Origin of the sequence: Pseudomonas sp. LBUM920 (assembly GCF_003852315.1) — a bacterium.
Taxonomy (GTDB): Bacteria; Pseudomonadota; Gammaproteobacteria; order Pseudomonadales; family Pseudomonadaceae; genus Aquipseudomonas.
Genome location: NZ_CP027762.1, coordinates 1,590,197 through 2,042,274, shown reverse-complemented (window position 1 = coordinate 2,042,274; position 452,078 = coordinate 1,590,197). Strand labels below are relative to the sequence as shown.

Annotated in this window: 446 protein-coding genes, 2 tRNA genes and 9 pseudogenes (2 of these 457 running past the window's edge); 207 read left to right on the top strand and 250 right to left on the bottom strand. The window is 60.1% G+C overall.

Going from position 1 to position 452,078, the window contains the following annotated elements; all coding sequences use genetic code 11:
* The 3 genes and pseudogenes from C4J83_RS31055 to C4J83_RS09480 all read right to left on the bottom strand — a co-directional run.
* Positions 1-453, bottom strand: a pseudogene (locus C4J83_RS31055) (methyl-accepting chemotaxis protein); its annotated part reaches 144 nt to the left of the window's first position; the annotation flags it as partial.
* 306 nt (positions 454-759) lie between these two features.
* A pseudogene (locus tag C4J83_RS31050) lies at positions 760-1,419 on the bottom strand (MCP four helix bundle domain-containing protein); the annotation flags it as partial.
* Between the two features lie 160 nt (positions 1,420-1,579).
* Positions 1,580-2,602 carry an amidohydrolase family protein gene (locus C4J83_RS09480; RefSeq protein WP_124416866.1) on the bottom strand — a complete coding sequence of 341 codons (1,023 nt, stop codon included), beginning with the start codon at positions 2,600-2,602 and terminating at the stop codon, positions 1,580-1,582.
* 141 nt (positions 2,603-2,743) lie between these two features.
* Here C4J83_RS09480 and C4J83_RS09475 point away from each other — a divergent pair, with 141 nt between their 5' ends.
* Positions 2,744-3,160 carry an OsmC family protein gene (locus C4J83_RS09475; protein WP_124416865.1) on the top strand — a complete coding sequence of 139 codons (417 nt, stop codon included), beginning with the start codon at positions 2,744-2,746 and terminating at the stop codon, positions 3,158-3,160.
* A gap of 64 nt (positions 3,161-3,224) precedes the next feature.
* A complete protein-coding gene (locus C4J83_RS09470) occupies positions 3,225-4,091 on the top strand; it encodes a pirin family protein (RefSeq protein WP_124416864.1) in 867 nt (288 codons plus the stop codon).
* Between the two features lie 98 nt (positions 4,092-4,189).
* Here the strand turns inward: C4J83_RS09470 and C4J83_RS09465 are convergent, their stop codons facing one another.
* The 4 genes from C4J83_RS09465 to C4J83_RS09450 form a co-directional block, all read right to left on the bottom strand.
* Positions 4,190-4,918: a dienelactone hydrolase family protein gene (locus C4J83_RS09465; RefSeq protein WP_124416863.1), complete on the bottom strand. Its 729-nt coding sequence runs from the start codon at positions 4,916-4,918 to the stop codon at positions 4,190-4,192.
* 65 nt (positions 4,919-4,983) lie between these two features.
* Complete coding sequence (htpG, locus tag C4J83_RS09460; protein ID WP_124416862.1) at positions 4,984-6,888, bottom strand: molecular chaperone HtpG; 1,905 nt, start codon at positions 6,886-6,888, stop codon at positions 4,984-4,986.
* 89 nt (positions 6,889-6,977) lie between these two features.
* Positions 6,978-7,430, bottom strand: a complete 453-nt coding sequence (locus C4J83_RS09455; RefSeq protein ID WP_106576734.1) for a PaaI family thioesterase — start codon at positions 7,428-7,430, stop codon at positions 6,978-6,980.
* The gene (locus C4J83_RS09450; RefSeq protein WP_124416861.1) at positions 7,427-7,903 is read right to left on the bottom strand and encodes a PaaI family thioesterase; all 477 of its coding nucleotides are present in this window, start codon (positions 7,901-7,903) and stop codon (positions 7,427-7,429) included. Before C4J83_RS09450 ends, C4J83_RS09455 begins: the two co-directional genes overlap by 4 nt.
* Before the next feature lie 158 nt (positions 7,904-8,061).
* On the opposite strand from C4J83_RS09450, the gene C4J83_RS09445 reads away from it, so the two are divergent.
* Positions 8,062-8,319 carry a hypothetical protein gene (locus C4J83_RS09445; protein WP_106576736.1) on the top strand — a complete coding sequence of 86 codons (258 nt, stop codon included), beginning with the start codon at positions 8,062-8,064 and terminating at the stop codon, positions 8,317-8,319.
* Between the two features lie 102 nt (positions 8,320-8,421).
* Here the strand turns inward: C4J83_RS09445 and C4J83_RS09440 are convergent.
* From C4J83_RS09440 to sdhC, 11 genes and pseudogenes are all read right to left on the bottom strand, one after another.
* Positions 8,422-9,161 (bottom strand): annotated as a pseudogene (locus C4J83_RS09440) (DUF599 domain-containing protein).
* 215 nt (positions 9,162-9,376) lie between these two features.
* Entirely contained in the window at positions 9,377-10,690 is a 1,314-nt protein-coding gene (brnQ, locus tag C4J83_RS09435) for a branched-chain amino acid transport system II carrier protein (protein ID WP_106576738.1), read from the bottom strand.
* Between the two features lie 418 nt (positions 10,691-11,108).
* The gene (sucD, locus tag C4J83_RS09430) at positions 11,109-11,990 is read right to left on the bottom strand and encodes a succinate--CoA ligase subunit alpha (RefSeq protein WP_003172813.1); all 882 of its coding nucleotides are present in this window, start codon (positions 11,988-11,990) and stop codon (positions 11,109-11,111) included.
* Positions 11,990-13,156: an ADP-forming succinate--CoA ligase subunit beta gene (gene sucC, locus C4J83_RS09425; protein ID WP_003233235.1), complete on the bottom strand. Its 1,167-nt coding sequence runs from the start codon at positions 13,154-13,156 to the stop codon at positions 11,990-11,992. Before sucC ends, sucD begins: the two co-directional genes overlap by 1 nt.
* Before the next feature lie 202 nt (positions 13,157-13,358).
* Positions 13,359-14,795, bottom strand: a complete 1,437-nt coding sequence (gene lpdA / locus C4J83_RS09420; protein ID WP_106576739.1) for a dihydrolipoyl dehydrogenase — start codon at positions 14,793-14,795, stop codon at positions 13,359-13,361.
* Between the two features lie 99 nt (positions 14,796-14,894).
* Positions 14,895-16,127 (bottom strand): 2-oxoglutarate dehydrogenase complex dihydrolipoyllysine-residue succinyltransferase, encoded by a 1,233-nt coding sequence (odhB, locus tag C4J83_RS09415; RefSeq protein WP_106576740.1) that lies wholly within the window; start codon positions 16,125-16,127, stop codon positions 14,895-14,897.
* A 44-nt stretch (positions 16,128-16,171) separates the two neighbouring features.
* Positions 16,172-19,003 carry a 2-oxoglutarate dehydrogenase E1 component gene (locus tag C4J83_RS09410; protein ID WP_106576741.1) on the bottom strand — a complete coding sequence of 944 codons (2,832 nt, stop codon included), beginning with the start codon at positions 19,001-19,003 and terminating at the stop codon, positions 16,172-16,174.
* Positions 19,004-19,264: 261 nt separating this feature from the next.
* Positions 19,265-19,969 carry a succinate dehydrogenase iron-sulfur subunit gene (locus tag C4J83_RS09405; RefSeq protein WP_003172807.1) on the bottom strand — a complete coding sequence of 235 codons (705 nt, stop codon included), beginning with the start codon at positions 19,967-19,969 and terminating at the stop codon, positions 19,265-19,267.
* A gap of 11 nt (positions 19,970-19,980) precedes the next feature.
* On the bottom strand, positions 19,981-21,753 hold the full coding sequence (gene sdhA, locus C4J83_RS09400; protein WP_106576742.1) for a succinate dehydrogenase flavoprotein subunit: 1,773 nt from the start codon (positions 21,751-21,753) through the stop codon (positions 19,981-19,983).
* A 3-nt stretch (positions 21,754-21,756) separates the two neighbouring features.
* The gene (gene sdhD / locus C4J83_RS09395) at positions 21,757-22,125 is read right to left on the bottom strand and encodes a succinate dehydrogenase, hydrophobic membrane anchor protein (protein ID WP_003172805.1); all 369 of its coding nucleotides are present in this window, start codon (positions 22,123-22,125) and stop codon (positions 21,757-21,759) included.
* Positions 22,119-22,493: a succinate dehydrogenase, cytochrome b556 subunit gene (gene sdhC / locus C4J83_RS09390; RefSeq protein WP_124416860.1), complete on the bottom strand. Its 375-nt coding sequence runs from the start codon at positions 22,491-22,493 to the stop codon at positions 22,119-22,121. Before sdhC ends, sdhD begins: the two co-directional genes overlap by 7 nt.
* A 364-nt stretch (positions 22,494-22,857) precedes the next feature.
* Between sdhC and gltA the strand changes: the two genes are divergently transcribed.
* On the top strand, positions 22,858-24,147 hold the full coding sequence (gltA, locus tag C4J83_RS09385) for a citrate synthase (protein WP_078047629.1): 1,290 nt from the start codon (positions 22,858-22,860) through the stop codon (positions 24,145-24,147).
* Positions 24,148-24,482: 335 nt separating this feature from the next.
* Here the strand turns inward: gltA and C4J83_RS09380 are convergent, their stop codons facing one another.
* The 3 genes from C4J83_RS09380 to C4J83_RS09370 all read right to left on the bottom strand — a co-directional run bounded on the left by C4J83_RS09380 (position 24,483) and on the right by C4J83_RS09370 (position 27,518).
* Positions 24,483-26,141 carry a cation acetate symporter gene (locus C4J83_RS09380; RefSeq protein ID WP_106576744.1) on the bottom strand — a complete coding sequence of 553 codons (1,659 nt, stop codon included), beginning with the start codon at positions 26,139-26,141 and terminating at the stop codon, positions 24,483-24,485.
* Positions 26,138-26,449, bottom strand: a complete 312-nt coding sequence (locus C4J83_RS09375; protein WP_106576745.1) for a DUF485 domain-containing protein — start codon at positions 26,447-26,449, stop codon at positions 26,138-26,140. The genes C4J83_RS09380 and C4J83_RS09375 overlap by 4 nt, the downstream gene beginning before the upstream one ends.
* Before the next feature lie 217 nt (positions 26,450-26,666).
* Positions 26,667-27,518, bottom strand: a complete 852-nt coding sequence (locus C4J83_RS09370) for a glycine betaine ABC transporter substrate-binding protein (RefSeq protein WP_124416859.1) — start codon at positions 27,516-27,518, stop codon at positions 26,667-26,669.
* 331 nt (positions 27,519-27,849) lie between these two features.
* Between C4J83_RS09370 and C4J83_RS09365 the strand changes: the two genes are divergently transcribed.
* Positions 27,850-29,403 (top strand): glycoside hydrolase family 17 protein, encoded by a 1,554-nt coding sequence (locus C4J83_RS09365; protein WP_124416858.1) that lies wholly within the window; start codon positions 27,850-27,852, stop codon positions 29,401-29,403.
* A 90-nt stretch (positions 29,404-29,493) separates the two neighbouring features.
* Here the strand turns inward: C4J83_RS09365 and C4J83_RS09360 are convergent, their stop codons facing one another.
* Positions 29,494-29,862: a hypothetical protein gene (locus C4J83_RS09360; protein ID WP_106576748.1), complete on the bottom strand. Its 369-nt coding sequence runs from the start codon at positions 29,860-29,862 to the stop codon at positions 29,494-29,496.
* A gap of 235 nt (positions 29,863-30,097) precedes the next feature.
* Between C4J83_RS09360 and C4J83_RS09355 the strand changes: the two genes are divergently transcribed.
* Positions 30,098-31,396 carry a serine/threonine protein kinase gene (locus C4J83_RS09355; protein ID WP_106576749.1) on the top strand — a complete coding sequence of 433 codons (1,299 nt, stop codon included), beginning with the start codon at positions 30,098-30,100 and terminating at the stop codon, positions 31,394-31,396.
* On the top strand, positions 31,389-32,177 hold the full coding sequence (locus C4J83_RS09350) for an MlaA family lipoprotein (protein WP_119739561.1): 789 nt from the start codon (positions 31,389-31,391) through the stop codon (positions 32,175-32,177). The genes C4J83_RS09355 and C4J83_RS09350 overlap by 8 nt, the downstream gene beginning before the upstream one ends.
* 64 nt (positions 32,178-32,241) lie before the next feature.
* Here the strand turns inward: C4J83_RS09350 and C4J83_RS09345 are convergent, their stop codons facing one another.
* From C4J83_RS09345 to C4J83_RS09320, 6 genes are all read right to left on the bottom strand, one after another.
* Entirely contained in the window at positions 32,242-32,613 is a 372-nt protein-coding gene (locus tag C4J83_RS09345) for a DUF805 domain-containing protein (protein ID WP_124416857.1), read from the bottom strand.
* Positions 32,614-32,759: 146 nt separating this feature from the next.
* Positions 32,760-33,665: a DUF808 domain-containing protein gene (locus tag C4J83_RS09340; RefSeq protein WP_124416856.1), complete on the bottom strand. Its 906-nt coding sequence runs from the start codon at positions 33,663-33,665 to the stop codon at positions 32,760-32,762.
* A 606-nt stretch (positions 33,666-34,271) separates the two neighbouring features.
* Positions 34,272-35,684: an efflux transporter outer membrane subunit gene (locus C4J83_RS09335; RefSeq protein ID WP_124416855.1), complete on the bottom strand. Its 1,413-nt coding sequence runs from the start codon at positions 35,682-35,684 to the stop codon at positions 34,272-34,274.
* Complete coding sequence (locus tag C4J83_RS09330; RefSeq protein ID WP_124416854.1) at positions 35,681-38,806, bottom strand: efflux RND transporter permease subunit; 3,126 nt, start codon at positions 38,804-38,806, stop codon at positions 35,681-35,683. The genes C4J83_RS09335 and C4J83_RS09330 overlap by 4 nt, the downstream gene beginning before the upstream one ends.
* Before the next feature lie 4 nt (positions 38,807-38,810).
* A complete protein-coding gene (locus tag C4J83_RS09325) occupies positions 38,811-41,873 on the bottom strand; it encodes an efflux RND transporter permease subunit (RefSeq protein ID WP_106576755.1) in 3,063 nt (1,020 codons plus the stop codon).
* A 13-nt stretch (positions 41,874-41,886) separates the two neighbouring features.
* Positions 41,887-43,014, bottom strand: a complete 1,128-nt coding sequence (locus C4J83_RS09320; protein WP_124416853.1) for an efflux RND transporter periplasmic adaptor subunit — start codon at positions 43,012-43,014, stop codon at positions 41,887-41,889.
* Positions 43,015-43,255: 241 nt separating this feature from the next.
* Between C4J83_RS09320 and C4J83_RS09315 the strand changes: the two genes are divergently transcribed.
* A complete protein-coding gene (locus C4J83_RS09315; RefSeq protein ID WP_083359383.1) occupies positions 43,256-43,861 on the top strand; it encodes a TetR/AcrR family transcriptional regulator in 606 nt (201 codons plus the stop codon).
* Positions 43,862-44,071: 210 nt separating this feature from the next.
* Positions 44,072-44,530 (top strand): REP-associated tyrosine transposase, encoded by a 459-nt coding sequence (locus tag C4J83_RS09310; RefSeq protein WP_119739555.1) that lies wholly within the window; start codon positions 44,072-44,074, stop codon positions 44,528-44,530.
* Between the two features lie 117 nt (positions 44,531-44,647).
* Here C4J83_RS09310 and C4J83_RS09305 read toward each other — a convergent pair whose 3' ends face one another.
* Entirely contained in the window at positions 44,648-45,088 is a 441-nt protein-coding gene (locus C4J83_RS09305; RefSeq protein WP_106576758.1) for a GlcG/HbpS family heme-binding protein, read from the bottom strand.
* 256 nt (positions 45,089-45,344) lie between these two features.
* On the opposite strand from C4J83_RS09305, the gene gcl reads away from it, so the two are divergent.
* The 8 genes from gcl (at position 45,345) to C4J83_RS09265 (ending at position 54,812) form a co-directional block, all read left to right on the top strand.
* The gene (gene gcl, locus C4J83_RS09300; RefSeq protein WP_119739554.1) at positions 45,345-47,120 is read left to right on the top strand and encodes a glyoxylate carboligase; all 1,776 of its coding nucleotides are present in this window, start codon (positions 45,345-45,347) and stop codon (positions 47,118-47,120) included.
* A gap of 10 nt (positions 47,121-47,130) precedes the next feature.
* Positions 47,131-47,913 (top strand): hydroxypyruvate isomerase, encoded by a 783-nt coding sequence (gene hyi, locus C4J83_RS09295; RefSeq protein WP_124416852.1) that lies wholly within the window; start codon positions 47,131-47,133, stop codon positions 47,911-47,913.
* Between the two features lie 173 nt (positions 47,914-48,086).
* On the top strand, positions 48,087-48,977 hold the full coding sequence (locus C4J83_RS09290) for a 2-hydroxy-3-oxopropionate reductase (RefSeq protein ID WP_106576761.1): 891 nt from the start codon (positions 48,087-48,089) through the stop codon (positions 48,975-48,977).
* Between the two features lie 190 nt (positions 48,978-49,167).
* Positions 49,168-50,448, top strand: a complete 1,281-nt coding sequence (locus tag C4J83_RS09285; RefSeq protein WP_124416851.1) for a glycerate kinase type-2 family protein — start codon at positions 49,168-49,170, stop codon at positions 50,446-50,448.
* Positions 50,438-51,853 carry a pyruvate kinase gene (pyk, locus tag C4J83_RS09280; RefSeq protein ID WP_124416850.1) on the top strand — a complete coding sequence of 472 codons (1,416 nt, stop codon included), beginning with the start codon at positions 50,438-50,440 and terminating at the stop codon, positions 51,851-51,853. The genes C4J83_RS09285 and pyk overlap by 11 nt, the downstream gene beginning before the upstream one ends.
* 119 nt (positions 51,854-51,972) lie before the next feature.
* Positions 51,973-52,845: an urea transporter gene (locus tag C4J83_RS09275; protein WP_119739549.1), complete on the top strand. Its 873-nt coding sequence runs from the start codon at positions 51,973-51,975 to the stop codon at positions 52,843-52,845.
* A gap of 31 nt (positions 52,846-52,876) precedes the next feature.
* Positions 52,877-53,701: an ion transporter gene (locus tag C4J83_RS09270; RefSeq protein WP_124416849.1), complete on the top strand. Its 825-nt coding sequence runs from the start codon at positions 52,877-52,879 to the stop codon at positions 53,699-53,701.
* A gap of 106 nt (positions 53,702-53,807) precedes the next feature.
* Positions 53,808-54,812, top strand: coding sequence for a sulfate ABC transporter substrate-binding protein (locus C4J83_RS09265; RefSeq protein WP_106576766.1), 1,005 nt, complete (start codon positions 53,808-53,810; stop codon positions 54,810-54,812).
* A gap of 132 nt (positions 54,813-54,944) precedes the next feature.
* On the opposite strand, the gene C4J83_RS09260 is transcribed toward C4J83_RS09265, so the two are convergent.
* A complete protein-coding gene (locus C4J83_RS09260) occupies positions 54,945-55,559 on the bottom strand; it encodes a DUF5666 domain-containing protein (RefSeq protein WP_106576767.1) in 615 nt (204 codons plus the stop codon).
* 178 nt (positions 55,560-55,737) lie between these two features.
* On the opposite strand from C4J83_RS09260, the gene C4J83_RS09255 reads away from it, so the two are divergent.
* Positions 55,738-56,934 (top strand): MFS transporter, encoded by a 1,197-nt coding sequence (locus tag C4J83_RS09255; RefSeq protein ID WP_106576768.1) that lies wholly within the window; start codon positions 55,738-55,740, stop codon positions 56,932-56,934.
* A gap of 12 nt (positions 56,935-56,946) precedes the next feature.
* On the opposite strand, the pseudogene C4J83_RS09250 reads toward C4J83_RS09255, so the two are convergent.
* Positions 56,947-57,033, bottom strand: a pseudogene (locus C4J83_RS09250) (type II toxin-antitoxin system HicB family antitoxin); the annotation flags it as partial.
* Positions 57,034-57,051: 18 nt separating this feature from the next.
* A complete protein-coding gene (locus C4J83_RS09245; RefSeq protein ID WP_124416848.1) occupies positions 57,052-57,225 on the bottom strand; it encodes a type II toxin-antitoxin system HicA family toxin in 174 nt (57 codons plus the stop codon).
* Positions 57,226-57,463: 238 nt separating this feature from the next.
* Here C4J83_RS09245 and C4J83_RS09240 point away from each other — a divergent pair, with 238 nt between their 5' ends.
* Complete coding sequence (locus tag C4J83_RS09240) at positions 57,464-58,120, top strand: peroxiredoxin-like family protein (RefSeq protein ID WP_124416847.1); 657 nt, start codon at positions 57,464-57,466, stop codon at positions 58,118-58,120.
* Positions 58,121-58,134: 14 nt separating this feature from the next.
* Positions 58,135-59,049 (top strand): LysR family transcriptional regulator, encoded by a 915-nt coding sequence (locus C4J83_RS09235; RefSeq protein ID WP_124416846.1) that lies wholly within the window; start codon positions 58,135-58,137, stop codon positions 59,047-59,049.
* On the opposite strand, the gene C4J83_RS09230 is transcribed toward C4J83_RS09235, so the two are convergent.
* Positions 59,006-61,045: a M10 family metallopeptidase C-terminal domain-containing protein gene (locus C4J83_RS09230; protein WP_124416845.1), complete on the bottom strand. Its 2,040-nt coding sequence runs from the start codon at positions 61,043-61,045 to the stop codon at positions 59,006-59,008. The genes C4J83_RS09235 and C4J83_RS09230 overlap by 44 nt on opposite strands.
* Positions 61,046-61,369: 324 nt before the next feature.
* The gene (locus tag C4J83_RS09225; RefSeq protein ID WP_124416844.1) at positions 61,370-62,488 is read right to left on the bottom strand and encodes a cytochrome P450; all 1,119 of its coding nucleotides are present in this window, start codon (positions 62,486-62,488) and stop codon (positions 61,370-61,372) included.
* Positions 62,489-62,563: 75 nt separating this feature from the next.
* Here C4J83_RS09225 and C4J83_RS09220 point away from each other — a divergent pair, with 75 nt between their 5' ends.
* A complete protein-coding gene (locus tag C4J83_RS09220; RefSeq protein ID WP_124416843.1) occupies positions 62,564-63,259 on the top strand; it encodes an ArsR/SmtB family transcription factor in 696 nt (231 codons plus the stop codon).
* A 113-nt stretch (positions 63,260-63,372) separates the two neighbouring features.
* Here the strand turns inward: C4J83_RS09220 and phnP are convergent, their stop codons facing one another.
* From phnP to phnC, 13 genes are all read right to left on the bottom strand, one after another.
* Positions 63,373-64,122, bottom strand: coding sequence for a phosphonate metabolism protein PhnP (gene phnP / locus C4J83_RS09215; protein ID WP_124416842.1), 750 nt, complete (start codon positions 64,120-64,122; stop codon positions 63,373-63,375).
* Positions 64,113-64,685 (bottom strand): phosphonate metabolism protein/1,5-bisphosphokinase (PRPP-forming) PhnN, encoded by a 573-nt coding sequence (gene phnN / locus C4J83_RS09210; protein WP_124416841.1) that lies wholly within the window; start codon positions 64,683-64,685, stop codon positions 64,113-64,115. The genes phnP and phnN overlap by 10 nt, the downstream gene beginning before the upstream one ends.
* Positions 64,685-65,830: an alpha-D-ribose 1-methylphosphonate 5-triphosphate diphosphatase gene (locus C4J83_RS09205; RefSeq protein ID WP_124416840.1), complete on the bottom strand. Its 1,146-nt coding sequence runs from the start codon at positions 65,828-65,830 to the stop codon at positions 64,685-64,687. Before C4J83_RS09205 ends, phnN begins: the two co-directional genes overlap by 1 nt.
* Entirely contained in the window at positions 65,820-66,539 is a 720-nt protein-coding gene (phnL, locus tag C4J83_RS09200) for a phosphonate C-P lyase system protein PhnL (protein ID WP_124418846.1), read from the bottom strand. Before phnL ends, C4J83_RS09205 begins: the two co-directional genes overlap by 11 nt.
* Positions 66,539-67,348: a phosphonate C-P lyase system protein PhnK gene (gene phnK, locus C4J83_RS09195; RefSeq protein WP_164487974.1), complete on the bottom strand. Its 810-nt coding sequence runs from the start codon at positions 67,346-67,348 to the stop codon at positions 66,539-66,541. Before phnK ends, phnL begins: the two co-directional genes overlap by 1 nt.
* On the bottom strand, positions 67,309-68,175 hold the full coding sequence (locus tag C4J83_RS09190; protein WP_119739523.1) for an alpha-D-ribose 1-methylphosphonate 5-phosphate C-P-lyase PhnJ: 867 nt from the start codon (positions 68,173-68,175) through the stop codon (positions 67,309-67,311). Before C4J83_RS09190 ends, phnK begins: the two co-directional genes overlap by 40 nt.
* Positions 68,168-69,244 (bottom strand): carbon-phosphorus lyase complex subunit, encoded by a 1,077-nt coding sequence (locus C4J83_RS09185; protein WP_119739521.1) that lies wholly within the window; start codon positions 69,242-69,244, stop codon positions 68,168-68,170. The genes C4J83_RS09190 and C4J83_RS09185 overlap by 8 nt, the downstream gene beginning before the upstream one ends.
* Positions 69,244-69,834, bottom strand: coding sequence for a phosphonate C-P lyase system protein PhnH (gene phnH / locus C4J83_RS09180; RefSeq protein ID WP_124416839.1), 591 nt, complete (start codon positions 69,832-69,834; stop codon positions 69,244-69,246). Before phnH ends, C4J83_RS09185 begins: the two co-directional genes overlap by 1 nt.
* On the bottom strand, positions 69,834-70,271 hold the full coding sequence (phnG, locus tag C4J83_RS09175; protein ID WP_124416838.1) for a phosphonate C-P lyase system protein PhnG: 438 nt from the start codon (positions 70,269-70,271) through the stop codon (positions 69,834-69,836). The genes phnH and phnG overlap by 1 nt, the downstream gene beginning before the upstream one ends.
* 11 nt (positions 70,272-70,282) lie before the next feature.
* Positions 70,283-70,987, bottom strand: a complete 705-nt coding sequence (phnF, locus tag C4J83_RS09170) for a phosphonate metabolism transcriptional regulator PhnF (RefSeq protein ID WP_164487918.1) — start codon at positions 70,985-70,987, stop codon at positions 70,283-70,285.
* A 36-nt stretch (positions 70,988-71,023) separates the two neighbouring features.
* Positions 71,024-71,806 (bottom strand): phosphonate ABC transporter, permease protein PhnE, encoded by a 783-nt coding sequence (phnE, locus tag C4J83_RS09165; protein ID WP_017136208.1) that lies wholly within the window; start codon positions 71,804-71,806, stop codon positions 71,024-71,026.
* Between the two features lie 149 nt (positions 71,807-71,955).
* Positions 71,956-72,957 carry a phosphonate ABC transporter substrate-binding protein gene (gene phnD, locus C4J83_RS09160; RefSeq protein ID WP_124416837.1) on the bottom strand — a complete coding sequence of 334 codons (1,002 nt, stop codon included), beginning with the start codon at positions 72,955-72,957 and terminating at the stop codon, positions 71,956-71,958.
* A gap of 32 nt (positions 72,958-72,989) precedes the next feature.
* Complete coding sequence (phnC, locus tag C4J83_RS09155) at positions 72,990-73,823, bottom strand: phosphonate ABC transporter ATP-binding protein (RefSeq protein ID WP_119739515.1); 834 nt, start codon at positions 73,821-73,823, stop codon at positions 72,990-72,992.
* 241 nt (positions 73,824-74,064) lie between these two features.
* Between phnC and C4J83_RS09150 the strand changes: the two genes are divergently transcribed.
* Together C4J83_RS09150 and C4J83_RS31045 are read left to right on the top strand one after the other, a co-directional pair.
* Positions 74,065-74,763: a DUF695 domain-containing protein gene (locus C4J83_RS09150; RefSeq protein ID WP_256660652.1), complete on the top strand. Its 699-nt coding sequence runs from the start codon at positions 74,065-74,067 to the stop codon at positions 74,761-74,763.
* A gap of 364 nt (positions 74,764-75,127) precedes the next feature.
* The gene (locus C4J83_RS31045; RefSeq protein WP_372239293.1) at positions 75,128-75,277 is read left to right on the top strand and encodes a DUF6124 family protein; all 150 of its coding nucleotides are present in this window, start codon (positions 75,128-75,130) and stop codon (positions 75,275-75,277) included.
* 508 nt (positions 75,278-75,785) lie between these two features.
* Here the strand turns inward: C4J83_RS31045 and C4J83_RS09140 are convergent.
* From C4J83_RS09140 to ccmA, 10 genes are all read right to left on the bottom strand, one after another.
* Entirely contained in the window at positions 75,786-76,181 is a 396-nt protein-coding gene (locus C4J83_RS09140) for a hypothetical protein (RefSeq protein ID WP_119739513.1), read from the bottom strand.
* 16 nt (positions 76,182-76,197) lie between these two features.
* Positions 76,198-77,388 (bottom strand): c-type cytochrome biogenesis protein CcmI, encoded by a 1,191-nt coding sequence (gene ccmI, locus C4J83_RS09135; protein ID WP_124416836.1) that lies wholly within the window; start codon positions 77,386-77,388, stop codon positions 76,198-76,200.
* The gene (locus C4J83_RS09130) at positions 77,381-77,854 is read right to left on the bottom strand and encodes a cytochrome c-type biogenesis protein (RefSeq protein ID WP_124416835.1); all 474 of its coding nucleotides are present in this window, start codon (positions 77,852-77,854) and stop codon (positions 77,381-77,383) included. Before C4J83_RS09130 ends, ccmI begins: the two co-directional genes overlap by 8 nt.
* A complete protein-coding gene (locus tag C4J83_RS09125) occupies positions 77,851-78,387 on the bottom strand; it encodes a DsbE family thiol:disulfide interchange protein (RefSeq protein ID WP_119739509.1) in 537 nt (178 codons plus the stop codon). The genes C4J83_RS09130 and C4J83_RS09125 overlap by 4 nt, the downstream gene beginning before the upstream one ends.
* Positions 78,384-80,372: a heme lyase CcmF/NrfE family subunit gene (locus C4J83_RS09120; protein WP_124416834.1), complete on the bottom strand. Its 1,989-nt coding sequence runs from the start codon at positions 80,370-80,372 to the stop codon at positions 78,384-78,386. Before C4J83_RS09120 ends, C4J83_RS09125 begins: the two co-directional genes overlap by 4 nt.
* Positions 80,373-80,376: 4 nt before the next feature.
* Positions 80,377-80,832 (bottom strand): cytochrome c maturation protein CcmE, encoded by a 456-nt coding sequence (gene ccmE, locus C4J83_RS09115; RefSeq protein WP_106576791.1) that lies wholly within the window; start codon positions 80,830-80,832, stop codon positions 80,377-80,379.
* On the bottom strand, positions 80,829-81,005 hold the full coding sequence (ccmD, locus tag C4J83_RS09110) for a heme exporter protein CcmD (RefSeq protein ID WP_106576792.1): 177 nt from the start codon (positions 81,003-81,005) through the stop codon (positions 80,829-80,831). The genes ccmE and ccmD overlap by 4 nt, the downstream gene beginning before the upstream one ends.
* Positions 81,002-81,757: a heme ABC transporter permease gene (locus C4J83_RS09105; RefSeq protein WP_124416833.1), complete on the bottom strand. Its 756-nt coding sequence runs from the start codon at positions 81,755-81,757 to the stop codon at positions 81,002-81,004. Before C4J83_RS09105 ends, ccmD begins: the two co-directional genes overlap by 4 nt.
* Before the next feature lie 81 nt (positions 81,758-81,838).
* A complete protein-coding gene (gene ccmB / locus C4J83_RS09100; RefSeq protein WP_003189951.1) occupies positions 81,839-82,507 on the bottom strand; it encodes a heme exporter protein CcmB in 669 nt (222 codons plus the stop codon).
* On the bottom strand, positions 82,504-83,085 hold the full coding sequence (ccmA, locus tag C4J83_RS09095; RefSeq protein ID WP_256660689.1) for a cytochrome c biogenesis heme-transporting ATPase CcmA: 582 nt from the start codon (positions 83,083-83,085) through the stop codon (positions 82,504-82,506). Before ccmA ends, ccmB begins: the two co-directional genes overlap by 4 nt.
* A 254-nt stretch (positions 83,086-83,339) precedes the next feature.
* On the opposite strand from ccmA, the gene fliK reads away from it, so the two are divergent.
* Entirely contained in the window at positions 83,340-84,917 is a 1,578-nt protein-coding gene (gene fliK / locus C4J83_RS09090) for a flagellar hook-length control protein FliK (RefSeq protein WP_124416831.1), read from the top strand.
* Positions 84,914-85,243, top strand: coding sequence for an EscU/YscU/HrcU family type III secretion system export apparatus switch protein (locus C4J83_RS09085; RefSeq protein ID WP_124416830.1), 330 nt, complete (start codon positions 84,914-84,916; stop codon positions 85,241-85,243). Before fliK ends, C4J83_RS09085 begins: the two co-directional genes overlap by 4 nt.
* A 129-nt stretch (positions 85,244-85,372) precedes the next feature.
* Here the strand turns inward: C4J83_RS09085 and C4J83_RS09080 are convergent, their stop codons facing one another.
* Positions 85,373-86,560, bottom strand: coding sequence for a molybdopterin molybdotransferase MoeA (locus tag C4J83_RS09080; protein WP_124418844.1), 1,188 nt, complete (start codon positions 86,558-86,560; stop codon positions 85,373-85,375).
* A 22-nt stretch (positions 86,561-86,582) separates the two neighbouring features.
* Positions 86,583-87,122, bottom strand: coding sequence for a molybdenum cofactor biosynthesis protein B (moaB, locus tag C4J83_RS09075; RefSeq protein ID WP_119739504.1), 540 nt, complete (start codon positions 87,120-87,122; stop codon positions 86,583-86,585).
* A 76-nt stretch (positions 87,123-87,198) separates the two neighbouring features.
* Between moaB and mobA the strand changes: the two genes are divergently transcribed.
* On the top strand, positions 87,199-87,801 hold the full coding sequence (mobA, locus tag C4J83_RS09070) for a molybdenum cofactor guanylyltransferase MobA (protein ID WP_124416829.1): 603 nt from the start codon (positions 87,199-87,201) through the stop codon (positions 87,799-87,801).
* A 79-nt stretch (positions 87,802-87,880) separates the two neighbouring features.
* Positions 87,881-88,102 (top strand): YgdI/YgdR family lipoprotein, encoded by a 222-nt coding sequence (locus C4J83_RS09065; RefSeq protein WP_065901933.1) that lies wholly within the window; start codon positions 87,881-87,883, stop codon positions 88,100-88,102.
* 55 nt (positions 88,103-88,157) lie between these two features.
* Here C4J83_RS09065 and C4J83_RS09060 read toward each other — a convergent pair whose 3' ends face one another.
* From C4J83_RS09060 to C4J83_RS09050, 3 genes are all read right to left on the bottom strand, one after another.
* Positions 88,158-89,048, bottom strand: a complete 891-nt coding sequence (locus C4J83_RS09060) for a pseudouridine synthase (RefSeq protein WP_124416828.1) — start codon at positions 89,046-89,048, stop codon at positions 88,158-88,160.
* Between the two features lie 72 nt (positions 89,049-89,120).
* Complete coding sequence (locus C4J83_RS09055; protein ID WP_017529348.1) at positions 89,121-89,456, bottom strand: hypothetical protein; 336 nt, start codon at positions 89,454-89,456, stop codon at positions 89,121-89,123.
* 74 nt (positions 89,457-89,530) lie between these two features.
* Positions 89,531-89,767: a glutaredoxin family protein gene (locus tag C4J83_RS09050; protein ID WP_106576797.1), complete on the bottom strand. Its 237-nt coding sequence runs from the start codon at positions 89,765-89,767 to the stop codon at positions 89,531-89,533.
* Between the two features lie 326 nt (positions 89,768-90,093).
* Between C4J83_RS09050 and C4J83_RS09045 the strand changes: the two genes are divergently transcribed.
* Complete coding sequence (locus C4J83_RS09045; RefSeq protein ID WP_124416827.1) at positions 90,094-91,812, top strand: cation:proton antiporter; 1,719 nt, start codon at positions 90,094-90,096, stop codon at positions 91,810-91,812.
* Here C4J83_RS09045 and C4J83_RS09040 read toward each other — a convergent pair.
* Positions 91,799-93,007 (bottom strand): ammonium transporter, encoded by a 1,209-nt coding sequence (locus C4J83_RS09040; RefSeq protein WP_124416826.1) that lies wholly within the window; start codon positions 93,005-93,007, stop codon positions 91,799-91,801. The genes C4J83_RS09045 and C4J83_RS09040 overlap by 14 nt on opposite strands.
* Positions 93,008-93,368: 361 nt before the next feature.
* On the opposite strand from C4J83_RS09040, the gene C4J83_RS09035 reads away from it, so the two are divergent.
* The 8 genes from C4J83_RS09035 (at position 93,369) to C4J83_RS09000 (ending at position 102,159) form a co-directional block, all read left to right on the top strand.
* Complete coding sequence (locus tag C4J83_RS09035; protein WP_106576799.1) at positions 93,369-93,683, top strand: ElaB/YgaM/YqjD family protein; 315 nt, start codon at positions 93,369-93,371, stop codon at positions 93,681-93,683.
* Positions 93,684-93,687: 4 nt separating this feature from the next.
* The gene (locus C4J83_RS09030; protein ID WP_064451560.1) at positions 93,688-94,074 is read left to right on the top strand and encodes a phage holin family protein; all 387 of its coding nucleotides are present in this window, start codon (positions 93,688-93,690) and stop codon (positions 94,072-94,074) included.
* A complete protein-coding gene (locus C4J83_RS09025; RefSeq protein WP_106576800.1) occupies positions 94,071-94,406 on the top strand; it encodes a hypothetical protein in 336 nt (111 codons plus the stop codon). Before C4J83_RS09030 ends, C4J83_RS09025 begins: the two co-directional genes overlap by 4 nt.
* A 92-nt stretch (positions 94,407-94,498) precedes the next feature.
* Positions 94,499-95,662 carry an EAL domain-containing protein gene (locus C4J83_RS09020; RefSeq protein WP_124416825.1) on the top strand — a complete coding sequence of 388 codons (1,164 nt, stop codon included), beginning with the start codon at positions 94,499-94,501 and terminating at the stop codon, positions 95,660-95,662.
* Between the two features lie 71 nt (positions 95,663-95,733).
* Positions 95,734-97,065 carry a deoxyguanosinetriphosphate triphosphohydrolase gene (locus C4J83_RS09015; protein WP_106576802.1) on the top strand — a complete coding sequence of 444 codons (1,332 nt, stop codon included), beginning with the start codon at positions 95,734-95,736 and terminating at the stop codon, positions 97,063-97,065.
* Positions 97,066-97,237: 172 nt separating this feature from the next.
* A complete protein-coding gene (locus C4J83_RS09010) occupies positions 97,238-97,633 on the top strand; it encodes a response regulator (protein ID WP_124416824.1) in 396 nt (131 codons plus the stop codon).
* A gap of 255 nt (positions 97,634-97,888) precedes the next feature.
* On the top strand, positions 97,889-98,512 hold the full coding sequence (locus C4J83_RS09005) for a response regulator transcription factor (protein ID WP_106576804.1): 624 nt from the start codon (positions 97,889-97,891) through the stop codon (positions 98,510-98,512).
* Between the two features lie 8 nt (positions 98,513-98,520).
* Positions 98,521-102,159 carry a transporter substrate-binding domain-containing protein gene (locus C4J83_RS09000; protein ID WP_124416823.1) on the top strand — a complete coding sequence of 1,213 codons (3,639 nt, stop codon included), beginning with the start codon at positions 98,521-98,523 and terminating at the stop codon, positions 102,157-102,159.
* Between the two features lie 37 nt (positions 102,160-102,196).
* Here C4J83_RS09000 and C4J83_RS08995 read toward each other — a convergent pair whose 3' ends face one another.
* On the bottom strand, positions 102,197-102,679 hold the full coding sequence (locus C4J83_RS08995; protein WP_106576806.1) for a GAF domain-containing protein: 483 nt from the start codon (positions 102,677-102,679) through the stop codon (positions 102,197-102,199).
* On the bottom strand, positions 102,676-103,566 hold the full coding sequence (locus C4J83_RS08990) for an ATP-binding protein (RefSeq protein WP_106576807.1): 891 nt from the start codon (positions 103,564-103,566) through the stop codon (positions 102,676-102,678). Before C4J83_RS08990 ends, C4J83_RS08995 begins: the two co-directional genes overlap by 4 nt.
* A 172-nt stretch (positions 103,567-103,738) precedes the next feature.
* On the opposite strand from C4J83_RS08990, the gene C4J83_RS08985 reads away from it, so the two are divergent.
* A complete protein-coding gene (locus C4J83_RS08985; protein WP_106577286.1) occupies positions 103,739-106,048 on the top strand; it encodes a hybrid sensor histidine kinase/response regulator in 2,310 nt (769 codons plus the stop codon).
* Here C4J83_RS08985 and C4J83_RS08980 read toward each other — a convergent pair.
* From C4J83_RS08980 to msrB, 3 genes are all read right to left on the bottom strand, one after another.
* The gene (locus C4J83_RS08980) at positions 106,002-106,493 is read right to left on the bottom strand and encodes a MarR family winged helix-turn-helix transcriptional regulator (protein ID WP_124416822.1); all 492 of its coding nucleotides are present in this window, start codon (positions 106,491-106,493) and stop codon (positions 106,002-106,004) included. The genes C4J83_RS08985 and C4J83_RS08980 overlap by 47 nt on opposite strands.
* Positions 106,490-106,975: a glutathione peroxidase gene (locus tag C4J83_RS08975; protein ID WP_106576809.1), complete on the bottom strand. Its 486-nt coding sequence runs from the start codon at positions 106,973-106,975 to the stop codon at positions 106,490-106,492. The genes C4J83_RS08980 and C4J83_RS08975 overlap by 4 nt, the downstream gene beginning before the upstream one ends.
* Positions 106,976-107,210: 235 nt before the next feature.
* A complete protein-coding gene (gene msrB / locus C4J83_RS08970; protein WP_106576810.1) occupies positions 107,211-107,603 on the bottom strand; it encodes a peptide-methionine (R)-S-oxide reductase MsrB in 393 nt (130 codons plus the stop codon).
* Positions 107,604-107,805: 202 nt separating this feature from the next.
* Here msrB and C4J83_RS08965 point away from each other — a divergent pair, with 202 nt between their 5' ends.
* Together C4J83_RS08965 and htpX are read left to right on the top strand one after the other, a co-directional pair.
* The gene (locus C4J83_RS08965; protein WP_017136168.1) at positions 107,806-109,017 is read left to right on the top strand and encodes a pyridoxal phosphate-dependent aminotransferase; all 1,212 of its coding nucleotides are present in this window, start codon (positions 107,806-107,808) and stop codon (positions 109,015-109,017) included.
* A 304-nt stretch (positions 109,018-109,321) separates the two neighbouring features.
* Positions 109,322-110,209: a protease HtpX gene (gene htpX, locus C4J83_RS08960; RefSeq protein WP_106576811.1), complete on the top strand. Its 888-nt coding sequence runs from the start codon at positions 109,322-109,324 to the stop codon at positions 110,207-110,209.
* 762 nt (positions 110,210-110,971) lie between these two features.
* Here the strand turns inward: htpX and C4J83_RS08955 are convergent.
* Positions 110,972-111,628 carry a thiopurine S-methyltransferase gene (locus C4J83_RS08955; protein ID WP_124416821.1) on the bottom strand — a complete coding sequence of 219 codons (657 nt, stop codon included), beginning with the start codon at positions 111,626-111,628 and terminating at the stop codon, positions 110,972-110,974.
* A 104-nt stretch (positions 111,629-111,732) separates the two neighbouring features.
* Here C4J83_RS08955 and C4J83_RS08950 point away from each other — a divergent pair, with 104 nt between their 5' ends.
* A complete protein-coding gene (locus tag C4J83_RS08950) occupies positions 111,733-112,500 on the top strand; it encodes a DODA-type extradiol aromatic ring-opening family dioxygenase (protein ID WP_124416820.1) in 768 nt (255 codons plus the stop codon).
* Positions 112,501-112,698: 198 nt separating this feature from the next.
* Here C4J83_RS08950 and C4J83_RS08945 read toward each other — a convergent pair whose 3' ends face one another.
* Positions 112,699-114,372 (bottom strand): DEAD/DEAH box helicase, encoded by a 1,674-nt coding sequence (locus tag C4J83_RS08945; RefSeq protein ID WP_017136163.1) that lies wholly within the window; start codon positions 114,370-114,372, stop codon positions 112,699-112,701.
* A 421-nt stretch (positions 114,373-114,793) separates the two neighbouring features.
* On the opposite strand from C4J83_RS08945, the gene C4J83_RS08940 reads away from it, so the two are divergent.
* Positions 114,794-115,585 carry a crotonase/enoyl-CoA hydratase family protein gene (locus C4J83_RS08940; protein ID WP_124416819.1) on the top strand — a complete coding sequence of 264 codons (792 nt, stop codon included), beginning with the start codon at positions 114,794-114,796 and terminating at the stop codon, positions 115,583-115,585.
* 117 nt (positions 115,586-115,702) lie between these two features.
* On the opposite strand, the gene C4J83_RS08930 is transcribed toward C4J83_RS08940, so the two are convergent.
* Entirely contained in the window at positions 115,703-116,458 is a 756-nt protein-coding gene (locus C4J83_RS08930; protein WP_124416817.1) for a spermidine synthase, read from the bottom strand.
* Positions 116,459-116,582: 124 nt separating this feature from the next.
* Between C4J83_RS08930 and C4J83_RS08925 the strand changes: the two genes are divergently transcribed.
* Positions 116,583-117,929, top strand: a complete 1,347-nt coding sequence (locus C4J83_RS08925; RefSeq protein ID WP_078047560.1) for a class II 3-deoxy-7-phosphoheptulonate synthase — start codon at positions 116,583-116,585, stop codon at positions 117,927-117,929.
* Positions 117,930-118,107: 178 nt separating this feature from the next.
* Here C4J83_RS08925 and C4J83_RS08920 read toward each other — a convergent pair whose 3' ends face one another.
* Positions 118,108-119,325 (bottom strand): winged helix-turn-helix domain-containing protein, encoded by a 1,218-nt coding sequence (locus C4J83_RS08920; RefSeq protein WP_124416816.1) that lies wholly within the window; start codon positions 119,323-119,325, stop codon positions 118,108-118,110.
* Positions 119,326-119,370: 45 nt separating this feature from the next.
* On the bottom strand, positions 119,371-119,577 hold the full coding sequence (locus tag C4J83_RS08915; protein ID WP_234452476.1) for a DUF1127 domain-containing protein: 207 nt from the start codon (positions 119,575-119,577) through the stop codon (positions 119,371-119,373).
* Positions 119,578-119,674: 97 nt separating this feature from the next.
* Here C4J83_RS08915 and C4J83_RS08910 point away from each other — a divergent pair, with 97 nt between their 5' ends.
* A complete protein-coding gene (locus tag C4J83_RS08910; protein ID WP_124416815.1) occupies positions 119,675-120,529 on the top strand; it encodes a LysR family transcriptional regulator in 855 nt (284 codons plus the stop codon).
* On the opposite strand, the gene C4J83_RS08905 is transcribed toward C4J83_RS08910, so the two are convergent.
* On the bottom strand, positions 120,519-121,268 hold the full coding sequence (locus C4J83_RS08905) for a sulfite exporter TauE/SafE family protein (protein WP_106576820.1): 750 nt from the start codon (positions 121,266-121,268) through the stop codon (positions 120,519-120,521). The genes C4J83_RS08910 and C4J83_RS08905 overlap by 11 nt on opposite strands.
* 109 nt (positions 121,269-121,377) lie before the next feature.
* Here C4J83_RS08905 and C4J83_RS08900 point away from each other — a divergent pair, with 109 nt between their 5' ends.
* The 4 genes from C4J83_RS08900 to C4J83_RS08885 all read left to right on the top strand — a co-directional run bounded on the left by C4J83_RS08900 (position 121,378) and on the right by C4J83_RS08885 (position 124,579).
* Complete coding sequence (locus C4J83_RS08900; RefSeq protein ID WP_124416814.1) at positions 121,378-122,328, top strand: LysR family transcriptional regulator; 951 nt, start codon at positions 121,378-121,380, stop codon at positions 122,326-122,328.
* An 80-nt stretch (positions 122,329-122,408) separates the two neighbouring features.
* Positions 122,409-122,861 (top strand): MarR family winged helix-turn-helix transcriptional regulator, encoded by a 453-nt coding sequence (locus C4J83_RS08895; RefSeq protein ID WP_119739485.1) that lies wholly within the window; start codon positions 122,409-122,411, stop codon positions 122,859-122,861.
* 254 nt (positions 122,862-123,115) lie between these two features.
* Complete coding sequence (locus tag C4J83_RS08890) at positions 123,116-123,535, top strand: organic hydroperoxide resistance protein (protein ID WP_034126737.1); 420 nt, start codon at positions 123,116-123,118, stop codon at positions 123,533-123,535.
* Between the two features lie 27 nt (positions 123,536-123,562).
* Positions 123,563-124,579 (top strand): alpha/beta hydrolase, encoded by a 1,017-nt coding sequence (locus C4J83_RS08885; protein WP_124416813.1) that lies wholly within the window; start codon positions 123,563-123,565, stop codon positions 124,577-124,579.
* 63 nt (positions 124,580-124,642) lie between these two features.
* On the opposite strand, the gene C4J83_RS08880 is transcribed toward C4J83_RS08885, so the two are convergent.
* Positions 124,643-125,215: an elongation factor P gene (locus tag C4J83_RS08880; RefSeq protein WP_003218698.1), complete on the bottom strand. Its 573-nt coding sequence runs from the start codon at positions 125,213-125,215 to the stop codon at positions 124,643-124,645.
* Between the two features lie 49 nt (positions 125,216-125,264).
* Entirely contained in the window at positions 125,265-126,398 is a 1,134-nt protein-coding gene (earP, locus tag C4J83_RS08875; RefSeq protein ID WP_124416812.1) for an elongation factor P maturation arginine rhamnosyltransferase EarP, read from the bottom strand.
* Between the two features lie 132 nt (positions 126,399-126,530).
* Here earP and C4J83_RS08870 point away from each other — a divergent pair, with 132 nt between their 5' ends.
* Positions 126,531-126,902: a hypothetical protein gene (locus tag C4J83_RS08870; protein WP_119739479.1), complete on the top strand. Its 372-nt coding sequence runs from the start codon at positions 126,531-126,533 to the stop codon at positions 126,900-126,902.
* Positions 126,903-126,907: 5 nt separating this feature from the next.
* Positions 126,908-127,390, top strand: coding sequence for a GreA/GreB family elongation factor (locus C4J83_RS08865; protein WP_119740788.1), 483 nt, complete (start codon positions 126,908-126,910; stop codon positions 127,388-127,390).
* A 5-nt stretch (positions 127,391-127,395) separates the two neighbouring features.
* Here C4J83_RS08865 and cysB read toward each other — a convergent pair whose 3' ends face one another.
* From cysB to C4J83_RS08840, 5 genes are all read right to left on the bottom strand, one after another.
* A complete protein-coding gene (cysB, locus tag C4J83_RS08860) occupies positions 127,396-128,370 on the bottom strand; it encodes an HTH-type transcriptional regulator CysB (RefSeq protein ID WP_003189876.1) in 975 nt (324 codons plus the stop codon).
* A gap of 103 nt (positions 128,371-128,473) precedes the next feature.
* Positions 128,474-128,974 (bottom strand): universal stress protein, encoded by a 501-nt coding sequence (locus C4J83_RS08855; RefSeq protein ID WP_106576826.1) that lies wholly within the window; start codon positions 128,972-128,974, stop codon positions 128,474-128,476.
* 66 nt (positions 128,975-129,040) lie between these two features.
* The gene (locus C4J83_RS08850; protein WP_106576827.1) at positions 129,041-129,958 is read right to left on the bottom strand and encodes a 5'-nucleotidase; all 918 of its coding nucleotides are present in this window, start codon (positions 129,956-129,958) and stop codon (positions 129,041-129,043) included.
* Positions 129,959-129,973: 15 nt separating this feature from the next.
* Complete coding sequence (locus C4J83_RS08845; protein WP_106576828.1) at positions 129,974-130,936, bottom strand: putative 2-dehydropantoate 2-reductase; 963 nt, start codon at positions 130,934-130,936, stop codon at positions 129,974-129,976.
* The gene (locus C4J83_RS08840) at positions 130,933-131,319 is read right to left on the bottom strand and encodes a YbbN family protein (RefSeq protein WP_124416811.1); all 387 of its coding nucleotides are present in this window, start codon (positions 131,317-131,319) and stop codon (positions 130,933-130,935) included. The genes C4J83_RS08845 and C4J83_RS08840 overlap by 4 nt, the downstream gene beginning before the upstream one ends.
* Here C4J83_RS08840 and C4J83_RS08835 point away from each other — a divergent pair.
* The gene (locus tag C4J83_RS08835; protein WP_124416810.1) at positions 131,318-131,752 is read left to right on the top strand and encodes a PilZ domain-containing protein; all 435 of its coding nucleotides are present in this window, start codon (positions 131,318-131,320) and stop codon (positions 131,750-131,752) included. The genes C4J83_RS08840 and C4J83_RS08835 overlap by 2 nt on opposite strands.
* A 131-nt stretch (positions 131,753-131,883) precedes the next feature.
* On the top strand, positions 131,884-132,960 hold the full coding sequence (locus tag C4J83_RS08830; protein ID WP_060753323.1) for a 3-deoxy-7-phosphoheptulonate synthase: 1,077 nt from the start codon (positions 131,884-131,886) through the stop codon (positions 132,958-132,960).
* A 66-nt stretch (positions 132,961-133,026) separates the two neighbouring features.
* Here the strand turns inward: C4J83_RS08830 and C4J83_RS08825 are convergent, their stop codons facing one another.
* Positions 133,027-133,308 (bottom strand): GNAT family N-acetyltransferase, encoded by a 282-nt coding sequence (locus C4J83_RS08825; RefSeq protein WP_003189869.1) that lies wholly within the window; start codon positions 133,306-133,308, stop codon positions 133,027-133,029.
* A 612-nt stretch (positions 133,309-133,920) separates the two neighbouring features.
* Between C4J83_RS08825 and oprI the strand changes: the two genes are divergently transcribed.
* Positions 133,921-134,172 (top strand): outer membrane lipoprotei OprI, encoded by a 252-nt coding sequence (oprI, locus tag C4J83_RS08820; protein ID WP_003172710.1) that lies wholly within the window; start codon positions 133,921-133,923, stop codon positions 134,170-134,172.
* A 134-nt stretch (positions 134,173-134,306) separates the two neighbouring features.
* Here oprI and C4J83_RS08815 read toward each other — a convergent pair whose 3' ends face one another.
* From C4J83_RS08815 to C4J83_RS08805, 3 genes are all read right to left on the bottom strand, one after another.
* A complete protein-coding gene (locus tag C4J83_RS08815) occupies positions 134,307-135,278 on the bottom strand; it encodes a L,D-transpeptidase family protein (RefSeq protein WP_106576831.1) in 972 nt (323 codons plus the stop codon).
* 95 nt (positions 135,279-135,373) lie between these two features.
* Positions 135,374-135,667: a hypothetical protein gene (locus C4J83_RS08810; protein ID WP_016972348.1), complete on the bottom strand. Its 294-nt coding sequence runs from the start codon at positions 135,665-135,667 to the stop codon at positions 135,374-135,376.
* A gap of 58 nt (positions 135,668-135,725) precedes the next feature.
* Positions 135,726-136,331: an arylesterase gene (locus C4J83_RS08805; protein ID WP_164487917.1), complete on the bottom strand. Its 606-nt coding sequence runs from the start codon at positions 136,329-136,331 to the stop codon at positions 135,726-135,728.
* 10 nt (positions 136,332-136,341) lie between these two features.
* Here C4J83_RS08805 and C4J83_RS08800 point away from each other — a divergent pair, with 10 nt between their 5' ends.
* Positions 136,342-137,025 carry an ABC transporter ATP-binding protein gene (locus C4J83_RS08800; RefSeq protein ID WP_005786391.1) on the top strand — a complete coding sequence of 228 codons (684 nt, stop codon included), beginning with the start codon at positions 136,342-136,344 and terminating at the stop codon, positions 137,023-137,025.
* Entirely contained in the window at positions 137,025-139,535 is a 2,511-nt protein-coding gene (locus C4J83_RS08795; protein ID WP_124416809.1) for an ABC transporter permease, read from the top strand. Before C4J83_RS08800 ends, C4J83_RS08795 begins: the two co-directional genes overlap by 1 nt.
* Positions 139,536-139,580: 45 nt before the next feature.
* On the opposite strand, the gene greB is transcribed toward C4J83_RS08795, so the two are convergent.
* Together greB and C4J83_RS08785 are read right to left on the bottom strand one after the other, a co-directional pair.
* Complete coding sequence (greB, locus tag C4J83_RS08790; RefSeq protein WP_083360479.1) at positions 139,581-140,054, bottom strand: transcription elongation factor GreB; 474 nt, start codon at positions 140,052-140,054, stop codon at positions 139,581-139,583.
* Positions 140,055-140,184: 130 nt separating this feature from the next.
* Entirely contained in the window at positions 140,185-141,183 is a 999-nt protein-coding gene (locus C4J83_RS08785) for a hypothetical protein (protein WP_124416808.1), read from the bottom strand.
* A 240-nt stretch (positions 141,184-141,423) separates the two neighbouring features.
* Here C4J83_RS08785 and C4J83_RS08780 point away from each other — a divergent pair, with 240 nt between their 5' ends.
* Genes C4J83_RS08780 through C4J83_RS08770 form a run of 3 tightly spaced genes read left to right on the top strand, consistent with a single transcriptional unit; the run spans position 141,424 to position 144,833 of the window.
* A complete protein-coding gene (locus C4J83_RS08780) occupies positions 141,424-142,350 on the top strand; it encodes an ABC transporter ATP-binding protein (RefSeq protein ID WP_124416807.1) in 927 nt (308 codons plus the stop codon).
* Positions 142,347-143,072, top strand: a complete 726-nt coding sequence (locus tag C4J83_RS08775) for an ABC-2 transporter permease (RefSeq protein WP_106576836.1) — start codon at positions 142,347-142,349, stop codon at positions 143,070-143,072. Before C4J83_RS08780 ends, C4J83_RS08775 begins: the two co-directional genes overlap by 4 nt.
* Positions 143,073-143,087: 15 nt before the next feature.
* Entirely contained in the window at positions 143,088-144,833 is a 1,746-nt protein-coding gene (locus C4J83_RS08770) for a Gldg family protein (protein ID WP_124416806.1), read from the top strand.
* Between the two features lie 4 nt (positions 144,834-144,837).
* Here the strand turns inward: C4J83_RS08770 and C4J83_RS08765 are convergent, their stop codons facing one another.
* From C4J83_RS08765 to C4J83_RS08755, 3 genes are all read right to left on the bottom strand, one after another.
* Positions 144,838-145,146, bottom strand: coding sequence for a hypothetical protein (locus C4J83_RS08765; protein WP_106576838.1), 309 nt, complete (start codon positions 145,144-145,146; stop codon positions 144,838-144,840).
* A 258-nt stretch (positions 145,147-145,404) separates the two neighbouring features.
* Complete coding sequence (locus C4J83_RS08760) at positions 145,405-145,839, bottom strand: DoxX family protein (protein ID WP_124416805.1); 435 nt, start codon at positions 145,837-145,839, stop codon at positions 145,405-145,407.
* Positions 145,840-145,942: 103 nt separating this feature from the next.
* On the bottom strand, positions 145,943-147,364 hold the full coding sequence (locus C4J83_RS08755) for an MltF family protein (RefSeq protein ID WP_106576840.1): 1,422 nt from the start codon (positions 147,362-147,364) through the stop codon (positions 145,943-145,945).
* Between the two features lie 236 nt (positions 147,365-147,600).
* Here C4J83_RS08755 and C4J83_RS08750 point away from each other — a divergent pair, with 236 nt between their 5' ends.
* The 5 genes and pseudogenes from C4J83_RS08750 to C4J83_RS08730 all read left to right on the top strand — a co-directional run.
* Positions 147,601-148,407 carry a TatD family hydrolase gene (locus C4J83_RS08750; RefSeq protein WP_106576841.1) on the top strand — a complete coding sequence of 269 codons (807 nt, stop codon included), beginning with the start codon at positions 147,601-147,603 and terminating at the stop codon, positions 148,405-148,407.
* A 96-nt stretch (positions 148,408-148,503) separates the two neighbouring features.
* Positions 148,504-149,985 carry a methyl-accepting chemotaxis protein gene (locus tag C4J83_RS08745; protein ID WP_124416804.1) on the top strand — a complete coding sequence of 494 codons (1,482 nt, stop codon included), beginning with the start codon at positions 148,504-148,506 and terminating at the stop codon, positions 149,983-149,985.
* 234 nt (positions 149,986-150,219) lie between these two features.
* Positions 150,220-154,902, top strand: a complete 4,683-nt coding sequence (locus C4J83_RS08740) for an RHS repeat-associated core domain-containing protein (protein ID WP_124416803.1) — start codon at positions 150,220-150,222, stop codon at positions 154,900-154,902.
* Entirely contained in the window at positions 154,899-155,306 is a 408-nt protein-coding gene (locus C4J83_RS08735; RefSeq protein WP_124416802.1) for an Imm50 family immunity protein, read from the top strand. Before C4J83_RS08740 ends, C4J83_RS08735 begins: the two co-directional genes overlap by 4 nt.
* A gap of 670 nt (positions 155,307-155,976) precedes the next feature.
* Positions 155,977-156,225: pseudogene (locus C4J83_RS08730) on the top strand (terminase); the annotation flags it as partial.
* A gap of 6 nt (positions 156,226-156,231) precedes the next feature.
* Here C4J83_RS08730 and C4J83_RS08725 read toward each other — a convergent pair.
* The 3 genes from C4J83_RS08725 to C4J83_RS08715 form a co-directional block, all read right to left on the bottom strand.
* Entirely contained in the window at positions 156,232-157,029 is a 798-nt protein-coding gene (locus C4J83_RS08725; protein WP_124416801.1) for an acyl-CoA thioesterase, read from the bottom strand.
* Positions 157,030-157,119: 90 nt separating this feature from the next.
* Positions 157,120-157,881, bottom strand: coding sequence for a CHAD domain-containing protein (locus C4J83_RS08720; RefSeq protein WP_119739313.1), 762 nt, complete (start codon positions 157,879-157,881; stop codon positions 157,120-157,122).
* A gap of 43 nt (positions 157,882-157,924) precedes the next feature.
* Positions 157,925-158,203 (bottom strand): hypothetical protein, encoded by a 279-nt coding sequence (locus C4J83_RS08715; RefSeq protein WP_010176194.1) that lies wholly within the window; start codon positions 158,201-158,203, stop codon positions 157,925-157,927.
* A 215-nt stretch (positions 158,204-158,418) separates the two neighbouring features.
* Between C4J83_RS08715 and C4J83_RS08710 the strand changes: the two genes are divergently transcribed.
* On the top strand, positions 158,419-159,456 hold the full coding sequence (locus tag C4J83_RS08710) for a patatin-like phospholipase family protein (protein WP_106576847.1): 1,038 nt from the start codon (positions 158,419-158,421) through the stop codon (positions 159,454-159,456).
* A gap of 122 nt (positions 159,457-159,578) precedes the next feature.
* Here the strand turns inward: C4J83_RS08710 and C4J83_RS08705 are convergent, their stop codons facing one another.
* The 6 genes from C4J83_RS08705 to kdpF form a co-directional block, all read right to left on the bottom strand.
* On the bottom strand, positions 159,579-160,268 hold the full coding sequence (locus tag C4J83_RS08705) for a response regulator (protein WP_106576848.1): 690 nt from the start codon (positions 160,266-160,268) through the stop codon (positions 159,579-159,581).
* Between the two features lie 37 nt (positions 160,269-160,305).
* Positions 160,306-162,957, bottom strand: a complete 2,652-nt coding sequence (locus tag C4J83_RS08700) for a DUF4118 domain-containing protein (RefSeq protein ID WP_119739311.1) — start codon at positions 162,955-162,957, stop codon at positions 160,306-160,308.
* A gap of 126 nt (positions 162,958-163,083) precedes the next feature.
* Complete coding sequence (gene kdpC / locus C4J83_RS08695; RefSeq protein WP_106576850.1) at positions 163,084-163,629, bottom strand: potassium-transporting ATPase subunit KdpC; 546 nt, start codon at positions 163,627-163,629, stop codon at positions 163,084-163,086.
* A 64-nt stretch (positions 163,630-163,693) separates the two neighbouring features.
* Positions 163,694-165,751 (bottom strand): potassium-transporting ATPase subunit KdpB, encoded by a 2,058-nt coding sequence (kdpB, locus tag C4J83_RS08690; protein ID WP_372239291.1) that lies wholly within the window; start codon positions 165,749-165,751, stop codon positions 163,694-163,696.
* An 11-nt stretch (positions 165,752-165,762) separates the two neighbouring features.
* Positions 165,763-167,457, bottom strand: a complete 1,695-nt coding sequence (gene kdpA / locus C4J83_RS08685; protein ID WP_106576852.1) for a potassium-transporting ATPase subunit KdpA — start codon at positions 167,455-167,457, stop codon at positions 165,763-165,765.
* Between the two features lie 9 nt (positions 167,458-167,466).
* Positions 167,467-167,556: a K(+)-transporting ATPase subunit F gene (gene kdpF, locus C4J83_RS08680; protein ID WP_003218754.1), complete on the bottom strand. Its 90-nt coding sequence runs from the start codon at positions 167,554-167,556 to the stop codon at positions 167,467-167,469.
* Between the two features lie 393 nt (positions 167,557-167,949).
* On the opposite strand from kdpF, the gene eat reads away from it, so the two are divergent.
* Together eat and C4J83_RS08670 are read left to right on the top strand one after the other, a co-directional pair.
* Positions 167,950-169,314: an ethanolamine permease gene (gene eat / locus C4J83_RS08675; protein WP_124416800.1), complete on the top strand. Its 1,365-nt coding sequence runs from the start codon at positions 167,950-167,952 to the stop codon at positions 169,312-169,314.
* Between the two features lie 110 nt (positions 169,315-169,424).
* Positions 169,425-169,592 (top strand): DUF2897 family protein, encoded by a 168-nt coding sequence (locus tag C4J83_RS08670; protein WP_083359476.1) that lies wholly within the window; start codon positions 169,425-169,427, stop codon positions 169,590-169,592.
* 8 nt (positions 169,593-169,600) lie between these two features.
* On the opposite strand, the gene C4J83_RS08665 is transcribed toward C4J83_RS08670, so the two are convergent.
* The gene (locus C4J83_RS08665; RefSeq protein ID WP_124416799.1) at positions 169,601-170,449 is read right to left on the bottom strand and encodes an urea carboxylase-associated family protein; all 849 of its coding nucleotides are present in this window, start codon (positions 170,447-170,449) and stop codon (positions 169,601-169,603) included.
* Positions 170,450-170,463: 14 nt separating this feature from the next.
* On the bottom strand, positions 170,464-171,108 hold the full coding sequence (locus tag C4J83_RS08660; protein WP_106577288.1) for a GntR family transcriptional regulator: 645 nt from the start codon (positions 171,106-171,108) through the stop codon (positions 170,464-170,466).
* Positions 171,109-171,241: 133 nt separating this feature from the next.
* On the opposite strand from C4J83_RS08660, the gene C4J83_RS08655 reads away from it, so the two are divergent.
* Positions 171,242-171,820, top strand: a complete 579-nt coding sequence (locus C4J83_RS08655; RefSeq protein WP_124416798.1) for a TetR/AcrR family transcriptional regulator — start codon at positions 171,242-171,244, stop codon at positions 171,818-171,820.
* A 27-nt stretch (positions 171,821-171,847) separates the two neighbouring features.
* Here the strand turns inward: C4J83_RS08655 and C4J83_RS08650 are convergent, their stop codons facing one another.
* From C4J83_RS08650 to mtnA, 24 genes are all read right to left on the bottom strand, one after another.
* A complete protein-coding gene (locus tag C4J83_RS08650; protein ID WP_106576856.1) occupies positions 171,848-172,180 on the bottom strand; it encodes a ComEA family DNA-binding protein in 333 nt (110 codons plus the stop codon).
* Positions 172,181-172,337: 157 nt separating this feature from the next.
* A complete protein-coding gene (locus C4J83_RS08645) occupies positions 172,338-174,335 on the bottom strand; it encodes a polysaccharide biosynthesis protein (protein WP_164487916.1) in 1,998 nt (665 codons plus the stop codon).
* A gap of 120 nt (positions 174,336-174,455) precedes the next feature.
* The gene (locus C4J83_RS08640) at positions 174,456-175,016 is read right to left on the bottom strand and encodes a sugar transferase (RefSeq protein ID WP_119739303.1); all 561 of its coding nucleotides are present in this window, start codon (positions 175,014-175,016) and stop codon (positions 174,456-174,458) included.
* 20 nt (positions 175,017-175,036) lie between these two features.
* The gene (locus C4J83_RS08635; protein WP_124416797.1) at positions 175,037-176,161 is read right to left on the bottom strand and encodes an acyltransferase family protein; all 1,125 of its coding nucleotides are present in this window, start codon (positions 176,159-176,161) and stop codon (positions 175,037-175,039) included.
* Positions 176,142-177,152, bottom strand: coding sequence for a UDP-glucose 4-epimerase family protein (locus tag C4J83_RS08630; RefSeq protein WP_124416796.1), 1,011 nt, complete (start codon positions 177,150-177,152; stop codon positions 176,142-176,144). Before C4J83_RS08630 ends, C4J83_RS08635 begins: the two co-directional genes overlap by 20 nt.
* Positions 177,153-177,154: 2 nt before the next feature.
* Positions 177,155-178,261: a DUF1972 domain-containing protein gene (locus tag C4J83_RS08625; protein ID WP_124416795.1), complete on the bottom strand. Its 1,107-nt coding sequence runs from the start codon at positions 178,259-178,261 to the stop codon at positions 177,155-177,157.
* A complete protein-coding gene (locus C4J83_RS08620; RefSeq protein ID WP_124416794.1) occupies positions 178,251-179,345 on the bottom strand; it encodes a glycosyltransferase family 4 protein in 1,095 nt (364 codons plus the stop codon). The genes C4J83_RS08625 and C4J83_RS08620 overlap by 11 nt, the downstream gene beginning before the upstream one ends.
* Positions 179,346-179,355: 10 nt before the next feature.
* Positions 179,356-180,045, bottom strand: a complete 690-nt coding sequence (locus C4J83_RS08615) for an acyltransferase (RefSeq protein WP_119739293.1) — start codon at positions 180,043-180,045, stop codon at positions 179,356-179,358.
* The gene (locus C4J83_RS08610) at positions 180,026-180,919 is read right to left on the bottom strand and encodes a glycosyltransferase family protein (protein ID WP_124416793.1); all 894 of its coding nucleotides are present in this window, start codon (positions 180,917-180,919) and stop codon (positions 180,026-180,028) included. Before C4J83_RS08610 ends, C4J83_RS08615 begins: the two co-directional genes overlap by 20 nt.
* Positions 180,894-182,129, bottom strand: coding sequence for a hypothetical protein (locus C4J83_RS08605; protein ID WP_124416792.1), 1,236 nt, complete (start codon positions 182,127-182,129; stop codon positions 180,894-180,896). The genes C4J83_RS08610 and C4J83_RS08605 overlap by 26 nt, the downstream gene beginning before the upstream one ends.
* Positions 182,126-183,574 carry a hypothetical protein gene (locus C4J83_RS08600; protein ID WP_124416791.1) on the bottom strand — a complete coding sequence of 483 codons (1,449 nt, stop codon included), beginning with the start codon at positions 183,572-183,574 and terminating at the stop codon, positions 182,126-182,128. The genes C4J83_RS08605 and C4J83_RS08600 overlap by 4 nt, the downstream gene beginning before the upstream one ends.
* A gap of 13 nt (positions 183,575-183,587) precedes the next feature.
* Positions 183,588-184,847 carry an O-antigen translocase gene (locus tag C4J83_RS08595; protein ID WP_124416790.1) on the bottom strand — a complete coding sequence of 420 codons (1,260 nt, stop codon included), beginning with the start codon at positions 184,845-184,847 and terminating at the stop codon, positions 183,588-183,590.
* A gap of 2 nt (positions 184,848-184,849) precedes the next feature.
* Entirely contained in the window at positions 184,850-185,980 is a 1,131-nt protein-coding gene (locus C4J83_RS08590) for a DegT/DnrJ/EryC1/StrS family aminotransferase (protein ID WP_119739283.1), read from the bottom strand.
* 1,031 nt (positions 185,981-187,011) lie between these two features.
* On the bottom strand, positions 187,012-187,257 hold the full coding sequence (locus C4J83_RS08585) for a lipopolysaccharide assembly protein LapA domain-containing protein (protein WP_106576868.1): 246 nt from the start codon (positions 187,255-187,257) through the stop codon (positions 187,012-187,014).
* Positions 187,258-187,281: 24 nt separating this feature from the next.
* Entirely contained in the window at positions 187,282-187,578 is a 297-nt protein-coding gene (ihfB, locus tag C4J83_RS08580; RefSeq protein ID WP_003218804.1) for an integration host factor subunit beta, read from the bottom strand.
* A gap of 132 nt (positions 187,579-187,710) precedes the next feature.
* Positions 187,711-187,995 carry a hypothetical protein gene (locus C4J83_RS08575; RefSeq protein ID WP_106576869.1) on the bottom strand — a complete coding sequence of 95 codons (285 nt, stop codon included), beginning with the start codon at positions 187,993-187,995 and terminating at the stop codon, positions 187,711-187,713.
* Positions 187,996-188,158: 163 nt separating this feature from the next.
* The gene (gene rpsA / locus C4J83_RS08570; RefSeq protein WP_064451489.1) at positions 188,159-189,853 is read right to left on the bottom strand and encodes a 30S ribosomal protein S1; all 1,695 of its coding nucleotides are present in this window, start codon (positions 189,851-189,853) and stop codon (positions 188,159-188,161) included.
* Positions 189,854-189,972: 119 nt separating this feature from the next.
* On the bottom strand, positions 189,973-190,662 hold the full coding sequence (cmk, locus tag C4J83_RS08565) for a (d)CMP kinase (protein WP_016971485.1): 690 nt from the start codon (positions 190,660-190,662) through the stop codon (positions 189,973-189,975).
* The gene (locus C4J83_RS08560) at positions 190,659-192,869 is read right to left on the bottom strand and encodes a bifunctional prephenate dehydrogenase/3-phosphoshikimate 1-carboxyvinyltransferase (protein WP_256660688.1); all 2,211 of its coding nucleotides are present in this window, start codon (positions 192,867-192,869) and stop codon (positions 190,659-190,661) included. The genes cmk and C4J83_RS08560 overlap by 4 nt, the downstream gene beginning before the upstream one ends.
* 28 nt (positions 192,870-192,897) lie before the next feature.
* Positions 192,898-194,010 carry a histidinol-phosphate transaminase gene (gene hisC / locus C4J83_RS08555; protein WP_124416788.1) on the bottom strand — a complete coding sequence of 371 codons (1,113 nt, stop codon included), beginning with the start codon at positions 194,008-194,010 and terminating at the stop codon, positions 192,898-192,900.
* 9 nt (positions 194,011-194,019) lie between these two features.
* On the bottom strand, positions 194,020-195,114 hold the full coding sequence (gene pheA / locus C4J83_RS08550; RefSeq protein ID WP_003172650.1) for a prephenate dehydratase: 1,095 nt from the start codon (positions 195,112-195,114) through the stop codon (positions 194,020-194,022).
* Positions 195,114-196,199, bottom strand: coding sequence for a 3-phosphoserine/phosphohydroxythreonine transaminase (serC, locus tag C4J83_RS08545; protein WP_106576872.1), 1,086 nt, complete (start codon positions 196,197-196,199; stop codon positions 195,114-195,116). Before serC ends, pheA begins: the two co-directional genes overlap by 1 nt.
* A 231-nt stretch (positions 196,200-196,430) precedes the next feature.
* The gene (gyrA, locus tag C4J83_RS08540; RefSeq protein WP_106576873.1) at positions 196,431-199,088 is read right to left on the bottom strand and encodes a DNA gyrase subunit A; all 2,658 of its coding nucleotides are present in this window, start codon (positions 199,086-199,088) and stop codon (positions 196,431-196,433) included.
* Between the two features lie 424 nt (positions 199,089-199,512).
* On the bottom strand, positions 199,513-200,583 hold the full coding sequence (gene mtnA / locus C4J83_RS08535) for an S-methyl-5-thioribose-1-phosphate isomerase (RefSeq protein WP_124416787.1): 1,071 nt from the start codon (positions 200,581-200,583) through the stop codon (positions 199,513-199,515).
* Between the two features lie 109 nt (positions 200,584-200,692).
* On the opposite strand from mtnA, the gene C4J83_RS08530 reads away from it, so the two are divergent.
* The 4 genes from C4J83_RS08530 to C4J83_RS08515 all read left to right on the top strand — a co-directional run bounded on the left by C4J83_RS08530 (position 200,693) and on the right by C4J83_RS08515 (position 204,380).
* Positions 200,693-202,024, top strand: a complete 1,332-nt coding sequence (locus C4J83_RS08530) for a TRZ/ATZ family hydrolase (RefSeq protein ID WP_106576875.1) — start codon at positions 200,693-200,695, stop codon at positions 202,022-202,024.
* Positions 202,025-202,087: 63 nt separating this feature from the next.
* Complete coding sequence (gene ubiG, locus C4J83_RS08525) at positions 202,088-202,786, top strand: bifunctional 2-polyprenyl-6-hydroxyphenol methylase/3-demethylubiquinol 3-O-methyltransferase UbiG (RefSeq protein WP_003189760.1); 699 nt, start codon at positions 202,088-202,090, stop codon at positions 202,784-202,786.
* Between the two features lie 4 nt (positions 202,787-202,790).
* Positions 202,791-203,462 carry an N-acetylmuramic acid 6-phosphate phosphatase MupP gene (gene mupP, locus C4J83_RS08520; RefSeq protein ID WP_106576876.1) on the top strand — a complete coding sequence of 224 codons (672 nt, stop codon included), beginning with the start codon at positions 202,791-202,793 and terminating at the stop codon, positions 203,460-203,462.
* Between the two features lie 177 nt (positions 203,463-203,639).
* Positions 203,640-204,380 (top strand): YciK family oxidoreductase, encoded by a 741-nt coding sequence (locus C4J83_RS08515; RefSeq protein ID WP_124416786.1) that lies wholly within the window; start codon positions 203,640-203,642, stop codon positions 204,378-204,380.
* Positions 204,381-204,532: 152 nt separating this feature from the next.
* Here the strand turns inward: C4J83_RS08515 and C4J83_RS08510 are convergent, their stop codons facing one another.
* The 6 genes from C4J83_RS08510 to C4J83_RS08485 are packed head-to-tail and all read right to left on the bottom strand — an operon-like array spanning position 204,533 to position 210,690.
* Positions 204,533-206,047 (bottom strand): ABC transporter substrate-binding protein, encoded by a 1,515-nt coding sequence (locus C4J83_RS08510; RefSeq protein WP_119739268.1) that lies wholly within the window; start codon positions 206,045-206,047, stop codon positions 204,533-204,535.
* Positions 206,029-207,048: an ABC transporter ATP-binding protein gene (locus tag C4J83_RS08505; protein ID WP_106576879.1), complete on the bottom strand. Its 1,020-nt coding sequence runs from the start codon at positions 207,046-207,048 to the stop codon at positions 206,029-206,031. Before C4J83_RS08505 ends, C4J83_RS08510 begins: the two co-directional genes overlap by 19 nt.
* Complete coding sequence (locus C4J83_RS08500) at positions 207,045-208,001, bottom strand: ABC transporter ATP-binding protein (protein WP_106576880.1); 957 nt, start codon at positions 207,999-208,001, stop codon at positions 207,045-207,047. Before C4J83_RS08500 ends, C4J83_RS08505 begins: the two co-directional genes overlap by 4 nt.
* Positions 207,998-208,855 (bottom strand): ABC transporter permease, encoded by an 858-nt coding sequence (locus C4J83_RS08495; RefSeq protein ID WP_124416785.1) that lies wholly within the window; start codon positions 208,853-208,855, stop codon positions 207,998-208,000. The genes C4J83_RS08500 and C4J83_RS08495 overlap by 4 nt, the downstream gene beginning before the upstream one ends.
* A complete protein-coding gene (locus C4J83_RS08490; RefSeq protein ID WP_106576882.1) occupies positions 208,852-209,799 on the bottom strand; it encodes an ABC transporter permease in 948 nt (315 codons plus the stop codon). The genes C4J83_RS08495 and C4J83_RS08490 overlap by 4 nt, the downstream gene beginning before the upstream one ends.
* A 3-nt stretch (positions 209,800-209,802) precedes the next feature.
* Positions 209,803-210,690 carry a proline iminopeptidase-family hydrolase gene (locus C4J83_RS08485; protein ID WP_124416784.1) on the bottom strand — a complete coding sequence of 296 codons (888 nt, stop codon included), beginning with the start codon at positions 210,688-210,690 and terminating at the stop codon, positions 209,803-209,805.
* Positions 210,691-210,873: 183 nt separating this feature from the next.
* On the opposite strand from C4J83_RS08485, the gene C4J83_RS08480 reads away from it, so the two are divergent.
* Entirely contained in the window at positions 210,874-211,638 is a 765-nt protein-coding gene (locus C4J83_RS08480; RefSeq protein WP_119739256.1) for a LuxR family transcriptional regulator, read from the top strand.
* Between the two features lie 93 nt (positions 211,639-211,731).
* Positions 211,732-212,664 carry a proline iminopeptidase-family hydrolase gene (locus C4J83_RS08475; protein ID WP_106576885.1) on the top strand — a complete coding sequence of 311 codons (933 nt, stop codon included), beginning with the start codon at positions 211,732-211,734 and terminating at the stop codon, positions 212,662-212,664.
* Positions 212,665-212,763: 99 nt separating this feature from the next.
* Here the strand turns inward: C4J83_RS08475 and C4J83_RS08470 are convergent, their stop codons facing one another.
* Positions 212,764-214,266, bottom strand: coding sequence for a nucleobase:cation symporter-2 family protein (locus C4J83_RS08470; RefSeq protein WP_119739254.1), 1,503 nt, complete (start codon positions 214,264-214,266; stop codon positions 212,764-212,766).
* A 158-nt stretch (positions 214,267-214,424) separates the two neighbouring features.
* On the opposite strand from C4J83_RS08470, the gene C4J83_RS08465 reads away from it, so the two are divergent.
* A complete protein-coding gene (locus tag C4J83_RS08465; RefSeq protein ID WP_119739252.1) occupies positions 214,425-215,258 on the top strand; it encodes a nucleoside-binding protein in 834 nt (277 codons plus the stop codon).
* A gap of 129 nt (positions 215,259-215,387) precedes the next feature.
* Here C4J83_RS08465 and punC read toward each other — a convergent pair whose 3' ends face one another.
* Complete coding sequence (gene punC / locus C4J83_RS08460; protein ID WP_106576888.1) at positions 215,388-216,572, bottom strand: purine nucleoside transporter PunC; 1,185 nt, start codon at positions 216,570-216,572, stop codon at positions 215,388-215,390.
* A 122-nt stretch (positions 216,573-216,694) separates the two neighbouring features.
* On the opposite strand from punC, the gene punR reads away from it, so the two are divergent.
* The gene (punR, locus tag C4J83_RS08455) at positions 216,695-217,609 is read left to right on the top strand and encodes a DNA-binding transcriptional activator PunR (protein ID WP_124416783.1); all 915 of its coding nucleotides are present in this window, start codon (positions 216,695-216,697) and stop codon (positions 217,607-217,609) included.
* A gap of 127 nt (positions 217,610-217,736) precedes the next feature.
* On the opposite strand, the gene C4J83_RS08445 is transcribed toward punR, so the two are convergent.
* A complete protein-coding gene (locus C4J83_RS08445; RefSeq protein ID WP_124416781.1) occupies positions 217,737-218,906 on the bottom strand; it encodes an aspartate aminotransferase family protein in 1,170 nt (389 codons plus the stop codon).
* Between the two features lie 103 nt (positions 218,907-219,009).
* On the opposite strand from C4J83_RS08445, the gene C4J83_RS08440 reads away from it, so the two are divergent.
* On the top strand, positions 219,010-219,915 hold the full coding sequence (locus C4J83_RS08440) for a LysR family transcriptional regulator (protein ID WP_124416780.1): 906 nt from the start codon (positions 219,010-219,012) through the stop codon (positions 219,913-219,915).
* Here the strand turns inward: C4J83_RS08440 and C4J83_RS08435 are convergent.
* Both C4J83_RS08435 and fabV read right to left on the bottom strand, forming a co-directional pair.
* On the bottom strand, positions 219,912-220,535 hold the full coding sequence (locus C4J83_RS08435; protein WP_124416779.1) for an HAD family hydrolase: 624 nt from the start codon (positions 220,533-220,535) through the stop codon (positions 219,912-219,914). The genes C4J83_RS08440 and C4J83_RS08435 overlap by 4 nt on opposite strands.
* A 209-nt stretch (positions 220,536-220,744) precedes the next feature.
* Positions 220,745-221,938, bottom strand: coding sequence for an enoyl-ACP reductase FabV (gene fabV, locus C4J83_RS08430; protein WP_106576894.1), 1,194 nt, complete (start codon positions 221,936-221,938; stop codon positions 220,745-220,747).
* Positions 221,939-222,211: 273 nt separating this feature from the next.
* Between fabV and C4J83_RS08425 the strand changes: the two genes are divergently transcribed.
* Positions 222,212-223,036, top strand: coding sequence for an aspartyl/asparaginyl beta-hydroxylase domain-containing protein (locus tag C4J83_RS08425; RefSeq protein ID WP_106576895.1), 825 nt, complete (start codon positions 222,212-222,214; stop codon positions 223,034-223,036).
* Between the two features lie 149 nt (positions 223,037-223,185).
* Positions 223,186-224,559, top strand: coding sequence for a nucleotide 5'-monophosphate nucleosidase PpnN (ppnN, locus tag C4J83_RS08420; protein WP_106576896.1), 1,374 nt, complete (start codon positions 223,186-223,188; stop codon positions 224,557-224,559).
* Position 224,560: 1 nt separating this feature from the next.
* Here ppnN and C4J83_RS08415 read toward each other — a convergent pair whose 3' ends face one another.
* The gene (locus tag C4J83_RS08415) at positions 224,561-224,953 is read right to left on the bottom strand and encodes a RidA family protein (RefSeq protein WP_124416778.1); all 393 of its coding nucleotides are present in this window, start codon (positions 224,951-224,953) and stop codon (positions 224,561-224,563) included.
* Positions 224,954-225,108: 155 nt separating this feature from the next.
* On the opposite strand from C4J83_RS08415, the gene C4J83_RS08410 reads away from it, so the two are divergent.
* The 3 genes from C4J83_RS08410 to C4J83_RS08400 all read left to right on the top strand — a co-directional run bounded on the left by C4J83_RS08410 (position 225,109) and on the right by C4J83_RS08400 (position 226,201).
* Positions 225,109-225,366, top strand: a complete 258-nt coding sequence (locus tag C4J83_RS08410; RefSeq protein WP_106576898.1) for an AbrB/MazE/SpoVT family DNA-binding domain-containing protein — start codon at positions 225,109-225,111, stop codon at positions 225,364-225,366.
* Positions 225,363-225,758, top strand: coding sequence for a type II toxin-antitoxin system VapC family toxin (locus C4J83_RS08405; RefSeq protein ID WP_106576899.1), 396 nt, complete (start codon positions 225,363-225,365; stop codon positions 225,756-225,758). Before C4J83_RS08410 ends, C4J83_RS08405 begins: the two co-directional genes overlap by 4 nt.
* Positions 225,759-225,826: 68 nt before the next feature.
* Complete coding sequence (locus C4J83_RS08400; protein WP_106576900.1) at positions 225,827-226,201, top strand: hypothetical protein; 375 nt, start codon at positions 225,827-225,829, stop codon at positions 226,199-226,201.
* 55 nt (positions 226,202-226,256) lie between these two features.
* Here the strand turns inward: C4J83_RS08400 and C4J83_RS08395 are convergent, their stop codons facing one another.
* Together C4J83_RS08395 and C4J83_RS08390 are read right to left on the bottom strand one after the other, a co-directional pair.
* Positions 226,257-226,586 carry a YXWGXW repeat-containing protein gene (locus tag C4J83_RS08395; protein ID WP_106576901.1) on the bottom strand — a complete coding sequence of 110 codons (330 nt, stop codon included), beginning with the start codon at positions 226,584-226,586 and terminating at the stop codon, positions 226,257-226,259.
* 131 nt (positions 226,587-226,717) lie between these two features.
* Positions 226,718-227,617 (bottom strand): DMT family transporter, encoded by a 900-nt coding sequence (locus tag C4J83_RS08390; RefSeq protein WP_124416777.1) that lies wholly within the window; start codon positions 227,615-227,617, stop codon positions 226,718-226,720.
* A gap of 98 nt (positions 227,618-227,715) precedes the next feature.
* Here C4J83_RS08390 and C4J83_RS08385 point away from each other — a divergent pair, with 98 nt between their 5' ends.
* The gene (locus C4J83_RS08385) at positions 227,716-228,564 is read left to right on the top strand and encodes a LysR substrate-binding domain-containing protein (protein ID WP_124416776.1); all 849 of its coding nucleotides are present in this window, start codon (positions 227,716-227,718) and stop codon (positions 228,562-228,564) included.
* 4 nt (positions 228,565-228,568) lie between these two features.
* On the opposite strand, the gene C4J83_RS08380 is transcribed toward C4J83_RS08385, so the two are convergent.
* Positions 228,569-229,465 (bottom strand): LysR family transcriptional regulator, encoded by an 897-nt coding sequence (locus C4J83_RS08380; RefSeq protein WP_124416775.1) that lies wholly within the window; start codon positions 229,463-229,465, stop codon positions 228,569-228,571.
* A 99-nt stretch (positions 229,466-229,564) separates the two neighbouring features.
* Between C4J83_RS08380 and C4J83_RS08375 the strand changes: the two genes are divergently transcribed.
* Entirely contained in the window at positions 229,565-230,230 is a 666-nt protein-coding gene (locus C4J83_RS08375; RefSeq protein ID WP_124416774.1) for an NADPH-dependent F420 reductase, read from the top strand.
* 72 nt (positions 230,231-230,302) lie between these two features.
* Here the strand turns inward: C4J83_RS08375 and mqo are convergent, their stop codons facing one another.
* A complete protein-coding gene (gene mqo / locus C4J83_RS08370; protein ID WP_124416773.1) occupies positions 230,303-231,958 on the bottom strand; it encodes a malate dehydrogenase (quinone) in 1,656 nt (551 codons plus the stop codon).
* 494 nt (positions 231,959-232,452) lie between these two features.
* On the opposite strand from mqo, the gene C4J83_RS08365 reads away from it, so the two are divergent.
* Complete coding sequence (locus tag C4J83_RS08365; protein ID WP_124416772.1) at positions 232,453-233,640, top strand: MFS transporter; 1,188 nt, start codon at positions 232,453-232,455, stop codon at positions 233,638-233,640.
* A gap of 109 nt (positions 233,641-233,749) precedes the next feature.
* On the opposite strand, the gene C4J83_RS30665 is transcribed toward C4J83_RS08365, so the two are convergent.
* Together C4J83_RS30665 and C4J83_RS08355 are read right to left on the bottom strand one after the other, a co-directional pair.
* A complete protein-coding gene (locus C4J83_RS30665) occupies positions 233,750-233,971 on the bottom strand; it encodes a hypothetical protein (protein WP_124416771.1) in 222 nt (73 codons plus the stop codon).
* Positions 233,972-234,118: 147 nt separating this feature from the next.
* Positions 234,119-234,475: a DUF6124 family protein gene (locus tag C4J83_RS08355; RefSeq protein WP_124416770.1), complete on the bottom strand. Its 357-nt coding sequence runs from the start codon at positions 234,473-234,475 to the stop codon at positions 234,119-234,121.
* 1,297 nt (positions 234,476-235,772) lie between these two features.
* Between C4J83_RS08355 and C4J83_RS08350 the strand changes: the two genes are divergently transcribed.
* The 3 genes from C4J83_RS08350 to C4J83_RS08340 all read left to right on the top strand — a co-directional run bounded on the left by C4J83_RS08350 (position 235,773) and on the right by C4J83_RS08340 (position 237,934).
* Complete coding sequence (locus tag C4J83_RS08350; protein WP_124416769.1) at positions 235,773-235,988, top strand: hypothetical protein; 216 nt, start codon at positions 235,773-235,775, stop codon at positions 235,986-235,988.
* Positions 235,989-236,106: 118 nt separating this feature from the next.
* Positions 236,107-236,583 carry a hypothetical protein gene (locus tag C4J83_RS08345; protein ID WP_124416768.1) on the top strand — a complete coding sequence of 159 codons (477 nt, stop codon included), beginning with the start codon at positions 236,107-236,109 and terminating at the stop codon, positions 236,581-236,583.
* 973 nt (positions 236,584-237,556) lie between these two features.
* Positions 237,557-237,934: a hypothetical protein gene (locus C4J83_RS08340; RefSeq protein WP_124416767.1), complete on the top strand. Its 378-nt coding sequence runs from the start codon at positions 237,557-237,559 to the stop codon at positions 237,932-237,934.
* Here the strand turns inward: C4J83_RS08340 and C4J83_RS08335 are convergent.
* Positions 237,915-238,142, bottom strand: coding sequence for a hypothetical protein (locus C4J83_RS08335; RefSeq protein WP_124416766.1), 228 nt, complete (start codon positions 238,140-238,142; stop codon positions 237,915-237,917). The two genes, C4J83_RS08340 and C4J83_RS08335, sit on opposite strands and share 20 nt — an antisense overlap.
* Before the next feature lie 36 nt (positions 238,143-238,178).
* Complete coding sequence (locus tag C4J83_RS08330; protein WP_124416765.1) at positions 238,179-238,388, bottom strand: hypothetical protein; 210 nt, start codon at positions 238,386-238,388, stop codon at positions 238,179-238,181.
* An 83-nt stretch (positions 238,389-238,471) separates the two neighbouring features.
* On the opposite strand from C4J83_RS08330, the gene C4J83_RS08325 reads away from it, so the two are divergent.
* On the top strand, positions 238,472-239,152 hold the full coding sequence (locus C4J83_RS08325) for an SOS response-associated peptidase (protein ID WP_124416764.1): 681 nt from the start codon (positions 238,472-238,474) through the stop codon (positions 239,150-239,152).
* Here the strand turns inward: C4J83_RS08325 and C4J83_RS08320 are convergent.
* The 3 genes from C4J83_RS08320 to C4J83_RS08310 all read right to left on the bottom strand — a co-directional run bounded on the left by C4J83_RS08320 (position 239,149) and on the right by C4J83_RS08310 (position 242,909).
* Complete coding sequence (locus C4J83_RS08320; RefSeq protein ID WP_124414154.1) at positions 239,149-239,943, bottom strand: DNA adenine methylase; 795 nt, start codon at positions 239,941-239,943, stop codon at positions 239,149-239,151. The two genes, C4J83_RS08325 and C4J83_RS08320, sit on opposite strands and share 4 nt — an antisense overlap.
* A gap of 156 nt (positions 239,944-240,099) precedes the next feature.
* Positions 240,100-241,152: a phage portal protein gene (locus C4J83_RS08315; RefSeq protein ID WP_124416763.1), complete on the bottom strand. Its 1,053-nt coding sequence runs from the start codon at positions 241,150-241,152 to the stop codon at positions 240,100-240,102.
* A complete protein-coding gene (locus C4J83_RS08310; RefSeq protein WP_124416762.1) occupies positions 241,152-242,909 on the bottom strand; it encodes a terminase ATPase subunit family protein in 1,758 nt (585 codons plus the stop codon). The genes C4J83_RS08315 and C4J83_RS08310 overlap by 1 nt, the downstream gene beginning before the upstream one ends.
* A gap of 152 nt (positions 242,910-243,061) precedes the next feature.
* Between C4J83_RS08310 and C4J83_RS08305 the strand changes: the two genes are divergently transcribed.
* The 27 genes and pseudogenes from C4J83_RS08305 (at position 243,062) to C4J83_RS08180 (ending at position 262,374) form a co-directional block, all read left to right on the top strand.
* Positions 243,062-243,940 carry a GPO family capsid scaffolding protein gene (locus C4J83_RS08305; protein WP_124416761.1) on the top strand — a complete coding sequence of 293 codons (879 nt, stop codon included), beginning with the start codon at positions 243,062-243,064 and terminating at the stop codon, positions 243,938-243,940.
* A gap of 45 nt (positions 243,941-243,985) precedes the next feature.
* Positions 243,986-244,993: a phage major capsid protein, P2 family gene (locus tag C4J83_RS08300; RefSeq protein WP_124416760.1), complete on the top strand. Its 1,008-nt coding sequence runs from the start codon at positions 243,986-243,988 to the stop codon at positions 244,991-244,993.
* Positions 244,994-245,004: 11 nt separating this feature from the next.
* Positions 245,005-245,724 (top strand): phage terminase small subunit, encoded by a 720-nt coding sequence (gpM, locus tag C4J83_RS08295; protein ID WP_124416759.1) that lies wholly within the window; start codon positions 245,005-245,007, stop codon positions 245,722-245,724.
* 101 nt (positions 245,725-245,825) lie between these two features.
* Positions 245,826-246,287, top strand: coding sequence for a head completion/stabilization protein (locus C4J83_RS08290; protein WP_124416758.1), 462 nt, complete (start codon positions 245,826-245,828; stop codon positions 246,285-246,287).
* Positions 246,287-246,499 carry a tail protein X gene (locus tag C4J83_RS08285; RefSeq protein ID WP_124416757.1) on the top strand — a complete coding sequence of 71 codons (213 nt, stop codon included), beginning with the start codon at positions 246,287-246,289 and terminating at the stop codon, positions 246,497-246,499. Before C4J83_RS08290 ends, C4J83_RS08285 begins: the two co-directional genes overlap by 1 nt.
* A gap of 27 nt (positions 246,500-246,526) precedes the next feature.
* Positions 246,527-246,880 carry a putative holin gene (locus C4J83_RS08280; protein ID WP_064451435.1) on the top strand — a complete coding sequence of 118 codons (354 nt, stop codon included), beginning with the start codon at positions 246,527-246,529 and terminating at the stop codon, positions 246,878-246,880.
* 1 nt (position 246,881) lies between these two features.
* Positions 246,882-247,160: a phage holin family protein gene (locus tag C4J83_RS08275; RefSeq protein ID WP_124416756.1), complete on the top strand. Its 279-nt coding sequence runs from the start codon at positions 246,882-246,884 to the stop codon at positions 247,158-247,160.
* The gene (locus C4J83_RS08270) at positions 247,157-248,002 is read left to right on the top strand and encodes an N-acetylmuramidase domain-containing protein (RefSeq protein ID WP_124416755.1); all 846 of its coding nucleotides are present in this window, start codon (positions 247,157-247,159) and stop codon (positions 248,000-248,002) included. The genes C4J83_RS08275 and C4J83_RS08270 overlap by 4 nt, the downstream gene beginning before the upstream one ends.
* Complete coding sequence (locus C4J83_RS08265) at positions 247,999-248,202, top strand: hypothetical protein (protein WP_124416754.1); 204 nt, start codon at positions 247,999-248,001, stop codon at positions 248,200-248,202. Before C4J83_RS08270 ends, C4J83_RS08265 begins: the two co-directional genes overlap by 4 nt.
* Positions 248,199-248,564, top strand: a pseudogene (locus C4J83_RS30660) (Rz-like lysis system protein LysB); the annotation flags it as partial. The gene C4J83_RS08265 and the pseudogene C4J83_RS30660, both read left to right, overlap by 4 nt.
* Positions 248,491-248,742, top strand: coding sequence for an Rz1-like lysis system protein LysC (gene lysC, locus C4J83_RS30625; RefSeq protein ID WP_218569112.1), 252 nt, complete (start codon positions 248,491-248,493; stop codon positions 248,740-248,742). The pseudogene C4J83_RS30660 and the gene lysC, both read left to right, overlap by 74 nt.
* Positions 248,739-249,215 (top strand): phage tail protein, encoded by a 477-nt coding sequence (locus tag C4J83_RS08255; protein ID WP_124416752.1) that lies wholly within the window; start codon positions 248,739-248,741, stop codon positions 249,213-249,215. The genes lysC and C4J83_RS08255 overlap by 4 nt, the downstream gene beginning before the upstream one ends.
* On the top strand, positions 249,212-249,670 hold the full coding sequence (locus tag C4J83_RS08250) for a phage virion morphogenesis protein (protein WP_124418843.1): 459 nt from the start codon (positions 249,212-249,214) through the stop codon (positions 249,668-249,670). The genes C4J83_RS08255 and C4J83_RS08250 overlap by 4 nt, the downstream gene beginning before the upstream one ends.
* Positions 249,671-249,711: 41 nt before the next feature.
* Positions 249,712-250,257: a hypothetical protein gene (locus C4J83_RS08245; protein WP_124416751.1), complete on the top strand. Its 546-nt coding sequence runs from the start codon at positions 249,712-249,714 to the stop codon at positions 250,255-250,257.
* 110 nt (positions 250,258-250,367) lie between these two features.
* Positions 250,368-250,946: a phage baseplate assembly protein V gene (locus C4J83_RS08240; RefSeq protein WP_124416750.1), complete on the top strand. Its 579-nt coding sequence runs from the start codon at positions 250,368-250,370 to the stop codon at positions 250,944-250,946.
* Positions 250,943-251,287, top strand: a complete 345-nt coding sequence (locus tag C4J83_RS08235; protein WP_124416749.1) for a GPW/gp25 family protein — start codon at positions 250,943-250,945, stop codon at positions 251,285-251,287. Before C4J83_RS08240 ends, C4J83_RS08235 begins: the two co-directional genes overlap by 4 nt.
* Positions 251,284-252,195 (top strand): baseplate J/gp47 family protein, encoded by a 912-nt coding sequence (locus C4J83_RS08230; protein ID WP_124416748.1) that lies wholly within the window; start codon positions 251,284-251,286, stop codon positions 252,193-252,195. The genes C4J83_RS08235 and C4J83_RS08230 overlap by 4 nt, the downstream gene beginning before the upstream one ends.
* On the top strand, positions 252,195-252,896 hold the full coding sequence (locus C4J83_RS08225) for a phage tail protein I (protein WP_124416747.1): 702 nt from the start codon (positions 252,195-252,197) through the stop codon (positions 252,894-252,896). Before C4J83_RS08230 ends, C4J83_RS08225 begins: the two co-directional genes overlap by 1 nt.
* Entirely contained in the window at positions 252,893-254,434 is a 1,542-nt protein-coding gene (locus C4J83_RS08220) for a phage tail protein (protein ID WP_124416746.1), read from the top strand. Before C4J83_RS08225 ends, C4J83_RS08220 begins: the two co-directional genes overlap by 4 nt.
* Positions 254,431-254,862: a phage tail protein gene (locus C4J83_RS08215; protein ID WP_124416745.1), complete on the top strand. Its 432-nt coding sequence runs from the start codon at positions 254,431-254,433 to the stop codon at positions 254,860-254,862. Before C4J83_RS08220 ends, C4J83_RS08215 begins: the two co-directional genes overlap by 4 nt.
* Positions 254,863-254,989: 127 nt before the next feature.
* On the top strand, positions 254,990-256,159 hold the full coding sequence (locus tag C4J83_RS08210; protein WP_124416744.1) for a phage tail sheath protein: 1,170 nt from the start codon (positions 254,990-254,992) through the stop codon (positions 256,157-256,159).
* Positions 256,160-256,216: 57 nt separating this feature from the next.
* The gene (locus C4J83_RS08205; protein WP_124416743.1) at positions 256,217-256,732 is read left to right on the top strand and encodes a phage major tail tube protein; all 516 of its coding nucleotides are present in this window, start codon (positions 256,217-256,219) and stop codon (positions 256,730-256,732) included.
* Positions 256,733-256,781: 49 nt separating this feature from the next.
* Positions 256,782-257,117 (top strand): phage tail assembly protein, encoded by a 336-nt coding sequence (locus tag C4J83_RS08200; protein WP_124416742.1) that lies wholly within the window; start codon positions 256,782-256,784, stop codon positions 257,115-257,117.
* An 8-nt stretch (positions 257,118-257,125) separates the two neighbouring features.
* A complete protein-coding gene (locus C4J83_RS08195) occupies positions 257,126-257,245 on the top strand; it encodes a GpE family phage tail protein (protein ID WP_082430453.1) in 120 nt (39 codons plus the stop codon).
* On the top strand, positions 257,235-260,672 hold the full coding sequence (locus C4J83_RS08190) for a phage tail tape measure protein (RefSeq protein ID WP_124416741.1): 3,438 nt from the start codon (positions 257,235-257,237) through the stop codon (positions 260,670-260,672). Before C4J83_RS08195 ends, C4J83_RS08190 begins: the two co-directional genes overlap by 11 nt.
* A 5-nt stretch (positions 260,673-260,677) precedes the next feature.
* Positions 260,678-261,118, top strand: coding sequence for a phage tail protein (locus C4J83_RS08185; RefSeq protein ID WP_124416740.1), 441 nt, complete (start codon positions 260,678-260,680; stop codon positions 261,116-261,118).
* Positions 261,115-262,374: a phage late control D family protein gene (locus C4J83_RS08180; protein ID WP_124416739.1), complete on the top strand. Its 1,260-nt coding sequence runs from the start codon at positions 261,115-261,117 to the stop codon at positions 262,372-262,374. The genes C4J83_RS08185 and C4J83_RS08180 overlap by 4 nt, the downstream gene beginning before the upstream one ends.
* Before the next feature lie 8 nt (positions 262,375-262,382).
* On the opposite strand, the gene C4J83_RS08175 is transcribed toward C4J83_RS08180, so the two are convergent.
* The 4 genes from C4J83_RS08175 to C4J83_RS08160 all read right to left on the bottom strand — a co-directional run bounded on the left by C4J83_RS08175 (position 262,383) and on the right by C4J83_RS08160 (position 265,085).
* Entirely contained in the window at positions 262,383-262,928 is a 546-nt protein-coding gene (locus C4J83_RS08175) for a hypothetical protein (RefSeq protein ID WP_124416738.1), read from the bottom strand.
* Positions 262,925-264,016: a hypothetical protein gene (locus C4J83_RS08170; protein ID WP_124416737.1), complete on the bottom strand. Its 1,092-nt coding sequence runs from the start codon at positions 264,014-264,016 to the stop codon at positions 262,925-262,927. The genes C4J83_RS08175 and C4J83_RS08170 overlap by 4 nt, the downstream gene beginning before the upstream one ends.
* 41 nt (positions 264,017-264,057) lie before the next feature.
* A complete protein-coding gene (locus C4J83_RS08165; protein ID WP_124416736.1) occupies positions 264,058-264,498 on the bottom strand; it encodes a hypothetical protein in 441 nt (146 codons plus the stop codon).
* Positions 264,499-264,614: 116 nt separating this feature from the next.
* Entirely contained in the window at positions 264,615-265,085 is a 471-nt protein-coding gene (locus tag C4J83_RS08160) for a helix-turn-helix domain-containing protein (protein WP_124416735.1), read from the bottom strand.
* A gap of 38 nt (positions 265,086-265,123) precedes the next feature.
* Between C4J83_RS08160 and C4J83_RS08155 the strand changes: the two genes are divergently transcribed.
* The 9 genes from C4J83_RS08155 to C4J83_RS08110 all read left to right on the top strand — a co-directional run bounded on the left by C4J83_RS08155 (position 265,124) and on the right by C4J83_RS08110 (position 270,916).
* The gene (locus C4J83_RS08155) at positions 265,124-265,372 is read left to right on the top strand and encodes a helix-turn-helix domain-containing protein (protein ID WP_044483570.1); all 249 of its coding nucleotides are present in this window, start codon (positions 265,124-265,126) and stop codon (positions 265,370-265,372) included.
* A gap of 40 nt (positions 265,373-265,412) precedes the next feature.
* Positions 265,413-265,886 carry a YmfL family putative regulatory protein gene (locus C4J83_RS08150; protein WP_014717543.1) on the top strand — a complete coding sequence of 158 codons (474 nt, stop codon included), beginning with the start codon at positions 265,413-265,415 and terminating at the stop codon, positions 265,884-265,886.
* Positions 265,883-266,185: an ogr/Delta-like zinc finger family protein gene (locus C4J83_RS08145; RefSeq protein ID WP_057704571.1), complete on the top strand. Its 303-nt coding sequence runs from the start codon at positions 265,883-265,885 to the stop codon at positions 266,183-266,185. The genes C4J83_RS08150 and C4J83_RS08145 overlap by 4 nt, the downstream gene beginning before the upstream one ends.
* A complete protein-coding gene (locus tag C4J83_RS08140; protein WP_124416734.1) occupies positions 266,182-266,556 on the top strand; it encodes a hypothetical protein in 375 nt (124 codons plus the stop codon). The genes C4J83_RS08145 and C4J83_RS08140 overlap by 4 nt, the downstream gene beginning before the upstream one ends.
* A 70-nt stretch (positions 266,557-266,626) precedes the next feature.
* Positions 266,627-266,872, top strand: a complete 246-nt coding sequence (locus tag C4J83_RS08135) for a hypothetical protein (protein ID WP_124416733.1) — start codon at positions 266,627-266,629, stop codon at positions 266,870-266,872.
* A gap of 11 nt (positions 266,873-266,883) precedes the next feature.
* Positions 266,884-269,682, top strand: coding sequence for a toprim domain-containing protein (locus C4J83_RS08130; protein ID WP_177416170.1), 2,799 nt, complete (start codon positions 266,884-266,886; stop codon positions 269,680-269,682).
* Between the two features lie 62 nt (positions 269,683-269,744).
* Positions 269,745-270,056, top strand: a complete 312-nt coding sequence (locus C4J83_RS08125) for a hypothetical protein (protein ID WP_124416731.1) — start codon at positions 269,745-269,747, stop codon at positions 270,054-270,056.
* Between the two features lie 58 nt (positions 270,057-270,114).
* The gene (locus tag C4J83_RS08120; protein WP_124416730.1) at positions 270,115-270,375 is read left to right on the top strand and encodes a hypothetical protein; all 261 of its coding nucleotides are present in this window, start codon (positions 270,115-270,117) and stop codon (positions 270,373-270,375) included.
* Between the two features lie 265 nt (positions 270,376-270,640).
* Positions 270,641-270,916 carry a pyocin activator PrtN family protein gene (locus C4J83_RS08110; RefSeq protein WP_124416728.1) on the top strand — a complete coding sequence of 92 codons (276 nt, stop codon included), beginning with the start codon at positions 270,641-270,643 and terminating at the stop codon, positions 270,914-270,916.
* Here the strand turns inward: C4J83_RS08110 and C4J83_RS08105 are convergent.
* Positions 270,891-272,042, bottom strand: coding sequence for a site-specific integrase (locus C4J83_RS08105; protein WP_124416727.1), 1,152 nt, complete (start codon positions 272,040-272,042; stop codon positions 270,891-270,893). The genes C4J83_RS08110 and C4J83_RS08105 overlap by 26 nt on opposite strands.
* 103 nt (positions 272,043-272,145) lie before the next feature.
* Here C4J83_RS08105 and dusA point away from each other — a divergent pair, with 103 nt between their 5' ends.
* Both dusA and tal read left to right on the top strand, forming a co-directional pair.
* Positions 272,146-273,156, top strand: a complete 1,011-nt coding sequence (dusA, locus tag C4J83_RS08100) for a tRNA dihydrouridine(20/20a) synthase DusA (protein WP_124416726.1) — start codon at positions 272,146-272,148, stop codon at positions 273,154-273,156.
* Positions 273,157-273,491: 335 nt separating this feature from the next.
* On the top strand, positions 273,492-274,418 hold the full coding sequence (tal, locus tag C4J83_RS08095) for a transaldolase (protein ID WP_106576911.1): 927 nt from the start codon (positions 273,492-273,494) through the stop codon (positions 274,416-274,418).
* A 202-nt stretch (positions 274,419-274,620) separates the two neighbouring features.
* On the opposite strand, the gene rssC is transcribed toward tal, so the two are convergent.
* Both rssC and rssB read right to left on the bottom strand, forming a co-directional pair.
* Complete coding sequence (gene rssC, locus C4J83_RS08090) at positions 274,621-275,103, bottom strand: anti-sigma factor antagonist RssC (RefSeq protein ID WP_003172602.1); 483 nt, start codon at positions 275,101-275,103, stop codon at positions 274,621-274,623.
* Positions 275,103-276,284 carry a two-component system response regulator RssB gene (rssB, locus tag C4J83_RS08085; RefSeq protein ID WP_064451404.1) on the bottom strand — a complete coding sequence of 394 codons (1,182 nt, stop codon included), beginning with the start codon at positions 276,282-276,284 and terminating at the stop codon, positions 275,103-275,105. The genes rssC and rssB overlap by 1 nt, the downstream gene beginning before the upstream one ends.
* Positions 276,285-276,560: 276 nt before the next feature.
* Between rssB and C4J83_RS08075 the strand changes: the two genes are divergently transcribed.
* A complete protein-coding gene (locus C4J83_RS08075; RefSeq protein ID WP_106576914.1) occupies positions 276,561-276,857 on the top strand; it encodes a PilZ domain-containing protein in 297 nt (98 codons plus the stop codon).
* A 60-nt stretch (positions 276,858-276,917) separates the two neighbouring features.
* On the opposite strand, the gene C4J83_RS08070 is transcribed toward C4J83_RS08075, so the two are convergent.
* Complete coding sequence (locus tag C4J83_RS08070) at positions 276,918-277,607, bottom strand: MlaA family lipoprotein (protein ID WP_106576915.1); 690 nt, start codon at positions 277,605-277,607, stop codon at positions 276,918-276,920.
* Positions 277,608-277,803: 196 nt separating this feature from the next.
* Between C4J83_RS08070 and pcrP the strand changes: the two genes are divergently transcribed.
* Positions 277,804-278,412 carry an HAD superfamily inactivated hydrolase PcrP gene (gene pcrP / locus C4J83_RS08065; protein WP_124416725.1) on the top strand — a complete coding sequence of 203 codons (609 nt, stop codon included), beginning with the start codon at positions 277,804-277,806 and terminating at the stop codon, positions 278,410-278,412.
* 110 nt (positions 278,413-278,522) lie between these two features.
* Positions 278,523-278,789, top strand: coding sequence for a DUF4404 family protein (locus tag C4J83_RS08060; protein WP_106576917.1), 267 nt, complete (start codon positions 278,523-278,525; stop codon positions 278,787-278,789).
* A gap of 136 nt (positions 278,790-278,925) precedes the next feature.
* On the opposite strand, the gene queF is transcribed toward C4J83_RS08060, so the two are convergent.
* Both queF and copI read right to left on the bottom strand, forming a co-directional pair.
* Entirely contained in the window at positions 278,926-279,756 is an 831-nt protein-coding gene (gene queF, locus C4J83_RS08055; RefSeq protein WP_124416724.1) for an NADPH-dependent 7-cyano-7-deazaguanine reductase QueF, read from the bottom strand.
* A gap of 66 nt (positions 279,757-279,822) precedes the next feature.
* The gene (copI, locus tag C4J83_RS08050) at positions 279,823-280,344 is read right to left on the bottom strand and encodes a copper-resistant cuproprotein CopI (protein WP_124416723.1); all 522 of its coding nucleotides are present in this window, start codon (positions 280,342-280,344) and stop codon (positions 279,823-279,825) included.
* A gap of 156 nt (positions 280,345-280,500) precedes the next feature.
* On the opposite strand from copI, the gene C4J83_RS08045 reads away from it, so the two are divergent.
* Both C4J83_RS08045 and C4J83_RS08040 read left to right on the top strand, forming a co-directional pair.
* Positions 280,501-281,181, top strand: coding sequence for a heavy metal response regulator transcription factor (locus C4J83_RS08045; protein WP_119739214.1), 681 nt, complete (start codon positions 280,501-280,503; stop codon positions 281,179-281,181).
* A complete protein-coding gene (locus C4J83_RS08040; RefSeq protein ID WP_124418842.1) occupies positions 281,178-282,533 on the top strand; it encodes a heavy metal sensor histidine kinase in 1,356 nt (451 codons plus the stop codon). The genes C4J83_RS08045 and C4J83_RS08040 overlap by 4 nt, the downstream gene beginning before the upstream one ends.
* A 115-nt stretch (positions 282,534-282,648) precedes the next feature.
* Here C4J83_RS08040 and C4J83_RS08035 read toward each other — a convergent pair whose 3' ends face one another.
* The 3 genes from C4J83_RS08035 to C4J83_RS08025 are packed head-to-tail and all read right to left on the bottom strand — an operon-like array spanning position 282,649 to position 285,895.
* Positions 282,649-283,893, bottom strand: coding sequence for a lipoprotein-releasing ABC transporter permease subunit (locus C4J83_RS08035; protein ID WP_106576921.1), 1,245 nt, complete (start codon positions 283,891-283,893; stop codon positions 282,649-282,651).
* 60 nt (positions 283,894-283,953) lie between these two features.
* Positions 283,954-284,637: a lipoprotein-releasing ABC transporter ATP-binding protein LolD gene (gene lolD / locus C4J83_RS08030; protein ID WP_164487915.1), complete on the bottom strand. Its 684-nt coding sequence runs from the start codon at positions 284,635-284,637 to the stop codon at positions 283,954-283,956.
* A gap of 7 nt (positions 284,638-284,644) precedes the next feature.
* Positions 284,645-285,895, bottom strand: coding sequence for a lipoprotein-releasing ABC transporter permease subunit (locus tag C4J83_RS08025; protein ID WP_124416722.1), 1,251 nt, complete (start codon positions 285,893-285,895; stop codon positions 284,645-284,647).
* 94 nt (positions 285,896-285,989) lie between these two features.
* On the opposite strand from C4J83_RS08025, the gene C4J83_RS08020 reads away from it, so the two are divergent.
* Both C4J83_RS08020 and C4J83_RS08015 read left to right on the top strand, forming a co-directional pair.
* Entirely contained in the window at positions 285,990-286,574 is a 585-nt protein-coding gene (locus C4J83_RS08020; RefSeq protein ID WP_124416721.1) for a PilZ domain-containing protein, read from the top strand.
* 44 nt (positions 286,575-286,618) lie between these two features.
* Positions 286,619-287,341: a glycerophosphodiester phosphodiesterase gene (locus C4J83_RS08015; RefSeq protein WP_106576925.1), complete on the top strand. Its 723-nt coding sequence runs from the start codon at positions 286,619-286,621 to the stop codon at positions 287,339-287,341.
* A 42-nt stretch (positions 287,342-287,383) separates the two neighbouring features.
* Here the strand turns inward: C4J83_RS08015 and sthA are convergent, their stop codons facing one another.
* Positions 287,384-288,778, bottom strand: coding sequence for a Si-specific NAD(P)(+) transhydrogenase (gene sthA / locus C4J83_RS08010; RefSeq protein WP_005786183.1), 1,395 nt, complete (start codon positions 288,776-288,778; stop codon positions 287,384-287,386).
* A 235-nt stretch (positions 288,779-289,013) separates the two neighbouring features.
* Between sthA and C4J83_RS08005 the strand changes: the two genes are divergently transcribed.
* Together C4J83_RS08005 and C4J83_RS08000 are read left to right on the top strand one after the other, a co-directional pair.
* A complete protein-coding gene (locus C4J83_RS08005; RefSeq protein ID WP_124416720.1) occupies positions 289,014-289,556 on the top strand; it encodes a chalcone isomerase family protein in 543 nt (180 codons plus the stop codon).
* Positions 289,557-289,706: 150 nt separating this feature from the next.
* Positions 289,707-291,005, top strand: a complete 1,299-nt coding sequence (locus C4J83_RS08000) for an MFS transporter (protein ID WP_124416719.1) — start codon at positions 289,707-289,709, stop codon at positions 291,003-291,005.
* Positions 291,006-291,169: 164 nt separating this feature from the next.
* On the opposite strand, the gene C4J83_RS07995 is transcribed toward C4J83_RS08000, so the two are convergent.
* Entirely contained in the window at positions 291,170-292,633 is a 1,464-nt protein-coding gene (locus C4J83_RS07995; protein ID WP_023659083.1) for a glyceraldehyde-3-phosphate dehydrogenase, read from the bottom strand.
* A gap of 340 nt (positions 292,634-292,973) precedes the next feature.
* Here C4J83_RS07995 and mfd point away from each other — a divergent pair, with 340 nt between their 5' ends.
* From mfd to C4J83_RS07980, 3 genes are read left to right on the top strand one after another with little or no spacing between them, the layout of a single operon-like run.
* Complete coding sequence (gene mfd / locus C4J83_RS07990; RefSeq protein WP_124416718.1) at positions 292,974-296,423, top strand: transcription-repair coupling factor; 3,450 nt, start codon at positions 292,974-292,976, stop codon at positions 296,421-296,423.
* An 11-nt stretch (positions 296,424-296,434) separates the two neighbouring features.
* Complete coding sequence (locus tag C4J83_RS07985) at positions 296,435-297,004, top strand: CsiV family protein (protein ID WP_124416717.1); 570 nt, start codon at positions 296,435-296,437, stop codon at positions 297,002-297,004.
* 9 nt (positions 297,005-297,013) lie between these two features.
* Entirely contained in the window at positions 297,014-299,704 is a 2,691-nt protein-coding gene (locus C4J83_RS07980; protein ID WP_119739202.1) for a DEAD/DEAH box helicase, read from the top strand.
* A 101-nt stretch (positions 299,705-299,805) separates the two neighbouring features.
* Here the strand turns inward: C4J83_RS07980 and nagZ are convergent, their stop codons facing one another.
* On the bottom strand, positions 299,806-300,816 hold the full coding sequence (nagZ, locus tag C4J83_RS07975; RefSeq protein ID WP_124416716.1) for a beta-N-acetylhexosaminidase: 1,011 nt from the start codon (positions 300,814-300,816) through the stop codon (positions 299,806-299,808).
* 144 nt (positions 300,817-300,960) lie between these two features.
* Positions 300,961-301,668 carry a TetR/AcrR family transcriptional regulator gene (locus C4J83_RS07970; RefSeq protein ID WP_053255043.1) on the bottom strand — a complete coding sequence of 236 codons (708 nt, stop codon included), beginning with the start codon at positions 301,666-301,668 and terminating at the stop codon, positions 300,961-300,963.
* A 263-nt stretch (positions 301,669-301,931) separates the two neighbouring features.
* Between C4J83_RS07970 and lexA the strand changes: the two genes are divergently transcribed.
* Positions 301,932-302,540 carry a transcriptional repressor LexA gene (lexA, locus tag C4J83_RS07965; protein WP_017137423.1) on the top strand — a complete coding sequence of 203 codons (609 nt, stop codon included), beginning with the start codon at positions 301,932-301,934 and terminating at the stop codon, positions 302,538-302,540.
* Between the two features lie 10 nt (positions 302,541-302,550).
* Complete coding sequence (sulA, locus tag C4J83_RS07960) at positions 302,551-303,024, top strand: SOS-induced cell division inhibitor SulA (protein WP_106576933.1); 474 nt, start codon at positions 302,551-302,553, stop codon at positions 303,022-303,024.
* A 300-nt stretch (positions 303,025-303,324) separates the two neighbouring features.
* On the opposite strand, the gene C4J83_RS07955 is transcribed toward sulA, so the two are convergent.
* The 7 genes from C4J83_RS07955 to C4J83_RS07925 all read right to left on the bottom strand — a co-directional run bounded on the left by C4J83_RS07955 (position 303,325) and on the right by C4J83_RS07925 (position 311,824).
* A complete protein-coding gene (locus C4J83_RS07955; RefSeq protein ID WP_053255041.1) occupies positions 303,325-303,558 on the bottom strand; it encodes a hypothetical protein in 234 nt (77 codons plus the stop codon).
* Between the two features lie 261 nt (positions 303,559-303,819).
* Positions 303,820-304,341, bottom strand: a complete 522-nt coding sequence (locus tag C4J83_RS07950) for a DUF6586 family protein (RefSeq protein ID WP_119739194.1) — start codon at positions 304,339-304,341, stop codon at positions 303,820-303,822.
* A 127-nt stretch (positions 304,342-304,468) separates the two neighbouring features.
* Positions 304,469-307,090 carry a type I DNA topoisomerase gene (gene topA, locus C4J83_RS07945; protein ID WP_119739192.1) on the bottom strand — a complete coding sequence of 874 codons (2,622 nt, stop codon included), beginning with the start codon at positions 307,088-307,090 and terminating at the stop codon, positions 304,469-304,471.
* Positions 307,091-307,204: 114 nt separating this feature from the next.
* Entirely contained in the window at positions 307,205-307,441 is a 237-nt protein-coding gene (locus C4J83_RS07940) for a DUF1653 domain-containing protein (protein ID WP_021490990.1), read from the bottom strand.
* Positions 307,442-307,538: 97 nt separating this feature from the next.
* A complete protein-coding gene (gene fadA / locus C4J83_RS07935; protein WP_106576936.1) occupies positions 307,539-308,714 on the bottom strand; it encodes an acetyl-CoA C-acyltransferase FadA in 1,176 nt (391 codons plus the stop codon).
* A 29-nt stretch (positions 308,715-308,743) separates the two neighbouring features.
* On the bottom strand, positions 308,744-310,891 hold the full coding sequence (fadB, locus tag C4J83_RS07930) for a fatty acid oxidation complex subunit alpha FadB (RefSeq protein WP_124416715.1): 2,148 nt from the start codon (positions 310,889-310,891) through the stop codon (positions 308,744-308,746).
* Positions 310,892-311,386: 495 nt separating this feature from the next.
* Positions 311,387-311,824: a hypothetical protein gene (locus C4J83_RS07925; protein WP_106576938.1), complete on the bottom strand. Its 438-nt coding sequence runs from the start codon at positions 311,822-311,824 to the stop codon at positions 311,387-311,389.
* A gap of 105 nt (positions 311,825-311,929) precedes the next feature.
* On the opposite strand from C4J83_RS07925, the gene C4J83_RS07920 reads away from it, so the two are divergent.
* Entirely contained in the window at positions 311,930-312,382 is a 453-nt protein-coding gene (locus C4J83_RS07920; RefSeq protein WP_106576939.1) for a universal stress protein, read from the top strand.
* Between the two features lie 184 nt (positions 312,383-312,566).
* Here the strand turns inward: C4J83_RS07920 and C4J83_RS07915 are convergent, their stop codons facing one another.
* A complete protein-coding gene (locus C4J83_RS07915; protein ID WP_124416714.1) occupies positions 312,567-314,489 on the bottom strand; it encodes an ATP-binding cassette domain-containing protein in 1,923 nt (640 codons plus the stop codon).
* A gap of 213 nt (positions 314,490-314,702) precedes the next feature.
* Between C4J83_RS07915 and C4J83_RS07910 the strand changes: the two genes are divergently transcribed.
* Complete coding sequence (locus C4J83_RS07910; RefSeq protein WP_106576941.1) at positions 314,703-316,631, top strand: transglycosylase SLT domain-containing protein; 1,929 nt, start codon at positions 314,703-314,705, stop codon at positions 316,629-316,631.
* 350 nt (positions 316,632-316,981) lie between these two features.
* On the opposite strand, the gene C4J83_RS07905 is transcribed toward C4J83_RS07910, so the two are convergent.
* The gene (locus C4J83_RS07905; RefSeq protein WP_164487914.1) at positions 316,982-318,769 is read right to left on the bottom strand and encodes an ABC transporter transmembrane domain-containing protein; all 1,788 of its coding nucleotides are present in this window, start codon (positions 318,767-318,769) and stop codon (positions 316,982-316,984) included.
* Positions 318,770-319,027: 258 nt separating this feature from the next.
* Here C4J83_RS07905 and C4J83_RS30440 point away from each other — a divergent pair, with 258 nt between their 5' ends.
* Positions 319,028-319,201 carry a PA1571 family protein gene (locus C4J83_RS30440; RefSeq protein ID WP_027604248.1) on the top strand — a complete coding sequence of 58 codons (174 nt, stop codon included), beginning with the start codon at positions 319,028-319,030 and terminating at the stop codon, positions 319,199-319,201.
* Between the two features lie 85 nt (positions 319,202-319,286).
* Here the strand turns inward: C4J83_RS30440 and pdxB are convergent, their stop codons facing one another.
* The gene (gene pdxB, locus C4J83_RS07900) at positions 319,287-320,429 is read right to left on the bottom strand and encodes a 4-phosphoerythronate dehydrogenase PdxB (RefSeq protein ID WP_124416712.1); all 1,143 of its coding nucleotides are present in this window, start codon (positions 320,427-320,429) and stop codon (positions 319,287-319,289) included.
* A gap of 301 nt (positions 320,430-320,730) precedes the next feature.
* Here pdxB and C4J83_RS07890 point away from each other — a divergent pair, with 301 nt between their 5' ends.
* Positions 320,731-322,113, top strand: a complete 1,383-nt coding sequence (locus C4J83_RS07890; RefSeq protein ID WP_124416710.1) for an MATE family efflux transporter — start codon at positions 320,731-320,733, stop codon at positions 322,111-322,113.
* On the opposite strand, the gene tusA is transcribed toward C4J83_RS07890, so the two are convergent.
* Positions 322,110-322,361: a sulfurtransferase TusA gene (tusA, locus tag C4J83_RS07885; protein ID WP_119739175.1), complete on the bottom strand. Its 252-nt coding sequence runs from the start codon at positions 322,359-322,361 to the stop codon at positions 322,110-322,112. The genes C4J83_RS07890 and tusA overlap by 4 nt on opposite strands.
* 152 nt (positions 322,362-322,513) lie before the next feature.
* Positions 322,514-323,590 carry a 23S rRNA (cytidine(2498)-2'-O)-methyltransferase RlmM gene (gene rlmM / locus C4J83_RS07880; protein WP_124416709.1) on the bottom strand — a complete coding sequence of 359 codons (1,077 nt, stop codon included), beginning with the start codon at positions 323,588-323,590 and terminating at the stop codon, positions 322,514-322,516.
* 196 nt (positions 323,591-323,786) lie between these two features.
* On the opposite strand from rlmM, the gene acnA reads away from it, so the two are divergent.
* Complete coding sequence (acnA, locus tag C4J83_RS07875) at positions 323,787-326,528, top strand: aconitate hydratase AcnA (RefSeq protein ID WP_119739172.1); 2,742 nt, start codon at positions 323,787-323,789, stop codon at positions 326,526-326,528.
* Between the two features lie 133 nt (positions 326,529-326,661).
* Here the strand turns inward: acnA and C4J83_RS07870 are convergent, their stop codons facing one another.
* The gene (locus C4J83_RS07870) at positions 326,662-327,600 is read right to left on the bottom strand and encodes an aspartyl/asparaginyl beta-hydroxylase domain-containing protein (RefSeq protein ID WP_106576949.1); all 939 of its coding nucleotides are present in this window, start codon (positions 327,598-327,600) and stop codon (positions 326,662-326,664) included.
* Positions 327,601-328,014: 414 nt separating this feature from the next.
* The gene (cysK, locus tag C4J83_RS07865; RefSeq protein WP_124416708.1) at positions 328,015-328,989 is read right to left on the bottom strand and encodes a cysteine synthase A; all 975 of its coding nucleotides are present in this window, start codon (positions 328,987-328,989) and stop codon (positions 328,015-328,017) included.
* Between the two features lie 124 nt (positions 328,990-329,113).
* On the opposite strand from cysK, the gene C4J83_RS07860 reads away from it, so the two are divergent.
* The 4 genes from C4J83_RS07860 to C4J83_RS07845 all read left to right on the top strand — a co-directional run bounded on the left by C4J83_RS07860 (position 329,114) and on the right by C4J83_RS07845 (position 332,616).
* A complete protein-coding gene (locus C4J83_RS07860; protein WP_106576951.1) occupies positions 329,114-330,187 on the top strand; it encodes a DUF748 domain-containing protein in 1,074 nt (357 codons plus the stop codon).
* A 78-nt stretch (positions 330,188-330,265) separates the two neighbouring features.
* Positions 330,266-330,499, top strand: coding sequence for a hypothetical protein (locus tag C4J83_RS07855; RefSeq protein ID WP_124416707.1), 234 nt, complete (start codon positions 330,266-330,268; stop codon positions 330,497-330,499).
* A 93-nt stretch (positions 330,500-330,592) separates the two neighbouring features.
* Positions 330,593-331,438 (top strand): AAA family ATPase, encoded by an 846-nt coding sequence (locus tag C4J83_RS07850; protein WP_003210690.1) that lies wholly within the window; start codon positions 330,593-330,595, stop codon positions 331,436-331,438.
* The gene (locus C4J83_RS07845; RefSeq protein WP_119739165.1) at positions 331,438-332,616 is read left to right on the top strand and encodes a vWA domain-containing protein; all 1,179 of its coding nucleotides are present in this window, start codon (positions 331,438-331,440) and stop codon (positions 332,614-332,616) included. The genes C4J83_RS07850 and C4J83_RS07845 overlap by 1 nt, the downstream gene beginning before the upstream one ends.
* A gap of 121 nt (positions 332,617-332,737) precedes the next feature.
* Here C4J83_RS07845 and C4J83_RS07840 read toward each other — a convergent pair whose 3' ends face one another.
* Genes C4J83_RS07840 through C4J83_RS07830 form a run of 3 tightly spaced genes read right to left on the bottom strand, consistent with a single transcriptional unit; the run spans position 332,738 to position 335,090 of the window.
* Positions 332,738-333,652, bottom strand: a complete 915-nt coding sequence (locus tag C4J83_RS07840) for a 5-oxoprolinase subunit C family protein (protein ID WP_124416706.1) — start codon at positions 333,650-333,652, stop codon at positions 332,738-332,740.
* Positions 333,649-334,353 carry a 5-oxoprolinase subunit PxpB gene (gene pxpB, locus C4J83_RS07835; RefSeq protein ID WP_124416705.1) on the bottom strand — a complete coding sequence of 235 codons (705 nt, stop codon included), beginning with the start codon at positions 334,351-334,353 and terminating at the stop codon, positions 333,649-333,651. The genes C4J83_RS07840 and pxpB overlap by 4 nt, the downstream gene beginning before the upstream one ends.
* Positions 334,350-335,090, bottom strand: coding sequence for a 5-oxoprolinase subunit PxpA (locus tag C4J83_RS07830; RefSeq protein ID WP_124416704.1), 741 nt, complete (start codon positions 335,088-335,090; stop codon positions 334,350-334,352). The genes pxpB and C4J83_RS07830 overlap by 4 nt, the downstream gene beginning before the upstream one ends.
* 189 nt (positions 335,091-335,279) lie before the next feature.
* On the opposite strand from C4J83_RS07830, the gene C4J83_RS07825 reads away from it, so the two are divergent.
* On the top strand, positions 335,280-336,194 hold the full coding sequence (locus C4J83_RS07825; protein ID WP_119739157.1) for a LysR family transcriptional regulator: 915 nt from the start codon (positions 335,280-335,282) through the stop codon (positions 336,192-336,194).
* 124 nt (positions 336,195-336,318) lie between these two features.
* Here the strand turns inward: C4J83_RS07825 and C4J83_RS07820 are convergent, their stop codons facing one another.
* From C4J83_RS07820 to C4J83_RS07810, 3 genes are read right to left on the bottom strand one after another with little or no spacing between them, the layout of a single operon-like run.
* Positions 336,319-336,861: a DUF2937 family protein gene (locus tag C4J83_RS07820; RefSeq protein ID WP_106576957.1), complete on the bottom strand. Its 543-nt coding sequence runs from the start codon at positions 336,859-336,861 to the stop codon at positions 336,319-336,321.
* Between the two features lie 11 nt (positions 336,862-336,872).
* Positions 336,873-337,649: a class II glutamine amidotransferase gene (locus C4J83_RS07815; RefSeq protein WP_106576958.1), complete on the bottom strand. Its 777-nt coding sequence runs from the start codon at positions 337,647-337,649 to the stop codon at positions 336,873-336,875.
* Between the two features lie 30 nt (positions 337,650-337,679).
* Positions 337,680-338,216 carry an MFS transporter gene (locus tag C4J83_RS07810; RefSeq protein WP_106576959.1) on the bottom strand — a complete coding sequence of 179 codons (537 nt, stop codon included), beginning with the start codon at positions 338,214-338,216 and terminating at the stop codon, positions 337,680-337,682.
* Positions 338,217-338,237: 21 nt separating this feature from the next.
* Between C4J83_RS07810 and C4J83_RS07805 the strand changes: the two genes are divergently transcribed.
* Both C4J83_RS07805 and C4J83_RS07800 read left to right on the top strand, forming a co-directional pair.
* A complete protein-coding gene (locus C4J83_RS07805) occupies positions 338,238-340,292 on the top strand; it encodes a S9 family peptidase (RefSeq protein WP_124416703.1) in 2,055 nt (684 codons plus the stop codon).
* 70 nt (positions 340,293-340,362) lie between these two features.
* The gene (locus tag C4J83_RS07800) at positions 340,363-340,836 is read left to right on the top strand and encodes a cyclic nucleotide-binding domain-containing protein (protein WP_124416702.1); all 474 of its coding nucleotides are present in this window, start codon (positions 340,363-340,365) and stop codon (positions 340,834-340,836) included.
* Here C4J83_RS07800 and C4J83_RS07795 read toward each other — a convergent pair.
* A complete protein-coding gene (locus C4J83_RS07795; RefSeq protein ID WP_106576962.1) occupies positions 340,833-341,117 on the bottom strand; it encodes a hypothetical protein in 285 nt (94 codons plus the stop codon). The two genes, C4J83_RS07800 and C4J83_RS07795, sit on opposite strands and share 4 nt — an antisense overlap.
* A 78-nt stretch (positions 341,118-341,195) precedes the next feature.
* Here C4J83_RS07795 and C4J83_RS07790 point away from each other — a divergent pair, with 78 nt between their 5' ends.
* Positions 341,196-341,882 carry a spermidine synthase gene (locus tag C4J83_RS07790; protein WP_058411058.1) on the top strand — a complete coding sequence of 229 codons (687 nt, stop codon included), beginning with the start codon at positions 341,196-341,198 and terminating at the stop codon, positions 341,880-341,882.
* A gap of 38 nt (positions 341,883-341,920) precedes the next feature.
* Here the strand turns inward: C4J83_RS07790 and C4J83_RS07785 are convergent, their stop codons facing one another.
* Positions 341,921-342,841 (bottom strand): ParB/Srx family N-terminal domain-containing protein, encoded by a 921-nt coding sequence (locus C4J83_RS07785; RefSeq protein ID WP_124416701.1) that lies wholly within the window; start codon positions 342,839-342,841, stop codon positions 341,921-341,923.
* Positions 342,842-342,992: 151 nt separating this feature from the next.
* On the opposite strand from C4J83_RS07785, the gene C4J83_RS07780 reads away from it, so the two are divergent.
* The 3 genes from C4J83_RS07780 (at position 342,993) to C4J83_RS07770 (ending at position 344,451) form a co-directional block, all read left to right on the top strand.
* Positions 342,993-343,367: a YajD family HNH nuclease gene (locus tag C4J83_RS07780; protein WP_003210675.1), complete on the top strand. Its 375-nt coding sequence runs from the start codon at positions 342,993-342,995 to the stop codon at positions 343,365-343,367.
* 198 nt (positions 343,368-343,565) lie between these two features.
* Positions 343,566-344,033, top strand: coding sequence for an RNA methyltransferase (locus tag C4J83_RS07775; RefSeq protein ID WP_003189607.1), 468 nt, complete (start codon positions 343,566-343,568; stop codon positions 344,031-344,033).
* 67 nt (positions 344,034-344,100) lie between these two features.
* Positions 344,101-344,451: a YgaP family membrane protein gene (locus tag C4J83_RS07770; RefSeq protein WP_119739148.1), complete on the top strand. Its 351-nt coding sequence runs from the start codon at positions 344,101-344,103 to the stop codon at positions 344,449-344,451.
* A 143-nt stretch (positions 344,452-344,594) separates the two neighbouring features.
* On the opposite strand, the gene C4J83_RS07765 is transcribed toward C4J83_RS07770, so the two are convergent.
* Positions 344,595-345,815, bottom strand: a complete 1,221-nt coding sequence (locus C4J83_RS07765; protein ID WP_124416700.1) for a hypothetical protein — start codon at positions 345,813-345,815, stop codon at positions 344,595-344,597.
* A 13-nt stretch (positions 345,816-345,828) separates the two neighbouring features.
* The gene (locus tag C4J83_RS07760; RefSeq protein ID WP_106576966.1) at positions 345,829-346,278 is read right to left on the bottom strand and encodes a YcgN family cysteine cluster protein; all 450 of its coding nucleotides are present in this window, start codon (positions 346,276-346,278) and stop codon (positions 345,829-345,831) included.
* 153 nt (positions 346,279-346,431) lie between these two features.
* Here C4J83_RS07760 and C4J83_RS07755 point away from each other — a divergent pair, with 153 nt between their 5' ends.
* Positions 346,432-347,016, top strand: a complete 585-nt coding sequence (locus C4J83_RS07755) for a nitroreductase family protein (RefSeq protein ID WP_106576967.1) — start codon at positions 346,432-346,434, stop codon at positions 347,014-347,016.
* Positions 347,017-347,122: 106 nt separating this feature from the next.
* Here the strand turns inward: C4J83_RS07755 and C4J83_RS07750 are convergent, their stop codons facing one another.
* The 5 genes from C4J83_RS07750 to C4J83_RS07730 form a co-directional block, all read right to left on the bottom strand.
* Positions 347,123-348,055, bottom strand: coding sequence for a D-2-hydroxyacid dehydrogenase (locus tag C4J83_RS07750; RefSeq protein ID WP_106576968.1), 933 nt, complete (start codon positions 348,053-348,055; stop codon positions 347,123-347,125).
* Positions 348,056-348,161: 106 nt separating this feature from the next.
* Positions 348,162-348,455, bottom strand: a complete 294-nt coding sequence (locus C4J83_RS07745; RefSeq protein ID WP_056857316.1) for a YcgL domain-containing protein — start codon at positions 348,453-348,455, stop codon at positions 348,162-348,164.
* Entirely contained in the window at positions 348,452-349,585 is a 1,134-nt protein-coding gene (gene rnd, locus C4J83_RS07740; protein ID WP_124416699.1) for a ribonuclease D, read from the bottom strand. The genes C4J83_RS07745 and rnd overlap by 4 nt, the downstream gene beginning before the upstream one ends.
* Positions 349,586-349,707: 122 nt before the next feature.
* Complete coding sequence (locus C4J83_RS07735; RefSeq protein ID WP_106576970.1) at positions 349,708-350,307, bottom strand: class I SAM-dependent methyltransferase; 600 nt, start codon at positions 350,305-350,307, stop codon at positions 349,708-349,710.
* 216 nt (positions 350,308-350,523) lie between these two features.
* Positions 350,524-351,894: a glutamine synthetase family protein gene (locus tag C4J83_RS07730; RefSeq protein ID WP_124416698.1), complete on the bottom strand. Its 1,371-nt coding sequence runs from the start codon at positions 351,892-351,894 to the stop codon at positions 350,524-350,526.
* Positions 351,895-352,296: 402 nt separating this feature from the next.
* On the opposite strand from C4J83_RS07730, the gene C4J83_RS07725 reads away from it, so the two are divergent.
* Together C4J83_RS07725 and C4J83_RS07720 are read left to right on the top strand one after the other, a co-directional pair.
* Positions 352,297-353,070, top strand: a complete 774-nt coding sequence (locus tag C4J83_RS07725) for a transporter substrate-binding domain-containing protein (protein WP_124416697.1) — start codon at positions 352,297-352,299, stop codon at positions 353,068-353,070.
* Positions 353,071-353,121: 51 nt separating this feature from the next.
* Positions 353,122-353,958, top strand: a complete 837-nt coding sequence (locus C4J83_RS07720) for a cache domain-containing protein (protein ID WP_124416696.1) — start codon at positions 353,122-353,124, stop codon at positions 353,956-353,958.
* 132 nt (positions 353,959-354,090) lie between these two features.
* Here C4J83_RS07720 and C4J83_RS07715 read toward each other — a convergent pair whose 3' ends face one another.
* Together C4J83_RS07715 and pobA are read right to left on the bottom strand one after the other, a co-directional pair.
* Positions 354,091-355,608 (bottom strand): MDR family MFS transporter, encoded by a 1,518-nt coding sequence (locus C4J83_RS07715; protein WP_106577291.1) that lies wholly within the window; start codon positions 355,606-355,608, stop codon positions 354,091-354,093.
* 67 nt (positions 355,609-355,675) lie between these two features.
* The gene (pobA, locus tag C4J83_RS07710; protein ID WP_124416695.1) at positions 355,676-356,869 is read right to left on the bottom strand and encodes a 4-hydroxybenzoate 3-monooxygenase; all 1,194 of its coding nucleotides are present in this window, start codon (positions 356,867-356,869) and stop codon (positions 355,676-355,678) included.
* Positions 356,870-357,049: 180 nt separating this feature from the next.
* Here pobA and C4J83_RS07705 point away from each other — a divergent pair, with 180 nt between their 5' ends.
* Positions 357,050-357,934 carry a helix-turn-helix domain-containing protein gene (locus tag C4J83_RS07705; protein ID WP_106576975.1) on the top strand — a complete coding sequence of 295 codons (885 nt, stop codon included), beginning with the start codon at positions 357,050-357,052 and terminating at the stop codon, positions 357,932-357,934.
* Here the strand turns inward: C4J83_RS07705 and C4J83_RS30435 are convergent.
* Together C4J83_RS30435 and C4J83_RS07700 are read right to left on the bottom strand one after the other, a co-directional pair.
* Positions 357,927-358,103, bottom strand: a complete 177-nt coding sequence (locus tag C4J83_RS30435; RefSeq protein WP_164487913.1) for a hypothetical protein — start codon at positions 358,101-358,103, stop codon at positions 357,927-357,929. The genes C4J83_RS07705 and C4J83_RS30435 overlap by 8 nt on opposite strands.
* 99 nt (positions 358,104-358,202) lie before the next feature.
* Positions 358,203-359,108: a LysR family transcriptional regulator gene (locus C4J83_RS07700; protein ID WP_124416694.1), complete on the bottom strand. Its 906-nt coding sequence runs from the start codon at positions 359,106-359,108 to the stop codon at positions 358,203-358,205.
* Between the two features lie 104 nt (positions 359,109-359,212).
* Here C4J83_RS07700 and C4J83_RS07695 point away from each other — a divergent pair, with 104 nt between their 5' ends.
* Together C4J83_RS07695 and C4J83_RS07690 are read left to right on the top strand one after the other, a co-directional pair.
* The gene (locus C4J83_RS07695; RefSeq protein ID WP_124416693.1) at positions 359,213-360,079 is read left to right on the top strand and encodes an MBL fold metallo-hydrolase; all 867 of its coding nucleotides are present in this window, start codon (positions 359,213-359,215) and stop codon (positions 360,077-360,079) included.
* 33 nt (positions 360,080-360,112) lie between these two features.
* On the top strand, positions 360,113-360,727 hold the full coding sequence (locus C4J83_RS07690) for an NAD(P)-dependent oxidoreductase (RefSeq protein WP_124416692.1): 615 nt from the start codon (positions 360,113-360,115) through the stop codon (positions 360,725-360,727).
* A gap of 135 nt (positions 360,728-360,862) precedes the next feature.
* Here the strand turns inward: C4J83_RS07690 and C4J83_RS07685 are convergent, their stop codons facing one another.
* Positions 360,863-361,735, bottom strand: coding sequence for a LysR substrate-binding domain-containing protein (locus C4J83_RS07685; protein ID WP_124416691.1), 873 nt, complete (start codon positions 361,733-361,735; stop codon positions 360,863-360,865).
* Between the two features lie 110 nt (positions 361,736-361,845).
* On the opposite strand from C4J83_RS07685, the gene C4J83_RS07680 reads away from it, so the two are divergent.
* The 4 genes from C4J83_RS07680 (at position 361,846) to C4J83_RS07665 (ending at position 367,378) form a co-directional block, all read left to right on the top strand.
* On the top strand, positions 361,846-363,471 hold the full coding sequence (locus C4J83_RS07680; RefSeq protein WP_124416690.1) for a 5-guanidino-2-oxopentanoate decarboxylase: 1,626 nt from the start codon (positions 361,846-361,848) through the stop codon (positions 363,469-363,471).
* Entirely contained in the window at positions 363,468-364,910 is a 1,443-nt protein-coding gene (locus C4J83_RS07675; protein WP_124416689.1) for an aldehyde dehydrogenase family protein, read from the top strand. Before C4J83_RS07680 ends, C4J83_RS07675 begins: the two co-directional genes overlap by 4 nt.
* A 207-nt stretch (positions 364,911-365,117) precedes the next feature.
* The gene (locus C4J83_RS07670) at positions 365,118-366,305 is read left to right on the top strand and encodes a cyanate transporter (RefSeq protein WP_124416688.1); all 1,188 of its coding nucleotides are present in this window, start codon (positions 365,118-365,120) and stop codon (positions 366,303-366,305) included.
* Between the two features lie 137 nt (positions 366,306-366,442).
* Positions 366,443-367,378, top strand: coding sequence for a LysR family transcriptional regulator (locus C4J83_RS07665; protein ID WP_119740780.1), 936 nt, complete (start codon positions 366,443-366,445; stop codon positions 367,376-367,378).
* Between the two features lie 3 nt (positions 367,379-367,381).
* On the opposite strand, the gene C4J83_RS07660 is transcribed toward C4J83_RS07665, so the two are convergent.
* The 3 genes from C4J83_RS07660 to C4J83_RS07650 form a co-directional block, all read right to left on the bottom strand.
* Positions 367,382-367,744, bottom strand: a complete 363-nt coding sequence (locus tag C4J83_RS07660; protein WP_124416687.1) for a 5-carboxymethyl-2-hydroxymuconate Delta-isomerase — start codon at positions 367,742-367,744, stop codon at positions 367,382-367,384.
* A 71-nt stretch (positions 367,745-367,815) separates the two neighbouring features.
* The gene (locus tag C4J83_RS07655; RefSeq protein ID WP_119739116.1) at positions 367,816-369,003 is read right to left on the bottom strand and encodes a low temperature requirement protein A; all 1,188 of its coding nucleotides are present in this window, start codon (positions 369,001-369,003) and stop codon (positions 367,816-367,818) included.
* 26 nt (positions 369,004-369,029) lie between these two features.
* Positions 369,030-369,965 (bottom strand): LysR substrate-binding domain-containing protein, encoded by a 936-nt coding sequence (locus tag C4J83_RS07650; protein ID WP_106576984.1) that lies wholly within the window; start codon positions 369,963-369,965, stop codon positions 369,030-369,032.
* A gap of 129 nt (positions 369,966-370,094) precedes the next feature.
* Here C4J83_RS07650 and C4J83_RS07645 point away from each other — a divergent pair, with 129 nt between their 5' ends.
* Both C4J83_RS07645 and C4J83_RS07640 read left to right on the top strand, forming a co-directional pair.
* Complete coding sequence (locus tag C4J83_RS07645; RefSeq protein WP_119739114.1) at positions 370,095-370,274, top strand: hypothetical protein; 180 nt, start codon at positions 370,095-370,097, stop codon at positions 370,272-370,274.
* Positions 370,275-370,316: 42 nt separating this feature from the next.
* Positions 370,317-370,709: a VOC family protein gene (locus C4J83_RS07640; RefSeq protein ID WP_124416686.1), complete on the top strand. Its 393-nt coding sequence runs from the start codon at positions 370,317-370,319 to the stop codon at positions 370,707-370,709.
* Positions 370,710-370,834: 125 nt separating this feature from the next.
* On the opposite strand, the gene C4J83_RS30430 is transcribed toward C4J83_RS07640, so the two are convergent.
* Entirely contained in the window at positions 370,835-370,981 is a 147-nt protein-coding gene (locus tag C4J83_RS30430) for a hypothetical protein (RefSeq protein ID WP_164487912.1), read from the bottom strand.
* Positions 370,982-371,179: 198 nt separating this feature from the next.
* Between C4J83_RS30430 and C4J83_RS07635 the strand changes: the two genes are divergently transcribed.
* Both C4J83_RS07635 and C4J83_RS07630 read left to right on the top strand, forming a co-directional pair.
* Complete coding sequence (locus C4J83_RS07635; protein WP_106576988.1) at positions 371,180-372,484, top strand: MFS transporter; 1,305 nt, start codon at positions 371,180-371,182, stop codon at positions 372,482-372,484.
* The gene (locus C4J83_RS07630; protein ID WP_124418841.1) at positions 372,484-373,242 is read left to right on the top strand and encodes a substrate-binding domain-containing protein; all 759 of its coding nucleotides are present in this window, start codon (positions 372,484-372,486) and stop codon (positions 373,240-373,242) included. Before C4J83_RS07635 ends, C4J83_RS07630 begins: the two co-directional genes overlap by 1 nt.
* On the opposite strand, the gene C4J83_RS07625 is transcribed toward C4J83_RS07630, so the two are convergent.
* A complete protein-coding gene (locus C4J83_RS07625; RefSeq protein WP_106577295.1) occupies positions 373,234-374,136 on the bottom strand; it encodes a LysR family transcriptional regulator in 903 nt (300 codons plus the stop codon). The two genes, C4J83_RS07630 and C4J83_RS07625, sit on opposite strands and share 9 nt — an antisense overlap.
* Before the next feature lie 404 nt (positions 374,137-374,540).
* On the opposite strand from C4J83_RS07625, the gene C4J83_RS07620 reads away from it, so the two are divergent.
* The 7 genes from C4J83_RS07620 to C4J83_RS07590 all read left to right on the top strand — a co-directional run bounded on the left by C4J83_RS07620 (position 374,541) and on the right by C4J83_RS07590 (position 380,928).
* Positions 374,541-375,392 carry an STAS domain-containing protein gene (locus C4J83_RS07620; RefSeq protein WP_119739112.1) on the top strand — a complete coding sequence of 284 codons (852 nt, stop codon included), beginning with the start codon at positions 374,541-374,543 and terminating at the stop codon, positions 375,390-375,392.
* A 2-nt stretch (positions 375,393-375,394) separates the two neighbouring features.
* Positions 375,395-375,757, top strand: a complete 363-nt coding sequence (locus tag C4J83_RS07615) for an STAS domain-containing protein (RefSeq protein WP_106576990.1) — start codon at positions 375,395-375,397, stop codon at positions 375,755-375,757.
* The gene (locus tag C4J83_RS07610; RefSeq protein WP_106576991.1) at positions 375,754-376,158 is read left to right on the top strand and encodes an ATP-binding protein; all 405 of its coding nucleotides are present in this window, start codon (positions 375,754-375,756) and stop codon (positions 376,156-376,158) included. The genes C4J83_RS07615 and C4J83_RS07610 overlap by 4 nt, the downstream gene beginning before the upstream one ends.
* Positions 376,149-377,156 carry an ATP-binding protein gene (locus C4J83_RS07605; RefSeq protein ID WP_119739110.1) on the top strand — a complete coding sequence of 336 codons (1,008 nt, stop codon included), beginning with the start codon at positions 376,149-376,151 and terminating at the stop codon, positions 377,154-377,156. Before C4J83_RS07610 ends, C4J83_RS07605 begins: the two co-directional genes overlap by 10 nt.
* Positions 377,149-378,012, top strand: a complete 864-nt coding sequence (locus C4J83_RS07600) for a sensor histidine kinase (RefSeq protein ID WP_119739108.1) — start codon at positions 377,149-377,151, stop codon at positions 378,010-378,012. The genes C4J83_RS07605 and C4J83_RS07600 overlap by 8 nt, the downstream gene beginning before the upstream one ends.
* Positions 378,002-379,936, top strand: a complete 1,935-nt coding sequence (locus tag C4J83_RS07595) for a response regulator (protein WP_119739106.1) — start codon at positions 378,002-378,004, stop codon at positions 379,934-379,936. The genes C4J83_RS07600 and C4J83_RS07595 overlap by 11 nt, the downstream gene beginning before the upstream one ends.
* A 98-nt stretch (positions 379,937-380,034) precedes the next feature.
* Positions 380,035-380,928 (top strand): SMP-30/gluconolactonase/LRE family protein, encoded by an 894-nt coding sequence (locus tag C4J83_RS07590; protein WP_164487911.1) that lies wholly within the window; start codon positions 380,035-380,037, stop codon positions 380,926-380,928.
* Positions 380,929-380,956: 28 nt separating this feature from the next.
* Here C4J83_RS07590 and C4J83_RS30655 read toward each other — a convergent pair whose 3' ends face one another.
* From C4J83_RS30655 to C4J83_RS07580, 3 genes and pseudogenes are all read right to left on the bottom strand, one after another.
* Positions 380,957-381,088 (bottom strand): hypothetical protein, encoded by a 132-nt coding sequence (locus C4J83_RS30655; protein WP_256586935.1) that lies wholly within the window; start codon positions 381,086-381,088, stop codon positions 380,957-380,959.
* Between the two features lie 74 nt (positions 381,089-381,162).
* A pseudogene (locus C4J83_RS07585) lies at positions 381,163-382,184 on the bottom strand (histone deacetylase family protein).
* 87 nt (positions 382,185-382,271) lie between these two features.
* A pseudogene (locus C4J83_RS07580) lies at positions 382,272-383,105 on the bottom strand (hydantoinase/carbamoylase family amidase); the annotation flags it as partial.
* A 23-nt stretch (positions 383,106-383,128) separates the two neighbouring features.
* Between C4J83_RS07580 and C4J83_RS07575 the strand changes: the two are divergent.
* Positions 383,129-383,323, top strand: a pseudogene (locus C4J83_RS07575) (methyl-accepting chemotaxis protein); the annotation flags it as partial.
* A 93-nt stretch (positions 383,324-383,416) separates the two neighbouring features.
* On the opposite strand, the gene C4J83_RS07570 reads toward C4J83_RS07575, so the two are convergent.
* Entirely contained in the window at positions 383,417-383,671 is a 255-nt protein-coding gene (locus C4J83_RS07570) for a hypothetical protein (protein WP_124416685.1), read from the bottom strand.
* A 274-nt stretch (positions 383,672-383,945) separates the two neighbouring features.
* On the opposite strand from C4J83_RS07570, the gene C4J83_RS07565 reads away from it, so the two are divergent.
* Positions 383,946-385,172 carry an MFS transporter gene (locus tag C4J83_RS07565; protein WP_124416684.1) on the top strand — a complete coding sequence of 409 codons (1,227 nt, stop codon included), beginning with the start codon at positions 383,946-383,948 and terminating at the stop codon, positions 385,170-385,172.
* Positions 385,173-385,459: 287 nt separating this feature from the next.
* Here the strand turns inward: C4J83_RS07565 and C4J83_RS07560 are convergent, their stop codons facing one another.
* The 8 genes from C4J83_RS07560 to dapA all read right to left on the bottom strand — a co-directional run bounded on the left by C4J83_RS07560 (position 385,460) and on the right by dapA (position 391,249).
* On the bottom strand, positions 385,460-385,768 hold the full coding sequence (locus tag C4J83_RS07560; RefSeq protein ID WP_106577005.1) for a hypothetical protein: 309 nt from the start codon (positions 385,766-385,768) through the stop codon (positions 385,460-385,462).
* Complete coding sequence (locus tag C4J83_RS07555; protein ID WP_256660651.1) at positions 385,758-386,387, bottom strand: DUF4225 domain-containing protein; 630 nt, start codon at positions 386,385-386,387, stop codon at positions 385,758-385,760. The genes C4J83_RS07560 and C4J83_RS07555 overlap by 11 nt, the downstream gene beginning before the upstream one ends.
* 98 nt (positions 386,388-386,485) lie before the next feature.
* The gene (locus tag C4J83_RS07550) at positions 386,486-386,971 is read right to left on the bottom strand and encodes an Hcp family type VI secretion system effector (protein ID WP_124416683.1); all 486 of its coding nucleotides are present in this window, start codon (positions 386,969-386,971) and stop codon (positions 386,486-386,488) included.
* A gap of 589 nt (positions 386,972-387,560) precedes the next feature.
* A tRNA-Ser gene (locus C4J83_RS07540) sits at positions 387,561-387,650 on the bottom strand.
* A gap of 83 nt (positions 387,651-387,733) precedes the next feature.
* Complete coding sequence (purC, locus tag C4J83_RS07535) at positions 387,734-388,447, bottom strand: phosphoribosylaminoimidazolesuccinocarboxamide synthase (protein WP_119738970.1); 714 nt, start codon at positions 388,445-388,447, stop codon at positions 387,734-387,736.
* A 27-nt stretch (positions 388,448-388,474) separates the two neighbouring features.
* The gene (locus C4J83_RS07530) at positions 388,475-389,233 is read right to left on the bottom strand and encodes an MBL fold metallo-hydrolase (RefSeq protein WP_119738968.1); all 759 of its coding nucleotides are present in this window, start codon (positions 389,231-389,233) and stop codon (positions 388,475-388,477) included.
* Between the two features lie 4 nt (positions 389,234-389,237).
* Positions 389,238-390,353 (bottom strand): NlpB/DapX family lipoprotein, encoded by a 1,116-nt coding sequence (bamC, locus tag C4J83_RS07525; protein ID WP_119738966.1) that lies wholly within the window; start codon positions 390,351-390,353, stop codon positions 389,238-389,240.
* A gap of 17 nt (positions 390,354-390,370) precedes the next feature.
* On the bottom strand, positions 390,371-391,249 hold the full coding sequence (gene dapA, locus C4J83_RS07520) for a 4-hydroxy-tetrahydrodipicolinate synthase (protein WP_106577012.1): 879 nt from the start codon (positions 391,247-391,249) through the stop codon (positions 390,371-390,373).
* Between the two features lie 273 nt (positions 391,250-391,522).
* Between dapA and C4J83_RS07515 the strand changes: the two genes are divergently transcribed.
* Positions 391,523-392,083, top strand: coding sequence for a glycine cleavage system transcriptional repressor (locus C4J83_RS07515; RefSeq protein WP_003172487.1), 561 nt, complete (start codon positions 391,523-391,525; stop codon positions 392,081-392,083).
* 14 nt (positions 392,084-392,097) lie between these two features.
* A complete protein-coding gene (locus C4J83_RS07510; RefSeq protein WP_124416682.1) occupies positions 392,098-392,571 on the top strand; it encodes a peroxiredoxin in 474 nt (157 codons plus the stop codon).
* A gap of 36 nt (positions 392,572-392,607) precedes the next feature.
* Here the strand turns inward: C4J83_RS07510 and C4J83_RS07505 are convergent, their stop codons facing one another.
* A complete protein-coding gene (locus C4J83_RS07505; RefSeq protein ID WP_119738961.1) occupies positions 392,608-393,678 on the bottom strand; it encodes an AI-2E family transporter in 1,071 nt (356 codons plus the stop codon).
* A gap of 31 nt (positions 393,679-393,709) precedes the next feature.
* A complete protein-coding gene (locus tag C4J83_RS07500; protein WP_010212198.1) occupies positions 393,710-393,949 on the bottom strand; it encodes a sulfurtransferase TusA family protein in 240 nt (79 codons plus the stop codon).
* A gap of 95 nt (positions 393,950-394,044) precedes the next feature.
* On the opposite strand from C4J83_RS07500, the gene C4J83_RS07495 reads away from it, so the two are divergent.
* Complete coding sequence (locus C4J83_RS07495) at positions 394,045-395,478, top strand: M48 family metalloprotease (protein ID WP_124416681.1); 1,434 nt, start codon at positions 394,045-394,047, stop codon at positions 395,476-395,478.
* Positions 395,479-395,533: 55 nt separating this feature from the next.
* On the opposite strand, the gene C4J83_RS07490 is transcribed toward C4J83_RS07495, so the two are convergent.
* The 4 genes from C4J83_RS07490 to rpoE all read right to left on the bottom strand — a co-directional run bounded on the left by C4J83_RS07490 (position 395,534) and on the right by rpoE (position 399,388).
* Positions 395,534-396,973, bottom strand: coding sequence for a DegQ family serine endoprotease (locus tag C4J83_RS07490; RefSeq protein ID WP_106577016.1), 1,440 nt, complete (start codon positions 396,971-396,973; stop codon positions 395,534-395,536).
* Positions 396,974-397,207: 234 nt separating this feature from the next.
* Positions 397,208-398,170, bottom strand: coding sequence for a MucB/RseB C-terminal domain-containing protein (locus C4J83_RS07485; RefSeq protein ID WP_124416680.1), 963 nt, complete (start codon positions 398,168-398,170; stop codon positions 397,208-397,210).
* 16 nt (positions 398,171-398,186) lie between these two features.
* Complete coding sequence (locus tag C4J83_RS07480; protein ID WP_003172479.1) at positions 398,187-398,774, bottom strand: sigma-E factor negative regulatory protein; 588 nt, start codon at positions 398,772-398,774, stop codon at positions 398,187-398,189.
* Between the two features lie 32 nt (positions 398,775-398,806).
* Positions 398,807-399,388 carry an RNA polymerase sigma factor RpoE/AlgU gene (gene rpoE, locus C4J83_RS07475; protein ID WP_003172477.1) on the bottom strand — a complete coding sequence of 194 codons (582 nt, stop codon included), beginning with the start codon at positions 399,386-399,388 and terminating at the stop codon, positions 398,807-398,809.
* A 463-nt stretch (positions 399,389-399,851) separates the two neighbouring features.
* Here rpoE and nadB point away from each other — a divergent pair, with 463 nt between their 5' ends.
* The gene (gene nadB, locus C4J83_RS07470) at positions 399,852-401,468 is read left to right on the top strand and encodes an L-aspartate oxidase (RefSeq protein WP_124416679.1); all 1,617 of its coding nucleotides are present in this window, start codon (positions 399,852-399,854) and stop codon (positions 401,466-401,468) included.
* On the opposite strand, the gene C4J83_RS07465 is transcribed toward nadB, so the two are convergent.
* Entirely contained in the window at positions 401,437-401,883 is a 447-nt protein-coding gene (locus C4J83_RS07465; protein WP_119738952.1) for a protein YgfX, read from the bottom strand. The two genes, nadB and C4J83_RS07465, sit on opposite strands and share 32 nt — an antisense overlap.
* Positions 401,867-402,121, bottom strand: coding sequence for an FAD assembly factor SdhE (locus tag C4J83_RS07460; protein WP_014717362.1), 255 nt, complete (start codon positions 402,119-402,121; stop codon positions 401,867-401,869). Before C4J83_RS07460 ends, C4J83_RS07465 begins: the two co-directional genes overlap by 17 nt.
* 140 nt (positions 402,122-402,261) lie before the next feature.
* Between C4J83_RS07460 and ygfZ the strand changes: the two genes are divergently transcribed.
* Positions 402,262-403,203 (top strand): CAF17-like 4Fe-4S cluster assembly/insertion protein YgfZ, encoded by a 942-nt coding sequence (gene ygfZ / locus C4J83_RS07455; protein ID WP_119738950.1) that lies wholly within the window; start codon positions 402,262-402,264, stop codon positions 403,201-403,203.
* Positions 403,204-403,239: 36 nt separating this feature from the next.
* The gene (locus C4J83_RS07450) at positions 403,240-404,061 is read left to right on the top strand and encodes an HDOD domain-containing protein (protein ID WP_106577021.1); all 822 of its coding nucleotides are present in this window, start codon (positions 403,240-403,242) and stop codon (positions 404,059-404,061) included.
* Here the strand turns inward: C4J83_RS07450 and C4J83_RS07445 are convergent, their stop codons facing one another.
* Both C4J83_RS07445 and C4J83_RS07440 read right to left on the bottom strand, forming a co-directional pair.
* Positions 404,062-405,447 (bottom strand): sensor histidine kinase, encoded by a 1,386-nt coding sequence (locus C4J83_RS07445; protein WP_106577022.1) that lies wholly within the window; start codon positions 405,445-405,447, stop codon positions 404,062-404,064.
* Positions 405,440-406,111 (bottom strand): response regulator, encoded by a 672-nt coding sequence (locus tag C4J83_RS07440; RefSeq protein ID WP_083359659.1) that lies wholly within the window; start codon positions 406,109-406,111, stop codon positions 405,440-405,442. Before C4J83_RS07440 ends, C4J83_RS07445 begins: the two co-directional genes overlap by 8 nt.
* Before the next feature lie 235 nt (positions 406,112-406,346).
* Between C4J83_RS07440 and C4J83_RS07435 the strand changes: the two genes are divergently transcribed.
* From C4J83_RS07435 to C4J83_RS07415, 5 genes are read left to right on the top strand one after another with little or no spacing between them, the layout of a single operon-like run.
* A complete protein-coding gene (locus C4J83_RS07435) occupies positions 406,347-407,639 on the top strand; it encodes an OprD family porin (RefSeq protein ID WP_124416678.1) in 1,293 nt (430 codons plus the stop codon).
* Positions 407,640-407,672: 33 nt separating this feature from the next.
* Positions 407,673-408,656, top strand: a complete 984-nt coding sequence (locus C4J83_RS07430) for a Bug family tripartite tricarboxylate transporter substrate binding protein (protein WP_106577024.1) — start codon at positions 407,673-407,675, stop codon at positions 408,654-408,656.
* Between the two features lie 60 nt (positions 408,657-408,716).
* Complete coding sequence (locus tag C4J83_RS07425) at positions 408,717-409,175, top strand: tripartite tricarboxylate transporter TctB family protein (protein WP_119738943.1); 459 nt, start codon at positions 408,717-408,719, stop codon at positions 409,173-409,175.
* 1 nt (position 409,176) lies between these two features.
* Positions 409,177-410,691 (top strand): tripartite tricarboxylate transporter permease, encoded by a 1,515-nt coding sequence (locus C4J83_RS07420; RefSeq protein ID WP_106577026.1) that lies wholly within the window; start codon positions 409,177-409,179, stop codon positions 410,689-410,691.
* Entirely contained in the window at positions 410,684-411,721 is a 1,038-nt protein-coding gene (locus tag C4J83_RS07415; RefSeq protein WP_119738941.1) for an AbrB family transcriptional regulator, read from the top strand. Before C4J83_RS07420 ends, C4J83_RS07415 begins: the two co-directional genes overlap by 8 nt.
* Positions 411,722-411,847: 126 nt before the next feature.
* Here C4J83_RS07415 and ung read toward each other — a convergent pair whose 3' ends face one another.
* Positions 411,848-412,540: a uracil-DNA glycosylase gene (gene ung, locus C4J83_RS07410; RefSeq protein WP_106577028.1), complete on the bottom strand. Its 693-nt coding sequence runs from the start codon at positions 412,538-412,540 to the stop codon at positions 411,848-411,850.
* A 136-nt stretch (positions 412,541-412,676) separates the two neighbouring features.
* Between ung and dspII the strand changes: the two genes are divergently transcribed.
* A complete protein-coding gene (gene dspII, locus C4J83_RS07405; protein WP_124416677.1) occupies positions 412,677-413,789 on the top strand; it encodes an enoyl-CoA hydratase/isomerase DspII in 1,113 nt (370 codons plus the stop codon).
* 7 nt (positions 413,790-413,796) lie between these two features.
* Here dspII and C4J83_RS07400 read toward each other — a convergent pair whose 3' ends face one another.
* Together C4J83_RS07400 and C4J83_RS07395 are read right to left on the bottom strand one after the other, a co-directional pair.
* Complete coding sequence (locus C4J83_RS07400; RefSeq protein ID WP_124416676.1) at positions 413,797-414,225, bottom strand: DUF3757 domain-containing protein; 429 nt, start codon at positions 414,223-414,225, stop codon at positions 413,797-413,799.
* Between the two features lie 161 nt (positions 414,226-414,386).
* On the bottom strand, positions 414,387-414,728 hold the full coding sequence (locus C4J83_RS07395) for a hypothetical protein (RefSeq protein ID WP_119738936.1): 342 nt from the start codon (positions 414,726-414,728) through the stop codon (positions 414,387-414,389).
* Positions 414,729-415,071: 343 nt separating this feature from the next.
* Between C4J83_RS07395 and C4J83_RS07390 the strand changes: the two genes are divergently transcribed.
* The 6 genes from C4J83_RS07390 to C4J83_RS07365 all read left to right on the top strand — a co-directional run bounded on the left by C4J83_RS07390 (position 415,072) and on the right by C4J83_RS07365 (position 418,475).
* On the top strand, positions 415,072-415,284 hold the full coding sequence (locus C4J83_RS07390; RefSeq protein ID WP_119738934.1) for a cysteine-rich CWC family protein: 213 nt from the start codon (positions 415,072-415,074) through the stop codon (positions 415,282-415,284).
* Complete coding sequence (locus tag C4J83_RS07385) at positions 415,284-415,976, top strand: 16S rRNA pseudouridine(516) synthase (protein WP_124416675.1); 693 nt, start codon at positions 415,284-415,286, stop codon at positions 415,974-415,976. Before C4J83_RS07390 ends, C4J83_RS07385 begins: the two co-directional genes overlap by 1 nt.
* A gap of 305 nt (positions 415,977-416,281) precedes the next feature.
* On the top strand, positions 416,282-417,166 hold the full coding sequence (locus tag C4J83_RS07380; RefSeq protein ID WP_124416674.1) for an alpha/beta fold hydrolase: 885 nt from the start codon (positions 416,282-416,284) through the stop codon (positions 417,164-417,166).
* A 190-nt stretch (positions 417,167-417,356) separates the two neighbouring features.
* Positions 417,357-417,430 (top strand) — tRNA-Gly (locus tag C4J83_RS07375).
* A gap of 190 nt (positions 417,431-417,620) precedes the next feature.
* Positions 417,621-418,145 (top strand): DUF3833 domain-containing protein, encoded by a 525-nt coding sequence (locus tag C4J83_RS07370; RefSeq protein ID WP_119738930.1) that lies wholly within the window; start codon positions 417,621-417,623, stop codon positions 418,143-418,145.
* Between the two features lie 24 nt (positions 418,146-418,169).
* A complete protein-coding gene (locus C4J83_RS07365) occupies positions 418,170-418,475 on the top strand; it encodes a DUF6482 family protein (RefSeq protein WP_106577035.1) in 306 nt (101 codons plus the stop codon).
* A 15-nt stretch (positions 418,476-418,490) separates the two neighbouring features.
* Here C4J83_RS07365 and C4J83_RS07360 read toward each other — a convergent pair whose 3' ends face one another.
* Positions 418,491-419,684 carry an MFS transporter gene (locus C4J83_RS07360; protein ID WP_124416673.1) on the bottom strand — a complete coding sequence of 398 codons (1,194 nt, stop codon included), beginning with the start codon at positions 419,682-419,684 and terminating at the stop codon, positions 418,491-418,493.
* Entirely contained in the window at positions 419,681-420,844 is a 1,164-nt protein-coding gene (locus C4J83_RS07355; RefSeq protein WP_119738926.1) for an MFS transporter, read from the bottom strand. The genes C4J83_RS07360 and C4J83_RS07355 overlap by 4 nt, the downstream gene beginning before the upstream one ends.
* 95 nt (positions 420,845-420,939) lie before the next feature.
* On the opposite strand from C4J83_RS07355, the gene C4J83_RS07350 reads away from it, so the two are divergent.
* Positions 420,940-421,833 carry a LysR family transcriptional regulator gene (locus C4J83_RS07350; RefSeq protein ID WP_124416672.1) on the top strand — a complete coding sequence of 298 codons (894 nt, stop codon included), beginning with the start codon at positions 420,940-420,942 and terminating at the stop codon, positions 421,831-421,833.
* Between the two features lie 48 nt (positions 421,834-421,881).
* Here C4J83_RS07350 and C4J83_RS30620 read toward each other — a convergent pair whose 3' ends face one another.
* Entirely contained in the window at positions 421,882-422,043 is a 162-nt protein-coding gene (locus C4J83_RS30620) for a hypothetical protein (RefSeq protein ID WP_157986822.1), read from the bottom strand.
* A gap of 48 nt (positions 422,044-422,091) precedes the next feature.
* On the opposite strand from C4J83_RS30620, the gene C4J83_RS07345 reads away from it, so the two are divergent.
* Both C4J83_RS07345 and C4J83_RS07340 read left to right on the top strand, forming a co-directional pair.
* A complete protein-coding gene (locus C4J83_RS07345; protein ID WP_124416671.1) occupies positions 422,092-422,592 on the top strand; it encodes a methylated-DNA--[protein]-cysteine S-methyltransferase in 501 nt (166 codons plus the stop codon).
* A 114-nt stretch (positions 422,593-422,706) separates the two neighbouring features.
* Positions 422,707-423,132 (top strand): low affinity iron permease family protein, encoded by a 426-nt coding sequence (locus tag C4J83_RS07340; protein ID WP_106577040.1) that lies wholly within the window; start codon positions 422,707-422,709, stop codon positions 423,130-423,132.
* A 55-nt stretch (positions 423,133-423,187) separates the two neighbouring features.
* Here C4J83_RS07340 and C4J83_RS07335 read toward each other — a convergent pair whose 3' ends face one another.
* The 4 genes from C4J83_RS07335 to C4J83_RS07320 form a co-directional block, all read right to left on the bottom strand.
* Positions 423,188-423,715, bottom strand: coding sequence for a DUF4142 domain-containing protein (locus C4J83_RS07335; protein WP_106577041.1), 528 nt, complete (start codon positions 423,713-423,715; stop codon positions 423,188-423,190).
* 119 nt (positions 423,716-423,834) lie between these two features.
* The gene (locus C4J83_RS07330; RefSeq protein ID WP_106577042.1) at positions 423,835-424,476 is read right to left on the bottom strand and encodes a LysE family translocator; all 642 of its coding nucleotides are present in this window, start codon (positions 424,474-424,476) and stop codon (positions 423,835-423,837) included.
* 54 nt (positions 424,477-424,530) lie between these two features.
* Positions 424,531-424,941, bottom strand: a complete 411-nt coding sequence (fos, locus tag C4J83_RS07325) for a fosfomycin resistance glutathione transferase (protein WP_124416670.1) — start codon at positions 424,939-424,941, stop codon at positions 424,531-424,533.
* Positions 424,942-424,966: 25 nt separating this feature from the next.
* Positions 424,967-425,872, bottom strand: coding sequence for a LysR family transcriptional regulator (locus tag C4J83_RS07320; RefSeq protein WP_445261925.1), 906 nt, complete (start codon positions 425,870-425,872; stop codon positions 424,967-424,969).
* Positions 425,873-425,949: 77 nt separating this feature from the next.
* Between C4J83_RS07320 and C4J83_RS07315 the strand changes: the two genes are divergently transcribed.
* Entirely contained in the window at positions 425,950-426,438 is a 489-nt protein-coding gene (locus C4J83_RS07315) for a DMT family transporter (RefSeq protein ID WP_124416669.1), read from the top strand.
* On the opposite strand, the gene C4J83_RS07310 is transcribed toward C4J83_RS07315, so the two are convergent.
* The 6 genes from C4J83_RS07310 to yiaY form a co-directional block, all read right to left on the bottom strand.
* Entirely contained in the window at positions 426,439-427,770 is a 1,332-nt protein-coding gene (locus tag C4J83_RS07310; protein ID WP_124416668.1) for an MFS transporter, read from the bottom strand.
* Between the two features lie 59 nt (positions 427,771-427,829).
* Positions 427,830-428,771: a hydroxymethylglutaryl-CoA lyase gene (locus C4J83_RS07305; RefSeq protein WP_124416667.1), complete on the bottom strand. Its 942-nt coding sequence runs from the start codon at positions 428,769-428,771 to the stop codon at positions 427,830-427,832.
* Complete coding sequence (locus C4J83_RS07300) at positions 428,768-429,961, bottom strand: CaiB/BaiF CoA transferase family protein (RefSeq protein WP_106577048.1); 1,194 nt, start codon at positions 429,959-429,961, stop codon at positions 428,768-428,770. The genes C4J83_RS07305 and C4J83_RS07300 overlap by 4 nt, the downstream gene beginning before the upstream one ends.
* 217 nt (positions 429,962-430,178) lie before the next feature.
* Complete coding sequence (locus tag C4J83_RS07295) at positions 430,179-431,090, bottom strand: LysR family transcriptional regulator (RefSeq protein WP_119738910.1); 912 nt, start codon at positions 431,088-431,090, stop codon at positions 430,179-430,181.
* Positions 431,090-431,764 carry an NAD(P)H-binding protein gene (locus C4J83_RS07290; protein WP_124416666.1) on the bottom strand — a complete coding sequence of 225 codons (675 nt, stop codon included), beginning with the start codon at positions 431,762-431,764 and terminating at the stop codon, positions 431,090-431,092. Before C4J83_RS07290 ends, C4J83_RS07295 begins: the two co-directional genes overlap by 1 nt.
* A 92-nt stretch (positions 431,765-431,856) precedes the next feature.
* A complete protein-coding gene (gene yiaY / locus C4J83_RS07285; RefSeq protein ID WP_106577051.1) occupies positions 431,857-433,005 on the bottom strand; it encodes an L-threonine dehydrogenase in 1,149 nt (382 codons plus the stop codon).
* Positions 433,006-433,128: 123 nt separating this feature from the next.
* Between yiaY and C4J83_RS07280 the strand changes: the two genes are divergently transcribed.
* The 5 genes from C4J83_RS07280 (at position 433,129) to C4J83_RS07260 (ending at position 439,621) form a co-directional block, all read left to right on the top strand.
* The gene (locus tag C4J83_RS07280) at positions 433,129-434,145 is read left to right on the top strand and encodes a DUF4917 family protein (protein ID WP_106577052.1); all 1,017 of its coding nucleotides are present in this window, start codon (positions 433,129-433,131) and stop codon (positions 434,143-434,145) included.
* Positions 434,146-434,255: 110 nt separating this feature from the next.
* Positions 434,256-434,795, top strand: a complete 540-nt coding sequence (locus C4J83_RS07275; RefSeq protein WP_106577053.1) for an RNA polymerase sigma factor — start codon at positions 434,256-434,258, stop codon at positions 434,793-434,795.
* Positions 434,792-435,760 carry a FecR family protein gene (locus C4J83_RS07270; RefSeq protein ID WP_124416665.1) on the top strand — a complete coding sequence of 323 codons (969 nt, stop codon included), beginning with the start codon at positions 434,792-434,794 and terminating at the stop codon, positions 435,758-435,760. Before C4J83_RS07275 ends, C4J83_RS07270 begins: the two co-directional genes overlap by 4 nt.
* Positions 435,761-435,888: 128 nt before the next feature.
* Positions 435,889-438,447 (top strand): TonB-dependent receptor, encoded by a 2,559-nt coding sequence (locus C4J83_RS07265; RefSeq protein WP_124416664.1) that lies wholly within the window; start codon positions 435,889-435,891, stop codon positions 438,445-438,447.
* A gap of 274 nt (positions 438,448-438,721) precedes the next feature.
* Positions 438,722-439,621, top strand: coding sequence for a DMT family transporter (locus tag C4J83_RS07260; protein ID WP_124416663.1), 900 nt, complete (start codon positions 438,722-438,724; stop codon positions 439,619-439,621).
* Between the two features lie 131 nt (positions 439,622-439,752).
* Here the strand turns inward: C4J83_RS07260 and C4J83_RS07250 are convergent, their stop codons facing one another.
* The 4 genes from C4J83_RS07250 to C4J83_RS07235 form a co-directional block, all read right to left on the bottom strand.
* A complete protein-coding gene (locus tag C4J83_RS07250; protein ID WP_119738901.1) occupies positions 439,753-440,970 on the bottom strand; it encodes a class I SAM-dependent methyltransferase in 1,218 nt (405 codons plus the stop codon).
* A 221-nt stretch (positions 440,971-441,191) separates the two neighbouring features.
* Complete coding sequence (locus C4J83_RS07245; RefSeq protein ID WP_106577058.1) at positions 441,192-441,809, bottom strand: TPM domain-containing protein; 618 nt, start codon at positions 441,807-441,809, stop codon at positions 441,192-441,194.
* Positions 441,810-441,840: 31 nt separating this feature from the next.
* Complete coding sequence (locus C4J83_RS30920) at positions 441,841-442,569, bottom strand: TPM domain-containing protein (protein WP_124416662.1); 729 nt, start codon at positions 442,567-442,569, stop codon at positions 441,841-441,843.
* Positions 442,570-442,587: 18 nt separating this feature from the next.
* The gene (locus C4J83_RS07235) at positions 442,588-443,199 is read right to left on the bottom strand and encodes a LemA family protein (RefSeq protein WP_106577060.1); all 612 of its coding nucleotides are present in this window, start codon (positions 443,197-443,199) and stop codon (positions 442,588-442,590) included.
* Positions 443,200-443,442: 243 nt separating this feature from the next.
* Between C4J83_RS07235 and bglX the strand changes: the two genes are divergently transcribed.
* Positions 443,443-445,734, top strand: coding sequence for a beta-glucosidase BglX (bglX, locus tag C4J83_RS07230; protein ID WP_106577061.1), 2,292 nt, complete (start codon positions 443,443-443,445; stop codon positions 445,732-445,734).
* A 163-nt stretch (positions 445,735-445,897) separates the two neighbouring features.
* A complete protein-coding gene (locus tag C4J83_RS07225) occupies positions 445,898-448,939 on the top strand; it encodes a S8 family serine peptidase (RefSeq protein WP_124416661.1) in 3,042 nt (1,013 codons plus the stop codon).
* A gap of 20 nt (positions 448,940-448,959) precedes the next feature.
* Here the strand turns inward: C4J83_RS07225 and C4J83_RS07220 are convergent, their stop codons facing one another.
* The 4 genes from C4J83_RS07220 to C4J83_RS07205 form a co-directional block, all read right to left on the bottom strand.
* Positions 448,960-450,117 (bottom strand): phospholipase D-like domain-containing protein, encoded by a 1,158-nt coding sequence (locus C4J83_RS07220; protein WP_124416660.1) that lies wholly within the window; start codon positions 450,115-450,117, stop codon positions 448,960-448,962.
* Position 450,118: 1 nt separating this feature from the next.
* The gene (locus C4J83_RS07215) at positions 450,119-450,700 is read right to left on the bottom strand and encodes a YceI family protein (protein WP_124416659.1); all 582 of its coding nucleotides are present in this window, start codon (positions 450,698-450,700) and stop codon (positions 450,119-450,121) included.
* 187 nt (positions 450,701-450,887) lie between these two features.
* A complete protein-coding gene (locus C4J83_RS07210) occupies positions 450,888-451,202 on the bottom strand; it encodes an amidase (RefSeq protein WP_106577065.1) in 315 nt (104 codons plus the stop codon).
* Positions 451,199-452,078, bottom strand: the 3' portion of a protein-coding gene (locus C4J83_RS07205) for a serine hydrolase domain-containing protein (RefSeq protein WP_124416658.1). Its footprint extends 203 nt past the window's final position; the window shows 880 of its 1,083 coding nt (coding positions 204-1,083); the start codon falls outside the window, past its right edge — the gene reads right to left on this strand; it ends in the stop codon at positions 451,199-451,201. Before C4J83_RS07205 ends, C4J83_RS07210 begins: the two co-directional genes overlap by 4 nt.

Sequence of the window (452,078 nt, the reverse complement as noted above, 5' to 3'; positions counted from 1 at the left end):
CGCCACCGCGGCCTGCTGCTCCGACGCGCTGGCAATTACCAGGTTCCGCTCGTTGATCAGGGTAAACGCGGACGCAATCTCTTCGAGCGCCGTGCCCGCCGACTTGGCGATGCCCAGCGTGGACCGTGCCCGCGTATTGCTCTGCTGCATTGAACTCACGGCCTGATCGGTGCCCTGTTGAATGGCGCTGATCATCTGCTCGATTTCCTGGGTCGACTGTTGCGTGCGGTGGGCCAAGGCCCGCACTTCATCGGCGACCACCGCAAACCCACGCCCGGCGTCGCCGGCACGGGCCGCTTCAATGGCCGCATTCAAGGCCAGCAAATTTGTCTGTTCGGCAATTGAGCGAATCACATCCAGCACTTTGCTGATGCCATACACCTTTTGCGCCAGTTCCTCGACCTGGGTCGCATTGGCGGTCACATCCGTGGCCAGGGCCTCGATCGACTCGACCGTCTGGTGCACCTGTTCACGCCCATGCTGGGCAATGCGGTCGGACTCACGGGAGGCTTGTGACGTCGCCACGGCGTTGCTCGCCACCTCCTCCACCGCCGCCGTCATCTGATTAACCGCCGTCGCCGCCTGTTCGATTTCCTGATTCTGCTGGTGCAAGCCGCGGGTAGCGTCTTCAGTGACGCAACTGAGCTCCTCGGACGCCGAGGCCAATTGGTTGGACGATTCGGCAATGCGCCGAATGGTATCGCGCAGGTTCTCCTGCATGCCTTTGAGCGCTTGCTGCAAACGCGCCGGCTCGTCGCTGCCCGTCACGCTGATTTCACCCGTCAAGTCGCCACTGGCCACGCCTTGGGCGATTTTCAACGACTGTGCCAGCGGCAGCACGATACTGCGAGTCAGCCACACCGCCAGCCCGATGGTGATCAGCGCGGTGACCACGATCATGCCGACCACCCAAGTGCGAGATTGAGCGAACACCCGTTGCGCCAGGCTCGCAGCCTGATTGGCACTGGCCTTGTTCAAGGCCACCAGGTCGTGCAGCGTCCCGGCCATCTCATCGGCAAGTTGATTCATCTCGCCGTTGACCACCTTGATCGCGTCTTGCAATTGATCGGCCTTGGAGAACGCCATGACCTGTTCCTGGCGCTGCAGGTATTGCTGCTCCTCGGCCTTGAAGCGATCAAACAGCGTGCGCTCTTCGGGCAACACAATCAGCGCTTCATAGAGGGTTTGCGCATGGTGCAGGCCACTTTTGAGCTCGGTGAGCTTCTGCTCGTTCTGCGCCAGCGTCTGTGGGTCACGATTGACCAGCAAGCGCAGGGTCAGCGCACGCACCCGCAACAGGTCCTGGCTCATCTCCCCCACCGCCATCACGCTGGGCAACCAGTTGTTTTCGACCTGATCCGACTGCTGGCGCATATTGGCCATCTGCAACAGGGCAAAGCCGCCCAAGGCGAACACCATCATTGCCAGCACGCCAAAGCCCAAACCGGCGCGGGGGGCGATATTCAGACTACGGATACTCATTGCCTGGATTCCTTCCAAATGCGCTGCATCCACCTGCAGCGGGTCTCCTGAAAGGTATCGGCCCGTGGTCAATATTGCGTAAGACGAAAAGGCGATATCAATGTGCCTGCTCATCGCGAGCTGATTTCGGCAGAACCGCCAGGAAATTGTCTTGCGCCACCTTGCGGGCTACCTCCTCGGGCAGTGCGTCGAGAAAGGGTGCAAAGCGATGCATTTCCTTACCGAGCTTGTTGAAGCGCCCTACAACATCCGAACCCAGCATAAAACGCTCCGGGAAGCGCTCTACCAGCTTTATCCACTCGGGCCGAGGCTTGCCCGCCTCATCGAGCAAGTACGGCGTGAGCATGCTCCAGGACAGGTCAATGTAGAGATTGGGGTATGCCTCAAGCAGTCGGCTCAAGGTCGGCAGAAGAAAGTCCATCTGCACCTGATGACGATGAATCTCTTTGCTGGTGCCGGCATGGGCCCAGATAAAGCGGGTGTGCGGGTGGTTGCGCAGTGATTCTTCCACCTCCGGCAGGTACAGCGGGTTGCGCTCGCGCTTGGACGTAATGTTGGCGTGCAGCATCACCGGCAGATCGTTTTCGGCGGCGAGGTGATAGATGCGCGTCATGGCTTCGTTGTTGGCGCGCGGGGTGTCGCCAGCGGTCAAGGCGGTGAGGTCATCATGGCGCGTGAACACCTCACCGATGCCCTGCCAAAGCCCGGGGTTGAGATCCAGCATGCGCTGGATATGGGCCGCGGAGTTTTTGTCGTTAGGGTTGAAGCCGGATAAAAACGGGTGAAAGTGCCGACGCTGCTCAGGCGTGAGTTTGTTCACCGCAGCCGCAACGATTACGTCAGTGGCGCTGTACCAATAGGCATCCGCATCGTCACCGGCGTAGTAACGCGGGCGCTTGGGTTCGTCTTCGTGCCATTTTTTGGCGACGGGAATACCGGAAATCATCACGTGTTCGATGTGGGCGTCGGCCATCGCCTTGAGCAATGTATCCATGCCCGCCGTTTCCTGGAAAAAATCCACGTAGTGCAGGTGCGCGTCGCTGTAGGCATAGTCGCGCGCCTGCACCGCAACGCTGGCGGCGGCGAGCAGCAGGGCGAGACTCAGGCGGGTCTGGGGCACGGTAAAACCTCGCTATTGGCTAAGAACGGGTAGACCGTGTGCACTGCGCCACGGTTCATCGGCCGAAAACGCGGAACACCTAAGTGCCAGCATGTTCTATAACTGCATGACCTTCATCCTGCCAACCTTGTGAGGTTCACCATGCCTGTTACCGTCAACACCCTGAACCACGACAACTTTCGCCACAGTGTGAATATCAATAACCACGAACTGTTCACCGACCTGCCCAAGAGCCTGGGCGGCGACGACTCGGCGCCCTCCCCCCACGACTATTTCGATGCTGCCCTGGCCTCGTGCAAGGCTTTGACCGTCAAGCTCTACGCCCAGAAAAAAGATATTCCGCTGACCGGCGTGACCGTTGAAGTCACCCATGACAGCACCGAGGAGCAAAAAGGCAGATACAAACTCAACGTCAAGCTGACCCTCAAGGGCGTGCTCACCGACGCGCAGCGCGACGAGCTGCACCACGTGGCCGACCGCTGCCCGGTGCACAAACTGATGACCACCGCCGAGGTCACCATCGAGACCACGTTGTCCGAAGGCGCTTTCAGCCAATAGCGCCAACCTCCCGTCGAGCGGGTTATGCTCTTGTTCCCCTAACCCGCTCAGACAGGGACGCACCATGCCCATCCTCACCGTGATCCGCCCGCGCGCCGAAGAGGTCGAGGGCCAGCCGATCCTGCGCCCGCTGCCATCGCGCGAATGCCGCAGCGTCGGGCCTTTCGTGTTTTTCGATCACATGCTTCTCACGCGCTATGCGCCGGGTACCGGCATGAACATCCGCCAGCACCCGCATATCGGGTTGTCCACGCTGACCTATTTGTTTGAGGGCGCGTTGCAACACAAGGACAGTCTCGGCTCGGACCAGGTGGTGCAGGCCGGCGACGTCAGCTGGATGACCGCCGGCAGCGCGATTGCCCACGTTGAACGCACGCCTGCGGCGCTCAAGGCCGACGGTTTCAGCCTGCATGGGCTGCAAGTGTGGCTGGCCTCCCCCAAGGACCATGAAACCGGACCCGGGCACTACAGCCATCACGCGGCGGCGAGCTTACCGGTCAGCGACAACCTGGGCGTGCAGATTCGCCTGATCGCAGGCGCCGGCTTCTGCCTCAAATCGCCCGTGCCGGTGCTCTCGCCCACCGTGTATGCCGACGTGCAGATGCAGACGGCCACAACGCTGCTGATCCCGGATGAATATGAGGAACGGGCGGTGTATGTGCTGGAGGGCGATGCGCAGTTGGACGGTGAGGCCTTGGCGGTGCATAGCCTGGCGGTGCTGCCTGCCGGCCAGGAAATGACGCTGTTTGCTGAAAGTGATTGCCACCTGGTGGTGTTTGGCGGCGCGCCGTTGGACGGGCCACGGCGGATCAATTGGAATTTTGTCGCGAGCGACCCGGCGATGATCGAACAGGCGCGGCAACGATGGGCGGCCGGGGATTGGCCGACGGTGCCGGGGGAAGCTGAAAGAATTGAGTTGCCTGGGAGATAGCCATCGGGGGCAAGGCCCCTCCCACATTTTGAATGTATTCACACTTCAAGTGTGGGAGGGGCTTGGCCCCCGATGAAGCCCTAACAGGCGCCGAAGATTCAGCCCTTGAACACTTCATCCAGCAAGTTGTGCATCGACTGGAACGCACGCGCAGCGGTCTTTGCGTCATACATCATCTTGCCCGGCACATTGGCGTGCGGGTCGGTGAAGGAATGCACGGCGCCGCCGTAGCTCAGCAGTTGCCAATCCACACCGGCCGCGCTCATTTCATCTTCAAACGCTGGCAGTTGCTCTTTCGGCACCAAGGGATCGGACGCACCGTGCAGCACCAACACCGAGCCCTTGATGTTCTTCGCATCGGCCGGGTTCGGCGTGTCGAGGGTGCCGTGGAACGACACGGCGGCCTTCAACGGGGCGCCGGTACGCGCCAGCTCCAGGGAGCAGCAACCGCCGAAGCAAAAACCAAAGGTCGCAAGCCTGGAGGTATCCACCGCCGCCTCGGTCTGGCCTTGCAGTTGCTCGAAGGCCGCCTGCATGCGCTTGTTCAGCAACGGGCGATCATTCTTCAACGGCATCATGGCCGCGCCGGCTTCATCACCATTGGAGGGGCGCACGGTTTGGCCGTACAGGTCGGCGATCAGCACCACGTAGCCCTTGGCAGCCACGCTTTTGGCAATTTCTTCAGCTCCTGCACTCACACCCATCCAGTTCGGCGCCATCAGCAGACCCGGCAGCGGGCCCTGGTGGCTGGCATCGAACGCCAGGCGGCTTTCATAAGACTGGCCATCAATCTGATAGACCACGGAACGCACAGTGACTTGGCTCATCATTTACTCCAGTTGAGATGCGTAGAACGAAAAAACCCGCCGAAGCGGGTTTTTCTACAACGGTGTTAAACCGACAGTTCAACCAACAGCTTGTTCAGTCGGCGCACGTAGGCGGCCGGGTCTTTCAGGCTGTCGCCAGCGGCGAGCGCCGCCTGGTCGAAGAGGATGTGCGACAGGTCGCCAAAACGCTCTTCGCTTTGCTCGCCATCGAGTTTCTCGATCAGCGGGTGAGCCGGGTTGAATTCGAAGATCGGCTTGGAATCCGGAACCTTCTGACCGCTGGCTTCGAGGATCTGACGCATCTGCATGCCCAGGTCCTGCTCGCCAATGGCCAGAATCGCCGGCGAGTCGGTCAGACGGTGGGAAACCCGCACTTCGCTGACGGCATCGCCCAAGGCGGTCTTGATTCGTTCAACCAGGCCTTCTTTGGCCTTGGCGACTTCTTCGGCTTCTTTTTTCTCTTCTTCGGAGTCCAGGTTACCCAGGTCCAGGTCACCACGGGCCACGTCGACGAAGGTTTTGCCGTCGAACTCGCTGAGGTAGCTCATCAGCCACTCATCGATACGGTCGGTCAGCAGCAGCACTTCGATGCCTTTCTTGCGGAAGACTTCCAGATGCGGGCTGTTTTTGACCTGCGCGTAGGTTTCACCGGTCAGGTAGTAGATCTTGTCCTGACCTTCCTTGGCGCGCGCCAGGTACTCGGTCAGCGACACAACCTGCTCACCGTCATTACCCAGGGTGGACGCAAAGCGCAGCAGGCCGGCGATTTTTTCCTTGTTGGCAAAATCTTCCGCCGGGCCTTCTTTCATGACCTGGCCGAAGTTTTTCCAGAAGCTCTTGTATTGCTCTGGCTCGTTCTTCGCCAGTTTCTCCAGCATGTCGAGTACGCGCTTGGTCAGCGCCGACTTCATGGAGTCGATGATCGGGTCTTTCTGCAGGATTTCGCGCGACACGTTCAACGACAGATCGTTGGAGTCGACCACACCCTTGATGAAGCGCAGGTACAACGGCAGGAAGGATTCCGCCTGGTCCATCACGAACACGCGCTGCACGTACAGTTTCAGGCCTTTTGGCGCTTCACGCTGATACAGGTCGAACGGCGCACGGGCCGGTACGTAAAGCAGCGAGCTGTATTCCAGCTTGCCTTCGACCTTGTTGTGGCTCCAGCTCAGGGGGTTTTCGTAGTCGTGAGCGATGTGCTTGTAGAACTCCTGGTACTCCTCGTCCTTCACCTCGGTGCGAGGGCGGGTCCACAGGGCGCTGGCACGGTTGACCACTTCCCATTCCTGGGCAGGTTTGTCTTCGCCCTCGACAGCCGCCTGTTCTTTAGGCAGTTCGATTGGCAAAGCAATATGGTCGGAGTACTTCTTGATGATGTTACGCAGGCGGTAACCGTCGGCGAATTCATCTTCACCGGATTTGAGGTGCAGCACGATGCGGGTGCCGCGGTCAGCCTTGTCGATGGTGGCGATTTCGAACTCGCCCTCACCTTTGGAGGACCAGTGCACGCCTTCGCTGGCGTCGAGGCCGGCGCGACGGCTGAACACTTCAACCTTGTCGGCGACGATGAAGGCCGAGTAGAAGCCCACGCCGAATTGGCCGATCAGGTGCGAATCTTTTTTCTGGTCGCCCGACAGGTTTTTCATGAAATCGGCGGTGCCGGATTTGGCGATGGTGCCCAAATGGGTGATCGCGTCTTCGCGGCTCATGCCGATGCCGTTGTCCTCGAGGGTGACGGTCTTGGCGTCTTTGTCGAAGCTCACACGGATTTTCAGTTCGGCACCACCTTCCAGCAACTCAGGCTTGGACAGGGCTTCGAAACGTAATTTGTCGACAGCGTCTGAGGCGTTCGAGATCAATTCGCGAAGGAAGATTTCCTTGTTGGAATACAGCGAATGGATCATGAGGTGCAGCAGCTGCTTCACCTCGGTCTGGAAGCCCAGGGTTTCCTTTTGAGTTTCCACACTCATGGTCATCAAACTCCAATTGGATGGCAGTGGCCGCGCCCTTGAGGGTTGGCGGCGGGTTGTCATCAAAGTTGGGGGCTAAGACCAGGATTTCAAGGGCGCGCCGATTCCTCGATCTTGAAATGTGCACGGGCGGTGGCAATCGGTTCGGCCGGGGTACTTTGCCAGGCGGTGATCGCCACATTGGCAACTCGGCGGCCCTGGCGCCATACCTGGCATTTGGCGTAAGTGTCGCGAAACTGGCCGGCGCGCAGGTAATCGAGGGAAAAGTCGATGATTTTCGGAATGCCGGGCGAGCCGGTAAACACCAGCAGGTGCAACGCCGCCGACAACTCCATGAACCCGGCAATCACGCCACCGTGCAGCGCCGGCAATATCGGGTTACCAATGTTGTCCTTGTTGGCCGGCATACGAAACAGCAATTCATCTCCCAGACGCGTGCACTCAATGCCGATCAGCTTGGCGTAGGGAATCAGGTCGAGCAGCGCTTCATAGTTACCGCGCTCATGGGCCTGTTCGAGACGGGTTTTGAATCGGTGTGTCATGCTCGCTCTCCCTTGATGGTGCTGCCCAGCCCTTGGGTGCCCTTGAGGCGCTTGCCCATGCGCATGAATGTGCCCACCACATGGGCGATCGGCTGTTGCGGGTCGTCCTGATAAGCGAAACCACGGGTGAAGATCACGTCGGTGGTCACTCGGTAACATTGCGCAAAGCCATAAACCGGTTTGTGCGGTTCGGCGGGGTGCATGTAGTCAACGCGCAGGTCCAGGGTTGGGCACACCTCGAACTCGGGCAATACACACAGGGTTGCCATGCCGCAGGCCGTGTCCATCAAGGAGGTCAATGCGCCGCCGTGAATCACGCCGGTCTGGGGATCACCGACGATATGCGGGGCGTAAGGCAGGCACAGCGTCATGCCTTCGTCGCTGGCAGCATGGACGGTGATGCCCAGCACCTGGCAATGGCGCAGCGCCGAAACAAAGCGCGTGGCACGGGCTAACAGGGGATTTTCGGTCATGTGGTCTAGACTCTTATTAGTGTTGATCCGCGGAGTATGTCGTGCGGTTGAAAGTTCCTTGATCGCCGATGTTTATATATCTGGGGAATAAAAGGAACTAATGCTGACCCCCTAGGCTCGAAAGGCCAGTAGATATCTTCAATAAGGAGAAACACCCCATGCGCAAGACTTTAGCTATTTCCATGATGCTCGCCGCTGCCCTCGGCCTCGCTGCCTGCGATAAAAAATCCGAAGACAAAGCCCAAGATGCACAGTCGCATTCTGAGCAAGCTCAGAAGGACATGGCGAAAGCACAGGATAAAGTGAACGACGCTGCAAAAGAAAACGCCGATGCTGCCAAAGCTCAGGCTGATGCAAACGCTGAAAAAGCGAAAGAAGACGGTACCGCTACTCCAGTAGCACCTGCCAAGCCTTAATAGCCTGGCAAGTGCTGCGAAAGAAAGCCCGCTTACATAGCGGGCTTTTCTTTGCCTGCTGTTTATGCGCGGGTCGAAAGTTGGACTAACCGGACGCCCTAGTTAAGACACTGCGTCTTTAGCCACTTCGGATGCCGGCGTATCGGTCGGGGTATAGACCATCACCTGCAGTACGTCGGAATGAAACTCCCGACGGTACAACACCACCACTACCCCACCGCTCATCAACATGAACAACCAGGGGCTGACAAACCAGGCGAGCATGGTCATGCCGAAATAATAAGCGCGCAGGCCAAAGTTGAATTGGTTGGCGGCCATGGAGATCACTCTGGCTGCTCGCAGCGCAAACGCTTTGCGCTCCTGCTCCGATACATGCCGCTCACCGATCATCGGCGCCGACCCCACCAGCACCGCGGCAAAGTTGTATTGGCGCATGCACCAGCTGAAGGTGAAAAACGCGTAGACGAACACCAGCGCCAGGCACAGCAGCTTGATTTCCGACATGCCTTGGGACGCCTGCTGCACCATGGGTATGTCCGCCAGCAACGATACCGCCCGCTCGGACGCACCGAGCACGGTAAGAATGCCGGCGAGGATGATCAACGTGCTGGAGGCGAAGAACGAAGCGTTGCGCTCCAGGTTGCCGATCACGCTGGCGTCGGCGATGCGGTTGTCGCGCAGCAACATGCGGCGCATCCAGTCCTCACGATACAAATGCAGCACGCTGGCCAGGCAGGCGGTGTCACGGGCTTTCCAAGTGGCGTATCGGGTGTAACCCCCCAGCACAGGACGAACCAGAGGGCGGCGAGCAGGTGGACCTGATGGGTTTCGATGAACGACATGCTGGGCCTTATACGCAGTGAATGGGGACGAACTCGGTTCAAATGTGGGCGCTGGCTTGCCTGCGAGAGCGGTAGATCGGGTGATGCAGCAATCGCAGGCAAACGAGGTCCCACACTGACCGTGCTTCAACTTTAGAGGGGAGTAGTCTCACAGGCATAAAAAATGCCCCGTATCGATTGATACGGGGCATTTCGATGCCGCGTGAAACCGCTCTTTACGCGATGGCTTCGCTACGCTTGCCGAGCATGCGATCAACCACAAATGCAACGACCAGCGTCATCACCGACGGCACCAGCCATGCCAGGCCTTGCTCGCTCAGCGGCAGGTGGGCCAGCTGGGCAGGCAACCAATCGGCCAGGCCCGCGCCCTTGAGCGCATCAATGCAACCAAAGATGAACGACACCAGCATCACCGGGCCAACGATACGGCCCTGCTCCAGCCAGAAGTCTTTGCAGAAGCTCAGGGCCACCAGCACGATGCACGGCGGGTAGATTGCGGTAAGCACCGGAATCGAGAAGGCGATCAGCTTGGTCAGGCCCAGGTTGGACACAAACAGCGAGAACAGCGCCAGGATCACTACCAGCGTCTTGTAGGACAGCGGCAGGATTTTGCTGAAGTACTCGGCACACGCGCAGGTCAGGCCCACAGCGGTGACCAGGCACGCCAGGGAGATCAACACGGCGAGGAAGCCGCTGCCCAGAGAGCCGAACGTGTGTTGCACGTAAGCGTGCAGCACCGCCGCACCGTTGCTCGCACCGGCGGCCACGGCATGGCTGCCCGAGCCCAGGCGGAACAGGCTGACGTACACCAGCGCCAGGCCCACGCCGGCAATCAACCCGGCAATGATTGCGTAGCGGGTGATCAGCTGTGGCGATTCGACGCCACGGGAACGGATGGCATTGACGATGACGATCCCGAACACCAGCGCGCCCAGGGTATCCATGGTCAGGTAACCATTGATGAAGCCTTGGGAGAACGGTGCGGCCACGTATTCCGGTGTCGCCACGCCGACATCACCGGCCGGCAGGGCAAATGCAGCGATGCCAAGAATGGCCAGGGCGATGATTTTCAGTGGCGCCAGGAAGCGACCGACAGTGTCCAGCAGGCGGCCCGGGTACAGGGACACGAAGAACACCACCAGGAAATACACCGAGCTGTAGAGGAACAGCGCCAGCGGGCTTTCGCCGGTCAGCGGCGCCAGGCCCACTTCAAACGAAACGGTCGCGGTACGCGGGGTGGCGAACAGCGGCCCTACCGCCAGGTATGCCGCCGCCGCGAGCAGGCCGCCGGCGATCTTGCCGATCGGGCTGCTCAACGCGTCCATACCGCCGCCGACCTTGGCCAGGGCGATGACGGTGACCACCGGCAGACCGACCGCGGTGATCAGGAAGCCCAGCGCTGCCATCCAGACGTGAGGCCCGGACTGCAAACCAACGATAGGCGGGAAAATGATGTTGCCGGCGCCCACGAACAGGGCAAAAGTCATAAAGCCTAACGCCAGGATATCCTGGCTTTTCAACACTTTCATTTCAGGAAATACCACACTACTGAATCGGAATTTAGAGAGGGATTCCCTGTGGATGAGGGAACTGCTGCCGGTCCTTATGGGGACCGACCGGTCTGGCGCGCGGCTTCCTTTTGGGATGCGGACGCATAAAGAGGCGGCTAGAGTACAGAATTGGGCTGACAAACGCACTGTTGCGGGGCGAACTGTCCGATAAGCGACATCCAAATGTCGCGTTTTCATACTTAACGTTGTTAATACAGAACAATGTGGGAGCGGACTTGCTCGCGAATACGGTCTGTCAGTACCCAATTTCCCGACTGATCCTGCGCATTCGCGAGCAAGCCCGCTCGCACATTTTGATCTTCAACAATCTTTAGAACGCACAAAGGCCACCCGAAGGTGGCCTTTGTGTGGGTGAAGCGTCAGCTAAGCGCGAGGCTTACTTGACAGCCCAACCCGTCAGCTCAGCCAGGGCTTTGCCGATGTCTGCCAGCGAACGCACGGTTTTAACGCCTGCGTCTTGCAGTGCAGCGAATTTCTCGTCTGCAGTGCCTTTGCCGCCAGAGATGATTGCGCCAGCATGGCCCATGCGCTTGCCCGCAGGGGCAGTCACACCAGCGATGTAGGAAACAACCGGCTTGGTCACGTGTGCCTTGATGTAGGCAGCCGCTTCTTCTTCAGCCGAACCGCCGATCTCACCGATCATCACGATCGCTTCGGTCTTCGGGTCTTCCTGGAACAGCTTCAGGATGTCGATGAAGTTCGAGCCTGGGATCGGGTCACCGCCGATGCCGACGCAAGTCGACTGACCGAAACCGGCGTCAGTAGTTTGCTTCACAGCTTCGTAGGTCAGGGTGCCGGAACGCGAAACGATACCGACCTTGCCTGGCAAGTGAATGTGACCTGGCATGATGCCGATCTTGCATTCGCCTGGGGTGATCACGCCTGGGCAGTTAGGGCCGATCAGGACTACGCCCAGCTCGTCGCACTTAACTTTAGCGTCCAGCATGTCCAGGGTAGGAATGCCTTCGGTGATGCAAACGATCAGCTTGATGCCGCCGAATGCTGCTTCCAGGATGGAATCCTTGCAGAAAGGAGCTGGAACGTAGATCACGCTGGCGGTGGCGCCAGTGGCAGCTACAGCGTCTTTCACGGTGTTGAACACTGGCAGACCCAGGTGCTCGGTGCCGCCTTTGCCCGGCGTTACGCCGCCAACCATCTTGGTGCCGTATTCGATGGCTTGCTGGGTGTGGAAACTACCTTGCGAACCGGTAATACCCTGGCAGATAACTTTGGTGTCTTTATTGATCAGGACGCTCATTATTTGCCCTCCGCAGCTTTGACAACTTGTTGAGCAGCGTCGGTCAGGCTGGTAGCCGCGATGATGTTCAAACCGCTTTCTGCCAGTACTTTAGCGCCCAGTTCAGCGTTGTTACCTTCAAGGCGAACAACAACCGGGATTTTAACGCCGACTTCTTTCACTGCACCGATGATGCCTTCGGCAATCATGTCGCAACGAACGATGCCGCCGAAGATGTTAACCAATACTGCAGCGACGTTGGAGTCGGACAGGATGATCTTGAACGCTTCGGTCACGCGTTCTTTGGTAGCACCGCCGCCCACGTCGAGGAAGTTGGCTGGTTTGCCGCCATGCAGGTTGACTATGTCCATGGTACCCATGGCCAGGCCAGCACCGTTGACCATGCAACCGATGTTACCTTCCAGCGCTACGTAGTTCAGTTCGAACTTGGCAGCGTGCGCTTCGCGCGGATCGTCTTGCGACGGATCGTGGAAAGTCTTCAGCTTAGGCTGACGGTACATGGCGTTGGCGTCGATGTTGATCTTGGCGTCGAGGCAGTGCAGATCGCCGTCAGCCTTGATCACCAGCGGGTTCACTTCCAGTAGGGCCAGATCGTGATCCTGGAACAGTTTGGCCAGACCTACGAAGATCTTGGCGAACTGGGCAACTTGCTTGCCTTCCAGGCCCAGCTGGAAAGCCAGCTCGCGACCCTGGAATGGCTGAGCGCCAACCAGTGGATCGATAGTGGCTTTCAGAATTTTTTCTGGGGTTTCGTGAGCGATCTTCTCGATGTCCACGCCACCTTCGGTGGAAGCCATGAACACGATGCGACGGCTCGAACGGTCAACGACAGCGCCCAGGTACAGCTCTTTAGCGATATCAGTGCACGATTCAACCAGGATCTTGGTGACTGGTTGGCCATTGGCATCAGTCTGGTAAGTCACCAGACGCTTGCCCAGCCACTGCTGTGCGAAGGCCTTGGCGTCTTCTTTGCTGCGAACCAGCTTAACGCCGCCCGCTTTACCGCGACCACCAGCGTGGACCTGGGCTTTGACAACCCACTCGGTACCACCGATTTTGTCGCAAGCTTCTGCTGCTGCTTCCGGGGTGTCTACTGCGTAACCCTTGGATACTGGCAGGCCGTATTCAGCGAACAGCTGCTTACCCTGATACTCGTGAAGATTCATGCTTTTTACCGTCTTCGTTAGGTACTGCGCATTCGGCGCTGCGCTCATTATGAGTGCCGCGCCACCTGTGACTGCTGCTTGCACAACTTCCAGGGCTTAACGCCCGTAAAGCTGCGCAAGACTGCGTCCAGCGGATATTCCGCGGTGAGTCTTGCGCGCAAGGCTCACGACGGGCAACCGCCGTGGTTTCTTATTATCTCGCTTAGCGCTTCTTCTTGTTGGCGATGTGGATGGCGCCGCCATTCACAGCCAACGCGGCTTCATGCAACGCTTCGGACAGGGTCGGATGGGAGAAGACCATCATGCCCAGGTCCTCGGCGCTGGTGCCGAATTCCATACCGATCGCGCCTTGCTGAACCAGTTCTGCAGCGCTCGGGCCAATCACGTGGACGCCCAATACGCGGTCAGTCTTGGCATCAGCGATGACTTTGACAAAACCACCGGTGTCGTTGGCTGCCATGGCACGGCCAGAAGCGGCAAACGGGAAGGTGCCGACGTTAACTTCAACGCCTTCAGCTTTCAACTGCTGTTCGTTCTTGCCGACCCATGCAATTTCCGGGTGGGTGTAGATAACGGACGGGATCAGGTCGTAGTTCATCTGGGTTTTGTGACCCTTGATGCGCTCGACAACCATGATGCCTTCTTCGGAAGCCTTGTGCGCCAGCATCATGCCGCGCACCACGTCGCCGATGGCGTACACGCCAGGCACGGTGGTAGCGCAGTGATCGTCAACGTGGATAAAACCACGCTCGTCGATGTTCACGCCGCTGTCGGAAGCCAGCAAGTCGGTGGTCACTGGACGGCGACCAACGGCTACGATCAGCTTGTCGAAGGTGATGGTCTGCTCGCCTTCTTTATCGGTGTAGGTCACTACGACTTCTTCGCCGTTGACCTTGGAACCGGTAACACGGGCGCCCAGCTTGATGTCCAGACCTTGTTTGGTCAGGGTTTTCAGCGCTTCTTTGGACACCGCGGTGTCGGCAGCCAGCAGGAACGTGTCCAGGGCTTCCAGAACGGTGACTTCAGAACCCAGGCGGGACCATACCGAACCCAGCTCCAGACCGATGACGCCAGCGCCGATCACGCCCAGACGCTTTGGAACAGTTTGGAATTCCAGGGCGCCGGTCGAATCAACGATCACGTTCTGGTCAACTGGAGCCGGTGGAATGTCGATTGGACGCGAGCCTGGAGCCAGGATCACGTTCTCGGCTTCGATGACTTCTACCGAACCGTCCGGCTTGGTGATTTCAACTTTCTTGCCGGCCAGCAGTTTGCCGTGACCTTGCAGGGACGTAACGCCGTTGGCCTTGAACAGGGTGGCAACGCCGGAAGTCAGGCCTTTAACGATGTTGGCTTTACGGCCGACCATTGCTGGCACGTCCATGGTCACGCCAGCATGGTTGATGCCGTGGATCGCGAAACCGCTCTGGGCTTCGTGGAATTTCCAGGAGCTGTCCAGCAGCGCCTTGGAAGGAATGCAACCTACGTTCAGGCAAGTACCGCCCAGCGCCAGTTTGCCTTCCTTGTCGGTGTATTTTTCGATGCAAGCAGTCGAGAGGCCCAGTTGTGCGGCCTTGATGGCGGCAACGTAGCCGCCAGGACCTGCACCAATCACTACAACGTCAAATTTCTGCGACATGAAAATAGTTCCTCTATTCAGCGACAAGCTTCAAGCGACAAGCCGCAAGCCAAGCTGCTTTTTCCTACAGCTTGTAGCTCGCAACTTGCCGCTGCGTCTTTAAATGTCCAGCAGCAGACGAGCCGGGTCTTCCAGCAGGTTCTTGATGGTCACCAGGAAAGTCACGGCTTCTTTACCATCGATCAGGCGGTGATCGTAAGACAGTGCCAGGTACATCATTGGGCGGATCACGACTTGGCCGTTGATGGCCATCGGACGCTGGATGATGTTGTGCATGCCCAGGATCGCAGCTTGTGGCGGGTTGACGATCGGGGTCGACATCATCGAACCGAAGGTACCACCGTTGGTGATGGTGAAGGTACCACCGGTCATCTCGTCGATGGTCAGCTTGCCGTCACGGGCTTTCTTGCCGAAGCCGGCGATGCCGCCTTCGATTTCAGCCAGGCTCATCAGTTCGGCGTTACGCAGAACCGGTACCACCAGGCCACGGTCGCTGGACACGGCAACGCCGATGTCTGCATAGCCGTGGTAAACGATGTCGCTGCCGTCGATCGAAGCGTTGACTGCCGGGAAGCGTTTCAGCGCTTCGGTGGCCGCTTTCACGAAGAACGACATGAAGCCCAGGCGCACGCCATTGTGGGACTTCTCGAACAGGTCCTTGTACTTCGAACGCAGGGCCATGACTTCGGTCATGTCGACTTCGTTGAAGGTGGTCAGCATCGCCATGTTCGACTGTGCTTCGACCAGGCGCTTGGCCACGGTGGCACGTACGCGAGTCATCGGTACACGCTTCTCGGTGCGGTCGCCAGCGGCGAACACAGGCGCAGCGGCAGCCGGGGCAGCAGCCTTGGCAGGTGCGGCAGCTGGAGCGTTTTTCTTGGCTTCAACTGCAGCCACCACGTCTTCCTTGGTGACACGGCCGTCTTTGCCGGTGCCCTTGATGGACGCCAGGTTGATGCCGTTTTCTTCAGCCAGCTGACGCGCAGCCGGTGCAGCGATTGGATCTTCGCCAGCAGCAGCCGGAGCAGCTGGAGCCGAAGCAGCCGGTGCAGCAGCAGCGGCTGGGGCAGCGGCTGGAGCAGGAGCAGCAGCGCCGCCCTCTTCAATCGAGCCCAGGATCTGGTTCGACAGAACGGTAGCGCCTTCTTCGGCAACGATTGCGCCCAGTACGCCGTCAGCCTCAGCCAACACTTCCAGAACGACTTTGTCGGTCTCGATGTCGACGATCAGGTCGTCACGCTTTACGGCGTCGCCTGGTTTCTTGTGCCAGGTGGCAACGGTGCCATCGGCAACCGATTCCGGGAATGACGGGGCTTTGATTTCGATAGCCATTATCTGTGGGTCCTTAAAATTCGGTTTCAGTCAGCGCGAAGGCGTTAAACAGTGAAAGCATCTTGCAGCAGTTTTTCCTGCTGCTCGGCGTGCATCGACGCATAACCACACGCAGGTGCAGCAGAAGCATCACGACCGGCATACTCAAGGCCAAGGCCTGTTTTGTGGTTACCGATGCTGCGACGCAAGTGATGCTGACTGCTGTACCACGCGCCCTGGTTCATCGGTTCTTCCTGGCACCACACCACGTTGGTGAGGTTGGTGTAAGGCGCGATGGCCTCCATCAGGTCGTCTTCCGGGAACGGGTAAAGCTGCTCGATACGCACAATGGCGATGTCTTCGCGGCCTTCGGCACGGCGTTTTTCCAGCAAGTCGTAGTAAACCTTGCCGCTGCACAGGATCAGGCGAGTGACCTTGGCCGCGTCCAGGGTGTCGATTTCTGGAATCACGGTCTGGAACGAACCGTCGGCCAGATCTTCCAGGGTCGAGATGGCCAATTTGTGACGCAACAGCGATTTCGGGGTCAGCACTACCAGCGGCTTGCGCAGCGGGCGGATCACCTGGCGACGCAGCAAGTGGTAGATCTGGGCCGGAGTAGTCGGCACGCACACCTGGATGTTGTGCTCGGCGCACAGCTGCAGGTAACGCTCCAGACGGGCCGAAGAGTGCTCCGGACCCTGACCTTCATAACCGTGTGGCAGCAGCATGGTCAGACCGCACAGACGGCCCCACTTGTGCTCGCCGCTGGTGATGAACTGGTCGATAACCACCTGGGCACCGTTGGCGAAGTCGCCGAACTGGGCTTCCCAGATCACCAGCGCGTTTGGCGTGGTGGTTGAGTAACCATATTCGAACGCCAGTACGGCTTCTTCGGACAGGAACGAATCGTACAGGTCGAAACGTGGCTGGCCTTCGTACAGGTTCTGCAACGGGATGTAGGTGCCCGCGTCTTTCTGGTTGTGCAATACCGCGTGGCGGTGCGAGAACGTACCGCGGCCGATGTCCTGGCCGGTCATGCGGATCGGGTGACCTTCGAACGCCAGGGTCGCGTACGCCATGGTTTCAGCGTAACCCCAGTTGATCGGCAGGCCGCCGGCTTGCATCTTCTGACGGTCTTCGTAGATCTTCGCAACCTGGCGCTGCACCACGAAGCCATCTGGAATTTCCAGCAGCTTGGCGGACAGTTCCTGCAGGGTTTTCAGATCGAACGAGGTGTCGTGACGCGCAGTCCAGGCGTGGCCCAGGTACGGACGCCAGTCAACGAACAGCTCTTTGTTCGGCTCTTTAACCAGGCTTTTTACTACGTGCAGACCGTTGTCCAGCGCGTTGCGGTATTCATCGATCTTCGCCTGAACACGCGCATCGTCAACCACACCGGCCTTGATCAGGCTTTCGGCGTACAGCTCACGGGTGGTGCGCTGCTTGGTGATTTGCTGGTACATCAACGGCTGGGTGCCGCTAGGCTCATCCGCTTCGTTGTGACCGCGACGACGGTAGCAGACCAGGTCGATCACCACGTCACGCTTGAACTGCATGCGGTAGTCGATGGCCAGTTGGGTCACGAACAGCACGGCTTCCGGATCATCACCATTCACATGGAGGATCGGCGCCTGGATCATCTTGGCAACGTCGGTGGCGTACTCGGTAGAGCGCGCGTCCAGCGGGTTGCTGATGGTGAAACCCACCTGGTTGTTGATGACGATGTGAACCGTACCGCCAGTCTTGAAGCCGCGCGTCTGCGACATCTGGAACGTTTCCAGAACCACGCCTTGACCGGCGAATGCCGCGTCACCGTGGATGGAAATCGGCAGAACCTTTTCACCGGTGGAATCGTTGCGACGATCCTGGCGAGCACGAACCGAACCCTCGACCACTGGAGAAACGATTTCCAGGTGGGATGGGTTGAAGGCCATGGCCAGGTGAACTTCACCGCCGGTGGTCATCACGTTGGACGAGAAGCCCTGGTGGTATTTAACGTCACCGGAACCCAGCTCGACCTTCTTCTTGCCTTCGAACTCGTCGAACAGCTCGCGCGGGTTCTTGCCGAAGGTGTTAACCAACACGTTCAGGCGACCACGGTGAGCCATGCCGATCACGATTTCCTTGGTGCCGTAGGAACCGGAACGCTGGATCAGCTCGTCGAGCATTGGAATCAGGCTTTCGCCGCCTTCCAGGCCGAAACGTTTGGTGCCCGGGTATTTGGTACCCAGGTATTTCTCGAGACCTTCGGCTGCGGTCACGCGCTCCAGCAAGTGGCTGCGTACGTCGGCAGACAAAACCGGACGGCCACGCACACCTTCCAGACGATGCTGGAACCAGTGGCGCTGCTCGGAATCGGTGATGTGCGTAAATTCAGCGCCGATGGTGCGGCAATATGTCTGCTGCAACGCTTCGTGAATTTCGCGTAGGCTCGCTTCCTCTTTGCCGATGAACAGGTCGCCGGCACGGAAGGTCGTATCAAGATCGGCATTGGTCAAGCCGTAATGATTGATCGACAGGTCAGCAGGTGCAGGACGCTGCCAGAGCCCCAGCGGGTCAAGCTGGGCCGCCTGGTGGCCACGCATCCGGTAAGCCTGGATCAGTCGCAGTACTTCAACTTGCTTCTTCTCGTGCTCGCTGCTCACGCTCCCGGCGGAAACCGGCTGAGCGCGGCGCTGGTTCTTTGCCAGCAGCACAAACTGATCGCGAATTGTTGCGTGCGATACATCGGTGGCAGCGTTGCCGTCTGAAGACAACGTCTGAAATTTGGTGCGCCATTCTTCTGGCACAGCGTTAGGGTCGTGCAGGTAGAGCTCATAAAGCTCTTCCACATAGGCAGCGTTACCACCTGAAAGATAGCCGCTGTTCCACATGCGCTGCATCACGCTTTCTTGCATGCTTGGTCACCCTCGATTTGGGGACACCACCGGCGAAAACACCGAGTTTGCTTGCAAAAGGCCAAGTGCAGCGACCAAAACAAGCCACTTAGGATCACGCTGATAGTTCGGGTACCAACCCGAATGCCCCTGCTTGTCTCATTTCTTCAAAATAAGAGCCGCGGCTTTGTAAGTCGCTGCTCAAGTTAAAACTACGGCGCCGGTTGAAGCCTGCGCCGTAGCATTTACGGGCACAACGGTCCTGCTTTGTTACAACGTCGGTTACACGCCGCTCTGCAGCAGCATGTTACGGATGTGACCAATGGCCTTAGTCGGGTTCAGGCCTTTGGGACATACGTTGACGCAGTTCATGATCCCGCGGCAGCGGAATACGCTGAACGGGTCATCCAGTGAAGCCAGACGCTCGGACGTCTTGGTGTCACGGCTGTCTGCCAGGAAGCGATACGCTTGCAGCAGGGCAGCTGGACCCAGGAACTTGTCCGGGTTCCACCAGAAGGACGGGCACGAAGTCGAGCAGCAAGCGCACAGGATGCACTCGTACAGACCGTCGAGCTTTTCACGCTCTTCCGGGGACTGCAGACGCTCGATGGCCGGAGCCGGCGTGTCGTTCTGCAGGAACGGCTTAACTTTCTCGTATTGCTTGTAGAAGATGCTCATATCGACGACCAGGTCACGGATAACCGGCAAACCTGGCAGAGGACGAACGATCAGCTTGTTGCCTTTCACCACGGCAGACAGCGGCGTGATGCACGCCAGGCCGTTTTTGCCGTTGATGTTCATGCCGTCGGAACCGCACACACCTTCACGGCAAGAGCGACGATAGGAGAAACCCTCGTCCTGCTCTTTGATCAGGGCCAGTACGTCCAGCACCATCAGGTCTTTACCACCGGTATCAACCTGGAATTCCTGCATGAACGGCGCAGCGTCCTGATCAGGGTTGTAGCGATAAACACTGACTTTCAACATGGCAGCCACCCTTAGTAAGTCCGAATCTTCGGTTCAAACGTCGGAACCGTTTTCGGCGAGAAGTTCACGGCACGCTTGGTCACGCGCTTGTCACCCGGGAAGTACAGGGTGTGGCACAACCAGTTCTCGTCGTCGCGGTCTTCAAAGTCTTCACGAGCGTGAGCACCACGGGATTCCTTACGAACCTCGGCGGCGATCGCAGTCGCTTCAGCCACTTCCAACAGGTTTTGCAGCTCAAGGGCTTCGATACGAGCGGTGTTGAACGCCTGGCTCTTATCGTTGATCTTGACGTTGGCGATGCGCTTGCGCAGATCGGCCAGCTGGGCAATACCCTTCTGCATGTATTCGCCGGTACGGAATACACCGAAGTAGTTCTGCATGCAGTTTTGCAGCTCGCGACGCAGGGTTGCCACGTCTTCGCCATCGGTACGCTCGTTCAGAGCGTTCAGACGCGCCAGGGCAGTTTCGATGTTGGCGTCGGTCGCGTCATCGTATTCGATGCCGTCGGTCAATGCCTTCTCGAGGTGCAGGCCGGCAGCACGACCGAATACCACCAGGTCGAGCAGCGAGTTGCCGCCCAGGCGGTTGGCGCCGTGAACCGATACGCACGCCACTTCGCCTACCGCGAACAGGCCGTGAATGATCTCGTCCACGCCGTCGGCGTTCTGAGTGATCGCCTGACCATGAATGTTGGTCGGCACGCCGCCCATCATGTAGTGGCAAGTCGGAACAACCGGAACCGGAGCAACCACCGGGTCAACGTGAGCAAAGGTCTTGGACAGCTCACAGATACCCGGCAGGCGGCTGTGCAGCACTTCTTCGCCCAGGTGATCGAGCTTGAGCAGTACGTGGTCGCCATTGGGGCCACAGCCGTTACCGGCAATGATTTCCTTGACCATCGAACGGGCTACAACATCACGACCGGCAAGGTCTTTCGCGTTCGGAGCATAACGCTCCATGAAACGCTCGCCGTTCTTGTTGATCAGGTAGCCACCTTCACCACGGCAACCTTCGGTTACCAGTACGCCGGCGCCGGCAATGCCGGTTGGGTGGAACTGCCACATTTCGATGTCTTGCACCGGTACGCCTGCACGCAGTGCCATGCCAACGCCGTCACCGGTATTGATCAGGGCATTGGTGGTCGATGCGTAGATACGACCTGCACCGCCAGTCGCCAGAACGGTAGCCTTGGCGCGGATGTAGGAGGTTTCACCGGTTTCGATGCAGATGGCGATCACACCGACGAATGCGCCGTCAGCGTTTTTCACCAGGTCAACCGCGTAGTACTCGTTCAGGAACGTGGTGCCGGCCTTCAGGTTGCCCTGATACAGGGTGTGCAGCAGCGCGTGACCGGTACGGTCGGACGCAGCACACGTACGGGCAGCCTGGCCGCCTTTACCGTAATCCTTCGACTGGCCGCCGAATGGACGCTGGTAGATACGACCCTGCTCGGTACGCGAGAACGGCAGACCCATGTGGTCCAGCTCGAACACGGCGGCCGGGCCTTCCTGACACATGTATTCGATAGCGTCCTGGTCACCGATGTAGTCGGAACCCTTGACGGTATCGTACATGTGCCAGCGCCAGTCATCGTTCGGGTCGGCGGACGCGATGGCGCAGGTGATGCCACCCTGGGCCGATACGGTGTGGGAACGCGTTGGGAACACTTTGGTGATCACGGCAGTCTTGTGACCGCCCTGGGCCAGCTGCAGCGCTGCGCGCATGCCAGCACCGCCGCCACCAATAATGATGGCGTCGAAGGAAATAGTTGGAATGTTAGCCATGAATCAGATACCCCAAAGAATCTGCACACCCCAGACGAAGTAAGCGAACATCGCGACGCCGCATACTGCCTGGAAGAGGAAACGGACTGCAGTCGCGGACTTGCCCAGCGCCATCGGCGTCAGGTAGTCAGTCGCGATGGTCCACATGCCGACCCAGGCGTGAGCGCCCAGAGCTACAAGTGCCAGCAGACTGAAGATTCGCATCGCATTGTGGGAAAACAGGCCGTGCCATTGCTCATAGCCAATGCCCGGGTTTGCGACGAGGTATCCGATCAGGAAAATGAAATAAGCCGCGAGAACGACCGCAGACACACGCTGCGCCATCCAGTCATAGAGGCCTGAACGCGAAAGGTTCGTAACGCTGGTTACCATATCCAAACTCCTGCCAGAACGATCAGCACCACGGAAATGGCGATGATGATTTTCGAGCCCAGGCGGCCGCCTTCCAGCGTCTCACCGATGCCCATATCCATGATCAAGTGGCGCACGCCGGCTACCAGATGATAAAGCAGAGCGGACAGGAGGCCCCATGCTACGAACTTGGCCAGCGGGCTGGTCAAGCATACCTTCACCTCGGCAAAACCTTCCTCGGAACCCAGGGATTTGCTCAATGCATAAAGCATGATGCCCAAGCCCAGGAACAGGATGATGCCGGAAACACGGTGCAGGAACGACGTAACGCCGGTGATGGGGAGTTTGATGGTCCTTAGGTCTAGGTTTACAGGTCGTTGGCTATTCACGGCTTTTTTTCACACTGAAGAGCCCCTAACAATCAGGGCAAAGTTGTTGGGGAGTGCACTGGTCAGGTAAGCACCACCCAGGGAGTGCGACCCCCAATGAAAGCAAGCCCAAAAGCCCTTGGCGGTCGGTGGCCGAGTATAGACAGTTAGGTTACTAATGACAACGCGCGCTCCTCACCCTAATAGCTGATTGCGCTGGCGGGATAAAAGGCGTAAATGGCAGTCAATTTCGACGAAAAAGTACGGTTAAAGCCTTCTGGAGCAAGACTTTAGGCAAATTGACATCTGAATTTATCTCACTATAGTGGTGCGGGCCCTGCGTGGGGGGTCTGTCTGATGATTTGAAGCATAAATAGGAGGCCACATGGCTGACAAAAAAGCGCAGTTGATCATCGAGGGCGCAGCCCCCGTCGAGCTGCCCATTTTAACCGGCACCGTTGGTCCCGATGTTATCGACGTACGGGGCCTGACGGCCACGGGCCGTTTCACTTTCGACCCAGGCTTCATGTCGACCGCCTCTTGCGAGTCGAAGATCACCTATATCGACGGCGACAATGGCATTCTGCTGCACCGGGGCTACCCGATCGAGCAACTGGCCGAGCAATCGGACTACCTCGAAACCTGCTACCTGCTGCTAAATGGCGAATTGCCAACAGCCGAGCAAAAAGCCCAGTTCGTCAGCACCGTGAAGAACCACACCATGGTTCACGAGCAGTTGAAGACCTTCTTCAACGGCTTCCGTCGCGACGCCCACCCGATGGCCGTGATGTGCGGCGTGGTTGGCGCCCTATCGGCCTTCTATCACGACTCCCTGGACATCAATAACCCGCAGCATCGCGAAATCTCCGCGATCCGCCTGGTTGCCAAGATGCCAACCCTGGCCGCAATGGTTTACAAGTACTCCATGGGTCAACCCATGATGTACCCGCGCAACGACCTGACGTACGCGGAAAACTTCCTGCACATGATGTTCAACACCCCGTGCGAGATCAAACCGATCAGCCCGACACTCGCCAAGGCCATGGACCGGATCTTCATCCTCCACGCCGACCACGAGCAGAACGCCTCCACCTCCACCGTACGCCTGGCTGGCTCCTCGGGTGCCAACCCGTTCGCCTGTATCGCCGCCGGTATCGCCGCACTCTGGGGCCCTGCCCACGGCGGTGCGAACGAAGCCGTATTGACCATGCTCGATGAAATCGGCGATGTCTCGAACATCGACAAGTTCATCGCCAAGGCCAAGGACAAGAACGATCCGTTCAAGCTGATGGGCTTCGGTCACCGCGTCTACAAGAACCGTGACCCGCGCGCCACCGTGATGAAGCAGACCTGCGACGAAGTGTTGAAGGAGCTGGGCATCAAGAACGATCCGCAACTCGAACTGGCCATGCGCCTGGAAGAGATCGCGCTGACCGATCCGTACTTCATCGAGCGCTCGCTGTACCCGAACGTCGACTTCTACTCGGGGATCATCCTCAAGGCGATCGGCATTCCAACCAGCATGTTCACCGTGATCTTCGCCCTGGCGCGGACCGTGGGCTGGATCTCCCACTGGAAAGAAATGCTCTCCAGCCCGTACAAGATTGGCCGCCCGCGCCAGCTGTACACCGGCTACGAGTCGCGTGACATCACCAAGCTGGAAGACCGCAAGTAAGCCATCAAGCGCTTGGCTGTACTGAAAACGGCCTCCTTTGTGGAGGCCGTTTTTGTTTGTGTCGCCAGGCCCGGCGCCATCGCAGACAAGCCAGCTCCCACGGGAGAATGCATTTCAAAGGTGGGGGCCGGGCTTGCCCGCAATGAGGCCCGCCAAGACACCCCAGAAACCCCAGCCACCGACTGATCGTTCGCACGCTCTGCGTGGGAACGATCAACTATCTGCTTTTTATTGATGCCAGACTTGAGAAACAGTTTTGTGAAATCCGTTACCAATAAAAGCAAAAAAAAGCCCCGATCTCGCGACCGGGGCTTTTTTTGTAACCGTCACGACGCTTAGTGGTTAACCGCCCCACTCGCCCCCAGGCCCGTTTGTGAACGCACAAACTGCGGGAAGTACAGCGCACGCTCTTTCTCTGCCGCCGCCGACTTGTCGGTGATGGAGAAGAACCAGATGCCGATGAACGCAATGATCATCGAGAACAGCGCCGGGTATTCGTACGGGAAGATAGCTTTCTCGTGGTGCAGGATCGACACCCAGATGGTCGGGCCGAGGATCATCAGGCCAACGGCACTGATCAAGCCCAGCCAGCCGCCAATCATCGCGCCGCGGGTGGTGAGGTTTTTCCAGTACATGGAAAGCAGCAGCACCGGGAAGTTACAGCTGGCAGCAATGGAGAACGCCAGGCCGACCATGAACGCAATGTTCTGGCTCTCGAACAAGATACCCAAGCCGATTGCCAGCACCGCCAGGGCGATGGTGGTGATCTTCGACACGCGAATCTCATCCTTCTCGTTGGCCTTGCCCTTCTTGATCACGCTGGCATACAGGTCGTGGGACACCGCCGAAGCACCCGCCAGGGTCAAGCCGGCAACCACTGCCAGAATGGTGGCAAACGCCACGGCCGAGATGAAGCCCAGGAAAATACTGCCGCCCACCGCGTTGGCCAAATGCACCGCCGCCATGTTGTTGCCGCCAAGCAAGGCGCCTGCCGCGTCCTTGAACGCCGGGTTGGTGCTGACCAGCAGGATCGCGCCAAAACCGATGATAAAGGTCAGGATGTAGAAGTAACCGATGAAGCCGGTGGCATACAGCACGCTCTTACGCGCTTCCTTGGCGTCGCTTACGGTGAAGAAGCGCATCAGGATGTGCGGCAGGCCAGCAGTACCGAACATCAGCGCCAGCCCGAGGGAGAACGCCGAGATCGGGTCTTTGACCAGGCCGCCCGGGCTCATGATCGCTTCACCTTTAGGGTGAACCTTGATCGCCTCGGCAAACAGCGTGTTGAAGTCGAAGTTGACGTGCTTCATCACCATCAGCGCCATGAACGAGGCACCGGACAGCAGCAGCACTGCCTTGATGATCTGCACCCAGGTGGTCGCCAGCATGCCGCCGAACAACACATACAGGCACATCAGGATGCCCACCAGAATTACCGCCACGTGGTAATCCAGGCCGAACAGCAGTTGGATCAGCTTGCCCGCGCCAACCATCTGCGCGATCAGGTAGAACGCCACCACCACCAGCGAGCCACAGGCCGACAGGCTGCGGATCTGGGTTTGCCCGAGGCGATAGGACGCCACGTCGGCAAAGGTGTACTTGCCCAGGTTACGCAGGCGCTCGGCGATCAGGAACAGAATGATCGGCCAGCCCACCAGGAAGCCGATCGAATAGATCAGGCCGTCGTAGCCGGAAGTGAACACCAGCGCGGAAATACCCAGGAAAGACGCTGCCGACATATAGTCGCCAGCAATCGCCAGGCCGTTCTGGAAGCCGGTAATCTTGCCGCCGGCCGCATAGTAGTCAGCCGCCGATTTGTTGCGCTTGGACGCCCAGTAGGTGATGCACAGCGTTGCGCCGACAAACGCCACGAACATCAGGATCGCTGCGATATTCAGCGGTTGCTTATGCACTTCACCGGTCAAGGCATCCGCTGCCCAAACGGCGGGCGCGAAGATCGAAGCGCCACCTACAGCCAATAAACGCCGGATCATTGCGCAGCCTCCTTGAGAATCGCATTGTTCAGGTCGTCGAATTCGCCGTTGGCGCGCCGTACGTAGATGCCGGTAAGAATGAAGGCCGACACAATCAGCCCGACCCCGATCGGAATTCCCCAGGTAATCGAGGAACCGGGGCTGAGCTTGGCCCCCAGCACTTGTGGCCCGTAGGCAATCAACAGGATGAAAGCGGAGTAAAGCCCTAGCATGATCGCCGAGAGAATCCAGGCGAACCTTTCCCTTTTTCTCACCAGCTCCTTGAAACGCGGGCTGTTTTGAATCGAGAGGTAAATGCTGTCGTTCATTGTTTTTATCCTCGCAGCACAGCTTTTTTATTATTGGAACGTATCCACTGTATGCGGCTGCAGAACAGGTTCCAGACGACCTTAGTATTAGAACGACATTAGCGTTGGCGCCAACTTTGAACTGATTAAAGTGACAGCCTTTTCCCCAGAAACGACAAAACCCGCCTGACGAAAACGCCAGGCGGGCTTGCAAGGTGCTAACTAGACAGCTCGACGGTTATTTACCAATCCACTCGGCCACACGCTCAGGGTGCTTGGCCACCCAGTCCTTGGCTGCCGCATCCGGCTTGGCACCCTCTTGAATCGCGAGCATGACTTCGCCGATTTCGTCCTTGGAGGCCCACTGGAATTTCTTCAGGAAGGCGGCGACTTCCGGCGCCTTCTTCTCCAGGCCCTTGCTGCCGATGCTATTGACGGTTTCAGCAGCCCCATAAATTCCTTTTGGATCGTCCAGGAAACGCAGTTTCCACTTGGCGAACATCCAGTGCGGCACCCAACCGGTGACTGCAATGGACTCCTGTTTGTCTTCGGCACGGGTCAGTTCGGCGATCATCGCGGCGCCCGAGCTGGCTTGCAGCTTGTAGTCCAGGCCATAGGCCTTGATGGCTTCGTCGGTCTTGAGCATCACGCCTGAACCGGCATCGATGCCGACAATCTTGTTCTTGAAGGTGGTGTCGGTCTTGAGGTCTTCAATCGATTTGGCCTTGACGTACTCCGGCACGATCAGGCCAATTTTTGCATCCTTGAAGTTGGGGCCGTAGTCGACCACCTTGTCCTTGTTCTTGGCCCAGTACTCACCGTGGGTCACGGGCAGCCAGGCAGAGAGCATGGCGTCGAGCTTGCCGGTGGCCACGCCCTGCCACATGATCCCGGTAGCGACGGCCTGCAGTTTCACGTCATAACCGAGCTTTTCCTTGATCACTTCTGCCGCCACGTGGGTGGTGGCAACGCTGTCAGACCAGCCATCTACGTAACCGATGCTCAGGGTTTTGCTGTCGGCGTTGGCCAGTGTGGAGCTCATCGCAACTACCAGAGTGGCAGCTGCGCCCAAGAGTCGTCGCATCTTCATAGTACTTCCCCGAAAGTGCTGCGCCCGGCGGATGCCGAGCGACGTCAACCTGTTGTTATGTGGTGCAACGCGCCCCCTTCACGCGCATCGATCCGGCGGCCCAGACATCAGTGGAGTGCTGACACTTCGATCATCAACCTGCCGGGGCCTTGGACCTGCTCTGACTGCGACCTCAGGTGAGCAAGAAACGACATCACATCGCCAGCAGGACGATTTGTAGGACAGCGCAGCAAAATCCCGCCCGAACTTTGCATGTCTAAATTATGCGACCGCACTGGGACGGGCTAAATCCGGGTAAGATGCGCGCCTTTGCTCCCCAGATAAGCCGACCATGCCCGCGACTGCCCGCTTCCCTGCCCTGCCCTATATTTTCGCCCTGATCCTCGGCGTGCTTGCCCTTGTCGGCTATTGGTACGGCCTCGGCCGGCCTGTGGTGTTGCCGGACGTGGCCAGCGCCAGCCACAAAATGCAATGCGCCTCGTACACGCCGTTCGACAAGGACCAGTCGCCGTTCGACCAGCCTTTCAAGCTGCGCCCCGAGCGCATGGACGCCGACCTGGCCCTGCTGGCCACCCGCTTTGAATGCATTCGCACCTACTCCATGACCGGCCTGGAAGCCTTGCCGGACCTGGCACGCAAGCATGGGTTGAAGTTGATGGCCGGCGCCTGGGTCAGCAGTGACCCGGTTGCCACCGAAAAAGAAGTCGCCGAGTTGATCGCTGCCGCCAACGCCAACCCGGACGTGGTCACCTCGGTGATCGTCGGCAACGAAGCGCTGCTGCGCAAGGAAGTCACCGCCAAGCAGTTGGTGACGCTGATCCATAAGGTCAAAAGCCAGATCAAGCAGCCGGTGACTTATGCCGACGTGTGGGAGTTCTGGCTCAAGCACCCGGAAATCGCTCCGGCGGTGGATTTCCTGACCATTCACCTGCTGCCGTATTGGGAAGATGACCCGTCGGGCATCGACCAGGCGCTCAAGCACGTGGGTGATGTACGTCAGACTTTCGGCAACCAGTTCGCTCCCAAGGATGTGCTGATCGGCGAGACTGGCTGGCCCAGCGAAGGCCGCCAGCGCGAAACCGCCGTGCCGAGCCGGGTCAATGAAGCCAAGTTCATGCGCGGCTTTGTGGCCATGGCCGAGGCCAATGGCTGGCATTACAACCTGATCGAAGCCTTTGACCAGCCATGGAAACGCGCCAGCGAAGGCGCGGTCGGGGGTTACTGGGGGCTGTTTGATGCTGATCGCCAGGACAAGGGCATCCTCGCCGGGCCGGTCAGCAATGTGCCGTACTGGCCGCTGTGGCTGGGCGTGGGCGGGATTATCCTGCTGGGCACCTTGGTACTTGGCGGGCGCGTTCGCAGCACGCGCGCAGCACTCATGCTGCCATTGCTCGGTGCCGTAGCGGCCTGTTCCATCGGCACCTGGGCCGAACTGACCCGCGTTACCGCGCGCTTCAACGATGAATGGGTGTGGGCAGGCTTGCTGGTGGTGTTGAACCTGCTGGTGCTGGCCCACGCCGCCCTGGCCCTGAGCGCGCGCGACGGTTGGCGTGAGCGGGCCTTTAATTGGCTGGAGCAACGCGCGGGCTGGCTGGTGGCAATCGCCGGGTTCGCCGGTGCGGTAATGATGCTGGCGCTGGTGTTTGACCCGCGTTATCGCAGCTTCCCGAGTGCGGCGCTGGTGTTGCCGGCGCTGGTTTACCTGGTTCGCCCGGTAACCGGCCCGCGTCGGGAGATTGCACTGCTGGCCTTCATCATCGGCGCCGGCATTGCGCCACAGCTGTATCGCGAAGGGTTGCAGAACCAGCAGGCGTGGGGTTGGGCAATCGTGAGTGTGCTGATGGTTGTAGCCTTGTGGCGTTGCTTGCGCGTGCGCAAGGCTTAAGGCCGCCATCGCAGGCAAGCCCGCTCCCACATTAAGGCCGAATTCACGCGGTCAAACTGTGGGAGCGGGCTTGCGGGCGAAGAGCGCCTGTCAGGCCGCCCGCGGCTTCCTGACCAGCCGCAACCCTGCAATCACCACCGCAAACACCGCAAACGTGGTGTTGTACAACGCCAGCGCCGGCAAGCCGAACACCATCCCCAACACGGCCAAGCCCCATCCGGCACGGCCCGGCACAAAAAATCCCAGCACCGATGTAACCAACGCGGCCCAGCCCAGCACCTTGAAGTGAATCATCAACCCCAGGTTCGAGCGCAACTGGCATTCCCAGCGGCTGGCCTCATCGGCGCAGATGCCAACCCACTGGCCATCCTCCATAAAGCCGTAACGTGCGCCATAACTGGCGGCCAGCCATAAAGGCAAGGCAATAAGCAGCAGGATCAACGGCAAACGACGGGACATGGGGCACTCCGATAGGCAAAAACGGCGCTCAGCTTAATCCCACGGCGGCCGTTAGCAAGCGGTGTGCACAGATAAGTGTTCATCCAGTCGTCGCAAAGTGTATCTTCTCGCTACTATTACCCCGATTCCGTGGCTTTTTTCCGACTTTTAGTGCCGAAGGCTGGCACTTCGGTGGCAACGCGGTGGTCATAGCCTGCGAACTTCATTCAGCACGTTTCCTCTTAGGGATTAAGTCATGCTCCGTTCCTTGCGCTGTGCTGCCTTGCTGGGCAGCCTATTTTTGAGTGCGTCAGCACTGGCCGTCGACATCGACCAGGCCAGCTATGGCTACCCTTTGACCAACCCGTTCGAAGCGACCATTGCGACCACCCCGCCTGACCTTCGGCCTAAATTGCCGACTGACGACGAGATCAACCAGTCCGACTACACGCTGAACATGCGCCCCGAGCGCGAGTTCAGCCTGCCGGACAACTTCTGGGCGGTGAAGAAACTCACCTATCGCATCGCCAAACAAGACCACGCCGCGCCACTGATCTTCCTGATCGCGGGCACCGGCGCGCGGTTTGACAGCAGCATCAACGAATACCTGAAAAAACTCTATTACCAGGCCGGCTACCACGTGGTGCAGCTGTCATCGCCGACCAGCTTCGACTTCATCAGCGCCGCCTCGCGCTTCGCCACCCCGGGGATTACCCAGGAAGACGCCGAGGACATGTACCGCGTGATGCAAGCCGTGCGTGCGCAGAACGCTTCGCTGCCGGTGACTGACTTCTACCTCACCGGCTACAGCCTCGGTGCCCTGGATGCGGCGTTTGTCAGCAAGCTCGACGAGACCCGTCGCAGCTTCAACTTCAAAAAGGTGCTGCTGCTCAACCCGCCGGTCAACCTCTACACCTCCATCACCAACCTCGACAAGCTGGTACAGACCGAGGTCAAAGGCATCAACAACACCACCACTTTCTATGAGCTGGTGCTGAGCAAGCTGACCCGCTACTTCCAGCAAAAGGGCTACATCGACCTCAATGACGCCCTGCTCTACGACTTCCAGAACTCCAAGCAGCACCTGACCAACGAACAAATGGCGATGCTGATCGGCACCTCGTTCCGCTTCTCGGCGGCCGACATTGCCTTTACCTCAGACCTGATCAACCGCCGTGGCCTGATCATTCCGCCTAAATACCCGATCACCGAAGGCACCAGCCTCACGCCGTTCCTCAAGCGTGCGCTGCAATGCGACTTCGACTGCTACCTCACCGAACAAGTGATCCCCATGTGGCGCGCGCGTTCCGACGGCGGCAGCCTGCTGCAACTGGTTGACCAGGTGAGCCTGTACGCGCTCAAGGACTACCTGCACAGCAGCCCGAAAATCGCGGTGATGCACAACGCCGACGACGTGATCCTCGGCCCTGGCGACCTCGGTTTCCTGCGTAAAACCTTCGGCGATCGCTTGACCGTCTACCCGCTGGGCGGCCACTGCGGCAACCTCAATTACCGCGTCAACGCCGACGCCATGCTGGAGTTCTTCCGTGGCTAAATATCTTCTGCTGCTCGCCGCCCTGATGTGCGCGGGCGTCGCCAATGCCGACAACAGCAAGGCGCATGAACCGGTCAAGGTTGATTCCGACGGTTTCAAGGAGCCGCTGACCAAGCTCAAGTTCAACCCGGGCCTGGACCAGCGCGAGTTCGAGCGTTCATCGCTGACCGCGCTCAACGTGTATGACCCGCTGGAGTCGTGGAACCGCCGCGTGTACCACTTCAACTATCGCTTCGATCAGTGGGTGTTCCTGCCGGTGGTTGACGGCTACCGCTATGTCACCCCGAGCTTTCTGCGCACCGGCGTGAGCAACTTCTTCAACAACCTGGGCGATGTGCCCAACCTGTTGAACAGCCTGCTGCAGCTCAAGGGCCATCGCTCCCTGGAAACCACCGGGCGCCTGCTGCTCAACACCACCATTGGCGTCGCCGGCCTGTGGGACCCGGCCACCGCCATGGGCCTGCCGCGCCAGAGCGAAGACTTCGGTCAAACCTTGGGTTTCTACGGCGTACCCGGCGGCGCCTACCTGGTGCTACCGATCTTCGGCCCGTCGAACCTGCGCGACACCACCGGCCTGATCGTCGACTACGGCGCAGAAACCGAGATCAACTTCCTCAACGTGTCCAAGGTCAGCGAAAACCATCCGGAAATCTGGGCCCTGCGCGCCGTCGACAAGCGCTACCAGACCAGCTTCCGCTATGGTCAGATGAACTCGCCGTTTGAGTACGAGAAGGTGCGGTATATCTACACCGAATCGCGCAAGTTGCAGATTGCCGAGTAAACGCCCTGCAGATACAAAAAAGCCACTCACCTAAATGAGTGGCTTTTTTGTTTGTGCCCCAACATCACTCAGCAGTACGTGACGTATCCACAGAGCGACTGGCAGATTGTTCTTTAGCGCCCGGCCATAACCCAAAACCAACCCAGAAGAGCGACCCGACAAAAGGCAACAACGTCCAGAACGAGTTGACCTGGCTGATGCCGTTATCGGTGAGCCTTCGGCATAACAGAGTGACCCTGGCAGGCAGCGTCAGCAGCAAATAACCCAAGCCAATACCCAAGGTAGTTTTTATCCATTCTTCAAAAAACCACCAGCAAATAGCTATGTATGCCCCTTCAATTACCTTATCAACCAACTGAAAATACCAGAAGGCTCGCCTGTGCGACCGCCCCTCGAATACAAATGATTTCTTCAGTGCGTCCAGATACCAATTCATTTAAAACTCCCTGATTACAGACTCTGTAAAACGCCTGGATAGGCCAAACAGAGCCGCAGATCTTAGGAAGGATTGAATGGGTCCTCTGTAGGGAAAAGCCTAAAGAGCTGCGACTAGACTGACTCACACGCCCTGGCAAACACCTGTCAATGTCTTACTGCGTGCCAAATTTTCTCGAAGATTTGAACCACCACCAACGCTACCGCCCCCGCAATAATCCCGGCCACCGCATTGAGCAGCGTCGGCATCAGCCACGCCAGCCCACCGGTGCTCTGGCTCACCACCTCAATCCAGTGATGCACCACCGGCACGCCGTGGGTGAGAATCCCGCCGCCGACCATGAACATCGCTGCCGTGCCGATCACCGACAGGCTTTTCATCATGTAAGGCGCGGCACGCAGAATCGCCCCGCCGATACTACGTGCGGCCTGGCCGGGCTTTTGGGTCAGCCACAGGCCGAGGTCATCAAGCTTGACGATACCGGCGACCAGGCCGTAAACGCCGATGGTCATGACAATGGCGATGCCGGACAGCACGATCACTTGCTGCATCAACGGTGCATCGGCGACCGTGCCGAGGGTGATGGCGATGATTTCCGCCGACAGAATGAAGTCGGTACGGATCGCGCCCTTGATCTTGTCCTTCTCAAACGCAACCAAGTCAGTCGCCGGGTCCGCCACCGCTTCGACCAAGTGCGCCTGTTCCTCAGTGCGCTTGTGTATGAAGCTATGCGCGAGCTTCTCAAAGCCCTCGAAACACAGATAAGCCCCGCCCAGCATCAACAACGGCGTGACCGCCCACGGCGCAAACGCGCTGATTAGCAGCGCCGCAGGCACCAGAATCAACTTGTTGAGAAACGAACCCTTGGCCACCGCCCACACCACCGGGATCTCCCGCTCGGCCCGCACCCCGGAAACCTGCTGGGCATTCAACGCCAAGTCATCGCCGAGCACCCCGGCAGTCTTCTTGGCGGCCATTTTGGTCATCAACGCCACATCGTCGAGGACGGCGGCGATGTCGTCGATCAGTACCAATAAGCTGCTTCCTGCCATGACGCGGTCATCCTGAAATTAAAGTGCCGCGAATATAACGCGGCGACCGTGAGGGAATATAGGTTTCCACTGCGTGAAGGATTGCTGTTGATCTGGCTTTTGATCTTGATCTTGATCTGAGTCGCCCCGTCAACCACGCTGGCCAAACGCAGGCTTGAATCCGTGGCTAACCCGGCAGGACGCCGGGTTGGCCGCGCTGGGCCAAGGATGGCCCATCGCGGCGGCCCACGGATTCAAGCCTGCGTTCGGGCATGCCGAGCCTAGGCGAGGCACCGAGTGGTGGGGCGAAGACTTTTTGGTTACTTTTGTGTCTTTACAAAAGTGACCCGCTGTAAGAGCGGAACCCTAAGCGGCCGTTACCGCAGCAATGGATATGCACTCCGAATCAATATCCCAGCCAACTGACATATCGCCTTCGCGAGCAAGCCCGCTCCCACAGTTGGAATGTGTTGGGTCAGCAAAATACTGGGCGGCCCGGAGACCGCAATCGCAGGCAAGCCCGCTCCCACAGTTGGAATGTGCTGGGTCAGCAAGATACTGGGCGGCTCGGAGGCCGCTATCGCAGGCAAGCCAGCTCCCACAGTTTGATTGCGGTGTATCAACTCATCAGGGCGCCTGCCAACCACCGCCCAGGCTCTGGATCAGCGCCACGCTGCCCTGGCTCAGTTGCCCTTGGGTATCACGCAGGTTCTGCTCCGCTTGCAGCAACACCAGTTGCTGGGTCAGCACCGTCTCCTGGCTGACTGTGCCCGCACGCAACTGCGCTTCCTGGCTGCCAAACAGTTGCTGGTTGCGCGCGTAGACCTGCTGGAACGCATCCGCTTGGGTTTGCAGATGATTGATCGCCGACAAGTTGTCCTCGACATTCTGCAAGGCACCCAACACCGTGCCCCGGTAGTTGGCGGCAATCTGGTCATAACTCGCCTCAGCCTGCTTGACCGCCGCCTCCCGCGCACCGCCGTCAAAAATCGTCTCCGCCAAGGCCGGCCCCAGCGTCCAGATGCGGTTAGGCAACGAAAACAACCCACCCAAGGCACTGCCGCGATAACCCAATTGAGCCGTGAGATCGAGGGTCGGAAAAAACGCCGCCTCAGCCACGCCGATCTTGGCATTCGCCGCCGCCGCCGAGCGCTCGGCGGCAACCACGTCAGGCCGGCGTTGCAACAAAGTCGAGGCCAGGGTCAACGGTGGCCGTGGCACCACGAATGCAAAATCAGTGCGTGGCGCAATGCTGAACTCACTCGGCGCCACGCCCACCAGCACCGCCAAGGCATGCTCGTACTGTTCGCGATCACGCAGCGAGGTCTGCAAGCCGGCTATCGAGGTGGTCAATTGATCCTGAGCCACCAGCAACTGGTCATTGGTCGCCACGCCCTGGGTGAACTGCGCCTGGATCATGTCGAGCAATTGCTGATTGATGCTCTGCTGCTGTTGCAACAGGCGCACATCGATATCCATCTGCCGCAACGCCAGGTAATTGCTCGCCACGCTGGAACTGATCGACAACCGCACACCGGCCAGCAGCGCATCCGATTGCTGGGCGGTGGCCTGGCTCGATTCGATCCCCCGGCGCACTTCACCCCACAAATCCGGCTCCCAGCTCGCGGTCAAGGTGGCGCTGACGCTGTTCTTCACCCCGGTCGATGCGGTGGTGGTGCTGGACGTGCTGCCGTCGCCGCCCTCGCCGCGCGAACCGGACAAGCCCACGCCCACCGTCGGCCACAACCCGGCGCGGCTCGACGCCACCTGCGCCTGGGCCAATCGATACGCCGCCTCGGCCGCAATAATCGACTGGTTGGCCTTGGCCGAACGCGCCACCAAATCATTGAGCACCGGGTCCTGATAGGCCAGCCACCACTGGCTGTCCAGCGCCCCTTGGGGGTTGGACACCGCGCGCTGCCACTGCGCGCCTTCCTTGAACGACTGCGGCAGCTCCATTGCCGGTTTCTGGTAATCCGGCCCCACCATGCAGCCCCCCAGCACCAGGCTGGCCAACAGCACGCTATATCTGAGTTTCATGACCTTGCTTCCTTGTGCCGCCCCAGGCGTTGCGACGCCCGGTCGAGCCAGAGGTAAATCACCGGAGTGGTGTAGAGCGTCAGCACCTGGCTGAGCAACAGCCCACCAATAATCGCAATCCCCAACGGCCGGCGCAGTTCCGAGCCATAACCTGAGCCGAGCACCAGCGGCAGCGCGCCGAGAATCGCCGCCAGCGTTGTCATCATGATCGGCCGGAAGCGGATCAGGCAGGCGCGCCGGATCGCTTCCTTGGCCGTGAGGCCGAACTCACGCCGCTCGGTGATCGCGAAGTCGATCATCATGATTGCGTTCTTCTTGACGATGCCGATCAACAGGATCACGCCTACCAGCGCGATGATCGACAGTTCGGTGCCGGTCAGCAGCAAGGCGATCAACGCGCCGACGCCCGCCGAGGGCAAGGTGGAGAGGATGGTCAGTGGGTGCATCAGGTTTTCATACAGAATGCCCAGCACGATGTACACCGAGAGCAACGCGGCGACGATCAGCAGCGGCTCGCTGGCCACCGACGACTGGAACACCTGGGCCGTGCCGGCAAACTGGCCGGTGACGCTGGCCGGCATGCGCAGCTGTTTCACCGCATCCTCCACCAGCGCGGTGGCCTGGCCGATCGAGGTGCCGGGGGCGAGGTTGAACGAGACGGTCACGGCAGGAAAAGTGCCTTGGTGGCTGATCGAAATCGCCGTGCGCGAGATGCTGTTATCGGCCAGCGCGGACAGCGGCACCAACGTCGTGGGCGTGGTCAGGTTCGGCGCGACGGTGGTGCCCTTGGCCGCCACCGCCGTGTTGCCGGCCGGCACGTAAATACCCTCGAGCGCTTGAGGATCGGTCCAGTACTGCGGGGCGATTTCCATCACCACGTGGTACTGGTTGGCGGCGCGGTAAAGGGTCGAGACCTGACGCTGGCCGAACGCGTCGTACAGCGTCTGGTCCACCGCCGACATGCCCACGCCGAGCCGCGCGGCGGTGTCGCGGTTGATGCTCACATTGGCCAATAGACTGTTGTCTTGCTGGTCGGTGTTCAAGTCGGTGAGTTGCGGCAACGTGTGCAGCACTTCCACCACCTTGGGCACCCATTCATCCAGGGATTGCTGGTCGTCGGCAGTCAGCGTGTATTGGTACTGCGCGCCGCTTTGTCGGCCCCCCACGGTGATGTCCTGGGCGGCCTGCAAAAACAGCTTGGTGCCAGGCAGATCGCCGAGGCTGCGGCGGATCTGGCCGATCACATCGACGGCACTGTCCTTGCGCTGATCAATCGGCTTGAGCAGCACAAACAGCTGCGCACTGTTGACCGCCCCGCCGCCACCGCCACCACCGCCGACAAACCCGGCAGCGGTTTGCACATTGGGGTTTTGCATGACCTTGTGGTTGATCTCGGTGAAGTCCTTTTGCATCGCCCCGTAGGAAATACTCTGCGCCGCGATGATGCTGCCCTGCAGGCGGCCGGTGTCTTCCTGGGGAAAGAAGCCCTTGGGCACCAGCACGTACAGCACGCCCGCGAGCACGATCACCAGCACCGTCACTCCGCCCATCAGAATCGAGTGCTCGATGACCCAGCCCAGCGTGCGGTCGTAAAAGCGGTGAAAGCGTGAATCCGGGTGTTCATTGCCTTCGCGGATTTCCTTGGGCGCGCGCAGCAGCACGCTGGCGAGCATCGGCGTCACCGTCAGCGAAATCACCATCGAGATGACGATGGCCACCGACAGCGACACCGAGAACTCGCGAAACAGCCGCCCGACAATCCCGCCCATCAGCAACAACGGAATAAACACCGCCACCAGCGACACGCTGATGGTCAGCACCGTAAAGCCGACTTCCTGCGCCCCGGCCAGCGCGGCTTCGACCCGTGTCTTGCCGCGCTCCAGGTGGCGCATGATGTTTTCCACCACCACGATCGCATCGTCGACCACAAAGCCGGTGGAAATCGTCAGCGCCATCAGCGACAGGTTATTCAGGCTGTAGCCGAGGAAGTACATCGCGCCAAAGGTGCCAAGCAACGACAACGGCACCACCACGGCGGGCACCAGGGTGCTGCGCCAGTCGCGGAAGAAACCGAAGGTCACCAGCGTCACCAGCAGGATCGAGGCCAGCAAGGTCACTTCCACGTCATGCAACGACGCGCGAATGGTGGTGGTGCGGTCCATCAACAGGTTGAGCTTGATCGACGCCGGAATCGAGCTTTGCAAAAACGGCAGCGAGGCTTTCACCGCATCCACCGTGTCGATCACGTTGGCGCCCGGCTGCTTGAACACCACCAGCAGCACCGCCGGCTTGCCGTTGGACAGGCCGAAGTTGCGCAGGTCCTGCACGTCTTCGCGCACATAGCCGAGGTCGGCAATGTGGATCAGATCGCCGTTTTTGGCCTTGACCACCAGCGGCCCGTAGTCGTTGCTGTCGAGCAACTGGTCATTAGCGCCAATGCCATACGAGCGGTCGCCGACTGCCACGTTGCCCTTGGGCAAGTTGGCGTTGGAGGCGCTGATAACCTGGCGCACCTGCTCCAGGCTGACGCCGTATTGGTTGAGCCGGTCCGGGTTCAGCTCAATGCGCACCGCCGGCAACGCGCCGCCGCCCACGGTCACGTCGCCGACGCCGGTGGTCTGCAACAGGCGCTGCTCAAGTACCGTCGAGGCCGCGTCGTACATCTGCCCCGGCGTGGCACTGTCGGAGGTCAGGCTGATGATCAGGATCGGCGAATCGGCCGGGTTGACCTTGCGGTAGGTCGGGTTGCCGGACAAGTCGCTGGGCAAGTTGCTGCGCGCGGCGTTGATCGCCGCCTGCACATCCCGCGCGGCGCCGTCGATGTCGCGGCTCAAATCGAACTGCAGGGTAATGCGCGTGGAGCCGAGGCTGCTGGCCGAGGTCATTTGCGTGACCCCGGCGATCTGCCCGAACTGGCGCTCCAACGGCGTAGCTACGGAGCTGGCCACGGTGGTCGGGTCGGCGCCAGGTAATGAGGCGCTGACGCTGATGGTGGGGAAATCCACTTCCGGCAGCGGCGCCACCGGCAACAGGTTGAAGGCCAACACACCAAACAACGCCAGCCCGGCCGCCAGCAGCGTGGTGGCAATCGGGCGATGGATAAACGGCGCGCTGAGGTTCATCGCATCATTCCAACGCCACCGGGCGGCGGCTGAAACGCTGCCCCAGGCCGTGCATGGCAAGGAAGATCACCGGCGTGGAAAACAGCGTGAGCAACTGGCTGAGCAACAGCCCGCCGATGATCGCGATGCCCAGCGGGTGGCGCAGCTCCGAGCCGATGCCGGTGCCCAACGCCAACGGCACCGCGCCGAACAGCGAGGCCATGCTGGTCATCAGAATCGGCCGAAAGCGCAGCTCCGCCGCCTGGCGAATCGCTTCCACCGGGCTCAAGCCGCCCTCACGTAAAAGCTCCAGCGCGAAGTCGACCATCATGATGCCGTTTTTCATGACGATGCCGATCAGCAACACAATGCCAATCAGGCCGATGATGTCGAACTGCGTGCCCGTCACCAGCAACGCCAGCAACGCGCCGAGGGCCGCCGACAACAGGGTCGACAGGATGGTCACCGGGTGCACGAAGCTCTCGTACAGAATGCCCAGCATCAGGTACACCACCACGATCGCCGCCAGCACCAGAAACACCTGGTTTGACAGCGATGCCTGGAACGTCGCCGCCGCACCTTCAAGATTGGCTTGCACCGACAACGGCAGGCCGACCTTGGCTTCAATGTCCTGCAGCCGCGTCACCGCCGCGCCCAGCGTCTGGCCGGGCGCGAGGTTGAACGACACATCCGCATAGGGAAACTGCCCCAACCGGTTGATGGTGACCGGCGAACGCACCACCTCCAGGGTCGCCATGCTCGACAGCGGCGCCACGCCACCGCCAGGAATGTCCACGTACAAACCGGTGAGCAAGTCTGGCAAGTTGCGCGGCGGGTGGTCGGTGGCGATCACCACGTGGTACTGGTTGAGCTGGGTGTAGATGGTTGAGACCTGGCGCTGGCCGAACGCGTCGTACAGCACATCGTCAATGGCCTGCGGTGTAATCCCCAGGCGCGAGGCGGTGGCGCGGTCGAAGGTCAGCTTGATCTGGTTGCCAAACTGCATCGCCTGGCTTTGCACATCGGTGAACATCGGGTCTTGCTTGATTGCGGCCAGCAGCTTGGTGGTCCACTGCTCCAGTTCATCCGGGTCGGTGGCTTGCAGGCCCAGGCGGTAGCTGGTGGTGGACACCGTGGCGTCCAGGGTCAGGTCCTGCACCGAGTGCAGGTACAGGCGGATGCCGGCGTCGTCGGCATTCGCATCGGCCAGGCGGCGGATCACTTCGGTGCTGCTGTCTCGCTCGCCACGCGGCTTGAGGTTGATCAGCAAATTGCCCTGGTTGATGGTCGGGTTGGTCTGGTCGATACCGACGAACGACGACAGGCTTAGCACCGCCGGGTCCTTGAGGATGCGTGCGGCCAGGCGTTGCTGTTCAACCTGCATCTGCTGAAACGAGATGGTCGGCGAGGCCTGGGAAATGCCCTGGATCAGGCCGGTGTCCTGATCGGGAAAAAAGCCCTTGGGCATGATCACCAAGGTGAACAAGGTCAGCGCAGCGGTGAGCACCACCGAGATCAGGGTCAAGGTGCGGTGCGCCAACACCCAATCCAGGCCGCGTACGTAGTGGTTGTTGATGCGGTCGAAGAAGTCCGGGCGGCGCTCCTCATGCTTGGACTTGAGCATGCGCGCGCACATCATGGGCGTCAGCGTCAGTGAAATCACTGCCGAAATCACGATGGTCACCGCCACGGTCATGGCGAATTCGCGGAACAACCGCCCGACCACATCGCCCATGAACAGCAGCGGGATCATCACCGCAATCAGCGCGATGGACAGCGAGATGATGGTGAAGCCGATCTGCTCCGCGCCCTTGAGCGCCGCTTGCAACGGGGTGTCGCCGGCCTCCAGGTAGCGCGTGATGTTTTCGATCATGACAATGGCGTCATCGACCACAAAACCGATGGCGATGGTCAATGCCATCAACGTCAGGTTGTTCAGCGAAAAACCCAGCGCGTAGGCCACCGCCAGGGTGCCGATCAACGTCAGCGGGATGGTGACGGCAGGAATGATCGTGGCCGCAATATTGCGCAGGAAGATGAAGATCACGATCACCACCAGCAAAATCGCCAGCCCCAGCTCGTACTGCACATCGGTGACCGAGGCGCGGATGGTCTGGGTGCGGTCAGTGAGCACCGCGACCTTCAAGGTGCCCGGCAGGCTGGCGCGTAATTTGGGCAGCAGTTGCTGCACGCGGTCGACCACTTCGATCACGTTGGCGCCGGGCTGGCGCTGGATGTTCAACACGATGGACGGCGTGTCATTGGTCCACGCCGCCTGGCGGGGGTTTTCCGCGCCCTGGGTGGAACTGGCGATCTGCGACAGGCGAATCGGCGCGCCATTTTTGTAGGCAATCACCAGGTCACGGTATTCCTCGGCCGACTGCAGTTGGTCGTTGGCGCCAATGGAATAGGCCTGAAACTTGCCATCGATATTGCCCTTGGCCTGGTTGACGTTGGCCGTACCGAGCGAGGTGCGCAGGTCATCCAGGGACAGGCCGAGGCTGTTCAGCGCCGACGTGTTGGCCTCGACCCGCACCGCCGGGCGCTGGCCGCCACTGATGGTGACCAGCCCGACGCCGGTGATCTGCGAGATTTTCTGTGCCAGGCGCGTGTCGGCCAGGTCTTCGACCTTGGTCAGCGGCAACACGTCGGAGGTCAATGACAGGGTCAGCACCGGCGCATCTGCCGGGTTGACCTTGCTGTACACCGGCGGGTACGGCAGGTTGGCCGGCAGGAAGGTGCCCGCCGCGTTGATCGCCGCCTGCACTTCCTGTTCGGCCACGTCCAGCGACAGCGACAGGTCGAATTGCAGGGTCACCACCGAGGCGCCGTCCGAGCTGGTGGAGTTCATCGACTTGAGCCCCGGCATTTCGCCGAGCTGGCGCTCCAGCGGCGCGGTAATCGAAGAACTGACCACGTCGGGGCTGGCACCGGGGTATTGGGTGAATACCTGGATGGTCGGGTAATCCACCTCCGGCAGCGCCGACACCGACAGCAAGTGGTAACCCAACAGGCCGAGCAACAACACCGCGACCATCATCAGCGTGGTGGCCACCGGGCGTTCGATAAAGGGCCGCGAAATATTCATGCTCGGCAGCTCCTCACTGGGCGACGACCTTCACCGCCGAGCCATCGTCGAGCTTGTCGGCGCCTTCGGTGATCACCTGCTCACCGGCCTTGACGCCATTGTCGAGCACCGCCGAGACGTCGCCGGTGGACGGGCCGGTCTTGATCGTCTGCAGGCTGGCCTTGTTGCCGTTGACCACAAACACGAAGTCGCCCTTGCTGCCGTGCTGGATCGCACGGGTCGGGACCACGGCGATCTGGCTCAAAGTGTCGGCCTTGAGCCGCGCATTGACGAACTGGTTGGGAAACAGCGCATTGCCCGAATCATCGAACTGCGCCTTGACCTTGATCGTGCCGGTGCTGGTATTCACCTCGTTGTCCAGCGCCAGCAGCGCGCCGGTGGCAAGCAGGGATTTCTTGTTGCGGTCGTAGGCCAACACCGTGACGCTGCCATGGGACATGGCTTGGTTGATTGCCCCCAGGTCATCTTCGGGCACGGCAAACACCACGGTGGCCGGGTTCATCTGGGTGATCACCACGATGCCAGTGGTGCTGGCGGTGGTCACGTAGTTGCCAGGATCGACCAGGCGCAGGCCGACCACGCCATCCACCGGCGAGGTGATGGTGCAGTAGCTCAATTGCACTTCGAGGTTTTGTACGTTGCCTTGGTCGGCGGCCACAGTGCCTTGTTGTTGCTGCACCAGCGAGGCCTGGGTGTCGAGGGTTTGCTGGCTGGTGGAGCCGGCTTTGACCAGGTCGCGGTAACGGGCCAGGTCGCGCTGGGCATTGCTCAACACTGCCTGGTCGTGAGCCAGGGTGCCCTTGGCCACGGCCAGCTGCGCCTTGAGCGCGCGGTCGTCGATACGGGCGATGACCTGGCCTTTGCTGACGTGCTGGCCTTCCTTGAACTCCACGCTGCTGAGGATGCCATCGACCTGGGTCACCACCGTGACACTGCGGGTGGGCGTGACGGTGCCGAGGGCGTCGATGTACACCGGCACATCCTGCAAGGCCACCGGCACTGCTGCCACCGGTTCGCCGGGGGACACGGGCTTGCCTTTATGGGCGCCGCCAAACAAATGCATGCCCAGTCCAATCAACAGCGCCACCACCAATAACGCGCCAACAACCCAGGCGAACGTACGTCGTCTGCTTTTCTCCACGGTTTCTCACTCGAACGCCGAATACAGGACTGAACGCAGACCCGGATGGCCGCGTCCTTGCTCTGAACTCTAGCAGCGCGCCCAGCCTGTGCCTGTACTACCGTGAATGCGTTCAGCATCAAGACAGACAAAGTCAGCTGCAACGCCCGGCGTACAAGGGCTGCGCCGGCATTCTTGAGCGCTGCGTCAAGCCGGTGCTACCATGCTCGACCGCCTGTCCTGGCAAGGAAAATCCTGGTTTATGAGCACCATTCGCGAGCGCAATAAAGAAATGATCCTGCGGGCGGCCAGCGAGGAGTTTGCCGACAAGGGCTTCGCCGCGACCAAAACCAGCGACATCGCCGCCAAGGCCGGGCTGCCCAAGCCCAACGTCTATTACTACTTCAAGAGCAAGGACAACCTCTACCGCGAGGTGCTCGAAAGCATTATCGAGCCGATCCTGGCGGCGTCCACGCCGTTCAATCCAGACGGCGAGCCCGCAGTGGTGCTGAGCAATTACATCCGCTCCAAGATCCGCATCTCCCGCGACCTGCCGTTTGCCTCCAAGGTATTCGCCAGCGAAATCATGCACGGCGCACCGCACCTGAGCAGCCAGCAGGTCGAGCAACTGAACGCCCAGGCCAAGCACAACATCGACTGCATCCAGAGCTGGGTGGATCGCGGCCTGATTGCCGCCATTGACCCCAATCACCTGATGTTCAGCATCTGGGCGGCGACGCAGACCTACGCCGACTTTGATTGGCAGATATCGGCGGTGACCGGCAAGGCCAAGCTGGATGAGGCCGATTATGAAGCGGCGGCGCAGACGATTATTCGGTTGGTGCTTAAGGGGTGTGAGCCGGACTGAGAGACCGCGGCGCCTGTGCCATTCGCGAGCAAGCCCGCTTCCACAGAGGTTTTGCGCTGGACACACAGTGTATGAACGCCGCAAAGCCAATGTGGGAGCGGGCTTGCTCGCGAAAGCGCCCTCCCAGACACATCCTGCCAACAGCCTGTCGATCAGCATCCGTCACCAGGATCTAGCCTCTCAGAACACTCTCTGAAGGGAGGCAATGGAATGCCTGATCACGCGACCTCACACCGCCTGCGCATCGGCCGATTCAGCGAATCAAATCGCACCTACCTGATCACCACCAACACCCACGAACGCGTACCAATATTCAGCGACTTTCACCTCGGTCGCCTGGTGGTCTGGCAGTTCAGATTGGCCCAGTACCAAGGGCTGGCTAACTCCCTGGCCTGGGTGGTGATGCCTGACCATTTTCACTGGCTGATCGAACTGAAAAAAGGCTCGCTGGGGGATCTGCTGTGCCAGGTGAAATCCAAAAGCACTCGGACTGTGAACGGTGCCACGGGCCGCAAGGGGCGGCTGTGGCAGACCAGCTTTCATGATCGTGCGCTGCGCAAGGAAGACGACTTGGTGAAAATGGCCAGGTATGTTGTCGCCAACCCTCTGCGGGCCGGGTTGGTGAAGCGCATTGGCGACTATCCGCTGTGGGATGCGGTTTGGGTATAGAGCCGGGACCGAGTCGTCGCCTTCGCGAGCAAGCCCGCTCCCACATTTGATCTGTGAACACGGTCAAAACTGTGGGAGCGGGCTTGCTCGCGAAGGGGCCAGCCCAGTCATCTCAAATCAAGCAGACACCCCCGCATCCGCCAACAACCCCACCCCCTCAATCGCCGTAATCGCGCACTGCTCATCAATATCCGAAGTGTCCCCACTGATCCCGATCGCCCCCAGTACCGCCCCCGCCTGATCCCGAATCAACACGCCGCCCGGCGCGGGCACCACGCTGCCCTGCCCGAGGCTGTTCAACGCCGCGATAAATGCCGGGCGCTGCTGCGCATCCAACGCCAGCAAACGCGAACCCTTGCCCAGCGCAATCGCGCCCCAGGCCTTGCCGATGGCGATTTGCGGGCGCAGCAGGCTGGCGCCGTCTTCGCGTTGCAGGGTAACCAAGTGGCCGCCGCTGTCGAGCACCGCAATGGTCAGCGGCGCGGCGCAAATGGTGCGGCCTGCGGTGAGGGCCTGGCTGGCCAGTTGGGTGGCGAGTTTCAAGGTTAAAGCGCTCATGGGTGCCGTCCTTCTTTTGTTATTGGGAAAGGGTTGAAGTCTGTTTGATCAGAAGCTCGATCAAACAAATAGAACACAATGAGATTATTTTTTGTATACAATATTTCCGCACAAAAGCTCCATACGTCGAAAAAAGCTATCCAGACCTGCGTAAAGGCCAGTTTATAAAATGCATTGACCTGCCCCGCTCGCCGTGAATACACTTCGACCAGAAACCACTTGTATACAATTACAAAACGCAAGAGGCACCAAAACCATGAGCAAAATGAGAGCAATCGAAGCCGCCGTCCTGGTGATGCGCCGTGAAGGCGTAGACACCGCCTTCGGCATTCCAGGCGCCGCCATCAACCCGCTGTATTCGGCCTTGCAGAAGGTCGGTGGCATCGATCACGTCCTTGCTCGCCACGTTGAAGGCGCCTCGCACATGGCCGAGGGCTACACCCGCACCAAGGCCGGCAATATCGGTGTGTGCATCGGCACCTCGGGCCCGGCGGGCACCGACATGGTCACCGGCCTGTACAGCGCCTCGGCCGACTCGATCCCGATTCTGTGCATCACCGGCCAGGCCCCGCGTGCACGCATGCACAAAGAGGATTTCCAGGCCGTCGACATCACCAGCATCGTCAAGCCGGTGACCAAGTGGGCGACCACCGTCCTGGAGCCGGGCCAAGTGCCTTACGCGTTCCAGAAAGCCTTCTATGAAATGCGCTCCGGCCGCCCAGGCCCGGTGCTGATCGACCTGCCATTCGACGTGCAGATGGCCGAGATCGAATTCGACATCGACGCCTACCAGCCGCTGCCCCTGGCCAAACCATTGGCCACGCGCATCCAGGTCGAAAAAGCGTTGGCGCTGCTGGAGCAGGCCGAACGGCCATTGCTGGTCAGCGGTGGCGGCGTGATCAACGCCGACGCCAGCGAACTGCTGGTGGAGTTCGCCGAGTTGACCGGCATCCCGGTAATCCCGACGCTGATGGGCTGGGGCACGATCCCGGATGATCACCCGCAGATGGTCGGCATGGTCGGTCTGCAAACCTCGCACCGTTATGGCAACGCGACGCTGCTCAAATCGGACGTAGTGCTGGGTATCGGCAACCGCTGGGCCAACCGCCACACCGGCTCGGTGGAGGTGTACACCGAAGGGCGCAAATTCATCCACGTCGACATCGAGCCGACGCAGATTGGCCGCGTATTCACCCCGGACCTGGGCATCGTTTCCGATGCCGGCTCCGCCCTGACGATGTTCATTGAAGTGGCCCGCGAGTGGAAAGCCGCCGGCAAACTCAAGGACCGCAGCGCCTGGCTGCACGACTGCCAGGAGCGCAAGGCCACCCTGCACCGCAAGACCCACTTCGACAACGTGCCGGTCAAGCCGCAACGCGTGTATGAAGAGATGAACCAGGTGTTCGGCAAAGACACCTGCTACGTCAGCACCATCGGCCTGTCGCAGATTGCCGGCGCGCAATTCCTGCACGTCTACAAGCCACGTCACTGGATCAACTGCGGTCAGGCCGGTCCCTTGGGCTGGACCATTCCGGCCGCGCTCGGTGTGGTCAAGGCTGACCCGAGCCGCAAGGTGGTGGCGCTGTCGGGCGACTATGACTTCCAGTTCATGATCGAAGAGCTGGCCGTGGGCGCGCAGTTCAAGCTGCCGTACATCCACGTGGTGGTGAACAACTCCTACCTCGGGTTGATCCGCCAGGCCCAGCGCGGGTTTGAAATGGACTACTGCGTGCAGCTGTCCTTCGACAACCTCAACGCCCCGGAACTCAATGGGTATGGCGTCGATCACGTGGCCGTCGCCGAAGGCCTGGGGTGCAAGGCACTGCGTGTATTCGAACCGGGCCAGATCGCCCCGGCGCTGCGCAAGGCCAAGGAAATGATCGAAGAATTCAAGGTTCCGGTGATTGTTGAGATTATTCTGGAGCGCGTGACCAATATTTCCATGGGCACCGAGATCAACGCCGTCAACGAATTCGAAGATCTGGCCCTGGTCGGCAACGATGCACCGACTGCCATTTCCCTGCTCGATTAAGGAGAACCCTATGCCGCGTTTTGCCGCCAACCTGTCCATGCTGTTTACCGAGCAGGACTTTCTCGCCCGTTTCAAAGCGGCTGCCGATGCCGGCTTCCAGGGGGTCGAGTACCTGTTCCCGTACGAGTTCAGCTCCGCCGAGATCAAGGCGCACCTGGACGCCAATGGCCTGACCCAAGTGCTGTTCAACTTGCCGGCCGGTGACTGGGCCAAGGGCGAACGCGGCGTGGCGTGCCACCCGGACCGGGTCGAGGAATTCCGCGCCGGGGTCAAGCTGGCCATCGCCTACGCCCAGGTGCTGGGCAATACCCAGATCAACTGCCTGGCCGGCATCCGGCCGCAAGGCGTTGACGACCAAACCGTGGAAAAAACCTTTGTCGCCAACCTCAAGTACGCCGCCGACAAGCTGCAAGCCGCGGGCATCAAGCTGGTCATGGAGATGATCAACACCCGTGACATCCCGGGCTTCTACCTCAACAACACGGCGCAGGCCCTGTCGATTCGCGAGCAGGTGGGCAGTGCCAACCTGTTCCTGCAGTACGACATCTATCACATGCAAATCATGGAAGGCGATCTGGCCCGGACCATGGCCGCGCACCTGGATGAGATCAACCACATCCAGCTGGCGGACAACCCGGGGCGTAACGAGCCGGGAACCGGGGAGATCAACTATCGCTTCCTGTTCGAGCATCTGGACCGCATTGGTTATACGGGTTGGGTCGGCTGTGAATACAAGCCGTTGACCACGACTGAAGCGGGTCTTGGCTGGCTCAAGAGCCACAACGCTATCTGATTGAACAAACACGGACCAAATGTGGGAGCGGGCTTGCTCGCGAAAGCGGTGTATCAGTCGACATCAATGCTGAGTGTCAGACTGCCTTCGCGAGCAAGCCCGCTCCCACATTGGATGTCCTGTGTTTAGACGGCCGTGCCAGGCCCGTACACCTAAAAAAGAGGATTTTGATCATGGCTAAAATCGGATTTATCGGCACCGGCATCATGGGCGAACCCATGGCTGCGAACCTGCAGAAAGCAGGTCACCAACTGTTCCTCTCCGAACACCACGGCAAAGCCCCGCAGGCCCTGATCGACGCGGGCGCAGTGGCCCTGGCCAATCCGCAGCAAGTGGCGCAGGAAGCCGAGTTCATCATCGTCATGGTGCCCGACACCCCGCAGGTCGATGACGTGCTGTTCCGCAAGGATGGCGTCGCGGCCGGCCTGTCGCCGAACAAGGTGGTGATCGACATGAGTTCGATCTCGCCCACCGCCACCAAGGGGTTCGCGGCGAAGATCAACGAAACCGGCGCGCAGTACCTTGACGCCCCGGTGTCCGGCGGTGAAGTCGGCGCCAAGGCCGGCACCTTGAGCATCATGGTCGGTGGCGAGCCGCAGACCTTCGAACGCGCTTTGCCCCTGTTCCAGAGCATGGGCAAGAACATCACCCTGGTCGGCGGCAACGGCGATGGCCAGACCGCCAAGGTCGCCAACCAGATCATCGTCGCGCTGAATATTCAGGCGGTGGCCGAAGCGCTGCTGTTCGCCTCGAAAAACGGCGCCGACCCAGCCAAGGTGCGTGAAGCGCTGATGGGCGGCTTTGCTTCCTCGAAGATTCTGGAAGTGCATGGCGAGCGCATGATCAAAGGCACCTTCGATCCGGGCTTCCGCATCAACCTGCACCAGAAGGATTTGAACCTGGCACTGGCCGGTGCCAAGGAGCTGGGCATCAACCTGCCGAACACCGCCGGTACGCAGCAGGTGTTCAGTACCTGCACGGCGATTGGCGGCGGCAATTGGGACCATTCGGCGTTGATCAAGGGCCTGGAGCACATGGCGAATTTTTCGATTCGCGATAAGTAGCCCACACCGCTCCTCCCGTTGAAATGCGGTCGAATGTGGGAGCGGGCTTGCTCGCGAATGCGCCAGGTCAGTCAGCACGGATGTTGAATGAAAGACCGCATTCGCGGGCAAGCCCGCTCCCACATTTGATCGCATTCCAAGTCTGAAATTGATGCCTATCTAATAACAAAAAATCCCCGGGAGCCCGCTTATGTCGGTCGATCCGCAACACCTGCTTCGCGAGCTGTTTGCCGCAGCCATCGACGCCGCCCACCCCCGGCAAGTGCTTGAACCTTATCTGCCCGCCGACCGCAGCGGCCGTGTGATCGTGATCGGCGCTGGCAAAGCCGCGGCGGCCATGGCTCTCGTGGTCGAGGAGTGCTGGCAAGGCGACGTCTCGGGCCTGGTGGTCACCCGCTACGGCCACGGCGCACCGTGCAAAAAAATCGAAGTGGTCGAAGCCGCACATCCGGTGCCCGATGCCGCCGGCCTGGCGGTGGCCAAGCGCGTGCTGGCACTGATCGGCAACCTCACCGAAGACGACCGCGTGATCTTCCTGCTCTCCGGTGGCGGTTCTGCCTTGCTGGCCTTGCCCGCCGAAGGCATCACCCTGGCCGACAAGCAGACCATCAACAAAGCCCTGCTCAAATCCGGCGCGACCATTGGCGAGATGAATTGCGTGCGCAAGCACCTCTCGGCGATCAAGGGCGGGCGCCTGGCCAAGGCGGCTTGGCCGGCGACGGTCTACACCTACGCGATCTCCGACGTGCCGGGCGATCAGGCCACCGTCATCGCCTCCGGCCCCACCGTCGGCGACCCAAGCACCTCGCAGCAAGCCCTGGCAATCCTCAAGCGTTACAGCATCGACGCGCCCGCTTCGGTGCGCAGCTGGTTGCAAGACCCCGCGTCGGAAACCGTCAAGCCCGGCGACCCGGTGCTCGCGCGCAGCCACTTCCAACTGATCGCCCGCCCACAGCAGTCGCTGGAAGCCGTGGCGGTGAAAGTGCGCCAGGCCGGGTTCAGCCCGCTGATCCTCGGCGACCTCGAAGGCGAAGCGCGGGATGTGGCCAAGGTGCACGCCGGCATTGCCCGGCAGATCGTGCAGCATGGCCAGCCGCTGGCGGCACCGTGCGTGATCCTCTCCGGCGGTGAAACCACCGTCACCGTACGCGGCGATGGCCGTGGTGGGCGCAATGCCGAGTTCCTGCTCAGCCTCACCGACAGCCTCAAGGGCCTGCCCGGCGTCTACGCCCTGGCCGGCGACACCGACGGCATCGACGGTTCGCAAGACAACGCCGGCGCGATCATGACCCCCACCAGCTACGCCCGCGCCGAAGCCCTGGGCCTGTCGGCCAGCGACGAGCTGGACAACAACAATGGCTACGGCTATTTCGCCGCCCTCGACGGCTTGATCATCACCGAGCCGACCCGCACCAACGTCAATGACTTCCGCGCCATCCTGATTCTTGAGACTGCCAAACATGACGCCTGACAAGAAGGTCAAAATCCTCGCCACCCTGGGCCCGGCCACCGACGGCATCGATGACATCCGCGAGCTGGTGGAGGCCGGGGTGAATATCTTTCGCCTCAACTTCAGCCATGGCGACCACGCCGATCATGCCCAACGCTACCAGTGGATCCGCCAGGTGGAGCGCCAGCTCAATTACCCGCTGGGCATCCTGATGGACCTGCAAGGGCCGAAGCTGCGCGTCGGCACGTTTGCCGAGGGCAAGGTGCAACTGGTGCGCGGCCAGGCGTTGCGCCTGGACCTGGACCCAACGCCGGGCGATCAATGCCGGGTCAACCTGCCCCACCCGGAAATCATCGCGGCGCTGGAGCCGGGCATGGACCTGCTGCTCGATGACGGCAAGTTGCGCCTGCGGGTGATCACCAAACATGCCGAGGCCATCGACACCACCGTGCTCAATGGCGGTGAACTGTCCGACCGCAAAGGCGTGAACGTGCCGCAAGCCTTGCTGGAACTCAGCCCACTGACCGCCAAGGACCGCCGCGACCTGAGCTTCGGCCTGGAGCTGGGCGTGGATTGGGTGGCGCTGTCATTCGTGCAGCGCCCGGAAGATATCCGCGAGGCCCGCGAGTTGATCGGCGACAAGGCGTTTTTGATGGCCAAGATCGAAAAACCGTCTGCCGTGCAACGCTTGCAGGAAATCGCTGAGCTGAGTGACGCAATCATGGTGGCCAGAGGCGACCTGGGCGTGGAAGTGCCCGCCGAAAGCGTGCCGCAAATCCAGAAAGACATCATCAGCACCTGCCGCCAGCTGGGCAAACCAGTGGTGGTGGCCACGCAAATGCTCGAATCCATGCGTTTTTCGCCTGCGCCAACCCGCGCCGAAGTGACGGATGTGGCCAACGCGGTGGCCGAAGGCGCCGACGCGGTGATGCTGTCGGCGGAAACCGCTTCGGGTGAATACCCGCTGGAAGCCGTGCAGATGATGAGCAAGATCATCCGCCAAGTGGAAAACGGCCCGGACTACCAGACGCAGCTGGACGTCAGCCGGCCGAAGGCGGACGCCACGGTGTCAGACGCGATCAGCTGCGCGATCCGGCGTATCAGCAGCATTCTGCCGGTGGCGGTACTGGTCAACTACAGCGAGTCTGGCAGCTCCAGCCTGCGCGCGGCGCGGGAGCGGCCGGTGGCGCCGATCCTCAACCTCACGCCAAACCTGTCCACGGCGCGGCGCTTGAGCGTGGCGTGGGGCGTGCATTCGGTGGTCAACGATCGACTGCGCCAGGTGGATGAGGTGTGTTCCACGGCGCTGGAGATTGCTCAGGCGCAAGGCATGGCGCAGCGCGGGGATACGTTGGTGATTACGGCGGGGGTGCCGTTCGGGCAGCCGGGGTCGACCAACTCGTTGCGCATCGAGACGTTGATTTAGCGTCTGTAAGTGCCTCATCGCGGGCAAGCCCGCTCCCACATTTTGATCTGCAATGCGTTCAAATGTGGGAGCTGGCTTGCCTGCGATTGGGGACGACTCTGTCTCACTGACTAACCACCATGCACAACCCAACCTGCCCCGACTGGGCCGAAGCCCTGCTCAACGGTTTCAGCCAGATCTTCCTGCAACGCCAGCCGCTGTGTGGCTTGCTGTGCCTGCTGGCCATCCTGATCGGCGCCCCGGCCTTATTCGGCGGCGCATTATTGGGTGGCGTCGCCGGTTTGCTCACGGCCCAGCGCCGGGGTTATCCCAAGGCCGAACGCCAAGCTGGCCTTTACAGCTACAACGGCGTGCTGCTGGGCTTGCTGATCAGCCAGCACTTCGCCTGGTCGGCCTTGTTGCCGCCGCTGATCCTGGCGTGCGGCGGCCTGAGTGCGATGCTCACGCGGCAATGGTTGAAACACGCCACTGCGCCACATGACTTGCCCGCCTACACCGCGCCCTTTGTGGGCCTCGGCTGGTTGCTGGTCGGCACAGTGCCTGACAGCACATTCACGCTCACCGCACCCGACACCCTGGACGTGCTCACCGCACCGTTCACCGGGCTTGCGCAAATCATGCTGCTGGACCGGCCGTTGGCTGGCGCGCTGATTGCGCTTGGCCTGTTGCTGGCCAACCGCCGCGCCGCGCTATGGGCACTCACGGGCGCCGCTACCGGCGTGTTGATCGCCCTGTGGCTGGACGAACCGGCCAGCGCCCTCCTCGGTCTGCACAGCTATAACCCGGCGCTGGCCGCGCTGGCGTTAAGCCAGTCATGCCGCCGCCCCTGGCAGCCACTGCTCGGCATCCTTCTGGCGGTCATCCTCACGCCCGGTTTCACCGCCCTGCACCTGCCCGCATTAACGGCCCCGTTTGTCCTGGCCTGCTGGCTGGTACACGCCAGCCAGCGGATGTTCAAAGCCCGCGTGGACAGCCCGTTCGAATCCCCCTAGGCTTGCCCGATATTCGATTTGGGCGGGTTTTATGGACAGCAACAACGACTGGCGTCAGCGCCTCTATGTAATGGTGTTCCAAAGCGACACCGTGGCCGGCCGGCGCTTCGACAGCACCCTGTTGCTGATCATCCTCGCCAGCCTTGTGATCGTGATCCTCGACAGTATCCAGACCGTCCACGATAACTACGCCGACGTGCTGGCCTATATCGAGTGGGGCTTTACCGTCATCTTCGCCATCGAATACGGCCTGCGGCTGTATTGCTCGCCCAAGCCGTTGCGCTATGCGTTCAGTTTTTATGGGCTGGTGGATTTACTCGCCATCGTGCCCGGCATCCTCGCGCTGTATTACAGCGACGCGCAGTACCTGCTGATCATCCGCATCATCCGGATGCTGCGGATTTTCCGCGTGCTCAAGCTCAGCCCCTACCTCAAGCAAGCCAACTATCTGATGGCGGCGCTGCGTGGCAGCAAGCAGAAGATCGTGGTGTTTCTGCTGAGCGTGTGCACCCTGGTGACCGTATTCGGCACGCTGATGTACGTAATCGAAGGCCCGGAACACGGGTTTACCAGTATTCCCAAAGGCATCTACTGGGCGATCGTGACGCTGACCACCGTGGGCTTTGGCGACATCGTGCCGAAGACTCCGCTGGGCCAGGTCATCTCGTCGCTGGTGATGATCACCGGTTATTCGATCATCGCCGTGCCCACGGGGATTTTTACCGCTGAATTGGCCAGTGCGATGCGCGGCGAACAGCTGCAGCACGATTGCCCGGTGTGCAAGAAAGACAACCACGAGCCCAACGCAGCGTTTTGCTCGCGCTGTGGCAGCAATCTGTTTCGCAAAGTGGAATAAGCAAAGTTCGTTTTAATCTTTAAACGTCTATACGGGCGCGGCTATAGTCGGTGGCAAAATGCCCCCCACTCAATCGACAACCTTCTCGAACAACAAGGAATGAGCAGTGAAAAAACTCGTTAGCGCCTCTTTACTGGCCGCCGGCCTAGCCCTGGCGGGCGCCGTACAGGCTGCCCCCGTCACACTGCTCAACGTCTCCTATGACGTGATGCGCGACTTCTACAAAGACTATAACGCCGCCTTCCAAAAGCACTGGGAAGCCGAGCACCCGAACGACAAGCTGACCTTGCAGATGTCCTTCGGCGGCTCCAGTAAACAGGCGCGCTCGGTGATCGACGGCCTGCCGGCTGACGTGATCACCATGAACATGGCCACCGACATCAATGCCCTGGCGGACAACGGCAAGCTGGTGCCGGACAACTGGGTCACCCGCCTGCCGAACAACAGCGCGCCGTTTACCTCCGCCACGGTGTTTATCGTGCGCAAGGGCAACCCCAAAGCCCTCAAAGACTGGCCGGACCTGCTCAAGGATGGCGTGCAAGTGATCGTGCCCAACCCGAAAACCTCGGGTAATGGCCGCTACACCTACCTGTCGGCCTGGGGTTATGTGCTCAAGAACGGCGGCGATGAAGACAAGGCGAAGAAGTTCGTTGGCGAACTGTTCAAACACGCGCCAGTGCTGGACACCGGCGGCCGCGCAGCCACCACCACGTTCATGACCAACCAGATCGGCGACGTGCTGGTGACCTTTGAAAACGAGGCAGAAATGATCGCGCGTGAGTTCGGCCGTGATCAGTTCGAAGTGATCTACCCAAGCGTTTCCGCCGAAGCGGAGCCACCGGTGTCGGTGGTCGACAAAGTGGTTGAGAAAAAAGGCACCCGTGTGGCGGCCGAAGATTACTTGAAGTACCTGTGGTCGCCTGAAGGTCAGGAAATCGCAGCCAACAACTACCTGCGTCCCCGCGACCCGAAGGTGTTGGCCAAGTACACCGACCGCTTCCCGAAAGTCGACTTCCTGTCGGTGGAGAAGACCTTTGGTGACTGGCGCACCGTGCAGAAAACCCACTTCAATGATGGTGGGATTTTTGATCAGATCTACAGCGGTCAGTAACTGAATAAACGCGGTAAACAATGTGGGAGCGGGCTTGCTCGCGAAGGCGGTGGTTCAGTCGATTGATTCGATGACTGACACTGCGCTTTCGCGAGCAAGCCCGCTCCCACATTTGGCTCTGTGTTTTGGCCGTTACATCGGCGGTGTCACGCCGTCCTTACCGGCCGAAATCGCCTGAGCGGTAACCGTCCCATCCGCCGCCTGCGATGCAAACATCACCACCTTCACACCGGGCTTTAACAAACTGCGATCCCCTGGCTCCAGGTTGACGATCGGCACATCATCCGGCACCACAATCTTCTGCTCGCCGCCTTTGTACTTCACGGTCAAGGTGCGCCCGTTGCTGACCACCAGATCGCCGACGGTGCCGTTGGTCATGCTGCTGCCTTCTTTCAAGTCAAACGCACGGTGCCCATCGCCCGTGCCGGCCATGGCCGGTGGAAACACGTGAACTTCCAGGGCAGTCAGGGTGCCATCGGCATTCGGCATGGCGGCCGACCCGATGTAGCTGCCGGGCTTGATTTCATCAATCTTGGCCAGGGTGACGGCGCGGACCTGGGTGTCTTTGGTCAGGTGCACGGTGACGTCTGCGCCGCTGTTGACCTTGACGTGCATTGCGTCGCCATCGATCGCCGTAATGGCGCCGCGCACACCGACCCGCGGAGCCTCGGCGGCATTGGCCAAGCCAATGGCCATGGCGGCGGCCAGGGTTGAAGCCAGGATCATCTTGTTCAGCGAAATTTTCATGAAAGTGGATTTCCTGTTTCGGCAGTTGTGACTGAATGTATCATTGCCGTTCGACTCAAAAGTTAACGATTCAGTCATTAATTTGCGGCATGAGTGTTATCACCCACAGCGCCCTACTCCGGCCATGCGATTGTCTTTACTCTCGCACGCCCTCTTCCTTCGCTTTAACGAGAACACCATGAACGCTACCCCACACGCTTCAAGCACCATGACCCGAGGCATGGTGATGCTGTTTGCGTTCTGTTGCGGCGCCATTGTTGCCAACATCTACTACGCCCAACCGATCATCGAACTGATTGCACCCGACATTGGCCTGACGCCGGCGATGGCCAGCCTGATCGTGTCCCTGACACAAATCGGCTACGCCCTGGGCCTGTTTTTCCTGGTGCCGCTGGGTGACTTGCTGGAAAACCGCAAGCTGATGATCGCCACCACCGTGTTGGCCATCGCCAGCCTACTGGGTGCTGCCTTTACCGAGCAGCCGAATTTGTTCCTGCTTGTGTCGTTGCTGATCGGCTTCAGTTCTGTCTCGGTGCAAATCCTGATCCCGCTGGCGGCGCACCTGGCGCCCGCCGAATCCCGGGGCCGCGTGGTTGGCAGCATCATGGGCGGCCTGTTGCTCGGCATTCTGCTGGCACGGCCGGTGTCCAGCGTGGTGGCCGACCACTTCGGCTGGCGCGCGATGTTCATGGCCGCCGCGGCATTGATGGCCTTCATCAGCGTGGTCCTGCTGATGACCATCCCCAAGCGCCAGCCCGACCACAGCGCCAGCTACGGCCAGCTGCTGCGCTCCCTTGGCACGCTGCTGCGCCAGCAACCGGTACTGCGCCAGCGCGCGTTCTACCAGGGTTGCATGTTCGCCACGTTCAGCCTGTTCTGGACTGCCGCCCCGCTGGAACTGTCGCGCAACCACGGCTTGAGCCAAAGCGAGATCGCGCTGTTCGCCCTGGTCGGTGCCTTGGGCGCCATCGCCGCGCCTATCGCTGGCCGCCTGGCCGACGCCGGCCACACGCACCGCGCTTCGCTGCTGGCGATGCTGTTTGCCGCCTTGAGCTTTTTGCCCGCCTTCGTGCATCCGCTGTACAGCGTGATCGGCCTGGCCGTCACCGGTGTGGTGCTGGACTTCTGCGTGCAGATGAACATGGTCCTCGGCCAACGCGCCATCTACGCCCTCGACGCCAACAGCCGCAGCCGCTTGAACGCGCTGTACATGACCAGCATCTTCATCGGCGGCGCCTTCGGCTCGGCGATTGCCAGCAGTGTGTATGAACACGGCGGCTGGCTTGGCGTGATGCTGGTGGGCAGTGCGTTCCCACTGGTGGCGTTGTTGCGGTTCCTGAGTGCATCGCGCACGGTGGCCGTTGCCACAGCCTGACCGCAACCAGGCGCGCACCAACTTCTCCAGGGCCGCATCCGCCAGAAATGACGAGCGGCTTTTGACCTTGTGCTCGCGCACATAGCGGTCGATTCGTTGGTTGCATGAATGCTCTGCTCAACACTGAAACAGCCCGGCGCGTTTCCTGATGCTTTTGACGGTGCCCAGGGGCACGTCCTTCTTGGGATGCGGCACCAGGATCGTGTACGGGTTAGAGCGGTGAGTAAAAATAGGATGGCTGCCGGTGACCCGATCCAGCACCCCACCCGCGTCTTGCAGCTCCTTGATCAATAACCCGCTTTGCGCCTCAGCCTTCTTGGCCCGGCTTGATAAACGTAACCCTGGAGTTATTTGCTCAAGCGCAGATTGCTTTAACGGGAGTGACGGCTGTATGCCTAAAGAGTGGAAATAAGCGGTGTTTATTCCCGCAGGGCATAATTGCTATGCGCCTCGCCCTGCTTCTTCGCCCGCCCCGCCGCGCCCATTATCCCTCCCGCCAACTCGGCTTATCTCCTGAGGGAATATCGCAATGACACTTCAAGCCACACTTGATGCCTTCCGTGCTGACTTCAAAGCCGGCAAGCCTCCCTACAACGCGCCGGCGCATATCCATCCGATCATGGAACGCGCCACAGCCGAGCTGATTGCGTCCGGCGCCGCACAGCGTGCGTTGAAGGTGGGTGACAAGGCGCCGCTGTTCAGCCTCAAGGATGCCAACGGTACGTGGGTGTCCTCAGCCGATCTGTTGGCCAACGGCCCCCTGGTGCTGACGTTCTACCGCGGCGTGTGGTGCCCGTATTGCAATATGGAGCTGCAAGCGCTGCAAACCTTTTTGCCGACGTTGAAAGACCAGGGCGCGAGCCTGCTGGCCCTGTCGCCGCAGACTGCCGCCAACAGCCGTAAATCCGAACGCATCACCGAGCTGGGTTTCCCGATCCTCAGCGATACCCACAACGACGTTGCCGATGCATTCGGCCTGCGCTTTCAACTGCCGGACTACCTGATCGAACTCTACAAGGCCCTGGGTAACAACTTGCCGCTGATCAATGACGACCCGGCCTGGACCCTGCCGATGCCAGCGCGCTACGTGATCGGCCAGGACAGCGTGATTCGTTACGCCGAGGTCAACCCGGATTACACTCAACGCCCAGAACCGTCGGCGATGCTCGACGCCCTCACCCAATAACCCAAGGACACCCGATGGACCGCCTCACCGCCATGGAAACCTTCGTGAACGTGGTCGAAACCGGCTCGTTCTCAGCTGCCGCCAAACGCTTGGGGATAGGCCAGCCTGCTGTCTCCAAAAGCATCGCGCAATTGGAGGCGCGCCTGGCCGTGCGGTTGGTGTTGCGCTCCACGCGCGGCCTGACACCGACCGAGGCAGGCCTGGCGTTTTTCGAAAAAGCCAGGCGCGCCATCGACGAAGCCAATGAGGCCGACGACGCCGCACGCGGTGCAGGCGCCGGGCTGTCGGGCAACTTGCGCATCAGTGCCGCAACCACCTTCGCCCGGTTGCACATCATTCCTCACCTGGGCCCGTTCCTGGCGCAATACCCCGCCGTGAACGTCGAAGTGGTGCTCAACGACCACAGCCTCAACCTGGTGGAAGAAGGCATCGACGTCGCCCTGCGCATGGGCAACTTGAGCGACTCGGGCCTTACCGCCCGCAAGATCGGCCAATCCCCGCGGCAAATCCTCGCCACCCCGGCCTACTTCGAACGCTGTGGCGAGCCGGCCACCCCGGCGGATTTGCTGCAACACCAGGCAATCATCTACAGCCTGGGCGGCGGCTCAAACTGGACGTTCAGCCAGGGCGACAGTCACTACCCGGTCGTCGCCCGCGGCCGCATCCGCGTCACCGCCGCAGAGGGCGTGCGCGCCGCGGTGCTGAACCATTTGGGCCTGACCATGGCATCGACCTGGATGTTTGCCCCGGAACTGGCGAGTGGTGAGGTCAAGCCGGTGCTGACTGACTGGCAACTGCCGCCGATTGATTTATGGGCAGTGTTCCCCACTGGCAGGATGGCGAGTGCCAAGGCACGCGCGTTTGTGGAGTACGTGCAAACCCTGATCAGCGCCGCTGCGCAGTCAGGCCAAGCACATCCTGGGGCTTGATCAAACGCGCGCTCTTGATCAGGAAGTCAGACCGGCGGTGGCCCAGCAGGTCGATGCCCACAACGTAGCGGCCGCTCTGTGGGTGGTAGTTGATCACGGTGTCGCCAACGCGCCCCGTGTAGTCTTGCACCAGGCGCAAGGGGGTTGCGTACTGTTTGGCCAGTGCCCTCAGATCGACAGTGTCCTCGCCACTGGCGAAATCCATGAGCACATCGGCATCGTGACCGGTCGAGTCACTGGCCTGGTCATATTTGAACGTGTTTCTACCGCCCACACCCCAGAGCACATCGCCGCCAGCACCGCCAGTGAGGACGTTGTCCACCGCGTTGCCAATGAGCGTGTCCTGGCCGGAGCCGCCAATCGCATTCTCCACGACAACGCCTTTGGCGATGGCGACGTTGTTGCGCAGACCGCCCACACTGGAGGCGGAGTTATGGCGCAAATCGATGGTTTGGTGATGCTCGAAACCGGAAAAATCCAGGGTGTCATTGCCACCCGCGTCCTGTACCAGAAAACGCGGCGCGCCGCTGCCGGCATGCAGGCTGCTTGAGCGGTCACCGCTGTTGGCGTTGAAGCCATAGACGGTATCGTGCGCCTTAAGGCCCGATAGAAGCCCCGGCGTGGAGCTGCGTTGGCGTTTGAGGCCCGTCAGCCCAAGCCCGGACCCGGTGCCCGTGACAATGTCACTGGCGCGAATCCTCCCCACACTTTTGAGAAACAAATCGGCTTTGCCCTGGCCGGTAAGGTCAAGGCTCAAGCTACCAGCGCCACTGCTCTGGTCATGGCTGAGGACGATCTCGCCGGCTCGTCCCGTGAACTGCTCAACCACGTAAACATGCCTGATGGAGGTATTTTTCAACAGGCCGGAAAGATCGATCCTGTCGGTGCCACTGGTGAAATCCAGAATCTCGTCTGGCTGGCCAAGCGTAGAATCGCTCGCCCTGTCGTACACAAAAACATCCGCGCCGCCACCGCCGCGCAACCTGTCCGCGCCCGCGCCACCGCGGAGCCTGTTGCCCACCTCGTTGCCGTTGATTTGGTCGTTGCCCGAACCGCCGACAGCGTTTTCCAGCGTAACGCCCATGGCGATGGATACATTGCCCTTCAAGCCGCCCACACTGGAAAACGACTCAGCGTGCAGGTTGATGACCTGATCCTGGGAAAACCCGGAAACGTCCAGCGTGTCATTGCCGCCCCCATCCCAAATGCAAAAGATCGGCGCATCGTTCGCGGACGCAAGGCTCAAGTGATCACGTCCCGTGTTGGAGTTGAACCCGTAGGTCGTGTCGGTAGGTCGCGTATTGACATTGGCACCGTAGAGTTTTTGTATCGCGCCAATGTCATCTTTCATCGGCACGCACGGATGGCGCCGTTGGAAGTCATGGCCAGGTTGATTGGTTTCATCCCAATAACTCATTACGCTGCAGGCCTTGGTGTCTTGCTCGTATGCGGTCTGTGCATAGGTGTGTACTCGCTTGCCATATTCGCCAGGGTGACCAAGGCCCAGGGCGTGCCCCAACTCATGAACTGCGGTAAATAAAAAGTAATCGCCGTGCGCGGGGACTTCGCGAGCGCCCTGCGTTCCAATGGTGGTTTTCATGTCACCGTAATACTGATTGGGTAACTGTGACACGCCACCACTGGTACGAGGATCGGCTGCAATGGTTATTGAACCGTCGGCGCAGGTTGAATTTTCTTTGAATATAATCGTGGTCACGTCTTGCCACATTTGAAGTGCCTGGCGAATGGACACTTTTTGTTTGGCAGAGAACTTTTCGTCAAGGGTAAAAGACAATTCGATTTTACCGTCGCCATCGCGATCGTAATGGCGATAGCCTCCCCGCAGGATCTGGTTGGCGGCCTCCTGCGTGCCAAAAGCGGGCTTCTGGGCTGGCGCCATGGAGACGTGGGCAAGGTGTGTGAAAGCCGGCGCACTGAATTCAGGCAATTTAGGCTGATGTAGAGGATGGGCAACAAATGGAGAGGCAACGCGCATATAACATCCTTTGAAAACATTAAGCCGACCCGAAACAGGGCCCAGGACGCGGCAACCTACTTAACCGCCAAACTAACCTCCCACATCAAAAAACCGCGCACCAGCCCTGACTATGTTTCACGCCCAAACATATAACAACTGGATACATACACTTCACATCCACACACAAGAATAATCATATACGCGCACTACACACTCAAACCCTCGCCCGAAAACAGGGACTTTAAAACACTGTAAAACATATAAAGTTTAGAAAACCCTCACGCGTCAAACTCGGCATGGAAACAAAACCCTACACACTTGATCGCCTGGAAGCAGCTCGCGTTACGGATATAGGCCTGCACATTCAAACCGCGGGATGCGCCCATTCAGCGAAAGCCAGTAACCGCATTGGCGAGCATCGGCCCAGACGCTCGGCTGGCGCAATAATTCGCGCAGCGCTTGCGATGCGATGTTCAACGCGAGCACTTGGCCAGGGCAGTGGTGTTTGCCAACGCCAAAGCTGAACAAGCGCCGGCGGGGTCGCTCAAGCAGAATGCTGTCCGGGTCAGGGTTTGCATCGGGGTCCCGGTTCGCAGCGGCCAGCAACACGAGAACAGCTTCGCCCTTCTCTAGAAAGCGATTGCCAATCGAGCAGGGCCCGGCCGCAAATCGCCGCGTGTTCTGCACCGGCGAGTCATAGCGGGCCACCTCCTCCACCAGCGCTGGCACCAAAGCTGGCGTGCGCTGGATGTGCGCCAGCAGGTCAGGCCGCCGGGCGAGTGTGACCAGCGTATTGCCAATCAGGCCGGCACTCGCTTCACACGTCTGGGAGAGCAAGCCGATCAGGTTAGGCGTCAGTGCATTCGGGTCACCCCACTCGCCTTGGAGAAGCTGCTCGAGAAACCCGGTCTGCTCGAGCACCGCACCGAACAGCTGCCCCAGCTGTACAGCGCCAGCATCGGCGGCGCGCAAATGAGCCTGGCTGCTCAGCGGCGAAAGACACGCGACAAAATCCCGGGTCAACGCGGCGACTCTGTGCAACCGCTCGCCAGGCACACCCAGCAGCGAACCCACCACAGCGACCGGCAATGTAAACATCCACTCATCGAGGCTGTGCAGGCGCCTGCTGACTTGCGTCACCACCCTGGCGATATGCACCGCGTCCAACCTGGCCAGTGCAGGTTCGACCACCGCCCTGGGGCACTGGTGGGCCGCGCCCTCGTTCATGCGCATCAACCTGGCGAACACCTGACCCGCCGCACCGTTCGCGATCGCCGCAGGCACCGGCTCGTGTGACGGGCGTACCAGGCAGTCAGGGTGCGTCAGCACGGCCTCGACAGTCCTGGCGCTACTGGCGATCCACAGTCCCAGTTCAGCATCGAACGACAGCTCATCGTTGCGCCTGAGGGCCGCGTAATAGGCGTAAGGGTCGGCATGGGTCGCGGCTTGCAGCGGTGTCATCGGGCACGTCCTGTTTGCAAAAGAAGCGTTACTATCTGCCCTCTCACACGGCAACGATTCGCTCAGGAACGAAATATGTACGCTCAGGACGAGGACACGGCGCTTTCACACGTGGCGGGTGCGATCGCGGAGCCCGCGCGAACGAAAATGCTCTGTTCGCTGATGGATGGCCACGCACGAACCAGCACCGAGATGGCGGCAATTGCCCAGGTCAGCGCCTCGACCGCCAGTGCCCATTTGGCCAGGCTCAAGAACGATGGCCTGCTTACGCTGCACACCCAGGGACGTCATCGCTATTACAGCCTGGCTGGGCCGCACGTGGCGCAGGCCATCGAGGGCCTGATGCAGATCAGCCATAACACCAGCAGGGGTTTCGTCTCGACCACGCCCACGCGTTTGCAGTTTGCGCGCACCTGCTACGACCACATGGCCGGTACCCTGGCCGTGCACCTGCACGACCATTTCATCGCTTGCGGCTGGTTGATGGGCGACGGCGCTTACCAGCTGAGCGCGGCGGGTGAACAAGCCATGACCGAGCTGGGCATCGATGTGCCCGCACTGCGCACGCAGCGCCGACGTTTCGCCTGTTCGTGCCTGGACTGGAGCATGCGCCGCCCGCACCTGGCCGGTGCTTTGGGCGCGGCATTGCTGCAAAGTGTTATCCGCCGTGGATGGGTGACCCAGGACCTGGACAGTCGCGCGTTGGGGTTGACGGCCAAGGGACGCAAGGCGCTGGCAAGCCGATTTGGAATGGAAATCTGCAGACAATAAAGATCACAGTGTGGGAGCGGGCTTGCTCGCGAAAGCGCTGGGTCAGTGAAGAATCCCTCAACTGACACACCGCATTCGCGAGCAAGCCCGCTCCCACAGACGTCATGCCGTGTTCAAAGCACCCGGCCATCCCACGCCACTGTCACATGCCTGGGCAACTCGCGCCGATGTTCCAGCAACCACGCGTCCAGCGTATGCCCCACGTGCGTCAGTACGCCCAATTGCGCACCTGTTTGCTCAATGCTGCGCAATGCCAGCGTCACGTCATTGTGATTGCGCGGTGCTTGGGGCTGCGGCGGCATGGAGCAATCGAGCACCAACACCTCCAGTGGCGCGCGTTGCAGCCAGGCCAGGGTGGCAGGCGGCAGGCCGACCGTGTCGGTGAGGTAGGCGATGCGCCGACCTTCGCCTTCCAGCAGATAACCGAAGGTGGGTTTGGAGTGCTGCAACGGCAACGCCGTCACGCGCAACTCGCCAAATTCGCGGGTTTCGAATGCGCCAAACGGCTGGCTGAAATCCAGAATCCCCGGGTGCTTGTAAAGGTCGGACAACCCTTGCGGGTCCGCCGGCCCGTGCACCGGAATCACCAGCCCCTGGCCCCAGCGCAAATGCAGCAAACCTTGCGCATGGTCAGCGTGGTAGTGGGTCTGGAAAATCCCGTTGAAACTGCGCGGCGGGAAGCGTTCGGTCAGGTCCGGCAAACCGCTGTCGATCAACCAGCGCTGGTCGCCACATTCGATCAACGCGCTGCACGGTCGGCGGCGTAACCCTTCATCGCTGCGCGCCAGGGCGCAGGCAGCGCATTCGCAGCCGTACACCGGAACTTGCCGCGCGTCACCGGTGCCAAGCAAGGTCAGGCGCATGCCGAGTGCCCGTGATCCAGGCAGCACAGCAAGCGCTCGACGGTATGCACCAGCGGGCCGGAGTTATCCAGCACCAGCAGCCCCGCACCATTGCCGGCGATCAGGTCTGCGGTGAACCGCGCATTGCGTGCCAGGCGCTCCTCGATATCGGCCAACGACTCACGCCCCCGCGCGATCAAGCGCTGGCGCAACACGGTTTGATCGACCGTCAGCAACAGCACCAGCACCGAGGGATAGCGTTCGCGGGTTTGCGCCAGGTGCGCGCGGGACCCATTGACCAGCACGTCTTCCCCCGCCGCCAGCCAGTCGTCGATCACACGCGGGATGCCGTACGACAACCCATTGGCGTGCCAGCTGAGGGCAAACGCGTCCTCGGCCTGCATCGCGGCGAACTGCTCCGGGCTCACACCCTGGGCCGCCTCGCCCACCGCTTCGGCCGAACGGGTGATCACCCGCCGCACAATGCGGCAGCCGCGCTCGGCCAAGCGCGGGCGGGCGGCATCCAGCAGGCTGTCCTTGCCCGAACCCGATGGCCCGATGAGATAGATCAACCTGCCTGCCATCAAAACACCCTCTTCGCTTGTCGCCACACTTGTTGCACCACGGGCAGCCCTTCGCGGCGTTTGGCCTGGACCAGGTCAGCGCGCAGGCCCACCGCAATTTCACCGCGATCGGTCAGGCCCGCCGCGTGCGCCGGTGCCAGGCTGATCATCTTGACCGCGCGCGCCAGGTCGCCGCCGTCCTGCTCATCGGCCAGCACGAACGCGGCCTGCAACAGGCTGGCCGGGTAGTAGTCGCTGGAAAGTATATCCAGCAATCCCTGCGCAGCCAGGCCGGCGGCGGCCACATTACCCGAGTGTGACCCGCCGCGCACCACGTTCGGCGCACCCATCAACACTTTCATGTTCAGCGCCCGGCAGCCCTGGGCTGCTTCAAGCGTAGTGGGGAATTCGGCAATGGTCATGCCGTAGCGCGCCGACTCTTCAACATGCGCCAACGTGGCGTCATCGTGGCTGGCCACCGACAACCCACGCCCCAGGCAATGCTCGACGATGGCCGCGCGATAGCGGTCGCTGTACTCGCGGGAGTTGGCCATTTGCAACACGATAAACGCGTCCATGGTTTCGTCGTTGAGGTGGTACTTGCCCATGTAGTACTCACGGTACTTGGCTTCGAGCACGAACTGGCGCTGGCCCGGCGAATGGTCCATCACCGACACCAGACGCACCAGCGGGTTTTCCACCAGGTCGCGGAACACGCTCAGGGTATCCGGGTGGCACAGCTCGCAGCGCAGGTGCAAGTGGTGCTCGGCGCGGGTCAGCCCGGCGCCTTCTGCCGAAGCGATGGCGTCGAGCATCGCCGGCAGTTTCTTCATGCGGTTGCCCTTGGGGTTCACATCGCCGATGGACACCGCGTCGAACACCGTGGTGATGCCCGCCGCGATGATCTGCGCGTCATGGCTGAGCACCGCCGAGGTCGACGGCCAGTCCACGCCGGGGCGCGGGGTCATGTGTTTTTCCAGGTTGTCGGTGTGCAACTCCACCAGCCCCGGCAGCAGGCAATCACCGCCCAAATCCTGGGCCTGGGGCAACTGGCTGCGGCCTTCGGCAATGTCGACAATCTTGCCGTCGCGCAGCACCACCGAACCGAGGAACACACGCTCAGCCGTAACGACCTGGGCATTACTGAGGATCTGTTCAGCGGGCATGGGCGTATTCCTCTGCGGCAACGGGCGTGGGGGTCATGTCGAAATGGCGGTCGGCAACCGCTTCACGGGCGGCGCGGTCGTGGAAAATGCCGATCAGTGCGGCGCCGCCAGCCTTGGCTTCGTTCATCAGTTCCAGCACCACCTGGCGATTGTTGTCGTCAAGAGACGCGGTGGGCTCGTCCAGCAGCATCACTGGCCACTCGACCATGAAGCCACGGGCGATATTCACGCGCTGTTGCTCGCCACCGGAGAAGGTGCCGGGCGCCAGTTGCCACAGGCGTTGGGGAATATTCAGGCGCGTCAGCAAGTGCTCGGCGCGGGACTGCGCGTTAGCCCTGGACCAACCACGGGCGAGCGCGGGCTCCATCACCACGTCCAGGCAGGCCACGCGTGGGATCACCCGCAAGAATTGACTGACGTAACCCAGGGTTTGCTGGCGCACCTGCAAAATGTCACGCGGCTCAGCGCCCACCAGCTCCAGCCACTCACCGGCATGCCTTACGCGAATGCTGCCACCTGCCGGTAGATAATTGCCGTACAGCGTGCGCAGCAAGGTGCTTTTACCCGCGCCGGACTGGCCGTGCAGCACCAGGCATTCGCCGCCCTGCACGCTAAAATCCACGCCGCGCAGCACGTTGAGCACCACGCCGTTCTGCTGGTGCAAGGTGAAGGTTTTCGAGAGGTAGCGAACCTCGATCAAGGCATTCATCATGGCTGCAATACCGAAGACACCAGCAGTTGAGAGTAAGGGTGCTGTGGATCGTCGAGGATCTGGTCGGTGAGCCCCGTTTCCACCACGCGCGAGCGGCGCATCACCATCAGGCGGTCGGCCAACAGACGGGCCACGGCCAGGTCATGAGTGACAATCACCACCGCCAAATCCAGCTCACGCACCAGGCCGCGCAGCAGGTCGAGCAAACGCGCTTGCACCGACACGTCCAGACCGCCGGTGGGTTCGTCCATGAACACAAGGCGTGGGCTGGAGACGAGGTTGCGGGCGATTTGCAGGCGCTGCTGCATGCCGCCCGAGAAGGTGCGCGGCAGGTCATCGATGCGCTGCGGGTCGATTTCCACCTGGCCCAGCCAATCCAGACCGGCGCCGCGCAGTTGCGCATAGTTGCGCACGCCCTGGGCCATCAGGCGCTCGCCAATATTGGCGCCGGCCGACACCCCCATGCGCAGGCCGTCACGGGGGTTCTGCTCGACAAAGCCCCACTCGGTGCGCAGCAAGGTGCGGCGCTCGGCTTCGCTGGCGCTGTAGAGGTCAAGCCATTCACCGTCCTTGCTGCGGTAGCCAATGCTCCCGGCTTGCGGTGGCAAACGCCCGCTCAGCAGCGAGAGCAAGGTGGATTTGCCTGAGCCGGACTCGCCGACAATTCCCAGTACTTCGCCGGGGTACAGATCAAAACTCACGCCCTGGCAGCCCTTTTCCGGGCCGTAGAGCAAAGACAGGTCGCGCACGTGCAATAACGGCTGGCTCACTGGTTGTTCTCCTTCACGCGCTGGGCGCAATACCAGGTGTCGGAACACACAAAACTCTGGGTACCGGCGTCGTCGAGAATCAGCTCATCGAGAAACGACTCGTGGCTGCCGCAGATCGCGCAGTTGTGTGCCCATTTCTGCACCTCGAACGGGTGGTCTTCAAAGTCGAGGCTGGTGACTTGGGTGTACGGCGGCACTGCGTAGAGGCGCTTTTCACGCCCGGCGCCAAACAGCATCAGTGCCGGGCTCATGTCGAGCTTGGGGTTGTCGAATTTGGGGATCGGTGATGGGTCCATCACGTAGCGCTCATCGACCATTACCGGGTAGGCGTAGCTGGTGGCGATGTGGCCGAAAGTGGCGATGTCTTCGTAGAGTTTTACGTGCATCACCCCGTAATCGTTGAGCGCGTGCATGGTGCGCGTCTCGGTTTCCGACGGTTCGATAAAGCGCAGCGGCTCCGGGATGGGCACTTGGTAGACCATGATCTGGTCGGCCTGCAGCGGCGTTTCCGGGATGCGGTGGCGGGTCTGGATCACGGTCGCCTCCGGCGTGGCTTCGGTGGTGGCGACACCGGCCGTGCGCGCAAAGAAGCGCCGGATCGACACGGCGTTGGTGGTGTCGTCGGCGCCCTGGTCGATGACCTTGAGCACGTCATCGGCGCCGAGGATCGCGGCGGTCAATTGCATGCCGCCGGTGCCCCAGCCGTACGGCAACGGCATCTCGCGGCCCCCGAACGGCACTTGGTAACCGGGGATGGCCACGGCCTTGAGCAAGGCGCGGCGGATCATGCGTTTGGTCTGCTCGTCGAGGTAGGCAAAGTTGTACGCCGGGTCACGCGCAGGTGTTTGAGTCAGGTCATTCATGGCGCGTGCCCTCGGCCGGTTGGCGCAGTTTGCGGATCAGTTCCAGCTCGGACTGGAAGTCCACGTAGTGAGGCAATTTGAGGTGCGAAACAAAGCCCGCGGCCTCGACGTTGTCGCAATGGGCCAGCACGAACTCTTCGCGCTGAGCCGGCGACACCACCTCTTCGTTGTATTCCTCGGCGCGCAGCGAGCGGTCGACCAACGCCATGCCCATGGCCTTCCGCTCGGCATGCCCGAACGCCAGGCCATAGCCACGCGTGAACTGCGCCAGCTGCGTGGCCGAACCAACGAACTGGTTGACCATCTCGCACTCGGTCACTTCGATGCTGCCCAGGCACACCGGGAAGCCCAGTTCTTCGGGGTCGATCCACACCTCTACGTCGCCGATGCGAATCTCGCCGGCAAACGGGTGATTGCGGCCATAGCCACGTTGGGTCGAGTAACCCAGCGCCAACAGAAACCCCTCATCGCCACGGGCCAGGGCTTGCAGGCGCTCGGCGCGGCTGGCCGGGTATTCCAGCGGGTCGCGGGTGATGTCGGCGACGCTGGCGTTGTCGTCAGCTTCGTTTTGGATCAGGCCTTCTTTGGCGAGCAAACCGAGCACCCGTGGGCAGGCTTCGATGCGCGCATCCGCCGTGGTTTGTGGGCCTGGGTATGTACCTTCGGCCAGCAGCGAAAAATCCAGCAGCCGGTGGGTGTAATCGAAGGTCGGGCCGAGCAACTGGCCGCCGGGCACGTCTTTGAAGGTGGCCGACAGGCGTCGACTCAATACCATGTGCGCCGTATCAATCGGCAGGCTCGGGCTGAAGCGCGGCAGCGTGGTGCGGTAGGCGCGCAGCAAGAAGATTGCTTCCACCAGGTCGCCCGCCGCTTGCTTGATCGCCAGCGCGGCGAGTTCTTCGTCGAACAGCGAGCCTTCGGTCATCACCCGCGCCACGGCCAACGGCAGTTGTTCGCGGATCTGTGCAACGCTGAGTTCGGGAATGGCGGTATCGCCCCGGCGTTTTTTCGCCAGCAGGCGGTGGGCATTGTCGATGGCTTGCTCGCCACCTTTGACGGCTACGTACATCAGGCGTGCTCCTGTGCGATGCGGCTGCTGCGTGGCAGGCCAATCAGGTGATGACCTGCGCTGAACACCACGTCCAGGCCACGCGGGAAGGCTTCGCGGCGTTGGCGTTCCAGCCAGAAATCCTGCGGCACCGGCAGGTTCACCCGGCGTTGCGTCTTGATGCCGGGGCCATGCCAGTGCAGGCCGCGACCGGACTCCAGATCGGTAAGCTGAACCAGCAAGGTGCAGGACTGGTCGGGGTAACGGTCGTTACCGTGGTCGAAGCCGCTGAGGTCGAGCAGGTCTTGTTCGCCGAGCAACGCAAAGGCCGCTTCTTCGCGCTTATCCGTCAGTGGGCAGCCGCAGTGAAAGCCCAGGTTGGCGCGGATCAGCGGCGTGTCGAAGCTCGGCGCCAGCCACACTGGCGTGTCCCCATCCAGCAGCGCCAGGCACAGTCCGTAGGTGGCGGGTGCCAGGCCATCCAGGCGCGGCGCTGAAGGCAGGTGCTGGATCAGGCCCGGTTCGGCCAGGGCTTTGAGCGCCGCGCGAAAACCGCGCTGGGCATCGAGTACCGGGTCGACAAACGCCGGTTGCAACAGGTGCGCATTCATCAGTTTTCTCCTCGCACCAAGGTGAAGAACTCGACCTTGGTGGCGGCAGTGTCGGCTTCTTTTTGCGCGCGGCGTTTGGCTTGGGCAGTCGCCAGCGCGGTGATCAAATCGCTGAGCCACAGGCTCGGTTGCGTGCCTTGCAGGTGCGCGTCGGCCAGGGCGGCCAACTCGGCGTGGGCTTTGTCGCGCCCGGCCAAATAGCTGTAGCCGGTGCGGCCGTCAGCCAGGCGCACCACGCAACGGGTCACGCTCATTTCACCGACGTTGAAGGCGGCGCCATCCCCGCCCATGCGGCCACGCACTAACGTCATGCCGATTTCAGGGGCGCGAATCAGCTGGTACTCGGCGTCCTTCAAAGCCGCTTCGTGAGGTTGCAATTCATTGAGTTGGGCGCGGGCAAGCACACCCATCCAATGCTGACGCGGGGACAGGTTCATCGGGGTCTCCATCAGGTCACCACTTGGTACTGGAAGCGATCCGAACGGCTGGTGGACTGCGCCAGCTCCACCGGGCGGCCATCGCGATCGCGGGAAAGGGTGAATACGGTGAGGGCCGGCAAGTGCCGGGGCATCATCAGCAGCGCGGCTTCGTCACGGTTGGGCAAACGCGCGCCGATCAGGCTTTGCGTGCGGGTCAGTGGCAAGTCCCGCTCGCGCAAGTACTGGCGCAACGAGCCGCCGGTGTAATCGGCCAGCAGCGGCGCGCGGCTGGCGCAGTAGCGATGGCGGATCAGGCTGACGGGCTGGTGGTCGAGCTTGCGCAGGGTTTGCAGTTCGATCATCGGCGCCATTTCGGCGATGCCCAACTGCAGCGCTTCGTCTCGGCTGGCGTAGCAGTAGCGGCGCTTGAGCAGCACCGCCTGCACGCCCATGCCCTGAGCCGACAGCGATTGGCTGTAGGACGTCTCGGCGCCCATCGGGTAAATCAGCGGGCGGTCCAGCACCTGAGTGCCCTTGCCCTGGCGGCGCAACAGGCTGCCTTCGAACACCAGTTCGTCGATGGCACGGCGCAAGGTATGGCGGTTGACGCCAAAACGCTCGGCCATGTGCACCTCGCCGGGCAGGAAGTCGCCGGCCTGGTAGCTGCTCAGTTCACGGCGCAGGATGTCCGCGAGTTCGCGGTACACCGGCTCATCTTGTCTAGACAACTGCATGCTTAAAAAAAGCGCCGCGCGGGCACCCCTCTGGCGTCAGATGAACTGCTTGCGCAGGCGTTGGGACAGCACGTCGATACAGCTCACGACAACGATGATCACCAGCAGCACCGCGCAGGTCTGGACGAACTGGAAGGCGCGGATGTTTTCCCAGAGGATCACGCCGATGCCGCCGGCGCCGACCATGCCAACCACCGTGGCCGAACGCACATTGGCTTCGAAGCGATACAGCGCGTAGCTCACCCACAGCGGCATCACTTGCGGGATCACGCCGTAGATCACTTCCTGCAAGGCGCTCGCGCCGGTGGCTCGCACGCCTTCGACCGGGCCTGGGTCAATGGCTTCGACGGCTTCGGCAAACAGCTTGGCGAGCACGCCGGTGGTGCTGATCCACAGGGCCAGAACGCCCGCGAAAGGACCGAGGCCGACGGCGACCACGAACAACATGGCGAACACCATTTCATTGATGGAGCGGAACGCATCCATCACCCGGCGCAGCGGTTGGTGCACCCACCAGGGGGTGATGTTGTCAGCGCACAGGATGCCCAGCGGCACCGAGCACACAATCGCCAGCACCGTGCCCCAGAGGGCGATTTGCACGGTGACGATCATCTCTTTGAGGTAGGAGCGCCATTCGTGGAAGTCGGGCGGAAAGAAGTCGGCGGCGAAGGTCGCCATGTTTCCAGAGTCGCGGTACAGCGCCAGCGGGTTCATCTCCGCGCCGTGCCAGGCCCAGGCCAGCAGGACCAGGAACAGGCCCCAGCCGAGGTATTGCGGCCAAGTGCGTTTGCCTACAGCTTCAGCGTGCAGAGTTGTCATGGGTCACTCTCGGTGTAGGGTTGGAACCGGGCTTGAAGTGGGAGCGGGCTTGCTCGCGAAGGCGGTGAATCAGTCGCCGGATGCGTTGAATGACACACCGTATTCGCGAGCAAGCCCGCTCCCACATAGAGCCCGGTTCCTACAGGGGGTTAGCCGTTGGCTGCAGTCTTCTTGTCCAGCTCGCTGATGCGCTGTTGCAGCTTGGCCAGGTCGGCGTCGATGTCCGCCAGCTTCTTGGCCTTGTCAGCGGCTTCGAGGTGGTCGTCAGCGCTGATGGTGGTGCGCTGCTTGAACAGCTCAAGCTGGCGGATCGGCAACAGCTGGTCATCGCTCGACGGCAGGAACTTGCCCAGCTGCATGTTCTTCAGCACGGCCTTCTCTTCATCGGTGTCGCCGTAGTGGGCGAAGAAATCGCGGATCTTGGTCTTCTCGCTGTCGCTCAGCGCCTTGCTCCACACCATCGGGTCAGCCGGGATCAGTGGCGATTTCCAGATCACCTTGAGCATGGCGGCCTTGTCCGGCTGGGTGACTTCAAGGCGGTCCCAGCTTTCGGTGTTGAAGGTGGCAACGTCCAACTGCCCTTTGGCCACGCTGAGTGCGTTGACTTCATGACTGGAGTTCAGCGTGCGTTTGAACGCGGTGGCGGCATCCACATTGTTCTTGGCAAACACGTAGTAGCCCGGCACCAGGTAGCCCGAGGTGGAGTTCGGGTCGCCGTTGCCGAAGGTCAGGTTCTTGGCGTTCTTGAGCATGTCGTCAACATTGTTGATCGGGCTGTCCTTGCGCACGATCAGCACGCTCCAGTAACCGGCGGCGCCGTTGGCGGCGGCGGTCTGGGCGAAGATCTCGCCGTTGGAGCGGTCCACCGCTTCCATCGCCGCCTTGTTGCCGAGCCACGCCACGTCGACTTTGTTGAAGCGCATGCCCTGGATCAGGCCGGCATAGTCGGAGGCGAACGTGGCGTTGATGGTCAGGCCGGTCTTCTTGTGCATGTCATCCAGAAACGGTTGCCAGATGCTCTTGAGGTTCTGCGAGGACTCGGTGGACATGATGCCGAAGTTGATGGTTTTGTCGGCGGCCTGGGCGCTGCCCAGTGCGACGCCGGCCAGCAACACCGCAGACAGAAACACGTGGCCGATACGGTTCAACATGGAAGGAATTCCTGTGGGTCGTGAGTAGGGTTTCAAGCGCGCGCCAGGGCCAGCCGAGGGGTAACGTCGGTGTGGCGGGTCTGGTCGGAAAACATCAGGCTGGTGTCGACGTCGGCACCGTACAAATCGTTGAGGAACTGGCTGCTCATGGCGCTGCCCTGCCCGTCAAAATGAATCCGTCCGCCTTTGAGGGCCACAGCCCGCGGGCAATAACGCATGGCGTAATCGACTTGATGCAGGGTCACCACCACGGTCTTGCCGTCGCGGCGGTTGATGTCGGCGAGGATCTCCATGACCTTGCGCGCCGACTCCGGGTCCAGCGACGCGATAGGTTCATCGGCGAGGATCACTTCGGCGCGTTGGGTCAACGCCCTGGCAATCGCCACGCGCTGTTGCTGGCCACCGGACAAGGTCGACGCACGTTGCGCGGCCAGATCGGCCAGGCCAACACGGGCGAGGGATTCGAGGGCAAAGGCCTTTTCCTCGGCATTGAACAAACCCAGGTTGCCGCGCCAGCGCGGCATGCGGCCCAGGCAACCGAGCAGCACGTTGTCGAGCACGCTCAGGCGATTGACCAGGTTGAACTGCTGGAAGATGTAGCCGATGTCTGCACGCAGCCGCCGCACCTTGCCATTCAACCGTCCACTGGCCTGCACCTCCCGGCCCAGCACCTTGACGCTGCCGCCGTTGCTTTTGTCGCAACAGGCCAGGCCTGCCAAGTGGCGCAGCAACGTGGACTTGCCGGACCCGGAAGCGCCAATCAGCGCGACCATCTCACCGGCAGCAATGGTGAGTTCGAGGTCGACCAGTGCGGATTTCTTCGCAAAGGTCTTGTTCAAGTGATCGACATGGATAGCGTGAGTCATGGGCATCTCTGTCTGGTTTGAACAGCCAGGGGATGGCTGCGGTTGAGTTCAAACGACAGTAGGCGCGCCAGGTGTCAGTGCTATTACTTGCACATGACTGGCGGGCGGCGGTTTGATGAAGGTTTTGTGAAAGGTTGGAGGTGGGTATCCAGTGGTCTGCGGCGAAGACGTCTGGCACACTCCGCGCTATCAACTAGCCACTACTTGATGGCACTCCCGCAGCGTTAAAGGAAAAACACGGATGTTCACTGACCAAACACGTCCTCTGGCCTATCACCGACTGTGTGGGCTGACGCTCGCCAGCCTGCTCCTCGCGGGTTGCGCCACCCCTGCCCCTCAACCACCGCCGGTGGCTGTACGCGATCAGTGCTTGGATAAAGGGTCTGCAGCAAGTGCGGCATTCGAGCGTTGCGTGGCCGACCGGCAAGCGCAAAAAGCGAAAATGCTCAAGGACGTCCTCGCCGTGCTCGACACGACGCCCGGTCGCCAACCTTTGGCTGATGCGGGCCCGGACGGTTATCAGCAAGCCGACTTCCCGGAAACGCCCAAGGTCCTGAGCTACCAGGGCGAACGCTCGATCTCGGTCGCTGAAAAACAGGCGCTGCCTTACAAGGTCAGGATCACCTGGCAATACGACTCACCTTTCCCCGTGCCCTTACCGGGCGACGTCTACAGGATGGGCCAAATGCGCCAGCAGGTCGTGCCGGCCGTGGAGGCGCAAGGGCTTGCGAAGTTTGTGTGCACAGTGACGGCTGACCAGCAGGTGCAGTGGATTTTCTACGCCAAAAGTGAAGAGACGTTCATGGCACGGGTGAATGCCGCGCTGGCCAAGAGCGAGCCTTACCCTTTGATATTCACGGCGACTGAAGAGCCCGCGCCGAACAGCGACATGGTCAAGACGGGGGCATTGCGCATCACGCCCAAAATCTGCATGGAATGATGATCGCGGACACAGCTTGCCTTAAGGTATTCAGTGTCGACCGATCGTTCCCACGCTCTGCGTGGGAACGATCGGTATAACGACAGCTGAACGAGACTTTCCCTACGCTCAGTCATTTAACCGCTCTGCATTATGTGGACCGAGCCGTACGCAGGAGGGCCAAGCCCTGCCGGGTCTCCCATTCCCCGGTCGACCAACCTGCGTATGGCTCACCCTTTGCAACCTGCTTTGTGGCGGCTCTGCACGGGAGGCTCGGCCTGCCGGGTTTCTATGGCCGGTCTACCACCCCACATACTCCACCCGACCTCATCTTCACTGTCCGCCCGGCCTCAGCACCGAAGTTGCCCTGACCACTGCCAGCGAGATGCTGGAATCGGCAACGGTGTGTGCGCACGACTGTGCCGAGCATTTGGAGGGCACAGGCTGCAAGCAGGTGCTGGCGGTGGTGCAGATGATTGAGATTGCTCAGCTGTCAGTAGATCAGGCGCTGGATCGGGAGTGTCCCGCCGCTTGATAGCGCGGTGGTCCCCTGTGGGAGCTGGCTTGCCTGCGATGGCGGTGGGTCCGCTGGCGGATTTATGGCTGACACACGGCTATCGCAGGCAAGCCCGCTCCCACACTGGGTGTGGTGTACATCAGGGGATTTCTCGCACGATGGCGAAACAGGCCTAACATTCAGATCAGATAGAGCTCAAAACTGTGGGAGCGGGCTTGCTCGCGAAGGCGGTGGGTCCGCTGACGGATTTATGGCTGACACACGGCTATCGCAGGCAAGCCAGCTCCCACACTGAGTGTTGTACATCAGGGGATTTCTCGCACGATGGCGAAACAGGCCTAACATTCAGATCAGATAGAGCTCAAAACTGTGGGAGCGGGCTTGCTCGCGAAGGCGGTGGGGCAGTGATTGATAGGCTGGCTGACACTGCGCCTTCGCGAGCAAGCCCGCTCCCACATTTGGCCTCCAGTGGATGCAAGAATGCATTCCACGGGTATGAAAAAGGCGACCCGAAGGTCGCCTTTTTTCATTGCGCGTATTGCTTGCTCAACCCCGGCGGTACGCCGTGCACATCGGTCTCTTCCCACGGCCCGTTCGGGCTGATGGAGCGGCTCCAGCCGTTGCTCCAGCGGTAGTAGGTGCGCTGGCGGTAGAAGGTGTCGGGCTGTTCTTCCAGCACGTACACCTGCATCTTGCCGTCCCAGTGGCTGGCGGCGCCCGGTGGTGGGGCGAAGGTCGGCGATTTGCTTGGCAGCGGTTTCGGCGGCGGGGTCACCGGGCCGGATGGTTGGGTGCTCGGCTGTGTCGAAGGGCCCGACGGCGGGATGGTCGGGCCGGTGGGTGCCGGAGGTGGCCGGTGGACCGCACAAGCGCTCAGGCCGAGTATCAGGCTGAGCAGGGTGATGCGTGCAAAGGCGGTCATAGGCGTTTTCCTCGATTTACTTGTCCGGACTGTCGATGGTCAGCTGCTGCAGCGCAGTGGCAGTGCTGGCCAAGGGTTGGCTGCGGCCGATCCACTCGCCAGCGGTCGGTTGACCGGCCCGGGATATGCGCGCAACCAGTTGGACTTCGGGGAAGTTCGACAGTTTCAACTGCGGCATCATCGCGTCCGCATCGCCCAGTTCGACGGTGACAGGCAGTTCGGCGACGGTCACGCGCTTGGCCGCCAGCGGTGCAGGCGGGCCGGAGACGGCACGGGCGAAGATGAACACGCTGTCGGTGGGCAGGGCTTTGGCCTTCACCTCGGCGGACAAATCCACGCGCACTTTAAGAACAGCCTTGGGCGCTTGAGCGACAGTACCGCCGCTCTCCCTGAGCTTTTCCGCCGCTCGGTCGATACCACCTTGCAACGCGACCCTGGAATTGTCTTCCGGTGGCAGCTGCGCCAACAGGCGGTTCCAATAGTCGATGGCGTCCTGATAACGCTGGCCTTCAAAGGCGGCAATACCCAACAGGCCAAGGCTGGTGACTTCCTTGGGGTCCAGCTTCAAGGCTTCATCGGTCAGCGCCTGCACCTTGGGCGACCACTGTTTGTTGTCGGCAAAATACTGCGCCTGCGCCCACTGACCGAGCAGTTCCGGCTGGCGACCGGCCAAAGCCACGGTGCGCTCGAAGACTTTGGCCGCATCGGCGGAACGGTCCTGGGCCATATAGGCGCGACCGAGGAAGTACAACCCTTCCGGCGAATCCGGCTGGGCAGCGGCGGCGCGTTCCAGGCGCTGGGTCATGTCTTGCATCGACACCGGCGGCTGGGAGAATTCGCGGGTGAGTTCAACCTTGTCACTCGCCCCGTAATGCAGGTACAGCGCAACGCCCAGGACCGGCACCAGAAACGCCGCCAAAAACGGCAACGGTTTGCCCAGGCGCGATTCGCGAGGCGTTCCCGCGCCCTCGGTATCGGCCAGCAGCTCACGGGCCGCTTCGGCGCGGCCGGTGTCGAGTTGCGCGGCATTCAGCACGCCTTCGTCCTGCTGCACTTGCAACTCGGCGACGCGTTCCTGGTAAAGCGCTACGTTCAGCGCGGTGCGGTCCTCTTCACGCTGGGCGCGACGGCCGCGCAATACAGGGATCAACAGGAAACTCAGGGCAATCAGGAGCAGCAACCCTGCTGCGAGCCAAAAATCAATCATCAGTCTTGGTGTCCAGCAATTGGTCGAGGCGTTTGCGCTCTTCGGGGGATAACGCGTCGGAGCCATCGGTAGGCGCGGCGCGGCGGCGGCGGACGATCACGGCCATGACGACCACACCGGCCAGCAGCAGCCCGGCGGGGCCGAACCAGAGCAGCGCGGTCTTGCCGGTAAGGGCCGGTTTGTAACGCACGAAATCACCGTAGCGCTCGACCATGAAGTCAATGATCTGCTGGTTGTCCTTGCCCTCCCCCAGCATGCGGAAAATCTCTTTGCGCAGGTCGGCGGCGATGGGCGCGTTGGAGTCGGCGATGTCCTGGTTCTGGCACTTGGGGCAGCGCAGTTCCTTGGTCAGTTCGCGAAAACGCTCACGGTCACCGTCCTTGGCGAATTCGTAGGTGTCGATGGCCGCATGCGCGACGCCGACCAACCCAAGCGCCAACACGGCAGCGGCTAACAAACGCTTCATGGCTTGGCCTCATCGACCAGCGCCTGGTACTTGGCGGCCAGTTGCTCGCGCCAGACCACTTCATCGATCACGCCGACGTACTTGTCACGAATCACGCCTTTGGCGTCGATAAAGAAGGTTTCCGGAGCGCCGTACACGCCGAGGTTCAAACCGAGGTTGCCGTCTTCATCGCGGATATCCATCAGGTACGGGTTGTGGAACTCCGCCAGCCACTTCAGGGCCGCCGCATTGTCGTCCTTGTAGTTGATGCCGTAGATCACCACGCCCTTCTCGGCGAGTTTGTTCAACACCGGGTGCTCGACGCGGCACGAGATGCACCAGGTCGCCCACACGTTGACCAGCGCCGGCTTGCCCAGCAGGTCGGCCTGGGTCAGGGTCTTGTCGCCCTGCACGGTCTTCAGGCTGAACGCCGGAAATGGCTTGCCGATCATCGCCGAAGGCAGCTCGGCCGGGTCCAGGTACAACCCGCGATAAAGAAACACCGCCACCACCAGAAAGGCCGCCAGCGGTAACACCATCAACCAACGCTTCATGCCGGCGCTCCTTGCAGGCCGAGGGCTTCGCGCACCCGGCTTTTTACTTTGACGCGATAACGCCGGTCCAACGCGGCCAGCAAGCCACCCACGCCGGTGAGCAACCCACCGAACCAGATCCAGCGCACAAACGGTTTGACGTGCACGCGCACCGCCCAGGCGCCGTCGCCCAGCGGCTCGCCCAGCGCCACATAAAGGTCGCGGGTGAAACCGGCGTCGATGCCGGCTTCGGTCATCATCGAGCTTTGCACGGTGTACAGGCGTTTTTCCGGGTGCAGCACGGCCACTTCCTTGCCGTTGCGCACCACACGAATAGTGCCTTTGTCCGACGTGAAGTTCGGGCCTTCAAAGTGCTTGGCGCCTTCGAAGATGAAGTGGTAACCGGCCAGGTCCATGGACTCGCCGGGTGCCAGGCGCAGGTCGCGCTCGGCGCTGTTCTGGCTGGAGAGCACCACGCCGAGGGCGCACACGGCGATGCCGAGGTGCGCGACCTGCATGCCCCAATAGCTGCGGGTCAATGTCGGCAAGCCTTTGATCAGGCCTTTATGGCGGGTTTTGTCGACAATATCGCGCACGCCGGCCAGCAATACCCAAGCGGCGAGCAGGAAAGTCGCGAGCACCGCCCAGTTGAAGTCGCCATAGGCAAAGCCTGCGATCACCGCCAAGACCACACTGCCCAGCAGCACCGGCATCAGCATGCCAGCCAGCCATTTCACCGGGGTGTCTTTCCAGCGCACCAATACGCCGACTGCCATCACCACCATCAGCAGGCCCATCAGCGGGATAAACAACGCGTTGAAGTACGGCGGGCCAACCGACAGCTTGGCGCCGCTCAGCGCGTCCAGCACCAGCGGGTACAAGGTACCGAGCAGGATCATCGACGCGGCCACCACCAGCACCAGGTTATTGCCCAGCAACAGCGTTTCACGCGACCACAGGTTGAAGCCGACCTGGCTCTTGACCACCGGCGCGCGCAACGCAAACAGGGTGAGCGAGCCGCCCACCACAAACAGCAGGAAGATCAGGATGAACACGCCGCGCGCCGGGTCGGACGCAAACGCATGCACCGACGTCAGCACGCCCGAACGCACAAGGAACGTGCCAAGCAAACTGAGGGAAAACGCGGCGATGGCCAGCAACACGGTCCAGCTTTTGAACACGCCGCGTTTTTCGGTGACCGCCAACGAGTGAATCAGCGCGGTGCCCACCAGCCACGGCATGAACGAGGCGTTTTCGACCGGGTCCCAGAACCACCAGCCGCCCCAGCCAAGTTCGTAATAGGCCCACCACGAGCCCAAAGTGATGCCGATACCGAGAAAGGCCCAGGCGACGATGGTCCACGGCCGCGACCAGCGCGCCCAGGCGGCATCCAGACGCCCGCCGAGCAAGGCAGCGATGGCGAAGGCAAAGGCCACCGAGAAACCCACGTAACCCATGTAGAGCATCGGCGGGTGCACGATCAGGCCGATATCTTGCAGCAATGGGTTGAGGTCATGCCCGTCCACCGGGATCTGCGGCAGGATGCGGCTGAATGGGTTGGAGGTCATGATCAGGAACAGCAGAAAACCAATGCTGATCATGCCCATCACCGCCAGCACCCGCGCCAGCATGACTTGCGGCAGTTGGCGCGAGAACACCGACACGGCGAAGGTCCAGCCGCCGAGAATCAAGGCCCACAACAGCAACGAGCCTTCGTGGGCGCCCCACACGGCGCTGAATTTGTAGTACCAGGGCAGCGCGCTGTTGGAGTTGTTGGCGACATAGGCGACAGAAAAGTCGTCAGTCATGAAGGCATAGGTCAGGCAACCAAACGCGAACAACAGAAAGGCAAACTGGCCCCAGGCGGCCGGCTGGGCCAGGCTCATCCACAGGCGGTCGCCGCGCCAGGCGCCAAGCAACGGCACCACGGCCTGCACGATGGCAAAGCACAGGGCGAGGATCATCGCCAACTGGCCCAGCTCGGGAATAAACAGTGCGGACGTCATCAACTTAGCCCTCCTTTGCTGGGGTTGGAGCGGGTTGGCCGCTGTCTTTCAGGGCCTTGGTGACTTCCGGCGGCATGTATTTCTCATCGTGCTTGGCCAGCACTTCATCGGCCACCACCACGCCGTCGGCATTGAGCTTGCCGAGGGCGACGATGCCCTGGCCTTCGCGGAACAGGTCCGGGAGGATGCCGCGATAGGTGATGGTCACGGCCTTGTTGAAGTCGGTGACCACGAAGGTGACGTCGAGGGAATCACCGGAACGTTTCAGCGAGCCCTTCTCCACCATGCCGCCCGCGCGAATACGCGTGTCTACCGGCGCTTCGCCGTTGGCGATCTGGGTCGGGGTGTAGAACAGGTTGATGTTCTCCCGCAGGGCGCTCATCGCCAGGCCCACGGCAACACTCACACCGACCAGGATGGCCAGGATGATCAACAGACGCTTTCTACGCAGCGGATTCACTTATCGGTCTCCCGGCGCAAACGACGCGCCTCTTGTTGCAGATAACGCTTGCGGGCCAGGATCGGCGCGGCGACGTTGAGGGCCAGCACTGCCAGGCAGATGCCATAGGCCGTCCAGACATACAGGCCGTGGTGGCCCATGGCGAGAAAATCACTGAAAGAGTTGAAACTCATCCCCGCGCTCCCAGGCTGTTTTGCACTTCGGCCTTGACCCAGCTGGTGCGGGCCTCACGCTTGAGCACTTCCAGACGCATGCGCATCAGCAGCACGGCGCCGAAGAAGCAGTAGAACCCCAGCACCATCAGCAGCAGCGGCGCCCACATTTCCACGGGCATCGCCGGTTTTTCGGTCAGGGTGAAGGTGGCGCCCTGGTGCAGGGTGTTCCACCACTCCACCGAGTATTTGATGATCGGGATGTTGATCACGCCGACAATCGCCAGCACCGCGCAGGCCTTCGCGGCGCTGTCGCGGTTGCTGATGGCATTGCCCAGGGCGATCAGGCCGAAGTACAGAAACAGCAGGATCAGCATCGAAGTCAGGCGCGCGTCCCACACCCACCATGAACCCCAGGTCGGCTTGCCCCAGATGGCGCCAGTGACCAGCGCCACGGCGGTCATCCACGCGCCGATGGGCGCCGCGCATTGCAGGGCGACGTCGGCCAGCTTCATCTTCCACACCAGCCCGACCACGCCGCACACGGCCAGCATCACGTAGCAGGACTGCGCCAGCATCGCGGCAGGCACGTGGATATAGATGATGCGAAAGCTGTTGCCTTGCTGGTAGTCCGGCGGTGCGAAGGCCAGGCCCCAGACCAGGCCTATGCCGATCAGCAACACGGCGGCGACGCTCAACCACGGCAGCAGCTTGGCGCTGATGCCGTAAAACCCTTTGGGCGAGCCGAGCTTGTGAAACCAGGTCCAGTTCATTGCTGTTTCCATCACGGTGGTTTCTCGTCTTGGCGAGAAACTCAGGGTCTTTACTGGTTAATAACGCTTAACCAGACCTCATTATTCGCCGACGCTGATCTTCAGGCCAGCCGCTATAGCAAAGGGTGTCAGGGTTACCGCCAGGGCGGTCAGGCTGCCAAGCCACAGGAGGTAACCGGTCGCCGGCATGCCCATGAGCGCGGCCTGCAAGGCGCCGCTGCCCAGGATCAACACCGGGATATACAAAGGCAGAATCAGCAGGGCCAGCAACAGGCCACCCCGCTTCAAACCGACGGTCAACGCTGCGCCCACCGCCCCCAACAGGCTGAGCACCGGCGTACCGAGCAACAAGGACAGCAACAATACCGGCAGGCATTCGACGGGCAAGCCCAGCATCATCGCCAGCAACGGTGAGAGCAAGACTAGCGCCAAGCCGGAAAAAGCCCAGTGTGCCAGTACCTTGGCCAGAACCAGAAGTGGCAGCGGGTGCGACGAAAGGACCCACTGTTCGAGGGAACCGTCTTCGAAATCGCTGCGAAACAGCCCGTCCAGCGAGAGCAGCACCGATAAAAGCGCAGCGACCCACACCAATCCTGGGGACAAGGTTTGCAACAGTTTAGTCTCGGGACCGACCGCCAACGGGAATAAGGCGATGACGATGGCAAAGAACACCAGCGGATTGGCCAATTCAGCCGGGCGACGGCACAACAGCCGTGCTTCACGGGCGACCAGCAGCGCGAACACACTCATACCGACCACCGGCCCAAATCCAGATCACGGTAACCGGCGGGCATGCGCGTCAGCGTGTGGTGCGTGGTGAGCACCACTGAACCGCCCTGCTCGCAGTGCCGGGCCAGGTGTTCTTCGAGCTGGGCGACGCCTTGTTTGTCGAGGGCGGTGAACGGTTCGTCGAGAATCCACAGCGGCGGGCCCGGCAGGTACAAACGCGCCAGCGCTACGCGGCGCTGCTGGCCGGCGGACAGGGTATGGCAGGGAACATCTTCAAAGCCTTTGAGGCCGACGGCCGCCAGGGCTTGCCAAATGGCATCACGGGAGGCCGGGTGATGCAGGGCGCTGAGCCAGCTGAGGTTCTCTTCCGGAGTGAGCACGTCCTTGATGCCGGCGGCGTGGCCGATCCAGACAAGGTTGCGGGCCAACTCAGAGCGTTGTTCGTTGAGCGGCTTGCCGTTGAGACGCACGCCCCCTGCCGTCGGCTGCATCAAACCGGCCAGCAGGCGCAGCAAACTGGTCTTGCCGCTGCCGTTGGGGCCGCTGATTTGCACCATGTCGCCGCCCGTCAGACGCAGTTCGAGGTGTTCGAACAGCATCCGCAGGTCGCGTTCACAGGCGAGCGCTACGGCTTCAAGAAGAGGGCTGGTCAAGAGATCGCGGGCCTTTACGGTTCAAGTCGGCGGTGCAGCGGCCGTTATAGAGAGATGCACAATAACGGCTTTGGCGACCGATTTTAGAGAGCTGGATCAAATAGTTGTGAGGTTTTTACCGCTCTCTTTGCAGACGGGCGGCATTATACATGTGATGCCCTACTCTAAAGAGGGCAATTTCCCCAGAGACGATGCGCACGATGACCGGTGAGATCAACCTTCCTACGCTGCCTCCTGCCCCGGCGCCCGGACCTGCCCCGCTGCCGCCGACCGGCGAGTTGCTCAAACTGCTGGAGCCGCAGGCCGGACTGATCGACTCTGGGAAAACCGCCAACGCCGAGGTGATCGCGCTTAAACAAGGCGGCGATGCGTTTCAGCTGTTGCTCAAATTGACCCTTGAAGGCGGCCGCCAGACCCTGGTGCAAGCCAGCAGCGCCCAGCCTCTGCCGTTGGGCAGCAATGTAGCGGTGAGCCAGACGCCAGCCGGCAACCTGACGCTCTCATTGCAGCAGGCCTTGAGCGCCAACGTGGCCGCCCTCACCCGTATCGACACCACGCAAATGCCGGTGGGCACGCTGTTGCAAGCCAAGGTGCTGACCACCCAGATGTTGCCGCAAGGCACCACGCAACCGGCGATCTACCGCTCGCTGGTGACGGTGCTCAACAACGCCCTCGCCGGCACCACGCTGACGTTGGAAAGCCCGCAGCCACTGCGGGTGGGCAGCTTGCTCAGCGCCGTGGTGCAAAATGCGCAGACCTTGAACTTCGTGCCCTTGAGCGGGCTCAAGGATCAATTGGCGGTGGCTCAACAGCTTTCCACCCAGCAAAGTCGCCAAGGCTCGCTGGACGTGGTCTTCACCGCCCTGCAAAACCTGCCCACCGACGACAGCACGTCCACCGACCTGCGCGCCGCGGCGGCGCGGTTGCTGGCGGCGTTGCCCGACCTGGCACAAGTGAGCAATCCCAAGGTGTTGGCGCAGCTGGTACAGAACAGCGGCGCGTTTCTGGAGGCCAAGTTACTCGCCGGGCAAAACCCGCAAATCCCGCCGCTGGACATGAAAGGCGCATTGCTGCGCCTGGTCGCCGACTTGCTGCCGGCCCTGCCCAATGCCACCAACCTCAATGCCATCCTCGCCGCCAATACCCTGGCTCAGGTACTGCCCAATTTTGTGCGTAACCCGCTGAATACGCTCGGCCAGATCGGCGCGCGCCAGGCACCCGCCGGCTTTCCGCTGCCGGATCGGTTGATGCAGCGCCTGGAAGGCGAAAGCGACCTGGAAAACCTGCTGCGCCTGGCCGCCGGTGCGATTTCGCGCCTGCAGAGCCATCAGCTGTCGAGTCTTGAACAAACCGGCACCACCGCCGATGGTCGCTTGCAAACCACCTGGCAACTGGAAATCCCCATGCGCACGTTGCAGGACATCGTGCCGTTGCAGGTCAAGTTCCAGCGCGAGGAACCGACGCCGGACAAGGACCAGCCCGAACGCAAAGACAAGAAAGACCCCAAGCAGATGCTCTGGCGCGTCGAGTTGGCGTTCGACATGGAGCCGCTGGGGCCATTGCAGGTTCAGGCGCAACTGACCCAGGGCAAACTGTCCAGCCAGCTGTGGGCAACCCGGCCCTTTACCGCCAGTTTGATCGAAAGCCATTTGGGCCATTTGCGCGAGCGTCTGGTGACCTCGGGCCTCAACGTCGGCGACCTGGATTGCCACCTCGGCACCCCACCGCGCGGACCAAGAACCGGCCTGGAACAACGCTGGGTGGATGAAACCGCATGAAAAATCCAACCCCACCACGCCAGGCGATTGCCCTCAAGTATGACGGCCAGCAAGCGCCGACCTTGACGGCCAAGGGCGACGATGCATTGGCCGAAGCCATTTTGAAGCTGGCGCGGGAAAATGAAGTGCCGATCTATGAGAACGCCGAGCTGGTCAAGCTGCTGGCGCGCATGGAGCTGGGCGACAGCATTCCGGAGGAGTTGTACCGCACGGTGGCAGAAATTATCGCGTTTGCGTGGACGCTGAAGGGCAAGTTCCCGGTAGGCTACGACCCGAACGCCGAGCCGGTGGAGCGGGATGTGACTGAGAGTGGGGATGATTACTGAGCATCTCAGACATTCACGCATACACATGTGGGAGCTGGCTTGCCGGCGATAGCGATGTGTCAGCTTGCTTATCTGGAACAGGCAGACCGCTATCGCAGGCAAGCCAGCTCCCACAGTAATTCTCTATTGTCAGTTCAGGACTTCACTCAGGGGAATGAAATTGACCCGATCCCCAATAGCCAGCGTCGTCCCTTCCAGCACCTCCACAAACCCTTCCGCCCACGCCGCGCTGCGCAGCACGCCGGAGCTCTGGTTGCGGTAGATGATCGCCTTGCCTTGCTCGATACGCCCGCGCAGGTACTCGCGGCGGTTGCCCGGCTTGGGCCAGATGAAACCCACCGGCACTTCGAAACGCAATGGCTCGACATCTTGCACGCCTTGGCGGCGCAGCAGATAAGGCCGCGCCAGCAGCGCAAAGGTCACCAGGGTCGAGGCCGGGTTGCCGGGCAGGCCGATCACCGGCACACCGCGAAAATGCCCGAATGTCAGCGGTTTGCCTGGTTTGATCGCCAGCTTCCACAGGGCCAACTCGCCCTCCTCACGCAGGACGATACCGAGAAAGTCAGCCTCGCCCACCGACACACCACCGGTCGACAGAATCAGGTCGACAGTGCCCAGGTCCGACAGGCGTTTGCGGGTTTTCTCCAGGTCATCCGGCAGAATCCCGGCATCGATCACCTCGCAGCCCATGCGCGCCAGCCAGCTGCACAGCACGCGTCGGTTGCTGTTGTAGATCTGCCCCGGGCCGAGCGGCAAACCGGGCTCGATCAACTCGTCGCCGGTGGACAACACGGCCACGCGCACGCGGCGCACCACGTTCAAGCGGTCGTGCCCCAGTGAGGCGGCCAGGCCCAGCTCGATCGGGCCCAGGCGAGTGCCGGCGCTCAACACCAACTCGCCGACGGTGGTTTCCTGGCCTTGCGGGCGGATGTTCTGACCCACCTGCAAAGGTTCGGTGAAACTCACACGCTCATCGGCGTGGACCACGGCATTTTCCTGCATTTCTACACAATCGGCGCCTTCGGGCACCGGCGCACCGGTGAAGATGCGCGCGCAGGTGCCGGCGGCCAACGGCTGCGGCGCCTGGCCGGCGAAGATGCGCTGGCTGACGGGCAACGGCTCGCCGTTCCAGTCCACCAGGCGCAGGGCGTAACCGTCCATGGCGCTGTTCGGCCAGGGCGGCAAGTCGAGCGTAGAGATCAGGTCTTGCGCGAGCACGCGGCCGTCGCAGTCGGCCAGCGGCACCACGTGCGGATCACGAATCGGCGCGGCTTCGGCCATGTCCAGCAGTTGGCGCAGCGCGTCTTCCACTGGCATCAGGGCGCCGGTTTTGCCGGGCTTATCCACGGGATTCGCAGGGTTGGGCCTGCTTCAAGTGAGGAACGAAGTTGCACGGACGATGACGGTTGTCCAGTTGCTCGGCGAGGATGCCGTCCCAGCCGGTACGCACCGCGTTGGTCGAACCCGGCAGGCAGCACACCAGCGTGCCATTGGCCAGGCCGGCCAGGGCGCGCGATTGCACGGTAGAGGTGCCGATATCGGCCACGGAGATCTGGCGGAACAGTTCGCCAAAGCCGTCGACGTGTTTGTCGAGCAGGCAGCTCACCGCTTCGGGCGTGCTGTCGCGGCCGGTGAAGCCGGTGCCGCCGGTGATCAGCACCACTTGCACCACGTCTTCGGCGATCCAGTGGGCGACTTTCGCGCGGATTTTGTAGAGGTCGTCCTTGAGCAGCACGCGCTCGGCCAGGGTGTGGCCGGCGGCGGTCAGCCGGTCGACGAAGACCTGGCCCGAGGTGTCGGTGTCCAGGGTGCGGGTGTCGCTGACAGTCAGTACAGCAATATTCAGGGGTACGAAGGGCGCATCAGCCTTGGCGTTCATGGCTCGGTCCGGTTGTCGAAGGAACAGCCCGATGTTATATCACAGGGCCCTATTTACCTGCCGCTGCGGAACCGCCATGTCTCTCGATTCTTCGCCCCTGCCCTGTTCGATTCTGCTATTGGCCGGTGGCCGTGGCCAACGCATGGGTGGTCAGGACAAGGGCCTGCTGGCGTGGCACGGCCAGCCGTTGATTGCCCACCTGCAACGCCTGACCCGGGCGCTGACGGATGACCTGATCATCTCGTGCAATCGCAACCACGACCTGTATGCGCCCTACGCCGACCAGTTGGTGAGCGACGACAGCCCGGACTTTCCCGGCCCGCTGGCAGGCATCCGCGCCGGGCTCGCCGCCGCGCGCCATGCGCAACTGCTGATACTGCCCTGCGATGTGCCAAACATCGACGCGGCGCTGCTTGCCGATCTGCGTGAAACTGCACGCCGCACGCCGCAGGTGCCGGTGATGGTGCGCCAGGGCGAATTCTGGGAACCCTTGATTTGCATTATCCCAACCCACCTTAAAACTGAGGTCGAACGGGCCTGGGACGCCGGTGAACGCAGCCCGCGCAAGATTCTGCTGCAACTGGGCGGCGTGGGCCTGGAGTGCCCGGCCAATGACCCGCGCCTGGCCAACCTGAATACACCTGAACTGTTGCACGCAGCCTGCGGCGTGTCAGAATGAACCTCGCACAAGGAACTTTGTCGACGCGCCGCGCGTCACAAAGTCAGCAATTTAAAAGCATTCTCTCGGAGACACACTCATGACTCAACGGACCATCGCCGCTCTCATGCTTGCACTGGGCCTCGCTACTCTCGCCGGTTGCGCCTCGCCTACAGTGATCACCCTGAATGACGGTCGCGAAATCCAGGCCGTCGACACCCCTAAATTCGATAAGGCCTCGGGCTTCTACGAGTTCGAACAACTTGACGGCAAGCAGACTCGCATCAACAAGGATCAGGTTCGCACCGTTAAAGACCTGTAAGTCTTAACGCTGGACCCACAAGGCCCGCCTCGCGCGGGCCTTGTCGTTTCCGCAGTTACCAGTCGAGGGTGATCAGGCTGCGGAAATCGCGTTGCTCACCGGTGACCGGGTCGATAAACCGCACGCCCTGGGCCAGCAGTTTGAGCGGGTTGGCGTAGTCGTCCTCGGCGTCCTTGATAACGTCGGGGTAGAACGGGTCATTGCAGATACTCGCCCCCAGCGCGGTCATGTGTACGCGCAACTGGTGCTTCTTGCCGGTCACGGGGAACAGGCCGTAACGCCACAGGTCGGCGTTTTTCTCACGGACTTCTACCGCCGTCTCGGTGTTGCTGACGCCGGGGCCTTCCTGCATGCGAAAGAACGGTTCACCCTCCACCAGACGGCTTTTGTGAACCATGGGGAAGGTCAAATCAGGCAACGCGGGAGCGATGGCTTCGTAGAATTTGTCGATGCGCCGTGTTGGAAACAGCTGTTGATAGGCTGAACGGCTGTGCGGGTTGGCCGAAAACAGCACCAGCCCTGCGGTGTGCCGGTCGATGCGGTGCAAGGGCACCAGAGCAGGGTTATCCAGGCGCCGGATCAGGCGGCGCAACAGGGTCTGTTCAACGTACTCGCCCGCCGGGGTCACCGGGAGAAAATGCGGTTTGTCGGCGACCACCAGGTGCTCGTCGGCATACAGGATGGTTTCCTCAACCGGAATGACTTTCTCATTCGGCACTTCACGGAAGTAGTAAATGCACAGGCCTTCCTTGTAGGCCAAATCCATTTGGATCGGCGTGCCGTTGATGTCGAGTACACGACCACGGGCGATGCGGTCCAGCCAGCGTTCACGGCCAATCGCAGGGAAATGCTCACACAGACACTCCAGCACCGTCGCCCACGGGCCAGGTGGCAAATACAACGTGCTGGCTTGGTGTTGCGACGCGGAAAAACCGGAAGATGACATGACAATGCTCGAAGCCTGGAAAATCAGGCGGGCATTATCCCGCATGGAGCGCGATGGAGCCTAGGGCGGATCTCAGGCCTTGGCCAATTGCGCGCGCAGGATCGGCGAAGCGCTGGCCGCTTCGGTGAACTCCTTGAGCCAACGCAGCACGTCCACCGCTTCCCAGCGACCGGGATCGTAAAGCGCGTACAACAACCCTTGGTAACCCACTACATCCAACTGTTTGTGATAACCGGCGCGCTGGAACAACGCTTCGATTTCGGCAAAGCAGGTATTGAAATGCACTTTGTTAAACGGCGTCTTGCCTTCCGTGACCAGGCCGTCGAGGCGCAGCTCGTTCACCGCGTCGCGCACGACGTCGGCGGACATGCGATTGACGCTGCTTTTCAATTGTTCAACATTCACCACGGGCGTTCCCTCTATTCAATCGCTGTACAAACATACAGTAACGTAATATTTGAAAACTCGCCATCGGAGAACGCCTAGGACAGGAAGGCAACCACCTGTGCTGTGTCGAATGGCCAGTCCAGCTCGGCCCCGGTATCCACCCGGCGAAGCACCGGAATCCGCAGGCTGTAGGCGTCTGTAAGGTCATCGGGGTCGGTGATATCCACCAGTTCCACCAGCAACCCGTGTTCGACGAGCGGCATGATTTCGACTTCGGCAATCTCACAAAGATGGCAACCCAGGGTGCCGAACAACTGGCATTCAGGAAGCATGGCGAATAGGCCTGATCAGGAAACAGGCAACCATTCTAAGCCTGCCAAATACCGGTGGCGAGCGGGCTTGATCTGCGTTGATTGGCGAAACGGCTCAGGCGGCTGGTTTGTTTGTTCTGGATGGACTCGTAGGCAGGCTTCAGGGGCGCTTCGCGCCCCAACGCGGGGCAAGCCCGCTCGCCACAGCAAGCCCGCTCACCACGACAGGCCCGCTGGCCACAACTCGCCCGCTTGGCATAGAAAGCCTGACCCAGATCACCATGGCCTATAACTGATTCAGCGATTCTCGCGCCTTTTTGTCCGCTCAACCTGCAAGGAAGCCGCCTGTGTTTGCCAATCTGCTGATCATTCTGGCCTCATCCCTGGTGGTGATAGCGCTGTTTCGCCGCCTGCAATTGCCGCCCGTGCTGGGTTACCTGTGCGTGGGCCTGGCGTTGGGGCCCACCGCTCTGGACTGGGTGAATGACAGCGAAGAGCTGCCCGACCTTGCCGAACTGGGGGTGGTGTTCCTGCTGTTTTCTTTGGGGTTGGAGTTTTCCCTGACCAAGATGCTTGCCCTGCGCAGCGTGGTGTTTGGCTTGGGCAGTTTGCAGGTGCTGGGGTGTGCAGCCTTGCTGGGAGGGCTGTTGATGGGCTTCGGTCTGCCGCCAAGCGTCGCGCTGATGCTCGGCGCGGGGCTGGCATTGTCCTCCACCGCGATTGTCAGCAAGGAGCTGAGCAGCCTGGGGGAAATCTTCAGCAGCCACGGCCAGAACGCGATTGGCGTATTGCTGTTCCAGGATGTGGTGGCGGTGTTGCTGCTCACGTTGGTGCCGGTGTTTGCCGGCAGCAGCGAACACGCCTGGTATTGGGCGCTGCCGCTGACGCTGAGCAAAACCGTGCTGTTGTTCGTCGGCTTGCTGTTCGCCAGTCGTTGGTTGCTGCCCCGCCTGTTCCACGAAGTTGCCGCGTCCCATTCGGCTGAATTGTTTGTGCTGTTGGCGCTGGTGATCGTCTTGCTCACCGCCTGGCTCACGCATTTGCTCGGCCTCTCCCCTGCCCTCGGGGCTTTTCTGGCGGGCATGCTGTTGGGGGAAAGCCATTACCGGCATCAGATTGAAGCGGACATACGGCCATTTCGCGACATTCTGCTTGGGCTGTTTTTCGTCAGCATCGGCATGCTTATCGACCTGCAGCTGTTCGTCAGCCACAGCCTGCTGATCCTCGGCCTGACCCTCGCGCTGATGCTGATCAAGGGCTGTGTGGTGGCAGCCCTGGTCAAGCTGCGCGGCAGCGACGGTGAAACCGCATGGCGCAGCGGCCTTGCCCTGGCGCAAGGCGGCGAATTCTGCTTCGCGTTGATGGCGCAGATGCAGCAGAGTCGGCTGATTCCGGACGAATTCAACGGTTTGCTGCTGGCCGCCACCTTTTGCTCGATGCTGCTGACCCCGCTGTTGCTGCGCGCCGCACCGGGCGTCGCCCTGCGCCTGCACCGCAAGCCCAACCAGCAGGTGCAACTGGAGGAAATCACCGCGCTCAATGCCGACTTACATGGCCACGCGGTGATTTGCGGGTATGGCCGCGTCGGGCAATCCATCGGGCGCTTTTTGCGCCGGGAACATCAGGCGTTCATCGCCCTGGATGACGACCCCGAGCGCGTGAAAGAGGCCGCCACCGAAGACAGCAGCGTGCATTACGGCGACTGCCGCCGTGGGGCGCTGCTCAGTGCGGTCGGCCTGGAGCGCGCGCGGCTGGTGGTGATTGCCGTGGATAACAGCGATGTGGCCCTGACCGTCCTGAAAGAAGCCAGGAGGATCAACCCGCACGTCCCCGTGCTGGTGCGCACGCGCGATGACAGCCAACTGGCCGAGTTGAAAGCTGCGGGCGCCAGCGAAGTGGTGCCCGAGCTACTGGAATCGAGCCTGATGCTCGCCTCCCACGCCTTGATCCTGCTGGGCCTGCCGGACCACCAGGTGCAGGCGCGGGTGGATGAGGTGCGCCATGACCGTTATCGCCTATTGCACGGCTTTGATGCGCAGACCGAAAAACCGCTCAATCCTGACTGACCGCCCCAATCTTGTGGATCGACAGGTCCGCGCCGTAGTACTCCTGCTCCTGGCTCAGGCGCAGCCCGTGCACGCGCTTGATCACGCCGTACACCAACAGCCCGCCGATCAGCGCCACCGCCACGCCCAGTGCCGTGCCGATCAACTGGCTGATCAGGCTCACGCCGCCCAGGCCGCCAAGGGCCGTCTGGCCAAAGATGCCGCACGCTATGCCGCCCCACACGCCGCACAATCCATGCAGCGGCCATACACCCAGCACATCGTCGATCTTCCAGCGATCCTGGGCCGCGATGAAGAACCACACAAACAATCCACCGGCCACCGCACCGGTGACCAGCGCGCCCACCGGGTGCATCAGGTCGGAACCGGCGCAGATCGCCACCAGCCCGGCCAACGGGCCGTTATGCAGGAAACCTGGGTCATTGCGGCCAATCACCAACGCGGCAACGGTGCCGCCGACCATGGCCATCAACGAGTTCACGGCGACCAAACCGCTGACGCCATTGAGAGTCTGCGCGCTCATCACGTTAAAGCCGAACCAGCCGACAATCAGGATCCACGAGCCCAGCGCCAGGAACGGAATGCTCGACGGCGCAAAGGCCACCAAGCGCCCTTCCCGGTATCGACCATTGCGCGGTCCCAGCAGCAGCACCGCCGCCAGCGCCAGCCAGCCGCCCATGGCATGCACCACCACGGAACCGGCAAAATCGTGAAAGCTGGCACCAAAGGTTGCCAGCAGCCAGGCTTGCAGGCCGAAGTTGCCGTTCCACACCATGCCTTCGAAAAACGGGTAGATAAACGCCACGATCAGCGCGGTGGCACACAGCTGCGGAGCGAACCTGGCGCGCTCGGCAATACCCCCGGAAATAATCGCCGGAATCGCCGCTGCAAACGTCAGCAGGAAGAAAAACTTCACCAGGCCGTAGCCATGATCGGCGCTGATCACCGCCGCCGGTTGCATGAAGGTCACGCCGTAGGAGATCCAATAGCCTATAAAGAAATAGGCCAGGGTAGAGATAGCGAAATCGCTGAGGATCTTCGACAGGGCATTCACCTGGTTTTTCTGGCGCACGGTACCGACTTCCAGGAACGCGAAGCCGGCATGCATGGCCAAAACCATGACCGCACCGATCAGGATGAACAGGGTGTTGGAGCTGTGAACAAGCGTGTCCACCGCACTTTGCATATTTTCCATGGAGGTTGGCAGGCCTGTATTAAAGGCAAAAAGCACCAAAGCGGTTCAAGCCAGGGTGTCGCGCACTAAATTGGCACCAACGGTCCCACCTCTGTGCAGAAGGTGTGAACCGCTTTAGCGCAGCGATCAACACAACAGGCCGTTGCCGACAGGGTTTTTCCGCGGGTTTTGTTGATTTAGGGTAAGGTTTTTCAAGGCATTAGCCTCGGGTCGCCCGGATTCAGCGCATACCCTGGAGCAGGCGCACCAAGGCAAAGCAAAAGCTGTACCAGACAATTGCAGTGAACCTTCACCGTTACCGGTGACTCGAAAACAAACGTAACGCACCAGACGCACAGATCAGCCAATCACGGAGATAACCATGGCCCGAAGAACTGCAAAGACTGCTCAAGAAATACTGATGGCGGATTTTCAAACCTTGGTCAGTGACACTGAAAGGTTGCTGGACGACACCGCAGTATTGGCCGGCGACCAGGCCGACGAGCTGCGCACGAAGATCCACGACAGCCTGCTCAAGGCCCGCGAAACCCTGCAACTGACCGAAGATTCCCTGCGTGAACGCGGCCAGGCGGCTGTCACCGCCACCGAAGATTACGTGCAAGCCAACCCTTGGCAGTCAGTCGGCATTGCCGCCGGCGTTGGCTTTCTGATCGGTCTGCTGGCTACAAGGCGCTAATACCATGTCTATCGGCGAATCCGGCTCGTCCACGAGCTCAAGCTCCACTTCCCGACGCCTGGGCGCGGCCGTTCTGGGCTTGCTGCACAGCCACGTCGAATTGTTTGGCATCGAGTTGCAGGAGCAGAAATCCCGCACGGTCAGCTTGCTGCTGTTTGCAGGCCTGGCGCTGGTATTTGCCCTGCTGCTGCTGGTGGGGTTATCGGCGCTGGTGATGATTCTGGTCTGGGACACTTACCGTCTCACCGGGATTATCAGCCTCTGCGTGTTCTACAGCCTGGCCGCAGCATTTTGCGGAGTGCGCTTGAAAGCGGCAATATTCGATGAATCCACGCCCTTCCACGCCACCCTCGAAGAGCTGGCCAATGATCGGGAGCGCCTGCTGCCATGAGCATGACTGAAATCCCGCAAAACACCTCCCGCCGGGAAATGCGCAAGGCGTTGATCCGCCTGCGCATGGAAATGCACCGTCAGGAAATCCGCCATGAGTCTCAGCAACTGATGGTCCCGCTGAACAAAGTGCGTGACCTGCGCCATAACTGGCAGGACAGCCTGGGCATCAAGCATGCGCCGCTGTGGGGCGTGGCTGCAGTGACGCTGATGGGCTTTTTTACCGGCAAGGGCGCCAAGGCCGGCAGTATCAGCAGCGTGACGCGCCTGGTGCGGCTGGGCGCCGGTTTGATCCCGTTGATCAAATTGGCCATGGCAGGGCGCAAGGGTTAATCGCGACTGGCTGCATTCTTGCAAACAGAATCGGCCCGGCCCTCGCTACTGAGGGCCGGGCCTTTTTTCGCCAGCTCTCTTAAGGAGGCCCCGTGATCGACGGGCAACCGCTCGCCTGTTTCCAGCCATTCATCGACACTGCCACCGGGCGCATCGCCGGCGTCGAGGCACTCGGCCGTCTGCGCCAGGCTGATGGCCGCTTGCTGTCAGTCGGCCCGCTGTTTGCCGACCCGCGCACGCCAGGCGTGGCCTTGCGCCGCCTCGACCGGCAGATCCGCGACAATGCCTTGAGCCGCCTGCATGAAGCGCCTGCAGACTGGTTTCTGAGCCTGAACATCTCGCCCCGCTGGATCAACCGTCTGCGCCCCGGCCAAGCCTTGCCCAGCCTGAAGCAGGTGCATGCGCATGGCGTCGATCCGCAGCGCATTGTGTTCGAGATCACCGAACTGGGCGGTGACATCCAGCGTCTGGCCGAGGTGGTGGCGCGCTATCGTGAGGCCGGTGCACGCATTGCCATCGATGACTTCGGTGCCGGCTACTCCCAGCTTGACCGCGTGCTCGCGCTGCAGCCGGATATCCTCAAGCTGGACATGCGCCTGTTCCAGGAAGCCGCCAAGGGCGGACCAAGCAGTGAGGTCGTGCGTGCGCTGGCGCAAATGGCCGAAAAGACGGGCTGCTGGATCATCGCCGAAGGCGTGGAAACCGAGGCGCAGCTGAGCTTCGCCCTGGAATGCGGCGCGCGGTACGTACAGGGTTACCTGTTTGCCCAAGCGCAACTCGACTGGTTTGCCACCGATGCCTTCGTGCCGCAGTTTGCCCGGCTGCGCACGGTTTACGTGCAGCAAAAACTGGCTGAACGCGGCCGCATCATGCAGTTGCGCCTGCAACTGGCCCAGCTGATGCTGATCCTGCAGAACTGGGCACAGGGCCAGGCACCGCTGGAACAGTTACCTCAATTGCCGGATTTCCCCTGGCTGCTGCGCTTTTATCAGTGCGACCGGCATGGCACCCAGCTGACGCCCAACTTCGAATGGCGCCAGGACGCCTGGCAGGCCGACAGCCGCTACCTGGGGCATAACTGGTCGTGGCGCCCCTACTTCTATCACCTGCTGGCCGAAGGCTGGGAGGAGCGACGCCTGACCCTCTCCCAGACTTACCGCGACGCCACCACCAATCAGTATTGCCTGACCGCCGGACAATTCTTCGATAACGGTCAGCGTTTGCTGTTAATCGATATAGACGCGGCCGGCTTGTAGATTTTCGCTTGCCCCGGTGCAGCTGAACCGGGAAGCTGGGAGGGTCATTCACCGCACGGAGAGTACCCGCCTTGGATTGGCCCACCCTGCTTACCCGCGAACGTCTTGGAAAGCCTCTGCACAGCCCGGAAGAACTCGGCCGCAGCCCGTTTCACAAAGACCATGACCGTATTATTTTCTCCGGCGCCTTCCGCCGCCTGGGCCGCAAGACCCAAGTGCACCCGGTGTCCAGCAACGATCATATTCATACGCGCCTGACCCACTCCCTGGAAGTCAGCTGCGTCGGCCGATCCCTCGGCATGCGCGTGGGCGAAACCCTGCGCAGCGCCCTGCCCGACTGGTGCGACCCCAGCGATCTGGGCATGGTCGTGCAATCGGCTTGCCTGGCCCATGACATCGGCAACCCGCCATTCGGGCATTCCGGCGAAGATGCCATCCGCCACTGGTTCCAACAGGCGGCCGGACGCGGCTGGCTGGACGACATGAGCAGCGCCGAGCGCAATGACTTCCTCAATTTCGAAGGCAACGCCCAGGGTTTTCGGGTGCTGACCCAGCTTGAGTACCACCAGTTCGACGGCGGCACTCGCCTGACCTATGCCACCCTGGGCACCTACCTGAAATACCCGTGGACCGCCCGCCACGCCGACTCGCTGGGCTACAAGAAGCATAAGTTCGGCTGTTACCAGAGCGAGCTGCCGATTCTTGAGCAGATCGCTCACAGGCTCGGCCTGCCGCAACTGGAAGAACAACGCTGGGCCCGTCATCCACTGGTGTACCTGATGGAGGCGGCAGACGATATCTGCTACGCCCTGATCGATCTCGAAGACGGCCTGGAAATGGAGTTGCTCGAATACGCCGAGGTCGAGTCGTTGTTGCTCGACCTGGTCGGTGACGACCTGCCCCAGACTTATCGACAACTGGGCGCGCAAGACTCGCGCCGGCGCAAGCTGGCGATTTTGCGCGGCAAGGCCATCGAGCACCTGACCAATGCCGCTGCCCGGGCTTTCGTGGAACAGCAGGATGCGTTGCTGGCCGGCACACTGCCGGGCGATCTGGTGGAGCACATGCATGGCCCCGCCAAGCGTTGCGTGCTGGATGCCAAGGACATGGCCCGCAAGAAAATCTTCCAGGACAAGCGCAAGACCCTGCATGAAATCGGTGCCTACACCACCCTCGAAATCCTCTTGAATGCGTTTTGCGGTGCCGCGCTGGAGCAACATGGCGGGCGCACGCCGTCGTTCAAGAACCGGCGCATCCTCGACCTGCTCGGCAACAGCGCACCGGACCCGGCGTGGCCGTTGCACGCCTCGTTCATGCGCATGATCGACTTTATTGCCGGCATGACCGACAGCTACGCCACCGAGATGGCACGGGAGATGACCGGGCGTTCGAGCCCACAATGACGCTTTCGATCACGCCGCCTGTTCCCCGAACAGAATCTGCCTACGAAGGGAACAGAGCTGCCTGATCGAATTCGTACACTCATTCAAGGAATAATCACGCCCGCTTCTGGCGGACCTGGCGAGCAATTCCTACGCGCCACCCCATCGACGCTTGACTGACCCGTGTGCCCCTATGCCCAGACACCCTCTTCGAATCCTATTGGTGGAGGATCACCCCTTTCAGCTTCTGGCCACCCAGTGCCTGCTTAACACCTTCGGCTTCGACCACCTGACTCTGGCAGAAAATGCCGAACAGGCGATCCGCGCGATGTCTGAGTCCAAAAGGCCATTTGACCTGATGCTGTGCGACCAATGCCTGCCTGATTTACTCGGCCTGGAGCTGGTGGAAATCGCCAGTCGCCAACACTTTATAACCGGCGCCATTCTGCTGAGCGGGCTGCCTTCCTCGGAACTGTTCAACCTGACCACCCAAGCCCTGCAGCGTGGTTTGCCGCTGCTTGGTTATTTATCCAAACCGCTGAATAAAGACGAACTCGAAAAATTGATTGCCCCTCTGGTCCGATTATAAATGTAGGACTTTAAACTCTGCCCCCCTACGAAAACATACCTGAACCAAGCGCTGAATCGCTGGCACTGCCAATGACCGCACTGATTTAAAACTTGCTTACATCCAGCGTCACAAAGCCTTAACAACTGGTAGGCAACTACCTTTTTTCATGTAGGAATTCTCCTGTTTTATACCTGTTCCCACCATGGTTCATGCTCCTCCCTCTTCTTCTGAGCTAATGTGCCCGCTTTATTTGCACTTGCATGGAATGTGATTATGAACACGGTTTTTATCATTGATGACCACCCCGTTATCAGGCTGGCGATCCGCATGTTGCTGGAACATGAGGGTTATAAAGTCGTCGGTGAAACGGACAACGGTTGTGATGCGATACAAATGGTTCGCGAATGCCTGCCGGACTTGATCATTCTGGATATCAGCATTCCCAAACTTGACGGCCTCGAAGTGCTGTGCCGATTCAACGCCATGAACACATCGATGAAAACCCTGATTCTGACCGCCCAGAGCCCGACGCTGTTTGCCACGCGCTGCATGCGCTCGGGCGCGGATGGCTATGTGTGCAAGGAAGGCGACCTGAGCGAACTGCTGAGTGCGATCCGCGCCGTATTGTCGGGCTACAACTATTTTCCCAGCCAGGCGCTCAATGGTAATGCAGACGGCACAGACACGCTGGAACTTGAACTGTTTAAAACAGTGAACGATCGGGAACTGATGGTCTTACAACTTTTCGCACAAGGCCGTACCAATAAGGAAATCGCCAAAGGCATGTTTTTAAGTAACAAAACAGTAAGCACTTACAAAAAAAGGCTGATGCAAAAACTTAAAGCCAAGTCCTTGGTAGAACTTATCGAGATGGCAAAACGAAACGCGCTAGTGTGAGAAAGCGGATGCCCAGCCGTATAAAGGACTATTTGATTATATTAATCGCCGGTGTGTGTTTCAGCACGACGGTGCCTGCGGACCCCGCTCCCGGCCCGGAACACTTCACGCTGTTGAGCCGTGCAAGTGCGGTACAACTGGATGTTCAACTGGACAAGGCCCAGCGCCAGTGGTTACAGAACAAACGCGAGTTGGTGCTCGGCACTTCGGCTCCGGACTACCCGCCCTTCGACCTGACCTCCAGCGGCCGCGACTACGAGGGCCTGACCGCCGACTACGCAGGGCTGTTGGCCCAAGCCCTGGCATTGCCCGTGAAGGTGGTGCGCTACCCCACCCGAGAAGCCTCGATCCACGCGCTTGAAACGGGCGAAATTGACTTGTTGGGCTCCTCCAACGGCTTTGAAGCCGCCAACCCGAATCTCATCCTGTCGCAGCCATACGCGGTGGACCAACCCGTGCTGGTGACCCGTGAGGGTGAAACCTACAACCTGGGCAATGGGCTGGCCGGACTGCGCTTGAGCCTGGTCTACCACTACCTGCCGTTGAGCGAAGTGCAGAAGCTGTATCCAAAGGCCAACATCCGCGCCTACCCCTCGTACCAAAACGCGTTGAATGCGGTGGCGTTCGACCAGGCCGACGTGTTTTTGGGCGACACCATTTCCACCCATTACATGATCAACAAGGGCTACCTGAAAAACATCCGCATGGCCAACTTCGGCAAGCATGAAGCCTACGGCTTCAGCTTTGCGCTGCGCCAGGAACAGCGCACTTTGCTGAGCATCGTCGATTCGGTGCTGGCCGCCATCCCCATCAATGAACGCGACAGTATCGCCAAGCGCTGGAGCGCCGGCAGCGATATCTTGCTGACCGACAAGAAACTGCAGCTGACCCAGCGCGAAGAGCGTTGGCTCAAAGACCATCCGGTGGTGACAGTCGTCGTCAATGAGACCTTCGCACCGCTGACGTTTTTCGACGCCGAAGGCAATTTTCGCGGCATCACCGCAGACTTGCTGGAACTGATACGCCTGCGCACCGGGTTACGTTTCAAGATCCTGCGCAGTCGCGAAGTCAACGCGATGATCGAGCAGGTCACCACCGGTAAAGCCGATATCATCGGGGCCATTGTCCCCAGCGTTGAAAGGGAGGCTTCGCTGAGCTTCAGTCGCCCTTACCTGGAAAACTCCTACGTCCTGCTGACCCGCAAAGAGCCCGGCGCGCCCTCGAACCTGGAGCAGATGGCAGGCAAGCGCCTGGCGATCACCGTGGGCAACCCCTTGGAAAAAATCCTCACGCAGGACTTCCCGCAGATTCGCCTGGTGGAGGTCAGCGACACCTTCAAGGCATCCGAAATGCTGGCCCAAGGCAATGTGGAAGGTGCCGTCAACTCGCTGGTGATCGCCAACTACTTCCTGTCCTCCCAGGTTTTCCAGGACAAACTGCAGATCAGCACCAGTATTGGCACCCTCCCCGCCACGTTCGCCCTGGCAACACCTCGCCGCGCCGTCGAATTGAGTTCAATCCTGGACAAGGCCCTGCTGAGCATTGCTCCAGACGAAATGGGCGTGATCAACAGTCGCTGGCGAGGCTACACCGCCGCCCCCGACAGTTACTGGCGCAATTACCACCAGTTGATCGCGCAAATCATCGTCGGCACCGGGCTGTTGCTGCTGATTTCACTGACCTGGAACGCCCACATGCGCCGCCAGATCAAACATCGAAAAATGGCCGAGCGCGCCCTTAACGATCAGTTTGAGTTCATGCGCGCATTGGTCAACGAAACCCCGCACCCGATCTATGTGCGTGATCGAAACGGCCTGTTGCAAACCTGTAATGACAGTTACTTGCAGGTCTTCGACGTCAAGCGTGAAGACGTGATCGGCAAGAGCGTGATCCAGATGGACATGGCCCGGGAATCGGAAGCCGCGCAATACCACGCGGACTACCAGCAAGTCGTGGCGCAAGGCAACCCACTGATTCTCGACCGCACCCTGCACCTGCACGGAAAAAAACTGACGATCTATCACTGGATTCTTCCTTACCGTGACTCCGTCGGTGAAGTCCAGGGCATCATCGGGGGCTGGATCGACATCAGTGAGCGGCGCCAGCTGTTCGACGAGTTGCGCGCCGCCAAGGAACGCGCCGATGAAGCGAACCGGGCCAAAAGCACCTTCCTTGCCACCATGAGCCATGAAATCCGCACGCCGATGAATGCCGTGATCGGCATGCTGGAGTTGACCCTCAAGCGGGCTGACCAGGGTCATCTCGACCGCCCCGCGATCGAAGTGGCCTACAACTCGGCCAAAGACCTGCTGGAATTGATCGGCGATATTCTGGACATCGCGCGCATCGAGTCCGGCCGTTTGAGCCTGGCGCCGGAACGCGTGAACCTGCGGGAAGTCATCGAATCGGTGGTGCGCGTGTTCGACGGCCTGGCACGGCAGAAAACCCTCAGCCTGCTGCTGGAGTTCAAGCCCGAGCAGGATGACACCGAGGTGCTGATCGACCCGTTACGCTTCAAACAGGTGCTGTCCAACCTGGTGAGCAATGCGATCAAGTTCACCGAGCGCGGGCGGGTGCACATCAAGGTGGACGTGCAACCCACCGATCAACCGCAGCAGGTCGAAATGAAACTGGTGGTCGAGGACACCGGCATCGGTATCAGTCGCGACGACCAACTGCGCCTGTTCGAGCCGTTTGCCCAGGCCGACAACTCCGGGCACCTGGCCAGAAGCGGCGCCGGCCTGGGGCTGGTGATCTGCCGAAGCCTGTGCGCGATGATGGGCGGGCAACTGAGCCTGAGCAGTGTGCCGATGGTGGGCACCCAAGTGCATGTCAACTTGACAATGCCCCGCCTGCAGCCGGTCCAGCCCGTGGGAGAACTCAAACCCGCGCCCCCGGCGTTTGCGCCGGTGCTCAACGTATTGGTGGTGGATGACCATCCCGCGAACCGCCTGCTGATGTGTCAGCAACTGGGTTACCTGGGGCATCAGTTCACCGCAGCCCAGCACGGTGCCGCCGGCTTCAAGGCATGGCGTCAGGAACGCTTCGACCTGGTCATCGCCGACTGCAACATGCCGATCATGAACGGCTACGAATTGACCCGCTCGATCCGTGAGTATGAACAGCGCGAACAGCTGCCGGCCTGCGTCGTGCTGGGCTTCACCGCCAATGCTCAGCCGGAAGAGAAACTGCGCTGCGCGCAAGCGGGCATGAACGACTGCCTGTTCAAGCCAATCAGCCTGACGGTGCTGGAGCGGCAACTGGCGCAGATCGGCCAGCAACCCGGCGGTGTGAGGCTCGACCTCAGCAGCCTGGAGGCGCTTACGGGCGGCGACCCACAGCTGAGTCGCCGCCTGCTCGAGGAATTGCTTAACAGCAGCCGTAATGACCGTCAGGAACTGACCGCCATGTTGGCGCAACAGGCATCGCCCCAGGCCATCATTGACCAGGCCCACAAGATCAAGGGAGCTGCGCGCATCGTGCAGGCCGCTGCGCTGGCCGGCGAATGTGAAGCGCTGGAGCACGCCTGCGCGCAAGGTGAAGATCGGCCGAGGATCGAAACCGGCATCAAGACCCTGGAAAAATGCATGCTTGAATTGGAGAGGATGCTGCAGGTGCGCCTTAATGAACTGGACGCCTTGCGATAGGCAGGGCGAGTGTTTGCACTCTCCCTGCCGCCATCGGTCAGCAGTCGGTCAGACGCAGGAAGATCGCTGCCAGCTGTTCGATGCCCGCCTGGTCCTGCGCGGTAAAGCGCGACAGCGACGGGCTGTCCAGATCAAGGACGCCAATCAGTTGGCCGTCCTTGACCAGGGGCACCACCAGTTCGCTGTTGGAAGCGCTGTCACAGGCGATATGCCCAGGGAACGCGTGAACGTCCTCCACCCGCTGGGTTTGCCGCGATGCCGCCGCCGCGCCGCACACCCCACGACCGAACGGAATGCGCACGCAGGCAATCTGGCCCTGGAACGGGCCAAGCACCAGCTCTTCGTTGCGGTTGAGGTAGAAGCCGGCCCAGTTCAGGTCATCCAGCTGGTTGAACAGAAACGCAGAGAACTGCGCGCTGTTGGCGATGAAGTCGCGTTCATCGGCCAACAGCGACTCCAGTTGCGCACACAGCATTGCATAGCCATCCAGGCCCGTGCCGGCCTGTTGCAAATCGATCATGGTTGACGCTCCAACAACTTGAGACCCACCCAGTAACGGGCGAATTGATACGCGCACCGGCCATTGCGGTTGCCGCGCCCGGTGGCCCAACGTACGGCCAAAATATCCAGCGCTTCATCGCGCTGCCATTGCAAACCGGCCTTGCTGGCCAGTTCGCCAATCCAGTGCTCGACCACGTTCAGGAAATGTTCCTGAGAGAACGGGTAGAAAGACAACCACAGGCCGAACCGGTCGGACAGGGCGATTTTATCTTCAACGGCCTCGCTGGGGTGCAGCTCGCCGTCCACGCGTTTCCAGTTGTCATTGTCGCTCTGGTTTTCCGGCACCAGGTGACGACGGTTGGACGTGGCATACAACAGCACGTTTTCCGGCGCCTGCTCCAGCGAGCCGTCCAGCACACTCTTGAGCACGCGGTAGTCGCCCTCGCCGGCCTCGAACGACAAGTCGTCGCAGAACAGGATGAACCGCTGCGGCAGCTTGAGCAGTTGCTCGACCACGCGCGGCAAGTCGGCCAGGTGATCGCGCTCGATTTCAATCAGGCGCAAGCCGGCCTTGGCGTGCTGGGCGAGCAAGGCGCGCACCATTGACGATTTACCCGTGCCGCGCGAACCCCACAGCAGCGCGTGGTTGGCGGGCAGGCCTTCGAGAAACTGCTGGGTGTTGCGAGCCAGTTGTTCGCGTTGCTTGTCCACACCGATCAGGTCGCTAAGGCGCATGTCCAGGCTGACTTCCAGGGGCAGCAAAAAGCCGCTGCGGCCTTCGCGCTGCCAACGGGCGGCGAGGCACTGGTCCCAGTCGATGGCTTGACGGGGCGCCGGCAACAACGGTTCCAGGCGTGCAAGTACCGCATCGGCACGCTCAAGAAAGGCATTCAATCGATTATCCACGACTATTCCTCTGGCAAGTTCTTGCAAAAGATGGCGTATTGGCAACCCTGCGGCACACCGCGACAGGGCTGCACCTGTAAAAAAATCAACGATTATGCCGAGCAAGCCAAAGCCGGTGGATGTTCAGCTATGCTTGCCGGGCGAAGGGAAACGTGAAGTGGTTCAACACCCGATGGATATCAAGTTCGCCCACCGCTTGTCTTATAAACAAGCTCGATTGACTGTGCTGGTCGGTTTCGTCTTGGGAACCTTGCTCAGTCTGATCCAAATCGGCATTGATTATGCCAGCGAAGACGCATCCATCAACCGTGAAATACGCTCGCTGATCGAAATCAGCCATAACCCCGCCTCCCGTATCGCCTACAACATCGACGCCGAACTCGCCCAGGAACTGACGCTGGGCCTGCTGCACTCCCCGGCGATCACCCGTGCGCAATTGGTCGACAACAATGGCGTGGTACTGGCCGACGTCGATCGCCCGCGCAAGGAAAGCACCTACCGCCCCATCAGCGATTTTCTGTTTGGCGCCAACCGCCAGTTTGAGGACCGGTTGTTCCTGAGCCACATGCCTAATGATTCCTTGGGCGTGTTGCGCCTGGACGTCGACACTTACGCCTTCGGCAGCCGCTTCCTGCACCGCGCCGAGATCACACTGCTTAACGGTTTTGCCCGCAGCCTGCTGCTGACCGGCATCCTGTTGGGCCTGTTTTACGTGATGCTGACCCAACCGCTGGTGCGCATTATTCGCGCGCTGAGCACCAGCAAACAGGCACACCTGGATTGCCCGCCAGGGCACGAAAACGACGAAATCGGTGTGCTGGTCAGTGTCGCCAACCAGCAATTCGAAAACATGGAGACCGAAATCCAGCAGCGCCGCCACGCCGAGGATCGACTCACCGAGTACCTGGGCCAGCTGGAAGATATCGTCTCCGCACGCACACTGGAGCTCAAGGCCAGCAACCAACGCCTGAGCCAGTCCAATGATGAGTTGGAGGCTGCGAAGATGACGGCGCTGGGCATGGCCCAGGCACGGGCGGCGTTCCTGGCCAACATGAGCCACGAGATTCGCACGCCGCTCAACGGCCTGCTGGGCATGATCGCCCTCTCGCTGGACAGCCCGTTGAATGCCGAGCAGCGTCAGCAACTGTCGATTGCCCATGACTCCGGCAAAGTGCTGGTGGAGTTGCTCAACGATATCCTCGACCTGTCCAAGTTTGATGCCGGCCAGCTGGAGCTGGAGCGTATCCCGTTCGATCTCAGCTCGCTGGTGGAAGACACCGCCAACCTGCTGTCGCAGAACGCAGCACCGAGCGTTGAACTGACGTGCTTGATCGACCCGCTGTTTCCCGCCCAAGTGATTGGCGACCCGACACGTGTGCGGCAAATCGTCAGCAACTTGCTCTCCAACGCCTTGAAGTTCACGCGCTTTGGCCGCGTCGACGTGCGCCTGAGCGCCAGTGAGGGCCGGGTGAAGATTGAAGTGTGCGATACCGGTATCGGCATCGCTCAGGATGCGCAGGTGAAGATATTCCAGCCGTTTACCCAGGCCGGCGCAGGCATCACCCGCCAGTTTGGTGGCACGGGGCTGGGGCTGGCGTTGACGCATAATCTGTGTGAAGCGATGAAGGGCCGGCTGAGCATCAGCTCGGAAGTCGGGTTTGGCAGCCAGTTCTGCGCCGACCTGCCACTGCCCACGCATTTGCCCGCCACTCGTTACGCGCCGCTGGCAGGCGAAGTCATCGCCATCACCAGCGCGGGTAGCGGCCTGACAGAATTGCTCAGCACCCTGTTGCCTCACTGGGGGCTGGCGCCGCGCGTTTACTCTCAAGACGACGACCTGAGCGGGCAACACCCTGACCTGTTGATCACCGATTGCCCGGAGTGCCTGTTCCGCCTGCGCCCAGCCATCAAGGCACCCATTCTGCTGGTCACCGCCTACGGCAACTTTATGCCCAGTGAGGAAGTGGCAGCCCTGGCGCCGCTGCAGCAACAGGCGCGCCCTTTGAGCCGCAACGCGCTGTATCAGATCCTGCAACGCAATTTGCGCAGCGACGCGCCACTGATCCTCGACCCGATCCAGATGGAAGCCGCGCCGTTTACGCACCGGGCGCGCATCCTGCTGGTGGAGGACAACCCGGTCAATCAACTGGTGGCCAAAGGCATGCTCAGCAAGCTCGGCTGCGAAGTGGTGGTGGCCGCGCACGGTGGCGAAGCGCTCAAGTTCCTTGAAGAGCAGCGCTTTGACATGGTGCTGATGGACTGCAACATGCCGGTAATGAATGGCTACGAGGCCAGCCGGCAGATTCGCCGCAGCGGGCGCTGGCCCGATTTGCCCATTGTCGCCTTGACGGCCAACGCCCTCTCGGAAGAGCGCGAGCGTTGCCGGGCCGCGGGCATGGATGACTATCTGGCCAAACCGTTCCGCCGCGAAGAACTCAAGGCTCTGCTGGACCTGTGGGTGCCGCAGACGACAAGCCTTTGATCTGCGCCAGTAACTGGTCCAGGCCTGCGCGCAAAGCGTCGGCCTGGTTCAAGTCAATGCCGCTGTCACACAGCAAGCGGGTTTTCAGGCGGTGAGTCTGGTCGCGTAACTGCACACCGGCCTGAGTCAGACCCAGGTGCACTTCCCGCTCATCCCGTGCGCTGCGTTGGCGGCTCACCAGATCGAGCTGCTCAAGACGCTTGAGCAGCGGCGTCAATGTGCCCGAATGGAGCATCAGCCGCTCGCCCAACGCCTTGACGGTCGGCTGCGGCGCAGTTGCCTCGTGCCATTCCCACAGCACCAGCATGACCACGTACTGCGGATAGGTCAGGCCCAACTGGTCAAGCATCGGTTTATAGGCACGCGTCACCGCCCGTGAGGCAGCGTAGAGCTTGAAACACAGTTGGTCGTCCAGTGCCAGGGACACGGCGGATACATCGATCATTTGAGCAGGGCTTCAATCTCTTGGGTCAGGTCCTGGGGCTTGGTGGTCGGGGCAAAACGCTTGACCACCTGACCGTCACGACCGATCAGGAATTTGGTGAAATTCCACTTGATGCCCTTGGACCCCAGCAAGCCCGGCGCTTGTTTTTTAAGCTGCACGAACAGCGGGTGGGCCTCGCTGCCGTTGACGTCGATCTTCTTGAACAGCGGGAAACTGACACCGAAATTCAATTCGCAGAACTCGGAAATCGCGCCTTCGTTGCCGGGCTCCTGCTTGCCGAATTGGTTGCAGGGGAACCCCAGCACCACCAGGCCCTGGTCCTTGTACTGCTGCCAGAGTTGCTCGAGGCCTTTGTACTGCGGAGTGAAACCACATTTGCTGGCGGTGTTGACCACCAAAATGGCCTTGCCGGCGAAGTCGGCCAAGGTCTTTTGCTCACCTTTGATGGTGGTGCACGGGATGCTCAGCAGGTTGGTGCTCATGGCAGTGCCTCAAACAGGGGGAAGACCTGGAAAGATAGTAGGCAATTTAATTGTGTGCAATTTAATTGACCGCATTGATGAGGCCCTATTTGCTCACATCAATCCCTTCATTCATGCTCAATACAACAGTGGGAGCGGGCTTGCTCGCGAATGCGGTGTGTCAGCCAGCTCATTGGTCACTGACACACTGCATTCGCGAGCAAGCCCGCTCCCACATGGAAGGGTGCTGCCTGCCCTAGCGCGGGACGAGGTCCAGGCACACCGAGTTGATGCAGTACCGCAAACCCGTCGGCGGCGGACCATCCGGGAACACATGCCCCAGGTGCGCATCGCACTTGGCGCAGGTGACTTCGGTGCGGACCATGCCGTGGCTGACGTCGCGGATCTCGATCATCGCGCTGTCGGCAATCGGCGCGTAGAAGCTCGGCCAGCCGCAACCGGAATCAAACTTGGTGCTGGAATCGAACAGCGGCTCATTGCAACAGATGCAGTGATACACACCGTCGGTCTTGGTTTCGTTGTATTTGCCGCTGAAAGGGCGCTCGGTGCCCTTGAGACGACACACCTGATACTGCGCGGGGTCGAGCATGTCCCGCCACTCATCCAGGGTTTTCTGCAACTTATCCATCAATCCACCTCGGCAACTGAAAAAGCCTGATCTGTATCTTTTCCACGGAACAGGCGGCACGTATGATTGCGCCTCTTCAAAACGCCAGTCTGGCACCCGCGCTACCGGCATTCAAACGTATTTATGGGTGCAGGCCTCGCAGGATTCGCAGTACGGTAGTGTCCACGCCGTCTGGATCGTTCATTTTCAGGATCACATCGCCATGCAGGTCAGCAAATCGAACAAGCTCGCCAACGTCTGCTACGACATTCGCGGCCCAGTGCTCAAGCACGCCAAACGCCTGGAAGAGGAAGGCCATCGCATCCTCAAGCTGAACATTGGCAACCCGGCGCCGTTTGGTTTCGAAGCGCCGGACGAAATCCTCCAGGACGTGATCCGCAACCTGCCGACCGCCCAGGGCTACAGCGATTCGAAAGGCTTGTTCAGCGCGCGTAAAGCCGTGATGCAGTACTACCAACAGAAACAGGTGGAAGGTGTCGGCATCGAAGACATCTACCTGGGCAACGGCGTGTCCGAGCTGATCGTGATGTCCATGCAGGCCTTGCTCAACAACGGCGACGAAGTGCTGGTGCCGGCGCCCGACTACCCGCTGTGGACCGCTGCCGTGACCCTGGCTGGCGGCCACCCGGTGCACTACCTGTGCGATGAAGGCGCCGACTGGTTCCCGGACCTGGCCGACATCAAGGCCAAGATCACGCCGAACACCAAGGCCCTGGTGATCATCAACCCGAACAATCCGACCGGCGCCGTGTACTCCAAGGAAGTGTTGCTGGGCATGCTCGAGCTGGCACGCCAGCACAACCTGGTGGTGTTCTCCGACGAGATCTACGACAAGATCCTCTACGACGACGCCGTGCACATCTGCACCGGCTCCCTGGCGCCGGACCTGCTGTGCCTGACCTTCAATGGCCTGTCCAAATCCTACCGCGTGGCGGGTTTCCGCTCCGGCTGGATCGCCATCTCCGGGCCCAAGCACAACGCCCAGAGCTACATCGAAGGCATCGACATGCTGGCCAATATGCGCCTGTGTGCCAACGTGCCGAGCCAGCATGCGATCCAGACCGCCCTCGGCGGCTACCAGAGCATCAACGACCTGGTGCTGCCCCAGGGCCGCCTGCTGGAGCAGCGCAACCGCACCTGGGAGCTGCTCAACGCGATCCCCGGCGTCAGCTGCGTGAAACCCATGGGCGCGCTGTATGCGTTCCCGCGGATCGACCCGAAAGTCTGCCCGATCCTCAACGACGAGAAATTCGTGCTCGACCTGCTGCTGTCGGAAAAGCTGCTGGTGGTCCAGGGAACGGCGTTCAACTGGCCGTGGCCGGATCACTTCCGCGTGGTGACATTGCCGCGAGTGGATGACCTGGACATGGCCATTGGTCGCATCGGCAACTTCCTCAAGTCTTATCGCCAATAGCGCGCATGCCGCCGTACGACCGACATTCGGTCGTACGGTGAGTATCTGGCAACACTTCTCTACGCTGCGCGCCCTCCTCCCAGCCGCTGCACGCCACGGACCGGTCAGCCTCCTATAATTACGGGGTGCGAAGGCTTGAATGGGGTGATCGCGGTGGGCTTTTCGGCTCGGAAAATCCTTTCAAGGCTCTACATTCAGGCTGTAGGACACAGTTTGAAATAGTCGCTCGGTTGAATCGCCCCAGGCCGCACCTTATATACCCCGCAGTACGCGACATATTAAGCATGAGGAGAATTCTACAACCATGATGCGCATCCTGCTGTTCTTGGCCACTAACCTGGCGGTCGTGCTGATTGCCAGCATCACCCTGAGCCTATTCGGCTTCAACGGGTTCATGGCGGCCAACGGGGTTGATCTGAACCTCAATCAGCTGCTGGTCTTCTGTGCAGTCTTTGGTTTTGCCGGCTCGATCTTCTCGCTGTTCATCTCCAAATGGATGGCGAAGATGAGCACCAGCACCCAGGTCATCACCCAGCCACGCACCCGCCATGAGCAATGGTTGCTGCAGACCGTTGAGCAGTTGTCCCGCGAGGCTGGCATCAAGATGCCTGAAGTCGGGATCTTCCCGGCGTATGAGGCCAACGCCTTTGCCACCGGCTGGAACAAGAACGACGCCCTTGTTGCGGTGAGCCAGGGCATGCTCGAACGCTTCTCCTACGACGAAGTGAAGGCGGTACTGGCTCACGAGATCGGCCACGTGGCCAACGGCGACATGGTTACCCTGGCGCTGGTACAAGGCGTGGTGAACACCTTCGTGATGTTCTTTGCGCGAATCATCGGCAACTTCGTCGACAAGGTGATCTTCAAGAACGAAGAAGGCCGCGGCATTGCCTACTTCGTGGCGACCATCTTTGCCGAGGTGGTGCTGGGCTTCCTGGCCAGCGCGATCACCATGTGGTTCTCGCGCAAACGCGAGTTCCGCGCGGACGAAGCCGGTGCCCGCCTGGCCGGTACCGGCGCGATGATTGCAGCACTGCAACACTTGCGCTCCGAACAAGGCCTGCCAGTGCACATGCCGGACAGCCTGACGGCGTTTGGTATCAACGGTGGCATCAAGCAAGGTTTTGCTCGCATGTTCATGAGCCACCCGCCGCTGGAAGAGCGGATCGACGCACTGCGTCGCCGGGGCTGATAGCTAAGCAGTAACGCAAAAAGAGGGGCGATCTGATCGCCCCTTTTTTTGTGGGTGCGTGCTGGGTACAGAGGAGATGGGCGCCGCTCTTACAGCGGGTCACTTCGCAAAAGCACCAAAGAAGCTCAACTCAACCCAATGTGGGAGCTGGCTTGCCTGCGATGGCATCGACGGGTTATGCCTGACACACCGAGTTGCCTGCATCGCAGGCAAGCCAGCTCCCACAGAAAAGCCAAGCCGTGCGGTGCTGGGAGCTGTACTCGGTCAACGTGTGGGAGCGGGCTTGCTCGCGAAGGCGGTGGGTCAGTCAGCTCATGTGTCACTGGCACACCGCCTTCGCGAGCAAGCCCGCTCCCACATTGGGTTCTCAGTGCATCAGGTAGAAGTGCGTTGCTGTGCTGTTGATCTGCTTTTGCTTCTACCACTCAGGTCGGCTACCACACCGCCGTGCTCTGCTTTTGACTTTGAGCTGACAGGCCCCGTCAACCACCCTGGCCGAACGCAGGCTTGAAACCGTGGCTAACCCGCCAGGACGCCGGGTTAGCCGTGTTGGGCAAGGGATGGCCCATCACGGCGGCCCACGGATTCAAACGGAGCGAGACACCAAGTGGTGGGGCGAAGACCTTTTAGTTACTTTTGGCTGGGCCGGCATTCCGGGCGTTTGCCAAAAGTGACCCGCTGTAAGAGCGCAACCGCCAGCCGCCGTGACCGCAGCAACGGATATGCACTCAATCACCCGAAAGAAACCAGCCAGCGCAACAATCAACCCTTTGTAACCCGATAAACCCGCTCTTCCAGTCGCGTGACCCCGTCCTGCACAAACTTCCAACTCTCGCCCAGGATGTCCTGCTCTTCCAGCACCTGCACAGACCAATGCCCCCCCAGCAACAGCTTCACCTCTTCATCAGCGACGGCAAACGGCGGCCCGGCCTTTTGTGTCTGATCGTAGTCGAGGGTGATCAGCAAACCCTGACAGCCCGGACGCAACAAGGCATTCAGATGCTCCGCGTACTGCGCCCGCATCAACGGCGGCAACGCGATCAGTGCCGCGCGATCGTAAAGCGCGGAGCAATCGGCCAGCGCTTCGGCGTCCAAGGCAAAGAAATCGCCGCACCACACCTCGATCAAGTCTGCCCGGTACACCTTGAACACGCCACGCTGGCTGATCCTAGGCACCAGCCCTTGCTCACTGAAAAACGCCTCCACCGCCTGCTCGGACAGCTCCACACCCAACACGCGATACCCCAAGCTTGCCAGCCACATCAGATCCAGGCTTTTGCCGCACAGCGGCACCAACACCTTTGCCCCTTCAGCCAAGGCCAGTTTTGGCCAGTGGCGTTGCAGGTAGGGGTTGACCTCGGGCAGATGAAAACCAATCTGGTTGCGTGCCCAACGCTCTTGCCAAAACTTAGGCTCCATGGAATCACCCTGAAAATTCGATCAAAAGGCGCTAAAACTTATATTAGATTTAGATCAATGATCTGATTGAAGATGGTCCCATATTAACGCTCAGGACCCCTTTTATGTTCCCCAGCCTGTTTGTCTCCCACGGTTCGCCCATGCTCGCCCTGCAACCCGGTGCCAGCGGCCCGGCACTCAAGCGCCTGGCGGCCGAACTGCCACGGCCAACAGCCATTGTGGTGGTCTCGGCGCACTGGGAAAGCCAGGGCCTGCTCGTTACTGGCAGCGCCGCGCCCGAGACTTGGCACGATTTCGGCGGCTTCCCACGGGAATTGTTCGCCGTGCAGTACCCCGCACCCGGTGACCCGCAATTGGCAGCCCAGATAATCGAACTGCTCAAGGCTGATAGCCTGGAGGCGCGCATCGATGATCAGCGCCCGTTCGACCATGGCACCTGGGTGCCCCTGTCACTGATGTACCCGGCAGCCGATATCCCGGTGGTGCAGGTGTCGCTGCCCAGCCGCATGGGCCCTGCCCTGCAGACCCGAGTCGGGCATGCGCTGGCCAGCCTGCGCGAACAAGGTGTGCTATTGATCGGCTCTGGCAGCATCACCCATAACCTGGGCGAGCTGAACTGGCAGGCCGGACCTGAGAGCATTGAGCCTTGGGCGCGCGATTTCCGCGACTGGGTAGTGGACAAACTCGCCGCCAACGACGAGGCGGCCTTGCACGACTATCGCCGCCAGGCGCCGCATGCCGTGCGCAGCCATCCGAGTGAAGAGCACCTGTTGCCGCTGTATTTTGCGCGGGGCGCGGGTGGCGCATTCAGCGTGGCGCACCAGGGGTTCACCATGGGTGCGCTCGGGATGGACATCTACCGCTTCGGCTAACACAGATCTAAAGGTGGGAGCGGGCTTGCTCGCGAATGCAGGGTGTCAGTCACCGGGAATATTGACTGATCCACCGCATTCGCGAGCAAGCCCGCTTGTGACTTGATCGAGTACTGGTCCAAACCTCAAATCCAGGCAAAAAAAATCCCCGAACCAGTCGGGGATTTTTTTTGTGCGATCAATCAGCCCAAAGGCGGATCAATCTTCGCGGTAGCGACGCAGCTTCAGCTGCTTACCGGCAACGCGTGTGTCTTTGAGCTTGGCCAGCAGTTTTTCCAGACCGTCTTCCGGCAGCTCCACCAGGGAGAAGCTGTCACGCACCTGGATACGACCGATCGCTTCACGTGCCAGGCCACCCTCGTTGAGGATAGCGCCCAGCAGGTTCTTGGCCGCGATGCCATCACGCGCGCCCAGCGCGGTACGGCAGCGAGCACGGCCTTCAGCCAATGGAACCGGAGCACGACGCTCACGATCACCACGGTCTGGACGGTCGCCGGTACGCTCTGGACGATCACCGCGCGGAGCGTTGTTCGGCACCAGTGGACGTTCTTTCTCGATCGCAGCCAGGGTCAGGGCCTGACCGTTGGTAGCCTTGCGCAGCAGGGCTGCAGCCAGGGCACGCGGGGTGCAACCGATATCGGCAGTCAGGCGGTCCAGCAGATCGCCGTGGGTCGATTCAGCGTCAGCCACCAGCGGCGACAGGCTGTTGGTCAGTTTCTTGATGCGAGCATCGAGAACGGCCTGGGCATCCGGCAGGCGGACTTCGGCAACTTTCTGACCGGTTACACGCTCGATCACTTGCAGCATGCGGCGCTCACGCGGAGTCACCAGCAGCAGTGCACGACCTTCGCGACCGGCACGGCCGGTACGGCCGATACGGTGAACGTAGGACTCTGGGTCGTACGGCATGTCAACGTTGAACACGTGGGTGATACGTGGAACGTCGAGGCCACGGGCAGCAACGTCGGTCGCCACAACGATGTCCAGACGGCCATCCTTGAGGGAGTCGATCACGCGCTCACGTTGGTTCTGGGCGATGTCACCGTTCAGCGCAGCGGCTTTGTAGCCTTTGGCTTCCAGGGCACTGGCCAGGTCCAGGGTCGCTTGCTTGGTGCGCACGAACATGATCAGGGCGTCGAAGTCTTCGACTTCCAGCAGGCTCAATACAGCCGAGGTCTTCTGGTCGGCGTGAACCAACAGGTGAGCCTGTTCGATCGCGGTAACGGTCTGAGTCTTGGTCTGGATCTTCACGTGTTGCGGATCGCGCAAGTGGCGTTCGGCAATGGCACGGATCGACTGTGGCAGGGTGGCCGAGAACAATACGGTCTGACGGGTGGGTGGCAGCGCCTTGAAGATGACTTCCAGGTCATCCATGAAGCCCAGCTTCAACATTTCGTCAGCTTCGTCCAGAACCAGGTGGTTCACGGTCGACAGCACTTTTTCGTCACGACGCAGGTGGTCGCACAGACGGCCCGGAGTGGCGACAACGATCTGTGCGCCGTTACGGATTGCTTTAAGTTGTGGGCCCATAGGCGCGCCGCCGTAAACGGCCACAACGGTTACGCCTGGCATTTGCTTGGCGTAGGTTTCAAAAGCGGTTGCTACTTGCAGCGCCAACTCACGGGTTGGCGCCAGGATCAGGGCTTGCGGCTCGCGCTTGGCAGGATCGATGCAGTGCAGGATTGGCAGGGCGAACGCGGCGGTTTTACCGGTACCGGTTTGCGCTTGGCCAATCATGTCTTGGCCGGCCATGATGATCGGGATCGATTGCTGCTGAATAGCCGAAGGTTCTTCGTAGCCAGTCGCGATGACGGCAGCAAGAATGTTCGGGTTAAGATTAAAAGCGGCGAAGCCGCCGGTTTCCTGGGTCATGGGTCTGCCTCTAAGTGCATCCGCAAAGACCCATGCTCCAAAGCTGCGCATGCCGTGTTGAGACTCAAGAGTCGCCCTGGCTGCTTTGTCGGCGGGGATTTGCGAAAACGAATGAATGAAAAAGATTCGTCAAGGAAGAGTCCGCTGTGCGGACGTGCAGCCGAAGCTGACTTCGGGGAATTGCGCTACCTAAACGCGGCCCGGTTAAAGGCCGGCGCGCACTATACCGGAAATAGCTGAAAAAGGGAGCTTTTTTTATCGCAAAGCGCCGATAAACCGCGCTGCATCAAAGCCTTTGCGGATCGCCGCGCCAGGGTCTATTTTTCAAAGGCCCGGCCCTGTTGGTCATAACGCTTAAACGGTTCACCTGCCCATCAAGACCTTTGGTCTGAAACCCACCCAAGCCCTGAGGGCACACCCGATGAATCAAGCCAGCATCAGTCGCGTCAGCCGTGAGTTACAGGGCCATGTCCTGCTGTTGGGTCTGGACCGAGTGGCCAAGCGCAATGCCTTTGATCTGGATCTGCTCAATGAGCTGAGCCTGGCTTATGGTGAATTTGATCGAAACGACGAGGCGCGAGTGGCCGTGGTGTTTGCCCACGGCGACCACTTCACCGCCGGGCTGGACCTGGCCAATGTCAGCGGCGTGATGTCCGGAGGCTGGCAACCGCCACTGGGTGGCTGCGATCCATGGGGTGTGTTCGCCGGGCCGCGGGTCAGCAAACCGGTGATCGTCGCGGCTCAGGGCTATTGCCTGACCATCGGCATCGAGTTGATGCTGGCAGCCGATATCAATATTTGCGCGAGCAACACGCGCTTTGCGCAAATGGAAGTCCAGCGTGGAATCTTTCCGTTTGGCGGCGCGACCCTACGTTTTCATCAGGTGGCCGGCTGGGGCAACGCCATGCGCTGGTTGCTCACCGGCGATGAATTTGATGCACACGAGGCGCTCAGGCTGGGCTTGGTGCAGGAAGTGATGGCCAGCGAAGACTTGCTGCCCCGCGCCATCGAACTTGCCAACCGCATCGCGCGCCAGGCGCCACTGGGCGTGCAGGCGACGCTGACGTCGGCCCGCCAGGCGCGCATGCAAGGTGAAGCGGTCGCGGCGGCAGGGTTGCAGCCGTTGGTGGAAAAGCTGCTCAACAGTGAAGATGCCAAAGAGGGCGTGCGGGCGATGGTTGAGAAGCGCCCGGGGGTGTTCAAGGGGATTTGAGTGGACAGTGTCGGCCTCATCGCGGGCAAGCCCGCTCCCACATTTGTACGCGTACATCCTTTGGAATGCGGTCGAATGTGGGAGCGGGCTTGCTCGCGAAGAGGCCAGAACAGTTAACTACGTTGCCGGCCGAATAGCCTTGATCAACGCCTGCAACGAGTACCCCAACCGCGGCGCCAAAGCGTCGGCACGCGCCGTCAGCGCACCCAGGTCCAGTGCCTGATCCAGCTCCGAAGGCACCAGCAGAATCACATTGCCCTCCTTCACCGGCAGCTCCCAGTAATGCCGGTGATACAACCCGCGCAACAACGCCGCACCCAGTGGCTTGCCATCATCGGTTGCCCACTGGTTGATGACCAGCCAGCCGCCGGGGTTGAGTTTCTTCTGGCAGTTTTCCAGGAAGGTCCATGCCAGGTGCCCCACGCCCGGGCCGACATCGGTGTAGAGGTCGACGAAAATCAGGTCGGCCGATTCGGCGCTATCGAGCAACTGCAACGCGTCGCCAATGCGGATGTACAGCCGCGGATCGTCATCCAGCCCCAGGAACTCAATGGCCAGGCGCGGCACGTCCGGGCGCAGCTCAATGGCCTCGACGTCTTCCAGCGGCAGGAACTTGAGGCACGCCTGGGTCAGCGTGCCGGCGCCCAGCCCGAGGAACAGCGCACTCTCCGGTTGCTCGTGACACAACGCGCCAATCAGCATCGCGCGGGTGTAGTCGTACTCCAGCCAACTCGGGTCGGCGGTGAATACGCAGCTTTGCTCGATGGCGTCGCCAAACTCGAGAAAGCGGTAATCGGCCACTTCAAGCACGCGGATCATGCCGAAGTCATCATGGACTTCGGCCAGCAGGCGCTCGACACGCTCCTCGGTCATCACTACTCCTAAAGGGTTTACCGCACGGCAAAGGCGCGATTGTCGGCCAACCGGCGGCAACAGGTCACGCACTAATTGCTGATAACATTGGCGCCCCACCGTCAATCAACCAATCGAGTTCACGATGAGCCAACCCTGGAGCCCCGACAGCTGGCGCGCCCTGCCGATCCAGCAACAACCCCAGTACCCGGACGCTGCGCACTTGCTGCAAGTGGAGCAGAACCTGGCCAGCTACCCGCCGCTGGTGTTTGCCGGGGAAGCCCGCGAGTTGCGCCGTCAGTTTGCCGAAGTGACCCAGGGCCGCGCGTTCCTGCTGCAGGGCGGTGACTGCGCCGAAAGCTTTGCCGAGTTCTCTGCGGCAAAGATCCGCGACACCTTCAAGGTGCTGCTGCAGATGGCAATCGTGATGACCTTCGCCGCCGGCTGCCCGGTGGTGAAAGTCGGGCGCATGGCCGGTCAGTTCGCCAAGCCGCGCTCGGCCAACGATGAAACCATCGACGGCGTCACCCTGCCCGCCTACCGTGGCGACATCGTCAATGGCATCGGCTTTGACGAAAAAAGCCGCGTGCCGGACCCGGACCGTCTGCTGCAGTCTTACCACCAGTCCACCGCCACGCTGAATTTGCTGCGCGCGTTTGCCCAGGGCGGATTTGCCGACCTGCATCAAGTGCACAAGTGGAACCTGGACTTCATTGCCAACTCCGCACTGGCCGAAAAATACAGCCAGCTGGCCGACCGTATCGACGAAACCCTGGCCTTCATGCGCGCCTGCGGCATGGACAGCTCGCCGCAACTGCGCGAAACCAGCTTCTTCACCGCCCACGAAGCGCTGCTGCTCAACTACGAGCAAGCCTTCGTGCGCCGCGACAGCCTGACCAACGACTACTACGACTGCTCGGCGCACATGCTCTGGATCGGCGACCGCACCCGTCAGCTGGACGGCGCCCACGTCGAATTCCTGCGCGGGGTGAACAACCCGATTGGCGTGAAGGTCGGCCCGAGCATGAACCCCGACGACTTGATCCGCCTGATCGACATTCTTAACCCGGACAACGACCCCGGCCGCCTCAACCTGATCGCGCGCATGGGTGCCGGCAAGGTGGGCGACCACCTGCCCAACCTGATCCGCGCCGTGCAGCGCGAGGGCAAGCAGGTGCTGTGGAGCTCGGACCCGATGCATGGCAACACCATCAAGGCCAGCAGCGGCTACAAGACCCGCGACTTTGCGCAGATTCTGGGCGAGGTGAAAGAGTTCTTCCAGGTGCATCAAGCCGAAGGCTCGTATGCCGGCGGGATTCACATCGAAATGACCGGGCAGAACGTCACCGAATGCATCGGCGGCGCGCGGCCGATCACCGAAGATGGCTTGTCGGACCGCTATCACACCCACTGCGACCCACGGATGAATGCCGATCAATCGCTGGAATTGGCGTTTTTGATTGCCGAGACTTTGAAACAGGTCAAACGCTGAGACGGGCCTGTTGTGGCGAGCGGGCTTGCCCCGCGTTGGGCTGCGAAGCAGCCCCAAAACCACCCACCCCACCCGCCCAGGCATACCGCAGCGGCCGTACTGGGGCGGCTTCGCCACTCAACGCGGGGCAAGCCCGCTCGACACAGGAACCCGATTCAGCTCAAAAGCCTTCCACCCCTCAGGTTTGCAGCATTGCCACTCTTAAGCGGGCGGCACTTGGCCGCTGGCAGTTGAGCTGGACCTGTTCCAGCCCCAGCCAATCAGCCATCTGCCGCAGGTTCAAGGCCAACGCCTGCATCCCCTCCTCGTCCAGCCCCGGCTCTTCTTCGTGCACTGCATGCACGGCGAGCCGCCTATGGGCGCGTTCGGCCCGCAGGTCGACACGCGCGGCGATCCGCTCATTGTGCAAAAACGGCAGCACGTAATAGCCGTACACCCGCTTGTCTTGCGGGGTGTAGATCTCCAGGCGGTAGCGAAAATCAAACAATCGCTCGGTGCGGCTGCGTTCCCATATCAGCGAGTCGAACGGCGACAACAAGGCGCTGGCCGGTACCTTGCGCGGCACCTTCGGTTCCGGCAGGCAGTACGCCGGTTGCTTCCAGCCCTGCACCTCACACATCCGCAATAGCCCATCCTCGACCAGCTCGGCCAACCGGCCACGGCTGTCGGCAGGGTCCAGGCGGAAATAATCGCGCAGATCTTTTTCGGTACCGACGCCCAAGGCAGTCGCGCTGTGCAACAGCAAACCGCGCTGGGCCTCGGCCTCGCTCACCGTGGCCAGAAGGATGTCGGCAGGGATGACGCGCTCGGGCAAGTCATAGAGCCGCTCAAACCCACGCCGCCCCGCCACCGTGACCAACCCCGCGGCAAACAACCATTCCAGTGCGTGCTTTTCATCACTCCAATCCCACCACGGGCCGGCGCGCTCCTCACGGGTGGACAAGCTGCCAGCACCCACCGCGCCCTGTTGCTCGACGGTCTGCAGCACGCGCTGGACAGTGGCCTGCTGCTCGCGCCCGAACCGCGCCATTTGCGCATAAATCCCCTGGCCCTGCCTGGCCCGCTCCATGCGCCAGCGCATCAACGGGTACAGCGCCATGGGCAGCAACGAGGCCTCATGGCCCCAATACTCGAAGAGCGAGCGCCGCCGCCCCTGGCTCCAGGCAGCTTGTTCGAGGATCAGCGGGGAGTACTGGCCAAGGCGGGAAAACAGCGGCAGGTAATGCGAGCGCACCACGGCATTGACCGAATCGATCTGCAGCACACCCAAGCGCTCGATCAAACGATTGAGGTGCGAGGCCTTGATCAGTGCCGGCGCCTGGCGCCCGGAAAAACCCTGGGCCGCCAGCGCCATGCGTCGAGCGTGCTTGAGTGAAAAAGACAGGTCGGCGGGCATGAGTCTCTCCGTGTGGGCTCGCCGACTACCCTACTGCATTGCAGATTACTTTCGCAGCGGGTCTTGCCAGAAATGCAGGTGACTGTCCTGCTCCACATCGCCCCGATTAAGCCCGATGTCCTTGAGCGCATCGTCGCTCAAACTCGCCAGCGCCTGACGCTCATGGTGCAGGGCCTGCCAACGGGCAACCCGCTGAAAAAATCCGGAAAACGGACGTTTCGTCATCAACACAAAACCTTTCTGACCTTTCATCTTCTCGCCCTCCAATGGGGATGACGAGAGTGTGTGCCTGGCACTATGATCAATCCAACGAATGTTTCTTATGTAATACATCTCGGAGATTGATCAATTGTCCGGCTACCCAAGCATCGATACCGAAGTGCTGCGCACCTTCGTCGCCATCGCCGATCAGGGCGGCTTTACCCGCGCCGGTGAACTGGTCAACCGCACACAGTCGGCGGTGAGCATGCAAATGAAGCGCCTCGAAGAAGACGTGCTGCAGCGCAAGCTGTTCGAGCGTGACGGTCGTCAGGTACGGCTGACGGCGGAAGGCCAGGTGTTGCTGGGTTACGCACGGCGCATCCTGAAGCTGCACAGTGAGGTGTTCAACACCCTGCGTGAACCTCACATGGTCGGGCTGGTGCGCATCGGCACACCGGACGATTACGTGATGCGTTTCCTGCCGGGGATTCTCAAACGGTTTTCCAAGGCCTACCCGCTGATCCAGATCGAAATGCACTGCGAGTCGTCAGCGGTGTTCATGCAGCGGCGCGACCTGGCGCTGACCGTGATCAGCCGCGAGCCCGGCAATGAAATCGGCGAATTGCTGCGCAGTGAGCGCATGGTCTGGGTGGCGGCGCCGTGCTTCTGTGTGGATGAGCACGAGACCCTGCCCCTGGCTATTTCCGGCGTCGACAGCTTTTGCACCCAATGGACCCGCGCCGCGCTGGATGCTGCCGGCATCGACTATCGCCTGGCGTACCACAGCTCCAACGTCGCGGCGATTCAAGCCGTGGTCGGCTCGGGGCTGGCGGTGATGGTCAGCATGGAAGGCCTGGTGACCGACGACTTACGGATACTGGGCAGCGATGAAGGCTTTCCGCCTCTGCCGTCGATGAGCCTGCGCCTGCTGCGCAACCCGGCGATGGCCTCGCCCATCACCGAATGCCTGGCCGAGTACATCCTCGAAGGCTTCAGACTTTAAACGTCAGCATCACCGCGCACACCGCCAGAAAGCCGCAGAACAGGCCGCGCAATACCCGTTCGGGCAGCGCGTGGGCGACTTTTACCCCCCAACTGATACTGAGCAGGCCACCGACCGCCAACGGCACGCCGATCATCCAATCCACCTCCTGATGCCAGGCGTAGGTGACCAGGGTCACGCTGGTGCTGGGCAGCGCCAACGCCAGCGACAGGCCTTGAGCGACCACTTGGGTGGTGCCAAAAAGGCTGGTCAGCACCGGCGTCGCCACCACCGCGCCACCCACGCCAAACAAACCGCCCATGGAACCCGAGGCGGCGCCGAGCACGCCGAGCCAAGGCCAGGAATAACGCATCTGCGCAGTCGGCGGCGCATTGCGAGTGAACATGCGCAGCAGGTTGTAAGCGGAGAGCGTCAGCAGGAATGCAATAAAACCGATGCGCATCGCGCCGGCGTCCAAACCCACCGCCCAGATCGAACCCAGCCAGGCAAAGCAGAAACCCATGACGCCCAACGGCAACGCGTGGCGCAATTCGATACGGTTACGCTGGTGATAACGCCAAAGCGCCAGCATCACGTTCGGCACCACCATCACCAGCGCAGTGCCTTGGGCGAGCTGTTGATCCAGCCCAAACAACACGCCCAACACCGGGATGGCAATCAGCCCGCCACCAATGCCGAACAGCCCGCCGACCGTGCCCAGGGCTGCGCCCAATACCAGGTACATCGCTAAATCCAACACCGCGCATCACTCCAAAAGCCCCAGGCGACGCATGCTACGCAGTCGCCTGTGGCGTGGAAACGCACAGCAACGCACAATGGCTGTGCCGAACTCGCATAAGCGCCTATTCATGAACCCCAATACCTTGACCGATCAACTGAGCCTGTTTCTTGATGTACTGGAAACCGGCAGTTTTTCCGCCGCCGCTCGCCGCCATCCGCTGACCCCTTCAGCAGTGGCTCGGCGCATTGACAGCCTGGAAAGCTCGGTCGGCAGCCGCTTGTTTCAGCGCAGCACCCATGCCGTGGTGCCAACCCCGGCAGGCCTGGCGTTTGCCGAACGAGCGCGACGGATTGTCAGCGAGTTGCAGCTGGCCCGGGCCGAGGCGGTGTCGTTGAGCCATGCGCCGGAGGGCCTGATCCGCGTGGACGCGCCGGCAGCCTTCGGTCGACGGCACTTGGCGCCGGTAATTGCCGACTTTCTGAACGTGTATCCGGGGCTGGATGTGCACCTGCATTTGATCGACAGCTTTGTCGACATGCAGGGCGCGCACTTGGGCAAGGTCGACCTGGTGCTGCGCGCCGGGCACATCGTCGACACCCGCTTGATCGCCACGCCATTGGCCAGCATCGTGCGGATCGCCTGCGCCAGCCCGGCTTACCTCAAAAGCCGTGGCACGCCGACTCATCCTCGGGAGCTGAGCGAGCATGATGGCCTCGACTGGGACGGCCTGGCGCCGATGTTCGCCTGGCGCTTCGAGCTGGACGGGCGCCGCGCCACCTATCGCCCGCACCGCATCCGCCTGAGTGCCAATAATGCCGAAGCCCTGCTGTGCGGCGCGCTCGCCGGGCTGGGCATCGCGCACTTGCCGACGTGGCTGGCCAGTGAATACCTGGTGCGTGGTGAGTTATTACCGCTGTTTTGCGAAAACGGGCTGCCCAGCCCGGAAACCACCGGCATTTACGCGCTGCGTCTGGAACAGCAGGCCAATGCACGCAGCCGCCTGCTGCTGGAATACCTCAAGTCCCGCTTCAGCCCAGTACCGCCCTGGGATCTGGCATTACAAAGCGGCCTGGTCTGACCCCACAGGCAGAATTATCTGGCGCATTAAAGGTTTGATCGCTAGATTCCAGCCCATATACGCTTTTTCGAGGCACTGTCATGCGCAAAAATCCCGCCCCTTGCGAATCCCTCATGCTGGATAACCAGCTGTGTTTCGCCCTGCACTCCACTTCATTGCTGATGACCAAGGTCTACAAGCCGCTGCTGCAAGCCCTCGGCCTGACCTATCCGCAGTACCTGGCGATGATGGTGCTGTGGGAAGAAGATGGTTTGACGGTCGGCGAAATCAGCACTCGCCTGCTGACCGATCCGGGTTCGCTGACGCCGCTGCTCAAGCGGCTGGAAGCCGAAGGCCTGCTCAGCCGGACCCGCAGCCGCGAAGATGAACGTGTGGTGGTAGTGGAATTGACCCCGGCAGGCCGCGCGTTGCAGGAAAAAGCCATGGGCATCCCGCAGTGCATCCTCGGCGCCAGCGGGTTACAGCTGGAGCAGTTGCGCAAGTTGCAAAGTGACTTGATTGCCTTGCGGGGCAATCTGCAAGACGCAATTTAAAGGCATTCACGCAGTAAAAAGGTGGGAGCTGGCTTGCCTGCGATCGCGGTACATCAGTCATGAATACAGTGGCTGACACTGCGCAATCGCAGGCAAGCCAGCTCCCACATTTGTTTGGGGTTGCCCCAGAAAATAATGTCCGGGAAATATTTTTGTAAATTTATCTTGCGCGCTAAACATTAGCGCTATACATTCGCCTCACCAACTACTTAGCGCACAAACATTTAGCGCTAAAAACTCAAGAGGACGACACCATGCAAACTCTCTATACCGCAGTAGCCACCGCCACCGGCGGCCGTGATGGTCGTGCTGTTTCCAGCGACAACATCCTCGACGTCAAACTCTCCACGCCCAAAGAGCTGGGCGGCGCTGGCGGCCAAGCCACCAACCCTGAACAGCTGTTCGCGGCCGGCTACTCGGCCTGCTTCATCGGCGCACTGAAGTTCGTCGCCAGTCAGACCAAACGCAAAATTCCGGATGACGCTTCGATTACGGCCCACGTCGGCATCGGTCAAATCCCCGGCGGTTTCGGCCTGGACATCGACCTGCACGTGAGCCTGCCGGGCCTGGCGCAGGATGACGCGCAAAGCCTGGTCGACGCGGCTCACCAAGTCTGCCCGTATTCCAACGCCACCCGTGGCAACGTCGATGTGCGCCTGCACGTGACTGTCTGACGCCCTTTGCCGCCACTGGAGAAGCACATGAACACAATGGGTAAAGCCCTCACCGGTACCCTGCTCGCGCTGTCGATCAACACCGCGTTCGCCGCCCCCGGCGACGTTGAGCACACCACCCAGGCCTTCCTGGATGTGCTCAACGCAGGCACCGGTCAGCCAATGGAACAGTTGACGCCCAAAGACGCGCGGGCCGTGCTGACCGGCGCCCAGGCGGGTGTGAAGTTGACGCTGCCCAACGCCGATGTGAGTCAAAAAACCATTCAGGTTGATGGCAAGCCGCTGGACCTGACCATCGTGCGGCCAGCCGGGGTCAAAGGCGCATTGCCAGTGTTTATGTTCTTCCACGGTGGCGGCTGGGTGCTGGGCGATTACCCAACCCACGAGCGACTGGTGCGCGATCTGGTGGTGGGTTCCGGCGCAGTGGCGGTGTTCGTCAACTACACGCCTTCGCCGGAAGCGCATTACCCGGTGGCGATCAACCAGGCCTACGGCGCGACCCAATGGGTGGCCGAGCACGGCAAGGAGATCAATGTCGACGGCAAGCGCCTGGCGGTCGCAGGCAACAGCGTCGGCGGCAATATGGCGGCAGTCGTCAGCCTGATGGCCAAGGACAAAGGCACGCCGGCAATCAAGTTCCAACTGTTGCTGTGGCCGGTGACCGACGCCAACTTCGACACCGGTTCCTACAACCAATTTGCCGAGGGGCACTTCCTCACCCGAAACATGATGAAGTGGTTCTGGGACAACTACACCACCGACGCCAATCAGCGCACGGAGATCTACGCGTCGCCGCTGCGGGCCACCACGGATCAACTCAAGGGCTTGCCGCCTGCGCTGATCCAGACCGCTGGCGCCGATGTGCTGCGTGACGAAGGTGAAGCCTACGCACGCAAGCTGGACCAGGCCGGTGTACCGGTGACCGCCGTGCGCTACAACGGCATGATACACGACTACGGTTTACTCAACGTGGTCAGCCAGGTGCCGGAAGTCCGTTCAGCCTTGCTGCAGGCCTCGCAAGAGCTAAAGCAACACCTGAAGTAAACAGGCGCCCATGAAAAAGCCCGACTCTAGGTCGGGCTTTTTTTCGTATCGGTGGGGCCAGAATTACTTCTTGGCGCGACCTTTGTACGAACCACCTTCACGGGTGTCGATCTCGATCAGGTCGTCGATTTCGATGAAATCAGCCACTTGCAGCTCGGTACCGTTAGCCAGTTTGGCAGGCTTCATGACCTTGCCCGACGTGTCGCCGCGAGCGGAACCTTCGGTGTAGGCAACTTTACGCACGATAGTGGTCGGCAGCTCTACGGAAACCAGGCGGTCTTCGAAGAAGATCGCTTCGCAAACGTCTTCCATGCCTTCTTCCACGAACGGCAGAACAGCTTCGATATCTTCAGCGTTCAGCTCGTACATGGTGTAGTCGGTGGTGTCCATGAACGTGTAGGTGTCGCCGCTGATGAAGGACAGGGTCGCTTCTTTGCGGTCGAGGATCACGTCGTCCAGTTTGTCGTCGGCGCTGTAAACGATCTCGGTCTTGTAACCGGTCAGCAGGTTCTTCAGCTTGGTCTTCATGATTGCGCTGTTACGACCAGACTTGGTGAACTCAGCTTTCTGAACCAGCCAAGGGTCGTTTTCGAGACGGATCACTGTACCGGGTTTCAGTTCTTTACCAGTTTTCATTGCGTATATCCGAAATTTGGATGGGATTTACAAAAATCAAGGTCGCGTATCATATCCAACTTTCATAAAACTGTACCAGCGCCGTCGCAAGATCAGCCTGCAAGCCTTGTTCCAGACACCACGCCTGGGCGTTCTGACTCACCTCTGGCCAGTGCTCCAGCAGCATTTTCCACGGTTGTGCCATATCGCCATCAGCGTTCCAGGCTTGCCAAAGGGCAACCACCGCTGCCTTGGCGGCGGGCGACAAGGCCCCGGTGTACAACTGCAGGAAGGCATCAAGCTTGTCCAGATGGATGTCTTCGTCCTGGCGATAGATGTGCCACAGCATCGGCCGCCCGGCCCATTGGGCGCGTACGAACGAGTCTTCGCCGCGCACGGCGTTGAAGTCGCAGCACCACAGCAGGCGGTCATATTGCTCCTGGCGTACGAACGGCAACACTTGCACCGTCAGGGCATAGCGCTGATGCACCGCCCCCACCGCAAGGCCTTCCACGCCGAGCCAGCGCTGCACATCGCCAAGGATGCGCCCTTCGGGTACCAACAGATGAGTGGCACGCCCGTCCGTCGCCAGCACGTCCAGCCAACGGGCGAGCCCGGCGTTTTCGTAGGCGAACAGCGACATCAAACGCGCGCCATCTGCCGGAAATACGCCCAGCGCTTGCAGGAATTGCCGCTGTGCGGCGCGATCCTCCTGAAAGGCCTGACGCTGCTCCAGCAAGCCGCCTTCGCGTAAAAGCCCGCCAGTGCCCGGCCGAAAGCCAGGAAAGAAGAAATACTTCTGCACGCCCTTGAACTTCACCGACGGCAGACGATGGCAACCCACCACCCAGTCTTCAGCGCTGAGGTAGTCCAGGTTCATCCACAACGGCGTGCGGTCGCGCGCGGCCATTGCTTCCATGTACTCAGGGGGCAACTGGCAGGCAAAGGCTGCGATCACTACATCGGCGCAAGGCGTGTCGCGCCATTGTGCCGGCCAATGGCACACCTCTACGCCTTCCTGCCATTGCGGGTTCAGTTGCACATCAATCTCTGGGCACATGCGTTCAAAAGCACGCAAGTCATCGACCCACAAGCGCACGTCGCAGGCGTGCTCCACCACCAGTTGCCGGGCCAGGCGCCAGGTCACGCCAATGTCGCCGTAGTTGTCGACGACGCTGCAAAAAATATCCCAGCGGGCTTTCATTCCGGGCTCCAACACTCAAAGGCTCGATTGTCCGCATAAATGCGTCGATGCAGAAGGCTTGATCGCGATTATTCTGCACAGTGGCTGTGCGACAATCGCCGCCACGCCGCAAATGCCCGCCAGGAGGCCACTATGTCTGATCGTTCGTTGTCGCTGTTCAAGCTCAGTATCGCCGTGGCGTTCGGCCTGTGGCTGGGCTTTATTGCCATTGTGCTGACCACCTGGCTGGCGTCGCGCTACGTGTTCCCGCAAAGCCTGGCGCCGGTGGCTCAGGCCGTTCAGCAACTGGGCAAGCCCGCCACCGTTGTGGCGCCAGAACCGCCGAACCGTATGTTCGAGCAGTACCAGGAAAACCTTCGCAAGCAGGAACAACAGCAAACCCTGGACCAGGCGCGCAACAACGCGCGCAACCTGTCCAACCCCAAATGCCAGTTCTGGCTGCAACAGGACCAGAACGCGCCCAATGAAAAGAGCAAGGCGAATGTCCTGCAATTCTGCGATTGATGCCCATGAATAAGCACGCCGTCCTCCAGTTGATCCTGGAAAAACTCACCGTCGACCTCGACATTGCCCAGCGCGCCGCGCAGACCGCCTACGAGACCGCGACCCACGAAGAGAACATCGCCGAGAACAAGTACGACACGCTGGGGCTGGAAGCGTCTTACCTCGCGGCCGGGCAAGCCAAGCGCGTCGAAGAAATCAAGCAATCGCTCGCGCTGTGCCAGAACCTGCAGTTGCGTGCTTACGATGATCAACGCGGCATAGAAGTCGGTGCGCTGCTGGGTTTGGAAGACGAGAACGGTCGCCAGCAGTGGCTGTTCCTGGCGCCGGATGCGGCGGGCTTGAAGGTCGACGTGGTGGGGCAACCGGTGACCGTCATCACCCCACGCTCGCCGCTGGGCAACAGCCTGCTGGGCAAGTTCGAAGGGGATGAGGTGGAGATTCTGGTGGCGGGCGCCCGGCAACACTTCACGGTTACCGAGGCCCGATAAGCCACTCAGTGGACGGGCAGTTCTACGCCGTCAAACAGCTCTTCCAGTTCTTGCTTGTTGTGGCACTGGATCGCCTTGGCCATGACTTCGCGGGTCAGGTGCGGCGCGAATTTCTCGATGAAATCGCACATGAAGCCACGCAGGAACGTGCCACGACGGAAACCGATCTTGGTCACGCTGGACTCGAACAGCTCACTGGCGTCGAGCACCACCAGGTCTTTGTCGAGGTTGGTATCGACCGCCATCTTGGCCACGATACCCACGCCCAGGCCTAGTCGGACGTAAGTCTTGATCACGTCGGCGTCGGCTGCGGTAAACACTACTTTCGGCGTAAGGCCGCGATGGCTGAAGGCTTCGTCGAGCTTGGAGCGGCCGGTGAAACCGAACACGTACGTCACGATCGGGTATTCGGCCAGGGCTTCGAGGGTCAACTTCGGCAGCTTGGCCAATGGGTGGCCCTGGGGCACGACCACGCAACGGTTCCAGCGGTAGCACGGCATCATCACCAGGTCGCCGAACAGCTCGAGGGCTTCGGTGGCGATGGCGAAATCGACGGTGCCGTCAGCGGCCATCTCGGCGATCTGCATCGGCGAACCCTGGTGCATGTGCAGGGCGACGTCCGGGTATTGCTTGATGAAATCGCGGATCACCGGCGGCAAGGCATAACGCGCCTGGGTGTGCGTGGTGGCGATCGACAGGGTGCCTTTTTTCTCGTTGGAGAATTCCTGGGCGATCTGCTTGATGCTTTCGACTTTACGCAGGATCTCGCCGGCGGTGGTGATGATGCGCTCGCCGGCCGGGGTGACGCGGGTCAAGTGCTTGCCGCTGCGCGCGAACACTTCGACGCCCAGCTCGTCTTCGAGCAGGCGGATCTGCTTGCTGATACCGGGTTGCGAGGTGTAAAGGCTTTGAGCGGTAGCGGAAACGTTGAGGTCGTGGTGCGCCACTTCCCAGATGTAGCGCAGTTGTTGAAGCTTCATATGTGTCCCTCAAAGCAGATAGACGCCACGGGTATCAGCGACGGTATATAACTATATTAAAGGTTAGATGCATAAATCTAGAACTTTTTATCGTTTTTACCGATCAGGCATCGTCACTGCGTCGGCGCTGCAGCGACGGCACCATATAAACCGGCACTGTCGCCAACTGCAGCACCCTGGCGGCCGTGCGCCCAAGCGGCGTGGCAGCGGCCGTTGCGTGGCTGTGACTTCCTACGATCAACAAGTCGACGGAAAGTTTTTGCAGCTGGTCGAGAATGACCTCGCACGGGTCCCCCTGGATCACGCGCACCGAGCGAATCAATTTCAGGTCCTGCTCCCCTTCCCCGAGCTCCTCGCGAAAACTGTCCAGCACCCGCTGCTCGATGGTTGCCATCACCGTGGTCAGCCCCTGGCTCTGCCATTCGCTCAGGGCTTTCTCATCCAGGTAGCTTTGCAACACCGATTCGGCGAACAGCCCGATCGGCTCGACCACATGAATCACATACAAATCCGCCTTGAACGTTCGGGCCAGTGCCAGCGCATGCTGCATGACATAGGGCGCATACAGACCGAGGTCCGTGGCGTACAGCATCGAACGAATCATAGAACCTCCTGGACGGCCAGGATGGCGGGGATTGAATGAGCTTAGCAGCGCCTGCGGGACTGGGGCTCAGCTCTCGGTGTGGATTTTCAACTCATTGCTGATGCCATGGGGCACATGCCCGGTGGCCACCACTTCCCTGGCCTTCTCGCAATGACCGGCCTGGTCATCGAAAAACACATCGGCGGCGAACGCCTCCAGAAACGCGGACTTCTCCAGGCCACCGAGGAACAACGACTCGTCCAGACGGATATCCCATTCGCGCAGGGTGCGAATTACCCGCTCGTGGGACGGCGCCGAACGCGCGGTGACCAACGCTGTGCGAATCGGGCACGCCTCGTCTGCGAACTCGCTCTGCAACACGTTAAGCGCCGCCAGGAACCCCTTGAACGGACCACCGTGCAACGGCTGGCGCGCCGACTCGCGCTCGCTGGCCAGAAATGCCTCCAGCCCGCCTGACTGATAGACACGCTCGGACTCATCGGAAAACAGCACCGCATCACCGTCGAACGCAATCCGCAATTCTTCACTTGAGGCCCGATGCGGGCCGCCCGACAGAATTGTCGCCGCGGCAAAGCCGGCATCCAGTGCACTGCGCACATCGTCGGGATGGGTCGACAGAAACAGGTGGCAACCAAATGCGGCCAGGTAAGGATAGGGACTGCGCCCGCCGACGAACGCGGCGCGGGAAATATCCAGGCCGTAATGCTGGATCGAATTGAACACGCGCAAGCCGGTGTCGGCACTGTTGCGCGACACCAGCACCACTTCGACGCGGGCACGGCCCAGGCTGGCGTTGAGGCTCAAGAGCTTCTTGACCAAAGGGAAGGCGTCGCCGGGCTCGAGGGTTTCTTCCTCGTGCTCGATCTGGTACTTGCGATAAGCCTCTACCCCTTCGGCCAGGTAGACCTTGTGACTGTCACTCAGGTCGAACAGTGCGCGCGACGAAATCGCCAGCACCAGTTTGTCGCCCAATCCCTTCGCCATGGTGTTTCCCCCGAATCAGCGGTTGTGCCGATCAATAAAACTCAAGGCCTGGTAAAGCGCCTGCATGCGTGGCAATTCGCAGCCTGCCGCTTTTGCCGCGGCCAATGGCCGGGCGTAGATCGCCGCCAATTCCAGCGGACGTTTGTGCACATGGTCGTGATACATGCTGGGCAGGTAGTCGTCCATGGTTTCGGTCATGGCGAACATCTGCTCGGCGTAACTGGCAGGGATTTCATGGCCGCAGGCGTGCGCGCCTTTGACCACTTCAGCCATCAATGCCTGGATCAACTCGCGGCTCGATTCATCGGCCATCAGCGCGGTGGTGCCAGTGCCCAGCAACACGGAGAGGCCGTTATACGGCACATTCCACACCAGCTTGTGCCAGCGGGCCTGGTGCACATTGGCCATGGCCTGGGATTCGATACCGGCCTGGTGAAACAGCGCGGCGCCCTCTTCGACAATCGCTCGCTGGCGCGATTCATCGTTGGCCGCGGTGCCGCTGTGGTAACCAAGATTGACCCGGCCCAAGGCCTGATGCTCGACGACGCCCGGCGCAGAGCGGTGCACGCCGATGTAGCACAGGCCACCCAGCAAGTGCAGCGACGGCGGCAGGTGTTCGCGCAGGCTGTCCTCGACGTCGAGGCCATTTTGCAACAGCACCACCCTGGCGTCCGGGGCAGCGACCTGGGCGATGGTCGGCGCGAGGTCCACATTGCCGGTGGATTTGGTGCCCACCAGCAGCCAGTCGCACGCCGGCATATCCGCAGCGCGGGCGTAGGCCTGCACCGGGTGCAGGTGCAACTTGCCATGCAGCGTACTGTTGAGGTGCAGGCCGTGCTCGCTGACCGCCGCGTATTCGCTGCGCAACAGGAAGTGCACGTCGAACCCGGCACGCGCCAGCATCACGCCGTAGAACCCACCGATAGCACCGGTGCCGATAATGCCAATGCGTGGTGACGGGGATGCAACTGCGGTCATGGCAAATCCTCTGGTGTGCGGGTGAGTGCTTGATTCACTGCCTCGGTAAGGTCGGCAAGTGCAAGACGGGTGTGTAACTGCCCAAGGAATTGACCCTCGCACACGAGGAACAAGGCGGGTAAATGAAAGATCTGATAGCGCTCGACCGCACCGCCGTTGTGCCCGGCATCCACCCAGCACACGCGGTCGACCGGCAAACGCCAGCCCGGCAGCTGCTGACGTGCCCAGCGGCAACTGGAACAACCGACACTGGTAAATACCACCAGCGAAATACCTGGCAATACCAGCAGTTGCTGGTCAATATCCAGGTCGGTCAATTCCAGTTCCTTCACTATACTGCTGCCACCGCCGTCAACTGGACGGTGCTCGGAGTCCGTGTACATGGGTCGTTTTTTACCTCACCCTGATGATGTCGCCGTCGAGTTAATCCAACGCCCCGCTCCCGCCATTCCCCGCCAACGCCTGCACACTATCGGCCTGGGCGGCGTCGCCTGCAATTGCCCGCGTGCCTGGCGCCAGGGCACGGCGGTTGATCTGCGCATCCCTTCCCTGGGCGCCAGCGCCCGTTATCCGGGCTATGTAGCCTGGTGCCGCAAGCTCGAAAAAGGCTATCGCATCGGCATCTCTTTTACCGATGAGCACGCATTGTTCGGTGCGCGAATGGGCGAGCAAGTGTGCCAGATCGAACGCTACTGCCGCTTGCATGAAGACGCCGAGCCGACACCTGCGCAACTCGAAGCCATGGCTCGCGAGTGGGTCTCGCGTCATGCCGGTGAGTTCTCCCGCGAGACTTTTGTGGCGCTGGCGCTGGATTAAAGCCGGTTTTGCCCATTGTCGCGGGCCCGTGTTACGCGCTAAGGTTCCTCCCCCCTGCATTCAAATCATGCTGTGCTCCGCCGCACGGGGATGGCTGGCGGCCGGCACCCGTGACCCTGACGAGTAACACGATGGCTGATTTACCGATCAACGACCTTAACGTCGAATCCAACGAGACCCTGATCACGCCCGATCAGCTCAAGCGCGAAATCCCTCTGAGCGACGCTGCCCTGCAGACCGTCACCAAGGGCCGCGAAGTCATCCGTGACATTCTCGACGGCACCGACCACCGCCTCTTTGTGGTGATCGGCCCTTGCTCGATCCACGACCTCAAGGCTGCCCACGAATACGCCGAGCGCCTCAAAGTGCTGGCGGCTGAAGTGTCCGACACCTTGTACCTGGTGATGCGCGTCTACTTCGAAAAACCGCGCACTACCGTCGGCTGGAAAGGTTTGATCAACGACCCGTACCTGGATGACTCGTTCAAGATTCAGGACGGCTTGCACATTGGTCGTCAATTGCTGCTGGACCTGGCTGAAATGGGCCTGCCCACCGCCACCGAAGCCCTCGACCCGATCTCCCCGCAGTACCTGCAGGACCTGATCAGCTGGTCGGCCATCGGCGCGCGCACCACCGAATCCCAGACTCACCGCGAAATGGCGTCCGGGCTGTCTTCGGCCGTCGGTTTCAAAAACGGCACCGATGGCGGCCTGACCGTCGCGATCAATGCGCTGCAATCGGTGTCCAGCCCGCACCGCTTCCTGGGGATCAACCAGGAAGGTGGCGTGTCCATCGTCACCACCAAGGGCAATGCCTACGGGCACGTGGTCCTGCGCGGCGGCAACGGCAAGCCCAACTATGATTCGGTCAGCGTTGCGCTGTGCGAGCAGGCGCTGAACAAGGCCAAGATCAAGCCGAACATCATGGTCGACTGCAGCCACGCCAACTCCAACAAGGACCCGGCCCTGCAGCCGCTGGTAATGGAAAACGTCGCCAACCAGATCCTCGAAGGCAACCAGTCGATTATCGGCCTGATGGTCGAGAGCCATCTGAACTGGGGTTGCCAGGCCATTCCAAAAGACCTGGCCGACTTGCAGTACGGCGTGTCGATCACCGATGCCTGCATCGACTGGTCCGCCACCGAAACCACCCTGCGCAGCATGCACGCCAAGCTCAAGGACGTATTGCCGAAACGCAAACGCACTTGAAACGCTGAATTGCGCACACAAAAACGCCGGGCTTAGCCCGGCGTTTTTCGTGGTGCGGTCGCTCAGTTACAGCTTCGCGGCATGGCGCTGGTGGCGCTCCATGTAGCGCTCTACATAAGAGCACGAGGGGATCACCGTGTAGCCGGCCTCTTCGGCGAACTTCAACGCTTCTTCGGTCAACGCCGCAGCAATGCCACGGCCCCGCAACGCGTTGGGCACGAAGGTGCGATAGATATCCAAGGTCTGTTTACCGAGGTCCATATAGGTCAGATAGGCACGATGACCGTCCACATTGGTCTCGAACTGATGACCTGCCTGGTCATGGTGGATGGACAACGCCTCGCTCATCACTACTCCTCGCGGGTCTTGGATTTTGACCCCTACCTTACCGATGTTTTTCCGGCGAAGGAACATCTACGCCACCCCGTGCCGGTTTCGACAACGAGAAAACCTATAGCGCTCACAACCAGCACGTAGGGAATAGTAGTCACCAATGCTGCAATAGCTCAAGGCGCACTCGTCATCCCTTGCCGCTGGCGGTTACAGAAAGGGCCTCGATCAATGAGTGATCGATAGCCTGAACATTGCCGGCAGTTGAATCTTGAGACGAACTGCCGCTCTTAAAGTCACCTCTACATACGCAAAAGATGCACGAGTCGGTAACGGCCAACTGAAAAAAAGTGTCAACGTCGATATATAAATCTTTGCCTGTTTACCGGACCCGGCACATGCGGGCCGGACCTCTCAGCCTGGATCGAGTTCCCAGGGAAATGAAAAAATCTGGAGGCTTTTTATACAATCCTCCCAAAGATTAGCCAAAACAGATTCGGCGCAAGAATTTTTTTTGCTTCTTGCGCTACGTCAGTTTACTTACTACAAGTAATGAGTAGTATGTACGCCGGCTATCCGCTCACTCTGAGAAAGTAGCCATTTAATAGAAAGTCCTTGAAGGGGAACACGATGAACAACGTTCTGAAATTCTCTGCTCTGGCTCTGGCCGCAGTTCTGGCTACCGGTTGCAGCAGCGTCTCCAAAGAAACCGAAGCTCGTCTGACTGCAACTGAAGACGCAGCAGCTCGCTCCCAGGCTCGTGCAGACGAAGCCTACCGTAAAGCTGATGAAGCTCTGGCTGCTGCTCAAAAAGCACAACAGACTGCTGACGAAGCTAACGAGCGCGCTCTGCGCATGCTTGAAAAAGCAAGCCGCAAGTAATAATCCTTCGGGGTTGTTATCAAGCCGATCCATTCTTGGGTCGGCTTTTTATTGCCTGGGATTCGGCCCTGAAGCCCGCGCAATAAAAAGCCCGCCGCAGCGCAAGGCTGAGGCGGGCCTGGGGTCGAGCAGGCTTACTGCTGCAGATCGACCGGCGTACTGGACGCCACTGGCGCATTGGCGCCCGGTACACCAATCTCCGTTGGCAGACCGTCTTCGGCCGCCACTACATCGCGCACCTGATCCCAGTTCACCCGCAGGTTATTGGCCAGGTCTTCGCGCTTAAGCAGGGCATTGATGACCGCCGTGTGCTTGTCGACCACGGACGGCGTGCCGTCATCGTTCAGCGGTGTATGCGCCTCAAGGTAGACCTTGCCGCCGCTGCTGCCGAACTTGTAGGCATCATTGATGATGCGCACCGATGTGCCGACCGGCACCATGTCGGCCATTTCCAGCACATTGTTGTTGAACATGCGGAAGCAGCCGTGGCTTGTACGCGTGCCGATACCAAATTTCATGTTGGAACCGTGAATCAAGTAACCCGGCGTGCCCAAGGTGAACTTGAACGGGCCCAGTGGGTTGTCCGGACCGGCAGGCACCACGTTAGGCAGCGGGTCACCATTGGCAGCGTGCTCGGCCTTGATCGACGCGGGCGGCGTCCAGGTCGGGTTGGGGATCTTACCGGTGATGGTGGTGTGCGCGACCGGCGACCCCCAGCCTTCACGGCCGATGCCCAAGGGGAACGTGTAAACCACATTCTGGCCCTTGGGGTAATAGTAAAGCCGGTATTCCGCCAGGTTGATCACAATGCCTTCACGAGGACCCGGCGGCAGGATGAAACGCGTCGGCAGCACGATCTCCGTGCCCGCCCCCGGCAACCAGGCGTCGACGCCTGGGTTGGCCGCGACCATTTCCGAATAACCCAGGTCGTAGGTGGTGCCCAGGTCGGCAAAGGTGTCTTCGTACTTGGCCTTGATCACCTGAACCTGACCGACAATGTCTTCACCTGGCGGCGGCAAGGGCAACTGCAGCGCTGATGCCGAGCCGACTGCACAGAGCGCAGCGAGGGACAGGCAGCAGGAAACGACGGAAAGGCGCGACAACATCCGGAAAATCCTTCGCAGAACGACGGGTAGGAAAAAACTGATTGTACACGGGTGTCAGAGGGTAAGGCAGAGGGCCTGCGACCGTGCGCAAGCCTTTACAGCTCGAAACGCAGCTCCGGCCAGATCGGCGGTGTGCCACGCTTCTGCGATTCGAGGATGGCTCGGCACAGGGGGCACAGTCGCTGGTCTTGAAAGATCGAGCGGTCGACCGAGGACCAACGCGGTTGTGCGGGCAATAAAGTCCCGCAAAGCGTGCGATCGATCGAGCCGCCCAACTCCAATTGACGTGCGACCAGATGCACCCGAACTTCCTGGCAGGCGAACAGGTCCAGCTGCTCGTCAGGCTCGATCAGTTGGTAATTGAACAGGGACCAGGCAGGGCGCGACATCGGGGGCTCCAGATCGGGGGGGCGCCACCTTAGCCGAAAGCCTGCCGGTATAAAAGCGTCATAGCAGCGGTTTTAGCGTTGGCCAGACATTTTCCAGCAACTTGCCCTGGGCACCGACCGCCGGGTGCAGCTGATCGGCCTGCATCAACTCTGGATGACCACCCACACCTTCAAGGAAAAACGGCACCAGCGGGATACTTTTTTCCTTGGCCAAGGCGCCATACACTTCGGCAAACGCCGTGGTGTATTTGGGACCGTAGTTGGGCGGCAGCTGCATGCCCAGCAGCAGCACCTTGGCGCCGCCGGCCTTGGACTGGTCAATCATCGACGCAAGATTTTGTTTCAATTGCGCTGGCGGCTGGCCGCGCAGGCCATCGTTACCGCCCAGCTCGAGGATCACCAGGTCCGGCTTATGCTCTGCAAGCGCCGCCGGCAGCCGCGCGAGACCACCTGCGCTGGTGTCGCCGCTGATGGACGCATTGACCACTTTGTCGTCAAAACCTTCCTGCTTGAGCCGCTGCTCCAGCAAGGCCACCCACCCTTTGCTGGTATCCAGGCCGAAACCGGCACTGATACTATCGCCAACGATCAGGACTGTACCCGCCGCTGCGTTCTGGGCCATGCACATCAAGGCCAGGCCAGCACTCAAAAACCACATTCGCATCGGATTCTCCATGGGCGCAAGCATTCTCACCGCGCGGAACCTTAGCAAAGTGGTTCCCAGCGCGGAAGGTGAACTGACTATCCTGCACGAACTTAGCCTGGAACTGAACAAGGGCGATAGCCTGGCTATCGTCGGCAGCTCCGGCTCCGGCAAATCCACCCTCCTGGGCCTGTTGGCCGGCCTCGACCTGCCCAGCAGTGGCGAAGTCACACTGGCAGGCCAAGCCTTGAGCACCCTGGATGAAGACCAGCGCGCGCGCATCCGCGCCGAGCACGTCGGCTTCGTGTTCCAGTCATTCCAGCTGCTCGACAGTCTCAATGCCCTGGAAAACGTCATGCTGCCGCTGGAACTCGACGGCCGCAAGGACGCCCGCGAGCGCGCCAGACACCTGCTCGAGCGCGTCGGATTGGGCCAACGGCTGACCCACTCGCCGCGCCAGCTTTCCGGTGGCGAGCAACAACGGGTTGCCATCGCCCGAGCCTTCGCCGCCGAACCGGATGTGCTGTTTGCCGACGAACCCACCGGCAACCTCGACAGCCACACCGGCGAACGTATCAGCGACCTGCTGTTCGAGCTTAATAAAGAAAGCGGCACGACCCTGGTACTCGTCACCCACGACGAGCGCCTGGCCCACCGTTGCCGACGCCTGATCCGCCTTGAAGCCGGCCTGATGGTCGCGCCCCTGGAGCCTTGATGGCACGTTTGCCGCTGTTGCGCCTGTTCAGCCTTGCCATGCGTCAATTGCTGCGCGATGCCCGCGCCGGCGAGTTGCGCGTATTGTTCTTTGCGCTGGTGGTGGCCGTGGCGGCCAGCACCGCCATCGGCTACTTCGGTGCACGCCTCAATGGCGCCATGCTGTTGCGTGCCACCGAGTTCCTCGGCGCCGACCTGGTACTCGAAGGCAGCTCGCCAGCCCGTCCCGAGCAAATCAAATCCGGGACCGAACTGGGCCTGGATCATGCTCGCATCGTTGAGTTCTCCAGCGTCATCGCCACGGATAATGGCATTCAGCTTTCCAGCATCAAGGCGGTCAACGAGCAGTACCCGCTGCGTGGCGAGCTCAAAAGTGCGGCAGAACCGTTCGGCACTGAAACCCCAGGCGGCGGGCCCAAGCCCGGTGAAGCCTGGGTGGAAGCAAGGCTGCTGACGGCGCTGGACCTGAAAGTCGGCGACAGCATCGATGTCGGCATGAAGACCCTGCGGCTGACGCGCATACTGACTTACGAGCCAGACCGCGCTGGTAACTTCTACAGCCTTACACCCCGCGTCATGATCAACCTTGCCGACCTCGATGCCACCGGCGTGGTGCAGCCCGGCAGCCGCGTGAGTTACCGTGAACTGTGGCGCGCGCCTCAAGGCAGCACGGCGCTGCAAACCTATCGCGACCTGGTCAAGCCAGGCCTCGCCGCCAACCAGCGCCTGCAGGATTCGCGAGACGGCAACCAGCAAATCGGCGGCGCGCTGGGCAAGGCCGAGCGCTACCTGAACATGGCCAGCCTGGTCGCGGTCTTGCTGGCTGGCGTGGCGGTGGCGTTGTCGGCCAATCGCTTCGCCAGCCGACGCTTCGATGCCAGTGCATTGTTGCGCTGCCTTGGGCTGTCGCGCCGCGAGGCGATGTTGCTGTTCACCCTGCAACTGAGCGTGCTGGGCGTGGCGGCAAGCCTAGCCGGCGCCCTGCTGGGCTGGCTGGCGCAGTTTGGTCTGTTCTATTTCCTGCACGACTTGCTGCCGGCGGACGTGCCGCCCGGCGGGCTGCTGCCGGCGGTCGCGGGCATCGGCACCGGGCTGGTCGCCCTCGCCGGCTTCGCCTTGCCGCCCCTGGCGGCGCTGGGGCGTGTGCCACCGCTGCGGGTTTTGCGCCGTGACCTGCTGCCGATCCCGTCCAGTACCTGGATGGTGTATGGTGCGGCGCTGTTTGCGCTCGGCCTGATTATGTGGCGCCTCAGCCTCGACCTGGTGCTGACCTTCGCCTTGCTGGGCGGCGGCGTGGTGGCTGCGCTGATCCTCGGCGGCCTGTTGCTGTTATTGCTGCAAAGCCTGCGGCGCTTGTTGGCCCGCGCCACGCTGCCCTGGCGTCTGGGCCTGGGGCAGTTGCTGCGTCATCCGTTGGCGGCGGCCGGGCAGTCGCTGGCGTTTGGTCTGATCCTGCTGTCCATGGGCTTGATCGCCCTGCTGCGTGGCGAGTTGCTGGACACCTGGCAAAACCAGTTGCCCAAGGATGCGCCCAACTATTTCGCCCTGAACATCCTGCCGGCCGACAAAGACGCCTTCAGCGCCCGACTCCTGGATGTGCAAGCGCAATCGGCGCCGTTGTACCCCGTGGTGCCGGGTCGGCTGATCAGCATCAATGGCGAACCGGTGCAGGAAATTGTCAGCAAAGACTCGAGCGGCGACCGAGCGGTGCAGCGTGACTTGAGCCTGACCTGGGCGGCCGACTTGCCACCGGGCAATGTGCTGACAGCCGGCTCCTGGTGGTCACAGCAACCGGGCGATGAGGTCCCCGGGGTTTCGGTGGAAGCCAAGGTGGCTGAAAGCCTGAAGCTCAAACTCAACGATCATCTGATCTTTACCGTCGGCGGAGAAAATCGTGAAGCGCGGGTCACCAGCCTGCGGACCATCAACTGGGATAACTTCCAGCCCAATTTTTTCATGATCTTCCAACCGGGCACCTTGAAGGACCTTCCCGCAACTTACTTGACCAGCTTCTACCTGGCGCCAGGCCATGATCAGCAGATCGTTGACCTGTCACGGGCGTTCCCAGCCGTCACCATTCTGCAGGTCGAGGCTTTGCTGGAGCAGTTGCGCAGCATCCTCGCCCAAGTGACCCTGGCGGTGGAATACGTATTGTTGTTTGTACTGGCGGCCGGCATGGCGGTGCTGTTTTCCGGTTTGCAGGCCACCCTGGATGAGCGCATTCGCCAGGGGGCATTGCTGCGCGCACTGGGCGCAGAGCGCAAGTTGCTGGTCAAGGCACGCCGCATCGAGTTCGGCTTGCTCGGCGCAGTCAGCGGCCTGCTGGCAGCGCTGGGTACGGAGTTGGTGACAGGGGTGTTGTACCGCTACGCGTTCGACCTGGCCTGGCACCCTCATCCGTGGCTGTTACTGCTGCCGGTGATCGGTGCCGTACTGATCGGCGGTGCCGGCGTATTCGGCACGCGTCGTGCGTTGAATGCCAGCCCACTGACGGTATTGCGCGAAGGTTGAAACATTGATGGCCCGTACGCTATTCGGAATACGGGCCAGCAGCGTTTATTTCACATACTCGATACCGGTAATCCACCAGCACACCTCGCCGGTCGGGGTTTGCACGATGGCCTCATCGTCGACTTCCTTACGGAGCAACGCCCGGGCCATCGGTGAGTCGATGGAGATGTAGTCCATGCGCTCATAAATCTCGTCATAGCCAACGATACGAAAACGCTTGGTCTCGCCCTGCTCGTTTTCGATATCAACCCAGGCGCCGAAGAATACCTTGCCTTCCTGCTCAGGCATGTATTCCACCACGCGCATATCTTCCAGCCGCTTGCGCAAGTAGCGCACCCGCCGGTCAATTTCGCGCAGCAGCTTCTTGTTGTACTGGTAGTCCGCGTTTTCGCTGCGATCCCCCAGAGACGCCGCCCAGGTCACTTTACGCGTGGTGTCCGGACGTTTTTCACGCCACAGATAATCCAGCTCTTTTTTTAGCGCCTCATGACCTTCTTTGGTAATCAGCTTGGTACTCAAACGCTTGCATCCCCAGACAATGTCCAATGGTGCCGAAACGCCACAGCATCATGCCTTGGCGTCGACTGGCAGGGGGGATGATAAATGAACTATGAAAAGTAGCCAGATCAGCAAGCACATTGCTTCAACTCTAGCCTTCCAGGGTTTGATCCAGTTCAAGCAGCACACCCTGCAACCGCTGTCGCATACCTGACACCTGCGACATCGCCAGCGCCAGCTTCTGGGCTTTCTGGCTGACGTATGCTTGCTGCTCCTGCAATTGCGTCGCGTGCTGCTCCAGCTCACGATCCTTTTCATCCAGTTCGCCCTGCTTTTGTTGCAGCCGGGCCTGCCACTGCTCAAGCACTTTTTCTCGCTCAATGACCGCGTTTTTTTGTTGCGTCAGGTCCTGGGCGACCTTGGCAAGATTGGTCAACGTGCTGTCCAGCTCAGGCATCAATGCATGTTCCATTTCAACGGGGCGCTGCACTGGCGCGGGTTCACTCGGTGCCAGTTGAGCCGGCTGCGCAAAGGGCTCTGCCAGCGCTACCTTCTGCGCAGTTGCGACGGGGATATCCAACGCCTCAGCAACCACAGGCTCAAGCACCGGCGGCTCGACGGGCGTGGGTGGGCTTGAAGTTCTGGCGGGCGGGATCATTTGTGATGAGAAGCGAATGGACGGCACGATCAAGGAAGCACTTTCGATCGCAGGCAAGACAGGCGCAGACATGCCCAAGGTAATCACCTTCATTACCAATGCCTTCTTGATGATCATCGAATGATGATCCTCCGGTCTGGCCGGCGGTAATTTGCAGCCTTTCAAATCAATGAAATGGAAAGCGATCGAACTGTCGTTCACTGCGCTGGCTTTAGTGCCGGAGGCTGCCGCGGCCATCAGGATCTGCTTGAAGACTTGCATAGCCACTTGCAGGTCTTCCTTGGACTCGACACTGCCCAGAAAATGCCGGTCGAGTTTTTTCCGTAACGCGGCGATGTAAACCCTGGAGTTGCCCGGCTCAGTCTCTTCATCAAGGCTATAGACGAGAAAGTTGCAGTCGATCTGGGCAACAGCAAACCCGCAGAGCAGCGCACCGTTAACCGGCGCGTCCTGGCCACTGCGTTCTAGAACAAGAGTACGTAGAAGCATCATGATAATCAGGTCTCGTTACAAAAGAGCAAACCTTACATAAACGCCAGATAAAGAATCCGACCGTTAACCATTCTCGAAACAGCGCAATTGTTTCAGTAAGTTATCCGGCTTGACGTAGGACTTTTCTTATAACCTCGCCCGCGCGTTCCCAAGCGTATTGATTAAACGTAACCTTTTTAACGCTCAACTATCCACGACACGCACGTCCCATACGCTCAGCCAAACTTAATCGGTAAAAAAATGCTCGAGATAAGCAGCCTGACTAAGTACTTGGGCAAAAGTAAAGTCATCAACAACTTCTCATTGTTTGCTCAGCGCCAGGAATGTATTGGTCTGTTTGGGGAAGACGGCGCCGGCAAAACAACCTTGCTGAACTTGATCGCCGGCATCGCCAATCCCTCCTCCGGGTCCATCACCGTCCATGGGTTCAACACCCAGACCCATCCACTTCAAGCACGCAAAGTCCTCGGCTATCAGCTCCAGGCCGGGCTCAGCCATCAGACGATGTCCGTTAAAGGCTTTCTCAACTTCATTGCCGACGTTCGAGGGTTCACCGGCGCTGAAAAACGCAGCCGAGTGGATCGAGCAGCCATGCGCCTGGAATTGTCGCGTGTGCTCAACGTTCCTGTCGGTGCGCTTTGCGTAGGTTTGAAGCGCAAGGTAGCCATCGCGCAAGCCATCCTGCATACACCCAGCCTGCTTCTGCTGGATGAACCGACCGAGGGTCTGGCGCCGAATCAACGGATCAAATTCAGAACACTGGTCCAGTCCCTGACCGAAGAAATGGCGGTGATTATCGCCTCCCGGCATTGCGACGAGCTGGCCAGCCTGTGCACGCGGGCACTGGTTATCGCGCGCGGCCAGTTGGTGGCTGACACGCCGCTGCCCGAGTTTCAGCGCAAATCCCGACACTACCGGGCCGTCACCCTGGCCGCAGAAACCCCGCTGGATTTACTCGCATTGGCCGTCTTACCCGGCGTCGCCGGCATAGAAGAAGACCGGCATACACCCGGCACCGTGACCGTTCTGGCCCTGCCCGGTCACAGCATCTATCCCCATATCAACGCACTTATCGCCCATCGCGGCTGGAACATCACGTCATTGAAACTGGAAACAGGGCGCCTGAACGAAGTCGTTCGCCATTTGAGTCATGAGGTATCTCTTTGAAACTGCTGCCGGTGATTTTCAAGCGTCAACTCGTCAGCTATGCCCGTACGCCAGGCACGTACCTGAGTGTTGCTGCGTTTGTACTGCTGTGCGCGGCACTGGGGCTGAATACGAGCCCATGGCTCGAAGAAGGCGGTGCTGATTTACAGGTGTTTTTCCAGTTACACCCTTGGCTCTACCTGCTGCTGATTCCAAGCTTGTCAACGCAGCTGTGGTCGGACGAACATAACCCTGGCATGCGCAACATGATGAAAACGCTGCCCATCACGACCGTCGAACGGGTGTTGGGGAAATTTCTGGCCGCATGGGTCGTGTGTGGCATTGCCTTGGCCCTGACTTTCCCTTTGGTGGTTGTCGCCAACTACCTGGGCGCTGCGGACAACGCCGTTATCACCTCACAATTTCTGGCGAGCGGGTTGCTCGCGGGAAGTTATCTATCGGTGGGATGCTTTATTTGCGCACTGACTCATCGGCGCATCGTTATTTTCCTACTTTCGCTCGGTTTGCTGCTTACAGTCAGCATGCTTTCTTCAGCACTGGATGCCCTTGAGCACCAGGCGCCTATTTGGGTGGTAGACAGTCTGATCGCGCTTGACCCGATCTTACGCTTCGGCACTCTCGACAACGGCAAACTGACACTCCATGACAGCCTGTACTTCGTCAGCATGATCCTTGCCTTTCTTGCGGCAACAGCAGTCACACTCAATTACAAAACCCGTTGAGAAGGAAAGCACCGCATGCGATCCGCTATTCGCACGGGTATGACACTTACGGTCATATCATTACTCTTTCTGGCCTTTAATCTGGTCTGGGTAAACAACCTTCCCGATATCCGTTGGGACTTTTCACAACACAAAATCCATACGTTGTCGCCGCAGGCCCGGCAACTGCTCGCCTCACTTGAGGAACCACTGGATTTGTATTACTTCAACTCACGCCATGATCCGCGAAAAAGCCAAGCGTTGAAACGCTATGGCGAACGGGTGGGAGATCTGCTTGAGGAGTTCGAAAAAGCCGCCAGGGGCAGGATTAACTTGCACGTTATTGATCCGGGGCCTTATTCAGAAGAGGCCTATAAAGCGGGCCTGTTCGGGCTGGACGACACACGCGGGTTTCTCGGTCTGATAGGTGTGCGTGCAGGCCAGGCTGCACAACGTATCGACGCATTCAGCCTGGATGACGAACCGATGCTCGAATATGAAATAAGCCACTTGATCTACACACTGGGGCACCCAGCGCCACCCGTTATTGGCGTGCTGACAGGGTTGGCGTTGAACGAGTCCGGCGGGTTGTTACTGGCGAAAATGCATCAGCACTTCACCCTCGAAAGCCTGGCAGCGAACATTCCCCAAGTGCCTGAATCGATCGGGACGCTGATGGTCGTCCACCCGCGCGTACTGCCAGAGCGAACCCTGTACGCGATCGAACAGTTTGTCCTCAGGGGCGGAAAACTGCTGATCTTTCTCGACCCACTGAGCGAGAGCGCGTCAGACGCCGCGCCGGCAAATCCCATGCTGGACGGCCTGCTTGCCGCATGGGGCGTACAGATGCCGGCGGACAAGCTGCTGGTGGATAATCTCTACGCCTCGTCGGCGTCTCCCGGCGCTGGCAAGCCGACCGTCTTCCATCCGGCCAGGTTGAGCCTGCCGCGCCAGGCGATGACGGCGGACGACGTCAGCGCGTGGAAACTGGATACGGTGATTGTCTCGAGCAGTGGCGCACTTTCTCGCATCAGGAAAAGCCGCACGCTGCTCACCCCGCTGCTGCAAAGCTCCACGCAGTCTGCGCTATTGGACGCTGCGCGCTTTGCATCAACCACCGCACTCGACTCACTGATCGAACAACCGTCTGCTGTCGGCCAACGCCAGGTGATAGCGGCTCGCCTCGGCGGCCCCGCCTATTCCGCATTTCCAGACGGTGTCGACGGGCAGTCTGCTGGTTTGCAAAAGGCCGCAGACATTCAGGTGGTGGTGGTCGCCGACACTGATTTACTCATGGACTCTGTCATCAGCTCTGCCGCCAACAGCAACGTTACGTTTATCTTGAATACCTTGGATAACCTGGCGGCTCCTGACGTTCTCGCGAGCATTCGACCCCGTGCAACGGCCAGCCAATCGCCCAACCCGCTTTCAGACGTGCGCGAAGCCGCTGCACAGGCCTACGCCCAAAAGGCGGGAGAACTTGAACGACGGCTTGAGCGAACCGAGCACGAATGGCAACGCCTGAAACCGCCAGACACCGGCTTCGGCACCCAAGCGGTGAATACCAATGCCCAGCTGCAGGCACTGAACAAGGAACGCCTGCGACTGCCCATGGAGTTACAGGCGCTCAAGGTCGAGGCTTACGCATCGGTGCATAAAGTGGAGCTAACCCTGAAACTGCTGCTGATCAGCGCCGTACCGCTGCTGTTGTGCCTTATCGCGTGGATGGTGTCGCTTTACAACCGGCGACGTCGATCGGCCGTGACCGCCATCCAGCTCTAAGCCTTCAACGACGAGCGATCAGCCCTTGGCGGGCAATGCGCGTCAGCTGACGGATGACTTCATCGGCATCAGCGGCGCTAGGCGCCTGAATTACCGCAAGGTCGAAACTGTTGGTGGCAAATCGGGCCAGGGAGTCGCCATCTTCCACAAACTGGATCAGGAACGCCGAAGGCCGCCCGGTGCGACGCGGCCAGCCATCGAGGTAACGCAGCAGCGTAGGCTGGTGCTTGCCACCCAGGAGGATTTTCGGATTGCGCTGAGTCAGGTCCGCGGTGATCGGGGCCAGGCGTATGAGGGGGCGAAGTGCATTCATCGTGTCGTGTCTCTGCCTCAAAAGTCTGCGGGCAGGTGAGAGGCAACACCGAACCAGCGCTTTAGCGGTATTTCGAAGCCTGACTCTCGATGAGTGCATGCTTCTGTCGGGCTGTATCGAGCCCAGTGGCGCCCCGCAATTAGCTGTTTAAATCGGCGCATGAGCAGCATCCTAGAGAAGCCGGTGGGGCAGTGTCAAGAATCCCGAGCAACGAAAAAGCCCGCACAGGGCGGGCTTTTTCCGGGTTTTATCTGGGTATCAGCGGGCGATGGCGCGGTCGGCAGACAGTTTGCCCGCCCCTTCCAGCAGCACCGCCAAAGCGCCGCCGAGCAAGGCAAGGGCAAACTCATAACCGTTGTTGGCCATGAACAGACCGTTATGAATATGCACCGAGAAGATGGCCACCAGCGACAGGAAGGTCAGGCCCAAGGCCGCCGGGCGCGCCAGCAAACCGATGATCAATGCCAGGCCGGCGAAGAATTCCGTGCCGCCCGACAGCACCGCCATCAAGGTGCCGGGAGTCAGCCCAAGGCTTTCCATATACTGCGCAGTGCCCGCCAGGCCGTAGCCACCAAACCAGCCAAAGAGTTTTTGCGAACCATGGGCAGCGAAGATGATGCCAACAAAAATTCGCAGGATGGTCAGGCCATAACCAGCGCGGGTAGACAGGATACGGTTGATCAATCGGCTCATGGTGCTAATCCTTTTCCAGGTAGGGGGTGCTTGGCCGTTATATTAATCGGATAAGGCAATCATAAAAGCGCAAAAATCACTTAATAATCATCTATAAATCCGATCATTTGCGTGAAGCAAGTTTTGGCGCTGTCGGCTCCAGAGACTCTCGCTCTCGATCAAACGCCAGGTAGTACTTGTTCACGCTATTAACATAGCTGACGCCAGCCATGCCCACTTGCTCCATGGCAATACGCTCGACCTGGAAAAACCATTGATTGGGGTTCAGACCGCGGCGCCGAGCCTCGGCCCGCATGCCCTGCACCCGCTCCGGCCCCATGTTGTAAGCCGCCAGCACGAAGGCCATACGCTCGCGCTCGTTAAGCTTGGGGCTGGCGAAGAACTTGCGACGGATCATCGCCAGATACCGGGCGCCCGCTTGCACATTACTGTCCAGACTCTCGATATTGTTGACGCCCACCCGCTGCGCCGCCGAAGGCGTGATCTGCATCAGCCCGGTCGGGCCGCCACTGTTGCGCGCGCCGGGGTCCAGGGCCGACTCCTTGAACGCCAGCGCCGCCAGGTTCAACCAGTCCATGCCCTGCTCGCGGGCATGCTTTTGCAGGACCGGGCGCAGTTTTTCCAAGCGCTGGCGGTCGGCCCGAGCCAATGGATTGCGCACCTGATACAGGCGTCGGTAGATACGCTGGAACGCCACGTCCTGGTCGGAAGGGGTTCGGTAGGTCTTGAGGAAACGGTCAATACTGGCCCGCAGCATTGAGGCATCCTGGCGCACAAACCAGTACTCATCGCCCGGCTCGCTGATAGCCACTTGCCGATCAAAGCGCAACTTGGGCAGGATTTTCGACCAACGTTCGGCAATGGGTTTCTCGACGATGGTGAGATGGAAGATCCCGGCCTGGACCATCTCCAATACATCTTCCACCGCCAAGGTCGGATCGACCCATTCCACCTTCACCGGCGGTCGCTTGTGCAGGGCCAGTTGCTGGTTGACCTGATTGATCGCATCCGCCGCTGCACTGCCGGTAGTCAGGGCCAGCGTGCGCCCGGACAACTGCTCCAGCTTGGTAAAGCGTCGCTCGCCCTTCACGCCAACCAGCCACAACGGTACATCACTGGCAATGGGGTCGCTGGTGCTGATCTTGTGCGCAGCCTTCACATCAAGCAATTCACCGGGAGCCACCAGGTCGCCTTCACCCCGGGCCAACGCGCCAAGCAGTTGGTCCTTGGCTTTTGGAATAATTTTGAGAGTGATTTCTTCCCCGTCACGGGCGTGGCCGTTCAGGTATTGCTCGAAGGCGCGCAGGCGATGGTATTCAACACCGATGGCCTGGCCCTGGACCTCACCGGAACTGTTACGGCTCTGATTGACCAGCACACGCAGCGTGCGACTGGAGCGAATCTGCGCCAGGTCGCGTACCTTGCCGGGCTTGGTCACTTCCAGCGGCCCATCCAGACGTGCGACCGCCGCCATGGGCAGCAGTAACGTCAGGCACAACATAAGCAACGCCGAGGGTCGGATCATCCGCTCTCCGGAAAGAATACTGGCCAGCCCCCTCGCGAAAGGCGAAAGGCTGGAGGTCAGAAACAGAGCGCTTTATGCGCTGGCAAGGCGCGCAACGGTGGCATGGAGGACGGCGTACGACCGACCACAATGTCACTTGCGACGTTCAAAGACAGCTATAACTCGTTGTAGTTCTTCGTTTTTCTTATAAATCTACAGCTCTGATATGCTTTCCGGCCGCAGGCGGAGATAGCACCATGCAACTCATTGATATCGGCGTCAACCTGACCAACCCCAGTTTCGACGAGAGGCACCAGGCCGTTCTCGACCGTGCCTATGCCGCCGGCGTGCAGCAATTGGTGCTCACCGGCACCAGTATCGAGGGCAGCGAGCAGGCGTTGGAACTCTGCATAAAACTCGATGAAAGCGGCCAGCGCCTGTTCAGCACCGCCGGCATTCATCCCCACTGCGCCAGCGATTGGAACGGCGACAGCGCGCGGCAATTGCGGGGTTTGCTCAGCGAAAGCCGCGTGCGTGCAGTGGGCGAATGCGGGTTGGATTTCAACCGCGATTTTTCTCCGCGCCCACAACAGGAAAAAGTCCTCGAAGAACACCTGGCACTCGCCGTCGAGTTGAAACTGCCAGTGTTTCTTCACGAGCGCGACGCCAACCAGCGCTTGCTGGAGATCCTCAAGGATTACCGCGACCACCTGAGCGCTGCCGTGGTGCATTGCTTCACCGGCGAACAATCGGCGCTGTTCAGCTACCTCGACCTGGACTTGCATATCGGCATCACCGGCTGGATCTGCGACGAGCGCCGTGGGACGCATCTGCACCCGCTGGTCAGGGAAATCCCACGTGGCCGCCTGATGCTGGAAAGCGACGCGCCCTACCTGCTGCCACGCACGTTGCGACCCAAGCCGAAAAACGGCCGCAATGAACCGGCCTACCTGCCAGAAGTGCTGCGCGAAGTCGCCCTGCACCGCAACGAAACCCTGGAAGACTTGGCTGCACACAGCACCGCCTGTTCGCGCGCATTTTTTGGTTTGCCTGAAGTGGATTAATGCGGCGCATTGACCCATGTCAAAACCGGCTTCCTGAGTAGCGGCACAATAATGGCACCTTGCCAATGCTGTTTCCGCTATCAGAGAAAACCTTCCATGGGTGCCTGGCTTAGCAATATCTCGCTGAAATACAAGTTCTGGGCCGTCAACGCGGTCGCCTTCATCACCACCTTGTTGCTCGTGCTCTACGCCGTGCAACTCGAGCAACAGGCGCGCAGCGATGCCTCCCAGGCTGCGGCACAGGCGCAGGCGCGGTTGTTGAGTGCCTGGCCCGCCGACAAGCCATTGCCCAAGGGCGAGCATTGGCTGACGTTTTCCCGTGGACAAGTCCCACAGCTGGCCAATCAGGATCTGTCAGCCTTGGGCAATGCCAGCGGTTGGGTCGAGCTTAATCACATGCCATTGTTCGGTGAAAACCCGCTGATCGGCGCCGAGTTGATCGCGCGTGCCGACGGCCAGCAGGTCGCCGTGCTGGCCTACGGACGCAGCCTGAGCCAAGTGTTCGGCGAACGCTTCGCCAACTACGCGGTGGCGGTGTTGATCCTGATGCTGGCGATGCTCGGCGCCTCGCAACTGCTGATCCGCTTTCTGCTCAGCCAACTCAACACCCTCAAGGACGTGATGCTGCACGTCGAGAAAACCGGCGACCTGTCGGCCCGCGTACCCCTGGCCTGCAAGGACGAAGTCGGCCAGATGGCCAGCGCCTTCAACGCCATGCAAGCCGGCTACCAGCGGGTGGTCAGCACCGTGGCACGCACCGCGCAGCAATTGGATGATGGCGCCGCGCGCCTGGCTAGCAGCATGAACGAGGTGCAGCACGGCATGCTCGGCCAGCAGAGCGAAACCGACCAGGCCGCCACCGCGATCAATGAGATGACCGCCACCGTCTACCACATCGCCCAGCACGCCGGCGCCACTCGCGACCTGTCCCAAACCGCCGACACCCTCGCCGGCAGCGGCCAGGAAGTGGTCAGCCGGGTACAGCGTTCGATTGCCGGGCTTTCCACCGGCGTGCAACAGACTGCCGAGATGATCCAGAAGCTTGCCGAGGACAGCCAGAAAATCAACGGCGTGGTCGGCGTAATCCACAGCATCGCCGAACAGACCAACCTGCTCGCCCTCAACGCCGCCATCGAAGCCGCCCGCGCCGGCGAAATGGGCCGTGGTTTCGCCGTGGTCGCCGACGAAGTGCGCAACCTGGCCAAACGGGTGCAAAGCTCCACCGACGAAATCACTCGCATGGTCTCGGCGCTGCAGGCCGGCACCCGCGATGCGGTGGACTTCATGCAGGAAAGCTCGTTCAAGGCCGACGACTGCGTACAGCAAGCCCAGGAAGCCGGCGCGGCCCTCGCCGAAATCACCGGCGCCGTGGCGCAGATGCGCGAAAGCAACACCCAGATCGCCGTGGCGGCCGAACAGCAAAGCCATGTCGCCGAAGAGATGAACCGCGCCGTGGTGAGCATTCGCGATGTGACCGAAAACACGGTGCAGCAGACCGTGGATTCAGCGACCACCAGCAATGAGCTGGCGACGCTGGCCGGGGAGTTGAGCAAAGCGATTGGGCAGTTGAAGCTATAGGACTTTTTAACCTGTAATCCGACTCCTACGATCGCCCTCGCGTTTACCCGAAATTTTGCCGAAACCTCCTAGCCTCCCCGGCGAATAGCGCCGACATATTTACCTGACGAACCTCTTCAAAGTCTCTCGCCTGACTATTCAGTGCGAGGGACCGCCGATGTATTTCTCAATGACTACCTGGGCTGAAAGGGCTGCCTTTTGAACCCGGCTATTGGCCGGCTGGCCTTGAGGCCCATGGACGTCAAAGCGCCGGATGTTGAAGGCGTCTTACGTGATTTCCGGGGCTGCCTGAACACCTTTGACGACTGGGCTTTAAGCTTCTGGAGCTTTTCGAAGCTGGATGTCGAGCAGGTGTTCAAGGTTGGCGATGAAGTGACGCTGGTCGCGCCCATAGCCCCCTCCATTTTTCCCAGCAGCACCGTCGCCACCTGCCAGGCCAACGGCACGTTGACCCTGGTGCACATGTTCCAAAGCACGCAGTTTGTGCCCATCGGCGATACGCCGGTGATACTGCAACGCGTCGACCCCAACGGTGGCCCACTGGGTGAGCCGATCCACAAGACCATCGGCCCCAGCGGCATTCTTGAAATCACCGAGTGTGATCGCAACCAGCAGTACCGAATCAGTTTTTATCCCAACGTTTCCAAGGATCACGTCAAGGCGCTGTATGCGTCTTATCAGTCGGTGATCGCGGAACTGGAAGCGCGCCTGCGCGACGAATGGAACAGCACGCTTGAGGCACGTTGGAACGACTTTACGGACGCTATCCCGCAAGACCAGCGCAAGATGGTGGAAACGGCGTTTCTAAGTGGCATGGGCAAAGCGCTTTACAACCTGTGGGACAACATAACTCAACTGGTTGATTTACTGGCGGACATCAAGCCCAACAGCGAGAAGTTGCTGCACTACATCTCCCAAACTGAACTTGATGAGCTGCTGAAGCTCGGCAACGACGCGATCGCCGACGGCCTGCTGGTGCTCAGCGATGAGCCATTGTTGTTCATTTACGTGTCGGCAATGGTCAGCTGGATGCGCATGCTGCCGCCGAAAGAAATGCATGAATTGATGGGGGAAATCACTGGCGAGGTGTTGATCAACCTGCTGCTGATTTGGGCAACAGCAGGCGTGGGTGTGGCGTTGCGCCTGGGTACGAAGGTGCTGGGACATATCAAGTCTGAGCGGACGCCGGAGTTGTTGGAGTTGCTGGCTAATAAGCTGGTGATGCCCCGGTTGGAGCCGCATGCCAAAGTGGTTAAGCCGTTGCTGGGACGGAGTGCCGCAATCCCAATCAAGATGGTGCCGGTTGCACCGTTGAAGGCTGGGGATCAGTTGGTTTCCAACCCAGTGCCGGCGGTTCGTAGCAAGAAACAGCAGACCGCGTTGGTGCGCCAGGAACACGTCGATGATGTGCCTGTCGCTGCGAAAAATCCCCAGGGAGATGCCGCGGCACCTGCCGACAAAACCGCCACCAATGGCTGCCCGGTGTCGATGGTCACCGGGGAGGAATTGCTGACGCTTACCGATGGTGCGCTGGACGGAATTTTGCCGTTTGAGTGGACGCGGTTGTATCGCACCAGTGCGGTGGAAGTGGATTGTGGGTTGGGGTTTGGCTGGAGTCACTCGCTGGCGCAGCGGCTGGTGGTGACGGGTGATTCGGTGGTTTGGACGGATCATGAAAATCGATCGACTGCCCTGCCCTTGCCTACCGCCGCTCGACCGGCGATCACCAACAGCTTGGCTGAAGCGGCGATCTATTTGGGTGCCCTGCCCGATGAGTTGGTGCTGGCCCAGGCATCACGGTTTTACCACTTTCGCGATGGTGTACTGGCGGCGATCAGTGATGCGTATGACAACCGACTGCGCATTTCTCGTGATCGTTTGGGGCGGATTGAGCGGCTGGATAACGGTGTCGGCCGTTGTTTGTTTTTGCGTTACGAACTGGGCCGAATTGTGGCGGTGGACTATCAAGTTCATCGCGCCAAAGGCCGTGAGCCGTATGTTTGGGTGACGGAGCAGAACGTCGTTTCCTACGTCTATGACGACGCTGGGCGACTGGTTTCAGCGACCAATGCCGTAGGTGAAAGCGAGGTTTATCGGTACGACGATCAGCACGTCATTCTTGAGCGGCAGCTGGCCGGTGGGGCGAGTTTCTTTTGGGCGTGGGAACGGTCTGGCAAGGCCGCGCGATGTGTTCGGCACTGGGCCAGTTTTTCGCAGATGGACACGCGCTATGTCTGGGATGACAACGGCAAAGTCACGGTTCACAACGCTGATGGCAGTCAGGAAGTGTATGTCCACGATCAGCGGGCGCGGCTGGTGCAGCGGATTGATCCGGACGGTGCGGAGCATTTTAAATCCTACGATGACAAGGGCCGGCTGACGGTTGAGCAGGATCCGCTGGGGGCGGTGACGGCGTATCAGTATGACGACGCCGGACGTTTGATGGCGTTGTTTCCTGGGGAGGATGAGCCGACTTCCTACGAGCATGACAACGGGTTCGTACGGGTCGTACGGCGGGGTGAAGCGGTTTGGAAGTATGAGCGTAACGAACAAGGCGACGTTACGCGTCAGACAGATCCTGACGGCCACATTACAGACTACACCTACGACAAACACGGGCAGCTGATTGGGGTTTGGTACCCGGATAACGGGTCTCATCGGCTGGTTTGGAATGAGCGTGGACAGCTCGTTGAGGAACAACTGCCGAATGGTGGGGTTAAGCGTTATCGCTATGACGATGTTGGACGACAAGTTGCGCGTGAGGATGAGCATGGCGCGCTGACGCAGTATCAATGGGACGGTGTGGGTCGGTTGGTTCGTGTCGTACTTCCAGGCGGTGCCACGCGGGAATTCAGCCACAACCCGTACGGAAAAATCACCTCCGAACGTGATGAACTGGGCCACGTCACTCGTTACGAATATGCCGGCGGTTTGCATCTGATCAGCCGTCGCATAAATGCTGATGGCACCCAGGTCAACTACCGCTACGACAACGTGCGGTTACTGCTGACCGAGATCGAAAACGAAGTCGGCGAGACCTACCGACTTGATTACCACCCAAACGGTTTGATCCAGCAGGAAATCGGCTTTGACGGTCAGCGCACGACTTACGTGTATGACCTCAGCGGCAACTTACTGGAGAAAACCGAACACGGCGATGACGGCAGTCAGCTAGTCACCCGCTACGAGCGAGACTTTTCCGGCCGCCTCGTACGAAAAACTCTTCCAGACGGTGGAGTGGTCGATTACGCCTACGACCGCCAGGGCAACCTCCTCAGCGTCGACGACGGCCACTGGGCGTTAGCCTACGAATACGACAGCCAAAACCGCCTCACCGCCGACCACCAAGGCTGGGGCACCCTGCGCTACGGCTACGACGCCTGCGGCCAGCTGAAAAACCTGCGCCTGCCGGATAACAACCGCCTCACCTTCAACCACGACAAAAGCGGCCACCTCGCCACCGTCGAGCTGAACGGCAAAACCCTCACCTCTCACCTGTTCAAAACCGGAAAAGAACGCCAACGCCAACAAGGCCAGATCCTCAGCCATTACGACTATGACGACCAAAACCGTCTCCACGCCCACGCGGTGACGCAAGAGGAACACAAGCTCTACCGCCGCCACTACGACTACGACAAATCCGGCAACCTCACCCGCCTGCTCGACACTCGTAAAGGCGAACACCACTACCACTACGACCCCCTCGCCCGCCTGACCCGCGCGGATCATTCGCAAGACCAGCAAGAGCGTTTCGGCCACGACCCGGCCGGCAACCTGCTGATGCAAGACCGACCCGGTCCGGACATCGTGGCGGGGAATCGGTTGGTGATCCAAGGCGATCATCATTATGACTATGACGCGTTCGGCAATCTGATCCGCCAAAGACGCGGTAAGGGTCATCAACTCGTTACCGAGTACCGCTACGACTGCCAGCATCGGCTTATCGGCATTACCCAGCCGAACGGGCAAACGGCCAGCTATCGCTATGACCCGTTCGGTCGGCGGATCAGCAAAACCGTTGATGGGATAACCACTGAGTTTTTCTGGCAAGGCGACAAGCTGGTTGCGGAGCATCACGCGGACAGGCATCGCAGTTACCTCTACGAACCGGACAGCTTTCGGCCCTTAGCACTGCTGGAAGGTTTCGGCCCGAAAGACACCCAGCCCTTCCACTACCAACTCGACCACCTCGGCACCCCGCAGGAGCTCACCGCCCCCGACGGCGAAATCGTCTGGTCTGCGCATCACCGTGCCTATGGCCAAATCACCCGCCTAGACATCAACAAAATCGACAACCCGCCGCGCTTCCAAGGCCAATACTTCGACCAAGAAAGCGGCCTGCACTACAACCGACATCGCTACTACAATCCAGATATTGGTCGTTACCTGACGCCGGACCCGGTGAAGCTGGCGGGTGGGATCAATGCGTACCAGTACGTGCCCAACCCTACAGGGTGGATAGATCCGTTAGGGCTGACTGCCAATTGCCCACCCAAAGGAGCGAGGCAGCCACGCTGTAAAACACCGGACGAACCGGACACTCCCGAAGTTTCTCGCAAAGGAGCATTCAGGCAAGCTAAAAGAGATGCAAATATACCAATGGTGCAGCGCCCTGACGTCTTCGTAGACCCAGAAACAGGAAGAGAAAAACAATACAAGATAGAAAGAATGACAGACCTGAACGATAAAAATATATTGAATAACAACGGCTTACCGATTGACACAAGGGTCTATCAACTTACAAAATCTGACGGCTCAAAAGTGCTTATACAAGACCACTCAGCAGGGCATAATTTTGGCAGAGCAGATGGAATAGGAGACCATTCCGCACACTTCAACTTACGACCAATTGATAAACCCCGAAAAGGCAGCATACCCGGGGCAAAGGAACACTATCCATTTAGGAAGCAAAAATGAAATATTGGAATGAATTAGACGGAAGTATATTTTTCGGAAAGATTTTTAGCCAACCGATAGCAATTGACAGGATTGCTCTTTTCTCCATGAGGATTGATAACGACCAACCCTGTGTCGGCCTAGGGTTTGACATACCAGAATTTCCGGACCAGTTGCCGGAAAAGTGGAAGAACAAAGGCTATAACACATGCAGGACAGGATTAATTTGTCATAACATTAAAGAATTAAAAGTACAAAACATACCCGCCCACGAGGTATTCAAGGTGGAAATAAAAAAACACAATGACCACTTCGAGTTTCACGCAACCAGCGAAAATGCCTCAATAGAATTCAAAGCCAGATTCATTTCACTTAGCGACCCTAATGTATATATAAACAGCCCAGATGATTACTATTTTAAATAACTAAAAACCATGAAACCAAAACTAAAACTAAAACTTATATCTTTACCCATTTCAGGCTGGGAAACCAGGGCACTCATCTCCATTTAAGTACCATTGGAAAGACGCGCACAGGAAAACTACCGGGTGCGAATGACCACCCTAATTTTGAGATTGGAAAATAAGTTTGGAATCATTTCGATAGAAGTGTTTTTAACAAAGTATTCCCCATACCGATTGCAACAGGAGAGATAGTCTTATTCTCTATAGATAGAGATAACGATAGACCTCATATAACTCTAGCATTGATATAGCTGAAATCCAGACAGACCAACCGAAAAATGGAACCTCGAAGGTTTCAACACGTGTCGCATTGATCTTAGCTATGGGGGACTTAGTGACATCACCATAAAGAATATCCCCCACATTCGACACGTTGAAAATAACAATATGAAAGTATGAGGATTTTTTTCGCGTGAACGTTGAGTCTGAGGAGTCGTTGATTGAATTCAAGACGTGATATCCGTCTCTCTGCGGGGCCTCCGTCTACATAAATGCCCCTGATTCCGCCTGTTATTAAAGGGTGACACCAACATCAAAGCTATGAGGCCGATAGCCAGCCCCAATTCGCCACCCCGCCCTCCCCTACATAAACTCTGTCCAAGCTACTTCAACGGACAGAGGATTCACCATCATGGGCAAACGTCATCCTAACTTCCCCGCCTGGCAATGGCGCATTCACCCAGAAACCCATCAGCACCCGACCAACCTGGGGCTGCAATTAATTGCCGTACCCCTGCTGATCATCGGTTTTCTGTTGATGGCATCCGGCGTGTTCAGCCTGAGCCTGGCCAGTTTTGCCGTCGGCGTGATCGGCGTGTTGGCAGGCGTGGCGCTTCAGCGCCACGGTCGCAAACTGGAAGCGCAAGGCAGCCAGCGGTTCTGAGGTTCAGGCGAAGACCACCACGGTCTGGCGGCTGATGGCGATCAACTCGCCGGTCGGGCTCCAGAGTGCGGCTGCGGCATGCCCGTAGCCGTCGCGGGCATTTTCGATGTTGACGTAGTACTGGCACCAGTCGAGGGTGGTCAGGTCTTGCAGCGGCTGGATAAATTCAATGGTCCAGGTCAGCGTGCTGCCTGGCGCCGGCTGGGTCAGGTGCGGAAGCAAGGCCGGGGGCCATGCGTCGACCAGGGCGAGGATGTGCGACTCGGTCAGCGGTTCTTCCTTTACATCACCGCGCAGGCGCACCCAACCGCCCATGTCGCGCGATTTGTTACCGGTGAACGGCAACCCACCGACGCTCCAGCGCATGGCCAAGTGGCGCATGAACTCAGGGGTCACGCCCTTGATATAGGGCAGCTCCTGGCATTCATCCCAGTGTTTGAAACTAGGCGGCGCCTCGCTCGCGACATCTATCACTGACTCACGCGGCGCACCAAAGCTGGCCTGCACCAGCGTCGCCACTTCACCGTTCTGCACCACGCGGCCAAGCAACTGGCTGACCGCCTTGCCTTCACGCAACACTTCGACTTGATAACTGGCCGGCACATCCGGCGCAACGGGGCCGACAAAGGTGATGGCCAAAGAGCGCAGGGGCCGGTCTGCCGGGACTTGGGCGCGCAAGGCTTCATATTGCAAAGCAGCCACCAGGCCACCAAAGGTCGCGCGGCCCTGAGCCCATTCGGCGGGGATGGTCACGTCCAACGGGTTGTTACGGGCTGCGTCGAGCAAATCACTAAAGCGCATGGCGACCTCACATCAAGAAAACCGATGGGGCGATGTTAACCATCGGGCTGACAAGGTACAGCGCTCATTCCGGCCAAAAACCGGACCGGCCTAGAAACAATCCGCGCTGAGTTTGTCCAGCACCCGATCCGCCTCGCCTTCTGCCTTGCTCATGGTGCGATGCCACATTGGCACGCAGGGTTGCAAATCCGCTTGGTGCCCGGCCTGCGCCAGCCACTGCCAGCAGTCGTGCCAATCGCCCAGAGCGCCTTGGGCTAGTTTGAGGCGCGACATGGCTTTGGCAGGCAGTTTGTCCAGTTCGGGGTAGGCCTCGGCGGCGTAACGCACACGCTTGATCAGCAACCGCAGGCGGTGGCGATCATGGGTCGGGTCTTTGAGGGCATCACCGAGTTTGTGCCATTGCTTGCCCAAGCGCTTCTCGATGCGCGGGCGCAGGCCCTTGAGCAGTTTCTGGTGCTGCGAAGCCCGGATAAAGCGTGGGAACGCGTCGAGAATCTGCAGCAAGTGCGCCACTTCCGGGCTCTGCGCCACATGGCGATAGGCGTCGGGTTGCAGGCGCAGGCGCCGTTCAGCGGCCTGGTGATAGCCGTGCTGATGCAGATACGCCGCCAGGACCTCGCGGTCGCGTAGCGGCGTAGTCATCTGGCCGACTGTGCTGGCGGCCAATTCGAGTTGTTCGACTCCCGGCAACCCGCGCAGCGGGCGCAACAAACTGCGCAGGCGCCGCACAGTGGTGCGCAGGTCATGCAGGGCTTCATCGTCGGTGACGGCGGCGAGGCGAGCCTGGCAGCTCAGCAACCCTACTTCCAGGCCAATGACCTGAGCGACTAGCTGATCGACCAAAGCTGACATGCCTTCCTCCCTTGACGATGAATATCCTGGTTGCCGCTAGGACTTAACGTCCGGCGCGCGACTCACGAATATAGAACCGCGCCTTTTCGGCCTTGTTGGAGCAGCCTTCAAACGCTTCGAATTGCTGCTGGGTCTTGGCGCCAGTCAACAAGGACAATGCCTTGGAGTAGCTCACGGTGCCGGCAAAACCTTCAGCCTTGGCCAGGTCCAGCTCATGCCACGCGGCATCCAGTTGCGTGCCACAGCTGTCGCGGTATGCGGTTTTCCCGGCACAGCCGGCAAGGGCCAACACAATCACAGGCACACACATCCAGGCTTTCATCGATGACACCTCAAATAAAGAAAAACAGTCGTAGGGTGTAGACGTTGCCTACAAGGAAAAGTGCCTTGTCCGCAGCCTGAAATCAGAGCGCCCATCGTCAGAGCATACCCGAGCACTGCGCTTATCCTGGAAAAATATTACAGCCCCCGGCGAAGATTGAAGCTTGCCCCTCAATGGGTGCATTGTGGGCACCTGCCTTGGGAAGGACATGGACCATGAAGAAGCGTGTTGCCTTGGTGCTGGGCTCCGGTGGAGCCCGCGGTTATGCCCATATCGGCGTGATCGAGGAGATCGAACGGCGCGGCTACGACATTGCCTGTATCGCCGGCTGCTCCATGGGCGCCGTGGTGGGTGGAATCTATGCGGCCGGCAAGCTTGACGAGTACCGCAACTGGATCGAAAGCCTCGACTACCTCGATGTACTGCGCCTGGTCGACGTAAGCTTTCGCCTGGGTGCGATTCGTGGCGAAAAAGTCTTCGGCCAGATCCGCAAGATTGTCGGCGAGATCAATATCGAAGAACTGCGCATTCCCTACACCGCCGTAGCGACCGACCTGACCAACCAACAGGAAATCTGGTTTCAGGAAGGTTGCCTGCACCAGGCCATGCGCGCCTCCGCGGCGATTCCAAGCCTGTTCACGCCCGTAATGCAGGGCAACCGAATGCTGGTGGACGGCGGTCTGCTCAACCCGCTGCCGATCGTGCCGGTGGTGTCGAGCCACTGCGACTTGATCATCGCGGTCAACCTCAACGCCACCAATCAAAAACATTACCAACTGCCCGTGATCCAGCGTCCGCCGGCGTTCAAAAGTCGTTTCAACAGCTTGGCCAAGTCATTGGGTTCACACCTGCCGTTTCGCCGCAAACAAGCCGAACAGTTGATGAAGCTTGAGCAGGAGGCTTTGCACGCCCAGACAGCGGAGATCAACCCGTGGCTGGAATCGGCCGAACCCGAATCCCAGCAACCTGCGGCTGCACCGGAGAAGGCCGGGGCGCCAAAGTCAGCAACCGGTTCGTTCATCATCGACAACGTCGGGCCGGCGTCGCTGCTGGACCTGATCAACCAGAGTTTCGAGGTGATGCAGACATCGCTGGCGCAGTACAAGATCGCCGGTTACCCGCCGGACGTGCTGATCAACGTGCCGAAGCGTGTGTGTCGGTTTTTCGAGTTCTACAAGGCGCCGGAGTTGATCGCTTTGGGGCGGGAGATTGCCAGGGATACGCTGGACAAATATGAGAGTGAGCAGAGTTGAAATGTGTGCTGTGACTGATGGCCCTATCGCGGGCAAGCCCGCTCCCACATTGTGATCTGTGAACACATTCAATGGTGGGAGCTGGCTTGCCTGCGATGAGGCCTGCGCGGACGCCGCGAAACTCAGGCATTCAACAACCGATACCCAACCCCCGCCTCAGTCACAATAAACCTCGGCTGAGTAGGGTCATCCGCCAACTTCTGGCGCAAATGCCCTACCACAATGCGCAGGTAGTGACTGTCTTCAGTGTGGGTCGGCCCCCAGATATCCTTGAGCAATTGTTGCTGGGTGATTACCCGCCCCGGATGCCGCGCCAGTTGCGCCAGCACCGCGTACTCCTTGCGGGTCAGCGCCACTTCGGCGCCGTCCAGCAGCACGCGGCGATAGGCCAGGTCCACCGTCAGCGGGCCAAAACTCAAGGCCGCTTCCTGAGCCTCCCCCGCCGGTGCCTGGCGCAGCAGCGCGCGAACGCGGGCGAGAAACTCCTGGATACCAAAAGGCTTGGTCACGTAATCATTCGCGCCGCCATCCAGCGCTTCAACCTTCTGCACTTCACTGGCGCGCACCGACAGCACCAGCACCGGCACCGTCGACCACTCGCGAAACTCGCGCAGCACTTGTTGGCCGTCCATGTCAGGCAGGCCGAGGTCGAGCACCAGCAAATCCGGTTTGCTCAACGCCGCTTGGGCCAGGCCCTCGTTACCGGTGCCGGCCTCGATCACCTTGTAGCCCTGGGAGGCCAGGCTGATGCGCAGGAATTTGCGAATCTGCGGTTCGTCATCAATGACTAAAATCGTCGCGGTCTGGCTCATGGTGTCCAATCAAAATCCGTGAAAAAAAGAGGGTAGCTCAAGCCTCGCGTTCCAGGCCAGGCTGAGTCGGCAACGGCAGGAACAAGGTGATGCACGTGCCCCGCCCTTCAATGCCCTCGGCGACGCTGATACGCCCACCGTGTGCGCCGACCATGCCCTGGCAAATCGCCAGGCCCAGGCCCGTGCCCTGCCCGCCGCGATCACCGCGGGCGGCGGTGTAGAACATATCGAAAATCTTCGCGCGCTCGTCTTCGGGAATCCCCGGCCCTTCATCGGCTACCGCAAAAAACAATTGGTCATCCGCCACGCCCGCGCTCACCTCCAAACGGCCTTGGGCGGGTGAGAAACGTGCGGCGTTTTCCAGCACGTTGACCAGCGCCTGTTCGATCAAGGCGGCGTGCACATACAGCAACGGCAGCTCGGCCGGCACGTCAGTCTTGACCTGCAGCGGCGCCAGCACCGCGCGCAAACGGCCAAGGGCGCTGCCGACGATATCGCCGGGCGAAACCCAATCACGCGCCAGTTTCAGCGCACCGTGGCCCAGGCGCGTCATGTCCAGCAAATTCTGGATATAGCGGTCCAGGCGCTCGGCTTCATCGCGGGTGCCCTCAAGCAATTCACGGCGATCCTCCAGAGGAATCGCCTCGCCGAGCGCCAACAGGCTGTCGATGCTGCCGCGCATCGACGTCAACGGCGTACGCAGGTCGTGGGATACAGAGGCCAGCAAGGCGCTGCGCAGTTGTTCGGTTTCGCCGTGCAGACGCGCCGATTCCAGCTCCTGCGCCAGTTGCGCCCGCGCCAACGCCTGGGCCAGCGGCTGGCTCAATGCGGTGAGCAGGCGACGACGCTGCCCGCTCAGCTCCAGGCCCGGTTTGGGGCTCACGCCAAGCAACCCCAGCGGCCCCTCCTCGCCCGACAGCGGCCACCACCACCAGCGCCCGAACGGCAACGTGCCGGTGCCCATGCCGGCCGGTTGATCGTGCTGCCAGGCCCAATCGGCGGCGGCGCGTTCGGATTCGGTGAGGTTCAGCGCGGAACCGGTCTCGACCTGCCAGTCGCCATGCGCGTCCCGGTTGACCAGGCAAAGCTCCAGATCGCTCCAGCCTTCCAGATGATGGGCCGCCGCACTGATCACCGCCTGGCGATCGGTGGCGGCGGTGAGTTTGCGTGACAGGTCGAGCAATTCGCTGGTCTCTTCCTGAGTATCGCGCAAGGCCTGCAACTGCCGACGCTGACGTGCGGCCAGGTTGCCGGTCAACGCCGCCATCAGCAGAAAGAACAGCAGGGTCAACACGTCCTCCTCGCGCTGGATGGCGAAGGAGAAATTCGGCGGAATAAACAGAAAATCGTAGGTCAGAAACGACAGCGCCGCACACACCAGCGACGGCCCCAGGCTGCTGCGCACGCCCACCAGCAATACCGCCGCGAGAAACACCAGCGAGATGTTCGGCAGCGGCAACACGCTGGCCACCGCCCAGGCCAACGCCGCCGCCACAATCGTCGCAACGACTGCCAGGCCATAGTCGAACCATACCAACCCGCGCACATCCGGCAGTCGCGGCGGTGCGGGCATGTCGTCGCTGTCGAGCACGTTGATTTCCAGACCGCGCGCATTACGCAGCAAGCGCGCCGCCAACCCACCGCCGAACAACCGACGCCGCCAACGCATGCGCGACTGCCCGACCAGCAGCAGGCTCGCGCGGCGTTCGGCGGCATGCTGGATCAGCGTCTTCGCCACCTCGCCCGCGCGCAACAACACCACTTCGCCGCCGAGGCGCTCGGCCAGTTGCTGGGCGTTTTGCAGGCGCAGGCGCGCTTGCTCATCGCGCGCGCGGCCGTTGTCGATATGCACCAGGCTCCAGGGCAAATGTCGGCGTTGAGCGACGCGGCTGGCGTGACGCACCAGGCGTTCGGCCTGCGCATCGCCATCCACGCCCACCAGCAAGCGGCCGCGCACCGCCGGCGCAGCCTGGCCCAGTTGCCGATAGCCTTGGGCCAAGTCGTCATCGACGTGGGCGGCGGCGGTCTGCATCGCCAGCTCGCGCAGGGCCATCAGGTTGGTCTGGGTAAAAAACGCGTCGATGGCCGCACGGGCCTGCTCCGGCACGTACACCTTGCCGTCGCGCAGACGCTCCAGCAGCTCGCGCGATGGCAGGTCGATCAGCAGCAACTCGTCTGCCTCTTGCAGCACCCAGTCCGGCAGGGTTTCGCGCACTTGCACGCCGGTGATCCCGCGCACTTGGTCGTTGAGGCTTTCCAGGTGCTGGACGTTGACCGTGGTGAACACGTTGATGCCGGCGGCGAGCAGTTCCTGAATGTCCTGCCAGCGTTTTTCATGCCGGCTGCCGGGGGCGTTGCTGTGGGCCAGTTCGTCGACCAGCACCAGCTTGGGCTTGGCGGCGAGCAGGCCATCCAGGTCCATTTCTTCGAGCATCACGCCGCGGTATTCGGTCCGCACCAACGGTTGCTGCGGCAAGCCGCTGAGCAAGGCCTCGGTCTCGGCGCGGCCGTGGGTTTCGACCACCCCGGCGATCAGCCGCACGCCCTGGCGCAGCTGGGTGTGGGCGGCCTGGAGCATGGCGTAGGTCTTGCCCACGCCCGGCGCAGCGCCGAGAAAGACTTTGAGCCGGCCACGGCCGTCCCGGGGCAGATCGGCTAAGAGGGCGTCGGCGCGGCCGGAGTCGCTCATGCTTTGCGGTTCCTTCAGGTGTTTATCTGGAGTCCTTCAGGCCGCCATCGCGGGCAAGCCCGCTGCCACAGTTGGAGTGTATTCCCCTGTGGGAGCCGGACTGGCCCGCGATGGCGGCACCACTACTTACAACTTTTCCAGCGCCATGTTCAGCGCCAACACATTCACCACCGGCGGCCCCACCAACGGGCTTTCGATGTGCTCATCCAGCAAGCGCTGCAGGGTTGCCACCGGCACATTTCGTGCGGCTGCCACCCGCGCCAGTTGATAGGCAATCGCCGGTGGAGGCAAGTGTGGATCAAGACCGCTGCCAGAGGTAGTCAGCGATGCCAACGGCACCGGCCCCTGGCCTGGCACTAGTTGTTTATTGGCATCATCGAAAACCCGCGTGGCCAACGCCGGGTTGCTTGGGCCCAGGTTACTCGCGCTGCTGGAAACCGTCGCAAATGCGCCGGCCGACGGGCGCGGATGGAACCACTGATCACCGGTAAAATCCTGGGCGATCAGGCTGGAACCGCGCACTTTGCCGTCGGCATCGCGCACCAGGCTGCCGTTGGCCTGGTCAGGAAAAGCGACTTGCGCGACACCGGTCACCACCAATGGGTAGGCGACGCCGGTGATCAGGGTCATGAGTACCAGCAGGCTCAAGGCCGGGCGGATCATGGTGGACATTTCAGATTCCTCACGTGAGTCATTGCAGCCTGGGGGCGCCGACGTGGCGCCCACAGGAATCGGGTCAAACCAGGTGCAGCGCGGTCAGCAGCATGTCGATTGCCTTGATGCCCACGAACGGCACCACAATCCCGCCCAGCCCATAGATCAGCAGGTTGCGACGCAGCAACGCCGCCGCACTCGCCGCCTGCACGCGCACACCGCGCAGCGCCAGCGGGATCAGCACCACAATGATCAGCGCGTTAAACACAATGGCCGAGAGAATCGCGCTCTGCGGGCTCTGCAAATGCATCACGTTGAGCACGCCCAATTGCGGGTAGATCGAGGCGAACAGTGCCGGCAGGATCGCAAAGTACTTGGCCACGTCGTTGGCGATGGAAAACGTGGTCAGCGCGCCGCGTGTCACCAGCAGTTCCTTGCCGATCTGCACCACGTCCAGCAGCTTGGTCGGGTCGCTGTCGAGGTCGACCATGTTGGCCGCCTCGCGCGCCGCCTGGGTACCGTCGTTCATCGCCATGCCGACGTCGGCCTGGGCCAGTGCCGGGGCGTCGTTGGCGCCGTCACCACACATGGCAACCAGACGACCGTCGTTCTGTTCGTGGCGAATACGCGCGAGTTTTTTCTCTGGCGTGGCTTCGGCCAGCACATCGTCCACGCCGGCTTCGGCAGCAATCGCCGCAGCGGTCAGCGGGTTATCGCCCGTCACCATCACGGTGCGAATCCCCAGTTTGCGCAGCTCGGCAAACCGTTCGCGGATGCCAGGCTTGACCACGTCCTTGAGGTGGATCGCACCGAGCAATTTGCCGTCGGCGCACACCAGCAAAGGTGTGCCGCCGCTTTGGGCGATCTTGTCGATTTCCCGCGAGAGTGCCGGTTGCAGGTCGCGACGTTGCTGGCCGATAAACGCCAGCAGCGAATCCACCGCGCCCTTGCGGAACACACGGCCTTCGTAATCGACACCGGACAAACGCGTTTCAGCACTGAAGGGCACCGAGGTCAGTTGGTCCAGGGTCGGCTCAGCCTGCGGGTGCAAGGCGCGCAGGTATTCGACGATGGATTTGCCCTCTGCGGTGTCGTCCGCCAGTGATGCCAGCAGCGCACCCTCGGCCAAATCCCGACCACTGACGCCAGGCGCGGCGATCACTGCCGCGCAGCGACGGTTGCCAAAGGTGATGGTGCCGGTTTTATCCAGCAGCAACACATGCACGTCACCCGCCGCTTCCACCGCGCGCCCGGATTTGGCGATCACATTGAGGCGCACCAGACGGTCCATGCCGGCGATACCGATGGCCGACAACAGGCCGCCGATGGTCGTAGGAATCAGCGTGACCAACAGTGCGACCAGGAACACCAGCGGCAAGCTGCCATTGGCGAAGTGCGCGAACGGCTGCAGGGTGACCACCACCAGCAGGAAGATCAGGGTCAGGCCGATCAGCAGGATATCCAGCGCGACTTCGTTGGGGGTTTTCTGGCGTTTGGCGCCTTCCACCAGGGCGATCATGCGGTCCAGCGTGGACTCGCCCGGGTTGACGGTGATGCGGATCAGCAACCAGTCCGACACCAGCCGCGTGTTGCCGGTGACAGCCGAACGGTCGCCGCCGGACTCGCGGATCACTGGCGCGGACTCGCCGGTGATCGCCGCCTCGTTGACCGCCGCAATGCCTTCGATGACCTCACCGTCACCGGGGATCATTTCTCCGGCGGCGACGCGTACGACGTCGCCTTTGCGCAAGCTGGTGGCCGGCACGACCTTGAAGCTGCCGTCGGCCTCCTTGCGACGTGCGCTGAGGCCTTCACTGCCAGCCTTGAGGCTGTCGGCGCGAGCCTTGCCGCGACCTTCGGCCAAGGCTTCGGCGAAGTTGGCGAACAGCACGGTGAACCACAACCACACGGCGATCTGCACGGCGACAAACGTCGGCACGGCGGTGTCGGGCACGAAGCACAACACGGTGGTGAGGATGGCGGTCAGTTCGACCACCAGCATCACCGGCGAACGTTGCAGCTGGCGCGGGTCCAGCTTGACGAACGCCTGGCCCAGCGCCGGGCGCCACAAGGCAGAGATGGCGGTTTTGGCGGGCTCCTGGGTGTGCACCGGGGCCGCATTTTTTGCAGGCATATTCATTTTCATATCCCTCAGAAGCCCATGCTCAGATGTTCAGCGATTGGGCCCAGTGCCAGTGTCGGCAGGAAAGTCAGGCCGCCCACCAGCAAAATGGTCACGGTCAACAGGGTCACGAACAGCGGGCCATGCGTAGGGAAGCTGTTCTGGCCAATCGGAGCGGTCTTTTTCATCGCCAGGCTGCCGGCCAGGGCCAGTACCGGGAGGATGTATCCGAAACGCCCCAGCAACATCGACAGGCTCAACATCAGGTTGTGGAACGCGGTGTTGGCACTGAAACCGCCGAACGCCGAACCGTTGTTGGCACTGGCCGAGGTGTAGGCATACAGCAACTGACTGAAACCGTGCGGGCCGGGGTTGCTGATGGCACCCGCCGGACCTGGCAGGCTGGCAGCGATGGCGCCCAGCACCAGCGTGCCGATTGGCATCACCAGCAAGGTCACGACCAGCAATTGCACTTCCTTGGCCTGCAGCTTCTTGCCGAGGTATTCCGGGGTGCGGCCGATCATCAAGCCGGCGAGGAACACCGCGATCAACACGTTGAGCAACATGCCGTACATACCGGCGCCGACGCCGCCGAAGATCACTTCGCCGACCATCATGTTGACCAGTGCCACCATGCCGGTCAGCGGGTTGAGGCTGTCTTGCATGCCATTGACCGAACCGTTGGACGCCGCCGTGGTGGCCACCGACCACAACACTGTGCCGGTGGTGCCGAAGCGCGCCTCTTTGCCTTCCAGCGGTGCGGTTTGTTCAACCGCTGGGTTGTTCAGAGTCGGGTTGGGCTGGTATTCGGCCCACATCGACGTCGCGCCGCCGATCAGGAACAGCGCCAGCATGCAGCCCAGAATCGCGCGGCTCTGACGCAGGTCCTTCACGTAGTGACCGAAGGTGAACACCAACGCCACCGGGATCAGGATGATTGCCGACAGCTCGAACAGGTTGGCCCACGCCGTCGGGTCTTCAAACGGATGCGCCGAGTTGACACCGAAGAACCCGCCGCCGTTGGTGCCCAGTTGCTTGATCGCAATCTGGCTGGCCGCCGGGCCGAGTGGGATCACTTGGTCCACGCCCTGCATCGTCACGGCGTTCACGTAGTGCGCGAAGGTTTGCGGCACGCCCTGCCACACCAGGAACAGCGCGAACACCAGGCACAATGGCAACAGGCCGTAGAGGGTAGCGCGGGTCATGTCGACCCAGAAGTTACCCAGGGTCTTGGTGGATTTGCGCCCGATCCCACGGCACAGCGCGACCAGCACAGCCAGGCCAGTGGCGGCGCTGACGAAGTTCTGCACGGTGAGGCCGATCATCTGGCTGAGGTAGCTCAGGGAGGCTTCACCGCTGTAGTTCTGCCAGTTGGTGTTGGTCATGAAACTGACCGCGGTGTTGAAGGCCAGCGTCCATTCCTGACCCGGCAATTTCTGCGGGTTCAGTGGCAGATATTCCTGGAACAACAGCACAGCGAACAGCAACACGAAACCGGCCAGATTGAACGCTAACAGCGCCAGTGTGTACTTCTGCCAGCTCTGTTCCTGATGCTCGTCCACGCCGGACAGGCGATAACACGCGCGCTCAACCGGGCCGAGCACCGGCGTGAGCCAGGTGCGCTGGCCTTCCATCACCTTGTAATAGAACCTTCCCAGGAACGGTGCCGGCACCAGCACCACGGCAAAGAAGGCGATGATCAGCCAATAGTCATAACTGTGCATAGCCTGCTCCTAGTTCCGATCCGCGCGTAACAGCGCAACCAGCAGATAAATGAACAGCGCCACGGCCAATAGCAGTGACACCCCGTCCAGAACGCTCATGGAAGTCTCTCCGTTTTGCGGCGATTGCCGCGTGTGAGTCAATTGTCCGCAGGAGTGGCGTAAAGGAACGAGAGCGACGCTGGGGGCCGGGCGTAAAGACGGCGTAAAGAGTGGGTTTATGCGGGGTTTACAGAGGTCGGTGGAGGCTGTTGGGGCCTCATCGCGGGCAAGCCCGGCGCCCACAGGGGATTGCGGTTACCTGTGGGAGCCGGGCTTGCCCGCGATGACGGCAGCTCAAACGCCCCTGCACTCAACTGGTGCAATGACAGAAGATTTCAAACGCCAAACCGTCTCCTCGACGACAGTTCGGCGTCTTTACGACAATGAATGGCGCACTGGCATGGCCGCTGCAACACCTTGAATCATTCCAAACGGTTCAGGGAGAGCAACACGATGAATACACAACTCAAACCCACCTTGGGCACCCTGCATCTGTGGGGCATTGCCGTCGGCTTGGTGATTTCCGGCGAGTACTTCGGCTGGAGCTACGGCTGGGGCGTCGCCGGTACGTTGGGCTTTCTGGTGACCTCGCTGATGGTCGCCGCCATGTACACCTGCTTTATATTCAGCTTCACCGAACTCACTACGGCGATTCCTCACGCAGGTGGCCCATTTGCCTACAGCCGTCGCGCATTCGGTGAGAAAGGCGGCTTGATCGCAGGCCTGGCGACGTTGATCGAATTTGTCTTCGCCCCGCCTGCAATTGCCTTGGCCATCGGCGCCTATATGAATGTGCAGTTTCCGGCACTCGACCCCAAACACGCGGCCGTCGGTGCCTATATCGTCTTCATGGGCCTGAATATTCTTGGGGTGAAACTCGCGGCCACCTTCGAGTTGGTGGTATGCGTGCTCGCCGTCGCCGAACTGTTGGTGTTCATGGGCGTGGTAGCGCCGGCGTTCAGCTTCAGCAACTTCGCCCTCAATGGCTGGGCCGGGTCCGACACCTTCGGCGCGCCGGCGATAGCCGGGATGTTTGCGGCCATTCCTTTCGCCATCTGGTTCTTCCTTGCCATCGAAGGTGCAGCGATGGCTGCCGAGGAAGCGAAGGACCCCAAGCGCACCATCCCCAAAGCCTACATCAGCGGGATCCTGACGCTGGTGGTGCTGGCCATGGGCGTGATGTTCTTTGCCGGCGGCGTGGGCGACTGGCGCACGCTGTCGAATATCAATGACCCGTTGCCGCAAGCGATGAAAACCGTGGTGGGCGACAGCTCCGGCTGGCTGCACATGTTGGTGTGGATCGGCCTGTTCGGCCTGGTGGCGAGTTTTCACGGCATCATCCTGGGCTACTCGCGCCAGTTCTTCGCCCTCGCGCGCGCCGGCTACCTGCCCTCCTTCCTCGCCAAACTGTCGCGTTTTCAGACACCGCACCGGGCAATTATCGCCGGCGGTGTGGTCGGCATCGCCGCCATCTACAGCGACGGCCTGATCAACCTGGGCGGCATGACGCTGACCGCCGCGATGATCACCATGGCGGTGTTCGGTGCCATCGTGATGTACATCATGAGCATGCTCAGCCTGTTCAAACTGCGCAAGACCGAGCCACTGCTGGAGCGCACCTTCCGTGCGCCGGGCTATCCGATCGTGCCCGGCATAGCGCTGGTGTTGGCGGTGGTCTGCCTGGTGGCCATGGCCTGGTTCAACGCGCTGATCGGGCTGATCTTCCTGGGCTTTATGCTGGTGGGATTCATCTACTTCCAGCTGACTGCACAAGACCGTGCCGACGCACCGGCCGATGCGATGTTGACGGGGCTCTGAGGCTACTGGAGCATAACGGGCCTACAATGAACTACTAAGATAGCCCGTTACTCAAAGCAGCTATTACCGTGGGAAATTTCCCCACGGTTTGCTGCCTCAAGGAGAGCCCTATGCCGTGGTATGCCTGGTTGATTTTAGTGGTCGCGATCGGTTCGATCGTCGGTGGTTTATTGATGCTGCGTGACAGCGCCAACAAGGTGGAACTCACCGACGAACAACGCAAACGCGTGGCCGAGCGCAACGCCCAGGCAGACTCAAAGGACGCCCAGGACCGCTGAAGCTGCCGCTACTCCCACGCCGCCTTGGCAATATGCAATCCGTGCTGCCCCTTGTAGGCAGCACGCTCAGGCTGGCTCCAGCCATTGAGCAACTCCTCCTCCAGGCGATAAATCTCCACACCCAACGGGCGACACACCGTTAACGGATCCTGCGCGTCCGGCCCCCACATCGGCAGCGACAAATCCCCGCCAGGGCACGTCGATAAAGCGCAGAGCAAATCAATCTCGGCAAAAAACTCCAGGTAGTCGCCCTTCTGCGCCGGGCAGGCTTTCATGAAGTACATGTCGTCGTGATTGAGGCCGGTGCATTGGAAAATGTTCAGCACGTCATGCACGTCGAACTCCGTCAGGCCGTGGGGCAGCACCGCGCGCGTCAGGTTTGAGTGGCAATGGTGATGAAAGTCTTCGCCGGTGAGCATGCGATTCACATACGGATCGCAGCGCGTGCCGAGCAAATCGTGCAGGCGTCCGCCATGCTCGTCGATGCCATAACTCGCCAGGCTGTCATCGGTGATGGTCACCAGCGGCCGCAGAAACGGCAGGTTCGACCACAGTCGATCATGAGTGCTGACATGTGCGCCTTGTAACTGGCGGGTGCGTGCGGCCCAAAGACGTTCGCGAGGATCGTTGGCATTCCACACGTTGAAGTCACCCACTTGTGGCCCAACCGGCGTGGTAACACGGAACACATGCCCAGCCGGCACCTTCCACGCCCTGCCCGTACGGATCGGCACTTCGAACTGCTCGATCAATGTGCATTGGTCCGCACGATCACGAATGCGCTCATAGAACGCGGTATCAACCTGCAGCGCAGAACCTTTGCTGACCTGGTACGCGGCCGGGTAGTCTTTATACATGGGGCAATCCTCCATCAGGGGTGATCAAACAAGGCCAGGGAAAGGCGTTCGGAATCGTCCAGGTACAGGCTCATCGCCTCCTGTGCAGCCGCTTTGTTGCCGCCCGCCAGCAACGCGTAGATCTCCTGGTCACGCTCCAGCCAGGGCGACTGGAAACGCTGCTCATCGGGTGCCGCGCAAAACACCAGGCGCAATTGAGCAATCACCTGGGCGAAAAATTCATCAAACAGCGGGCTGCGCATCAATCCGACAATCCGTTGGTGGAACGCCAGGCTGTGAGTCGCCACCGCCCGCCAGTCTTCACGCTCCCTGGCCAGGGAGGTGGCTTCGATTGCGTTTTGCATGTGCTCGGACTGAGCATCCGTCAGCACCCCGCTCTGGGCGATAGCCTGCAATTCGAGGGTTCGACGTACAACGAACAGGTCACGCACTTCATCTCGTTCCAGTCGTCGCACCATCACGCCTTTGTTGCGCACATAACGGGTAAGCCCTTCCTGCCCCAAACGGTGCAAGGCCTCGCGAATGGTATTGCGCGATGCGTTATAAATTTTGACCAGATCTACCTCGACCAGCGCCATGCCGGGCAACAGCCGCCCGCCAATGATGTCGGCACGCAGTTCGCGTGCAATCTGATCCGCCAGAGACAAGCTGAGCGTCATCACCACCTCACGATTGTTGAACAATCCCTGAACCAGATGTAATCACTTTTCATGCCAGTACCGCTGAACGATGTGTAGATGGGTAAAAAAGCTTAACTTCGTTAACATGCCCGCTCGTCCACGAGGCCGCCCCATGCGTTATTCAGCAGACCATAAAGCCCAGACTCATCAACGCATCATCAAGGAAGCCTCAGTGCGCTTTCGCCGCGACGGCATCAGCGCGACCGGCCTGCAACCCCTGATGAAAGCACTCAATCTGACGCACGGTGGCTTTTACGCGCATTTCAAGTCCAAGGATGATCTGGTGGAAAAGGCCCTGCAGGCTGCGGCTGCAGAACTGGACGCGCATTGCGAAACACTGTTCAGCCAGGAACGGCCGCTGGATGCATTCATAGACAACTACCTGTCTGAATGGCACCAGACCTCTCCCGCTGAAGGCTGCCCGCTACCGACCATGTCTTCGGAATTGGGCCTGAGGGGACAGCAGAGCCCGACCACAGATGCTGTGCTTGAAGCGCGATTAAGGCAGGTTGAATCAACGTTGGATCACGCGAATGCCGACGAACGAAGCCTGGTACTGATGTCGACGTTGGTAGGGGCATTGGTGCTGGCCAGGAGCGTAGAGAGCCAAGCGTTGGCGACGCGGATCATGAAAGTTGTGCGCGAGAACTTGAAAGCTCAAATCTCAGACAAAGAAAAGGCCGGTCAATGACCGGCCTTTTGAGCAAGGTTTACAGCCTTAATTAATAGCCAACCTGTCGCGGTTCTTCTCCAACAATGCCTTACCGATACCTTTGACTTCCAGCAACTCATCTACCGCAGTGAAAGGCCCATTGCTGTCGCGATAGGCGACAATCGCCTTGGCCTTGGCGGCGCCAATGCCGAACAGATCGCGGCGCAGGACTTCAGCGTCGGCCGTGTTCAGATTGACCTTGGTCGTTTCTTCGACTTTCGCCATCTGGGCGACGATAGGCGTTGGGGCTTCGGGTTTGGCGGATGGGGCTGCGGTGGTGGCGACGGAGACACTCGCGAGGAAGGCAAAGATCAGGGAAGAGATATAGGTGTTTTGCATAGGTGACGCTCCATGACATCGGTAGAAGAAAAGCAGCTTTCCGAAGCTGCCTTTCTAACTTAGGTGATGTTTGGAGGGAGTCAAAAGTGAGTCGGTTACAGCGTGTGTTTTTCTATTCGGGCAGAGTGACTCACCCGTAAAGTTGTAACTTTTAAACTCATGGCTCAAGCCGACGCTGCTGATATATCCAGTCAACAATTTCCCCATCCGGCGTATAACCGCTGACGGTGTCGCGCAACAACTGGCGAACCCGGCCGAAATCGTCTTGATCGACTGCGGCCAGCAACTCAGAAAGCTTGACCTTCAACACTTCCCACGGCAAGTAGTCCTCGTTAGCGCTCATGATCATCGGATGTTGCGTTGCAACAACATTGTCTCCGATAAGCAACTCTTCGTATAACTTCTCGCCCGGCCGCAAACCGGAAAACTCAATGGCAATATCGCCGTGAGGATTTTTGTCGGACCGCACACTCAGCCCTGACAGATGGATCATTTTTTCAGCCAGTTCGACGATCTTGACCGGCTCACCCATATCCAGCACGAACACGTCTCCGCCCAGCCCCATGGAACCCGCTTGGATGACCAACTGAGCCGCTTCAGGAATGGTCATGAAGTAGCGGGTGATCTTCGGGTGCGTGACCGTCAGCGGTCCGCCAGACTTTATCTGCTTGTGAAACAGCGGGATCACCGAACCGGAGGAGCCTAATACATTGCCAAATCGAACCATCGTAAAACGGGTTTTATTCACCCGCGACACGTTGGACTTGTCCCCAAACAGCACGGGGGCAGGCTCGCGGCTCAACGCCTGTAACGTCAACTCGGCAAGTCGCTTGGTGCTGCCCATCACGTTTGTTGGGCGCACTGCCTTGTCGGTGGAAATCAATACAAAATTCGATGCGCCCGCTTGAACCGCCGCCTGCGCCGCGTTCAGCGTGCCGATAACATTGTTCAGCACACCCTCTGCGATGTTGTGCTCAACAATGGGTACATGCTTATAGGCGGCAGCGTGGTAAACGGTATCCACCCGCCAGGCCTTCATGACATCCAGCAGTTTTGACGGGTCCCTTACTGAACCCAGGATGGGTAGCAGTTTTACCGGTAGCGATTTACGAGTAATACGCTGTTCCAACTCTGAAAGAATACTGTAGAGATTGAACTCGCTGTGCTCAAACAAGAGCAAGGTTTTAGGCTTAAGCTCCAGAATTTGCCGACAGAGCTCTGAACCGATCGAGCCACCCGCACCCGTGACAAGGACACTCTGCCCCTTGATGCAATGCTCAAGCAAATCGCCTTGCGCAGGCACCGAATCACGACCCAGCAAGTCCGCAATATCGACCTCTTGAATATCGTCAACCTTGACCCTTCCACTGGCCAGGTCCATAAACCCCGGGACGCTACGAACGTGGAGCGGAAAACCTTCGAGAAAACCGAGAATCTCCCGCCGCCGACCGCGATTGGAGGACGGGATTGCCAAGAGAATTTCTTGTGCGCCCGTGGCGTCGATCATCCTCTGGATATGCTTGGGCTTATAGACTTGGAGGCCCGAGATGACACGGTCCGAAATAGACGCGTCATCGTCAATGAACGCAACCGGGCGCATCACTCGCCCCATACGAAGCGCTGCCACCAGTTGATTCCCCGCCGCGCCGGCACCATAGATTGCGACGCGTGAAAGACCGTCGTCCCGGCTGGTAAACGGGACATGTTGGGCAGCGGCAAACCAATCGCCTAAAAAGTACTGACGCATGGTCAAACGCAAGCCACCGACCATGATCAAGCTCAACCACCAATAGTTGAAAATGATCGACCGGGGCACCACGTTCTGATGATTGCTATACCAATAAACAACTACACCCAGGATTAAAGAAGAAAGACTGACGGCCTTGATGATTGCGACCAACGCATCATTGCCAAAATAACGCATGACAGCGCGGTACATACCGAAGCGAATGAACAGAGGTATCGCAACCACCGGCGCCGCCAGAAACAACCATAAGTGCATTTTGACCGGGTTGACCATCTCGTCGATTCCGAGACGGACTAAAAACGCCATCCACAGCGCCAAAAATACGAGTATGACGTCTGCCAATACCTGAATCAGTCGTTTTTGATGACGAGGCAATTTTAATAGCCACGTACGCAACCGGTTTATCATGACTCACCTATCGCCTATGCGTCAGATCAAAAATTTTTTGTTGATCGCGTTACAACGCAGAACAAAAAACATACTTTGCATAATCAACCTGAATCGGCCAATCAAACACTTGGTACGGTATTAATGTGAAACACCATCACGTTTAATGACCTTCAAAGCTGTTAAAAACAAGATTTTAAGGTCGAAAAGAACGCTCATGTTTTTCGCGTAAAAAGCATCATAGCCAACCTTAACCGGTATGGGCAACTCATCACGGCCGTTGACCTGCGCCCACCCCGTGAGACCTGGACGGATGAGGTGTACGCCTTGCTCGGTACGCAGCTCAATCAGATCGGCCTGATTAAAAAGCGCGGGCCTTGGTCCTACAAAACTCATATCACCTGCGATGATACTCCACAGCTGGGGCAACTCATCGAGGCTGGACTTTCTAAGAAAGTTGCCAATCGGCGTCAAGTATTTAGACGGATCGAGCAGCAAATGCGTGGCGACAGCAGGCGTACCAATTCGCATTGAGCGAAACTTTGGCATCCTGAACAATACGTTGTTCACCCCTACGCGGTCAGACCAATACAGTGCAGGCCCCTTTGACGTCAATTTGACTGCCAGCGTAACAAGCAAGATCGGGATCAAGAGTATGAGCAAGGCAAAGAGGCTCAGTACCAGATCAAAAAAACGTTTCATGTTTTCACCAACCTTTCAATTCACAACCGTTTAGACGAATACTTAGCAAACTTTCCCGAATATTTGGCGATTGACAGGGACAACCAGGACGCCAGCGCTTTTTTGCGCAGAATACAAGGGTGTTCTATCAAATGCCACGACAGGACAGCCGGAACCAGTGCAACGGGAAGCGCCACGAGAATCATTTCAACGGGCGATATTCCTTTCCACGTGTGCGCAAGGATCTCCTGAGTAGGAAAAGCATATATGTACAAACCGTAAGAGTAATCCCCGAGCTTATTGTATTGGCGTGCGAACCACTGGGTGTTGAAGGCAACGAAAAAGACGGAATAACTCCATGCGATCACGAACACTTCTACGAACAAGGGAGACCTGTAGGAACACAGCGCGGCCAACCAGCCAAGGGCTAACATCCAGACGCTCAGCCGAACCTTGGTTCGGTAGGCATAAAATACCATCCCGATGACAAATGCGAAGCTCCACTGCACCCACGTGCGAAGCTGGAAACCTGCAATCAGGTACTCATTTTTTTGCAACAGGTTGAATACTGTATAAAACACAAAATACAGCACAAAAAATATCGAAACCCGACGAGTATGAGTCAAACAACCGACAACACCGAGCGCAAACACCATTGCGTACAGCAGCACCTCGTAATACAACGTCCATAGTGAACCATTGATTCCGGGATAGGGATTATCCTGAAACAAGCCTGGCAACTGAAAGTGAATATCTTTCAGTTTCAAATTCCCTGTGATGTATTTATGTACTTCTTTAGAAGAAAAATAATCATGCAAACTAAAGTCAGTGAATAACGGACCAATTACCCAGGCGCTTAACACCAGTACAACCAACAGCGCAGGATACAACCTCAAAAATCTCGCCACGATAAAATCAATTTTGGTCTTGGACCGCTCATAACTCAGCGATATAAAAAATCCGGATATGCAAAAAAAAGTAAATACGCCTAAACCACCGAGTGTTATTCCAAGCTGAGCCATCAACGGCTCAACTTCGGTAGCGCCACGGGATAGCGGAAACGAGTGTGACACCAACACAAAAAATGCCGCAAGCATCCGGATAAAATTAAAATTATTATCCCTGGACTTAAGCATCTCAGCCAAATTAACCATGCGACGGCCCATTCTGCTTTTTTTGATAATGCCGAGCCGTGATTGCAAAAGCCTCGTCAATAGTGACTGGAGGTGTCCAGTTTAAGCATTCCCGCGTGTCTGTGATATCGACTTGAAGCGAACCGCACAACCGTTGCAAAAAATCTTTCTTGCCGATTATCGCTGCTGCAACATTCAATAACGCGTAAGGAAAAGCAAACACATAGGATGGCTTGTTCATCGCCACGGCGAGCTTTTTCAGAATCTGTCCAATAGACAGATCGTCACCATCGCTTACCAGGAACACGCGGTTCGAAGCGGCAGGATGTTTGATGCACACGCAAATCAAATCGACCAAATTATCAATGAAGACAAGGCTTCTTCGGTTATCAATCGTGCGAAAAGGAAGTGGCAGCTTCCTGTCAACGACAGAGAGCATTCGTTCAAAGTTGGCTTTCACGCCTGGCCCATACACCAGGACGGGCCGAATGATGACGACGTCCATTGAGGTATGACGCGCCAGCTCCAAGAGCGCTTGCTCTGCCTCCAGCTTGGACACTCCATAATCGTCGAGCGGCGCAGGGACATCCTTTGGCGTAAACGCACGGCCAGCGCTGGTTTCTTCACCATTGACTTTAACCGAGCTTATATAAATGAATCTCTGAACGCCGGCGTCAGCGGCTTGCCGAGCCAGGTTGAGCGTAGCGTTCACATTAACTTCCCGAAACGCCTGCAATGGATTGCTATGGGTTTCGTTCATGATGTGCGCTCGACCGGCAGAGTGAATGACCACGTCCACACCCGACAGTGGCGCTGTCCAGTCGATGCCCCCTGTCAACGAATCAATAATAAAATCCTGCACGCCAGGGAGCGGCGCAGGGACCGTCTTGCGGGTTACATTCACCACTTGATACTGAGCCTTAACCAACGCATCCAGCACTGAGCGCCCTACAAATCCCGTTCCGCCCGTAAGAAGTACAGTGGGCGCACCTGGAGCGGAACTAACGCTAATTTCATCCAGCATTGTTAAGTCCTCTCAGATGAAAGAAGCGTTTTGAATAATTTGTCGTATTGAGAAGAGACGCCTTCCCAACGATAACGACGCACCGCAATCTCATGCATTTTTCCACCCAGCTCAGCGCGCTCGGTTTCATTGGCAAAAAGACGTGACGCGCAATCGACAAGTGCCTGGCTGGACGAAAAAAACTGTGCACCGTCCTCAGTAGACGCACGATTGAAAGATACGTCGAATGCAATCACAGGCAAACTCAGCCACATGGCCTCAACCAGGGACGGGTTGGTGCCACCCGCACTATGACCGTGAATGTAGACGGTCGCGTTACTGCGCAACGGACTCAGTTCTTCACTTTTGTAGATAGGATCCAATAAGTGAAGATGCCCGACGCTCGCGTATTTATCCTGCAGGGCTACACCGTATTCGCTTTGTTTCCAGTTCCCCACAATCACCAACGGCAAACTACCCGTACTGAAGGCCTCGAGAATAATATGAATATTATTCTCCGGCTCGATCCTACAGACTGAGAACGCGTAGGGCTTACGAAGGAATGGATAATGCTCAAAGTCCGCCTCTCTCAGTGCACTGGTAGCGGCCTGATCGCCGCCGTAGGCAATAAGAGTACTTTCACGTGAGTACTCATCGCGGACATAGTCCTGAAGCACTTTATTATCGGTAACAATAGCATCGGCGTATTTAACCGCCATGGCTTCTGAGAACTTCAGGAATTTCTTCGCCAGCATTGACCACTTAGCGCGTTTCCACTCGTAGCCGTCAATATTGACTACAACCTTTTTCTTGGTAAGCAGCTTTAAAAAAGGAAGCGCTATACAACCCGACACACCCAGCACCACCAAAATATCATTCTTTCGGTAGGCATGCAGCATACTGACAATATCATAAGGAATACTTTGCACGCCGTTAGCTTTCAACGGAAGGTAAATCAAGTCGGCATTGCGATACTTTGCAGGCCGAGTTGGATATGACCGTGCGCTGCAATAGACCGAAATTCCATATTCTCGGTCAAGGTAAGTGACCAATTGCTCCGATAACGTTTCCCACCCACCATACTGGGCCGGAAGACCGACCGTGCCGATCACTGCTATTTTAAACCCCATTAAACACCTCAATCACATCACTTTCAAAGTTATCAACTGAGAAACTAAGTGACTTCACTCTTGCAGCCTCAGACAAGCGAAAGCACACCTCAGGATTTTTATGGAGAAACGCCAGTTTGGCGGCGATGTCCTCCACACGGTTTGAATCAATGAGATAACCTTCCTTGTCCTCCGACACCAGTTCGACAGGTCCACCTACCGGAGGAACAATACAAGGTACACCAAACGAAAGCGCCTCGAGAATCGTCAAGCCAAACGTCTCCACCCACTCCTCCGGCTTCGAAAGGCTCAGTAAAACACTCGCCCTCTGATAATAAGGAATAACATCCTTGCACCGGGAAATAATGGTCAAGTTATCAGGCAACGTGACGGACGAAAAAAAATCATCCACCTCAGAATCACTGGCACCGAGCACCAAATCAAATTCGATATCCTGTTGACCGCTTAACAGATCAGCAATACGTACGAATTCATTCACACCTTTGTAAGCTTTTAAGGAGCAGATCATCAGCACATTGAATTTATTACCCGACGCGTAAGGATATACGTGATTCGCACCACTACTGACCATATCCTGCGGAATCGAATTATAAATCACACGACTTTCTATGTTCGTAAAAGATTCAGCCCTGGCTAAAAAGTGCGAGACGAAAATATTTTTGCTGGAGCACCTTTCAACCATCCACCGCAGAAAGAGCTTCAGGGGTCTAGGGCGGATTGACGTTTCATGAATATGATAAATAACCGGGATGCCGAGCACTCTCCCTGCTAATGCCGCGCCGAAGGGAAGTAACGTATTGACATAGAAAATCGCAGAGACTTGACGATAGCGTAATAATTTTATAAACAGAATCAGCTGGGAAAGACTATAGCTCAACAGCGTCAAATATTTATTTTCAAATCTCTTATAAAAATAGCGTTTTTGCACGCATGGCGCCGAAGAGAGAAAACCGCCTTCAGCGCCCCCTCCCACATATAATTCGGCCTCAAAGCCTTTCTTTGCCACTGCCTCAATAACCTGCAAAAGAACCTTAGGGCTCCCGCTGTAGTCATTCAACAAATGGAAAAATATAATTTTTTTCACTGCAAATCCTTTAGCTGCGTTCTTTTATGCGCTTTGCCGGAACGCCCGCGTATATGGAGTTGGCAGCGTATCGTCCCGCCTTCAAGACTGCTCCTGCGGCTACAACGCACCCGTCCTCAAGAACAACACCATCCAGAACAGTCACTTTAGCCCCTATCCAACAATTATTGCCGATGTGGATCCCTTCATTGTTAACGCCCTGAAGACGAATCGGTATGGCGGGGTCGGAAAAATTGTGATTCTCCGAATGAAACGAAACATAATTCCCGATGATTGTGTCACTCCCTATAGTAACGCCACCGGCGCAGCCTAAAAAACTACCGCTGCCAATGCCCACATCGTTACCCACCGAGAGCCCTTCGCCTAATTTAGTCAAACTACCCGTGCACTCGATTGTAACATTTTTCTTTAAGGAAACCCCCCGCCCGAAGACAATACCCTTGACCGCCAATGCGTCGATAAAGCATCCCTCATCAATAACCAAGCCTTTACCTGTAGTGATCATTGATCTGGCTTTCAGAGTAACGCCTTTTCCTACAAGAATAACTGACAACCTTCTAAATTTTAAAAACCCGTTTATCGCCATTACCACTTTTGACAAAACGAGATTCAACAGATAGGCATCAGAAATGCGCTTATCAATTGTGATACCACGTTTTCTCACTTTTAAAGAAAGAAATTCAACTAATTCTATCAGCATTATTTTTTCCTTTAAACGACGTGTAATAGGAACGGAAAAATCCTGTGTTTTTATAGGAGAGGCTTTTTCTTAACGAGGAGACGAGCAGATACGCCTCCATAAAGCCATGAAAGAGGTATCCCTTATGCTCGAAGATGACGCGTAAGCCCAAGATCATTTCCTGAAAGCGAAAAATGGCTCGTTCGGCGCTGTCCGATGTATGTTCGGAAAGGTCGTGCTGCAAACACGTGTCCAACACATAAAAATGAGGATAAAAGGATTCATACCTTACAAAGAATGCGGTATCCGTCGCATAAAACTTAAGACGCTCATCAAACAGCGGTGACATTTTCTCATAACAAAACTTATTGAAAATCACACCACTATTGATAGCTAGTTTATTACGCGATGAGTTTATGCCACTGTCAACGTCGTCGGATAATCGGCCGAAGAACCAGAAGCGAAGTCCCGGACTTACCAATTTTTCTCTTGAGTAAACTTTGGGCACCATGACGCCAAACAAATCAGCTGCCGAAGTGGCTTCGAATTCAAGCGCGCGGGAAATCGCCTCTACGTAATTCTGGCTTGAGTAATCCGTATCGTCATCCGAGATCATGAAATGCGTCGCTCCCCCTGCAAACGCCATGTCTGCAACGCGATTATAAATGTAAGCTAAACCGTCATTATTACCTTCAAGCCACGTCAAATTCTCAGCCGATAACGCCGGAGAGCATTCAGGCGTGTTATTCCATACAAAAAATTCAACGTCGATACCTTGCGCACGAAAAGGTGCGACATTACTCAATAACGTCGTGATGGCAGCAGATTCTCTATAATGCCTTTTATAAAGAACGATCAATATCGACATTTTAGCTTGCACGATATTTCGACTCATACATCACCACCACTGCAATCAACGCAAAAAGGTACAGTACTACACTATTCGTATATGACTGAAAGAAAAAGCTGCTCAGGAAAAACGGGTAGCTGATTACCATATAATCAGCCACCCCCCTCATAAACACATTACCCCCAATACGCAGCTGTTGGGTAGCGATGACAATCCTGCTGTAGAAACAGATCAGACCGAGCATCAAAGCGACGCCCAGATAACCAGAGGACGCCAGCAGATTCAACCACAGTGAATCAAACCAATATAGTTGACCTGGTCCAATAGCACCGAAACCCAGACCCAGTGGCATTGTATTGAGTGATTCAAGCACCACCAACCACTGCCGAACCCGGTCAAGGGCAGAAAGATCTTCCGTATATCCCAGTGCAAGGTATAGAAAAATAGAGCCCGTCACGCAGATAAAATAACTATATCCGAGAAAGCCGATAAAAAAGCTTCGACGTAATAACTGTAACAGTGCCAGGAAAAACACAGCTGAAACCATACCAATAGCTGCCGTCCTTACCGAACCATAAATAATCAGCGCAGTGGAAAAAAGGGCCACCAACAGATACAGGAAAAAGCGTCGGTCATAGGTCTTCTCCCTAAAGGCTTGCACAAGCAGACAGCACGCAAAGAGCGTGGTATTCAAATTAAAGGCCGCAAACTCAAGGGTGCCCGTAAAGAAACCCGACATTCTCGGATTTCCGTCTCTCATGGAATTATAAGTCTCCAATTCAAAACCTTTCTCGGACAATAGCGGCCAATACCAGAATTGTTCCGGATCGCTGATTGTCAGGTATTGATAAATGGCATAACCGCCTGAGACAAACGTCATTACGACGAGTGTTGAAAATATAATGCGCAACTTCGTTTCTAGCGCCAGACCCAGGCACACCGCATTGATCATGAGGGCAAAGAGGATCGGCATAGCAAACGACCGAAACATCCGAAATGATGCTTCGGAAAGCTCGCCGCAGATACAATAAAATATTATAAAAAACAGAATAATCAACAGCTGTTCTTTATACCGCGCGGGAATTGTATAACGTGTTCCGATTTGGAAAAATGTGATTAACCCGGTCAGAAGCACATACGCCAGTACAAGCCCTTCGCGCCAGGCTCCAACGGCACTGGGAGCGTGGAGCGTTAAAATGAAATAGTCCGAGAGTATGAGCATTATTAGAAGTAAGCGTAACGCTAATGCCCTCATGCTTTACCCGACCGGCTTTTTTTAGGGAGAAGCTCGCTGACTTTCAAACGCGCAAGTTTAAGGGCCACTTTGATTTTCTGCGTGGCGCTGAGCTCGAGAAACAGAACACGCATAAATTTTTTATCAAATTCGATTAATCTGGAAACGACCTCCGGCGGAATTGCCGTGGTTATTTTTCCCGGCTGCTCGTAGACGCTAATATCCCCCGTCCACGCCACGTGCTTCTCCATCTCATTGGCGCACATGATATCTTCGTAGAGACAAGCCAGATACCGTGACTTAACTGCCTCATACCCATTAACGGCCAGCACTGACGCAATGACAGCTCTATCATTACCCCCCTGAAAAACACTGTCGATAAACCCCTCTACACTCTCACTCTTCAAATTATCGGCGGGTGAATAACCTTGTATAGGCGCGCGTAACCCGACACAACGGCGCCCATTGAAAAGTTGCTCCGCGAAGGCAGTCCCACCCGGCGTTGGATAACTGTCGACGTAAAAATCTGCACGTTCCAAGAGCGCCAGGTAGCTTTCGTATGGCAGCGAGGAAACCACTTTAAACCTGTTCCAGTATCGCAACTTTATTGGCCACCACCACGTATTGGTAAGCGGGTTGGCACCGACGATCCAGAAGGTGGAATGTTTAAACTCAGTCAGCACCTTGCGTATGGCAGGCCTAAGATCATAGCCTTTGACCGGTTTGAACTTGAAGGGCGACGCCGCACTGAAAAAATTTAACGTGCTATTTTTATTGGGTAGGCTGTGATGCTTTGGTACCAACTTACTTGTCAACGGAATCCCTAGAAAAGACTTACTGCCAGAGATCGTTTTTTTCAGGTCTCGACGACGGCCAAACGTGCTTAGTTCAAAGTAGACATCTGCCACCGAGCTGCCGTAAGTAAACACATGATCAGCATGATTTACAAAATAAATCTTCGCCGTGCTGACAGTCTTTAGAATCTTGCATGCGATGACAGAAACCATATCATCTGGGTGAATATGCATCACCACTCTTTTATACGGTTTGAGGCACTGAATAATCTCAGCAATTTTCTCGATGGGTGTGGAAGCACTGGTCAGGGTGCTTTCGGAAAAAAAACCTTGAGTTCGTTCGATCGCACTCTGGGCACTTTTACGCGTTATCAGCAGAGCAGGCTTTTCCGCATGCATTGTCGAAAGTTGCTCCATCAGCCGCGTGTGCCCGCCAATCAGATAGGGCTCCGAGATCAGATGAATACAATCCTTCAACGGCGAGTGAATTTCGTCCACTGACAGCCTACTCATGCATCGAGCAGTTAATATTTCTTCCAGTTCGGGGTCGTCATAAATACCTTTATCGGCCGCCCACAGTATCGCCCCATACACTTCCGCCAAATCGACGCTCTTGTCGACGTCTGTTTGCATTAGAATCAAATCGCGGATTGAAGATAGCAAGCGACTCATGGGCAACACATCCTTATCCTGCGTTATTTTTATTCAGCTTTCTATAAATAAGAAAGTACATGACTATCAAGTACATACCGTAATTAGCTGCGTGAGCCCAGGTCACACCCACCGGACCGCCCACCTTGGTCAGCAACACCGTAAGCACGTAAAAACTGAGTGCAAAAAATACCTCTGTAAGAATATACATTTTAACCATTGCCTTACCCAGCATCAGGTAAGCAAGAATCCAGCTGGCAATTTTAAGCGTGTCTCCCAGCATCTGCCATGCGAAAAAATCCCGCATCGGACTGAACGCCTGGGTAAACAGTAAGCCGATAATAAAATCCCTCAAACTGTAGATCACTACCCCGCACACCATCGCCACAGGAAGAATCAGTTTATAACCTTGAAGAATCTCTCTCTTGATATCCAGCGGGTTGATCAGTTCTGACAATTTGGGTAAAAAATACAAGCCCAGCGTTGTTGTCACTAATAGAAGATAAGCTGTACTCAGACGCCACATGGCTTCCCAATACCCAGCGGTTTCCCATCCAAACTCCGCGCCTAGATAATTACGCACCAGAATATGGCTAACGGGCACGCACGCAGCAGTCGTGAGCGCCATGGCGGTAAACTTTGTCAGGTTTATCGCAATTTGCCTGTCTAACTTTCCGAGTAGATTGGAAAATCGGAACCATTCGGTTCTGTAACACAGCAGGCATGTCACGAGGAAGGCGATAGACTGATACAGCACCAATGAAATCAGCGCACCATATAGACCAAACTGTCTTACCATAATGATAATGACTAGTAAAGAAAGGAGGCTTCCACCGATATTAGCCAGTATGTATCGATTAATTTCCTTTTTACCATTAAGGATCGCAAGCAATAATGTATTGAATGAAAAGAATATGACGGTAGCCGCACACCAGATAAATACGCTGTACATGGCCTCATCATTAAAACACCACACTGCCAACGGCTTGCTGAATATAACGATAAGCACTGATGTCAATACAGATCCCATACAGGCAATCGTACCCGCCGTGCGCCAAACCCGGCGCTGGGCATCTTCATCGTTTTGATATTCAGCCGTGTACTTCGTGACGCCAGTACTGATGGCCCCTGTCGAGAACGTCGTTACCATTTGCACGGCGTTCTGAAACTGCCCCAGGGCAGCGTAACCCGACGGGCCCACATAGATGGCCAACATTTTATTGATGCCCAGCAAGGTGAGCATCTTGATAACGACCGCGATACCGTTGAGGAAGCTTGTTCTGAGCAGCGTCATATTCAGGCGTCTACAGAGAAAGCGTTGCAGGCCTCAACGACACTTTGGACTTCTGAATCGGTCATGATTGGGCTCATCGGCAAGCTCAATACTTCGCGATGAATGCGCTCTGTAGTAGGAAGCGATTTATTATAAAACTCGGCGCTTGCATAGGCCTGCTGCTGATGAGGCGGAATCGGATAGTGAATTAATGTTTGAATACCCGACGCGTTGAGATGATGTACCAGTTTTTCCCGCACCTCGGAGCGCACCACGAACAGGTGCCAGACGTGAGAAAAATGCTTCATTACATCCACGTCGCTGCCCAAGGGCAGTTTAATCAAGGGATTTTTAATGCCATTCATATAAAGGCTTGCCACACGCCGACGAGCCTCGGTCTGTGCCTGCAGGTACTTGAGCTTGACGCTCAACATTGCGGCTTGAATCTCATCCAGGCGGCTATTTACGCCTTGCACCAAATTCTTATATTTTTCGTGTGAACCGTAATTTCGCAGAGCCTGAATCATGCTGACTAACTCAGCATCGTTAGACGTGATGGCGCCTGCATCACCCAACGCCCCCAGGTTTTTACCTGGGTAGAAACTGAAACCGGACGCGTCACCCCAGTTACCAGCACTTCTGCCGTCGATCTGCGCACCATGCGCCTGGGCACAGTCCTCGAGTACCAGTAGATTCTCACGCTCGGCAATCCTATTGATCGCGCGCATATCGGCCAGTTGCCCATAGAGATGGACCGGCAGGATCAATCGAGTTTTCGCCGTCAGCGCACGCTCGACCTTCTCAGGACAAAGATTGTATGTATTTTCGTCAGGCTCGACCAAAACCGGTTTCAGGTTGTTTTCCGTCACGGCCAGCAGCGTTGCGATGTAGGTGTTGGCCGGAACGATGACTTCATCGCCGTCCTTGAGCTTGCCCAGCTCTTTCCAGGCACGAATGGTCAGTGTCAAAGCATCAAGGCCGTTGGCAACGCCGACGGTATGGCTGGCACCGGTATAAATGGAAAACTCTTCCTCGAAGCGCTTGAGAAACTCACCTTGAATGTACCAGCCCGAGTCGATGACACGCGTAGCCGCCTCAACGAGCTCTTCACGGAGAGCGTTGTTCAATGACTTTAGATCGAGAAATTGAATCATCAAAAATACCTGACGTAGGTGCTTCATTATTAGGTGCGTGAGGGCACAGAAGGCCTCTGTGCCACCGCAAATTCATGCCCTCTTTGATCCGACTAGGATCGGAAATCCGGGCTGCGATGCCTGATCGCTCCAAGCGTCACGCTTGATTGATCGGCTCCGCGAAATTTTCCATCTTTAACTGTGCGCGTATGTGTTATCGACGCTGGGGCGTTGATGATACAGCGCCTATTCTCTAATTCAACAAAACTGAATGATGAAAAAGCGACTAACGTTGAAAGGGCTGCCCAAAATGATACTAATCTGCCACGCCCCATTAGTGCGCAACTATTAAATAGCTCGCTAACTTATTAGGTGTATAAGACCTTCAACAGCTTTCGCATAATGAGCCTACAGAAAATACGCATGCCAAACGGCGCCCTTACTGAGTCGTCGCTCCAGCGTTTGCTGATTTGTTCGCTGCTCGATTCAAAGCGGAGGGTTAATCGTTCCAGAGCAATAATCCCTACTTACGTTGTATTGGAGGGTAATCACAAGGAATACGGGCGACCGCGGACGCTGCCATCCGAGACACTAATGACAGAAATTTGCTTTGAGGTAAAACGAGTTGAAGCTGCGCAGAGGGCAGTTTTGCAAGATGGGTATACAGAAATTTTCAATTTGACACGTTGGTAATCTATCTACGAACCTGGCGCTGCAACCAAATAGGGCGCATTACGCGCTATCTTTCAGCAGCATTTTCCCGCTTAGCCTGAATCTAAAATCTAATACCTAACACCTAACACCTAACACCTAACACGTCAGACATACGTGTAGTACATATCCGAGCACTCAGAGTGCGGCACCTGAAGACTCAAACAAGAAACATTGGAACGGCTAACCTCTGGATATCCAACTGCGGCGCTAACAACGCTGGCCAACCCTATTACATCCATACGCCGCCATCAGACACCTTACAGTCGAAGCCCTACACGCTAGAGCTTTAGCTGTTAAACAACGTCCTCACCGCACGTCTTGGGTATCAGGATAGACTGTTAACCACGCGCTGCCGAGATCGACCTGTGGCGCCGGCTACGCGCCAACCCAACGCCTAGCAGTGGACCGATCAACATCCCGATGATTAACGCGACTACTACAAATACCGACACTGGCATCTGTACAGTCGTCCAGCCCAGGAATGAAAGGGCCACGCTCTGCTGGTTTTCCAGCACAAAGCCTAAAATCACTAGCGCAACAATCAACGCTACCAGCACAAAAACAACGCGCTTTGCTCCACGCATAAATTTCTCCTACCCCAAAAAGACTCAGACGCCTTCTTCTTCGTCTTCGTTCACCCGGTCCCGCAATTCCTTTCCTGGCTTGAAGTGAGGCACAAACTTGCCATCAAGGCTGACTGACTGCCCGGTTTTTGGGTTACGGCCGACGCGCGGTGCGCGGTAATGCAAGGAGAAGCTGCCAAAACCACGGATCTCAATCCGATCCCCAGTAGCCAAACATTGGGACATTTGCTCAAGCATAGTCTTGATAGCCAGCTCTACATCCTTGGATGAAAGCAGCCCTTGATGGGTGACAATTCGTTCGATCAACTCCGACTTCGTCATATTTTTCCCTTCTTTTTCAAGCAGCTAGGAAAAGCGCTTCAAAGGTTTTAGCATGACTTGATGAATTTGAACAGCCCACTCGACAACTTATCTGCTGCATAGGCAGACACCCGCAACATGCGCCTTTGAGCCTCAATTACAGATCACCAGCATAGTGCGAGTTACAGCGCCGGCGGGATTCCAGCCGAACAGGTAGTCGCCCTCTTCGTCCTTGGCATCGCTGGATCGGGTGATGACCTTATAGCCTTGCATCTTGCACTCGCGGGCAGCGCGCTTCTCGCACTTGCTCCAATTGCCACCAAGGCCCGAACAGTCGACCTCGATACCGCTGACACCACGCTTGACATGAGTTTTGGCGCTGGTGGTAGAGCAGCCGGCAAGCATGACTACGGCGAAGATTAAAATAAACTTGTTCATCCAAATCCTTATTGAAACAACATCACTGACAACCGTGCTTTTAATAAAACTATAGCCAGTTCTGACACTATGCAGCGCACCTTGGTTCTCAGTATTGATTCAACGAATTTCAGGCACAAAAAAGGGCGACCGAAGTCGCCCTTTTTCTATGGTCTGACAGAACTTAGTTCTGTTTTTCCATCTGTGCACGCAGCAGGTCGCCCAGAGTGGTAGGACCAGCAGAAGGCTCAGAAGAGGCTGGCTTGTCGCGCAGGCTCTGAATGGCTTCTTTCTCTTCGATCTCGTCTTTCGACTTGATGGAGAGCTGGATTACGCGGCTCTTGCGGTCAACGCTGATGATCTTGGCTTCTACTTCCTGGCCTTCTTTCAGAACGTTACGTGCGTCTTCAACGCGGTCACGGCTGATTTCGGAGGCTTTCAGAGTCGCTTCGATATCGTCTGCCAGAGTGATGATGGCGCCTTTAGCGTCAACTTCTTTCACAGTGCCTTTAACGATTGCGCCTTTGTCGTTCTCTTGAACGTACTCGGAGAACGGATCGCTTTCCAGTTGCTTGATACCCAGGGAGATGCGCTCGCGCTCTGGGTCAACCGACAGGATAACGGTGTCCAGCTCGTCGCCCTTCTTGAAACGACGAACAGCTTCTTCGCCAACTTCGTTCCAGGAGATGTCGGACAGGTGAACCAGGCCGTCGATGCCGCCGTCCAGACCAATGAAGATACCGAAATCGGTGATCGACTTGATGGTGCCGGAGATTTTATCGCCCTTGTTGAACTGGCCAGAGAAATCTTCCCATGGGTTAGATTTGCACTGCTTGATGCCCAGGGAGATACGACGACGCTCTTCGTCGATGTCCAGAACCATAACTTCCACTTCGTCGCCGACTTGTACGACTTTCGAAGGGTGGATGTTTTTGTTGGTCCAGTCCATTTCGGAAACGTGTACCAGGCCTTCCACGCCTTCTTCCAGCTCTGCGAAGCAGCCGTAGTCGGTCAGGTTGGTAACACGCGCGGTTACGCGGGTGCTTTCTGGGTAACGAGCTTTGATAGCAACCCATGGATCTTCGCCCAGCTGCTTCAAGCCCAGGGAAACGCGGTTACGCTCACGATCGTACTTCAGAACCTTGACATCGATCTCGTCGCCAACGTTGACGATTTCGGAAGGATGCTTGATACGCTTCCAAGCCATGTCGGTAATGTGCAGCAGGCCATCGACGCCACCCAGATCGACGAATGCGCCGTAATCGGTGAGGTTCTTGACGATACCTTTGACTTGTTGGCCTTCCTGCAGGGATTCCAGCAGAGCTTCACGCTCGGCGGAGTTCTCTGCTTCCAGGACGCTGCGACGGGAAACGACAACGTTGTTGCGCTTCTGGTCGAGTTTGATGACCTTGAATTCGAGTTCTTTGCCTTCCAGGTGCGTGGTGTCGCGCACTGGACGAACGTCGACCAAAGAACCTGGCAGGAACGCACGGATGCCGTTAACGTCGACAGTGAAGCCGCCTTTAACCTTACCGTTGATAACGCCCTTGACCACTTCTTCAGCTGCGAAGGCTGCTTCGAGAACAATCCAGCATTCAGCGCGCTTGGCTTTTTCACGGGACAGCTTGGTTTCACCGAAACCGTCTTCAACCGAGTCCAGAGCAACGTGAACTTCGTCACCGACATTGATAGTCAGGTCGCCAGCATCGTTGTAGAACTGTTCCAGCGGGATCAGAGCTTCAGACTTCAGACCAGCGTGAACGGTTACCCAGCGAGCTTGGTAATCGATATCAACGATAACACCGGTGATGATGGAGCCTGCCTGAAGGTTCAGGGTTTTTAGGCTTTCTTCAAAGAGTTCCGCAAAGCTTTCGCTCATTTTAATTCCTGTTGATAAGGGCGAAGAATACGCCCATCTCCACACCCCAGACGGTGTGGGTCAGTTTCAATTAAAAGAAGCACCGCAGGACTATGACTGGTCCCCTGCAGCCTTCTTGGTCACCCGGCGATATCGCGAATGGCGATTTCACTCAAGATGCGTTCCAGCACCTGCTCGATGGATAACTCCGTGGAATCCAGCTGTATGGCGTCAGCCGCCGGCTTGAGCGGGGCTACCGCACGCTGGGTATCACGCTCATCGCGTGCACGGATCTCATCTAGCAGACTCGACAGACTAACACCATCGACTTTGCCCTTCAACTGCAAGTAACGGCGGCGCGCCCGCTCTTCGGCGCTGGCGGTCAGGAAAATCTTCAACGGCGCATCTGGAAACACCACGGTGCCCATGTCGCGACCATCCGCGACCAGGCCCGGCGGTTCCTGAAACGCCCGCTGGCGCTGCAGCAGCGCGTCCCGCACGGCCGGCAGCGCGGCAACCTGGGATGCCCAGGAGCCAACTTGTTCGTTACGCAGATCATCGGTCACATCATCCCCTTCGAGGATGATGCGTTGCGGATGACCTTCCGTCGCGCCGACGAACTGCACATCAAGATGCGCCGCCAGCAGCTTCAGGGATTCTTCGTTGGTCAGGTCGACGCCGTGGTTACGCGCGGCAAAGGCCAGCAAACGGTACAGCGCGCCGGAATCCAGCAGGCACCAGCCCAGGCGCTTGGCCAGAATGCCGGCAATCGTGCCTTTGCCCGAGCCGCTTGGCCCGTCGATGGTAATCACCGGTGCTTTGATATTCACAATTGAGCCTCTTGGGCAACACGAATGCCGACATGGGCACACAGTGTAAGAAAGTTCGGAAAAGATGTAGCCACATTGGCACAGTCACGGATACGAATCGGCGCTGTCGCCCGCAGCGACGCCACACTGAAGGCCATGGCAATCCGGTGATCGCCATGGGAATGCACCTCGCCGCCGCCTATCAGGCCGCCGTCAATGATAATCCCATCAGGTGTCGGTTCACACTTCACGCCCAATGCCAGCATACCGTCGGCCATTACCTGGATACGGTCGGATTCCTTCACGCGCAACTCTGCAGCGCCGCGCAACACGGTACGGCCCTGAGCACAGGCCGCCGCGATGAACAACACCGGAAACTCATCAATCGCCAGCGGCACCAACGCCTCAGGAATCTCGATGCCGTTCAGCGCAGCAGCACGCACGCGCAGATCGGCGACCGGCTCACCGCCGACCTCACGCAGGTTTTCCAGCGTGATGTCCGCGCCCATCAGACGCAGGATATCGATCACGCCGGTCCGTGTCGGATTGATCCCCACATGCTCCAGCAACAGCTCGGAGCCTTCGGCAATCGACGCCGCGACCAGAAAGAATGCAGAAGAAGAAATGTCCCCCGGCACCTCAATATGCGTGGCGGTCAACGCATGGCCTGACTCGACCGACACCGTAGCGCCCTGCACCTGCACCGGATAACCGAAGCCGCGCAGCATGCGCTCGGTGTGGTCACGGGTCGGCGCAGGCTCGGTCACCGACGTTTTACCCTCGGCATACAAGCCCGCCAGCAACAGGCAGGATTTGACCTGTGCACTGGCCATTGGCAGCGTATAGGTCAGACCTTTTAATGCCTGACCTCCACGAATAGTCAACGGCGGACGCCCTTCCGGCCCGGTTTCAATCACCGCGCCCATTTCGCGCAGCGGCTTGGCCACGCGGCTCATCGGGCGCTTGGACAGCGAGGCATCGCCGGTCAACACACTGTCAAAGCGCTGCGCCGCCAGCAAGCCGGACAACAGGCGCATCGATGTTCCGGAGTTGCCCAGGTAGATCGGCCCCGGCGCCGGCTTCAAGCCATGCAGGCCAACACCATGGATGATCACGCGCCCATGGTGCGGCCCCTCAATCACCACGCCCATGTCGCGAAACGCCTGCAAGGTCGCCAGGGCATCTTCGCCCTCAAGGAAACCCTCAACCTCGGTCACGCCATCGGCCAATGAGCCGAGCATGATCGAGCGATGAGAGATCGACTTGTCGCCCGGCACCCGAATCTGTCCGCTCAAGCGACCACCCGGGCTGGCGAGGAAGGTCTGCTCATCGGCGTTCACAGCAGTTTCCATATAGGCCCGGCGCGCCAGAATTTTGCTGAAATGTTCACGCGCCACCCGCGCACGGGTAAACACGCCCAATAATTGATGGCCATCCCCGGCATCGACCGCATCGCGCAAGGCGTCGAGGTCGCTGCGGAAGGTGTCCAGGGTGCGCAACACCGCCTCGCGATTGGCAAGAAAGATGTCATGCCACATCACCGGATCACTGCCGGCGATACGCGTGAAATCGCGGAACCCCCCGGCGGCGTAGCGGAAAATATCGAGATTTTCGTTACGTTTAGCCAGCGAGTCCACCAGACCAAAAGCCAGCAGATGCGGCAAATGACTGGTCGCCGCCAGCACTTCGTCGTGACGCTCGACCTGCATATGCTCGACATCGGCACCCAGCTCGCGCCATAAGCGATCGACCACAGCCAAAGCTGCCGGGTCGGTTTGCTCAAGCGGCGTCAGGATCACTTTATGACGACGGAACAACTGCGCATTGGACGCCTCGACACCACTCTGCTCGGAACCGGCAATCGGGTGGCCCGGTACAAACCGCGCCGGCATGCCGCCAAACGCCCGTTGCGCCGCGCGCACCACATTGCCTTTGGCACTGCCGACATCCGTGAGAATCGCCTGCCCCAAGTCCATGCCGGCCAGCAAAGCCAGCAGCTTCTCCATCGCCAGAATCGGCACCGCGAGCTGGATCACGTCCGCCCCCTGGCACGCCAGCGCCAGGTCTGCTTCACAGCGATCCACCACGCCCAACTCAACCGCCAACTTGCGCGATTGCGGGTCCAGGTCCACACCGACCACTTCACCGCACAGCCCGCTTTCGCGCAGGCCTTTGGCAAACGAGCCGCCGATCAATCCCAGACCCACCACCACCAGGCGACCGATCATAGGCACAGCAGGTTGCAATGCAGTGACATCAACCACGAGCCAGAACCTTGGCCAATGCCTCCAGGAAGCGGCTGTTTTCCGCCGGCAAACCGATGGTGATACGCAGGTGGTTCGGCATGCCGTAGTTGGCCACCGGGCGCACGATCACGCCTTCGCGCAGCAGCCCCTGGAATACCGGGGCGGCGACTTGAGCAAGATCGACGCAAATGAAGTTGCCCTTGGATGGAATCCAGCCCAGCCCCAACTCACGGAAGCCTTCCTGCAGTTGCAGCATGCCGCTTTCGTTGATGCGACGACCCCCTTCCAGGTATTCCGCGTCCTTCACCGCCGCACACGCCGCTGCCAAGGCAAGGCTGTTGACGTTGAACGGTTGGCGCACGCGGTTTAGCACGTCGGCCACCACCGCCGTCGACAAGCCGTAGCCAACCCGCAACGACGCCAGGCCGTAAGCCTTGGAGAAGGTGCGCGACACCAGCAGGTTCGGGTAAGCCGCGAGAAAATCCAGGCCATCCGGCAGGTCGCTGCCTTCGGCGTACTCGATATAGGCCTCGTCCAGCACCACCAGCACATGTTCCGGCACGTCCTGCAGGAAGTCGTTCAGCGCTTGCGCATCGAACCAGGTGCCGGTCGGGTTATTCGGGTTGGCGATAAACACCACGCGGGTCTGGGCGTCGATGGCCGCCAGCATGGCCGGCAGGTCGTGACCCCAGTCCTTGGCCGGAATAACGCGTGCGTCGGCGCCGACTGCCTGAGTGACGATCGGGTAGACGGCAAACGCGTGCTCGCTGAACACGGCATTCAGGCCAGGTGCCAGGTAGGCACGGCCGACCAATTCAAGGATGTCGTTGGAGCCGTTACCCAGGGTCACCTGGTTCAACTCGACCCGGCAGTTTTCCGCCAGCAGGGACTTGAGGGCAAAGCCATTACCGTCCGGGTAGCGGGTCAGCTCGGCCAACTCCTCACGAATCGCCGCCAGCACCTTGGGGCTCGGGCCCAGCGGGTTTTCGTTGCTGGCCAGCTTGACGATCTTCGACGGGTCCAGGTTCAACTCACGCGCCAGCTCGTCCACGGGCTTGCCGGGAACGTAAGGCGACAGTTGTTGCACGCCCGGCTGAGCCAGGGCGAGGAAGTTGCCACTCATGTTAAAGCCTCACAAAACCGCTTTCGGGTAAGAGCCCAGCACCTTGAGTGCCACGGCTTCCTGACTGATTTTCTCCAGCACACCTTTAACCAATGGGTCGCGGTGATGGCCGATGAAGTCGATAAAGAACACATAAGTCCATTTACCGCTGCGCGAAGGACGTGTCTCGATTCGCGTCAGGTCAATCCCGTTGTCGTGGAACGGCACCAGCAGCTCATGCAGCGCACCGGGCTTGTTGCTCATGGAGACAATGATAGAGGTCTTGTCGTCGCCGGTCGGCGGCACTTCCTGGCTGCCAATCATCAAGAAACGCGTGGAGTTGTCCGGGCGGTCCTCGATCTTCTCGGCCAGGCGCGTCAGGCCATACAGGCCTGCAGCCATGTCACCGGCAATCGCGGCCGAATTCCACTCGCCCTTGACCCGCTTTGCCGCTTCGGCGTTGCTGGACACCGCCACGCGCTCGACGTTCGGGTAATGCGCGTCCAGCCACTTGCGGCACTGGGCCAGTGACTGGGCGTGGGAATAGATGCGGCTGATGCTGTCGGTCTTGGTGTTCTCGCCCACCAACAAGTGGTGGTGAATACGCAGCTCGACCTCTCCGCAGATCACCATGTCGTGCTCAAGGAAGCTGTCCAGCGTGTGGTTGACCGCGCCTTCGGTGGAGTTTTCCACGGGCACCACGCCAAAGTTCACCGCACCCGCCGCCACTTCACGGAACACTTCGTCAATCGCTGCCATCGGCTTGCTGATCACCGCGTGGCCAAAATGCTTCATGGCCGCCGCTTGCGTGAAAGTGCCTTCCGGGCCGAGGTACGCGACTTTCAACGGCTGCTCGAGGGCCAGGCACGAGGACATGATTTCACGGAACAACCGCGCCATTTCTTCGTTGCCCAACGGCCCCTTGTTGCGCTCCATCACGCGCTTGAGCACCTGGGCTTCGCGCTCAGGCCGGTAGAAAACCGGCACTTCGCCTTCAGCCAGGGATGCCATTTTTACCCGTGCCACTTCCTGGGCGCACCGCGCGCGCTCACTGATCAGCTCCAGGACTTTCTCGTCCAGGCTGTCAATACGTACACGCAGGGCCTTGAGTTCTTGCTCAGACATTAGCCGTGTTCCTTTTCGAACTCTGCCATGTAGGCAACCAGCGCGTTGATCGCGTTGATGTCGACAGCGTTGTAGATAGAGGCGCGCATGCCACCGACCGAACGGTGACCCTTGAGGTTCAGCAGGCCACGTGCGTCGGCACCGGCCAGGAACGGCTTGTCCAGGCGGTCATCAGCCAGACGGAACGGCACGTTCATCCACGAGCGGTCAGTGAGGTTGATTGGGTTGCTGTACAGGCCGCTGGCGTCAATGAAATCGTACAGGGTGCGCTTCTTCTCTTCGTTGAGCTTGCCCATGGCGGCGACACCGCCCTGCTCCTTGAGCCACTCGAACACCAGGCCCGAGAGGTACCAGGCAAATGCCGGCGGCGTGTTGTACATCGAGCCGTTGTCAGCCGCGACCTTGTAATTGAGCATGGTCGGGCACACCGAACGGGCGCGACCCAGCAAGTCTTCACGGATGATGTTGACCAGGATGCCGCTCGGGCCGATGTTCTTCTGCGCCCCGGCGTAGATCATGCCGTACTTGGACACATCGATCGGGCGCGAGAGGATGTCCGAGGACATGTCGCACACCAACGGCACATCGCCCACTTCCGGCACCCAGTCAAACTCCAGGCCGCCGATGGTTTCGTTGGCGACGTAGTGAACGTAGGCCGCATCCGCAGACAGCTTCCACTCGTTCTGACCCGGAATGGCGAAGTAATCGTAAGGCTTGGCGGTGCCTGCAACATTGACGTGGCCGTAACGCGAGGCCTCTTCAATGGCCTTCTGGCCCCAGATACCGGTGTCGATATAGTCGGCCGTGCCGCCTTCGGGCAGCAGGTTCAGCGGCAGTTGAGCAAACTGCTGGCTCGCGCCGCCTTGCAGGAACAGCACTTTGTAGTTTGAGGGGATGTCCAGCAAGTCGCGCAGATCCTGCTCGGCCTTGGTGGCAATGGACACGAACTCATCGCTGCGATGGCTCATTTCCATCACGGAGAGGCCTTTTCCATGCCAGTCGAGGAGTTCACCCTGCGCGCGCTGCAGGACTGCTTCAGGAAGCGCCGCGGGGCCGGCACAGAAGTTATAGGCTCTCTTGCTCACATCCAATCTCACTCTGATCTGGTGGTAGTCACACAAACATATCAGCCGACACCCAATCCAATGTGGGAGCGGGCTTGCTCGCGAAAGCGATCCAACAGGCGACATCTCTTGTGAATGTCAGTCCGCTTTCGCGAGCAAGCCCGTTCCCACACTCGATCTCCACAGCTGTCGATATTTCCGTTCGGACAAACAACAAGGGGGCGAATCTTCATCCGCCCCCTGTGTGTCCGCTTATTCCTGCGGTTCTTCTTCGTCTGCGGCAGCATCGAGGGTTGGCTCGTCGACGTTGTCATCGCCAGCTGCGATCACCTCGCCGTCGAATTCCTCACCTTCTTCCAGCTCTTCGCCTTCAACTTCCGACGGTTCCTGCACCCGCTCCAGGCCGACCAGTTTTTCATCCTTGGCCAGCTTGATCAGGGTCACACCCTGGGTGTTACGGCCCAGGCTCGACACTTCGGCTACACGGGTACGCACCAGGGTGCCCTGGTCGGAAATCAGCATGATTTCCTCGCCATCGAGCACCTGGACCGCGCCGACCAGACGGCCGTTGCGATCGTTGCTGACCATGGCGATAACGCCCTGGCCGCCACGCTTGTACTCCGGGAACTCGGTAATCGCGGTGCGCTTGCCATAACCACGCGCCGAAGCGGTGAGGATCTGGCTGCCTTCTTCCGGAATCAGCATCGAAATCAGCTTCTGCCCTTCTGGCAGACGCATGCCGCGCACACCGCGGGCGGTACGGCCCATGGCACGTACGTCGGATTCCTTGAAGCGCGTTACTTTGCCGCCGTCGGAGAACAGCATGACTTCACGCTCGCCGTCGGTAATGGCAGCGGAGATCAGCACGTCGCCTTCGTCCAGTTCCAGGGCGATCAGGCCTACGCTGCGCTGACGGCTGAAGGATTCCAGCGGGGTCTTCTTCACGGTGCCCTTGGCGGTAGCCATGAAGATGAAGTGACCTTCGGTGTACTCATCGACCGGCAGCATGGTGGTGATGTATTCGTCACTGTCCAGCGGCAGCAGGTTGACCAACGGGCGACCACGGGCGGCACGCGAGGCTTCCGGGATTTCGTAGGTTTTCAGCCAGTACACTTTGCCTTTGCTGGAGAACAGCAGCAGCGTGGTGTGGCTGTTGGCGACCAGCAGGTGAGCAATGTAGTCCTCATCCTTCACGCCGGTAGCCGATTTGCCTTTACCGCCACGACGCTGGGCCTGGTACGCAGCCAACGGCTGGGTCTTGGCATAGCCACCGTGGGAGATGGTCACCACGCGCTCTTCTTCCGGGATCATGTCACCCAGGGTCAGGTCGAGGCGGGCGTCAAGGATTTCGGTGCGACGCACATCGCCGTATTCGGCGCGGATCACTTCCAGTTCTTCGCGGATCACTTCCATCAGGCGCACGGCGCTGCTGAGGATGCGGATCAACTCGCCGATCTGGTTGAGGATTTCCTGGTACTCGGCCAGCAGCTTCTCGTGCTCCAGACCGGTCAGGCGGTGCAGGCGCAGTTCCAGAATGGCCTGGGCCTGTTCCGGCGACAGGAAATACTTGCCGTCACGCAGACCGTATTGCGGGTCGAGGGTCTCAGGGCGGCACGAGTCGGCGCCGGCGCGCTCAACCATCGCCACAACGGCGCTGGATTCCCACGGCATCTTGATCAGCGCTTCTTTAGCTTCCGACGGCGTCGGCGAAGCCTTGATCAGGGCGATGACCGGGTCGATGTTCGACAGAGCAACGGCCTGGCCTTCGAGGATGTGACCACGTTCGCGCGCTTTACGCAGTTCGAACACGGTACGGCGGGTAACCACTTCGCGGCGGTGACGCACGAAGGCTTCCAGCAGATCCTTGAGGTTCAGGATGCGCGGACGGCCGTCGATCAGTGCAACCACGTTGATACCAAACACGCTTTGCAGCTGGGTCTGGGCGTAGAGGTTGTTGAGGATCACCTCAGGCACTTCGCCACGACGCAGCTCGATCACCACGCGCATACCGTCTTTGTCGGACTCGTCGCGCAGCTCGGTGATGCCTTCCAGCTTCTTCTCTTTAACCAGTTCGGCGATCTTTTCGATCAGACGCGCCTTGTTCAACTGGTAAGGCAGCTCGGTGATGACGATCTGTTGACGGCCACCGACCTTGTCGATGTCTTCGATGATCGAGCGGGCGCGCATGTAAATGCGGCCGCGACCGGTGCGGTAGGCTTCGATGATGCCGGCGCGACCGTTGATGATCGCGGCGGTCGGGAAGTCCGGACCGGGGATGTATTGCATCAGCTCATCGACGGTCAGCTCGGGGTTGTCGATAAGCGCCAGGCAACCGTCGATGACTTCACCGAGGTTGTGTGGCGGGATGTTGGTCGCCATGCCCACGGCGATACCGCTGGAGCCGTTGACCAGCAGGTTGGGGATCTTGGTCGGCATGACGGCCGGGATCATTTCGGTGCCGTCGTAGTTCGGCACCCAGTCCACGGTTTCTTTGTGCAGGTCGGCCAGCAGCTCGTGCGCCAGCTTGGTCATGCGCACTTCGGTGTATCGCATGGCCGCAGCGTTGTCGCCGTCGACCGAACCGAAGTTGCCCTGGCCGTCTACCAGCAGGTAGCGCAGGGAAAACGGCTGCGCCATCCGAACGATGGTGTCGTACACCGCAGTGTCGCCGTGAGGGTGATACTTACCGATCACGTCACCGACAACACGGGCAGATTTCTTGTACGGCTTGTTCCAGTCGTTACCCAGCTCGCTCATCGCGAACAGCACACGCCGGTGCACGGGCTTCAAGCCATCGCGCGCATCAGGCAGTGCCCGACCGACAATTACGCTCATCGCGTAGTCGAGGTAGGACTGTTTCAGCTCGTCTTCGATATTGACCGGGAGGATTTCTTTGGCCAGTTCGCCCATGAGAAGCCTGATTCCTTTTTCGGGTGAAACCTCGTCACATCCTATGGGACGAACGAAGCTCGCCGCTGCCGGCAGAGTGCCTGACAACGACTTACGACAAATCAACGAGTTATGACACGGATCTGCACGTTATGGGCAGCCCCTTGAGGCAGCCCTGGAAACCGCCGGATGTTATCACAATCGCCGCCACGCACCTATCCCCCAGATGCGCATGGAGCATAGTTAGTTGACGGATGACGGGCCTGAGGGCGACGAGAGGGGCTCAGAGGTGGGGTGGTGCTGTTTTTTGAGGGCAGATCCAAGGGTTTTATTGACTTATAAGGCCAATCGGGGGCAAGCGCCCTCCCACACTCGACGTGTGAACACAGTCAAAATGTGGGAGGGGGCTTGCCCCCGATAGCAGCCTGACAGTCACCAACCCCCCTCAATGCAGGCGCTTACGGCACATCAACTTGGCCAGCTTGGCGGTGTCCGGGCGCTCGACGATGCCTTTTTCGGTCACGATCACATCAATCAGATCAGCCGGGGTGACGTCGAACACGGGATTCAAAGCTGCCACATCCAACTGTTGCCCCATGACGTCCAGCAACTCACCGGGATCACGCTCCTCCAGGGCGACGTCTTCACCCGTGGCCATCATCAAATCGAGTGTCGAGCTGGGCGCCACCACCATAAAGCGCACGCCATGGTGCATCGCGCATACGGCCAACTGATACGTGCCGATCGTGCCGACCACATCACCGTTGGCGGCAATGCAGTCGGCGCCGACCACCACCCAGGTCACGCCCTTGGTCTTGAGGATATGCGCGCCAGCCGAGTCAGCATTCACCGTGACCGCAATACCCTCGCCTGCCAGCTCCCACGCCGTCAGCCGCGAACCTTGCAGCCAGGGGCGCGTCTCGTTGACATAGACATGCTCGACCAACCCTTCCAGAAACGCGGCGCGTATCACCCCCAAGGCCGTGCCGACCCCGCCTGTGGCCAGTGCGCCGGCATTGCCGTGGGTCAGGATCGCCTGGGCGTTGCCCTGGTGCTTGCGAATCCGCTCGAGGCCCAACTGGGCCATGACCACATTGGCCTCTCGATCACTTTCATGGATCGCAATCGCTTCCGCTTCCAGCGCCGCCAGCGGGTCGGCGTGCTTCTTGATGCGGTCCAGGCGATCGCGCATGCGCTTCAAGGCCCAGAACAGGTTCGCGGCTGTCGGACGGCTGTCAGCCAACAGTGCGTAGTCTTCTTCCCACGCGGCCTGCCAGTCGCCGCCTTCAGCGATGCGTTCACGCGCGGCGAGCACCAGGCCATAGGCGGCGCTGATACCAATGGCCGGCGCGCCGCGCACCACCATCGCGCGTATGGCATCGGCCACTTCAACCACAGTGGTGCAGGCAACCCAGGACTCCCGAGACGGCAAGGCACGCTGATCGAGCAGGTGCAGCGCGCCATCACGCCATTCGATGGCCTTCACTTTCTCCGCTGCTAACAGTCGGTCGCGCATCCCTTACCCCGCACTCATGAACAAAAGCCGCCGATTATAGCGATCCGCCAGCCAGGACGCTCGGGTATACTTCGCCCTTCTTTTATAGCTGCCCGGGAAGAAGCCTGCGATGACCTCCACTGCCGCCCCGCTCGACTTATTGCTGCTGCCGACTTGGCTGGTACCTGTCGAACCTGCCGGCGTGGTGCTCAAGGAACATGGCCTGGGCATCCGCGATGGTCGCATCGCCTTTATCGGGCCACGGGCCGCGGCATTGAAGCTGGCCGCCACCGAGGTGCGCGAGCTGCCGGGCATGCTGCTCAGCCCGGGCTTGATCAACGCCCACGGCCATGCGGCGATGAGCCTGTTTCGCGGGCTGGCCGACGATCTGCCGCTGATGACCTGGCTGGAAAAACACATCTGGCCCGCCGAAGCCAAGTGGGTCGATGAAGCCTTCGTGCGCGACGGCACCGACCTGGCCATCGCCGAGCAGCTCAAGGGCGGCATCACCTGCTTCTGCGACATGTACTTCTACCCCAAGGTCGCCAGCGACTGCGTGCACAACAGCGGCATGCGCGCGCAGATCGCGATTCCGATCCTCGACTTCCCGATTCCCGGCGCCAGCACGGCCGACGAGGCGATTCGCCAGGGCGTCGAGCTGTTCGGCGACCTCAAGCATCATCCGCGCATCCGGATCACCTTCGGTCCCCACGCGCCGTACACCGTGTGCGATGAAAACCTGGAAAAAATCCGGATAATTGCCGAAGAGCTGGACGCCTCGATCCACATGCACGTGCACGAAACCGCCTTCGAAGTGCAGCAAGCCGTCGAGCAGACCGGCGAACGCCCGCTGGCGCGCCTGGGCCGCCTCGGCCTGCTCGGTCCACGCTTCCAGGCCGTTCATATGACCCAAATCAGCGAGGACGACCTGGCTTTGCTGGTAGAAAGCAACACCAGCGTCATCCATTGCCCGGAATCGAACCTGAAACTGGCCAGCGGCTTTTGCCCGGTGGAGCGTCTGTGGCAGGCTGGCGTCAACGTGGCGATCGGCACCGACGGCGCCGCCAGCAACAATGACCTCGACCTGCTGGGCGAAACCCGCACCGCCGCCATGCTGGCCAAAGCCGTCGCCGGTTCGGCCACGGCTCTGGACGCCCACCGCGCCCTGCGCATGGCCACGCTCAACGGCGCGCGCGCCATGGGCCTGGAAAGCGAGATTGGCTCGCTGGAGGTCGGCAAGGCTGCCGACATCGTGGCCTTTGATCTTTCGGGGCTGGCGCAACAACCGATCTACGATCCGGTCTCACAGCTTATCTATGCCACCGGACGCGATTGCGTGAAACACCTTTGGGTCGCCGGCAAGCAGTTGCTCGACGACCGGCAATTGACCCGCATGGATGAACAACAGTTGACCGCCACGGCCATTGCCTGGGGCCAACGCATCAGCGGGCACAGCGAATAACGCAGGGTTTGCACCTACGCTTGAACACCTGCAAACCGATTTATCAGATTTAGAGGATTCACCATGAGCAACGTCGACCACGCCGAAATCGCCAAATTCGAAGCCCTGGCTCACCGCTGGTGGGACCGCGAAAGCGAGTTCAAACCCCTGCATGACATCAACCCGCTGCGGGTCAACTGGATTGACGAACGCGTCAACCTGGCCGGCAAAAAGGTACTCGACGTCGGTTGTGGCGGCGGCATCCTCAGCGAAGCGATGGCCCAGCGTGGCGCCACCGTGATGGGCATCGACATGGGCGAAGCCCCACTGGCCGTCGCGCAACTGCACCAGCTGGAATCCGGCGTGAGCGTGGAATACCGCCAGATCACCGCCGAAGCCCTGGCCGAGGAAATGCCCGAGCAGTTCGACGTGGTCACCTGCCTTGAGATGCTCGAGCACGTGCCAGACCCCTCCTCGGTGATCCGCGCCTGTTTCCGCATGGTCAAGCCAGGCGGCCAGGTGTTCTTCTCCACCATCAACCGCAACCCCAAGGCCTACCTGTTCGCGATCATCGGCGCCGAATACATCATGAAGTTGCTGCCGCGCGGCACCCACGACTTCAAGAAATTCATCCGCCCTTCCGAGCTGGGCGCCTGGAGCCGCCAGGCCGGGCTTACCGTCAAAGACATCATCGGCCTGACCTACAACCCGCTGACCAAGCACTACAAGCTGGCCAACGACGTTGACGTCAACTACATGATCCAGACCCTGCGCGAGGAGTAAGCCTGTGAAGTTGCGAGCGGTTCTCTTCGATATGGACGGTACGTTGCTGGACACCGCGCCGGACTTCATCGCGATCTGCCAGGCGATGCGCGCCGACCGCGGCCTGGCGCCGATCAACGACCAGCACATCCGCGATGAAATCTCCGGCGGCGCGCGGGCGATGGTTGCCGTGACCTTCTCGATGGACCCGGAATCCCCAGGTTTTGAAGCCCTGCGCCTGGAGTTTCTGGAGCGCTACCTCAAGGGCTGCGCGATCCACAGCAAGCTCTTCGACGGCATGGAAGAACTGCTGCAGGACATCGAAAAATCCAACCTGGTCTGGGGCGTGGTCACCAACAAGCCGCTGCGCTTTGCCGAACCGATCATGCAGCAACTGGGCCTGGCCGAGCGTTCGGCGCTGCTGATCTGCCCGGACCACGTGAAGAACAGCAAGCCAGACCCGGAGCCGCTGATCCTGGCGTGCAAGATGCTCGACCTGGACCCTGCCAGCGTGCTGTTCGTGGGCGATGACCTGCGCGATATCGAGTCCGGCCGCGACGCCGGCACCCGCACCGCAGCGGTCACGTTCGGCTACATCCACCCGGACGACAACCCCCGCAACTGGGGCGCCGACGTGGTCGTGGACCACCCGTTGGAGCTGCGCAAGGTGCTGGATAACGCACTGTGCAGTTGCTGATTGTTAGACGATCTCGCCAACACTCAGATCAATGTGGGCGCTGGCTTGCCTGCGATAGCGGTCTGCCAGCCAGCCCATCTGGAGACAGGCACTGTGCTATCGCAGACAAGCCAGTTCCCACCTGAAATGGATTCCACTTCAAGAGCTGTAACATCTTGAATTCTGTCGAGGCTATTTATGTTTGATTACTGCGCACGTCCAGAACTGCTCAAAGGCCGGGTAATCCTGGTGACCGGCGCCGGTCGCGGGATTGGCGCGGCGGCGGCGAAAACCTATGCCGCCCATGGCGCCACCGTGCTGTTGCTGGGCAAGACCGAAGCCAACCTGGCCCAGGTGTATGACGAAATCGAAGCCGCGGGCCAACCGCAGCCAGTGGTGATTCCCTTCAACCTGGAGACCGCACTGCCCCATCAATACGATGAGCTGGCCGCGATGATCGAAAAAGAGTTCGGCCACCTCGACGGCCTGCTGCACAACGCTTCGATCATCGGCCCGCGCACGCCGATCGAGCAGTTGTCCGGTGAGAATTTCATGCGGGTGATGCACGTCAACGTCAACGCAATGTTCATGCTGACCAGCACGCTGCTGCCGCTGCTCAAGCTGTCCCAGGATGCGTCCGTGGTGTTCACCTCCAGCAGCGTCGGGCGCAAGGGCCGTGCCTACTGGGGCGCGTACGGCGTGTCGAAGTTCGCGACTGAAGGCTTGATGCAAACCCTGGCCGATGAGTTGGAGGATGTCGCGTCGGTGCGCTCCAACAGCATCAACCCAGGCGGCACCCGCACCAGCATGCGTGCACAGGCGTATCCAGGCGAAAACCCGATGGAAAGGCCGGCGCCGGAATACATCATGCCGGTGTACCTGTACCTGATGGGGCCGGACAGTGCGGGCGTCAATGGGCAGGCGTTTGATGCGCAGTAAAACCTGACACAGCACAAATCAAACTGTGGAACCGGGTTTAAGTGGGAGCTGGCTTGCCTGCGATGGCCTCACCGCGGTGTAGCTGACATACCGAGTGGATGCCATCGCAGGCAAGCCAGCTCCCACATTGTTTTGCGGTGTATCTGGGAGGGTTAGTTTTTCACTACTTCTTCCAGGGTGAAGCGCCCCAGCGGGTTTTGCAGGAAGTTGCTCACATTCTTGCGTGAGATGTTGATGTACGGGCTGTAGTACAGGTCGATCCAGTTCACATCCTGTTTTGCCAGTTTCTGCAACTCGATGTACATCTGCTCACGCTTGACCGGATCAGCCTCGATCCGCGCAGCCGCCACCAGCTCCTTGACCTTGTCGTTCTTGTAGCGGGTCATGTAGTTCTGGTTGGTGTCGTGGCCCAGCACGAAAGTGGTTTTCTGGTCCGGGTCGAGAATGTCGTTGGTCCAGTACATCACCGAAATATCGTACTCACCGTCCACCAGCATCTGCCAGCTTTGAGTCGGGTCAACTTTCTGCAGGTTGGCGGTCACGCCGACCTTGGCCAATTGGTCCTTGATGATCACCGCAATCTGCTCGTCGGCTTCGTTGCCGGCGTTGACCACGTAGTTGAGCTTCAAGTCCTTGGCACCGGCCGCCTCCAGCAGCTTCTTGGCGGCGGTCGGGTCATACGGGCGTTGCAGGTTGTTGGCGTAGTGGTACAGCGAGCCTTTCGGGATGTAGGAATAGGCCACGGTGCCCTGACCGTAAGTGGCGGTCTTGACCAGCGATTGTTTGTCGATGGCCATGTCCAGCGCCTCGCGCACTTGCGGTTTGGCCAGCAAGCCGTGGGCGTGGTTGATCAGCAAGTGGTCTTCGCGGGTCGACGGATCGGAGTGGATCACCACGTTCTTGTCTTTTTTCAGCTCTTCCACGCGGGAGAACGGTACGAAGATCGCTGTGTCGAGCTCGTTGTTCTGCACCATGCGCATGCGTGTGTTGTCGTCGGTGACCGATACCCACTCAACGCCATCCAGGCTCACGTTGTTGGCCTGCCAGAAGTTCGGGTTCTTTTTCAGAATCACCCGGTCGCCCTTGCGCCACTCGTCCACGGTAAACGCGCCGGACGTCACCGGGTTTTCCGAGTAAGCGTCTTCGCCCATCTTGGTCATGGCTTTTTCCGACAGGATCGACACCGTCGGCGACGCCAATTGCGAGAGGAAGGCTACAGCCGGAGTTTTCAGGGTGACGACCAGGGTGTGCGGGTCCGACGCCTTGGCCGTGTTGATCAGGCTGAACGGGTCGCTCCACAACGAGGCCTTGTTGTCGCGGATACGCAGCAGGCTGAACGCTGCGTCGTCGGCGGTGATCGGCGAGCCGTCGGAGAACTTCGCGTCGCGCAGTTTGAAGGTGTAGGTCAGGCCGTCCTTGGAAATGTCCCAGCTTTCTGCCAGGCCCGGCTCCATCTTGGTGCCCAGGTTATCCACGCGCACCAGCGTGTCGTAGACGTTGGCGAACACCCAGGTGTCGCGGTTTTGCGCGCTTTTGATCGGGTCAAACGTGGTGCTGTCTTCACGGCAGCCGATGGTCAGCACACCGGCGGCCTGGGCCAGGCCGGCAGTAAGGGACCACGCGGTCAACGTAGCGGCGGCGAGCAACTTCAAGTGGCGCGATTGCATGTCATAACTCCTTGTTCATGAATGGCAGAAGGGGTGAGTGGCGCTTCAAGCACGCAACTGTATCGATGCTCGTGCAGGAAATGCGTCGGCGGCAACACCACGGAACACATCGTTCGGGCGAACCGGCAACGCGGGTGAAAGGCGCAGCCTGTGGGCAAATTCAGCGGGCTCGGTGGCTCACCGGGCAAAGGTTCTGCAGGCAACGGCCGATGCGGATCGATCTCGGGGATCGCCTCGATCAGCGCCGCCGTGTACGGATGGCGCGGTGCGGTAAACACCGCTTCCACCGGGCCTTCCTCGACGATTTTGCCCAGGTACATCACCGCCACGCGGTCGCACAGGCGCCGCACGATGGCCAGGTCATGGGCGATAAACAGGATCGCCAGGTTCATGCGCTGCTGCAGTTCCAGCAACAGGTTGATGATCTGGCCCTGGATCGACACATCCAGCGCCGCCACGCATTCATCAGCGATGATCAAGCGCGGTTCCACCGCCAGCGCCCGCGCGATGCCGACACGCTGGCACTGGCCGCCGCTTAAAGAGCCGGGTTTGCGGCTGGCCAATTCGGGGCGCAGGCCGACCAGATCGAGCAGTTCATTCACGCGGGCCGGTATCTGCTGCGGCGCCACTTTGCGCTGTACGCGCAACACTTCGGCAAGGGTTTCGCCGATGGTGTGGCGCGGGTTCAATGCGGCGTACGGGTCCTGGAAGATCATCGCGGTTTCATGGCGCAGGCGGGCGATATCGATAGCGCTGCCATGGGCCATGTCGACGCCATCGAACAGCACCTGGCCGGCGCTGATCGGGTTGAGGTGCAGGATCGCCCGGCCGAGCGTGCTCTTGCCGCTGCCGGACTCGCCAACCAGCCCCAGGGTTTCACCGGCGGCCAGGTTCAGCGAGACACCATTGACCGCCCTCACCCACTGTTTATGCAGGCCAAACAGGCCCGTACCGGGCGCCGCGAAACGCACCTCAAGGTCCTTGATCTGCAACAGGCTCATGATCGGTCTCCCAAGGGATAGTGGCACGCCACCCGCGCGCCTTGGGGTAACAACTGCGTGCACAAGGCGCCCGCCTGCGCACAGCGCGGGTTGAAGCGACACCCTTGCGGCAATGCGTCCAGCAACGGCGGCTGGCCGGGAATCGTGCGCAGCAACGCGTGCCCACTGCTGTGGGCAGGCTGACAATCAATCAGGCCGGCGGTGTACGGGTGTTGCGGGTTGGCCAGCAACTCGTATTTGCTGCCGTGCTCGCACAGGCGCCCGGCGTACATCACCGCGATGGAATCACAGGTTTGCGCCACCACACCGAGGTCGTGGGTGATCATGATGATCGACAGGCCGCGCTGATCGCGCAGCTCCAGTAACAGGCGCAGGATTTGCGCCTGTACGGTGACATCGAGGGCGGTGGTCGGCTCGTCGGCAATCAGCACTTCAGGATTACAGCCCAACGCCACAGCGATCATCGCGCGCTGGCGCATGCCGCCGGAAAACTCGTGGGGGTAGTTGTCGACCCGCGCCTTGGGATCGGGAATGCCGACCTGGCGCAGCACGTCGATGGCTTGCAGGCGCGCGTCTTTTTTCGACGCGCCCTGGTGCAGGCGAATGCCCTCGGCGATCTGCTCGCCGATGCGCATCAACGGGTCCAGATGGCTGCTGGGGTTCTGGAAAATCATGCCCAGTTGCCCGCCTCGCACGGCGCGCATGCCGGCCTCGTCCAGCGTCAACAGGTCCTGCCCGGCCAGGCGCACGGCAGCGCCTTGCACGCGCAAGTTGGGCGAGGGCAGCAGGCGCATCAACCCGCGACAGGCCAGGGTCTTGCCCGAGCCGCTCTCGCCCACCAGGCCAAGGATTTCACCCTCGGCCAAATCAAAGGACACGCGGTCGACCAAGGTGACATCGCGCCCGGCATTGTTGGCGATCACGCTGAGGTCACGCACTTGCAGCAGGCTCATGCGCGATCCCCCAACACTTGCGCCACGCCATCGGCGAGCAGGCTGAAGCCCATGGCCAGCGTGACGATGGCCAGGCCCGGAAAGGTGCAAATCCACCAGGCCGTGGTGATAAACGCCTGCCCTTCGGCCACCATCGTGCCCCACTCGGCGGTCGGCGGTTGCACGCCCAGGCCCAGGTAACTCACGGCGGCGCCATTGAGCAGCACCAGCACGGCGTCGGACATGGAAAACACAATCGAACCGAACATGGCGTTGGGCAGCAAATGCCGGAACAGAATGCGCCCATGGCCAAAGCCCAGGCTTTTGGCGGCCAGCGCAAACTCGCTTTCCTTGAGCACCAGGATCTGCGAGCGGATCAGCCGCGCATATGACACCCAGCCCACCAGCGCCATGGCGATATAAAAGCTTTTCAAGCCTGGGCCGAGAATCGCCATGATCGCCAGCATCAACACAAGAAACGGGAATGCCAGGATCACGTCGATCACGCGCATGCAGAAGCTGTCGAAACGCCCGCCGATGTAGCCCGAAACCGCGCCGACAAAGGTGCCGATCATGAACGGGAAAATCACCCCGACAATCGCCAGTTGCAGGTCGATGCGCGCGCCCCAGATCACGCGTGAAAGGATGTCCCGGCCGTAGTTATCCGTGCCGAACGGGTGCGCCAGGCCAGGCCCGAGCAAACTGATGTCAGTGTTCTGCGCAATCGGGTCAAAGGGTGCGAGCCACGGTGCAAACAGCGCCAGGGCCAACCACACCAGCAGGACCAGCAGGCCCCACGCCGCCGTCAGCCGGCCATTGCGAAAACCAAAACGCAGGCGCAAACGCCACGGAGCAATCAGTGGGCGGCCGCTCATTGCATCTTCACCCGTGGATCGAGGGCCACCGTCACCACGTCGGCAACGAAGTTGACCACCACCGTCGCACAGGCCAGCACCATGGCCACGCCCTGCACCACCATGTAGTCACGGGTGAAAATGCCGCGCACCAGCAATTGGCCGATACCGGGAATCGCGAACAGGCTTTCGATCACCACCGTGCCGCTGATCAGCCAGCCGATGTTCACCGCCAGCAGGTTGACCGCCGGCACCAGCGAATTGGGCAACACATGCCGACGGAACACAGCAGCTTCCGACAGCCCACGCGCGCGGGCGGCGGTGACGTGATCGGCCTGCAACTCCATCAGCATGCTCGCGCGCAGGTTGCGCACCAGCACCGCCGACAGCGCCAGGGCGATGGTCAGGCACGGCAGCAGCATATGGTGGGCCTTGTCCAGCCAGGTGCGGCCGTAGCCAGACACCGGGAACAGGCCCCACTTCACACTCAGCAACAGAATCAACATCAAGCCCAGCCAGAACGCCGGCATGCCCAGGCCGACGGTGGTGAACACACGGATTAGGTTGTCCGCCCATCCGCCCTTATTACGCGCCGCCCACGTCGCCAACGGCAGCGCGATCAACAGCGCCAGCAGCACACTGCCAAGCACCAGCACCAGGGTCGGCTCGATGCGGGTGACGATCAGCTTCAAGGCATCGACTTTGTACAGCAGCGATTGGCCGAGATCGCCCTTGAGCAGGTTCTTGAGGAAGTAGAAGTATTGCAGCCACAACGGCTGATCCAGGCCGTATTGGGCGCGGATTTTCAGCAAGGCATCCGGTGTACTGCGCGAGCCGAGCAAGGCCCGGGCCGGGTCGCCCGGGATCGAGCGCACCAGCACAAAGGTGATCAGGCTGATGCCAAACAGCACCGGCAGCAATTGCAGCGGCCGGGACAGCACAAAACGGTAGCGCGCCAGGTTCATCTGTCAGCCCCGGTGACGCGCGAGGAAGTCCAGCAGCACCGGGAAGTACGCGTGGGGCTCCTCATAAAAAGGCATGTGGCTGCTGTTGGGGAACACGTGCAACTCGGCATGCCTGGCGGCCAGCTTCATGCGATGCGCGCAGGCGGGCGTGAGCTCATCGTGCTGGCCGGTGGTGATCAGGATCGGCATCTTGAACTCGGCCATCTCGGGGATGCGGTTCCAGTCCTTGAGGTTGCCGATGTAGAGGAATTCGTTGGGGCCTTGCATGGTTTCGTACGGGCCCATGTTCCAGTCGCCGAGCGAGCGCTTGACCGGCTCCGGCCATTCATCCAGGCGGCAGACGTGGCGGTAGTTGAGCAAGGTGATGGCGGCCTGGTACTGCGGGTGGTCCAGGGTGCCCATGGCTTCATGACGCTGCATCATGGCCACGGTTTCGCTGCCGAGGGCACCGCGCAGGCGTTCGAGTTCCTGGGACAGGTGCGGGATGTCGCCGACAGTGTTTTCGAGGATCAGGCTTTTCAGCGCATCGGGGTAATGGATGGCGTATTCGATGCCCAGCCAGCCGCCCCAGGAATGCCCGAGCAGGTGCACGCGGCCCAGGCCGAGGGCCTGGCGCACGGTTTCGACTTCTTCGACATAACGGCTGATTTCCCACAAGGAAACATCAGTCGGTCTGGCTGATGCGCCGGTGCCAAGCTGGTCGAATGCAACCACTCGCAGGTTATGCGCTTTGAGCCAGCCATGGGCGTCGCGCAAGTAGTCACACGGCAGGCCCGGGCCGCCATTGAGGCACAAGAGCACCTCATCGCCAGCGCCAAAGCTGTAGACCACGAGGTTATGGCCGTCGACTTGCACGTTGTACTGCTGGTCGGGGGCAATTTCACGCCACATGCATACATTCCTTGTGTTGTATCGGCCTGGCGGGTAGCGGCCGTTTATCAGGCCAACACTACCGAGGATGCCGTGCGTCCATAACCTAGTATTTCTTATAGGTTTGGCCTGGCAGTCCTTCGCCGGGGCGTGGCATTCTACTTGCCGCAAGTCGAGATTCAAATGAATTCGGGAGCAGAACGGATGCTGACCAGGCTGACTGCCTTCAATAATCGTCTGATGCCGGGCAGGAGCCTGGATGAACAGATGGACAATACCTTTATCCTGGCCCAGCAGCTGGGCTTCGACGCGCTGGTGTACGACTACACGCCGGTGCCCATCGACCAGGACGGCTCGCTGATCACGCCCTCGGTGCTGGAGCTGCGCAACACGCCGCCCGACTGGCATGCGTTATGGTGCAGCGAAGGGTTTTACCAGATCGACCCGGTGCAACACCTGGCCCTGAGCACGGTGTCCCCGTTCGTATGGTCCTACGAGGCAAAAGCCCAGACCGCGCTGCAGAAAATCATCGACCCCTGCCACGCCCCCGTGTCTTCTTACCTGCATGAACGCCAACTGACCTGCGGCGTCAGCGTGCCGATTCACCTGCCTCGCGGTGGTTTCGCGTCACTCACCGGCTTGCGCACCGGCAAGGCCAGCACGGTGTTGAAGGATGCGCAGCAGACCCTGGCGGACTTCAGCCTGATCACCCATGCCCTGCAGGAAGCGGCTTACCCGCTGTTCAGCAAAGAGCTGCGCACTTACCCGCATATTCACCTGACCAAACGCGAGCGTGAATGCCTGAAATGGGCTGCCGATGGCCTGACCGCTGCCGAAATCGCCACCCAGTTGAGCCGCTCGCTGGCGGTGGTCACCCTGCACCTGGCCTCGGCGATGCACAAGTTGGGGGCCAAGAACCGCGTGCAGGCGGTGGTTCGCGCCACGCATTACCGCTTGCTGGAAGACTGAAACTTCGGCAAAACCTAGCTGTTTTGCTAGTTACTTAAACCTCGTGTGCGGACTATCGTATCCCTGATCCTTTTTTTCAGAGCAGGGTACGAAATGGAATTCATCGAGAAAGTCCGCGAAGGTTATGCGGCATTCGGCGCCTACCAGACCTGGTACCGCGTCACTGGCGACCTGACCACCGGCCGTACACCGTTGGTGATCATCCACGGCGGCCCCGGCTGCACCCATGACTATGTCGACGCCTTCAAAGACGTGGCTGCCAGCGGCCATGCGGTGATTCACTACGACCAGTTGGGCAATGGCCGCTCCACCCATTTGCCGGACAAAGACCCGTCGTTCTGGACCATCGGCCTGTTCCTTGAAGAGTTGAACAACCTGCTGGACCACCTGCAGATCAGCGACAACTACGCGATCCTCGGGCAATCCTGGGGCGGCATGCTCGGCAGCGAGCACGCGATTCTGCAGCCGAAGGGCTTGCGCGCGTTTATCCCGGCCAACTCGCCCACCTGCATGCGCACGTGGGTCAGCGAAGCCAACCGCCTGCGCCAACTGCTGCCTGAAGGCGTGCACGAAACCCTGCTCAAACACGAACAGGCCGGCACCTACCAGGACCCGGAATACCTCGCCGCCTCGCGGATTTTTTATGACCAGCACGTGTGCCGTGTCATACCGTGGCCGGAAGAAGTGGCCCGCACCTTCGCAGCGGTGGACGCCGACCCGACGGTGTACCACGCCATGAGCGGCCCGACCGAGTTTCACGTGATTGGCAGCCTCAAGGACTGGAATGTGATTGGCCGCCTGTCGGCGATCAATGTGCCGACCCTGGTGATTTCCGGCCGACACGACGAGGCGACGCCACTGGTGGTCAAGCCGTTTCTGGATGAGATCGCGGACGTGCGCTGGGCGCTGTTTGAAGATTCCAGCCACATGCCCCACGTGGAAGAGCGCCAGGCGTGCATGGGGACCGTGGTGAAGTTTCTGGATGAGGTGTGCTCAGTGCCGCACAACGTCCTCAAGGCGGGCTAATTCCACTGTGGGAGCGGGCTTGCTCGCGAATGCTGGGTGTCAGTCAATGAAGGTTTCGACTGATCCAGCGCATTCGCGAGCAAGCCCGCTCCCACATTTTTAGACTTCGGTGGTTTCAGGTTTTACGGCCTTCCTTGGCACGTCAGCCACCACCGGAATTTCTTTCCCTTCAGCATCAAACAACTTGCCGCCGCTGAAGTAATCCCCATCGCGCAATGCCGCCACATCGTGGAAGCACAAACTGCGCTCAGTGCCCGCCACGAACACCGACTGCTGGTCCGAGTTACCCGCGGTGAAGTGGTTGAACGCCAGGTTCAGCAGGATCGCCATGATCGCCGACGAACTGATGCCCGAGTGGAAAATGGTCGCGAACCAGGTGGGGAAGTGGTCGTAGAAGTTCGGCGCCGCGATGGGGATCATGCCGAAGCCGATAGACGTGGCCACGATGATCAGGTTCATGTTGTTGCGGTAATCCACCTTGGACAGCGTGCGAATACCACTGGCCGCCACGGTGCCGAACAGCACGATGCCGGCGCCGCCGAGCACCGATGTCGGCACGGCCGCGATCACCCGGCCCATAAACGGCAACAGCCCCAGCACCACCAGAAACACCCCGCCCGTGGCCACCACAAAGCGGCTCTTTACCCCGGTCACTGCCACCAGTCCGACGTTCTGGGCGAACGCGCTTTGGGTGAATGAACCGAAGATCGGCGCGAACATGCTCGACAGCATGTCGGCGCGCAAACCATTACCCAGGCGCTTGGAATCGACCTTGGTGTCGATGATCTCGCCCACCGCGAGGATGTCCGCCGAGGTTTCCACCAGGGTGACCATCACCACGATGCACATGGAAATGATTGCCGCCACATGAAAGGTCGGCATGCCGAAATGGAACGGCGTGGGGAAGCCGAACATGGGCCCCTGGGCCACACCGGAGAAATCCGCCATGCCCAAAAACACCGCGATCACAGTGCCGATCACCATCGCCAACAGAATCGACAGCCGCGAAATGGCCGCGCTGCCGATCTTGCTCAGCAGCAACACCAGCACCAGGGTCAACGCGGCGAGGCCGATATTGGCCATGCTGCCGAAATCCGCCGCGCGGCTGTTGCCGCCCATGGCCCAGCGTGCCGCCACGGGCATCAGTGTGAGGCCAATGGTGGTGATCACAATGCCGGTGACCAACGGCGGAAAAAACTTGGTGATCCGTGAGAACACCGGCGTGATCAGCAAGCCGATAAACGACGCGGCCATCACCGCGCCGAGAATCGCCGGTAGTCCGCCGGCGCCATCACTGCCGACTATCGCCACCATGGTCGCTACACCGGCAAAGGACACGCCCTGCACCAGCGGCAGCTGGCAGCCAAAAAATGGCAGGCCCAGGGTCTGCAACAGCGTGGCCAGGCCACCGGCAAACAGCGACGCGGCGATCAACAGGCCGATATCCGCCGGCGACAAACCGGCCGCCTGGCCGACGATCAACGGCACGGCAACGATGCCGCCGTACATGGTGAGCACATGCTGCAGGCCGTAAGCCATGTTGGCGGCGGTGCCAAGATTCTCATCTTCTGGCCGCTGCGGTGACGCCTTAGGGATAGTCATGGTGAGGGGTTCTCTGTTTTTGTTGTGCGAACACTGTATGCAATGTTTGGACTGTATGTCCATAGAGTTGTATACAATCAATCGAACAAGATACCCTCCATCGGCGTTACAAAAACAATCCGGCCGTCATGAGCCAGAACGCCAAAGGACCTAAAACAATGAAAAAGGCATTACAGGGCGCAACCGTTGCATTGACCCTTCTCGGCGGTGGGGAGGCTGTCGCGGTGGAATGGATGAACAACAGCGTAGGATTTCGCTATGGCCAACACTTCACCAATCCGAACAACCCCGATGACTTCAGCAAACGCATCTACAGCTTTACCCACGCCAGTGGCTACCAATACGGCAGCAACTACCTGAACCTGGATGTGTTCCTGTCCGACAGCCACGACCCGCGCAAGGGCACCGACCATGGCGGCAGTGAGGTCTACGCCGTTTACCGGCATCAACTGTATGCATCGCGGGTGTTTGATGTGCCGCTCGGCACTGGGTTGATCAAGGATTACGCGCTGACGCTGGGCTTTGATGCCAACCGCAACAACAACGTCGCCTCAGCCAAAAAGCGCGCACTGGTGATCGGCCCGACGCTGAAGTTCAACACGGTCGGTGTGTTGGACCTGAGCCTGATGTACTACAAGGAAAAGAACCACACCGGCATCCCCGGCGCGCAGGAGTCAAACCATACGTTTGACGACACCTTCATGCTCAACCTGACGTGGATGCGCCCGTTCGACATCGCCAACCATGCGGCGAAATTCCAGGGTTTTATCAATTACGTTGGGGAAAAAGGCGAGGACTACCATGGCCGCGACACCGCGCCAGAAACGCTGATGCGCACCGCGCTGATGGTGGCGGTAAGGCCGGGTAAAAGTGTGAAGCCGAACCTGTATCTCGGGGTGGGCTATGAGTACTGGCACAACAAGTTCGGCGTGGACGGCGGCCGGGGAACTCGGACTTCCACGCCAACGCTGAACATGGAAGTCACGTTCTAACCCCTGAAGAAACCCAATCAACTGTGGGAGCTGGCTTGCCTGCGATGCAGGCACCTGGGTACTTCGGAATCACCGACTCGATGCTATCGCAGGCAAGCCAGCTCCCACATTTTTGATCGCAGTGCAGATTTAAGCGTTTGCGAGTTCCGAGTTATCCGTCTTCGGCCGCGCCAGCCAATACCCCAGCACCGCCAACGGCGCCGTTGCGAGCATCACGATCACGGTGATCAGCAACGGCTGGTCAATCATCGACGACACCAGCAGGCTGCTGAGAAAGCACAGCCCCAGCTGCAAGGTGTTTTGCAGTGCCGCTGCCTTGCCGGAATTTTCCGCAAACGGCATCAGCGCATTCGCCACCACGATCGGGTAACTGGCACCGTTGACCAGCGCCATCAGGCAGAACGGGATCAGCAAGGTGGTCAGGGTGGGCACGGTCAACGTGGCGACCAGGTACAACGCCACCATGCTGATGCAGTACGCCACCAGTAACCAGGGCAGCAGGGTTTTGCCCTGATAGCGCTGCAATGCGCTGCGGCAGCTGTAACCACCGATCAGAAACGCCAACGTCGGCAGCACGTAGCTCAGGCCAATGTCATTCGGGCTGTAACCCATGTCGCCCAGGATGAAGGGCGAGGCCGTCAACCAGGCAAAGAAACTGGCCGAGCAGGCTGCGAAGATCATCACGTTGCCGGTGAACACGCGGGAGGTCAGCAACTGCCCATAACCGAGGCGCGAAGGTTCGCCCTCCTCTGCCCGACGTTTGGGCATTTTGCGCAGCAACAAAGTCGGCAGCAGCAACAGCAGCGACACGCCCAGCAGTACACCGAAGATCGCCTGCCAGCCGAAGTGATTCAACACCATGGCGCCCAGCAACGGCGCCAGGGCCGGTGACAGCGACATCAGCGGCATGATGCTGGCGAACACGCGATGCGCCTTATCGGCCGGGTATCGGTCGATCACCAGTGCCTGCCAGCTCACCGCCGCAGAACACACGCCAATCGCTTGCATAAAACGCAACGCCAGCAGTTGCGGCGCGGTTTCGACCCAGAACATGCCCAGGCAACCCACTACAAACAGGCTCAGGCCCGCCAGCAGTATCGGCTTGCGCCCGAGGCGGTCGGACAACGGCCCCCACAACAACTGCCCCACCGCAAAACCGGCGAGGAAAATACTCAAGCTGGCGCCCACAGCGCCCGCACTGATCTGCAACTGCTCGCCCATGGCGCCGAACGCCGGCAAGTACATATCCATGGCGAGATAACCGAGCATGCTCAGCCCCGCCAGGTACCACGTGAAACCAAAAGAATTTTTCATTGAAGCCTTGCTGACCTTGCCATCAAACTATTTGCTGACTGGCGCCCATTATGAAGCTGACAGTGTGGGTGTGAAGCGATAATAATTGGACACCTCTATCAAATATTTTGAAGGCAACCATCATGTGGTCCGAGTACTCGCTGGATGTGGTGGATGCCGTGGCGCGCCACGGCAGCTTCAGCGCGGCCGCCCAGGAACTGCACCGCGTGCCTTCGGCCATCAGCTATACGGTGCGTCAGCTCGAGGAATGGCTGGCGGTGCCGCTGTTTGTGCGGCGCCATCGTGACGTGGAGCTGACCCCGGCCGGCCGTCTATTTATAGACGAAGCCCGCGGCGTGATGAAAAAAATGCTCGGTACACGGCGTTTGTGCCAGCAGGTGGCGAATGGCTGGAGCGGCCAATTGAAGGTTGCGGTGGATTCCATCGTCAAACCCCAGCGCTGCCGGCAGCTGGTGCTGGACTTCTATCGGCAGTTTCCCGAGGTGGAATTGCTGTTGGAATACGAGGTGTACAACGGCGTATGGGATGCCCTGGCCGATGAACGCACCGACATTGTGATCGGCGCCACCAGCGCGGTGCCGGTGGCCAGCCACTTCACCTTTCGCGACATGGGCCTGCTGAACTGGCTGTGTGTGGTCAGCGCCAGGCATCCGCTGGCGGCGCTGGACGGCTTGCTCAGTGACGATCAACTGCGGCCGTTCGCCTCGCTGTGCATGACCGACACCTCGCGCAACCTGCCCAAGCGCGACACCTGGACCCTGGATAACCAACGCCGGCTGGTGGTACCCAACTGGTCCTCGGCGCTTGATTGCCTGCGCGATGGCCTGTGCGTGGGCATGGCGCCGGCGCATCAGGTGTTGCCGTGGATCGAACGTGGCGAGCTGGTCGCGCTGCAATTGCGCCGGCCGTTCCCGGCCAGCCCGTCGTGCGTGGCCTGGGCGCAGAGCAAATTGTCGCCGGCGATGAGTTGGTTACTGGAGTACCTGGGCGATACCGACACCATGAATCAGGAGTGGCTCAACGGCCCAGATCTGTGAAAGTCACACGGATTCAATGTGTGCATGTGTGGGAGCTGGCTTGCCTGCGATGCAAGCGCCTCGGTCTTAATGTCAGACCGAGGTGATGCTATCGCAGGCAAGCCAGCTCCCACACTTTTACCGGGTTTCAGTCCAATAAGCGGGCGATGGCCCTTACGATCATCTCTACCTCCTTGGCCTCCAGCGTCAGCGGCGGCAGCAGGCGGATGATCTTGCCGCGCGTCACGTTGATCAAAAGCCCATGTTCGTGCGCTGCGCGATAGGCCAGATCGCGGTAAGGCTGTGCCAGTTCGATCCCGACCATCAGGCCTTGCCCGCGAATCGCCAGCACCTGCGGGTGCTCGCTTAACTCCACACGCAGGCGCGCCAACAGCCGTTCGCCCTGTTGCGCGGCGTTCTGCAGCAGGCCTTGCTCTTCAATAATGTCCAGCACCGTGCAGCCCACGCGGCAGGCCAGCGGGTTGCCGCCGAATGTGCTGCCGTGGCTGCCGGGTGTGAACAGCTGGGCCACAGCGGCCCGGGCCAGGCAGGCGCCGATGGGCACGCCATTGCCAAGGCCTTTGGCCAGCGTCATCACGTCCGGCACGATGCCTTCATGCTGGAACGCAAACCATGCGCCGGTGCGGCCGATGCCGGTCTGGATCTCGTCGAGCATCATCAGCCAGCCGTGGCGCGTGCAATGCTCGCGCAGGGCTTTCAGGTAGCCGGGCGGCGCTGGCAGCACGCCACTCTCGCCCTGGATCGGTTCCAGCAGCACCGCGGCAATGCGCGGGCCGAATTGTTGCGTGATGGCTTCCAGCGCCGCCAGGTCGCCAAACCCGACCTTGAGAAAATCCCCCGGCAAGCGCTGAAACCCCAGGCGCACCGACGGCCCGTCGCTGGCCGCCATGGTGCCGAGGGTGCGCCCGTGAAACGCATTTTCCATCACGACCACCAGCGGCTCTTCGATGCCCTTTTTCCAGCCATGCAGCCGAGCGAGTTTCAGCGCTGTTTCGTTGGCTTCGGCGCCGGAGTTGTTGAAGAACGCACGGTCAAGGCCAGACAACTGTGCCAGGCGCTGGGCCAGCCGTTGCTGCCAATCAATGTTGTAGAGGTTGGAGGTGTGCAGCAGCAGGCCCGCCTGTTCACTGATCGCCGTCACCAGCCGAGGGTGGGAGTGCCCGACATTGGTCACCGCCACGCCGGCGACCGCGTCGAGGTATTCACGGCCCTGCTGGTCCCACAGGCGCGTGCCCAGGCCGCGGGTGAAGCTCAGGGCCAAGGGTTGATAGGTGGTCATCAGGCAGGCGGCGGTCATGGTGGCAAGCTCCAGTGCATCATAGTGATGGCACCAGTATCGTTAGCCACCCGAGCTGGATAAACTGCGCATTCCTGTAATGACTTTAAACCAAGGCTTGATAATGGATCTGTTCCAGGCAATGTCGGTGTACGTCAAGGTGGTGGAGAGCGGCAGCATGACGGCCGCCGCGCAGGAATGCGGGATGTCGACCACCATGGTCGGCAATCACCTCCGCGCCCTGGAGCAGCGCCTGGGCGTCAGCCTGCTCAAGCGCACCACGCGCAAGCAAAGCCTCACCGAGTTTGGTGGGCAGTATTACCAGCGCTGCCTGGAGGTACTGGGGCTGGTTGCCGACTCTGAAGTATTGGCGGAGCAGGCCCACAGCGAAACGCCCAAGGGCAACCTGCGCATTACCGCGCCACCGGTATTCGGCACCGAACGCCTGACGCCTGCCCTGAGCGAATTTTCTCAGCGCTACCCGCTGATCAACCTCTACGTGGTGCTCAGCAACGAGCGGATGGACCTGGTCGACAGCGGCTTCGACGTAGCAATCCGCCTTGGCGAGCTGGAAACCTCCAGCCTGATCGCCCGGCCCATGCAGGCCTACACCCTCACCCTCTGCGCTTCACCGGATTACCTGGCACGCCGCGGCACGCCGCAGACACCCAGTGACCTGCAGCACCATGACTGCCTGGCGTTCGCCTACCCCGCGACCGACAACTGGCGCGACTCCGACAAACTGTGGCGCCTGACTGGCGAGGAAGGCGAGGTGGAGGTGCCGGTGTCCGGGTCATTGACCATCAACAGCTCGCAAGGCCTGCGCCAGGCGGCCCTGAACGGCATGGGCATCATCATGCTGGCCGATGCCCTGGTACAGCCGGACCTGGAGAGCGGCAAGCTGGTAGCCTTGTTAACGTCCTACACGCTACCCCGCCGCCCCATGCACCTGCTTTACAGACAGGACCGCTACCGCCTGCCCAAGCTGCGCGCCTTTGTGGATTTCGCCATGGAAAAATGGGCGCGCTAGAAGTCCACGCCCAACGCCCGCAGGCGCGCCGCAGTACGCTCGGCCGACACGTGATGAATACCTTGCCAACCGAGGGCGACGGCGGCCTCGACATTGCCCGCCACGTCGTCGATAAACACCACCTCGCCCGGCTGGATATCCGGCAGATGGGCGCGCACCTGGCTGAGGCTCGCGTGATAGATCGCCGCGTCCGGCTTGATTTGCTTCAGCTCGCCGGAGACCACAATGTCGCGCAAATACTGCAGGAACGGGTAGTTGGCCCGCGCATAGGGAAAGGTTTCAGCCGACCAGTTGGTGAGCCCGAACAGCGGCATATCGGCTTGATGCAACGCCTCGAGAATCGCCACACCTTCTGGCAACGCGCCGCGCAGCATTTCGTGCCAACGGTCGTAATAGGCCTGGATCAAGGGTGCGTGTTCCGGGTACTGCTCGATCAGGTGGCGCGTGCCTTCGGCCAGGCTGCGACCGGCGTCCTGCTCGGTGTTCCAGGCTTGGGTGCAAATGGTGTCGAGAAAGTGTTGCCGCTCGTGATCGTCGGCAATCAGCTGGCGGTACAAGTGGTGCGGGTTCCAGTCGAACAGGACACCGCCGAAATCAAAAACTACTGCACGAATCGTCATCAGATCCTCCGTTAGCGTGGCTTGATAGCCGCAGGAGTCTGGCAGATTAAGGACAGTGGCGGGAGCCCGATGGCGTGTAGGAGGGTTTTGAATTCACACAAAGCAAATGTGGGAGCGCTCTTGCTCGCGAAAGCGGAGTGTCAGCCCCTGTATCTGATACTGACATACCGCATTCGCGAGCAAGCCCGCTCCCACATTTTGGACCGTGTTTAGGCTTGGATCAGACCTTTGATCTTCACGGTCGGATTCACATCAGCTTCGTAATCAACGCCGTCGATTTCAAAACCGAACAAACGCAGGAACTCAGCCTTGTAACCGGCAAAGTCGCTGATTTCGTTAACGTTGTCGTCAGTCACCTGGTTCCACAGCGCCGCCACGGCGTCCTGGACTTTGGGCTCCAGCTCAGCCAGGTCGGCACGCAGGCGGCCGTCGGCATCCAGCTTCGGCTCTTTGCCGTACAGGCTGTCCTTGAACAGGCCGTAGACCTGCTCGATGCAGCCTTCGTGAGTGCCCTGCTCTTTCATCACTTTGAACAGCAGCGACAGGTACAGCGGCATGATCGGGATCGCCGAACTGGCCTGGGTGACCACCGCCTTGAGCACCGACACACGGGCGTCGCCCTTGAGTGCAGCAAGGTTGTCGCGCAGGGTCAGGACTTTCTTGTCGAGGTCTTTCTTGGCTTCGCCGATGGAGCCGTTCCAGTAAATGTCCTGGGTCAGCTTTTCACCAAGGTAGGTGAAGGCGGTGGTCTTGGCGCCTTCAGCCAGCACGTCGGCGTCACGCAGCGCGTCGATCCACAGCTGCCAGTCTTCGCCGCCCATGACTTTCACGGTGCCGTCGATTTCTTCCTGGGTCGCAGGCTCAAGCGTGGTATCGACCACAACGCCTTTGTCGGTATTGATACCGCGCAGGGTCACGGCCTTGCCGATCGGCTTGAGGGTGGAGGTGTGCACCACGCCTTGCGGGTCGGTACGGCGTGGCGCGGCCAGGCTGTACACCACCAGGTCGATTTTGCCGAGATCTTTCTTGATGGTTTCGATGGTCAGGCGCTTGATCTCGTCGGAGAACGCGTCGCCGTTGATGCTCTTGGCGTACAGGCCTTTTTCAACGGCAAACTTCTCGAACGCTGCGCTGTTGTACCAGCCGGCGGAGCTCAGCTTGCCTTCTTCGCCTTCTTTCTCAAAAAACACACCCAGGGTATCGGCGCCGCAGCCAAACGCAGCACTGATGCGCGCGGCCAGGCCGTAACCGGTGGAGGCGCCGAGGACCAGCACCTTCTTTGGGCCGCCTTCGATGACGCCATGCTGGGTGACGTAGTCGATCTGCTCTTTGACGTTCGCTTCACAGCCAACAGGGTGAGCGGTCACACAGATAAAGCCACGAACCCGCGGTTTGATGATCATAAAATTTCTGCCTCTTCCAAGGTGCCGAAGGCCAATGGTGGCCATTCAACTTAATCGTACCGGTCTATGACGTCCAAAAAACCGAAGCGTCACGATAGTCGCAAATCTTCTGTTTACAAAATCCAATCAACAAAAGGCCGGATACGCCACCGGGCGGGTTAAAAACTGTGCCAGGCCTTCACAATTTCGCAATATTTAAAACGCCCAGCGCCGCCGGAACCCACTATCATGGCAACATTGTTTCGCTTTGTTTCAGGTTCGGAGCCACGCTTCATGAGTAAAAGTGCTGTTCAAAAAAAGCTGGTCTCAGCCGCCTGGGTGCTGGGCGTTCTGTTGTTCATGTACTGCTTCCCGCGCACCACCCTGGTATTTCTGTTGCTGGTGCTGTTCTGCGGCATTTATGACTTCCTGCGCAACGGCCTGTACGACCGCGACACGATCAAGAAATACTTCGTCGGCAACGGCCGCAACACGTGGATATTGGCGCCGTTCAATACCCTGTTCGACCTGTTCAGCCTGCGCAACCGCCACGTCTACACCATGAACGACCTGCCGCCCGCCTGGCGTGAAGACCTGCAGCAGGTAATCGACGACGCCATGGCCCACAAGGACGAAATCATCGGTTACCTGGACGAACGCATGGCCGAGAAAAAGCGCGGCATGTTGTTTTTCCAATGGTACGGCCGCCCGATCGAAACCACGCTGGACATCCCGCAGCTGCGCAAAAAACTGCCGTTCGTGAAGACCATCGGGGTGTCGGTGTTCAACGAAAACCGCTCGACGTCGTTCCACTTCGGCCCGCTGCGCATGATGTTCCGAGTGCTCTACAACATGGCGCCGGCGCCGCACCACGAGGGTGTTTACATCCAGGTGGGCAAACACAAGCATTATTGGCACGACGACCCGCTGTTTATCTTCGATGACACGCTGATGCACGCGTCCTTCAACAAGAACGACGCCAAGCGTTACTGCCTGTTCATCGATATTGTGCGGCCGACCTTGCTGCCCTCCGTGCTCAACGCCGTGATCTCGGGCTTTGCCGGGCTGGTGTTCACCCTGCGTCGGGTTTTCTACAAAAACTGGAAGCTGATTCAGTAAGTTCTGCGGCATGATGGTGCTGGACGGAGTTTGCGCACGGCCTCATGCCTGCCAAACTGTGCGTCTCGTGCGACCGAGTTCGGCGCTCACCATTCTCCAGCCATCGCCACCCCTGGCGGGTGCGGTGGCTGTGCTTTCAAGGAATCAGAATGCCCCAACGTCAAGTCATCAATGCCTCCGTCAGCCCCAAGGGCAGCCTCGAAACCCTGTCCCAGCGTGAAGTCCAGCAACTGAGCGAAGCCGGTACCGGCAGCATCTACACGTTGTTCCGCCAGTGCGCTTTGGCCATCCTTAACACCGGCGCGCACATCGACAACGCCAAGACCATCCTCGACGCCTATAAAGACTTTGAAGTGCGTATCCATCAACAGGATCGCGGCGTACGCCTGGAACTGTTGAATGCGCCGGCCGACGCCTTCGTCGACGGCGAAATGATCGCCAGCACCCGCGAAATGCTGTTCAGCGCCCTGCGCGACATCGTCTACACCGAGAACGAGCTGGACAGCCAGCGCATCGACCTGAGCAATTCCCAGGGCATCACCGACTACGTGTTCCACCTGCTGCGCAACGCCCGTACGCTGCGCCCGGGTGTCGAGCCGAAAATCGTGGTGTGTTGGGGCGGCCACTCGATCAATACCGAAGAATACAAATACACCAAGAAAGTCGGCCACGAACTGGGCCTGCGCAGCCTCGACGTGTGCACCGGCTGCGGCCCTGGCGTGATGAAAGGTCCGATGAAGGGCGCGACCATTTCCCACGCCAAACAGCGCATCACCGGCGGCCGCTACCTGGGCCTGACCGAGCCGGGCATCATCGCTGCCGAAGCGCCAAACCCGATCGTTAACGAGCTGGTGATTTTGCCGGACATCGAAAAACGCCTGGAAGCCTTCGTGCGCGTCGGCCACGGCATCATCATCTTCCCGGGCGGCGCCGGCACGGCTGAAGAGTTCCTGTACCTGCTGGGCATCCTGATGCACCCGGACAACCGCGACGTGCCGTTCCCGGTCATCCTCACCGGGCCGAAACATGCGGCGCCGTACCTGCAACAACTGCATGCCTTCGTCGGTGCCACCCTCGGCGAAGCGGCGCAGGCGCACTACCAGATCATCATCGACGACCCAGCGGAAGTGGCGCGCCAGATGACGGCCGGGCTCAAGGCCGTGAAGCAGTTCCGCCGCGAGCGCAACGACGCCTTCCACTTCAACTGGCTGCTGAAGATCGACGAAGGCTTCCAGCGCCCATTCGACCCGACCCACGAAAACATGGCCAGCCTGCAACTGAGCCACGCCCTGGCGCCCCACGAACTGGCCGCCAACCTGCGCCGTGCGTTCTCGGGGATCGTGGCCGGTAACGTCAAGGACAAGGGCATTCGCCTGATCGAGCAGCACGGCCCGTACGAAATCCACGGCGACCCGGCCATCATGAAACCGCTGGACGAGCTGCTACAGGCGTTTGTCGCCCAGCACCGCATGAAGCTGCCGGGCGGTGCCGCGTATGTGCCGTGCTATCGCGTGGTGCAGTGAATTAGCGCTGTACCGCCACACATTTGATTTCCACCAGTAACCCGGGATGCGCCAGTTCTGTCACGCCGATGGTCGTCCAGGCGCAATGCCCGCGTGGGAACAGGCGGTTTTTCACCTCGCGAAAAACCGCCATGTGCTGGCTCATATCAACGTGATACGTGGTCATGTCGACCACGTCTTCAAAACGGCAGCCGCCCTCCTCCAATACTTGCCGCAGGTTCTCCCAGGCGGCGATGAATTGCGCCTCGGGGTCTTCTATCACGGCCAATTCCGGCGTGCGGCCGACCTGGCCTGCGCAATACAAAGTGTTGCCAACTTTTACGGCAGGCACGTAGCCCGCGCGCTCTACGATGAGTTGCATGGCGGGCGGGATGATGCGGTGGCGGTCGGTCATAGCTTGTATCTCTTGGGGGCTCTAAAAAGCGTGTGAACGTGAAAACTTCGAACTAGGGTTTTACCTGTTCCCACCCACGCCTACCAGCAGAGCGACCTATGGACCAACGGATCTTGTCCTTCATCAATCCTTACCTTAGGGTAAGGAACATTACGATGGAGATCTTCACTATGGCGACCGCCACACTTACTTCAAAAGGGCAAATCACCATTCCTGTCCAAGTCAGGACCGCACTCGGCCTGGAAACCGGCGACCGGGTTGAATTTGTCGAAACGGAAGACGGCAAGTTTTCCATCATCGCCGCGAGCAAAACCGTTCAGGACCTCAAGGGGTTGATCCGCAAGCCCGCCCAGGCCGTGTCGATTGACGACATGAACCGCGCCATCGCTGCGCAGGGAGCAAAAGCGCAATGATCGGCCTGGATACCAATGTGCTGGTGCGGTATGTCACCCAGGATGATCCCGTTCAATCCCCGAAGGCGTCCGAGCTGATCGAATCGCTCACCACGCTTTCGCCGGGTTTTGTCAGCCTGGTGTGCGTGGTGGAACTGGTATGGGTGTTACAAAGCTGCTACCAATCGGCCAAGAGTGACGTGGTGACGGTTTTGGAGACGCTGCTGCGTACGCGTGAATTGACCGTCGAACATGCCGAGATCATCTGGCAGGCGCTGCGACGATTCACGGCAGGCAAAGCCGAGTTTGCCGACTACCTGATAGAGCGCTGTGCCCATGCGGCAGGCTGTGAATACACCGCCACCTTTGACCTCAACGCGGCCAAGGCCACCGGGATGAAACGCCTGACCTGAGGCAGCGTTGCAGTGAATTGCGGGCTTTGGTAAAAACCGCCTCTACCCTTGATCGAGAGAAACCCAACGTGCGCACGCTTTTGCTCGCAGCCTTGGCCCTGACGCCGACCTTTACCCTGGCCGACACCATCGCCTGGCCCGACCTGCCGCAAACCTGCTTCGTCAGCGGCCGCCCCGCCACCAGTGTGGATGTCGACACTGGCTGCGCGGCGTTCCTGATCAATGTGCAAGGCAAGGCAGCGGGCACGCCGATCAAGCTGGATATTCCCCAGTACGCCCTGCATGTGGACGAAGCCACCGGCAAGGAAACGCCGGTGATCATCATCCAGGCCGAAGAAAACGGCGAGATCAAGGCGGTGGGCTACAAGGAATTGGGCACCGATCAGCTCGGTGCCGCGTTGCTGCGGGAGGTTCGGCTGCTGGGTACCCAAAAGCCGACCTAGTGTTTTTTGCAGGCGCGAACCCGCTCACGCCTGCGGCCAGGCGTTCGGCCAGGGTTCAGCGAACCCAGCCACCGCCCTGCCAGTGGTAACCGTCATTGCGCTGCACCCAATGCGGATGCACATAACGATAGCCTTCGCGCACTTGCTCCCAATGGCCATGCACCGCGACGTATCGCCCGCCGGCCCAGCGCCAGTAGCCGCGTGACCAGACATAACCGTAGCGCGGAGCCGGTTCGACCTCGATCACCTGAACCGGTGGCGGTTGCGGCGCGACCACTTCGACATACTCACGCTGTACCGGCCCGCGCTCATGCACCACACGCTCTTGCACACACCCGGACGCTGCGACGACAACTGCCGCCAATGCCGCATAACGTAGCAACATACAAAATCCTCGGGCGCGTACGCCCAGCACCTGCACCAGTAAAAAATGCCCCCATGTTTCAGCCGCGCTCCTGCTTGGCTATGGGTTCTTTTTAACAGGTGATGTCTGTCGGCTTGCTGAACCTGCGGACCTCAGGAAGCACAGGCGACGGTCGGTTGTTTCAGACGCACCAGCACCAGCCCCGCCACCACCACTGCAATGCCGGCGTAGGTTGAGCCCTGGATCGCATCGCCAAACATCAACGCCGCCCACACCAGGGTGACCGGTGGCTCCAGATAGACCAGCGCTGCCACGTGGGTCGCTGTCATTACCCGCAACAACATCCACAAGCTCAAATACGCGACGAATGTGGAAAACACCGTCAGCCAGGCGATAGAGATCAACACGTCCGAGTCATGAGGAACACTGAAGGTGCCGGTATAGAGCACGGCGCCGGAAAAGCCGATCAGCGTGAGCAACGACTGGATGAACAGCGGCAACACCAACCCCGCGTCCTGGCGCTGCGCGGCCCGGCGCTCGTACAAGGTCGCCAGTGTCAGCCCCAGCGCTGCGGCCAGTGGCAACAAGTACATGACAAAGCCGACGCTCTGCCCGCCACTGCTGTACTGCCCGGCGATTACGATGGAGACCCCGGCAAAGCTGATCATCAACCCGACCCACTGCCAGCCACCGCTGCGCTCGGCAGCGCTGCCGGTCGACAATGCCGCCGTCATCAACGGCTGCAGCGCCGCGATGATGGCCGCAATGCCGGGCGGCAATCCGTTTTGGATCGCCACATACAGGCAGCTCAGGTAGAGGAACTGCGAGAGAAAGCCGATCACGGCGTAATGGCGAATCTGAGCCCAGGTCACCTTCAACAGCTTCACGTTCAAAAACAGCCCCAGGCACACCGACACCAGCAAGAAGCGCCAGAACAGCAGGTTGAATGCCCCGCTGCCTTGCGTACCCAACTTGGCGCCGATGTAGCCGGAGCTCCAGGACAGCACAAACGCCACCTGCAACAGCAGCCGTTTCAAGGTTGATCGCGTCATGAGGCCTCTCGTCAGTGCACGTTGACTCAAAGGCTAAAGGCCGCGCATGCTTCTGTATATTTGAATTACCTGCACCATAAATTCGTAATAGTGGAATCATGGCCAAACAACTGAACATCGACTTGTTACGCACTTTTCACGCCGTGGCGCGCTTTCGGCGCTTCAACGAAGCGGCCGAGCATGTGCACCGCAGCGCATCGACCGTGACCACACAAATTCAAAAGCTTGAGGAGCAAATCGGCCAGCGCCTGTTCAGCCGCAGCAACCAGGGCGTGGAGCTGACCCTGTATGGTCAGAAACTGCTCGGCGAAACCACCGAGTTTCTCAAGAGCCATGACCGCCTGCTGATCGCGCTGATGCCACAGCGCATGCAGGGCAAGATTCGTCTGGGCATTCCCGATACCTATGCGCCGGCGTTCATGCAGGCGTTTTTGCCGCGCTTGATCGCCGACAACCCCTTGCTGGAGCTGGAAGTCGAAGCGCGCACCAGCGGTGAACTGCTGAATATGTTTATGGCCAATCAGCTCGACCTGGCCATCACCGTCAGCGCACAACCGCTGGCTCAGGGCGAACGCCTGGGGCCAGTGCAGCCGTTGTGGGTGGCGGCCGAGGGCTTCAGTTGCGCGCCGAATGCGGCGCTGCCGATCACCGTGCCGGTCGCTGGCTGCCCGTACCGTGCGGCGGCGTTGCAGGCGCTGAAGGATCACGGGATTTACCACCGGGTATTGCTGGAGAGCCCCAATTCCACGGCGGTCGAGGCCTGTATCCGCAGCGGCGTGGCGGTGGGGTTGATCGAAGAAAGCCGCATGGGCAGCGGGCTGACGCAAAAGGTTGCAGGGTTCGAGTTACCCCCACTGCCGGTGCATCATCTGTACCTGCTGTGCGATAGCAGCAATGCACTGGCCCTGCATCTGTATGCGCAGGTAAAACAGGGCTTCCACATTTGAGCCCTCACGCCTGGCCGAAGCGTGCCAGCACCGCCTCGACAAACCGCCGCAACTTGGCGGTGCGCTGTCGGTTGGCGGTGTAAACCAAGTGCATGGGGCGGCTGGGCGCCTCAAATGCCGGCAGTACCCGCACCAACTCGCCCCGGGCCAAGGCCGGACGCAGGAAGTCTTCGGCGCCCAGCACGATGCCGAAGCCATCCAGTGCCGCCGACATCAATGCCCGGCTTTCGTTGATTTGAAGGCGGCTGGCGACCTGCACCGCGTAGGGCGTCGCGCCCTGGTGGAAGACCCATTCACGGTCCGCCGGGCGTGACCAAAAGGCGTAGCCCAGGCATTCATGTTGCGCCAGGTCTGCCGGGCACTGTGGCGTCCCTCGCACCGCCAGATACGCCGGCGCCGCACACACCACCAAGCGATAAGGTGCCAAGGGCCGGGCCGTTAAACCGGTGGTGGCCAAAGGGCCGATACGGAACGCCGCTTCATAGCCTTCCTCCACCAGGTCGACGAAACGATCCGTCAGGTGCAGGTCAATTTCTACGTCCGGGTTGTCACGCAAAAACGCGGTAATCAGCGGCATCAGGCTGTAGGAACCGAAGGTGACCGGGGCGGTGACTCTCAGCTTGCCGCGCGGCGTGTCATTCATGATCTGGGCGAGCGAATCGGCAGCCTCGGCCTCCGTCAGGATATGTTTGCAGCGTTCGTAGTACGCGTGCCCCAGCTCCGTCAGGCTTTGCCGACGCGTGGTGCGGTTGAGCAAGCGCGCGCCGAGGCGTTGCTCCAGGGCGGCAACATGCTTGGCAACCATTTGCGCGGACAGGTTCAAGCGCTCGGCGGCGCGGGCGTAGGAGCCCAACTCGGCGGCCATCACAAAGGCATGCATGCTTGAAAGACGGTCCATCATTCCCTACTCCCAGTAACAACACCCACGCCAAGACGCTTATTTATCGCCAGCCAGTTGCTAATCATCATAGCTGCTCGATGACTTATGAGGAGCAAGACCATGAAGATCGGCGTGATTGGAGCAGGTTTCATCGGGCGGGCCGTGGCACAGCTGGCGCTGGCCGCCGGGCATGAGGTGATGCTGAGTAATTCTCGTGGCCCGCAGACCATGAGCAGCGTGCTCAGCGGCCTGCTCGGCGTTGAGGTGGGCAGTGCCGAGGACGCCGCTCGGTTTGGCGATGTCGTGCTGGTGGCCATTCCGTTTGAACACTACCGCAGCGTGCCCGCGCAATGGCTGGAAGGCAAAACGGTGCTGGACGCCAACAATTACTACCCCAACCGCGACGGGCATATCGCCGTGCTGGACCGCTTTGAAACCACCACCAGCCGGCTGCTCGCGGAACATCTACCGCATTCCCACGTGGTCAAGGTGTTCAATGCGATTTTTGCCCCCGAGCTGACGCAAGACGCCCGCCCCCACGGCGCGCCCGACCGCCGTGCACTGCCGGTGGCTGCCGATGACGCCGCAGCGAAGGCGCAGGTCATCAAGCTGCTCGACGAGCTCGGTTTCGACGCCGTAGACGCAGGAGGGCTGGATGAAAGCTGGCGTTTTGAGCGGGCAAAGCCTGCGTACTGCGTGCCGCTGGACCAAGCGGGTTTAACTGCGGCGCTAGCAGCCGCCGAACGCACGGTGGAACTGCCGCCGGTCGAACGCGTGCGTGCCTGAACACGCGCGCACAAAAAAGCCCGCTGACCGTGACCGGTTCAGCGGGCTTCTTACAGCGGTTTAACCTTTGGCTTACAGCGCCAGGTCAGACGCCGGCTTGCTCGGCTCAGCCGCAGGCTTGGCAGCCTCGGTGGCTTCGGTTGCCTTTGGCGCGTTCAACTGCGGAATCGCAGGCGGTGGGGTCAGTTGCAGGATGCCGGCAGTGTAAGCCCACTCCTTCGCAACAGCCTCAGGGCTGTCATTCAGCTTGGTGCCGTAGCTCGGTACGATCTGGTGCAGTTTTGCCTGCCACTCAGGGGTCGCGACCTTGTCCTTGAACACTTTCTGCAGCACGGTGAGCATGATCGGGGCCGCGGTGGACGCGCCTGGCGATGCACCCAACAGGCCGGCGATGGTGTTGTCGGCGGAGCTGACCACTTCGGTGCCGAGTTTCAGGACGCCGCCCTGCTCTTCGTCACGCTTGATGATCTGCACGCGCTGACCGGCTTGCCACAGGCGCCAGTCTTCTTTCTTGGCGTTCGGGAAGTACTCTTTCAGGGCGTTGTAGCGGTCGTCATCCGACAGCATCAGTTGGCCGGCAAGGTACTCGACCAGTGGGTATTCGCGAATACCGACTTTGGTCATTGGCCAGATGTTGTGGGTAGTGGTGCTGGTCAGCAGGTCCAGGTACGAGCCTTCTTTCAGGAACTTGGTCGAGAAGGTCGCGAATGGGCCAAACAGAATCACACGCTTGCCATCCAGCACGCGGGTGTCCAGGTGCGGAACCGACATCGGTGGCGCGCCAACCGAAGCCTTACCGTAGGCCTTGGCCAGGTGCTGCTCGGCAATCGTTGGGTTATCGGTCACCAGGAACGAACCGCCCACCGGGAAGCCCGCGTATTCCTTGGCTTCAGGAATGCCCGACTTCTGCAGCAGGTGCAGTGCACCGCCGCCGGCGCCGATGAACACGAACTTGGCGTCTGTTTCAGTCTTGGTGCCGTCTTTCAGGTTTTTGTAGCTCACACGCCACGAACCGTCGGCGTTCTTGGTGATGTCCTGCACTTCGCTCGACAGTTTCAGATCAAACTTCGGCGTGGTTTGCAGGTGGGCCACGAACTGGCGGGTGATCTCGCCGAAGTTCACGTCGGTGCCGATCGGGGTCCAGGTGGCCGCGATTTTCTGGTTCGGGTCACGCCCTTCCATCATCAGCGGAACCCACTTGGCGATCTGCGCCGGGTCTTCGGAGTACTGCATGCCAGCGAACAGCGGGCTTGCTTGCAGGGCTTCGTAGCGTTTTTTCAGGAACTTGATGTTGTCATCGCCCCACACGAAGCTCATGTGCGGTGTGGAGTTGATGAACGAACGTGGGTTCTTCAGCACGCCCTGCTGGACCTGCCAGGACCAGAACTGACGGGAGATCTGGAACGCTTCGTTGATCTCGACCGCTTTCGGGATCTCAACGGTGCCGTCCTTGTTTTCCGGGGTGTAGTTCAGCTCAGCCAGGGCCGAGTGACCGGTACCGGCGTTGTTCCAGCCGTTGGAGCTTTCTTCGGCCACGCCATCCAGGCGCTCGACCATCTCCATCGACCAGTCCGGCTGCAGCTCGTTGAGCCAAACACCCAGGGTCGCACTCATGATGCCGCCGCCGATCAGCAGCACATCGACTTTCTTTGCCTCTTCCGCGTGAACGGAGGTGATCCCCATCGACAAAGCCAGCCCCAGCAGGGCAGTGTTTACTTTTTTAAACATCAGTAGCACCTATGATAAAACGCCATCCGCCCTACCGCCCCTGAGCATGGGCAACCCTCTATCACGCCGCGCCAGGCAGCGCGCCGCGGGGTTTGCACATTTACGAGAGAGCCGCAGGGTGGGCACACAAGGCCGACGTATCGACCTCACTGTTTATGTCCCTTCTGCGCTGACTTTTTATCATTATTGGCTTCAGCTACCTGGACGACAGCCAACCGCCGGGACGTATACGGGTGTACGTGCCGGGGAAAGACCAGACCAAGACGGCGCGCAGAATATCACGCTACAGGGCGTTTATGCGCCGTTTGGCCAATTGACAGCTCTAAATCGCGGGTTTTAACCCGTCAGTGTCAAGCCTGGCAGGCGCGACGTGGCGTCACAGGTGGCCAGATGAAACTGAACTCTGCTGCAAACGGCTGTTCTAGACACCTCCGCCGTTGCTTGCGTAGCATCGGCGGCAGTCCTTCGTGCAATCCTTCCAAACAGAGTTACCCATGACTATCCAGCAAACACCCGGGCACGTACTGCCCGCGCGCAGCGCCGCCAAAATGGAAGCTGCCATGGCCGTGGGCGCCTTCGCGATCGGCACTGGCGAATTCGCCATCATGGGCCTGATGCCCGACATCGCCCACAACTTGAATTTGAGCGAACCCCAAGTCGGCCACGCCATCAGCGCCTACGCCCTCGGCGTCATGGTCGGCGCGCCACTGTTGGCCATCCTCGGCGCCAAATTGCTGCGCAAACACATGCTGCTGTTGCTGATGGGCCTGTACGCGCTGGGCAACCTCGCCACCGCCTTCACCCCGACCTTCGGCTCGCTGGTGGCCTTCCGCTTCATCAGCGGCCTGCCCCACGGCGCCTACTTCGGCATCGCCGCCGTCGTCGCCTCCAGCATGGTGCCCAACGACAAACGCGCCGGCGCCGTGGCCCGGGTGATGATGGGCCTCACCCTGGCCATGCTGCTCGGCAACCCCATCGCCACGTTCCTGGGCCAACACCTGGGCTGGCGCTCGGCGTTCGCCCTGGTCAGCGCCATCGCCGTGTGCACCATCGCCCTCGTCTGGCAATTCGTCCCGGACCGCCGCGACGAACCACGCAGCGACCCGCGCAAAGAGTTGCGCGCCTTCACCAAACCGCAAGTGTGGATGGCCCTGTCCATCGGCGCGATTGGCTTTGCCGGCATGTTCTGCGTGTTCAGCTACCTCGCCCCGACCATGCTCGAAGTGACCAAAGTGTCGCCACAATGGATTCCCTTCGGCCTCGCCGCGTTTGGCGTAGGCGGCATCATCGGCAACATCGCCGGCGGCAAACTGTTCGACCGCCTGCAATTTCGCGCCGTGGGCTGGATTATGGTGTGGTCGATGGCCGTACTGATCTTCTTCACCTTCGCCGCCAGTGCGCTGTGGAGCGTGCTACTCGGCATCGGCCTGGTCGGCACCATGATTGCCATGGCCGCGCCGCTGCAAATCCGCCTGATGGACATCGCCCACGAAGCGCCGAGTTTGGCGGCAGCGTCCAACCACGCGGCGTTTAACCTGGCGAACGCGCTGGGGCCGTGGTTTGGCGGGATGGCGATTACGGCGGGCTATGGCTGGACGAGCACCGGCTACATCGGCGCCGCCACAGCGCTGGTAGGCCTGGGCATCTACCTCATCGCCCGCCGCATGAAAGACGGCCACTGACACGTCCCAGACCACCACACCCCTAATGTGGGCATTCTAAAGGTGGGAGGGGGCTTGCCCCCGATAGCGGTGGGCCAGTCAACACACCTCTGACTGCCCCACCACCCCATCAATCATCATGCAACAACCCCGACCCATACTCCCCATAACTACTCCCCAACCCGCTCCCGCCAAAATTCATCTTGGCGGTCTTGCTCGGGCTATGGTCCCCAAACGCCTGGCATCCGCCAGAGAAACAAGGGTCACCACTCCCGCCCGACGACCCCGTCGAACAAGCGCCCAACAGCAACGTGCCAGCAATCAGCGCGACTTTAACCAGGTTCGAGATCATGTTTTCAGTTCCCTATGGGCTGGAGGTGCGGGGGGCCTCTCTTAAGTGGGAGCGTAGTCCTCAACGGTGCGGGGAATTATGAAACTTTGCTGGGTGACAGGATGGGTTCAGGTTGCCGCCTTGGGGTGAGTCGGCGGAGGTTGAAGGTCAGGCTGTGGCGGCAGGCGCGACTTGGTCTTGGGCTCGGTTGACGAGTAGAGCGCTTAGGTCGATGAGTTGCTGGATGCCTAGGAGGATGGCGCGGTGGGGGTCTTCGAGGTCGAAGGCCAGGGTGGCGGCCATTTGGTTTGCGGAGTCGAGGTTTTCGGCGGCGTTGGCTAGGAGGGTTTCGGTGTCGATGTTGGGGCTGACTAGGAATAGGTTGGTGGTTGGGAGATCGGCGGGAGCGGTGTCGTCAGATGGCGGTAGATAATGATGAATGGCGCGTTGGGCAGCCGTTTGTAGCTTGGCATCGACGGGCGCAGTGTTTTGATCGACATAAGGATTGCGTGATTTGTTAAGCATGGGCGAAGCTCCAAATATTTTCGGGAGTTAAAACGCCTTAGCAATACGGACTTCCACCTCCGGCCGCTGGGTTTGCAGCGGCTTGAGGAGGTTAGCGATGGGTGGTCTGACGGGCAAGCTGAGGAAGGTGTGGGAAATATCTCAAGGAAAGGTATCGCGGCAGGCCCCCGATACCTGGTGCTTTGGCGGATCAGGCTGGTCAAATTCAAGGAAAGACATTCCACCTAGCTCGCGGCTGGTCTTCTGGACCAGAATGCTGAACCTTTTGCATAGCGTCTACAGGACAGTACTTTTCAACTCTCTTCCTCAGCTTGGCTTTTAACTCCTGTTTCTACGATGGTTTGCCAACTCACTTCCTAACCTAGACTTTTAACTTCTGTATCTACGATAGCTTTCCAACTCACTTCCTAACCTAGGCTTTTAACTTCTGCATCTACGATAGCTTCCAACTCATTTCCTAACTTAGGAGTTTAAGCTCTATATCTACGATAGTTTCTCAACTCACTTCCCAAGCAAGGAATTAACAAACCACCCATTCCTACTACGTACCCGACACCAGACTACAACCCATAAAACACAAGGCCTCCAGACAATACCGCAGCATATAAACAGCCATACACAGACACGAAATAAAAATAACTCAGCCAACACCTCTCTAACTTATTGACGACCTCACTCATCAAGCAGTATCTTTTCTAGCAGCAACCGCTCCCCAACGATCGCAACACCGCACTTATCGCGGCGCTGCCCCCGCGAGAGAAGAAAACATGAGTATCTTGATACTGCTAACGGCGATGATTGATTTCCTAATCAAACTCACAGAACTCTTACATCTATGGGGCATCGGCTGTCCTGGCTTTATACCTTGTTAATTAAAATAGCCCTCCCAACTCTGGGATACCGGGGTCAGACCACGAGATCTAACGTACTGGCTCCCGCAGATCCTCGAAACGCTCAACACGAAGCAATGTACAACGCGAGGTGATGAAAGGCGCAGCACACGCCCCTCCCACACCCAAGACCCATCCCTGATAAACTGCGCCCCATTCGCCTCGCTGACTCAGATCCCCCAATGTCCCTACAATCCGCCCCGCTCTCCCGCCGCTTCTCCGTCGCCCCCATGATGGATTGGAACTACTAACTCTACAGGCCTCTAGATACGCACCCTGTAGCGAACCATAAAAAGCCCTGTACCACTTCTGTACCACTGCCCTGCAAAGGACGGTAGCTCTTCGCACGTATCGGCTCCGCGAAATCCGCTGCTATGCTTCAAGCTTTAGGAACCAGGGGGATATTGATGGCGAGCGAATACTCACTAGCGGATGTGCTGGAAAGGATGTATGAGAACCAACTGGCGTTAGAGGCGGCGTTAATGGAGCTGGTGTTATGGACAGAAGAGGGTGGCGAATTGACGACTGGTGGAAACGTCCGTGGCGCCCTTCAAACGCTTGGTGAGAATGCAGGCCACATCAAACAAGGCTTAGCCAATCTGAAAAAGCAGGATCGTCTATAAAAAATTTACGCCAATGCAGCCAGTTTGATAAGGCGTCTCCGGAGTACATGATGCCCAATTCCCCCAACGGCCCCGCACCAAGCGAAGCCGGCCGCAGAATCAAAAATTGAGTCCTTCTATGAACAACATGAGCCTTCCTCCTCTAGTCGGTGAAACCCGCGATGGCAAACTCACTTGGCAGCGCCTCGATAACTTGAATTACGAGTTAATTGGTTATTTTTTGTCCTGCCATCTCATCATTGAGCACTACCTTGATGAGTATCTGAAGTCACAATACCCCAAGCTGGACTGGGATTCCTCTAGGCAGTCGTTTGGGCAGAAAGTCTCGCTTCTTGCTGCAGATGGTTATCCGGAGAAGTACAACTCCATTCCCGCCATCAAGCATATGAACAACCTCCGGAATAAGCTCAGTCACAATATTGACTTCAAAATCGGTAGTGTGGAGTTGCTTCCGCTCTCTCAATACTTGAAGAAAGCCTGCGGGCCGGAGTACGAGGAATCAACCCAGCCTAAAGAAATTCTAGAGTTATTCACTTCACTGGTATGCGTTTGGTTTGCCTCTAGAATCAGCTTTAATGCCAATCGCACACAGTGAGCTAGAACGCGCCCTATGTTCAAGGCCCTCCACATCAAGGCCCGCCCCGGCGGGCTTTTTTGCGCTTGACGGAAACCAGACCCCGGGAGCCTGGTCTAGCATCACCCTTGATAATGGCTGAGCATGATCGCTAAGTACGAGAGACGTGTCGCCACCAACATCCCATGTAAAAGTAAATATCTGACGCTGTGTTAGCGAGAGTGTGGGCGCGTGAACGCAAAGGTCGTGCGTACTGCGCAATGCCGCATACGGCTTCAAAAGCAGCCCGCCCTAGTCACCTCTCAAGTTTTCATGTTGACCCACGGGAAAGAGGTTAGGAGGGTTAGTTTTTTTCAGAGCGCCTTGAAAGCCTTGTTTGTTATGGCTTTTCGAACGGTTGACAAGGTTAGCTTTTGGGTTAGGACTGGTTAGTTCCTAACCTTTATTAGCGTTAAATATTCAATATATTAATTCCTTTAAAAACAACGACTTACTAATTACTAACCTTTGACCTAACCCAACCTAACCCATCAAAGTTAGGTCTCAAGCCCAACAAACACGGGCCTTCCAAGTCACAACACCCCCCTCAAAAAAAACCTAACCTTTTTCCCGAGGCACCTACTGAATTCAGCTGTGTGGGCGTGCTTATGAGCGTTGCCAAAAACCTCCACCTTCGCAGGATTCCGCAGGCTTTCTTCTCCCTCTAAAACGTCAAGCAAGCCCCCAGCCTACGCCATCGAGAGTGGTACGCAGGTGCGCAGAAAAAACAACCCATTTAGCCCGCAGGCGAGGTGGGGGGACGACGGCGCGCGCCAGGTTGAGAAGATCGTTACTTTGCTTGTAGCACGCCACTGCCCCGATTTGTGGCACATCACTCCCCATGCGAGTGGCACGTCAGTACCCCGCTTTGCCAGCCCGCAGCTCGTCGCCTCAAATCGCATCAATGCCTCTCCTCGATTACTGTACACGCATACAGTATTTGAGTTTCCTGACCATGAACATCGACGAAGACACTTCAACGTGGCTCGGCTGCCCTACACCGCTGGAAATGTACAAGCATCAGTGCGCCCTGCTCGAGGACGAGCTGAATGAAACCTTGAAGCGGCTGAGTGATGCGCGCAGGAATATTGCTGGACTGATTCAGATGAGCGACGGCTTGACCACGCGTTTGGCCGACGCATTGTCATGCCTTAGCGCTGCCAGGATCGAAATCGACGATCTCAGAGAGCGATGCTCTGAGCCGTCCATCCTCGGCATCAAGCTGGTAACCGAACAGCGTGACTATTTACTGAGGGAGAACCAGCGGCTGCTGGCGGAATTGAGGGCGCCTCAAGAGCGCCCAGTTATGGACCTTACTTCGAAAGCGCTTTAAGGCGCTCTTCAGTTGCGGTGTCGAAGATGACGTAGAGCTGTTCAATGGTTTCGTCTGCCACCGCGCGCGCCGATTCCAAACCCAATACGAACCCGTCGGCCCGAGCGCCTGCTTTGGCCGCCATCATCATTGAGCCCGCCCTTGCAATCTGTGCCAGCAGCTTATCCGCGTCTCGTTCGATCCTGGCGCTCAGAATTACACCATCCATATCAAATCCTCTGAGAAATATCTGGCAGCAGGCGCGTCAGCCCAGCTCGTCTGCATACGCGGCCTGCGCTTCCTCTACCAGCTCACGCCACTCGCCGCTGTCGATAAGGCCTTCCTCTTGCAGATCGTCTGCCAGGGAGAGCCGCGCTTCATAGCGATCCTCTGGAGTGGCTGAGATGAAATCAGGATCAGTGCGCAAGGCGAACCACGCCTCCATCGCGTTGATTTGTTCAATGTTGATCGTCATGACGAATACTCAAGGTCAGTGTCTACAGTGTAGAGATTGACCAGCGCCCAGCTGTTCAGCAGGTCCGACGAGCGGAGAACACCATGTGCGGGAGAATTTCACAGTACAGCGGCATCCACGACTTTGTCGCAGCGCTGAGCATGCCCAATGCCTTGGCGAATTCGGTGGGTGACCAGCCGATTGAACGCTACAACGTGGCACCCACGACTCAGGTCGCGCTGCTTCACCTACAGGGCGGGCTGCTCTTGGCTGAGCAGGTGCGCTGGGGTTGGCGACCACACTGGGCAAAAGACCGCGCCGCACCAATTAACGCGCGCGCCGAGAAGGTAGCCCATGGACCGTTCTTTCGCGCGATCTGGCCGCACCGGGCAATCACGCCTATCGATAACTGGTTTGAATGGGTTGATGAGGGCGGGCCGAAAAAGCAGCCCTACCTGATCCGTCGCCGCGATGGCGCGCCGATCTTCTGCGCTGCCATCGGCCAACTGCCGGACGCCGATAAAGGCCCAAGCGAGCATGATGGCTTCGTGATCATTACCGCCGACAGCGCTGGCGGCATGGTGGATATCCACGACCGCCGGCCGGTGGTGTTGAACCCCGACCTGGCTCGTGAATGGTTGGACCCGGCAACGCCCAAAGAGCGCGCCGAGCAGATGGTGTTGCATCAAGGCGAGCCGGCCGAGACTTTTGAGTGGTTCAAGGTCGACGGCGCGGTGGGCAATGTGAAAAACAAAGGTCCCGGTTTGATCCAGCCAGTGCGCTAGAACAGTCCGCCGAATGCGTTCGGCTCCCAGTTCATTATGATCAGCTCACCACTGACCTCGGCCTTCCCCTGCCTCTGATTTGCCGTGCTGTACCGAATATCCACCGTCTCAAAGTGGAACCCCTCAAACACCCGTCGGATGTCTGGGTGATCGTTGATGCTGACCATAACCTTACCCTTGCACCGCCGCATGAAGTCGGCCATCCGCTCATAGTTCTCAAACGGAAAGTCCACCCCATAACCAGCGGTCTGCCAGTACGGTGGGTCCATGTAATGAAAGGTGTGTGGCCGGTCATAGCGCTCCGCACACTCAAGCCAGCCCAGGTTCTCAACGTAGGTACCCGACAGCCGTTGCCAGGCAGCAGACAGGTTCTCCTCGATCCGCAGCAGGTTGATGGCAGGGCCAGTGGTGGCGGTACCGAAGGTCTGCCCGCTGACCTTGCCGGCGAAGGCATGGTGCTGCAAGTAGAAAAACCGCGCAGCCCGCTGGATGTCGGTGAGTGTTTCCGGCCTGGTCATCTTCTGCCATTCGAACACCTGGCGGGAGCTGAGCGCCCACTTGAACTGGCGCACAAACTCCTCCAGGTGGTTCTGCACCACGCGGTACAGCGTCACCAGGTCGCCGTTGATGTCATTGAGGACTTCAACCGGCGCAGCTTGAGGCCGCATGAAGTAAAGCGCGGCGCCGCCGGCAAAGACCTCGACGTAACATTCGTGAGGCGGAAACAGCGGAATAAGACGGTCTGCCAGACGACGCTTGCCGCCCATCCACGGGATTATTGGTGTGCTCATAAGTGATCCTTGTTTTGAAAATTGGATTCGCTTAGGCTTCGCACCCCCTGCGCAGTGGGGCGAGGCCTTGGTTGGAGCACTCGGCGTGTTCGAGTGATTCAGCGTCGAGCGGGTGTTAGCGCACCAGCTCGTCGCCTCGTTTGCTGCGCGGGGGTACTACTTCCCCCCCGCTGGAAGCTCAAATTCCTTGAAGCTGATGACCTCTTCACCCAGCCACTCATTGACCTGAGCCAACCGCGCCTGCAGCGGCTCCAGCTCGTTGACCGCCCAAACCTCAGCCGCCTCCCGCAACGACCCAAAACCGCCCGCGTTCTGCGGCACGATGCCCATCAACTGCGGCGGAATGCGCAAAGCCGCGAGCAGATCGTCGCGGCTGATGTTCTTGATCGAGCTGAATTCGTCCTTCGCCGCCACCTCACTGACCGGAATGAGCTGGATGCCATCCTTTTTCCCGGCCGGTGCGTAAACAAACAGGTTTCGGAAATTGCCCGGACCTTTCGAGTTCTTCAGCGCGGTGCGCAGTGAGTCGATGTCTTCCTCCTTCTGCGCCGCGTCGGTCATGTACAGGATGAATCCGGCGTGACTGCCATTGTTGTAGTACTTGCGGCGGAACAGCGTGGCGCTCTCGTTGAGCAACGCGCTCTGCAGGGCTGCCAGCCACTCGGGCAAACCGTAAATTTCCTGATTGATATCGGCCTCCCGCAGATGGCAAATAGAACCCGACGCAAACTCATGTTCATCCTTCCATCCGCGCACCTGATAATAGGTCTCCATGTCCACGCCTCGGCGCATGAACTTCGCCAGCGGCGGTAGAAGGCCCATCGTGTTGCGCAGCATGTTGTTGCGCTTTTCCAAGTAACAGTTGCCGCACCAGAGCCAGTCCAGGGCGAACTGCTCAAAGGCCTGACGCTTCAGCAGGCGGTGAGGAACGAACGTGCGGGCCAGCATGTTGCGCTTGAAGTTGAGACCGGACTGCAGGTACACACTGGCGCGCGTCGTTTTGGCCAGACCGTCCATGGACATCGGTGTTTCGAACCAACGGCCATTGGCCCAGCATTCCAGATAGTCGAGGATCTCCCTGCTATCGAGCACAGGCGCCGGATCACCAAAGGTGAAAGCCTCCACCGGCCCGGACTCCGGCGGGAGTACCTCCCCTTCTACAGCTGGCAGAACGGTGGTTAGTTGGGTTGCGCGCTTACGTCTGCTCATCAGTAGGACTCCATAAATCCGGTATTCGCCGTGGTCTGCCCTTCAAGAGGCTCGTTGTGCAGGGCGTGGAAGGTCGCCCACGCCAAGTCGGCATGACCTGTCTCGTCGGTGCGACCGGCCGTGTAAGTGAACTGGCGCCCGGAGGCGGTGACTGTTTTGCGGATAGCCATCAACGACTGGGCCATGTCTGTCCAACCGGCGTCGAACTCCAGACGGCCGTTCTTGATCACGTCGTAGGCCTTCAACACCAGGCGTGTTTTGACTTCGGGGGAGTAGCTGAAGGTGGTGATGTTTGGGAAGAATTGCTTCACCAACTGGGCCACGCCTGACCCCATGCCAGTGATGTCGATACCGATATAGGTCACCCAATAGCGCCTGGTGACCTGGCGGATAGATTCAGCCTGGGCGGCAAAGTCCATCCCACGAAATTGGTGTCTCTCCAGCACGCGGAACTTGCCGCCGGGAACAGTCGGGGGAGCAATTACCACCAGTGCGGCGCTGTCGCCGCTTTCAGCCGGGTCGTAGCCAACCCAAACTTGCCGATCCCCAAAAGGACGCGCGGCAAATGGTTTGTAGTCCTCGGCCCATAGGTCCCAGCTGTCCACCATGCAGGGCTGCAACATCGCCAGCGGGAAAATGCTGGCTCCGTCGTCGATGAACTGGCACATCAGCAGGTTCTGGAAGGCCTCGGCATCGTATTCCTGGCGCAGCTCATCAAGGTCAAAAAGGTCGCAGCCACGGTCTTCCGCGTCGAGGATGGTGACGATCTGCCGCCAAACCCGATCCTCACACAACCGCCCCTGTTGCAGCACGTCGTGAGAAACGTCGATTTTGACCCGATGCGCGGCCGGCTTGCCTTTGTTGAATCGCTCGCCGGTCCAGAACGTATAGGCTTCGTGCGCCATGCTGGAAGGCGTCGAAAAGTATGTTCGGCGGTATTGCTTCTGCATCGCCATGCCACTGGCGACCTTGTTCAGCTCCTTGAACTTGAACGTCCAGAAGAATTCGTCGAAGTAGAAATTGCCGTGGTAGCCCTGAGCTGTGCGGGCGTTGGTGCCCAGGAAATGCAGCTCTGCGCCGTTCCCCAAAATGATCGGGTCACCCGTCAGCTCTACGCCGACCACCTCGCGAGCAAAAGCCTGAATGTAGGCCTTAAAGATATGAGCCTGGTTTTTCGAGGCCGACAGGAATATCTGGTTGCGGCCTGTCGTCAGCGCATCGATCAGCGCTTCACGGGCGAAGTAGTACGTCGCGCCGATCTGCCGCGACTTGAGGATCGCACGGGTTCGTTGATTGCCGGCCTTGTACCAATCCAACTGATAGCCGAAACAGCCATCAATGAACGCCTCAGTCAGCTTTTCGATGTGTTCTTCATCGAACTCGTTGCGCTTAGGGGCCTTCTTCGGCCCTTCGTTACGCTTGGCGAGTTTCGGATTCAGCTCGGTTTCGGTGCCGCCGTCGTTGAAACGCTGGATGCGGGCTTGCCGCTCCAACTGGCGGTGCAACAGGTCAATTTCCTTGTAGTCGGACCCTGACTTGGGGTCTTTCAAAATCAGCTGCACCAGGCGGGCTTCGGTCGCGGCCTGGATACGCTCCAGCGGTGTAGCGCGGTCCCATTCGTCACGGGCCTTCCAGCTGTGCAGCGTTTTTTCTTTTTCCCCAATCAGCTCGGCGATCTCGCACACGCGATAGCCCTGCCAATAGAGGTGCTTGGCGTGGCGGCGGTGATCGGTAGGCAGTTCGACGATGGCATTCATGGCGCAGATGCTGCCGCCCGCGCGCGAACAGTTCCCGCTCCGCCCCTTGTATCTCAACGAACTACAACAGCACCTCGTTGCCCGTCGCGCCCGCGCTCAACAACATGCGCTCATCGCCAAGGCAGACTGCCACCGCACTGAGGGATTCACGCATGGCCGGCAAAACCGACAACCCAGCCAAGAAACAACGCTCCAAGTTCTTCCGCGTCGCCGTTGAAGGCGCCACCACCGATGGACGCCAGATCGAACGCCAATGGCTGGTCGACGCTGCCGAAACCTACAGCCAGAACACCTATGGCGCTCGGGTTTGGATCGAGCACATGCGTAGCATGCTGCCCGACAGTCCTTTCCGGGCCTATGGCGATGTGGTCGCGTTGAAGACCGAAGAAGTAGAGATCGCCGGGGCAAAAAAACTCGCCTTGTTCGCCCAAATCGAGCCGACCGCCGACTTGGTCGCCATGAACAAAGCCCGGCAGAAGCTGTACACCAGCATCGAGATTCGGCCGAAATTCGCCGACACCGGCCGCGCCTATTTAGACGGCATCGCCGTTACCGATACCCCCGCCAGCCTGGGCACCGAGATGCTGACTTTCAGCGCACAGCATCCGGACATGAATCCGCTGACCGGTCGCAAACGCGATCCCGGCAACCTCTTCTCTGAGGTCGTCGAGATTGAACTTGAATTCGAAGAAGTTGAAGACGAAAGCGGCAAGGTCGCAGGCCTGTTCAGCCGTGTTCTCGACCTCCTCGGCAAGAGCAAGGAAAAGGAAGGCAAGGACGCCGCTCTCTTCACTGAACTCGGCGAAGCCGTCGAGGCCATGGCCGAGCACGTCGCCAACCAGGGCAAGGCTTTCACTGCTGAGAAGTCAGCTCGCGAAAAGCTGCAGACAGCCCACGACAAGCTGTCCACCGACTTCACTGACCTGGTTACCCGACTCGAAAACACCCTGGACACCACAGGTCAAAAATCGCAGCACTCCGTTCGCCCGCCGGCTACGGGCGGTGACGGGAAGCTCGTCACCGACTGCTGATCCAAACAACGGACAACACATAGCCAAGGAACATCGGAGAACACCATGCGTAACGATACTCGCGTTCTTTTCAACGCCTACCTGCAACAACTCGCTCAACTGCACGGGGTGAGCGACGTCACCACCAAGTTCACAGCCGCTCCATCCGTTGCACAGACTCTGGAAACCCGTATGCAGGAGTCGAGCGCATTTCTCAGCTCGATCAATGTCTACGGCGTATCCGAGCAGTCTGGCGAAAAAATCGGCATCGGTATCGACGGCACTATCGCCGGCACCACCGATACCACTCAGCAAGACCGCGAGCCACGCGACCCTACCGGCCTCGATAACCGTGGGTACACCTGCACCCAAACCAACTTCGATACCGGCTTGCGTTACCAGAAGCTGGATCAATGGGCCAAGTTCAAAGACTTCCAGGCGCGTATCCGTGACGCCATCATCCGGGCTCAGGCACTCAACCGGATCATGATTGGTTGGAACGGCACCAGCCGCGCGGCGACCTCCAAACCGGACATCAACAAGCTGCTGCAGGACGTCAACGTCGGATGGCTGCAAAAAATGCGCTTGGAAAACCCTGCGCGCGTCATGAAAGAAGTGGTCGACGGCAGCGGCGAAATTCAGATTGGCGCGGGCAAGGACTTCGAAAACATCGACGCCCTGGTCGTTAGCATGGTCAATGAGTTCATCGAGCCCTGGTACCAAGAAGACACTGACCTGGTAGTGATCTGCGGACGCCAGCTGCTGGCCGACAAATACTTCCCGATCATCAACAAGTCCCAAGCGCCGACCGAAATGCTCGCCGCCGATATCGTCACCAGCCAGAAGCGCATCGGCAACCTGCCGGCGGTGCGAGTGCCTCACTTCCCTCCGAACGGACTGCTGGTTACCCGCCTCGACAACCTGTCGATCTACTGGCAGGAAGGCACGCGCCGCCGCACGGTGGTGGACAACGCCAAACGCGACCGTATCGAGAACTACGAGTCGGTCAACGAAGCCTACGTGATCGAAGACCTTGGCTGCGCAGCCATGGCCGAAAACATCACCCTGAGCTAAGGCGCGCAAACATGACCAATCCTTGCCGTCGTCACTTCCAGCGCGTCACAGCAGCCGTTGCAGCGGCTGCTGTGGCCGGCCCAGCCATGACCATGGAAGGTTCCACTGTTTACGAACTGCACCTGGCGAAGCTTCAGCAGGACTACTTGCGCCTGAAACAGGTGCAGTCCACCGAGGGTAAAGCAGAGCTGAAAAAGCAATTGCTACCCGAATACGTCCCATACGTGGAAGGTGTCCTGGCAGGCGGCAAAGGCGCGCAGGACCAAGTACTGACCACTCTGATGGTGTGGCGAATGGATGCCGGCGACTTTGCCGGCGCCCTGGACATTGCTGAGTACGTCATCCAGCACGCATTGCTCATGCCTGACCGCTTCGAACGCACGACCGGCACCATCGTTGCCGAAGAAGTTGCCGAGGTCGCCCTGAAGGCGCAGAAGGCCGGTGGGACCTTCGACGTGAAACTGTTGCTCCGGACTGAGCAAATCGCGGGTGAAGAAGACATGCCCGACCAAGCGAAAGCCAAGCTGCATCTGGCGCTAGGCAAGGCTTTCGCGGAGATGGTTTCCGACGACGACACGTCAGAAAGCAAGGTAGTCGCCCTGTGTCACCTGGAGTCCTCGAAAAAATATCTGTCCCGGGCCATCGAGCTGAACACAAATTGCGGTGGCAAGAAGGATTTGGAGCGCGTTGAGCGCCTCCTCAAAAAATACGCTGCTCCCGCAGCTAACTGAGCGTCCCCACGCACCCCGCCGGCTCGGGGCGGATCGGCCAGGCCGCTCCTCCTGAACGTGAAGCCCCGACCACCGGCGACTTATTTTTCGAGTGCAGTCTCATGAGCGCATTTGTAGCCAGCGGCACCGTCGCCAGCGGCCACATCAACACCGACCCATTCTGGCCGTCGATAGACTTGGACAACTTGCGCGCCACTCTGCGCATCGACTCCAGCGTCACCCCTGCCCGCCTGGAAACCGCCGTGATCGCTGCAGCCATCAATCTCAATCGCGAACTCAGCGACTGGCGCGCGACACAGCAGGCGGCTGGTTACTTGAAGCTGGACGACGTGCCAGGTGATCGCATCAAGGACGTATCGGTAAAGGCTCACCTCTACCGTCGCGCGATCGAAGCCGGCACCGGCGCAGAAGTCTGCGAGCGGTATCGCGACTACAGCGCCACCAACGCGGGTAATAAAAAGGCCGAAGAGGTAGCCCCCACCATCGACGACTACCGCCGCGATCTGCGCTGGGCAATCAGGGACTTTCTCGAGAAAAGCCGCACCACCGTGGAGCTGATCTGATGCCCGCATCTGTCCGTGCCCATCAAAACGAAACCGTCGACGCTTTGTGTTGGCGGTACTACGGCCGAACCGCGGGCGTCACCGAGGCGGTGCTGCAGGCCAACCCCGGTCTGGCTGACTACGGCCCCGTCCTGCCGCAAGGCCTTGTCGTCAACATGCCAGAAGCTCAAACCAGCGCGCCCCAACGGCAGATGGTGAACCTATGGGACTGACCACCTGCAACCAAGGAAACCCACACCATGGCTGATCCGACTTCCAGCGTTGTATCTGGCCTGCTCATTGGCTTGGGCCTGGCCAGCGTCACGCCAGTTATCGACGATGGAGCGCTGTTCGGCGCCATCCTCGGCGCTTGGCTGGTCACCAGCACCAAGCGCGACCTCAAGGTCTGGCAGCGCCTGGGCTCCCTGTTCCTATCCGCCGGGGTCGGCTATCTGTTCGCCCCCATGGCCTTGCAAGCAATCCCGTTCATTACCAGCGGCGGTAGCGCTTTTATCTGTGCCCTGGTGGTCATCCCGATCAGCATCAAGCTGATGGTGTGGGTGGAAAAGGCGGACATCTGGGACATCTGGCGTCGCATCAGAGGGGGCACCTGATATGCCGAACATCGAACTGGCCGTGCAGTTGATCACGGCAATCGCCTACCTGCTGAGCGCTCTACGCCTGGCCTGTTACACCCGAGGCGATGCGCGGTACCGGCGCAGCATCTCGCTGCTGGCGAGCCTATTTGGCTCCACCTTGTGCATTTGCGGTCTGGAAATCCTTCTGGACCGCCAGCCCACGAGTCTTGGGCAGGCCGCTTCGATTGTGTTGCTCTGCATCCTGATTTTCCGTTCACGCGGCAACGTCGCCGCCCTGTTGAGGCCCAGTGCATGACTACCACCCTTCGCCACGGCGACCGCTCGCAAGCAGTGCTTATCCTTCAAAAGAATCTCAACAGGCAAGGCGCAAAACTGGTACCCGACGGCAACTACGGTGACGCTACAGAGGCGGCAGTCCGCGCGTACCAGGTGAGAGTCGGTTTGGTGGCCGACGGCATCGCTGGCAGCAAGACCCAGGCCGGCCTGGCCGGCAGTGACTGCGCCCGGCTGCTACGCAATAACGATCTGGTGAACGCCGCCGAACGCCTGGACGTGCCGCTGGCAAGCATTTACGCGGTCAACGAAGTGGAATCCAAGGGTAAAGGTTTCTTGGACAACGGCAAGCCTGTGATCCTGTTCGAACGACACATCATGTACCGCCAGCTCGCCAAAGTTCGGCACGCGGGTGATGACCCTGCAGAGATCAAGCGCCAGGCCGATCAACTGGCTGCTACCAACCCAGCCTTGGTCAACCCAAAGGCCGGTGGCTACATCGGCGGTACCGCCGAGCACCAGCGTCTGGCTATGGCCCGGCTGATTGATGACACAGCCGCACTGGAGTCAGCTTCCTGGGGCGCCTTCCAAATCATGGGCTATCACTGGCAACGCCTCGGTTACGCCAGCGTGCAGGACTTCGTGGCGGCAATGAGTGCCGGCGAATCGCAGCAATTCGAGGCATTCACACGCTTCATTGAAACCGACCCGGTGCTGCACAAGGCACTGAAAGCTCGTAAATGGGCAGAGTTTGCGAAGCTGTACAACGGGCCGGATTATCTGCGAAACCTCTATGACACCAAGCTGCAGCGCGCTTACGAACGGCACGCAGTCTGCGGGTGCGGGCAAGGAGTGGCAGCATGATCGACTTCGACGCGGTTCAAAAACTGCGGGTGCAGGACGGTGATTTGCTGGTAGTGCCGGAGTCGACCGAGCAGGACGACATGCAACAGTTGGGCGAAGCCATCCAGATCATGAACGGTGCCAGAGCCGTGATCGTACGCGGCCCGATCAAGCGCCTCGACACCGCCGCAATGAACAAACTCGGCTGGTACCGTGCATGAGCATCCTTCGCCAGGCTCTTTACGGTTTCGCGCTCCTCGGTGCCCTGGCTTTGATGATCTGGGGGCAGGAAGCTCGCATTGACGTCGCTGAAGGTAAAGCCGCGCGGGCACAAGACACGGCCAAGGCCGCGAGTCAGGACGCCGACCGCAACCTGGCCACTGCCGATACCCTCAGAGACACCTTGAAGCAGGAACGCGACGCTCAGGGCACCCTGCGCACGCAGCAGGATCTGTTGCGCCGGGACCTGGCGAAACGCGAGCAAACCATAGAGGAACTGAAACGTGAAAATGCCGAACTTCGCCACTGGGCTGCTCAGCCTTTGCCTGACGCTGCTCGCCGGGTGCGCGAGCGCCCCGCCCTCACCAGCGCCGCCGCTTACCGTGACTGGATGTCCGGCCGTGGTGCCCTGCCAACTGCCGGCGACAAGCCCAGCCAATAACGGCGACCTGCTCACCGATGGGGACCGGGCCGAAGCTGCCTGGGCCGAGTGCGCCGCGCAGGTCGATATGGTCTACAAACATCAACAGGCAGCCCCATGAACAAACCCGAAAGCCTGCGCGCGCATCTGCTGGCCACCGTCGCCGACTTCAAATACGACCCTGACCGCCTGCTGATCTTCATCGACAACGGAAAGGTACGGTGCACGGCGGCAGCAAGCCTGTCGTTTGAATACAGTTATGACCTTCAGATTATCCTCACCGAGTTCGCTGACCACCCCGACACCGTGATCCTGCCGATCCTGGGTTGGCTTAGCGTCAATCAACCGGAGCTGCTGGAAAACCTCGACAAGGTCAAGCAAGGCATACAGTTCGAAGCCGATATCCTTGACAAGGAAAAAGTGGACATGAGCCTGACCCTCGCGCTCACAGAGCGAGTAATCGTCGGCACGGATGACCAGGGCAACACCACCGTAAAACATGCCGGCGAGCCTCAACGCGTCGCTGGTTATCTCGATCCGAACTGGGTGCCGGGTGCCCAGGGAGATACCAGCGAATGGGTTGTGCCGAAATGAGCGGAAACTTAGAAGCCCTCGAAACCTGGGCTGCCGGCCTGCTGAAGCAGCTACAGCCCGCTGCCCGCAATAAGCTCGCCCGCTCCATCGGCCAGGAACTGCGGCGCAGCCAGCAAAAACGTGTCCAGACGCAGCAAAATCCGGACGGCAGTAAATTTGCGCCCCGTAAAAAACGTGATCTGCGTGATAAGCAAGGCCGAATTCTACGCAAGGTTGAGATGTTCAAAAAGCTGCGCACTGCGACCTACCTGAAGGTCCATGGCGAAAGCAATGCAGTCACCGTGGGTTTTACAGGGCGGGTCTCCCGCATCGCTAAGGTTCACCAATACGGTTTGAAAGACCGAGCGGAGCGTGGCGCCCCCGAGGTACGCTATGACCAAAGGGAATTGTTGGGTTTTACTGACAAAGACCTTGATATAATCCATGACCTTTTACTGACGACATTAACTCATTAGCATTTTATGGATACTAATCTCAAACGCATGGACAGCAACAAATGAGCAAACCGAATTATAAAATCATCGTAGGCTTATGGATTACCGCGTTTATATTGACGTTAGCAGCACCTATTACAGCGGGAATATTCAAGCAGCCTGAAATAGCGATATCGACGTTAATCATAGGAATATTCTTAACCCTGGTAATGATACTTGACCTTAAACAAGATCGCGTAATGAAAGGACTTTTCATAATATTATTCGGAGTTCTATTTCAGCAATTATATCTAAAACTCATATATATATTTATCCCTATTAACACCATCCCCGACAATTATAAAGATTACCTAGATATTTACTCACAAGTATTATTATTTGCCTGTTCCGGGGCAGGCGGAAGCATAATTGCAGTTCATGCAGACAAGTCTTCTCTTGATTATGAATCGCCATCTACTAACGGAAAACACAACTGTCAAAATATGGAGTTAAAAAACATAACAAGGTCAATTGAAAAAATGGAAAAAAAATTTAACCTCGTCATTGTCACGACTGCATCTTCTGCATTGGTATTTTTGATTCTGACAATAGTGGTTTTAGTTCGATAATTTGCTCAGTGGTTTGCGCATTCACTCTGAGATAATTCAGCACCTGTAAACAGGGTGTTTACATCTTTAGGAAGCTGCAATCCCTCACGCGTGGCGCCATCATCGGCGCCATGAAAGATTACGCCGCCCTCTCTCGCCTGCTAGAAAACCTCATCCGCTTCGGCGTCATCGACGCCGTGCAGATGGAGCCTCCGCGCGTAAAGGTAAAAACCGGGACGCTGACTACCGCTTGGCTGCCTTGGCTGACTTTACGCGCAGGCTCGGACCGCGAGTGGGACCCGCCCACCGTTGACGAACAGGTCATCTTGTTCAGCCCATCCGGCCAGCTTGCCAACGGCATCGTAGTCACGGGCGTCTTCAGCGACCACATCCCGGCCAATGGCAACCGCGCCGGCCTGCACCGGCGCACCTACGCCGACGGTACGGTGATCGAGTACGACAGCGTTACCCACCACCTGAACGCCACGCTGGTCGACGGCGGCACCACCAACCTGATCAGCACCGGCGGCATCAACCTGGTAGGCGACATCACGCACAAAGGCGACTACGTCCAAACCGGCAATCAGAACATCACCGGCCGAGTCGATGTTTCGCAAGACGTAGTCGCGGCGAACGTCAGCCTGGTAAATCACCTTACCTCTGGCGTTAAGCAGGGTGGCGAGCAGTCGGGAGTGCCGATCCCATCATGAACCGACAAACCGGCGGCGCCATCGCAGATCGCGAGCACATCAGTCAGTCGATCACCGACATTCTCACCACCCGCATTGGCACCCGCGTCATGCGCCGCGAATACGGCAGCCTGTTGCCGGAGCTAGTGGACCATCCCTTCAACGACGTGACTCGCCTGCGGGTTTACGCGGCGACCGTTATGGCTTTGATGCGCTGGGAAACCCGTATCAGCCTGAGTCGGGTGCAGTTCGCTGGGGCGAACATGCAGGGCCAAGCCTCGATCGATCTGGAAGGCACTGTGGTGGACACCAATGAACCGCTGAGCCTCAGCGTTCCGCTGCAGCTGGGAGGCAGTGTATGAACAGTTTTGCAGCCATCGACCTTAGCCAGCTCCCGGCCCCGCAGATCATCGAGCAGATCGACTTTGAGCAGATCCTTGCCGAGCGCAAGGCTTACGCCATCAGCCTGTGGCCGATCAGCGAACAAGCTGAAATCGCCGCTCGCCTCGAAATGGAATCAGAGCCGCTGAACAAGCTGCTGCAGGAGAATGCATACCGCGAGACTGTTTGGCGTCAGCGCGTCAATGAAGCCTCCTTGGCTAACTTGCTTGCCACAGCCCGTGGCACCGACTTGGAACAGCTTGCCGCGAACTTCAATGTCAAACGACTGGTGATCCAGGAAGGCAAGCCATCGGCGGTACCGCCTGTACCAAGGCTCATGGAGAGCGACGACAGCCTACGCGAACGTGCGCAAATGGCTTGGGAGGGCCTGAGTACTGCCGGGCCACGGAACAGCTACATCTTCCACGCGAGAGCCGCCGATGGTCGCGTGGCCGACGCTACCGCCGAAAGCCCATCGCCAGCCGTTGCCGTCGTCACAGTGCAATCTTTGCTTGGCGATGGCACGGCCTCTGCCGACTTGCTTGCCGCTGTAAACGCCTACGTCAGCGACGATGACCGCCGGCCGGTAGCAGACCGTCTGACCGTCCAGAGCGCCCAAATCGTCCGTTACCAGGTCAAGGCCAAACTCTTCCTCTTGTCCAGCGGGCCGGAGTCCGAGCCGATTCTTGCGGCCGCTGAAGCGCGTTTGCTGGCGTACGTCAATCAACGTCGCCGACTGGGAATGGAGGTGTCGGAGTCAGCCATTCATGCCGCGCTGCACGTCGAAGGAGTACGCAAGGTCGAGTTGGAAGGCTGGGTCGATATCGTCGCGACCAAGGCCCAAGCGCCCTACTGTACGGCCGTGAAAGTCACGCGGGGAGCCGAGTGATGGGCGTCCAGCAGTTGCTGCCAGGAAACTCGACGACGCTGGAACAACAAGCTGCTCAAGCGCTGGCGCAAATTCAGCGCGTGCCCATTCCACTGCGCCAGCTTTGCAATCCCGACGCTTGCCCGCTGGAGCTGCTGCCATACCTGGCCTGGGCCTTCTCGGTTGATCGCTGGGACAGCAAATGGCCTGAAGCCGCGAAACGGTCGGCCATTCGATCATCCCACTTCATCCACTCGCGTAAGGGCACCATCGGAGCCCTGCGGCGCGTGGTCGAACCGTTGGGGTATCTGATTGAAGTGCTTGAGTGGTGGCAAACCACGCCGAACGGCGTGCCAGGTACATTCGCGATCAAGGTGGGTGTGCTCGAAACCGGCATAACCGAGGAAATGTACCAAGAGCTGACCTGGCTCATCGACGACGCCAGGCCAGTCACCCGACACTTGACCGGCCTGGCTATCAGCCTTGAAACCACCGGCGTGATGAGCATATTCGCCAGCGTCTATGAAGGCGATGAAATCGACGTTTACCCCCCAATCCTGCGCGACATCACCACCACAGGCGTGATCGGCAGCTCTGGCCGTGAACACACTATCGACACAGTTAGCGTTTACCCGCCGGTCCCCGGCGTTATCGACCTTACCTGCTACATCGGCGCAGCCGGGCGGGAACACTCCATCGACACACTGGACATCTACCCATGATCGATCCGAATTCTCAGTTTTTTGCGATTCTCACTGCGACCGGCGAAGCCAAACAGGCCAATGCCGACGCCCTGGGCATACCTTGGAAACTCACCGAGCTTGGCGTGGGTGATGCCAATGGCACCGATCCGATCCCTGACCGTGCACAAAAAAAACTGATCAATGAGCGGCGCCGCCGACCACTGAACAAACTGTCGGTTGACCCGGCCAACCCCAACATCATCGTAGCGGAACAAGTCATTCCTGCCGACGAAGGTGGGTGGTGGATTCGAGAAATAGGCTTGTATGACTCAGACGGCGCCCTGGTAGCCGTAGCGAATTGCGCACCAAGCTATAAGCCGCTGATGTCCCAAGGCTCAGGCCGCACGCAAGTCGTTCGCATGAATTTCATTGTATCCAGCGCAGCCAACGTGGTGCTGAAGATCGACCCCGACGTCGTTCTGGCTACACGCCAGTATGTCGATGATTCGGTGGTCGACGGGATCAACAGGCAAGACGTGAAGCAATCGGTGCTGGTGGCAACGACTGGGCCGATCCAGCTGGCTGGTGCACAAACGATTGACGGTGTGGCAGTGCCGCTCGGCGCGCGGGTGTTGGTAAAGGACCAGGCGCAGGCAAAAGATAACGGGATCTACCTCACAGCGGAGATTTGGAAGCGGACCAGCGATGCAGATACCAGCGTCAAGGTCACCCCGGGCTTGTTGGTTGCCGCCGAGCAGGGCGCGGTGAATGCCGATACGTTGTGGTTGCTGTCGACCGACGCGGCGATTGTCCTGGGAACCACGGGACTGAATTTCAAAAATATTACGCAAGGTCTCGCGCCGATCAGTTCGCCGGCGTTTCTGGATAAGCCCACAGCTCCAACAGCCCCTCTGTTTGACAGCGGTAAAACGCTGGCTAATACCGAATTCGTGCAGCGGGCGCTCGGTAACCTGAGCGGTATCAGGATCTATGAAATCACCGCCAGCATGTCCGCATCAGATTTTGGTCGTCTTGTTCTGGCGAATTCTGGGTCTGCAATCTCATTAACTCTTCCTCCAATTGGCAACGTGCCAATTGGAGCGACGATCCACATCAGAAACGTCGGTGGGGCTCCGTTGACAGTAGTGCCACCGGCTGGTGGAACTATGTCCGCCGTTGCCACGCGCACGTTGCCGAGCGTTGTGGTCAACGTCGGCGCGTCTCTTGACGTAACCGTGCAAGGCTCCAATTACTTCATGGCCGGTTCGGCGTCTTTGAGGCACATCGCCGACTTTGCCGAATCGACAGGTCATCAAAAGTTGCCTGGTGGGGACGTTGAACAATGGGGTCTTTATGTTTCGGCTCCATCAGGTTCTGACACGGTAATCCCGCTGCCCTACGCGCTTTCGGCGGTGCCTACAGATATTCAGCTGACGTTTGCCGATTTTTCCAGCGGTCAAAAAGTTGGTGATTATCCAGTGTTGCAAGCGAGAAATAGCACGCCCGGGAGTATCACCGTTCGAAATCTCTATAGCGCTAGCGCCTCATTTTTTTGGCGAGTAAGGGGTAAAGCATGACTGTCTTTTATAGTCCTAAAACAGGCTTTTTCTACGACGATCAGGTATGCACGTTTATCCCTGCTGATGCGCGGGAGTTCTCCGCCGAAGCCAGGGATGAGCTGCTAGCCCAAGTCAGTCATGGACAACGTTTGGTGTGTGGGCCGGACAAATGGCCTGTGGTGATAGACGCCCCGGAGCAGACGGACGAGCAGTTAGCCGAAGTCGAGCGGTATTGGCGCTCGGTTCAGCTGACGGCAACAGACGGGGTAGTGACCCGGCATCGTGATGAGATTGAAGACGGGTCGCCAACCACGCTAACACCGGAGCAGTACGCTGAATTGCAAGCATATCGGCGTTTACTCCGTAACTGGCCGGAAGCGGGCGAGTTCCCACTGAGTCAGCATCGACCGGCCGCGCCTCAATGGCTGGTTGACCAAATTCAGTAGCACCTGCCAGGAGGCAAACACCACCTGGCCCTGTAACGCCCTCCCCTACAAGCCCCGCCGCTCGCCCAACCGGCGCGCGCGCGGCAACCTCTGCACTGTCATTCCATCACAGCGCAGGCACCCACCCATGGCCGATTATCTCCACGGCGTGCGGGTCATCGAACTCAACGACGGCACCCGCCCCATTCGCACTATTCCCACCGCAGTCATCGGCATGGTTTGCACCGCTGAAGATGCGGACCCACTCGTTTTCCCTCTGGACACTCCAGTCCTCATCACCAACGTGCAAACCGCCGTCGGCAAGGCCGGCGTCAAGGGCACCCTGGCTGCCAGCCTGCAAGGCATCGCCGACCAGACCAAGCCTTACGTTATCGTGGTACGGGTCAAAGAAGGCGCTGACGAAGCGACGACTACGAGCGCCCTGATTGGCGGTACAACACCAACCGGTCAATACACCGGCATGAAAGCTCTGCTCGCCGCCAAATCACGTGTGGGCATGACTCCGCGTATCCTTGGCGTGCCAGGCCTCGACAGTTTGCCAGTAGCCACCGCCCTCGGCGCCATCGCCAAAGACCTGCGCGCCTTTGCATACGTCAGCGCCTGGAACTGCAAAACCAAGGAAGAGGTAGTGGCGTACCGCGAGAACTTCGGTGCACGCGAAATGATGGTGATTTGGCCGGACTTCCAGAACTGGGACACCGTCGCCAACAAGACCACTACTGCATCGGCTGTGGCCCGTGCACTTGGCCTTCGCGCCAAGATCGATCAGGAGACGGGCTGGCATAAAACCCTGTCCAACGTGGCCGTGAGTGGCGTGACCGGTATCAGCGCCGACGTGTTCTGGGATCTGCAAAACCCAGCCACCGACGCCAACTACCTCAACAGCAACGACGTCACCACCCTGATCAACGCCAACGGTTTTCGCTTCTGGGGTAGCCGCACCTGCAGTGATGACCCGTTGTTCGCCTTCGAAAACTACACCCGCACCGCGCAGATCCTCGCGGACACCATGGGCGAAGCGCACATGTGGGCAGTTGACCGCCCTATGCACGCCTCCCTGGTACGCGACCTGGTCGAAGGCGTAAGCGCCAAGATGCGCGAGTTGAAATCCCAGGGCTACCTGATCGGCGGCAGTTGCTGGAACCCGGACGACATCAACACCAAAGACACCCTCAAGGCCGGCAAGCTCTGGCTTGATTACGACTACACCCCCGTGCCGCCACTTGAAGACCTCACCTTCCGCCAGCGAATCACCGACCGTTACCTGATCGACTTCGCCAAGGGCATCAGCAGCTAAACCGGGTCTCCCCGCGAGGGGAGTTCACCCTGAACACGTATCCCGGAGAACACCGCCATGGCAATGCCTCGCAAGCTCAAAAACATCAACCTGTTCAATGACGGCAACAGCTATCTCGGCTTGGTGAAGTCCCTCACCCTGCCCTCCCTCGGCCGCAAGATGGAAGCGTATCGCGGCGGCGGCATGAATGGCCCGGTCAAAGCTGACCTGGGCATGTCCGACGACGGCATCCAGTTCGAATGGAAGACCGGTGGCCTCGATCTGATCTCTCTGCGTCAGTTCGGCGCGGTCAACGCCTCCAGTGTGGCCCTGCGATTCTCTGGCCCTTACCAGCAAGACGACACAGGCGAAGTCAGCAATGTGGAAGTGGTTGTGCGTGGCCGTCACGAAACCATCGAGATGGGCGATGCCCAGCCCGGCGAGGACACTGAACACTCCATGACCACCACCTGCAGCTACTACAAGCTGACCGTAGATGGCGAAGAAATCATCGAGATCGATCTGCTCAACTTTGTCGAGAAGGTCAACGGTGTGGACATGCTGGAGAAGCACCGCAACGGCATGGGCATCTGACCCGCACCCTCGATCGATCATCACCCTTTAATCACCAGGAGCGAATCCAATGAAGAACGAAACCACCGAACAACCTGACGTGCAGCAGCTGGCCGACGAGAACACCGTCATTCTCGATACACCGATCCGTCGCGGGACCACCAGCATCAACAGCATCACACTGCGCAAGCCCAACTCCGGCGAGTTACGCGGCGTGAGCCTGGTAGAGCTGCTGCAGATGGATGTCGCCAGCCTGATCAAGGTTCTGCCGCGTATCAGCACGCCAAGCCTCACCGCCGTCGAAGTCGCCGGCATGGACCCGGCCGACCTACTGGCCCTGAGCAGCAAAATCTCCGGTTTTTTGTTGCAGAAGTCGGCGAAGACGGATGCATCCCTCGTCGCGTAGAGGACGCCATGGCCGATCTGGCTGTGGTTTTTCACTGGGCACCGGCTGATATGGATCAGTTGGGCCTGCAAGACCTGATGGACTGGCGCGAACGCGCCAGGGTACGGAGTTCCAACGATGGCGAATGATCTGAGACTTCAGGTGCTGCTCAGCGCCATCGACAAGGCCACAGGTCCGCTGAACAAAATCACGGGGGGCAGCAAAGAAACCGCCCGCGCCCTCAAGGCCGCCCGTGACCGCCTGAAAGAACTCAACACTCAGCAACGCGACGTCAGTGCCTGGCGTGACATGCAAGCCGCCACCCGAGCGACGTCCGAAGCGCTGGCAGCCAACAATGCCAAGGTGGGCCAGCTGGCCCGCGAGACAGCCAAAGTCCGTCAGCAGCTCGCACCGACCCAGGCGCTGTTCGAGAAGTCGCGGCAGAAGGTCGACACGCTTAAAACCAGTCAGACCGACCTCAAGCGCGAACTCACCGGGACACGCAATGCCCTGGGGTTGATGAGCGACGAACACCGCCAATCTGCCAGCCAGATCGCGGCGCTCAATGCCGTGATGCAAAAGGGCAATGTACTGACCCGAGCGCAGCACGACGAATACACCCGCCTCACAGCCGCCCAGCGGGAGCGCAAGACCCAGCTGGACCAGCTCGCCGCCAAGGAAAAGGCCCTGGCTGACCGGTTTACACTCAACAACGCGCAGTTGCGCACCAGTCGTGCGGGCCATGCCAGCCTGCGCGACGAGCTCCGCCGCCTGGAAACTCCTTTCAAGGATCAGCTCGCGCTGCTGAAACAGCACACCAGCGAGTCGAAGCGCCTGGGCGAGCAGTACGGCCAGCAGCAAGGGAAACTCGCCAGCCTCGGTGCACAGCTCAAGACCGCCGGCATCAACACCAATGCCCTGGGCGCCTCCGAGCTGAAACTCAAGCGCGACATGGACAGTGCCACCCAGGCCATCAAGTTGCAGATGGACCACCTGGACGCCCTGAGGCGTAAACAGGAAAGCCTGGCTAAGGCGCGCGCCACCTACGATAAAACCCAGAGCTTGGCGGGCAGTATGGCTGTGTCTGGTGCCGCAGGGCTCGGGGTGGGATACGCCGCCAGCCGCCCTGTGGTGTCGGCAATTCAGGCCTTCGCCCCGAACGAAGACTCGGCCACACAGCTCAAGGTGTCGATGATGGACGACACCGGCAAGGTGTCCACGGACTTTCAGAAGATCACAGACCTGGCGACCAAGTTGGGCGACCGCCTGCCGGGCACCACCGCCGATTTTCAAAACATGATGACGATGCTTCGGCGCCAGGGCATCAGTGCACAAAGCATCCTGGGCGGCACCGGGGAAGCAGCCGCGTACCTCGGTGTGCAAATGAAGATGGAAGCCACTGAGGCGGCTGAGTTTGCCGCCAAGATGCAGGACGCCACGCGCACCACTGAAAAAGACATGATGGGACTGATGGACACCATCCAGCGTGGTTTCTATGCCGGTATGGAACCGAGCAACATGATTCAGGGCTTCAGCAAGATTTCACCTGTCATGGACGTCATAAAGAAGTCGGGGATCGATGCAGCCAAAGAACTCGCCCCACTGCTGATTATGATGGACCAAGCCAGCATGGATGGCAGTTCAGCAGGCAACGCCTTCCGTAAAATTTTCCAGGCGGGCTTGAATCAAGACAAGGTAGATAAGGCCAACAGCATCGCAGCAGGCGCGAACAAGGGCGTCTCGCTCAAATTCACGGATGACAAGGGCAACTTTGCTGGCCTGCAGAACCTGTACGCTCAGGTGGAAAAGCTGAAGGTTCTGAACGATACGGACCGTACGGCCGTAATCAGTAAGCTCTTTGGCGACGACGCCGAAACCATGACCACCTTGAACACCATGATGAACAAGGGGCTCGCCGGCTATCAGGAAATTCAAGAAAAGCTGAGAGTCCAGGCCGACCTGCGTACCCGTGTGAACGAACAGCTCGGCACTCTCACCAACGTCATGGAAGCGGCCGAGGGCAGTTTCACCAACGCCATGGCCGAGTTCGGCGCTGCTGTTGCTCCAGAGCTGAAAAGTCTCATCAACACCCTAGGAGAACTTGCCAATGGAGTGGGTACCTGGGCGCGGGAAAATCCGAAACTGGCCGGCGGCCTGGTAAAGGTCGTCGCGGCTGTCGCGGCTGCAGCCCTAGTCTTCGGCACGCTGGCATTGACCATGGCAAGCATGCTCGGCCCTTTCGCCGTGCTGCGTTACGGCATGGCGATGTTCGGCATCCGGCTGGGAAGCATCAAAGCTCAACTGATCGGAACCCGTATCGCAGCCGCTAGCGCCGGTGTAGAGGTGGGCCGGATGGGGAAAGTCTGGAAAACCGTCACGGCCAGCCGGGCGGCCAGTGGGATCATGAGCGTCATCCCTACGCTAATCAGTTCCGCGCGACTTGCGGCAGTCAGCGTATTACCAATGCTCAGCGGCGCCATCAGCACGGTCGGCGCGACCATCCTGGCTACCCCGGTCGGATGGCTAATAGCCGCCGTCGCGGGCCTGGTCGCGGCCGCGTTGCTGATTTACAAATACTGGAAACCGATCAAGGGTTTCTTCCTCGGTTTCTGGCAGGGACTTACCGAAGCCCTGCAGCCGGTGCTCGCCGGGTTCGGTAAGTTCGGGGGGCTGCTGATCAGCCTGGCGAAAGCGGCCTACTCGATTCCGGTTATCGGTTTTGCGTTGCGTCTGCTTGGCAGCATCGTTCGCCCCCTATTCAACATGATCTCCTCCGGCATCAGAAGGGTTATCGGTTGGTTCACCGACCTGCTGAAACCGGTCGAAGACGTCGGCGGTGCCGCCCAGTCAATGGGCCAACGCTTCGGCGCAGCCATCGGCAACATGATCATGACGCTGCTGCAAAGCATCGGCTCCATCGCAAACGGCGCGGTCAATGTGTGGACCACTATCAAAACCAGCTTTGACCAGGGCCTTGCGGGCATCCTGCAACTGATCATCAACTTCAGCCCGCTTGGCTTGTTCTACCAGGCGTTCGCCGGGGTCATGAGTTACTTCGGCGTAGAGCTGCCTGGGAAATTCACCGAATTCGGCGGGATGATCGTCAATGGTCTGGTCAACGGACTGAAAGCTGGCCTCGGCGCCGTCAAAAGCACCATCAGCTCCATTGGCGACTCCAGCATCGGATGGTTCAAAGAAAAGCTCGGCATCCACAGCCCGTCACGGGTGTTCGCTGAGCTGGGCGGCTTCACCATGGAGGGGCTGACAAAAGGCCTGGAGGGTGGACAGAAGGGACCGCTCAATGCGTTGTCGAGCATGGGCAAGCAGCTGACAGCCGCCGGCACTCTGGCTTTAACCGCAACAGCCATGCCGGCATTGGCGGTCGATGATCGTCCTCCTATCAGCAGCGCGGGTACATCGGTGGTCTACGACAGCCACGACACCTACCAAATCACTATCGCAGCAGCGCCTGGCATGGACATGCAAGCCATGGAGAAAAGCCTGCGCGCCATGCTCAACAAGATTGAAAACGAAAAGCGCGCGCGTCAGCGCAGCAAGTTATCGGACCGGGATTAATCGCCATGATGCTCAGCCTTGGCATGTTCGTGTTCAGCCTATCGACCCTCGCTTACCAGGAGCTGCAGCGCCAAACCAATTGGCGCCATGCCAGCAACAGCCGCGTGGGCACATCTCCCGCACTGCAGTTTATTGGCCGTGGTGAAGACACCATCACCCTCCCCGGTATCATCCTCCCGGAATTGGCAGGCAGCGTTCTCAGTCTGGACGCACTGCGTTTGATGGCGAACACCGGCAAGGCCTGGCCGATGGTTGAAGGTACCGGCCGGATATACGGGCTGTGGGTGATAGAAAGCCTGAACGAGACTAAAACTGTCTTTTTCAAAGACGGCACGCCGCGCCGTATCGAGTTCACCCTTACGCTGAAGCGTACCGATGATGACCGTATAGACCTTCTCGGCGCTGCTACCAGCACCGGGCTCAGCATTCTGCGGGGGTTGCTGTGATAGGGGCCGCGCTGTCCAACGTCACGGGTTACCTTGTGGATACGGCGGAACGCTTCGTTCGGGACGCTGCCTATCCCGTTCCGGCCTTCCGCCTCACGGTCGATGGCAACGATATCGCCATGAAGGTGAGCCCGCGGCTGATGAGCCTGGATTTAACCGACAACCGTGGCGTCGAGGCCGATCAGCTCACGATTACGTTGAGCGACCATGACGGCCTGCTGTCGATTCCGCCCAAGGGCGCGGTACTTCGCTTGTGGTTGGGCTGGAGCGACACGGGCCTGGTGGACAAGGGCACCTACACCGTCGACGAGACGGAACACAGCGGCGCGCCGGATGTGCTCAGCATCCGCGCTCGATCGGCAGACCTGCGCAAAGGGCTGAAGACCAAGCGCGAACGTAGCTGGAGCAATACCACGCTGGGCAAGGTCATCGGCGATATCGCCATGGGAAACAACCTGACCTCAACCGTCGCCGGCGCGCTCGGTGCCCTGCCGATCCTGCAGCTTGACCAGGCCAACGAATCGGATGCCAACCTGATCACCCGCTTGGGCGAAGAATTTGACGCGGTAGCCAGCGTGAAGGCGGGGTGCCTGCTATGCATCCCCGCAGGCGGTGGAAAGACAGCCAGCGGGCTTCCCCTACCCCACATCACGCTCACCCGCGCAGACGGCGACCAGCACCGTTACCTGCAGGCTGACCGGGACAGCTACGACGGCGTGCGCGCGTATTTCTACGACGTGCACAGCGCTAAGAAACAGGAAGCGATTGCCGGCGGTGGCGAGAACCTCAAGGATCTGCGCCACACCTACAGCGATCAGCAGTCAGCGCTCAGGGCTGCAAGAGCCGAGTTTCGACGCCTGCAACGCGGCAGTGCCACGCTCAGCTATACCCTTGCGATGGGCCGGCCGGACCTGATCCCCGAACTGACCTACACGCTCCAGGGCGTTAAAGCGGAAATCGACGAGATCATCTGGTACGGCGGCAACGTGCAGCACAGCTTGAGCCCGGATGGCGGCTACACCGTCAGCCTGGAGCTGGAAAGCAAACTGCCAGAAGACAACGTTGAAGACTTGGCGGAAGAAAACAGGGGAGATTACACGGGGATCATCGCCTACTACCGCGACCAAAAAACCGGGAAGGAAAAGACGATTACTGCGGGGGACCAAGCGAGGCCGAGGCGGTTGCGGTGGTTGTATGCGAGTGAGAAAACAGCCAAGCGGGCTCTAGATCGAGAGTTTAAAAAGAAGGTTTATTAAACGCAGACTTAGAGCTTAGCATCTTCTTTGAGACGTTTTAGCAGTGCGGCTTTATGTTTCCGCTCTAAAGCACGATTAGATATTTTCGCCTCAAAGTCAGATATTTTTCTTGTACCCAAAAGTACATTTATAAACGTGAAGACAGCGGCAGCTAACAAAAAGCCCGCAGCCCTCAGCGTCCAAGTGATAAGGTTCAACTCAGGCACGAAAGGCGCAACATAAAAGAGCACACCAACAACAGTCGTGGACAAAACGAAAAAAAGATCTATAAGTATCAACCTCAAGACTTTTGCATCAACAATCGATTCCAATCGACGTTTTTCCTCACGGTTGATACCCTTCAGCTTCTTCATGTCATTGAATTTGAAAATTAGCTGAGTTACGAATGTCACAGGGGCTAAGATCAGCCCCATTATCACCAATGGCATAACAGGCTTATCTTGCGGAACAAATTTCCCAACAAGCCCCAAAAAATATGCAGAGCACAAGCATATGGCCAACATTGTTATCAGCCACAAACTTGATGCACCTACATTACTCTTTGACCTATTCACTCTACACTCTCTAAAGTTGAATCAATTTCGGTGGAAGATATTTTTGATACTAGCCACTTATGCATTTCATGATACAACACGCTCTCATCAATAAGCCCATTATCCATATACTTGACATTAATGCTACCTGAAAGTTTCAACTCGTCTCCTTTTATCTTTCCACCGCCCTGAAGGTTGATCACGACGTCAGATTCTGGAGTGTGTCGTAAGCTGGTAGCGACAGAGTCAATAACCTTCTGTCCAATTTTCGTGGTTTTTCTGAGATAGGTTATTTCAAGAGCCACATGGATATTCGCCTCGTCCAAGGAATCTTCAAGGTCTAATCTTTCCAAAAACCCTTCAGGCAAGGCGGCTTTTAGAATTGATGCTGCCATACCATGAGGAACAAACCTGACTTTACTAGCATGAGTCTCTTCAGTCTCTGTTCTAACAACTTCTGCTTTCTTAGGTTCAGATGGGTCAGTATGGATTTCTGTTGTTAGCGGAGCCCCAAGCTTGATACTTTTAACCGGAAGCGCTTGCATTTTTTTGTAAACGGACTCAGCCGGCTTATCTTTCAAAACCAACATAGTGTTGGCTGGAATAGTGCCAGTGCAAGTCCCCAACAACCATGCCAAATGAGCTTCTAATTCACGACTCTTTAGCGCAGTCGACTGCATCACAATCATGTGATTATCTATTACACCGAAATAGAGAATAGATTCCAAAAACTCACGTCTTTTTTTTGCCACAGCTGCCTTATCAACAACTGCAACAGGCTCATCATCTTTCGACTTAGATTCATCAGGAATGAGATCAGACGCCAATGCACCAATGGAATAAAAATCTGCATCATCATCAACGGTAATGAACGGCTGCTGCTTTCCCGACTCTAAAAAAACAAGCTGACCAAACGTCATCCCATTGCTATCGCCGAACTTATTAACAAAAATAACGGCTGTGTCATTCCCATTGATTTGTTGTTGACGCTGACTTGGTTTCGCTGCGCCGCCAGTTTTACTAAGCGCAGTTTGTAGCGAAACCTGGAGATTAACCTCCCCCGTAATAAATACACTTTTATAGTGAATAGACTTAGTCTTGGCTACCATTTTACTCCCCTGTATAAAAAACAATGCAAGACCGAATTCACTTAATTAAAAGTCAGCAAACACATATTAGTAAAGCAAGAACCGCTCAGTAATAAATTATTTGAATAAGTGCGACCTTTATACTTCCCACCATCCATAACTCTTTCGACTTCTATTCCATTGCCCTGCGTTAACGCCACGACAGCTCGCTGAGCAAGATGGGAGGCGTGACGGCTGCGCAGAGAATTTTGAGGCTCCATGGAGGTATTCCAGGCGACGTTAATGCGGTCACACTTAAATTCCAGCTTCATCGCAATAATTTCGTCACCAAACGTATAACGGGTAGTCATGCACCCTGGTGCATCTTCCTCTCGGGCTTTTCTGAAGACGGGAGCATCGACTGCCTTTACGATTGCTAACTCTCTCACCTGACTGACATCAGCCGAAGAAGTCGACATAAAAGTAAGGAGCAGGCAGGTAGTCCCTAGCATCGCTTTGAGCATGGATCACATCCCTATGTCACCTGAGGTCGTGGCACCCCATTAGCCCTGTGCTTGAGCTTCAATGGGGCGGATCATCGGCGTCCTTGCATGATTGATCCGTTCTTAATGGGTACAGATTATGCTGGCCGTTTAGTATCGGCAAGAGCTTCAGTCAAATCCTTGAGGCGCTGCTCGACATCCATTAAGCGTTTCTTTTCCTCAGCAGCGCTTTGTATCTCCCGCTTCCCGGCCTCTCCAAGCGAGCGGAACAGCTCAAGGATGGCCTCCTCCTGCTGATTAACGGTTTGCGTTTCCAATGGTTCAGCCGAAACACCCAGACACATAGATCCTTCGCCAGTCAGCAACCAATCCAGACTTATACCCAAATGGGTGCGAATAGCCGCCATCGCTTTTGCATTGGGCTCACGCTCGCCCAATAGGTAGTTCTGAAGCGTCCTGTAAGGGATACCCACTACCTCTGAGGCCTCCTTTATAGACATGCCTCTGTCATCGATTACGCTGCGCAGACGAGCGGCTATACTCATTTTTTCATGAATTCCAATTGACGCACCCGTTTTGGTGCGTATACTGCGAACAAACAGGTACATCTTAACCAACTAGGAACACTCGAACCATGAGCCAAGCCATGGAAAAGCGTCAGATCCAAGCACGACTGATCGAGCGCGGCAGTAACTTCCGGCAGTTCGCCCTAAGCCATGGCTACGAGGTGCGCACAGTGACGCAAGTGGTTCAGCGTTGGGCGGGAAACAACAAGCTGCCCCGCGGCAGGTTGACGTTCCAAATCCTACGAGACCTGTCTCGGATGATCGGCAAAGAAATATTGCCGGGAATCCTCGCGGAAAGCGCCGAGCAAAACTCAGCACCGGCTGTATGAAACGACTGTAGGGGCGATGACTCCAGGGAGAAACCAGAAGATGAAACGCCCAGTTCTAGCGACCAAGCGCCAAGTCATGAGTGCAGTGATCAACGACTACGAAGGTGGCCGTGAATGCGCTGCAGCCCGCCTTGGATACGAACTCAAGAAGTTCGATAACCATATCTACGAAAACGCCGGCAGTCGGCCTCTGAGCGATGAACAGATTCATCTGTTAGAGCAGGACATGGGCACCACCTACCTGCCGGAATACATCGCGGCGATGTACGGCGGCATGTTCGTCCCCCTCGCCAAGCCTGAAACATTGGACAACGTAGACCTCTACAACCGCTCAGTACGTGCTGCAGCCAAGCGCGGTGTGGTCGACCAGATCATTGCGAAGGCATTGGACGACGGCGTCATTGAACGGGACGAAGCCGAGGCGATTTTGCGCGCTCACAGCCATTACATGGCGGCCCGTCACTCTGAAGTTCTGGCAACGATTCTGCTGCATAGCCGGGGGCCAAAGCATTGAGCACCTACAAGCTGGTCTGTCCCTGCTGCGGCAGCTCGATGCGCATCCGGACCTCCGAGGGGCAGACCCCTTGCTTCCGTTCGATGTACTCGGAATGCACCAACCTGCTGTGCGGCGCCACGTTTTCCGGCTCTTTGGTTTGGGAATACCAGCTGAGCCCATCAGGCATCGAGCGCCCCCTTACCGTTCTGCCCATGGCGCCCACCAAAGTGCGCCTCCTTGCTCGACAGAACCTCACGGCAAAAAACGATCAACCCGACCTGTTGGACCAACTGGATATGGAGGCCGCAACTGTATGAACACCGTCGCCCTGACTACCAACCCCGCTACCGACTACCGCGCCGCGATGCAGCAAGCAGCCGTGGCGTATCTATACCGGCGCCGTTGTGAGCATCTTGCCGGTGACAGCCAGCTCTTAGAGAACTGCACCAGGTACTTGACCCTGTCGCTTGAAGTGCCCACGCACCTGGTGCAACGCATCGCAGAGCTGGCAGTGGCTGAGTTCGAAAGCATGACGTGCAAGCGTATTGCCTGGCTGGGCATCTATCCCACCAGCGGCCCGTTCCGTCCGGTGATCTGGCTGCTCGATAACTGCACGCAACAGCGACACCCCATTTCAGCACGCCTGCTTCCTACACGCCTGCTGCTGACTCGCAACATCCCGCACTAATCCAAAACCCTCCCTGTTTGATGCCCGCACCGCGTGGGTAGGGGAAATTTGCAACTTACTGGTGGCCGAAATGAGCAAAATCACCATAAAACTGGAGCTGGACGAACTACAGGCGCAGCACTACCTGTTGTGGTTGACCAGTCAGTACGAAGTCACGATGGCTGATATTTGGTACTCCGACCGCTACCGGAATGTGCCAACTGGTCAGCGAGCGCCAAAGGTGCTTGAGGACTTGCCCTACCTGGCAGGCATCTGCAAGACGCGCAGCGAGCTGAAAAAACAGCTCGTTGTTACGGTCGCGGAGCATGTGCAGTGATTCGCAAGCCCATGGAAGACAAGATCCGCGCTGATGTGCTTCAGCGCCTGGAGTCTGATTACGGCCTTCAGCACATGAAAGGCACGCACTACATGCGCAAGGGCACCTGCCCACAGTGCAATCAGAAACGGTTGTTTTCGCGCCACGATGAACCCTGGTTCATCCGCTGTGGCCGCGAAAAAAATTGCCGGTACATGGCTCCCACCAAAGAGCTTTACCCGGATCTGTTCGACGACTGGAGCAAGCGTGCACCGGCCACCCGTGACGAGCCTGCCGCCAGCGCAAAAGCGTACCTGACGTTTGCCCGAGGTTTCCGCGTTGAGCTGATAGAGGGCTGGTACACCCAGGAAAGCTACTTTGATCGCGACCTGAATATTGGCTCTGCCACCGTGCGCTTTCCGCTGGAGCACGGTGGGTACTGGGAGCGCTTGATTGATCAACCGTCGCGCTTCGGTAAGAAGAAGGCCCGCTTCCAACCTCTCAAGAGTTACAGAGGGCACTGGTGGTGCCCGCCGTGCCTGGATCTACTTGAAGTGGAAGAGCTGTGGATCGTTGAAGGCATCTTCGACGCTATCGCGCTCATTCAAAACGGTATCTCTGCGGTTGCTGCCCTTTCCTCAAACGCCTTTCCAGAGGAGTCACTGAGGGCGCTGATCGCCGCTCGCGGCGGCAAAACACCCAAGTTGGTTTGGGCTCTGGACAACGAGCCAGGCGCTCACAAGTACACCCGTATGTGGGTCAACCGTGCCCGTGAACTTGGCTTTACCTGCGACGCAGCCCAGATATCACAGCCTGACGCCCGCAAGGTTGACTGGAACGATCTGCATCAACGCTGGGCATTTATCGACGATGAAAAAGTCCGTGCTGATCGCATAGAAACGGACCTGAAAGAAGCCCGCCATCAGGGTGCCCTGCTGATCGCAGAAAGTGCCAGCGATAAGGCGTTGCTGATGTACCAGTGGCGCGAACGGGAGGAATTTCACTTCTGTTTCGACTCCCGCCTGTACTGGTGGAAATTGGACCTGGCGAAATACAACAGCGCCAAACAGGCCCTTGAAAAGAGCGACGGCCACGAAGCCCAAACACTCAGCGAAAAGCAGCTTCGGGAGAAGGCGCTGAACGTCGCCGGCTGCGTCGTCGAGATCGCCAACTGTTACCCCAAAGCCCTCTATTTCCAGCGCAACGAGATTACCGACGAGTCCTGGTACTTCTTCCGCGTGGACTTCCCTCACGACGGCGGTTCCGTGAAAAACACCTTCACCGGCGGCCAGGTCGCCGCCGCTAGCGAATTCAAAAAAAGACTTCTCGGCATGGGTGCCGGAGCCGTGTTCACCGGCAGTGGACAGCAATTGGACAAACTCATGAAAGACCAGCTTTTTGGCATCAAGACCGTTCAGACCATCGACTACGTGGGCTACAGCAAGGAATACCACTGCTACGTGTTCAACGACGTCGCCATCCGCGAAGGCCAGGTGATCCACATCAACGAGGAAGAGTTTTTTGAGATGGGCAAGTTGAAGCTCAAGACTCTGCAAAAGGGTGTGAAGATCGATCTGGAAAAGGATGGCAAAAAATACGATGACCAGTGGCTAGGGCTTCTGTGGCAGTGCTTTGGTGCCCAGGGCATCGTGGCGTTGACCTTCTGGTTTGGCTCGCTGTTCGCCGAACAGATCCGCAGCCGGTATCAGTCGTTTCCTTTCCTTGAGGCCACAGGTGAGGCCGGCGCCGGCAAGACCACGCTGCTAACTCTGCTGTGGAAACTCGCAGGCCGCGACGGATACGAAGGGTTCGACCCGTCCAAATCCACCAAGGCCGGCCGCAGCCGCTTGATGGGCCAGGTATCCGGCATGCCCATCGTGCTGCTGGAATCAGACCGCAGCGGCGACGACAAGTCTCACGCCAAAACCTTCGAATGGGACGAACTCAAGGATTACTACGGCGGCGGCACCCTGGCGACCAAGGGTGTAAAAACCGCCGGTAACGAAACCTACGAACCACCGTTTCGGGGCACCATCGCCATCAGCCAGAACGCCCCTGTGGTGGCGTCAGAGGCGATCATGACCCGGATCGTAAAGCTGCACTTTGTGCGACCGAACGTCACCGCTGAAAGCCGTGCGGCGGCAGATCGGCTCAATGCGCTGGAAGGTTCGAGACTCAGCAACTTTGTGTTGCAGGCCGTGCGTAAAGAGCTGGAGGTGATGGAGCTGTTCAGCCAGCGGATAGCGGGCTACGAGGCGAAGTTACGCAATCTGCACTCCCACTGCTTTGCCTGCGACACCCCATTTAAAGGCGAGCACAGCGAATGTAGCCATTGCGGCAACAAGCTGCGCGGCTACATCCGGGTGGAGCGGATCAACAAGAACCACGCCCAAATGCTCACCCTGCTGGACTGCCTTTGCATGGTGGTGCCGCTCACCGACGCACAGGTCGAGCACACCCGCTCGCAGATCATCCGCATGGCAATTGAACGTCAGGCCTCGATCAGCTCCGACCATCCGGTGGTGGCTGAATTCTGGGAAGTTTACGAATACCTGGAAGGCCTCGACGCCGATGGCCCGGTGGTCAACCACAGCAAGAAAGACCACGTCATCGCCATCAATCTCAACGACTTCGTGAAATGCGCGGCAGAGAACCGGCAAAAAATCGCCGACGTCAGCGAGCTGCGCGAACGCTTGAAAGACTCCCGCTCGCGGAAGCTGCTCGACATCAACAAGGCGACTGACAGCGCGGTACGGGCTCACCAGGCCAGTAAAACCAACGCGGTAATAACCAAGCAACCCATCGTCAAGTGCTGGCACTTCCAGGCCTGACACATCAACAGCTTTACCCGTCAGGCGCTGCAACGTCTGTCACCACCCAAAGGAGAAGCACCATGCACGTACAAGTCATCACCGGCGACGGCCAACAGGGGGAGACCAACCGCCTTCGGCACTTGAAGGAGCTGAAGGCCTGGTTTAACGAGTCGGGGAAAATTGTTCACGCCGAAGCCTACGACCCGGCCGGCCTGGTCGCGACCCTTGAGGTCCGCGCGGTCAGCGACAAAGAAATCCTGGTACTTGAGTGCAGCCGGGAACAGATCCAGGCAGTCCTGGATTGGCAGTCAGCAACTGATGAGGTTGTCGACTTTGAAAACCTGCTGCTGCACCTGGTGCGCAAGCAAAACCCAATCGGCGAATGCCAGTAAGAAGGTGGTGCCGAGGGGCTGCAACCCCTCGACACCGACCACCCAAAGGAGAAGCACCATGCAAGTGAATCAACCCCAAGGCGGCACCGCAGAGGCTACCACAACACCGCTCGCTGTCGGCGACAAGGTCTGCTACGTCGCTATGACTGGTGGAGGCCGGGAATACCGTCTCAGCGCGTGTACGGGCGTGATCGTAGAGATCGATGGAAACGTTGCCACCGTGCGTGCAACGACCGGTTCCACCATCACCAAACCGCTCGACAAGCTGACTCCCGACGGCCAGCCCAACGCGCTTACATGCATGCTCATGGGAGGTTAGCGGATGATCGTGTCCCTTCTACTTTACCTATGCACGGATGCGACCCGGACGAATTGCCAGGTGGTGAAAGCCGATAGCTGGGATGGCCCTTACGCCTACGAACAATGCATTGAGGTCCTGCCGCGACTTACAGAGGCGTTGACTGCGCCCAACCGGGAACGACACAGGTTCGTTTGCGAGATACAGGGTGATGGAGCGAAACCCGCAGAGCATAAGGCTCAACCGGCATTCATCCATCAATCGTTTTGGATGTGAGGGATTCATCATGAATACAGCGTTTATCCTGATGGCCCAATACGAGGGCCAGGCGATTATCTCGCTGGAGTTGGTGTGTCGGGATTATTTCACGCATCTGACGCCGGAGATGTTCCAGCGCAAAGTGATGAGCGGTCAGATCAAGCTGCCCATCACCCGCCTGGAGCCGAGCCAGAAGTCGGCCAAGGGCATTCACCTCACCGACCTGGCCGCGTACCTGGACCTGCAGCGCGCGGCCGCAGTTAAAGAGCACAACCAGCTCAACGGGTTAAAACACGCCTTTTGAGCCATTTCATTGATGCGGCGCCCAGTTGGACGGGCGCCCTCAATATCTTTTCATGCCATTCCCAGCCCACATATCGGTCACCCTTGCCGCGCAGGTGGGTGTATCGCCGCATCGAGTTCCAATCCCGATGGCCGGATACGCTCGCCACACGTGGGATGTCCCAGTCCATTTCAAACAGGCGGCTGATGCCTTCATGGCGTAGGTCATGGAAGTGCAGATCCGCAATTTCTAGGAACCTGCACGCTTTCGCCCAGGATGTAGAGATTGATTCAGGGCTGTAGGGGAAGATGTCGTCGCCTGCCTTGGGCATTGTCTGAAGGATGTGCCACGCCTCGTCCGGCAAATAACACCAAACGTCGTTGCCGATCTTCTGCCCGGGGTTTTTCATGTCACGCACCAGCACCCGCTGGCCAGCCTCGTCGAGGTCCGCCCAGCGAATACGGGTTATTTCATCCAGGCGACGCGTGGAGAACAGAGCAAAGCCCACGACCTTCAACATATTGGTGACTGTCGGGCGTCTCACCTGCATGTCTTGGTAGTGCTTCAGCACCTTTCCCAGCTCGTCCAACGTCGGCCGGCGATCACGCTCCCGGCTTTTCAAGTTATAGCCCAGCTTGCGCAGCACTCGACGGGCGCCTCCCATAGCCAGCGGATCGACCTGGTAGCCCCATGCGTCTTTGGCGATCGACAGAACAGCACCGAGATGCGCCAAGTCGTTGCCGGCTGTTTGCGGCTGAACCCCACCACCCTCTCGGCTCATTCTCCAGAGAGCGAAGTCGACCAGGCACTGAGTGTTAATATCGGTATCGTTCAACTTGCCAAAGTCCGTTTCGCCGATGGCGGTGAGAGTGCCCTTCTTGGTTTTGCCCAACGGCCGGGCCTTCCCTACCTCCAGCAGGTATTGGTCGATCATCTCTTTGACAGTGACACCCTTGCGGCTCGTTCGCTCAATCGCACCTGGTTCATCCAGCTCTGCCCCGCGCTTACGCGCCCAGGCCTGGGCGGCCTGTTTTCGGGCGAAGGTCTGGCTCTCTTGGTAGACTTGCACTCCGTCGCGCTTGATGCGGATCTGAGCCGTGTAGCTCACCGTCCCATCCGCCAGTTTTCTTGCCCTGATAGTCGCCATAAGGAAAGTGGTACGCGTCAGTTTTGAAGTGGTACATCGTACCACTGAGCCCTCAAAAACGCCTGAAAACGCCCGAAATACCGCCCAGAACACGTTGAAGAAAATGCTAGATAAACAGAGCTTTAGCCCCACAGAATCAAGCCCCGCGCTGTCTCGGCGCTTTAGCGTTGCGCCCATGATGGACTGGACCGACCGCCACTGCCGGTTCTTCCTGCGCCTGCTCTCCAAGCACGCCCTGCTCTACACCGAGATGGTCACCACCGGCGCGATCCTGCACGGCGACCACGACCGCTTCCTGCGCCACAACGAAGCCGAGCATCCGCTTGCACTGCAGCTGGGCGGCAGCGTCCCCGCGGACCTGGCCGCCTGCGCGCGTATGGCTGAGGCTGCCGGTTACGATGAAGTGAACTTGAACGTCGGCTGCCCGAGTGATCGGGTGCAGAACAATATGATCGGCGCGATCCTGATGGCGCACCCTGCCCTAGTGGCGGATTGCGTGAAGGCGATGCGGGATGCGGTGTCGATTCCGGTGACGGTGAAGCATCGTATCGGGATCAATGGGCGGGACAGTTATGCCGAGTTGTGTGACTTCGTCGGGACGGTGAGGGATGCCGGGTGCACCAGTTTTACGGTGCATGCGCGGATTGCGATTCTGGAGGGGTTGTCGCCGAAGGAGAATCGCGATATTCCGCCGTTGCGCTATGACGTGGCGGCGCAGTTGAAGCAGGATTTCCCGGAGTTGGAGATTGTGCTGAACGGTGGGATTAAGACGCTGGAGCAGTGCCAGGCGCATTTGCAGGTGTTTGATGGGGTGATGTTGGGGCGGGAGGCTTATCACAACCCGTATTTGCTGGCGGAAGTGGATCAGCAGTTGTTTGGGAGTACGGCGCCGGTGGTTGGTCGGGCGGAGGCGTTGGCGCTGTTGCGGCCTTATATTGCGGAGCATTTGGCCAGTGGTGGGGTGATGCATCACATTACTCGGCATGTGTTGGGATTGGGGACGGGTTTCCCTGGGGCGCGTAAGTTTCGGCAGATGTTGTCGGTGGATATTCATAAGGCGAGTGATCCGTTGGCGTTGTTGGATCAGGCGGGGGAATTGTTGGAGGGGCGGTGATGGTTTTTGGGTGTCAGGGGGTTATTTGGGGCTGACAGGCCGCTTTCGCGAGCAAGCCCGCTCCCACAGTTTTGGGTGATGGGTGTCAGGGGGATGTTTGGTGGCTGGGCGGGCGTTATCGCAGGCAAGCCAGCTCCTACCTTTTGACCGGGGTGGTCATCGGGCAGTTGGGTTGAACCTGTCGGCGGTTTTGGTCTCCTAGTTAGCAGTACGGCCGGTGATTCAAACGGCTGTTTTCAGGTTGTTGCCCTCGCAAACGATCGAACGCATTTGCGCCCTTGAGCGCCTGCCGGCGCTCGGGTAATGTCATCAGACCCACAGGACAGAGCACGCCCATGACTTCCAAGCTGGAACAACTCAAGCAATTCACCACCGTTGTAGCCGATACCGGCGACTTTTCCACCCTCGCCAAGCTCAAGCCGCAAGACGCCACTACCAACCCTTCCCTGCTGCTCAAGGCCGCTTCGATCCCAGGCTATGCCAAGCTGCTGGATGAGTGCGTGAAGGACTGCAACGGCGACGTGGGCCTGGCCAGCGACCGTTTTGCGGTGGCGGTAGGTCAAGAGATTCTGAAAGTCGTGCCGGGCCGTATTTCCACTGAGGTGGATGCGCGCCTGTCGTTCGACGAAGCCGCCATTCTCAAGCGTGCGCACCGTCTGATCGACCTGTACGACAAAGCCGGCGTCAGCCGTGACCGTGTGCTGATCAAGATCGCCTCCACCTGGGAAGGCATCCGCGCGGCGGAGAAGCTGGAAAAAGAAGGCATTCAAACCAACCTGACGCTGCTGTTCTCGTTTGCCCAGGCCGTCGCCTGTGCCGAGGCTGGCGTGTTCCTGATTTCGCCGTTCGTGGGCCGTATCTACGACTGGTACAAGAAGGCCAACGGTAACGACTACACCGGTTCCGATGATCCGGGCGTGCAGTCGGTGACGCGCATCTACAACTACTACAAGGCCAATGGCTACAAAACCGTGGTGATGGGTGCGAGCTTCCGTAACCTGAGCCAGATTGAAGAACTGGCCGGCTGTGATCGCCTGACCATCAGCCCGGACCTGCTGGAGAAGCTGGCGGCCGATGAAGGCAAGCTGGAGCGCAAGTTGGCGCCAGGCCACGCCGGTGAAGCGCGGGTGCATTTGACTGAAGCGCAGTTCCGTTGGGAGTCCAACGAGGATGCCATGGCGACTGAGAAGCTGGCCGAGGGGATTCGTCAGTTTGCTCGGGACCAGGAGAAGCTTGAGGCGCTGTTGACTGCCAAGCTGTAAAAGCGGCGGTAGCAAAAAGGGCGGCACCCTCACGGGTGCCGCCCTTTTTTGTGCCTTTCGCTGGTCTCAAGCCGGTCACAGTTCAAACTGTGGGAGCTGGCTTGCCTGCGATAGCGGTGGGTCAGTAATGAATAGGTGGCTGACACACCGCTATCGCAGGCAAGCCAGCTCCCACATTTGGATTGGGTATCAACTCTGGGAGTTAGTGGCGTTCCAGGGCGTTCACGAGGTCATGGAAGGCTTCGCGGTTGGACTCGTTCAGGCCCATCAGGATCTTGTGCGCTTCGAGCACCTTGACCCGTACCACTTCTTCAGACTGGTCTTGCGACGGCAGGTCGGTCAGGCATTCCGGGCACGGGATCGGGCGGTCAACGATGTTGAACACCTGGTCGAAGCCCATGGACTGCAGCAGCCGGGTGATGTCTTCGTGGGTGGTGACCACAGTCGGCAACAGGCCGACCTTCTGCCGAGACAGAATGGACAACTTGGCCAGCAGGCCCAGGGTGGTGCTGTCGATGCTGCGGGTTTCGGTCAGATCGATCACGATCGCCGAGAAATTCAGGGCAGTGAAAATCCGCTCAATCGTTGCATCCAGCGCCGAACACAAGGTCAGGCGCACTTCACCGACAAACTTCAGGACGAAGGTCCCGTCTTGCTCGGCGAATTGGATTCTTCCGGTACTCATCAAAGATTCCTGCTCAACACCAATAGGGCGATATCATCCGGCATCTCCCCTAGCGTGGCCAATCCAAAAACCTGCCGCAGGCCATCCAGGCTGCCGCCCGCCGACTTGACCTTTTCAGGCAAGGCGGCTTCTTTCTCTTTGAGTGTAGGCTCTGGAAGCAGGTCCAGGATGCCGTCGGACATCAGCGTCAGGCTGAAGGTCGGCGGCAGTTCCAGGATGTGGTCTTCGTAGGTGGCTTCATTGAACAAGCCCACCGGCAGACCACGGCCTTCCAGGTAACGCACACTGTCTGGAGTGTATAAAACCGGCATCGGCAGGTGACCGCCGATGCTGTAGGTCAAAAGACCGGTTTCTTCATCTATAACGCCGCCGACCATCGTTACGTGCTTGCCCAGCTTGCAGCTGATCAGGCCTCGGTTGATGTGGCCCAGCACCTCGGAGGGGGTGAACTCCGGCAAGGTGCCATTGCGCTTGGATTCGAACAACAGCCGTGTGGTCATGAACTTCAACAACACGGTGACAAAAGCTGAGGATGCACCGTGGCCGGAAACGTCGGCCAGGTAGAACGCCACACGCCGCTCATCCACACGGAAATAGTCGACAAAATCACCCGACAGGTACAGCGACGGGATGATCTGGTGCGCGAACTTGAACTCATCAATGGTCCAGGGGCTCACCGGCAGCATGTTCATCTGCACCTGGCGACCGGCGTTCTGGTCTTCCTGAAGCAGGTTGAGGCTGGCTTCGAGTTCGCGGTTGGCGGTTTCGAGCTTTTCGCGGTAGCGCTGGTTTTCGAGCAGCAGGCGGGCACGGTCCAGTGCGCGGCGCACCGAGTGCTCCAGCACGGCCAGGTCTTCCAGGGGCTTGATCAGGTAATCGGCGGCGCCCAGGCGCAGGGCCTCGACGGCATCGTTCATCACGCCGGCACCGGACACGACAATCACCGGCGTCTGCGGGGCGAGCTCAGTCACCTGTCGAATCAGCTCGAGGCCGCCCATCTGGGGCATGCGCAGGTCGCAGATCACAAGGTCGGGCTTGTCGCGCTCGAATACCTGGAGACCCTGTTGGCCATTGCTGGCCTGCAGGACGCTGAAGCCACTGTCTTCCAAATAGGCCGCGAGGCTCGCGCGCACTACTTCGTCGTCATCGATTATCAGCAGCGTGGCACTGGTTTTTTGCATGTGGGCAAACGGCGCCAGAATTAGGTTGGCGTAGGCGGCTCGGCAATGGCCGGGCTCACGTACTGGATTCGCTTTCTAGCCACTCTGTCCTACAAAGCATTGGGATTTCGCCCATGCACAACGGTAAAGCAGAGGTGCCCTTCTAAGGCGCAGACGGTACTCCCATCCGTCAGGGGTTTCAAGCTCATGCCGATGGTCGCCGGGCGTCTTTACACCGCAAATCACCGGGAGTTATAAGAACACCCACGACCACAACACAAAGTAAGGATGGAACCCGTGAGCGAACACGAGCGCGACTACGCCGAAAAACGCGATTTCATCCGCATGCGAGTGGATGCCGATGTGTCGCTGATCCACGCCGGACAGGAGATTGCCGGGGTCTGCGTGGACCTCTCCAGCTCCGGCATGCAGGTTCAAGCACCCCGCCAGTTTCAGGTGGGCGACCCGTTGACCGTGCGCATTGACTCGGAGCACGCCGCCCTCGCGGGCCTGGAGGCAGATACCGAAGTGGTGTGGGCCAAAAACGAGGGCGAGCGCCAGCACCTGGGCCTCAAGATCCTGAAAATGCACTAAAAGCCGCGCACAAAAAAGGCGACCACTCGGGTCGCCTTTTTCATTTCAAAACGTCACGGCTTAAAAATCGTCGACGACCTTGCCGTCTTTGACCTTGAACTCGCGGTTCTGCAGGTAAGCGTTACGGATGAAGGTGTACTTGTCACCGGTGATCAGCTTCTCGCTGTCGAGCAGGCTGGCACGGGTATCGACGATGTTCAGGCCGAAGGTGCTGTTACGCCAGCCGATGTCGTTCATGTAGCGATACGGTTGGGTGTAGCTGTCGACGTATTTGGACGGCGCATCACGCAAGGTGCTTGGGCCGAGCAGCGGCAGCATCACGTAAGGACCGCTGCCGACGCCCCAGTAACCGAGGGTCTGGCCGAAGTCTTCATCGTTGCGTTGCAGCCCCATTTTGGTGCCGACATCAATAAAGCCCAACACGCCAAAGGTGGTGTTCATCAGCAAACGGGCAGTGTCGACACCGGCCGCGTGCGGCTTGAGCTGGAAAACGTCGTTGGCAAAGTTGCCGACATCACCGATGTTGCGGAAAAAGTTATGGATGCCGGTCTGGACGAATTGCGGGGTGACAAACTGATAGCCCTGGGCCAATGGCTTGAGCGCGTAAGTGTCAACGGTGTCGTTGAAGGTGAAGATCGGACGGTTAACGGCTTCCCATGGATCATCTTCCGACGCAGCGTTAGCGGCGAACGGGGCCAAAAGAACAGTGGCACACACAGATAGCTGAGCGAAATAGTGGCTCCAGCGCATAGCTTTGGCTCCTTGAATGGTCTGTCATGGGCGCTATGCCCTGAATAAGGCCGTCAGTATATGACGGAAGTGTCGAATAAGGCATCCAGTAGGATCGCTCTCATAGGAAATGCACAAAATTCCTACAATTACTGCCGATGTCACGCGCTTGTCATCCAGCCCCGATAGCGTCACAGCTATTTCAGGGATGTTGAAAATGCCTCACGCCGAGATTGCCGTCGCCAGCGCACCCTCCTTGACTGCCGTACTGTTTGGCCTTAGTGGCTGCCTGGTGGATTTTGGTTCCCTGGCGCGCACCGATAGCCCTTGCCCCGACTCTCACGCCACACCTGGCGCGCTGAAAATCCTGCGCAGCCTCAAAGACCAGGGCGTGCCCTGCGCCTGGCTGGATGAACTCCCTGGCGCGGTAACCACCCCTCTGGCCGCCGTGCTGCCTGAGTGGCTCAAAGCCGCATCGCCCTCCTCGATTCGCTGGCCGGCGCCGCATGCGTGCTGGCAGGCCTTGATGGAGTTGAACATCGAACGCCTTGAAGGCTGCGTGCTGGTCAGCGGCGAACCACGCTTGCTGCAATCGGGGCTCAATGCCGGGTTGTGGACCATTGGCCTGGCGTCCTGCGGCTCACTGTGCGGCCTGGCGCCCGAACAATGGCAGGCGCTGACCGAGCAGCAACGCGAGCACAAGCGCGCCAAGGCCACGGTGGCGCTGTATGGCTTGGGCGTGCATTCGGTGATCGATCACCTCGGCGAGCTCGGCACCTGCCTGGCGGACATCAGCCTGCGCCAGCTCAAAGGCGAGAAGCCCTGATCGAGATCATGCACGGTCGGCGCCGGTGGATTAATCTACTGCTCAGCCCGTAGACCTTTCCCGGCGTGCCGCGGTCTATGCCAGTGCCTATCGATAAAAGGAAGAACGCCATGCCTGCCCGCGAACAGTTGAAAGACCAAGTCAGAGAATTGCGCGAGCAATTGAATAGCGACCCGCTGATGTCGGCGGAGAAACGCGACGAACTCGAAGCATTGATTGCCGAACTTGAAGTTCAAGAGCCCTTGGAAGGCGCGATCCAGGACCCCAGCATTGCCGATGGCGTGAACCTGGCGGTGGAACGCTTCGAGCTGGACCACCCAGGCATTGCCGGGACCTTGCGCAATATTGTGGTGACGCTGGGCAATATCGGGATCTAACCCGAGCTCAAGCCGAACACACAACCAAAATGTGGGAGCGGGCTTGCCTGCGATGACGGTGTATCAGTCGCCAGATGTATGACTGAAAGACCGCTATCGCAGGCAAGCCCGCTCCCACATTTGTTTTGCGTGAACGCTACTGGCGGGCCAGGCGCAGGTTCTGGAACTGCATGGCCTCAGTGCTGCGATAAGGGTTGATATCCAACCCGCCGCGGCGCACATAGCGCGCATACACGGTCAGCTTCTGCGGCTTAAGCAAACGCTGCAGGTCGAGAAAGATCCGCTCCACACATTGTTCATGGAAGTCTGAGTGCTGGCGAAAGCTGACGATGTATTCGAGCAGGCTGGCGTGATCCAACGCGTGGCCACGGTACTCGACCACCACACTGCCCCAATCCGGCTGGCTGGTGACTGGGCAATTGGATTTGAGCAAGTGGCTGTGCACGCTCTCCTCGACAATGCGCGAGTCATCGCAACGCAGCAGTTCCGGGCGCGGGTGTTCGTAGTTGCTGACGCTGATGTCGAGGTCGTCAATGCATGCGCCCGGCAGGGCTTGCACGCCTTCGGCTTCAACCTCGGCCAGGCTGCGGATGCGCACGCTGACCGGCTTGCCGGCGGCAGCGCTGAGGTCGGTGCGCAGTGTCGCTTCCAGGCTGGCCGTGTCGGCAAACGCGGTCTGGTTCAGCGAATTGAGATACAGCTTGAAAGACTTGGACTCGATGATGTTCGGCGAGTCGGCCGGGATGCTGAACTCTGCGATAGCCACTACCGGCTTGCCCGATGGCAGCAGCCAGGACAGCTCGAAGCAGTTCCAGAAATCCACACCTTTATACGGCAGGGTTTCGGCGCTCAGGCCCAGCTCGGCCCACTTGGCGGCACGAGGGATCGGGAACAGCAACGACGGGGTGTACGTGGAGATGTATTCACTGGACTTGCCCAGCGGCGAATGTTCGGCTGCGGGATGCATGGCGGAAACCTGGCTAAATAAACCGCGCCAGTCTACCAGCCTTTGCCCCCGCCCTTAAGAATCGCCTCACTCAACGGTCAGTGTGCCGACCATGCCCGCCTGGTAATGCCCCGGAATGTTGCAGGCAAACTCAAGGCCCGTGGCCTTGGTGAAGGTCCAGGTCAGCTCGGCGGTCTTGCCCGGCTCGACCAGCACGCTGTTGGGATCGTCATGCCGCATGCCCGCCATATCGCCGTGCCCCATTGCACTGTGGTCCATCTTGCCCATGCCGGTGGCGGTGAGCATGCCGCTGGCTTGCATCTTGAGCATTTCTTTCTGGTGTTCGGCGTGCATCGCCGCGTCGCCCAGGTTGAATTCGTGAAGCAATTGGCCTTTGTTCACCAGCACAAAGCGCACGGTCTCACCGGCTTTTACGTCCAACGCCTTGGGCGAAAAGGAAATGTCCTGCAGCACCACTTCTACCGTGCGCGTGGCTTTATCGGCGGCGGCTGGCTGGCCGAAGGCGAAAGTGTGGGCCGTGTCCGCCAGCGCATCAAAACTCAATGCCAACAGGCAACCCGCCAATATCAGAGGTATACGCAGCGCCATGTCGATTCTCCAAAAGTGTGTGAACAGCTCTGTCAGCACTCTAAGATGGCGCCGCTGCCAGCCAGCTGACTGCTAGATTACAACTTTGTCAGGTTGCGCCCCTGCCCTGGCACCCACGGTATAAAGCCCGTTGTTCACCGCTGCCAAGAGTCGTCCATGAAACTGCTGATCGTCGAAGACCAACCGAAAACCGGCCATTACCTGCGCCAGGGCCTGAGCGAGGCGGGCTTTACCACCGAACTGGTGGCCGACGGCACCACCGGGCAGCACTTGGCACTGACCGGTGATTACGACCTGTTGATCCTCGACGTGATGCTGCCGGGCCGCGACGGCTGGCAAATTCTGCAAGCGGTACGCGGCGCCGGCCTGGACATTCCGGTGCTGTTCCTCACCGCCCGCGATGCCGTGGAAGACCGCGTGCACGGCCTGGAACTGGGCGCCGACGATTACCTGGTCAAGCCTTTTGCCTTTTCCGAACTGCTGGCCCGCGTGCGCAGCCTGTTACGCCGTGGCAGCAGCACGCCACAGGAAACCGCGCTGCAACTGGCCGACCTGCGCCTGGACCTGATCCGCCGCCGCGTCGAACGCGACGGCCAACGCATCGACCTCACCGCCAAGGAATTTTCCCTGCTGGAACTGCTGCTGCGCCGCCAGGGCGAAGTACTGCCCAAATCGCTGATTGCCTCGCAGGTGTGGGACATGAACTTCGACAGCGACACCAACATTATCGAAGTGGCCATCCGCCGCTTGCGCCTGAAAATCGACGACCACTTCCCCAACAAACTGATCCACACCGTGCGCGGCATGGGTTATGTGCTGGAGGAGCGGTGCAATTGATCAAGCGCCTGTCCCTGGCCAGCCGTCTGGCGCTGCTGTTTGCGGCGTGCACCGCCGTGGTGTCGTTGCTTGCCGGCGTGCTGTTCAACCACGCCAGTGAGGCGCACTTTATCGAGCTGGACCAGCAACAACTCGACAGTCAACTGGTGGCGCTGCGCAGCACTTTGCAGGGGGTCGACTCGCCACCATTATTTGCACAACGCGAAGCGCAACTGCGCGCCGAGCTCAATCGCCAACCCGAACTGGCGCTGCGCGTTACTGCCCAGGGCCAGCGCTGGTTTGACGGCGCGCCCGGCATCAGCCTGCCTGAAGCGCCGGGCTTGCACAGCCTGCAAAATGCCGGGACTGAGTATCGCGTCTACAACGCGCCGCTGGTCGCCGGCCAACCCGGCTCGCCGCAATTGACGCTGATGCTCGACATCACCCATCACCAGCACTTCCTGCAACGCATGCAGCACCTGATCTGGCTGACCGTCGGCCTCTCGGCCCTGGCCACCGCGCTGCTCGGCGCCTGGGCCGCGCGCAGCGGGTTGCGGCCGCTACGGCGCATGGGTGAAGTGGCCGCCAGCGTGTCGGCGCACTCCCTGACCCAACGCCTGCCCCAGCAACACATGCCGGTGGAGTTGGCTGAACTGGCCCAGGCCTTCAACGCCATGCTCGGGCGCCTGGACGACGCCTTCCAGCGCCTCTCGGCCTTCTCCGCCGATATCGCCCACGAACTGCGCACGCCCCTCTCCAACCTGCTGACCCACACCCAAGTGATCCTCACCCAGCCGCGCCCGCTGGAGGATTACCGCGAGGCACTGCACAGCAACCTCGAAGAGCTGCAATGGATGGCGCAGTTGGTGAATGACATGTTGTACCTGGCCAAGGCCGACCACGGCTTGCTCATGCCCAAGCGCGAGGCTCTGGTGCTGGACGATGAAGTGGAAGCGTTGATCGAGTTCTTCGCGTTGCTGGCCGAGGACGCGCACGTCAGGCTGGTGCGCGAGGGCACGGCGCATACGGCGGGTGATCGCGGCATGTTGCGCCGGGCGTTATCGAATTTGCTCGATAACGCGCTCAGGTTTACCCCGGCCGGTGGCGAGGTGCGGGTGCGGATGGTTGAGACCGAGCGAGGTGTGACGCTGGCCGTGGAAAATACCGGGGAAGGTATTCCTGCGGCGTTGTTGCCGAAGTTGTTTGATCGGTTCTACAGGGCCGACCCGGCGCGCCGAGAAGGCAGCAGCGAGCATGCGGGGCTGGGGTTGGCGATTACCCAGTCGATTGTGCGGGCACATGGCGGGAGGATTTATTGTGAGTCTGAGGTGGGGCGGACGCGGTTTGTGATTGAGTTGCCCAAGGGGGATTGATGCAAGCTGGGCCGGCCGCTTCGCGAGCAAGCCCGCTCCCACATTTGTCCGTGTACATCCTTTGGAAAGCGGTCGAATGTGGGAGCTGGCTTGTATGCGATAGCGGTCTCAGCCCTTACGAATACCTGAGCGCATGCGCCGGCTCAATCTTCGCCGCCCGATACGCCGGGTAAATCGTCGCCAAAAAGCTCAACACAAACCCGGCCGTGCAAATCAGCAGCACATCCCCACCCTGCAGTTCCGAAGGCAGGTTGCTGACGAAATACACGTCCGAACTGAAGATATGTTGCCCGGTCACGCGCTCCAGCCAACCCACCAGTTCGCTCACGTTCAGCGCCGCAATCACGCCCAGCACGCCGCCGATCAAAGTGCCGACGATGCCGATCACGGTGCCCTGCACCATGAAGATCGCCATGATCTGCCGGGGCGTGGCGCCAATGGTGCGCAAGATCGCGATGTCGGCGCCCTTGTCGTTCACGACCATGATCAAGGTGGCGATGATGTTGAACGCGGCGACGGCGACGATCATCAGCAGCAACAGGCCGATCATGGTCTTTTCCATCTTCATCGCGCTGAACAGGCTGCCCTGGGTGTGGGTCCAGTCATCCGGCTTGTAGGCCGCGCCGAGGCTGGCGGCGATGTCCGCCGAGACCTTCGGTGCCGCGTACAGGTCTTTCACCGCCAGGCGCACGCTTTGCACCTGGTTCGGCTGCCAATGCTGGATTTCGGCGGCGTCGGCCATGTTGATCAGGGCCATGGAGCCATCCAACTCGGCGCCGACCTTGAAGATACCGACCACGTTGAGCCGCTGCATGCGCGGGGTGATGCCACCCGGCGCCGTGCTGATTTCCGGCACGATCAGGGTCAGCTTGTCACCCACGTTCAGGCGGAAGCGCCGTGCAGTGATGTCGCCGATGACCACACCGAACTCGCCGGCTTTCAGGTCGTCCAGTTTGCCGCGCACGATGTGCTGGGCCACGATCGAGACTTTGCCTTCCTGGGCCGGGTCGACGCCGCTGATCTCGATCGGCTGCATCGCGCCCTTGTAGGAGAACATCCCGTCCATCTGCGTGAATGGTACGGCGGCAGTCACTTGCGGGTTCTTCATGGCGGCGGCGGCCACCGGCTGCCAGTCATCAATCGGGTTCACGCCGACGATGGTCGCGTGGGGCACCATGCCGAGGATGCGTGAGCTCATTTCGCGCTGGAAGCCGTTCATCACCGACAACACCACGATCATCGCCAACACGCCCAGGGCGAGGCCGATCATCGAGGTCATCGAGATAAACGAAACAAAACGGTTGCGGCGCTTGGCGCGGGTATAGCGCGTGCCGATGAAAATCGATAACGGTCTGAACATTCGCGGGCACCGTTTAAAAAAATGAAAAAGCCCAGCGCCAGGCGCCGGGCTTGAAACGGGTCAGATGGCGACCAAGTGACCTTCCTGCAGGTGCAGCACGCGGTCCATCTGGCGGGCCATGCTCATGTCATGGGTCACCACCAGGAACGCGGTGCGCATCTGGGTGCTCAGTTCGAGCATCAAATCCTTGATGCCCTGGGCGGTGTGGGAGTCGAGGTTGCCGGTTGGCTCATCGAGCATCACCAAGCCTGGGTTGTTGACCAGGGCACGGGCAATCGCTACACGCTGGCGCTCGCCACCGGACAACTCGGCCGGCTTGTGCTCCAGGCGATGACCGAGGCCGACGCGCTCCAGCAACGCCTTGGCGCGCTGGCGCGCTTGCGGAATAGCAGTCTTGCCGATCAGCAGCGGCATGCAGACGTTTTCCAGCGCAGTGAATTCCGGCAGCAGGTGGTGGAACTGGTACACGAAACCCAACGAGCGGTTACGCAGTTGGCCACGCGCCTTCTCACCCAGGGCCGACAGCTCTTCGCCAGCCAGCCACACGCTGCCCTGGGACGGCGTATCCAGGCCGCCCAACAGGTTGAGCAAGGTACTTTTGCCGGAGCCGGAACTGCCGACGATCGCCACGCGTTCGCCCGGATGCAGCTCAAGTTGCAGGTTGGACAACACCACCACCGATTCCGGACCTTCCTCGTAGGATTTGCCCAGGTTGCGGCAGCTCAGGATTGCTTTTTCACTCATGCCCGATTCACTCATAACGTAAGGCCTGTGCTGGCTGGGTACGTGCCGCGCGCCAGGCTGGATACAGGGTGGCAAGGAAGCTCAATACCAACGCGGCGCCGCCTACCATCAACACGTCCTGGGCCTGAACCTGGGACGGCAAGTAGTCGATGAAGTAGACGTCGGCGTTGAGAAACTTGTGACCGATGACTTTTTCCAGCGCGGCGATGGCGGCGCTGACGTTCAGCGCGGCCAGGATGCCGACCGCGGTGCCGATCAAGGTGCCGACCACGCCGATCACGGTGCCCTGCACCATGAAGATCGCCATGATCTGCCCCGGCGTGGCGCCCAGGGTGCGCAGGATGGCGATGTCGCCCTTTTTGTCGTTCACCACCATCACCAGGGTGGAAATGATGTTGAACGCGGCCACGGCGACAATCAGCAGCAACAGCAGGCCGATCATGGCTTTTTCCATGCGGATGGCCTGGTAAAGATTGCCGTGGGTGCGGGTCCAGTCGCGTGCGTAGTACTGGGATTCACCCAAATGCTGGGCGATTTCCCAGGCGCCGCGCGGGGCGTCGAACAGGTCGTTGAATTTGAGGCGCAGGCCCTGCACCTGATCCGGCTTCCAGCGGTGCAGACGCGCCAGGTCGGTGAGGTTGGTCAGGCCGAGGTAGCCATCGATTTCACCGGCGCCGACGTGGAAGGTGCCGACCACGGTGAAGCGCTTCATGCGCGGGAACATGCCGGCCGGGGTCACGGTGACTTCCGGAGCGACGAAGGTCAGCTTGTCGCCGACGCCCACGCCGAGCTTGGCCGCCGCCTTGTCGCCGATCACGATGCCGAAGCTGCCGGGCGCGAGGTCGTCGAGTTTGCCCTGCAACATGAACTTGTCGATGATCGACACGTTACGTTCCTGGGCCGGGTCGATGCCATTGAGCAGGATCTTCTGCACCTTGCCGTCGTTGGTCAGCAACCCCTGCATCTGGGTAAACGGCGCAACGGCCACCACCTTGGGGTTCTGCCTGACCTTGTCGGCAAGGCTGGGCCAGTCGCTGATGGGCGAATCGCCCTCGATGGTCGCGTGGGGCACCATGCCCAGCACGCGGGTGCGCATCTCATGATCGAAGCCATTCATCACCGACAGCACCACGATCATCACGACTACGCCCAAGGCGAGCCCGATCATCGAGGTCAGGGAAATGAACGACACAAAATGATTGCGACGCTTTGCACGGGTATAACGCGTGCCGATAAATACGAAGAGAGGTCTGAACATGTCGGGGCTTGTTCGGAGGAAAAGAAGACGTCCCGGTGGCGGGGTCAGGTAAGCAGCTTTACACTCAGACCATTACCGCTACTTTGGGTTCGCCATGTCGACATTAGATGAAGAAGAACGCCGCGAATACTACCGTATCGACGACATGATCGCACTTCAAATCAGCACCCTCTCTGCCCCCGAAGCGGCGAGCAAGGAAGTGTTGCTGGATGATTCGCCGCTGTTCAACCTGCTCAGCGAATTGCACCTCAGCGAATTCGAAGCCCAGCACCTGCTGCGCCAGATCAGCGAGAAAGATCGCAGCCTGGCCGCCTTCCTCAAAGTCCAGAACAAACGCGTGGACCTGCTCAGTCAGATCATGGCGCGCGGCCTGTTGGATGAGGTGGGCGCGCCGCAGCCGGTGATCCTTTCCGAAGGCGGCATCGACTTCAAGCACCCAACGCCGCTGGCGCCCGACATACACCTGGCGGTCAAGCTTGTGTTGATGCCCCAGGCACTCGGCTTGCTGCTACGTGCCCGCGTGACGCATTGCGACGCCAAGGGCGACGGCTTTGACGTGGGCACGGAATTCGAATCGATGACCGATGCCCAACGCCAATTGCTGGCGCGCTACATCCTGCAGAAACAAGCCCAGGAACGACGCCTGGCGCGGGAACAAAGCGACGCCCAAGACACCTGAATTTCGTATGACCCCGCCGGGCTATCTGGCGCAAAGGAGCAACTGTGACCCTGATTTATGGCCACCGCGGTGCCAAAGGCGAAGCACCGGAAAACACCCTGACCAGCTTTCAGGAGTGCCTCAAGCACGGTGTACGCCGCTGCGAACTGGATTTGCACCTGTCCATGGACGGCGAGTTGATGGTCATCCACGACCCGACCCTCAAACGCACCACCGACCGGCGCGGCAAAGTCGTCGAGTATTCGGCAGCCGACCTTGTGAAGATGGACGCGCGCAAAGGCGGCCCGGGTTGGGTCAGCCCCTGCCCGATCCCACGCCTGGAAGAGCTGTTCGAAAAATGCGACTTCGATCACTGGCAGCTGGAAGTCAAAAGCGCTTCGCGCACCCGCGCCGCAACGACCGTACTGGCAATTCGTGAGATGGCCGTGCGTCATGGCCTGATGGACAAGGTCACCGTGACCTCAAGTTCGCGGGAAGTCTTGAAAGCGGCCGTGGAGCTTACCCCGGACCTGTCACGCGGCCTGGTCGCCGAATACGCGTGGCTCGACCCGCTGAAGGTCGCGCAAAACTACGGCTGTGAATACCTGGCATTGAACTGGACGCTGTGCACCCCTGAGCGTCTGGAAAAAGCCCAGCGTCAGGGTTTGCACGTGTCCGTGTGGACGGTCAACGAACCGGCGCTGATGCGCAGGCTCGCTGACTTCGGCGTAGATAGCCTGATTACAGACTTTCCCGGTTTGGCCACTGCCACCCTCGAGAATTACTGAAATCGGTCTCCCCGGCCGGCTCAGGCCACCGGCCGGAGCCGCTCAAAAAAGCCGGTTGAGGCCGTCGTAGGCCGCTACCCGATAGGCTTCGGCCATGGTCGGGTAGTTGAACGTGGTGTTCACAAAATACTTGAGGGTATTTTGCTCGCCCGGCTGGTTCATGATGGCCTGGCCGATGTGCACGATCTCCGAGGCCTGATAGCCGAAGCAATGCACGCCGAGGACTTCCAGGGTCTCGCGGTGGAACAGGATCTTGAGCATGCCTTGCGGCTCACCGGCAATCTGCGCACGCGCCATGCTCTTGAAGAACGCCTTGCCGACTTCATAAGGCACCTTGGCCTTGGTCAGTTCGTGTTCGTTCTTGCCGATCGAGCTGATCTCCGGAATCGTGTAGATACCGGTCGGCACGTCGTTCACATAACGCCAGCTGCCATTGTCGACAATGCTGCCGGCCGCTGAACGGCCCTGGTCATGCGCGGCACTGGCCAGGCTTGGCCAGCCGATCACGTCACCGGCACCATAGATATTGGTCACGCAGGTGCGGTAGTTCTCGTCCACTTCGATCTGGCCACGGCTGTTGACCTTCACGCCGATGTTTTCCATGCCCAGCTTGTCGGTGTTGCCGGTACGGCCGTTGCACCACAGCAAGGCGTCGGCCTTGATCTTCTTGCCGGATTTGAGGTGCAGGATCACACCGTTGTCCAGGCCTTCGACCCGCTCGTACTCTTCGTTGTGGCGCACGGTGATGTTGTTGTTGCTGAAGTGGTAGCTCAACGCTTGGGAAATTTCCGAGTCGAGGAAGCTCAGCAACTGGTCGCGGTTATCCACCAGCTCCACCAATACGCCCAGGCCGCTGAAAATCGAGGCGTATTCACAGCCAATCACGCCGGCGCCGTAGATGATCAATTTGCGCGGGGTGTGGCCCAGGCTCAGGATGGTGTCGCTATCGTAGATACGCGGGTGGTGGAAATCGATATCGGCCGGGCGATACGGGCGCGAACCGGTGGCGATGATGATGTGCTTGGCCACCAGCTTCTCGACTACGCCGTTGGCGCAGACCACTTCGACGGTTTGCTCGTCGGCAAAACTGCCGGTGCCGAAGAACAGGTCGACGCGGTTACGGGCGTAGTAGCCGGTGCGCGACGCGACTTGCTTGGAGATGACTTTTTCGGCGCTTTTCAATACGTCCGGGAACGAGAACCAGCGCGGCTCACCAATGGCCCGGAACATCGGGTTGGTGTTGAACTGCATGATCTGGCGCACCGAGTGACGCAAGGCCTTGGACGGGATGGTACCCAGGTGGGTGCAGTTACCGCCGACCTGGCGACGGCTATCGACCATCGCCACCTTGCGCCCAGCTTTGGCGGCGTTCATCGCCGCACCTTCTCCAGCCGGGCCGGAACCCAGTACCACCACGTCGTAGTTGTAGACAGCCATGCGTACTCCTCAGAACAGGCCAGGCGTACGGTTGGACGCCTGGCTAAATCATGCCGCGGCCAGCGGGCATGAAGGACAATTTGGCTCAAGTGTGTGAGCCGGGGCACAGTCTATAGAAGGCTCAACGCCGCGAACATTAACCCTTGGTCGCGTCGTAGGCCAGTCTTGCCTTTACTACAGAACCCGCAAATTGCAATTAGACTGCTGACACGCACCTTTTGCAGGAAGAGCCATTATGCGGCATGTCGTTTTCTGTTTATTGCTGATTTTCTGTGTGGCAGTGCAGGCCAGTGAGGCGGACCGCCTGAAGCAGGCCGGTTTTCCTGCGCAATCTCATGACCTGGTGCTGAAAAACCAGACGGTGCTGGTGTATCTCTGGGCGGATGTGTATGCGGCAGCGGTGTATGCCCCCGCCGACACCAGCGCCAAAGCCGCCTGGGACCAGCAAAAGAATCTGCGCCTGGCGCTGTATTACTTTCGCGACATCGACCGTAACGACGTGATCAAGGCGGCCACCACGACCTTGGAGCGCCAGCAAAGCAGCGCCACCCTCGCCCGCTTGAAACCGGAACTGGATCGGCTGCACGCGAGCTTCCGCGATATCCGCAGTGGCGACCGGTATGCCCTCGACGTTCGGCCTGGGCGTGGGTTGAATCTGGAGATCAACGACAAGGTGGTGTTCAGCAGCCGCGATGAGGAATTGGCGAAAGTCTATCTCGGCATTTGGCTGGCGCCGAAGGGCTTGTCCGACAGCTTGCGCAACTCCCTCCTCAACTGATCAACACCCGCCAGGACACCTGCGCATTTAGTCAGCTTGCTATCAGTTTTTATTGCGGGTAGTGGCCAATACACATATGGTTACAAAGAAGCAGCAAGGATGAGCGATGACCAGGGATCACTAATAAGATAGCCAAAATGAGTGCATGACATGTCCACTACCACGGGCAAAGGCAAGGCGATTTTTCGCGTTGTCAGCGGCAACTTCCTCGAGATGTTCGACTTCATGGTCTATGGCTTCTACGCCACGGCCATTGCCAAAACCTTCTTTCCCACCGACAGCGCGTTTGCTTCCTTGATGCTGTCCCTGGCGACATTCGGCGCCGGCTTCCTGATGCGGCCCTTGGGCGCGATCTTCCTAGGCGCCTACATCGACCGCCACGGCCGTAAGAAAGGCCTGGTCATCACCCTGGCCATGATGGCCGCCGGCACCGTCCTCATCGCTTGCGTCCCTGGCTATGCCACCCTGGGCGTGGCGGCGCCGTTGCTGGTGCTGTTTGGTCGCTTGCTGCAAGGTTTCTCCGCCGGCGTCGAGCTGGGCGGTGTGTCGGTGTACCTGGCCGAAATCGCCACACCTGGGCGCAAGGGCTTCTTCGTCAGCTGGCAGTCAGCCAGTCAGCAGGCCGCGGTGGTGTTCGCCGGGTTGCTCGGCGTGGGCCTGAACCACTGGCTCAGCCCCGAAGAAATGGGTGACTGGGGCTGGCGCGTGCCGTTCCTGATCGGCTGCCTGATCGTGCCGGTGATCTTCGTGATTCGCCGCTCGCTGGAAGAAACCCCTGAGTTCCAAGCGCGTAAACACCGCCCTACCCTGCAGGAAATTGTGCGCTCGATCGGTCAGAACTTCGGCATCGTCATCGCCGGCATGGCGCTGGTGGTGATGACCACCGTGTCGTTCTACCTGATCACCGCCTACACCCCGACCTTCGGCAAGGCCGAGCTGCACCTGTCGGACTTCGATGCGTTGCTGGTGACCGTGTGCGTGGGCATCTCCAATTTCATCTGGCTGCCGGTGATGGGCGCGGTGTCCGACAGGATCGGACGCAAACCCCTGCTGCTGGGCGCGACGATTCTGGCGATTCTTACCGCGTATCCGGCGTTGTCGTGGCTGGTGGCCAATCCGAGCTTCAGCCATCTGCTGATCGTGCTGCTGTGGCTGTCGTTCCTGTATGGCTCGTACAACGGTGCGATGGTGGTGGCGCTCACCGAGATCATGCCGGTGGAAGTGCGCACTACCGGGTTTTCCCTGGCCTACAGCCTGGCAACCGCGACCTTTGGTGGGTTTACACCGGCGGCCTGCACCTACCTGATCCACGTGCTGGACAATAAGGCAGCGCCTGGGATCTGGCTCAGTGGTGCGGCGATACTCGGCTTGATCGCTACATTGATACTGTTCAAGGGCAACCGGCATGAACTGCGCACTGCGCAGGCGTCAGTGGTGGGCGGCGCCTGATAGACCGCTATCGCAGGCAAGCCAGCTCCCACCTTTGACTGTATTCACACATCAACCCTGTGGGAGCCGGGCTTGCCCGCGATGAGGCCCCAACATTCACCACAAAACAGCAGCCATAAAAAAAGCCCCGAACCAGTCGGGGCTTTTTCATTTACCGCAAAGGCTTAGCGCGGGAATGCAGGCGGGTTGACCCCAGCCATGTCTTCCATCACGCGAACCACTTGGCAGCTGTAACCGAACTCGTTGTCGTACCAGACGTACAGCACAACGCGGTTGTCCTGGGTGATGGTTGCCTCGGCATCCACCACACCAGCGTGGCGCGAGCCCACGAAGTCGGTCGACACCACTTCCTGCGAGTTAACGAAGTCGATCTGCTTATGCAGGTCCGAGTGCAGCGCCATGTAGCGCAGGTACTCGTTCATTTCTTCACGGGTGGCGGCTTTCTCAAGGTTCAGGTTGAGAATGGCCATCGACACGTTCGGCGTCGGCACGCGGATCGCGTTACCGGTCAGCTTGCCGGCCAGCTCAGGCAGGGCCTTGGCAGCAGCGGTGGCAGCACCGGTCTCGGTGATGACCATGTTCAACGCGGCGCTACGGCCACGGCGATCGCCTTTGTGGAAGTTATCGATCAGGTTCTGGTCGTTGGTGTACGAGTGAACTGTTTCAACGTGACCGTTGACGATGCCGAACTTGTCATTCACAGCCTTCAGCACCGGCACGATGGCGTTGGTGGTGCAGGAAGCAGCCGACACGATCTTGTCGTCAGCGGTGATTTCGCCGTGGTTGATACCGTGAACGATGTTCTTCAGCTTGCCTTTGCCAGGCGCGGTCAGCACAACGCGGTCGATACCCGGGCAGGCCAGGTGTTGGCCCAGGCCCTCGGCATCACGCCATACGCCGGTGTTGTCCACCAGCAGGGCGTCCTTGATGCCGTACTGGGTGTAATCCACCTCAGACGGGTTCTTCGCGTAGATCACCTGGATCAGGTTACCGTTGGCGGTGATGGTGTTGTTTTCTTCGTCGATGACGATGGTGCCGTTGAACGGACCGTGTACCGAGTCGCGGCGCAAGAGGCTGGCGCGTTTGGTCAGGTCGTTCTCGGCGCCTTTGCGCACAACGATGGCACGCAGGCGCAGGCCGTCGCCGCCACCGGTTTTTTCGATCAGGATGCGCGCCAGCAGGCGGCCGATACGGCCAAAGCCGTACAGCACAACGTCAGTGCCTTTACGGGCAGCGGCGTTTTGCTGGCCAACCACATCGGCCATTTCTTCACGCACGAACTGCTCGGCGGTGCGGCCAGCGCCTTCTTTGCGGAATTTGTAAGCCAACTTGCCCAGGTCTACCGAGGCCGCGCCGAGCTTGAGCTCGCTCATGGCTTTAAGCAGAGGGAATGTTTCGTGGACGGAGAGTTCGCTGTCGTCGGCGGAACGATGGCGAGCAAAGCGATGCGCCTTGAGAATCGCGATGACTGATTGGTTGATCAGGCTGCGGCCATAGATCGAGCTCACCACATTGTTATTGCGGTACAGCTGACCGATAAGCGGAATCATCGCTTCAGCGAGTGCTTCACGGTCGATCCATTCACCAAGACACTGGTCGGGCTTCTGAGTCACGGGAACCTTCCACATGTAGGGGCAGAAAAAAGGGGCTACATTATGTCGTCCGACCGGCCGTTGAGCAATGCGCCAACCACAACAAAAAGCGCTTGCAAAAAAACACCACCCCGCTACAGCCCAGTAAATACGCGGGTTCCAGAAGGCCACCAATGACGCCGCGCCGCCAACTTGTCCGTAACCCTCCGAAACATCCGCACTTTTTGGCACTACATATTGAGTCAAAACCCACCATTGTTTGTCTTAGCCACTACATTTCCTGCAAACCGTAATAGGCTCAGTCAGCAACTGACAGGCGGCACCTCGGGCCGTTACAATTACCGACTTTGTCGCAACGCTTGGAGCTCAACCTTCCGTGCCCGTTCTGCGTCTACCGATTCTCCCTGCCGCGGCAGGTAAACAGCACTGGGGCAACCTGCCCGGTGCCGCCCTGAGCCTGGCCATCGCCGAGGCTGCCAGCGCAGCCAAGCGCTTTACCCTGCTGCTCACCGCCGACAGCCAAAGTGCCGAGCGACTGGAGCAGGAGCTGAGCTTCTTCGCCCCCGATTTGCCGGTGCTGCACTTTCCCGACTGGGAAACCCTGCCCTACGACCTGTTTTCGCCGCACCAGGACATCATTTCCCAGCGCATCGCCAGCCTGTACCGCTTGCCGGAACTGGCCCACGGCGTGCTGGTGGTGCCGATCACCACGGCCCTGCATCGCCTGGCGCCAACCAAGTTTCTGCTGGGCAGCAGCCTGGTGCTGGATATCGGCCAGAAGCTCGACGTGGAACAGATGCGCACGCGCCTGGAAGCCAGCGGCTACCGCTGCGTCGACACGGTGTACGAACACGGCGAGTTCGCCGTGCGTGGCGCGCTGATCGACCTGTTCCCGATGGGCAGCAAGCTGCCGTACCGCATCGACCTGTTCGACGACGAAATCGAGACACTGCGCACCTTCGACCCGGAGAACCAGCGCTCGATTGATAAAGTCGAGTCGATCAAACTGTTGCCGGCGCGGGAATTCCCGCTGCAAAAAGATGCCGTCACACGCTTCAAGGCCCGCTTTCGCGAACGCTTCGACGTGGACTTCCGCCGCTGCCCGATCTTTCAGGACCTGAGCAGTGGGATTACGCCGGCTGGTATCGAGTACTACCTGCCGCTGTTCTTTGACGAAACCTCCACCCTGTTCGATTACCTGCCCCAGGACACCCAAGTGTTCTCGCTGCCAGGCATTGAGCAGGCAGCGGAAAACTTCTGGAACGATGTGCGCAATCGCTATGAAGAGCGCCGCGTCGATCCATCGCGGCCTTTATTGCCGCCTGCCGAGCTGTTCCTGCCGGTAGAAGACTGCTTCGCTCGCTTGAAAAACTGGCCGCGCGTAGTCGCCAGCCAACAGGACGTGGACGCCGGCAGCGGCCGCGAGCGCTTCCCGGCGAGCACGCTGCCGGACCTGGCGATTCAGGCCAAAGCCACGCAGCCGCTGGAAGCGTTATCCAACTTCCTCGGCGACTTCCCCGGCCGCGTGCTGTTTACCGCCGAGTCCGCCGGCCGCCGCGAAGTGCTGCTGGAGTTGCTCGAACGCCTGAAGCTGCGCCCGAAAACCGTCGACAGCTGGCCGGACTTTGTTAAGAGCAAAGACCTCCTGGCGATCACCATTGCGCCGCTGGATGAAGGTTTGTTGCTGGATGACCCAGCACTGGCGCTGATCGCCGAGAGCCCGCTGTTCGGCCAGCGCGTGATGCAGCGCCGCCGCCGTGAAAAACGCGCCGACATCAACAACGACGCAGTGATCAAGAACCTGACCGAGCTGCGCGAAGGCGCGCCGGTGGTGCATATCGACCACGGCGTGGGCCGCTACCTCGGGCTGCAAACCCTGGAGATCGACAACCAGGCCGCCGAATTCCTCACCATGGAATACGCCGAGGGCGCCAAGCTTTACGTGCCGGTGGCCAGCCTGCACCTGATCGCGCGCTACACCGGCAGCGACGACGCCCTGGCGCCGTTGCATCGCCTGGGCTCCGAGACCTGGCAGAAAGCCAAGCGCAAAGCCGCTGAACAGGTGCGCGACGTCGCCGCTGAACTGCTCGACATCTATGCACGCCGCGCGGCCCGCGAAGGCTACGCGTTTGCCGACCCGAAAGCCGACTACGCCACGTTCAGTGCCGGCTTCGCCTTCGAGGAAACCCCGGACCAGCAAACCACCATCGAAGCGGTGCGCGCCGATATGCTCGCGCCCAAGCCGATGGACCGTCTGGTGTGCGGCGACGTGGGCTTTGGCAAAACCGAGGTGGCCATGCGCGCTGCCTTTATTGCCGTGCATGGCGGCAAGCAGGTGGCGATTCTGGTGCCGACCACCCTGCTCGCCCAACAACACTACAACAGCTTCCGCGACCGCTTTGCCGACTGGCCGGTGAGCGTGGAAGTGATGAGCCGCTTCAAGTCCGCCAAAGAGGTGAACGCCGCCGTCGCCGACTTGGCTGAGGGCAAGATCGACATCGTGATCGGCACCCACAAGCTGCTGTCGGACGATGTGAAGATCAAAAACCTCGGCTTGGTGATCATCGACGAAGAGCACCGCTTCGGAGTGCGCCAGAAAGAACAACTGAAGAACCTGCGCAGCGAAGTCGACATCCTCACCCTCACCGCCACGCCGATTCCGCGCACGCTGAACATGGCCGTGTCGGGCATGCGTGACCTGTCGATCATCGCCACGCCGCCGGCACGTCGCCTGTCGGTGCGCACCTTCGTGATGGAACAGAACAAAAGCACGGTCAAGGAAGCGCTGTTGCGTGAACTGCTGCGCGGCGGCCAGGTGTACTACCTGCACAATGACGTCAAAACCATCGAGAAATGCGCCGCCGACCTTGCCGAACTGGTGCCGGAAGCCCGCATCGCCATCGGCCACGGGCAGATGCGCGAGCGCGAACTCGAACAGGTGATGAGCGACTTCTACCACAAGCGCTTCAACGTGCTGATCGCCTCGACCATCATCGAGACGGGCATCGACGTGCCGAGCGCCAACACCATCATCATCGAGCGCGCCGACAAGTTCGGCCTGGCGCAGCTGCACCAATTGCGCGGCCGCGTCGGGCGCAGTCACCACCAGGCCTATGCCTACCTGTTGACGCCGCCGCGTCAGCAGATTACCTCCGATGCCGAGAAGCGCCTGGAGGCGATCGCCAATACCCAGGACCTCGGTGCCGGCTTTGTGCTGGCCACCAACGACCTGGAAATCCGTGGCGCCGGCGAACTGCTCGGCGACGGCCAGAGTGGGCAGATCCAGGCCGTCGGTTTCACCCTCTATATGGAGATGCTCGAGCGTGCGGTGAAAGCCATCCGCAAGGGCGAACAACCGAACCTCGATCAACCCTTGGGTGGCGGCCCGGAAATCAACCTGCGCTTGCCGGCATTGATTCCCGAAGACTACCTGCCGGATGTTCACGCGCGGCTGATTCTGTACAAGCGCATCGCCTCGGCCACCGACGAAGAAGGTCTCAAGGACCTGCAAGTGGAGATGATCGACCGCTTCGGCCTGTTGCCGGAGCCGACCAAGAACTTGGTGCGCCTGACCCTGCTCAAATTGCAGGCCGAGCAGTTGGGCATCAAGAAGGTCGACGCCGGGCCGCAAGGCGGGCGTATCGAGTTCGAAGCGCAAACGCCGGTGGACCCACTGGTGCTGATCAAGCTGATTCAGGGCCAGCCCAACCGCTACAAGTTCGAAGGGGCTACGCTGTTCAAGTTCATGGTGCCGATGGAACGTGCCGAAGAACGCTTTAATACATTAGAGGCGCTGTTTGAGCGCCTCATCCCGAAATCTGCTTGAAGGACGCCCCAATGCGCCTGTTCCGCATTTTGAGCCTGTTGTTGGTGGTCGTTGCTCCTTCGGCGTTTGCCGACAGCCCCTATCTGGTGGAAATGATTCTGGTGCGCCAGAACGCCGAGCCGGTGATCAATAGCCGCGCGGCACCGGAAAACTGGGACGCCGGGGCACCACGGCTGCCGGCGGACAAAATCAGCCCGCCGCGGCTGGGCAACATCGTCGACAAGCTCAGTGCCGACACCGGTTACACGGTGCTGCTGCACCGGGCCTGGGACCAGAACCTGGGCGAGCAGCCGGTGAAGCTGGCCATCAGCGATGGCCAGGAGCAGTTTGGCCAGTTTCCCATCGAAGGCACGCTGAACCTGCAACTGGGGCGCTTTACCGATATCGACGCAGACTTCTGGATCAACCAGTTCGACGCCAACGGCAGCGTCATCGCCAGCGAACACTTGAGCCAGCAAGGCGTGCGCACCAAGAACAACCAGCTCAACTACCTGGACGGCGGCCACTTGGCCCTGCTGATCAAGATCACCTCGCTGACCGCCAAACCACCCAGCGCACCACCGCCCGACGCTCAGGACTGATCCAGCGCCATGCCCCTGACATCGTCATTGACCAAACCCCTGGCCCCTTCGTGGGCCAATCGCTTTAAAGAGCAAAGCCTTGAGCGCGGGCGGCGCTACGCCCTCGAAAACCGTGTGCGCATCGTCGAGTCCGGCGACAGCACCATTGTTGCCAGCTGCGAAGGCTCGGGCGGTAACGTTTACCGGCAGACCATCTCGCTGCGCGAATCGGCCAAGGGCATGCTGATTCTGGTGGACAGCCGCTGCACGTGCCCGGTGCACACCAACTGCAAACACATTGCGGCGGTGCTGCTCAAGGTGCAGGAAACCCTGGCTTACCCCGCGGCTGCGCAAGATGCCGAGCTGCTGGAGAAACTCCAGGCCGTGCTGGATAACCGCGTGGTACTGCCGCAAGTGGTGATGGAAGATGTGCGGCCGGTGCCGCGCCTGTGGCTGGCGAGTGTCGAGTTCAGCGCGTTTGAACCGCGCAATGGCAAGATGCAGCGCTATATCCAGCACCGTGCGGCGTTGTCGTTCAACTACCTGGGCAACTATGTCAGCGGGCAAAAAAATGCCGACATCGTGGTGCGCCAGGAAACCCAGAGCCTGCGCATCAAGCGCCATCCGGAGCTGGAGCAGCCGTACCGCGAACAACTGCGCCTGCTCGGTTTCAAGATCGCCACGCGCCAGAGCAAGGCACTGCCGGAGAGCGCCGGCGAATTGTTCGAGATGGTCAACGACAGCGCCTGGCTGAACTTCACCCTCAACGCCTCGCCGACCTTGCGCGCCGAGGGCTGGGAGTTGCAGATCGATGAGGATTTCGGTTTCGACTTGAGCGCCGTCGATGACTGGTATGCCACCGTCGATGAAGGCCCGGAACGCGACTGGTTTGACCTGGAGCTGGGCATCATCGTCAACGGCGAGCGCCTGAGCCTGCTGCCGATTCTATTGAACCTGATGCGCTCGCACACCGAGATCCTCAACCCGGAAAAGCTCGCCCGACGCCGCGATGATGAGCTGATCCTGGTAAACATCCCCGGTCTGCCTAACGGCCACGGGCCGCTGCAAGTGGCGCTGCCCTACGGCCGCTTGAAACCGGTGCTGGCCACCCTTGGCGAGTTTTACCTGCAGGAATCGGGCACCACCACCCTGCGCCTGGCCAAGGCCGATGCGATTCGCCTCAACCCGCTGGAAGACCTGCCGCTGCAATGGGAAGGCGGCGAGAAGATCCGCAACTTCGCCCAGCGCCTGCGCGACATCAAGGATTTCACCTGCGAGGCGCCCGAAGGCTTGAACGCGACACTGCGCCCGTATCAACTCGAAGGCTTGAGCTGGATGCAGTCGCTGCGCCAACTCGATGTGGGCGGGATTCTTGCGGATGACATGGGTCTGGGCAAAACCCTACAGACGCTGGCGCATATTCTCAGTGAAAAAATCGCCGGGCGCCTGGATCGGCCGTGCATGGTGGTGATGCCTACCAGCCTGATCCCCAATTGGCTCGATGAAGCCGCGCACTTTACGCCGCAACTCAAGGTATTGGCGCTGTATGGCGCGACACGCAAAAAGCACTTCGCCAACCTGCAGGACTACGACCTGCTGCTGACGACTTATGCGCTGCTGCCCAAAGACATCGAGCAACTCGCCGCCCTGCCCTTGCATGTGCTGATCCTCGACGAAGCCCAGTACATCAAGAACCCCAACAGCAAGGCCGCTCAGGCCGCGCGCGAGCTCAATGCGCGCCAGCGCCTGTGCCTGAGTGGTACGCCGCTGGAGAATCACCTGGGTGAGCTGTGGTCGCTGTTCCACTTCCTGCTGCCGGGCTGGCTGGGCGACGTGAAAAGCTTCAACCGCGATTACCGCGTGCCCATAGAAAAGCGCGCCAGTGATGTGCGACTGCAGCACCTCAACGGTCGGATCAAACCTTTCCTGCTGCGCCGTACCAAGGAACAGGTGGCCACGGAATTGCCGCCCAAGACCGAGATCATCCATTGGGTCGATCTCAACGAAGCCCAGCGTGATGTGTACGAAACCATGCGCCTGGCCATGGACAAGAAGGTGCGCGACGAAATCACCCGCAAGGGCGTGGCGCGTAGCCAGATCATTATTCTTGAAGCGCTGCTCAAGCTGCGCCAGGTGTGCTGCGACCTGCGCCTGGTCAACGACGCCGCCCTGCCCGCGCGCGGCAGCAGCTCGGGCAAGCTCGACAGCCTGATGGAAATGCTCGAGGAGCTGTTTGCCGAAGGACGCCGGATTTTGCTGTTCTCGCAGTTCACCTCGATGCTGAGCCTGATCGAAGTCGAGCTGAAAAAACGCGGCGTGGCTTACGCACTGCTGACCGGCCAGACCCGCGACCGACGCACACCGGTGAAGGATTTCCAGAGCGGCAAGTTGCAGATCTTTCTGATCAGCTTGAAGGCTGGTGGTGTGGGCTTGAACCTGACAGAAGCCGATACGGTGATCCACTATGACCCGTGGTGGAACCCGGCCACGGAGAACCAGGCGACTGACCGCGCGTATCGCATCGGTCAGGAGAAGCCGGTATTCGTCTACAAAATGATTGCGCGGGGCACGGTGGAGGAGAAAATCCAACACCTGCAAAAGGAAAAGTCCGACCTGGCGGCGGGCGTGCTGGATGGGCGTACGACGGGAGATTGGCAGTTGGGCAATGAGGACATCGAAGCGTTGTTTGCGCCGCTGCCCAATAAGCAAGAGAAGCGCTGACCTTCAGATTGCTATCGCGGGCAAGCCCGCTCCCACATTTTGATGTGTGAATACATTCAAGTGTGGGAGCGGGCTTGCCTGCGATGGGCGCACCACGGTGTTCAGCCGATCAGTTGAGCATCCCGCAACGCAGTAAGCGCCGTCAGCCACCGCGGGTCCTGCTTATAGTCCGTCGACGCAATCGCCTGCCCGCGCATCCGCGCAATTCGCGCAGACGGCGTGACCTTCATCCGCTGCGCCGCGGTGAGAGCAAGCTCAGCTGCCGCACGGTCGTTGCACACCAAGCCCATGTCGCAGCCGGCGGTCAGCGCCGCTTCGATCCGGCTGGCCGCATCACCGACCACATGTGCCCCGGCCATGGACAGGTCATCACTGAAAATCACCCCATCGAACTGCAACTCGCCGCGCAGGATGTCCTGCAACCAGCGCCGCGAGAAGCCAGCGGGTTGAGCATCCACCTGCGGGTAAATAACGTGCGCAGGCATGACGGCTGCCAATTGCTTGCTCAGGCGTGCGAAAGGCACCAGGTCATTGGCGCGAATCTGTTCCAGGCTACGCTCGTCATTGGGAATGGCGACGTGGGAATCGGCCTCAGCCCAGCCGTGGCCAGGGAAGTGTTTACCGGTGGCGGCCATGCCGGCGTTGTTCATGCCGCGAATGAAGGCACCGGCAAGCACGGCGGCGCGCTCGGGGTCGCCTTCAAACGAGCGGGTGCCGACCACGGCGCTGCGCTGGTAATCCAGGTCCAGCACCGGGGCGAAGCTCAAATCAAGGCCAATCGCCAGTACTTCAGTGGCCATGATCCAGCCGCACTGCTCGGCCAGGTATTCGGCATTCGGCTTATCCGCCAACAAACGCATGGCCGGTAGACGCACAAAGCCCTGGCGCAGGCGCTGCACGCGCCCGCCTTCCTGGTCCACGGCCAGCAGCAGGTCGGGGCGCACGGCACGGATCGCCGCGCTCAACTCGCGCACCTGGCGTGGGTGCTCGATATTGCGTGCAAAAATGATCAGGCCGCCCACTTCAGGCTGACGCAACAGGTGACGATCCTCGGCCGTCAGCCAGGTACCGGCCACATCAACCATCAAAGAACCTTGCAGGGCAGCAGTCATAAACCTTCCTTAAATAACGCACACAACCCGTTGCCCTCACCTGGCGCAATAAGCGCGGTGAGCACAACGGGTTGCGAGAAAATAGCTGAAATCGGCATGGCGGCTAGCTTAGCGGATGCAAGCGGCCGCGCACACCCGCGACAATCACGCCTTGGCGACGGCCGGCGTGGATTTACTGCGTGGGCGCAACTGCGCGGCCGCCATGGCCTGGTCGGTCACACCGGTTTCGGCGCGCATGCCGGCGGCAAGGAACGGCACCATCAGGCGCATCACTTGTTCAATGGAGGTATTCACGCCGAAATCGGTCTCGGCAATTGCGCGCAAGGCTTTGATGCCGGACATGCTGAATGCGGCAGCACCGAGCATGAAGTGCACGCGCCAGAACAGTTCAATTGGCGGAATACGCGGCGCGGCTTCGTTGACCAGCAACATGTAGCGGCGGAACACCTTGCCGTACATGTCTTCCAGATAACGCCGCAAGTGGCCCTGGCTCTGGCTGAACGCCAGGCCCAGCAAACGCATGAAGATCGACAGGTCATTGCCGCTGCGCGGTTGAACCACCAGCGCTTGCTCAACCAGAATTTCCAGCAGGTCTTCCAGGCTTGGCTTGTTTTCAGGCTTGGTCTGACGGCGCTCCAGCTCACGGTCGAGGCTGGCGCAGAACGGCCCCAGAAAGCGCGAAAACACCGCCTGGATCAGGGCTTTCTTCGAGCCGAAATGGTAATTCACTGCGGCCAGGTTAACCCCAGCCTTGCTGGTGATCAGCCGCAATGAAGTTTCAGCAAATCCTTTTTCCGCGAACAATTGCTCGGCAGCATCGAGAATGCGTTCAACGGTTTCCGACTGGGCCATGGCTACTCCGCCTGACAAACACTTGTTTGAAACATACGTTTCAGGGTGTGTCTTGTCAAGCCTGCGAGTCCGTTTTCCGGCCGGGCAGTCATCTATTTAACCGCTATTTAATCACATCCTTCCTGGTCTGTAGGCAGCGCTGTCTCTGCCTTGTAGGAAGGGTGACGAATGACCGTCCAGCGGTGTGCCCAAAAAGGATGATTGCCAAGCGCAGTTCACTGTATATAATCCCAGTCACTGTATAAAAAGACAGAGCGATCAACATGCTAAAACTGACGCCACGCCAAGCTGAGATTCTGGCTTTTATCAAGCGCTGCCTCGATGACAACGGCTACCCGCCGACACGAGCGGAAATTGCGCTGGAGCTGGGGTTCAAATCCCCAAACGCTGCTGAAGAACACCTCAAGGCCCTCGCTCGCAAAGGCGCGATCGAGATGACCCCAGGGGCTTCTCGCGGTATTCGCATCCCTGGCTTTGAAGCCAAGGCCGACGAATCGACCCTGCCGATCATTGGCCGCGTCGCCGCCGGTGCGCCGATTCTGGCGCAACAGCACGTCGAGGAATCCTGCAACATCAACCCGACCTTCTTCCATCCGCGCGCCGACTACCTGTTGCGCGTACACGGCATGAGTATGAAGGACGTGGGCATTTTCGACGGCGATCTACTGGCCGTCCACACCACCCGTGAAGCCCGTAATGGCCAGATCGTCGTTGCGCGTATCGGCGATGAAGTCACCGTAAAACGCTTCAAGCGCGAAGGCAGCAAGGTCTGGCTGATGGCCGAAAACCCTGAGTTCGCCCCGATTGAAGTGAACCTGAAAGATCAGGATCTGGTGATCGAAGGCTTGAGCGTCGGCGTCATTCGCCGCTAAAGGAGGCACCATGCAGCTCGTGCACACCCCACAACACACACAACTGTCGCTGTTCGAGGCCTTCATGGCTCAACCCCTTGCGCCTATCCTCAAGGAAACGGTCGAGGCCCCGTGGGGCTCCGAACCTGAGGCGTTCAGTGAATTGTCGTTGCGCGGTGCAGCTGGAAGCTGCCTGAGCCTGCTGGCGCCGATCCTGCGTGAACTGAGCGAGGAACAGGACGCACGCTGGCTGACGCTGATCGCTCCACCTGCCAGCCTGACCCAGGCCTGGCTGCGAGACGCCGGCCTCAACCGCGAGCGCATCCTGTTGCTGCAACCACGTGGCGCGCAAAGCGCCCAACAGTTGACCTGCGAAGCCTTGCGTCTGGGACGTAGCCATACGGTGGTGAGCTGGTTGAACCCGTTGAATACTGCAGCCAAGCAACAACTGATCAGCGCCGCACGGACGGGCGATGCGCAGAGCTTAAATATTCGATTGGGGTGACAGGGAGCTAGCTGATTGCGTAGGTGACAGATAGGTATCTGTGCCGCGCGGGCTTCTGTAGCGAGCGGGCTTGCCCCGCGTTGGGCTGCGGAGCAGCCCCATAACCAAGCACCGTGGAATACCTGATATACCGCGTTAATCCATAAGGGCCGCTTCGCGCCCCAACGCGGGGCAAGCCCGCTCGCCACAACAAGCCCGCTCACCACAGCAAGCTGACTCGCCTCAGAGGCCTGCTTACTGCAGCGACCTGCTCACTGCAACAAGACCGCCTACAACGAAAAGCACACTTAACTGCAAAACTCAGTGCAGAACTCGCGGCCCGTCGTCCTTCTCCGGTTCGCCTTCTGCCAGGCGACCCGCCATCTGCACACCAACGCTCAACATGGCTTTCGCCACTTCCACGTGCTGGCCTTGCAGGAATGCTTTTGCGTCTTCGGAAAAATCCAAGATAACCAGAGAACCCTCGTCCTCAGCCCGACGCAGCTCGATTCGGCCGTCAGGCAATTCAACAATTTCCAGAAAGGACGTTGGCATAAAAGTCTGTTCTCCACGAAAGGCCGGGATTATATCAGTCATCCACCCAGCCTCGCTGAGGATCTGAACAGGTTTCTCTACGGCTTGATGAATGGTGCCTTTTGAGCCCCGCACCGGACTTTCTCTCTAACTCGGTACAAATGTGGGAGCGGGCTTGCTCGCGAATGCGGCGGATCAGTAATGAATCTGTCGACTGACACTCCGTTTTCGCGAGCAAGCCCGCTCCCACATTTTTGACCGTGTTCAGTCAGCGACTCCGTCTCAGCACTCGTTCAAGCCTTCGCGAAACCGCAGCGCCATCTTCTTCAGCTCCTGGCGCCAGCTCTCCAGCTCTTCGCGACTCAGCGGCTTGGGCTCATCCTCTTGCAGGGCAACAGCGACGATCAGCGGCTGCGTCACGTCCCCCTTGGGCACATGAGGAATACGTGGCGGCTGGAACATGTCGGCATGTGCCTTGAGCAGGCGGGCCACCCAGCTGTCGGGGCTTTGGGCCATTTCCACCAACTCGGCCAGCTCAGGAATGGCCATGCTCTCCAGCACTTCGCGGTTCATGATCAGTTCTGCACGCGGCGAACCGGCCTGGGGCAAACGGTAGAACCCGGCGATTTCATGGCACAGCCCCAACAGGGCGCCGTAGAGATGGAACAATGCAGCCTCACGCCCCGCCTGGACCAGCGCGATGGCGTTCATCTCCTTCCCTTCCTCGGCACGGCCAAGGGCTTCCAGGGACAAACCCGCGAAGTAAATTTTCTGATTGGTACGGGTATAGAGTTCGTTGGCCATAACGGCAGTCTCCACAACGAAATAAGCCTGATGCTGGCTCAACAGTGTCACGGATCAGCCGAGACTCCTGCAAGCGCAAAAAAAGGCCGCCCATGCAGGCGGCCTTTGTATTTCGCAGCGTAGTCGATCAAGCGCCCTGGCGCTTGTCCTCGACCTTCCACTTGCCGCCGTCGTAGAACGCTTTCCAGCCCGTAGGCTTGCCGTCCACTTCGGTCTGCACGTACTGCTCCTTGGTTTTGCGGCTGTAGCGGATCACGGCCGGGCGACCGTCGGGATCCTTCTTCGGCGCTTCGCACAGGAAGTGGTACTTGGGATCGATCTCGTCCTTGTGCGGTACGATTTCCAGCACCAGCGGCGCACGGGTCTCGCGGTTTTTCGGGAACTGGCTGGCCGCCAGGAACAACCCCGAGGCGCCGTCACGCAGAATGTAGGTGTCGTTGACCTTCTCGCACTTGAGTTCAGGCATCTTCACCGGGTCCATCTTCGGCGGCGCCGCGTCACCGCTTTTCAGCAGTTTGCGGGTGTTCTTGCACGTCGGGTTGGTGCAACCGAAGAACTTGCCGAAACGGCCGGTCTTGAGCTGCATCTCACTGCCGCACTTGTCGCATTCCAGGCTCGGGCCTTCGTAGCCCTTGATGCGGTAGCTGCCCTCTTCGATTTCGTAGCCGTCGCAATCCGGGTTGTTACCGCAGATGTGCAACTTGTGCTTCTCGTCGAGCAAGTAGGCATCCATTGCCGTGCTGCAGATCGGGCAACGGTGCTTGCCACGCAATACCAGCGACTCGGATTCACCCTCGTCGTCAGCAGCGATTTCATCACCCGGCACCAGGTTGACGGTGGCCTTGCAGCGCTCTTTCGGCGGCAGGCTGTAGCCCGAGCAACCGAGGAACACGCCGGTGGACGCAGTACGAATCTGCATCGGACGGCCGCAGGTCAGGCACGGGATGTCAGTCATCACCGGCTGGTTGGCACGCATGCCGCTTTCAGGGCTTTCGGCCACTTCGAGCTTCTTCTTGAAGTCGCCGTAGAACTCATCCAGTACGTTTTTCCAGTCGCGCTCGCCCTGGGCCACGTCGTCGAGGTTCTCTTCCATGCCGGCGGTGAAGCCGTAGTCCATCAGGTTGGAGAAGCTCTCGGACAGGCGCTCGGTAACGATGTCGCCCATCTTTTCCGAGTAGAAACGACGGTTGTGCAGCGCGACGTAGCCGCGGTCCTGGATGGTCGAAATGATCGCCGCGTAGGTCGAAGGACGACCGATACCGCGTTTTTCCATCTCTTTTACCAGGCTGGCTTCCGAATAACGCGCCGGCGGCTTGGTGAAGTGCTGGGACGGGTCGAGCTTGATCAGCTTCAACGTGTCGCCCTGGGCCATGTCCGGCAGCACATCGTCATCGCCAGGCTTGGCGATTTGCGGCATGACGCGGGTGTAGCCGTCGAACTTGAGGATACGGCCCTTGGCACGCAGCTCGAAGTCGCCAGCACCGACACTGACAGTGGTGGACAGGTATTGCGCCGGCAGCATCTGGCAGGCCAGGAACTGGCGCCAGATCAGCTCGTAAAGGCGCTCAGCGTCGCGCTCCATGCCGGTCAGCTTGCTTGGCTCGGTGTTGGCGTCGGAAGGACGAATCGCTTCGTGAGCCTCCTGTGCGCCTTCCTTGCTGCTGTAGACGTTCGGCTTCTCCGGCAGGTACTTCTTGCCGAATTCGGTTTCAATATAAGTACGCGCCATCGCCACCGCGTCTTGCGACAGGTTGGTGGAGTCGGTACGCATATACGTGATGTAGCCAGCTTCATACAGACGCTGAGCCATCATCATGGTTTTCTTCACACCAAAGCCCAGGCGGTTACTCGCGGCCTGTTGCAGGGTGGACGTGATGAACGGCGCCGACGGCTTGCTGCTGGTCGGTTTGTCTTCACGCTTGACGATGCTGTAGCTGGAAGCCTTGAGCTTCTCCAGCGCGGCCATGGCCTGGGCTTCGTTCAGCGGCTTGAAGGCCTCGCCTTTCTCGCGGGCCACTTCAAAGCGCACATTGGCACCCTTGGCGGTGCCGAGGTCAGCGTGGACTTCCCAGTACTCTTCAGGGTTGAACGCACGAATCTCGCGCTCACGCTCCACCACCAGCTTTACCGCCACCGATTGCACACGACCGGCCGACAGGCCACGGGCAATCTTGGCCCACAGCAGTGGCGAGACCATGTAACCCACCACGCGGTCGAGAAAACGACGGGCCTGTTGGGCGTTTACACGGTCGATGTCCAGTTCGCCCGGCTTGGAGAAGGCTTCCTGGATGGCTTTCTTGGTGATTTCGTTGAACACCACACGCTTGTAGCGGCTGTCATCACCGCCGATGGCTTCGCGCAGGTGCCAGGCAATGGCTTCCCCTTCGCGGTCCAAGTCGGTTGCGAGATAGATGGTGTCAGCATCCTTGGCGAGCCGGCGCAGCTCTTCGATGACCTTTTCCTTGCCGGGAAGGATCTCGTACTTGGCCTTCCAGCCATGTTCCGGGTCTACACCCATGCGCGAGACCAGCTGCTTGCGCGCTTTCTCTTTAGGCGTGAGCACCGGACCTTCGCCCGCAGCCGCCTTGCCGCGCTTGGCGGCAGGCTCCTTGCTGGCGCTAGCCGAACCGCTGGTGGGCAGGTCTCGGATATGGCCGATACTCGACTTCACCACGTACTCGTTGCCCAAGTACTTGTTGATGGTCTTGGCCTTAGCCGGGGATTCCACAATGACCAGCGATTTGCCCATGGATCGGAAAATTCCTGAATTCGAGAAGTGAAAGGCAGTTGGCGCCTGTCGCGGCAACGCTATATATAGTGGCAACAAGGTGAGGTCAAGCGCAGCATTCTGCGCGACCTGCCGTTATTGCCCTGAAAAAAGACTGGGTTCGGCCTGGACCAAAGCAAAGCGCGGGACCTGCTCGCCGTCAACTTCGACGGTCTCCAGGAACATGCTCAATGGGCGCACCCAAAAGCCGTAATCGCCATACAGTGCTTGGTAAAACACCACTTCTTCTTCGGTCTCGGAGTGCCGCGCCACGTTAAAAACGCGGTACTGCGGCCCCTTATAATGTTGGTAGAGCCCTGGTTCGACTTTCATGCTCTGGCCCTCTTACAAAATTTGTTGAAAAAAAATATTAAAAATTCCAAAAAACAAAAACCGGGGCACTGGGCCCCGGCTTCCGTCAACGCAACGCTTAGACGCGTTCGAAGACGGTGGAAATGCCTTGGCCGAGACCAATGCACATGGTTGCAACCCCAAGGTTGCCGCCATTTTGCTTCATCACGTTAAGCAAAGTGCCGGAAATACGTGCACCGGAGCAACCGAATGGGTGGCCCAGGGCAATCGCACCGCCGTGCAGGTTAACCTTCTCGTTCATCTTGTCGAGTACTTTCAAATCTTTCAGCACTGGCAGGGCCTGTGCGGCGAAAGCTTCGTTGAGCTCGAAGAAGTCGATATCGGAGATGGTCAGGCCCGCGCGCTTCAAGGCTTTTTGTGTGGCCGGTACTGGACCATAGCCCATGATTGCCGGGTCCACACCCGCCACGGCCATCGAACGGATCACGGCCATCGGCTGGATACCCAGGTCCTGGGCACGCTGCGCCGACATCACGATCATGCACGAAGCACCGTCGGTGATTTGCGACGAAGTACCGGCTGTCACGGTGCCGCCCTTTGGATTGAAGGCAGGTTTCAAGGCTGCCAGGCTTTCCAGGGTGGTGTCCGGACGAATGGTTTCGTCGTAGTCGAACAGTTTCAGGAAACCATTTTCGTCATAGCCGTTCATCGGGATGATTTCATCCTTGAACTTGCCTTCCACGGTCGCCTTGTGGGCCAACTGGTGGGAACGCAGGCCGAATGCATCCTGGGCTTCGCGGGTAATGCCGTGCATTTTGCCGAGCATTTCTGCGGTGAGGCCCATCATGCCCGAGGCTTTCGCCGCGTACAGCGACATGTGCGGGTTAGGGTCGACGCCGTGCATCATGCTGACGTGGCCCATGTGCTCCACGCCGCCGACCACGAACACATCGCCGTTGCCGGTCATGATCGCTTGTGCGGCGGTGTGCAGCGCGCTCATCGAGGAGCCACACAGGCGGCTGACGGTCTGGCCGGCTGCGGTGTGCGGGATCTGGGTCATCAAAGACGCCATGCGCGCGATGTTCCAACCCTGCTCCAGGGTCTGGTTGACACAGCCCCAGATCACGTCTTCGACTTCGTTCGGGTCGACCTTAACGTTACGTTCCAGCAATTTGCTGATCAGGTGCGCCGACATGTCTTCGGCGCGGGTGTTGCGGTGCATGCCGCCCTTGGAGCGGCCCATCGGTGTGCGACCGAAGTCGACAATCACCACGTCTCTTGGATTCAAGCTCATAAATATTCTCGCTCTATTCGTCTGGGCGCTTAACCGAAGAAGCTCTGGCCATTTTTGGCCATTTCACGCAGCTTCGCGGTCGGGTGGTACAGCGGGCCCAGATCAGCGTATTTGTCAGCCAGGGCAACGAACTCGGCCACACCGATCGAATCGATGTAACGCAGCGCACCACCACGGAATGGAGGGAAACCAATACCGTACACCAGGCCCATATCGGCTTCGGCGGCGGTTTCAACGATGCCGTCTTCCAGGCAACGTACGGTTTCCAGGCACAGGGCGATCATCATCCAGTTGATGATGTCCTCATCGGACACCTCACGCTGCTCGTAGATGACCGGCGCGAGTACTTCGTGAACCGAAGGGTCGGCCACTTTCTTCTGCTTGCCCTTCTTGTCGGCCTCGTAGGCGTAGAAGCCCTTGCCGTTCTTCTGGCCCAGGCGCTTGGCTTCGTAGAGTGCGTCGATCGCCGAACGGCGGTCGTCTTTCATGCGGTCCGGGAAGCCTTCAGCCATGACGTCACGACCGTGGTGGCCGGTGTCGATGCCGACCACGTCCATCAGGTACGCCGGGCCCATTGGCCAGCCGAATTTTTCCATGACCTTGTCGATACGCACAAAGTCCACACCGGCGCTGACCAGCTTGGCGAAACCGCCGAAGTACGGGAACAGCACGCGGTTGACCAAAAAGCCCGGGCAGTCGTTAACGACGATCGGGTTCTTGCCCATTTTCTTGGCGTAGGCAACGGTGGTGGCAATCGCCAGCTCGCTGGACTTCTCGCCACGGATCACTTCCACCAGCGGCATCATGTGCACCGGGTTGAAGAAGTGCATGCCGACGAAGTTTTCCGGACGCTTGAGGGCCTTGGCCAGCAAGCTGATGGAAATGGTCGAAGTGTTCGAGGCCAGAATGGTGTCTTCTTTAACCTGAGCTTCCACTTCCGCCAGTACGGCTTGCTTGACCTTCGGGTTCTCGACAACCGCTTCGACCACCAGGTCGACGTGGCCGAAATCGCCGTAGGACAGCGTAGGACGAATGCCGTTAAGCACTTCAGCCATCTTCGCTGCGGTCATGCGACCTTTATCAACGCGGCCCACCAGCAGCTTGGCGGCTTCCGCCAGGCCTTGCTCGATACCGTGTTCGTTGATGTCTTTCATCAGGATCGGCGTGCCTTTGGAGGCCGACTGATAAGCGATACCGCCGCCCATGATACCGGCGCCGAGTACGGCAGCCTGTTTCACGTCTTTGGCGATTTCGTCGTAGGCCTTGGCCTTTTTCTTCAGTTCCTGATCGTTAAGGAACAGACCGATCAGGCTCTGGGCTGCCGAGGTTTTCGCCAGTTTGACGAAACCTGCAGCTTCCACTTCCAGGGCTTTGTCGCGACCGAAATTCGCGGCCTTCTGGATGGTCTTGATCGCTTCAACCGGTGCCGGGTAGTTCGGGCCGGCCTGGCCTGCCACGAAACCTTTGGCGGTTTCGAACGACATCATTTGTTCGATGGCGTTGAGCTTGAGTTTTTCAAGCTTCGGCTGACGCTTGGCCTTGTAGTCAAATTCGCCGCTGATGGCGCCTTTGATCAGGTTCAGTGCAGCTTCGGCGAGTTTGTCCGGGGCAACCACAGCATCGACGGCACCGACTTTCAGCGCGTCTTCTGCTTTGTTTTCCTTGCCGGCGGCAATCCACTCGATGGCGTTGTCGGCACCGATGATGCGCGGCAGGCGCACGGTGCCGCCAAAACCTGGGTAGATGCCCAGTTTGACTTCAGGCAGGCCGATTTTGGCGGTGGCCGACATGACACGGAAGTCTGCGGCCAGGCACATTTCCAGACCGCCGCCCAACGCGATGCCATTGATCGCGGCGACGGTTGGCACGTTGAGGTCTTCGAAATCGCTGAAAATCTTGTTGGCTTCGAGGTTGCCAGCCACCAGCTCGGCATCGGGCAGCTTGAAGTTGTCGACGAATTCGGTGATGTCAGCGCCGACGATAAACACGTCCTTGCCGCTGGAGACGATCACGCCCTTGACCGAAGCATCTGCTTTGATGGTGTCTACGGCCTGACGCAGTTCGTTCAGGGTTAGACGGTTGAACTTGTTGACGGACTCACCCTTGAGGTCGAATTTCAATTCGACGATGCCACTTTCAAGAGCCTTAACCGTGATGGCTTTACCTTCGTAAATCATCAACTGATCTCCACGATATGGAAGCTGAACAGTACACATTGGACGCTGGCCTCTGGTTGGACATTGATTATTGGGTCAATGCTCATGCCAATCCGCCAGGCACACCCGCCAACGCGCTAGTCGGGGTTCTGTATGAGCGGTCTGACAGACAAACGCTCAATTCATACGCCCGTTTGATTTGGGTACGTCACCTTCATCCAATTCCGGGCAATTGTCAATCGCTCGAAAGGCTAGGAAAAACGCGACTTTCCAGTCAGTTCAGAACCCAGGCCCACGCCTTACGCCGCGCCAATATTCGACTATTCACGAAATCAATAACGGAAATTATGTGGGAAAAGGCTGTACAGAACAGGATATGCCGCTAGGCTAGCGACAACCTTAATGCGCCTGGATGAACATCCGACGCATGCGTTACAGATTTACCGGCCTGCCTGGCCAACTCCAGCCCGATGATGATGTCGGGCTTTTTATTGCCTGGGTTTTATTCGGCAGGCATCAAGCCAGGGCCTTGAGCAACGCATCAATATCCTTCAACACGCTCGCCTCGCCCTTCTCGCCCCAGTACAGGGCGATCATTTGTTTGTCCGCCTCGACCTTGTAGACGTTATCCGGCAGGGTCGCAAAATGCGCCAACAACGTTTCATCGACGCACACTTCGCGCCACTGATTGACCCAAACCCCGGGCTCCAGCTGCCAGTAACACCAGAGGGCGGGCGCACTTGCGCGGCGCGGTCGGCAGTACTGCGCGCAAGGGCTTGGCGGCTCGTGCTTGAGCCAGTACGGCCAGTCTTGCGGCGCCAATTGCATGGCCAGGCCGATGCGGCGCGCCTCCATGCGCAGGGCCATGCGCCCACTCTGATGGCGCGAGGGACGCAACCATGCCAGAGGGCTCAGCACCACGAGAAGGATTGACACCACTATCCAGACCGTCATATGTGTACTCCCGAATTTCTAGATGAGCGGATTTGACCTGACGCAACCCCATCCGCTTGAAAGCAGCCATACTGAACTTATTGCAGTCCCCTGGAGGAACGCGCCATGCCCAACGAACACTCCTACAAACATATCCTGGTCGCTGTCGATCTGACCGAAGAGTGCGACCCAGTGATCAAGCGCGCGCAGGCTTCAGCAATCGCCAACGGCGCCAAGCTGTCACTCGTGCATATTGTCGAGCCTATGGCCATGGCGTTTGGTGGCGACGTGCCCATGGACCTTTCCCAGTTGCAGCAACAACAATTTGACCAGGCCAAAGAGCGCCTGGACCGGTTGATCCTCAAGTACCCGGAAGTAACCAAGGAAAATTCCCACCTCACCTACGGCCAGCCTCGTCAGGAAATCCACCACCTGGCCAAGGAACAGGGCTGTGACCTGATCGTGGTCGGCAGCCACGGCCGTCATGGCCTGGCGCTGCTGCTGGGCTCGACTGCCAATGACGTACTGCACGGCGCGCCGTGCGATGTGCTGGCAGTAAAACTGGTCAAAAATACGTAAGCACGGCGCTAACCAACTGTGGGAGCGGGTTTGCTCGCGAAAGCATTCTGTCAGTTGACGCATCCGGCGACTGATGTACCGATTTCGCGAGCAAGCCCGCTCCCACATTTCTAATCGCACTCCATATAAAAAGCCCGGCGTTCATACAAATGGGCGCCGGGCTTTTTTAGTGCGCTTGAATCAATCAGGCATCCAGCTCGGCCCAACGCTCAACCAACACTTCCAGCTCGTGGTTCAACGTTTCCAGGGAAGCAATGACCTTGGCCGTTTCCGCCGCCGGACGCAGGTAGAAACCCGCGTCCGCCATTTCTGCTTCTACTGCGGCAATCTGCTGTTCCTTGGCGTCGATATCGCCCGGCAAGGCTTCCAGCTCACGTTGCAGCTTGTAGCTGAGCTTTTTCTTGGTCGACGGTGCAGCGTCCTGGGCCGGAGCAGCAGCGCCCGCAACTGGCGCAACGACGGCGGAGGTCAGGTCGGCCTTGCCGGACTTGCTCTCGGTCACGCCCAGCAGGCGCGGCGAGCCGCCCTGACGCAGCCAGTCCTGATAACCACCGACGTATTCACGCACTTTGCCTTCGCCTTCGAAGACCAGGGTGCTGGTGACCACGTTGTCGAGGAATGCCCGGTCGTGGCTGACCATCAGCACGGTGCCGTTGAAGGTCAGCAAGACCTCTTCCAGCAGTTCGAGGGTTTCCACGTCGAGGTCGTTGGTCGGTTCGTCGAGCACCAGCAGGTTGGCCGGCTTGCTGAACAGCTTGGCCAGCAGCAGGCGCGCACGCTCACCACCGGACAAGGCTTTCACCGGCGTACGTGCGCGTTGCGGGCTGAACAGGAAGTCGCCCAGGTAGCTCAGCACGTGGCGGCTCTGGCCGTCGATGTCGATAAAGTCGCGGCCTTCGGCGACGTTGTCGATCACGGTTTTTTCCAGGTCCAACTGATGGCGCAACTGGTCGAAATAGGCCACGTCGATGCGCGTACCCTCTTCCACCGTGCCGCTGGTCGGTTGCAGACCATTGAGCATCAGCTTGAGCAAGGTGGTCTTGCCGGTGCCGTTGGCGCCCAGCAGGCCGATGCGGTCGCCGCGCTGCAGCACCATCGAGAAGTCCTTGATCAGGAACGGGCCGTCCGGGTGATGGAAGCTGACGTTCTCCAGCACCATCACCTGCTTGCCCGACTTGTCGGCGGTATCCAGCTGGATATTGGCCTTGCCGGTGCGTTCACGGCGCTCGCTGCGCTCAACACGCAGGGCTTTCAAGGCGCGTACGCGGCCTTCGTTACGGGTGCGACGGGCCTTGATGCCCTGGCGGATCCAGACTTCTTCCTGGGCCAGCTTTTTGTCGAACAGCGCGTTGGCGGTTTCTTCAGCGGACAGTGCGGCTTCCTTGTGCACCAGGAAACTGGCGTAGTCGCCGTTCCAGTCGATCAGGCCGCCACGGTCCAGCTCGAGGATGCGCGTGGCCAGATTCTGCAGGAAGGAACGGTCGTGCGTGATGAACAGCACGGCGCCCTGGAAATCCTTGAGGGCTTCTTCCAGCCAGGCGATTGCGCCGATGTCCAAGTGGTTGGTGGGTTCGTCGAGCAGCAACAAATCCGGCTCGGACACCAGCGCCTGGGCCAGCAGCACGCGACGACGCCAGCCGCCGGACAACTCGGCGAGGGTCTTGTCGGCCGGCAGCTGCAGGCGGCTCAGGGTACTGTCGACCAGTTGCTGCAAGCGCCAGCCGTCACGGGCTTCGAGGTCTTGCTGGACGTGCATCAGCTTGTCCAGGTCCTCTTCGGTGACGCAGTTCTGCGCCAGGTGATGGTATTGCGCGAGCAACTCGCCAACGCCGTCCAGGCCTTCGGCAACCACGTCGAACACTGTCCGTCCGTCGGCCACCGGCAATTCTTGCGGCAATTCGCCGATCTTCAGGCCCGGGGCACGCCAAACAGAGCCGTCATCGGGCTTCTGATCGCCTTTAACCAGCTTCATCATGCTGGACTTGCCGGTGCCGTTGCGGCCGATGATGCACACCCGCTCACCACGGGCGATCTGCCAGGACACCTTGTCCAACAACGGCATAGCGCCGAAAGCAAGGGACACATCGCTGAATTTGAGCAGGGTCATACGCTTCTCCAAAAACTGGGCGCGCATTCTACCTGACTTGAAGGTGGGATGCGGTCGGCATTTTCGCTGTCGACACGTTCTGCAGGACATTTACGATGAACTTCAGCCAGCCGGCCGGCAAAGCTTTCGCCGGTCGCTGGCAAAAGGCTAAGCTAGGGGCAATCAGTGTCGGCGGTGCCGGTGCTAGTCGTGATTTCTCTGCACGGACGTCTCATGCGCAGTCGCCTTTTCAACTTTTTATCTTGTCTGCTTCTTTCCGCCACCGCCGTTCAATCCGCCCAGGCCGTGGACCTCACCACCCAACGTCAATATTACGATGAAGCCAAACGCGCCCTCGCCAAAGGCGACAGCGGGCCGTACATGCAATACAGCCAGGCCCTGGCCGACTACCCGCTCACGCCGTACCTGGCCTATGACGAGCTGACCGCGCGCCTGAAAACCGCGAGCAACGAGGAAATCGAACAGTTCCTCGCTAAAAACGGTGACCTGCCCCAGGCCAACTGGATGAAGCTGCGCTGGTTGCGCTGGCTGGCCGACCGTGGCGACTGGCAGACGTTTGAAAAGTACTACGACGCCAAACTCAATTTCGTCGAACTGGACTGCCTGCATGGTCAGTACCAGCTCACCCATAACTTGAAAGCCGAAGGCTACAAGACCACCGAAAAACTCTGGCTGACCGGCAAATCCCAACCCGCCGCGTGTGACGCCACGTTCGGCCAGTGGGCCGCCGATGGCCAACTCACTGAACAGAAAATCTGGGACCGCGCCAAGCTCGCCGCCGAAGCACGCAACTACGCGCTGGCCAACAGCCTGGTGAAAACCCTGCCGACCCTTGGCGCCCAAGGCCGGCTGATGGTCGACGTGGCGCAAAAGCCGGACATGCTCAGCGACCCGTCACGCTTCCTGCCGGCCAACGAGGCCATGTCTGACGCCGTCGGCCTGGGCCTGCGCCGCCTGGCCCGCCAGGACCCGGACAAGGCCATGGCGCTGCTCGACGGCTACGCCAGCAGCATGCACTTCTCGCGTGACGAAAAAGTGTCGATCGCCCGCGAAATCGGCTTGACCCTGGCACGCCGCTACGACCCGCGCGCGCTGGACGTGATGACCAAATACGACCCCGAGCTGCGTGACAACACCGTCTCCGAATGGCGCCTGCGCCTGCTGCTGCGTCTGGCACGCTGGGAAGATGCCTACCAGTTGACCCGCAAGCTCCCACAAGACCTGGCGACCACCAACCGCTGGCGTTACTGGCAAGCGCGCAGCCTGGAGCTGGCCGAGCCGAAAAACCCGCAGCCGCTGGTGCTGTACAAAAACCTTGCACAAGAACGGGATTTCTACGGTTTCCTTGCCGCCGACCGCTCCAAGGCGCCGTATCAGCTGAAAAACAAGCCGCTGGTGATGAGCCAGGCGCTGGTCAACAAGGTCCGTAACACGCCCGGCGTACGCCGCGCGCTGGAGTTCTATGCACGTGGCCAGATTGTCGATGGCCGCCGCGAGTGGTACCACGTCAGCCGCCACTTCAATCGCGATGAAATGGTCGCCCAGGCCAAGCTGGCCTACGACATGAAGTGGTACTTCCCGGCCATCCGCACCATCAGCCAGGCCCAGTACTGGGATGACCTGGATATCCGCTTCCCGATGGCCCACCGTGACACCTTGGTGCGCGAAGCCAAGGTGCGTGGCCTGCATTCCAGCTGGGTGTTTGCCATTACCCGCCAGGAAAGTGCCTTCATGGACGACGCGCGCTCCGGCGTCGGCGCCAGCGGCCTGATGCAACTGATGCCCGGCACCGCCAAGGAAACCGCACGCAAGTTCAGCATCCCACTGGCCTCCCCGGCCCAGGTGCTGGACCCGGACAAAAACATCCAGCTTGGCGCCGCCTACCTGAGCCAGGTGCACAGCCAGTTCAACGGCAACCGCGTGCTTGCCTCCGCCGCCTACAACGCTGGCCCAGGGCGTGTACGCCAATGGCTGCGCGGTGCTGATCACCTGAGTTTTGATGTGTGGGTGGAAAGCATCCCGTTCGACGAAACCCGCCAGTACGTGCAGAACGTGCTGTCTTATTCGGTGATCTACGGGCAAAAGCTCAACTCACCGCAGCCGTTGGTGGATTGGCATGAGCGGTATTTTGACGATCAGTAAGGTTGACTGACGAAGAGCCTGTGGTGGTTTTTTCTGGTGCGGGGCTTGTTGTGCAGAGCAGTCTTAGTGTGGAGAGCAGGCCTGTTGTGGCGAGCAGGCTTGCCCTGCGCTGGAGTGCGAAGCGCTCCCCATCCAGGCGCCTCGGCATAACCGCTCAAACCGGGTAGACAGGTTTTGGGGCTGCTACGCAGCCCAACGCGGGGCAAGCCCGCTCGCCACAACATGCCTACTTGCCACAACAAGCTTGCTCACCACAACAAGCCTACTTGCCACACCAAGCCCGCTCGCCACATCCGGCCTGCTAGCCACAACAGGCCTGCTCACCACAGGAACAGCGCAACGCAGGCCGGCTATGCCTCGCTTTTCGCGACCTCATCACCATCATTGAACTGCAACGCCGCCAACCGCGCATACAAAGGATTGCTCGCGATCAGTTGCTGATGCGTGCCCACCGCCACCAGCTTGCCCTGGTCCATCACCGCAATGCGGTCGGCGTTTTTCACCGTTGCCAATCGATGCGCAATCACCAACGTGGTGCGGCCCTGCATCAGTTGCGGCAATGCCTGCTGAATCAAATGCTCGCTCTGGGCATCCAGTGCGCTGGTGGCTTCGTCCAACAGCAGGATCGGCGCGTCCACCAACAACGCACGGGCGATGGCCAGGCGTTGGCGCTGGCCGCCGGAGAGGCCCATGCCGCCGTCGCCAAGGTGAGTCTGATAACCCTGGGGCATTTGCAGGATGAAGTCGTGGGCATGGGCGATGCGCGCCGCAGCCTCGACCTGCGCGGTGGTGGCGGACGGGTTGCCGTAGCGGATGTTTTCTTCGACGCTGCCGAAAAACAGCGCCGGGCTTTGGGACACCAATGCGAAGTGGCGGCGCAGGTCCATCGGGTCGAGCGCGGTCAGCGCGTGGCCTTCGAGCAGAATGCGGCCGTGCTGGGGGTCATAAAAACGCAGCAGCAGGTCGAAGATCGTGGATTTACCGGCGCCGGACGGCCCGACCAGTGCCAGGGTTTCGCCGGGATTAATGGTCAGGCTCAAACCATCGATGGCATAGCTGTCCGGGCGCGACGGGTAGGAAAAGCGCAGGTCTTGCAGTTCCATGCGGCCGCTGACGCGCTCCGGCAACCGTAAGGTGCCATCGGCTGGCGCCTGAATTTCATTGCTCGACTGCAACAACTCGCCAATCCGCTCGGCAGCACCGGCGGCGCGTTGCAGTTCGCCAAGTACTTCGCTCAACGTGCCGACCGCACTGCCGACGATCAGGCTGTAAAACACGAACGCGGCCAGCTCACCGCCGGAAATGCGTCCGCCAATCACGTCCATCCCGCCGACCCACAGCATCACGCCAACGGCGCCGAGCACCAGCATGATCACCAGCGTAATCAGCCAGGCGCGTTGCACGATCCGTTTGCGCGCGGTGGCAAAGGCCTCCTCCACGGTGACGGCAAAACGCTGCTCGTCCTGGACCTGATGGTTGTAGGCCTGCACGGTCTTGATCTGGCCGAGGGTCTCGGACACATAACTGCCGACGTCAGCGATACGGTCCTGGCTCAGGCGCGAGAGGCTGCGCACACGCCGGCCGAAAATCAGGATCGGCGCCAGCACCAGCGGCAGCGCGATCACCACGATACTGGTGAGCTTGGGGTTGGTGACAAACAGCAGCACGATGCCGCCGATGACCATCAGGGCGTTGCGCAGGAACAGCGACAGCGAGGAGCCGATCACCGATTGCAACAAGGTGGTGTCGGTGGTCAACCGCGACTGGATTTCCGAGCTGCGATTGTTTTCGTAAAAGCCGGGGTGCAGGTAGATCAAATGGTTGAACACTTGCCGGCGAATATCCGCCACCACCCGCTCGCCGATCCACGACACCAGGTAAAACCGCGCAAACGTACCCACGGCCAGGCCCAGCACCAGAATCATGAACAGGCCAATGGATTGGTTGAGCAGGTGCGGCGACTGCGTCATAAAACCCTGGTCGACCAGCAGGCGAATGCCCTGCCCCATGGACAAGGTGATGCCTGCCGTGACGATCAGCGCCAGCAAGGCACCCAGCGCCTGCCAACGGTAGGGCGCGATAAAGCGGCTGGCCAAGCGGATCGCACGGCGTTGACGGACTGAGAACATGGAGGGCATCACCTGCGCAGGGGAGATAAGTATCTACACCACAACATTGGGGGAACTTGAGTAAATAACAATGAGTCAGGTTAATTATGCCCGCCGATGCTGATCCCTAGAGGTTATCGGTCTAACCCCCATCTGGAAATTTGTATCGCTTTCTGGTGGACTGGTTGTTCGAACCGGTGACTTTGTAAGGAGTTGTAATAGCTTGGTCACGCGGGGGGCTTAATGTAAGAAACACAGTAGGTACACAACCTGATGAGGAGACAGGCCATGACCTTGCAAAACAGCAGCGATGCCAAGATTGAAGTAATCCGCCAACCGCAGCATCTGCCTTGCTCCGTGATCGACGCTCAAGGCCGCGAAGTGCAGATTACCGAAGAGATGATCCAGCAAGCGTGCCGCGAACTGGAACAGCGCCTGGTCAAGCCTGCGCAGCAAGGCTGATACGCCCGAGCTCTTTCAAACCCGGCCCCTGTGGCCGGGTTTTTTATGCCTTGCGTATGCGCACGCCCCTTACCGGCGCGTTGCGTTAAAGCAGTTCGGCGCCCAGGGCGGTGACGATCGCCGACAGCGCGGCAGAGTCGCCATTGATTCGCACCTTCAAGCCGTCAATCTCACGGCGCTGCGGATAATGCTTGCGCAGCAGGTCGAACGCCTTGCGTTGCTCGTCCACAGAGCCTACGAGGCTACGGCGAAAATCCGCGTCATCACGGCGCGGGTCGTACACGCTGCGGCACAAGGTCGCCAACGCCCAGGCCGGGTCGGTCGAAGCGTTCAAGTGCACCTCGGCCAGCCAGGGCTGCGGCAGCAGATCGCTTAGCTGGATGCTCGGCGCCTGGCCCAGATGGGCGCAGAACGCCTGATAAATCTGTGCAGTGCCGCGCTGCTTGCCGTCGAGGCTGTACCCGGCGATATGCGGAGTGGCCAGCACACACAGGTCAGCCAGGTCGGCGTCCACTTCCGGCTCACCCTCCCACACGTCCAGCACGGCCTGCAGGTCCTCGCGCGCCAGCAACACTTCGCGCAGGGCCGCGTTATCCAACACCGGACCACGGCTGGCATTGATCAGCCAGGCGCCAGGCCTGAGGCGGTTGAGGCGCTCGCGGTCAAACAAATGCCAGGTGGAGCCGTTGCCGGACTTGGTCAGCGGCGTGTGCAGGCTGATGACGTCGCACTGCTGGATGATCTGTTCGAGGCTGACGTACTCGCCGTCTTCAGCGATCTGGCGCGGCGGGTCACACACCAGCACGTTCCAGCCCAGGCCCTTGAGCACCTTGACCAACCGCCCGCCGACTTCACCGGCACCCACAACGCCATAGGTGCGCTGATTGAGGTCAGCGCCTTCGATTTCGGCCAGGGTCTGCAGGCTGCCCAGCACATAGTCCACCACGCCACGCGCATTGCAGCCCGGCGCGCTGGACCAGGTGATGCCGGCCTGCTTGAAGTAATCCAGGTCCAGATGGTCGGTGCCGATGGTGCAAGTGCCGACAAACCGTACCTGCGTGCCTTCCAGCAACGCGCGATTGACGTTGGTCACCGAGCGCACCAGCAGCACGTCGGCCTGCTCGACCGTGGCGCGGTCGATGGACCGGCCGGGCACCCGGCGAATCTCGCCAAACCCTTCGAAGAATGCATCGAGCAGCGGGATATTTTCGTCGGCAACAATCAGCATGGCAGGCTCCTTTCGCGGACCAGCAGTGTACAGGGATGCGATCTGTGTAACACCGCAGATGCCAGGTGGGCAGTGCTTATGTGGGCGCCGGGCTTGCCCGCGATAGCATCACCTCGGTACAGCTGATGGACCGAGGCGTCTGCATCGCAGGCAAGCCAGCGCCCACACAAGCCAGCACACACAGGATTAACGCGGCTGGCGCAGGAGCGCTTACAAATCGCTAACACAGGTTTTTTCCTGACCGTTGCGTCAGCGCGTAGACTTCGCCGTCCTTTGCAATACTTTTACTGGACACTCGCACGTGAACACCGCCACTACCGCCCTCTCCCGCCCCGCCCGCGTCAGCCGCGAGGTGCGCAGCCTGCTGACCCTGGCCCTGCCGATCATGATTGGCCAACTCGCGACCACCGCCATGGGCTTCGTCGACGCGGTGATGGCCGGGCGCGTGAGCCCGCGAGACCTGGCAGCGGTGGCCCTGGGCAACTCGATCTGGATTCCGGTGTACCTGCTGATGACCGGCACCTTGCTGGCCACCACGCCCAAGGTCGCCCAGCGCTTCGGCGCCGGCCACTACACCGAGATCGGCCCGCTGGTGCGTCAATCGCTGTGGCTGGCCGTGGTGGTCGGGCTCACCGCGCTGCTGATGCTGGTCAGCGCCGAGCCGATCCTGCATGCGATGAATGTCGACCCCGAGCTGATCAAACCGTGCATGGCCTACTTGCACGGCATCGCCTCCGGCATGCCGGCCATCGCCCTGTATTACGTGCTGCGCTGCTTCAGCGATGGCCTGGGCCGCACGCGCCCGAGCATGGTCATGGGCCTGTGCGGGCTGGCGCTGAATATTCCGCTGAACTACGTGTTCATTTATGGCCACTTCGGCGTGCCGGCCATGGGCGGCGTGGGTTGCGGCTGGGCCACGGCAATCGTGATGTGGGTGATGATGCTCGGCCTGGCCGCGTGGACGCGCTGGGCACCGGCCTATCAGAGCAGCGAGTTGTTCAAGCGTTTCGACTGGCCACAATGGTCGGTGATCAAGCGTGTGCTGAGCATCGGCCTGCCGATTGGCATCGCGGTGTTTGCCGAATCGAGCATCTTTGCGGTGATCGCCCTGCTGATCGGCAGCCTGGGCGCCAGCGTAGTGGCCGGACACCAGATCGCGCTGAACTTCAGTTCGCTGGTGTTCATGATCCCTTACTCGCTGAGCATGGCCGTGACCGTGCGTGTCGGCCAGGCCCTGGGCCGCGGCGAGCCGCGTGAGGCGCGTTTCGCTGCTGGAGTCGGCATGGGCACGGCACTGACCTACGCGTGCCTGTCGTGCAGCCTGATGCTGCTGTTTCGCGAGCAAATTGCCACGATCTACACCCCGGATCCCTCGGTGATCCACGTGGCGTCGATGCTGATCGTGTTTGCGGCGCTGTTCCAGTTTTCGGACGCGATCCAGGTCACGGCCGCCGGCGCGCTGCGGGGTTATCAGGACACAAGGGTGACCATGGTGCTGACCTTGTTCGCGTATTGGGGCGTGGGGTTGCCGGTGGGTTACGCGCTGGGGCTGACCGATTGGCTGGGCGCCGCCAGTGGGCCCAGTGGCTTGTGGCAGGGACTGATCGTGGGCTTGAGCTGCGCCGCCGCGATGCTGGTGATCCGCCTGACACGCAGCGCGCGCCGGCGGATTCGCCTGGTTTAATCGGCCTTCTTGCGAATCCAGTACAGGTACGTACCGGCCTGTTCCTGCTGATCCACCAGTTCGTGGTCAAGGAACACGCAGAACTTGGGAATATCGCGGCGGGTGGACGGGTCGGTCGCAATCACCTTGAGCAAGCCGCCGGGCGGCAAGTCGCGGATGTGCTGGTGCAGCATCATCACCGGCTCCGGGCAGTTGAGGCCGGTGGCGTCGAGCACGGCGTCTGCCGGCAATTCGAGGGGCTGGTTCATACGTCACTCCTGAAACGTGCACCGCTCAAATGTGGGAGCGGCGGTTCGACTTGCTCGCGAAGACGCGGGCACATTCAACATAAATTTCGACGGTTATACCGCTTTAGCGAGCAAGCCCGCTGCCACATTGGTCTTGTGGTCACCTCAAGGTGTCAGCGGGACTTCTGTTTCTTCGCATCCACCAGCCGACGCAAGTGGCAGGTCACTTCCTCACGGTCGTGGTACAGCTGCTTGCAGCCGATCTCAACACGAATACCACGCGCCTTGAAGCCGTCTTCGATGCGTTCCAGCAAACGCTTCACCTCGGCGTAACGCTGCTTCATCGGCAACTTCAGGTTCACCACCGCCTCACGGCAATAGCCTTCGCCAATCCAGGTTTCCAGCAGGGCCGCGTTACGCGCCGGCTTCTCGACGATATCGCACACCATCCAGTCCACCGGCTGCTTGGGCACAAAGGTAAAGCCGTCGGCCATCAGGTGCTGAACCAGGCCGGTGTCCATCAGGCTTTCGGCCATTGGGCCGTTGTCGATGGCCGTAACCAACATGCCACGGTTGACCAATTGCCAGGTCCAGCCGCCAGGCGCTGCGCCGAGGTCGACGCCGGTCATGTCGCTGTGCAGGCGCTCATCCCACTGGTCGCGGGGGATGAAGTGGTGCCAGGCCTCTTCCAGCTTCAGGGTGGAGCGGCTTGGCGCCTCACGCGGGAACTTGAGGCGCGGGATGCCCATCGGCCACATCGCCGAGTTGTTCGACTCGGCCAGGCCCATGAACACTTCGCGGCCGCTCTTGAACGTCAGCAGCAGGCGCGGCTTGCTCGGGTCGTCGACCAGCTTGCCGGCATTCAGCAAGGCTTTGCGCAGGTGCACTTCGAATTTCTTGCAGAAGTTCGACAGTTCCTTGCCGTCGTTGGTGTCGACCATCTCCAGCCACAGGCTGCCGCACACCGGGAAGCCTTGCAGGTGCGCGAGGATCACGCTGATACGGTCGGTTTCCGGCAGGTCGATGAACACCCCGCGCGCCCACTGCCTTGGGAAGATCAGCTCGGCAAAGCGCTGGCCGTGCATCAGGCGCTGGGCGCCGTCTTCTTCGGTGCAGACAAATTCGGCACACGCGCTGCCGGTCTTGGTCTTGGCATAGCCGGAAACGTTGAGGCGCGCGGCGTGTTCCGCGATCTCGGAACAGACTTCGCCTTCAAAACCCGGCCGGCAGTGCATAAAAAGGGTGTTCATCAACTCTCCTGGTGAATCAACCGGCATTGCGCTATCGCACTACCTGTCATGAAAACGCGCGCATGATAGCCGAGTTCGGAACCTTGGACTTAACGATAGAGTCCAGTTATTAGCCTGCTAATGAAAACAGGGCTAAGTTGATAGCTCTGTTCGTCCCGTCAGGTCCGTAGCCGTGCGGACCATAAGGAGTCATGTAATGTCATCCCTTGATAGCCTGAGAACCCTTAAAACCCTGCAAATCGACGACAAGACCTACCACTACTTCAGCTTGCCCGAAGCCGCCAAGAGCCTGGGTGACCTGGACAAGCTACCGATGTCCCTCAAGGTGCTGCTGGAAAACCTGCTGCGCTGGGAAGATGACAAAACCGTCACCGGCACCGACCTAAAGGCCATCGCCGCCTGGCTCAAAGAGCGCCAGTCCGACCGCGAAATCCAATACCGCCCGGCCCGCGTGCTGATGCAAGACTTTACCGGCGTGCCCGCCGTGGTCGACCTGGCCGCCATGCGCGCCGCCGTGGCCAAGGCCGGTGGCGACCCGCAGCGCATCAACCCGCTCTCCCCCGTGGACCTGGTCATCGACCACTCGGTGATGGTCGACAAATTCGGCAGCACCAGCGCGTTCGAGCAAAACGTCGACATCGAAATGCAGCGCAACGGTGAACGCTACGCCTTCCTGCGTTGGGGCCAAAGCGCCTTTGACAACTTCAGCGTGGTGCCACCGGGCACCGGCATCTGCCACCAGGTCAACCTTGAATACCTGGGCCGCACCGTGTGGACCAAGGACGAAGACGGCCGCACCTACGCCTTCCCGGACACGCTGGTAGGCACCGACTCGCACACCACCATGATCAACGGCCTCGGCGTACTCGGCTGGGGCGTGGGCGGCATCGAAGCAGAAGCGGCGATGCTCGGCCAGCCGGTGTCGATGCTGATTCCGGAAGTGATCGGCTTCAAGCTCACCGGCAAACTCAAGGAAGGCATCACCGCCACCGACCTGGTGCTGACCGTCACCCAGATGCTGCGTAAAAAAGGCGTGGTGGGTAAGTTCGTCGAGTTCTACGGCGACGGCCTGGCCGACCTGCCGCTGGCCGACCGCGCCACCATCGCCAACATGGCGCCGGAATACGGCGCCACCTGCGGCTTTTTCCCGGTGGATGAAGTGACGCTGGACTACCTGCGCCTGTCCGGTCGCCCTGCCGAAACCGTCAAACTGGTGGAGGCCTACACCAAGGCCCAGGGCCTGTGGCGCATCGCCGGCCAGGAGCCGGTATTCACCGACACCCTGGCGCTGGACATGGGCAGCGTCGAAGCCAGCCTCGCCGGGCCGAAACGCCCGCAGGACCGTGTGTCTCTGCCGAATGTAGGCCAGGCCTTCAGCGATTTCCTCGACCTGCAATTCAAACCGACCAGCAAAGAAGAAGGCCGCCTGGAAAGCGAAGGCGGCGGCGGTGTCGCCGTGGGCAACGCCGACTTGGTGGGCGAAACCGACTATGAGTACGACGGCCACACCTATCGCCTGAAAAACGGCGCCGTGGTGATTGCCGCGATTACCTCATGCACCAACACGTCCAACCCCAGCGTGATGATGGCCGCAGGCCTGGTGGCGAAAAAAGCCGTGGAGAAAGGCCTCACCAGCAAACCCTGGGTAAAAACCTCGCTGGCGCCTGGCTCCAAAGTGGTCACCGACTATTACAAGGCGGCGGGCCTCACCCAGTACCTCGACCAGCTTGGCTTTGACCTGGTCGGCTATGGCTGCACCACCTGCATCGGCAACTCCGGTCCATTGCCCGAGCCGATCGAAAAAGCCATCCAAAAAGCCGACCTCGCCGTCGCCTCGGTGCTCTCCGGCAACCGTAACTTCGAGGGCCGCGTACACCCCCTGGTGAAAACCAACTGGCTGGCCTCGCCGCCCCTGGTGGTCGCCTACGCCTTGGCCGGTACGGTGCGCATCGACATCAGCAGCGAGCCGCTGGGCGAAGGCAAAGACGGCAAGCCGGTGTACCTGAAAGACATCTGGCCAAGCAGCAAGGAAATCGCCGACGCCGTGGCTCAAGTCAGCACCGGCATGTTCCACAAGGAATATGCCGAGGTGTTTGCCGGCGATGAGCAGTGGCAAGCGATTGAAGTGCCGCAAGCGGCGACTTACGTATGGCAGAAAGACTCTACGTACATCCAGCACCCACCGTTCTTCGACGACATCGCCGGGCCACTGCCGGTCATCGAGGACGTCAAAGGCGCCAACGTACTGGCCTTGCTGGGCGATTCGGTGACCACCGACCACATCTCCCCAGCTGGCAACATCAAGGCCGACAGCCCCGCCGGGCGCTACCTGCGCGAGCAGGGCGTGGAGCCGCGTGACTTCAACTCCTACGGCTCACGCCGGGGCAACCATGAAGTGATGATGCGCGGCACGTTTGCCAATATCCGTATCCGCAACGAAATGCTTGGCGGCGAAGAGGGCGGCAACACGCTGTACATCCCCACCGGCGAGAAAATGCCGATCTACGATGCGGCCATGAAATACCAGGCGTCGGGCACACCGCTGGTGGTGATCGCCGGCCAGGAGTACGGCACCGGCTCAAGCCGCGACTGGGCAGCCAAGGGCACCAACCTGCTGGGGGTCAAGGCAGTGATCGCCGAGAGCTTCGAGCGCATTCACCGTTCCAACCTGGTGGGCATGGGCGTGCTGCCGTTGCAGTTCAAGCTGGATCAGAACCGCAAGGCGCTGAAACTCACCGGCAAGGAGAAGATCGACATTCTTGGGCTGACCCATGCCGAGATCGAGCCGCGGATGAACCTGACGTTGGTGATTACGCGCGAGGATGGCAGCAGCGAGAAGGTCGAAGTGCTGTGCCGGATCGACACCCTCAATGAAGTGGAATACTTCAAGGCCGGCGGGATTCTGCACTATGTGCTGCGCCAGTTGATCGCCTCTTAAGCAACACTGCAAAACCAATGTGGGAGGGGGCTTGCCCCCGATGGCGGTGGGTCAGGTATAGATACTCAACCTGACACACCGCTATCGGGGGCAAGCCCCCTCCCACCTTTCAACCTGTGTTTAACCTTTCAAATCAGCTGAACAGCCACTTCCACAACAGCACCAGCACGATAACCGCCAGCACCGGCCGCGCAATGCGGTAGGCCTTGGGATGCTTGCGCTTCCATTGCTTGACCACACCGCTGAACTTGTCGCTGAAGGTCTTGCTCCAGGCATACGCCTGGTTGATCCCGCCAACGCGTTCATCGTCCAAGTTCTGCGGCGCAGTGGCGCGACCCAGTTGCTTGCTGACCCAACGGTTGACGCGGGTCATGATGCGGTTGCTCAGCGGGCGTTCGATGTCGCAGAACAGGATCACGCGGGTCTGGTCGGTTTCGTTCTTCACCCAGTGCACGTAGGTTTCGTCGAACATCACGTCCTCACCGTCGCGCCAGGCATAGACCTGGCCGTCGACGAAGATGCGGCAATCGTCGGAGTTAGGCGTGGACAGCCCGAGGTGATAGCGCAGGGAACCGGCAAACGGGTCGCGGTGCGGGTTGAGGTGACTGCCGCCCGGCAACAGCGCGAACATCGCACCCTTGACGTTGGGGATGCTGCTGACCAGGGCCACGGTTTTCGGGCACAGCGCCTCGGCCGATGGCAGCGGTTTGTCGTACCACTTGAGGTAGAAACGCTTCCAGCCCTTCTTGAAGAACGAACCGAAACCGGCGTCGTTGTTCTTTTCGGCGGCGCGGATGTAACCCTCGTCGAACAGGTGCATGGCCTCTTCGCGGATCACTTCCCAATTGTCCTTGAGCACATCCAGTTCCGGGAACTTGCTGCGGTCCAGGTACGGTTTGGACGGCACGGCCGAGAACAGGTACATCAGGGCGTTATAGGGTGCAAACAGCGCCGAATGGTTGACGAACTGACGCAACATCGGCAAACGCGCCTTGCCACGCAGGTGCACATACAGCGTGCTGCCGATAAACAACAGCAACACCGACAGTTTGGCGGCCAAAGAAAAGGTCATGCAGCAACTCCTGGAAATAAGCGCCTGGCCAACAGCCTCCCGTCGACGGGAAACCAGACGTAGCAGCCGGCCATGATAAACACTTGGGCCATTATGCAGAAGGCCCAGGCCGACCGGCTGACATAAATCAACACCCTGGGGCCCTTGTGGCCTGCGGGCCGGTAGTGGCCTGCAAGCTTGTAATGGCCTGCAAGCTTGTAGTGGCCTGCAAGCTGGTCGTGGCGAGCGGGCTTGCCCCGCGCTGGGGCGCGCAGCGCTCCCACTTCAGACGTCGCGGTGTACTTGATAGACCGCGTTGTCAGGTTTTAGGGGCTGCTTCGCAGCCCAACGCGGGGCAAGCCCGCTCGCCACAGCAAGCCCACAGGCCACATCAAGCCGCTCGCCACAACAGCCCTACTTGCTACACAGTACCGATCAGGCCTGGGTTTCCTGGTCGGTGAACAAATCGCTGAACAGCATGCTCGACAGGTAGCGTTCACCGGAGTCCGGCAGGATCACCACGATGGTCTTGCCCTGCATTTCCGGTTTCTCGGCCAGACGCACGGCCACGGCCATTGCGGCGCCACAGGAAATACCGCACAGAATTCCCTCTTCCTGCATCAGCCGCAGGGCCATGGCCTTGGATTCCTCGTCGGTCACCAGCTCCACGCGGTCAACCATCGACAGATCGAGGTTTTTCGGCACAAACCCGGCGCCGATGCCCTGGATCTTGTGCGGGCTCGGCTTGATCTCTTCACCGGCCAACGCCTGGGTGATGACCGGCGAGACAATCGGCTCTACCGCCACCGACAGAATCGGTTTGCCCGCCGTGTTCTTGATATAACGCGACACGCCGGTAATGGTGCCGCCAGTGCCTACGCCCGCGACCAGCACGTCCACGGCACCATCGGTGTCGTTCCAGATTTCCGGGCCGGTGGTTTTTTCGCGGATCGCCGGGTTGGCCGGGTTTTCGAACTGCGCCGGCATGAAGTAGGTGGCCGGGTCGCTGGCGACGATCTCGCCAGCCTTGTCGATCGCGCCTTTCATGCCTTTGGCCGGCTCGGTCAACACCAGCTCGGCGCCAAGCGCCTTGAGCACTTTACGCCGCTCGATGCTCATCGACGCCGGCATGGTCAGCAGCAGCTTATAGCCACGGGCGGCGGCCACAAACGCCAGGCCGATGCCGGTGTTGCCGGAAGTCGGTTCTACAATCGTCATGCCCGGCTTGAGTTTGCCGGTGCTTTCGGCGTCCCAGATCATGTTTGCGCCGATGCGGCACTTCACCGAATAACCTGGGTTACGCCCCTCGATCTTGGCCAGGATGGTCACGCCACGCGGTGCGATGCGGTTGATCTGCACCAGGGGCGTGTTACCGATGGAGTGCGCGTTGTCTGCAAAGATACGGCTCATGACGGGTCCTTAAGGCAATTTCAACAAGGCCACAAGGGTATGCCTCAGGCTGGTAGGCGTCCAGTCAGAGGAACGTTGGGCCGGTACGCGCGGTCCATCGCCTATAACGTTGGAGAACCTGCACATGAAACGTCGCTACAGTGGGCTGCTATGGATCGTCGCCGTACTGGTGGTAGTACTGATTGCCCTGGACCTCGCCCTGCCCTACCTGGTGCGCAACTACCTGAACGACAAGCTCGCCGACATGGGCGACTACCGTGGCCAGGTCACGGATGTGGACGTGGCGCTGTGGCGCGGGGCCTATAAAATCAACGGCCTGCAGATCGTCAAAGTCGACGGTAAAGTGCCGGTTCCGTTCGTCAAAGCGCCGGTGATCGACGTGTCGGTGAGCTGGCATTCATTGTGGTACGACCATGCGGTGGTGGCCGAGGTGCAGTTCTTCCAGCCGGAGCTGAACTTCGTCGACGGTGGCAACCAGCAGGCATCGCAGACCGGTAAAGGCACCGACTGGCGTGAACAGTTGGGCAAATTGTTGCCGATCACCCTCAACGAAGTCCGCATTCAGGACGGCAAGATTGCCTTTCACAACTTCAATTCCAAGCCTGCGGTGAATATCTACGCCACCCAGGTCAACGCCAGCTTCTACAACCTGACTAATGTGGTGGACATCAAAGGCAAGCGGGACGCCACCTTTGAAGGCAAGGCGCAATTGCTCGGCCAGGCGCCCCTGGAAGCCACCGCGGCTTTCGACCCGCTGAGCAACTTCGAAGACTTCGAATTCCGCTTTCGCGCCAAGGATATTCAACTCAAACGCCTGAATGACTTCGCGTCGGCGTACGGCAAGTTCGACTTCAAGGCCGGCACCGGTGATGTGGTGGTCGAAGCTCAGGCCGAAAAAGGCCAACTGAGCGGTTATATCAAGCCGCTGCTGCGCGACGTAGAGGTGTTCGACTGGAAACAGGATGTCGAAAACAAGGACAAGAACATCTTCCGTTCGATCTGGGAAGCCGTGGTCGGCGCCAGCGAGACCGTATTAAAAAACCAGAACAAAAACCAGTTTGCCACCCGCGTGGAACTCAGCGGCAGCGTGCACCAGCAAAATATCAGTGCGTTCTCGGCATTCTTGGCGATCTTGCGTAATGGTTTTATCCAGGCATTTAATGCGCGGTATGAACAACCCAAGCCCAGCGCGGACTGAGCCGCACGCCGACCGAGAGATGGCCTAGCGATTAGCGTGCCGACGGGTGAATGACAACAACGAGTAAGGACACTGAGCATGCGCATTACAGGCTGGATACTGACAATTATTGGCTACCTTTTGGCCTATTCAGGCTTCGTGAAAATAGTGGGGTTCGCCATGCACGGCGGCCCCATCGCCGGCATGATGATCCTCGCCGGGACGGTCACCCTGGTGCTGGCCGCGCTGGCCCTTTGGGGCGGCAGCAAGCTCAGGGACAAAGCGGACGCGCGGGCGTACGCGTTGGAGAAAGCCACCAAGGGTCGCGCGTGACCGGCCATTCAGAGACTGAATAACCCGTCTGCGTTCACAGTCGCCGGGGCTGCACGGTATAGTCCGGGCATTGATGAATTCGAGGAATGACCGATGAAGTTCGAAGGCACCCAGGCCTATGTGGCTACCGATGACCTGAAACTGGCCGTCAACGCCGCCATCACCCTGGAACGGCCGCTGCTGGTCAAGGGCGAGCCCGGCACCGGCAAGACCATGCTTGCCGAGCAGCTGGCCGAATCCTTCGGCGCCAAGCTGATCACCTGGCACATCAAATCCACCACCAAGGCACATCAGGGCCTCTACGAGTACGACGCGGTCAGCCGCCTGCGCGACTCGCAATTGGGCGTGGACAAGGTTCACGATGTGCGCAACTACTTGAAGAAGGGCAAGCTCTGGGAAGCCTTCGAGTCCGAGGAGCGCGTGATTCTGCTGATCGATGAAATCGACAAGGCCGACATCGAGTTCCCCAACGACTTGCTGCAAGAACTCGACAAGATGGAGTTCTACGTCTACGAAATCGACGAGACCATCAAGGCCAAGAAACGCCCGATCATCATCATTACCTCCAACAACGAGAAAGAGCTGCCGGACGCGTTTCTGCGCCGCTGCTTCTTCCATTACATCGCCTTCCCTGACCGCACCACCCTGCAAAAGATCGTCGATGTGCACTACCCCGACATCAAGAAAGACCTGGTCAGCGAAGCGCTGGACGTGTTCTTCGACGTGCGCAAGGTGCCAGGCCTGAAGAAAAAGCCGTCCACCTCCGAACTGGTCGACTGGCTCAAGCTGCTGATGGCCGACAACATCGGCGAAGCCGTGCTGCGCGAACGCGACCCCACCAAAGCCATTCCGCCGTTGGCCGGCGCCCTGGTGAAAAACGAGCAAGACGTGCAGTTGCTGGAACGTCTGGCCTTCATGAGCCGTCGCGGTAATCGATAATGTTGCTCAACCTGTTCAATGAGATGCGTGCCGCCAAGGTGCCGGTGTCGGTGCGCGAGCTGCTCGACCTGATCAACGCGCTGAAACAGCGTGTGGTCTTCGCCGACATGGACGAGTTTTACTACTTGGCCCGCGCGATTCTGGTCAAGGACGAGCGGCATTTCGACAAGTTCGACCGCGCGTTCGGTGCCTATTTCAACGGCCTGGAAAAGCTCGACGACCACCTGCAGGCGCTGATCCCCGAAGAGTGGCTGCGCAAGGAGTTCGAACGCTCGTTGAGCGATGAAGAGCGTGCGCAGATCCAGTCCCTCGGTGGCTTGGACAAGCTCATCGAAGAATTCAAGAAACGCCTGGAAGAACAGAAAGAGCGCCATGCCGGCGGCAACAAGTGGATCGGCACCGGCGGCACCAGCCCGTTCGGCTCCGGCGGCTACAACCCGGAAGGCATCCGTGTGGGTGAGGCCGGCAAGCGCCAGGGCAAGGCGGTAAAAGTCTGGGACCAGCGCGAGTACAAGAACCTCGACGATCAGGTGGAGCTGGGCACGCGCAACATCAAGATTGCCCTGCGCCGCCTGCGCAAGTTCGCGCGCCAGGGTGCGGCCGAAGAGCTCGACATCGACGGCACCATCGACCACACCGCCCGCGATGCCGGGCTGCTGAATATTCAGATGCGTCCGGAGCGGCGCAACACCATCAAACTGCTGTTGCTGTTCGACATCGGCGGCTCAATGGACGCCCACGTGAAGATCTGCGAAGAGCTGTTCTCTGCGTGCAAGACCGAGTTCAAGCACCTGGAGTACTTCTACTTCCATAACTTCGTGTACGAGTCGGTGTGGAAGAACAACCAGCGCCGCACCTCCGAACGCACCTCCACCCAGGACTTGCTGCATAAATACGGCGCCGATTACAAAGTGATCTTTATCGGCGATGCGTCGATGGCACCGTATGAAATCACTCAGGCCGGCGGCAGCGTCGAGCACTGGAATGAGGAGCCTGGGTACGTGTGGATGCAGCGTTTCATGGCCAAGTACAAGAAGCTGATCTGGATTAACCCGTACCCGAAAGACACGTGGGGGTATACGGCGTCGACGGGAATTGTGCGCGAGCTGGTGGAAGATCAGATGTATCCGCTGACGCTGCGGGGCCTGGAAGAAGGGATGCGCTTTCTCTCCAAGTAATTCAAACCTCCCACGCAACGCACATCCCATGTGGGAGGGGCTTGCCCCCGATAGCAGGGTGTCAGCCAATGCAACGGGCACTCAAAGGCCGCTATCGGGGGGCAAGCCCCCTCCTACATTTTTAGCCTTCGCTGAGGCGCTGCAAAAAGTCCACATGCTGCCGATGCGCCGTCTCCTGCACCACCGGCGCCAAGCGCACCTTCTCCCCCGGCAAACATTGCGCCAGCCGCGCCAGCGCCAAGGGCGTCAACGCGCCTAAACGCGGGTAGCCACCAATGGTCTGCCGATCATTGAGCAGCACAATCGGCTGCCCATCCGGCGGCACCTGGATGGCCCCCAGCGGAATCCCTTCGGAGATCAACGACGGCCCCTGATACTGCAACGGGGTGCCCAGCAGGCGCATGCCCATGCGGTCGGCGCGGCTGTCCAGTGCCCAATCGGTGTTAAAGGCATCGAACAAACTCTGGCCGCTGAATTGGCCGATTTGTGCGCCGACAATCACGTCCAATGGCGCCTTGGCGGGCAAGTCCGGCGCGTTTAACACCTTCATCGCGCCGCCCACCCCGGAGTAAGCCAGCCGCGCGCCTTCGGCCAGCGGCGTGCCGAAACCATCCACACCGCCCAACGCTTCACGCACCACCGTGGCGCAACTGCCCAGCACCTGCGGCGCATCAAAGCCGCCCGGCGCCGCGAGGTAGGCCCGCGCGCCATTGAACGGCTGGGTAAAGCGCAAACGCTGACCCTTTTGCAGGATAAAACTGCGTCCCGGGCTGATCGCACGCTCATCGATGTACGCGCCCAGGTCCGCGCCGGCCAATGCCAGCAAGCAATACTCCTCGGCCTGCACGGTGAACCCGCCCAAGGTGATTTCGACCACCGGCGCATCCAGCGCATTGCCCAGCAGCCAGTTGGCCCAGGACATCGACACCCAATCCAGCGCGCCGCCCTGGGTCACGCCCAGGTGCCGAACGCCAAAGCGGCCGGCATCCTGCAACAGGCACAGCGGCGTGCTGGCCTCGATCAACAAGCGGCTCATGCCTGCGCCTCCAACGGCGTGTCATCGCCACCCAGGTTGATGAATTCGGCGTGACCGACCGCCTCGAAACGCACCGTATCGCCGGGCCGCATCAGGCTGTAACCGTCGCGTTCGCGGTCGAACAGCTTGGCCGGGGTGCGGCCGATCAGGTTCCAGCCACCGGGCGAAACCACCGGGTACGCGGCGGTTTGCCGCTCGGCAATGCCGACGCTGCCGGCCGCCACACGCTTTCGCGGGGTATTGAGGCGTGGCGTCGCCAGGATTTCGTCCACCAACCCCATAAAGGCAAACCCGGGGGCAAACCCGAGGGCGAACACCTGGTATTCATGGGCGCTGTGGCGGCGGATCACGTCCTCAACCGACAGACCGCTGCGCTGGCTGAGCAAGCTCAGTTCCGGGCCGACACTCAGGTCGTACCACACCGGCAACACGTGACACTGGCCACTGCCCTGGGCCTGGGGTTGCAAGTCGGTCAGCGCCTGGCCGATCAACACGCGCGCCTGGGCCGGGGTTAAGGCGGTGAGGTCGTAATGCACCATCAACGTGGTGTAGGACGGCACCAGGTCCACCAACGCCGCGCCAAACTCCTCGCGCAGGCGTTGAGTGGCGGCGAGCATCCACGGCATGTTGGCTTCGGCAATGACATCAAACAGACGCACCATCAGGCAGTCGATCGCCACCACTTCAATGCGTGGCTTCATGCTGGCTTCAGCGCCTCGCGGATACGTTTCACGGCGGCCACCGAACTGGCGTTGTCGCCATGCACACACAAGGTGTTGGCCTGCAACACCAAGGCGCTGCCATCGCTGGCGGTCAGGGCGTCGCCACGGGAAATCGTCAGCGCCTGCTGCACGATGGTTTCGGCATCATGGTGCACGGCGCCCGGCAACTGGCGCGAGACCAGATGCCCCTTGGGGTCGTAGGCGCGGTCGGCAAAGGCCTCGAACCACAAGGTCACCCCGTACTCATCGCCCAAGGCCTGGGCGGCGCTGTTGTCGCGGGTGGCCAGCAGCATCAGCGGCAGGTCGCCATAAGCGGCCACGGCCTGGATCACTGCGCGCAATTGCGCAGGGTTGGCCATCATGTCGTTGTACATCGCGCCATGGGGTTTGACGTAGCTGACCCGCCCGCCTTGCGCACGGCAGATGCCGTCGAGGGCGCCGATCTGGTAGTGCAGCAGGTCCTGGATTTCCTGCGGTGTGTAGGCCATGGAGCGGCGACCGAAGCCTTGCAGGTCCTGGTACGCCGGGTGCGCCCCCACTTGCACGCCGTGCTTGAAGGCCAGGCTGACGGTCTTGCGCATGATGCTCGGATCACCGGCATGAAAGCCGCAGGCCACGTTGGCGCAATCGATGAACGGCATGACCTCGGCGTCCAGACCCATGGTCCAGTTGCCAAAGCTTTCGCCGATGTCGCAATTCAATAGCAGACGGCTCACGGTGGGTGCTCCTCCAGGCGTTGTTTTTCAGGCGTTGTATTTTTTGTAGTGTGGGATTTTTCGTACAGAACTGGCAACTTGTCCTCACACCCCAACGACGCTTATCGTGGAATAGCTCGATTTTTGGCGTTTGCGCGGTGCGGCGTCCAACTAATAAAAACCGATCCATGCATAAGAAAAGTTGATCCCATGAATTTGAAGTTCCTCGAAACCTTCGTCTGGGTGGCCAAGCTCAAGAGCTTTCGCCTGACCGCCGAGAAGTTGTTCACCACCCAGGCCTCGATTTCCAGCCGCATTGCCGTGCTCGAGAGCGAGTTGGGTGTGAAGCTGTTTCTACGCGACTCACGCGGCGTGAGCCTGACCCCGGAAGGCTTGAAGGTGCTCGATTACGCCGAGCAGATGATGGTGACCATGCAGGGTTTGAAGCAGTCACTGGAGACCACCAGCAGCAAGGTCGGGCGGATTCGCATCGGCGCGATGGACACGGTGATTCACACCTGGCTCAGCCCCCTGGTGGCCGAATTGATGGACCACTTCCCGTTGGTGGAAATCGAGTTGGTCGCCGATACCGCATTGAACCTCAGCGATCAGCTGCAAAAAGGCTTCCTCGACCTGATCCTGCAAACCGACCTGCTGCGCCTGGAAACCGTGCGCAGCCTGGAACTGGCCAGCCACCCGATGGCCTGGATCGTCGCCAGCCACTCGCTCTACAACCGCGACTACGCCTCCCTCGCCGAACTGGCCCAGGAGCGCATCATCACCTACTCGAAAAACTCCCACCCGCACCAGGACGTGCTGAGCCTGATGCAGGCCAACGGCGTCGCCGCGCCGCGCATGAACTGTGTGAATTCGGTGTCGGCGATCACCCGCCTGCTGCGCGATGGCTTCGGCATCGGCGCCCTGCCGCCGGTGCTGGTCAGCGAGGAACTGGCACGCGGGGAGTTGGTGATGCTGCCGATGGCGCAGAAGCTGCCGAATCTGCAGGTGGTGGTGTCGTGGCGGGTAGGTGTGGAGTTGGTGGAGGAGATTGTTGGGCTGTGCCAGAAGGTGGTGGCCCGCTATGCCGAAGAGGTCGGCAAAGCGCACATGGTGCTAAGCCACTGAAAAAACCGGGGCCACATGTGGGAGCGGGCTTGCTCGCGAATGCGCAGTGTCAGCCAACCTATCAGGCGACTGATCCACCGCATTCGCGGGCAAGCCCGCTCCCACATTTAGATTTTCAGCGGTTTTAGAGGCCCTTCAGGTCACGCTCTTCAATCGGCCGGCTCTGACGCAGGCGCTTGCCGCCCAACACCACCCAGTCGATCAAGCGGAACAGGCATTCAATGCCGAACGACAACAGCATCGCCCCGCCCAGGCCCCAGCCCATCGCCTCCGGCGTCAGCAGGATCTGATAGCTGTAGCCGTTCCAGGTTTCCAGGCGAATCGCCGGGTCCGCGGCCACCGCCACCTGCAGGGCGCGGATGTACCACGGGCCTTGCATGGCCTGGAATTGCTTGTCCAACGCTACCTGGCGATCCAGCAGGGTGCCCAGGCTGTTGGCATCGCTCTGGAACACCGGATCATCACTGGCGCGGTAATGCGCCACCAACGCCTGCAAATCACCGTTGAAGAACTGCCGTGCAGTGGTTTCAAACCCGCTGAGGCCGGTCTGGGCCTCGATCAGGTGGGCCTCGACGCGCTTGGCGTAGTCGTTGATGAAACCCGGCACCTGCACGCCGACCAACAAGCCAATGGCAAAAAGCACCAACCGCAAATAACTGAGCAGCATGGTCGATATCCTTACTCGGTAATGCCCTGACTGACGCATTCACCGCGTCGCCACAGGCTCCATTGGCCCGGTTCGTAGCGGGTCCAGTTTTCGTTGTCGGTCAACGGCTCGGTGGCGATCACGGTGACCACGTCATTGGGCGTGGTTTCGGCCTGAAAATCGACGATCACGTCGACATCTTTCAAGCGCGCCGGGCCGAACGGTGCGCGCCGGGTAATCTGCGCCAGCTTGGTCGAGCAGTAGCAAAACAGCCAGTCACCGTCGCTGAGCAGGCAGTTGAACACGCCTTTGCTGCGGTATTCGGCGCAGGCGGCGATCAGGTCCGGCAGCACTTGTTCGATCTCTACCGGCTCGGGGAAGGCTTCGCGCACACGGTTGAGCAGGTCGCAGAATGCTGCTTCGCTGTCGGTATCGCCCACCGGCCGGTAGAACGTGGCGCGCGGGTTGAAGTCCGCCAGCTGGCCGTTATGGGCAAAACACCAGTTGCGGCCCCACAGCTCGCGCACGAACGGGTGGGTATTGGCCAGGCTCACCTTGCCCACGTTGGCCTGGCGGATATGGCCAATCACCACTTCACTTTTGATCGGATAACGCTGCACCAGCAGCGCGACTTCCGACTCGCTGCTGGCGGCTGGGTCCTGAAACAGGCGCAGGCCACGGCCTTCGTAGAACGCGATGCCCCAACCGTCGCGGTGGGGGCCGGTACGCCCGCCCCGCTGCATCAGCCCGGTAAAGCTGAACACGATGTCGGTGGGGACGTTGGCACTCATGCCCAATAATTCACACATGCCAGGGCTCTCGCTGCAGGGCGGACGACGTCAAAGGCGCGGTTCGACGCGCATTCCGCTGGCAGGCGCCGGGCGACGGAACGGCTCGTCGTCTTCGTCAACCGTCTCGGCAGCCAGGGCGGCGTCGACAGCGGCCTTGCGCTCACGCCGTGCGTTGGCGGCGCGCTCGATGGGCCAGCGGATCAGCGCAAACACGATATACACGCCAAACGCGATCATCGTGTACATGAACAGGTCGGAAATGGCCCGCCAGGCGTTATTGCCGACATGCAGCACCAGGTCCAAAGCCGTGATCGCTACCGCCGGCGCGAACTGGGTCTTGACCGGATCGACGATGGTCGGGCTGAACAGCAGCACCGCCATCAGCAACTGCAGCGGCTCGCGCAGCCAGCGCCAGATCCAGCGGGTCATGCGCCACCACACCAACAGGCAGCCCAAAGCGGCGAAGGCGTAAAGGCCCCAAGCGGTCAGATAGTCGTTCTCGGTCATGGTGTCCATGGCAAGGTAGGCAAACAGGCGGCTATGATAACGGCTTTTGCGTGTCTCGGCTGCAATGCCTGCCACCATCCGCCAGACAGAGAGTGATCCATGCCTTCATCGACCCACATCACTGCCGCCCCGATTGCCCGCAAGGCCGAAGGCCAGGACCCGTACGCCTGGCTGCAAGAGCGTGACACGGCTGAAGTCCTCGATTACCTCAAAGCCGAAAACGCCTGGCAGGAAGCGCAACTCGCCGATCAGCAGGCGCTGCGCGAAACCCTGTTCGACGAGATCAAGGGCCGCATTCTCGAAACCGACCTGTCCCTGCCCTCGCCGTGGGGTCCGTACCTGTACTACACGCGCACCACCGCCGGTGACGAATACGCCCGCCATTACCGCTGCCGCCGCCCGGCAGATGACAGCAACACCGTGGACGACAGCAGCGAAGAACTACTGCTCGACCCCAACGTACTCGCCAACGGCGGCTTTTTCTCGCTGGGCGCGTTCAGCATCAGCCCCGACCACCAGCGCCTGGCCTACAGCCTGGACACCAGCGGTGAAGAGATCTACACCCTGTACGTGAAGGAACTGGCTAACGGCAAAGTCAGCGAACTGGAGTTTCAGGACTGCGACGGCAGCATGACCTGGGCCAATGACAGCCTGACCCTGTTCTTCGGCGAACTGGACGACACCCATCGCCCACACAAACTGTATCGCTACCGCCTGGATGGCACGGCAGCGCAGGAAGTGTTCCACGAGCCTGACGGACGTTTCTTCCTGCATTGCTACCGCTCCAGTTCCGAGCGCCAGTTGCTGCTGGCGCTCGGCAGCAAGACCACCAGTGAAATCTGGGCGCTGGACGCCAACCAGCCGCACCTCGACTTCACTTGCCTGGCGCCACGGGTCGAAGACCACGAATACGATGTCGACCACGGCCAGCGCAATGGCGAGTGGACCTGGTTTATCCGCAGCAACCGCGATGGCATCAACTACGCACTGTTCGTCGCCGCCGACACCGGCAGCGTGCCCACCGAAGATCAATGGCAAAACCTGATCCCGCACAGCGACGAAGTGATGCTCGACGGCGTGAGCCTCAATGCCAGCGCGATGACCTTGAGCCTGCGCATCGGCGGCCTGCCAGTGATTGAAGTGCACCCTGAGGACGTACCGGCCTATCGCGTCGAACTGCCCGACGCCGCTTATAGCCTTTATGTACAAAACAGCCTGGAATTTCCGAGCGACAAGATCCGTCTGCGCTATGAAGCGCTGAACCGTCCGGCCCAGGTGCGCCAGCTGGAATTGGCGACCGGCGCGCAAGCCGTGCTCAAGGAAACGCCGGTACTCGGCGAGTTCAACGCCGACGACTACGTCAGCCAACGCCTGTGGGCCACGTCTGCCGATGGCACCCAGGTGCCGATCAGCCTGGTGGTCAAACGCGACCAGTTGGGCAAACCGGTGCCGCTGTACCTCTACGGCTACGGCGCCTACGGCCACAGCCTCGACCCCTGGTTCTCGCACGCACGCCTGAGCCTGCTCGACCGTGGCGTGGCGTTTGCCATTGCGCACGTACGCGGCGGCGGCGAATTGGGTGAAGCCTGGTACCGCAACGGCAAGCAGGCACACAAGCAGAACACCTTCAGCGACTTTATCGCCTGCGCCGAGCACCTGATCGCCCAGGGCCTGACCACCTCCAAACAACTGGCCATCAGCGGCGGCAGTGCCGGCGGCCTGTTGATCGGCGCGGTACTCAATCAACGCCCGGAGCTGTTCCAGGCGGCGATTGCCGAAGTGCCGTTCGTGGATGTGCTCAACACCATGCTCGACCCCGAGCTGCCACTGACCATCACCGAATACGACGAGTGGGGCAACCCGGAAGAGCCAGAGGTGTACGAACGCATCAAGGCCTACGCGCCGTACGAGAACGTCAGCGCCCAGGCGTACCCGGCTCTGCTGGTGATCGCCGGCTACAACGACAGCCGCGTGCAGTACTGGGAAGCGGCCAAGTGGGTGGCCAAGCTGCGCGACACCAAGACGGACGACAACCTGCTGTTGCTCAAGACTGAACTGGGCGCCGGCCATGGTGGCATGAGCGGGCGTTATCAGGGATTACGTGATGTAGCGCTCGAATATGCATTTGTGTTCAAGGCGCTGGGGTTGATTTAAGGAACTTAGGGCGGCGGTCCTGTCTGAACACACAGACCGCCTACTTGATTGATGGACCAAGATTGCAGCTATGCCTCAACCAACTTTATTGAACAATGAAATCCGCGACATGCTCATGGACTGCGGCCTGTTCGACCCTTTGCTGCCGGAAGATTTTCACGTCGCCGCCGGCTACTTCAACATCAGCAGCATTGCCCGGGGCGAAGTGATCTTCGGTGAGGGCGATGCCGGCACGTTCATGTGCATCATCCACAGCGGCCAGGTGGCCGTGCAGAGAACCAACCATGAAGGCCAGCGCCTGACGATCGCCACCCTGCGCAGTGGGCGGGCGTTTGGCGAAATGGCGGTACTCGATGGCGAGCGGCGCTCTGCCAGTTGCCTGGCGGCAAGTGACTGCGTGCTGCTGAACCTGGGCAAGGACTCGCTGGAAAAAATGCTCAACGAAGCGCCCAGGGTCGCGGCCAAGATCATCCGCGCGATTGCGATCGCCTTGTCAAAACGCCTGCGCATGGCCGACGGGCAATTGCTCTCGCAACCGTTTTAACCACCGGGCGTCTTCGGCTTGCTGTCATTTTGCAGCAGGCCAGGCACGCTCTGGTCCTTGGGCGGCGTTGGCAACACAATCGGCACCAGCGCGGGTGAACCGTTGGCGGTGGCTTTGGGCGCCACAGGCGGGGTGACTTGCGGGTACAACGTCGGTGTCGGTGTACCCGGCGCACCGGGCGTTGGCGCGGGTGCGACCGGAACGGTTTGCACCTCCTGAGCCTGGGCCGCACCCAATGTGAGCGCGCCAAGCACAATGACCGTTAGAATGCTGCACTTCATCGATGGCTCCATGGCCTGACCGGAATGACGTAAGGCTACTCCCAACCGCGCAAGAATGCCCTTCCCAATGAGATTTCAATGAAACGTTTCGTTCTGCTCGACACCACTCCAATCCCCGATAACGGCGGTGCCTTGTGCCTGTTCGAATACGGCGAGGATTTTGTCATCAAGATCCAGGGCGGTGACGGCGGCCAGCTGATGAACACGCGCATGCACGGCTCCGAAGACGCGCTGGCGGAAATTCCCTGCCGCAAAGTCGCCGGGCGCCCGGGTTCGCGGGTGTTGATCGGCGGGCTGGGCATGGGCTTTACCCTGGCCTCAGCGCTCAAACATCTGGGCAAGACGGCCGAAGTGGTGGTCGCCGAATTGGTGCCCGGCGTCGTGGAATGGAACCGTGGGCCCCTGGGTGAAAAATCCGGCCGCCCGCTGCTCGACCCACGCACCGTGATCCGCATGGAAGACGTGGCCAAGGTGCTGCAAGCCGAGCCTCAAGGCTTTGACGCGATCATGCTGGATGTCGACAACGGCCCCGAAGGCCTTACGCAAAAGGCCAACAGCTGGCTCTACTCGGCCGGCGGCCTGGCTGCCTGCGCCAAAGCCCTGCGCCCCAAGGGCGTACTGGCCGTGTGGTCGGCCAGTGCCGATAAGTTGTTCAGCGACAAACTGCGCAAGGCCGGGTTCAAGGCCGAGGAAGTGCAGGTGTTCGCCCACGGCAACAAGGGCACCCGGCACACTATCTGGATCGCCGAAAAGCTCAAGGGCTGAGCAACATCCCCAAAACGCCACACATCTTTTGTCCTGAGTCAGCTTCGGGATTTGCGGTAATCGATCACATACGGCACTTTTTTCTCGACGGTCTTCTTCAGCTCGGCTTGATCCAACTGGGCCATACCGCCCAACTGGTGGGCGGTGAAACCGCTGTCACCCACCTGTGAACCGGGCGCCAGGCTTACCATGCGCTGGGCGACGGCTTCAATCGCGTCCTTGTAACCGCCTTTCTTGTTCAGGTTGAAAGCACCCAGGTCGATCTGCGTGCGCAGCCAATTGCCCCAGTAAAACTCCAGGAATTCCGGCGCGACGGCGCCATCGTCCGGCTTGCCGTAGGCGGCCTTGCGAGTGAAATACACCAGGCTGCGAAAGGTGTCGTCCTGCAGGTTCTTGAAGCCCAGGTGCGCCGGCAATTGCTGCGGTGACAGCGGCTGGCCGTGATCGCCTTTGAGCCATACCTTGCGCGCCGCTTCCATACGCTGCCAGAAGGTGGCCATGTCCGGGCTGTTGCTGAAATCATCGGTCACCTTGACCCACATGTGCAGCTGCGGGCCGCCGCCGGGGACTTCCCACAAGGTAGTGAAGCTGTGGTGACCGTCGGTCAGGTACAACTGGCCACCAGGGCCGACCACGACGGTTTTCATGTCATCGGGATGCGTGCCCACCGGGTCTTTGCACCTGAAGCTGGCGGGTTGGTGCAGGTCGGCCTTTTTGGGCACCTTGTCGGCCTCGCCCTGGCCGTTGGTTTCGCAGTATTCGTCGAAGACCTTGGCCGGCGTGTCGGCAAACAGGCCCAGGCTGTAGTAAATCTGGTCAAAGCCCACCACGGCCTGGGTCGGGTGCAATTGTTCAAGGGCCACCTCGATGATCTGGCCAGGCTTGGGCGTGGAGAATGCCTGGGCTTGGGCCGCCAGGACGCTGAGTAGCAGTGCTGCGGTCCATGTGTATAAACGCATTGGTTTCAGATCCTTGAGAATGAAGTGAGCCGATACTACAAACGATTGCCGCCGGCAGGCTGTACCGCAGCTGAAAAAGCCAGCAGTCATTTACCCCGCAAGCGGCTAGAATCAACCTTATCCGTGAACCCCCAAATAGCCAGGAGCCATGATGAGCTCGACCAACCCGCCCTCCCACACCGCCAAGCTGGACCGCATCCTCGCCGATGCCCAGCGCGACCGGGAAATGGGCTATCGCGACAAAGCCTTGAAGATGTACCCGCACGTGTGTGGCCGCTGCGCGCGTGAATTTGCCGGCAAGCGCTTGAGCGAACTGACCGTGCACCATCGCAACCACAACCATGATGACAACCCCCAGGACGGTTCCAACTGGGAGTTGCTGTGCCTGTATTGCCACGACAACGAACACTCACGCTACACCGACCAGCAGTACTTCGGCGAAGGCTCCACCAGCAGCCCGACGATCGCCAAGGCCACGCACAACCCGTTTGCGGCGTTGGCTGGGTTGATGAAAAAAGACGACTGAAATCGTCGCTGCCTGTCATGGCCTCTTCACGGGCATGCCCGTTCCCACATTTGTCCGCGTACATGCTTTGAAATGCGGTCGAATGGGGGAGCGGGCTTGCTCGCGAAGGCGGCCGCTGTAACGGCACCCAACTCGCGACTGACCGCAGCCGGAGCATTCCCCGTATAATCGCCGTTTTTCTCCAAGGCACCCTTCCCCGTGGGCAATAAACGCTACAGCTGCATCGGTCTGTATAACCCCAAATCCCCCGAAAACGTCGGTTCGGTGATGCGTGCCGCCGGCTGCTACGGCGTGGCCTCGGTGTTCTACACCGGCGTGCGTTACGAGCGCGCACGGGATTTCATCACCGACACCAAGAAGGTCCATCACGACATTCCGCTGATCGGCATCGACGACCTGAAAAAAATCCTGCCGCTGGGTTGCATCCCGGTCGCCGTGGAGCTGGTCGAAGGCGCCCGCCCGCTGCCCGAATACACCCATCCTGATCGCGCGTTGTACATCTTCGGCCCCGAAGACGGCTCGCTGGACAAAGAGATTCGCGACTGGTGTGAAGACGTGGTGTACATCCCGACCACCGGCTGCATGAACCTCGCCGCCACGGTCAACGTGGTGCTCTACGATCGCCTGGCCAAGGGCAACAACACCCGCTCGGGCCCCAAGTACTGATTTTTTGGGAACATCCGGCGCCTGCAGGCAGTCAGCTACATATCACTTGCCTTGTTGGAGACAGATCATGAGCGACAGCAAAATCCTGCGACCTATCATCGAGCACACGCCGTTTGAAACGCAACCGCCTCAAAACGTGCACGGCTGGGAGCGCATTGGCTCGGTGGCCGGTGGCGTGATGATGGTTGGCAAAGGCCTGCGCCGTGGCGGGATCTTCGGGCTCATCCAGGTGGCCATTGGTGGCGTGGCGCTGGTGCGCGGCGTCACCGGGCGCAGCTCGCTCAAAGACAAGCTGGAACAGGGCCGCCAGGAAATGAACAGCGTGCGTACCAAAATCGAGCGCGCGGGCGAAGAGCTGAAAAACCTGAAGACCAAGGCCGAAGTCGCCGCTGAAAAAGCCACCAAAACCACTGGCTGACGCCCCTCTCCACCTATTGGAGAGCTAAATGTGGGAGCGGGCGTGCTCGCGAAAGCGGTGAATCAGTCGCCAAGTATTTGGCTGACACACCGTATTCGCGAGCACGCCCGCTCCCGCATTTTTGCTTTGTGTATGGCCTAAGCTCAGCGCAATAATTTGCTATCCAGCACCACCGACGACTCACCGATCACACTGTCGGCCAACTGCACAAACTCCGCCGTCGTTATGCTGTTCGCGCGCATCACCGCCTGCGCAAGGTCATCCAGCGAGCGCTTGTTGTGGGTTTTCACGCGAATCTCGCGGTCCAACTCCTGCAACACCACCACCGCCCTCGCGACGGTCGCGCCGTTGACGTGGTCGCCACGCAATGTGGTCACGTCCTTGCCCTCTTTGCTCAAGCGCGCCTGAATCGCGGCATACCGCTCATCGGTGATCCCGCCCGCGCGGTGCAGCAGCTCGATGGCGTAATACTCGCCAAGCCCTTCGCTGATCCAGTCACTGGTGTCGTGATCGTTGAAGCGCCCGATCGCCTGCACCACCTCACGGATCAACGCGCTGCTGCCGTTCTCGCTGACCAGCGGCGTGCGGCTGTTGAGGTAGATCGAGTCGCGCGACGCAAATACGCCACGGCGCATCGGGTCGCTGGCGCCCACCACCAGCAGCTTGGCCGGGTGGCGCGGGAACGCGGCCTCCACTTGAGGCCAGACGAAGGTCAGCAGCGTTAGCACGTCCATGCGGCGCATGGCCTGGCCTTTGGGCGAGGCCACGGTGACCTCGGTTTCGCCCAGGCGCACGCGGCGGCTGCCGAGGGTGCCGGCGAGCATCCAGCCGGTAGGGCGGTCGAACAGGCGGGAAACATTGTCGATGCGGAATTTGTGCTTGCCGATGCGCGGCCAGGCGGTTTCGACGCTTTTCCAGCCTGCCGGCAACTCGAACACCAGGCGCGAGACCAGCTCGACGCCGTCCTGCTGGTCGAGCCGCGCAGCCGGCACCAGGTCTTCGCCTCGGAACAACGCCCAACTGGGCGTCATCCGCGCTTCATACACGCCAGGTTTGCGCGCGTGGGTCAGGCGTACCCGGTAGCTCAGGCTGGCCTTGTCGGCGCTGGGTTGCCACAGGCCATGGGTGCCGGTGACCTTCCACTGGCCATCGGCCTTGAAGTCGCTGTAATCACCGTCGCGGCCCAGGTCGAAATTCAGGCTGCGCACCGCCGAGCCTTGGGACAGGCTCACACGCACCTCGGCTTGATCACTCTGGGGCAGCAGTTTGACGTGGTAGTCGAGGTCGACTTTCTTCGCGCACCACGCGGGCAGGCTCAGCGCCAGCAACACACAAGAGGCCGCCAGCTTGGTTGCCACCGTCATACACACTCCTTTTTCAGCCTGCGCGGAAGATCAGGTAATCCTCCCAGTCGTCTTCGGGCACGCTGCCTTCGGCGAGCATGCGACCGGACTGGGAAATGCGTTCGTGGTGCACGGCATCGCGGTCGCCGCAGACCAGGTGGTGCCACAGCGGCAGGTCCTTGCGCTCGCTGACCAGGCGGTAGCCGCAGGTTGGCGGTAGCCACTTGAACTGGTCGGCCTGGCCCGGCGTGAGCTGGATGCAGTCGGGCACCGAGGCGCGGCGGTTGGGGTAATCGGTGCACTGGCAGGTGTTCAGGTCGAGCAGTTTGCAGGCAATGCGCGTGTAATAAACGCTGTTGTCCTCCTCGTCCTCAAGCTTTTGCAGGCAGCACAGGCCACAGCCGTCGCACAACGACTCCCACTCCTCCTGGTCGAGGTGTTCAAGGGTTTTGCGTATCCAGAAAGGTTCGACTTTAGCGGCCATGGCTCTACATCAGTATCGGTCGGTGAAAAGGCCGCCAGTCTAGTGCCCAAGGCCCCTGGGGCCAAGCGCTTACGACTGGCGGTGTAACAACACTTGTCAGTCCAGTGGGCGCGCAGTAGCTTTGAACGCCGAATCGCACCTCAGGAACTGCCCATGACACGCGTTGCCGACTACCCGATCCACACCCAATTTACCGAACGCTGGTCGCCTCGCGCCTTTACCGGCGAGAGCATCCCGACAGACACCCTGCTGAGCTTTTTCGAGGCCGCACGCTGGGCGCCATCGGCCTATAACTCGCAACCTTGGCGTTTTCTCTACGCGCGGCGTGACACGCCGGATTGGGAACGCTACCTGGGCCTGCTGAATGAATTCAACCGTGCCTGGGCGCAGCATGCGTCGGCCTTGGTGATCATCGCGTCAAAAACCGACTTCACCGCCCCCGGCGCCAGCGAAGAAACCCCGGCGCTGTGGCACACCTTTGACACCGGTTCAGCCTGGGGCCACCTGGCGCTGCAAGCCAGCCTGAGCGGCTGGCACACCCACGGCATGGCCGGTTTCGATCAGGAACTGACCCGCAAAGAACTGAAGATTCCCCAAGGCTATGCACTGCACGCGGCGGTGGCCGTGGGCAAGCTGGGCGACAAGTCGAGCCTGCCCGAGTACTTGCAGGGCCGTGAAGCGCCAAGCCCACGCAAGCCGTTGAGCGAGCTGGTGTCCGAAGGCGATTTCAGCCTGTAAGCCTTGCTGATATCCCCTGTGGAAGCGGGCTTGCCCGCGATAGCGCACGGTCAGTCACGGCCTCCTTGACTGACACGCTGCTATCGCGGGCAAGCCCGCTCGCACCTTAATAACCGCGTTCGAAGCTCACTTCTCCGCGTAACGCTTGCTTGGCTTGATACGCCCGTAGATTGTGCACAAACAACTCCACCATCATCCCCGGCGAGGTTGGTGCCGAGCTGTGCCCGGTCAGCAGCAGTCCCCACGCAGTCCAGAACGGATGGCGTTGCGGCAGCGGTTCCTGGCGGCACACGTCGATCACCGCACCGGCCAGGTGCCCTTCTTTCAGCGCCTCGACCAGGTCAGCATCGACCACGGCCACGCCGCGGCCAACGTTGATAAACAAGCCGGTCGGTTTGAATTGCTTGAACAACGCCGCATCGTACAAGTCATGCGTGTTTGGCGTGTTGGGCAGCAGGTTGATCACGTAGTCCACCTCGCCCACCAGGCGGCCCAGTTGATCCAGCCCGGCCACTTCGATAAACGGCGCCTGCTCACGTGCGGTGCTGGCGATGCCGTACAGCTTGACGCCAAACGGCAGCAGAAAATCGGCAACGCTCTGGCCGATATCGCCCGTGCCGACGATCAGCGCCTTGCGCCCGGCCAGGCTCTGGCCCATGCGGTTGTCCCACTTGCGCTCAACCTGGCTGACCAGCCGCGCGAGCACTTCGCGCTCGTGGCCGAGCATGTAGGTGAGCACAAATTCGGCCATGACCTGGCCAAAAATGCCCACCGCACGGGTCAGGCGATAGTCGCGTGGCAAGCCATCGGCCAGCAGCGGCGTGATGCCCGCCCAGGTCGATTGCAGCCATTGCGGCTGGTGGCCTTGGCGCAACAGGGTGGCGAGCAGATCCGGCTGGCCAAGCCATACCGGGCAATCGGCGGCCAGGCGCGACAGTTCGGCCGAGTCGCCGCTGGTCAGCACTTCGACGTCCGGCGCGGCGTCACCCAGCAATTGGGCGTAGAGCGGGTAATCCTGTTCAGCAATCAGAACACGCATGGTTCAAACCTTTCAAAAACACTGCAGACGGCCGCCCGCATCCTTACGGCCACCGCCAACGAATACGTTTGCATTGAAGAAGGTGCCCGGTTCGGGCACTGACCGATCACATCGGGTCGTTGCGGCGCAGCAGCTCTTCGGGCAAGTGCTCGATGTACTCATCCTCGGCCGGTGGCATTTGCAGGTGGTAGCCCTGCTTGTCGAGGTTTTCCAGAACCACGGTGATGTCCTCGCGGGACAGCTTGCGCTCCGGCGTCAGGATCATCTCGAACGCCAGATGGGCCTTGCCGAAGGCCGCCATCAACGGTTCCGGCACACGCTCCAGCGCGTCGCTTTTGAGCACGTAGAGGTACATTCCGTCTTTTTTCAAGCTGCGGTAGATGGAGCAAATACGTTTCAAGGCTGTTCTCCGGCAGTGGCCAGGCTGTCGAGCAGCGCCTGGCCCATCAACTCGCGGCGCCAGCCACGCAGCGAGTCTGGCAATGTATAAGGCCCATCGGGGTAGCCACTCTTGACCAGGGCTTCGAGGGTTTTCTTGCGCAGCATCAGTTCCGGCGCCATGTCCAGGCGTTCGGCTTCGGCCTGGCCCAAGGCCCGCAGATGCTTGATCAGCGTGGCGGCGTCCACCGGCAGCGGCTCGGCAACAGCCGGTGGCCATTGGTCCATGGGCACGCTGGCGGCGCGCTTGATCAGGTCCAGCAGAAACTGGCCGTCCTGACGCACGGTGCGCGGGTGCATGTCTTCGATTTTGCCCAGCGCGGCGAGGTTGTCCGGCTGGGATTTGGCCAGGGGCCACAACGAGTGTTCGCGAATGATGCGGTTGCGCGGCAGGTCGCGGGCACGGGCCTGCTGCTCGCGCCAGGCGCACAGTTCACGCAATACGGCGAGCTGGGCGCGGGACAGTTTCCACGCAAGCTTGGCGTCGCGGTACACCTCGTACGGGTCGACTTCGCGACGCAGGTTGGCCACCAACTCGGCGCCGTCTTCCAGCACCCAGGCGTATTTGTCGTCTGAGAGCTGCGGACGCAGGCGGATGTAGACCTCGGCCAAGTGCACCGCGTCTTCGGCGGCGTAGCTCACCTGGGTCTCGGACAACGGCCGCTGCAGCCAGTCCGAGCGGGTTTCACCCTTGGGCAACTCGATATCCAGCACGGCCTGCACCAGGCGCGAATAGCCCATGGAGAAACCGAGGTTCAGGTAAGCCGCCGCCAATTGGGTGTCGAACAACGGCACCGGCAGGCTGCCGGTCAGGCGCAGCAACACTTCCAGGTCTTCGCTGCACGCGTGCACCACCTTGATCACCGCCGGGTTTTCCAGCAAGGCGGCCAAGGGTTGCCAATTGTCGATGGTCAGAGGGTCGATCAGGTAAGCGCGTACGCCATCGCCGATCTGGATCAGCCCGGCAATGGGGTAAAAGGTGTCGACCCGCATGAATTCGGTGTCGAGGGCGACGAATGGCAACTGCTGCCATTCGGCGCAATGCTGGCCGAGGCTATCGTTGTCGCAGATCCAGTGAATATCGATGGCCACACGGCTCTCCCTTGAAGAATGGCGCGCAGTATATATCGCGAAAGACGCTTGCGAGCATCCGCAGTGCACACGCCTTCATGAAAACTCCGACAAGAGAGGAAGAATAGTCCGACAGGCGGGAGTTAGCTTCTCTTACGCAATACGTAAACCCGCCATAGCTTGGAGCCCGGCAGGAATTCCTGATGGTTGAGTATTTTGAAACCGGCCTGGCGAAACTCGCCCTCGACAGGCGCAGGTGCGTCCACGGAAACGATCACGGTGTCGCGGCTGACCCGATGGAACTCGCGCAGCAGCGCCAAACGCCCTTCACTGCTGGGTACATGGCGAAACAGTTCCATGCAGAAAATGCAGTCCACCGCATTGGCCGACAAGCCGATGGAAAACGCTGACCCCTGGAAGGTTTTGACACGTTTGAGCAGTGCTGCCGGGTGATGAGTGCGCGCATGGTCGAGCATGGCCTGGGAGTTGTCGGAGGCCAGAATCACGCGATTGATGTGTTCTGCCAACACCGGCCAGAACCGGCCGGAGCCGCAGGCCAGGTCGAGGATCAGCCCAGGTTCGCCAGCCACTTTCAATGCCTGGCGCACCAACCGCTCATCGCGCCACGCTGCCACGCGCTGGCGCAGGCGTGGCGGGCGTGTGTCGCCGCAGACCCTGGCATGCTCGCGGTCACAGCGCTCGGTGAACTCAATCTCGATGGAGGAAGGTGGTTGTGACGACATCACGGGCTCATGTGTGTGGAACGGTAGTGAACGACCTTGAACCGCAGCTTACCCACTGCAACGTGAAAAAAAGGTCGAAGCCGTCACGGCCACCCAACACCCAAAATCCATTGTGGGCGTTGTCGAGCTTTAGCGAGGCTACGAGGGCGGTGGGCCAGGCAACCCATCACTGGCTGACATACCGCTATCGCGGGCGAGCCCGGCTCCCACGGTGGATTACGCCTGGTGCAGATACCAGCGCCAATCCTGCTCGCCTACCTCGCCCATGAACTGCCGGTACTCGGCGCGTTTGACCGCCAGGTACACGACGAGGAATTCAGTGCCAAACGCATCCCGCGCCCAGCTTGACCCTTCAAGCGCACGCAGAGTCGTGAGCCAGTCGGTGGGCAGCAAATGTTTGGCCTGCGCGTAGCCGTTGCCTTCCACCGGCGCGCCGGGATCGCGTTGCTCACGGATACCGCGATGGATACCCGCCAGGATTGCGGCGGCAGCCAGGTAAGGGTTGGCGTCGGCGCCGCAGATGCGGTGCTCGATGTGTCGGGAATTGGCCGGCCCGCCCGGCACGCGCAGGCTCACGGTGCGGTTGTCCACGCCCCAGGTGGCGGCCAGCGGTGCGTAGCTGTTGGTCTGGAAGCGGCGATAGGAGTTGGCGTTGGGGCAGAACATCAGCAACGAATCGAGCAAGGTGCTTAGCATGCCGCCCACGGCCTGACGCAGCAGCGGCGTGCCGTCGGCGGCCTCACTGGCGAACAGGTTATTGCCGTGGGCATCCGCCAGGCTGACGTGCATGTGCATGCCGGTGCCCGCGAGGTCGTCGAACGGCTTGGCCATGAAGCAGGCGGTCATCCCGTGTTTATGCGCCACGCCCTTGACCAGGCGCTTGTAGCGCACGGCTTCGTCCATGGCCTGCAAGGCATCGGCGCGATGCTCCAGAGTGATTTCAACCTGGCCTGGGGCATATTCGGAGATTGCCGTGCGCGCCGGAATGCCTTGCAGTTTGCACGCGCTATAAAGGTCGGCAAGGAACGGCTCGATCTGCTCCAGCTCGCGCAGGCCATACACCTGGGTCGAGCGCGGGCGATTGCCGTCCACATCCCGCGCCGGTTGTGGGCGGCCATTGCTGTCGGGTTTCTGGTCGAGCAGGTAAAACTCCAGCTCCGCCGCCATCACCGGGTAGTAACCGTCGGCTTTCAGCCCGTCGATGACCTTGGCGAGCAAATGCCGCGGGTCGGCCACGGTGGCGGGCATGCCCTCGGTGGGGTGCATGCTCACTTGCACGGCGGCCGTGGGAATCAGGCGCCATGGCATGCGCTGCAGGCTCCCTCTGATCGGGTAGGCGCGGCAGTCGATGTCACCGACTTCCCACACCAGCCCGGAGTTTTCCACGTCGTCGCCATTAATCGTCAGGCCAAGGATGGTGCTGGGCAACGGCCGGCCACTTTCGTACACCGCCAGCAGCTCATCGCGGTGCAGCAATTTGCCGCGCGGCACGCCGTTGTTGTCGAGGATAAACAGCTCGAACATCTCGATGTCCGGGTGCTGTTCAAGGAAAGATCGGGCTTCTTGCAGGCAGGCGAAATCACTCATGGCAAGTCTCATACGTTTGCGTCAGGCAGGAACATAGGCAATGCGCGCAGGGGCGCCTGGTCTATGGGGGAGATCAACGTAGGAGAGCGGTATCCGGAGGGCGTGCGTGTCGGCAGTGGAACAAGGCCCAGAAGGCCAGCTCGGAAGGAAGGGCCTCGACAACCGCGGTACGGCTGGGCACTAAAGCGCCAGGCAATGTCGCGGGATGGGTGTCGGGGGAACCGTCCATGCGGGATTCACAGTGAGGTAGATGCCCGGCAGCGTCACACGCCTGCACAGGGTGGTTAAATTCAGCGTTGATGGAGTTTGGTTGCAGCTTGGCTAAACATTCACGCCGCTTGCTACCTCGGAGCGCTCCTGGAAATAATGGCCGCCCCGATCATGCCCCAAGGACTCGACCGCATGAAAGCTCCCCTGGCCCTGTGTGTATTGGCGAGTTTGGCAACCACCGCCCTGGCCGATACCGCGCCCTCGCGCCTCGATGAGGTGGTGCAGCGCGGCACGCTCACCGTCTGCACCACCGGCGATTACAAGCCTTACACTTCGCTGCGCGCCGATGGCCGTTATGAAGGCATCGACATTGCCATGGCCGAGTCGCTGGCCAAAAGCCTGAATGCGACGATCACGTGGGTGCCCACCACCTGGAAAACCCTGATGCCGGACTTTCTGGCCCAGCGCTGTGACATCGCGGTGGGCGGGATTTCGGTGTCGCTGGAGCGCCAGAAAAAGGCCTTCTTCAGCCAGACGCTGGGTGTGGACGGCAAGATCCCGTTGGTGCGTTGCGCCGATGTGCAGCGCTACCAAAGCGTTGAGCAGATCAACCAGCCGCAGGTGCGGGTGATCGAGCCGGCCGGCGGCACCAACGAAGTGTTTGCCCGCACTCACCTGGGCCAGGCGCAGATCCGCCTGCATGACAACGTGACCATCTTCGACGAGTTGCTGGCGGGCAAGGCGGACGTGATGATCACCGACGCCAGCGAGGCGCGCTTCCAGCAAAAGCTCAAGCCGGGATTGTGCGCGGTCAACCCGCAGGAGCAGATGCAGTACAGCGAAAAGGCCTTCCTGCTGCCCCGCGATGATGTGGCGTGGAAAAGCTATGTCGACCAGTGGTTGCACTTGAGCGTCGCCACCGGCGCGTACGACGCCATCGTCAATCAATGGCTGGCGGCGCCCTGAGCCGCAGCCGTCTACGCTGTGGTCACATCAAACAATAACGAGGGATGAGTAATGAAGGGATTGCTCCGAATCACCTGGCTGCTGCTGTTGTGTTGCAGCCAGGTGCACGCGGCCACTCAGGAGGAGGACGCCCACGCCGCCAAGGCGCTGCTGACCAAGGCCCTGACCTATTACCAGAGCAACGGCGACAAGGCGTTTGCCGCGTTCAGTCGCCAAGGGGAGTTCGTCGACCATGACCGTTATGTGTTTGTGGTCGACACCCAGGGCGTGTTGCTGGCCAGTGGCGGGCCTTCCTCGGCCTTGATCGGCCGCGATGTGTCCGAGTTGCTCGGGCCTGACTTGCAAGCCTCATTCAAACAAGCGCTGGCAGTGCCCGAAGGCCAGGGCATCCAGCAGGCTGATTATCGCTGGCAGAACTGGAACGACGGCAAGGTTGAGCACAAGCACGTGTTTTATCAGCGGATCGGCGAGCGGATTCTGGCCGTCGGCTATTACCTGCCACGCGCCACGCCAGAGCAGGCTCGCGGTTTGCGCGACAAGGCGGTGAAAGCACTGGTCAAGGATGAAGCCGGCACGCTCAAGGCGATCAATTCGTTGCAGGGCGACTTCCTGCAGGATGACCTGTACGTGTTCGTGGTCGACCTGAATACCGGGCGCTATGTGGCCCACGGCACCAACCTGCGGCTGGTGGACACCGACTTCGCCAAGATCAGGGACCCGGACGGCAAGCCGGTGGGCGAGCCGATTTTGAAGCTGATGGCCGAGCAGGATCAGGGTGAGTACAAGTACCGCTGGAAAAACCCGGTGACCGACAAGGTCGAGAACAAACACGCGTATGTACGCAAGGCCGGACACTTCATGGTGGCGGTCGGGTATTACAGCCCCTGATCAGCATCGAAATGCAGTCACCTGGGGGAGCTGGCTTGCCTGCGAAAGCGGTGGGTCAGTTGGCATAGCCGGCACTGATACACCGCTTTCGCAGGCACGCCGGCTCCCACAGTTTGATCATCATCGGGGCAGTTACTTGGCCTTGTCTTCACGCCCACGCAGCACTCGGTTTGGCATCGCAATCGCCGCCGCCAACCCCAGCAACGACACCGCCGCACTCACCATCAGCAAGTGCCGGAACGTCACCGCCAACTCCCCGCGCAGGGCATCCTGCGCCGGGCCGGGCGCGGCGTTCAAGCCGTCCAGCAAAACGTTGCCGGAACTGCCTTCGGCCACCAGCGCGCCGCTGGCCAAATGCGCAAAGCTCGAATCCTGCAACAGCGCCAGCAACAAGGCCGACATGCAGGCCACGCCAACGGCCCCGCCCAGGGAGCGAAACAGGTTGGTGGTGCTGGTCGCCACGCCAATGTCGCGCTGCTCGACCGAATTCTGCGTGCCCACCAGCGACGTCGGGAACTGCATCCCCGCCGCAATCCCACACAGCAACATGAACACCGCCGTCATCCCGACCGCCTGCGGCGCACTGTAGGCCATGCCCAGAATCGCGAACGGGCTCAGCAACGCCCCGCTCAGAATCATGGGCTTGTAGCGCCCGGTGACCGAGGTCATGCGCCCGGCAAAATAAGCCCCCACCGGCAGGCCGAACGCCAGCGGCAGCAGGTGCAGCGCGGCGCTGTCCGCGCCCGAACCGGTCACCGTCTGATACCGCAGCGGCATCAACACCGTCAGGGAAATCGCCTGAAAACTGGTGAAAAAAATCGTGCACCAGCACAACACGGCGCTGCGATTGGCGAACAGGTGCATCGGCAGCAAAGGCTCGCGCGCGCGGCGTTCATGCCAGACAAACACCGTCAGCGCCACGCCCGCACACACCAGCAGCCCGAGCACTTGCTGGTCGCGCCAATGATGGCCCTGGCCGATTTCGGTGATGCCCAGCAGCAAGGCCGTAAGGCCGATGATCATCAGCAAGGTGCCGACATAATCGATGATCGGCTTGCGCTGCGGCACCGGCAACCCGACCAGCGTGCGATGCGCCACATACCAGGCGCCAGCGCCCAGCGGCAGGTTGATCAGAAATACCCAACGCCAGGACAGGTATTCGGTCATGTACCCGCCAAGCACCGGCCCGGCCACGCTGGCCACCGCGTACATGCTGCTGAAATAACCCTGATAACGCCCGCGCTCGCGCGGTGGAATGATGTCACCAATGATCGCCTGGCTCACCGAGATCATCCCGCCGGCACCGATGCCCTGCAGAATGCGCGCCAGCACCAGTTGCTCCATGTTTTGCGCCATGGCGCAAAACAGCGACGCCAGCGTGAACACGCCCATGCCGATCAGCATCATCGGGCGACGCCCGTACAAGTCACCGAGCTTGCCGTAAATCGGCACCGCCACCGTCATCGCCACCATGTAGCCGGAGATCACCCAGGCCAGCAGGTTGACGTCATGGAACTGCGCGGAGATGGCCGGCATGGACACGGCGACGATGGTCTGGTCCAGCGCGCCGAGGAAGATCGCCATCATCAAGGCGGCGAGCACACTGCGCACGGCGGGAACGGGTTGGGTGGGCTGGTTGAGGTTGGTCACGGCAGAACCTTCGAGCAAGGCCCACGGGGCAGAAAGGGCCCGCGGGAATGCTCGATACGATAGCAGGCTACTCGATAGCTTCGTAAGCAAGCCCGACGTAATTTTCTGCAATGGTTGTGCGCCCTGCCTGCGAATCGACGAAATACGCCAGCTCACTCTCGGCGATGCGCTGGCTGAAGCCATCCGCGTCCGCAAACTGGTGCAGCATGGAGGTCATCCACCAGGAAAACCGCTCGGCCTTCCACACCCGGCGCAGGCAGATCGCCGAGTATTGCTGCAATAAGTCCACGCGCCCCTCGCGATACACCTTGAGCAGGATGCGAAACAGCGTATTCACGTCACTGGCCGCCAGGTTCAACCCCTTGGCCCCGGTCGGCGGCACGATATGCGCCGCATCCCCGAGCAGGAACAGGCGCCCGTATTGCATCGGCTCCACCACAAAGCTGCGCAGCGGCGCGATGCTTTTCTCGATGGACGGCCCGGTCACCAACTGTGCGGCCAAGGCGCTGGGCAGGCGCGTTTTCAGCTCATCCCAGAAACGCTCATCCGACCATTCATCCAGCGCCGTTTCAGCCGGCACTTGCAGGTAATAACGGCTGCGGGTCGGCGAACGCATGCTGCACAGCGCAAAGCCGCGCGGATGCCTGGCGTAGACCAGTTCGGCATGCACCGGTGGCGTGTCGGCGAGGATGCCCAGCCAACCAAAAGGGTAAATGCGCTCGAAAACCTTTAACGAATCAGTCGGAATGGATTGGCGCGCCACGCCGTGGAAACCATCACAGCCGGCAATGTAGTCGCACTCCAGACGAAAGGCTTCGCCCTGATGCTCGAAGGTCAGCCACGGTCGATCACTTTTAAGGTCATGGGGCTGCACGTTGTGCGCTTCGTACAGCGTAAGGGCGCCGGCGGCTTCGCGCGCTTGCATCAGGTCGCGGGTCACTTCGGTCTGGCCGTAGATCATCACCGACTGGCCGCCGGTCAAGCCCTTGAGGTCGATATGGCTGAGCTGGCCATTGAGCGCCAGCTCGAAACCGTCATGCACCAAGCCTTCGGCGTCCATGCGCTGGCTGACACCGGCTTCGCGCAGCAGGTCGACCATGCCTTGTTCCAGCACCCCGGCACGGATGCGGCCTTGCACGTAATCGGCACGCTGGCGCTCTAGCACCAGGGTCTGGATACCCGCGTTGTGCAGCAGTTGACCGAGCAACAGTCCGGAGGGACCGGCGCCAATAATGGCGACTTGGGTTTTCAGCGTTTTCATTATTTTTAGGGTCCGCGAGGCTCATCCGAACGGATAAGGTGAAAGAGTTGTCATTGATCTTGTTGCTGACATTTTTCACTTGAGTGACCGCCATAAGAAGGTGAAAACTGAGACAAAGCCTGCGCTTTTTGCCAATCGGGGCGATTACCGAACCACTATCCTGAGTATCGGATTGAAACCATGACCAAAACTGCCAGTACCGCGATTCCGGTCTTCAAGCTTTACGGGGAAAGCCAGCAATGGCCAACGCCCGATTTGTTGCACTGTGAAACCATTTCCCGGCGCAGTCGGGAATACCAGTGGGAAATCCAGCCCCACCGGCACGCGGACTTGTGCCAGTTGTTGTACGTGCATAAAGGTCAGGCGCAACTGGAAATCGAAGGTCAGCGCACCACACTCAACGAGGCGACCTTGCAGGTGCTGCCGCCCTTGTGTGTGCACGGGTTTCGGTTTGCCGAAGATGTCGAAGGGTTCATCGTCACGCTGTCAGCGCCGCTGGTCAGTCATTTGCAGGCGCAGCTGGGCTCGGCGGTGGACGGCTTGCAAGCCCTGGGCAACTACCCGGCAGGCAAGGACAGCGACTACCTCAATAGCCTGTTTGCGCGCCTGCAAGATGAATACGCCGATGAGCAACCGGCGCGCGACATGATGATGCACGCCTTGGTCAGCGTGCTGCTGGTGTGGATCAGCCGCCAGGCCATCCAGCGCCGCCACGCGCGCGCGCCGCGAGGGCGTGAATATTTCCGGCGCTTTACCCAACTGGTCGAACAGCATTACCGCGAGCACCCCAAGATCGAAGACCTGGCCCACAAGCTGGGCATCTCGGTCTCACACTTGAACGGCACATGTCGGGAATTGGGTGGGCAACCTGCGCTGCAGATCATGCATGACCGCCAGTTGCTGGAAGCCAAGCGCCTGCTGACTTACACCAGCATGACCATCAATGAGATGTCGCAGGTGCTGGGGTTTTCCGACCCGACCAACTTCTCGCGACTGTTTCGTCGGCGGGTCGGGTTTTCGCCCAAAGCGTTCCGCGAGCAGTTGAAGGCCGAACAGCCTACCTGAGCGCGCTGAAACTGCCGGTACGCGGCAGGCACATGTCCTGATGGCAACTGACCGCAAAGGTCGGCTGCATGCGGGTTTGTTCAACCCGATAGGCAGCCGTGCCGTACAGCGCGGTAGCCAGGGCGCACAGGATGAAAATCATCAGGTACTTTCTGATTTTTAGAGTCATGGCACACCTCTGAACGGATCGACTCGGTGCTGTTTAAAGCATAGGTCAGTCAGCAAGAGTTGCCATTATTGGACGCCATTCAACATCTTTATGTCGGCTTCAAAGGCCGACATCCCACACCGGCTCCTCAGGAAAGCGCAGCACCAGAAAATCCAGCAGGCTGCGCAGCGCCAACGGCATGTGCTTGCGCGAGGCGTACACCGCGTAGACATTCATTTGCTGGGGCTCTGCCTCGGGCAGCAAACGGATCAGTTCGCCACTGCGGATGTAATCACCCGCCTGATAACTGGGAAGCCGCGCCACCCCTGCCCCCGCCAACGTCACCCGTAACAGGGCGGTCGCCTCGTTAGCGCTGATATTGCCCTGCACCGCCACCGACACTGGCTCAGCGTTTTCTGTGAAATGCCACAGGCTTTTGCCGAAGTAGGTGTGCGTCAGGCAGTTGTGCTTCGCCAGGTCGTGCACGTGCTGCGGGCGCGGATGTTCCAGCAGGTACGCCGGGGACGCGCAAATGACCGAGCGGCAGAGCGTCAGCTTGCGAGCGATCAGGTTGGGGTCCAGCTCAAAACTGGTGCGAATCGCCAGGTCAATCCGCTCATCCACCAGGTTTACCGTACGGTCGAGCATCTGCAGATCGATACTGACCAACGGGTTGCGCTTGACGAACTCGGCCACGGCGTCCGCCAATTGCGCCTGGCCGAATGAGCTGCTGACACTCAGCCGTAGCTGGCCACGCGGCGCTTCGTCCGGCTCGCTGACGGCCGCCTGCATGTCGTTGCACAACTCCAGCATCTGCCGCGCTCGGGGCAGCATTTCGCTGCCCGCTGCGGTGAGACTGAGCTTGCGCGTGGTGCGATGCATCAGCCGCGCGCCCACCCAATCCTCAAGCTCCGCCAGATAACGTGAAACGACCGGCCGCGACAGGTCCAGCTGATCCGCAGCCGCCGACTGGCTTCCCAGGTCAACGACCGTGACAAACACCCGCATTGCTTGAAGACGATCCATGATTTGCACGCTTTTAGAAACAAACTATGTTCAAGCATGGCATTTTTTGTGACGTTTAGTGCAACTAAGCTCTGTGCATCCCTTACCTGCCGCTGGAGTTGCACATGATCTCGACGCTTAAACGATTGGCCACGGCCATGGCCGCCCTGGCGTTCGCCGCCCATGCCGCGGCGGCCGATCTGACGCTGGACGCTTACAACCCTGGCACCTCGGCAATGATGCCCGTCAGCTCGGTACTGGTCAGCGGCGAGCACGACGTCATTTTGGTGAACGCGCAATTCGGCAATGCCCAAGCCGAGCAACTGGTGACAAAGATTCGCGCCAGCGGCAAGCGCCTGACCACCATCTACGTCAGTGACGGCGACCCGGATTACTACTTCGGCCTCGACGTCCTGACGCAGGCATTCCCCGCCGCCAAGGTGGTAGCCACCCAGCCGGTGGTCGACCATATCAAGGCCACCGCCGAGCAGAAACTCGCGTTCTGGGGCCCTAAGCTGGGTGCCGACAAACCGGCCAAAGCCATCATCCCGCAGGTGCTCCAAGGCCATAGCCTGACCCTGGAAGGCAAGACGCTGGAAGTGGTCGGCCTGGACGGCCCGCAGCCGGACCGCACGTTTGTGTGGATTCCATCGATCAAGGTCGTGGTGGGCGGCGTTGTGGTCTTCGAGAACACCCACGTGTGGATGGCCGATACGCAAACTGCTCAGTCCCACGCCGACTGGCTGGCAACCTTGCAACGCATCGAAGACTTGAAACCGCGCACCGTGATTCCAGGTCATTACCTGGGTACGCCGACTGTGCAGTCCGTGGCATTCACCGCGGGCTATATCAAAGCGTTCGATGAGGAAACCGCCAAGGCCAAGGATTCGACTGCGCTGATCGCGGCCATGAAAAAACGTTACCCGAAACTTGAAGATGAGAGCAGCCTGGAACTCGGTGCCAAAGTCGCCAAGGGCGAAATGAAGTGGTGAATGGTTTTAAACCTTAACGTACTGGAGAACGTCATGAGCAAGATCGCAATCATTGGTGCCACCGGCCGCGCCGGTAGCCAACTGCTGGAAGAAGCGCTGCGTCGTGGGCATACCGTCACCGCCATTGCGCGTAATACCGGCACGCTGGCCGCGCGCCCGGGCGTCACCGTCAAACAGGTCGACGCCCTGGATGCCAACGCCTTGCAACAGGCTGTCAGCGGCAACGACGTGGTGATCAGTGCGGCGCACTTCGCCACACTGCCGGCCAGTGCCGTGATCGGCCCGGTGAAGAGCGCCTGGGTGAAACGCCTGCTGGTGGTCGGCGGTGCAGGTTCATTGTTGTTGCCGGATGGCAGCCGAGTCATCGACAGCCCTGGCTTCCCGGCAGAGTACAAGGCCGAAGCCAGCGCCGGCGCTGAGTTTCTTGATGCGCTGCGTCAGGAAAAAGAGCTGGATTGGACCTTCCTGTCGCCGTCGGCGGAGTTCGTTGAGACTGAGCGCACCGGCAAATTCCGTGTCGGCCAGGATGACTTGCTGGTGAGCGCTGAAGGGCGCAGCTGGATCAGCTTTGCGGACTACGCCATCGCGTTGATCGACGAAGTAGAAACGCCAAAGCACTCGCGCCTGCGTTTCACCGTCGGCTACTGAACCGACACGGTTAAAACTGTGGGAGCTGGCTTGCCTGCGATAGCATCACCGCGGCATGACTGACACACCGAGGTGCCTGCATCGCAGGCAAGCCCGCTCCCACACAAGCCTCCTCCCACATTTGGATCTTCGGTGTTACGACGGTTGTGCCTGGCTTACCAACCACTCCATCAAGGCGACTAATCCAGTAGACGGCTCAATTCCCGGCGGATACACCAGGTAATACCCCATCCCCGTCGGCACGCGCAGTTCAAACGGTGTCGCCAACCGCCCCGCCTTCACATCCTCGCCAATCAACGCGCTGTCGCCTATCGCCACTCCCGAGCCCTGGGACGCCACCGTCATTGCCAGGTCCAGCGTTTCAAAATGATGCCCCTGGGCCAGGTTGCTCAAGCGTGTATTCGCAGCCTTCAGCCACAACGCCCAATCGCGCTCGTCCCGCGTGGGGTGCAGCAGCACCTGTCGCTGCAGATCAGCCGGTGTGTGCAGGCTGGCCAGCAACGCCGGCGCGCAGACCGGGGTGAGTTGTTCATCGAATAAATGCCGCGCCTGCGCCGACTGCTCGGCAATGGGCGCATAGATCACCGCCGCGTCGAATTGCTCGCGACGAAAGTCCACGGTGTAGGCCACCGTGGTGGTGAGTTCCACCGGCACGTCCGGGCGCTCCTGTTGCCACTGCATCAGGCGCGGCAGCAGCCAGCGCATCACGCAGGTGGAGGCTTTGAGTTGCAGGGTCTGACGGCGGCTGCCGATCTGCTCCACCGCGTCACCGATCAAGCCAAACACCTGCTGCGCCCGCAGCGACCACTCGCGCCCTTCTTCGGTCAGGCTCAAGCCCCGCGCCTGGCGCTGGAACAAGGCGTAGCCCAAATGGTTTTCGAGCCCGGCAATCTGCCGGCTCACCGCACCTTGGGTAATGTGCAGTTGCTCGGCGGCGCGGGTGAAGTTGCAGCACTGGGCCGTGACCCAGAAGGTGTGCAGCGCGGGCAGCGGTGGCAAGCGTTTCATCGGGCGCAGCCATGACGTGGGGACATGGCTAGTATGACTTTTTATCGATTGTTGGCGCTACCGGCCAGCCGCTCCAATAGCGCCTCGAATCCATAACAAGAGCGACATGTATGGCGACCTGCGGCGAAGTATTGGTCAACCTCCTGGAACGCTACGGCGTAGACCAGGTGTTCGGCATTCCCGGCGTGCACACCGTGGAGTTGTACCGTGGCCTGGCGCGCTCGAGCATCCGCCATGTCACCCCGCGCCACGAACAGGGCGCAGGCTTCATGGCCGACGGCTATGCACGCACCCGCGGTAAACCTGGCGTGTGTTTCATCATCACCGGCCCCGGCATGACCAACATCACCACCGCCATGGGCCAGGCCTATGCCGACTCGATCCCGATGCTGGTGATTTCCAGTGTGCAATCGCGCAGCCAATTGGGTGGCGGGCGCGGCAAGTTGCATGAGTTGGCGAACCAGAGCGCGATGATCGCGGGCGTGGCGGCGTTCTCGCACACCTTGATGTCGGCGGCGGAGTTGCCTGGCGTGCTGGCGCGCGCGTTTGCGCTGTTCCAGGCCGGTCGACCGCGCCCGGTGCACATCGAGATTCCGCTGGATGTACTGGTCGAAAACGCCGATGCCCTGCTCGGCAGCGAGCCGGTCAGCGTGGCGCGCGCCGGTGCCGCGCCGGCGGCGGTGAAGCAGATGAGCCAGTGGCTGGCGGCAGCAAAACGCCCGCTGATCCTGGCCGGCGGCGGCGCCATCGAGGCGGCCGCCGAATTGACGCGCCTGGCCGAACGGCTGGGCGCACCGGTGGCCCTGACCATCAACGCCAAAGGCATGCTGCCGGCCGCGCACCCGTTGCTGATCGGCTCGACCCAGACGCTGGTCGCCACCCGCGCCCTGGTCGCCGAAGCCGATGTGGTGCTGGCCATCGGCACCGAGCTGGCGGAAACCGATTACGACGTGACCTTCGCCGGGGGTTTCGAGATTCCCGGCACGCTGCTGCGCATCGATATCGACCCCGACCAGACCGTGCGCAATTACCCGCCTCAGGTCGCACTGGTGGCCGATGCGCAGATCGCAGCCCAAGCCTTGTTGGCCGCGCTGGACATCCAGGTATCGGGCGATCGCGCCCCCGACTGGGGCAGCGCACGCGTCGCGCGTCTGTGGGCTGAATTGACGCCCACCTGGGACGCCGCTACCCGCGCGCAAACCCTGTTTCTCAACACCGTGCTGGCGCAACTGCCCGGCGCCGTGCTGGTGGGCGACTCCACCCAACCGGTGTACAGCGGCAACCTGACGCTGAACCTCGACCACCCACGCCGCTGGTTCAATTCCTCCACCGGCTACGGCACCTTGGGCTACGCCCTGCCCGCAGCGATTGGCGCCTGGCTGGGACGCGGCGACGGGCAACCGGTGGTGTGCCTGATCGGCGACGGCGGCCTGCAATTCAGCCTGCCGGAACTGGCCAGCGCGGTCGAGGCGCGCGTGCCGGTCATCGTGCTGCTGTGGAATAACCAGGGTTACGAGGAGATCAAGAAGTACATGCTCAACCGCGCCATCGAGCCGGTCGGTGTGGACATCTACACCCCGGACTTTATCGGTGTGGCCAAAGCCTTGGGCTGCGCCGCCGAGAGCATTCAGGGTATCGCGCAGCTGCGCACGGCATTGCGCGCCGCCGCTGATCGCCAGGGACCGACGCTGATAGAAATCGACCAGGGGCTGTGGATGCAGGAGGTAGCGGTATGAACGCAGTATTGGACGGTGTGTACATTGCAGGCGAATGGCGCGCAGGCCATGACGTTATCGAGGTGATCAACCCCGCCACCGAAGCCACACTGGCCCACGTCAGCGTGGGCGACGCGAGCACCGTGGCCCACGCGGTGGCGGCGGCCAGCGCGGCGTTCATCGACTGGTCGAAAAGCACCGGCCGTGACCGCGGCGCCGTGCTGCGTAAGATCGCCCAGGGCGTGAGCGCCCAGCGCGACCAGCTGATGCAGTTGCAGTCGAGCAACAATGGCAAGCCGCTGTTTGAGGCCGGCATTGATGTGGACGATGTGATCGCCACCTTCGACTACTACGCCGGCATGTGCGACGACATGGACGCCACGCAAGACCGCCCGGTGGCACTGCCCGGCGAGGACTTCAGCGCACGCCTGCGCCGTGAGCCCTGTGGTGTGGTCGGGCTGATTGTGCCGTGGAATTTCCCGATGGTGACCACCGCCTGGAAGCTCGCCCCGGCCCTGGCGGCCGGATGTTGCGTGGTGCTCAAGCCATCGGAAGTCACGCCGTTGGCGGAGTTGCAACTGGCGCAAATTATTGCCCAGGCAGGGCTGCCGGCGGGTGTGTTCAACCTGGTCTGCGGCACGGGCCTGGCGGTTGGCGCACCGCTGGCCGCAGACCGCCGCGTGGCGAAGATCTCCTTCACCGGCAGTAACGCCGTCGGCGTGCAAGTGATGCAGCGCGCGGCAGAAACCATCAAGGGTGTAAGCCTTGAGCTGGGCGGTAAATCCGCGTTGCTGGTGCTCGCGGACGCCGACCTTGACCTGGCGGTGGAGCTGGCCTGTGGGGGTGGCTTTTTCAACGCCGGGCAGATGTGTTCGGCCACCAGCCGCGTGCTGGTGGCTGACAGCCTGGCGGACGCGTTCCTGCAGCGTTTGCAGACACGGGCCGAGGGGATTCGCGTGGCAGACCCATTTGCCGATGAGGTGCAAATGGGCGCGTTGATCAACCGTGCGCAGTATCAGCGAGTGCTGGGGCATATTCAGCGTGGCATCGCAGACGGCGCGCGTTTGCTGTGCGGTGGTGAACGACCGGCCGACCTGGCGAAGGGCTATTTCATTCGCCCGACCGTGTTTACCGATGTGCCGTTGAACAGCGCGTTGTGGAACGAGGAGATCTTCGGCCCGGTGCTGTGTGTCCGACGTTTTACCACTGCCGAGGAAGCCATTGCCCTGGCCAATGACAGCGATTTCGGCCTGGTCGCCAGTGTGGTGAGCGCCGATGTCGACACCGCCGAACGCGTGGCCAACGCCTTGCAGGCCGGGCTTGTGTGGATCAACTCCCCGCAGGTGATCTTCCCGCAAACGGCGTGGGGTGGTTACAAGCAGAGCAGCATCGGCCGCGAGTTGGGCCCGTGGGGCTTGGCGGCGTTTCAGGAGATCAAACATGTGATCCGCGCCCTCTAGCGACGCAGGTCCCTCGTGGGAGCTGGCTTGCCTGCGATAGCGGTGAATCAGGCAGTCATTTCTGGACTGACCCACCGCCATCGCAGGCAAGCCAGCGCCTACATGTTTGATCACCTGCAATTTTTAGATAGCCCCAACGATTTTCTGATTTGCTCCCCTCCTCCCCTGCGTGGCCTGATTCGCCCTTGTCTCTTCAAGGTCCACCCCATGGAAAACGTTCGCGCAACGCCCACCACCGCCGTCTGGCTGATGATCAGCGTCGTACTGGTTGCCCTTAACCTGCGCCCGTCGATGGCCGCCGTCGGTCCACTGTTGTCATCGATTCGCGGCGATGTGCCGTTGAGTTTCAGCAGCGCCGCGCTGCTGACCATGCTGCCGGTCATGGCCATGGGCCTGGCGATGTTCTTTGGCATGGGCCTGGGTAAACGCATGGGCGAGCACCGCAGCATTGTGCTGTCACTGCTGGTGATTGGCTTGGCCACGCTGTCGCGACTGTTTGTGGATTCGGCGTCGGCGTTGATCGTCAGCGCTATCGCTGCCGGCGTCGGTATCGCGATGATCCAGGCGTTGATGCCGGCGCTGATCAAGACGCGCTTCAGCGCCAACGTCTCGCTGTTCATGGGCCTGTATGTCACCGCCATCATGGGGGGCGCGGCACTGGCCGCTTCGTTCGCGCCGCTCGTGCAGGTGCAGACCGGCAGCTGGCGTATCGGCCTGGCCATCTGGGCGGCGCTTGCGCTATTGGCGCTGGTGTTCTGGTACGCCCAGCGTTCGGCAATGCCGCCACTGCCCCAGGCCGGTGCCGGCGCGCAGGAATCGTTTTTCGGCAATCGTCGCGCATGGTTGTTGGCGATTTTTTTCGGCCTCGGCACCGCCGCCTACACCTGCGTGCTGGCGTGGCTGGCGCCGTACTACGTGGAACAAGGCTGGAGCGAACAACAGGCCGGCTTGCTGCTGGGGTTCTTGACCGCCATGGAAGTCGTGTCCGGCCTGATCACCCCGGCCATCGCCAACCGCCGTGAGGATAAACGCGGGGTAGTCGCGGTGTTGCTGGTGCTGATCATCTGCGGTTTTTGCGGCCTTATTCTCAGCCCTCAATACCTGAGCCTGCTGTGGCCTTGCCTGCTGGGCCTGGGCATTGGCGGTCTGTTTCCGATGAGCCTGATCCTGTCCCTCGACCACTTGGACAACCCGCGCCGCGCCGGCGGCCTGACTGCGTTTGTGCAAGGCATCGGCTACCTGATTGCTGGCTTGTCGCCACTTATTGCCGGGATGATCCGCGACCAACTCGGCAGCTTCGAATGGGCCTGGTGGTCACTGACCGCCGTGATTGGGGTAATGCTGCTGATCGTCACGCGTTTCAATCCGAAGCATTACGCACGACATATCCGCTGACGTCGTATTGCCAACATTTTTTGTCCCACACCAAACATAGAAACGCCCTACAGAGCTTTCTAATGGCACGACCGTTCCGTTAAGCTTTTGCCCTTGTCGCGCGCTGCCTCAGTGCCAAGGCTTACCGGATGGAACGGATGCTAAACAGTAATTTGCTCAGAAAGCTCGATATGCAGGACTTGATGGTGTTTATCGCCGTCTACGACCAGAGCAGCGTTACCGAGGTGTCTGAAACGCTGTTCGTCAGCCAGTCCACTGTGAGTTACAGCCTGAAGAAACTGCGCACCAGTTTTGAGGATGAGCTGTTTATCAACACGCGGGCAGGCATGCGGCCTACGTACAAAGCCACGACCATGTACGGGCATGTGCAGAAGATCCTCGAGAGCATCAACCTGTGCCACGCCGGCGGCCAGACCTTCGACCCGACGCAGAAGGCCGTGACCTTCAACGTGTGCGCGCCGGAGTACTTTGAGCAACTGATCCTGCCGCGCCTGTTGAAGAACTTCGACCGCGCCGACCTGCCAGTGATCGTCAATGTGCAAAAGCTGGAAACCGAGATTCCCGCCGAGGACTTACGCGAAGGTCGCCTCGACCTGGTGATTTGTTTCGGCCCGAACTTTCACCGCGCCCACAAAGACTTCAAGGTCCAGATGCTGCTGGAAGATGACTTGGTGTGTGTGTTCGATAAACGCGCGACCCCGCGCGAGCCGGCGTTCAGCCTGCAATCCTTCGTCGAGCGGCGGCACGTGTTTCCCACGCCCTGGAGCTCCCACACCAACATGATCGACGGCTGGCTGGCACGCCAGGCCCACACGCGCCAAGTGGTCGCCAGGGCCAACAGTTACAGCGCCGCGTTGAAGATGATCACCGGCACCGACTTCATCGTCACTCTGCCGCGCCGTGTGCAAAAGCTCTTGGCGCCCGCCAGCGTGTTTGGCCATTGCGAGGCGCCCAACGGGCTGCCGGGCTTCACCCTGGACATGCAGTGGAACGAAACCAGCGGCCAGGACAGTGCCAATACCTGGTTTCGTGAGCAAGTGGTGAAGGTGTGCGCCGATCAGGGGTTGTTGTAGCCCTCAGCCAATCGCGACTTTGCTGTAGGAATCGCGATCCATATCGACCAGCAGAACGCTGAGTTGAACCTGAATATTCGCCGGCCATTCACCCTGGTCCTGCAACGCCGCCAACAGGCTTTCCGACAACTGCTTCTTGACCTGCGGCGAGCGCCCGCTGAGCAGTGACAGCTTCAGCGCAATAAACCCACGCGGGTTGAGTGAGGTGCCGACCTGGAACGTCTCAACCTTGACGGCGCGGCTTTTGATATCGAACTCGGAACCGAACTGCCCGGACGCCATCAGCACATTGTTGAGCCGCAACAGGGTTTTCTCGACGACCAGGCCGGTCAGATTGGCGGTGTATTCCAGGTGCAGGTGCGGCATGAAAAGCTCCGAATAGTTGTAGGAAAAAGAGCGATACATATAGCACGCAGCCGAACCGAATCAGAACGCTTTCAGTGTGAAACTTCGTTCAGGCTGCGCAGCGCGCGGTTTTCCCAAACGGCCACGATCACCAACACCGCCGTGGTCAGCGCGCCCAGCACCAAGGCCGAAAACACCTGCTGCAACCCAAGCGGCAACACCACCAGCAACATCAGCAACCCGCCGAGGTGCGACAGCGGTGGCAATGACCGGTCACTCATTACCCACTTGAACAACGCGCTGCCCACTAGAAACAACCATGGGCCGGCGATGATCGCCACCACGCCGGCCTGGCTGGCATGGCCCGGATGCACCAGCACCAGTTCGTCGGCCACCGCGCTGACAATGATGCCGGCGACGATCAACACGTGCAGGTAGGTATAGGCAATCCGCGCCTGGCGGCCCGGGTCGGCAGAGCTGGCAATCCGGTGATGGGCGCGCTCGGCACCGCTGTCGAAATAGATCCACCACAGCGCAATGCTGCCCACCACCGCCACCAGGAATGCGCCCAGGCCTTCTACGCTCCAGGGCAATTCGGCAAAGGTGGCGCCGGTTACCAGCAATGATTCGCCAAGGGCAATGATCACAAACAGGCCGCAGCGCTCGGCCATGTGGTTGCCTTCGACGTTCCAGTCCGCCAGGGTCGAACGCCCCAGGCCCGGTACCCAGAAATACACCGATGGCGATATCAGTTCGATCAACAGCGCCAGCGCCCAGAAAGCCAGGCGCTGTTGACCTTCGAGGAGGCTGCCGGTGATCCAGAACACGCCGGAACACAGCATCCACGCCAGGATTCGCTGAAAATTGCGAATCATGTTCAGCGACTCGCCACGCACTGCCCACAATGCAAACAGCGTGCGTCCTACCTGCATGAATACGTAGGCGCCGGCAAACAGTACACCTCGGTCGGTAAAAGCCTTGGGGATCGAGGAAGACAGCAGCAGACCGGCCACCATCAAGCCGAACAGGCCGAGGCGGATCGGGATTTTTTCTGGATCGAGCCAGTTGGTGATCCACGATGTGAAGATCCACACCCACCACACCGCAACCATCATCAGCGCCACCTGCACCGCCCCGTCCAGGGTCAGATGCGCCAACAGCGAATGGGACAATTGGGTCACGGCGAACACGAACACCAAGTCGAAAAACAGCTCGACCATGCCGACTTTGCCACTGTCATGACTGCCGCGTCCACGCAGCAAGGAACGGGATGGAATCATCGGTGGCACTCCCTGAAGGGGCTATCTCAAGATTTTGTCGCCAGCACCGGCAGCATGTCGCGCTCGCTCATGAACGCCTCCAGCCGCGAGCGCATCCAGCGTTCCGCCGGGTCGGTGTCGACGTGGCTGAGCCAGACCATGGACAAGTCCAGGGTCGGGGTTTCGAACGGAAACGGTTCGCAGAACAGGTTGCCGCCAGCGGCCATGGCCTGGGCGGTGTAGTCCGGCAAGCTGGCGATCATGTCAGTGCCGGCGAGCAGTGCCGGCAGCGCACTGTATTGCGGCACCGACAGCACCACATGGCGCTTGCGGCCAATTTCGGCCAGCCATTCATCGGCAAACCCGGACACGTTGGCGGTGTGGGACACCAGCACATGAGGGCGTGCGCAATATTCGTCGAGGGTCAGCGGTTTATCCGAGGCGTCGGCGCGCAGCAGGCAGGGGCGGATATGCCGCAGCAGTTTACGTTTGGCATTCGCCGGCAGGCCGCGGGTCTGGGTGATGCCGACGGTGATATCGCCGGACGCCAGCAGGTCAGGGATGCGCCAGTAATCCACATGCTGCACCACAAACACCACCAACGGCGCTTCCTGGCGCAACGCCCGCAGCAAGGGCGGCAGCAGGCCGAACTCGACGTCATCGGACAAACCGATGCGAAAGGTCATGGTGCTCTGGGTGGGATCGAAATCGTGGGTCAGGCTCAGGGCCGACGACAGTGAATCCAGGGCCGGCGACAGGTGCTGAATGATCTCCTCGGCGCGCGCGGTGGGTTCCATACGGTGGCCGACGCGAATAAACAGCGGGTCATTGAATAACGTGCGCAAACGGTTGAGGGCCGAACTGATGGTCGGTTGACCGAGAAACAGCTTCTCCGCCACCCGCGTGACATTGCGCTCGAGCATCAGTGCTTCGAAGACCACCATCAGGTTGATGTCGGCCTTGCGTAATTCATTGCGATTCATCGGCACCTGCCCCTTTCCCCAAGACAAGCCGCAGTTTAGAAAGCCCGCGGGGCTGCGTCTATGTGAACACTGTTCATCGGACGGCTTTGGGATTATAAATCAGCGCTTGAAGGCCACAGGAACACCATCGTGCTGTTCATTATTGCCTCGGCCATTGTGGTGGCCGGGTTCTGCCTCTGGGTAGTCAAGGGGATCGCCAACCCCACGGTGAGAACGCTGACGCGGGTGTTTGTCGGCCTGTGCCTGGCAACCGTGATCGCGTTTGTGGTGTTGGCGTGGGGGGTTCCCGTCTCCGTGCTGCTGTCATGAGGCATTTCATTCATCCACTCTTTCAGCAAGGACCGCCTGATCGTGAAATTTGCCTACACCATCATCTATGTACCCGACGTTGCCGCCTCTCTGATGTTTTTCGAGAAGGCCTTCGGCTTCAGTCGCCGTTTCCTGCATGAATCCGGCACTTACGGCGAGCTTGAAACCGGCGACACCACGCTCTCGTTTGCGGCGCATGAGTTGGGCGAATTGAATTTCGACGGGGGCCATGTCCAGGCGCATGCCTCTAAAAGGCCGCTGGGGATGGAGGTCGGGTTCATGACCGAAGACGTGTTCGTCGCCCATGCCAAAGCGCTGGCCCACGGCGCGACGGAGCTGGCGCCACCCGCCATCAAGCCTTGGGGCCAGGTGGTGTCGTATGTGCGCTGCCCGGATGGCACGCTGGTGGAATTGTGCACGCCAATCGTAGGCTGAACGTGGCGCCGATGTAGGAGCGGGCCTGCTCGCGAAGGCGGTGAATCAGTGAGCCTGTTGGTTACTGACACATTGCCTTCGCGAGCAAGCCCGCTCCCACCTTTAGACTGCGTTCGCTCATTCAGTCAGGGCTTGAGCGGCCGCTCCTGATCTCGCTCGGAAAGCTCCGTACCATCGTCCGGATGCTTCCAGGTCTGCGGCTTTTCCTCTTCAGGCTGCCGCCGAGGTTGCTCATGCGCGTGCTCATCCCGGTGCTCGTGTTTGTCAGCCATTGCCACCTCCCATCCGTAAGAATTGGTCACAGCTTCAAGCATAGAACAGTGGCGAGATTTTGGACGCCAGCAGCGATTGATAGCCAGGACGCATCAATGCATCCAAATTACTCACTTATCATTTCTAAATGTGTCAGCCACTATCCGCGGTCTTAAGCGAAACAAGCACTTTAAAAAGAACGCTGGAGACACAAAACCATGACTAGCCCTTCCCGGCCCGACTCTGCCCGCTCGAAAGTTGGTGCGGTATTCCGCGTTACTTCGGGCAACTTCCTCGAACAGTTCGACTTCTTTCTGTTCGGCTTCTACGCCACCTACATCGCCGCCGCGTTCTTCCCCGCCGCTAATGAGTTTGCGTCATTAATGATGACCTTCGCCGTTTTCGGCGCGGGCTTCCTGATGCGACCGTTGGGCGCGATCATTCTGGGTGCCTATATCGATGACGTCGGTCGCCGCAAAGGGTTGATCGTGACCCTGTCGATCATGGCCAGCGGTACGCTGTTGATCGTGTTGGTGCCGGGTTACCAAACCATCGGCCTGTGGGCGCCGTTGCTGGTGCTGTTGGGTCGCTTGCTGCAAGGCTTCTCTGCCGGTGCGGAGCTGGGCGGCGTGTCGGTTTACCTTTCCGAAATGGCCACCCCGGGCCGCAAAGGGTTCTACACCAGCTGGCAGTCGGGCAGCCAACAGATTTCCATCGTGGTCGCCGCCGCATTGGGTTACGGCCTGAACGTGTGGATGCAACCGGCCGTGGTTGCCGATTGGGGCTGGCGTATTCCGTTTGCCATCGGCTGCGTGATTATCCCGTTCATCTTTTTGCTGCGTCGTAACCTGCAGGAAACCGAAGAGTTCGCCAACCGCAAGCATCGCCCGACCATGCGCGAAGTGCTGGCGACCCTGGTGAAGAACTGGACCGTGGTGATCGGCGGCATGCTGATGGTGGCCATGACCACCACCGCGTTCTACCTGATTACCGTGTACGCCCCGACCTTCGGCAAGACCGTGCTGCAACTGAGCACCTCCGACGCCCTGCTGGTGACCTTGCTGGTGGCCGTGTCGAACTTTGTCTGGCTGCCGATCGGCGGCACCCTGAGTGACCGTTTCGGCCGCAAGCCGGTGCTGGTGGCGATGACCGTGCTGACCGTGATCACCGCTTACCCGGCACTGTCGTTTGTGGTCAACGCACCAAGTTTTGGCCACATGCTGGAAACCCTGCTGTGGTTCTCGTTCCTGTACGGCATGTACAACGGCGCGATGATCCCGGCGCTGACCGAAATCATGCCGGTGGAAGTGCGCGTGGCGGGCTTCTCGCTGGCCTATAGCCTGGCGACAGCGATCTTTGGCGGTTTCACGCCGGCGATCTCCACCTGGTTCATTCACATCACCGAAGACAAGGCCTCGCCGGCCTACTGGATGATGTTTGCCGCGTTGTGCGCGCTGTGCTCGACCCTCGCGTTGTACCGCCGCGCCAATACCCGCGGGCAGGTGATGCAGGGGGCCGCATGATCAAGCCGCTGTGCAAAACCCTGACCGCCCTGGCCTTCGGCGCTTTGGCGCTGACGGCCCAGGCCGAAGAACTCAAGGTGATGACCTCCGGTGGCTTCACCGCCGCCTATAAACTGCTGGGCCCGCAGTACGCCCAGCAAAGCGGTGACACCCTCGACACCATTCTCGGCCCGTCCATGGGCAAGGCGCCGGAAGCGATTCCCAACCGCCTGGCCCGTGGCGAACACGCCGACGTGGTGATCATGGTGGGCTATGCCCTGGATGACTTGATCAAGCAGGGCAAGGTCGACAAGGCGTCGCGGGTGGAGCTGGCCGATTCGCGCATCGGCCTGGTGGTCAGGCAAGGCGCCGCGAAGCCGGCGATTGGCACCGATGCCGAGTTGAAAGCGGTGCTGAGCCAGGCCAAGTCCGTGGCGTATTCGGACAGCGCCAGCGGTGTGTATGTCGAGAAGGAGCTGTTCAAAAAGCTCGGCATGCCCGCCAAGGGCAAGATGATCGAGCGCATCCCGGTGGCTTCGGTGGTCGCCAAGGGTGAATACGAGGTGGGCCTGCAGCAGGTGGCGGAATTGCTGCCGGTGCCGGGCGTGACTTACGTCGGCAAGATCCCGGAAGACGTGCAATCGGTGACGCGCTTTGCGGCGGGCATTCCGGTCAACGCCCAACATCCGGCGCAGGCCAAGGCACTGTTGCAGTACCTGGCCTCGCCCGAGGCGCAGCCGCTGGTGCAATCCACCGGGTTGGACTCGGTATCACACTGACCGAAACGGCATCTCCCGCACCAACCGTTCCAATTCCAGCGCCGCCGGCGGCAACGTCCGCCCGCGGCGCTTGATCAAGCCCACATTGCGCATCACCTGCGGTTCTACCAGCGGCACGCTTACCAGAATCGGGTGCGTGCCCGCCGGCATCGCAATCGACGGCACCATCGCCACGCCCAGCCCTGCCTCCACCAACCCGATCATCGTGGTCACGTGGTGGGTCTCGCAAATACTCGGTTTTTTCACCCGCACCCCACGCAGCGCCTGGTCCAGCAGGAAGCGGTTGCCCGAGGTTTTGTCCACGGTGATGTAATCGTGCTCGTAGGCCTCGGCCCAGGTCACGCTCTCGCGCTCGGCCAACGGATGATCACGCCGACAGGCCAGGACGTAGCGCTCCTGCAATAACAGTTCAAATTCCACTTCGTCGGCCAGGCTGCCACTGAAACTCACGCCAAAATCCGCCTCGCCACTTTCTACCGCGTTGCACACCTCGCCGGCGCTGGCGTCCAGTACGCGCAGGCGAATCTTGGGGTACAGCTTGTGGAATTCGGAGATCACGTGGGGCATGAAGTAGTAAGCGGTGGACGGCACGCAGGCAATGGTCACGTTGCCCATGCGCGTGGACGCCACGTTACTGATGCCCATCAAGGCGACATCGAGGTCGTCGAGCATGCGCTCCACTTGCGGCAAGAATGCCCGACCGACCATGGTCAGGCTGACCCGCCGCGTGGTGCGTTCGAACAACTTCACCTCGAGGGCGGACTCGAGCTTTTCGATGCGCCGGCTCAGCGCCGGCTGCGAGATGCGGATGGCTTCGGCGGCGCCGCGAAAACTGCCCTTGTCTACCACGGCGCGAAAAGCCTGGAGGTCGTTGAGGTCGAAGTTGATGATCACGGGATGGGCCAGGGTGGTCGATTTGGGGGGCATTATCGTATGGGCAGTGGTGGCGCGCCATGTGTGCCTGCACGGGTTTGGATTGATAACCCGGCGACAACGATGAAGCCGGCGCTATCAGCGCGTCAGGTGCGCCCGCACCGCGACTACCTGCAACCTTAGCGGCGTACCCTGCCATCTTCGCGCTTCATCGCATTTACGGTGGATAAATCCAGTGAAGCGGGTGTCGATACAGGCAGTCTTCAAGCGAGGGCAGCGTTGACGCCGCTGATCGGCTTGAGTAGCAGAGACGAAAGTGAGCAATACGGCCGGATTTGAACACGAAAATTCCACGAAACAATTCAAAAAAACCTAACTTAGTATAAATTGCACCGCAACAACTAAAGCCGTTCAAGGAGACTCTCGTGGCAACTCTTCAAGCTCATACAATCCAGGCGCTGCAAACCCAACGCCCTGCCCTGCTGACCGAATGGATTACGAGCCTCGAGGCTTCGGGAGCCACACGAAACGTCAAGGGTGATGACGTCAAACAGCAAGCGGGCGACTTCCTTAATTTGCTGATCGACGCGCTTCTGCAGGGCGGCTCACAGCAGGTAAGCCATGAAAACTGGGCCGAAACCCGTGTCTTCCTGGAAAAGCTGTCGCACAGCCGTGCCTTGATCGGCCAAGACTCGCAACAGACTGCCAGCTTCATTTTCGCCCTTAAAGGCCCAGTGTTCAGCCTGCTGCAACGTGAGTACGCCGAACAACCGGCGCAACTGGCCGAGCAACTGTGGGAAGTGTCCGAACTGCTCGACTCGCTGGGCATGCACACCATCCGCACCTTCCAGAAGTCCCGTGAGTCGGTCATCAAACGCCAGCAGGAAGAATTGCTGGAGTTGTCCACCCCCGTAGTGAAGCTGTGGGACGGCGTGCTGGCCCTGCCGATGATTGGCACCCTGGACTCGCAACGCACCCAGGTGGTCATGGAGTCCCTGCTGCAACGCATCGTCGACACCGGCTCGGAAATCGCCATTATCGACATCACCGGCGTGCCGACCGTCGACACCCTGGTGGCCCAACACTTGCTGAAAACCGTCACCGCCATCCGCCTGATGGGTGCCGATTGCATCATCAGCGGCGTACGCCCACAAATTGCCCAGACCATCGTGCACCTGGGCCTTGACCTGCAAGGCGTGGTGACCAAAGCCAACTTGGCGGATGCCCTGGCGCTGGCCCTCAAACGCCTGGGCGTCACCATCAGCAAGGCTGTCTAAGCATGGAACGCATCCCTATTTTGCAGATGGGCGAATTTTTGCTCGTGACCATTCAGGTCGACATGCACGACCAGTTGGCCATGACGCTGCAGGACGACCTGTCCGAGCGCATCAGCCGCACGTCGGCGCGCGGCGTGCTGATCGACATTTCGGCGCTGGACATGGTCGACTCGTTCATCGGGCGCATGATCGGCACCATTTCCGGCCTGTCGCGCATCATGGACGCGCAGACCGTGCTGGTGGGCATGCAACCGGCGGTGGCCATTACCCTGGTGGAACTGGGCATGACCCTGCCCGGCGTGGCGACCGCACTGAACGTCGAGCGCGGCATGAAACTGCTGCGTGACCGGGTAGAACACTTATGAGCCAAGCCAGCAGCGGCACGCATCCCGTGCTGATCGAACAGGACGTTGTGCTGGCCAGACAATTAGTACGCAGGCTGGCACAGGACTGCGGCATGCGCCTGATCGACCTGACCAAGCTGGTCACGGCCGTCAGTGAGCTGGCGCGCAACACCGTGGTCTACGGCGGCGGCGGGTACATGGATTGGAGCGTCGTCGAAAGAGACCATCGCCCCGGCCTGCGCCTGACCTTTCGCGATGAAGGCCCCGGCATTCCCGACCTCAAGCTGGCCCTGACCGACGGCTGGACCTCCGGCAGCGGCCTGGGCCTGGGCCTGACCGGCGCCAGGCGCCTGGTGGACGAGTTTGAACTGGAAACCGCACCCGGCGAGGGCACACGCGTGACGATCACCCGATGGACCTGAATATTCCCAGCGCCTTGACCCAAGTGCTTTTGATCGAAGATGTCAGCCAAATCGGCTATGCCCGGCGCAGCGCCCAGCAGCTTGCCGAGCTGCTGGGTTTTGATGAAACCGACGCCGGGCGCGTGGCCCTGGTGGCGACCGAACTTGCCAGCAATATCCTCAAGCATGCCGCCCATGGCGAGCTGCACCTGCGCGCCACGGGCAATCAGGGCGTAGAAATGATTGCCGTCGACCGTGGTCAGGGCTTCGATCTGGAAAGCTGCCTGGTGGATGGGTTCTCCACGGGCGGCACGCAAGGCATCGGCATGGGCGCCATATCGCGTGTGGCCCAGGTCTTTGATGTGCATGCCGATCATCGGGGCACGGCGATGTTGGCGCGGCTCTACCCACGCACGTCGAACACGCGGGATATCCGCTATGGCGTCAGCCAGCATTCCTTGCACGACGATCCGGCCTGTGGCGACGCCTGGCACCTGGCAATCGAAGCGGGCCGGTTCAGCGTGATGGTTGCCGACGGCCTGGGCCATGGCAGCGAAGCCGAACGGGCAGCGCGCGCGGGCGAAGAGGTGTTTGCCCAAGACCCCTTCCAGGACTCGGCCACGCTGCTCAACGACATGCATATCGGCATGAACGGCACCCGGGGCGGCGCAGTGGCCGTGGCGCAATACGACGCCGTGGCTGACCGGCTGCGTTTCACCGGCGTGGGCAACATCGGCGCCAGCCTGATTGCCTTCGGCAAATCGCGCGGGCTGGCGTCCCACCCGGGCATCGTCGGCGTGCAGTTTCGCAAGGCGCAACCCTTCGACTACGCTCAGGTCAGCGGCCAACTGCTGATCCTTTACAGCGACGGGCTGCAGTCACGCTGGAACCTTGCGGACTATCCCGGGCTTTGCCACCGCCACCCCGCCCTGATCGCCGCCATCCTTCACCGTGACTTCTGTCGCGGCCGGGATGACGTTACCGTCTTCGTGATTGCCCTGGAGGCCATTGATGGCTGACACCATTGCTTCGCTCACTGAGCAAGTGCAGCGCCTGCACCAGGAAGCCGACGCCTTGCGTACCGAGTTGGATGAGACCAACCAAGGTGTGCTGGCACTGTATGCCGAACTGGATATGCAGGCCGATCAGTTGCGTCAGGCATCAGACCTGAAAAGCCGCTTCCTGTCGTACATGAGTCATGAATTCCGCACGCCCCTGGGCTCGATCCTGAGCATCACCAGCTTGCTTGCCGATGAACTCGACGGCCCCTTGAGCCCCGAGCAGCAGACCCAGGTAGGCTTCATCCGCAGCTCGGCGCGCGAGCTGCGCGAGATGGTGGACGACCTGCTGGACCTGGCCAAGATCGAGGCCGGGCGCATCACCATCTCGCCTGCCTGGTTTGACATGTTCGACCTGTTCTCGGCATTGCGCGGGATGTTCCGCCCGATTGTCGACGCCTCGTCGGTGGACCTCATCTTTGAAGAGCCCGCAGGCTTGCCCAAGCTCTACACCGATGACAAGAAGCTGGCGCAGATCCTGCGCAACTTTATCTCCAATGCCCTGAAGTTCACCTTGCAAGGTGAGGTGCGCGTGTCGGCCCGCATGGAAAGTGCGCACGAGATCCGCTTTGCGGTACAGGACACTGGCCTGGGCATTCCTGCCGAGCTGCACAACAACCTGTTCGAAGACTTTTCCCAGATCGACTCACCGCTGCAAAAACGCCTGCGCGGCACCGGCCTGGGGCTCTCGCTGTGCAAGCGCTTTGCCGAGTTGCTCGGTGGCAGTGTCGGGGTGCAAAGCGCCCCAGGCGTCGGGTCGATGTTCTTTGTGATCATTCCTCTGTCTATCGCGGGCGGGCCTGCTGATGAATCGTGACATCCAGCTGCTGATCGTCGACGACAACGCCGCCACCCGCTATGCCCTGCGCCGACGCCTGGAAAGCCATCACTACCACGTGCTCGAAGCCGGCACCGGCCAAGAGGGCCTGGACCTGATCGCGAGCAAAAAGATCGACGGGCTCATCCTCGACGTCAATCTGCCGGACATGAGTGGCTTCGACATCGTGCGCGCGCTGCGCGCCGACCCGGTGACCGCTCTGCTACCGGTGGTGCACGTCTCGGCTGCGTCCATCGAGACGGGCGACATCATCACCGGCTTGGACGCCGGCGCCGATGCCTACCTGATCCACCCGGTGGACCCGGACGTGCTGCTGGCAACCCTGCGCACGTTGCTGCGCGTGCGTGATACCGAATACGCCTTGCGCGAGAGCGAGGCGCGCTTTCGCGAAATATTTTTCAACATCAGCGCGCCGATCGCCGTCATGGACCCGCAGTTGAAGGTGCATGAATGCAACCACGCGTTCGCCCAACTGATCCAGGACAACCTGAACCCTGACGCCTTGCTCGAATGCTTCGCCAGCGATCAGCAGGCCGTCATTCAGGAGCTGCGCCTGCGTCTCGCCGCGGGCGAGCGCTGGAAAGGCACCTTGCAAATGCAAGTCGATGGCCAAGTGCGCGAAACCGAGTGGCAAATCTCGCCCTATCGCCGGGCCGAACTGAGCCTGGTGTTTGTCGAAGACATCACCGAGCATCGCCATCGCGAGCGCCATCAGCTGGCCGAGCTGACCAACGCCACCACGCAGCTGGCGCGCACCGAGGCGCAGTTGTTGCAGGCACAGAAGATGGACGCGCTGGGCAAACTCACCGGCGGCATCGCCCACGACTTCAACAACCTGCTGACCGGGATCATCACCAGCCTTGAGCTGATCAAAAAACGCCTCGACACTCAGCATACCGAGAAGGTCAAGGCTTATGCCGACGCCGCATTGAGCTCGGCCCTGAGCGCCGCCGGCCTGACCAACCGCCTGCTCGCGTTTGCCCGCCAGCAGCCTCTGGACACGCGCCCGGTGGATATCAACGCGCACATCCGCTCACTGGAAGAGCTGCTGGTGCGCACGATCGGTGAACACATCGCGCTCAAACTCGAGCTGACGACCCACCCGGCCGTGGCGCTGGTCGATCCGATCCAACTGGAAAGCGCAGTGCTGAACCTGGTCATCAATGCCCGCGATGCGCTGCCCAAGGGCGGCAATATCTGGGTGACCACCTACCCTGCTTACTCCAACGGCAACCTGAAACTGGAAAACGGCGCCTACATCGCGCTCTCCGTGCGCGATAACGGCGTGGGCATCGAACACAGTGTGATCGACAAAGTGTTCGACCCTTTCTTCACCACCAAACCGCTGGGCCAGGGCACCGGGCTGGGGCTGTCGACCATCTACGGCTTTGCACGCCAGTCCGGCGGCGACGCACAGATCCGCAGCGTCACCCGCCAGGGCACCGAGGTCACCATCATGCTGCCCGCTGCCTCGGGCCCGGCCAGCGCAACCACCAAGCCCGTTGCGGCGCCCGGGCTCAGCAGCGGCGAACACGTGCTGATCGTCGAAGACATGCCCTCGGTGCGCAGCTTCGTCGCCGAGGTGCTGGTCGACGCCGGTTACCGCTGCAGCCTGGCGGCCGACGGTGATGAGGCGATCGCCACCCTGAACCAGGACACCAGCATCGACCTGTTGCTTACCGATGTCGGCCTGCCTTACATGACCGGGCGGGAATTGGCCGATGTCGCCCGTGGCCTGCGTCCTACGTTGCCGATTCTGTTCATGACCGGTTATGCGGAAAACGCAGCGAATCGCCAAAGCTTCCTGGGGGAAGGCATGGACCTGATCTCCAAACCGTTCCATATCGACGAGTTGCTGGAGAAGATCCGACGCGGGCTGGATGGCCTGCCAGGCACCGAGTAAGGGGGACACGCAGGCCGCCCCGGCTAAATTGCAGGATGCCGTGCGGTGACAGGCTTGGTACCGTGACCGGCCTTGCAAGCGGCTACCGGCACCGAACAATGACTCAATCCAACAAGAACTATCGGCCCCTGCGCCTCGCATCGTGGGCGCTCGGCCTGCTGTGCACCGCCACCCTGGGCTTTTTTGCCTGGCAAAGTTTTTACCCGGTGCGCGCCGCCGATTCGTGGAGTTACCAGGTTTTGCACACCGATGTGGCCAAGGCCGCGTCGTTGATGCCCATGGCTGACGGCTCGTTGATGGTCACCCAGGAACTCAAGGACGGGCTGGGCAGTATCGTGCACATCCGGCTGGATGGAACGCGCGACGTCGTGCTGGGCAACCTGTCCAAACCCGACGGAATGTTGGCCACGCGAGGCGGCTGGGTGTTCAGCCAGGAAACCGGCAACGCCCCCGTCAGCTTTCTCAAGGACGGCGCGGTCACCGAATTGTTCAACGGCGAAAACGTGCAGGGCCTGTGGGATGACGGCGACTACCTCTATGCCATCGAAGACCGCAGCCATGCAGGGCGCCTGCTGCGCTATCGCTGGAGCGACCAGAGCGTAAGCGTAATACGCGAGGGCCTGGACCAGGCGGAGTCGATTATCCGCTGCACGGATGGCCGCATGCTCTACACCAAAAAGAAAGAAGGCATGGTGCGCGAACTGACCGCCGACGGCAGTGACCCGGTGGTACTGGCCAAACTTAACCAACCGACCTTTTTGATGTGCGATGAGCGGGGCCTGTGGGTCAATGAAGATTCCACCCACCGCGCACGCTTGTTGCTGATCGACAAACAGGGGCGTCAGCAGACGATTCTGTCGTTTTTGAAGGCGCCGCAATCGATTGTGCGAACCGCAGACGGCACTTACCTGGTGGCCGAAGGTGGACGCAATCGGGTACTCAAACTGGTGAACAACGCGCTGGCGGCGGCCGGCAACGGCCACAAGCCCTGACGCCGCCCCGAGACAGACCGAACAGCGGCTACTGGCAAGTGCCGCCTTTGTGGTGCGAGCCTGTGCCGCCCACCGGATGCGTGCCCTTGGGGCACGCCGCCGCGAACATCGGGGTAACCATCAAGACCACCAGCAACCCAACCAACGAAAGCTTTTTCATACGACCCTCCGTGACGATCACGATGTGTGATGGCACAAAGATATCACGCATCCACGGAAGTTATCGCCTGCGCATTACACCCACGCCTTGGCGCCGCTGAAAAACGCCTGCGCATTGCTGTCCAGTGTTTCCAGGTGATAGCCACCCTCCTGCACAATCACGCAGGGTAAGCCCAACTGCCGGACGCATTCGCCCAAGCGCGCAAACCCTTCACGCGTCACCGCCACTTTGCTTTGTGGGTCGAGTTCGTAGATATCGAACCCCAAGGACAACACCAGCACATCCGCCGAGAACGCCTTGACCGCCGCCAAGGCCAGCGCCAGCTTTTCGAAGAACACCGCTTCGCTGGCGCCATGGGCCATGGGCAGGTTGAGGTTAAAGCCTGCACCGCCAGCCACGCCGCGCTCGTCGGCAAAGCCTGCGACGCCCGGTAGAAGTTGGTCGGGTCGCCGTGGATCGACACATACAGCACGTCGTCACGGTCGTAGAAAATCTCCTGGATGCCTTGGCCGTGGTGCATGTCGGTGTCCAGCACGGCCACGCGCGCAAAGCCTTCGCGCAGAACCTGAGCGGCCACCGCCGCATTGTTGATGTAGCAGAAACCACCCGCCGCATCGTAACGAGCATGGTGGCCCGGCGGGCGACACAGCGCATAGGCCGCCGGCGCGCCGTCAAGGATATGCTTGGCAGCGGCGACGGCACTTTGCGCCGACCAGTACGCCGAACGCCACGTCAACTCGCCGACCGGGCAACTGCCATCCGCCAGGTAACGCGCAGCCTGAGCGAGGATGCCGCGCAGGGCGTTGGGTTCGCGCACGAAGATATTCGACATGACTTCGTCGCCCCAGTCCTCGGGGATCTCCTTCCAGCGCGAATGCGCTTCCCGCAAAAACGTCAGGTAAAGCGCGCCGTGCACGCCCAGCAATGGTTCAAGGCCGTAGTCAGCAGGCGGCTGGATATCGAAGCCCAAGGTCTGTGCGGCCAACAGCAAGTTGCGCGCGCGCTCGGGGACCTCCTGGGGCGTGCGCATCTGACCGCGGGAGTAGTAGCTGCGCGGGTGATGCAACAGTTGTTCGGGGTGGAAAAACGTACGCATGAGATGCTCCTGTATAAACCCCCAACCTGCAGGCGCTGGCGTGCCGGCGCCTGCAGTCGAATCTGGTCAGGCGTTAGCGTTGAGTCGTTAATCAGCTTGGCCTGCGCGCTGCAACACGGCGTTAAGCAGCACATCGGTGCCTTGGCGCACATCCTCGGGCAGCACGTCTTCAGCTTCGTTATGGCTGAGTCCACCGACACACGGGATAAAAATCATCGCCGTCGGGCAGTACCGTGCCAGGTGAATGGCATCGTGGCCGGCGCCGCTGACAATGCGTTGCTGGCTGTAGCCCAAGGCATCCACCGACGACTGCACGCACGCCACACAATCGGCATCGAACGGCGTTGCCGGGCTGATCCAGTGCGCACTGATGTTGACCGTCAGGCCGCGCTTCTGGGCGATGGCGTGCAGGCGCGCGCGCACCTGTTGCTCCATGGCTTCAATGTCGGCGTCGCGGTGATGACGCAGGTCGACAGTGAAGGTCAACAAGCCGGGAATGGTGTTGCGCGACGACTTGCTGATGCTTAACTCGCCGACCGTGGTCAGGCCTTCGGGAGCGAAATCGGCGGCGAGGTTTTCCAGCGCCTGGATCATTTTTGCCGCGCCATACAGCGCGTCCTTGCGCAGGGGCATCGGCGTGGTGCCGGCATGCGCGGCCACGCCTTGGACCCGCACGTCGAGCCAGCGGATCGCCTGGCCACCGGTCACCACGCCAATGCTCTTGGCGTTGTCCTCCAGGATCGGGCCCTGCTCGATATGGGCTTCAAAATACGCGTCCACCGCGCCACCCAGGGCCCGTTCGCCGTTGTAGCCGGTGCTGCGCAAAGCCTCGACCACGCTGATGCCGGCGGCATCGGTGGTGGCCAGCGCCTGGTCGAGTGCCAGGCTGGCGGTGAACACGGCCGAGCCGAGCATGGCCGGGCCATGCAATCACCCGCATCACCGAAGGCAACCTGATCATCGCCAGCGCTTCCGAAGAGCAGGCGCAAGTGGCCCGGGAGGTGGATCGCAACCTGACGAATATCCGTGATCTGTCGGCCCAGACGGCCGCCGGGGCCAACCAGACCACCGCCGCCAGTCAGGAGCTTTCGCGCCTGGCGGTTGACCTGAACACAATGATTGCGAAGTTCGTGGTTTAAGCCCGCCGCAAGCTGCTGGAACAAAACATCGGAAACGAAAAAGCCCCGTAGCGTGTTCAGCTACAGGGCTTGTGCCTTGGCGGCGTTGTTAACTCAGCGTCCGCGTTCTCTATTGGCCTGGGAGAGGACCGAGGCAGCGAGGGATTTGGTCTGGTCGCTGTATTTATCGCTCTGAAGCGCCTTCGCTGCTTTCTCTTCCATCTCGGCGCCCGTCTGCTTGTCTGTACCGCTCTGGGCCAACGCCGAAGCGGCAAGGCTTTTGGCAAGGGCCGAAGCGTTTGGATTATTGAGGGTTTCCGCCGCCAAAGTGGCCATCTTGCCGGAGGTTTTCTTGGTGTTTTTGCTCATGATGCAACTCCTTTGCTGTGTGGAATTTCCTATCTGAAAATCGCTGGACCACGATAGTGAGTTGCAGAACAGGTCGCAACGCGCTGCCTGTAGGCAACGTTTGGGAAACCGGTACGAAAGGCGCAAGCGTGATGTAAGGCGTCTAATCGATTGCACTGATGGTTATTATCGAAACGCTCGCCTGTGTGATTGCCCAACCCGCTTCCTATAATCGCCCCCACTCTCCCTTCCCCTCGCCTGCTTCAGGCGACATGTCCCTATGGAACCCAATACCATGCCAAGCGCCAGCCCGGCTCCCAGCGGCCTTCCCGAACATAATCAACAGAGCGTCAAACAGCAGTGGCTGGCGATTCTCTCGGTCGCCGTGGGCGCCTTCGCCTTGGTGACCAGTGAGTTTCTGCCGGTGGGCGTACTCAACGACGTTGCCAGCGACCTCGGCATCAGCGCCGGCCACGCCGGCCTGATGGTGACCCTGCCCGGCATCATGGCCGCCCTGGCCGCGCCGTTGCTGTCTGTCAGCATTGGCGCCATGGACCGTCGTTACCTGCTGATCGGCCTGACGCTGATCATGATCATCGCCAACTCGGTGGTGGCCTACGCCAGCGATTTCAGCGTGTTGTTGTTCGGCCGCGTACTGCTGGGCATCAGCATCGGCGGCTTCTGGGCGACAGCAATCGCCCTCAGCGGGCGCTTGGCACCCAAGGGTGTGGGCGTAGCGAAGGCCACGTCGATCATCATGATGGGAGTGACGCTGGCCACCGTGCTTGGCGTGCCTGTTGGCACCTGGCTCAGTGGCCTGATGGGCTGGCGCATGACCTTTCTGGTGACCGCGCTGGTGGGCGTGCCGGTGCTGCTGGCGCAAGTCCTCCTGCTGCCACGCCTTATCCCGGAAAAAGCCATTCAGGTCCGCGACCTGCCGGCCTTGTTCATCAACCCACAAGCACGGGTCGGGTTGATCGCCGTCTTGCTGATCGGGCTGGCGCACTTTGCGGCCTACACCTATGTCGCGCCCTTCTTCAAAAACAGCTCCGGCTTCGACGGCCCAACGATTGGCTCACTGCTGCTGCTTTACGGTGTGGCCGGCGTGATGGGCAATGTCTTTGCCGGTTTCGCCGCCAACCGCAGCGTCCGTTACACCTTGCTGCTGGTCGCGCTGATGATCGGCACCAGCACCGCGCTGTTCCCCTACTTCGCCACCGGCATGACCGGCGCCGCGATGTTGATCGGGCTGTGGGGCTTCGCCTTCGGCGCCTTCCCGGCTTGCGCCAGTATCTGGATGTTTGTAGTAGCGCCCAAGGATGTCGAACGCGGCATGCCACTGTTTGTTGCCTTGTTCCAAGTGATCATTGCCTTGGGCTCGTTCTTTGGCGGACGGATCGTCGATCAGATGGGCAGCGCGATGTTGTTGAGTTTGGCGACGGCGTTGGTCGGCTGTGGGTTTGTGACGGTATTGGTGCTGGGGCGCAATGTGAGCAATAGCTTGGTGGCGCAGCCCGGCTGACCAGGGAGGAATGACTGAAAGGCCTGCTGGGCGTTGAGCTCAGCAGGCTTTTTTAGTTTCTGAGGTAGCGGATTATTGGGTGGGTGTACCTGTCGGGGAATTGCGCTCCAACACAGCTTCCACTAACGCCTGGGTGCTCTCGTTCAATTAAGCGAGGTGCATGATCACCGGTGAGTGGATGTTGTCCGTGTCTTGTTGGCAAGGGTTGTTTCGATGCGAATAGCTGCGGGCAATAGGCTCGAATCCTTCTCAGTCGTTCAGGCAAGCTGGATCAGAACGCATGCAACCTAAGGGTTGCGCATGGTTTTGCTAGGAATACATACTCCCTGAAGAAGCCAACTAATAAAAGCAATCCATCGAACCCAATCGTTATGCTCCAGAAATTCCAAGGGTGGAGAAAAAAACAATAACGAGCCGTGGTGCGCCACACTAGACTGAGCCGCCGCCCACAGTAAAACACCAACAAGGCATATCCAAAACCACTTAACAGTAAAATTATCACCAGAATAATGCTTACTGATTGAACGCCAAAATAAAAATCCTAAAAGAGAAATAAAAAAATAAATGGCAGTGACAAGAATCTGGTCAGCGCCCATTTTCTTTATACTCTTTATATAAGACATTTATGGTGCTTATATCAGCTGCAGCATCGAGTACCAAGGCGGCTTTACTTGCGTCGACGTATCCACGCTGGTAATCGGCTCGAACATAACGAAACAGACGCCAGGAGTCAGGCTTCAACACCAATCGACCTGCACCATATGCTGACATCAATAAATCTGCACCTCCGTACGCCATATTTCCTTCAAACTCGCCACCGCCCATTGCTTTGGCAACTTCATGGTATCCCTTGCGTAACGGCCCTTGAGTGTCCGAGCGGCCCTCCCACAAATTTCGTCCCCCCTCATAGACGTTGTTGGCTCCGTGCGCGATCAGCGGCGCTCCAGCGACCAGGCATAGCGTACCGAAGGACGCGTAGCAAATGCCTGCCCCTGTCGCGAACTGCAGTGCACCGGCAATCACCCCGACACCTTTTTGTGCGACATCCCGTGCTTGCACAAGCAGGCTTTTTTGTTCGCTTTCCAGCTCCCTCATACCCTGCACTGAGGACTTTTTACCCTGCTCCACATCGCGGACGATGCTTCTCGCGAAGAACGCTACCTCACGGTTGAACTGCAGTCGCAGAACTCCATCTTTGATATGTCGTGCGCTCACGGTACACGCCTGGTTAGCCAGAATGCTCCCAGCACGACTGACCTGCCAAAAATCGCAACTACCGAACCTGTCGCCATCCACTCTGTCCGTCAAGGGTTTCACTCATCGCCTCCCCAAGCGCTATAGCCTGTTGTGCCAGCAAGGTGGTGAGCCCACGTGATGCTCCGATAACGAATCGCTAGATGTTCCTGTGGTTCGGCATCGTTTTGTAAAATGACATGCGGCATATCCAGCGTCAGGTCTGTGATAACACCGCCTTCAATGGAGATTGAGTAAAACTTTTGCTGCTGTCCAAAGGAAGATATTCGATAAAAGTTAATCGTACATTCAATTTCCTCTCTACTTGAAAGCGCTTGAGCGAGTAAGGGTGACGATTTATCAACATTTTTTGTGAGCACAATTGGGCGATGCGTCGGCTTGTTCACGTTGCCAATATTCGCCATGTTATGGCTGTATGAGAGCACCATGATTTCATCTAAATGGCCCGACTGACACTTATTACCTATCGATTCCTGACTTGAACAACCCGCTGAAATCAATCCTTGAACCTTGCCGGTGATCGACATATAACCAGTGTTCGCCATGGGTAACCTTCTCATACTCAATCAATCGGCTGAGTAGACTATTACAGCGATCAAGGATGCACGTGTAGGACGCGTCCGGTTCTCAGGAAAATCTGAGACTTCTGATTTCAGCGCACTGTCGTCGTCATAAATGGCGTTGAGCGCATCGGTAGGTCGGGAGTAAGCCTTTTCACGATGTAACAACACGTTATGAAGAAGTTACTAATCTCTGCTTTCAAACAGGATTGGGTGGCAGTTGTCCCAGGTGTTCTGATGTCCGAGGAAGATTAAGCCATTGAAGGGATAGCAAAACTTGGCGATACCGTTCGTCAGTCGCTCACGGAGGAATGGGTATAAGTACTGAAGATCTCCGGATTGACGCTAACCGCCTGCATGGAATGCCTGATGGCTACAGCTCAAGCGATGTAGCAGCCAGGCTATTTTTTCAGGTGACTGATCAGAAAATCACCGTCGCTGGGGCGGCCTTTGATAAACCAGATCGTGATCAGGTTTATCGGAAAGCAACTGAGCGATTGAGCCTGCCGCCGATTTATAAGCCAACGCAAAAAAGCCCCGTAGCTTATTCAGCTACGGGGCTTTTTCTATGTAATGGCGGAGAGATAGGGATTCGAACCCTAGGTACCGGTGAAGGTACAACGGATTTCGAATCCGTCCCATTCGGCCACTCTGGCATCTCTCCAACGGCGCGCATCATAACAGTGTGTTTCGCGGAAGCAAACCCCAAATGCGATTTTTTTCCGTGCTATCAGATGCTTGCGTCGATTAAAGCGGTACGCCGAGACGATTGGCGACTTCTTCGTAGGCTTCGATAACGTCACCGAGGCCCTGGCGGAAGCGGTCTTTGTCCATCTTCTTCTTGGTGTCTTTGTCCCACAGGCGGCAGCCGTCCGGGCTGAATTCATCGCCCAGGACGATGGAGCCGTCGTGGAATACGCCGAATTCCAGCTTGAAGTCGACCAGCAGCAGGCCAGCGTCGTCGAACAGCTTGCTCAGCACCTCGTTGACCTTGAGGGACAACTCCTTCATGCGTGCCAGTTGCTCAGCGGTGCCCCAACCGAATGCCACGACGTGGGATTCGTTGATGAACGGGTCGCCCTTGGCGTCGTCCTTCAGGAACAGCTCAAACGTGTAAGGGTTGAGCTTGAGGCCCTCTTCCACGCCCAGACGCTTGACCAGGCTGCCGGCGGCGTAGTTACGCACAACGCATTCAACCGGGATCATGTCGAGCTTCTTGACCAGGCACTCGTTGTCGCCCAGCAGTTTGTCGAATTGGGTCGGGACGCCCGCCGCTTCGAGTTTCTGCATGATGAAGGCGTTGAACTTGTTGTTCACCATGCCTTTGCGGTCGAGCTGTTCGATGCGCTTGCCGTCGAACGCCGAGGTGTCGTTGCGAAACAGCAGGATCAGGCGGTTGGCGTCGTCGGTCTTGTACACCGACTTGGCTTTGCCGCGGTAGAGTTCTTCACGTTTTTCCATGATGGGCTCCGCTTGCTAAATGGTGGGCTAGGCGATGTGTCGCCAGTCGAGCCCTGAATCTTGATCGGCCAGTTGCAGCCAGTCCGGGTCGCACCCGAGGGTGTCGACAAAACATTGCCGGGCCAGCTGCGGCAGGTTGTTCTTGCTGCTCAGGTGGGCCAGGACCAAGTGCTGAAGGTCTTGCCAGCCCAACTCATACACCAGGTACGCCGCCTGGTGGTTATTCAAATGTCCCAGCTCGCCGCCCACCCGTTGCTTGAGGAAGTACGGATAATGACCGCGCGCCAGCAAGTCTCGACAGTGGTTGGACTCGATCATCAATGCATCGAGGTTGCGGTATCCGTCCAGCACCTTGGAACAGTAGGAACCCAGGTCGGTGAGCACGCCAAAACGTCGCTCTCCGTCGCTGAATACATACTGCGTGGGCTCCTGGGCATCATGCGCAACGGCAATCACATCGATGCTCAACGCACCAATCTGCAGCTGCTCGCCGCCAGCCAGGAAACCTGCAGGTTCTATGGGTTTGCGCATCCCGCGCTGTGTGCCGCGACTCAGGTACACCGGAAGATTGTAGCGCCGAGACAGCAAACCCACGCCATGCACGTGGTCGGCATGTTCGTGGGTCACTAGAATCGCGCTCAGCTGTGCGGGGTGAACCCCCAGGCGCAGCAGGCGCCGCTCGGTTTCTTTTAACGAGAAACCACAATCCACCAGCACGTACGTGTCGTCGTGGGCGACCAGCGTGCCGTTCCCTTGGCTACCGCTGCCGAGAACGGCAAAACGCATTGGATCAGCCCAGGTTGTCCTGAATCACGCCCAACACTTTGCGCGCTGTTTCAGCTGGCGCAACGGTGTTGATGTTTTTCTCGACGGTGACTTGCACGCTTTCGCCCACTTTGCTCAAACGAATCTGGTAGCGCTCGGCGCGGGTTTCGACCTCTTCCTTGGTCGGCTTGCTGCCGAACAGTTTGCCGAAGAAACCTGGCTCGTCGTCTTTCTTCTCGGCTTTTTCAGCCACGTTGATGTAGTACAGACCCAGGCTGCGGTTGATGTCTTCAACGCGCCATGGGCCTTTCTCCAACGCGCGGCCAACACTGGCCCAGGCACGGTCGAGGTCTTCACCCAGGTTCAGTACCACGTTACCGCTGCCGTCCTCGGTGAGGCTGACGCGGTTCGGCGTGTCGTAATCACGCGCAGCGAGAAGCGACACCGAACCGCCCTTCTCGGAGATACGGCTCATGCTGGCCAGCATCTCGTCGACCAGCGCGGCGTCCACGCCCATGTTGACCGAACGCGGGGTGAAATCGACAGCGGCGGTGCTGCCGACGGGACGCTCGGCGCTGACCACGTAGACTTCACTGGTATTGCGCTGCACGCCCGGCTCGATGCGCACACGCACACGGGCTTCGCTGTCAGCGGCTACACCGCCGGCCTGCAGGCGCTGGGCCATGTTGGCGGACAGTTCGCTGCTGCGCTGCCAGGCAGTGGTGAATTCACCGGTCTGCGGGCGTTGCTGGTCAATGCGAAAACCGTTGTCCTGGAAAAACTGCACCGCCACTGGCCAGACTTCGGCAGGTGGGCGCTGGGCGATAATCCAGCGGTTGTCGCCGCTCTTCTGCAGGCTGTAGTCGCTGGCATCAGCCACGGCCGAGATCGGCTGTGGACGTGGCACCACGTATTCACCCTTGGTGGTGTCGTCGGCAACGTTGCGCGGAATAGGCAGCAACGGGTCAAGGCGCTTGGCGACGTTGACGTCCGGCGGCAGTTGCATCGGTTTGGTTGCTTGTGCTTCCAGGTAATCGCTGCCGCGGTCACGGAAGTAACCATCCGGGCCCCAAATCCAACCGCAGCCACTGGTGCTGGAGATAATCAAGGCAAGTGCGGAAAGTCCGGCCAATCGCTTCATGCGTAGTGCTTCCTCAATTAAACCAGGACGCCGGACTGGCGCAGGGCCTGTCGCAGCGGTTCGTGACAGGCTTCGCTGAGCCGGGTGAGCGGCAGACGGATACCGTCCGGCATCAAGCCCATCTCAAACAGCGCCCATTTCACGGGAATAGGGTTGGATTCAATAAACAGTGTCTTGTTGAGCGGCATCAGCTTCTCGTGGATCGCGCGGGCGGTCACGGCATCACCGGCGATGGCGGCGGCGCACAGTTCGCTCATGGCGCGCGGGGCGACGTTGGCGGTCACCGAGATGTTGCCCTTGCCACCCAGCAGGATCAGCTCGACAGCCGTGGCGTCGTCACCGGAATACACCAGGAAGTCGCTGCTCACGCCGGCCAGAATGTCCTTGGCGCGCTGCAGGTCACCGGTGGCTTCTTTGATACCAATGATGTTCGGCACGGTGGACAGGCGAATCACGGTCTCGGCCTTCATGTCGCAGGCAGTGCGGCCGGGTACGTTGTAGAGGATCTGCGGGATATCAACGGCTTCGGCAATGGTGCGAAAGTGCTGGTACAGGCCTTCCTGGGTCGGCTTGTTGTAGTACGGGGTCACCAGCAGGCAGGCATCGGCGCCGGCTTTCTTGGCGTTTTTGGTCAGCTCGATCGCTTCACGCGTCGAGTTGGCGCCCGTACCGGCGATCACGGCGATACGGCCCGCAACGCGCTTGACCACGAATTCGATCACCTGGATGTGTTCTTCCACATCCAGTGTGGCCGACTCACCTGTGGTGCCGACCGCCACAATGGCGTTGGTGCCCTCTTGCAGGTGGAAGTCCACCAGTTTGCCCAGGCTATCCCAGTCGAGATGACCTTGTGCATCCATGGGTGTGACCAGTGCCACCATACTGCCCGCAATCATGCAACCGCTCCTGCCGGAAAAAGAGAGCCGTAATGGTACTGGCGCCAAGATGCTTGTACAAGCGAAGTACCGCCTGAGGATGCGTTCTGGGGCAACTAAACGATGGGCAATGCCATCATTGGGTCAAAGCGTGCCTTGAAGCACGCTGAAATCAGACCGATCACGCAATGAAAACGCCACCTCCTATCCCTTGGCGGCGGTTTTCGCTACCCTTCATCCTTTGATCGATACAGCCCTGACCGTATCGACCGCTCATCGTTTTAGGAAGGCTGCATGTCCACCCCCACAGTTCGCGAACAATTCCTTGTTATCAGTGCCCTCGGCGCCAACCCCATGGAGCTGACCAACGTCCTGTGCCGCGCCAGCCATGAAAACCGCTGCGCCGTCGTAACCTCGCGCCTCACGCGCCATGGCGAGTGCAGCGCGCTGGTGCTGCAGATTTCCGGCACCTGGGACGCCTTGGCCCGCCTGGAAACCGGCCTGCCGGGCCTGGCCAAGAAGCATGATTTCACCGTCAACGTAGTGCGCAGCGCTGCACTGGAAAACCGCCCGCAGGCCCTGCCTTACGTGGCATACGTCAGCTCGGCTTACCGTTCGGACATCGTCAATGAGCTGTGCCAGTTCTTTATCGACCACAACGTCGAGCTCGAGAACCTGACCTGCGACACCTACCAAGCGCCACAGACCGGCGGCACCATGCTCAACGCCACGTTTACCGTGACCTTGCCGGCGGGCGTGCAGATCAGTTGGTTGCGTGACCAGTTCCTGGATTTCGCCGATGCCCTTAACCTCGACGCCTTGATCGAGCCATGGCGCCCACAGAACCCAATGTAAGGAAGTCTCTATCCATGCCGGTAGTCATCGATAAACCCGTGGCCGATTTCGAAGCCCAGGCCACCAGCGGCCAGACCTTCAGCCTCGCAGCCCTCAAGGGCAAGCAAGTGGTGATCTACTTCTATCCGAAAGACAGCACGCCGGGCTGCACCACCGAAGGCCAGGGCTTTCGGGACCAGTACGCAGCGTTCAAAACCGCCAACACCGAGGTGTTTGGCGTGTCGCGCGATAGCGTGAAGTCCCACGAAAACTTCAAGGCCAAGCAGGAATTCCCCTTCGAGCTGATCAGCGACAAGGACGAAGCGGTTTGCCAGCTGTTTGATGTGATCAAACTGAAGAAGCTTTACGGCAAGGAATACCTGGGCGTTGATCGCAGCACCTTCTTGATCGACAAGGACGGCGTGCTGCGTCAGGAATGGCGTGGCGTGAAAGTGCCAGGGCATGTGGACGCTGTCTTGGCGGCGGCGCAGGCGCTGAGCAAGGCTTGAATGGTTGGGGCGAACACCGGGTGTTCGCCCCCATCATTACAACAAAGGCGCCACCACCGGTTCTTGCCGCGGCCACGCATCCAGTACGGCCTTGAACAGTGTCGCCAGGGGAATCGCAAAGAACACGCCCCAAAACCCCCACAGCCCGCCAAACAACAACACCGCACAGATGATCGCCACCGGGTGCAGATTGACGGCCTCCGAGAACAACAGCGGCACCAGTACGTTTCCGTCCAGGGTCTGGATAATGCCGTACACCGCCATCAGGTAGATGAACTGATCACTCCAGCCCCACTGGAACAGCGCGATCAACATCACCGGCACCGTTACCACCACCGCGCCGACGTAGGGCACCACCACCGACACCCCCACCAGCAACGCCAGCAATGCCGCGTAGTTCAGGCCGAGCGCGACGAAAGCGATGTAGGTGACGCCCCCGCAGATGACGATCTCAATGACCTTGCCGCGGATGTAGTTGGCAATCTGCCGGTTCATTTCCTCCGCCACTCGGGTAATCAGCGCTCGCTCACGTGGCAAGTAACCACTTACCCAGCGGCCAATCATCGCGCGGTCCTTGAGAAAGAAGAACACCAGGATTGGCACCAACACCAGGTAGATCATGATGTTGACCAGCAACGGCAGACTGGACAGGGAAAAGGTCAGCGCCCATTGCCCGAACTTTCCGATCTCGCCGCGCGCCACTTCGATGGCCTGCAGCACCTGCTCGTCAGACACCAGGTGCGGATAGCGTTCAGGCAACAGCAGCAACAGCGATTGCCACTTGGCGAGCATGCCCGGCAACTCGTTGAATAACGTAATCAGCTGATGCCACAGTAACGGCAGCACCACCACGATGAACACCACCAACAACCCCATGAACAACGCAAACACCAACCCTACCGCGACCCCGCCCGGCAAACGCATACGCTCCAGCGTGGTGACCAGGCCTTGCATCAGGTACGCCAACACCATCCCCGCCAGCACCGGTGCCAACATGCCGCCCAAGGTGAGTACGGCGGTAAAAGCCAGGAACAGCAGGACCGCCAGCACCACGGCTTCCTCATCGGAGAAGTAGCGCTGAATCCAGTCTCGTAACACTTTGAACATCAATCAACCTCGGGCGGTAGGGGCGAACGGTTCAGGCCTTGCGCAACCAATAGCGGTATACACCGGCGGCGTCTTCTTCATGCAACAGGGTGTGGCCAGCCAACTTGGCAAACGTGCGGAAATCACGCTGGGAGCCTGCGTCCGTGGCGATCACCTTGAGCACCGCACCGCTGGCCAATCGATTGAGTTCCAGCTTGGCCTTAAGCAACGGCAACGGGCAATTGAGGCCGCTGGCATCGAGTTCGGCATCAAAGGCTACAGCGTCGGTCATGGTTTTACTCCGGGCACGCGTTTGGGGTGCTTAGAATATCTGGTCCGAAGCTCAGTGTCCGGCTACAGTAAGCTCTTTGTCGAAAGGCTCTGTGCATGACTTTTTTGCGCCCTACCCTGCTGACGCTGGCCTGCCTGCTGGCCTCTCCGGGCTTCGCTGACGACCTGCCGTCACTTGGCGACGCCAGTTCTGCCATTGTCTCGCCACAACAGGAATACCAGCTGGGCCGTGCTTGGCTTGCTTACCTGCGCGGCCAGGTCTCGCAACTCAATGACCCACAACTCAAGGATTACGTCGAAACCAGCGTGTACAAGCTGGTGGAGACCAGCCAGGTCAATGACCGGCGCCTGGAGTTCATCCTGATCAACAGCCCACAGCTCAACGCCTTCGCCGCCCCCGGCGGGATCGTCGGGGTCAACGGCGGTTTGTTCCTCAACGCGCAAACCGAAGGCGAATATGCTTCGGTACTCGCCCACGAATTGGCTCACTTGTCCCAGCGCCACTTTGCCCGCGGCGTGGAAGCGCAGTCACGCATGCAGATCCCGATGATGGCCGCTTTGCTCGGCGGCATCATCGCTGCGGCAGCGGGTGCGGGTGATGCCGGTATTGCCGCGATTGCCGGCAGCCAGGCGGCAGCCATCCAGGAGCAACGCCGGTTCTCCCGTCAGAACGAACAGGAGGCCGACCGTATCGGCATTCTTAACCTGGAAAAAGCTGGTTACGACCCGCGCTCCATGCCGACCATGTTCGAACGACTGATGCGTCAATATCGCTTCGACGCCAAGCCACCGGAGTTCCTGCTGACTCACCCGGTTACCGAATCACGGATCGCCGACACTCGTAACCGCGCCGAGCAAGCCAAACCCGGCGGCACGGAAGACAGTCTGCGCTATCAACTGATTCGCGCGCGCGTGCAGTTGCAATACGAGGACACGCCCGGTCTTGCGGCCAAACGCTTCCAGGCGCAGTTGGACGAGAACCCGAAGAACGATGTGGCGCGCTATGGCCTGGCCATCGCCCAGATCAAGGGCACTCAACTCAAGGAAGCGCGCGAAACCCTGGCACCGCTACTGGCCAAGGCGCCCAACGACATCACGTACAACCTGGCGCAAATCGAGCTGGACATCACCAACAACCGCTTGCCGGATGCTCAGCAACGCACTGATCGGATGCTGACCCAATACCCCGGCAACTACCCACTCAACCAGGTGCGCGTGGACTTGCTGCTTAAGCAGAACCGAACCGCCGATGCGGAGAAAGCGTTGGATGCGCTGCTCAAATCTCGTCCCGACGACCCCGACGTCTGGTACCAGGTCGCCGAGACACGCGGACTGTCCGGCAATATCATTGGCTTGCATCAAGCCCGCGCCGAGTACTTTGCATTGGTGGGCGACTTCCAGCAGGCCATTCAGCAACTGGATTTTGCCAAACGCCGGGCTGGCAACAACTTCCCGCTGTCGTCTCGTATCGACGCGCGCCAGCGTGATCTGATCGAGCAGGAACGCTTGGTAAAAGGGATGATGAGCTAAATACGTCGCCCACAAAAAAGCCCCGCTTTCGCGGGGCTTTTTATTGGCCTGGAAGTTACTCGGCCAGTTTGAAGGTGATGAAACTCGCACGCCCTTGACGCAAGACACGCATCGACACCGAACGGTTCTTCGGCAGCGCCTTGGCGATGTCGGTGAACTGCTTGGTGGAGTCGATGGCCTGATTGTTCAGGTGAGTGATCACGTCACCTGGTTGCAGGCCAATCAAAGAGGCAGGGCCGTCCTGCACTTCCTTGATCACTACGCCGCTTTTAAGGTCGAAGCTTTTCTTCTGCTCATCAGTCAGCTCAGCCACGGCAATGCCCAGGCGATTGCTGCTGCGCTCGGCACCCGGTTTGGCGTTGCCCAGAGCGTCAAGGGTGGCGCCCTCTTCCGGGATAGCACCAACGGTCAGCTCAACGTTCTGGCGTTTGCCGTCACGAATCACTTCCAGCTTGGCTTTGCTGCCGGCCTTGAGTGCACCGACCAGGTGTGGGAGGTCGGCCGACATGATGATTGGTTGGCCATTCATGCTCAGAATCACGTCACCGACTTGCAGGCCACCTTTGGCAGCCGGGCCGTCGTCCTGGATCTGGGCGACCAGGGCACCGGCCGGCTTATCGAGACCGAAAGACTCGGCCAGGTCTTTGTTCACTTCCTGGATCACTACGCCCAACCAGCCACGGCTGACCTTGCCACCGCTTTTGAGCTGGTTGGAAACGTCCATGGCCACGTCAATCGGAATGGCGAAGGACACCCCCATGAAGCCACCGGAGCGGGTATAAATCTGCGAGTTGATCCCGACCACTTCGCCCGCCAGGTTGAACAGCGGACCGCCGGAGTTACCCGGGTTGATCGGCACGTCGGTCTGGATGAATGGCACGTAGTTTTCATTTGGCAGGCTGCGGCCAATCGCACTGACAATGCCTTGGGTGACGGTATGGTCAAAGCCGAACGGTGAACCGATCGCTACTACCCACTGACCGGCTTTCAGGTCCTGGGATTTACCCAGTTTCAGTACCGGCAAATCTTTGCCGTCGATTTTCAGCAAGGCCACGTCGGAACGCGGGTCCGTGCCGATCAGCTTGGCCTTCAATTCACTGCGATCAGCCAGGCGCACAAGAATCTCGTCGGCGTCGGCAATCACGTGGTTGTTGGTGAGGATGTAGCCGTCAGGCGAGATGATGAAGCCCGAGCCCAGGGACTGCGCCTCACGCTGGCCACCGCCGCCGCCACGCGGGGAACGCTGTTGCGGCATGCCGCGCTCGAAGAACTCGCGCAGCATTGGCGGCAGGCCTTCCAGGTCGGGCATCTGCTGGTTCGAGACTTTACGATCCGGCAGTTTTTGCGTGGTACTGATGTTCACCACGGCAGGCGAGGCCTGCTCCACCAGTTGGGTGAAGTCAGGCAGTTCGGCCGCTTGCGCGGACACGGCCTGACCCAGCACCAGCACCGTGGCGACTATGGATAGGTAAGACTTCAAACGTGGTATCGACATACAGCTCCCGTTACGACGAGCAGGGTTGAGCGACAGGGTTCAAGAAACGCCGAAAAGTGCGACCGACATCTTTGTTCCGCGAACAAAACAAGGCCAGGGCCGACAAGCCCTGACCTATAAAAAACATGGGGATTTTTTGCAAGTGAAAATACCGATCCTGAAGTTTCATGCTTCCAGCCTCCAACCAAGCATAGGCTCACATTGAAAGGTCAGGATGAACATAGGATTAACGACTCACGGCTTGGCGGTGGCGGGTTTTTCACCGCGCACCGACAGCGCAATGCGCTCGGCAGTGCCGATGGGGATTTCGCCCACAACGGTCACCATCACTTCACCATCTACCGTGTTCAAGCGGCGCGATACGGCAACAGTCGGGCCCAGCTGGGTGCGGGTTTCGCTCACACTGGCGCCATCGGTCGACTCAAGAAACACTGAAAAACGTGCCAGCCCATCGTCGTACATCAAGCTATCGACGGTGGACTTGGTCTGGGTATCTTTGCGTGCAGTACTGCTGGTGAGCTGAAAACCCGGAGGCAGCCAATCCAAATGCCACGCATGGGTAGCGGGGATTTCAGGCGCTTTGCTATTGGCAAGTGCGATAGGTGCGCAATCACCGCTGGGCTGCAAGTCTCGATCATAGAGCGCGACCGACGTGTTCAGTCGAGTGAACTGGAAACGCTCCAACAATTGTCCCTGTTCATTAAGTAACAAGGATTTGAGCGGCAACGCCGTTTGACGATCAAGGTGCAATTCGAACCCATACCGATACTGATCGCGCGGCGTGATCGAGACAATCACCGCATTTCGACCGGCCACGCGAGATTTGCCGATGACGGCCAATTCGTAGAGTTGAGTGAGTTTTTGCGGATCAAGAGCGCGCGATGGCGCTTCGGGCGAATTACCCAGGCCAGCAACCAGAGCGCCACTGACGCATTGGGTTCGACCGTCTACCCGGACCAATTCCTGAGCTGATCCGTCGAGCTGCAAGAGCCGCTCACGGACGTGCCCGTCTTGAATACGGTGCCAGATATCATGGGTAGAGAAACTGCCGTTACGCTCGTAGACGAACGTACCTTCAAAGCTTTGCTGCTGTTCTGCACGCCCAAGTCGAGTCAGCCAGTCTTGGGCTTCGTCGGCATGGGCGGATAGTGCAAAACAACCACTGAGCAAAAGCGTAAGGAGCGGTATGGCGCGCATAGGGCTCCTTAACGGTTTAGCGGTTTTCCAGACTTGCTGCACGGGCGTATGGCAGAGCGCTTTCAGTGCCTTTCAAAGCCGATTCCTGTGCGTGTTGACGCAGGTAGCCTGGAAGACGCTGATCCTGCCAGCCGGATTGCCCTTGAAGTACACCGTTAGCCATAGGGCCGGTGGTATCGGAGCTTTCCTTATAGCCGGCCAGCACTGCTGGACCTTTGACTTGCGGACCGGCCATGACCGGCTGCTGAGTCTGTTGGGCCAGTTCGGCACCGGCTATTTCGTCCTGGTTGTACAGGCGAACACCGGCCAATACGGCAACAGTTACCGAAGCAGCTACTGCCAAACGACCCAGGCTACGCCATGGACCACGAGCAGCTTTTGCCGGTACGGCTTCATCAGCCAGCGCAGCAGAAACGGCCGCAGCAATATCCAGACGAGGGATTAGAAGATCCTTGTGCATCACCGCCCGAGCGACTTGGTAACGAGACCAGGTATCACGGGTTTCGGCATCATCAAATGCATTAAGCACTCGACGAAGTTCCAGTTCATCCGCTTCGTTATCCATCACTGCGGACAGCGATTCCTGCAGGGCATCACGACTCATGGCGGTTCCTCTCTTGGCTGTCGCCGCTGTCTTTAGTTTTCCTGCAACAACGGTTGCAAGGCTTTATCGATGGCTTCCCGGGCCCGGAAAATCCGTGACCTTACAGTCCCCACCGGACACTGCATGACGCTCGCAATGTCTTCGTAACTCAGACCATCGAATTCACGTAAAGTTAACGCCGTACGCAAATCTTCTGGAAGTTGCTGAATTGTGCGATGAACGGTGCCTTCGATCTCGTCGCGCAGCAATGCACGCTCCGGCGACTCGAGATCTTTGAGGCCGTGATCACCATCATAAAATTCTGCATCTTCTGAACTTACATCACTGTCCGGTGGGCGGCGGCCGCGAGACACCAGATAGTTCTTCGCCGTGTTAATGGCGATGCGGTATAGCCACGTATAAAACGCACTATCACCGCGGAAGTTTCCAAGTGCACGGTACGCCTTGATAAAGGCTTCCTGTGCAACGTCCTGCGCTTCATGGGTGTCGTGCACAAAACGCACGATCAACCCGAGAATTTTGTGCTGGTATTTCAGCACTAGCAGATCAAATGCTCGCTTGTCGCCGCGTTGAACGCGCTCGACCAGCTGCTGATCCTCTTCCTGGGTTAGCATGAACACTCCTCGTTGTACTTGGAGGAGGCTTGCATAACTAAACGATCAGGCTTGCAAACATAGACTCGGACTTTTCGCAAAAGTTCTCCCCCTCCAAGCAAGTTTCCGGCGCGCACTGATTTGGCACACACGAAAAACGCAGCACGGGCATTGCCGGCTGCGCGAATAATCTTGTCGCCGGTTTTCTGACGCGTCCAATGCTCCCGACGGGCCAATAAACTCAACGTTTTCCCAGCTTTCGGGCAACCTGCTATTGAGTCGGGGCTTATGCAAAAAGTTCCCGCCTCAATAACCAGCCGATTTTACCCAAGCTGCGCACCGTAATCTCACAATGCCACGAATGCCCGGCTATTGTGCCGCTCCCCCCCTCTATATACTAGTGGCCCGTGTGACCCTTTGATTCGCCGATCCAGGCGTCCTGTTCGCGCCGCCCCTTTGGATCGCTTTTTGCGGAATCCTGCTAATGAGCCAACAGTTTCAACACGATGTCCTGGTGATCGGTAGTGGCGCGGCCGGCTTGAGCCTGGCGCTGACGCTCCCCAGCTACTTGCGCATTGCGGTCCTGAGCAAAGGCGATCTGGCCAACGGCTCGACATTCTGGGCCCAGGGCGGCGTCGCGGCAGTGCTGGACGACACTGACACCGTGCAATCCCATGTCGAAGACACCCTTAACGCCGGCGGCGGCCTGTGCAACGAAGACGCCGTACGCTTCACCGTCGAGCACAGCCGCGAAGCTATCCAATGGCTGATCGACCAGGGTGTGCCGTTCACCCGCGACGAGCATGCCGGCAGCGACGACGGCGGATTTGAATTCCACCTGACCCGTGAAGGCGGTCACAGCCATCGCCGCATCATCCATGCGGCCGACGCCACCGGCGCCGCCATTTTCAAAACCCTCCTCGACCAGGCCCGTCAACGCCCCAATATCGAGCTGTTGGAACAACGGGTAGCCGTCGACCTGATCACCGAAAAACGCCTGGGCCTGGCAGGCGAACGCTGCCTCGGCGCCTACGTGCTCAACCGCGCCAGCGGCGAAGTCGACACCTACGGCGCGCGCTTCACCATTCTCGCCTCGGGCGGCGCGGCCAAGGTTTATCTCTACACCAGCAACCCCGACGGTGCCTGCGGCGATGGCATTGCCATGGCGTGGCGTTCGGGCTGCCGCGTCGCGAATCTGGAATTCAACCAGTTCCACCCCACCTGCCTTTATCACCCGCAGGCCAAGAGTTTCCTGATCACCGAAGCCCTGCGCGGTGAAGGCGCGCACCTGAAACTGCCAAATGGCGAGCGCTTCATGCAACGCTTCGACCCTCGCGCTGAGCTCGCGCCACGGGATATCGTCGCGCGCGCCATCGACCACGAAATGAAGCGCCTGGGCATCGACTGCGTCTATCTGGACATCAGCCACAAGCCCGAAGCCTTCATCAAGACCCATTTCCCCACCGTCTACGAGCGCTGCCTGGCGTTCAACATCGACATCACCAAAGGCCCGATCCCGGTAGTGCCGGCCGCGCACTACACCTGCGGCGGGGTCATGGTCGACCAACACGGTCGCACCGACGTGCCTGGCCTGTATGCGATCGGCGAAACCAGCTTCACCGGCCTGCACGGCGCCAACCGCATGGCCAGCAATTCGCTGCTCGAATGCTTCGTTTATGCCCGCTCCGCCGCCGCCGACATCCTCGAACAACTGCCCCGCATCCCGGTGCCCGCCGCCCTGCCCCGCTGGGACGCCAGCCAGGTCACCGATTCGGACGAAGACGTCATCATCGCCCACAACTGGGACGAGCTGCGCCGCTTCATGTGGGACTACGTGGGGATCGTGCGCACCAACAAGCGCCTACAACGCGCGCAACACCGCGTGCGGTTGCTGCTGGACGAAATTGACGAATTCTACAGCAACTATAAAGTCAGCCGGGACCTGATCGAATTGCGCAACTTGGCCCAGGTGGCGGAATTGATGATTCGCTCTGCCATGGAGCGCAAGGAAAGTCGCGGCCTGCACTACACCCTCGACTACCCGCAGATGCTGCCCGAGGCCCGTGACACTATTCTGGTGCCAGCCACCTACGGCGGCTGAACTTCAAGCGAACCCGCAGGCGCCGATGCACATCGGCAGCCTGCGCGTCCCTCGGCACACAGATCGAACGCACCCGCCATTCCCCCTGCACCCGATAGCGCAGCACCACGATCAGCGGTAATGCCAGGCTGTCGGGACGCAGTTGCACAGGGTGCCAACCGCGCTCGTCACACAATAATTGCCAGCCGTCTTCATCGCGGCGCAGGCCACGAATCGACGAACGGTGGTTTAACAGGATATGACGCGGTAAAACCCACACGGCGTGAGCCAGACACAACAGAATGCCGAGGCCGTAAAACGGTAGATCCCCAAGCAGCAAGGCGCCCAACGCGAACAGTTGGGCAAGCAAGTAGGCCGCCAGCAATAGCCGTGAGGCCTGCCAGCGGCATTCGAAGCGATTACTTGGGCTGGACACGATCCAGAATCATCCGAACCATGCGCTGCAGCTCCGGATCTTCAGATTCGGCGCGCTCCATGAACCAGCCGAACATGTCCTGATCTTCGCAAGTCAGCAGCCTGACGTAGAGGTCGCGGTCCACCTGATTGAGCGTCGCGTATACCTCTTTGGTGAAAGGCACCAGCAACACATCCAACTCCAGCATGCCGCGACGGCTGTGCCAGTAGAGGCGATTGATTTCTACATCTTCGACCATGGAGCGCTCCTCAAATAGAGCGCAAGTATACAGGCCCGACGGCACCGGACCAGTCGGCTTTGGTCGCACCATACGGAAACTATCCATTTGCCGGGCGCCCCTCTATGATGCACCCATGACTTTTTGACCTGCGATGACCCATGGCTGACTCTGCTTTTTTCTGCCCCTTGTCACACGAAGGCGTTCTCGCCGTACGCGGTGCCGACGCTGCCAAGTTCCTGCAAGGGCAACTGACCTGCAACCTCAATTACCTGAGTGACACCCAGGCGAGCCTCGGCGCTCGCTGCACGCAAAAAGGCCGCATGCAGTCGAGCTTTCGCATCCTGCTGCAAGGCGACGGCGTGCTCCTGGCCATGGCCAGCGAACTGCTCGAACCGCAACTGGCAGATTTGAAAAAATACGCGGTGTTCTCCAAATCCAAACTCACCGACGAAAGCGCCGCCTGGGTGCGTTTCGGCCTGTCGAATGCGGATCAGGCCCTCGCCTCCCTTGGCCTTGAGCTGCCTGCCGAAACCGACAGCGTCGCGCGCAGCGACACATTGATCGCCATTCGCGTCTCCCCTGGCCGCAGCGAACTCTGGGTGCCCGTCGAACACGCCGAAGCCGTACGCGCTCAGCTGGCCACACAGCTACAACCTGCTGACTTGAATCAATGGCTGCTGGGCCAGATCCGCGCTGGCATCGGCCAAGTCATGCCCCAGACCCGCGAACTGTTTATCCCGCAGATGCTTAACCTGCAGGCCATCGGCGGCGTCAGCTTCAAGAAAGGCTGCTACACCGGCCAGGAAATCGTCGCGCGCATGCAATACCTGGGCAAACTCAAGCGTCGCCTGTACCGCCTGAGCCTGGATGCAACCGAATTGCCCGAGCCGGGCACCCCGCTGTTCGCGCCCAGCCACAACAGTGCTATCGGTGAGGTGGTGATTGCAGCAAAAGCTGACCAATGCGTTGAACTTCTGGCCGTGCTGCAAGCCGAAGCTGCCGACAGTGGCGATGTGCACTTGGGCGCTCTGGAAGGCCCCGGCTTACACCTGCTTGACCTGCCGTACTCACTGGATCGCGATCGAGAGATCCAGCGTTAATCGCCGTACTTTTTTGCAACACCCTAGAGAGCATGAATGAACAAGCTGGCGGAAAAAGTCCAACAGGCTTTAGTGACGGCCATCGACAACGATGACCTGGTTCTGCCGACATTACCGGAAGTGGCCCTGAACATACGACAGGCCGCCGAAGACCCGGAAATCAGCATCAGCCACTTGAGCAAAGTGATCGGTCGCGACACCGCCCTGTCGGCACGCCTGATCAAAGTGGTCAACAGCCCGCTGCTGCGCGCGACCCAGGAAGTCACCGACCTGCATACCGCAATCACCCGGCTGGGCACCAACTACAGCAGCAACCTGGCCATCGGCCTGGTGATGGAACAAATTTTCCACGCCCGCTCCGAAGTCGTCGAATTGAAAATGCGCGAAGTGTGGCGCCGCAGCCTGGAAGTGGCGGGCGTGAGCTACGCCTTGTGCCGCAGCCACAGCCAGCTGAAACCTGATCAGGCAGCGCTCGGCGGTCTGGTGCATCAGATTGGCGTGCTGCCGATCCTCACCTATGCCGAAGACCATTACGAACTGCTCTCCGACCCCGTCAGCCTCAACCATGTGATAGAGAGCATTCACCCGCTGCTGGGGGACAAACTGCTGGGCGGCTGGGATTTCCCGGAGATGCTCGCGAAGCTGCCAGGGCAATACCTGGACCTGGAGCGCGACTCCGCGAGCCTGGACTACATCGACCTGGTGCAAGTCGCCGTGCTGTATTGCCACCGGGGCACTGATCATCCACTGGCGAATGTATCGGTTGCCAGCCTGCCGGCGATCCAGAAGTTACGGGTCGACCCGTACAGCAATGCCCTGCGTGCCGAACTGGATGAAGCGCGCTCGATGTTTTACTGATCAGCCCGCGATAAAGCTCACGCGCACCTTCAACCCCGCCAACTCGCCGTCATGCAGGCTGATCTGCGCCAAGTGTGCGCGGCAGATCTCACCAACAATCGCCAGCCCCAAACCTGAGCCCATGCCCTGTTGACTGCGGCGGTAGAAACGCTCGAATACCCGGTCCCGCTCATCCAGCGGGATACCCGGGCCATCATCCTCCACCTCCAGGATCGCGGGCGCCGTGACCCGCAAAATCACATTGCCTCCAGGCGGTGTGTGGGCCAGGGCGTTATCGACCAGATTGCTCAGCAACTCGTTCAACAAGGTCGGCTCACCCCGCAGCCACACCGGCTCATCCGCCTCCAACGCCAGCGCAACGCCGCGCGCATGCGCCAGCGGCGCCATGGCCATGCCCAATTCCCGCGCCAGCTGGCTGAGGTCGAGCAATTGCGCCCCGCCTTCGGCAATCGCCCGTGCGCCGTTTTCAATGCGTGCCAGCGACAGCAGTTGATTGGCCAAATGGGTGAGGCGGTCGGTGCCTTGGGCAGCGGTTTCCAGGGTGCTGTGCCACGTCGCCGGGGCGTCGCTGCGCAGGCCGAGTTCCAAACGCGCCTTCAGTGCCGCCAGCGGGGTGCGCAATTCATGGGCGGCGTCGGCGATAAACTGCGCCTGGCGCTCGAACTGGCCGCGCAGGCGCTCGGTAAAGTGATTGAGGGAGCGCACCAGGGGACCGAACTCATGCTGCACTTCCACCAACGGCAATGGCCGCAAGTCGTCGGGCTGACGCTCCTCCACGGCAGTGCGCAAGCGCTCCAGCGGACGCAGCGCCGCGCTGACGGCAAACCACACCAGCAGCAATGCGCCAACGGCCAACATCCCAAGGCGCAGCAAGGTGTCGGCCAGCAGGCTACGGGCCATGCTTTCGCGCGCTTCATCGGTTTCTGCAACGCGTATTTCGGCCATGCCATTCATGTTCGGTTCGGAGACAGCCTTGAGCAAACTCACCACGCGTACATGCTGGCCCTGATAGGTGGCATTGTAAAACCGCGCCAGCGCTGGGTAGTCGTCCGTGCGCGGCGTGCCCGGCGGCGGGCCGGGGAGGTTTTCGTAACCGGAGATCAGCTTGCGATCAATGTCATTGACCTGATAGTAAATACGCCCGGCGCTGTCGTAGGCAAAGGTGTCCAGCGCCACATACGGCACGTTCGCGCTCAGGGTGCCATCCACCTGGGTCAATCCGGCGGCGATGGTGCGCGCTGACGCCAGCAAGGTGCGGTCATAAGCGGTGTCGGCGGCTTCGCGCCCATTCCAGTAGGCGCTCATGCCGCTGGCCAGCATCAACACCACCAGCAACAGCGCCAGGTTCCACAGCAGGCGCCAGCGCAGGCTGCTGGGCTTATGCATCGCGGGCTTCCAGCAGGTAGCCCAGGCCGCGGAAAGTCACGATGGCGATAGGCTGGCCGTCGAGCTTCTTGCGCAGGCGGTGCACGTAGATTTCGATGGCGTCGGGGCTGGCCTCTTCATCCAGGCCGAACACCTGCGACGCCAATTGCTCCTTGCTCATCACGCGACCAGGGCGTGCGATCAGCGCTTCAAGCACCGCCTGCTCGCGGGAAGTCAACGTCAGCAGCTCGCCACCCACGGTGAAACGCCGGGTATCCAGGTCATAGACCAGCACGCCGCACGCCTGCTGACGCTCGCCCCCCAAGACGCTGCGGCGCAACAGCGCTTTGACCCGCGCTTCCAGCTCGGTCAATTCAAACGGCTTGGCAAGGTAGTCATCGGCGCCCAGGTTCAGGCCATGCACGCGGTCTTTCACATCGCTGCGTGCCGTGAGCATCAATACAGGCAGATTTTTCCCACGCGCGCGCAGGCGCGCCAACACTTCAAAACCGTCCATGCGCGGCAGCCCCACGTCGAGGATCACCACCGCATATTCCTCACTGTTCAGGGCCAGGTCAGCGGCCACGCCATCGTGCAACACGTCGACAGTCAAACCCGTGCTCTTGAGCGCCTGGGCGACACTTTCAGCGAGTTGCAAATGGTCTTCAACCAGGAGGACACGCATGGATTTTCACCTCATTCGGGCATGGTCGACGCCACGCTTTGCGGGGCAGTTTACAGGCGCTGCCTGCCCTGTGAAGCCCGAAAACATTGAAAGGCAACTGAAAGGTTAGTGAAAGCTTCGCCCTTTAGCATCCAGCCACGGTGGGTTATGCCCGCCGAGCTACCTGATCCGTAGTGCCAGAAAAACGCCTCGAAGCGTTTTCGCCAAAATAAGAACAATAACGGAGTACACAACGATGCTGTCGACACAGCCACAGGCTTGCCCGCCTGTTCGTTTTTCTCGCCTTGCCCAGACCGCCCTTGCCAGTGCCGCCGCCCTTGCCGGCTTTTCGCCACTGAGCCAGGCCGCCTTCTTTGAAGACAGCAGCGCCACCCTCGAAACCCGCAATATGTACTTCAACCGCGACTTTCGCGACGGTACCAGTGCCCAGCAATCCAAGCGTGACGAATGGGCCCAGGGGTTCATGCTCAACCTGCAATCGGGCTACACCGATGGCACTGTCGGGTTCGGCGTGGATGCGTTGGGCATGCTTGGGGTCAAGCTCGACTCCAGCCCCGACCGCACGGGCACGGGCCTGTTGCCGACCCACGACGACGGCCGCGCCGCCAACGAATACTCCAAGCTGGGCCTGACCGGCAAAGTGAAGATCTCCGCCACCGAACTGAAAATCGGCGCGCTGATCCCCGAACTGCCGATCCTCAAACCCAACGACGGGCGCATCCTGCCGCAGACCTTCAACGGCGGCCTGCTGACCTCCAAAGAATTCAAAAACCTGGTGTTCACCGGCGGCCGCCTCGACAAAGCCAAAGACCGCGACGACACCCACTACGAAGACATCGCCCTCAACAACAAAAACAGCCGCTTCGTCAGCGGCGCCACCGGCAAGCACTTCAATTTCGGCGGTGCGGACTACAAGTTCGCCGACAAGATCACCGGCAGCTACCACTTCGCCCAGCTCGACGACGTCTACCGCCAGCACTTCCTTGGCCTGGTGGCCTCACGCCCAGTGGGCCCCGGCACTTTCGGCGCCGACCTGCGCCTGGCCATCAGCGATGACACCGGCAGCGCCCGTGGCGGCAACATCGACAACAAATCCCTCAACGGCCTGTTCAGCTATGCCCTCAATGGCCATAAGCTCAGCGCCGGCTACCAGCACATGTCCGGCGACAGCGCCTTTCCCTACGTGGATGGCAGCGATCCGTACCTGGTCAACTTCGTGCAGATCAACGACTTTGCCGGCGCACAGGAGCGCTCCTGGCAGGCGCGCTACGACTATGACTTCGCCAAGTTGGGCATTCCCGGCCTGAGTTTCATGAGCCGTTATTTGTCGGGTGACAACATCAGGCTTCGCAACGGCGAGACCGGCAAGGAGTGGGAGCGCAACAGCGAGATCCGCTACGTGGTGCAAAGCGGCACGCTCAAGGATGTCGCCCTGCGCCTGCGTAACGCCACCTACCGCTCCAACTATTCGGCACGTGATGCCGACGAAGTGCGTGTGCTGGTGAGCTACAGCATTGCGCTTTGGTAGTCGCAACTCATAACAACAAAGAAGGAGATAACCATGACCTATTCACTGCGTAAATTGGCCCTCGCCGCCGGCTGCATGCTGTTCGCCGGCCAACTGCTGGCCGCCGACGAACCCAAACGCCCGGAGTGCATCGCCCCGGCCTCGCCCGGCGGTGGCTTTGACCTGACCTGCAAACTGGCGCAAAGCGCGCTGGTCAACGAAAAGTTGCTGAGCAAGCCGATGCGCGTCACCTACATGCCAGGCGGCGTGGGCGCGGTGGCCTATAACGCGGTGGTCGCCCAACGCCCGGCGGACGCTGGCACGCTGGTAGCGTGGTCCAGCGGTTCGCTGCTGAACCTGGCCCAGGGCAAGTTCGGCCGCTTTGATGAAAGCGCCGTGCGTTGGTTGGCGGCCGTCGGCACCAGCTACGGAGCCATCGCGGTGAAAGCCGATTCGCCCTACAAGACGCTCGACGATTTGGTCAAAGCCCTGAAGAAAGATCCGGGCAGCGTCGTCATCGGTTCTGGCGGCACCGTCGGCAGCCAGGACTGGATGCAAACCGCACTGATCGCCAAGGCTGCCGGGATCAACCCGCGCGACCTGCGTTACGTGGCACTCGAAGGCGGCGGTGAAATCGCCACCGCACTGCTCGGCGGTCATATCCAGGTGGGCAGCACCGACATCTCCGACTCCATGCCGCACATCCTCAGCGGCGACATGCGCCTGCTCGCCGTGTTTGCCGAAAAGCGCCTGGACGAGCCGGAAATGAAGAACATTCCGACCGCCAAGGAGCAAGGCTACGACATCGTCTGGCCGGTGGTACGCGGCTTCTACCTCGGGCCAAAAGTCAGCGATGCCGATTACGCGTGGTGGAAAGAAGCGTTCGACAAACTGCTGGCCTCCGAAGAGTTCGCCAAGCTGCGTGACCAGCGCGAGCTGTTCCCGTTCGCCATGACCGGCCCGGAGCTGGACACCTACGTGAAGAAACAGGTGGCTGACTACAAAGTGCTGGCCAAAGAGTTCGGCCTGATCCAGTAATCGCCTCGCTTTCGCACGGCCGCGCCCTCCTCGACGGGCGGCGCGGCCCAGGAGTTTCACATGCTCTTACAACGCATTTTCGCCTCAGTGATGCTGCTGGTCTGCGCCGGCCTCGCGCTGATGGCATGGCCGTATCAGGCGGCGTTTTCCTACGAGCCGGTCGGGCCTCGCGCCTACCCGCTGCTGATGCTCGGGCTGATGAGCCTGGGCCTGATCTACATGCTGTTTCGCCCACAGCCCACCAAGCACACCGAAGAAGAACCGGCCCTGGACCGCGACACGCTGATCAAGATCGGCATCTGCGTGGCGCTGCTGATCGTGTTTGCCGGCACGTTCGAGGCTCTGGGCTTCATCCTCAGCAGCATGCTGATCGGCATTCCGATGGCGCGCCTTTATGGCGGCCGCTGGGTGCCGAGCGTGGTGATCGTCACGCTGATGGCCATTGGTCTTTACCTGCTGTTCGACAAAGCCATGGATGTACCGCTGCCCCTCGGCCTGCTTGAAGTTCTGGAGAACTGATATGGATACGTTCAGCTATTTGGGCCAGGGCTTCGGCGTTGCACTGACCCCTTACAACCTGGTGACCGCCCTGTGCGGCACCTTGATCGGCACCGTGGTCGGCCTGCTGCCGGGCCTGGGCCCGATCAACGGCGTAGCCCTGCTGATCCCCATCGCGTTCGCCCTGGGTCTGCCGCCGGAATCAGCCTTGATCCTGCTCGCTGCCGTCTACCTGGGCTGCGAATACGGCGGCCGCATCAGCTCGATCCTGCTGAACATTCCCGGCGAAGCGTCCACCGTAATGACCACCCTCGACGGCTACCCGATGGCCCGCAAAGGCCTGGCCGGTGTGGCACTGTCGTTGTCGGCGTGGAGTTCGTTCATCGGCGCGTTCATTGCCACCTGCGGCATGGTGCTGTTTGCGCCGCTGCTGGCCAAATGGGCGATTGCCTTCGGCCCGGCGGAATATTTCGTACTGATGGTGTTCGCGATTGTCTGCCTCGGCGGCATGGCAGGAGACAAACCGCTGAAGACCTTTGTGGCGGCACTGATCGGCCTGTTCCTTTCAGCCGTCGGCATCGACGCCAACAGCGGCGTGTACCGTTTTACCGGCGACAACATCCACCTCACCGACGGCATCCAGTTTGTCGTATTGGTCCTGGGTTTGTTCTCCATCAGCGAAATCCTGTTGCTGCTGGAAAAAACCCACCGCGGCCAGGAAGCGGTAAAAGCCACCGGACGAATGATGTTCAACCTGAAGGAAGCGTCTGCAGTCTTCGTGGTTAACATCCGTTGCGGCCTGCTGGGTTTCATCATGGGCGTGTTGCCGGGTGCCGGCGCGACGCTCGCCTCGGCCGTTGCCTACATGACCGAAAAACGCCTGGCGGGTGCCAGCGGTAAATTCGGCCAGGGCGACATGCGCGGCCTCGCCGCTCCGGAAACCGCAATCGGCGCCTCCGCCTGCGGCGCGCTGGTGCCGATGCTGACCCTCGGCGTACCCGGTTCAGGCACCACCGCTGTGATGATTGGCGCATTGTCGCTGTACAACATCACCCCTGGCCCGCTGCTGTTCCAACAGCAACCGGACATCGTCTGGGGCCTGATCGCGTCGCTGTTTATCGCCAACATCATGCTGGTGATCCTCAACATCCCGATGATCCGCATCTTCACGCGCATCCTCGCCGTGCCGAACTGGGCGCTGGTGCCGGTGATCGCGATCATCACCGCGATTGGTGTGTACGCGGTTCACGCCACCACCTTCGACCTGTTCCTGATGGTCGGCATCGGCATCTTCGGCTACATCCTGCGCAAGCTGGACTTCCCGCTGTCGCCCGTGCTGCTGGGCTTCATCCTCGGCGGCCTGATGGAGCAGAACCTGCGCCGCGCGCTGTCGATTTCCAACGGCGCGCTGGACATCCTCTGGTCCAGCCCGATCACCTTTGGTGTGTGGGTGCTGACCGCGCTGATGCTGGCTTTCCCGCTGGTGCGCATCTACCGCAAACGTGCCCTCCAGCGTCGTGCCCTGGCCGATGTCTGAGGTCACCTTTAAGCAATGGTGGGCAACACCGCTGGTCGGCCTGGCCGGCGGTTACCTGGCCAGCCTCGTCGGCTGGCCTTTGCCTTATATGGTCGGCTCGTTGCTGGCAATTATCCTGGTGCGCTGCCTCACGCCATGGCAACTGGCGGAGATTCCCGGCGGGCGCAAATGCGGCCAATGGGTGGTGGGCATCGGTATCGGGCTGCACTTCACCCCGGTGGTGATCGAGCAAGTCATGAGCCACTTCGGCCTGATCTTCTTCGGCGCGCTGATCACCAGCCTGTCGAGCATTGTCGGCGTGTGGTTGATGCGCCGCAGTGGGGAAGACCGCGCCACCGCGTTCTTCTCCAGCATGCCGGGCGGTTCCGGTGAGATGGTCAACCTCGGCGCACGCAATGGCGCGGTGCTCAGCCGTGTCGCGGCCGGGCAAAGTCTGCGTGTGCTGGTGGTGGTGTTGTGTGTGCCGGCGATCTTCAAGTACGTGCTGGAAGGCGGCGCGCCGCAGTTTCATCCGGCGCCGGTGAACTGGGCGTGGCTGGCGCTGCTGTTTCCGCTTGGGGCGCTGGTGGCCTGGGGCTGGCAGCGTTTGCGTCAGCCCAACCCGTGGCTGTTCGGCCCGCTGTTGGTCAGTGCGACCGCCAGTGTTGTGTGGGATTTGCACATCGGCCTGCCCGATGGCGGCAGCCAGATCGGCCAATGGCTGATCGGCAGCGGTTTGGGCTGCCACTTCAACCGTCAGTTCTTTCGCCGTGCACCGTCGTTCATGGCGCGTACGCTGCTAGGCACGGCGTTGACCATGGCGCTGGCGACGTTGGCGGCGGTGGGCTTGAGTGCATTGACACATCTGGACTTACGCTCACTCACGCTGGGCATGATGCCGGGCGGTATTGCTGAAATGAGCCTGACGGCCGAAACCCTGCAACTGTCGGTGCCGTTGGTGACGGCGATGCAGGTGATGCGCTTGTTGTTTGTGCTGTTTCTGGCGGAGCCGTTGTTCCGGCACTGGAACCGTCAGCCGGAAAAAATCTAAGCCTTCACAAAATTCCAATGTGGGAGCTGGCTTGCCTGCGATAGCGGTGGTTCAGTCAATAAATATATCGGCTGACAGATCGTCATCGCAGGCAAGCCAGCTCCCACATTGGGTTGCGGTTAACCTTTAGAGTGGCGGCAACCGCCACTCAATCGGCGTCTCGCCATTCTGCTCAAGAAATTTATTGGTACGGCTGAAATGCCCGCAGCCCAGGAACCCGCGATACGCCGACAACGGTGACGGGTGCACCGACGTCAGTACCAGGTGCTTGGTCGCGTCCACCAGCTTCTGCTTGCTTTGCGCATGGGCGCCCCACAGCAGGAACACCAGGTGCGGCTGATGTTCACTGACCACCTCGATAATCCGATCCGTGAAGAACTGCCAGCCCTTGCCCGCATGGGCGTTGGCATTGGCGCGCTCAACGGTCATGGTGGTGTTGAGCATCAGCACGCCCTGATCCGCCCAGCTTTGCAGACAACCGTGGTTGGGAATATCGATGTTCAAGTCGCGCTTGAGTTCTTTGTAAATATTGACCAGCGAGGGCGGCGTCGGCACGCCCGGCTGCACCGAGAAGCACAACCCGTGGGCCTGACCGGGCCCGTGGTACGGGTCCTGGCCCAGAATTACCACTTTGACCTTGTCCAAAGGCGTTGAGTTGAGCGCATTGAAAATCAGCGGGCCTGGCGGGTAAATCTCTTTGCCAGCGGCGTGTTCCTGGCGCAGGAACTCGCGCAGTTGGGCCATGTAGGGCTGCTCGAACTCATCCCGCAGGGCGTGTTTCCAGCTGGGTTCGAGTTTGATACGGTCGCCTTCGGTCATGGTGTGTTCGTCGCGTAGAAAAAGAATGGGCGAACCCTAGGAAAGCAGGCCCCGCTTGTCAATTGATCTGACACACCACCGGCACTTTCCGTTGAACCGATCATACTGATCCTTCACTTTCTCGATTGAGGTCACGATGAACCTGCACTTCGAAGAGCTGACCGGCAGCGACGGTGCCCGCCTTGGCATCGCCAGCCTGGACGCTGAAAAATCGCTCAACGCACTTTCCTTGCCGATGATCCTGGCCCTGACCGAACGTCTGGATGCGTGGGCCAAAGACCCGAATATTGTCTGCGTACTGCTGCGCGGCAACGGGCCAAAGGCCTTTTGCGCGGGCGGTGAAGTACGCAGCCTGGCCGAGGCCTGCCGTGAACGGCCCGGCGTTGTGCCAGCACTGGCCGCCGATTTTTTTGCGGCCGAATACCGCCTCGACTATCGCCTGCACACCTACCCGAAACCGCTGATCTGCTGGGGCCACGGCTATGTGCTGGGCGGAGGCATGGGCCTGCTGCAAAGCGCAGCAATACGCATCGTCACCCCCAGCAGCCGTTTGGCGATGCCCGAAATCAGCATCGGCCTGTACCCGGATGTGGGCGCAAGCTGGTTCCTGTCACGCTTGCCCGGCAAGCTGGGATTATTCCTGGGCCTCACCGGCGCGCATATGAACGGCCGCGATGCAGTGGACCTGGGCCTGGCCGACCGTTTCCTGCGCGATGACCAGCAAGACGAACTGATCGAAGGCCTGCTGCAACTGAACTGGCAGGAACAGACCGCGATGCAGCTCAACAGCCTGCTCAAGGCACTGGCCCAGGAAGCCGTCAGCCAGCAGCCGGAGGCGCAATGGCTGCCCCGTCGCGCACAGATTGATGAATGGTTGGATGTGGGCGATGTGCGCTGTGCCTGGCGCGCCCTGAACCTGCTGCGCGACCACGCCGACCCGCTGTTCAGCCGTGCCGGCAAGACGCTGGCCGAAGGTTGCCCGCTGACGGCGCATCTGGTGTGGGAACAGGTCGAGCGCGCCCGGCACTTGTCATTGGCCGAGGTCTTCCAGATGGAATACACCATGAGCCTCAATTGCTGCCGTCACCCGGAATTTGCCGAAGGCGTACGCGCACGCTTGATCGACAAGGACCAGCAACCCCACTGGCATTGGCCCGATATCAACACGGTGCCGGAGGCTGTGGTGCAGGCGCACTTCACCAAGGTGTGGGAAGGCAGGCACCCTCTGGCAGACTTGTCCGACTACTGACAGGCGATCAATTCAGGCGCCCGACCGTAAATGCACAATTGTCCGGCTGGCTGTCCTGGCAAATGTAGACGTCTTGCTTGAGTGGATCGGTGGCGAGTTCCCAGTGCAGGGACTTGGTCAGCGACATCGTGCTGAGGGCCCCCGGCATGTCATACCGCAACGCCAGGCTTCGCCCGCTGCCCATCAGATAAACGCAGCGGTCCAGGAAGCCGTTCTCGCGATCCTGGCCCTTGCCGGGGGTGAAGAGCGCACCGATAAACCGATCCGCGAAGTCATTGGCGTCGACCTTCGGGCTTCGCCAATGAGACTGTTTATCCGACGCTTGAAAATAGCCGCTCACGTACTTGACCGATGAGGGGTAGGGACAGCCCTGTTCCGCATTCGCTTGCGCAACGCCACCCACCCACAATAAGAACAAGCACACACGTTTGATCAAAGAGCATTCCATAGACCCACTGCCTCCTCAGAGACGCACAACGGCGTCCCCAGCAGTGGAATGCAGATCAAACGCTTGCGATAGCTGTTAGAAATGACAGTGCCGACGAACGGTCTGCATAAAAAAGCGGCGCCTGGGGCGCCGCTTGAGGTCATGACCTGTCAACGATGGCCGCCACCGCCACCGCCGCCGCGTCCACCGCCATGGCCCGACCCGCCATTGCCCCAACGATTGTTCCAGCCCTGGCCTGGATAAGGCCGGTAAGCGGGCCGTGGGTAATAACGCGGGGCCGGTTGGTAGTAGCGCGGCGCCGAATAGTAACGTGGCGGCGGCGCATAGTAGCTGCGCCCATATTGATAGTAAGCGGGGCCGCCGTAGTAATAGGCCGGTGCCGGCGCGGTGTAGACCTCGGAGCGATAGTAAGTAGCACCTCCATCGTAATAGGGCACACACGCAGAAAGGGTCAACCCGAGTAACGCAGTGAGCAGCAGTCGTCGATACATGGCGGCCTCCTGGACCGCTTGAGAGCACCTCCAGCGACGCTGGAGAGCGGCATTCGTCTTTCATTGAATGACGAAATATCTGACATCGAAATCCGAATCTGGTGCGTTTCAGACACAGGTTGTGACACCTGTTTCGGACGAGCTGAGCACCTCATCACCCGTGCGTGGAAAGGTGCAACTCGCTGACGGCCAGTGGAAAACCCGCCTCATCGGTGAGCCTGAAGGCCTTGCCGATACCGTAAACATCAGCCACTTCAGCGGCCGGCGCGGTAACCTGCGCAGCTTGCAATAGCGGGACGGCGCTGTATCGTGCTGAAAACTGCGCGATACAGCACGAACCCACATGACCACGCCAACCCTCTGCCCCGCCTGCGGTGCCCGTAACGACTGCGCGCTGGCTGACCCGCGCACCGCCGACCAGGCCTGCTGGTGCTACAGCGTCACCCTCGATCCGGCGGTGCTTCAAGCCTTGCCCGATGAACTGCGCAACACCGCCTGCCTGTGCCCGCGCTGTGCCCAAGTGGATGCGCAATTGCGTGAGGCGGCGATTGAGTAATGCGCGTTGATCGTTTCCTCAGTAACCTGCCGCGTTTCAATCGTCAGCAAGTGCGCGTGCTGCTGATAGAGCGACGGGTGACCGTCGATGGCGTGGCGGTCAGCGATCCGCACCATGAGGTGCGTGAGTTCAGCCGCGTGTGTGTCGACAATGACGTGCTGCAAGCCGGCAAACCGGCGCGCTACTTCATGCTGCACAAACCTCAAGGCTGTGTGAGCGCTACCTCAGACCCGCAGCACAGGACGGTCCTCGATTTGCTCAATGAACCGGACAAAGGCGAGCTGCATATCGCCGGTCGTCTGGATTTCAATACCACCGGGCTGATGCTGATCACCAACGACGGCCAATGGTCACGGCGCCTGACGCAACCGCAGACCAAGCTGCCCAAGGTTTATCGCGTGGAAACCGAACAGGCCATCACGCCTGCGTACGCGATCACCTTCGCAGCCGGTGTGTATTTCGCGTTTGAAGACCTCACCACGCAGCCCGCCGAGCTGGCCCTGCTGGGGCCGACGACTGCGCGGCTGAGCATCATTGAAGGCCGCTATCACCAGGTCAAGCGCATGTTCGGGCACTTTGATAACAAGGTCATCGGCTTGCACCGTGAGCGGATGGGGCCATTGGCGCTGGATGACTCGCTGGCGCCGGGCGAATATCGGGCACTGACTGAAAACGAAATCCTCGCGGTCTGATGACCGTTCGGCCGGTGCTGGCAATAAACCAGCTGGTCGCCTTGCGACCTGGCGTCTGTGCTGCTTGAATCAAACCGTCAGCCAAATCATGACTGGCGAGTCGCCTTATAACCTCCAAGAAACACCTTGCCCCGCCCGCGCCTGATCTACGGGCCTCTCAGGCAAACAGCCCGCCCTGACAACAGCCGTCGGCCAGCCGTCATCGGACCGACATGGGCGCTCCTCTTCCAGGCGTATGCCTACCTGTCATAAAGCTCGTGCAGAGTGATCTGCGCGCCCTACCCGCTTGCCAGGAGTCTTACGACATGAGGCCAGAAATCGCTGTGTTGGATATACAGGGTCAGTATCGGGTTTACACGGAGTTCTATCGCGCGGATGCTGCTGAAAAGACCATCATCCTGGTCAACGGCTCGATGGCCACCACGGCGTCCTTCGCCCAAACCGTGAAAAGCCTGTACCCGCAGTTCAACGTGGTTTTGTACGACCAGCCCTACGCTGGCCGCTCAAAAATCCACAACCGCCACGAGCAGATGCTGACGAAAGAAGTCGAAGGCCAGATTCTGCTGGAACTCATCGACCACTTCGCCGCCGAACACGTGCTGTCATTTTCCTGGGGCGGCGCTGCCACCCTGGTCGCCCTCGCTGCACGCCCGCGTCGCGTGGAAAAGGCCGTGATCAGTTCGTTTTCTCCGGTAATCAATGCACCGATGCGCGATTACCTGGAACGCGGTGTGGACTACCTCGGCAACCTTGACCGCGACCGCGTCGGCCACCTGGTCAACAACACTATCGGCAAACACCTGCCGTCGCTGTTCAAGCGCTTCAACTACAAGCACGTCAGCAGCCTGGCCGAGCACGAATACGGGCAGATGCACTTTCACATCAGCCACGTGCTCAACAGCGACCGCCTGTGCTACCTCAAGGCAGCGCGGCAAATCGACATCCCAGTGCTGTTTTTGAATGGCGAATGGGACGAGTACACCAGTGCCGAAGACGCCAAGCTGTTTGGCCAGCATGTGGCCAAGAGCAGCTTCAGCACTATTCAGGCGACCGGGCATTTTCTGGATATGGAGCACAAGGCGGCGTGTCGGGACAGCCGGGACGCGGTGGTGGGCTTTTTGAAACCGCAGCGACCGGTCAGTCGCTTGCGCTACCACCAGGGCCAGACGCAGCATGCCTTTGCGATTTGAAATGACAGAGCTGAAAAGCCCGCTTGGGCGGGAGCCGGGCTTGCCCGCGATGCAGGTACCTGTCAGTCACACAGGCGATGTATCGCAGGCAAGCCAGCTTCCAACTGAGCTTGAGCGACGCAACCCACACATTTTTCGAAGAAAAACTTCAAATCCCGATGAACATCTGGTACAAAGTCAGCCGCTCTGAGCGGGTATAGTTTAATGGTAGAACAGTAGCTTCCCAAGCTTCCGACGAGGGTTCGATTCCCTCTACCCGCTCCACTCACATTTCGCGCCTACGTCGGTTACGACGCAGATGCCAAAAAAAACCGGTCCCTGTGACCGGTTTTTTTATGGGCGCAATTTGTGCATTCGTCACTTGCCGCGCGCAAACCTGTACAAATCAATATTTTTGTACAAGTATAAATACCAAGCGTTGGCGCTTCGCCGCGCATGATCACGGAGCCCGGCAATGACACGTCTACTGATTTCATTGTTGCTGGCGTTGAGTTTGAGCAGTTGCGGCAACGTCGAGGTCGCCCACTACGCCGACCAGAAACCGCAATTGGACCTGGAGCGTTTCTTCAGCAAGCCCGTCAAGGCCTGGGGGATTTTCCAGAAGCGTTCGGGCGAAGTGGCCAAGCGCTTTGAGGTCAATATCGCCAGCCGCCGCGAGGGCAATGCCCTGATTCTCGACGAGCGCTTTCTGTACAGCGATGGCACGCGTCAGCAGCGCGTCTGGACACTGACCCCGGATGGTCCGGGACGCTGGCGCGGTCGGGCGGGTGACGTGGTCGGCGAAGCGATCGGCGAAGTTGCGGGCAATGCACTGCGTTGGCGCTACCGACTCAACCTGCCGGTGGACGGTTCGGTCCACGAGGTGAGTTTTGATGACTGGATGTACTTGATGGACGAGGACACGCTGATCAACCGCTCCAGCATGACCAAGTTCGGCGTCGAATGGGGCCAGGTCACGCTGTTCTTTCGTCGCCAATGAAACAACCCACCGTGAGGGTGAACCATGAACCTGAAAATGCTCACTGAATTGGCCGAGAAAGGCGAGATACGGGAGTTGGAGCTGCTGTCGCTGGAGGGTGGCTTCTACATCGCGCGGGTCAGGTTGGATCATGTCGAAATGACGCTGGTGGACGATGACGCCAAGCCCATGCGCATCGGCTCGACCACGCACTTGCGCGACCTGTTGCAGCGGGTTCCGCCGTTCCCGTGTGTGCTGGTGCAGCACAGCGTGCACGATGAAATGTGCGGTGCGCGCGAAGGGCCGATCGGCGCGTTGCGCATACCGTTTACGCTGGCCTCGCCCCTTTAACCAGGGAATGTGCGGTTAAACCCCATCGCGCATTCCTCGCTGTACCACCCACGCCAACGGCAAGGTCAGCAGCAACATCCCCGCCAGTACCATCACCGCCACCGGCACACCGAGTGCATCGCCGACCCCGCCGAACACCAGCGGCGCCAGCGCTCCGCCGCCAATGGTGCCGGTGTAGAACACCGCAAAAGCCTGTTCGCGCCTGCCTGCGCTCGCCAGGTCCGGGACGGCGCCGTAGAGCACAGAAGACGTGCCGTTCAGCGCCAAACCCAGCAGCGGCAACATCAGCATCAAGCCACTCAGCGGCAGGTACACGGCCGTGACGATCAACAGCGCGGTGCTGGTTTCGGTCAACCAGACGGTTTTCATCATGCCAATGCGAGCCCCCAGGTAGCCGCAAAGCAATTTGCCAAACGCACCGCCAATGAACAGCATCGTCAGCGCCAGCCCAATGCCCGCCGTGCCTGCGCCTTTGGCTTGCAGCAGAAACGGCAGGAACGTGAGAAAGCCCATGCGCACGGCGCTGTCGAGCGTACCGGTGAGGATCAGCGCACGCAGGCCTGCCACCGAGCCCGTGCCACTCGGTGGTCGGGCTTTTCTTATCGCACTGGACTCGCGAACTTCAGCCGGCACCAGCCACCACAGCATCCCCGCTGCCGCCAGACCGAGCAGCCCCAGCAGTGTGGCGCTGGCGCGCCAGCTGACGACGGTCAGCAGCAGGCCCACCACCCCAGGAATCAGGGTTTTGCCGATATCGCCGCTGAAGTTGTACTGGGACAGCGCCTGCTTGACGCCACCACCGTCCTCATAAGCGTCGGTGATCATCGAGGAGGCCAATGGGTGTTGGGTGCTGGCCCCCAAACCGCCCAGCAGCAAACCCAACAGCAACAGGCTCAGCCCGGTGGCTTGCCCCACCAATAAGTAAGCGACACCCGCAAGCGCAGTGCCGCCCACCAGCAACGGTAAACGGCCCCAGCGTCGGGCGGCGCGGCTGGCCATCAGTTGGAACACGGCCATCATTCCGGAATAGGCGCCACGCAACAGGCCGATCTGGGCGTAGGACAAGGCGAACTGCGCCTGCCAGATCGGCAGCAACACGTAGATAACGTCCGTGAGGCCATCGTGTACGGCGTGAGCGCTGCAACCGGCGATCAGCGCGCGGCGCCGGCTGGAGGTTTCGCGAACAGGCACGGCAACAGTGTCATTCATGGTGTCGGCACCCGCTCAGGTTTGAGTGGCTTCCAGCCCGTCAGGGCGATCAGCAGCGTCAGCAGTTGAAAACCGATAATCAGCGCCACACAGCCGGCCCAGCCCCAGCGTTCCCAGATCAATGCCGGAACGATGGCACCGCAACTGCCGCCCAGGTAATAGCACGTCAGGTAAACCCCCACGGCGCCAGACTTGCTCTCACCGGCGGTGGCACTGATGAACGCATTGGCGGCGGCCTGGGCCAGGAACACGCCGGTGGAACTGAGCGCCAGGCCCACCACAATGCACCCCAGCGACGGCGCCAGGGTCAGCGCCGAACCACCGACACCGAGCGCGGCGGCGACCGCCAGCAGTTCGGCGTGAGGCCTGGCTTTGCTGAGGCGCCCGGCGAGGGGAATCACAATCAACGCCAGCAGAAACACCATGTAAAGCGTGCCCAGCGCCGCAGGCCCCAAGTTGAACGGTGGCAGGCCGAGGTGCAAACCTGCGTAAGTAAATGCCGCAACCTGGGAGAACAACACGCAAAAACCTACGCCGTACGCCGCCAGCAAAGGTCGGCTAAAAACACCTGAAGCAACCGCTCCAGGCCGTTCGCCGCGCAGTCGATTGGCGGGCAACAGGAACTGAATAAACCCACCCACCATCAAGCTCAACACCGCCAGCAGTTCGAACGCTTCGCGCCAGCCGACGTATTGCGTCATCACACCGGTGACGAAACGCCCGGCGAACCCGCCCAGTACCGTGCCCGCCACGTACAGGCTGGTGACCTCGGTCACCGTCGCGCCACGCCAGCGGTCGCCGATGTAAGCCACGCTGGTGGCAAACACCACCGGGATCACCATACCTTGCACAAACCGCCACACCAGCACTTCGGCAAAACTGCCGGCGTAGGCGGTCATCAGCGCAGGGGCGGCCAGCAGCAGCGCGGCCACGGCGATGACCGTGCGCTGTTCGAAGCGCCCGGTCAGCCGGCTGACAAAGGGCGCGGTGATCGCCACCGCCAGGGTGGTGACCGTGATGCTCCAGCCCGCTTCCTTGGCGCTGATATGAAACTGTGCGGCAAAGGTCGCGAGGATGCTCTGGGTGGCGTAAAGGTTGAGAAACGCAGCGCAGCCACACAGGAACAGGGCTAGACGGGCACAATGCAGGCGCGGTTTCATGAAACCTCTCGTTTTATTTTGTAACGCCTTTATAGAATGGCCGTCGGGTCTTAAACCAATACCGATTTCGAACCGATCAATACCCAAGGATCAGGATGCTCGACCTACGCAAGCTGCGTTACTTTCTGACGGTCGCCGAAGAATTGCACTTCGGCCGCGCGGCACTGCGCCTGCACCTGGCCCAACCGCCGCTGACTCGGCAGATTTCAGCGCTGGAGACAGAGCTGGGGTTCAAGCTGTTTGATCGCACCAGCCGCACGGTGTCTCTCACCGCCCAGGGGCGTTCGTTCTTGCCCTACGCGCGTGGCGTGTTGGAGCAGGTTGAATTGGCACAGGTCATCGCCGGCAAACTGGCAGCGGGCACCGCAGGCCAATTGGCACTCGGGTATGTCAGCTCGATCGCTTTGTCGGACCTGTTCAGCCAAGCGATCCAGGCCTTCGCCCAGCGCTTGCCCGATGTGCAGTTGACCCTGGTGGAGTGCGCCTCTGGCAGCCTCGGCGCGCAGGTGGCTGACGGCCGGCTGGATATCGGATTGAGTCGGCTTTTGCCGCACACAGCAGACGTTCACGCGTTGTCGTTGGGCGAAGAGCGGCTGGTGGCCGCGGTGTCCAGCGACAGCCCGCTGGCCAAGCTGGCGCAGGTCAGCTTGACGCAACTCAGTGCGTATCCGCTGATCCTGTTCCCGGCCGACTACGGGTCGGGTCTGAACCAATCCATCGAGCACCTTTACCGCCGCCACGCCCAGCCTTTGCGCGCGGGGCCAACCGGGCGGCAGATCACCTCGATCATTGCCTTGGTGGCCGCCGCACAAGGCGTGGCGTTGGTGCCCGCCTGTACCCAAAGCCTGATGAACAAGGGTGTGACGTATCGGCCGCTGGTGGAGGCGGATGCGTGCGCGCAATTATTGGTGTTGACGCCCGCGCAAAGGAAAAATGTATTGGCTGATGCATTTCTCGCCATCCTTGCGCAGGTGTTACACAGCCGGTAATGCCTTGGAAAAAACCGCAAACCTCTTTCCAATACCCCACCAGGGCGCTCATTCAACACCGACCGAAACCCGGTCATCGGCCGTCGTGAGCCGGCGGTTTTGTCGCTCGGTAACGGGTATTTTCATCGCCCCGACGGGCGCTACTGGAACGGCGAGCCCCTTGAGGAATTTGATCGCAAGAAACGCGGTTTCCTGACAGGCAGATGGCATTACAGTAGCGTCCTGGCTTTTAACACCCGTCCTTCGAGGAGCCCGCTCATGCCGTACGAATACACGCTCATGCCCTCCCCCGTCGGCCAGCTCACCCTGGTGGCCCGCGACGGCAAGCTCACCGCGATCCTGTGGGAACAGGAACGCGCCAACCGCGTACGGCTGGGCGAATTGCGCGAGGCCAACGACAGCCCGGTGTTGTTGGAAACCGCGCGCCAGCTACGCGAGTATTTCGCCGGCGCACGCAGCCAGTTCGAGCTGGAACTGGACTTCAACGGCACGCCTTTTCAACAACAGGTCTGGCGGGTGCTGCTGACCATCCCGTTCGGCGAAACCCGCAGCTACAGCCAGATCGCCGAGCAAATCGGCAACCCCAAGGCCGTGCGCGCGGTGGGTGCCGCCAACGGGCGTAACCCCATCTCGATCGTTGCGCCCTGCCATCGGGTCATAGGCGCCTCGGGTGGGCTGACCGGGTTCGCCGGAGGGCTTGGCGCCAAACACTATCTGCTCGCGTTGGAAGGTGCAGGCCAGGCAGAACTGGGCTTCTAAGGCGAACCGCGACAAAAACGTACAACTTTGCTCACCGACGCTTTTGTAAAAAGAAATTTCAAAGAACCGCTGCGGTCCATAATTTCATCACCCACCCATTAAGGAAAAACGGTCATGAAATTCTCCGCAGTCTCTCAATCCTTGTCCCGCTGGGCAGGCAGCGCCCGGACGTTCTATGCGGCCGTCGCGTTGATATTCCTGTGGAGCCTGAGCGGACCCTATTTCCACTACAACGACACCTGGCAGCTGATCATCAACACCTCGACCACCATCATCACCTTCCTGATGGTCTTCCTGATCCAGAACACACAAAACCGCGACAACGACATCCTGCATATCAAGATCGACGAACTGCTGCGCGTCTCCAAGGATGCCCAGAACGCCGTGCTGAGCCTGGATGGCCTGGACCGCAAAGAACTGGAACAACTGCGCAAGCAATACCGCAGCATCGGCGACACTGGCACGGTCAGCTTGAGCACCAGTTGTGGTGAAAGGGTCGACGATGCGCACCCCAACAAAACCGATCTGAATCAAGCCTAAAAAAAACGGCGGTTGGAAATCATCCAACCGCCGTTTCTCATTTCAGGTGAGGCAATCAACCGTCGCCTTGATGACCTTTACCGTAAGTCGAGGCCAGGGCACGGGCTTTTTGCAGACGCTCTTCAAGCTTGGGCAGCGTCTCGTCCACCAGCGCTTTTATCTCTGGCACATCCGACGCCGCGCCTTCTTTCTTGAACAGGGCGATGGCGTCTTCGTTTTCCTTGACCTGCTGCGCGGTGTAGGCCGCGTCAAAGGAGTCGCCGTCCTTGAGTTCAGGCATCAGGGTTTCGGCCTTGTCGACGATCTTCTCGCGCGGGGCCACGGGCAAGTCGAGCTTCTTGGCGATGGCCGCCAAGTGCTGGTTGGCCAGGGTGCGTTCGTTGATGACCTCGATGGTGTAGTCCTTGATTTCCTGGGACGACGTCCTGGCGTGGGCCATGCGACTGGTTTCGATATCGGCCATCCCTTTGGCCGAAGCCTGCTCGATGAATTCAGCAGGCGACTGGGCGAAAGCATTGCTGGCGCCGAGGCCCAGCAGCATCGCGAAACTGGCGGTGCGTAACCGGATAGCCATGCGGCTCATGATGGGTTCCTCCAGGGCAAAAATAGGTGCGGGGAAATACGCCCCGCCCTGAATTCGAATTTTCAGGGCGGCAAAGGTTTAGAAAAAACTCGCCAGTGCGACGAACGGTCGTCGTCGCCTCAAGCCGGTTTGCTGCCGAACAGGCCCGGCAACGCGTGCGCCAGGGCGTTAATGGCGAAGCCGATAAACATCACGCCGCACAGGCGGGTGATGAGGATTTCATGCCGCTGGTACACCGTGCGCACACGCTGGGCGCCCACCACGCCGATCAGAATCGCGTAAGCCAGCAGGCCGCCGATGAAACTCAACAAGATCAACGACGGCAGCATTGCCCATGTCAGCAACTCGGCACGGCTGGACAGCAGCGCGGTAAAGGTTGCAACCGCCACCGGGTAGGCCTTGGGGTTGGTCAAGCCGAACAGGATGCCGTGCCAGAACGGATGGCGCGCCGCGCCCTGAGGCGCATCGCTGCTGCGGCGCTGGGTGCGAATCGCCCGCCAGCCAAGCCAGAACAAATACACACCGCTGAGCACGCCCAGCACATCAAAGGCGCTGCTGCCCACTTCCCGCGCGCCCACAATGGCGACCAGCGCCGTACTGCACCACACCACATCACCCAGCAAGTGCCCGCACAGAAAACCCGCCCCGGCGCGACGGCCACGAGACGCGCCGATTCCAAATACCGCCAGGACGCCCGGCCCAGGCGTGATCCCATAGATAAAACCCGAAGCAAGAACGGCGAGCAGCAAGGAGGGGGTCATGGACGCGACTCTGACAGGCGATTGAAAGGTGCAGCGATTCTGCACGTTCTGGCGCTACGGGTAAAACTGCATGCCTGCATAAGGCTTGGCGCGACAGGCCTGAAGGCGCGAAGTCAGGTCGCCGACATGCGCCTCGAGCTTGTGCCCATCCGGGTCGAGAAAGTAGAACGAGGCACCTTCGCTGCGGTTGTCGCGCCACTCCTGCACCTTGGCGTCTCGCAAGCGCGCCACCAGCGCGGCGAACGCATCGGCGGCGGCGGTGAACGCGTAATGGGTGTAATCCACCGCAGGTGTGGTTGAACGCGAAGGATCGAGCGACAGGCACAGCCACAAACCGGGTAACGAGAGGTAGGCGCCCTGGTCCCAGGTGGCGTCGAGCTTAAGCTGCAGCAGCTCATGGTAGAAGCTGACGCTGCGGTTCAAGTCGGTAACGGCAAGGGTCAGGTGGTTCAAGCCTGAGAGCATGAGTTTTTTCCTGTGATCGATAGCCTTAGGACAGCACACCTTGCACCTGCCCAATCAGCCACTGCAACCCCGAATCGCCGCCCCGCCGTGCATGCCACGCCAGTTCGACGGCGAACGAGGGAATATGAAACGGTGGCGGCACGGCCAGCAGAAGCTGTTGATCGATGTTGAGCAACCCCCTGGATGACACCGTCAGAATCAGGTCGGTGCCCTGAATCAGCTGCGGCGCCACGCCCCAATGCGGCAGGCTAATTGCCACATGGCGCCGTTCACGAATCGCCGTTAACGCCCGCTCGATTTCCGGGGTGCCACTGCCGCGCATTTCCAACAGCACGTGCGGGCGCGACAAATAGGTGGGCAGGTCAAGCACGCCACTGGACGGCAGGCTGTTGCGGTCGACCAGGCAGGTGTAATGCTCCTCAAACAAAGGCGTGGTGCGCAGTTCGGCGGGCATATCGGGGAATACCCCGGCGGCCAGGTCGATGTCGCCGTTGAGCACGGCGTCTACCATGCCTTCGCGACTGGCCTGGACGATTTGCAGGTCGATGCCAGGGGCTTCACGGCGCAGAACGCGGACCAGCTCCGGCAGGAAAATCGCCGCGCTGTAGTCCGACATCGCCAGGCGAAACCTGCGCTTGGCCGACGCCGGGTCAAACCGGTTCGGTGCCAGCAGTGCTTGCACCTGGGCCAGGGCTTCAGCCAAAGGTGTCGCCAACTCCAGGGCTCGCGCGGTCGGCACCAATGTTCCGCCCTGGCGCACCAGCAAGGGATCACCCAACAGATCCCGCAAACGCGCCAGAGCGTGGCTGACTGCCGGCTGGCTCAGGTGCAAACGCTCGGCGGCGCGGGTGACGTGTTGCTCACTGAGCAAGGCCTCCAGGATCACCAGCAGGTTGAGGTCGACGCGACGCAGATCATTCATCGGCTGCATGCCCAGCATAAGAATTTGGAATTTAAATTTGCGCGACGAATAGCCTAGAGTCCAGCAAAACCTCTGGGAGATTCGAAATGACGACGTTGCATTGGCTGGGTTTGCTGGCGTTGGCGGTGATCGCCGGGGCGGTGGTGCCGTTTCAAAGCGCAATCAACGCAAACCTCGGGCGCGGGCTCGGTCACCCGTTGTGGGCCACGCTGGCGTCACTGTTGGTGAGTATTATCGTGCTGCTGCCGGTCATTCTGGCGCTGCGTCTACCCCTGCCGAGCCTGGCCTTTATCACTAAAGCGCCGGTGTGGATGTGGGCCGGGGGTGCATTTGGCGTGTGCTTTATTTCCCTGGCGCTGATGCTGTTGCCCAAGCTCGGCGCGTCGGGGTTCATTGCCTTGGCCATGGCCGGACAGATTCTCGCCTCACTGGTGCTCGATCACTTCGGGCTGTTCGGCCTGGTGGAGCGCCAACTGACAACGCCCCGTGTGCTGGGGGCGCTGTTGTTGATTGGCGGCGTGGTGTTGATTCAGTTCAGCAGCACGCCTGCCCGAGCATTGGCAGCGACAGGCTGATCAGGCCTTGTCGAGCGTGCGCAACTTGTGTGGCAAGCCCCACAGCAACAAAGCCGCGGCCAGCAGGGCGCACACGCCAATCACATACAGCGCCGGGGTGGTGCTGCCGGTGAGGTCCTTGATCCGCCCCACCATCACCGGGCTGACAATGCCGCCGAACTGACCGAGGGTGTTGATCACCGCGATGCCGCCGGCCGCACCGGCTCCCGCGCCCGCCAGCAGTTTGGGCGGCAAGGTCCAGAAGGTCGGGATCGAGGCGATGATGCCCGCCCCCAGCATGCCCAGGGCGATGATCAGGAACGTGGTGTGGTCGGCAAAAATCCCGGCGCTGAAAAAGCCAATCGCCCCCAACACCACCAGGCCGCAGACAAACTTGCGCCGCTCGCCGGTGGCGTCCGACAGCCGCCCGATCACCACCATGCTGATCGCGCCGCACACATAGGGAATCGCGGTGAGCAGGCCGATCATCACCGGGCTCTGGGTGCCGGCGCTGCGAATCAACTGTGGTGCCCAGAAGTTGAGCCCGTAGGACGCGACCTGGATCAGGAAGTAGATAAAACCGAGCATCAAAAAGCCTGGAATGCGGATCGCCGACAGCAATGAACCACCGTGGGTGTTGGGCTCATGCTTGGCAATTCGGCTGGACAGCAAGGTCTTTTCCGCTGGCGTCAGCCACTGCGCGTCTTCGATACGGTCTTTGAGCAGCGTCAGCACCAGAAAACCCAGGCCGATGCAGGGCAAGCCGCCAAGCAGAAACAACCAGTGCCAGCCGCGCAGTTGCAGCACGCCGTCGAGATGCTCCAACACCAGGCCGGAGAACGGCGCGCCAACCAGGCCCGCGAAGGCCGAAGCCAGAAACAGCAGCGAGGTGATGCGTCCACGAAAGTGCTGCGGAAACCACAACGTCAGGTAATACAGCACGCCCGGTGCGAAGCCAGCTTCCATGGCGCCAATGATGAAACGCAGGCCGTAGAACTGCCATTCGGCGGTGACAAACACCATGGCCGCCGTGGCCAGGCCCCACGACATCATGATCCGCGCGATCCAGCGCCGCGCGCCGACCTTGTACAGCATCATGTTGCTCGGCACTTCGAAGATTACATAGCCGACCACAAACAGCCCGGCGCCGAGGCCGTAAGCGGTGTCGCTCAGGCTCAGGTCGGTTTGCAGTTGGAACTTGGCGAAGCTGATGTTGATGCGGTCAAAAAACGCGAACAGGTAGCACACCATGATCAGCGGCATCACGCGCCAGGCGACCTTGCTGACCAGGGCTTTTTCGGCATCGATCTCAGCGGCCGGGCGCGCGCCGGCCTCTAACGTATTAGTGCTCATGCTTTCTCTCCAGCGGGCAGCTCAACGGCGCCCGATTGTTTTTGTTGTCTGGTGCGGTGTTACAGGGTGGCGATGTAATCGGGTGGCGGATGCAGGTCGCCATTGCGCCCGGCCTTGGCGACCTGGCCGGGCAGCTCATGACCAAGCAGCGCTGGCAGTTGGCGGGACATGTGCAACAGGTGCGGCAGGTCGATACCGGTGTGAATCCCGACCTCGTCGCACAGGTTGACCAGGTCTTCGGTGCAGATATTGCCCGACGCCCCCGGCGCGAACGGGCAGCCGCCGAGGCCGCCCAGGGCCGCATCAAATCGGCGCGCGCCGGCCTCGTAGGCCGCCAGCACATTGCACAAGCCCAGGCCACGGGTGTTGTGAAAATGCAGGGTCAGATCGCTGGCTGGCACATGCCGCAATACACGTTTGACCAGGCGCGCAACTTGGCGCGGATTGGCCATGCCGGTGGTGTCGGCCAGGGTGATGCCCTGGATGCCCAACTCGCGATAGGCATCGACGATGTGCAGCACGCGGTCTTCATCCATCTTGCCTTCGAACGGGCAGCCGAAGGTGGTGGCGATGCTGCCGTTGAGGCGCACCGGGTAGTCGGCGGCGAAGCTGACGATGTCTTTAAAAGCCGCCAACGAGGCCTCGCAACGCATGCGCATATTCGCCAGGTTGTGGGTCTGGCTGGCGGACATCACCAGGTTCAACTCATCGGCGCGGGACTCGATGGCGCGCTGGGCACCCTTGAGGTTAGGGATCAGCGCCACATAGATCACACCGGGTTTGCGCGCGATGCCCTGGAACACTTGCTCGCCATCGCGCAATGCCGGAATGGCCTTGGGCGAGACGAATGAACCTGCCTCGATTCGCGAAAACCCGGCCAGCGACAGCTGGTTGATCAACGCGATCTTGTCGGCGGTTTCAACCCAGGTCGGTTCGATTTGCAGGCCATCGCGCGGGGACACTTCCTGCACGATCAGCGGGTCAGAATAATCGGTGATCATTGCACCACTCCCGAGGTTTTCAGGCGTTGGATATCGGTATCGGTCAGGCCGAGGCTGCCGAGGATGTCGTCGGTGTGCTGGCCCAGGCTCGGGCCTTGCCAGTTCACCGCGCCGGGGGTTTCGGAGAGCTTGGGCACGATGCCCGGCATTTTCACCGACACGCCGCCAGGCAGTTCGGCATTGAGCAGCATGTCGCGCGCCTGGTAATGCGGGTCGCTGACGATATCAGCCACCGAGTAGATGCGCCCGGCCGGCACTTCGGCGGTTTCCAGGGCAGCAAGCACTTGGTCGATGGGCAGGCTGCTGGTCCAGTGCGTGATCGCCGCATCCAGCAAACCACTTTTCGCCGCGCGGCCATCGTTGTGGGCAAACTCCGGCGCGTCGGCCAGGTCGGCGCGGCCGATGGTGGTCATCAAACGCTTGTAGATCGGGTCACTGTTACCGGCGATCACCACATAGGCACCGTCGGCGGTCAGGTAGGTATTGGACGGCGCGATGCCGGGCAAGGCGCCACCGCTGCGCTCGCGCACGTGGCCGAGCATGTCGTATTCAGGCACCAGGCTTTCCATCAGGTTGAACACGCTTTCGGCCAGCGACACATCGACAATCTGCCCGTCGCCCTGGCCGGTCTTGACCCGCAGCAGCGACATCAGCGCGCCGATCACGCCGTGCAATGACGCAAGGGAATCGCCCAGGCTCACGCCCACCCGCGCCGGTGGCGAATCGGGGTTGCCGGTGGTGTAGCGAATGCCGCCCATGGCCTCGCCGATGGCACCGAAGCCTGGACGGTCGCGATAAGGGCCGGTCTGGCCGTAGCCGGAGATGCGCACCAGGGTCAGCTTGGGGTTGAGGGCGTGCAACACGTCCCAGCCCAGGCCGAGTTTTTCCAGGCCGCCGGGGCGCAGGTTTTCGATCAGCACGTCGGCGTCGCCGAGCAATTGCTTGATCAAACCCAAGCCTTCCGCTGACTTGAGGTCCAACGCCAGGGACTTCTTGTTGCGCGATTGCAGGTACCACCACAGCGAAGTGCCTTCGTGCAGCTTTCGCCATTTACGAAGCGGATCGCCCTGGCCCAGGGCTTCGATCTTGATCACCTCGGCGCCAAACTCGGCCATCAGCCGGGCGGCGAACGGCGCGGCAATCAGGGTGCCGATCTCAATCACCTTGATACCGCTCAATGGAGCCGTCATGGGGTGTGCCTCTTATTCTTGGAATGTGTGGCCAAGGCTAGAGGACAGCCGTAGGAGAAATCCAACCGTCAGTTGGCAAGCAGCGTTCGTGGATGGCGAACGGTTACGCCCTGTCGGCGCCATTCAGATCGCTATCGCGGGCAAGCCGGGCTCCCACAGATGAGCGGGTTTCCATGTGGGAGCCGGACCTGCCCGCGATGAGGCCCACGGCGCTGGTTTACTTCAGCGACGTGCGCAGATAGTCAAACAATAACCGGCTCACCGGCGACAGCTGCGCTTGATCACGTATCACCACAATCAAGCTGCGATCCGACCAGGCATCCGTGAGCGGCACGGCGTGCAATCCCAACGCGCGGCCGAACAGCTCGTAAGCTTTTTGCGGCAGGATACCGATGCCCATGTTCGCCTGAACCATCCGGCACATCGCATCAAACCCTGGCACGTGGATGCGCAGGCGCAGCATCTTGCCGGCCTCGCGCGCGGCCGCGTGGGTGCGCATATTGATCGAGCTGGCGGCATGCAGGCCAACGTAATCACTGTCGAGTGTTTCGGCGAACGCCAGGGTCTCGCGTGCAGCCAACGGATGCGCCGCCGGCATCAGCACCACCAGTTTGTCGTGGCGGTAGGTCACGCTGGGCAGGCCTTTGGTGTCAGTGTCACTGGAACAGATCCCAAGGTCGGCCACGCCGTCCAGCACGCCCTGTACCACGCCATTGCTGGGGCGTTCTTCCAGGTCGGTTTTCACCTCGGGGTGCAGCGCAGAAAAGTCCCGCAAGTCTTCCGGAAGAAACTGAATGATCGCCGACAGATTGGCCAGCATGCGCACATAACCGCGCACGCCATGGCTGTGCTCGCCCAGTTCCAGGCCCATTTTTTCGACGTTGAACAGCATCTGCCGCGCATGGTGCAACAGGGTTTCGCCCGCCGCCGTCAGGTCCATGCCCTTGGCCCGGCGCACAAACAGGCTCACGCCCAGCACCTGTTCCAGCTCCATCAGCCGCTTGCTCGCGGCCGATACCGCAATGGCTTCACGGGCCGCCGCGCGAGTCAATGTGCCCTCTTCAAACACCGCAACGAACAGCTGCAAGGTGATCAGATCCAGGCGACGCACCAGGCTCTTGTGCAACATCAGTGACGCTCGGCAGCCAGGCGATTGATCTCGCCCTGCTCCACCACCGCGTGCGGCGCGCCATGGCGCACGGCCGCCAACATGGCCTGGCCGACGGTCTCGGTGCTCACTACCCAGGCGGGCTTGACCCGGCGCACAAACGTGAGCAGCGGCCCGAGCACGGAATAAAAGGATTGGTACAACGGCGTTTTCGAACGCACGCCATGCAGCGGCTGGATCACCCCCGGCCGAAACAGGTACACCGCCTTGAACGGCAAGCGCAGCAAAGCGTTTTCGGTCTTGCCCTTGACCCGCGCCCACATCGACTTGCCCGCTTCGGAGCTGTCGGTGCCGGCACCGGACACGTAGATAAAGGTCATCTGCGGATTGAGCCGCGCCAGGGTACTGGCGGCGACCAACGTCAGGTCATAAGTGAGGTGGGTGTACTTGGTTTCATTCATGCCCGCCGACGAAACGCCGAGGCAGAAGAAACACGCATCAAAGCCCTGCAGCAAGTTTTCCAGCGGCTGGAAATCCAGCATGTCGCTGTGCAGCACCTGATGCAGCTTGCCATGTTCCTGGGTCAAGGGCGTGCGGCCGACGGCGACGATTTCCTGCACATCTGCGGCCAGCAGGCACTCGCGCAGCACGCCTTGGCCGACCATGCCGGTGGCGCCGAATAACAGAACTCTCATGGGGGGACCTCAGCGGCAAGCCGCAAGCTTCGTGCTCAAGTTGAATGCAGTTGAGCCTGTAGCTTATCGCTTGCCGCGTGCGACCGCCCTCTTTAGAACGCGCTGCGGAAAATCTCCTCGATCTGGCGCTGATCGGCGCGGCGCGGGTTGGTCAGCCCACAGGCGTCCTTCAACGCATTGGTGGCCAGCAACGGAATGTCTTGCAGCTTGGCCCCCAGCTCGCGCAAGCCGGCCGGGATCTCAACCTCCTGGGCCAACGCACGGATGGCAGCGATCGCGGCCTGGGCGCCCTCTTCCGGCGTGATCCCCTTGATGTCGGCGCCCAGGGCGCGCGCCACGTCGCTCAAACGCTTGGCGCAGACGCTGGCGTTGAAGCTTTGCACATGGGGCAGCAACACCGCGTTGCACACGCCATGGGGCAGGTCGTAAAGGCCGCCAAGTTGATGGGCCATGGCGTGCACAAACCCCAGGGACGCATTGTTGAACGCCATCCCGGCTAGGAATTGCGCGTAAGCCATGTTTTCCCGCGCGACCTTGTCGCTGCCGTCGCGTACCGCCAGGCGCAGGTTGGCGCTGATCAGCTCGATTGCCTTGATCGCGCAGGCGTCGGTGATCGGTGTGGCGGCGGTCGACACGTAGGCCTCGATGGCGTGGGTCAACGCGTCCATGCCGGTGGCGGCGGTCAGGCCCTTGGGCATGCCGACCATCAGCGTCGGGTCGTTGACCGACAGCAGCGGCGTCACGTTGCGGTCGACGATGGCCATTTTCACGTGGCGGGTTTCGTCGGTGATGATGCAAAAACGCGTCATTTCACTGGCAGTACCGGCGGTGGTGTTGATGGCCACCAGCGGCAGTTGCGGCTTGCTGGATTGATCGACGCCTTCGTAGTCGCCGATATGCCCGCCATTGGTGGCGCACAAGGCAATGCCCTTGGCGCAGTCATGGGGCGAACCGCCGCCCAGGGACACCACAAAATCGCAGTGGCTGTGCTGCAACAGCGCCAGGCCTTTCTCGACGTTTTCCACATTCGGGTTGGGCTTGGCGCCGTCGTAGATCACCGAGTCGATGTCCTGCATCGCCAGCTTCTCGGCGATCATGCTGGCCACGCCCGCTTTGGCCAGGCCCGCGTCGGTGACGATCAGCGCTTTGCGAAAGCCGTAATTGCGGATGGCAGTCATGGCTTCGTCGAGGCAGTCGGTGCCCATGATGTTGACGGCGGGAATGAAGAAGGTGCTGCTCATGGCGAATCCTCAGAGGCGTTATGCCTACAGCATCAACCTGAGTGGGCCGTGGCATCTTGATCAGGATCAACGCCGGCTCGTGATAAAGTCACCACCCAGCCGATTTCGAGTAGACCCGCCGCAATGAAGGATTTCCAGGATATTGACGCCCACCTTGAAGACTGGAGCGCGCTGCGCAGCGCTGTCGACTTCAGTGGGATTCTGATCGGTAACGGCGCGAGCCGCGTGATTTGGGAAGACTTTGCCTACGACTCGCTGTTTGAAAACGCCCGCACCGTCGAAGAAAAACCCCTCAGCCAATCCGAGCTGAGTGTGTTCGACGCCCTGCAAACCCGCAGCTTCGAGCAAGCGCTGGGCGCACTGAAAACCACCAGCCGGGTCAACAAGGCGCTGGCGGTCAGCTCGGCGGCGCCGCGTAATCGCTACTACGCGATCAAGGAAGCGCTGATCAATACCATCCACGCCGTGCACATTCCGTGGCGCCTGGTGCAGCCGTCCACGCTGGCGACGATCAACGCGGAACTGGCCAACTACGCCACCGTCTTCACCACCAACTACGACCTGCTCAACTACTGGGCGATCCTGCACACGCCGGGCATCGATGACCTGTTTCGCAGCGCCGACTCAAGCTTCGACCTGCGCAACACCCGCACCGATGCCACGCGCATTCTGTACCTGCACGGCGGCCTGCACCTGGTGCGTAACCTCGATGGTACGGCGCGCAAATTGCCGTCCACCGACAGCACGTTGCTCAGCAGTTTTGCGATCAACAACACGATCAAGACCCTGGACGACGTGCCGCTGTTTGTCAGCGAAGGCAAGGTGGAAGAGAAGCTCAAGACCATCCGCAGTTCGGACTACTTGTCGTTCTGTTATGAGCAGTTGCTGACCCATACGGGCGCGCTGTGCATTTTCGGCCACGACCTGGGGCCGCAGGATAAGCACTTGGTGGATGCGCTTTGCCAGGCGAGGATCACGACCCTGGCGATTTCGGTGTCGGGGCGCAGCGACGGGTTTATCCGCCAGCAGAAGCGCCGGTATTCGGAGCTGTTTGAGGGCAGCGGAGTGGAGTTGAAGTTTTTTGCAGCGCGCACGCATCCGCTGGGTAATTCGGCATTGTCAGTGCCGGTCGAGCGCTGATCCCCCGCCCACATTTTGACTGAGTGCATCGGTTACATAGAGACAAATGACAATAGTTCTCGATATCATTCGCGACTTTTCTACGTCGTGCTTCGTCAAGAAGGATATCCATGTCTCGTCCCAAGCCCGACCCGTTGTCGGCCGATGCCTTTCGCGGGTTTTATGCAGACATTCTGTATTTCCTGCGCAAACGCACGGACAACGCCAGCGACGCGGCGGACATGACCCAGGATGTCTTCACCCAATGGCTGGACTACCGCGACCGCGCCAAGGTCGAGCAGCCACGGGCGTTTCTGTTCCAGATGGCGCGCAATCTGCTGCGCGATCACTGGCGTAAACAGAAGGTACGGCAGACCGTCCACTCAGACCCGGCCGCAAGGGACGCCGAGCCGGTCACCGATGAGCAAAACGACCCCATGGCCGCCGCACAACGCTTGCAACGCCTGGAACAGTTGAAAGAAGTCCTCGCCGAGCTCTCGCCCCGCAGGCGAGAAGCCCTTATGCTGCACCGCTTCGAAGGCCTGAGCCAGGCGCAGATCGCCGAGCGCATGGGCATTTCGACCAGCATGGTGGAAAAGCACATCGCCTTGGCCCTGCTGCATTGCAAGCGACGCCTTCAACACGAACCCGGCACGGAGCAGCCAGAATGAACCGCCTGAGCGACCTTGACGCGCTGGACATCGAAGCGAGCGACTCCATCGATGCCCAAGCCGCCAGCTGGTTTGCCCGCAACCGCAGTGACATGGGGCGCGCCGACCGCAGGGCCTTTGCGGCCTGGCAGGCCGAACCCGCCCATGCGCGCGCCTATGCCGAGTTCGAACAACTGTGGGCCGACCTCGCCCAGTTGCAGCAATTGAACAAACCGGTGCCGCTGCCCAAGCGCAAGCCGTCGGCCTGGCGCCCTGCCCTGGCGGCGGCGGCCGCGCTGGTGTGCGCCGTGCTGGCCACACCTATCGGTGCACCGCGCGAGCTTTATCACAGTCAGGTTGCCGCTCATGCCAAAGGCATGCGCACCCTGAACCTGCCCGATGGCAGCACCCTCTACGTGAATGCCAACACACGCCTGCGCGTGGATTTCAGCGCCCACCAACGCATCCTTCACCTGGACAAGGGCCAGCTCTACATCGAAGTCGCCGCCGACAAGGAACGGCCGCTGTACGTGCAAGCCGGCGAGGCGAATGTGCGGGTAGTCGGCACCGGTTTTGATGTGCGCCGCAGCCAGCAGCAGCTGGTGGTGAGCGTCGCCCATGGCCAGGTGGCGTTCGAGCCCGACCGCAAAAGCCCGGTGAGCGTGCTCGGCGCTCAACAACGCGCCATCTACAGTTACGCCAAGGGCACAGTGCAACAACAAACCCTGAGCGCTGAAGAAGTGGCGGACTGGCGCAGCGGGCACCTGTCGTTTCGCAACCGCGACCTGGCCAGCCTGATCGACGAGCTGAGCCTCTATCGGCCGCAGGCACCGCTGCAGGTCAGCAAATCAGTGGCGCAACTGAAGGTCTCGGGCAATCTGGATGTGAATGACCCGGACGCCCTGCTCAACGCACTGCCTGCCCTGCTGCCGGTGAAAACCGTGGCCTCGGCCGATGGTGTGGTGAGAATCGAACCCATCAAGTAAGACCGGCACCGCCACACTTGAGAATATTTTGCATTCGCATGTGTGGTTTTTTTGGCCTGCCCCGTCTTCCTCCCGACTGTGTTTGATACGCACACCTTTTTGGCTATTTAGCCACCCCGGGGGATTTCATGTTTCGCGCGCCTTGCCACGCTTCGCACCTGTTTCTTCGACCGACACTGATTGCCACCTGCCTGGTGTTCAGCCTCAATGCCCAGGCCGAGTCCTTCAAGCTGCAACTGCCCGCCCAGTCGCTGGCCACGTCCCTGAGCCAAGTGGCGCAGCAGGCGAAAATCCAGCTGCTGTTCGATGAAACACTGCTCAAGAACGTGCAGGCGCCCGCGCTCAATGGCGACTTCACCCCCGAAGTGGCGATTCGCAGCCTGCTCAAAAACGGCGAGTTCACCCTGATCAAGGTCGGCACCACCTACGTGGTGCGCCCCGACGAGGGCAAGACCACCCACAGCAGCGCGATCCAGCTGGACGCCCTCAGCGTGATCGGCACCGGTAACGAAGTCGACTCAAGCACCGTCAACCGTTCCACCCTCAGCCAGGCCGACATCGACCGCTATCAGTCTAATAACATTCCCAGCCTGTTGCAGACCTTGCCCGGCGTGAGCCAGGGCGGTTCGCTCAAACCCGGTGGCCAGACCATCAACATTCGTGGTTTCGGCGATGCCGAAGATGTACCGATGACCGTCGATGGCGCCACCAAAAGCGGCTTTGAGCGCTACCAGCAAGGCACGGTGTTTATCGAGCCCGAGCTGATCAAAAGCATCGAGGTGGAAAAAGGCCCCAACTCACCGTTCACCGGCAACGGCGGTTTCGGCGGCACGGTCAACATGACCACCAAAGATGCCCCGGACCTGCTCCAGGACGGTCGCAACAGCGGCGCGATGCTCAAGTACGGCTACTCCAGCAACGACCACGAACAGGTCTACAGCGGTGCCGTGTATGGCCGCACCGACGACGGCCGTTTCGACGCGCTGGCCTACCTGACCCAGCGCGACGGCGGCGACATGAAAGTGGCTGCCAAGCTGCCCAACGACAACAACCAATACCCGGTCAACCCGCAGCGCCTGCCCAACAGCGCCCAGGATGTGGACGGCAAGTTGTTCAAGGTCAACGCCCACTTGACCGAAGAGCACAGCGTCGGGCTCTCCTACTCGCGTTCCCACAGCAATCGCTGGACACCGTTTTCTGCTGCCAGCTACCCGACGCCGCCGACCCAGGCCAACATCGATCGCTACGGCTATGAAGGGGCGTTGAAGCGTTTTTTAGCCCAACGTGACACCGTCGACACCACTTGGTCGGGCAAGTACGAATACCAGCCCGTGAACAACCCGCTGGTGGACCTGACCGTCAAATATTCCCAGTCCAACACCGACCAGACCGACGAGCGCGACGCCACGGCGTTTTTCCAGCTGGCCACCGGCGGGCGCAAGATGGACACGTCCTACACCGACAAAAACCTCGACATCCGCAACGTCAGTCTGTTTGACACCGGGCCCTTGCAGCATGCCGTCACCGTGGGTGGCCAGATCCGCGAGCACATCCGCGAAACCGAGATGTGGATGCCGGGCACTGCCTACAACACGGCGCGCTATAACTATGGGCATTTCCAGCCGGGTTTCATGCCCCACGGCAAGGTCGATACCCACAGCTTCTTTGTCCAGGATGCAGTGACCGTGGGCGACGTGACCATCACCCCGTCCCTGCGCTACGACCACGTGCGCAACCGCGGCGAAGGCAACGATGCGCCGTACTACAACAACCCGGCCCCCTCGTTCGGCCACGACTACAGTGACCGCACCTACACCGGCTGGTCGCCACGCCTGGCGTTGTTCTGGAACGTCACGCCGAACCTGGGGCTGTTCGCCAACTGGAGCAAAACCTGGCGCGCGCCGGTCATCGACGAGCAGTATGAAGTGCAAGGCCTGGGCAGCCGCACCGCCACCAGCGTCGACCTCGACCCGGAGCGCATCACGTCGATCACCGTGGGCAGCGTCGTCAGCTTCGATAACCTGATTGCCCACGACGACAACCTGCAAGTGCGCACCACGTTGTTCCACAACAAAGTCGAAGACGAAATCTTCAAGGCCACCGGCGTCGGCTGCCAGAACCAGGCCGTCAACGGCGGCACGATTTCCAGCGCCTGCCCGCCTGGGGCGATGTCCAATTACCGCAACATCGGCGGCCTGACCATCAAGGGCTTTGAACTCGAATCGTTCTATAACTCCACCTACCTGTTCGGCTCGGTGTCGTTCGCCTACGCCAAAGGTGAACACGAAGGCGCCTACACCAACCCGTGGGGGCCGGATGTGGCGGCACGTGACATTCCACCGACCAAATGGGTGCTGGTGCTGGGCACCAATATTCCGGCCTGGGATGCCCAGGTAGGCTGGATAGGCCAGTTCATCGGCGCCACCGACCGCTTGCCCAGCGATACATATTCCGGCGGACCGGGCAGCAGCGTGGGCGACCTGTTCTACGACCAGTACGGTAACAAGGCCTACAACACCCAGGGTCTGTTCGCCAAATGGAAACCGCAACAGGCTTACCTGAAAGGCACCGAGGTGAATTTCACCGTGGACAACTTGCTCAACAACAACTTCCGCCCGGCCCTGAGCGGCGACCGTGCCTACACCAAAGGTCGCGATGCGAAGATCAGCATTACGCGATTCTTCTAAGGTTAGGTGCTGCGGGTGTGTGGGTTTGTCTGCACGACCGAGGCGAGCCCTTCGCCGCCTCGCTAAAGCTCGACAGCTCCCACATGGATCTCCATTTGCTCGCGATCTTCTGTGGGAGCTGTCGAGCCCTGGCGAGGCGGCGAAGGCGGCGGCACTGCCAACCCGAGCGATTGAAACTGTACGGATAAATCCGCACCCAGCTGTAGGCCAGCAATCGGCAAGGGTTGTGGCTAGATGGGCATCCCTTGAAGCCCTCTAGATTCGGGTCGCCCTCATGAGCTCGCGCGAAAACACCGGCATGGCCCTCGGCCTGCTGGGCGTCATCATCTTCAGCCTCACCTTGCCGTTCACCCGCATCGTCGTGCAGGAGGTCCATCCGTTGCTCAACGGCCTGGGCCGTGCCTTGTTCGCGGCAGTTCCGGCGGCGGCGCTGTTGCTGTGGCGCCGCGAGCGCTGGCCCACCTGGCGCCAGGTGCGCGGGCTGTGCCTGGTGATAGCCGGCGTGATCCTCGGTTTTCCGGTGCTGTCGGCCTGGGCCATGCAAACCTTGCCAGCCTCCCATGGCGCACTGGTCAACGGCCTGCAGCCGCTGTGCGTGGCGCTGTATGCGGCGTGGCTGTCCCACGAGCGGCCGTCAAAAGCCTTCTGGGCCTGTGCGGCGCTGGGCAGTGCATTGGTGTTGAGTTACGCGCTGATCACCGGTGCCGGCAGTGTCCAGGCAGGCGATTTGCTGATGCTCGGCGCGATTGCCGTGGGCGGCCTGGGGTATGCCGAAGGTGGCCGCCTGGCCAAGGAAATGGGTGGCTGGCAGGTCATCTGCTGGGCGCTGGTGCTGTCGACGCCGGTGTTGATCGGCCCGGTGTGGTACTTGGCGGCGCAGCATCAAGGGGCAATTTCGACGCGTGCCTGGTGGGCGTTTGGTTACGTGTCGCTGTTCTCGCAGTTCCTGGGGTTTTTCGCCTGGTACGCCGGGCTGGCCATGGGCGGCATCGCGCGGGTCAGCCAGATCCAGTTGCTGCAGATCTTCTTCACCATCGCGTTTTCGGCGTTGTTTTTTGGTGAGCATATCGAGCCGATCACCTGGCTGTTTGCCTGTGGGGTGATCGTGACGGTGATGCTGGGACGCAAGACCGCGGTGCAGCCTGCGCCTGCGCCCAAGCCGAACGCTATCTAATGTGAAAGCACGCGTGTGTGGGGGCCGGGCTTGCCCGCGATGGCATCACCGCGGTTTAGCTGAAAGACCGAGTCGCCTGCATCGCAGGCAAGCCAGCTCCCACACAAGCCCGGCTTCCACAGGGCCTGTGTTCAGTTCAAGAAGCCATCCGCGCGCAGCAGGGTTTCCAGGCAGTGCTCGCTGATCTGGTAGAACGCCTTCAGCGCCTGGATTTTCTCCAGCAACTGCGCGTTGTCCACCGGCTCGCTGCGCTTGATCGCCAGAATCATCTTGTTCTTGTTGGTGTGTTCCAACGAGATGAACTCGAACACCTTGGTCTCATACCCACAGGCCTCGAGGTACAGCGCACGCAGGCTGTCGGTGACCATTTCCGCCTGTTGGCCCAGGTGCAGGCCGTATTGCAGCATCGGCTTGAGCAGCACCGGGCTCTGGATCTGCAGGCGAATCTGTTTGTGGCAGCACGGCGAGCACATGATGATCGACGCGCCCGAACGGATACCGGTGTGGATCGCGTAATCGGTGGCAATGTCACAGGCATGCAGCGCAATCATTACGTCCAGGTCACTGGGCGCCACGCTGCGTACGTCACCGCACTTGAACACCAGCCCAGGGTGTTCCAGGCGTGCGGCCGCGCTGTTGCACAACGTCACCATGTCTTCGCGCAGTTCCACGCCAGTCACTTCGCCCTCGGCCTTGAGGGTGTTGCGCAGGTAATCGTGGATGGCGAAGGTCAGGTAACCCTTGCCCGAACCGAAATCGGCGACGCGCACCGGCTGATCCAGTTTCAGCGGCGACGAGGTCAGCGCATGGCTGAACACTTCGATGAACTTGTTGATCTGCTTCCACTTGCGCGACATCGACGGGATCAGCGCCTGCTTGGCGTCGGTCACGCCCAGGTCGGCGAGGAATGGCCGGCTCAGGTCAAGGAAGCGATTTTTCTCGCGGTTGTGCTCGGCGGACGGCGCCTCACGCAGTTGCTGGGGCTTGCTTTTGAACAGCGAGCTTTTGTTCTTCTTGCTGTATTCCAGCTGGGCTTCGTCGGTCAGCGACAGCAAATGCGCATTCTTGAACGAGGTGGGCAGCAGCGCAGCAATCGCTGCCACGCCCTCGGCCAGCGGCAAGTTCTTGGTGATATCGCGGGTCTTGTAGCGGTAAACGAAGGACAGGCAGGCCTGCTCCTTGACCTCTACCGGCTTGATGATCAGCCGTTGCAAATCGGCTTCCTCACCCACGTACTTGGCCAGCACCAGCTTGATAAACGCGTTCTGCGCCAGGCTTGCGCTCAGCAGTTCGATGAACTGGGCGTGATGATCCGGCGCAGGGCGGGCAGGTTGAGCGGTGACGGACATGAACAAAAACGCCTCGGGCTGGGAATGCCGGGCATTTTAGGGGGGATGAAGGTTTAGGGCACGGGGTTATTTGCTCAACGGTCGATTCGTCCAGCCTGCACAGATCCAAAGGTGGGAGGGGGCTTGCCCCCGATGGCGGTGTATCAGCTCCAAATGAGTTGCTTGACACACGGCCATCGGGGGCAAGCCCCCTCTCACATTTTGGTTCAGTGGTGTTTGGGTTATTCGAGTACGACCAACCTGTTGGGCAGTTCATTACGGGTTTGCGTCACCGGCACATGCACCTTGAGCAACTCGCCGCAGGCCTCAATGCACGCGATAAACCCGGCCAACGTCTGCCCTTGCTTCACCTGCTGGGTGAACGCCTTGACGATGGTGTCCCAACTGCCGTCATCCAGGCGCTTGGAAATGCCCTCGTCCACCAGGATTTCCACATAGCGCTCCGCCTCGCTGACAAAAATCAGCACACCAGTGCCGCCCAGCGTGTGGTGCAGGTTCTGCTCCAGGAACTGGCGGCGCGCCAGGTTGGACGCGCGCCAATGCCGCACTGACCGCGGGATCAGACGCGTGGTGACTTTCGGCAGGCGAAACACCAAGCACAACACGATAAACGTTGCCCACTGTGCCAGCAGCAAGGTGTACATGGTCAGGTAGCCCGACAAGTAATGCACCACGCCGGGCACCACCAAGGCGATCAGACTGGCCCAGAGCAACGGGATGTAAGCGTAATCATCGGCACGCGCCGCCAGCACGGTGACCAGTTCGGCATCGGTGGTTTTTTCGACCCGAGCGATCGCCTCAGCGACCTGGCGTTGCTCGTGTTCACTCAGTAGTGCCATGGTTGTAGATGCCCCTTTCTAGTTATTGTCATTACCAGCCACCTGAGGCCCCGCCACCGCCAAAACCACCGCCGCCGCCTCTGAAGCCACCACCGCCGCCCCCGCCACCGCCGCCGCGCCCGCTGCTGCTGAGAATCGCCAGCAGAATAGCGCCAACCGGCAGGCCCAGGCGGTTGCACAGCCACAGCACGCCAATCAGCAAGATGAACAAGCCGATGGAAAACCCCGGGTTGTTCTTGGCGAAATTCGCATCGGCCACATGCGCCGGCACGGCCAGCGGCTCGCCACCCACCACCTGCACCAGCGCCGCCACACCGTCGCTGATGCCCTGGCTGTAATTGCCCGCCTTGAACTTGGGCGCGATCACCTGGTTGATGATCACCCACGACTGCGCATCGGTCAGCACACCTTCGAGGCCATAGCCGACTTCGATGCGCAACTTGTGCTCATCACGGGCGACGATCAACAGCGCGCCGTTGTCCTTGCCCTTCTGCCCGATGCCCCACTGGCGACCCAATTGGTAACCGTAGTCTTCAATGGGCACGCCTTGCAGGTCAGGCACGGTGACCACCACGATCTGGTCGCCCGAGGTTTGCTCCAGCGCCTGCAACTGCTGGGTGATCTGCGCGCGGGTTGCCGGGTCGATCATCTGGGCGCTGTCCACCACCCGTCCGGTCAAGGCCGGGAACGTCAATGCCGCCTGGGCGGCACCCACGCAGGCCAGCAACCACAGCGCCAAGCCTATCCGTAATAAACGCATCGACACCTCAGAGAAGCCTTATTTGAACTTCACTTGTGGCGCTTTATCGGCATCGGCGCTGGTGGCTTCAAACGTGGCGCGGATCGGCAAGTCGCTGTACATCACGCTGTGCCACAGGCGGCCAGGGAAGGTACGGATTTCGGTGTTGTAAGCCTGCACGGCCTGGATAAAGTCACGGCGAGCCACGGCAATGCGGTTTTCTGTGCCTTCAAGTTGCGATTGCAGGGCCAGGAAGTTCTGGTTGGCTTTGAGGTCCGGGTAGCGCTCGGACACCACCATCAAACGGCTGAGGGCGCCGCTCAAACCATCCTGGGCTTGCTGGAACTGCTTGAGTTTTTCCGGATTGTCGAGGGTGCTGGCATCCACCTGAATCGAGGTGGCCTTGGCCCGCGCTTCGATCACGGCGGTGAGGGTATCTTGCTCATGTGCTGCGTAACCCTTGACCACTTCCACCAGGTTGGGGATCAGGTCGGCGCGGCGCTGGTACTGGTTCTGCACCTGGCCCCAGGCCGCCTTGGCCTGTTCATCCAGAGTCGGAATGGTGTTGATGCCGCAACCGCTCAGCACTGTGCTGATCAATAGCAAAGCGGCGGCTTTCAAGCCCCAGCGGTAACCTTGTGCTGCTTGCATGGTGTTTCTCCTGCCCAAACTTGATGGAAGTTGACGACTAACCCTTTAAACCACGCGCTTGGGGCATAATCCGCCGCCACCACTGGATTGCATTGAGCCAATCAGCTAAAAAGATGCCCAGCGCGAATAAGAGTTCACAAGTGTCGTGCATTTACTGCAATAACACTCGAACAACAACATATGTTCCCCACATTTTGGCAGAGCGGCGCATTTTCGCTGTGCAGTAGCCGAAAAAGGATATTCATGAAGAAGCTGTGTTTGCTCGGCCTTGTTGCCACTCTGGCCACTCACCCCGTCTGGGCAGAAACAAAGCCTGCTGCGCTTAAAGACAAGGACGCCTTTGTCAGCGACCTGCTCAAGCAGATGACCCTGGATGAAAAGATCGGCCAATTGCGCCTGATCAGCATCGGTCCCGAAATGCCCCGCGAGCTGATCCGCAAGGAAATCGCCGCCGGCCGTATCGGCGGCACCTTCAACTCGATCACCCGCCCGGAAAACCGTCCGATGCAGGACGCGGCCATGCGCAGCCGGTTGAAGATCCCGATGTTCTTCGCCTATGACGTGATCCACGGCCACCGCACAATCTTCCCGATCAGTTTGGCCCTGGCCTCCAGCTGGGACATGGACGCCATCGGCCGCTCCGGGCGCATCGCCGCCCAGGAAGCCGCTGCCGACAGCCTCGACATCACCTTTGCGCCGATGGTCGACATCTCCCGCGACCCACGCTGGGGCCGTACATCCGAAGGCTTCGGCGAAGACACCTACCTGGTCTCGCGCATTGCCGAGGTCATGGTCAAGGCCTTCCAGGGCGCCAGCCCCGCCAATGCCGACAGCATCATGGCCAGCGTCAAGCACTTCGCCCTGTATGGCGCGGTAGAAGGCGGTCGCGACTACAACGTGGTCGACATGAGCCCGGTCAAGATGTACCAGGACTACCTGCCGCCGTACCACGCGGCAATCAAGGCCGGTTCCGGCAGCGTGATGGTGGCGTTGAACTCGATCAACGGCGTGCCTGCCACCGCCAACACCTGGCTGATGAACGACTTGCTGCGCAAGGACTGGGGCTTCAAAGGCCTGGCCGTCAGTGACCACGGTGCGATCTTCGAGCTGATCAAGCACGGCGTGGCCAAGGACGGGCGTGAAGCCGCCAAGCTGGCGATCAAGGCCGGCATCGACATGAGCATGAACGACTCGCTGTATGGCAAGGAACTGCCGGGGTTGCTCAAGTCCGGCGAAATCGAACAGAGCGACATCGACAACGCCGTGCGCGAAGTGCTCGGCGCCAAGTACGACATGGGCCTGTTCAACGACCCGTACCTGCGCATCGGCAAAGCCGAAGATGACCCGGCCGACACCTATGCCGAGAGCCGCCTGCACCGCGCCGACGCCCGTGATATTGCGCGCCGCAGCCTGGTGCTGCTGAAAAACCAGAACGACACCCTGCCGCTGAAAAAGTCCGCGACCATCGCGCTGGTCGGCCCGCTGGCCAAGGCCCCTATCGACATGATGGGCAGCTGGGCTGCCGCCGGTAAGCCTGAACAATCGGTAACCCTGCTCGACGGCATCAATGCCGTGATCGGCGAAAAAGGCAAAGTGATCTACGCGCGTGGCGCCAACATCACCAACGACAAGGCCGTGGTCGACTACCTCAACTTCCTCAACTTCGATGCGCCGGAAGTGGTGGATGACACCCGCCCAGCCCAAGTACTGATCGACGAAGCGGTGAAAGCGGCGAAGGACGCTGACGTGGTGGTCGCGGCCGTAGGCGAGTCGCGTGGCATGTCTCACGAATCCTCGAGCCGCACCGATTTGAACATTCCGCAAAGCCAGCGCGACTTGATCAAGGCCCTCAAAGCCACCGGCAAACCGTTGGTGCTGGTGCTGATGAACGGCCGCCCACTGTCGATTCTCGACGAGAACCAACAAGCCGACGCGATCCTCGAAACCTGGTTCGCCGGCACCGAAGGCGGCAACGCGATTGCCGACGTGCTGTTCGGTGACTACAACCCGTCGGGCAAGCTGCCGATCACCTTCCCACGTTCGGTGGGGCAGATTCCGACCTACTACAACCACCTGAGCATTGGCCGGCCCTTCACGCCGGGCAAGCCGGGCAACTACACCTCGCAATACTTCGATGACGTCACCGGGCCGCTGTTCCCGTTTGGCTATGGCCTGAGCTACACCACGTTCAGCCTGTCTGACATGGCGCTGTCGTCCACGACGCTGAACAAGACCGGCAAGCTCGACGCCAGCGTCACGCTGAAAAACACCGGCAAGGTCGACGGCGAAACCGTGGTGCAGCTGTATATCCAGGACGTGGCCGGCTCGATGATCCGCCCGGTGAAAGAGCTGAAGAACTTCCAGAAGGTCATGCTCAAGGCCGGTGAAGAGCGCACGCTGCACTTCACCATCACCGAAGAAGACTTGAAGTTCTACAACACCCAGCTCAAGTTCGCCGCGGAACCGGGCCAGTTCAATGTGCAGATCGGGCTGGATTCCCAGGATGTGCAGCAGCAGACGTTCGAGTTGCTGTAATACCTGCAGCCCCCTCTTCGTTGGAGAGGGGGCTTGCGCCCTTCCCCGTCTCAGTCAGTAAAAAGTCAGCGTTCCCTCCCCGCTTCAAGCCAAGTCCTACATCAGGCGCCCGGCCTACTCACGCACGCTATTGACCCGAAATAACTGTGCAGGTGTGTGGACCATGTCGCCCCCGAAAAACGTTCGAGCACCCGCAACGCAGGCGCCCGCTCAATCATCATTCAAGCCAGCGGCGATCGCCCTCTGTGTGCTCGGATGCCTGTCGAGCCTGGCGGCCCAGGCAGCCCGCTACGTCGAACAAGGCCGGTTGCACGATGCAGCCAGTTGGCACAGTCAAGAGTTCAACAAAGACTGGGGGCTGGGTGCAATCGGTGCCGACCACGCCTACGCCAGGGGGTTGAGCGGCACAGGGGGGCGGGTGGGCGTTTACGATTCTGGAACCGATGTGCGCCACCCTGAATTTGCCGGCAAGCCCCATTCCGGCGTGCGCCTGGCCGACCCTGGCTGCATGAGTGAGACAGTGCTGGCTGATGGCTGCTTTTTCAGCGAGGGTGACCGTTCCGCGGTGAATGTCATCGACTCGCTGCCTCCCGAAGCCTTGCTCGGCCTGGAGGAGGCCATTGCCAATGGCGACATCACCCGCGAAGAGCTTGATAACTATCTGAAAAATGTAAGCACTCACTACAACGCTCACGGCACGCACGTGGCCGGCAGGATAGTCGCCAACCGTGATGGCTCTGGCGTGCAGGGTGTGGCCTACGGCGCGCACATGAGTGCCGTGCGCAAATTCAGCAACAGCTACCTGGGCGGGCCTGGTTTAAGCCCTTTCAGCGTCACCAACTTAACGCCTGCAGCCGTGAGCAGGGCCTACGCGCAACTGCACGAACAACAGGTACGCGTGGTCAATCACAGTTGGGGCACACCTACGCCGCTGGCGGGTGAGGCAGAACTCGACGCCTTCCTGGCCGAGATAAATCAATATCAAGAGCTGAAGGCCACAGCCGAGGGCGCGATCAAATACGGCATGCTGCAGGTTTGGGCAGCGGGCAATACCGACACGGCCAACGCCTCGCCCCAAACAGCACCGTTTACCGGCGTCCATTCGAGCCTGCCCCGCGCAATCAAGGCGCTGGAGCCTTATTGGCTGACCGTGGTCAACCTCGATCAAAGCCTGACATTAAGCGATCGCTCCTACCGTTGCGGTTTCAGCAAAGACTGGTGCCTGGCCGCACCCGGAACGGATATCACCTCAGCCTGGGTGTCGGGTTCGATCACCACCGAAAACCACCATGACGCCGACGGCGAAGTCGATGGTTTCAAGGTGACCGGCGACAATCCCGCGTTCAACTACCTGACCGCCTCCGGCACCTCCATCGCCGCCCCGCACGTGACCGGCGGCCTGGCCCTGCTGATGGAACGCTTCCCCTACCTCGACAACCCGCAAATCCGCGACGTGTTGCTGACCACCGCCACCGACCTGGGTGAGCCTGGGGTAGACGACGTCTATGGCTGGGGCCTCATGAACCTGAAAAAAGCCATCGATGGCCCTGGCCAACTGCGGGTCGACACCGTGGTGAACATGGACCGCCCCGCCGGCGGCGCCAGGGTCTGGCAAGGCGGCGCCTGGGACGACTGGCGCAACGACATCAGCGGCCCGGGGCACCTGGAAAAAACCGGCATCGGCTGGCTGCGCCTGAGCGGCAACAACAGCTTTGCCGGCGTCACGCTCAAAGAGGGTGTGCTGGAGCTGGACGCCACCAATACCCTCAAAGGTGACGTTAACCTCGAAGGCGGTCTGCTGCGCCTGAATGGTTCACTGGCCATCGAGGGCGACTACCGACAAGCAGCCGGCTCCACCCTGATGACCGGGCTGACCAGCCAGACAGCCCCGGCCCCATTGCAGGTCCAAAAGGAGGCGTCCATCAACGGCGGCTCGTTGTACCTGAGTGCGCAACCCAACCACTATTACCTGGGCCAGCGTTACAGCATCCTTCAAGCCCAAGGTGCGTTGAATGGCGAATTTACCTCGGTAGACCGCCGCGAGTTCTCGCCTTTCCTCAGCGTTTCCCAGATCAGGCAAGGCAATAACTTGCTGGTGGAGTTTGGCCGCGGTCAGTCACTGGCGTCAGCGGCGCAGACTGCTAACCAACGCGCCGTCGCCCATGCTGCGGATGCTGAAACCCAACCCTCGCCGCTGCTGCAACGCCTGACCTCGCTGTTTCCCGAGCAAGCACCTGCAGCCCTGGATCAGTTGAGCGGCGAACTGCATGCCAGCACCCAAGCGGTACTGATTGAAAACAGCCGTGTCGTGCGCCAGGCCGCACTCGACCGTCAGCGCCTGGCGCAAGACAGCCGCGACGCCGCACTCGACGCCAACAACCAAGGCATCTGGGTGCAACTGCCGCGTCAATCCGGCCAATTCGCCGGCAACAGCAACACCACGCGCACTCACCACAACAGCACGGGCCTGCTGTTGGGGTTCGATCACACGCTGGAGCAAGGCACTCGCGTGGGCGTGGTCGCCGGCAGCGGCCGCTCGGACGTGAAGGCCGGTTCGCGAGGCAAAGCCAGCGTCGACACCTACCAATTGGCCCTGCACGCCGGCCACACGTGGGACGCGTTCGGCGTGTATGGCGGCATCGCCTATGCGCAACATGAGATCGAAACAAAACGCCGCGTCAGCTTCCCCGGCGTAGACAACCGCCTGACCGCCACATACGCCAGCCGCACCGTGCAGACGTTTGCCGAGGCCAACTACAGGTTCAGCCATGACTTCTGGAACTGGCAGCCGTATCTGCAACTGGCCAATGTGCAACAGCGCAGCGAAGGCTTCAAAGAGCGCGGCAGCATGGCCGCACTGAAGGGCAAACGCTCGAAGGAAAACGTCAACCTGACCACCGGCGGTGTGCGGGTCAACCTCGACCTGGGCAAGGCGCAGATCGGCCCGTCATGGCTGAGCCTGCGTGGCGGCCTGGCTTATACCCATGCAAGCGGCGACCTGCAACCCACCACTCAGGCAGCCTGGGACGGCGGCCGCGTGATGAGCGTCAGCGGCGCGCCGTTGGATCGCCTCAGCACCCGCCTGGAACTGGGCGCCACCGCGCGCCTGAGCCGCGACAGCACCTTGGACTTCGGCTTCAGCCAACAGCGCGGTGAGCGCACACGCGACCAAAGCCTTACGGCGCAGTACACATTGCAGTTTTAGTCAGCAACGGCGGGGGCGCCCTACCCCCGCCGATCCAACAGATTCACCACCAACCGATCAATCCAGCCCCACACCCGCTGCTTGACCCGCCGCCACAACGGCCGCGACTTCCATGCTTCCAGGCTCACGGCCTGGCTCTTGGCAAAATCGCGTTCGAAACTGTCAGCCACGGCCAGCGTCAATTGCGGGTCCAGCGCTTCCAGGTTGGCTTCCAGGTTGAAGCGCAAATTCCAGTGGTCGAAATTGCACGAGCCGATGCTCACCCAATCGTCCACCAGCACCATTTTCAGGTGCAGGAAGCACGGCTGGTATTCGAAAATCTGCACACCGGCGCGCAACAAACGCGGGTAATAACGGTGCCCGGCGTAGCGCACGGAGGGGTGATCGGTGCGCGGGCCGGTGAGCAGCAAACGCACATCCACCCCACGCCCCGCCGCGCGGCGCAAGGCACGGCGCACACTCCAGGTCGGCAGAAAATACGGCGTGGCCAGCCAGATTCTTTGCTGGCCGCTGTTCAAGGCGCGGATCAGCGACTGCAGGATATCGCGGTGCTGACGCGCGTCGGCATAGGCGACGCGCCCCAGGCCTGGCCCGGTGGCCGGCACCTTGGGCAGGCGCGGCAAACCAAAATGGGTAGCGGGCTTCCATTCTCGGCGAGCGGCATTGGCGTGCCATTGCCGCTCGAACAGCGCTTGCCAGTCCAGCACCAACGGGCCGCTGATTTGCACCATCACTTCATGCCATTCGGCCGTGTCTTGCCCTGGCGTCCAGAATTCATCGGTCACGCCGGTGCCGCCGACCACGGCAATGCTCTGGTCAATCAGCAACAGCTTGCGGTGGTCGCGGTAAAGATTGCGCATCCAGCGCCGCCAGCTCAGGCGATTATAGAACCGCAGCTCCACACCCGCGTCGGTCAGGCGCTTACGCAAACTCAGGGTAAACGCCAGGCTGCCGTAATCATCAAACAAACAGCGCACCCGCACGCCGCGCTCGGCGGCGAGTACCAGCGCCTGCACCATGGCGTCGGCGCAGGCGCCGGCTTCCACCAGGTACAACTCCAACTCGACTTGCCGCTCAGCGCGGGCAATGCCCGCCAGCATCTGCGGGAAGAAACGCGGGCCGTCGATCAGCAACTCGAAACGGTTGGCGCTGCGCCACGGGAAGACTGCGCCGCTCACGTCAGCGCGCCGTAAAAATCAGTACCGCACCCACCGGCACCGACAAACTGATCGACTTGAGCCCCGCCGCTTTGCGCAAGGTGGCCACGCCCGGTGCCAGGTCAAAATCTTCGGCATGCAACACCACCGGCTCCAGGGTCACCACCTGAAAGCGCCGGTCATCCAGGCGCGTGGCCAGCAGTTCGGCGCTGTAAGTCTGAGTCTTGCCGTGCAACGTCACACTCAACGGCAGGCGCAATTCCAGCTGCGCGCCGGGAGCCAGATCGTTGATGGGTTGCAGGTTGATCTGCGCAGTGATCAGCGCTTCGGGGAAGGTCTTGATGTCGAACAGGTCATTGCGCATGCGCTCATCGCGCAGCGGGATGCCGCTGTTGATCGACTCCACCTCCACTTCCAACTGGGCCGCGCCCTGGCTGTCGACCTTGCCATGCAACACCAGGAAACGCTGTACTTCCGCGACCTCGGTGTTTTTGGTGGTGACGAACGACAGGCGTGAGGATTCGTTATCCAGATACCAGTCGGCATGGGCAGGCAGAGCTGCAGCCGTCAGCAGCGTGAAGGCCAGGGGTTTGACGTTGAACATAAAGACTCGTGAGGCAAAAAACCTGGACGAACCTTAACTGTGCCGGGTGCAGGGCGCAATGTAACTGACAAAGCCGATCAAGGTGGGAGCTGGCTTGCCTGCGATAGCGGCAGGTCCGTCAACATTTCTGTCGCCTGTGCCGCCGTCTTCGCAGGCAAGCCAGCTCCCACAGGGAATTTGGGGTGCGTCAGGGATTCAGGCGGCAGCCTTGGCGATCACCCATCCAGCGCGCCGTATGCGTGCGCCCCAACCCACTGGCCGTCACTTCACTGCGCTCCGGGTTGTCGTTGAACGCGCTGGTCGGCACGTACTGCTTCACATACCCCAGGCAATACTCGGCCGGATAGTTCTGCACATACCGGCACGAGCAATATTCCTTGGCGGTGTACGCCGCGATGATGTCGGGGAAGGCTTGCAGGTTGACGCGCTCATGCCAGACCCAGCCCAGCAACGCGAGCAACAGCAGTAGAAACAGGCTGATGAACGGGTGTCGACGGATCATGGTTGTACCGCCGCGAGCACGCGTTTGAGCAATTCGTTGTGGCGGTAGCTGCCGTCGCGGTCATCGCCGTAGCGCACGATCACCAGGTGTTCATCGGGCATCACAAACAGCGCCTGGCCCCAGTGGCCGAGGGCGGCGAAGGTGTCGGCCGGGGCGTCGGGCCACGGGCGGGGCGCGCCTTGTACTTCGCGGTTCAGCCACCACTGGCCGCCGGGTACGGCTTCGTCCTGGCCGGCTTTGTAGTTGTCGAAGGGTTGGCGGTTGAAGGCGACCCACTCTTCAGGCAGCAATTGCTGCGCGCCCCAGCGCCCATCGCGCACCATCAGCAGGCCGACGCGCGCCAGGTCGCGGGCGGTGAGGTAGGCGTAAGAGGACGCGACGAAGGTTTCGTCGGCGTCGGTTTCCCAGGCGGCGTTGTGAATGCCCAGCGGCTTGAACAGCGCGTCCCACGGGTAACTCATATAGGCCTTGTGGCCGAGCATGCCTTTGAGGGTGGCGGAGAGGATGTTGCTGTCGCCGCTGGAGTAACGGAAGGCTTGGCCCGGTGCCGCTGCAGCCTCGGTGTCGGCGGCAAACTCGGCCATGTCGGCGCGGCCACGGGTGTAGAGCATCGCCACCACCGAGGATTTCAGCGGCGCGTATTCGTAATCTTCCTGCCAGTCCAGGCCCGAGGCCCAGTGCAGCAGGTCGGCCATCGTCACCTTGGGATGCTGCTTCATCGGCGGGTAAAAGCGTGCGGCGGGGTCGCTAAGTTTGAAGCGATTTTCGCCATAGGCCACACCGAGCACGGTGGCCATCAGGCTTTTGCTGATCGACCAGGTCAGGTGCGGCGTGCTCGCGGTAGTGGGTGCGGCGTAGCGTTCGTAGATGACTTCG

Coding starts and splice junctions, on each gene's coding strand:
- C4J83_RS09475 (WP_124416865.1), top strand. CDS start 2,744: ATGCCTGTTACCGTCAACACCCTGAACCACGACAACTTTCGCCACAGT.
- C4J83_RS09470 (WP_124416864.1), top strand. CDS start 3,225: ATGCCCATCCTCACCGTGATCCGCCCGCGCGCCGAAGAGGTCGAGGGC.
- C4J83_RS09465 (WP_124416863.1), bottom strand. CDS start 4,918: ATGAGCCAAGTCACTGTGCGTTCCGTGGTCTATCAGATTGATGGCCAG.
- htpG (WP_124416862.1), bottom strand. CDS start 6,888: ATGAGTGTGGAAACTCAAAAGGAAACCCTGGGCTTCCAGACCGAGGTG.
- C4J83_RS09455 (WP_106576734.1), bottom strand. CDS start 7,430: ATGACACACCGATTCAAAACCCGTCTCGAACAGGCCCATGAGCGCGGT.
- C4J83_RS09450 (WP_124416861.1), bottom strand. CDS start 7,903: ATGACCGAAAATCCCCTGTTAGCCCGTGCCACGCGCTTTGTTTCGGCG.
- C4J83_RS09445 (WP_106576736.1), top strand. CDS start 8,062: ATGCGCAAGACTTTAGCTATTTCCATGATGCTCGCCGCTGCCCTCGGC.
- brnQ (WP_106576738.1), bottom strand. CDS start 10,690: ATGAAAGTGTTGAAAAGCCAGGATATCCTGGCGTTAGGCTTTATGACT.
- sucD (WP_003172813.1), bottom strand. CDS start 11,990: ATGAGCGTCCTGATCAATAAAGACACCAAAGTTATCTGCCAGGGTATT.
- sucC (WP_003233235.1), bottom strand. CDS start 13,156: ATGAATCTTCACGAGTATCAGGGTAAGCAGCTGTTCGCTGAATACGGC.
- lpdA (WP_106576739.1), bottom strand. CDS start 14,795: ATGTCGCAGAAATTTGACGTTGTAGTGATTGGTGCAGGTCCTGGCGGC.
- odhB (WP_106576740.1), bottom strand. CDS start 16,127: ATGGCTATCGAAATCAAAGCCCCGTCATTCCCGGAATCGGTTGCCGAT.
- C4J83_RS09410 (WP_106576741.1), bottom strand. CDS start 19,003: ATGCAAGAAAGCGTGATGCAGCGCATGTGGAACAGCGGCTATCTTTCA.
- C4J83_RS09405 (WP_003172807.1), bottom strand. CDS start 19,969: ATGTTGAAAGTCAGTGTTTATCGCTACAACCCTGATCAGGACGCTGCG.
- sdhA (WP_106576742.1), bottom strand. CDS start 21,753: ATGGCTAACATTCCAACTATTTCCTTCGACGCCATCATTATTGGTGGC.
- sdhD (WP_003172805.1), bottom strand. CDS start 22,125: ATGGTAACCAGCGTTACGAACCTTTCGCGTTCAGGCCTCTATGACTGG.
- gltA (WP_078047629.1), top strand. CDS start 22,858: ATGGCTGACAAAAAAGCGCAGTTGATCATCGAGGGCGCAGCCCCCGTC.
- C4J83_RS09380 (WP_106576744.1), bottom strand. CDS start 26,141: ATGATCCGGCGTTTATTGGCTGTAGGTGGCGCTTCGATCTTCGCGCCC.
- C4J83_RS09375 (WP_106576745.1), bottom strand. CDS start 26,449: ATGAACGACAGCATTTACCTCTCGATTCAAAACAGCCCGCGTTTCAAG.
- C4J83_RS09370 (WP_124416859.1), bottom strand. CDS start 27,518: ATGAAGATGCGACGACTCTTGGGCGCAGCTGCCACTCTGGTAGTTGCG.
- C4J83_RS09365 (WP_124416858.1), top strand. CDS start 27,850: ATGCCCGCGACTGCCCGCTTCCCTGCCCTGCCCTATATTTTCGCCCTG.
- C4J83_RS09360 (WP_106576748.1), bottom strand. CDS start 29,862: ATGTCCCGTCGTTTGCCGTTGATCCTGCTGCTTATTGCCTTGCCTTTA.
- C4J83_RS09355 (WP_106576749.1), top strand. CDS start 30,098: ATGCTCCGTTCCTTGCGCTGTGCTGCCTTGCTGGGCAGCCTATTTTTG.
- C4J83_RS09345 (WP_124416857.1), bottom strand. CDS start 32,613: ATGAATTGGTATCTGGACGCACTGAAGAAATCATTTGTATTCGAGGGG.
- C4J83_RS09340 (WP_124416856.1), bottom strand. CDS start 33,665: ATGGCAGGAAGCAGCTTATTGGTACTGATCGACGACATCGCCGCCGTC.
- C4J83_RS09335 (WP_124416855.1), bottom strand. CDS start 35,684: ATGAAACTCAGATATAGCGTGCTGTTGGCCAGCCTGGTGCTGGGGGGC.
- C4J83_RS09330 (WP_124416854.1), bottom strand. CDS start 38,806: ATGAACCTCAGCGCGCCGTTTATCCATCGCCCGATTGCCACCACGCTG.
- C4J83_RS09325 (WP_106576755.1), bottom strand. CDS start 41,873: ATGAATATTTCGCGGCCCTTTATCGAACGCCCGGTGGCCACCACGCTG.
- C4J83_RS09315 (WP_083359383.1), top strand. CDS start 43,256: ATGAGCACCATTCGCGAGCGCAATAAAGAAATGATCCTGCGGGCGGCC.
- C4J83_RS09310 (WP_119739555.1), top strand. CDS start 44,072: ATGCCTGATCACGCGACCTCACACCGCCTGCGCATCGGCCGATTCAGC.
- C4J83_RS09305 (WP_106576758.1), bottom strand. CDS start 45,088: ATGAGCGCTTTAACCTTGAAACTCGCCACCCAACTGGCCAGCCAGGCC.
- gcl (WP_119739554.1), top strand. CDS start 45,345: ATGAGCAAAATGAGAGCAATCGAAGCCGCCGTCCTGGTGATGCGCCGT.
- hyi (WP_124416852.1), top strand. CDS start 47,131: ATGCCGCGTTTTGCCGCCAACCTGTCCATGCTGTTTACCGAGCAGGAC.
- C4J83_RS09290 (WP_106576761.1), top strand. CDS start 48,087: ATGGCTAAAATCGGATTTATCGGCACCGGCATCATGGGCGAACCCATG.
- C4J83_RS09285 (WP_124416851.1), top strand. CDS start 49,168: ATGTCGGTCGATCCGCAACACCTGCTTCGCGAGCTGTTTGCCGCAGCC.
- pyk (WP_124416850.1), top strand. CDS start 50,438: ATGACGCCTGACAAGAAGGTCAAAATCCTCGCCACCCTGGGCCCGGCC.
- C4J83_RS09275 (WP_119739549.1), top strand. CDS start 51,973: ATGCACAACCCAACCTGCCCCGACTGGGCCGAAGCCCTGCTCAACGGT.
- C4J83_RS09270 (WP_124416849.1), top strand. CDS start 52,877: ATGGACAGCAACAACGACTGGCGTCAGCGCCTCTATGTAATGGTGTTC.
- C4J83_RS09260 (WP_106576767.1), bottom strand. CDS start 55,559: ATGAAAATTTCGCTGAACAAGATGATCCTGGCTTCAACCCTGGCCGCC.
- C4J83_RS09255 (WP_106576768.1), top strand. CDS start 55,738: ATGAACGCTACCCCACACGCTTCAAGCACCATGACCCGAGGCATGGTG.
- C4J83_RS09240 (WP_124416847.1), top strand. CDS start 57,464: ATGACACTTCAAGCCACACTTGATGCCTTCCGTGCTGACTTCAAAGCC.
- C4J83_RS09235 (WP_124416846.1), top strand. CDS start 58,135: ATGGACCGCCTCACCGCCATGGAAACCTTCGTGAACGTGGTCGAAACC.
- C4J83_RS09230 (WP_124416845.1), bottom strand. CDS start 61,045: ATGCGCGTTGCCTCTCCATTTGTTGCCCATCCTCTACATCAGCCTAAA.
- C4J83_RS09225 (WP_124416844.1), bottom strand. CDS start 62,488: ATGACACCGCTGCAAGCCGCGACCCATGCCGACCCTTACGCCTATTAC.
- C4J83_RS09220 (WP_124416843.1), top strand. CDS start 62,564: ATGTACGCTCAGGACGAGGACACGGCGCTTTCACACGTGGCGGGTGCG.
- phnP (WP_124416842.1), bottom strand. CDS start 64,122: ATGCGCCTGACCTTGCTTGGCACCGGTGACGCGCGGCAAGTTCCGGTG.
- phnN (WP_124416841.1), bottom strand. CDS start 64,685: ATGGCAGGCAGGTTGATCTATCTCATCGGGCCATCGGGTTCGGGCAAG.
- C4J83_RS09205 (WP_124416840.1), bottom strand. CDS start 65,830: ATGCCCGCTGAACAGATCCTCAGTAATGCCCAGGTCGTTACGGCTGAG.
- phnL (WP_124418846.1), bottom strand. CDS start 66,539: ATGAATGCCTTGATCGAGGTTCGCTACCTCTCGAAAACCTTCACCTTG.
- C4J83_RS09190 (WP_119739523.1), bottom strand. CDS start 68,175: ATGAATGACCTGACTCAAACACCTGCGCGTGACCCGGCGTACAACTTT.
- C4J83_RS09185 (WP_119739521.1), bottom strand. CDS start 69,244: ATGTACGTAGCCGTCAAAGGTGGCGAGCAAGCCATCGACAATGCCCAC.
- phnH (WP_124416839.1), bottom strand. CDS start 69,834: ATGAATGCGCACCTGTTGCAACCGGCGTTTGTCGACCCGGTACTCGAT.
- phnG (WP_124416838.1), bottom strand. CDS start 70,271: ATGAACCTGTCCCCGCGTCAGCATTGGATGGGTGTGCTTGCCCGCGCC.
- phnF (WP_164487918.1), bottom strand. CDS start 70,987: ATGCAGTTGTCTAGACAAGATGAGCCGGTGTACCGCGAACTCGCGGAC.
- phnE (WP_017136208.1), bottom strand. CDS start 71,806: ATGACAACTCTGCACGCTGAAGCTGTAGGCAAACGCACTTGGCCGCAA.
- phnD (WP_124416837.1), bottom strand. CDS start 72,957: ATGTTGAACCGTATCGGCCACGTGTTTCTGTCTGCGGTGTTGCTGGCC.
- phnC (WP_119739515.1), bottom strand. CDS start 73,823: ATGACTCACGCTATCCATGTCGATCACTTGAACAAGACCTTTGCGAAG.
- C4J83_RS09150 (WP_256660652.1), top strand. CDS start 74,065: ATGTTCACTGACCAAACACGTCCTCTGGCCTATCACCGACTGTGTGGG.
- C4J83_RS31045 (WP_372239293.1), top strand. CDS start 75,128: ATGCTGGAATCGGCAACGGTGTGTGCGCACGACTGTGCCGAGCATTTG.
- C4J83_RS09140 (WP_119739513.1), bottom strand. CDS start 76,181: ATGACCGCCTTTGCACGCATCACCCTGCTCAGCCTGATACTCGGCCTG.
- ccmI (WP_124416836.1), bottom strand. CDS start 77,388: ATGATTGATTTTTGGCTCGCAGCAGGGTTGCTGCTCCTGATTGCCCTG.
- C4J83_RS09130 (WP_124416835.1), bottom strand. CDS start 77,854: ATGAAGCGTTTGTTAGCCGCTGCCGTGTTGGCGCTTGGGTTGGTCGGC.
- C4J83_RS09125 (WP_119739509.1), bottom strand. CDS start 78,387: ATGAAGCGTTGGTTGATGGTGTTACCGCTGGCGGCCTTTCTGGTGGTG.
- C4J83_RS09120 (WP_124416834.1), bottom strand. CDS start 80,372: ATGACGTCCGCACTGTTTATTCCCGAGCTGGGCCAGTTGGCGATGATC.
- ccmD (WP_106576792.1), bottom strand. CDS start 81,005: ATGAGTTTCAACTCTTTCAGTGATTTTCTCGCCATGGGCCACCACGGC.
- C4J83_RS09105 (WP_124416833.1), bottom strand. CDS start 81,757: ATGAACTGGACCTGGTTTCACAAGCTCGGCTCGCCCAAAGGGTTTTAC.
- ccmB (WP_003189951.1), bottom strand. CDS start 82,507: ATGAGTGTGTTCGCGCTGCTGGTCGCCCGTGAAGCACGGCTGTTGTGC.
- ccmA (WP_256660689.1), bottom strand. CDS start 83,085: ATGCTGTTCGAACACCTCGAACTGCGTCTGACGGGCGGCGACATGGTG.
- fliK (WP_124416831.1), top strand. CDS start 83,340: ATGACCGGTGAGATCAACCTTCCTACGCTGCCTCCTGCCCCGGCGCCC.
- C4J83_RS09085 (WP_124416830.1), top strand. CDS start 84,914: ATGAAAAATCCAACCCCACCACGCCAGGCGATTGCCCTCAAGTATGAC.
- C4J83_RS09080 (WP_124418844.1), bottom strand. CDS start 86,560: ATGCCAGTGGAAGACGCGCTGCGCCAACTGCTGGACATGGCCGAAGCC.
- moaB (WP_119739504.1), bottom strand. CDS start 87,122: ATGAACGCCAAGGCTGATGCGCCCTTCGTACCCCTGAATATTGCTGTA.
- mobA (WP_124416829.1), top strand. CDS start 87,199: ATGTCTCTCGATTCTTCGCCCCTGCCCTGTTCGATTCTGCTATTGGCC.
- C4J83_RS09065 (WP_065901933.1), top strand. CDS start 87,881: ATGACTCAACGGACCATCGCCGCTCTCATGCTTGCACTGGGCCTCGCT.
- C4J83_RS09060 (WP_124416828.1), bottom strand. CDS start 89,048: ATGTCATCTTCCGGTTTTTCCGCGTCGCAACACCAAGCCAGCACGTTG.
- C4J83_RS09050 (WP_106576797.1), bottom strand. CDS start 89,767: ATGCTTCCTGAATGCCAGTTGTTCGGCACCCTGGGTTGCCATCTTTGT.
- C4J83_RS09040 (WP_124416826.1), bottom strand. CDS start 93,007: ATGGAAAATATGCAAAGTGCGGTGGACACGCTTGTTCACAGCTCCAAC.
- C4J83_RS09035 (WP_106576799.1), top strand. CDS start 93,369: ATGGCCCGAAGAACTGCAAAGACTGCTCAAGAAATACTGATGGCGGAT.
- C4J83_RS09030 (WP_064451560.1), top strand. CDS start 93,688: ATGTCTATCGGCGAATCCGGCTCGTCCACGAGCTCAAGCTCCACTTCC.
- C4J83_RS09025 (WP_106576800.1), top strand. CDS start 94,071: ATGAGCATGACTGAAATCCCGCAAAACACCTCCCGCCGGGAAATGCGC.
- C4J83_RS09010 (WP_124416824.1), top strand. CDS start 97,238: ATGCCCAGACACCCTCTTCGAATCCTATTGGTGGAGGATCACCCCTTT.
- C4J83_RS09005 (WP_106576804.1), top strand. CDS start 97,889: ATGAACACGGTTTTTATCATTGATGACCACCCCGTTATCAGGCTGGCG.
- C4J83_RS09000 (WP_124416823.1), top strand. CDS start 98,521: ATGCCCAGCCGTATAAAGGACTATTTGATTATATTAATCGCCGGTGTG.
- C4J83_RS08995 (WP_106576806.1), bottom strand. CDS start 102,679: ATGATCGATTTGCAACAGGCCGGCACGGGCCTGGATGGCTATGCAATG.
- C4J83_RS08985 (WP_106577286.1), top strand. CDS start 103,739: ATGGATATCAAGTTCGCCCACCGCTTGTCTTATAAACAAGCTCGATTG.
- C4J83_RS08980 (WP_124416822.1), bottom strand. CDS start 106,493: ATGATCGATGTATCCGCCGTGTCCCTGGCACTGGACGACCAACTGTGT.
- C4J83_RS08975 (WP_106576809.1), bottom strand. CDS start 106,975: ATGAGCACCAACCTGCTGAGCATCCCGTGCACCACCATCAAAGGTGAG.
- msrB (WP_106576810.1), bottom strand. CDS start 107,603: ATGGATAAGTTGCAGAAAACCCTGGATGAGTGGCGGGACATGCTCGAC.
- C4J83_RS08965 (WP_017136168.1), top strand. CDS start 107,806: ATGCAGGTCAGCAAATCGAACAAGCTCGCCAACGTCTGCTACGACATT.
- htpX (WP_106576811.1), top strand. CDS start 109,322: ATGATGCGCATCCTGCTGTTCTTGGCCACTAACCTGGCGGTCGTGCTG.
- C4J83_RS08955 (WP_124416821.1), bottom strand. CDS start 111,628: ATGGAGCCTAAGTTTTGGCAAGAGCGTTGGGCACGCAACCAGATTGGT.
- C4J83_RS08950 (WP_124416820.1), top strand. CDS start 111,733: ATGTTCCCCAGCCTGTTTGTCTCCCACGGTTCGCCCATGCTCGCCCTG.
- C4J83_RS08945 (WP_017136163.1), bottom strand. CDS start 114,372: ATGACCCAGGAAACCGGCGGCTTCGCCGCTTTTAATCTTAACCCGAAC.
- C4J83_RS08940 (WP_124416819.1), top strand. CDS start 114,794: ATGAATCAAGCCAGCATCAGTCGCGTCAGCCGTGAGTTACAGGGCCAT.
- C4J83_RS08930 (WP_124416817.1), bottom strand. CDS start 116,458: ATGACCGAGGAGCGTGTCGAGCGCCTGCTGGCCGAAGTCCATGATGAC.
- C4J83_RS08925 (WP_078047560.1), top strand. CDS start 116,583: ATGAGCCAACCCTGGAGCCCCGACAGCTGGCGCGCCCTGCCGATCCAG.
- C4J83_RS08920 (WP_124416816.1), bottom strand. CDS start 119,325: ATGCCCGCCGACCTGTCTTTTTCACTCAAGCACGCTCGACGCATGGCG.
- C4J83_RS08915 (WP_234452476.1), bottom strand. CDS start 119,577: ATGAAAGGTCAGAAAGGTTTTGTGTTGATGACGAAACGTCCGTTTTCC.
- C4J83_RS08900 (WP_124416814.1), top strand. CDS start 121,378: ATGAACCCCAATACCTTGACCGATCAACTGAGCCTGTTTCTTGATGTA.
- C4J83_RS08895 (WP_119739485.1), top strand. CDS start 122,409: ATGCGCAAAAATCCCGCCCCTTGCGAATCCCTCATGCTGGATAACCAG.
- C4J83_RS08890 (WP_034126737.1), top strand. CDS start 123,116: ATGCAAACTCTCTATACCGCAGTAGCCACCGCCACCGGCGGCCGTGAT.
- C4J83_RS08885 (WP_124416813.1), top strand. CDS start 123,563: ATGAACACAATGGGTAAAGCCCTCACCGGTACCCTGCTCGCGCTGTCG.
- C4J83_RS08880 (WP_003218698.1), bottom strand. CDS start 125,215: ATGAAAACTGGTAAAGAACTGAAACCCGGTACAGTGATCCGTCTCGAA.
- earP (WP_124416812.1), bottom strand. CDS start 126,398: ATGAAAGCCCGCTGGGATATTTTTTGCAGCGTCGTCGACAACTACGGC.
- C4J83_RS08870 (WP_119739479.1), top strand. CDS start 126,531: ATGTCTGATCGTTCGTTGTCGCTGTTCAAGCTCAGTATCGCCGTGGCG.
- C4J83_RS08865 (WP_119740788.1), top strand. CDS start 126,908: ATGAATAAGCACGCCGTCCTCCAGTTGATCCTGGAAAAACTCACCGTC.
- cysB (WP_003189876.1), bottom strand. CDS start 128,370: ATGAAGCTTCAACAACTGCGCTACATCTGGGAAGTGGCGCACCACGAC.
- C4J83_RS08855 (WP_106576826.1), bottom strand. CDS start 128,974: ATGATTCGTTCGATGCTGTACGCCACGGACCTCGGTCTGTATGCGCCC.
- C4J83_RS08850 (WP_106576827.1), bottom strand. CDS start 129,958: ATGGCGAAGGGATTGGGCGACAAACTGGTGCTGGCGATTTCGTCGCGC.
- C4J83_RS08845 (WP_106576828.1), bottom strand. CDS start 130,936: ATGACCGCAGTTGCATCCCCGTCACCACGCATTGGCATTATCGGCACC.
- C4J83_RS08835 (WP_124416810.1), top strand. CDS start 131,318: ATGGGTCGTTTTTTACCTCACCCTGATGATGTCGCCGTCGAGTTAATC.
- C4J83_RS08840 (WP_124416811.1), bottom strand. CDS start 131,319: ATGTACACGGACTCCGAGCACCGTCCAGTTGACGGCGGTGGCAGCAGT.
- C4J83_RS08830 (WP_060753323.1), top strand. CDS start 131,884: ATGGCTGATTTACCGATCAACGACCTTAACGTCGAATCCAACGAGACC.
- C4J83_RS08825 (WP_003189869.1), bottom strand. CDS start 133,308: ATGAGCGAGGCGTTGTCCATCCACCATGACCAGGCAGGTCATCAGTTC.
- oprI (WP_003172710.1), top strand. CDS start 133,921: ATGAACAACGTTCTGAAATTCTCTGCTCTGGCTCTGGCCGCAGTTCTG.
- C4J83_RS08815 (WP_106576831.1), bottom strand. CDS start 135,278: ATGTTGTCGCGCCTTTCCGTCGTTTCCTGCTGCCTGTCCCTCGCTGCG.
- C4J83_RS08810 (WP_016972348.1), bottom strand. CDS start 135,667: ATGTCGCGCCCTGCCTGGTCCCTGTTCAATTACCAACTGATCGAGCCT.
- C4J83_RS08805 (WP_164487917.1), bottom strand. CDS start 136,331: ATGCGAATGTGGTTTTTGAGTGCTGGCCTGGCCTTGATGTGCATGGCC.
- C4J83_RS08800 (WP_005786391.1), top strand. CDS start 136,342: ATGGGCGCAAGCATTCTCACCGCGCGGAACCTTAGCAAAGTGGTTCCC.
- C4J83_RS08795 (WP_124416809.1), top strand. CDS start 137,025: ATGGCACGTTTGCCGCTGTTGCGCCTGTTCAGCCTTGCCATGCGTCAA.
- C4J83_RS08785 (WP_124416808.1), bottom strand. CDS start 141,183: ATGATGCTTCTACGTACTCTTGTTCTAGAACGCAGTGGCCAGGACGCG.
- C4J83_RS08780 (WP_124416807.1), top strand. CDS start 141,424: ATGCTCGAGATAAGCAGCCTGACTAAGTACTTGGGCAAAAGTAAAGTC.
- C4J83_RS08770 (WP_124416806.1), top strand. CDS start 143,088: ATGCGATCCGCTATTCGCACGGGTATGACACTTACGGTCATATCATTA.
- C4J83_RS08765 (WP_106576838.1), bottom strand. CDS start 145,146: ATGAATGCACTTCGCCCCCTCATACGCCTGGCCCCGATCACCGCGGAC.
- C4J83_RS08760 (WP_124416805.1), bottom strand. CDS start 145,839: ATGAGCCGATTGATCAACCGTATCCTGTCTACCCGCGCTGGTTATGGC.
- C4J83_RS08755 (WP_106576840.1), bottom strand. CDS start 147,364: ATGATCCGACCCTCGGCGTTGCTTATGTTGTGCCTGACGTTACTGCTG.
- C4J83_RS08750 (WP_106576841.1), top strand. CDS start 147,601: ATGCAACTCATTGATATCGGCGTCAACCTGACCAACCCCAGTTTCGAC.
- C4J83_RS08745 (WP_124416804.1), top strand. CDS start 148,504: ATGGGTGCCTGGCTTAGCAATATCTCGCTGAAATACAAGTTCTGGGCC.
- C4J83_RS08740 (WP_124416803.1), top strand. CDS start 150,220: ATGGACGTCAAAGCGCCGGATGTTGAAGGCGTCTTACGTGATTTCCGG.
- C4J83_RS08735 (WP_124416802.1), top strand. CDS start 154,899: ATGAAATATTGGAATGAATTAGACGGAAGTATATTTTTCGGAAAGATT.
- C4J83_RS08725 (WP_124416801.1), bottom strand. CDS start 157,029: ATGCGCTTTAGTGATTTGCTCGACGCAGCCCGTAACAACCCGTTGGAC.
- C4J83_RS08720 (WP_119739313.1), bottom strand. CDS start 157,881: ATGTCAGCTTTGGTCGATCAGCTAGTCGCTCAGGTCATTGGCCTGGAA.
- C4J83_RS08715 (WP_010176194.1), bottom strand. CDS start 158,203: ATGAAAGCCTGGATGTGTGTGCCTGTGATTGTGTTGGCCCTTGCCGGC.
- C4J83_RS08710 (WP_106576847.1), top strand. CDS start 158,419: ATGAAGAAGCGTGTTGCCTTGGTGCTGGGCTCCGGTGGAGCCCGCGGT.
- C4J83_RS08705 (WP_106576848.1), bottom strand. CDS start 160,268: ATGAGCCAGACCGCGACGATTTTAGTCATTGATGACGAACCGCAGATT.
- C4J83_RS08700 (WP_119739311.1), bottom strand. CDS start 162,957: ATGAGCGACTCCGGCCGCGCCGACGCCCTCTTAGCCGATCTGCCCCGG.
- kdpC (WP_106576850.1), bottom strand. CDS start 163,629: ATGTCCACCATGATCCGCCCGGCCTTGAGCCTGCTGGTACTCATGACC.
- kdpB (WP_372239291.1), bottom strand. CDS start 165,751: ATGAATATGCCTGCAAAAAATGCGGCCCCGGTGCACACCCAGGAGCCC.
- kdpA (WP_106576852.1), bottom strand. CDS start 167,457: ATGCACAGTTATGACTATTGGCTGATCATCGCCTTCTTTGCCGTGGTG.
- kdpF (WP_003218754.1), bottom strand. CDS start 167,556: ATGAGCGTTCTGGACGGGGTGTCACTGCTATTGGCCGTGGCGCTGTTC.
- eat (WP_124416800.1), top strand. CDS start 167,950: ATGAATACACAACTCAAACCCACCTTGGGCACCCTGCATCTGTGGGGC.
- C4J83_RS08670 (WP_083359476.1), top strand. CDS start 169,425: ATGCCGTGGTATGCCTGGTTGATTTTAGTGGTCGCGATCGGTTCGATC.
- C4J83_RS08665 (WP_124416799.1), bottom strand. CDS start 170,449: ATGTATAAAGACTACCCGGCCGCGTACCAGGTCAGCAAAGGTTCTGCG.
- C4J83_RS08660 (WP_106577288.1), bottom strand. CDS start 171,108: ATGACGCTCAGCTTGTCTCTGGCGGATCAGATTGCACGCGAACTGCGT.
- C4J83_RS08655 (WP_124416798.1), top strand. CDS start 171,242: ATGCGTTATTCAGCAGACCATAAAGCCCAGACTCATCAACGCATCATC.
- C4J83_RS08650 (WP_106576856.1), bottom strand. CDS start 172,180: ATGCAAAACACCTATATCTCTTCCCTGATCTTTGCCTTCCTCGCGAGT.
- C4J83_RS08645 (WP_164487916.1), bottom strand. CDS start 174,335: ATGATAAACCGGTTGCGTACGTGGCTATTAAAATTGCCTCGTCATCAA.
- C4J83_RS08640 (WP_119739303.1), bottom strand. CDS start 175,016: ATGAAACGTTTTTTTGATCTGGTACTGAGCCTCTTTGCCTTGCTCATA.
- C4J83_RS08635 (WP_124416797.1), bottom strand. CDS start 176,161: ATGGGCCGTCGCATGGTTAATTTGGCTGAGATGCTTAAGTCCAGGGAT.
- C4J83_RS08630 (WP_124416796.1), bottom strand. CDS start 177,152: ATGCTGGATGAAATTAGCGTTAGTTCCGCTCCAGGTGCGCCCACTGTA.
- C4J83_RS08625 (WP_124416795.1), bottom strand. CDS start 178,261: ATGGGGTTTAAAATAGCAGTGATCGGCACGGTCGGTCTTCCGGCCCAG.
- C4J83_RS08615 (WP_119739293.1), bottom strand. CDS start 180,045: ATGCTGATAGAATTAGTTGAATTTCTTTCTTTAAAAGTGAGAAAACGT.
- C4J83_RS08610 (WP_124416793.1), bottom strand. CDS start 180,919: ATGAGTCGAAATATCGTGCAAGCTAAAATGTCGATATTGATCGTTCTT.
- C4J83_RS08605 (WP_124416792.1), bottom strand. CDS start 182,129: ATGAGGGCATTAGCGTTACGCTTACTTCTAATAATGCTCATACTCTCG.
- C4J83_RS08600 (WP_124416791.1), bottom strand. CDS start 183,574: ATGAGTCGCTTGCTATCTTCAATCCGCGATTTGATTCTAATGCAAACA.
- C4J83_RS08595 (WP_124416790.1), bottom strand. CDS start 184,847: ATGACGCTGCTCAGAACAAGCTTCCTCAACGGTATCGCGGTCGTTATC.
- C4J83_RS08590 (WP_119739283.1), bottom strand. CDS start 185,980: ATGATTCAATTTCTCGATCTAAAGTCATTGAACAACGCTCTCCGTGAA.
- C4J83_RS08585 (WP_106576868.1), bottom strand. CDS start 187,257: ATGCGTGGAGCAAAGCGCGTTGTTTTTGTGCTGGTAGCGTTGATTGTT.
- ihfB (WP_003218804.1), bottom strand. CDS start 187,578: ATGACGAAGTCGGAGTTGATCGAACGAATTGTCACCCATCAAGGGCTG.
- C4J83_RS08575 (WP_106576869.1), bottom strand. CDS start 187,995: ATGAACAAGTTTATTTTAATCTTCGCCGTAGTCATGCTTGCCGGCTGC.
- rpsA (WP_064451489.1), bottom strand. CDS start 189,853: ATGAGCGAAAGCTTTGCGGAACTCTTTGAAGAAAGCCTAAAAACCCTG.
- C4J83_RS08560 (WP_256660688.1), bottom strand. CDS start 192,869: ATGATCGGTCGCCTGGTGGTGGTGGGTCTGGGATTGATCGGCGGCTCG.
- hisC (WP_124416788.1), bottom strand. CDS start 194,010: ATGAGTGGCAACTTCCTCGCCCTGGCTCAGCCGGGCGTGCAACAACTG.
- pheA (WP_003172650.1), bottom strand. CDS start 195,114: ATGTCTGAGCAAGAACTCAAGGCCCTGCGTGTACGTATTGACAGCCTG.
- gyrA (WP_106576873.1), bottom strand. CDS start 199,088: ATGGGCGAACTGGCCAAAGAAATCCTCCCGGTCAATATCGAAGACGAG.
- mtnA (WP_124416787.1), bottom strand. CDS start 200,583: ATGCGCGACCGACTGTTAGCAGCGGAGAAAGTGAAGGCCATCGAATGG.
- C4J83_RS08530 (WP_106576875.1), top strand. CDS start 200,693: ATGACCTCCACTGCCGCCCCGCTCGACTTATTGCTGCTGCCGACTTGG.
- ubiG (WP_003189760.1), top strand. CDS start 202,088: ATGAGCAACGTCGACCACGCCGAAATCGCCAAATTCGAAGCCCTGGCT.
- C4J83_RS08515 (WP_124416786.1), top strand. CDS start 203,640: ATGTTTGATTACTGCGCACGTCCAGAACTGCTCAAAGGCCGGGTAATC.
- C4J83_RS08510 (WP_119739268.1), bottom strand. CDS start 206,047: ATGCAATCGCGCCACTTGAAGTTGCTCGCCGCCGCTACGTTGACCGCG.
- C4J83_RS08505 (WP_106576879.1), bottom strand. CDS start 207,048: ATGAGCCTGTTGCAGATCAAGGACCTTGAGGTGCGTTTCGCGGCGCCC.
- C4J83_RS08500 (WP_106576880.1), bottom strand. CDS start 208,001: ATGAGCCTGCTGCAAGTGCGTGACCTCAGCGTGATCGCCAACAATGCC.
- C4J83_RS08495 (WP_124416785.1), bottom strand. CDS start 208,855: ATGAGCGGCCGCCCACTGATTGCTCCGTGGCGTTTGCGCCTGCGTTTT.
- C4J83_RS08490 (WP_106576882.1), bottom strand. CDS start 209,799: ATGAACCTGGCGCGCTACCGTTTTGTGCTGTCCCGGCCGCTGCAATTG.
- C4J83_RS08485 (WP_124416784.1), bottom strand. CDS start 210,690: ATGTGGCGTGAAATTGCCCCCGACCAGCAGTACAACGTGCAAGTCGAC.
- C4J83_RS08480 (WP_119739256.1), top strand. CDS start 210,874: ATGCTGACCAGGCTGACTGCCTTCAATAATCGTCTGATGCCGGGCAGG.
- C4J83_RS08475 (WP_106576885.1), top strand. CDS start 211,732: ATGGAATTCATCGAGAAAGTCCGCGAAGGTTATGCGGCATTCGGCGCC.
- C4J83_RS08470 (WP_119739254.1), bottom strand. CDS start 214,266: ATGACTATCCCTAAGGCGTCACCGCAGCGGCCAGAAGATGAGAATCTT.
- C4J83_RS08465 (WP_119739252.1), top strand. CDS start 214,425: ATGAAAAAGGCATTACAGGGCGCAACCGTTGCATTGACCCTTCTCGGC.
- punC (WP_106576888.1), bottom strand. CDS start 216,572: ATGAAAAATTCTTTTGGTTTCACGTGGTACCTGGCGGGGCTGAGCATG.
- punR (WP_124416783.1), top strand. CDS start 216,695: ATGTGGTCCGAGTACTCGCTGGATGTGGTGGATGCCGTGGCGCGCCAC.
- C4J83_RS08445 (WP_124416781.1), bottom strand. CDS start 218,906: ATGACCGCCGCCTGCCTGATGACCACCTATCAACCCTTGGCCCTGAGC.
- C4J83_RS08440 (WP_124416780.1), top strand. CDS start 219,010: ATGGATCTGTTCCAGGCAATGTCGGTGTACGTCAAGGTGGTGGAGAGC.
- C4J83_RS08435 (WP_124416779.1), bottom strand. CDS start 220,535: ATGACGATTCGTGCAGTAGTTTTTGATTTCGGCGGTGTCCTGTTCGAC.
- fabV (WP_106576894.1), bottom strand. CDS start 221,938: ATGATCATCAAACCGCGGGTTCGTGGCTTTATCTGTGTGACCGCTCAC.
- C4J83_RS08425 (WP_106576895.1), top strand. CDS start 222,212: ATGAGTAAAAGTGCTGTTCAAAAAAAGCTGGTCTCAGCCGCCTGGGTG.
- ppnN (WP_106576896.1), top strand. CDS start 223,186: ATGCCCCAACGTCAAGTCATCAATGCCTCCGTCAGCCCCAAGGGCAGC.
- C4J83_RS08415 (WP_124416778.1), bottom strand. CDS start 224,953: ATGACCGACCGCCACCGCATCATCCCGCCCGCCATGCAACTCATCGTA.
- C4J83_RS08410 (WP_106576898.1), top strand. CDS start 225,109: ATGGAGATCTTCACTATGGCGACCGCCACACTTACTTCAAAAGGGCAA.
- C4J83_RS08405 (WP_106576899.1), top strand. CDS start 225,363: ATGATCGGCCTGGATACCAATGTGCTGGTGCGGTATGTCACCCAGGAT.
- C4J83_RS08395 (WP_106576901.1), bottom strand. CDS start 226,586: ATGTTGCTACGTTATGCGGCATTGGCGGCAGTTGTCGTCGCAGCGTCC.
- C4J83_RS08390 (WP_124416777.1), bottom strand. CDS start 227,617: ATGACGCGATCAACCTTGAAACGGCTGCTGTTGCAGGTGGCGTTTGTG.
- C4J83_RS08385 (WP_124416776.1), top strand. CDS start 227,716: ATGGCCAAACAACTGAACATCGACTTGTTACGCACTTTTCACGCCGTG.
- C4J83_RS08380 (WP_124416775.1), bottom strand. CDS start 229,465: ATGATGGACCGTCTTTCAAGCATGCATGCCTTTGTGATGGCCGCCGAG.
- C4J83_RS08375 (WP_124416774.1), top strand. CDS start 229,565: ATGAAGATCGGCGTGATTGGAGCAGGTTTCATCGGGCGGGCCGTGGCA.
- mqo (WP_124416773.1), bottom strand. CDS start 231,958: ATGTTTAAAAAAGTAAACACTGCCCTGCTGGGGCTGGCTTTGTCGATG.
- C4J83_RS08365 (WP_124416772.1), top strand. CDS start 232,453: ATGACTATCCAGCAAACACCCGGGCACGTACTGCCCGCGCGCAGCGCC.
- C4J83_RS30665 (WP_124416771.1), bottom strand. CDS start 233,971: ATGATCTCGAACCTGGTTAAAGTCGCGCTGATTGCTGGCACGTTGCTG.
- C4J83_RS08355 (WP_124416770.1), bottom strand. CDS start 234,475: ATGCTTAACAAATCACGCAATCCTTATGTCGATCAAAACACTGCGCCC.
- C4J83_RS08350 (WP_124416769.1), top strand. CDS start 235,773: ATGGCGAGCGAATACTCACTAGCGGATGTGCTGGAAAGGATGTATGAG.
- C4J83_RS08345 (WP_124416768.1), top strand. CDS start 236,107: ATGAACAACATGAGCCTTCCTCCTCTAGTCGGTGAAACCCGCGATGGC.
- C4J83_RS08340 (WP_124416767.1), top strand. CDS start 237,557: ATGAACATCGACGAAGACACTTCAACGTGGCTCGGCTGCCCTACACCG.
- C4J83_RS08335 (WP_124416766.1), bottom strand. CDS start 238,142: ATGGATGGTGTAATTCTGAGCGCCAGGATCGAACGAGACGCGGATAAG.
- C4J83_RS08330 (WP_124416765.1), bottom strand. CDS start 238,388: ATGACGATCAACATTGAACAAATCAACGCGATGGAGGCGTGGTTCGCC.
- C4J83_RS08325 (WP_124416764.1), top strand. CDS start 238,472: ATGTGCGGGAGAATTTCACAGTACAGCGGCATCCACGACTTTGTCGCA.
- C4J83_RS08320 (WP_124414154.1), bottom strand. CDS start 239,943: ATGAGCACACCAATAATCCCGTGGATGGGCGGCAAGCGTCGTCTGGCA.
- C4J83_RS08315 (WP_124416763.1), bottom strand. CDS start 241,152: ATGAGCAGACGTAAGCGCGCAACCCAACTAACCACCGTTCTGCCAGCT.
- C4J83_RS08310 (WP_124416762.1), bottom strand. CDS start 242,909: ATGAATGCCATCGTCGAACTGCCTACCGATCACCGCCGCCACGCCAAG.
- C4J83_RS08305 (WP_124416761.1), top strand. CDS start 243,062: ATGGCCGGCAAAACCGACAACCCAGCCAAGAAACAACGCTCCAAGTTC.
- C4J83_RS08300 (WP_124416760.1), top strand. CDS start 243,986: ATGCGTAACGATACTCGCGTTCTTTTCAACGCCTACCTGCAACAACTC.
- gpM (WP_124416759.1), top strand. CDS start 245,005: ATGACCAATCCTTGCCGTCGTCACTTCCAGCGCGTCACAGCAGCCGTT.
- C4J83_RS08290 (WP_124416758.1), top strand. CDS start 245,826: ATGAGCGCATTTGTAGCCAGCGGCACCGTCGCCAGCGGCCACATCAAC.
- C4J83_RS08285 (WP_124416757.1), top strand. CDS start 246,287: ATGCCCGCATCTGTCCGTGCCCATCAAAACGAAACCGTCGACGCTTTG.
- C4J83_RS08280 (WP_064451435.1), top strand. CDS start 246,527: ATGGCTGATCCGACTTCCAGCGTTGTATCTGGCCTGCTCATTGGCTTG.
- C4J83_RS08275 (WP_124416756.1), top strand. CDS start 246,882: ATGCCGAACATCGAACTGGCCGTGCAGTTGATCACGGCAATCGCCTAC.
- C4J83_RS08270 (WP_124416755.1), top strand. CDS start 247,157: ATGACTACCACCCTTCGCCACGGCGACCGCTCGCAAGCAGTGCTTATC.
- C4J83_RS08265 (WP_124416754.1), top strand. CDS start 247,999: ATGATCGACTTCGACGCGGTTCAAAAACTGCGGGTGCAGGACGGTGAT.
- lysC (WP_218569112.1), top strand. CDS start 248,491: ATGCCGAACTTCGCCACTGGGCTGCTCAGCCTTTGCCTGACGCTGCTC.
- C4J83_RS08255 (WP_124416752.1), top strand. CDS start 248,739: ATGAACAAACCCGAAAGCCTGCGCGCGCATCTGCTGGCCACCGTCGCC.
- C4J83_RS08250 (WP_124418843.1), top strand. CDS start 249,212: ATGAGCGGAAACTTAGAAGCCCTCGAAACCTGGGCTGCCGGCCTGCTG.
- C4J83_RS08245 (WP_124416751.1), top strand. CDS start 249,712: ATGAGCAAACCGAATTATAAAATCATCGTAGGCTTATGGATTACCGCG.
- C4J83_RS08240 (WP_124416750.1), top strand. CDS start 250,368: ATGAAAGATTACGCCGCCCTCTCTCGCCTGCTAGAAAACCTCATCCGC.
- C4J83_RS08235 (WP_124416749.1), top strand. CDS start 250,943: ATGAACCGACAAACCGGCGGCGCCATCGCAGATCGCGAGCACATCAGT.
- C4J83_RS08230 (WP_124416748.1), top strand. CDS start 251,284: ATGAACAGTTTTGCAGCCATCGACCTTAGCCAGCTCCCGGCCCCGCAG.
- C4J83_RS08225 (WP_124416747.1), top strand. CDS start 252,195: ATGGGCGTCCAGCAGTTGCTGCCAGGAAACTCGACGACGCTGGAACAA.
- C4J83_RS08220 (WP_124416746.1), top strand. CDS start 252,893: ATGATCGATCCGAATTCTCAGTTTTTTGCGATTCTCACTGCGACCGGC.
- C4J83_RS08215 (WP_124416745.1), top strand. CDS start 254,431: ATGACTGTCTTTTATAGTCCTAAAACAGGCTTTTTCTACGACGATCAG.
- C4J83_RS08210 (WP_124416744.1), top strand. CDS start 254,990: ATGGCCGATTATCTCCACGGCGTGCGGGTCATCGAACTCAACGACGGC.
- C4J83_RS08205 (WP_124416743.1), top strand. CDS start 256,217: ATGGCAATGCCTCGCAAGCTCAAAAACATCAACCTGTTCAATGACGGC.
- C4J83_RS08200 (WP_124416742.1), top strand. CDS start 256,782: ATGAAGAACGAAACCACCGAACAACCTGACGTGCAGCAGCTGGCCGAC.
- C4J83_RS08195 (WP_082430453.1), top strand. CDS start 257,126: ATGGCCGATCTGGCTGTGGTTTTTCACTGGGCACCGGCTGATATGGAT.
- C4J83_RS08190 (WP_124416741.1), top strand. CDS start 257,235: ATGGCGAATGATCTGAGACTTCAGGTGCTGCTCAGCGCCATCGACAAG.
- C4J83_RS08185 (WP_124416740.1), top strand. CDS start 260,678: ATGATGCTCAGCCTTGGCATGTTCGTGTTCAGCCTATCGACCCTCGCT.
- C4J83_RS08170 (WP_124416737.1), bottom strand. CDS start 264,016: ATGGTAGCCAAGACTAAGTCTATTCACTATAAAAGTGTATTTATTACG.
- C4J83_RS08165 (WP_124416736.1), bottom strand. CDS start 264,498: ATGCTCAAAGCGATGCTAGGGACTACCTGCCTGCTCCTTACTTTTATG.
- C4J83_RS08160 (WP_124416735.1), bottom strand. CDS start 265,085: ATGTACCTGTTTGTTCGCAGTATACGCACCAAAACGGGTGCGTCAATT.
- C4J83_RS08155 (WP_044483570.1), top strand. CDS start 265,124: ATGGAAAAGCGTCAGATCCAAGCACGACTGATCGAGCGCGGCAGTAAC.
- C4J83_RS08150 (WP_014717543.1), top strand. CDS start 265,413: ATGAAACGCCCAGTTCTAGCGACCAAGCGCCAAGTCATGAGTGCAGTG.
- C4J83_RS08140 (WP_124416734.1), top strand. CDS start 266,182: ATGAACACCGTCGCCCTGACTACCAACCCCGCTACCGACTACCGCGCC.
- C4J83_RS08135 (WP_124416733.1), top strand. CDS start 266,627: ATGAGCAAAATCACCATAAAACTGGAGCTGGACGAACTACAGGCGCAG.
- C4J83_RS08130 (WP_177416170.1), top strand. CDS start 266,884: ATGGAAGACAAGATCCGCGCTGATGTGCTTCAGCGCCTGGAGTCTGAT.
- C4J83_RS08125 (WP_124416731.1), top strand. CDS start 269,745: ATGCACGTACAAGTCATCACCGGCGACGGCCAACAGGGGGAGACCAAC.
- C4J83_RS08120 (WP_124416730.1), top strand. CDS start 270,115: ATGCAAGTGAATCAACCCCAAGGCGGCACCGCAGAGGCTACCACAACA.
- C4J83_RS08110 (WP_124416728.1), top strand. CDS start 270,641: ATGAATACAGCGTTTATCCTGATGGCCCAATACGAGGGCCAGGCGATT.
- C4J83_RS08105 (WP_124416727.1), bottom strand. CDS start 272,042: ATGGCGACTATCAGGGCAAGAAAACTGGCGGATGGGACGGTGAGCTAC.
- dusA (WP_124416726.1), top strand. CDS start 272,146: ATGCTAGATAAACAGAGCTTTAGCCCCACAGAATCAAGCCCCGCGCTG.
- tal (WP_106576911.1), top strand. CDS start 273,492: ATGACTTCCAAGCTGGAACAACTCAAGCAATTCACCACCGTTGTAGCC.
- rssC (WP_003172602.1), bottom strand. CDS start 275,103: ATGAGTACCGGAAGAATCCAATTCGCCGAGCAAGACGGGACCTTCGTC.
- rssB (WP_064451404.1), bottom strand. CDS start 276,284: ATGCAAAAAACCAGTGCCACGCTGCTGATAATCGATGACGACGAAGTA.
- C4J83_RS08070 (WP_106576915.1), bottom strand. CDS start 277,607: ATGCGCTGGAGCCACTATTTCGCTCAGCTATCTGTGTGTGCCACTGTT.
- pcrP (WP_124416725.1), top strand. CDS start 277,804: ATGCCTCACGCCGAGATTGCCGTCGCCAGCGCACCCTCCTTGACTGCC.
- C4J83_RS08060 (WP_106576917.1), top strand. CDS start 278,523: ATGCCTGCCCGCGAACAGTTGAAAGACCAAGTCAGAGAATTGCGCGAG.
- queF (WP_124416724.1), bottom strand. CDS start 279,756: ATGCATCCCGCAGCCGAACATTCGCCGCTGGGCAAGTCCAGTGAATAC.
- copI (WP_124416723.1), bottom strand. CDS start 280,344: ATGGCGCTGCGTATACCTCTGATATTGGCGGGTTGCCTGTTGGCATTG.
- C4J83_RS08045 (WP_119739214.1), top strand. CDS start 280,501: ATGAAACTGCTGATCGTCGAAGACCAACCGAAAACCGGCCATTACCTG.
- C4J83_RS08035 (WP_106576921.1), bottom strand. CDS start 283,893: ATGTTCAGACCGTTATCGATTTTCATCGGCACGCGCTATACCCGCGCC.
- lolD (WP_164487915.1), bottom strand. CDS start 284,637: ATGAGTGAAAAAGCAATCCTGAGCTGCCGCAACCTGGGCAAATCCTAC.
- C4J83_RS08025 (WP_124416722.1), bottom strand. CDS start 285,895: ATGTTCAGACCTCTCTTCGTATTTATCGGCACGCGTTATACCCGTGCA.
- C4J83_RS08020 (WP_124416721.1), top strand. CDS start 285,990: ATGTCGACATTAGATGAAGAAGAACGCCGCGAATACTACCGTATCGAC.
- sthA (WP_005786183.1), bottom strand. CDS start 288,778: ATGGCTGTCTACAACTACGACGTGGTGGTACTGGGTTCCGGCCCGGCT.
- C4J83_RS08005 (WP_124416720.1), top strand. CDS start 289,014: ATGCGGCATGTCGTTTTCTGTTTATTGCTGATTTTCTGTGTGGCAGTG.
- C4J83_RS08000 (WP_124416719.1), top strand. CDS start 289,707: ATGTCCACTACCACGGGCAAAGGCAAGGCGATTTTTCGCGTTGTCAGC.
- C4J83_RS07995 (WP_023659083.1), bottom strand. CDS start 292,633: ATGTGGAAGGTTCCCGTGACTCAGAAGCCCGACCAGTGTCTTGGTGAA.
- C4J83_RS07985 (WP_124416717.1), top strand. CDS start 296,435: ATGCGCCTGTTCCGCATTTTGAGCCTGTTGTTGGTGGTCGTTGCTCCT.
- C4J83_RS07980 (WP_119739202.1), top strand. CDS start 297,014: ATGCCCCTGACATCGTCATTGACCAAACCCCTGGCCCCTTCGTGGGCC.
- nagZ (WP_124416716.1), bottom strand. CDS start 300,816: ATGACTGCTGCCCTGCAAGGTTCTTTGATGGTTGATGTGGCCGGTACC.
- C4J83_RS07970 (WP_053255043.1), bottom strand. CDS start 301,668: ATGGCCCAGTCGGAAACCGTTGAACGCATTCTCGATGCTGCCGAGCAA.
- lexA (WP_017137423.1), top strand. CDS start 301,932: ATGCTAAAACTGACGCCACGCCAAGCTGAGATTCTGGCTTTTATCAAG.
- sulA (WP_106576933.1), top strand. CDS start 302,551: ATGCAGCTCGTGCACACCCCACAACACACACAACTGTCGCTGTTCGAG.
- C4J83_RS07955 (WP_053255041.1), bottom strand. CDS start 303,558: ATGCCAACGTCCTTTCTGGAAATTGTTGAATTGCCTGACGGCCGAATC.
- C4J83_RS07950 (WP_119739194.1), bottom strand. CDS start 304,341: ATGGCCAACGAACTCTATACCCGTACCAATCAGAAAATTTACTTCGCG.
- topA (WP_119739192.1), bottom strand. CDS start 307,090: ATGGGCAAATCGCTGGTCATTGTGGAATCCCCGGCTAAGGCCAAGACC.
- C4J83_RS07940 (WP_021490990.1), bottom strand. CDS start 307,441: ATGAAAGTCGAACCAGGGCTCTACCAACATTATAAGGGGCCGCAGTAC.
- fadA (WP_106576936.1), bottom strand. CDS start 308,714: ATGAGCTTGAATCCAAGAGACGTGGTGATTGTCGACTTCGGTCGCACA.
- fadB (WP_124416715.1), bottom strand. CDS start 310,891: ATGATTTACGAAGGTAAAGCCATCACGGTTAAGGCTCTTGAAAGTGGC.
- C4J83_RS07925 (WP_106576938.1), bottom strand. CDS start 311,824: ATGACGGTCTGGATAGTGGTGTCAATCCTTCTCGTGGTGCTGAGCCCT.
- C4J83_RS07920 (WP_106576939.1), top strand. CDS start 311,930: ATGCCCAACGAACACTCCTACAAACATATCCTGGTCGCTGTCGATCTG.
- C4J83_RS07915 (WP_124416714.1), bottom strand. CDS start 314,489: ATGACCCTGCTCAAATTCAGCGATGTGTCCCTTGCTTTCGGCGCTATG.
- C4J83_RS07910 (WP_106576941.1), top strand. CDS start 314,703: ATGCGCAGTCGCCTTTTCAACTTTTTATCTTGTCTGCTTCTTTCCGCC.
- C4J83_RS07905 (WP_164487914.1), bottom strand. CDS start 318,769: ATGCCCTCCATGTTCTCAGTCCGTCAACGCCGTGCGATCCGCTTGGCC.
- C4J83_RS30440 (WP_027604248.1), top strand. CDS start 319,028: ATGACCTTGCAAAACAGCAGCGATGCCAAGATTGAAGTAATCCGCCAA.
- pdxB (WP_124416712.1), bottom strand. CDS start 320,429: ATGCTGATTGTTGCCGACGAAAATATCCCGCTGCTCGATGCATTCTTC.
- tusA (WP_119739175.1), bottom strand. CDS start 322,361: ATGAACCAGCCCCTCGAATTGCCGGCAGACGCCGTGCTCGACGCCACC.
- rlmM (WP_124416709.1), bottom strand. CDS start 323,590: ATGAACACCCTTTTTATGCACTGCCGGCCGGGTTTTGAAGGCGAAGTC.
- acnA (WP_119739172.1), top strand. CDS start 323,787: ATGTCATCCCTTGATAGCCTGAGAACCCTTAAAACCCTGCAAATCGAC.
- C4J83_RS07870 (WP_106576949.1), bottom strand. CDS start 327,600: ATGACCTTTTCTTTGGCCGCCAAACTGTCGGTGTTGCTGTTGTTTATC.
- cysK (WP_124416708.1), bottom strand. CDS start 328,989: ATGAGCCGTATCTTTGCAGACAACGCGCACTCCATCGGTAACACGCCC.
- C4J83_RS07860 (WP_106576951.1), top strand. CDS start 329,114: ATGAAACGTCGCTACAGTGGGCTGCTATGGATCGTCGCCGTACTGGTG.
- C4J83_RS07855 (WP_124416707.1), top strand. CDS start 330,266: ATGCGCATTACAGGCTGGATACTGACAATTATTGGCTACCTTTTGGCC.
- C4J83_RS07850 (WP_003210690.1), top strand. CDS start 330,593: ATGAAGTTCGAAGGCACCCAGGCCTATGTGGCTACCGATGACCTGAAA.
- C4J83_RS07845 (WP_119739165.1), top strand. CDS start 331,438: ATGTTGCTCAACCTGTTCAATGAGATGCGTGCCGCCAAGGTGCCGGTG.
- C4J83_RS07840 (WP_124416706.1), bottom strand. CDS start 333,652: ATGAGCCGCTTGTTGATCGAGGCCAGCACGCCGCTGTGCCTGTTGCAG.
- pxpB (WP_124416705.1), bottom strand. CDS start 334,353: ATGAAGCCACGCATTGAAGTGGTGGCGATCGACTGCCTGATGGTGCGT.
- C4J83_RS07825 (WP_119739157.1), top strand. CDS start 335,280: ATGAATTTGAAGTTCCTCGAAACCTTCGTCTGGGTGGCCAAGCTCAAG.
- C4J83_RS07820 (WP_106576957.1), bottom strand. CDS start 336,861: ATGCTGCTCAGTTATTTGCGGTTGGTGCTTTTTGCCATTGGCTTGTTG.
- C4J83_RS07815 (WP_106576958.1), bottom strand. CDS start 337,649: ATGTGTGAATTATTGGGCATGAGTGCCAACGTCCCCACCGACATCGTG.
- C4J83_RS07810 (WP_106576959.1), bottom strand. CDS start 338,216: ATGGTGGCAGGCATTGCAGCCGAGACACGCAAAAGCCGTTATCATAGC.
- C4J83_RS07805 (WP_124416703.1), top strand. CDS start 338,238: ATGCCTTCATCGACCCACATCACTGCCGCCCCGATTGCCCGCAAGGCC.
- C4J83_RS07800 (WP_124416702.1), top strand. CDS start 340,363: ATGCCTCAACCAACTTTATTGAACAATGAAATCCGCGACATGCTCATG.
- C4J83_RS07795 (WP_106576962.1), bottom strand. CDS start 341,117: ATGAAGTGCAGCATTCTAACGGTCATTGTGCTTGGCGCGCTCACATTG.
- C4J83_RS07790 (WP_058411058.1), top strand. CDS start 341,196: ATGAAACGTTTCGTTCTGCTCGACACCACTCCAATCCCCGATAACGGC.
- C4J83_RS07785 (WP_124416701.1), bottom strand. CDS start 342,841: ATGCGTTTATACACATGGACCGCAGCACTGCTACTCAGCGTCCTGGCG.
- C4J83_RS07780 (WP_003210675.1), top strand. CDS start 342,993: ATGAGCTCGACCAACCCGCCCTCCCACACCGCCAAGCTGGACCGCATC.
- C4J83_RS07770 (WP_119739148.1), top strand. CDS start 344,101: ATGAGCGACAGCAAAATCCTGCGACCTATCATCGAGCACACGCCGTTT.
- C4J83_RS07765 (WP_124416700.1), bottom strand. CDS start 345,815: ATGACGGTGGCAACCAAGCTGGCGGCCTCTTGTGTGTTGCTGGCGCTG.
- C4J83_RS07760 (WP_106576966.1), bottom strand. CDS start 346,278: ATGGCCGCTAAAGTCGAACCTTTCTGGATACGCAAAACCCTTGAACAC.
- C4J83_RS07755 (WP_106576967.1), top strand. CDS start 346,432: ATGACACGCGTTGCCGACTACCCGATCCACACCCAATTTACCGAACGC.
- C4J83_RS07750 (WP_106576968.1), bottom strand. CDS start 348,055: ATGCGTGTTCTGATTGCTGAACAGGATTACCCGCTCTACGCCCAATTG.
- C4J83_RS07735 (WP_106576970.1), bottom strand. CDS start 350,307: ATGTCGTCACAACCACCTTCCTCCATCGAGATTGAGTTCACCGAGCGC.
- C4J83_RS07730 (WP_124416698.1), bottom strand. CDS start 351,894: ATGAGTGATTTCGCCTGCCTGCAAGAAGCCCGATCTTTCCTTGAACAG.
- C4J83_RS07725 (WP_124416697.1), top strand. CDS start 352,297: ATGAAAGCTCCCCTGGCCCTGTGTGTATTGGCGAGTTTGGCAACCACC.
- C4J83_RS07720 (WP_124416696.1), top strand. CDS start 353,122: ATGAAGGGATTGCTCCGAATCACCTGGCTGCTGCTGTTGTGTTGCAGC.
- pobA (WP_124416695.1), bottom strand. CDS start 356,869: ATGAAAACGCTGAAAACCCAAGTCGCCATTATTGGCGCCGGTCCCTCC.
- C4J83_RS07705 (WP_106576975.1), top strand. CDS start 357,050: ATGACCAAAACTGCCAGTACCGCGATTCCGGTCTTCAAGCTTTACGGG.
- C4J83_RS30435 (WP_164487913.1), bottom strand. CDS start 358,103: ATGACTCTAAAAATCAGAAAGTACCTGATGATTTTCATCCTGTGCGCC.
- C4J83_RS07700 (WP_124416694.1), bottom strand. CDS start 359,108: ATGGATCGTCTTCAAGCAATGCGGGTGTTTGTCACGGTCGTTGACCTG.
- C4J83_RS07695 (WP_124416693.1), top strand. CDS start 359,213: ATGATCTCGACGCTTAAACGATTGGCCACGGCCATGGCCGCCCTGGCG.
- C4J83_RS07690 (WP_124416692.1), top strand. CDS start 360,113: ATGAGCAAGATCGCAATCATTGGTGCCACCGGCCGCGCCGGTAGCCAA.
- C4J83_RS07685 (WP_124416691.1), bottom strand. CDS start 361,735: ATGAAACGCTTGCCACCGCTGCCCGCGCTGCACACCTTCTGGGTCACG.
- C4J83_RS07680 (WP_124416690.1), top strand. CDS start 361,846: ATGGCGACCTGCGGCGAAGTATTGGTCAACCTCCTGGAACGCTACGGC.
- C4J83_RS07675 (WP_124416689.1), top strand. CDS start 363,468: ATGAACGCAGTATTGGACGGTGTGTACATTGCAGGCGAATGGCGCGCA.
- C4J83_RS07670 (WP_124416688.1), top strand. CDS start 365,118: ATGGAAAACGTTCGCGCAACGCCCACCACCGCCGTCTGGCTGATGATC.
- C4J83_RS07665 (WP_119740780.1), top strand. CDS start 366,443: ATGCTAAACAGTAATTTGCTCAGAAAGCTCGATATGCAGGACTTGATG.
- C4J83_RS07660 (WP_124416687.1), bottom strand. CDS start 367,744: ATGCCGCACCTGCACCTGGAATACACCGCCAATCTGACCGGCCTGGTC.
- C4J83_RS07655 (WP_119739116.1), bottom strand. CDS start 369,003: ATGATTCCATCCCGTTCCTTGCTGCGTGGACGCGGCAGTCATGACAGT.
- C4J83_RS07650 (WP_106576984.1), bottom strand. CDS start 369,965: ATGAATCGCAATGAATTACGCAAGGCCGACATCAACCTGATGGTGGTC.
- C4J83_RS30430 (WP_164487912.1), bottom strand. CDS start 370,981: ATGGCTGACAAACACGAGCACCGGGATGAGCACGCGCATGAGCAACCT.
- C4J83_RS07635 (WP_106576988.1), top strand. CDS start 371,180: ATGACTAGCCCTTCCCGGCCCGACTCTGCCCGCTCGAAAGTTGGTGCG.
- C4J83_RS07615 (WP_106576990.1), top strand. CDS start 375,395: ATGGAACGCATCCCTATTTTGCAGATGGGCGAATTTTTGCTCGTGACC.
- C4J83_RS07610 (WP_106576991.1), top strand. CDS start 375,754: ATGAGCCAAGCCAGCAGCGGCACGCATCCCGTGCTGATCGAACAGGAC.
- C4J83_RS07605 (WP_119739110.1), top strand. CDS start 376,149: ATGGACCTGAATATTCCCAGCGCCTTGACCCAAGTGCTTTTGATCGAA.
- C4J83_RS07600 (WP_119739108.1), top strand. CDS start 377,149: ATGGCTGACACCATTGCTTCGCTCACTGAGCAAGTGCAGCGCCTGCAC.
- C4J83_RS07595 (WP_119739106.1), top strand. CDS start 378,002: ATGAATCGTGACATCCAGCTGCTGATCGTCGACGACAACGCCGCCACC.
- C4J83_RS07590 (WP_164487911.1), top strand. CDS start 380,035: ATGACTCAATCCAACAAGAACTATCGGCCCCTGCGCCTCGCATCGTGG.
- C4J83_RS30655 (WP_256586935.1), bottom strand. CDS start 381,088: ATGAAAAAGCTTTCGTTGGTTGGGTTGCTGGTGGTCTTGATGGTTACC.
- C4J83_RS07570 (WP_124416685.1), bottom strand. CDS start 383,671: ATGAGCAAAAACACCAAGAAAACCTCCGGCAAGATGGCCACTTTGGCG.
- C4J83_RS07565 (WP_124416684.1), top strand. CDS start 383,946: ATGCCAAGCGCCAGCCCGGCTCCCAGCGGCCTTCCCGAACATAATCAA.
- C4J83_RS07560 (WP_106577005.1), bottom strand. CDS start 385,768: ATGGGCGCTGACCAGATTCTTGTCACTGCCATTTATTTTTTTATTTCT.
- C4J83_RS07550 (WP_124416683.1), bottom strand. CDS start 386,971: ATGGCGAACACTGGTTATATGTCGATCACCGGCAAGGTTCAAGGATTG.
- purC (WP_119738970.1), bottom strand. CDS start 388,447: ATGGAAAAACGTGAAGAACTCTACCGCGGCAAAGCCAAGTCGGTGTAC.
- C4J83_RS07530 (WP_119738968.1), bottom strand. CDS start 389,233: ATGCGTTTTGCCGTTCTCGGCAGCGGTAGCCAAGGGAACGGCACGCTG.
- bamC (WP_119738966.1), bottom strand. CDS start 390,353: ATGAAGCGATTGGCCGGACTTTCCGCACTTGCCTTGATTATCTCCAGC.
- dapA (WP_106577012.1), bottom strand. CDS start 391,249: ATGATTGCGGGCAGTATGGTGGCACTGGTCACACCCATGGATGCACAA.
- C4J83_RS07515 (WP_003172487.1), top strand. CDS start 391,523: ATGTCCACCCCCACAGTTCGCGAACAATTCCTTGTTATCAGTGCCCTC.
- C4J83_RS07510 (WP_124416682.1), top strand. CDS start 392,098: ATGCCGGTAGTCATCGATAAACCCGTGGCCGATTTCGAAGCCCAGGCC.
- C4J83_RS07505 (WP_119738961.1), bottom strand. CDS start 393,678: ATGTTCAAAGTGTTACGAGACTGGATTCAGCGCTACTTCTCCGATGAG.
- C4J83_RS07500 (WP_010212198.1), bottom strand. CDS start 393,949: ATGACCGACGCTGTAGCCTTTGATGCCGAACTCGATGCCAGCGGCCTC.
- C4J83_RS07495 (WP_124416681.1), top strand. CDS start 394,045: ATGACTTTTTTGCGCCCTACCCTGCTGACGCTGGCCTGCCTGCTGGCC.
- C4J83_RS07490 (WP_106577016.1), bottom strand. CDS start 396,973: ATGTCGATACCACGTTTGAAGTCTTACCTATCCATAGTCGCCACGGTG.
- C4J83_RS07485 (WP_124416680.1), bottom strand. CDS start 398,170: ATGCGCGCCATACCGCTCCTTACGCTTTTGCTCAGTGGTTGTTTTGCA.
- C4J83_RS07480 (WP_003172479.1), bottom strand. CDS start 398,774: ATGAGTCGTGATGCCCTGCAGGAATCGCTGTCCGCAGTGATGGATAAC.
- rpoE (WP_003172477.1), bottom strand. CDS start 399,388: ATGCTAACCCAGGAAGAGGATCAGCAGCTGGTCGAGCGCGTTCAACGC.
- nadB (WP_124416679.1), top strand. CDS start 399,852: ATGAGCCAACAGTTTCAACACGATGTCCTGGTGATCGGTAGTGGCGCG.
- C4J83_RS07460 (WP_014717362.1), bottom strand. CDS start 402,121: ATGGTCGAAGATGTAGAAATCAATCGCCTCTACTGGCACAGCCGTCGC.
- ygfZ (WP_119738950.1), top strand. CDS start 402,262: ATGGCTGACTCTGCTTTTTTCTGCCCCTTGTCACACGAAGGCGTTCTC.
- C4J83_RS07450 (WP_106577021.1), top strand. CDS start 403,240: ATGAACAAGCTGGCGGAAAAAGTCCAACAGGCTTTAGTGACGGCCATC.
- C4J83_RS07445 (WP_106577022.1), bottom strand. CDS start 405,447: ATGCATAAGCCCAGCAGCCTGCGCTGGCGCCTGCTGTGGAACCTGGCG.
- C4J83_RS07440 (WP_083359659.1), bottom strand. CDS start 406,111: ATGCGTGTCCTCCTGGTTGAAGACCATTTGCAACTCGCTGAAAGTGTC.
- C4J83_RS07435 (WP_124416678.1), top strand. CDS start 406,347: ATGCTGTCGACACAGCCACAGGCTTGCCCGCCTGTTCGTTTTTCTCGC.
- C4J83_RS07430 (WP_106577024.1), top strand. CDS start 407,673: ATGACCTATTCACTGCGTAAATTGGCCCTCGCCGCCGGCTGCATGCTG.
- C4J83_RS07425 (WP_119738943.1), top strand. CDS start 408,717: ATGCTCTTACAACGCATTTTCGCCTCAGTGATGCTGCTGGTCTGCGCC.
- C4J83_RS07420 (WP_106577026.1), top strand. CDS start 409,177: ATGGATACGTTCAGCTATTTGGGCCAGGGCTTCGGCGTTGCACTGACC.
- C4J83_RS07415 (WP_119738941.1), top strand. CDS start 410,684: ATGTCTGAGGTCACCTTTAAGCAATGGTGGGCAACACCGCTGGTCGGC.
- ung (WP_106577028.1), bottom strand. CDS start 412,540: ATGACCGAAGGCGACCGTATCAAACTCGAACCCAGCTGGAAACACGCC.
- dspII (WP_124416677.1), top strand. CDS start 412,677: ATGAACCTGCACTTCGAAGAGCTGACCGGCAGCGACGGTGCCCGCCTT.
- C4J83_RS07395 (WP_119738936.1), bottom strand. CDS start 414,728: ATGTATCGACGACTGCTGCTCACTGCGTTACTCGGGTTGACCCTTTCT.
- C4J83_RS07390 (WP_119738934.1), top strand. CDS start 415,072: ATGACCACGCCAACCCTCTGCCCCGCCTGCGGTGCCCGTAACGACTGC.
- C4J83_RS07385 (WP_124416675.1), top strand. CDS start 415,284: ATGCGCGTTGATCGTTTCCTCAGTAACCTGCCGCGTTTCAATCGTCAG.
- C4J83_RS07380 (WP_124416674.1), top strand. CDS start 416,282: ATGAGGCCAGAAATCGCTGTGTTGGATATACAGGGTCAGTATCGGGTT.
- C4J83_RS07370 (WP_119738930.1), top strand. CDS start 417,621: ATGACACGTCTACTGATTTCATTGTTGCTGGCGTTGAGTTTGAGCAGT.
- C4J83_RS07365 (WP_106577035.1), top strand. CDS start 418,170: ATGAACCTGAAAATGCTCACTGAATTGGCCGAGAAAGGCGAGATACGG.
- C4J83_RS07360 (WP_124416673.1), bottom strand. CDS start 419,684: ATGAATGACACTGTTGCCGTGCCTGTTCGCGAAACCTCCAGCCGGCGC.
- C4J83_RS07355 (WP_119738926.1), bottom strand. CDS start 420,844: ATGAAACCGCGCCTGCATTGTGCCCGTCTAGCCCTGTTCCTGTGTGGC.
- C4J83_RS07350 (WP_124416672.1), top strand. CDS start 420,940: ATGCTCGACCTACGCAAGCTGCGTTACTTTCTGACGGTCGCCGAAGAA.
- C4J83_RS30620 (WP_157986822.1), bottom strand. CDS start 422,043: ATGCCATCTGCCTGTCAGGAAACCGCGTTTCTTGCGATCAAATTCCTC.
- C4J83_RS07345 (WP_124416671.1), top strand. CDS start 422,092: ATGCCGTACGAATACACGCTCATGCCCTCCCCCGTCGGCCAGCTCACC.
- C4J83_RS07340 (WP_106577040.1), top strand. CDS start 422,707: ATGAAATTCTCCGCAGTCTCTCAATCCTTGTCCCGCTGGGCAGGCAGC.
- C4J83_RS07335 (WP_106577041.1), bottom strand. CDS start 423,715: ATGAGCCGCATGGCTATCCGGTTACGCACCGCCAGTTTCGCGATGCTG.
- C4J83_RS07330 (WP_106577042.1), bottom strand. CDS start 424,476: ATGACCCCCTCCTTGCTGCTCGCCGTTCTTGCTTCGGGTTTTATCTAT.
- fos (WP_124416670.1), bottom strand. CDS start 424,941: ATGCTCTCAGGCTTGAACCACCTGACCCTTGCCGTTACCGACTTGAAC.
- C4J83_RS07320 (WP_445261925.1), bottom strand. CDS start 425,872: ATGCAGCCGATGAATGATCTGCGTCGCGTCGACCTCAACCTGCTGGTG.
- C4J83_RS07315 (WP_124416669.1), top strand. CDS start 425,950: ATGACGACGTTGCATTGGCTGGGTTTGCTGGCGTTGGCGGTGATCGCC.
- C4J83_RS07310 (WP_124416668.1), bottom strand. CDS start 427,770: ATGAGCACTAATACGTTAGAGGCCGGCGCGCGCCCGGCCGCTGAGATC.
- C4J83_RS07305 (WP_124416667.1), bottom strand. CDS start 428,771: ATGATCACCGATTATTCTGACCCGCTGATCGTGCAGGAAGTGTCCCCG.
- C4J83_RS07300 (WP_106577048.1), bottom strand. CDS start 429,961: ATGACGGCTCCATTGAGCGGTATCAAGGTGATTGAGATCGGCACCCTG.
- C4J83_RS07295 (WP_119738910.1), bottom strand. CDS start 431,090: ATGTTGCACAAGAGCCTGGTGCGTCGCCTGGATCTGATCACCTTGCAG.
- C4J83_RS07290 (WP_124416666.1), bottom strand. CDS start 431,764: ATGAGAGTTCTGTTATTCGGCGCCACCGGCATGGTCGGCCAAGGCGTG.
- yiaY (WP_106577051.1), bottom strand. CDS start 433,005: ATGAGCAGCACCTTCTTCATTCCCGCCGTCAACATCATGGGCACCGAC.
- C4J83_RS07280 (WP_106577052.1), top strand. CDS start 433,129: ATGAAGGATTTCCAGGATATTGACGCCCACCTTGAAGACTGGAGCGCG.
- C4J83_RS07275 (WP_106577053.1), top strand. CDS start 434,256: ATGTCTCGTCCCAAGCCCGACCCGTTGTCGGCCGATGCCTTTCGCGGG.
- C4J83_RS07270 (WP_124416665.1), top strand. CDS start 434,792: ATGAACCGCCTGAGCGACCTTGACGCGCTGGACATCGAAGCGAGCGAC.
- C4J83_RS07265 (WP_124416664.1), top strand. CDS start 435,889: ATGTTTCGCGCGCCTTGCCACGCTTCGCACCTGTTTCTTCGACCGACA.
- C4J83_RS07260 (WP_124416663.1), top strand. CDS start 438,722: ATGAGCTCGCGCGAAAACACCGGCATGGCCCTCGGCCTGCTGGGCGTC.
- C4J83_RS07250 (WP_119738901.1), bottom strand. CDS start 440,970: ATGTCCGTCACCGCTCAACCTGCCCGCCCTGCGCCGGATCATCACGCC.
- C4J83_RS07245 (WP_106577058.1), bottom strand. CDS start 441,809: ATGGCACTACTGAGTGAACACGAGCAACGCCAGGTCGCTGAGGCGATC.
- C4J83_RS30920 (WP_124416662.1), bottom strand. CDS start 442,569: ATGCGTTTATTACGGATAGGCTTGGCGCTGTGGTTGCTGGCCTGCGTG.
- C4J83_RS07235 (WP_106577060.1), bottom strand. CDS start 443,199: ATGCAAGCAGCACAAGGTTACCGCTGGGGCTTGAAAGCCGCCGCTTTG.
- bglX (WP_106577061.1), top strand. CDS start 443,443: ATGAAGAAGCTGTGTTTGCTCGGCCTTGTTGCCACTCTGGCCACTCAC.
- C4J83_RS07225 (WP_124416661.1), top strand. CDS start 445,898: ATGTCGCCCCCGAAAAACGTTCGAGCACCCGCAACGCAGGCGCCCGCT.
- C4J83_RS07215 (WP_124416659.1), bottom strand. CDS start 450,700: ATGTTCAACGTCAAACCCCTGGCCTTCACGCTGCTGACGGCTGCAGCT.
- C4J83_RS07210 (WP_106577065.1), bottom strand. CDS start 451,202: ATGATCCGTCGACACCCGTTCATCAGCCTGTTTCTACTGCTGTTGCTC.